Annotated in this window: 387 protein-coding genes, 5 tRNA genes, 2 other RNA genes and 4 pseudogenes (1 of these 398 only partly in view); 203 read left to right on the top strand and 195 right to left on the bottom strand. The window is 59.5% G+C overall.

The window, feature by feature from the left end; translation table 11 throughout:
* The 5 genes from nrfC to nrfF all read left to right on the top strand — a co-directional run.
* Positions 1-82: the 3' end of a cytochrome c nitrite reductase Fe-S protein gene (gene nrfC, locus ACB028_RS08280; RefSeq protein ID WP_371143989.1), read on the top strand. 599 nt of this gene lie to the left of the window's left edge; 82 of the gene's 681 nt are visible here — the last part of the coding sequence; its start codon lies off the left edge, out of view; the stop codon is at positions 80-82.
* Entirely contained in the window at positions 79-1,035 is a 957-nt protein-coding gene (gene nrfD / locus ACB028_RS08275) for a cytochrome c nitrite reductase subunit NrfD (RefSeq protein ID WP_026456712.1), read from the top strand. The genes nrfC and nrfD overlap by 4 nt, the downstream gene beginning before the upstream one ends.
* A 174-nt stretch (positions 1,036-1,209) precedes the next feature.
* Positions 1,210-3,165: a heme lyase NrfEFG subunit NrfE gene (gene nrfE / locus ACB028_RS08270; RefSeq protein WP_371143988.1), complete on the top strand. Its 1,956-nt coding sequence runs from the start codon at positions 1,210-1,212 to the stop codon at positions 3,163-3,165.
* A complete protein-coding gene (locus ACB028_RS08265) occupies positions 3,162-3,740 on the top strand; it encodes a DsbE family thiol:disulfide interchange protein (protein ID WP_371143987.1) in 579 nt (192 codons plus the stop codon). Before nrfE ends, ACB028_RS08265 begins: the two co-directional genes overlap by 4 nt.
* Positions 3,737-4,915, top strand: a complete 1,179-nt coding sequence (nrfF, locus tag ACB028_RS08260) for a heme lyase NrfEFG subunit NrfF (protein ID WP_371143986.1) — start codon at positions 3,737-3,739, stop codon at positions 4,913-4,915. Before ACB028_RS08265 ends, nrfF begins: the two co-directional genes overlap by 4 nt.
* Positions 4,916-5,058: 143 nt before the next feature.
* Here the strand turns inward: nrfF and phnX are convergent, their stop codons facing one another.
* From phnX to phnW, 3 genes are read right to left on the bottom strand one after another with little or no spacing between them, the layout of a single operon-like run.
* Positions 5,059-5,898 carry a phosphonoacetaldehyde hydrolase gene (phnX, locus tag ACB028_RS08255; RefSeq protein ID WP_371143985.1) on the bottom strand — a complete coding sequence of 280 codons (840 nt, stop codon included), beginning with the start codon at positions 5,896-5,898 and terminating at the stop codon, positions 5,059-5,061.
* Positions 5,891-7,315, bottom strand: a complete 1,425-nt coding sequence (locus ACB028_RS08250) for an aspartate aminotransferase family protein (RefSeq protein WP_371143984.1) — start codon at positions 7,313-7,315, stop codon at positions 5,891-5,893. The genes phnX and ACB028_RS08250 overlap by 8 nt, the downstream gene beginning before the upstream one ends.
* Complete coding sequence (gene phnW, locus ACB028_RS08245) at positions 7,312-8,454, bottom strand: 2-aminoethylphosphonate--pyruvate transaminase (RefSeq protein ID WP_371143983.1); 1,143 nt, start codon at positions 8,452-8,454, stop codon at positions 7,312-7,314. The genes ACB028_RS08250 and phnW overlap by 4 nt, the downstream gene beginning before the upstream one ends.
* A gap of 252 nt (positions 8,455-8,706) precedes the next feature.
* Here phnW and phnR point away from each other — a divergent pair, with 252 nt between their 5' ends.
* From phnR to ACB028_RS08215, 6 genes are all read left to right on the top strand, one after another.
* Positions 8,707-9,414: a phosphonate utilization transcriptional regulator PhnR gene (phnR, locus tag ACB028_RS08240; protein WP_371143982.1), complete on the top strand. Its 708-nt coding sequence runs from the start codon at positions 8,707-8,709 to the stop codon at positions 9,412-9,414.
* Between the two features lie 119 nt (positions 9,415-9,533).
* Positions 9,534-10,553 carry a putative 2-aminoethylphosphonate ABC transporter substrate-binding protein gene (locus tag ACB028_RS08235; RefSeq protein WP_371143981.1) on the top strand — a complete coding sequence of 340 codons (1,020 nt, stop codon included), beginning with the start codon at positions 9,534-9,536 and terminating at the stop codon, positions 10,551-10,553.
* Between the two features lie 271 nt (positions 10,554-10,824).
* The gene (locus ACB028_RS08230; protein WP_371143980.1) at positions 10,825-11,919 is read left to right on the top strand and encodes a putative 2-aminoethylphosphonate ABC transporter ATP-binding protein; all 1,095 of its coding nucleotides are present in this window, start codon (positions 10,825-10,827) and stop codon (positions 11,917-11,919) included.
* On the top strand, positions 11,916-13,664 hold the full coding sequence (locus tag ACB028_RS08225; protein WP_371143979.1) for a putative 2-aminoethylphosphonate ABC transporter permease subunit: 1,749 nt from the start codon (positions 11,916-11,918) through the stop codon (positions 13,662-13,664). Before ACB028_RS08230 ends, ACB028_RS08225 begins: the two co-directional genes overlap by 4 nt.
* A gap of 18 nt (positions 13,665-13,682) precedes the next feature.
* Complete coding sequence (locus ACB028_RS08220) at positions 13,683-15,089, top strand: FAD-dependent oxidoreductase (protein ID WP_371143978.1); 1,407 nt, start codon at positions 13,683-13,685, stop codon at positions 15,087-15,089.
* Between the two features lie 671 nt (positions 15,090-15,760).
* Positions 15,761-16,336 carry a class I SAM-dependent methyltransferase gene (locus ACB028_RS08215; protein ID WP_371143977.1) on the top strand — a complete coding sequence of 192 codons (576 nt, stop codon included), beginning with the start codon at positions 15,761-15,763 and terminating at the stop codon, positions 16,334-16,336.
* Between the two features lie 416 nt (positions 16,337-16,752).
* Here the strand turns inward: ACB028_RS08215 and ACB028_RS08210 are convergent, their stop codons facing one another.
* Positions 16,753-17,784: a transglutaminase family protein gene (locus tag ACB028_RS08210; protein WP_371143976.1), complete on the bottom strand. Its 1,032-nt coding sequence runs from the start codon at positions 17,782-17,784 to the stop codon at positions 16,753-16,755.
* 642 nt (positions 17,785-18,426) lie between these two features.
* Here ACB028_RS08210 and ACB028_RS08205 point away from each other — a divergent pair.
* From ACB028_RS08205 to ACB028_RS08195, 3 genes are all read left to right on the top strand, one after another.
* Positions 18,427-19,452: an isoaspartyl peptidase/L-asparaginase family protein gene (locus ACB028_RS08205; RefSeq protein WP_042028885.1), complete on the top strand. Its 1,026-nt coding sequence runs from the start codon at positions 18,427-18,429 to the stop codon at positions 19,450-19,452.
* A gap of 462 nt (positions 19,453-19,914) precedes the next feature.
* Positions 19,915-20,814: a DMT family transporter gene (locus ACB028_RS08200; RefSeq protein ID WP_371143975.1), complete on the top strand. Its 900-nt coding sequence runs from the start codon at positions 19,915-19,917 to the stop codon at positions 20,812-20,814.
* A 424-nt stretch (positions 20,815-21,238) separates the two neighbouring features.
* Positions 21,239-22,150 (top strand): hypothetical protein, encoded by a 912-nt coding sequence (locus tag ACB028_RS08195; RefSeq protein WP_371143974.1) that lies wholly within the window; start codon positions 21,239-21,241, stop codon positions 22,148-22,150.
* A 153-nt stretch (positions 22,151-22,303) separates the two neighbouring features.
* Here the strand turns inward: ACB028_RS08195 and sucD are convergent, their stop codons facing one another.
* The 8 genes from sucD to sdhC form a co-directional block, all read right to left on the bottom strand.
* On the bottom strand, positions 22,304-23,176 hold the full coding sequence (gene sucD / locus ACB028_RS08190) for a succinate--CoA ligase subunit alpha (protein ID WP_042028888.1): 873 nt from the start codon (positions 23,174-23,176) through the stop codon (positions 22,304-22,306).
* On the bottom strand, positions 23,176-24,342 hold the full coding sequence (sucC, locus tag ACB028_RS08185) for an ADP-forming succinate--CoA ligase subunit beta (RefSeq protein ID WP_042071523.1): 1,167 nt from the start codon (positions 24,340-24,342) through the stop codon (positions 23,176-23,178). The genes sucD and sucC overlap by 1 nt, the downstream gene beginning before the upstream one ends.
* A 109-nt stretch (positions 24,343-24,451) precedes the next feature.
* Entirely contained in the window at positions 24,452-25,642 is a 1,191-nt protein-coding gene (gene odhB / locus ACB028_RS08180) for a 2-oxoglutarate dehydrogenase complex dihydrolipoyllysine-residue succinyltransferase (protein ID WP_026458437.1), read from the bottom strand.
* Positions 25,643-25,679: 37 nt separating this feature from the next.
* Positions 25,680-28,487, bottom strand: coding sequence for a 2-oxoglutarate dehydrogenase E1 component (gene sucA / locus ACB028_RS08175; RefSeq protein ID WP_371143973.1), 2,808 nt, complete (start codon positions 28,485-28,487; stop codon positions 25,680-25,682).
* A gap of 116 nt (positions 28,488-28,603) precedes the next feature.
* The gene (locus ACB028_RS08170; protein ID WP_026456531.1) at positions 28,604-29,320 is read right to left on the bottom strand and encodes a succinate dehydrogenase iron-sulfur subunit; all 717 of its coding nucleotides are present in this window, start codon (positions 29,318-29,320) and stop codon (positions 28,604-28,606) included.
* A 17-nt stretch (positions 29,321-29,337) separates the two neighbouring features.
* Positions 29,338-31,104, bottom strand: coding sequence for a succinate dehydrogenase flavoprotein subunit (gene sdhA, locus ACB028_RS08165; RefSeq protein ID WP_026456530.1), 1,767 nt, complete (start codon positions 31,102-31,104; stop codon positions 29,338-29,340).
* A 1-nt stretch (position 31,105) separates the two neighbouring features.
* On the bottom strand, positions 31,106-31,450 hold the full coding sequence (gene sdhD, locus ACB028_RS08160) for a succinate dehydrogenase, hydrophobic membrane anchor protein (RefSeq protein WP_026456529.1): 345 nt from the start codon (positions 31,448-31,450) through the stop codon (positions 31,106-31,108).
* Positions 31,444-31,821 (bottom strand): succinate dehydrogenase cytochrome b556 subunit, encoded by a 378-nt coding sequence (sdhC, locus tag ACB028_RS08155; protein ID WP_026456528.1) that lies wholly within the window; start codon positions 31,819-31,821, stop codon positions 31,444-31,446. Before sdhC ends, sdhD begins: the two co-directional genes overlap by 7 nt.
* A 64-nt stretch (positions 31,822-31,885) precedes the next feature.
* Here sdhC and ACB028_RS08150 point away from each other — a divergent pair, with 64 nt between their 5' ends.
* From ACB028_RS08150 to ACB028_RS08140, 3 genes are all read left to right on the top strand, one after another.
* Positions 31,886-32,101, top strand: coding sequence for a hypothetical protein (locus ACB028_RS08150; RefSeq protein WP_124240398.1), 216 nt, complete (start codon positions 31,886-31,888; stop codon positions 32,099-32,101).
* Between the two features lie 153 nt (positions 32,102-32,254).
* Positions 32,255-33,541: a citrate synthase gene (locus ACB028_RS08145; RefSeq protein ID WP_042028895.1), complete on the top strand. Its 1,287-nt coding sequence runs from the start codon at positions 32,255-32,257 to the stop codon at positions 33,539-33,541.
* Between the two features lie 92 nt (positions 33,542-33,633).
* On the top strand, positions 33,634-33,960 hold the full coding sequence (locus tag ACB028_RS08140; protein ID WP_042028897.1) for a DUF4377 domain-containing protein: 327 nt from the start codon (positions 33,634-33,636) through the stop codon (positions 33,958-33,960).
* 95 nt (positions 33,961-34,055) lie between these two features.
* On the opposite strand, the gene ACB028_RS08135 is transcribed toward ACB028_RS08140, so the two are convergent.
* Both ACB028_RS08135 and ACB028_RS08130 read right to left on the bottom strand, forming a co-directional pair.
* Positions 34,056-34,529, bottom strand: a complete 474-nt coding sequence (locus ACB028_RS08135; protein ID WP_371143972.1) for a GNAT family N-acetyltransferase — start codon at positions 34,527-34,529, stop codon at positions 34,056-34,058.
* Between the two features lie 99 nt (positions 34,530-34,628).
* Complete coding sequence (locus ACB028_RS08130; protein ID WP_342012462.1) at positions 34,629-35,474, bottom strand: DUF5718 family protein; 846 nt, start codon at positions 35,472-35,474, stop codon at positions 34,629-34,631.
* A 351-nt stretch (positions 35,475-35,825) separates the two neighbouring features.
* On the opposite strand from ACB028_RS08130, the gene cyaB reads away from it, so the two are divergent.
* From cyaB to ACB028_RS08070, 12 genes are all read left to right on the top strand, one after another.
* Positions 35,826-36,398, top strand: coding sequence for a class IV adenylate cyclase (cyaB, locus tag ACB028_RS08125; protein WP_342012463.1), 573 nt, complete (start codon positions 35,826-35,828; stop codon positions 36,396-36,398).
* Complete coding sequence (locus ACB028_RS08120) at positions 36,395-36,787, top strand: NUDIX domain-containing protein (protein WP_342012464.1); 393 nt, start codon at positions 36,395-36,397, stop codon at positions 36,785-36,787. The genes cyaB and ACB028_RS08120 overlap by 4 nt, the downstream gene beginning before the upstream one ends.
* A gap of 160 nt (positions 36,788-36,947) precedes the next feature.
* The gene (locus tag ACB028_RS08115; protein ID WP_342012465.1) at positions 36,948-37,454 is read left to right on the top strand and encodes a GNAT family N-acetyltransferase; all 507 of its coding nucleotides are present in this window, start codon (positions 36,948-36,950) and stop codon (positions 37,452-37,454) included.
* Between the two features lie 14 nt (positions 37,455-37,468).
* Positions 37,469-37,675, top strand: coding sequence for a hypothetical protein (locus ACB028_RS08110; RefSeq protein ID WP_342012466.1), 207 nt, complete (start codon positions 37,469-37,471; stop codon positions 37,673-37,675).
* Between the two features lie 38 nt (positions 37,676-37,713).
* A complete protein-coding gene (locus ACB028_RS08105) occupies positions 37,714-38,688 on the top strand; it encodes a LacI family DNA-binding transcriptional regulator (protein ID WP_371143971.1) in 975 nt (324 codons plus the stop codon).
* Between the two features lie 432 nt (positions 38,689-39,120).
* Positions 39,121-40,371, top strand: coding sequence for an extracellular solute-binding protein (locus ACB028_RS08100; protein ID WP_371143970.1), 1,251 nt, complete (start codon positions 39,121-39,123; stop codon positions 40,369-40,371).
* Positions 40,368-41,471 carry a carbohydrate ABC transporter permease gene (locus ACB028_RS08095; RefSeq protein ID WP_371143969.1) on the top strand — a complete coding sequence of 368 codons (1,104 nt, stop codon included), beginning with the start codon at positions 40,368-40,370 and terminating at the stop codon, positions 41,469-41,471. The genes ACB028_RS08100 and ACB028_RS08095 overlap by 4 nt, the downstream gene beginning before the upstream one ends.
* Positions 41,464-42,879 carry a carbohydrate ABC transporter permease gene (locus ACB028_RS08090; protein ID WP_371143968.1) on the top strand — a complete coding sequence of 472 codons (1,416 nt, stop codon included), beginning with the start codon at positions 41,464-41,466 and terminating at the stop codon, positions 42,877-42,879. Before ACB028_RS08095 ends, ACB028_RS08090 begins: the two co-directional genes overlap by 8 nt.
* A gap of 17 nt (positions 42,880-42,896) precedes the next feature.
* Positions 42,897-45,227, top strand: coding sequence for a glycoside hydrolase family 65 protein (locus tag ACB028_RS08085; protein WP_371143967.1), 2,331 nt, complete (start codon positions 42,897-42,899; stop codon positions 45,225-45,227).
* On the top strand, positions 45,220-45,882 hold the full coding sequence (pgmB, locus tag ACB028_RS08080) for a beta-phosphoglucomutase (protein ID WP_371143966.1): 663 nt from the start codon (positions 45,220-45,222) through the stop codon (positions 45,880-45,882). Before ACB028_RS08085 ends, pgmB begins: the two co-directional genes overlap by 8 nt.
* A gap of 32 nt (positions 45,883-45,914) precedes the next feature.
* The gene (locus ACB028_RS08075) at positions 45,915-47,042 is read left to right on the top strand and encodes an ABC transporter ATP-binding protein (protein ID WP_371143965.1); all 1,128 of its coding nucleotides are present in this window, start codon (positions 45,915-45,917) and stop codon (positions 47,040-47,042) included.
* A 158-nt stretch (positions 47,043-47,200) separates the two neighbouring features.
* Positions 47,201-48,202 (top strand): OmpG porin family protein, encoded by a 1,002-nt coding sequence (locus tag ACB028_RS08070; RefSeq protein WP_371143964.1) that lies wholly within the window; start codon positions 47,201-47,203, stop codon positions 48,200-48,202.
* A gap of 227 nt (positions 48,203-48,429) precedes the next feature.
* Here the strand turns inward: ACB028_RS08070 and pdxY are convergent, their stop codons facing one another.
* The 3 genes from pdxY to ACB028_RS08055 form a co-directional block, all read right to left on the bottom strand.
* The gene (pdxY, locus tag ACB028_RS08065; protein ID WP_371143963.1) at positions 48,430-49,293 is read right to left on the bottom strand and encodes a pyridoxal kinase PdxY; all 864 of its coding nucleotides are present in this window, start codon (positions 49,291-49,293) and stop codon (positions 48,430-48,432) included.
* A 326-nt stretch (positions 49,294-49,619) separates the two neighbouring features.
* The gene (locus tag ACB028_RS08060; RefSeq protein ID WP_371143962.1) at positions 49,620-50,384 is read right to left on the bottom strand and encodes a DUF429 domain-containing protein; all 765 of its coding nucleotides are present in this window, start codon (positions 50,382-50,384) and stop codon (positions 49,620-49,622) included.
* Positions 50,385-50,464: 80 nt separating this feature from the next.
* On the bottom strand, positions 50,465-51,028 hold the full coding sequence (locus tag ACB028_RS08055) for a VC2662 family protein (protein ID WP_371143961.1): 564 nt from the start codon (positions 51,026-51,028) through the stop codon (positions 50,465-50,467).
* 240 nt (positions 51,029-51,268) lie between these two features.
* Here ACB028_RS08055 and ybcJ point away from each other — a divergent pair, with 240 nt between their 5' ends.
* Positions 51,269-51,502: a ribosome-associated protein YbcJ gene (gene ybcJ, locus ACB028_RS08050; RefSeq protein WP_026457996.1), complete on the top strand. Its 234-nt coding sequence runs from the start codon at positions 51,269-51,271 to the stop codon at positions 51,500-51,502.
* A gap of 41 nt (positions 51,503-51,543) precedes the next feature.
* On the opposite strand, the gene ACB028_RS08045 is transcribed toward ybcJ, so the two are convergent.
* Complete coding sequence (locus tag ACB028_RS08045) at positions 51,544-52,017, bottom strand: DUF4442 domain-containing protein (RefSeq protein ID WP_371143960.1); 474 nt, start codon at positions 52,015-52,017, stop codon at positions 51,544-51,546.
* A gap of 81 nt (positions 52,018-52,098) precedes the next feature.
* Positions 52,099-53,025, bottom strand: a complete 927-nt coding sequence (locus ACB028_RS08040; protein WP_371143959.1) for a LysR family transcriptional regulator — start codon at positions 53,023-53,025, stop codon at positions 52,099-52,101.
* 163 nt (positions 53,026-53,188) lie between these two features.
* On the opposite strand from ACB028_RS08040, the gene ACB028_RS08035 reads away from it, so the two are divergent.
* From ACB028_RS08035 to ACB028_RS08025, 3 genes are read left to right on the top strand one after another with little or no spacing between them, the layout of a single operon-like run.
* Entirely contained in the window at positions 53,189-54,283 is a 1,095-nt protein-coding gene (locus tag ACB028_RS08035) for an efflux RND transporter periplasmic adaptor subunit (RefSeq protein ID WP_371143958.1), read from the top strand.
* Positions 54,280-57,366 carry an efflux RND transporter permease subunit gene (locus tag ACB028_RS08030; protein ID WP_371143957.1) on the top strand — a complete coding sequence of 1,029 codons (3,087 nt, stop codon included), beginning with the start codon at positions 54,280-54,282 and terminating at the stop codon, positions 57,364-57,366. The genes ACB028_RS08035 and ACB028_RS08030 overlap by 4 nt, the downstream gene beginning before the upstream one ends.
* On the top strand, positions 57,359-58,837 hold the full coding sequence (locus tag ACB028_RS08025) for an efflux transporter outer membrane subunit (RefSeq protein ID WP_371143956.1): 1,479 nt from the start codon (positions 57,359-57,361) through the stop codon (positions 58,835-58,837). Before ACB028_RS08030 ends, ACB028_RS08025 begins: the two co-directional genes overlap by 8 nt.
* 74 nt (positions 58,838-58,911) lie before the next feature.
* On the opposite strand, the gene ACB028_RS08020 is transcribed toward ACB028_RS08025, so the two are convergent.
* From ACB028_RS08020 to ACB028_RS08010, 3 genes are all read right to left on the bottom strand, one after another.
* Entirely contained in the window at positions 58,912-60,663 is a 1,752-nt protein-coding gene (locus tag ACB028_RS08020; RefSeq protein ID WP_371143955.1) for an ABC transporter transmembrane domain-containing protein, read from the bottom strand.
* A 76-nt stretch (positions 60,664-60,739) separates the two neighbouring features.
* A complete protein-coding gene (locus tag ACB028_RS08015) occupies positions 60,740-62,476 on the bottom strand; it encodes an ABC transporter transmembrane domain-containing protein (RefSeq protein WP_371143954.1) in 1,737 nt (578 codons plus the stop codon).
* A gap of 148 nt (positions 62,477-62,624) precedes the next feature.
* Entirely contained in the window at positions 62,625-65,438 is a 2,814-nt protein-coding gene (locus ACB028_RS08010) for a response regulator (protein WP_371143953.1), read from the bottom strand.
* 149 nt (positions 65,439-65,587) lie between these two features.
* On the opposite strand from ACB028_RS08010, the gene trxC reads away from it, so the two are divergent.
* Together trxC and ACB028_RS08000 are read left to right on the top strand one after the other, a co-directional pair.
* Complete coding sequence (gene trxC / locus ACB028_RS08005; protein ID WP_201977968.1) at positions 65,588-66,022, top strand: thioredoxin TrxC; 435 nt, start codon at positions 65,588-65,590, stop codon at positions 66,020-66,022.
* Between the two features lie 160 nt (positions 66,023-66,182).
* A complete protein-coding gene (locus tag ACB028_RS08000; RefSeq protein WP_042028921.1) occupies positions 66,183-67,568 on the top strand; it encodes a DASS family sodium-coupled anion symporter in 1,386 nt (461 codons plus the stop codon).
* A 392-nt stretch (positions 67,569-67,960) separates the two neighbouring features.
* On the opposite strand, the gene ACB028_RS07995 is transcribed toward ACB028_RS08000, so the two are convergent.
* Together ACB028_RS07995 and ACB028_RS07990 are read right to left on the bottom strand one after the other, a co-directional pair.
* The gene (locus ACB028_RS07995) at positions 67,961-70,435 is read right to left on the bottom strand and encodes a glycogen/starch/alpha-glucan phosphorylase (RefSeq protein ID WP_371143952.1); all 2,475 of its coding nucleotides are present in this window, start codon (positions 70,433-70,435) and stop codon (positions 67,961-67,963) included.
* A gap of 371 nt (positions 70,436-70,806) precedes the next feature.
* Complete coding sequence (locus ACB028_RS07990) at positions 70,807-71,004, bottom strand: DUF4250 domain-containing protein (RefSeq protein WP_026456128.1); 198 nt, start codon at positions 71,002-71,004, stop codon at positions 70,807-70,809.
* Positions 71,005-71,233: 229 nt separating this feature from the next.
* Between ACB028_RS07990 and ACB028_RS07985 the strand changes: the two genes are divergently transcribed.
* Positions 71,234-71,719: a cell division inhibitor gene (locus ACB028_RS07985; protein ID WP_371143951.1), complete on the top strand. Its 486-nt coding sequence runs from the start codon at positions 71,234-71,236 to the stop codon at positions 71,717-71,719.
* A 281-nt stretch (positions 71,720-72,000) separates the two neighbouring features.
* Positions 72,001-72,435 carry a YcgN family cysteine cluster protein gene (locus ACB028_RS07980; protein ID WP_371143950.1) on the top strand — a complete coding sequence of 145 codons (435 nt, stop codon included), beginning with the start codon at positions 72,001-72,003 and terminating at the stop codon, positions 72,433-72,435.
* 334 nt (positions 72,436-72,769) lie between these two features.
* Here the strand turns inward: ACB028_RS07980 and pflB are convergent, their stop codons facing one another.
* The 4 genes from pflB to ACB028_RS07960 all read right to left on the bottom strand — a co-directional run bounded on the left by pflB (position 72,770) and on the right by ACB028_RS07960 (position 79,720).
* A complete protein-coding gene (gene pflB, locus ACB028_RS07975) occupies positions 72,770-75,052 on the bottom strand; it encodes a formate C-acetyltransferase (RefSeq protein WP_371143949.1) in 2,283 nt (760 codons plus the stop codon).
* Between the two features lie 46 nt (positions 75,053-75,098).
* Positions 75,099-75,947 (bottom strand): formate transporter FocA, encoded by an 849-nt coding sequence (gene focA, locus ACB028_RS07970; protein WP_042028928.1) that lies wholly within the window; start codon positions 75,945-75,947, stop codon positions 75,099-75,101.
* A gap of 381 nt (positions 75,948-76,328) precedes the next feature.
* The gene (ycaO, locus tag ACB028_RS07965) at positions 76,329-78,089 is read right to left on the bottom strand and encodes a 30S ribosomal protein S12 methylthiotransferase accessory factor YcaO (RefSeq protein ID WP_371143948.1); all 1,761 of its coding nucleotides are present in this window, start codon (positions 78,087-78,089) and stop codon (positions 76,329-76,331) included.
* A 197-nt stretch (positions 78,090-78,286) separates the two neighbouring features.
* On the bottom strand, positions 78,287-79,720 hold the full coding sequence (locus ACB028_RS07960) for a glycoside hydrolase family 1 protein (RefSeq protein ID WP_371143947.1): 1,434 nt from the start codon (positions 79,718-79,720) through the stop codon (positions 78,287-78,289).
* A 156-nt stretch (positions 79,721-79,876) separates the two neighbouring features.
* Between ACB028_RS07960 and ACB028_RS07955 the strand changes: the two genes are divergently transcribed.
* Positions 79,877-80,794, top strand: coding sequence for a LysR family transcriptional regulator (locus ACB028_RS07955; RefSeq protein ID WP_042028934.1), 918 nt, complete (start codon positions 79,877-79,879; stop codon positions 80,792-80,794).
* 133 nt (positions 80,795-80,927) lie between these two features.
* Here ACB028_RS07955 and metE read toward each other — a convergent pair whose 3' ends face one another.
* Positions 80,928-83,207 carry a 5-methyltetrahydropteroyltriglutamate--homocysteine S-methyltransferase gene (metE, locus tag ACB028_RS07950; RefSeq protein WP_216992495.1) on the bottom strand — a complete coding sequence of 760 codons (2,280 nt, stop codon included), beginning with the start codon at positions 83,205-83,207 and terminating at the stop codon, positions 80,928-80,930.
* Positions 83,208-83,391: 184 nt separating this feature from the next.
* Between metE and ACB028_RS07945 the strand changes: the two genes are divergently transcribed.
* Positions 83,392-84,306, top strand: a complete 915-nt coding sequence (locus ACB028_RS07945; protein WP_371143946.1) for a LysR substrate-binding domain-containing protein — start codon at positions 83,392-83,394, stop codon at positions 84,304-84,306.
* A 79-nt stretch (positions 84,307-84,385) separates the two neighbouring features.
* On the opposite strand, the gene ACB028_RS07940 is transcribed toward ACB028_RS07945, so the two are convergent.
* From ACB028_RS07940 to ACB028_RS07905, 8 genes are all read right to left on the bottom strand, one after another.
* Positions 84,386-85,189 (bottom strand): siderophore ferric iron reductase, encoded by an 804-nt coding sequence (locus ACB028_RS07940; RefSeq protein WP_371143945.1) that lies wholly within the window; start codon positions 85,187-85,189, stop codon positions 84,386-84,388.
* Between the two features lie 104 nt (positions 85,190-85,293).
* A complete protein-coding gene (locus ACB028_RS07935) occupies positions 85,294-87,429 on the bottom strand; it encodes a TonB-dependent siderophore receptor (RefSeq protein ID WP_371143944.1) in 2,136 nt (711 codons plus the stop codon).
* Between the two features lie 272 nt (positions 87,430-87,701).
* Positions 87,702-88,577: a helix-turn-helix domain-containing protein gene (locus ACB028_RS07930; protein WP_371143943.1), complete on the bottom strand. Its 876-nt coding sequence runs from the start codon at positions 88,575-88,577 to the stop codon at positions 87,702-87,704.
* A 196-nt stretch (positions 88,578-88,773) separates the two neighbouring features.
* Positions 88,774-89,328 (bottom strand): VOC family protein, encoded by a 555-nt coding sequence (locus ACB028_RS07925; RefSeq protein ID WP_371143942.1) that lies wholly within the window; start codon positions 89,326-89,328, stop codon positions 88,774-88,776.
* A complete protein-coding gene (locus tag ACB028_RS07920) occupies positions 89,322-90,086 on the bottom strand; it encodes a DNA repair protein (RefSeq protein WP_371143941.1) in 765 nt (254 codons plus the stop codon). Before ACB028_RS07920 ends, ACB028_RS07925 begins: the two co-directional genes overlap by 7 nt.
* A gap of 178 nt (positions 90,087-90,264) precedes the next feature.
* Positions 90,265-90,990 (bottom strand): oxygen-insensitive NADPH nitroreductase, encoded by a 726-nt coding sequence (gene nfsA / locus ACB028_RS07915; RefSeq protein WP_371143940.1) that lies wholly within the window; start codon positions 90,988-90,990, stop codon positions 90,265-90,267.
* A 72-nt stretch (positions 90,991-91,062) separates the two neighbouring features.
* On the bottom strand, positions 91,063-92,628 hold the full coding sequence (locus ACB028_RS07910; RefSeq protein WP_026457802.1) for an AbgT family transporter: 1,566 nt from the start codon (positions 92,626-92,628) through the stop codon (positions 91,063-91,065).
* A gap of 140 nt (positions 92,629-92,768) precedes the next feature.
* Positions 92,769-94,724: a putative bifunctional diguanylate cyclase/phosphodiesterase gene (locus ACB028_RS07905; protein ID WP_371144009.1), complete on the bottom strand. Its 1,956-nt coding sequence runs from the start codon at positions 94,722-94,724 to the stop codon at positions 92,769-92,771.
* Between the two features lie 840 nt (positions 94,725-95,564).
* Here ACB028_RS07905 and ACB028_RS07900 point away from each other — a divergent pair.
* From ACB028_RS07900 to ACB028_RS07890, 3 genes are read left to right on the top strand one after another with little or no spacing between them, the layout of a single operon-like run.
* Positions 95,565-96,503 (top strand): LysR family transcriptional regulator, encoded by a 939-nt coding sequence (locus tag ACB028_RS07900; protein ID WP_042028948.1) that lies wholly within the window; start codon positions 95,565-95,567, stop codon positions 96,501-96,503.
* 54 nt (positions 96,504-96,557) lie between these two features.
* The gene (locus ACB028_RS07895) at positions 96,558-97,577 is read left to right on the top strand and encodes a response regulator (protein WP_371143939.1); all 1,020 of its coding nucleotides are present in this window, start codon (positions 96,558-96,560) and stop codon (positions 97,575-97,577) included.
* A gap of 8 nt (positions 97,578-97,585) precedes the next feature.
* Positions 97,586-98,017: a PAS domain-containing protein gene (locus ACB028_RS07890; RefSeq protein WP_042071613.1), complete on the top strand. Its 432-nt coding sequence runs from the start codon at positions 97,586-97,588 to the stop codon at positions 98,015-98,017.
* Between the two features lie 66 nt (positions 98,018-98,083).
* Here the strand turns inward: ACB028_RS07890 and ltaE are convergent, their stop codons facing one another.
* From ltaE to ACB028_RS07875, 3 genes are all read right to left on the bottom strand, one after another.
* Positions 98,084-99,100: a low-specificity L-threonine aldolase gene (gene ltaE, locus ACB028_RS07885; RefSeq protein WP_371143938.1), complete on the bottom strand. Its 1,017-nt coding sequence runs from the start codon at positions 99,098-99,100 to the stop codon at positions 98,084-98,086.
* 100 nt (positions 99,101-99,200) lie between these two features.
* Positions 99,201-99,902, bottom strand: a complete 702-nt coding sequence (locus ACB028_RS07880; protein WP_371143937.1) for an SDR family oxidoreductase — start codon at positions 99,900-99,902, stop codon at positions 99,201-99,203.
* 87 nt (positions 99,903-99,989) lie between these two features.
* The gene (locus tag ACB028_RS07875) at positions 99,990-100,397 is read right to left on the bottom strand and encodes an XRE family transcriptional regulator (RefSeq protein WP_371143936.1); all 408 of its coding nucleotides are present in this window, start codon (positions 100,395-100,397) and stop codon (positions 99,990-99,992) included.
* A gap of 126 nt (positions 100,398-100,523) precedes the next feature.
* On the opposite strand from ACB028_RS07875, the gene ACB028_RS07870 reads away from it, so the two are divergent.
* The gene (locus tag ACB028_RS07870; protein ID WP_371143935.1) at positions 100,524-101,423 is read left to right on the top strand and encodes an aldo/keto reductase family oxidoreductase; all 900 of its coding nucleotides are present in this window, start codon (positions 100,524-100,526) and stop codon (positions 101,421-101,423) included.
* 79 nt (positions 101,424-101,502) lie between these two features.
* Here the strand turns inward: ACB028_RS07870 and ACB028_RS07865 are convergent, their stop codons facing one another.
* Complete coding sequence (locus ACB028_RS07865; RefSeq protein WP_026456734.1) at positions 101,503-101,781, bottom strand: RNA-binding protein; 279 nt, start codon at positions 101,779-101,781, stop codon at positions 101,503-101,505.
* A 216-nt stretch (positions 101,782-101,997) separates the two neighbouring features.
* Positions 101,998-102,540, bottom strand: a complete 543-nt coding sequence (locus ACB028_RS07860) for a hypothetical protein (RefSeq protein WP_371143934.1) — start codon at positions 102,538-102,540, stop codon at positions 101,998-102,000.
* 97 nt (positions 102,541-102,637) lie between these two features.
* Here ACB028_RS07860 and ACB028_RS07855 point away from each other — a divergent pair, with 97 nt between their 5' ends.
* The 29 genes and pseudogenes from ACB028_RS07855 to ACB028_RS07715 all read left to right on the top strand — a co-directional run bounded on the left by ACB028_RS07855 (position 102,638) and on the right by ACB028_RS07715 (position 132,785).
* On the top strand, positions 102,638-103,417 hold the full coding sequence (locus tag ACB028_RS07855; RefSeq protein WP_371143933.1) for an amino acid ABC transporter ATP-binding protein: 780 nt from the start codon (positions 102,638-102,640) through the stop codon (positions 103,415-103,417).
* Positions 103,410-104,207 (top strand): amino acid ABC transporter permease, encoded by a 798-nt coding sequence (locus tag ACB028_RS07850; RefSeq protein ID WP_371143932.1) that lies wholly within the window; start codon positions 103,410-103,412, stop codon positions 104,205-104,207. The genes ACB028_RS07855 and ACB028_RS07850 overlap by 8 nt, the downstream gene beginning before the upstream one ends.
* Positions 104,208-104,209: 2 nt before the next feature.
* Positions 104,210-105,034, top strand: coding sequence for a transporter substrate-binding domain-containing protein (locus ACB028_RS07845; RefSeq protein WP_371143931.1), 825 nt, complete (start codon positions 104,210-104,212; stop codon positions 105,032-105,034).
* On the top strand, positions 105,007-105,915 hold the full coding sequence (locus tag ACB028_RS07840) for an amino acid ABC transporter permease (RefSeq protein WP_371143930.1): 909 nt from the start codon (positions 105,007-105,009) through the stop codon (positions 105,913-105,915). The genes ACB028_RS07845 and ACB028_RS07840 overlap by 28 nt, the downstream gene beginning before the upstream one ends.
* On the top strand, positions 105,909-106,649 hold the full coding sequence (gene mepA, locus ACB028_RS07835) for a penicillin-insensitive murein endopeptidase (protein ID WP_042026567.1): 741 nt from the start codon (positions 105,909-105,911) through the stop codon (positions 106,647-106,649). Before ACB028_RS07840 ends, mepA begins: the two co-directional genes overlap by 7 nt.
* A gap of 78 nt (positions 106,650-106,727) precedes the next feature.
* The gene (locus tag ACB028_RS07830; RefSeq protein ID WP_371144008.1) at positions 106,728-107,333 is read left to right on the top strand and encodes a LemA family protein; all 606 of its coding nucleotides are present in this window, start codon (positions 106,728-106,730) and stop codon (positions 107,331-107,333) included.
* A complete protein-coding gene (locus ACB028_RS07825; RefSeq protein WP_342016689.1) occupies positions 107,330-108,079 on the top strand; it encodes a TPM domain-containing protein in 750 nt (249 codons plus the stop codon). The genes ACB028_RS07830 and ACB028_RS07825 overlap by 4 nt, the downstream gene beginning before the upstream one ends.
* Before the next feature lie 21 nt (positions 108,080-108,100).
* The gene (locus ACB028_RS07820) at positions 108,101-108,718 is read left to right on the top strand and encodes a TPM domain-containing protein (RefSeq protein ID WP_371143929.1); all 618 of its coding nucleotides are present in this window, start codon (positions 108,101-108,103) and stop codon (positions 108,716-108,718) included.
* 177 nt (positions 108,719-108,895) lie between these two features.
* Positions 108,896-108,983 (top strand) — tRNA-Ser (locus ACB028_RS07815).
* A 214-nt stretch (positions 108,984-109,197) separates the two neighbouring features.
* Positions 109,198-109,326, top strand: a non-coding RNA gene (locus ACB028_RS07810) — RtT sRNA.
* A gap of 702 nt (positions 109,327-110,028) precedes the next feature.
* The gene (locus ACB028_RS07805; RefSeq protein ID WP_371143928.1) at positions 110,029-111,288 is read left to right on the top strand and encodes a DUF1254 domain-containing protein; all 1,260 of its coding nucleotides are present in this window, start codon (positions 110,029-110,031) and stop codon (positions 111,286-111,288) included.
* Positions 111,289-111,525: 237 nt separating this feature from the next.
* Positions 111,526-112,284 (top strand): flagellar motor protein, encoded by a 759-nt coding sequence (locus ACB028_RS07800; RefSeq protein ID WP_042026519.1) that lies wholly within the window; start codon positions 111,526-111,528, stop codon positions 112,282-112,284.
* The gene (locus ACB028_RS07795) at positions 112,259-113,137 is read left to right on the top strand and encodes a flagellar motor protein MotB (protein WP_371143927.1); all 879 of its coding nucleotides are present in this window, start codon (positions 112,259-112,261) and stop codon (positions 113,135-113,137) included. Before ACB028_RS07800 ends, ACB028_RS07795 begins: the two co-directional genes overlap by 26 nt.
* A gap of 318 nt (positions 113,138-113,455) precedes the next feature.
* Positions 113,456-113,860: an NADH-quinone oxidoreductase subunit A gene (locus tag ACB028_RS07790; RefSeq protein ID WP_042026521.1), complete on the top strand. Its 405-nt coding sequence runs from the start codon at positions 113,456-113,458 to the stop codon at positions 113,858-113,860.
* A gap of 29 nt (positions 113,861-113,889) precedes the next feature.
* Positions 113,890-114,564, top strand: a complete 675-nt coding sequence (locus ACB028_RS07785; RefSeq protein ID WP_026457426.1) for an NADH-quinone oxidoreductase subunit B family protein — start codon at positions 113,890-113,892, stop codon at positions 114,562-114,564.
* Positions 114,565-114,566: 2 nt separating this feature from the next.
* Entirely contained in the window at positions 114,567-116,372 is a 1,806-nt protein-coding gene (gene nuoC, locus ACB028_RS07780) for an NADH-quinone oxidoreductase subunit C/D (RefSeq protein ID WP_026457427.1), read from the top strand.
* Between the two features lie 75 nt (positions 116,373-116,447).
* The gene (gene nuoE / locus ACB028_RS07775; protein ID WP_371143926.1) at positions 116,448-116,993 is read left to right on the top strand and encodes an NADH-quinone oxidoreductase subunit NuoE; all 546 of its coding nucleotides are present in this window, start codon (positions 116,448-116,450) and stop codon (positions 116,991-116,993) included.
* Complete coding sequence (gene nuoF / locus ACB028_RS07770; RefSeq protein ID WP_371143925.1) at positions 116,990-118,375, top strand: NADH-quinone oxidoreductase subunit NuoF; 1,386 nt, start codon at positions 116,990-116,992, stop codon at positions 118,373-118,375. Before nuoE ends, nuoF begins: the two co-directional genes overlap by 4 nt.
* 41 nt (positions 118,376-118,416) lie before the next feature.
* Positions 118,417-121,146, top strand: a complete 2,730-nt coding sequence (gene nuoG, locus ACB028_RS07765; RefSeq protein WP_371143924.1) for an NADH-quinone oxidoreductase subunit NuoG — start codon at positions 118,417-118,419, stop codon at positions 121,144-121,146.
* On the top strand, positions 121,143-122,111 hold the full coding sequence (nuoH, locus tag ACB028_RS07760; protein ID WP_371143923.1) for an NADH-quinone oxidoreductase subunit NuoH: 969 nt from the start codon (positions 121,143-121,145) through the stop codon (positions 122,109-122,111). Before nuoG ends, nuoH begins: the two co-directional genes overlap by 4 nt.
* 9 nt (positions 122,112-122,120) lie before the next feature.
* On the top strand, positions 122,121-122,663 hold the full coding sequence (gene nuoI / locus ACB028_RS07755) for an NADH-quinone oxidoreductase subunit NuoI (protein ID WP_026458087.1): 543 nt from the start codon (positions 122,121-122,123) through the stop codon (positions 122,661-122,663).
* A gap of 10 nt (positions 122,664-122,673) precedes the next feature.
* The gene (nuoJ, locus tag ACB028_RS07750; protein WP_371143922.1) at positions 122,674-123,216 is read left to right on the top strand and encodes an NADH-quinone oxidoreductase subunit J; all 543 of its coding nucleotides are present in this window, start codon (positions 122,674-122,676) and stop codon (positions 123,214-123,216) included.
* Entirely contained in the window at positions 123,213-123,521 is a 309-nt protein-coding gene (gene nuoK, locus ACB028_RS07745) for an NADH-quinone oxidoreductase subunit NuoK (protein ID WP_026458085.1), read from the top strand. The genes nuoJ and nuoK overlap by 4 nt, the downstream gene beginning before the upstream one ends.
* Positions 123,518-125,365 carry an NADH-quinone oxidoreductase subunit L gene (gene nuoL, locus ACB028_RS07740; RefSeq protein ID WP_371143921.1) on the top strand — a complete coding sequence of 616 codons (1,848 nt, stop codon included), beginning with the start codon at positions 123,518-123,520 and terminating at the stop codon, positions 125,363-125,365. The genes nuoK and nuoL overlap by 4 nt, the downstream gene beginning before the upstream one ends.
* A gap of 97 nt (positions 125,366-125,462) precedes the next feature.
* Positions 125,463-127,001, top strand: a complete 1,539-nt coding sequence (gene nuoM, locus ACB028_RS07735) for an NADH-quinone oxidoreductase subunit M (RefSeq protein WP_371143920.1) — start codon at positions 125,463-125,465, stop codon at positions 126,999-127,001.
* Positions 126,998-128,461 (top strand): NADH-quinone oxidoreductase subunit NuoN, encoded by a 1,464-nt coding sequence (gene nuoN, locus ACB028_RS07730; protein ID WP_371143919.1) that lies wholly within the window; start codon positions 126,998-127,000, stop codon positions 128,459-128,461. Before nuoM ends, nuoN begins: the two co-directional genes overlap by 4 nt.
* 208 nt (positions 128,462-128,669) lie before the next feature.
* Positions 128,670-129,803 (top strand): FIST signal transduction protein, encoded by a 1,134-nt coding sequence (locus tag ACB028_RS07725; RefSeq protein WP_371144007.1) that lies wholly within the window; start codon positions 128,670-128,672, stop codon positions 129,801-129,803.
* Positions 129,800-131,242 carry an HD-GYP domain-containing protein gene (locus tag ACB028_RS07720; protein WP_371143918.1) on the top strand — a complete coding sequence of 481 codons (1,443 nt, stop codon included), beginning with the start codon at positions 129,800-129,802 and terminating at the stop codon, positions 131,240-131,242. Before ACB028_RS07725 ends, ACB028_RS07720 begins: the two co-directional genes overlap by 4 nt.
* 1 nt (position 131,243) lies before the next feature.
* Positions 131,244-132,785: pseudogene (locus ACB028_RS07715) on the top strand (HD domain-containing phosphohydrolase).
* Positions 132,786-132,831: 46 nt separating this feature from the next.
* On the opposite strand, the gene ACB028_RS07710 reads toward ACB028_RS07715, so the two are convergent.
* The 4 genes from ACB028_RS07710 to ACB028_RS07695 all read right to left on the bottom strand — a co-directional run bounded on the left by ACB028_RS07710 (position 132,832) and on the right by ACB028_RS07695 (position 139,015).
* Entirely contained in the window at positions 132,832-134,724 is a 1,893-nt protein-coding gene (locus tag ACB028_RS07710; RefSeq protein WP_371143917.1) for a DEAD/DEAH box helicase, read from the bottom strand.
* Positions 134,725-134,904: 180 nt separating this feature from the next.
* Positions 134,905-135,366 carry a hotdog fold thioesterase gene (locus ACB028_RS07705; RefSeq protein WP_042026542.1) on the bottom strand — a complete coding sequence of 154 codons (462 nt, stop codon included), beginning with the start codon at positions 135,364-135,366 and terminating at the stop codon, positions 134,905-134,907.
* An 89-nt stretch (positions 135,367-135,455) separates the two neighbouring features.
* The gene (locus ACB028_RS07700; protein WP_371143916.1) at positions 135,456-135,944 is read right to left on the bottom strand and encodes a hypothetical protein; all 489 of its coding nucleotides are present in this window, start codon (positions 135,942-135,944) and stop codon (positions 135,456-135,458) included.
* A complete protein-coding gene (locus tag ACB028_RS07695) occupies positions 135,944-139,015 on the bottom strand; it encodes an FAD-binding and (Fe-S)-binding domain-containing protein (protein ID WP_371143915.1) in 3,072 nt (1,023 codons plus the stop codon). Before ACB028_RS07695 ends, ACB028_RS07700 begins: the two co-directional genes overlap by 1 nt.
* A 168-nt stretch (positions 139,016-139,183) precedes the next feature.
* On the opposite strand from ACB028_RS07695, the gene ACB028_RS07690 reads away from it, so the two are divergent.
* From ACB028_RS07690 to ACB028_RS07680, 3 genes are all read left to right on the top strand, one after another.
* Positions 139,184-140,110 carry a cation diffusion facilitator family transporter gene (locus tag ACB028_RS07690; protein ID WP_026456425.1) on the top strand — a complete coding sequence of 309 codons (927 nt, stop codon included), beginning with the start codon at positions 139,184-139,186 and terminating at the stop codon, positions 140,108-140,110.
* 286 nt (positions 140,111-140,396) lie between these two features.
* A complete protein-coding gene (locus ACB028_RS07685; RefSeq protein WP_201977318.1) occupies positions 140,397-141,932 on the top strand; it encodes a TerC family protein in 1,536 nt (511 codons plus the stop codon).
* A gap of 167 nt (positions 141,933-142,099) precedes the next feature.
* Positions 142,100-143,215, top strand: a complete 1,116-nt coding sequence (locus ACB028_RS07680) for an alkene reductase (protein ID WP_371143914.1) — start codon at positions 142,100-142,102, stop codon at positions 143,213-143,215.
* A gap of 111 nt (positions 143,216-143,326) precedes the next feature.
* Here ACB028_RS07680 and ACB028_RS07675 read toward each other — a convergent pair whose 3' ends face one another.
* Complete coding sequence (locus tag ACB028_RS07675) at positions 143,327-144,361, bottom strand: adenosine deaminase (RefSeq protein WP_371143913.1); 1,035 nt, start codon at positions 144,359-144,361, stop codon at positions 143,327-143,329.
* 186 nt (positions 144,362-144,547) lie between these two features.
* Between ACB028_RS07675 and ACB028_RS07670 the strand changes: the two genes are divergently transcribed.
* From ACB028_RS07670 to asnB, 4 genes are all read left to right on the top strand, one after another.
* Positions 144,548-145,297, top strand: coding sequence for an HAD-IIA family hydrolase (locus ACB028_RS07670; protein WP_026456419.1), 750 nt, complete (start codon positions 144,548-144,550; stop codon positions 145,295-145,297).
* Between the two features lie 55 nt (positions 145,298-145,352).
* Positions 145,353-146,957, top strand: a complete 1,605-nt coding sequence (locus tag ACB028_RS07665; protein ID WP_371143912.1) for a cation:proton antiporter — start codon at positions 145,353-145,355, stop codon at positions 146,955-146,957.
* Positions 146,958-147,043: 86 nt separating this feature from the next.
* Positions 147,044-147,409 (top strand): cupin domain-containing protein, encoded by a 366-nt coding sequence (locus ACB028_RS07660; RefSeq protein WP_371143911.1) that lies wholly within the window; start codon positions 147,044-147,046, stop codon positions 147,407-147,409.
* 206 nt (positions 147,410-147,615) lie between these two features.
* The gene (asnB, locus tag ACB028_RS07655; protein ID WP_371143910.1) at positions 147,616-149,280 is read left to right on the top strand and encodes an asparagine synthase B; all 1,665 of its coding nucleotides are present in this window, start codon (positions 147,616-147,618) and stop codon (positions 149,278-149,280) included.
* 158 nt (positions 149,281-149,438) lie between these two features.
* Here asnB and ACB028_RS07650 read toward each other — a convergent pair whose 3' ends face one another.
* The 12 genes from ACB028_RS07650 to ACB028_RS07595 form a co-directional block, all read right to left on the bottom strand.
* Positions 149,439-150,935 (bottom strand): C69 family dipeptidase, encoded by a 1,497-nt coding sequence (locus ACB028_RS07650; RefSeq protein WP_201941154.1) that lies wholly within the window; start codon positions 150,933-150,935, stop codon positions 149,439-149,441.
* Between the two features lie 445 nt (positions 150,936-151,380).
* A complete protein-coding gene (gene maiA / locus ACB028_RS07645) occupies positions 151,381-152,016 on the bottom strand; it encodes a maleylacetoacetate isomerase (protein ID WP_124239979.1) in 636 nt (211 codons plus the stop codon).
* Between the two features lie 72 nt (positions 152,017-152,088).
* Entirely contained in the window at positions 152,089-153,084 is a 996-nt protein-coding gene (locus ACB028_RS07640; protein WP_371143909.1) for a fumarylacetoacetate hydrolase family protein, read from the bottom strand.
* A gap of 9 nt (positions 153,085-153,093) precedes the next feature.
* Positions 153,094-154,251, bottom strand: a complete 1,158-nt coding sequence (locus ACB028_RS07635; protein ID WP_371143908.1) for a homogentisate 1,2-dioxygenase — start codon at positions 154,249-154,251, stop codon at positions 153,094-153,096.
* Positions 154,244-155,374: a 4-hydroxyphenylpyruvate dioxygenase gene (gene hppD / locus ACB028_RS07630; protein WP_371143907.1), complete on the bottom strand. Its 1,131-nt coding sequence runs from the start codon at positions 155,372-155,374 to the stop codon at positions 154,244-154,246. The genes ACB028_RS07635 and hppD overlap by 8 nt, the downstream gene beginning before the upstream one ends.
* A gap of 224 nt (positions 155,375-155,598) precedes the next feature.
* The gene (locus ACB028_RS07625; RefSeq protein WP_371143906.1) at positions 155,599-156,279 is read right to left on the bottom strand and encodes an HAD family hydrolase; all 681 of its coding nucleotides are present in this window, start codon (positions 156,277-156,279) and stop codon (positions 155,599-155,601) included.
* A 15-nt stretch (positions 156,280-156,294) separates the two neighbouring features.
* Positions 156,295-156,954 (bottom strand): TIGR01621 family pseudouridine synthase, encoded by a 660-nt coding sequence (locus tag ACB028_RS07620; RefSeq protein ID WP_371143905.1) that lies wholly within the window; start codon positions 156,952-156,954, stop codon positions 156,295-156,297.
* Positions 156,955-157,123: 169 nt separating this feature from the next.
* Positions 157,124-157,816 carry an ABC transporter permease gene (locus tag ACB028_RS07615; protein WP_026457515.1) on the bottom strand — a complete coding sequence of 231 codons (693 nt, stop codon included), beginning with the start codon at positions 157,814-157,816 and terminating at the stop codon, positions 157,124-157,126.
* 3 nt (positions 157,817-157,819) lie between these two features.
* Positions 157,820-158,560, bottom strand: coding sequence for an ABC transporter permease (locus ACB028_RS07610; RefSeq protein ID WP_042024909.1), 741 nt, complete (start codon positions 158,558-158,560; stop codon positions 157,820-157,822).
* A gap of 139 nt (positions 158,561-158,699) precedes the next feature.
* Positions 158,700-159,473: an ABC transporter substrate-binding protein gene (locus tag ACB028_RS07605; RefSeq protein WP_042069713.1), complete on the bottom strand. Its 774-nt coding sequence runs from the start codon at positions 159,471-159,473 to the stop codon at positions 158,700-158,702.
* A gap of 49 nt (positions 159,474-159,522) precedes the next feature.
* Positions 159,523-160,293, bottom strand: a complete 771-nt coding sequence (locus ACB028_RS07600) for an ABC transporter ATP-binding protein (RefSeq protein ID WP_026457651.1) — start codon at positions 160,291-160,293, stop codon at positions 159,523-159,525.
* 234 nt (positions 160,294-160,527) lie between these two features.
* Positions 160,528-160,836: a hypothetical protein gene (locus ACB028_RS07595; protein WP_371143904.1), complete on the bottom strand. Its 309-nt coding sequence runs from the start codon at positions 160,834-160,836 to the stop codon at positions 160,528-160,530.
* Here ACB028_RS07595 and ACB028_RS07590 point away from each other — a divergent pair.
* Entirely contained in the window at positions 160,826-161,728 is a 903-nt protein-coding gene (locus tag ACB028_RS07590) for a lysine exporter LysO family protein (RefSeq protein ID WP_042024911.1), read from the top strand. The genes ACB028_RS07595 and ACB028_RS07590 overlap by 11 nt on opposite strands.
* A gap of 11 nt (positions 161,729-161,739) precedes the next feature.
* Positions 161,740-162,360, top strand: coding sequence for an ACP phosphodiesterase (locus ACB028_RS07585; RefSeq protein ID WP_371143903.1), 621 nt, complete (start codon positions 161,740-161,742; stop codon positions 162,358-162,360).
* 40 nt (positions 162,361-162,400) lie between these two features.
* On the opposite strand, the gene ACB028_RS07580 is transcribed toward ACB028_RS07585, so the two are convergent.
* On the bottom strand, positions 162,401-162,784 hold the full coding sequence (locus ACB028_RS07580) for a DUF2069 domain-containing protein (protein ID WP_026457653.1): 384 nt from the start codon (positions 162,782-162,784) through the stop codon (positions 162,401-162,403).
* Positions 162,781-163,131, bottom strand: coding sequence for an arsenate reductase (glutaredoxin) (arsC, locus tag ACB028_RS07575; RefSeq protein ID WP_371143902.1), 351 nt, complete (start codon positions 163,129-163,131; stop codon positions 162,781-162,783). The genes ACB028_RS07580 and arsC overlap by 4 nt, the downstream gene beginning before the upstream one ends.
* A gap of 60 nt (positions 163,132-163,191) precedes the next feature.
* Between arsC and ACB028_RS07570 the strand changes: the two genes are divergently transcribed.
* Positions 163,192-163,674 carry a TlpA disulfide reductase family protein gene (locus tag ACB028_RS07570; RefSeq protein ID WP_371143901.1) on the top strand — a complete coding sequence of 161 codons (483 nt, stop codon included), beginning with the start codon at positions 163,192-163,194 and terminating at the stop codon, positions 163,672-163,674.
* 104 nt (positions 163,675-163,778) lie between these two features.
* Here the strand turns inward: ACB028_RS07570 and ACB028_RS07565 are convergent, their stop codons facing one another.
* Complete coding sequence (locus ACB028_RS07565; protein WP_354689014.1) at positions 163,779-165,233, bottom strand: M48 family metalloprotease; 1,455 nt, start codon at positions 165,231-165,233, stop codon at positions 163,779-163,781.
* Positions 165,234-165,607: 374 nt separating this feature from the next.
* Between ACB028_RS07565 and ACB028_RS07560 the strand changes: the two genes are divergently transcribed.
* The 3 genes from ACB028_RS07560 (at position 165,608) to ACB028_RS07550 (ending at position 168,006) form a co-directional block, all read left to right on the top strand.
* Positions 165,608-165,871, top strand: a complete 264-nt coding sequence (locus ACB028_RS07560) for a sulfurtransferase TusA family protein (protein WP_124239970.1) — start codon at positions 165,608-165,610, stop codon at positions 165,869-165,871.
* Entirely contained in the window at positions 165,865-166,935 is a 1,071-nt protein-coding gene (locus ACB028_RS07555; protein ID WP_371143900.1) for an AI-2E family transporter, read from the top strand. Before ACB028_RS07560 ends, ACB028_RS07555 begins: the two co-directional genes overlap by 7 nt.
* 261 nt (positions 166,936-167,196) lie before the next feature.
* The gene (locus ACB028_RS07550) at positions 167,197-168,006 is read left to right on the top strand and encodes a MipA/OmpV family protein (RefSeq protein WP_042024915.1); all 810 of its coding nucleotides are present in this window, start codon (positions 167,197-167,199) and stop codon (positions 168,004-168,006) included.
* Between the two features lie 83 nt (positions 168,007-168,089).
* On the opposite strand, the gene ACB028_RS07545 is transcribed toward ACB028_RS07550, so the two are convergent.
* Positions 168,090-168,890, bottom strand: a complete 801-nt coding sequence (locus ACB028_RS07545; RefSeq protein ID WP_371143899.1) for an alpha/beta fold hydrolase — start codon at positions 168,888-168,890, stop codon at positions 168,090-168,092.
* A 102-nt stretch (positions 168,891-168,992) separates the two neighbouring features.
* Between ACB028_RS07545 and ppk2 the strand changes: the two genes are divergently transcribed.
* Positions 168,993-169,820, top strand: coding sequence for a polyphosphate kinase 2 (gene ppk2 / locus ACB028_RS07540; RefSeq protein ID WP_223378060.1), 828 nt, complete (start codon positions 168,993-168,995; stop codon positions 169,818-169,820).
* 68 nt (positions 169,821-169,888) lie between these two features.
* Here the strand turns inward: ppk2 and ACB028_RS07535 are convergent, their stop codons facing one another.
* On the bottom strand, positions 169,889-170,962 hold the full coding sequence (locus ACB028_RS07535; protein ID WP_371143898.1) for a succinylglutamate desuccinylase/aspartoacylase family protein: 1,074 nt from the start codon (positions 170,960-170,962) through the stop codon (positions 169,889-169,891).
* 9 nt (positions 170,963-170,971) lie between these two features.
* Positions 170,972-171,733 (bottom strand): transporter substrate-binding domain-containing protein, encoded by a 762-nt coding sequence (locus ACB028_RS07530; protein WP_371143897.1) that lies wholly within the window; start codon positions 171,731-171,733, stop codon positions 170,972-170,974.
* Positions 171,734-171,844: 111 nt separating this feature from the next.
* Here ACB028_RS07530 and ACB028_RS07525 point away from each other — a divergent pair, with 111 nt between their 5' ends.
* Positions 171,845-173,242: a PLP-dependent aminotransferase family protein gene (locus tag ACB028_RS07525; RefSeq protein WP_371143896.1), complete on the top strand. Its 1,398-nt coding sequence runs from the start codon at positions 171,845-171,847 to the stop codon at positions 173,240-173,242.
* Positions 173,243-173,338: 96 nt separating this feature from the next.
* On the opposite strand, the gene ACB028_RS07520 is transcribed toward ACB028_RS07525, so the two are convergent.
* From ACB028_RS07520 to yejK, 5 genes are all read right to left on the bottom strand, one after another.
* Positions 173,339-174,475: an ABC transporter ATP-binding protein gene (locus tag ACB028_RS07520; protein ID WP_268854187.1), complete on the bottom strand. Its 1,137-nt coding sequence runs from the start codon at positions 174,473-174,475 to the stop codon at positions 173,339-173,341.
* Between the two features lie 69 nt (positions 174,476-174,544).
* On the bottom strand, positions 174,545-175,435 hold the full coding sequence (malG, locus tag ACB028_RS07515) for a maltose ABC transporter permease MalG (protein WP_371143895.1): 891 nt from the start codon (positions 175,433-175,435) through the stop codon (positions 174,545-174,547).
* Between the two features lie 12 nt (positions 175,436-175,447).
* On the bottom strand, positions 175,448-177,100 hold the full coding sequence (gene malF, locus ACB028_RS07510; protein ID WP_042024922.1) for a maltose ABC transporter permease MalF: 1,653 nt from the start codon (positions 177,098-177,100) through the stop codon (positions 175,448-175,450).
* Between the two features lie 72 nt (positions 177,101-177,172).
* Positions 177,173-178,354 (bottom strand): maltose/maltodextrin ABC transporter substrate-binding protein MalE, encoded by a 1,182-nt coding sequence (gene malE / locus ACB028_RS07505; RefSeq protein WP_042024923.1) that lies wholly within the window; start codon positions 178,352-178,354, stop codon positions 177,173-177,175.
* A 396-nt stretch (positions 178,355-178,750) separates the two neighbouring features.
* Positions 178,751-179,812: a nucleoid-associated protein YejK gene (gene yejK / locus ACB028_RS07500; RefSeq protein WP_371143894.1), complete on the bottom strand. Its 1,062-nt coding sequence runs from the start codon at positions 179,810-179,812 to the stop codon at positions 178,751-178,753.
* A gap of 73 nt (positions 179,813-179,885) precedes the next feature.
* On the opposite strand from yejK, the gene ACB028_RS07495 reads away from it, so the two are divergent.
* Positions 179,886-180,113 carry a YejL family protein gene (locus ACB028_RS07495; RefSeq protein ID WP_005344699.1) on the top strand — a complete coding sequence of 76 codons (228 nt, stop codon included), beginning with the start codon at positions 179,886-179,888 and terminating at the stop codon, positions 180,111-180,113.
* Between the two features lie 47 nt (positions 180,114-180,160).
* Positions 180,161-182,017 carry a DUF3413 domain-containing protein gene (locus ACB028_RS07490; RefSeq protein ID WP_371143893.1) on the top strand — a complete coding sequence of 619 codons (1,857 nt, stop codon included), beginning with the start codon at positions 180,161-180,163 and terminating at the stop codon, positions 182,015-182,017.
* 63 nt (positions 182,018-182,080) lie between these two features.
* Here the strand turns inward: ACB028_RS07490 and ACB028_RS07485 are convergent, their stop codons facing one another.
* Positions 182,081-182,896, bottom strand: coding sequence for a MetQ/NlpA family ABC transporter substrate-binding protein (locus ACB028_RS07485; protein ID WP_371143892.1), 816 nt, complete (start codon positions 182,894-182,896; stop codon positions 182,081-182,083).
* Positions 182,897-183,199: 303 nt separating this feature from the next.
* On the opposite strand from ACB028_RS07485, the gene ACB028_RS07480 reads away from it, so the two are divergent.
* The 4 genes from ACB028_RS07480 (at position 183,200) to ACB028_RS07465 (ending at position 186,612) form a co-directional block, all read left to right on the top strand.
* A complete protein-coding gene (locus ACB028_RS07480) occupies positions 183,200-183,751 on the top strand; it encodes a hydrolase (RefSeq protein WP_371144006.1) in 552 nt (183 codons plus the stop codon).
* A 6-nt stretch (positions 183,752-183,757) separates the two neighbouring features.
* Positions 183,758-183,940, top strand: a complete 183-nt coding sequence (locus ACB028_RS07475; RefSeq protein ID WP_026457610.1) for a hypothetical protein — start codon at positions 183,758-183,760, stop codon at positions 183,938-183,940.
* A gap of 315 nt (positions 183,941-184,255) precedes the next feature.
* Positions 184,256-186,133, top strand: a complete 1,878-nt coding sequence (locus ACB028_RS07470) for a S8 family serine peptidase (protein WP_371143891.1) — start codon at positions 184,256-184,258, stop codon at positions 186,131-186,133.
* Positions 186,134-186,150: 17 nt separating this feature from the next.
* Positions 186,151-186,612: a hypothetical protein gene (locus ACB028_RS07465; protein WP_201941140.1), complete on the top strand. Its 462-nt coding sequence runs from the start codon at positions 186,151-186,153 to the stop codon at positions 186,610-186,612.
* An 80-nt stretch (positions 186,613-186,692) separates the two neighbouring features.
* Here ACB028_RS07465 and ppsA read toward each other — a convergent pair whose 3' ends face one another.
* The gene (gene ppsA, locus ACB028_RS07460) at positions 186,693-189,071 is read right to left on the bottom strand and encodes a phosphoenolpyruvate synthase (RefSeq protein WP_042024930.1); all 2,379 of its coding nucleotides are present in this window, start codon (positions 189,069-189,071) and stop codon (positions 186,693-186,695) included.
* 319 nt (positions 189,072-189,390) lie between these two features.
* Here ppsA and ACB028_RS07455 point away from each other — a divergent pair, with 319 nt between their 5' ends.
* Positions 189,391-190,203 (top strand): pyruvate, water dikinase regulatory protein, encoded by an 813-nt coding sequence (locus ACB028_RS07455; protein WP_026456094.1) that lies wholly within the window; start codon positions 189,391-189,393, stop codon positions 190,201-190,203.
* A gap of 167 nt (positions 190,204-190,370) precedes the next feature.
* Here the strand turns inward: ACB028_RS07455 and ACB028_RS07450 are convergent, their stop codons facing one another.
* The gene (locus ACB028_RS07450; protein ID WP_371143890.1) at positions 190,371-190,688 is read right to left on the bottom strand and encodes a hypothetical protein; all 318 of its coding nucleotides are present in this window, start codon (positions 190,686-190,688) and stop codon (positions 190,371-190,373) included.
* Positions 190,689-190,713: 25 nt separating this feature from the next.
* Between ACB028_RS07450 and ACB028_RS07445 the strand changes: the two genes are divergently transcribed.
* Positions 190,714-190,938: a hypothetical protein gene (locus ACB028_RS07445; protein WP_371143889.1), complete on the top strand. Its 225-nt coding sequence runs from the start codon at positions 190,714-190,716 to the stop codon at positions 190,936-190,938.
* Between the two features lie 91 nt (positions 190,939-191,029).
* A complete protein-coding gene (locus tag ACB028_RS07440) occupies positions 191,030-192,412 on the top strand; it encodes an amino acid permease (protein WP_026456096.1) in 1,383 nt (460 codons plus the stop codon).
* A gap of 103 nt (positions 192,413-192,515) precedes the next feature.
* On the opposite strand, the gene ACB028_RS07435 is transcribed toward ACB028_RS07440, so the two are convergent.
* Positions 192,516-193,853: an MFS transporter gene (locus tag ACB028_RS07435; RefSeq protein ID WP_223378083.1), complete on the bottom strand. Its 1,338-nt coding sequence runs from the start codon at positions 193,851-193,853 to the stop codon at positions 192,516-192,518.
* A 184-nt stretch (positions 193,854-194,037) separates the two neighbouring features.
* Here ACB028_RS07435 and ACB028_RS07430 point away from each other — a divergent pair, with 184 nt between their 5' ends.
* A complete protein-coding gene (locus ACB028_RS07430; protein WP_371143888.1) occupies positions 194,038-195,369 on the top strand; it encodes an ATP-binding protein in 1,332 nt (443 codons plus the stop codon).
* A gap of 91 nt (positions 195,370-195,460) precedes the next feature.
* Positions 195,461-195,706 (top strand): hypothetical protein, encoded by a 246-nt coding sequence (locus ACB028_RS07425; RefSeq protein WP_371143887.1) that lies wholly within the window; start codon positions 195,461-195,463, stop codon positions 195,704-195,706.
* A gap of 121 nt (positions 195,707-195,827) precedes the next feature.
* On the opposite strand, the gene ACB028_RS07420 is transcribed toward ACB028_RS07425, so the two are convergent.
* A complete protein-coding gene (locus ACB028_RS07420) occupies positions 195,828-196,577 on the bottom strand; it encodes a class I SAM-dependent methyltransferase (RefSeq protein ID WP_371143886.1) in 750 nt (249 codons plus the stop codon).
* Between the two features lie 520 nt (positions 196,578-197,097).
* Between ACB028_RS07420 and ACB028_RS07415 the strand changes: the two genes are divergently transcribed.
* From ACB028_RS07415 to ACB028_RS07405, 3 genes are all read left to right on the top strand, one after another.
* Complete coding sequence (locus ACB028_RS07415; RefSeq protein WP_371144005.1) at positions 197,098-198,639, top strand: arylsulfatase; 1,542 nt, start codon at positions 197,098-197,100, stop codon at positions 198,637-198,639.
* Between the two features lie 115 nt (positions 198,640-198,754).
* Positions 198,755-200,053, top strand: a complete 1,299-nt coding sequence (locus tag ACB028_RS07410) for an anaerobic sulfatase maturase (protein WP_371143885.1) — start codon at positions 198,755-198,757, stop codon at positions 200,051-200,053.
* Between the two features lie 569 nt (positions 200,054-200,622).
* On the top strand, positions 200,623-202,275 hold the full coding sequence (locus tag ACB028_RS07405; RefSeq protein ID WP_224209870.1) for a methyl-accepting chemotaxis protein: 1,653 nt from the start codon (positions 200,623-200,625) through the stop codon (positions 202,273-202,275).
* A 166-nt stretch (positions 202,276-202,441) separates the two neighbouring features.
* On the opposite strand, the gene gcvP is transcribed toward ACB028_RS07405, so the two are convergent.
* The 6 genes from gcvP to ACB028_RS07375 all read right to left on the bottom strand — a co-directional run bounded on the left by gcvP (position 202,442) and on the right by ACB028_RS07375 (position 210,880).
* The gene (gcvP, locus tag ACB028_RS07400; protein ID WP_371143884.1) at positions 202,442-205,318 is read right to left on the bottom strand and encodes an aminomethyl-transferring glycine dehydrogenase; all 2,877 of its coding nucleotides are present in this window, start codon (positions 205,316-205,318) and stop codon (positions 202,442-202,444) included.
* 191 nt (positions 205,319-205,509) lie between these two features.
* Positions 205,510-205,899 (bottom strand): glycine cleavage system protein GcvH, encoded by a 390-nt coding sequence (gcvH, locus tag ACB028_RS07395; RefSeq protein ID WP_026457262.1) that lies wholly within the window; start codon positions 205,897-205,899, stop codon positions 205,510-205,512.
* Positions 205,900-205,976: 77 nt separating this feature from the next.
* Entirely contained in the window at positions 205,977-207,074 is a 1,098-nt protein-coding gene (gene gcvT / locus ACB028_RS07390; RefSeq protein WP_026457263.1) for a glycine cleavage system aminomethyltransferase GcvT, read from the bottom strand.
* 429 nt (positions 207,075-207,503) lie between these two features.
* Positions 207,504-208,772, bottom strand: a complete 1,269-nt coding sequence (locus ACB028_RS07385) for an FAD-dependent 2-octaprenylphenol hydroxylase (RefSeq protein ID WP_371144004.1) — start codon at positions 208,770-208,772, stop codon at positions 207,504-207,506.
* An 86-nt stretch (positions 208,773-208,858) separates the two neighbouring features.
* On the bottom strand, positions 208,859-210,097 hold the full coding sequence (gene ubiH, locus ACB028_RS07380) for a 2-octaprenyl-6-methoxyphenyl hydroxylase (RefSeq protein WP_371143883.1): 1,239 nt from the start codon (positions 210,095-210,097) through the stop codon (positions 208,859-208,861).
* Positions 210,098-210,310: 213 nt separating this feature from the next.
* Complete coding sequence (locus tag ACB028_RS07375) at positions 210,311-210,880, bottom strand: UPF0149 family protein (RefSeq protein WP_042024943.1); 570 nt, start codon at positions 210,878-210,880, stop codon at positions 210,311-210,313.
* Positions 210,881-211,053: 173 nt separating this feature from the next.
* Between ACB028_RS07375 and zapA the strand changes: the two genes are divergently transcribed.
* Together zapA and ssrS are read left to right on the top strand one after the other, a co-directional pair.
* Positions 211,054-211,389 (top strand): cell division protein ZapA, encoded by a 336-nt coding sequence (zapA, locus tag ACB028_RS07370; protein WP_026458364.1) that lies wholly within the window; start codon positions 211,054-211,056, stop codon positions 211,387-211,389.
* Positions 211,390-211,404: 15 nt separating this feature from the next.
* Positions 211,405-211,587, top strand: a non-coding RNA gene (gene ssrS / locus ACB028_RS07365) — 6S RNA.
* Between the two features lie 59 nt (positions 211,588-211,646).
* Here the strand turns inward: ssrS and ACB028_RS07360 are convergent.
* Positions 211,647-212,993: a sensor histidine kinase gene (locus tag ACB028_RS07360; RefSeq protein ID WP_371143882.1), complete on the bottom strand. Its 1,347-nt coding sequence runs from the start codon at positions 212,991-212,993 to the stop codon at positions 211,647-211,649.
* A 43-nt stretch (positions 212,994-213,036) separates the two neighbouring features.
* On the bottom strand, positions 213,037-213,711 hold the full coding sequence (gene tctD, locus ACB028_RS07355) for a transcriptional regulator TctD (protein WP_042024946.1): 675 nt from the start codon (positions 213,709-213,711) through the stop codon (positions 213,037-213,039).
* Between the two features lie 159 nt (positions 213,712-213,870).
* On the opposite strand from tctD, the gene ACB028_RS07350 reads away from it, so the two are divergent.
* The 4 genes from ACB028_RS07350 (at position 213,871) to ACB028_RS07335 (ending at position 217,856) form a co-directional block, all read left to right on the top strand.
* Positions 213,871-214,857 (top strand): Bug family tripartite tricarboxylate transporter substrate binding protein, encoded by a 987-nt coding sequence (locus ACB028_RS07350; RefSeq protein ID WP_371143881.1) that lies wholly within the window; start codon positions 213,871-213,873, stop codon positions 214,855-214,857.
* 15 nt (positions 214,858-214,872) lie between these two features.
* Positions 214,873-215,304: a tripartite tricarboxylate transporter TctB family protein gene (locus tag ACB028_RS07345; RefSeq protein ID WP_201977244.1), complete on the top strand. Its 432-nt coding sequence runs from the start codon at positions 214,873-214,875 to the stop codon at positions 215,302-215,304.
* A 9-nt stretch (positions 215,305-215,313) separates the two neighbouring features.
* Positions 215,314-216,846 (top strand): tripartite tricarboxylate transporter permease, encoded by a 1,533-nt coding sequence (locus tag ACB028_RS07340; protein ID WP_124240303.1) that lies wholly within the window; start codon positions 215,314-215,316, stop codon positions 216,844-216,846.
* A 188-nt stretch (positions 216,847-217,034) separates the two neighbouring features.
* The gene (locus ACB028_RS07335; protein ID WP_371143880.1) at positions 217,035-217,856 is read left to right on the top strand and encodes a hypothetical protein; all 822 of its coding nucleotides are present in this window, start codon (positions 217,035-217,037) and stop codon (positions 217,854-217,856) included.
* 307 nt (positions 217,857-218,163) lie between these two features.
* Here ACB028_RS07335 and ACB028_RS07330 read toward each other — a convergent pair whose 3' ends face one another.
* From ACB028_RS07330 to ACB028_RS07320, 3 genes are read right to left on the bottom strand one after another with little or no spacing between them, the layout of a single operon-like run.
* Positions 218,164-219,012: a DmsC/YnfH family molybdoenzyme membrane anchor subunit gene (locus tag ACB028_RS07330; protein WP_371143879.1), complete on the bottom strand. Its 849-nt coding sequence runs from the start codon at positions 219,010-219,012 to the stop codon at positions 218,164-218,166.
* A 1-nt stretch (position 219,013) separates the two neighbouring features.
* Positions 219,014-219,628 (bottom strand): DMSO/selenate family reductase complex B subunit, encoded by a 615-nt coding sequence (locus ACB028_RS07325; RefSeq protein ID WP_201941127.1) that lies wholly within the window; start codon positions 219,626-219,628, stop codon positions 219,014-219,016.
* Positions 219,629-219,637: 9 nt separating this feature from the next.
* Entirely contained in the window at positions 219,638-222,094 is a 2,457-nt protein-coding gene (locus tag ACB028_RS07320) for a DmsA/YnfE/YnfF family dimethyl sulfoxide reductase (protein WP_371143878.1), read from the bottom strand.
* Positions 222,095-222,484: 390 nt separating this feature from the next.
* On the opposite strand from ACB028_RS07320, the gene ACB028_RS07315 reads away from it, so the two are divergent.
* Both ACB028_RS07315 and ACB028_RS07310 read left to right on the top strand, forming a co-directional pair.
* On the top strand, positions 222,485-223,057 hold the full coding sequence (locus ACB028_RS07315; RefSeq protein ID WP_371143877.1) for a molecular chaperone: 573 nt from the start codon (positions 222,485-222,487) through the stop codon (positions 223,055-223,057).
* A 7-nt stretch (positions 223,058-223,064) separates the two neighbouring features.
* On the top strand, positions 223,065-223,601 hold the full coding sequence (locus ACB028_RS07310) for a 4Fe-4S dicluster domain-containing protein (RefSeq protein WP_371143876.1): 537 nt from the start codon (positions 223,065-223,067) through the stop codon (positions 223,599-223,601).
* A 240-nt stretch (positions 223,602-223,841) separates the two neighbouring features.
* On the opposite strand, the gene selB is transcribed toward ACB028_RS07310, so the two are convergent.
* The 24 genes and pseudogenes from selB to ACB028_RS07190 all read right to left on the bottom strand — a co-directional run bounded on the left by selB (position 223,842) and on the right by ACB028_RS07190 (position 250,167).
* Complete coding sequence (gene selB / locus ACB028_RS07305; protein ID WP_371143875.1) at positions 223,842-225,629, bottom strand: selenocysteine-specific translation elongation factor; 1,788 nt, start codon at positions 225,627-225,629, stop codon at positions 223,842-223,844.
* A 48-nt stretch (positions 225,630-225,677) separates the two neighbouring features.
* Positions 225,678-225,768, bottom strand: a tRNA-Sec gene (locus ACB028_RS07300).
* A 25-nt stretch (positions 225,769-225,793) separates the two neighbouring features.
* On the bottom strand, positions 225,794-226,183 hold the full coding sequence (locus ACB028_RS07295; RefSeq protein WP_371143874.1) for a GrdX family protein: 390 nt from the start codon (positions 226,181-226,183) through the stop codon (positions 225,794-225,796).
* Positions 226,184-226,232: 49 nt separating this feature from the next.
* Positions 226,233-227,531 (bottom strand): glycine/betaine/sarcosine/D-proline family reductase selenoprotein B, encoded by a 1,299-nt coding sequence (locus ACB028_RS07290; protein ID WP_371143873.1) that lies wholly within the window; start codon positions 227,529-227,531, stop codon positions 226,233-226,235.
* A gap of 13 nt (positions 227,532-227,544) precedes the next feature.
* A complete protein-coding gene (locus ACB028_RS07285) occupies positions 227,545-228,834 on the bottom strand; it encodes a glycine/sarcosine/betaine reductase component B subunit (RefSeq protein ID WP_371143872.1) in 1,290 nt (429 codons plus the stop codon).
* A 10-nt stretch (positions 228,835-228,844) separates the two neighbouring features.
* Positions 228,845-229,978, bottom strand: a complete 1,134-nt coding sequence (gene grdD, locus ACB028_RS07280) for a glycine/sarcosine/betaine reductase complex component C subunit alpha (protein ID WP_371143871.1) — start codon at positions 229,976-229,978, stop codon at positions 228,845-228,847.
* A complete protein-coding gene (grdC, locus tag ACB028_RS07275; protein WP_371143870.1) occupies positions 229,971-231,503 on the bottom strand; it encodes a glycine/sarcosine/betaine reductase complex component C subunit beta in 1,533 nt (510 codons plus the stop codon). The genes grdD and grdC overlap by 8 nt, the downstream gene beginning before the upstream one ends.
* 46 nt (positions 231,504-231,549) lie before the next feature.
* Positions 231,550-232,026 carry a glycine/sarcosine/betaine reductase complex selenoprotein A gene (gene grdA, locus ACB028_RS07270; RefSeq protein ID WP_371143869.1) on the bottom strand — a complete coding sequence of 159 codons (477 nt, stop codon included), beginning with the start codon at positions 232,024-232,026 and terminating at the stop codon, positions 231,550-231,552.
* A gap of 26 nt (positions 232,027-232,052) precedes the next feature.
* Positions 232,053-232,376: a co-chaperone YbbN gene (locus tag ACB028_RS07265; RefSeq protein WP_216992574.1), complete on the bottom strand. Its 324-nt coding sequence runs from the start codon at positions 232,374-232,376 to the stop codon at positions 232,053-232,055.
* A 6-nt stretch (positions 232,377-232,382) separates the two neighbouring features.
* On the bottom strand, positions 232,383-233,615 hold the full coding sequence (locus ACB028_RS07260; protein ID WP_371143868.1) for an FAD-dependent oxidoreductase: 1,233 nt from the start codon (positions 233,613-233,615) through the stop codon (positions 232,383-232,385).
* Between the two features lie 1,095 nt (positions 233,616-234,710).
* Positions 234,711-236,096: an alanine/glycine:cation symporter family protein gene (locus ACB028_RS07255; protein ID WP_371143867.1), complete on the bottom strand. Its 1,386-nt coding sequence runs from the start codon at positions 236,094-236,096 to the stop codon at positions 234,711-234,713.
* A 216-nt stretch (positions 236,097-236,312) separates the two neighbouring features.
* Positions 236,313-237,338 (bottom strand): L-threonine 3-dehydrogenase, encoded by a 1,026-nt coding sequence (gene tdh / locus ACB028_RS07250; protein ID WP_371144003.1) that lies wholly within the window; start codon positions 237,336-237,338, stop codon positions 236,313-236,315.
* A 1,322-nt stretch (positions 237,339-238,660) separates the two neighbouring features.
* A pseudogene (locus ACB028_RS07245) lies at positions 238,661-239,576 on the bottom strand (IS5 family transposase).
* Between the two features lie 331 nt (positions 239,577-239,907).
* A tRNA-Leu gene (locus tag ACB028_RS07240) sits at positions 239,908-239,994 on the bottom strand.
* A gap of 41 nt (positions 239,995-240,035) precedes the next feature.
* A tRNA-Cys gene (locus tag ACB028_RS07235) sits at positions 240,036-240,109 on the bottom strand.
* Positions 240,110-240,144: 35 nt separating this feature from the next.
* A tRNA-Gly gene (locus ACB028_RS07230) sits at positions 240,145-240,220 on the bottom strand.
* Between the two features lie 180 nt (positions 240,221-240,400).
* Complete coding sequence (pgsA, locus tag ACB028_RS07225; RefSeq protein WP_026457115.1) at positions 240,401-240,955, bottom strand: CDP-diacylglycerol--glycerol-3-phosphate 3-phosphatidyltransferase; 555 nt, start codon at positions 240,953-240,955, stop codon at positions 240,401-240,403.
* A 222-nt stretch (positions 240,956-241,177) separates the two neighbouring features.
* Positions 241,178-243,031, bottom strand: a complete 1,854-nt coding sequence (uvrC, locus tag ACB028_RS07220) for an excinuclease ABC subunit UvrC (protein WP_371143866.1) — start codon at positions 243,029-243,031, stop codon at positions 241,178-241,180.
* Between the two features lie 129 nt (positions 243,032-243,160).
* Positions 243,161-243,805 carry a UvrY/SirA/GacA family response regulator transcription factor gene (gene uvrY, locus ACB028_RS07215; RefSeq protein WP_026457117.1) on the bottom strand — a complete coding sequence of 215 codons (645 nt, stop codon included), beginning with the start codon at positions 243,803-243,805 and terminating at the stop codon, positions 243,161-243,163.
* Positions 243,806-244,016: 211 nt separating this feature from the next.
* Positions 244,017-244,778: a 3-deoxy-manno-octulosonate cytidylyltransferase gene (kdsB, locus tag ACB028_RS07210; RefSeq protein ID WP_042028670.1), complete on the bottom strand. Its 762-nt coding sequence runs from the start codon at positions 244,776-244,778 to the stop codon at positions 244,017-244,019.
* Entirely contained in the window at positions 244,775-244,963 is a 189-nt protein-coding gene (locus tag ACB028_RS07205; RefSeq protein ID WP_026457119.1) for a Trm112 family protein, read from the bottom strand. The genes kdsB and ACB028_RS07205 overlap by 4 nt, the downstream gene beginning before the upstream one ends.
* 128 nt (positions 244,964-245,091) lie before the next feature.
* Positions 245,092-246,096 carry a tetraacyldisaccharide 4'-kinase gene (gene lpxK, locus ACB028_RS07200; protein ID WP_371143865.1) on the bottom strand — a complete coding sequence of 335 codons (1,005 nt, stop codon included), beginning with the start codon at positions 246,094-246,096 and terminating at the stop codon, positions 245,092-245,094.
* A complete protein-coding gene (gene msbA, locus ACB028_RS07195; RefSeq protein ID WP_042028667.1) occupies positions 246,093-247,862 on the bottom strand; it encodes a lipid A ABC transporter ATP-binding protein/permease MsbA in 1,770 nt (589 codons plus the stop codon). Before msbA ends, lpxK begins: the two co-directional genes overlap by 4 nt.
* A gap of 103 nt (positions 247,863-247,965) precedes the next feature.
* Positions 247,966-250,167 (bottom strand): DNA internalization-related competence protein ComEC/Rec2, encoded by a 2,202-nt coding sequence (locus ACB028_RS07190; protein WP_371143864.1) that lies wholly within the window; start codon positions 250,165-250,167, stop codon positions 247,966-247,968.
* Between the two features lie 27 nt (positions 250,168-250,194).
* Here ACB028_RS07190 and ACB028_RS07185 point away from each other — a divergent pair, with 27 nt between their 5' ends.
* The 3 genes from ACB028_RS07185 (at position 250,195) to ACB028_RS07175 (ending at position 252,836) form a co-directional block, all read left to right on the top strand.
* Positions 250,195-250,713: a DUF2062 domain-containing protein gene (locus ACB028_RS07185; RefSeq protein ID WP_026457808.1), complete on the top strand. Its 519-nt coding sequence runs from the start codon at positions 250,195-250,197 to the stop codon at positions 250,711-250,713.
* Entirely contained in the window at positions 250,707-251,201 is a 495-nt protein-coding gene (locus ACB028_RS07180; protein ID WP_371143863.1) for a DUF2062 domain-containing protein, read from the top strand. Before ACB028_RS07185 ends, ACB028_RS07180 begins: the two co-directional genes overlap by 7 nt.
* A 126-nt stretch (positions 251,202-251,327) precedes the next feature.
* Positions 251,328-252,836 carry a helicase HerA-like domain-containing protein gene (locus tag ACB028_RS07175; protein WP_371143862.1) on the top strand — a complete coding sequence of 503 codons (1,509 nt, stop codon included), beginning with the start codon at positions 251,328-251,330 and terminating at the stop codon, positions 252,834-252,836.
* Between the two features lie 86 nt (positions 252,837-252,922).
* On the opposite strand, the gene ACB028_RS07170 is transcribed toward ACB028_RS07175, so the two are convergent.
* From ACB028_RS07170 to glpT, 9 genes are all read right to left on the bottom strand, one after another.
* Complete coding sequence (locus ACB028_RS07170) at positions 252,923-254,113, bottom strand: amino acid aminotransferase (protein WP_371143861.1); 1,191 nt, start codon at positions 254,111-254,113, stop codon at positions 252,923-252,925.
* A 144-nt stretch (positions 254,114-254,257) separates the two neighbouring features.
* Positions 254,258-255,199: a hypothetical protein gene (locus ACB028_RS07165; protein ID WP_371143860.1), complete on the bottom strand. Its 942-nt coding sequence runs from the start codon at positions 255,197-255,199 to the stop codon at positions 254,258-254,260.
* Positions 255,200-255,417: 218 nt separating this feature from the next.
* A complete protein-coding gene (gene hdfR / locus ACB028_RS07160; protein WP_216992592.1) occupies positions 255,418-256,293 on the bottom strand; it encodes an HTH-type transcriptional regulator HdfR in 876 nt (291 codons plus the stop codon).
* The gene (maoP, locus tag ACB028_RS07155) at positions 256,293-256,658 is read right to left on the bottom strand and encodes a DUF413 domain-containing protein (RefSeq protein ID WP_042028657.1); all 366 of its coding nucleotides are present in this window, start codon (positions 256,656-256,658) and stop codon (positions 256,293-256,295) included. The genes hdfR and maoP overlap by 1 nt, the downstream gene beginning before the upstream one ends.
* A gap of 298 nt (positions 256,659-256,956) precedes the next feature.
* A complete protein-coding gene (gene eco / locus ACB028_RS07150) occupies positions 256,957-257,439 on the bottom strand; it encodes a serine protease inhibitor ecotin (protein ID WP_026457944.1) in 483 nt (160 codons plus the stop codon).
* 207 nt (positions 257,440-257,646) lie between these two features.
* Positions 257,647-258,735: a glycerophosphodiester phosphodiesterase gene (gene glpQ, locus ACB028_RS07145; protein WP_371143859.1), complete on the bottom strand. Its 1,089-nt coding sequence runs from the start codon at positions 258,733-258,735 to the stop codon at positions 257,647-257,649.
* 93 nt (positions 258,736-258,828) lie between these two features.
* On the bottom strand, positions 258,829-260,316 hold the full coding sequence (gene glpD / locus ACB028_RS07140; RefSeq protein WP_371143858.1) for a glycerol-3-phosphate dehydrogenase: 1,488 nt from the start codon (positions 260,314-260,316) through the stop codon (positions 258,829-258,831).
* Between the two features lie 272 nt (positions 260,317-260,588).
* Complete coding sequence (locus ACB028_RS07135; RefSeq protein WP_026456932.1) at positions 260,589-261,347, bottom strand: DeoR/GlpR family transcriptional regulator; 759 nt, start codon at positions 261,345-261,347, stop codon at positions 260,589-260,591.
* Positions 261,348-261,449: 102 nt separating this feature from the next.
* On the bottom strand, positions 261,450-262,805 hold the full coding sequence (glpT, locus tag ACB028_RS07130; RefSeq protein WP_042028653.1) for a glycerol-3-phosphate transporter: 1,356 nt from the start codon (positions 262,803-262,805) through the stop codon (positions 261,450-261,452).
* 510 nt (positions 262,806-263,315) lie between these two features.
* Between glpT and ACB028_RS07125 the strand changes: the two genes are divergently transcribed.
* Positions 263,316-264,170 (top strand): MIP/aquaporin family protein, encoded by an 855-nt coding sequence (locus ACB028_RS07125; RefSeq protein WP_042069858.1) that lies wholly within the window; start codon positions 263,316-263,318, stop codon positions 264,168-264,170.
* Between the two features lie 29 nt (positions 264,171-264,199).
* Positions 264,200-265,702, top strand: coding sequence for a glycerol kinase GlpK (gene glpK, locus ACB028_RS07120; RefSeq protein ID WP_042028651.1), 1,503 nt, complete (start codon positions 264,200-264,202; stop codon positions 265,700-265,702).
* A 203-nt stretch (positions 265,703-265,905) separates the two neighbouring features.
* Here glpK and ACB028_RS07115 read toward each other — a convergent pair whose 3' ends face one another.
* Positions 265,906-266,808: a LysR substrate-binding domain-containing protein gene (locus ACB028_RS07115; protein ID WP_223378207.1), complete on the bottom strand. Its 903-nt coding sequence runs from the start codon at positions 266,806-266,808 to the stop codon at positions 265,906-265,908.
* A gap of 194 nt (positions 266,809-267,002) precedes the next feature.
* On the opposite strand from ACB028_RS07115, the gene ACB028_RS07110 reads away from it, so the two are divergent.
* The 7 genes from ACB028_RS07110 (at position 267,003) to dkgB (ending at position 270,975) form a co-directional block, all read left to right on the top strand.
* Complete coding sequence (locus tag ACB028_RS07110) at positions 267,003-267,383, top strand: DUF6404 family protein (RefSeq protein WP_042028649.1); 381 nt, start codon at positions 267,003-267,005, stop codon at positions 267,381-267,383.
* A gap of 4 nt (positions 267,384-267,387) precedes the next feature.
* The gene (locus tag ACB028_RS07105; protein WP_042028648.1) at positions 267,388-267,624 is read left to right on the top strand and encodes a hypothetical protein; all 237 of its coding nucleotides are present in this window, start codon (positions 267,388-267,390) and stop codon (positions 267,622-267,624) included.
* Positions 267,625-267,706: 82 nt separating this feature from the next.
* A complete protein-coding gene (locus ACB028_RS07100) occupies positions 267,707-268,069 on the top strand; it encodes a VOC family protein (protein WP_042028646.1) in 363 nt (120 codons plus the stop codon).
* A gap of 41 nt (positions 268,070-268,110) precedes the next feature.
* A complete protein-coding gene (locus ACB028_RS07095) occupies positions 268,111-268,347 on the top strand; it encodes a hypothetical protein (RefSeq protein WP_371143857.1) in 237 nt (78 codons plus the stop codon).
* 274 nt (positions 268,348-268,621) lie between these two features.
* Entirely contained in the window at positions 268,622-269,620 is a 999-nt protein-coding gene (locus ACB028_RS07090) for a hypothetical protein (RefSeq protein WP_371143856.1), read from the top strand.
* Positions 269,621-269,789: 169 nt separating this feature from the next.
* Positions 269,790-270,086 carry a putative quinol monooxygenase gene (locus ACB028_RS07085; RefSeq protein ID WP_342016763.1) on the top strand — a complete coding sequence of 99 codons (297 nt, stop codon included), beginning with the start codon at positions 269,790-269,792 and terminating at the stop codon, positions 270,084-270,086.
* An 82-nt stretch (positions 270,087-270,168) separates the two neighbouring features.
* On the top strand, positions 270,169-270,975 hold the full coding sequence (gene dkgB / locus ACB028_RS07080) for a 2,5-didehydrogluconate reductase DkgB (protein WP_371143855.1): 807 nt from the start codon (positions 270,169-270,171) through the stop codon (positions 270,973-270,975).
* Between the two features lie 120 nt (positions 270,976-271,095).
* Here dkgB and ACB028_RS07075 read toward each other — a convergent pair whose 3' ends face one another.
* Positions 271,096-272,103 carry an HAD family hydrolase gene (locus ACB028_RS07075; protein WP_371143854.1) on the bottom strand — a complete coding sequence of 336 codons (1,008 nt, stop codon included), beginning with the start codon at positions 272,101-272,103 and terminating at the stop codon, positions 271,096-271,098.
* A 304-nt stretch (positions 272,104-272,407) separates the two neighbouring features.
* On the opposite strand from ACB028_RS07075, the gene ACB028_RS07070 reads away from it, so the two are divergent.
* Together ACB028_RS07070 and ACB028_RS07065 are read left to right on the top strand one after the other, a co-directional pair.
* Complete coding sequence (locus ACB028_RS07070; RefSeq protein WP_371143853.1) at positions 272,408-273,580, top strand: MFS transporter; 1,173 nt, start codon at positions 272,408-272,410, stop codon at positions 273,578-273,580.
* Between the two features lie 95 nt (positions 273,581-273,675).
* A pseudogene (locus ACB028_RS07065) lies at positions 273,676-274,005 on the top strand (PLP-dependent aminotransferase family protein); the annotation flags it as partial.
* Positions 274,006-274,012: 7 nt separating this feature from the next.
* On the opposite strand, the gene ACB028_RS07060 reads toward ACB028_RS07065, so the two are convergent.
* A complete protein-coding gene (locus ACB028_RS07060; protein ID WP_061475716.1) occupies positions 274,013-274,663 on the bottom strand; it encodes a tellurite resistance TerB family protein in 651 nt (216 codons plus the stop codon).
* Positions 274,664-274,725: 62 nt separating this feature from the next.
* Here ACB028_RS07060 and ACB028_RS07055 point away from each other — a divergent pair, with 62 nt between their 5' ends.
* The 4 genes from ACB028_RS07055 to rsmS all read left to right on the top strand — a co-directional run bounded on the left by ACB028_RS07055 (position 274,726) and on the right by rsmS (position 276,581).
* Positions 274,726-275,577: a DMT family transporter gene (locus tag ACB028_RS07055; RefSeq protein WP_042069877.1), complete on the top strand. Its 852-nt coding sequence runs from the start codon at positions 274,726-274,728 to the stop codon at positions 275,575-275,577.
* Positions 275,574-275,873, top strand: a complete 300-nt coding sequence (locus ACB028_RS07050) for a hypothetical protein (RefSeq protein WP_042069880.1) — start codon at positions 275,574-275,576, stop codon at positions 275,871-275,873. Before ACB028_RS07055 ends, ACB028_RS07050 begins: the two co-directional genes overlap by 4 nt.
* A 20-nt stretch (positions 275,874-275,893) precedes the next feature.
* The gene (locus ACB028_RS07045) at positions 275,894-276,364 is read left to right on the top strand and encodes an acyl-CoA thioesterase (RefSeq protein WP_042069882.1); all 471 of its coding nucleotides are present in this window, start codon (positions 275,894-275,896) and stop codon (positions 276,362-276,364) included.
* A gap of 61 nt (positions 276,365-276,425) precedes the next feature.
* Entirely contained in the window at positions 276,426-276,581 is a 156-nt protein-coding gene (rsmS, locus tag ACB028_RS07040) for a pleiotropic regulatory protein RsmS (RefSeq protein ID WP_082037565.1), read from the top strand.
* Between the two features lie 91 nt (positions 276,582-276,672).
* Here the strand turns inward: rsmS and rluF are convergent, their stop codons facing one another.
* Positions 276,673-277,701, bottom strand: a complete 1,029-nt coding sequence (gene rluF, locus ACB028_RS07035) for a 23S rRNA pseudouridine(2604) synthase RluF (protein WP_042069883.1) — start codon at positions 277,699-277,701, stop codon at positions 276,673-276,675.
* Positions 277,702-278,267: 566 nt separating this feature from the next.
* On the opposite strand from rluF, the gene gdhA reads away from it, so the two are divergent.
* Both gdhA and ACB028_RS07025 read left to right on the top strand, forming a co-directional pair.
* Positions 278,268-279,614 (top strand): NADP-specific glutamate dehydrogenase, encoded by a 1,347-nt coding sequence (gdhA, locus tag ACB028_RS07030; protein ID WP_042069885.1) that lies wholly within the window; start codon positions 278,268-278,270, stop codon positions 279,612-279,614.
* 177 nt (positions 279,615-279,791) lie between these two features.
* Positions 279,792-280,004, top strand: coding sequence for a DUF3955 domain-containing protein (locus ACB028_RS07025; protein WP_061475720.1), 213 nt, complete (start codon positions 279,792-279,794; stop codon positions 280,002-280,004).
* A 17-nt stretch (positions 280,005-280,021) separates the two neighbouring features.
* Here ACB028_RS07025 and ACB028_RS07020 read toward each other — a convergent pair whose 3' ends face one another.
* The gene (locus ACB028_RS07020) at positions 280,022-280,390 is read right to left on the bottom strand and encodes a VOC family protein (RefSeq protein WP_371143852.1); all 369 of its coding nucleotides are present in this window, start codon (positions 280,388-280,390) and stop codon (positions 280,022-280,024) included.
* Between the two features lie 219 nt (positions 280,391-280,609).
* Between ACB028_RS07020 and ACB028_RS07015 the strand changes: the two genes are divergently transcribed.
* Positions 280,610-281,002 (top strand): type II restriction endonuclease, encoded by a 393-nt coding sequence (locus ACB028_RS07015; RefSeq protein ID WP_082791866.1) that lies wholly within the window; start codon positions 280,610-280,612, stop codon positions 281,000-281,002.
* A gap of 70 nt (positions 281,003-281,072) precedes the next feature.
* On the opposite strand, the gene ACB028_RS07010 is transcribed toward ACB028_RS07015, so the two are convergent.
* The gene (locus ACB028_RS07010; RefSeq protein WP_371143851.1) at positions 281,073-281,543 is read right to left on the bottom strand and encodes a very short patch repair endonuclease; all 471 of its coding nucleotides are present in this window, start codon (positions 281,541-281,543) and stop codon (positions 281,073-281,075) included.
* Between the two features lie 122 nt (positions 281,544-281,665).
* Between ACB028_RS07010 and ACB028_RS07005 the strand changes: the two genes are divergently transcribed.
* Entirely contained in the window at positions 281,666-283,075 is a 1,410-nt protein-coding gene (locus ACB028_RS07005) for a DNA cytosine methyltransferase (RefSeq protein ID WP_371143850.1), read from the top strand.
* 40 nt (positions 283,076-283,115) lie between these two features.
* Here ACB028_RS07005 and ACB028_RS07000 read toward each other — a convergent pair whose 3' ends face one another.
* Positions 283,116-284,339 (bottom strand): type II restriction endonuclease, encoded by a 1,224-nt coding sequence (locus tag ACB028_RS07000; protein WP_371143849.1) that lies wholly within the window; start codon positions 284,337-284,339, stop codon positions 283,116-283,118.
* 296 nt (positions 284,340-284,635) lie between these two features.
* Here ACB028_RS07000 and rsxA point away from each other — a divergent pair, with 296 nt between their 5' ends.
* From rsxA to gloA, 8 genes are all read left to right on the top strand, one after another.
* Positions 284,636-285,217, top strand: coding sequence for an electron transport complex subunit RsxA (gene rsxA / locus ACB028_RS06995; protein WP_042028612.1), 582 nt, complete (start codon positions 284,636-284,638; stop codon positions 285,215-285,217).
* Between the two features lie 2 nt (positions 285,218-285,219).
* Entirely contained in the window at positions 285,220-285,786 is a 567-nt protein-coding gene (rsxB, locus tag ACB028_RS06990; protein WP_026458166.1) for an electron transport complex subunit RsxB, read from the top strand.
* A 2-nt stretch (positions 285,787-285,788) separates the two neighbouring features.
* Positions 285,789-288,458 (top strand): electron transport complex subunit RsxC, encoded by a 2,670-nt coding sequence (gene rsxC / locus ACB028_RS06985; RefSeq protein ID WP_371143848.1) that lies wholly within the window; start codon positions 285,789-285,791, stop codon positions 288,456-288,458.
* Between the two features lie 29 nt (positions 288,459-288,487).
* On the top strand, positions 288,488-289,540 hold the full coding sequence (gene rsxD / locus ACB028_RS06980; protein WP_042028609.1) for an electron transport complex subunit RsxD: 1,053 nt from the start codon (positions 288,488-288,490) through the stop codon (positions 289,538-289,540).
* A 40-nt stretch (positions 289,541-289,580) separates the two neighbouring features.
* Positions 289,581-290,213 (top strand): electron transport complex subunit RsxG, encoded by a 633-nt coding sequence (gene rsxG / locus ACB028_RS06975; protein WP_042028608.1) that lies wholly within the window; start codon positions 289,581-289,583, stop codon positions 290,211-290,213.
* Between the two features lie 26 nt (positions 290,214-290,239).
* Positions 290,240-290,992 (top strand): electron transport complex subunit E, encoded by a 753-nt coding sequence (locus tag ACB028_RS06970; protein WP_201981678.1) that lies wholly within the window; start codon positions 290,240-290,242, stop codon positions 290,990-290,992.
* 14 nt (positions 290,993-291,006) lie between these two features.
* Positions 291,007-291,648, top strand: a complete 642-nt coding sequence (nth, locus tag ACB028_RS06965) for an endonuclease III (protein ID WP_224209911.1) — start codon at positions 291,007-291,009, stop codon at positions 291,646-291,648.
* 150 nt (positions 291,649-291,798) lie between these two features.
* Positions 291,799-292,212 carry a lactoylglutathione lyase gene (gene gloA, locus ACB028_RS06960; RefSeq protein WP_026458785.1) on the top strand — a complete coding sequence of 138 codons (414 nt, stop codon included), beginning with the start codon at positions 291,799-291,801 and terminating at the stop codon, positions 292,210-292,212.
* Positions 292,213-292,276: 64 nt separating this feature from the next.
* Here gloA and ACB028_RS06955 read toward each other — a convergent pair whose 3' ends face one another.
* Both ACB028_RS06955 and ACB028_RS06950 read right to left on the bottom strand, forming a co-directional pair.
* On the bottom strand, positions 292,277-293,152 hold the full coding sequence (locus ACB028_RS06955; RefSeq protein ID WP_201981443.1) for an OmpA family protein: 876 nt from the start codon (positions 293,150-293,152) through the stop codon (positions 292,277-292,279).
* A gap of 69 nt (positions 293,153-293,221) precedes the next feature.
* On the bottom strand, positions 293,222-295,195 hold the full coding sequence (locus tag ACB028_RS06950; protein ID WP_371143847.1) for a methyl-accepting chemotaxis protein: 1,974 nt from the start codon (positions 295,193-295,195) through the stop codon (positions 293,222-293,224).
* 280 nt (positions 295,196-295,475) lie between these two features.
* Between ACB028_RS06950 and ACB028_RS06945 the strand changes: the two genes are divergently transcribed.
* From ACB028_RS06945 to ACB028_RS06930, 4 genes are all read left to right on the top strand, one after another.
* Entirely contained in the window at positions 295,476-296,429 is a 954-nt protein-coding gene (locus ACB028_RS06945) for a hypothetical protein (protein ID WP_371143846.1), read from the top strand.
* 187 nt (positions 296,430-296,616) lie between these two features.
* Complete coding sequence (locus ACB028_RS06940; protein ID WP_124238808.1) at positions 296,617-297,078, top strand: hypothetical protein; 462 nt, start codon at positions 296,617-296,619, stop codon at positions 297,076-297,078.
* A 39-nt stretch (positions 297,079-297,117) separates the two neighbouring features.
* Positions 297,118-297,978 carry an NERD domain-containing protein gene (locus tag ACB028_RS06935; RefSeq protein ID WP_371143845.1) on the top strand — a complete coding sequence of 287 codons (861 nt, stop codon included), beginning with the start codon at positions 297,118-297,120 and terminating at the stop codon, positions 297,976-297,978.
* Between the two features lie 37 nt (positions 297,979-298,015).
* A complete protein-coding gene (locus ACB028_RS06930; RefSeq protein ID WP_268855974.1) occupies positions 298,016-298,633 on the top strand; it encodes a Type 1 glutamine amidotransferase-like domain-containing protein in 618 nt (205 codons plus the stop codon).
* A 70-nt stretch (positions 298,634-298,703) separates the two neighbouring features.
* On the opposite strand, the gene ACB028_RS06925 is transcribed toward ACB028_RS06930, so the two are convergent.
* On the bottom strand, positions 298,704-299,864 hold the full coding sequence (locus ACB028_RS06925) for a DUF1615 domain-containing protein (RefSeq protein ID WP_371143844.1): 1,161 nt from the start codon (positions 299,862-299,864) through the stop codon (positions 298,704-298,706).
* A 241-nt stretch (positions 299,865-300,105) separates the two neighbouring features.
* Here ACB028_RS06925 and ACB028_RS06920 point away from each other — a divergent pair, with 241 nt between their 5' ends.
* Complete coding sequence (locus ACB028_RS06920) at positions 300,106-301,134, top strand: sterol desaturase family protein (protein WP_371143843.1); 1,029 nt, start codon at positions 300,106-300,108, stop codon at positions 301,132-301,134.
* A gap of 65 nt (positions 301,135-301,199) precedes the next feature.
* On the opposite strand, the gene leuA is transcribed toward ACB028_RS06920, so the two are convergent.
* The 4 genes from leuA to dapB form a co-directional block, all read right to left on the bottom strand.
* Positions 301,200-302,858: a 2-isopropylmalate synthase gene (gene leuA / locus ACB028_RS06915; protein WP_371143842.1), complete on the bottom strand. Its 1,659-nt coding sequence runs from the start codon at positions 302,856-302,858 to the stop codon at positions 301,200-301,202.
* 483 nt (positions 302,859-303,341) lie between these two features.
* A complete protein-coding gene (gene carB, locus ACB028_RS06910) occupies positions 303,342-306,566 on the bottom strand; it encodes a carbamoyl-phosphate synthase large subunit (RefSeq protein ID WP_371143841.1) in 3,225 nt (1,074 codons plus the stop codon).
* An 18-nt stretch (positions 306,567-306,584) separates the two neighbouring features.
* Positions 306,585-307,748, bottom strand: a complete 1,164-nt coding sequence (gene carA, locus ACB028_RS06905) for a glutamine-hydrolyzing carbamoyl-phosphate synthase small subunit (protein WP_371143840.1) — start codon at positions 307,746-307,748, stop codon at positions 306,585-306,587.
* Positions 307,749-308,390: 642 nt separating this feature from the next.
* Positions 308,391-309,203, bottom strand: coding sequence for a 4-hydroxy-tetrahydrodipicolinate reductase (gene dapB, locus ACB028_RS06900; RefSeq protein ID WP_371143839.1), 813 nt, complete (start codon positions 309,201-309,203; stop codon positions 308,391-308,393).
* A 331-nt stretch (positions 309,204-309,534) separates the two neighbouring features.
* Between dapB and ACB028_RS06895 the strand changes: the two genes are divergently transcribed.
* The 4 genes from ACB028_RS06895 to serA all read left to right on the top strand — a co-directional run bounded on the left by ACB028_RS06895 (position 309,535) and on the right by serA (position 313,846).
* On the top strand, positions 309,535-310,860 hold the full coding sequence (locus tag ACB028_RS06895) for a Na+/H+ antiporter NhaC family protein (RefSeq protein WP_342013604.1): 1,326 nt from the start codon (positions 309,535-309,537) through the stop codon (positions 310,858-310,860).
* 122 nt (positions 310,861-310,982) lie between these two features.
* A complete protein-coding gene (locus ACB028_RS06890) occupies positions 310,983-311,579 on the top strand; it encodes a 5-formyltetrahydrofolate cyclo-ligase (RefSeq protein WP_026456867.1) in 597 nt (198 codons plus the stop codon).
* Positions 311,580-311,750: 171 nt separating this feature from the next.
* Positions 311,751-312,404: a ribose-5-phosphate isomerase RpiA gene (gene rpiA, locus ACB028_RS06885; protein ID WP_026456868.1), complete on the top strand. Its 654-nt coding sequence runs from the start codon at positions 311,751-311,753 to the stop codon at positions 312,402-312,404.
* 209 nt (positions 312,405-312,613) lie between these two features.
* Positions 312,614-313,846 (top strand): phosphoglycerate dehydrogenase, encoded by a 1,233-nt coding sequence (serA, locus tag ACB028_RS06880; RefSeq protein ID WP_026456869.1) that lies wholly within the window; start codon positions 312,614-312,616, stop codon positions 313,844-313,846.
* An 81-nt stretch (positions 313,847-313,927) separates the two neighbouring features.
* Here serA and ACB028_RS06875 read toward each other — a convergent pair whose 3' ends face one another.
* Positions 313,928-314,308 carry a diacylglycerol kinase gene (locus ACB028_RS06875; RefSeq protein ID WP_026456870.1) on the bottom strand — a complete coding sequence of 127 codons (381 nt, stop codon included), beginning with the start codon at positions 314,306-314,308 and terminating at the stop codon, positions 313,928-313,930.
* Between the two features lie 143 nt (positions 314,309-314,451).
* On the opposite strand from ACB028_RS06875, the gene ACB028_RS06870 reads away from it, so the two are divergent.
* Positions 314,452-315,513, top strand: a complete 1,062-nt coding sequence (locus ACB028_RS06870; RefSeq protein ID WP_371143838.1) for a 3-deoxy-7-phosphoheptulonate synthase — start codon at positions 314,452-314,454, stop codon at positions 315,511-315,513.
* Positions 315,514-315,593: 80 nt separating this feature from the next.
* Here the strand turns inward: ACB028_RS06870 and ACB028_RS06865 are convergent, their stop codons facing one another.
* The 3 genes from ACB028_RS06865 to ACB028_RS06855 form a co-directional block, all read right to left on the bottom strand.
* Complete coding sequence (locus ACB028_RS06865) at positions 315,594-316,379, bottom strand: ATP-binding cassette domain-containing protein (protein ID WP_371143837.1); 786 nt, start codon at positions 316,377-316,379, stop codon at positions 315,594-315,596.
* Positions 316,366-317,373: a vitamin B12 ABC transporter permease BtuC gene (gene btuC, locus ACB028_RS06860; protein WP_042028584.1), complete on the bottom strand. Its 1,008-nt coding sequence runs from the start codon at positions 317,371-317,373 to the stop codon at positions 316,366-316,368. The genes ACB028_RS06865 and btuC overlap by 14 nt, the downstream gene beginning before the upstream one ends.
* A gap of 102 nt (positions 317,374-317,475) precedes the next feature.
* Complete coding sequence (locus ACB028_RS06855; protein ID WP_225631842.1) at positions 317,476-318,207, bottom strand: ABC transporter substrate-binding protein; 732 nt, start codon at positions 318,205-318,207, stop codon at positions 317,476-317,478.
* 114 nt (positions 318,208-318,321) lie between these two features.
* Between ACB028_RS06855 and ACB028_RS06850 the strand changes: the two genes are divergently transcribed.
* Both ACB028_RS06850 and tapW read left to right on the top strand, forming a co-directional pair.
* On the top strand, positions 318,322-318,678 hold the full coding sequence (locus ACB028_RS06850) for a DMT family protein (protein ID WP_005337656.1): 357 nt from the start codon (positions 318,322-318,324) through the stop codon (positions 318,676-318,678).
* A 59-nt stretch (positions 318,679-318,737) separates the two neighbouring features.
* Positions 318,738-319,877 carry a type IVa pilus ATPase TapW gene (gene tapW, locus ACB028_RS06845; RefSeq protein ID WP_342013602.1) on the top strand — a complete coding sequence of 380 codons (1,140 nt, stop codon included), beginning with the start codon at positions 318,738-318,740 and terminating at the stop codon, positions 319,875-319,877.
* Positions 319,878-319,947: 70 nt separating this feature from the next.
* On the opposite strand, the gene ACB028_RS06840 is transcribed toward tapW, so the two are convergent.
* On the bottom strand, positions 319,948-320,397 hold the full coding sequence (locus tag ACB028_RS06840) for an isoprenylcysteine carboxylmethyltransferase family protein (RefSeq protein ID WP_371143836.1): 450 nt from the start codon (positions 320,395-320,397) through the stop codon (positions 319,948-319,950).
* 163 nt (positions 320,398-320,560) lie between these two features.
* Here ACB028_RS06840 and alr point away from each other — a divergent pair, with 163 nt between their 5' ends.
* Positions 320,561-321,787 (top strand): alanine racemase, encoded by a 1,227-nt coding sequence (alr, locus tag ACB028_RS06835; RefSeq protein ID WP_342010803.1) that lies wholly within the window; start codon positions 320,561-320,563, stop codon positions 321,785-321,787.
* A 193-nt stretch (positions 321,788-321,980) separates the two neighbouring features.
* On the opposite strand, the gene ACB028_RS06830 is transcribed toward alr, so the two are convergent.
* The 7 genes from ACB028_RS06830 to ACB028_RS06800 all read right to left on the bottom strand — a co-directional run bounded on the left by ACB028_RS06830 (position 321,981) and on the right by ACB028_RS06800 (position 329,820).
* A complete protein-coding gene (locus ACB028_RS06830; protein WP_061475733.1) occupies positions 321,981-322,925 on the bottom strand; it encodes a TerC family protein in 945 nt (314 codons plus the stop codon).
* Between the two features lie 297 nt (positions 322,926-323,222).
* Complete coding sequence (gene oppF, locus ACB028_RS06825) at positions 323,223-324,218, bottom strand: murein tripeptide/oligopeptide ABC transporter ATP binding protein OppF (RefSeq protein ID WP_371143835.1); 996 nt, start codon at positions 324,216-324,218, stop codon at positions 323,223-323,225.
* Positions 324,219-325,199: an ABC transporter ATP-binding protein gene (locus tag ACB028_RS06820; RefSeq protein WP_042028576.1), complete on the bottom strand. Its 981-nt coding sequence runs from the start codon at positions 325,197-325,199 to the stop codon at positions 324,219-324,221.
* A 137-nt stretch (positions 325,200-325,336) separates the two neighbouring features.
* Positions 325,337-326,248, bottom strand: coding sequence for an oligopeptide ABC transporter permease OppC (oppC, locus tag ACB028_RS06815; protein ID WP_354688283.1), 912 nt, complete (start codon positions 326,246-326,248; stop codon positions 325,337-325,339).
* A 14-nt stretch (positions 326,249-326,262) separates the two neighbouring features.
* Positions 326,263-327,183 (bottom strand): oligopeptide ABC transporter permease OppB, encoded by a 921-nt coding sequence (gene oppB / locus ACB028_RS06810; RefSeq protein ID WP_042028574.1) that lies wholly within the window; start codon positions 327,181-327,183, stop codon positions 326,263-326,265.
* 101 nt (positions 327,184-327,284) lie between these two features.
* A complete protein-coding gene (locus ACB028_RS06805; RefSeq protein WP_061476080.1) occupies positions 327,285-328,904 on the bottom strand; it encodes an ABC transporter substrate-binding protein in 1,620 nt (539 codons plus the stop codon).
* A 280-nt stretch (positions 328,905-329,184) separates the two neighbouring features.
* A complete protein-coding gene (locus tag ACB028_RS06800; RefSeq protein ID WP_042028570.1) occupies positions 329,185-329,820 on the bottom strand; it encodes a YchE family NAAT transporter in 636 nt (211 codons plus the stop codon).
* Positions 329,821-330,784: 964 nt separating this feature from the next.
* On the opposite strand from ACB028_RS06800, the gene adhE reads away from it, so the two are divergent.
* Positions 330,785-333,451, top strand: a complete 2,667-nt coding sequence (gene adhE, locus ACB028_RS06795; RefSeq protein ID WP_042028569.1) for a bifunctional acetaldehyde-CoA/alcohol dehydrogenase — start codon at positions 330,785-330,787, stop codon at positions 333,449-333,451.
* A gap of 376 nt (positions 333,452-333,827) precedes the next feature.
* Here adhE and ACB028_RS06790 read toward each other — a convergent pair whose 3' ends face one another.
* From ACB028_RS06790 to ACB028_RS06780, 3 genes are all read right to left on the bottom strand, one after another.
* Positions 333,828-334,568 (bottom strand): YebC/PmpR family DNA-binding transcriptional regulator, encoded by a 741-nt coding sequence (locus ACB028_RS06790; protein WP_042069917.1) that lies wholly within the window; start codon positions 334,566-334,568, stop codon positions 333,828-333,830.
* Between the two features lie 90 nt (positions 334,569-334,658).
* The gene (gene aspS, locus ACB028_RS06785; protein WP_371143834.1) at positions 334,659-336,425 is read right to left on the bottom strand and encodes an aspartate--tRNA ligase; all 1,767 of its coding nucleotides are present in this window, start codon (positions 336,423-336,425) and stop codon (positions 334,659-334,661) included.
* 32 nt (positions 336,426-336,457) lie between these two features.
* Positions 336,458-336,709, bottom strand: a complete 252-nt coding sequence (locus tag ACB028_RS06780; RefSeq protein ID WP_005337686.1) for an FmdB family zinc ribbon protein — start codon at positions 336,707-336,709, stop codon at positions 336,458-336,460.
* A 163-nt stretch (positions 336,710-336,872) separates the two neighbouring features.
* Here ACB028_RS06780 and ACB028_RS06775 point away from each other — a divergent pair, with 163 nt between their 5' ends.
* The 6 genes from ACB028_RS06775 (at position 336,873) to ACB028_RS06750 (ending at position 343,118) form a co-directional block, all read left to right on the top strand.
* Positions 336,873-337,721 (top strand): DUF72 domain-containing protein, encoded by an 849-nt coding sequence (locus ACB028_RS06775; protein ID WP_371143833.1) that lies wholly within the window; start codon positions 336,873-336,875, stop codon positions 337,719-337,721.
* A 321-nt stretch (positions 337,722-338,042) separates the two neighbouring features.
* Positions 338,043-338,792 (top strand): carboxy-S-adenosyl-L-methionine synthase CmoA, encoded by a 750-nt coding sequence (cmoA, locus tag ACB028_RS06770; RefSeq protein WP_371143832.1) that lies wholly within the window; start codon positions 338,043-338,045, stop codon positions 338,790-338,792.
* Complete coding sequence (gene cmoB, locus ACB028_RS06765) at positions 338,789-339,766, top strand: tRNA 5-methoxyuridine(34)/uridine 5-oxyacetic acid(34) synthase CmoB (protein ID WP_371143831.1); 978 nt, start codon at positions 338,789-338,791, stop codon at positions 339,764-339,766. Before cmoA ends, cmoB begins: the two co-directional genes overlap by 4 nt.
* An 82-nt stretch (positions 339,767-339,848) precedes the next feature.
* Positions 339,849-340,607: an ATP-dependent zinc protease gene (locus ACB028_RS06760; RefSeq protein WP_026457187.1), complete on the top strand. Its 759-nt coding sequence runs from the start codon at positions 339,849-339,851 to the stop codon at positions 340,605-340,607.
* Between the two features lie 3 nt (positions 340,608-340,610).
* The gene (locus tag ACB028_RS06755) at positions 340,611-342,149 is read left to right on the top strand and encodes an inactive transglutaminase family protein (protein WP_042028561.1); all 1,539 of its coding nucleotides are present in this window, start codon (positions 340,611-340,613) and stop codon (positions 342,147-342,149) included.
* Between the two features lie 3 nt (positions 342,150-342,152).
* The gene (locus ACB028_RS06750; RefSeq protein ID WP_124240150.1) at positions 342,153-343,118 is read left to right on the top strand and encodes an alpha-L-glutamate ligase-like protein; all 966 of its coding nucleotides are present in this window, start codon (positions 342,153-342,155) and stop codon (positions 343,116-343,118) included.
* A gap of 144 nt (positions 343,119-343,262) precedes the next feature.
* Here the strand turns inward: ACB028_RS06750 and ACB028_RS06745 are convergent, their stop codons facing one another.
* Positions 343,263-343,865, bottom strand: coding sequence for a peroxiredoxin C (locus tag ACB028_RS06745; protein ID WP_026457190.1), 603 nt, complete (start codon positions 343,863-343,865; stop codon positions 343,263-343,265).
* Between the two features lie 145 nt (positions 343,866-344,010).
* Here ACB028_RS06745 and ACB028_RS06740 point away from each other — a divergent pair, with 145 nt between their 5' ends.
* The 4 genes from ACB028_RS06740 (at position 344,011) to ACB028_RS06725 (ending at position 347,857) form a co-directional block, all read left to right on the top strand.
* The gene (locus ACB028_RS06740) at positions 344,011-344,919 is read left to right on the top strand and encodes a hydrogen peroxide-inducible genes activator (RefSeq protein WP_042028560.1); all 909 of its coding nucleotides are present in this window, start codon (positions 344,011-344,013) and stop codon (positions 344,917-344,919) included.
* 163 nt (positions 344,920-345,082) lie between these two features.
* Entirely contained in the window at positions 345,083-345,535 is a 453-nt protein-coding gene (locus tag ACB028_RS06735; protein WP_371143830.1) for a C40 family peptidase, read from the top strand.
* Positions 345,536-345,828: 293 nt separating this feature from the next.
* Positions 345,829-346,005 (top strand): hypothetical protein, encoded by a 177-nt coding sequence (locus tag ACB028_RS06730; protein WP_124240153.1) that lies wholly within the window; start codon positions 345,829-345,831, stop codon positions 346,003-346,005.
* A 397-nt stretch (positions 346,006-346,402) separates the two neighbouring features.
* Positions 346,403-347,857 (top strand): SulP family inorganic anion transporter, encoded by a 1,455-nt coding sequence (locus ACB028_RS06725; protein ID WP_371143829.1) that lies wholly within the window; start codon positions 346,403-346,405, stop codon positions 347,855-347,857.
* 77 nt (positions 347,858-347,934) lie between these two features.
* On the opposite strand, the gene icd is transcribed toward ACB028_RS06725, so the two are convergent.
* On the bottom strand, positions 347,935-349,188 hold the full coding sequence (icd, locus tag ACB028_RS06720; RefSeq protein ID WP_026458529.1) for an NADP-dependent isocitrate dehydrogenase: 1,254 nt from the start codon (positions 349,186-349,188) through the stop codon (positions 347,935-347,937).
* 166 nt (positions 349,189-349,354) lie between these two features.
* Complete coding sequence (locus tag ACB028_RS06715) at positions 349,355-350,230, bottom strand: AraC family transcriptional regulator (protein ID WP_042028557.1); 876 nt, start codon at positions 350,228-350,230, stop codon at positions 349,355-349,357.
* A gap of 129 nt (positions 350,231-350,359) precedes the next feature.
* Between ACB028_RS06715 and manA the strand changes: the two genes are divergently transcribed.
* The 3 genes from manA to ACB028_RS06700 all read left to right on the top strand — a co-directional run bounded on the left by manA (position 350,360) and on the right by ACB028_RS06700 (position 355,831).
* Positions 350,360-351,571, top strand: a complete 1,212-nt coding sequence (gene manA / locus ACB028_RS06710; RefSeq protein ID WP_371143828.1) for a mannose-6-phosphate isomerase, class I — start codon at positions 350,360-350,362, stop codon at positions 351,569-351,571.
* Between the two features lie 804 nt (positions 351,572-352,375).
* Complete coding sequence (locus ACB028_RS06705) at positions 352,376-355,054, top strand: GH92 family glycosyl hydrolase (protein WP_371143827.1); 2,679 nt, start codon at positions 352,376-352,378, stop codon at positions 355,052-355,054.
* 270 nt (positions 355,055-355,324) lie between these two features.
* Positions 355,325-355,831, top strand: a complete 507-nt coding sequence (locus ACB028_RS06700) for a hypothetical protein (protein WP_371143826.1) — start codon at positions 355,325-355,327, stop codon at positions 355,829-355,831.
* 93 nt (positions 355,832-355,924) lie between these two features.
* On the opposite strand, the gene ACB028_RS06695 is transcribed toward ACB028_RS06700, so the two are convergent.
* Complete coding sequence (locus tag ACB028_RS06695) at positions 355,925-356,074, bottom strand: hypothetical protein (protein WP_167335316.1); 150 nt, start codon at positions 356,072-356,074, stop codon at positions 355,925-355,927.
* 521 nt (positions 356,075-356,595) lie between these two features.
* Between ACB028_RS06695 and ACB028_RS06690 the strand changes: the two genes are divergently transcribed.
* From ACB028_RS06690 to tauD, 7 genes are all read left to right on the top strand, one after another.
* Positions 356,596-358,488, top strand: a complete 1,893-nt coding sequence (locus tag ACB028_RS06690) for a PTS fructose transporter subunit EIIC (RefSeq protein WP_371143825.1) — start codon at positions 356,596-356,598, stop codon at positions 358,486-358,488.
* Between the two features lie 240 nt (positions 358,489-358,728).
* Positions 358,729-359,481: a DNA/RNA non-specific endonuclease gene (locus ACB028_RS06685; RefSeq protein ID WP_354688290.1), complete on the top strand. Its 753-nt coding sequence runs from the start codon at positions 358,729-358,731 to the stop codon at positions 359,479-359,481.
* Between the two features lie 253 nt (positions 359,482-359,734).
* Positions 359,735-360,838 carry an ElyC/SanA/YdcF family protein gene (locus ACB028_RS06680; protein WP_354688291.1) on the top strand — a complete coding sequence of 368 codons (1,104 nt, stop codon included), beginning with the start codon at positions 359,735-359,737 and terminating at the stop codon, positions 360,836-360,838.
* 367 nt (positions 360,839-361,205) lie between these two features.
* Entirely contained in the window at positions 361,206-362,180 is a 975-nt protein-coding gene (gene tauA, locus ACB028_RS06675) for a taurine ABC transporter substrate-binding protein (RefSeq protein WP_371143824.1), read from the top strand.
* Between the two features lie 23 nt (positions 362,181-362,203).
* A complete protein-coding gene (gene tauB / locus ACB028_RS06670; protein ID WP_371143823.1) occupies positions 362,204-362,971 on the top strand; it encodes a taurine ABC transporter ATP-binding subunit in 768 nt (255 codons plus the stop codon).
* On the top strand, positions 362,968-363,807 hold the full coding sequence (gene tauC, locus ACB028_RS06665; protein ID WP_371143822.1) for a taurine ABC transporter permease TauC: 840 nt from the start codon (positions 362,968-362,970) through the stop codon (positions 363,805-363,807). Before tauB ends, tauC begins: the two co-directional genes overlap by 4 nt.
* Positions 363,804-364,655: a taurine dioxygenase gene (tauD, locus tag ACB028_RS06660; RefSeq protein WP_371143821.1), complete on the top strand. Its 852-nt coding sequence runs from the start codon at positions 363,804-363,806 to the stop codon at positions 364,653-364,655. Before tauC ends, tauD begins: the two co-directional genes overlap by 4 nt.
* Before the next feature lie 62 nt (positions 364,656-364,717).
* Here the strand turns inward: tauD and ACB028_RS06655 are convergent, their stop codons facing one another.
* Positions 364,718-365,086: a DUF805 domain-containing protein gene (locus ACB028_RS06655; RefSeq protein WP_201981346.1), complete on the bottom strand. Its 369-nt coding sequence runs from the start codon at positions 365,084-365,086 to the stop codon at positions 364,718-364,720.
* A gap of 145 nt (positions 365,087-365,231) precedes the next feature.
* On the bottom strand, positions 365,232-365,567 hold the full coding sequence (locus ACB028_RS06650) for a DUF3634 family protein (RefSeq protein WP_371143820.1): 336 nt from the start codon (positions 365,565-365,567) through the stop codon (positions 365,232-365,234).
* A gap of 180 nt (positions 365,568-365,747) precedes the next feature.
* Between ACB028_RS06650 and fliB the strand changes: the two genes are divergently transcribed.
* A complete protein-coding gene (fliB, locus tag ACB028_RS06645) occupies positions 365,748-366,938 on the top strand; it encodes a flagellin lysine-N-methylase (RefSeq protein ID WP_371143819.1) in 1,191 nt (396 codons plus the stop codon).
* A 38-nt stretch (positions 366,939-366,976) separates the two neighbouring features.
* On the opposite strand, the gene ACB028_RS06640 is transcribed toward fliB, so the two are convergent.
* Together ACB028_RS06640 and ACB028_RS06635 are read right to left on the bottom strand one after the other, a co-directional pair.
* Positions 366,977-367,951 carry a nucleoside hydrolase gene (locus ACB028_RS06640; RefSeq protein WP_042028689.1) on the bottom strand — a complete coding sequence of 325 codons (975 nt, stop codon included), beginning with the start codon at positions 367,949-367,951 and terminating at the stop codon, positions 366,977-366,979.
* Between the two features lie 218 nt (positions 367,952-368,169).
* Positions 368,170-368,463 carry a hypothetical protein gene (locus ACB028_RS06635; RefSeq protein WP_026457877.1) on the bottom strand — a complete coding sequence of 98 codons (294 nt, stop codon included), beginning with the start codon at positions 368,461-368,463 and terminating at the stop codon, positions 368,170-368,172.
* Between the two features lie 212 nt (positions 368,464-368,675).
* On the opposite strand from ACB028_RS06635, the gene ACB028_RS06630 reads away from it, so the two are divergent.
* The 14 genes from ACB028_RS06630 (at position 368,676) to ACB028_RS06565 (ending at position 382,803) form a co-directional block, all read left to right on the top strand.
* Positions 368,676-370,118, top strand: coding sequence for a coniferyl aldehyde dehydrogenase (locus ACB028_RS06630; RefSeq protein WP_371143818.1), 1,443 nt, complete (start codon positions 368,676-368,678; stop codon positions 370,116-370,118).
* 14 nt (positions 370,119-370,132) lie between these two features.
* Positions 370,133-370,723, top strand: a complete 591-nt coding sequence (locus ACB028_RS06625; protein ID WP_042028531.1) for a TetR/AcrR family transcriptional regulator — start codon at positions 370,133-370,135, stop codon at positions 370,721-370,723.
* Positions 370,704-371,222 carry a hypothetical protein gene (locus tag ACB028_RS06620; protein WP_042028530.1) on the top strand — a complete coding sequence of 173 codons (519 nt, stop codon included), beginning with the start codon at positions 370,704-370,706 and terminating at the stop codon, positions 371,220-371,222. The genes ACB028_RS06625 and ACB028_RS06620 overlap by 20 nt, the downstream gene beginning before the upstream one ends.
* A gap of 17 nt (positions 371,223-371,239) precedes the next feature.
* A complete protein-coding gene (locus ACB028_RS06615; protein ID WP_371143817.1) occupies positions 371,240-372,424 on the top strand; it encodes an iron-containing alcohol dehydrogenase in 1,185 nt (394 codons plus the stop codon).
* Between the two features lie 143 nt (positions 372,425-372,567).
* The gene (locus ACB028_RS06610; protein WP_026457815.1) at positions 372,568-372,828 is read left to right on the top strand and encodes a GNAT family N-acetyltransferase; all 261 of its coding nucleotides are present in this window, start codon (positions 372,568-372,570) and stop codon (positions 372,826-372,828) included.
* The gene (locus tag ACB028_RS06605) at positions 372,815-373,405 is read left to right on the top strand and encodes a nucleotidyltransferase family protein (RefSeq protein WP_371143816.1); all 591 of its coding nucleotides are present in this window, start codon (positions 372,815-372,817) and stop codon (positions 373,403-373,405) included. Before ACB028_RS06610 ends, ACB028_RS06605 begins: the two co-directional genes overlap by 14 nt.
* A gap of 70 nt (positions 373,406-373,475) precedes the next feature.
* Positions 373,476-375,299: a SulP family inorganic anion transporter gene (locus ACB028_RS06600; RefSeq protein ID WP_371143815.1), complete on the top strand. Its 1,824-nt coding sequence runs from the start codon at positions 373,476-373,478 to the stop codon at positions 375,297-375,299.
* A 131-nt stretch (positions 375,300-375,430) separates the two neighbouring features.
* Complete coding sequence (locus tag ACB028_RS06595) at positions 375,431-376,777, top strand: MATE family efflux transporter (protein ID WP_371143814.1); 1,347 nt, start codon at positions 375,431-375,433, stop codon at positions 376,775-376,777.
* 11 nt (positions 376,778-376,788) lie between these two features.
* Complete coding sequence (locus ACB028_RS06590; protein WP_201941060.1) at positions 376,789-377,400, top strand: hypothetical protein; 612 nt, start codon at positions 376,789-376,791, stop codon at positions 377,398-377,400.
* 266 nt (positions 377,401-377,666) lie between these two features.
* On the top strand, positions 377,667-377,885 hold the full coding sequence (locus tag ACB028_RS06585; protein ID WP_026457390.1) for a YdcH family protein: 219 nt from the start codon (positions 377,667-377,669) through the stop codon (positions 377,883-377,885).
* A 162-nt stretch (positions 377,886-378,047) separates the two neighbouring features.
* Positions 378,048-379,241 carry an extracellular solute-binding protein gene (locus tag ACB028_RS06580; RefSeq protein WP_371143813.1) on the top strand — a complete coding sequence of 398 codons (1,194 nt, stop codon included), beginning with the start codon at positions 378,048-378,050 and terminating at the stop codon, positions 379,239-379,241.
* On the top strand, positions 379,238-381,376 hold the full coding sequence (locus tag ACB028_RS06575; protein ID WP_371143812.1) for a diguanylate cyclase domain-containing protein: 2,139 nt from the start codon (positions 379,238-379,240) through the stop codon (positions 381,374-381,376). Before ACB028_RS06580 ends, ACB028_RS06575 begins: the two co-directional genes overlap by 4 nt.
* Before the next feature lie 127 nt (positions 381,377-381,503).
* Positions 381,504-382,163, top strand: a complete 660-nt coding sequence (locus tag ACB028_RS06570) for a YceH family protein (protein ID WP_371143811.1) — start codon at positions 381,504-381,506, stop codon at positions 382,161-382,163.
* 82 nt (positions 382,164-382,245) lie between these two features.
* The gene (locus ACB028_RS06565; RefSeq protein ID WP_371143810.1) at positions 382,246-382,803 is read left to right on the top strand and encodes a HutD family protein; all 558 of its coding nucleotides are present in this window, start codon (positions 382,246-382,248) and stop codon (positions 382,801-382,803) included.
* A gap of 76 nt (positions 382,804-382,879) precedes the next feature.
* Here ACB028_RS06565 and azu read toward each other — a convergent pair whose 3' ends face one another.
* Complete coding sequence (gene azu, locus ACB028_RS06560) at positions 382,880-383,320, bottom strand: azurin (protein ID WP_026457528.1); 441 nt, start codon at positions 383,318-383,320, stop codon at positions 382,880-382,882.
* 294 nt (positions 383,321-383,614) lie between these two features.
* On the opposite strand from azu, the gene ACB028_RS06555 reads away from it, so the two are divergent.
* The 10 genes from ACB028_RS06555 to ACB028_RS06510 all read left to right on the top strand — a co-directional run bounded on the left by ACB028_RS06555 (position 383,615) and on the right by ACB028_RS06510 (position 399,091).
* Positions 383,615-384,658, top strand: a complete 1,044-nt coding sequence (locus ACB028_RS06555; RefSeq protein WP_371144002.1) for an FAD:protein FMN transferase — start codon at positions 383,615-383,617, stop codon at positions 384,656-384,658.
* 153 nt (positions 384,659-384,811) lie between these two features.
* Entirely contained in the window at positions 384,812-386,458 is a 1,647-nt protein-coding gene (locus tag ACB028_RS06550; RefSeq protein ID WP_042028519.1) for a tetratricopeptide repeat-containing response regulator, read from the top strand.
* A 49-nt stretch (positions 386,459-386,507) separates the two neighbouring features.
* Positions 386,508-387,470 carry an ion channel gene (locus ACB028_RS06545; protein WP_061475751.1) on the top strand — a complete coding sequence of 321 codons (963 nt, stop codon included), beginning with the start codon at positions 386,508-386,510 and terminating at the stop codon, positions 387,468-387,470.
* 125 nt (positions 387,471-387,595) lie between these two features.
* Positions 387,596-388,402, top strand: a complete 807-nt coding sequence (xthA, locus tag ACB028_RS06540) for an exodeoxyribonuclease III (RefSeq protein ID WP_371143809.1) — start codon at positions 387,596-387,598, stop codon at positions 388,400-388,402.
* Between the two features lie 315 nt (positions 388,403-388,717).
* On the top strand, positions 388,718-389,917 hold the full coding sequence (locus ACB028_RS06535; RefSeq protein ID WP_042028515.1) for an efflux RND transporter periplasmic adaptor subunit: 1,200 nt from the start codon (positions 388,718-388,720) through the stop codon (positions 389,915-389,917).
* A gap of 9 nt (positions 389,918-389,926) precedes the next feature.
* Positions 389,927-393,037 carry an efflux RND transporter permease subunit gene (locus ACB028_RS06530; protein WP_042028511.1) on the top strand — a complete coding sequence of 1,037 codons (3,111 nt, stop codon included), beginning with the start codon at positions 389,927-389,929 and terminating at the stop codon, positions 393,035-393,037.
* 144 nt (positions 393,038-393,181) lie between these two features.
* Entirely contained in the window at positions 393,182-393,691 is a 510-nt protein-coding gene (locus ACB028_RS06525; protein ID WP_371143808.1) for a hypothetical protein, read from the top strand.
* A 265-nt stretch (positions 393,692-393,956) separates the two neighbouring features.
* Positions 393,957-395,471, top strand: coding sequence for an efflux RND transporter periplasmic adaptor subunit (locus ACB028_RS06520; RefSeq protein ID WP_371143807.1), 1,515 nt, complete (start codon positions 393,957-393,959; stop codon positions 395,469-395,471).
* Positions 395,472-395,544: 73 nt separating this feature from the next.
* Positions 395,545-398,694, top strand: coding sequence for an efflux RND transporter permease subunit (locus ACB028_RS06515; RefSeq protein WP_371143806.1), 3,150 nt, complete (start codon positions 395,545-395,547; stop codon positions 398,692-398,694).
* 34 nt (positions 398,695-398,728) lie between these two features.
* Complete coding sequence (locus ACB028_RS06510; protein WP_371143805.1) at positions 398,729-399,091, top strand: copper-binding protein; 363 nt, start codon at positions 398,729-398,731, stop codon at positions 399,089-399,091.
* Positions 399,092-399,165: 74 nt separating this feature from the next.
* Here ACB028_RS06510 and ACB028_RS06505 read toward each other — a convergent pair whose 3' ends face one another.
* From ACB028_RS06505 to ACB028_RS06480, 6 genes are all read right to left on the bottom strand, one after another.
* Positions 399,166-400,083, bottom strand: a complete 918-nt coding sequence (locus tag ACB028_RS06505) for an ABC transporter substrate-binding protein (RefSeq protein ID WP_371144001.1) — start codon at positions 400,081-400,083, stop codon at positions 399,166-399,168.
* A 59-nt stretch (positions 400,084-400,142) separates the two neighbouring features.
* Positions 400,143-400,946 carry an ABC transporter ATP-binding protein gene (locus ACB028_RS06500; RefSeq protein WP_042069963.1) on the bottom strand — a complete coding sequence of 268 codons (804 nt, stop codon included), beginning with the start codon at positions 400,944-400,946 and terminating at the stop codon, positions 400,143-400,145.
* Complete coding sequence (locus ACB028_RS06495) at positions 400,946-401,983, bottom strand: FecCD family ABC transporter permease (protein ID WP_371143804.1); 1,038 nt, start codon at positions 401,981-401,983, stop codon at positions 400,946-400,948. Before ACB028_RS06495 ends, ACB028_RS06500 begins: the two co-directional genes overlap by 1 nt.
* A gap of 7 nt (positions 401,984-401,990) precedes the next feature.
* A complete protein-coding gene (locus ACB028_RS06490; protein ID WP_354688315.1) occupies positions 401,991-403,007 on the bottom strand; it encodes an iron ABC transporter permease in 1,017 nt (338 codons plus the stop codon).
* A 71-nt stretch (positions 403,008-403,078) separates the two neighbouring features.
* Positions 403,079-405,052: a TonB-dependent receptor domain-containing protein gene (locus ACB028_RS06485; protein ID WP_223380470.1), complete on the bottom strand. Its 1,974-nt coding sequence runs from the start codon at positions 405,050-405,052 to the stop codon at positions 403,079-403,081.
* 281 nt (positions 405,053-405,333) lie between these two features.
* Positions 405,334-406,137, bottom strand: coding sequence for a siderophore-interacting protein (locus ACB028_RS06480; protein WP_371143803.1), 804 nt, complete (start codon positions 406,135-406,137; stop codon positions 405,334-405,336).
* Between the two features lie 330 nt (positions 406,138-406,467).
* Here ACB028_RS06480 and ACB028_RS06475 point away from each other — a divergent pair, with 330 nt between their 5' ends.
* Positions 406,468-407,985, top strand: coding sequence for an HD domain-containing phosphohydrolase (locus ACB028_RS06475; RefSeq protein ID WP_042028494.1), 1,518 nt, complete (start codon positions 406,468-406,470; stop codon positions 407,983-407,985).
* 96 nt (positions 407,986-408,081) lie between these two features.
* Here ACB028_RS06475 and ACB028_RS06470 read toward each other — a convergent pair whose 3' ends face one another.
* Positions 408,082-409,332, bottom strand: coding sequence for a TIGR03503 family protein (locus ACB028_RS06470; RefSeq protein ID WP_371143802.1), 1,251 nt, complete (start codon positions 409,330-409,332; stop codon positions 408,082-408,084).
* Positions 409,329-410,063: a DNA polymerase III subunit epsilon gene (gene dnaQ / locus ACB028_RS06465; RefSeq protein WP_124240785.1), complete on the bottom strand. Its 735-nt coding sequence runs from the start codon at positions 410,061-410,063 to the stop codon at positions 409,329-409,331. The genes ACB028_RS06470 and dnaQ overlap by 4 nt, the downstream gene beginning before the upstream one ends.
* A 75-nt stretch (positions 410,064-410,138) precedes the next feature.
* On the opposite strand from dnaQ, the gene rnhA reads away from it, so the two are divergent.
* A complete protein-coding gene (gene rnhA, locus ACB028_RS06460; RefSeq protein WP_026457477.1) occupies positions 410,139-410,603 on the top strand; it encodes a ribonuclease HI in 465 nt (154 codons plus the stop codon).
* Here the strand turns inward: rnhA and ACB028_RS06455 are convergent.
* Positions 410,591-411,313, bottom strand: coding sequence for a methyltransferase domain-containing protein (locus ACB028_RS06455; RefSeq protein WP_026457478.1), 723 nt, complete (start codon positions 411,311-411,313; stop codon positions 410,591-410,593). The genes rnhA and ACB028_RS06455 overlap by 13 nt on opposite strands.
* 72 nt (positions 411,314-411,385) lie before the next feature.
* Between ACB028_RS06455 and gloB the strand changes: the two genes are divergently transcribed.
* A complete protein-coding gene (gene gloB / locus ACB028_RS06450) occupies positions 411,386-412,150 on the top strand; it encodes a hydroxyacylglutathione hydrolase (RefSeq protein WP_371143801.1) in 765 nt (254 codons plus the stop codon).
* 70 nt (positions 412,151-412,220) lie between these two features.
* Positions 412,221-413,777: a LysM peptidoglycan-binding domain-containing protein gene (locus tag ACB028_RS06445; protein WP_338610503.1), complete on the top strand. Its 1,557-nt coding sequence runs from the start codon at positions 412,221-412,223 to the stop codon at positions 413,775-413,777.
* A 79-nt stretch (positions 413,778-413,856) separates the two neighbouring features.
* Here ACB028_RS06445 and astE read toward each other — a convergent pair whose 3' ends face one another.
* Together astE and ACB028_RS06435 are read right to left on the bottom strand one after the other, a co-directional pair.
* The gene (gene astE / locus ACB028_RS06440) at positions 413,857-414,882 is read right to left on the bottom strand and encodes a succinylglutamate desuccinylase (RefSeq protein ID WP_371143800.1); all 1,026 of its coding nucleotides are present in this window, start codon (positions 414,880-414,882) and stop codon (positions 413,857-413,859) included.
* A 253-nt stretch (positions 414,883-415,135) separates the two neighbouring features.
* Positions 415,136-415,345, bottom strand: a complete 210-nt coding sequence (locus tag ACB028_RS06435) for a DUF1127 domain-containing protein (RefSeq protein ID WP_026458132.1) — start codon at positions 415,343-415,345, stop codon at positions 415,136-415,138.
* A 513-nt stretch (positions 415,346-415,858) separates the two neighbouring features.
* Between ACB028_RS06435 and ACB028_RS06430 the strand changes: the two genes are divergently transcribed.
* Positions 415,859-416,752, top strand: a complete 894-nt coding sequence (locus ACB028_RS06430; protein ID WP_371143799.1) for a DNA replication terminus site-binding protein — start codon at positions 415,859-415,861, stop codon at positions 416,750-416,752.
* A 90-nt stretch (positions 416,753-416,842) separates the two neighbouring features.
* Here ACB028_RS06430 and ACB028_RS06425 read toward each other — a convergent pair whose 3' ends face one another.
* From ACB028_RS06425 to hcp1, 27 genes and pseudogenes are all read right to left on the bottom strand, one after another.
* A complete protein-coding gene (locus ACB028_RS06425; protein ID WP_371143798.1) occupies positions 416,843-420,658 on the bottom strand; it encodes a DEAD/DEAH box helicase in 3,816 nt (1,271 codons plus the stop codon).
* Positions 420,659-421,093: 435 nt separating this feature from the next.
* On the bottom strand, positions 421,094-422,461 hold the full coding sequence (locus ACB028_RS06420) for a tetratricopeptide repeat protein (protein WP_371143797.1): 1,368 nt from the start codon (positions 422,459-422,461) through the stop codon (positions 421,094-421,096).
* A 389-nt stretch (positions 422,462-422,850) separates the two neighbouring features.
* Positions 422,851-423,867 carry a tetratricopeptide repeat protein gene (locus tag ACB028_RS06415; protein WP_371143796.1) on the bottom strand — a complete coding sequence of 339 codons (1,017 nt, stop codon included), beginning with the start codon at positions 423,865-423,867 and terminating at the stop codon, positions 422,851-422,853.
* The gene (locus tag ACB028_RS06410) at positions 423,864-426,965 is read right to left on the bottom strand and encodes a hypothetical protein (protein WP_371143795.1); all 3,102 of its coding nucleotides are present in this window, start codon (positions 426,963-426,965) and stop codon (positions 423,864-423,866) included. The genes ACB028_RS06415 and ACB028_RS06410 overlap by 4 nt, the downstream gene beginning before the upstream one ends.
* Entirely contained in the window at positions 426,965-427,774 is an 810-nt protein-coding gene (locus tag ACB028_RS06405; protein ID WP_201981193.1) for a DUF4123 domain-containing protein, read from the bottom strand. The genes ACB028_RS06410 and ACB028_RS06405 overlap by 1 nt, the downstream gene beginning before the upstream one ends.
* Positions 427,750-429,837, bottom strand: coding sequence for a type VI secretion system tip protein TssI/VgrG (gene tssI / locus ACB028_RS06400; RefSeq protein WP_371143794.1), 2,088 nt, complete (start codon positions 429,835-429,837; stop codon positions 427,750-427,752). Before tssI ends, ACB028_RS06405 begins: the two co-directional genes overlap by 25 nt.
* A 10-nt stretch (positions 429,838-429,847) precedes the next feature.
* Entirely contained in the window at positions 429,848-430,135 is a 288-nt protein-coding gene (locus tag ACB028_RS06395) for a type VI secretion system PAAR protein (RefSeq protein WP_371143793.1), read from the bottom strand.
* A 289-nt stretch (positions 430,136-430,424) separates the two neighbouring features.
* Positions 430,425-431,855, bottom strand: a complete 1,431-nt coding sequence (locus ACB028_RS06390; RefSeq protein ID WP_371143792.1) for a VasL domain-containing protein — start codon at positions 431,853-431,855, stop codon at positions 430,425-430,427.
* 45 nt (positions 431,856-431,900) lie between these two features.
* Entirely contained in the window at positions 431,901-435,386 is a 3,486-nt protein-coding gene (tssM, locus tag ACB028_RS06385) for a type VI secretion system membrane subunit TssM (protein ID WP_371143791.1), read from the bottom strand.
* A gap of 41 nt (positions 435,387-435,427) precedes the next feature.
* Positions 435,428-436,867 carry a type VI secretion system protein TssA gene (gene tssA / locus ACB028_RS06380; RefSeq protein ID WP_371143790.1) on the bottom strand — a complete coding sequence of 480 codons (1,440 nt, stop codon included), beginning with the start codon at positions 436,865-436,867 and terminating at the stop codon, positions 435,428-435,430.
* A gap of 8 nt (positions 436,868-436,875) precedes the next feature.
* A complete protein-coding gene (gene vasI, locus ACB028_RS06375) occupies positions 436,876-437,475 on the bottom strand; it encodes a type VI secretion system-associated protein VasI (protein WP_216992665.1) in 600 nt (199 codons plus the stop codon).
* The gene (locus ACB028_RS06370) at positions 437,475-439,013 is read right to left on the bottom strand and encodes a sigma-54 interaction domain-containing protein (protein ID WP_371143789.1); all 1,539 of its coding nucleotides are present in this window, start codon (positions 439,011-439,013) and stop codon (positions 437,475-437,477) included. The genes vasI and ACB028_RS06370 overlap by 1 nt, the downstream gene beginning before the upstream one ends.
* A gap of 2 nt (positions 439,014-439,015) precedes the next feature.
* The gene (tssH, locus tag ACB028_RS06365; RefSeq protein ID WP_042028463.1) at positions 439,016-441,652 is read right to left on the bottom strand and encodes a type VI secretion system ATPase TssH; all 2,637 of its coding nucleotides are present in this window, start codon (positions 441,650-441,652) and stop codon (positions 439,016-439,018) included.
* Between the two features lie 21 nt (positions 441,653-441,673).
* Positions 441,674-442,453 carry a type IVB secretion system protein IcmH/DotU gene (icmH, locus tag ACB028_RS06360; RefSeq protein ID WP_042028462.1) on the bottom strand — a complete coding sequence of 260 codons (780 nt, stop codon included), beginning with the start codon at positions 442,451-442,453 and terminating at the stop codon, positions 441,674-441,676.
* A 23-nt stretch (positions 442,454-442,476) separates the two neighbouring features.
* Entirely contained in the window at positions 442,477-443,811 is a 1,335-nt protein-coding gene (gene tssK, locus ACB028_RS06355) for a type VI secretion system baseplate subunit TssK (RefSeq protein WP_026458012.1), read from the bottom strand.
* A gap of 2 nt (positions 443,812-443,813) precedes the next feature.
* Positions 443,814-444,329, bottom strand: a complete 516-nt coding sequence (tssJ, locus tag ACB028_RS06350) for a type VI secretion system lipoprotein TssJ (RefSeq protein ID WP_371143788.1) — start codon at positions 444,327-444,329, stop codon at positions 443,814-443,816.
* Positions 444,329-445,564, bottom strand: a complete 1,236-nt coding sequence (tagH, locus tag ACB028_RS06345; RefSeq protein ID WP_371143787.1) for a type VI secretion system-associated FHA domain protein TagH — start codon at positions 445,562-445,564, stop codon at positions 444,329-444,331. Before tagH ends, tssJ begins: the two co-directional genes overlap by 1 nt.
* 40 nt (positions 445,565-445,604) lie before the next feature.
* Positions 445,605-446,603 carry a type VI secretion system baseplate subunit TssG gene (gene tssG / locus ACB028_RS06340; RefSeq protein WP_371143786.1) on the bottom strand — a complete coding sequence of 333 codons (999 nt, stop codon included), beginning with the start codon at positions 446,601-446,603 and terminating at the stop codon, positions 445,605-445,607.
* On the bottom strand, positions 446,567-448,336 hold the full coding sequence (gene tssF, locus ACB028_RS06335; RefSeq protein ID WP_371143785.1) for a type VI secretion system baseplate subunit TssF: 1,770 nt from the start codon (positions 448,334-448,336) through the stop codon (positions 446,567-446,569). Before tssF ends, tssG begins: the two co-directional genes overlap by 37 nt.
* A 3-nt stretch (positions 448,337-448,339) precedes the next feature.
* Entirely contained in the window at positions 448,340-448,771 is a 432-nt protein-coding gene (gene tssE / locus ACB028_RS06330) for a type VI secretion system baseplate subunit TssE (RefSeq protein ID WP_371143784.1), read from the bottom strand.
* A gap of 6 nt (positions 448,772-448,777) precedes the next feature.
* Entirely contained in the window at positions 448,778-450,259 is a 1,482-nt protein-coding gene (tssC, locus tag ACB028_RS06325) for a type VI secretion system contractile sheath large subunit (protein ID WP_026457012.1), read from the bottom strand.
* A 37-nt stretch (positions 450,260-450,296) separates the two neighbouring features.
* Positions 450,297-450,800, bottom strand: coding sequence for a type VI secretion system contractile sheath small subunit (tssB, locus tag ACB028_RS06320; RefSeq protein WP_371143783.1), 504 nt, complete (start codon positions 450,798-450,800; stop codon positions 450,297-450,299).
* Positions 450,801-452,684: 1,884 nt separating this feature from the next.
* Positions 452,685-453,125 (bottom strand): hypothetical protein, encoded by a 441-nt coding sequence (locus ACB028_RS06315; RefSeq protein ID WP_371143782.1) that lies wholly within the window; start codon positions 453,123-453,125, stop codon positions 452,685-452,687.
* Between the two features lie 11 nt (positions 453,126-453,136).
* Positions 453,137-458,056: an RHS repeat-associated core domain-containing protein gene (locus ACB028_RS06310; RefSeq protein ID WP_371143781.1), complete on the bottom strand. Its 4,920-nt coding sequence runs from the start codon at positions 458,054-458,056 to the stop codon at positions 453,137-453,139.
* Positions 458,053-458,784, bottom strand: coding sequence for a DUF4123 domain-containing protein (locus ACB028_RS06305; RefSeq protein ID WP_371143780.1), 732 nt, complete (start codon positions 458,782-458,784; stop codon positions 458,053-458,055). The genes ACB028_RS06310 and ACB028_RS06305 overlap by 4 nt, the downstream gene beginning before the upstream one ends.
* Complete coding sequence (locus tag ACB028_RS06300) at positions 458,774-460,819, bottom strand: type VI secretion system tip protein VgrG (RefSeq protein WP_371143779.1); 2,046 nt, start codon at positions 460,817-460,819, stop codon at positions 458,774-458,776. Before ACB028_RS06300 ends, ACB028_RS06305 begins: the two co-directional genes overlap by 11 nt.
* A 301-nt stretch (positions 460,820-461,120) precedes the next feature.
* Positions 461,121-461,373 (bottom strand): annotated as a pseudogene (gene hcp1, locus ACB028_RS06295) (type VI secretion system effector Hcp1); the annotation flags it as partial.

Raw genomic sequence — 461,373 nt, 5'->3', positions numbered from 1 at the left:
GGAGACCACCTATCGCTACAAGCAGGCGCTCGGCACCTCGCCCAAGATGTACCGCGTGCCCAAAGGGGAGATAAAGTCATGACGATGCAAGAGGCATTTCACTTCCCCTCTCTCGTTTGGAACTGGCCGATCGCCATCTACCTGTTCCTGCTCGGCATCTCCGCCGGGGCCGCCACCCTGGCTGTGCTGCTGCGCCGCAAGGGGGCTGGCAGCGAGAGTGGTATCATCAAGGCGACCGCCATCCTGGCACCCGCGAGCGTGATCCTGGGCTTGTTGATCCTTATCTTCCACCTGGCCCGTCCCTGGACCTTCTGGAAGCTGATGTTCCACTACCAGTTCGACTCCGTGATGTCGATGGGGGTCATGCTGTTCCAGCTCTATATGGCAGTGCTGTTCGCCTGGCTGGCGGTGGTGTTCAGAAGCGAGATCGAGGGGCTGCGCGTCCGGTGGTTTCAGGATAAGTTCGCCTTTGTGGATAATCTCATCGCCTGGCTCGCCCGCATCGAGCGGCTGCTGGCCCCCGTTCTGCTGCTGCTGGCGGTGCTGCTCGGGGCCTATACCGGCTTCCTGCTCTCGGCGCTCAAGACCTATCCGCTCCTGAACAACCCGGTATTGCCGGTGCTGTTCCTGGTCTCGGGCATCAGCTCGGGAATCGCCTCCACCATCTTGCTGGCGGTGACCCTGTTCAAGGAGAACCACCACAGCCAGGGGGTCAGCTTCGTGCACCGCTTCGAGCGCCCCATGCTGGCGGTAGAGATCCTGCTGCTGGTCTGCTTCTTTACCGGCCTCTACTTCGGTGGCGGCCAGAAAGAGGTGGCCATGTGGGCCGCCATCGGCAGCGGTTTCTGGGCCCAGGTGTTCTGGGTAGGGGTGGTGGGTATCGGCATGGTGTTGCCCCAGCTGATCGCCTTCCTGACCCCGGCTCCCCTGCGAGAGAAGAGCGGCCATCTGGTGCTGGTGTGCAGCCTGACCCTGGTGGGGATCCTGCTGCTACGCTACTTCGTGCTTTATGCCGGCCAGATGACGGTTGTTTAAAGGTATGATCACAAGCGCCAGCCGCCCTCGGGCGACTGGCGCTGGTTTGTTGTTGGCCCAATGGATTTCTGGTGATGCCACACCCGCTGCCTGCCGAGCCCCCCGCCAAACGGGAGACGACGCGGCGTGTGTGCCATGACATGAATGACATCGAAGAGTGAACCTGGAGGTTGTGTGCTGGCGGAGTTCGGCTATCTCTCACTGTTGCTGGCAACCCTGCTCTCCCTGATGCAGGGGTTACTGCCCTGGCTCGGGCTGCGGCTCGCCTCCCCCCCCTTGCTCGGCTGTGCCAGGCCATTGGCACTGCTCAATGCCGCCCTGCTTGGCGCCGCCCTGATGCTGCTCGGGATCTGCTTTGCCCAGAATGATTTCACCCTGACCTATGTGGCCCAGCACGCCAACAGCGCCCTGCCCCTGGGCTACAAGATAGCGGCGGTGTGGGGCGGCCATGAAGGCTCCATGCTCTTCTTCGTCTTCGCGCTGGCCCTGTGGGGGGCACTGGTGGCGCTGTGCTCCAGACGGGTCGACCCGCTGATCCTGGTGCGGGTACTGGCCATTATGGGACTGATTGTGGGGGGCTTTGCCCTCTATACCCTGGTCTTCTCCAGCCCCTTCGATCGGATTTTCCCGGGGCCGCAGGAGGGGCGCGACCTCAACCCCATGCTGCAGGATATCGGCCTGATCCTGCACCCGCCGCTGCTCTATCTGGGTTACGTCGGTTTTGCGGTCAACTTCGCTTTTGCCATGGCGGCGCTGCACTCGGGCCGGCTCGACGGGGCCGTGGCCCACTGGAGCCGCCCTTGGGCGCTCGGCTCCTGGGTGTTTCTCACCGCCGGTATCGTGCTCGGCTCCTGGTGGGCCTACTACGAGCTTGGCTGGGGCGGCTGGTGGTTCTGGGATCCGGTGGAAAACGCCTCCCTGCTGCCCTGGCTACTCGGCACCGCCCTGCTGCACGCTCTTGTGGTGTGTGAGAAGCGCGGCGCCTACGGTCACGCCGTGCTGCTGCTCTCCATCTTCACCTTCTCCCTGAGTCTGCTCGGCACCTTTGTGGTGCGCTCCGGCGTGCTTACCTCGGTGCACGCCTTTGCGGTGGATCCGGATCGCGGCCTCACCCTGTTGCTGCTGCTCGGCCTGCTGCTCACAACAGCGTTGACCCTGTTTGCCCTGCGGGCCGACACCCGCGCCCCCTACGCCCGCTTCGGCTTCTGGTCCAAGGAGGGGCTACTCGGCGCCGCCATCCTGCTGCTCTGCGTGGCCTGCGCCAGCGTGCTGCTCGGTACCTTCTACCCCATGGTGTTCAAGTCCCTCCATCTGGGGTCCCTCTCGGTAGGCGCCCCCTACTTCAACACCATCTTCGTGCCGCTGGCCCTGCTGCTGATGGCCTTGATGACCCAGCTGCCGCGCCTGCGCTGGCAAGGCTTGAGTAATGACACCCGCCTTACCCGCTGGCTGCCGCCGCTCTTCGGCCTGCTGGGCGGGGGACTCTTGACCCTCGCCTATCGGGAGTTCGGTCCCTTGAGCTGGATGGGACTGGTCGCCAACGTGCTGAGCCTCTGGCTGGTGGCCAGCCTGCTGATGAACTTCTCGTTCAGGAAGGGGAATGGGAGGGCGAGCCGGCTGGGTAGCCTGCTCGCCCACCTCGGGGTGGCGGTGTGCGCCCTCGGCATCGCTCAGGTGAACCACTACAGCCAGGAGGGTGGCACTGTGCTTGGAGCGGGCAAACCCTACCGGCTCGGTGCCTATGAGTTTCGCTATGAAGGGAGCGAGCCGCTGCTCGGCCCCAACTACACCGCCGAGCGCATCACCCTGAGCGTGCACAAAGGGGGTAAGGAGGTGGCCCGCCTGATGCCGGAGCGGCGCCACTACAGCGTGCGCACCATGAACATGAACGAGCCCGGCATCGCGTGGGGGCTGTTTGGCGATCTCTACGTGGTGCTTGGCGAGAAGATGGGGCCACACACCTACGCCATGCGCCTGCACTACAAGCCGCTGGTGCGCTGGATCTGGCTGGGGGGCATTCTGATGATGGCGGGTGGCGCCCTGCGCCTGCTCGCTCGCCGTCCCCTGCTGGCCTCCCGCCCGGCTGCGGCCACCTCGCCTCGCCCCCGTCTCGAACAGGAGTCCCTATGAGATCCCGCCTGCGCCTCTTTCTGCCCCTGATCCTGACCCTGAGCCTCGGCGCCCTGCTCCTGCTCGGTCTTGGCAATAACCCCTACAGCCAGGATGAGGCTACCCTGGGCCGCACCCTGCCAGCCTGGCAGAGTGAGAACTTGCTGGGAGGGGCGGCCATTGACACCGCCAGCCTGAAAGGGGAGCCCTTTGTGCTCAATGTCTGGGCCAGCTGGTGCCCCAACTGCCGCGCCGAGCATCCGTTGCTGGGTGAGCTGGCACGCGTGGTGCCCCTCTATGGCCTCAACTATCGGGACAAGGGGGATGCGGCCCGTGCCTGGCTGATTGAGGCGGGTAACCCCTATCGCGCCGTGCTGGCCGACCCGGACGGCAAACTTGCCCTGGAGCTCGGCGTCTATGGTACGCCGGAGACCTATCTGTTCGATGCAGACGGCACCCTGCTTACCCGCCACACGGGTCTGCTTACCCTGGATATCTGGCAGCGCCAGTTTGTGCCCCTGCTCGACAAGGCCCGTGCCGACGCACAAATAAAAGCTGCCGGGCCTGCCCCATCGACTCGGGAGACACAATCATGACGTGCCGTCCTCTTGCCGCTGCCCTGCTGATCCTCGGCATGTGCCTGAGTGCGAGTTCGTTTGCCAGCGGGGTCGATACCTATGAGTTTCGCCACCCCGAACTGCAAGCCCGCGCCCAGGATCTCGCCCGCGCCCTGCGCTGCCCCCAGTGCCAGAACCAAAACCTGGTGGAGTCCAACTCCCCCATCGCGCGGGATCTGCGCCTTGAAGTCTACCGCTGGGTCGACGAGGGGCAGAGCGATGAAGAGGTGATCGCCCGCATGACCAGTCGATTTGGCGACTTCGTGCGCTACGCTCCCCCCTTCAAGGCCAGCACCCTGCTGCTGTGGGGCGGCCCTGCCCTGCTGCTGGGGCTGGCACTGCTGACGCTCGGCCGCCGCCTGAGGATCAAGGGGGCTCAAGCCATTGCCATTGAGGGCGACACAGGCCGTGCCGGTGTCGATCATCGCAGCGCGCTGAACAGCCGGATCATGGCCGAGCAGCAAGCCGGGCTCTCCCCCGATCTTCCCCTCTATCGGGAGCTGACCGCCGCCAATCTGGCCAATGCTACCCCGGTCCCCGAGCAGGCGCTCAGGGCCCGGCTGGCCCTGGCCCCCAGAGCCCACCATGCCCGCTACGTCTGGCTGCTGGGCGCTCTGCTGCTGGCAGGGCTCGCAAGCTTTTACGCCAGCACAGGCCGCTATCAGGCGTGGCAGGCGCATCAGTCGCGCCCCGATCCCCTTGCGGGCCTGAGCCCCCGGGATCTGCAGGACAAGGAGCTGGGGGCCCTGCACCAGAAGCTGCAGACCAATCCCGCCGATCTCGACAGCTGGGCGGCGCTGGGCCAGCTCTATCTCTATCGGGATGAATACGACAATGCCTGGCTTGCCTACCAGCGACTGGCGCTGCTCGAAGGGGGGGCCAGCGCCGCCACTCTGGCCGCCCTGGCCACGGTGCGCTACTACCAGGCGGGCCAGCAGCTCACGCCCGAGGCCCGCCGCCTGCTCGATGCCGCGCTCGAGCTCGACAAGGGGGAAGTGAGTGCCCTGATGCTGCTCGCCTCCGATCACTTCCTGCACGCCCGCTACCGCGAAGCCATCGCCCTGTGGCAACAGCTGCTGGATGAGGAGCGCCCCCGCATCAACCGCGCCGCCCTTATTCAGGCCATTCAGACCGCGAGGATGATGGGGGGATAGCTGCCAGGTTGGGGGAGCGACAGGAGATAAACCGCCATCCTCTGCGGCCACCTATCGTCCCCTCCCCTTTACGCTGAACACACACACGCCCCCATACGGGGGCGTGTTGCTTTTCAATGCCAAGTTTTTTTGCCAAGGCCCGCTTATGGCCGCTCGCCAGCGGCCAGACGGCGGTTGATATCGGCAAGCACAGGGGCGATGTCGGCCAGGGTATCGATCACATAGTGTGCCCCCGCCGCCCGCAGTTTGGCCTCGGCCGGTGCGCGCCGAGCGGCGATTTCCGCCTCGCTCATGGCGGCAAACTCGTCCCAGGTGGCACCAAACTCGTTGCCGGAGACAGACAGCCCCACCGTCCACATGCCCGCGTTCAGCCCTTCGCTGATACCCGGCACGGCATCATCCACCTTGATGCAACGATGCACGGCGCTCACTCCGAGCTCAATTACATTGGCCAGCGCCATCCAGGGGCCGGGGCGACCTCCGGCCTTGAGATCGTCGGTGGCGACCCAGTGATCCGGGCGGTAGCCGTGATCGGCAGCCGCCGGTACCAGCGCCTCCATCACCGGACGGGGATAACCGGAGCAGGAGCCGATTTTCATTCCCTGACCCCGCAGCGCGTCCAGCACCGGCAACACACCGGGGATCGGGTCTGCAAAGCGGGTCACCGCGGCAATCTGCAGCGGCATAAAGGTGTGATAAATGTGGTCCACCTCGGCGTGGCTCATGGGGTGGCCGAAGCGGGCCTGCCAGCGGGCATCCACCGAGGGCAGACGGCCCAGCGCGGCGATATGATCCCACTTGCCCAGCCCCATGGGCTGGCGCGCCTCATCCAGGGTCACGGGAAAGTCATAGGCGCGGGCGAAGGCCTCGACGAAGATGGAAGTGGGGGCAAAGGAGCCGAAGTCGACGACGGTACCGGCCCAGTCGAGGATCAGCGCCTCCACGTCGGTGGTCGGGTGGATGGCAGTCTGCAAGTCAGTCATGGTGGTGTTCCTGTTTCGGTGAAAGTGCGATCTCGCCGAGAGCGCGATCGAGAATGGCGATGGCACGCACCAGATCGGCGCGGGCGATGTTGAGCGGGGGTGAGAGCTGGATGACGTTGCCCTGGGAAACCTTGAAGCTGAGCCCAAGCTCCAGACAGCGGTAGAGCAGCCGCTCGGCGGCCTGGCTGTTTCGAGCTCGACTCTGGTGATCGACCACCAGATCGAGCGCCCACAGGAGGCCGATGCCGCGCACCTGGCCGATAAGGGGGTGGCGCTCGGCAAGCGCTGCCAGTTCGCTCGCCATAAAGCAACCATCCTCCCGCGCTTTTTCCAGCAGCCCCTCTTCACGGATGGTACTGATGGTGGCAAGAGCCGCCGCGCAGCCGATGGGGCTCTTCTCGTGGGTGTAGTGACCGAGCGAGATGGCCGCCGCCTGATTGAAACGCTCTCGAGTAATTAGCGCCGCAAATGGCACCACCCCGCCCCCCAGCCCCTTGCCAAGACAGATGATGTCGGGCTCGATGCCGAACTCTTCGAAGCTGAACCAGTGGCCGGTACGACCCAGGGCATTGGGGATCTCGTCGACAATCAGCAGCACCTTGTGGCGATCGCAGATCTCCCGCACCCGCTGCCAGTAGGCTTTTGAGGATACCTGCACATCGGTGTTGCGGATAGGCTCGGCGATAAAGGCACCGATTCCTCCCTCCTTCTCGATGACGTACTCCAGATAATCGGCGTAGTGCAGGTCATCCCCTTCCCCGCGATACCAGACGCCGCGATAACGGGTGGGGGGCGGGATGCGCTCCACTCCAGCCATCAGCGGGCCCATACCGGTGCGAAAACAGGCCTCGCCGCCGACCGAGATGGCATCGAGGGAGGCGCCGTGAAAGGCATCCCACAGGGACACCACCTTGCTGTTGCCGGTAATAAAGCGGGCAAGCTTCAAGGCAATCCCCACCACCTCGCTGCCGCCGGGGGCGAACAGCACCCGGTTGAGATCGCTGGGGGCCAGTTCGGCCAGGGTGCGGGCGCAGTCGATGGCGACCTGATGGGTGTAGCGGCGGGGCACGAACGGTAAGTCGGCGAGTTGCTGCTGCACCGCGGCCACCACTCTGGGGTGACCATGACCCAGCTGATGGACACTGTTGCCGTGAAAATCGAGGTAACGCGCGCCCGATACGCTGGTCAGCCAGCTCCCCTGCGCTCCCTCAAGCAAGTCCAGACAGGGGGTGGAGAGGGCCTGATGGAGGAAGTAGCGGCTATCCTCCGCCAATCCGGCCTGTACCGCCTCGCTCTGACCCGCCCACCAGTGCGCGCGCCCCTCGCCGAGGTTGATATCCCCTTCGCTGTCGGCGCGGCCGCTGCCGTGCAGCTTATCGCCACGCAGATCGTGACCGTGAAGCGCTTGGCTCGTCATCGTGCTTCCCCTTGCCAATAGCAGGCGCTGGCCATGGCGGCGAGCAGTTCGCGCACCCGCTCTGGGGTCACATCGCCGATATTGCCAATGCGGAAACAGTCGGCCTGCGAGACCTTGCCCGGATAGATGACAAAGCCTTGCGCCTTGAGCAGCTGGTAGAAGTCGGCGAAGCGGTAGTCCGGGTGGGCCGGGGAGTAAAAGGCGGTGATGATGGGGGATTGCCACTGTTCTGGCAGCAGCGGTTCAAAGCCAAGCGCCGCCATGCCATCCACCAGCGTGCGCTGATTCTCGCGGTAGCGCCGATGGCGGGCGGCGATCCCCCCCTCTTCATCCAGCTCTCGCAGGGCCTGGGCAAAGGCGAGCACGGTATGGGTGGGCGAGGTAAAGCGCCACTTGCCCCCCTGCTGCTCCATGGTCTGCCACTGGGCATGCAGGTCGAGGGAGACCGAGCGGGTGCGATCGGCGCAGGCCGTGAGCGCCACGCGGCGGGCGATGACGAAACCAAAGCCCGGCACCCCCTGAATACACTTGTTGGCAGAGCTGATAAGAAACTCGATGCCAAGACGCCCCATGTCGATGGGAATGCCGCCAAAGCTGCTCATGGCATCGACGATCAGGCGAATGCCGCGGCACTGGCAGAGCGCAGCCACCTCCTCCAACGGGTTGAGCATGCCGGTGGTGGTCTCGCAGTGCACTATGGCCAAGTGGGTGATCTCGGGGTGACGTGCCAGCATCGCCTCGATGGCGGCGGGCTCGGGGCGGGTGGTCTCACCGCAGTCCAGTTCATGATGGCGCAAGCCAAGGCAGCGGGCCATCTCCCCCATGCGGGCACCGTAGGCACCGTTGTTGATGATCAGCAGACATTCATTGGCACCGATCGCCGAGCCCAGCACGCTCTCCACCACATAGCTGCCGCTCCCCTGCAGCAATACGGCGCTGTAGTCGCTCTCATATTCCGGGCCGGTGGCGAGGCGCACCAGCTCGCGGCGGATGGGCTCCACCACGCCCTGGTTGTAGTCCGCATCCCAGGTGCAGCTGTCTTGCAGCATGGCGGCGCGCACCGTCGCGGTGGTCGAGAGGGGGCCCGGGGTCAGCAGCAGGTAATCGACGGCGGCGGGGGCCGCAGGAATATGGGTCATGACTTTGCTCCTTTTGGTATATACCAGAATGAGCACATTGTGGGTAACTGCCCCGCCAAGGTCAAAGGGGTGGCGCTACGTGCAACAAAAAATTCATTTGCGGCGCCGGGATCGCGATAATCTAGGAAGCCTTAACAACAGGGGCAACACTGGTCTCTACCAATGCACTTTGATGCCTGCTTTAGCGACCGGGCCGATGACCAGCCCTGTGCCCAAACCATTGCCCAACCCATTGCACAACCAGGGACTTTCATGAGCAAACCCCAATACCTGCAGATCAAGGATGCACTCGCCAACCAGATCCTGGCGGGGGGCCTGGCCCCCAACGACAAGCTCCCCTCCGAGCGGCTGCTGGGGGAACTCTACGCCACCACCCGGGTCACCATCCGCGAGGCGCTGGTGCAGCTGGAGGCGAGCGGCCTTATCTATCGTGAGGATCGCCGCGGCTGGTTCATCACCCCGCCCCGTTTCAGTCTCAACCCCAGACGCACCTCCAACTTTCACCAGATAGTGCGGGAGCAAGGGGGCGAGCCTCGCACCGAGCTGCTGGAGAAAAGCCGTCAGGCGGTGCCCCCGGCGTTGATGGCGCGGCTGCAGCTCAAGCCGTTCGACAGCCTGTTTCTGCTCAAGCGGCTGCGCTATGCCAACGGGCGCGCCATCTGCTACTGCGAGAATCACTGCCTGCCAGAGCGAGTGCCCGGCCTGCTGGAGCTGGATCTCAATGGCAGCCTGACCGAGATCTACCAAGCCCATTACGATCTTCATTACGCCCGCATGCAGGTGCGTTTCTTCCCCACCGCCCTGCCGGACGAAGTGGCCAAGGCGCTGGGGGCCACCGCCGGTCTGCCCGCCCTGCGCCTCGAGCGACTCAACTTCGATCAGCACGGTCGGGTGCTCGACTTCGATCTGGAGTACTGGCGCCACGACAGCCTGGAGATCGAGGTGGATACCCAGGATTGATTGCCGCAACTTGTGCGCGGCAAAACGTCACGGGGCCGTCACGGTCACGTCATAAAAATCCCCTAGCCTCTCTCTCGACCAATCTGGTTTATACCAAGCCACTTTATATGGAGAAGAGGATGAAACAGGGAACCCATCTGCTGGCCGCCGCCGTGCTGGCCGCCATGACAGCCCCGGCACTGGCCGCTACCGATCTCACCGTCTACACCGCCTTCGAGCCGGAGCAGCTCGGCGAGCTGAAAACCGCGTTCGAGCGCCAGCATCCGGACATCAACATCAAGTGGGTGCGCGACTCCACCGGCGTGGTCACCGCCAGATTGCTGGCGGAAAAAGCCCAGCCTAAAGCGGATGTGGTGTGGGGACTGGCGGCTACCAGCCTGATGCAACTCGACCAGCAGCAGATGCTGAGTGCCTATGCGCCGAAAGGGCTGGAGAAGCTCGACAGCCGCTTTCGCGACAGCAAGGCCGAGCCGCACTGGATCGGTCTGGACGCCTTCTTCAGTGCAATCTGCTTCAACAAGGTAGAGGCGGAGAAACAGGGGATCCCGGCGCCGACCAGCTGGGCCGATCTCACCAAGCCCGTCTACAAGGGCAAGGTGATCATGCCCAACCCCAGCTCCTCCGGCACCGGTTACCTGAGCGTCGCCGGCTGGCTGCAGACCATGGGTGAGCAGCAGGGCTGGCAATTTATGAACGGCCTGCACCAGAACATCGACCGCTACACCCACTCGGGCTCCGCCCCCTGCAAGCTGGCCGCCAGCGGTGAGACGGTGATCGGCATCTCCTTCGACTTCCCGGCCACCAGCCTCAAGGCCAAGGGCGCCCCCATCGAGGTGGTGTTCCCGAAAGAGGGCTCGGGCTGGGACATGGAAGCCGCCGGCATCATCAAGGGCACCCCCAAGCTGGATGCCGCCAAACAGCTGCTCGACTTTGCCGCCACCGAACAGGCCAACGCCCTCTACAACAAGTCGTTCGCCGTAGTCGCCATCCCAAATGTCGCCCAACCGAGAGCCGGCTATCCGGCGGATATCAAGGGCCAGATGATCGACAACGACTTTGGCTGGGCTGCCCGCGAGCGCAATACCATTCTGGCCCAGTGGAGCGCCAGCTTCGACGGCAAGACCGAAGCCAAGCAGTAAGCGTCAAGGGCTGCGGTTTGTGCACTCCAGAAACTCTGCTGCCAATAAACTGCTTGCCGAAGGCCAACTCAGGTTGGCCTTCGCTTTTTGGCATCGACCCCCGTGTTTGTGTCGTCCTCAATAGGTGGCGCCTCACCCATTCGCACAGAGCCAAGCCACTTGCTGACGACCCGATGTCATCTGACTGTCATCAAGTCGTCATCCCTCGATCACCTGACCGTCACACTTCACCCGCAAACTGGTATATACCAAATAAGTAGCGAGTCGGACCATGACCCAGCCCTATCTGGACATTCAACATCTCAACAAGCAGTTCGGTGCTTTTCAGGCCCTCAAGGGGATCTCTCTGACCATTGAGCCGGGGGAGTTTATCTGTTTTCTCGGTCCCTCCGGCTGCGGCAAGACCACACTGCTCAGAGCCATCGCCGGGCTGGATCTGCCGGACAGCGGCGAGATCTGGCAAGGGGGGCGCAATATCTCCCGCCTGCCGCCTCAGGAGCGCGATTTTGGCATCGTGTTTCAATCCTATGCCCTCTTCCCCAACCTGACGGTGGCCCAGAACATCGCCTTCGGCCTCGAGAATCAGGGGCTGGCGCGGGATCTCATCAAGGAGCGGGTCGATCACTGGCTGGGGCTGGTGGGTCTCACGGCCCAATCCCATAAATACCCGAGCCAGATCTCCGGCGGCCAGCAGCAACGGGTAGCGCTAGCCCGGGCCTTGGCCCTCTCCCCCGGCCTGCTGCTGCTGGACGAACCGCTCAGCGCCCTGGATGCGCTGGTGCGCACCCATCTTCGCAGCGAGATCCGCGCCCTGCAGCAGCGCCTTGGCATCACCACCATCATGGTGACCCACGATCAGGAAGAGGCGCTGACCATGGCCGATCGCATCGTGGTGATGGAGAGCGGCCGCATAGTGCAGGTGGGCACCCCGCAGGCGATCTACCACCAGCCTGCCAGCCGCTTCGTGGCAAGCTTTGTCGGCACCATGAACTTCCTCGACACCCTGGTGCTGAGCCCCACTCAAGTGCGCCTCAACGAACAACCGCTGCAACTCGCCAACCGGGCCGCGGCCGGCAGCAAATTGCAGGTGGCGCTCCGCCCCGAGGCGATCACTTTGAGTGCGCCGAGCGAGCCCTATCTTGGGCAACATGGCGTTGAAGCAACCATCGATCAGGTGGAGTTTCTCGGCGCAGCCCAGCGCCTTATCTGCACCGCCGACACCTATCTAGGCCCGCAGCAAATTCTGGTGGAGCGCCCGACCCACGAGCTGCCCCGCCACGAACAGGGTGGCTGGCGCAGCGGCATGCGCTGCTCGTTGCACTGGCCCGCCGGAGCGATGCAACTGTTTGAAGGAGAGCACCCATGACTGCTCCCTTCGCGACCTCCTCCCTGTTGCCGCCAGCGACAGCCCGGCAAGACGCCCGCTGGCAGCAGCTCTGTCGCGGCTGGAGCCGGGATCAGCTGCTGCAACTGATCCTGCTGGTGCTCGGCATCGCCCTGCTCACCGGCGGCCTCTTGCTGCCGCTGCTCACCATGCTGCAAAAGAGCCTGCAGGATGAAAACGGCCTCTGGGTAGGCTTTGCCAACTTCAGCGCCTATTTCGACTCCCCTCATCTGGGGCGCACTATCGGCAACACCCTCTGGCTCGGGGTTTTAATCACCGCTCTGGTGGTGACCATCGCCTTTGGCTACGCCTATGCCCTCACCCGCACCTGCATGCCGGGCAAGGGGCTGTTTCGCCTCATCGGCCTTATCCCGCTCTTGATGCCCTCCCTGCTGCCCGCCATCAGTCTGGTCTACTGGTTTGGCAATCAGGGGATCGCCAAGGGGCTGCTCGGCGGCGAGAGCATCTACGGCCCCATCGGTATCGTCATTGGCCTTGGCTTCTGGTGTTTTCCCCACGCCCTGATGATCCTTATCGCGGCGCTCGGTCAGAGCGACGCCCGCCTCTATGAAGCCTCCCGTGTACTAGGCAGCAGCGGCTGGCCCACCTTTATCACCGTCACCCTGCCCACCGCCCGTTATGGCCTGCTCAGCGCTGCCATCGCGGTCTTCACCCTCACCATCTGCGACTTCGGGGTAGCCAAGGTGATTGGCGGCCAGTACAGCGTGCTGGCTACCGACATCTACCGGCAGGTGATCGGGATGCAGAACTTCTCGCTGGGCGCCGTTGCCAGCGTCACCCTGCTGCTGCCGGCGCTGCTCAGCTTTGCCCTGGAACACAGGGTGCGTAGCAAGATGCAGGAGCAGAGCAGCACCAAGGCGGTGCCCTATCAGCCCAAACCCCATCGGTTGCGGGATCTGCTGGCCCTCGGCTGGTGCACCCTCTGGGCCCTGCTGTTTCTGGCGCTGGTGGGGATGGCGGTTTACGGCTCCCTGGTGCAGTTCTGGCCCTACAACCTTGGGCTGACGCTGGATCACTACGCCTTTGACAGCAACAGCGTCTACGGCTGGCAGCCCTTTACCAATACCTTGCAGCTGGGTCTTTTTACCGCCCTTGTGGGCACAGTGCTGGTGATGGTGCTGGCCTGGGCGCAGGAGAAGGGGCGCCACTTCCCATGGCTGCGCCAGTTGCTGCACATCTTGGCCATGCTGTCGCTGGCGGTGCCCGGTATGGTGCTGGGGCTGGGCTACATCTTCTTTTTCAACGGCAACCCGCTGTTTGGCGGCCTCTACGGCACTCTTTATGGCACTCTGCCGCTGATGGTGCTCTCCTGCATCATTCACTACTACACCGTGGGCCATATGACGGCGGTGACCAGCCTCAAACAATTGCCCAAGGAGCTGGAGCTGGTGGCCATCTCATTGCGCATTCCGCTCTGGAAGGCGTTCTGGCGCGTCACCCTGCCCGCCTCCCTGCCGGCCCTGCTGGAGATCTTTATCTATCTGTTCGTCAACGCCATGACCACCACCTCGGCGGTGATCTTCCTCTATTCCAGCGACAGCGTGCTCGCCTCCATCGCCGTGCTGAATATGGAGGATTCCGGCGATACCGCTGCGGCCGCCGCCATGGCCACCCTGATCCTGCTGGCCGCCGCCACCGTCAAGCTGCTCCAGCTCTTTTTGAGCCGCACCCTGCTGGATCGCACCCAGCGCTGGCGCCACCCATAACCTTGTTGAGGAGTCATCATGCCCACTCTCCCCTTCTGGCTGGCCGAAGCGCTGGCCGCCGAACAGCCCGCGCCGCCCACACCCCTCGTCGGCCATCACGAGGCCGATGTTTGCATCGTCGGCGGCGGCTTTACCGGGCTGTGGAGCGCCATCGCCCTTAAACAGGCCGAGCCACACTTGCGTATCCTGGTGCTGGAAAAAGATAGCTGCGGCAGCGGCGCCTCCGGGCGTAACGGCGGCTGCCTGCTCACCTGGTCGGCTAAGTACCTGACCTTAAAGCGCCTGTTTGGCGAACAGCAGGCCGCCTGGCTGGTGCAAAGATCCGAGCTGGCGGTGCACGAGATCGCCCGTTTCTGCGAAACGCACAACATAGAGGCACAGCTGAGGGTTGAGGGCACCTGCTACACCGCCACCAGCGAGGCGCAGCGCGGCCTGATGGAGCCGGTATTGCGGGAACTCAAGCGCGCCGACCTTAACCAGTGGCAAGCAATTGAAGAGGGTGAACTGGCGAGCCAGAGCGGCTCCCACGTTCATCTGGAGGGGCTCTACAGCCCCCACGCCGGTTCGGTGCAACCGGCGCTCTTGGTGCGCGGCCTGCTGCGGGTGGCACGGGAATTGGGCATTGAGGTCTATGAGCACTCCCCCATGCAGCGCCTCGAAGGGGGCCAGCCTGCACGGGTGCAGACGCCACAGGCCATCGTCCACGCCCGCAAGGTAGTGCTGGCCCTCAACAGCGCCATGGTGCAGCACTTTCGCGAGTTTCGCCGCAGCATAGTGCTGGTCTCCTCCGATATGGTGATCACCGACCCCGCGCCGGATGCACTGGCTGCCCAGCAGCTTGAGCACGGCCGCTCCGTGGTGGATGGCCGCACCTTTGTGCATTACTACCGCTCGACCCCGCAAGGGCGGCTGATGCTGGGCAAGGGGGGCAACACCTTCGCCTTTGCCAACCGCCATCTGGCCGAGTTTGATGCGCCGAGCCGTTATCTTGCCCCTCTCACCCGCACCCTGCGCCGCTTCTTTCCGGCCCTTGCAGAGGTGCCCATCGCCGCCAGCTGGTGCGGTGCCTCCGATCGCTCGGTGGATGGCCTCCCCTTCTTCGGCCACTGGCGAGGGCAGCCCAACGTTGTCTATGGCCTCGGCTATTCCGGCAACGGGGTGGCGCAGAGCTGGATGGGCGGCCAGATCCTGGCGGCCTTGGTGCGCGATGAAGTGCGGGAGGAAGACAAGCCGTGGCGCGACTGCGCGCTGGTCAGCGGCCCGCGCGGCTATTTTCCGCCCGAGCCGTTTCGCTGGCTGGGGGCCATGGCGGTACGCAATGCCATTCGGCGCAAAGAGCGGGCGGAGGATGAAAACCGCCCTGTGCCCTGGTATGACAAGCAGCTTGCCAGCCTGGCGGATGCGGCGGGCAAGGCGGATAAATAGGCCCCTCCATTCCCATTGATCCAGCGGCCCACTTGTCACGCAGCCAATACGGCTCCTGGTGCACATGGCAAAGATTGTTTTAATGCGCCCCGGTCAGATGCATTGTCAGCTACCCACCATGCCGACCCCAGGGTCGGCATATTGCGTTGAGGCCGACAGGCTGGCAAGGCGAGCCCACCACCAACGTCTCCTGAAACTGTCGTAGCCAGCACTAGATGACCGCCATCTCTCCTCGCCCCTGGCAACCCTCCCTTGACATTGGATATAGCTCCAACGTTTAGCTTCTCTCACGCGCCCTAAGCCATACAGGGCCATATCCCACCCTATTCGAGATCTGGAGGTGCAATGAAGAATGTGTGGAAGATAACCCTGGTCACGCTATGGAGTGGGCTCATTTGGGGGATTTACTGGCTGCTACAAGTTCTGCCTCAATGGGTGTCTGCCGCGCTGGACAAGGTGGCAAGTCTCGAGTCAGGGGAGCTGGCGAGTACTACGGCGACGTTTTGGCCCGAGGGAGGGTTACCTATCCCTACTCAGTGGGTCAGCTGGGCGATGGAGATTTACCCGATGCTGCTGCCATTTGCTTCTGCCCTGCTGTGGGTGGTTTGGGGGATAGGCGTGTTGTGCTTGTGGGGAGTGTTGCCACGCCTCGTATCCTGGAGGAAGGGGCCATGAGATCCATGAAGAAATACGTGAGTCACGCGCGCTCATCGCTGTCCTTTATGAAGCAGTTCGTTCGCTCCCCCCGGGACGTAGGGGCTGTCTGGCCATCCTCCCAGTGGCTCTGCGACGGCATGATGGCAGGCATTGATCTTCAGCGGGCCAGGTATGTGGCGGAGCTGGGTGCGGGGACCGGGGTGCTCACCCGTACGCTGTTACAGGCACTGCCTGACAATGCCAGGCTCGATGCCTACGAGATCCACCCAAGCTTTATCTCTGTGCTGGAAACCATCCCGGATCCCAGGCTGGAGGTCTGCATGCAACCCGCCCAACAGCTGAACAAATCCTATGAGGTGATCTTCTCCGGCTTGCCCCTGCTGGCATTTACGCCCGCCCAGCGGCAGGCTGTGCTGGCCCGTGTCAAGGCGTCCCTGCATCCTGGGGGGTACTTTATCCAGTTCCAGTACACCTCGCAGATAGAGCGCGAACTGTCCCATCACTTTGACTGGCAACGCCGCCGTGTCTGGCTCAATATGCCACCAGCCTGGGTCTATCAATGCAGCTTCGGCTCCCCTGAAGGGGAATAGCCGGCTTGCAATCACACCTTGGACTTGATTCCGGTTCTGCCTCTGCAAACAACTCAGGTTGCTCATGCCAGTAGGCAACCGTGGCAACACCGGCATCAAGTCCAACCTGCGACATAAAGGGTTGCGGCTGCCAACATGCCACCCCCTCCCGATAGAGGTCAAGCCTGGCTAATATCCGCACTGATGCTTGTTTGTCAGACGCTATCTCAGCTTCGATGTGGCCAAGGCCAAAGGTGGAATTTTTCCGTATTTCATAAATTCAGTGTCTGAAAATCTCTCGAACAAATTGAATATAACACCTCGCTAAGCCATGGGGGATTCATCTATCATATCTTCACGCTTGAACAGGTCAATTATTCTATGCAACAAGTACTGAGACTACGAAAAATATATGCGGCGCTAGATGAGCTTTCCCCCTACTCTGTTTCAGTGATCTTGTATTTACTGTCAAGAGAGCCCAACCCGGATGACCAGTACCAATAGCCATATCGTTGGAATAAATCAATATTAAACCGCCCTTTATTCCCGACTACCAAAGAAAAATTGACATCTTTATTTAAAGCTATTCCGTTTGATTCTTTATCCATTTTGCCAAAATAATCCTTGTTAGGATAGATCTGTTTGAATGTGACATCTACAGGTATCCAGCCGATATTCTCGAGATAAAATTCAGACCACACATGGAATGTATTGTCAGCCCGAATAGCCACAACATGTCTGGCGGGAATTTGCTTTATCCTGAGTAACGTAATATATATACTCGACAAGTTTCCACAATCACCACCGCCAGAATCCATAACTTTATTCAAGGGATGTAATCCCGTATTAGCATTTATATAGCTAAAGTTAAGCGGAACATGCTCGTACGCCATTCGAGCATAAGTCAAAATATCTGCTTGACTCTTTTCCCATAGTTTATTTGATATGGCTTGCAGTTTCTTATTTGACAGATTGACATATGGTAAATTATTCCTTGTGTACTTAATAAAATCAGCCCTCTTTTTATTGTATGGCTCTATCTTTTTTATCTTTAGTAGATCATAAAATTGGTCATAGGTTGTCACCTGATAAGATACTGCAGACAATATATTCTCTCCGTTTTTCGGCGAGCTTTTTTCATCATAGACAAAGGATGCGTAACGCAACTCGCCATCATTAATTACCACTCCATTGTTTGTTTGGATATACTTGACATCCTGGACTCTATTTTGCAGTGGTAGCGGTATATTGACTATTAAATCCGATAAGGCAAGACCATTGTTTTTTGTATTTACACTCACTGTTACCGTGTAAGTTCTTGGATTGCTTTTGCTTAAATATGGTTCTTGCGCAAAAACAAAGCTGGAAAATATAAAGATACTAATGAATGTCATTTTTTTCATTCTTCCCTCTCCCCCCAAAATATTGTCCTGCGCCTTGCCAAGAGGCTGACAACGCGCCCCCGTCAATTCAATCGCAATCTCCTCTCCCCAAAGTCGTCGCTATCACATACAAGGTAAAAAAGCAATCGGTATCCACTTGTCACAAGGGCTGGCGTCCCGCTTGCCTACCCTGCTCCCACTCCCCCCATTGGTTGCGCAGCCAATGTTGCTGTCATCCATCATCAATCTTGTTTTGGGCATGACAGACTGGGTGGTATGTGTTGCACACCATCAGGACTTCCAGAAATTGTCGCACAGTGCGTTGCATGACTGTCGTCAATTTCCGGGCGGGCCCAATTTATTCAGTGCCGTATTTTGCCCGCCTGTTTGCTGTTATTTAGGCCTCCCAGCTATACAGGGTCATATTCTTTCCCTTAGCGATCTTAAGGTGCGATACAGGATGGATTGGAGACATGGTTGATTAAATCAGGATATGGGTTCATAAGGGGTGTGGCCCCTTTAAAATATGAGACCGCCTGATCATTATCTTGGTCGTTGTATATCGATAGTGGCTGGCCAGAGTGGCCGTTTTTAGTTTTTATGGGTGAATAAAAGTATACGAGCCACATCTATGAGGAAATAAGGCATACGAGTTACATCATATATCTTGGGTGCACTGCTTTAATTCCATGTTTTCTTTCCAACCAATAAAACATACAAGGATGCGCAATGAAACTTTCGTTACTCACGTCTGCCTTGCTGGCAACCTCCTTATTTTCTGCAGCAACACTGGCTTCCGAGCCACCCATTCGCCTGGTGATCCACGGCGGCGCCGGCACGATTGCCAAAGCGACCATTACGCCGCAACAGGAGGCCGAATACAAAGCCAAATTGGATGAAGCATTGCAGGCGGGTTACAAAGTGCTGGAAAGCGGTGGCGCCAGTCTGGAGGCGGTGCAGCGGGCCATCAACGTGATGGAAGACTCGCCGCTGTTTAATGCCGGTAAAGGCGCTGTCTTTACCCATGATGGTCGCAACGAGCTGGATGCATCCATCATGGATGGTAAAACCTTGGCGGCAGGCGCGGTGGCTGGCGTGACCACCATTAAAAATCCGATCAATGCCGCTTATACCGTCATGACGCGCAGCCCCCATGTGTTGATGGTGTCCAAAGGCGCAGAGGTATTCCTGAAGCAAGAAGGGTTGGAGACGGTTGATCCCGCCTATTTCCGCACTGACTATCGCTGGCAGCAATTGCAAGAGGCCATTAAAAAAGAGCAGGTGGTGCTGGATCACGATGGCAAATCGGCTTACACCTACGATCCGCTGATGTATGACTACAAATTTGGAACCGTGGGAGCCGTCGCCCTGGATAAAGAAGGCAATCTGGCGGCGGGTACATCGACCGGCGGCATGACCAACAAACGTTATGGCCGGGTTGGCGATTCTCCGCTAATTGGAGCAGGCACCTACGCGGACAACAATACGGTGGCCGTATCAGCCACAGGGAGTGGCGAGAAGTTTATCCGCACCGCAACGGCGTACAATATCGCCTCACAGGTGAAATACAACAAAGCCCCTCTGGCAACAGCGGCAGCCAATGCGCTCAATGAAGTGAAAGCCATTGATGGCAGTGGCGGAGTCATTGTGCTGGATGCCAAAGGCAACTACACCATGCTCTTTAATACGGTCGGCATGTATCGTGGTGCGATTGGCAACGATGGCAAAAAAGAGATTGCGCTGTTTGGGGAGTGATTTGGTTATCACACCTTGAGAGTGACTTGCGGACACAGTGCTATCTCAAAGTTCGCAGGTCATTCACTGTCAAAAAGTGAGAACCTCACGGTTTTCGATGCATGCTAACGATACAGGCTGATCCAAGAACCCCTGCCCCGCTATGCCGATAGACAGGCGTTTATCACAACCATAAAGCGTGCCGACCTGATGGTCGGCATTTGTCGCTCTGGTCTCATTATCAGGGATAATAATAAGTCAATGAACTCGTTTCGCATCACGTCACTATTGGTCGCCATCGACTATTTAATTATCTGCCGTCTCTTCGTGCCCGGAAAATAGCGATTCCGGTTTCCGATCATTGTCACAGCTAACCACAGACTATCACAACTTGTCACAATATTGAGATTGACCTTGGAGTATAGCCAAAGGTTTAGCCTTCTCTCTGCATTTTAAATAATTCATATAGAGGGCAGGCATTATATGAAGAAAACGTTATTTATTTCTGTCTGTTTGATCTGGGGCACCACCTGGCTTGCGATGGCCATTGCGGGACAATCTATCCCCTCGTTAACGGCTACCGCACTGCGTTTTATGGTGATGTCTCCCTTGTTGATACTTATCGCGCGCAAGGATAATGTGCCACCGCTGTTTCCTAGGGGGAAGCGGCATTATATGCCGATCGTAGCCCTCTTCTATTTTGCCATTCCGTTCTGGTTTATGCTAGAGGGAGAAAAATATATTTCATCGGGTCTTGCTGCCATTATTTTCAGCTATATGCCGATCGCCATCATGCTGCTCTCGTATTTCATCACAAAGCAGCATTTCAGCCTGCGCCAGATCCTGGCCCTGCTGGTAACCTTGTTGAGCCTCGCCAGTATTATCTCGATAGAGTCGGATATCTCGGGTAGCAACTATCTCGTTGGCATTGTGCTGCTCACAGGGGCCGTGCTGCTGCATGCAATCATCTATATATTGAAGCAACACCGACTTGGCCATATTCATGTGCTCACCTTTAGCGCCATCCCCAGCGGGATTGCCTCCCTCTTGTTGCTAATAGCCGGTTTGGTGACAGAACCTTTGGTACTCGCCGATATGCAGCTCTCCTCCCTGCTCGCCGTCCTTTATCTTGGCAGCATCGCAGGGGTCGGGGGGATAGTCGCCTATTTCAGGCTCAATGCCCTGGCCTCCCCATTCAAGGCCTCGCTCTGCTTTCTGATTTTTCCGGTAATTGCCGTGGCGCTGGAGGCAGTGGTCACCGGACGCAGCCTCTCCCCCTATTCCCTGCTTTTTATCCTGCCGCTGGCTGGCGGCATCTACCAGTTGATCAAACCCAAACGTGAAAACCCCAAGACCATCAGCGTAAAACAAGGGGCAAACTGACTATCAGGCGGAGCATGATATTACTCACCTCAAGCCTCAAGCGTCCGATTACGCTCCGCAATTCGAACCGACGCGCCTATTCGACCCACGAGTTGTCACTCAGGGCGATAGCGTAACTTGTAGGTTGGCGCAGAGCGTAGCGAAGCCCAACAGACGAGCATTATTGCGCCAAGCAGAGCGGGATAAACAAGGATGTGGCTAAGCCGTAAAACAGATTTACAGGTATATTTCACGGTAAACGTTGGGCTTCACTTCGTGAAGCACCAACCTACCATTTTTAGCCCAACATACGAGATATAGATTAAATGTGGAGGATAAAAATAGATATAATTTCAATTAGTAGTTATAATATTTATAGCGTTTCGAACATTTGCGATATTTTCATACAATCTCCCATACGATTTAAAAACATAGGAAATTAAAGATGTCAATTCATGGAGAAGGAAGGTTTGAAGCGAAAATATATTTAGACCATCATTATCCACCTATCCAATGGAATATTGTTAGGGGTATGTTTTGTACCCCTAACTGTTTAGAAGAAAGCAAAAAAAATGCTTTACTCTCTATATCTATGGCATCAATGTTGTTGAATGACACAGCTGAACGTCTGATTAGTGAGCTATCGCTAGAAGAAATAAGAAAAAAACATTACCCAGATAATGTTTCACGTATTTATGGTGTTTTTGTTTTTGATGATCAACGCAGTTTTGAAAAAATAAGAAAAAATAATGATTGGGGGGCGTATTTTAAAGATGAATATCTAGCGGACGTTGGTGTTGCGGCAAATAAGTCCAGCAGATTAGATTCAAATTGGATCTCTGAAATTTTTGACAGCAAAGGAAAACTATTTACAGATTGGGAAAGTGCTGCACATAACTATTGGCAAGGAATACCACATCCAGATAAAGAGCCTATTTGGGAACGCATTATCGAGGGATATGTAACCATCTGGTCTATGGATAGTAAGATGAAGGCATTAAAAGAAATTCAATCTATCTGGCCACAGTCATTGAATATTCTTAGATATGCAGTTTTATGTGCTGGTTATGGCTCCTCTGATGGCCAAATTTTTCCTATTTTGTCGACAAGTGAAGGTAAGCTCAAGCTATCATATTATCTTCGCCTCGCTCATAGAGGTGACGATACGTTCATAACACGATTGAATGATTTTATTAAAGACAATCCTAAATTCAATTGCGGACTTCACTGTGAAGGGGAAGAACTTTTACCCGATCTCAGTGGTTTTTCAAAAGAAATAACTCCAGATTCAAGTGGTGGTTTTGGTGATATGGCTAAACATATAATGACTCTCAGACAGCTATACCAATCTCCATAAGATCTCTTATCTTGGGCTTCGATGGTTCAGCGCCAACCAATAAAACAGTAATGATGTTAGTTGGCGCTAAACGAAGTGAAGCCCAACGTTTAAACGCCATAAAAAAGCCGCCCTAAGGCGGCATTTTTATTAGAGATAACGGGCGATAAGGAATTACCAGCCGGTTACTTCACGCAGGGCTTTGCCGATATCGGCCAGGGAGCGCACGGTTTTGACACCAGCATCTTCCAGAGCGGCAAACTTCTCGGCGGCGGTACCCTTGCCACCGGAGATGATGGCGCCGGCGTGGCCCATGCGCTTGCCGGGAGGCGCGGTGACACCCGCGATATAGGAGACCACCGGCTTGGTGACGTGGGCCTTGATATAGGCGGCCGCGTCTTCCTCGGCGTTACCGCCGATCTCGCCGATCATCACGATAGCTTCGGTCTGCGGGTCATTCTGGAACATCTCCAGGATGTCGATAAAGTTGGAGCCCGGGATGGGGTCGCCACCGATACCGACGCAGGTGGACTGGCCAAAACCTTCGTCAGTGGTCTGCTTGACCGCTTCGTAGGTCAGGGTGCCGGAGCGCGACACGATGCCCACCTTGCCCGGCTTGTGGATGTGGCCAGGCATGATGCCGATCTTGCACTCGCCCGGGGTGATGACGCCGGGGCAGTTCGGGCCGATCATGCGCACGCCGGTTTCCTGCAGCTTCACTTTCACGTCCAGCATGTCCAGGGTCGGGATACCTTCGGTGATGGTGACGATCAGCTTGATGCCGGCGTCGATGGCTTCCAGGATGGCGTCCTTGCAGAACGGAGCCGGCACATAGATGACGGAAGCGGTGGCGCCGGTGGCTTCCACGGCGTCACGAACGGTGTTGAACACCGGCAGGCCCAGATGGGTGGTGCCACCCTTGCCCGGGGAGACGCCGCCAACCATCTGGGTACCGTAAGCGATGGCCTGTTCGGAGTGGAAGGTACCCTGACCGCCGGTAAAGCCCTGGCAGATCACCTTGGTATCTTTGTTGATCAGAACGCTCATCAGTTGGCCTCCGCTGCTTTGACGACTTGCTGCGCGGCATCGGTCAGACTCTTGGCCGCAATGATGTTGAGGCCGCTCTCGGCCAGCTTGATACCACCCAGCTCGGCGTTGTTACCCTCCAGGCGCACTACCACGGGGACCTTGACCCCCACTTCCTTCACGGCGCCGATGATGCCTTCGGCGATCATGTCACAGCGCACGATGCCGCCGAAGATGTTGACCAGTACGGCTTTGACGTTGCTGTCGGAGAGGATGATCTTGAACGCTTCGGTCACGCGCTCCTTGGTGGCGCCACCGCCCACGTCCAGGAAGTTGGCGGGAGAGCCGCCGTGCAGGTTGACGATGTCCATGGTACCCATGGCCAGACCCGCGCCGTTGACCATGCAGCCGATGTTGCCATCGAGGGCCACATAGTTCAGCTCCCACTGGGCGGCGTGTGCTTCGCGGGGGTCATCCTGAGACGGATCGTGCATCTCGCGCAGCTTGGGCTGGCGATAGAGGGCGTTGGCGTCGATGTTGATCTTGCCGTCCAGGCAATGCAGGTTACCCTTGTCGGTGATGACCAGGGGGTTGATTTCCAGCAATGCGAAGTCGCAATCCAGGAACATCTGGCCCAGGCCCATGAAGATCTTGGTGAACTGCTTGATCTGATCGCCGACCAGACCGAGTTTGAAGGCCAGTTCGCGAGCCTGGTAGGGCTGCGGGCCCACCAGGGGATCCAGGGTGGCCTTGTGAATGAGTTCCGGGGTCTCGTGGGCGACTTTTTCAATCTCCACGCCACCCTCGGTAGAGGCCATGAAGACCACGCGGCGGCTGCCACGATCGACCACGGCGCCGAGATACAGCTCCTTGGCGATGTCGGTGCAGGACTCCACCAGGATCTTGGTGACCGGCTGGCCGTTGGCGTCGGTCTGGTAGGTCACCAGGTTCTTGCCAAGCCACTGCTGGGCGAAGGCACGGATCTCGTCCTTGCTCTTGGCGAGCTTGACGCCGCCCGCCTTGCCACGGCCACCGGCGTGGACCTGGCACTTGACGACCCAGGTGTTGCCGCCAATCTTGTCGGCCGCTTCGGCCGCTTCCTGCGGGGTAGCACAGGCATAACCTTCGGAGACCGGCAGGCCATACTCGGCAAACAGCTGTTTTGCCTGATATTCATGCAGATTCATAGATGCTCTATCCGTGTTGTAGGTATTTCCGTCCGGGGCAGAGGTTTCTCAATCCCCTGTATGGGGGGCCTCAAGGGCCCCTTGTTATCTTTCTTACGCTCGGGTTGACTCAGACGTCCAGCAGCAGACGGGTCGGGTCTTCCAGCAGCTCCTTGACGGAGACCAGGAAGCCGACTGACTCGCGGCCGTCGATGAGACGGTGATCGTAGGAGAGCGCCAGGTACATCATCGGCAGGATCTCGACCTTGCCGTCGACGGCCATGGGGCGGTCCTGGATCTTGTGCATGCCCAGAATGGCGCTCTGGGGCGGGTTGATGATCGGGGTGGACATCAGGGAGCCGAACACACCACCGTTGGTGATGGTGAAGTTGCCGCCAGTCAGCTCGTCGACGGTCAGCTTGCCGTCGCGGCCCTTGCCAGCCAGATCCTTGATGGCCTTCTCGATGTCGGCAAGGCTCATGCTGTCGCAGTCGCGCAGCACCGGGGTCACCAGACCACGGGGGGTGGAGACGGCGATGCTCACATCGAAGTAGTTGTGGTAGACGATGTCGTCACCATCCAGCCCGGCATTCACTTCCGGATAGCGCTTGAGGGACTCTACTACCGCCTTGACGTAGAAGGACATGAAGCCGAGCTTGATGCCGTGCTTCTTCTCGAAGATCTCGCCGTACTGCTTGCGCAGCTTCATGATGGGCGCCATGTTGATCTCGTTGAAGGTAGTCAGCATGGCGGTGGTGTTCTTGGCCTCCAGCAGACGCTCGGCGATGCGCTTGCGCAGACGGGTCATGGGCACGCGCTTCTCGCTGCGACCGGCCAGGGTCGCCACAGGTGCGGCCGGCGCCGCAGCGGCGACCGGGGCAGCGGCAGCCGCCTTGCTCAGCCCCTTGATGTAGGCTTCCACGTCTTCCTTGGTGATGCGACCACCCTTGCCGGTGCCGGACAGCTTGGCGACATCGATGTCGTGCTCGCCGATCAGGCGGCGCACGGAGGGGCTCAAGCCCTCTACGGCGTCATCGGCCACCACTTCCACCGGCTTCTCGGCAGTCTCTTCACCGGCCACGGGTGCCGGCTTGAGCATGGCGATCAGCTGGCGGGAGAGTACGGTCGCCCCTTCCGCTTCCAGAATATCCCCCAGCACACCGGCTTGCGGTGCCGGCACTTCCAGCACCACCTTGTCGGTTTCGATGTCAACCAGCACTTCATCACGGGCAACCAGATCACCGGGCTTCTTGTGCCAGGTGGCGATGGTGGCATCTGCCACTGATTCCGGCAGGTCCGGTACCTTGATCTCGATAGTCATCTAATCAGTTCCTTTTTACTTCTATGCCAGAGGCTTATTACAGGGTAAGGGCATCTTCCACCAAGGCTTTCTGCTGCTTGGCGTGGACGGACATGTAACCGACGGCCGGTGAGGCCGAGGCCGGGCGACCGGCATAACGCAGACGGGCATGGCTTGGCAGCACGCTGTCGTAGTGATGACGGGTGCAGTACCAGGCGCCCTGGTTCTGCGGCTCTTCCTGACACCAGACAAAATCGGTGACATGGCTGTAGTCGGCCAGGATGGCGCGCACTTCCTCTTCCGGGAAGGGGTAGAGCTGCTCAATGCGCACCAGGGCCACGTCCTGCTGCTCCGCCTTGCGACGGGCATCGAGCAGGTCGTAGTAAACCTTGCCGGAGCAGAACACCACGCGCTTGACCCCTTTCGGATCCAGCGCATCGATCTCGCCGATGGCGTTCTGGAAGGTGCCTTCGGCCAGCTCTTCGAGCTTGCTCACCGCCAGCGGGTGGCGCAGCAGGGATTTGGGCGTCATCACGATGAGCGGACGGCGCATCGGGCGCACCACCTGGCGGCGCAGCATGTGGAACACCTGAGCCGGGGTAGACGGCACGCACACCTGCATGTTGTGCTGGGCACACATCTGCAGATAGCGCTCGAGACGGGCGGAGGAGTGCTCCGGGCCCTGGCCCTCGTAACCGTGGGGCAGCAGCATGGTCAGACCGCACATCCGCCCCCACTTCTGCTCGCCGGAAGAGAGGAACTGGTCGACCACGACCTGGGCACAGTTGGCAAAATCGCCGAACTGGGCTTCCCAAATGGTGAGACCGGCCGGCTCGGCGCTGGCGTAGCCATATTCAAATGCAAGCACCGCGTTTTCGGTCAGTACGGAGTCGTAAATCTCGAACGGCCCTTGCTCGTCGTGCAAGTTGCACAGCGGGGTATAGGTACTGGCATCGGTCTGGTTATGCAGCACTGCGTGGCGGTGGAAGAAGGTGCCACGGCCGGAGTCTTCCCCGGTGAAGCGGATGCGGGAGCCCTTGTCCACCAGGGTGGCGTAGGCCAGGGTCTCGGCAAAGCCCCAGTCCAGCAGCTTCTCGCCGGCGGCCATCAGGCGACGATCTTCGTAAATCTTCTCGACCTGGCGCTGCAGCACATGGGTCGCCGGATACTGGCTCACCCGCTCGCCGAGGGCCTTCAAGTGATCCATCGGCACTGTACTGTCATAGGGCATATTCCAGTCGTGACCGAGGTAGGGCGTCCAGTCGACAGAGTGCAGCTCCATCGGGCGCCACTCCTTGCTCACCCGCTCGCCCCGATCCAGGGTGTCGCGGTAGTCGTTGACCAGGGTAGTGGCCAGCTCCTGGGTGATGCTCCCTTCCGCCACCAGCTGATCGGCGTAGATCTTGCGCGGGGTCGGATGCTGCTTGATCTTCTGGTACATCAAGGGCTGGGTCGCGCTCGGCTCGTCGGCCTCGTTGTGGCCGTGACGACGGTAGCAGACCAGCTCGATCACCACGTCGCGCTTGAAGGTGTTGCGATAATCCAGGGCAATCTGGGTCACCAGTACCACGGCTTCCGGATCGTCCCCGTTGACGTGCAGTACGGGGGCCTGAACGGCCTTGGCGATGTCGGTGCAATATTCGGTGGAGCGTAGGTCGCGGTGATAGGAGGTGGTGAAGCCTACCTGGTTGTTGATGACGATGCGCACTGTCCCGCCCACGCCATAGGCACGGGTCTGGGACATGTTGAAGGTCTCGGCCACCACGCCCTGACCGGCCATGGCGGAGTCACCGTGGATGGTGATGGGCAGCACGCTCGAGCCATCCTTGTCACCACGGCGATCCATACGAGCACGCACGGAGCCGATGACCACGGGGTTGACGATCTCGAGGTGAGACGGGTTGAAGGCGAGCGCCAGGTGGACGTTCCCACCCGGAGTGGCGAAGTCGGACGAGAAGCCCATGTGGTACTTCACATCGCCCGTGCCCCAGGATTCACCGTGCTTGCCGGCAAACTCGTCGAACAGTTCCTGGGCACGTTTGCCCAGCACGTTGATGAGTACGTTCAGGCGACCACGGTGGGCCATGCCGATGACGGCCTCTTTGCAGCCCTGCTCACCGGCGCGGCGGATCAATTCTTTGAGCATGGGCACCATGGCATCGCCCCCTTCCAGGGAGAAACGCTTGGCACCGGGGAACTTGGCCCCCAGGTATTTTTCCAGCCCCTCGGCGGCGGTCAGGCTCTCGAGGAAGCGGGTCTTCTCTTCGAGGGTGTAGCTCCCCGTCCCTTCGATGGATTCGAGACGCTGTTGCAGCCAGCGTTTCTCTTCGGTCGAAGTGAGGTGCATGTAGTCGGCGCCTATGCTGCCGCAGTAGGTCTTCTTCAGCGAGGCGTAGAGATCGGAGAGCACCATGGTCTCGGGACCGATGGCGTAGGAGCCCACGTTGAAGGTGGCCTCCATGTCTGCGCCCTGCAGGTTGTGGAAGGCCGGATCCAGTTCGGCAACGGGATCGCGCTGCCACAGACCCAGGGGGTCGAGGTTGGCGTTCTGGTGACCGCGGAAACGGAAGGCGTTGATCAGTTGCAGCACCCGCACCTGCTTCGCATCCACCTGGGGATCGGAGACGGGGGCACTGAAACGGGAAGCGTCCTTGGCCAGACGACGGAAATAATCGCGGACCTGGGAGTGGGGTTGTTCAACCGCATGGCCATTGACTTGCGGCAGGTCCTGGAACAGGCTGCGCCACTCATCGGATACGGATTCGGGGTTTTCCAAGAAGGACTCGTACAAATCCTCAATATAGCTTGCATTCGCACCAGCCAGGTGAGATGACTCCAACCAGGCCTTCATCACGCCGTTATGCATTTCTATCCCTTGTACTTCTTGTTACTGCGTAGCAGCTTGTAGGGTTTAAATAGCCATCCCTTACACGGTCAGGATGGCTATCCAGAAGTCGGGCCAGTGCTTGGCTGGCCCGGATACTAAACAGCCCGATTGAGCAACATCGACTTGATCTGACCGATGGCCTTGGTCGGATTCAAGCCTTTGGGACAGACGTTCACGCAGTTCATGATGCCGTGGCAGCGGAACACGCTGAAGGCGTCGTCCAGATTACCCAGTCGCTCGGTGGTCGCGGTGTCGCGGCTGTCTGCCAGCCAGCGGTAGGCTGCAAGCAACCCGGCCGGACCGATGAACTTGTCGGGATTCCACCAGAAGGAGGGGCAAGAGGTGGAGCAGCAGGCACAGAGTATGCACTCGTACAGGCCGTCCAGCTTGGCGCGCTCTTCGGGGGATTGCAGGTGCTCACGCACGGGCGGCAACTTGTCATCGTTGATGAGGAAGGGTTTGACCTTCTCCCACTGGGTGTAGAACTGGGTCATGTCGATCACCAGATCACGGATCACCGGCAGGCCGGGCAAGGGGCGGATGACCACCGTATTGCCCTTCTTCAGCAGATCGGAGAGCGGGGTGATGCAGGCAAGACCGTTCTTGCCATTCATGTTGATGCCATCAGATCCACAGACCCCTTCGCGGCAGGAGCGGCGGAAGGCCAGCGTGGGATCCAGCTCCTTGAGCTGGATCAGTGCATCGAGCACCATCATGTCGGAACCTTCAGGAATATCAAGACGATATTCCTTCATATGAGGGACGTTATCAACATCCGGATTGTATCTGTAGACAGAGAAAGTGACGTTCATCTTGTTTGGCTCCGCAATCAGTAAGTCCGCACCTTGGGTGGGAATGCCTCACGGGTTTTCGGAGACATGTTGACAGCGCGACGGGTCATGGACTCGGTGTCCGGATGATAGAGGCTGTGGCACAGCCAGTTCTCATCGTCGCGATCCGGGAAGTCGAAGCGGCAGTGGGCGCCACGGCTCTCGGTACGGAAGTTGGCCGCCACCGCAGTGGCAAACGCCGTCTCCATCAGGTTGTCCAGCTCCAGGCACTCGATGCGCTGGGTGTTGAACTCCCTGGAGGTGTCGTCCAGACGGGCTGACTTGAGGCGCTCGCGGATCACTTTAAGCTCGGCAAGGCCTTCGGCCATGGCCTCCCCTTCGCGGAACACGGAGAAGTTGTTCTGCATGCAGCGCTGCAGGTCTTTGCGGATCTGCACCGGATCTTCGCCGCTGCGAGTATTTTCCCAACGGTTGAAGCGAGCCAGGGCGGCATCGAGATCAGACTCGGACGCCTCGCGACCGTGCTCCATCTCACCCAGAGTGTTGACCAGGTGCATGCCGGCGGCACGACCGAACACCACCAGATCCAGCAGGGAGTTGCCGCCCAGACGGTTGGCGCCGTGCACGGAGACGCAGGCAATTTCGCCCACCGCAAACAGACCGACTACCGGCACATCGTTGCCGTTCTTGTCCTGGGTCAGGCACTGGCCATTCACGTTGGTCGGCACGCCGCCCATCATGTAGTGGCAGGTCGGGATGATGGGGATCGGCTCCTTGACCGGATCCACGTGGGCGAAGGTGCGGGAGAGCTCGCAGATGCCCGGCAGACGGGATTCGAGTACGTCCTTGCCCAGGTGATCCAGCTTGAGCTTGATGTGCGGGCCCCAGGGACCGTCACAGCCACGGCCTTCGCGGATCTCGATCATGATGGAACGGGCCACCACGTCGCGACCGGCCAGATCCTTGGCGTTCGGCGCATAACGCTCCATGAAGCGCTCGCCGTCCTTGTTCAGCAGATAGCCGCCTTCACCACGGCACCCTTCGGTCACCAGTACCCCTGCCCCGGCGATGCCGGTGGGGTGGAACTGCCACATCTCCATGTCCTGCACGCCGACCCCGGCACGCAGGGCCATGCCGACGCCGTCACCGGTATTGATGTGGGCGTTGGTGGTGGACTGGTAGATGCGACCGGCGCCGCCGGTGGCCAGCACGGTGGCCTTGGCCTTGAAGTAGACGACCTCGCCGCTCTCCATGTCGATGGCGGTACAACCCACCACGTGGCCGTCCTGGTTCTTCACCAGATCCAGCGCATACCACTCGGAGAAGACGGTGGTCTTGTTCTTGACGTTTTGCTGGTACAGGGTGTGCAGCAGGGCGTGGCCGGTACGGTCGGCAGCCGCCGCGGTACGGGCGGCCTGCTCGCCACCGAAATTCTTGGACTGACCACCAAACGGACGCTGGTAGACCCGGCCGTTGTCGAAGCGGGAGAAGGGCAGACCCATGTTCTCCAGCTCATAGATGGCTTCCGGGCCGGTCTTGCACATGTATTCGATCGCTTCCTGGTCACCGATATAGTCGGAACCCTTGACGGTGTCATACATGTGCCACTGCCAGTTGTCGTCATGGGCATTGCCCAGGGCAACCGTGATCCCGCCCTGGGCGGAAACGGTGTGGGAACGGGTTGGAAAAACCTTGGATAACAGAGCGCAGCTCTTGCCGGATTGGGCAATCTGCAGCGCGGCGCGCATGCCGGCACCACCGGCACCAATCACGACCGCATCAAATTCACGAGTTGGAATAGTCACCTTACACACCCCACAGCACGACGAAACCCGTCATCAGATAGACAAACAGCACCACCACCAGCACGAATTGCAGCGCACCGCGCAGCCCCACTGGCTTGATATAGTCAGTCAGCACCTGCCACAGACCGATCCAGGCATGGATCAGCACACACAGCAGGGTCAACAGGGTGAAAACCTTGGTGAAGGTGTTGGCGAAAAAGCCGGTCCACACCTCGTAGGTAATGTCATTGAAGGCGACAAAGCCCACCAGGTAGAGGACATAACAGGTCATGATGAGGGCGGTGGCGCGGATCAGGATGTAATCGTGAACGCCGCTGCGCCCGAAGGTTGCAGAATTGGTTACCATACCAGTACTCCCGCCAATACTGCCAAAACCGCGGTGATCACGAAGGCCACACGGGCGCTCTGATTACCGGATTCCAGCTCTTCCCAATAGCCCATATCCATGACCAGGTGACGCAGGCCGCCCACTATGTGGTATGCCAGCGCAGTCAGGATCCCCCACAGCACGAGCTTGACCAGGAAGTTGTCCGTGATGGCAACCACTGTTTCAAACCCTTCGGGAGAGGCGAGTGAAGTACCAAGCATCCACAGCAAGATGCCCAGTGCAACAAAGGTGATAACCCCTGATACACGGTGCAGGATGGATGCAATGGCAGTGACAGGAAAGCTGATCGTCTGTAGGTCGAGGTTGACCGGTCTCTGTTTATTTTTCACGCTTGCCCACTCAGCTCCATTGAGCACGTTAGTTATTGTTTTAACTCACTCCTGAGGGCACGGGATGGTGATTGTTGGTTATTTGTTACCAAAACACTCTGAAAAAGCCAAAAATCGTGTTTTCGGTTTCACATCAGGCTTTGCCAAAGCGTTTCAAACACCAGCAGCCATGACCCACGTGGCGCAGTATATCGATGGGCTTAACCGAAGACAATCAAATAGCTACAAAGAAAACCAAAAGCGCAAACCGGATCGCATATTTAATTTAACAATTCCGTAATGGCCATTCAGCTAAATTGACATTGATAGGGAACTCTGTTTCAAATAAGGCGCTCCAGCCGGCCTTGGTACGGGTGACAACCTTTGCCAGCGTCATGAAAGTCGTAATAGAGTAGGACTGGAACCAAATTATAAAGAGCAAAGGAGACGTGCTATGGCTGATAAGATAGCCACCCTACACCTGCCCGGAAAAGATCCGGTCGAATTGCCGATCCTCTCCGGCACAGTCGGTCCGGATGTGATTGATGTCAGAAAATTGGGTGCTCAAGGGTATTTCACCTTTGACCCCGGCTTTATGGCTACCGGTTCTTGCAAATCTGCCATTACCTACATTGACGGGGATCAGGGTGTCTTGCTGCACCGTGGTTTCCCCATTGCCCAGTTGGCCAAAGAGTCCAACTACCTCGAAGTCTGCTACATACTGCTGTACGGCGAAGCGCCCACCAAGGCCCAGTTCGCCGACTTCCAGCGTACCGTGACCCGCCATACCATGGTGCACGAGCAGATCGCCTTCTTCTTCCGCGGCTTCCGTCGTGACTCCCACCCCATGGCCATCATGTGCGGTGTGGTCGGCGCCCTGTCCTCCTTCTATCACGATGCTCTCGACATCAACAACGAGCAGCACCGCGAGATCTGCGCCTTCCGTCTGCTCTCCAAGATGCCGACCCTGGCCGCCATGTGCTACAAGTACTCCATTGGCCAGCCGTTCATGCAGCCGCGCAATGCCCTCTCCTACGCCGGCAACTTCCTGCACATGATGTTTGGTGTGCCGACCGAGGAGTACAAGGTCAACCCCGTGGTCGAGCGCGCCATGGATCGCATCTTCACCCTGCACGCTGATCACGAGCAGAACGCCTCTACCTCTACCGTTCGTCTGGCTGGTTCCTCCGGTGCCAACCCGTTTGCCTGTATCGCGGCCGGTATCGCCTCCCTGTGGGGTCCGGCCCACGGTGGCGCCAACGAGGCCTGTCTCAAGATGCTCGAAGAGATCGGCTCCGTGGATCGCATCCCCGAGTTCATTGCCAAGGCCAAAGACAAGAACGATCCGTTCCGTCTGATGGGCTTCGGTCACCGGGTCTACAAGAACCACGACCCCCGTGCCACCGTGATGCGCGAGACCTGCCACGAAGTACTGACCGAGCTGCAGATCAAGGATCCGCTGCTGGACGTGGCCATGGAGCTGGAGCGCATCGCGCTGTCCGACCCCTACTTCATCGAGAAGAAGCTCTACCCGAACGTGGACTTCTACTCCGGCATCATCATGAAGGCGATCGGCATCCCGATGAGCATGTTCACCGTGATCTTCGCCATCTCCCGTACCATCGGCTGGATTGCCCACTGGAACGAGATGCACTCGGATGATGATCAGAAGATCGGTCGCCCGCGTCAGCTCTATACCGGTCATCCGCAGCGGGAATTCGTCCCCATCGACCAGCGTTAAGGCGCCCGTCGACACGACTTGTTACAAAGGCGGTCATTGACCGCCTTTTTGTTTGCCGTTCTAATGCCCCTTTCGATTTGAAGGAGTCCGTCATGAAACCCCTGTTCCTCGGTGCCACTGCCGCCCTGTTGCTCTCTGCCTGCCAGAGCGCCCCAGCTCCCTCCCAGGGCGAGACACTCTACGTCAACAGCCAGCTGGTGCACTGTGTCGGGGTCGGCCCGATGAAGTGCATGCAGGTGCGCAGCGACGAGCAACAACCCTGGACTCTCTTCTATCAGCAAATTGAAGGCTTCCAGTTCGAGCCGGGCTATCGCTACCAGCTCACCGTCAGCAAGGAGCGGCTCACCAATGTGCCGGCCGATGCCCCATCTCTGCGCTATCAGCTGATCGAGGTGGTCAGCAAGGTAGCCAGCAAATAAGGATTGCCGGCAACGCTGGCAACCATCCGTGTAAAAAAACGCGGAGGGTATCGCTACCCTCCCCGTTTTTGTTTCCAAAAACCTGTCAACAAGCCTTACTTGGGCAATGCACCTTGTTTCTCCACATCCACCTGTTTGATGACAAACCCCCGCTCGATCCCGGCCTTGAAGCCGAGCTTCTCATAGAGCCGGTGAGCGCCCTCGCGCCCCTCCCCCGACAGCAGCATCACCTTGTAGCAATCCTGCTCCCAGGCGATGGCCAGCGCCTGTTCCAGTACCCTCTGGCTCAGGCCACGGCGGCGAAAGCGGGCCGCCGTGATCACATGCTCTATGATGCCAAACGGTCTGGCCCCATTGGTCAGCGTCGGGACCATCCCCAGCTGGCAAGTGGCGGCCAGCTCCCCGTCCACCTCGGCCACGATGAGCCGCACCCGGGGATCTGCCAACAGCGCCTCCAGGGCCGTGCGCGCCCCTTCGCCACTCAGGGGAGGATCGTGGGGACGCAGCTCCCGATAAAGATCCAGCAAGCCTGCCAGATCGTCCGTGGTACAACCCCTGATGTTCACCATGCTCCAGCTCCTTTCCGGTAAGCGACAGGTCATGTCAGACAGCGCCCGTCAGGCCCGCGCAAGCGTAACAGGGGAGATCGCCTACAAGGCGCGCCCGGATCAGCGGCTCCTGACTGCCTGCAGCAATACCGACATGTCGGGGGCAAACTGGCGGGAGCGGATCGCGTCACGAATATCGGCCTCACCGTAACGGCTGCCCGGGTAGACCAACACGCAGGCGGTGTCACCGGGCTGGAGGAAGTGGGTCTCGCCAAACGGCGTATAGCGGGTGGCCCCTATGCTGATGAGCGCATGGGACGGGCGGCCCGCCTGGGCCAGCAGCCCCTGGATATGCTCGGCCGGCCCCTCATCCTGCTGATGATTGAACTTGTCGATGGCCCACTCCAGCAACCGGCCGTGGAAATAGCTGTAATCCACCGCCGCGCTGTCGACGCCATAAGCGTGCAGCTCGCCGTCCCGCTCCAGATAGCAGGCGATGCGGTAGTCATCGAGCTCGCAGCCGGCCGCAAAACCGGAAAGGGGCAACAGTCTGGCCGCCAGCCCCTTGCTCTCTGCTCCCCAGTTCTTCTTCTCGCTGATCTTTTTGGCGTTGGGGCGACGAATGGAGCAGTCGTTGTAGGCTCCAAAGGCACGGGGATGGATCGCCACCACCTGATCTCCGGCGTACTCCAGCTCGCACCAGAGCGCCACTTCGGGCTCAATCTGCACCTTCTCGTCACCGGTGATCGCCGCCTGTGGCAGAAAGATGGCATCGCCGCTCAAGGGGAAGACCCCCAGCTGACCCGGATGACCCGGCACATAGAAGGGAAACAGCGCCTTGGGTGCGCTGGTATCGCGCACCACCACGGCCACGAAATCCGAGGCCTCACCAGCCTGCTCCAGGTGACCGGCGAAGTTACCCGCCACCCCCAATCCGATAAAGTTGTTCTGTGCTGTTATCTGCATTCTTTCACCTGCATATGTCAACGCAGCGTCGCCGTCACACTCGGGTCGGCTACCGCCAAAGTGGCAGGGATTAAACCACAGGGCTCCGCCTGCGCCCAGCCTGCCGGCCCCATCCTGTGCACCAGCGCGACTTTTTACGCCCGCATCCACTCCTTTGCCAAGAGACGCGCCTGCAGTGACTCTCCAGCGCGCCATCCCCTTTCATTGACAAAACTCCGGATACTCTCATCGAAACAGGCTCCGTCACCGGAAACAGCGTGTTTCTGCATTCCGTTCGCCAACCCCTTGGGCCGGTCGGCCAACTTTGCTAGGCTGCCTGTCATTCATGTTCTAATCGGCAGGAACCCCTTGATGTCACAGGCACATTTTCAGGGCCGCTTCGAAGTCGAGTTCAAATACCGGCTGGCAGACAGCGACGCCTTTCGCGCGGCGCTGGCGGCCCTCACCCCGCAGGTGATGGTGGAAGATAACCGGGAGCGGGACAGCTATTTCGATACGCCAGAGCACACCCTGGCCGCACAGGGCAAGAGCCTGGTGATCCGTACCATGCAGCCCTCCGGCATCCGCCTCTGGATAGTGAAAGGGCCCGAGCCGGATCGCTGCGAGGCGGTCAACATCACCGACACCGACAAGGCCGTCAGCATGTTGCATACCCTGGGCTACCGGCAGGTGTTGAACATTGAAAAACGGCGCAGCATCTATTTTGTCGGCCCCTTCCACGTCACCCTGGATCATCTGGAAGGACTCGGTGACTTCGCCGAGCTGGCCATCATGACCGATGACGAGACCGCACTGCCCGAATATCGCCAGCAGTTGCAGGCGCTGGCGACACAACTCGGCCTCTCCCCTGCCCAGCTGGAACACAGCTCCTATCGCACATTGTGCGAACAAGTCACCACTCAACCGGAGAACACATTGCCATGATCGACAAACTCGCCTGGTTGACCTTCAAGGAGGGTCAGCTGCTTTGCGCCCGTTCCCACGGCAAATCCATCTACTACATCCCGGGCGGCAAGCGCGAACCGGGAGAGAGCGATGAAGCGGCGCTTGTTCGCGAAATTGAAGAGGAGCTGGCCGTCACCCTGCAACCGGACACATTGCGCTTTGCCTGCGAGTTCAGTGCCCAGGCCGACGGCAAGCCGGCCGGGGTCGAAGTCAGGCTACGCTGCTACACGGGCGAGGCCAGGGGCACCCCCACGGCATCGGCCGAAATCGCCGAGTTGCGCTGGCTCGACAGCCGCCACCTTGATGAGATCTCCCCCGTCTCCCGCCTGCTGTTTACCTGGCTGGCCGAGCAACATTTGATCCGCTGACAGCGTTTTACCGCGCGCCAACGCCCGAGAATGGGCGACGCGACACAGACCCGGAAAATAGCACCAAGGCATGGCGCCGATGGCTGATGCCAAACGGCGCCAGTTATGGATATGACCCGACGCGAGCCTGCAGGCTTGCCCCTTTTGACAAGGACGTGACATGAATATCGTTGAACTGGACAGCACGACAGGATCTGCCCCTGCCCTCATCACTTTGCTGCAAGATTGCGTGGCCAGCGGCGCCTCGGTGGGATTCCTGCCTCCCCTGAGTGAGGCACAGGGACACGCCTATTGGCAAGGGGTTGAGGAGGAGCTGGCGGCAGGCAAGCGCAAGTTGTGGGTTGCCCTCGAGGAAGGCCAGCCGGTCGGCGCCATCCAGCTGGCGCTTTGCAGCAAGGAGAACGGCCGGCACAGGGCCGAGGTGGAAAAGCTGATGGTGCACACCCATGCCCGTGGCAAGGGCATCGGCCGCGCCCTGATGCACACCATGGAACAAGGCGCCCGCGAGGCCAAGCGCAGTCTGCTGGTGCTCGATACCCGGGTCGGGGATGTGGCATCCCGCCTCTATCGCCAGTTGGGCTACCAGGAGGCGGGCCAGATCCCGGACTTTGCCCTCAGTGCCGACGGCAGCCTGGCGGCAACCCTCTTTTTCTACAAGTCACTCTGATCTTCCCTGCCGATATGGCAAATGTCCTTGCCGGTGAAGGGCATTTGCCATTGGATATCCCCCACTTTATCGGCCTGATGGTGCCAATGGCGCTGTATCTCAATAGGGAGCAAAAAGATGGCTTTCCCTGCAAATATTCAGAAGAGCATGGGGATGTGCAGATCGCCGCTCCGCAATTTGCCCGTCTGCCGCTGTTTACCATTGAAAATTTTTCGCTTTAAATGGCGCTCAAGTAAACCTTTCTGATGAGGGGGGAGCGTTGGCCAAAAACAGCTGTGACGTGAAGCCGAAAAAAACCACATTGCATGATGTGGCCAAGGTGGCTGGCGTATCGATCGCAACCATCAGTCGGGCACTGAACAACAAACCCGGGATCAGCGCAGAAAACCGCCAGAAGGTACTGGCGGTATGCCGGGAGCTGGGATTGCACCCGCCGAGCAAAAAGGCGCCAACCAATATCCCCTTGATGAGCATTGCACTCTCGCTTGGTCCCCATGAGGCCAAGTCCTCTCGCTATCTGGGAATGCTCTGGCCGGCACTTGCCACTGCCATCGATCACCTCAAATACCGTCTGGTACCAATCAGCTTTGAGGGGGAAAACCTTCCCGAAGTGGATGTGGTGGTCTTGCTCGGTATCACCCCTTGTGACCCTCGCATCTCGGCTTGCCGCCGACATCACCAGCCCTATGTCTGCATCGGTATGTCAGAAGGCTCATTTTGGGTGGCCCCCGATGACTTTCATGGCAGTCGCGCCGCCACTTCGCACCTAATAGGCAAAGGTCTCACGCACATTGGCTTTGTCACACCGACAACCTGTGGTGGCGGCTATCAACTCCGATATCAGGGCTACCTCTCCGTGATGGCCGGCCATGAATTGCCGATCCGCGAGTTGTGTACTGGCGCACTCCCTGTCGTGGACATCGCGGCCTATCGCCACTTCATGCAACTGCCAACCACACAATTGGAAACATATCAGGGGTTTGTCTGTGCCTGCGATGAGACTGCGATCGGCGTGATCACCGCCTTGCAAGATCGCGGGTATGGGGTGCCAAAGCAGTTTGCCGTGGTTGGTTATGATGGTTTACCTGGACTGGCTGACGAACTGACGACCATTGAGCAGGATATGACCAAACTGGCTGAACGGACGGCGGCACTTATCGATTTGGCCATTGCAGGGGAACCGCCGGTTGGCGCCCTGGTATCCGTCACCTTCAAACAGGGACAAACCAGCTAGTCACCAGGCTGAGCCCAGCGCCTCCCCCAACTCTGATCTCGGCTGCATCTGAAGCAAGCTGGCTTCACGCCATTCACCTTGCTCATCCAATCCGTTGCAGATACGGATCACTGGAGCCATCCCGTCCTCTTCCTACCGACTTGTTACCGGCTTGCCGCCATATTTCTCTGGATGGCCGAGTGAACTCTCACTCACCAGCAAGGCTGCCATGCATAACCTCATCGGCAGGGACGAAAACGGCATGAATCGCATTTTAGAGTGATTGGCGTCGCATATTTTTGCGTAAAAAAACGAAAATAAATTTTATGGGATCCTGACAAGGTAAAAACCATCTCCCTGCTGGCATCGTTGACGTAATAAAAGGAGATTTTTACGTCATGACCTGTTTCTCGACTATGTTTCTCAATTTTTCAAATCAGGGAGGCGGTGAGAATGAACAAGTCAACGTTGGGGTCGCTGTTACTATCATGCTGGACCGCCTTGCCAATAGCGGCAAATACCACTGAGGTGACCATTGCCGGATGGGGTGGTAACGATGTCGTGGTTGTCAACAAATTAGTCAGTGAAGTCATGGTCGATGAACTCAAACGCGCAGGTATCACGGTCAAATATCTGCCTATTGAAGGCGACTTCTCTCAATATATTATCAACTCACTATCGGCCAATACGGCACCGGATGCATTTTATATTGATACGGTATTTGCCACGCCACTGATCAATTCTGGCAAGGTCGCTGCAATCGGCCCCTCACTCAAAATACTGTCCGAATCTATTATTCCAAACTTGAACCAGGCCTTCAGCGCAGGGAAACTGTACGGTATCGCCAAAGACTTCAACACCCTTGCCTTGCTATACAACAAAGATGTCTTTGATGATGCCAAAGTAGCCTATCCCACGGATGACGATAATTGGGATCAGTTACGTGAAAAATTACTTGCCGTCCAGGCCGCACTAGGAACAGAAGTATCAGGCATCTGTATTATTCCTGATTATAACCGCTTCGCCCCTTTTGCCTTGGCAACAGGTTGGAAACCTTTCAATGAAAAAGGCAAAACCATTCTGGATGCCAATTTCGAACGGGCCTTTACGTTTTATACTGGTTTGGTAACCAAAGATAAGGTTGGCATTTTATCAACCGACCTGGGGCAAATCTGGAGCGGTGGCTGTTTCGCTACTGAAAAAACGGCCATTACCTTTGAAGGCAACTGGATCAGTGGTTATCTCCGTGACAATGCGAACAACCTCCTCTATGGCACCACCCTGATGCCAAAAGACCCGGTCTCAGGTCAGCGCGGCAATCTGCTCTTTAGCGTCGCCTGGGGGCTCAATGCCAACAGCAAAAACATGGCGGCAACTGAAAAAGCGGTGCAAATCCTGACCAGTAAAAAGGCCCAGGAGTGGGTCCTGGATTCAGGTCTGGCCCTACCAAGCCGTCAAGATCTGGCCAACTCGCCTTATTTCTCCAAAACCGACCCATCCAATCAACTCGCCAAAAAAATCTTTGATGGTGCCAGTCGCGGTCATATAGAGCCTTACGCCTTCGATGAGTATGGTTTGGCGTGGTCAACACCCATCAATGAAGCGCTGACGGCCGTACTGTTGGGTCCGATGGAGCCAGCGCAGGCGATTAAAATCGCCCAACAAAAATACGATGCGATGGCTGAAAAAAGGAGCATGAAGTGAATTCGCTCAAACGGAATCAACAGATCTATGGATGGCTTCTGATAGGACCTTTCTTGCTGACACTGGTCATTTTCTTTTTATACGCGCTCATTCGCACCCTCTATTTCAGCTTCACCGAATATGACTTGTTCAATGAAGCAGTCTTGATTGGACTTGCCAACTTCAAAAATCTATTGAGTGATAATCTGTTTTTAACCGCGTTATCAAATACAATCTGGTTTTCATTATTTGTTACTGTTGTACAAACAGTGCTTGCATTGTCTCTTGCCATTTTGGTGAACTACAAGGTTCATGGACAAATCTTTTTCAAGGTCGCTTTCTATTTACCCTGCGTATTATCAAGCGCGGCTGTCACCATTATTTTCATCTGGATATATCAAAAGAAAGGTTTTCTCAACGGACTTATCAGTGACATCTTCAGCTATGCCCCATACATAGTGACCTTCCTCCTCTGTGCGATCATTATTCAGTTGATGCTGGTAATGCGTGATCGCAGACGTGGCTTACCCGCCGGTATATGTGAACCTGCGTGGGCTTTTTTAGCCTGCCTCATTGCGGCTATGGTTACATTAACCCTCGCTGGCTTTGGCCTCATGAGTGAAACGAAACAGATTATTGAAATAAACTGGCTGAACACTCATGAAAAAATCGGACCAATGCCGCTGACCTTGTGGGCGATTGTCATCCAAAATATCTACACGACTATCCCCACTTTCATGTTGCTATTTCTTGCCGGGCTGCAAGGCATTCCTGACGAATTATATGAAGCAGCCTATATCGATGGTGCCAATAAATTTCAACAGCATTGGTACATCACGATTCCACAAATAGCACCTGTGACTTTCGTGGTCATCACCTTCAGTATCATCGGTACCTTGCAGATGTTTGATCAAGTAGCACTGATGGGTACCTCTGCCCCCATTGCCCCCCTCGAATCGCGGATCACCATGGCCTATTACGTCTATCACAATACCTTCCCGCCAGGGGAGACACCGCAAATCGGCATGGCCAGCGCTGCCGCCACGGTATTGGCGCTGCTGACACTGGTCGTGGTCTATTTGCAAAAGACCTTCGGTGTAAAGGAGAAGGTAAATGCCTGATTGGGATGTGGCACAAAACAACGACAAAATCGATGCCGCCAACAGGGCGCAGATTGCCCAATTTCATGCCCGACGTCGTTGGGCCAAGGTCGCTTGGGTCTATGGGATCCTGTTGATGGTCGCGACCTTGATGTTGGGAACCTTCGTGGTGGCCTTCCTCGCCAGCCTCAAAGATGATTCGCTGGAGCAGCCATTTCACTTCAACTTTGCCCAAGTCCAGCCCGCTAACTGGATGGCCGCTTATCAATTGGGAAGAGATGGGGCCCAGGCACCCTTCTTTGGTGGCTTTGCTCCTGGCGCCGACATCAAGTTCACCGTGACCTATGCCGCCAAAATCGGGACACCGTTAACGGAACCTCAAATCGAAGTACCACGCCGCCGCCCTGGCGCCGGCATGGCTGCCGTGACTGCCAAAGATTTTGCCGCCGACTATGCCATCTTCAGTTCGCCACAACTGATAGACAACCAACGCCGAGTCAAATTTATCCAGCGCCGCGGCCAAATAGATACCAGTACAGAGGGCAATAGCAAGACTTGGGCGTTTACTATCAAATATCGGGGTCATGGTCCCGAGATAGCTACCCTCCCCCTGAATATCAGAGCCCCAGTTTCTCAGGTGTTGATCGACAGCACCCTGGCTCCGAGCCGCATGGAACGTCGCGGGCGGATCGCGGTCTGGGATAATGTGGCTCCCGGCGTGATTGGCTATGTATTTCGCTCTTATGTGCGGGTCATCACTGAATCTGTGAGTCTTGATACCGGCAAGAGCCTGTTTATGAGCTGGACCCTCAACTCATTCCTGATTGCGTTCGGGAAAGTGCTGTTGACCCTGTTTTTTGCCTGCACTGCGGGTTATGCCCTGGCTCGTCTCAAATTCACCGGGGCGCGCGCCATATTCGCCTTCATGCTATTGAGCACCATGCTCCCCGGGCAGGTTACTTTCATTTCCAACTACTTGATTTACAACAATATAGGCTTGCTCAACACCCCATGGGCAGTCATCACGGCAGTGGTGGCATCTGTGCAGGTGCTGATAATGAAACAGTTTTTTGAAAGTATTCCAAAAGAGCTTGAAGAGGCCGCAATTATTGATGGTGCGAGTCCCTTTATTATCTTGTGGAAAATTTTTATCCCGCTCGCAAAACCAGCCATATTGGCCGTCACCATTTTAGGATTCCAAGGGGCATGGAATGATTTCTTCTGGCCCCTGGTCGTGATTAACAGTCCGCCAGAAGCCTTTACCCTTCCCGTTGGTTTGCTCAGCCTGCGCAACTCCTATGGTGCAGTGGGTGATTGGGAATCCATTCTTGCGGGAGCATTTCTCTCAACTATTCCCATATTGGTCGTGTTTATCATTTTTCAGCGTCACTTCGTCGGCAACGCAATGTCTTCCGCAGTAAAAGGTTAGGATGAGGATTCTCCATCATGTTCATGCGCTACGATGCCGGGCAAGCAGAACTGAAAAATTGGGTTATTGAAGAGACACAGTTCAAGCCCGCTTATCAGGGGAAATGCGAAGTGGTCATGAGCCAAGGTAATGGCTATATGAGCGCACGCAGTGCCACAGAAGAAAAGTATGTCGGCCAGACGCGCAATTTCTTTGTTGCAGGCACCTTCAACAAGTTTGACCAAGCAGAAGTTACCGAACTGCCAAATGCCACCGATATGAGTGCCATTGAAATATTTATCGATGGTGAGCGGTTTCATCTTGAACAAGGCAAGGTTGCTAATTACTCCCGACGCCTCAATGTAAAAAACGGTGAACTCATTCGTGACTTTACCTGGACCAGCCCAGGCAATAAGCGCTTTCACCTGTGCTTTCGTCGCTTTATCTCCATGGTGGATCTGCATCTGATAGCGTTTTCCGTGCACATCGAGGCCATCGATAGCGACGCCGAGGTGGAGATCCATTCAGGGATTGATGCCCAGCTCACCAACTCGGGGGCACAACACTTCCACGAAGGCGAAAAGCGCTTCTATGACAAGCGCTATGTCGAACTGCTGCAACGCACCACCGAAAGCGGCATCGACTTTGTGTTTGTCACTACCCATCGCTATGAACTCAACGGTCGCGAGCTTGAGCTGACTCCAACACTCGTCATGGCACGCCGCAAGGTGTGGACCGGCATCAGATGCGAGTTAAAGGCGGGTGACACCTTTGGCCTCGACAAGCTGGGGGTTGTGCACACCTCCCGTGACAAGGAGTTCGATACGCCAGATTATAAGTTGCAAGCCCTGCGCGATCACACCTTGGCCCATCTCAAAACGTGCGCGAAACAGCGCTTCGATGTCCTGCTCGCGGCCAGTGCGAACGAATGGGCAAAACGCTGGAACAGCATGGATATCACCATTGTCGGACCTGATGTTGACCAACTGGCGATACGCTTTGCCCTGTATCAGCTAAACATCTTCTGCCCGATGCATGACACCCGTTTCAGCATAGGGGCCAAGGGACTCTCTGGTGAGGGGTACAAGGGGCACACTTTCTGGGATACAGAAGTGTTTATGCTGCCATTTTTCACCTACACCATGCCCGACGTTGCCCGTGGTCTACTGACGTATCGCTACCGAACGCTGCCTGAGGGGCGTAAAAAAGCCCGCGCCAATGGCTATCTGGGCGTGCAGTTCCCGTGGGAATCAGCCCTGACGGGTGAGGAGGTCACCCCTATATGGGGGGCGGTAGACATAATAACTGGTCAATCCACCAAAATATGGTCGGGATTTACTGAACAACATATCACCTGTGATATCGCCAATGCCGTGTGGCAATATTACCAGCTCTCCGGCGATCAGCTATTCATGGATGAGATGGGTTATGAAATTATATTCGATACTGCTACTTTCTGGTGCAGCCGCCTCGACTGGCTAGAAGATCGCAATATGTGGGGCATCTGTAACGTCATCGGGCCGGATGAGTACAAAGAGCATGTTGATAATAATGCTTTTACCAATTATATGGCGGCAGAGAATATCCGATTGGCAATCCGCTGCTACGATACACTGTCAATGGATAACCCGGTGCTGCTGGCCAAGCTCAATGCCAATCTGACTCTCGACCCTACTCTTTGGCGAAAACGAGTCGATAATATCTATCTTCCCCAACCACGAACGGAAGACAAGGTCATTGCGCAAGATGATACCTACCTGCAAAAAGCGATCATCGATCTGACCAAATACAAGCAACAGCCATTTGTCGGAGGCCTTTTTCAGGACTATAGCCTGGATCAAGTGAACCAGATTCAAGTTTCCAAGCAGGCCGACATCATGATGCTGTTTTTCCTGCTGGGGTCCATGTTTGACCTGGAAACCAAATTGGCCAACTGGAATTATTATGAACCAAAGACCCTGCATGACTCTTCCCTGAGTCTCTCAACCCATTGCGTACTGGCTGCCGACATGGGTCACACAGAATACGCCTACCAACTGTTTCGCCAGGCGGCCACCATTGATCTTGGCCAAAACATGAAAAGTTCCGATCACGGTATTCATGCTGCTTCCATGGGGGGAACCTGGCAATGCGTAGTATTCGGCTTTGGCGGAGTCCGTTTGCTGGATGACAAGTTGTGCATCAAACCAAATTTACCCAGAGAGTGGCAACAAATTAACTTCCCGCTGTTTTATAAAGGTCAACGTTTGGAAATAAGCGAGGATCATAAAACTATCTCTATTCGCCGCCAACCCGGCAATTCCCTCTCCATTGAAATAGCCGGTCAAGACCGCACTATTGACAGCACTGAGGTAATATTCCATGTGTAAGGCATTTATTTTTGATCTGGATGGCGTCATCACCGATACGGCTGAATTGCACTTTCAAGCTTGGTTGCGTATGGCAAATGAAGAGGGTTATTACTTCGATCGCAAGATCAATGAGCAACTGCGGGGCGTTTCTCGCCGGACATCGCTATCCATTATTCTGGCTGGTACCAAACTCTCTGAAATACAGACGACCGTTTTGATGGCTCGCAAGAATAAATATTACCTGGAGCAATTGGAAAGTCTTTCTGAAAAAGACATTTTACCAGGTATTCGTTCGTTATTGCTGGAACTAAACGCACGAGGAATTAAAGTCGCAGTGGCTTCCGCGAGCAAGAATGCGCGCTACGTTCTATATCAGTTGGGCCTCATTCCGCTATTCGATGCTATTTGTGACGGTTGGTCTGTAGTTCGCAGCAAACCAGAGCCAGACATTTTTATTTATGCGGCTGGACAATTGAGAGTCAATACCTGTGATTGCATTGCTATGGAAGATGCCGAGGCTGGTATTCATGCAGCCAGAGCTGCCGGTATGCAGGTTGTGGGGATAGGTCCGAGTGCGCGAGTTGGCCAAGCCGACTGGCATTTTAATGACACAGCAACATTTGACCTTACCACTGTGCTCGAAAACGCGGAGCCAAATATGATGCTGGGATAATTCAACCGTTCGATAACCATAAGGATAAAGATATGGCCAAGCTGGAACTAAGCAATATCAATAAGATTTATCCTGACGGCACCCATGTCATCAAGGATGCAAATCTGACTATCGAGGAGGGTCAATTCACTGTATTTGTTGGTCCTTCCGGTTGTGGCAAATCAACCATGCTACGCATGATTGCCGGGCTGGAGGAGATAAGTTCCGGACATATGAGCCTTGATGGAGCAACAATCAATGATCTGTCACCCACTGCTCGTGGCATTGGCATGGTTTTCCAATCCTATGCGCTCTACCCTCATATGACAGTTTATGAAAATATTGCCTTTGGTCTAAGGATGGCAAAGAGCGGCCGTGAGCAAATTCAAACCCGAGTCAAGCGTGTTGCCGATATGCTGGAGCTCAGCAGTTTGCTCAAACAGCGGCCCAGTCAATTATCGGGTGGACAACGTCAGCGAGTTGCCATTGGTCGGGCAATTGCCCGGGACCCCAGACTCTTTTTATTAGATGAGCCTTTGTCCAATCTTGATGCATCACTGCGAGTACGGATGCGGCGACAGTTGTCCGAATATCATAAAAAATTCAATTCAACCATTATTTATGTTACCCACGACCAAGTCGAGGCGATGACACTGGCAGATAGAATAGTGGTACTGAATGAAGGAGTGATTGAGCAAGTCGGCTCACCATTGGATATCTACTATTTCCCACAGACGTTATTTGTGGCTGGGTTTATCGGCTCACCAAAAATGAATTTATTGCCCGCAACTCTCAACGCGACCCGACCCGGTAAAGCTAGCGTTGTGGTAGGTAATCATTCATTCGACGTTGATGTAGACCTTGGATTATCCACTGCTACTACAGGGGCCATGATGACATTGGGAATTCGCCCGGAGGATATTCATATTGATGATCACGGAGTGACTACCATGATTGAAGGTATAGAGCGACTGGGAACAGAGTCACTGATTTATACTCGCTTGGAAAGGAGTGATCATAAACTGCTGATCCGTGTGCCTGGTACCGTTCAACATTCAGTCAATCAGAACCTGAAAATTCAAATCTCTGCAGAAAAATGTCATTTATTCAATAATAAAGGTATCGCATTTAAAAGATGCTTGAGCATGACACAGCCGATCACGCCGGGGGGGCGAGTATGAGTTGATTCTTGGTTATTCAGTTATCCTCCAGATTAAATAATCTGGCATAACCTATTATTACAGGCCACTTTGTTGTTACCACAACTTGCATATTGACACACCAATAAAATCAATACTTAAAAAACGTTCAGGCTAGTTTGATACTCAGGAGCAAATCGATGAATTATTTCACTTATGCTATTTTTGGCATTACTGGCTTACTATTTTATAACCAAGCGATAGCGGGTACAGATAAAACTACCCGAGATAACAAATTAAAATCTCAAATAGAAGCGCTTAAACGTGAATACTCCATTGCCGAGTTAATGTCTGCCTTGGGAGAAAAACCAGAATCAGATTCCAGCTTCCACGGTTCACTTGGCTCCAACGTTGAAGTGGAACATATAGAGCGAGAGGATGGCGTTACCGAAGGAAAAGTCAAAATAACGTTAGCCCAAGGTAATTTCCGTCATGATGATCTGCCTGGTTGGGATGTAGGATTTTATTCTGGCCGAGAAGAGCTATATAGTGGTCCCCTAACGCATGCAGATTATAACCGTGGTGTTAATTCTATTAATGAAATTTACGCCAATCGTGCTTATAACACAGATGATGGCTATTATGGCTGGGGAGTGAAATTAGCACAAGAGAGTCTGGACAAACGAACAATGCCAGAGGTTAAAATTTTCGGTGGTTATAACATTAGTGATAATCTTACTTTTAATGGTTATGGACTTTATCAAATTCAGTATAAGCGAAATACCGGTGATTTTTCTTACTGGGAAATTGAACCAGGCCTTGCCTATAAACTATCAGAGCACAGTGGCATATGGCTTAATTTTCGCTATCAAGAGGGATTATGGTCACCAAAGGCTGGTGACCAGGAAAATGAAACTGAGTGGTTTATTAAACCTGGTGTATTTTATAACTGGGGGGAATTGAGCGCTTCATTATGGGGAGAGTTTGGTGAATTTAAAAAGGACAATAATACAAACGGTAATAAAATATGGCGTGAAAAATATGCCAAGTATGGTTTATCAACCAATCTAAAGTTAAATAGAAATTGGAGCTTATTTGGTGAATTTAGCTACAAAAATATCTCTTTTGATAATTATGGTGACAACCGGCGTTTCGGTGGTTATATCCCGTTGTTGATCATGGGGGTTAATTACAACTTCTAAATTCAAGCTGGCAGCCGCACAAATTGACTGATTGATCCAAATGACGAGTTTCCCCAGCTTCTCGTCTGATGAGTATCGCTACCCACTACGCGCCAAAAAGCTGCTTGCCCCATCAGGGGGATGCACTGTCTTGAGAAGGCGGCATGCCTGTCCAGTTAATTGACTTGATTATCCGAGCCCAGGTCACTGCGCTCACACAGGCCTCACCGCCATCCCAACACTCTTCCTTACGCCAGTCGTTCGGCACGGGCCTGGATAACCGGCTCGGCAAAGGCGCCTTGCGCCGCAATGAGTTGCAACTCATAGGCATCGGCCCGCCAGGTCTCCTGCAGCACTCGATCCACCGCCGCATTGGTACGTTCAAAGGCACTCACCGCATCAAACCCTGCCTGCAGATTGGCCAGCATCAGGGCACTGATAAGATCGCCGACACCGACCGGCTGGCGAGCAAACTCATAGAGCGGACGGGCGATGAGGTAATCCCCCTCGGGAGTGGCCAGCAGCATCTCGAAGCGGCCGGGGTCTTGGGCTGCCCGTCCCAGATGCTTAACCAGCACCATGTTCACGCCCCGGGCCAGCAACCGATGGGCAGCGGCACGGGTCTGGGCCAGATCCGTCAGATGGGTGTCGCACAGGGTCTCCAGCTCCAGCAGATTGGGGGCCATGATGTCGGCGACCGGCAATGCCTGTTCGGTGAGAAAACGGGTAACACCGGGGGCGACAATACATCCCTTCTCCGGATGGCCCATCACGGGATCGCAGAAATAGATGGCATTTGGATTGGCGGCTTTGACGGCCCGAACCACTGTCAGGATCTCATCCCCCTGCTCGGCCGATCCCAGATAGCCGCTCAGTACGGCGTCGCAGCGGCTTAGCACCTCGATATTGCCAAGCCCCTCGATCAGGGCGCTGATATGGCCGGCAGGCATCGCCATCCCCTGCCACCCCTGGGCATATTGGGTGTGGTTGGAAAATTGCACCGTGTTGATGGGCCACACCTCCATGCCAAGACGACGCATGGGAAACACGGCGGCGCTGTTGCCGGCACAGCCAAACACCACATGGGACTGGATTGAGAGAATGCGTTTCATCGACACCACCACACAGAAGAGCCAGGAGAAAAAGCAATATATCGGATGAAGAGAGTGACGCACCACCACTCTCTGGCACGAACAACAAGAAAAATCGTCAACTGCAGACGAATTGACCAATTTAGCGCTTGCCAAGCGACATTCTGTAACGCTGCCTCGTGTTAACAGGCATTGAGTTGGGGAATGTCATCTCTTGTTTGATGGCATATACGAGCAAAATATCGCCACTGAATTTCAACGCTCCGCTCAAAGTTGTCTGCCAGCATGATGCCAGCTGGTGCCCACTTGTCGGCCCCGCCAAAACGGGGCAGATCAGAGCCTGCCCGCTATGAGGCGCAGGACGCGTTGAAGTGATAGACCCAGCCTTCGTCGCGGGCCATCCCTACGGGTGGCATCACCAGAGGTGGCAATTGGCTCACCCTGCCAGCGGCGGCATATTGTAGCGCCATCAGGGCGCACAGGGCGGCGTCGTAACGATCTGTGCCTGCTACCACCCCCTCTGGCAGCAAGGCGGCCAGTTCGGGGCGCGCTGTCGAGGCCTTTCCTCCCTGTTTGGCCAGGGCCGGATAGACTTCCAGCACGGCGCGCTCGGCCCGCGCCTGCACCTTGGGAACCAGTTGCAGATCCGCGAGGTGGGGAAGCATGGAGAGGGCCAGGGTCGCGTTGTTGCCCAGGCGGTCGAAGGTGGCCGAGAGGGGCTTCTTGCCATACTGCTGGTGCAGCCAGCGCTCGCAGTCACGATAGGCGTAGGGGTTGTCTATTTCCCGCTCCGGCACGGCGCAGGAGAGCGGCTTGCCGGCAAGCAGATCTCCCAGCGCACGCGGGAAGGCGAGCGGCGCATCGATGCCAAGGGCTAAGTGCGAACAGGCCTCCACCTGCATCAGGGTCAGCTCGTTTTGCAGGGCCGGACGCAGCAAGGAAGCAAGATCCGGCGCCACCCGCGAGCTCAGGCGAAACAGCGGCGAGACCCCCAGCCAGTGCAGGGTGTCGCTTTGCGACCGCCATCCCACCACGGCGACCGCCTGGGCGCTGCCCTGCCAGCCGCGCACATCCCAGCCAATTCCGATTGCGTTCATCTGCCCTGCCGTCATCTGTTACCTCTTCACCTGTCGCGGGTTCAAGGGGCACAGGGTAATCAGCGCCGGCCCTTAACGCAAAACGGATTGTGCCGTCAGAAGGATTTCTGGAAATTCACCAGTGGCAGAATGGGGAATACGCCATTCTCGGCATAGTTGGCCAACCCGATCTGCAACCCATCAAGATGCTTGGTCGCATTGACAAAGCCAATCTGGAAGGTGGTACGTTCGGCATAATTGATGAAGCCGATGTTGGCCAGCGCATTGCCCCGGGCTATGTTGACTCCCCCCCAGTTGAGCCCCTTCACATTGTTGGTCAGGTTGACGAACCCCAGGTTGACGCCGGTATCCTGCCCGTCATGCCAGTTGACCGCGTTGATGGCCACCCCGCCAAACTGGTGGCGCACCCGCCCGGCCCCAAGAAAGACCCCGAGCTGCAAACCGGTAAACTGATCCACGTCGGAGAGGGCGAAGATCGGCAAGTCAATCCCCTTCACTTGCCCGGTACGGCCATAGAGAAAAGAGGCTCTCCCCCCTTCCACCTGATGGGACGCAGGCAGATTGACGCCAGGCAGGGAAAATTGCACCGGCGTACTGGCCTGGGCCACGCCACACAGGGTCAGTGCACCACAGGCGAGCAATACGCGAGAAAAAGTCATGGGTCGTTCCTTGAGTCATTTGAATAGTGTGAGGATCCTAACAACAAGCACAAATCAGCGCATACCGGGTCTGACGGGTTGCGTCATCTTGCGTCCGATCAGGCGCGCTTCCATGAGCAGGACCACATATTTGAGGCCACTTTTTCCATCGTGAGGCCGCCCTTCCCTTTCCTTGCCTGCCTGAACTGCCTAAAATGGCCGCCCTGCTGTTTCGGCATTCATCCATCTAGAGGATTTCCCATGGAAACGTTTCTGCTCGAAGGTCACCCCTTCGTTGCCTTGTGTGATCTGATCAAGCATCAGGGCTGGGCCGATTGCGGCGGCGCCGCCAAGGCGCTTATCGCCGAAGGTCTGGTGGAAGTGGACGGTCAGGTTGAAACCCGCAAGCGCTGCAAGATAGTGGCCGAGCAGGTGGTCAACTTCAACGGCATGAAGGTGGTGGTCAAAGAGGGAATGAGCCCGCAAATCGGCTGATCCCCGCCTTTGATGGAAGAGGTACTCCCTCTTCCTTGAACTTAGCTGGCCCTGATCGACAGGGTCAGCACGAAGCGCGCCATCGCCTCATCCCCGTTTAGCGACGGGCAGGTGGCCACCACCCGGATGGGGCGGTTGATGCGCTGACCACTCGCCAGCGACTCGTCAATCATGGCATCGATCTCCTCCCCCGCTGCGCAGTCAAATTGCACGTCCCCTTCCGGGCGCTTCAAAAACTCCCCCTGTACATCCTTGAAGGCAAAGTGCACCTTTTTGCGCCGCTGCCGCCCCTTCTCCATCACCAGCAGCCCCCCCACCAGATCGGCGCCGGTCGCCAGCGCCCCGAAATACATGCTGCCGAGGTGATTGCGGGTACGCCAGCCCAGCGGGATACGAACGCGCAGCGCCCGCGCGTCCATCTGTTCGATGACGGGGGCACAAAATCCGATGACGGGAATATAGCGCCAGGCAAACAGCCGCAGCGACAGGTTGGCTTTCAAACGTTGCAAGTCCATATGCAAACTGATCCGATGAGTTGATGTAAACAACATGTTGCCAGCATGGCTCGCCGGATTCAAGGCAACTGCGGCCACCTGCTATTCGCGGGGCGCTCTCACCGCCACCTGCCGCGGCTTCTGCTCGGGCAGCAGGCTCGCCATCTCGGCCAGGATGTAGTCGATGAAGAGGCGCGCCGCGTAGGAGAGCCCCTTCTTGCCGGGATAGACCAGCCAGATGTTGTCCAGGGTGGTTTCATATTCCGGCAGCAGATCGATAAGCTCGCCGCTCTCGACGAACGACTTGACGATGATCTCCGGCAAGATGCCGATACCATCCCCCTGAAAGACCGCATGACGGATGTAATAGGAGCTGTTCGAGATCACCCTGCTGTGGATCACCACCTCGCCCCGATTGAAGATCAGCCGGTTGTCCAGCTGGCCATCCAGCAGTCGCAGGGTCAGCACATTGTGCTGGTGCAGATCCTCGAGGGACTCGGGCCTGCCGTGCCGCGCTATATAGTGGGGGGTTGCATAGAGCTTGCGGGTGAAGGGCATGATGGGCCTGGCGACGAAGCTGCCATCGTTCACCACGCCGATATGGATGCTGGCATCCAGACCGTAATTGAAGATATCCCGGTAGCCGACACTGCTCAGATGCAGCTCTATGTTGATCTTGGGGTATTTCTCCAAAAAGCGCTTGAGCAGATCGTGGATGAAGATGTCGGATTCATTGAGCAGGCCAATCTTGATGTTGCCGGTGGGCTCGTGACTCTGGGTCCGGATCTGCTCATGAGTGTGATCCAGCATGGGGATGATGTTTTGCAAGCTGTTGTAATACTCCAGCCCCACCGAGGTCATAGTCAACCGGCGGGTCGTGCGGGTCAGCAGCTTCACATTCAGCTCGTCCTCAAGATCCTTTATCCGCCGGCTCACGTTGGAGCGCGGAATATTCAGCGCATCGGCGGCACTGGTAAAGCCCCCCAGCTCCACTACTGACAAAAACAGTTTGAGATCGTCGATCTTCATCTCGGCCCCCGCCTCTTCATCCAGCCCCGCAACACGTCGGCTGCATCCCTTATCTCTTCATTGTCACGAAAATTGAGACAGTGATGATAATTTCGCCCTGATTATCTCACTAATTGGATTCGATAACATATATCCATCACACCTGAATAACTGGATTTTCCCCATGCAATACCCCCTGTTTTCCCCTCCTTGCCTCTCGGTACTCATACTGGGAAGCTTGCTCGCCGGCTGCGGCACCGACACGGCCACCGAAGTGGTCAAGCCGCCGCGGCCGGTGAATGCCATGCAGCTCTCCGACAGCAAGAGCCTCTACAGCCTGAAGTTCAGCGGCGAGATCAAGTCGCACCAGAATGCCAACCTCGCGTTTCGTGTGCCGGGCACCCTGGAGCAGATCCTGGTCAAGGAGGGAGACAGGGTCAGTGAAGGACAGGTGATCGCACGCCTCGACCCCCATGATTTCCGGGTTCAGCGAGATGCCATCAAGGCCCAGCTTGGCGAGGCGAAAGCCGCCTACAAGCTGGCAATCGTCGAACTGAGCCGCACCCGCCAGGCCGTGCAGGACAGAGCCATGGCCAGCATCAACCTGGAGCGCGCCACCAGCGCCAAGAATCAGGCCAATGCCCGGGTCCAGATGCTGCAGCAATCCCTCAAGCAAGCCGAAGACGCTCTCGCCTACAGCGAGTTGAAGGCGCCGTTTGACGGGATCATCGGCCAGCGCTCTATCGAGGAACACGAACAAACCTCGCCGGGTCAGCCTGTCTTCTCCCTGCACCAGCCGACCGCGCTCGATGCCGTGGTCGACGTACCGGAACAGCAGATCGGCCAGATGAGAAGCGGGATGCAGGCCAATGTAACCTGGTATCGCCAAGAGGCCAGCGTCAAAGCAGTCAGCACCGAGATCGCCAGCCTGCCGGATCCCCTCAAGCGCACCTACAAGGTGACCTTCAAGTTGCTGGATAACTCGCCCGAGCTGGTGCCCGGCAAATCCATCAACGTCGAGCTGGCCCTGCCCGCCAGCGAGCGCATCTATTGCCTGCCCGCCACGGCTATCAAGAGCCTGGGTGGACAACCCCAGGTGGTGGCCATCAAGGCCGCGGCGGCCACCCACGTGCCCGTCACCATCGTCAGCCAGCGCCACGACACCCTCTGTGTGGAGGGCGAACTCAACGCGGGCGATCAGATCGTCACCGCCGGCAGCGCCCTGCTCAAAGAGGGTCAGGCCATCGCCGTCATCAACCAGGTGGATGGGCAGTCATGAATCTCTCATTGTTCGCCATCCGGCAAAAGACCTTCGTCATCTTCTTTGCCACCCTCTGCGCCATCGCAGGGGTCTACTCCTATTTCGATCTCGGCAAGCTGGAAGACCCCTCCTTCACGGTGAAGAGCGCCGTCGTCGTCACCCTCTATCCGGGCGCTACCGCCCAGGAGGTCGAACAGCTGGTCACCGACAAGATAGAGACCAAGATCCAGGAGATGGGGTCGCTATGGAAACTCAGATCCCTCTCCCGTCCCGGCAGCTCGATGATCTTCGTCGATCTGCAGGAGAAATACGGCACCGACGAGCTGCCCCAGCAGTGGGACTTGCTGCGCCGCAAGATCCAGGACGTCAAGCTGGAGCTGCCCGTCCAGGCCCAGGTCAGCATAGTGCAGGACGAGTTCTCCGAGGTGTATGGCATGCTGTTCGCCGTCTATGGCGATGACATTCCCATGCACCAGCTGAAAGATCAGGCCCGTGAACTGCAGCGCAGGATCAAGGCGGTGCCCGGGGTCAAGAAAGTGCAACTGCATGGGGTCAACGAACAGGTAGTCAACATCGACGTCTCCGATGAGCGCCTGGCCGAGAGCCACATCTCCTTGGCGGAGCTTGTCACCCAGCTCAACAGCCAGAACGTCCCGGTGCAGACCGGCGACTATCACCTCGGCATCGAGAATCTGCGCGTCGCCCAGAGCGGCCAGTACCGTAACGTGGAGGATATCCGCAACCTGATGCTCACCACGGGGCAGCCCGGGGCCGGCACAGGCACCTTGCGCCTGGGGGACGTGGCCGATGTCTACCTCTCCTACCAGAGCCCGGCCCTGACCGAGAGTCGCTACAACGGCCAGCAGGCCATCACCCTCGCCGTCAGCCCCCAGGACGGGATCAACGTGGTCAGCATCGGCGACGAACTGACCCGGGTATTGCAGCAATTCGAGGCCGAGCAACCCCTTGGCACCGGGGTTGGCGTCATCGCCTACCAGCCCACCGAGGTGATGAAGTCCATCAACAACTTCGTGCTCAATCTGATCGAGAGCATCGTCATCGTGGTGGTGGTGCTGCTGGTCTTCATGGGCTGGCGCAGCGCCACCATCGTCGGGGCCAGCCTGTTGCTGACCATATTGTTCACCCTGGTCTACATGAACCTCACCGGGGTCGATCTGCAGCGCGTCTCTCTCGGCTCCTTCATCCTGGCGCTCGGGATGCTGGTCGACAATGCCATCGTCATCGTGGATCTGTTTGCCGCCAAGCTGCGCAAGGGAATAGAACGCACCACCGCCGTCAAGGAGTCGGTACAGGAGATGGCGTTGCCGCTCCTGGGGGCGACCGTGATCGCCTCCCTCGGGACCGCCCCCGTGCTGCTCTCCCAGACTGACTCGGCGGAGTTCTCCCTCTCCATCGTCCAGGTGTTGTGCAGCTCCCTGCTGCTCTCCTGGGTAGTCGCCATGGTAGTCACCCCGTTGATGTGCTGGGCCTTCATCAAGGCATCGAGCCAGGATGAGAGCAGCGCGCCCAAGAGCAAGGTGGCCCGCCTCTATCACCAGGCTGTCAACTGGACGGTGGAGAACCCCAAGAGCGCCCTTGCCCTGGTGTTGCCCCTGCTGCTGCTCACCGTGCTGAGCGCGCCCCTGCTCAAGGTCAACTTCATGCCGAGCTCGGATCGCAGCATTGTCTTTCTCGACTACTGGCTGCCGAGCGGCGGTCGCATCGACAACGTCTCCCAGGATATGAAGGTGATCGAACAGTGGCTGTTGCAGCAACCCGAGGTGGCGAGCATCTCCAGCTACATGGGCGAGAGCGCCCCCCGTTTCTCGGTGACCATAGAGCCGGAGCCGCTGGATCAGAGCTACGGCCAGATCCTGATCAACACCAAACAGTTTGACGACATAGCACCGCTGGTCGCCCGGGGCGATGCCTGGCTCGCAAGCCGCTTCCCCTATGCCGAACCCAGATTCCGCCCGCTCAAGCTGGCCACCAAGGACAAGTTCAGCATCGAGACTCGTTTCGAAGGGCCGGATCCCAAAGTGCTCAAACAACTCTCGGCACAGGCGCAAGCCATCATGCAGGCCCATCCCGACACCAAGTACATCCGTGATGACTGGCGTCAGGAGAGCAAGGTGATGACCCCCATCATCAACCAGGCAGCCGCGCGCCAGGCGGGCGTCACCCGGACCGATATCGCCCTGGCTATCAGCCGCGCCACCGAAGGAGTACAGATAGGCACCCTGCGCCATCAGGACGACATGATCCCCATCAAACTGCGAAGCGCCAACGGTTCCCTGGAAAACCTGGAGAGCCTGCCGGTACGATCCGTCCTCGGCCAGCACAGCGTACCGCTTGGCCAGGTCATCGACGGCATCGAGATCACCGGGGAAGAGAGCATGATCTGGCGCCGCAACCGGCTCCCGGCCATCACGGTGCAGGCCGACGTGAAGGGGGGAACCACAGCCTCCGAGGTGCGCAAGGAACTAGCCCCCCAGCTGGAGGCCATCAAACTGCCCGCCGGTTATGAGATGCACTGGGGCGGCGAGTACTACGACGAGAAGCGCTCCATCGACGATCTGATGGAGCAGAACCCTAAGGCGGCGGTGATGATGCTCATCATACTGGTGGCCCTGTTCAACGCCTATCGTCAGCCCATCATCATCTTTACCACGCTGCCGCTGGCATCGATTGGCATCATCTGGGCCTTGTTGCTCACTGACAAGCCATTCGGCTTCATGGCCATCGTCGGTATGATCTGCCTCTCGGGCATGATCATCAAAAACGGCATAGTGCTGCTCGATCAGATTGAGCTGGAACGGCGCAGTGGCCGCACCATCGCCGAGGCGGTCAAAGAGGCAACCCTCAACCGCACCATGGCGATCTCCATGGCGGCACTGACCACGGTGCTCGGCATGGTGCCGCTGTTGACCGACAGCCTGTTCGATCAGATGGCGGCCACCATCATTGGCGGTCTGGTCGCGGCCTCCGCGCTCTCGCTGTTCATCATGCCTGCGCTCTACATGCTCTTCTTCCGGGCGGAGCAACAAGCTGAAGCCACAGCCCATAAACAGATTACCGAAGAGGAAAACCGCCATGAATAAGCGCAGCATGGGCGCGATTGCGACCCTGATCATGCTGGGGGGCTGTGCCATGGCCCCCGATTACCAGCCCCCCGAGAGCCGCCTCAACAACGTCTATCTCAATCAGGGGGCCCAGGGCACCACGCCCCGGGGTAAACCCGGCCACACCTGGTGGGCCCAGTTCCACGACCCCCAACTCAACGACCTGGTGGCGAGGGCACAGCGCCAGAACATCACCCTGAAGATCGCAAGCCAACGCATTCAGGCGGCCCAGGCCTACCAGAGCGCCGTGGCGTCGTTCAAGGTACCAACCCTGACCCTGGGAGCCGGCTATGCCGACATCCGCCTGAGCGAAAACGAAGCGCTGATGGGACAGGTGGTGAGCGGCATCGCTCTGCCCCCGGCGCTCGGGGGAGGCACGGCCAAGCTGATGGACAGGGATCCCACCGAGACGTTTGTCGGGATAAATGCCGCCTGGGAGCTGGACCTGTTCGGTCGCATCGACAGCCTGAGCCAGGCCGCCGCCATTCGCGCCGAGCAGGCCGAGATCATGCGCCAGGGGCTCAACACCGCCATGACAGCCGATGTGATCAGCAACTACCTGCAATATCGCGGCGCCGAGGAGCGCATCGCCATCGCCACCAAGAACATGCGCGAGCAAGAGGAGACGCTGGCCATGGTCGAGTCATTGCAGCGCACCGGTTACGGCTCGGAACTTGATGTGGCCAATGCCCGCGCCGGCCTTGCCGCCGCCAAGGCCAGCATCCCCATGCTGGAGACGGCCAGGAGCGTGCACCTGAGCCGGCTTGCCGTGCTGCTGGGGGAGCCCGTCAGCCAGACCCGGGCCCGTTTCTCGCCTGCGCCCCTGCCGAGCATGAAGGCGCTGGTGCCAACCGGCCTGCCCGCGTCGCTCTTGACCCGTCGACCCGACATCGCCATCGCCGAGCGGGCCATCGCTGCCAAGAATCAGGAAGTGGGCGCGGCCATCGCCGACCGCTATCCCAAAGTGTTCCTGACCGGAGCCCCCGGTCTGGTCTCCGGCGAGACAGGCTCCCTGTTCGAATCGGGCTCGACCACCTGGGCCCTTGGCGCCGGTGTGTCGTGGAACCTGTTCGACGGCGGCCGCGGCGAGGCCATGGTCAAAATTCAGGAGGCGGGGCTGAAAGAGGCGGCGCTGGCCTACCAGAACCAGGTCAACAGCGCCTTCAACGAGGTGGAAACCACCCTGGTCGCCTACGGCAACAGCCTGCAATACAGCAAGCATCTGGGCGAAGCGAACCAACAGGCGCAAACCGCCCTCACCAAGGCCAAGGCCCTCTACCGGGCCGGTCTGGTCAACCACCTTTCGGTGCTGGACGCCGAGCGCCAGCAAAACAGCGTGCAGGATGCCGAAATCGTGGCCCGGCTTAACAGCGCCACCAATGTGGTCCTGCTGCACAAGGCCCTGGGGGGAGACTGGGAAGTTCCTCAACCTGCCCCGAGCCAAGGGTAAGAGCACACCCCAGAAACGACATCACCGGCCCATGGCCGGTGATGTCGTTTTCACTGCTTGCAATTGACCCGTGCTCAGGCCCGCTTCTCCTCGAGCCAGGCCCCCTGACTCTGCATCTCGAACAGCTGGGCATAGTGCCCCCCGAGCGCCATCAGCTCGCCATGGGTGCCCCTTTCGCTCACCTGACCACGAGAGAGCAGCAGGATCTCGTCCGCATCGACGATGGTGGAGAGGCGGTGGGCGATGGCGATGGTGGTGCGGCCACGGCGCGCCGCCGCGAGCGCCTGGGAAAGCGCCAGCTCGGTCTGGGAGTCCACGCTGGCGGTCGCCTCGTCCAGGATGAGGATGCGCGGATCCCCCACCAGGGCACGGGCAAACGAAAGCAGCTGGCGCTGACCGGCGGAGAGGTTCTTGCCCCCCTCCTCCATCAGGGTCTCGAGCCCTGCTGGCAGACGCTTAACAAAATCGGCGAGCTGCACGTCGCGCAGCGCCTGCCAGAGCCTGGCATCATCGATACCGTCACGCCCGAGGCGCAGGTTTTCTGCCAAAGTCCCGACGAAGATAAAGGGATCCTGCTGCACCAGCCCTATACTGCGACGCACCGCCGAGAGCGACAGGCTCTCCATGGGGTGATCATCGAAGCGAATGGTGCCCTGATCCAGCGGGTAGAAGCCCATCAGCAGGCTGATGATGGTGGACTTGCCGCTGCCGGTGTGACCCACCAGCGCCAGCATCTGGCCGGGACGGGCGGCAAAGTTCACCTCGTGCAGCACCTGCTGCTCACCGTCGTAGGAGAAGCTCACTCGTTCGAAACTGACCCGTCCCTGCAGGGAGGCGGCCTTGCCCTGGGCGCTCTCACGGGTTTCGTCGAGCAGGGCAAAGACCCGCTCTCCGGCCACCATGGCCTGTTGCAATTGGTTGAGCTGGTTGGTCATCTCGATGAGGGGCTCGATCATCCGCCCCAGATAGCTGATAAAGGCGTAGAGCACCCCCACCTGGATGGCGCCCCCCGCGCTCAACCCTTCATGAGCAAACAGCGCCAGCAGGCCGATCAGCACCATCATGTAGAAGAGATCGATGAGCGGGCGCAACAGGATGCCGTTGATCTTGAGGCTCTTGAGCCTGGCGGCCCAGTGTTCTTGGTTGACCCCGGCAAAGACATTGGCGAAGTGCTGCTCCTGCACCATGGCCTGAATGACCGGCATCCCCTGCAAGGATTCGTTGAGGCGGCTGTTGATATCGGAGAGCAGGCTGCGAGTCGCCCGCACCACGGGCACGCTCAAGCGTTGATAGAGCCACATCACCCCGGCCACCGCCGGCAGCAACATGGCGCACACCAGCATCAGGCGCAGATCCAGCAGCGCCATGGAGATGAGGATGCCGCACAGGAGCACCACCTTCTGCACCAAGAGACCAATCACCTGTACATAGAGGTTCATGATCGCCTCAGTGTCGTTGGTGATGCGGGAGATAAGCGAGCCGGAGCGATGCTTGTCAAAGTAGCTGGCAGGCAGACGGATGGCGGTGGCGAATACCTGCTCACGAAGAGTTTGCACCACCGCCTGGGCGATGCGGTTGAAGCGCAGTGACTGCAGGTAGAAACCAGCAGCCGACACCACCTGCAGGCCGAGATAGCCCGCCGCAATGGCGGCGATCATGCCCCACTCCAGCCGGCGCGGAGCCAGATAGTCGTCGATAAAGAGCTTGATAAGCAGAGGGCCAGCCACCTCGGCACCGGTGGCCAGCAGCAGGCAGATGCCCGCCTGGGTCAGCCAGGCTGGATAACGGGCGCAATAAGCCAGCAGGCGTTTAATCGTTGGATTCACAAACACTCCCCACTGCGTGTTTCAGGGGCGCAAGACGGGCGCAACAAGTCATTCAGTAGCCGTTCAATAGCCGGGTTCACAGGCTCTCCTCCACGTCTTGTTCGAGACGCTGGTAACGGACCATATCCGCATACCAGCCATTGTGGGCCATCAGGGCACCGTGGCGGCCCCGCTCGCTGACATGTCCCTGATCCAGCACCAGGATCTCGTCGGCCTGCTCCACCGCCGTCATGCGATGGCTGACCAGGATCAGGGTGCGGCGATGAGCCTTGAGGGCGTGCAGGATCTGCTGCTCGGTATGGGCATCCACCGCAGACAAGGCATCATCCAGCACCAGAATGGGCGCCTCCAGCAAGAGGGCCCGGGCAATGGCGAGCCGCTGCTTCTGTCCGCCGGAGAGGGTTACCCCCTTCTCCCCCACCTCGGTTTCGTATCCCTTGGGGAAGCGGACGATGTCATCGTGAACACAGGCGATACGGGCTACCCGCTCTATCTCCTCCTGGCTGGCGTCCGGCCTGCCGAGGGCAATGTTGGCGGCGATGGTGGTGGAAAACAGGAATGGCTCCTGCGGCACATAGGCAAACTGGCGGCGCAGCTCGCCAAGCGCCAGCCGCTCGATAGGCACGCTCCCCATAGTGAGCTGCCCGGCGCTCGGGTTGGCCAGGCGCATCAAGAGCTTGAGCAGCGAGCTCTTGCCCGCGCCGGTGCGCCCCACCACGCCAAGCATGCCGCCCCGCTGCAAGGTAAAATCGATATCCTGCAACAGGTCGCGCTGCTCCAGCCGGTAGCCGACCCCGCATGCACTGAGCGGAAACGCACTGGCGAGCGCCTGCGGCTGCGCGGGGTCCTCGATGTCGCTGCGCTCGGCAAGCAGACTCTCGATACGCGAATAGGCGGCTCTGCCCCGCTCTATGATGTTGAACAGCCAGGCGATGGCAAACATGGGCCAGATCAGCTGGCCAAGATACATGGTGAAGCTGGTGAGCTCCCCTAGGGTCAGTTCATCGCGAAGCACCAGGGCGCTGCCCCCCGCCACCGCGAGGAAGTAGGAGCAGCCGATACACAGATAGATGACGGGATCGAATTTGGCGTCGATGCGTGCCACCGCCATGTTGCGCTCCCCCGCCTGACGGGTCAGCTCGGCAAACCCCTGATCCTCCAGGGATTCCACCGCATAGGATTTGAGCACCCGGACACCCGAGAGGGCCTCCTGGGTCTTGTTGTTGAGTCGGGAGAAGGCCCCCTGCGCCGCCTTGAACTCCTTGTAGATCTGCTTGCCAAAACGGTTCATGAAAAATGCCATCACAGGCAATGGAAGCAGGGAGAGCAGGGTCAACTGCCAGGAGTACTGGCTGCACATGATGGAGAGCACCAGGATGCCGACGATCATGGAGTCCACCAGGGTCAGCACCCCCTCCCCGGCGGTCATCTCCACCGCTTGGATGTCGTTGGTGGCGTGGGCCATCAGATCACCGGTACGGTGACGCTGGTAAAAATCGGGGCTCATGCGGGTGAAGTGGCCAAACAGGCGATTGCGCAGCACATAGGCCAGCCGGTAGGAGGCACCAAACAACATCACCCGCCACACGTAACGAAGCAGATAGATGAGCAACCCAAGGCCAAACAGTCCGGCCAGGTAACGCAACAGGGTGTCATTATCCAAGCCCCCTTTGGCGATACCATCCACGACCCAACCCACCACCTTGGGGGGGATCACCGTCAGTATGGCGACCATCATCAGCAGGGTGATGGCGATCAGATACCGCCGCCACTGCTCCTTGAAAAACCAGCCCAATCGTAGAAATACGCTCACACCACCGACCTTTGACGTCCACCAGCCCGCCGTCTGGGCAGCGATGGGGATGCCTCGAAATAGGAAGAAAGGAAACAGTCGCCTCCGGCTGGAGGCGACTCGAATGAAGGCTAATCATATCCCGAACCGGAAGGGTTGAGAATAATTACTATTTGATCCCCTGAGACATGCGATCATCTGCCAGGGTATAGGCACCATACGAATTTTCATGCTGTTCGCCCGTGAGCAGAAAGTGGGATACCTCTTCCCGCGTCTGGCTGAAGACAGCCTGCAACTGCTCCAGATCCACATCCTCCAGCACTTCGTTTTGCCGCAGCCGCCACTCCAGCTCTCCTGCCACCATCTGCAAGCGAGATGCCGAAATATTGGCAGAGACCCCCTTGAGAGTGTGCAGCAACTTGCTGGCGATCTCGGGCTGCTGCCGACGCAGGGCGGAGCGGATCTCCCACAGGTCGTCTTTGTGCTCCGACATGAACAGCTTGAACAGGATCTGCAACGCCTCCTTGTCCTGATCCAGACGCTTGAGGGCGTCCTGCAGATCGAGGATCCCCATCATGTCCGGCGGTTTGACCTCAAGCAGGCCACTCTGCGCGCTCCCCTGGCGTTTCACCCATTGCAGCAGGTTGTTGTAAAGATCCAGCTTGCTCACCGGCTTGGTCACATAACCATTCATCCCGACCCCGAGACAACGCTCCTTGTCACCGGGCATGGCACTGGCGGTCAGGGCTATGATGGGAACGTCATGCTTGTCGACCATCTTACGGATCTGGCGGGTCGCATCCAGCCCGTCCAGCACCGGCATCTGCAAGTCCATCAGGATGACGTCAAAGGGTTGCTCGGAGACCCGTTCCACCGCTTCCCGACCATTGTTGACCACGGTCACTACGGCCTCGACCCGGCGCAGATATTCGATGATGAGTTGCTGGTTGACCCTGTTGTCCTCGGCCAGCAAGACACGGGTCCCCTGCAACAAGGATTTGAAGTACTGCTGTTCCCCCTGCGCCTCGGCCTGACGGATATGGTGGTCGTAGGCACTGCCGTTGAGCAGCTCATCCACCTTGGCCAGCAAGGCATTTTCGGTCATCGGCTTGGCCAGGAAGTGGGTCAGCCCCAGTCCCTCCATTCGGGCATGCAGTCCCTCCCTGGCCCAGGCACTGATCATCAGGATGGGAATCTGACGCCACTGGGGATGCTGGGACATCTCAAGCGCCAGATCCAGACCATCCTCCTGCCCCATGCGCCAGTCGAGGATGGCGAGTCGCAGACTCGGTCCCTCTTCGCGCAACACCTGGCGGGCACGGGAAAGGGTGTTGACCGCCAGCACACGCATGCCGGCGCGGCTCAGAATATCCCTGGCCAGTTCCAGCACCAGCTCGTTGTCATCCATCACCATCACCAGCGGCTGGTTCTCGAAGAAGACTCTGTGGCCGGCGACACCGTACATGGCCTGGGCCATGGGGATCTCGAACTGGAACAGGGAACCCACGCCCGGTTTGCTCTGCACCGTGATCCGCCCCCCCATCAGCTCGACCAGGCGCTGGGAGATATTCAGACCCAGCCCCGAGCCACCATATTTGCGGGTATTGCCCGCCTCCAGCTGGGTAAAGGCCTGGAACAACTGGCCCTGTTTCTCTTCGGCGATGCCGATCCCGGTATCCCGCACACTGAAACGGATCCGCATCGGATGCAGGTTGGCCAGTTCGATGGAGACTTCGACCTCGCCACGTTCGGTAAACTTGATGGCGTTGTTGACCAGATTGACCAGCACCTGGCCCAGACGCAGGGGATCGCCACGCAAGAAGAGCGGCACTTCGGGGGATTTGCGAATGATCACCTCGATATGCTTGCGTTCGGCCAGATCGGCAAACATGCCCGCCAGCGAGTCGAGCTGCTCGCTCAGGTCGAAATCGATCTCCTCCAGCGTCAGCTTGCCGGACTCCACCTTGGTCAGATCGAGGATATCGTTGATAAGGAGCAACAGGGTATCGGAGGAGGATTTTATCTTGCCGAGGTAATCCCGCTGCTGCTGATCCAGCTCGGTCTGCAATGCCAGCGAACTGAAGCCGATGATGGCGTTCATGGGGGTACGGATCTCATGGCTCATGTTGGCCAGAAAATCGCTCTTGGCCTGCGCCAGTAACCCGGTCTGGCGTGATAGCTCGCTCAGCTTCTGGTTGCGGCGCCACAAGGTTGCGGCCACCAGTCCAAAGCAGATGAGCGCTCCCAACAGCACCATCAAATAAAAGTGGCTCATCAGCGCAGAGGCCCGCTCCAGCTTGCCCTGTTTCCAGCGCACCAGGCTGTCGCTCACATGCATGTCGATCAACTGGTAACGCAGCGAGTGATAGCCCACCACCTGACGGGCCATCTCTTCACTGAGTTCTAGCAGATTCATGACCTCGGGGCGGTTGTGATAGCGGGAGGCGAGCTGCTGCTGCAAAGCGAGCAATTGTTGCTGCTCGTTCTGATCCCAGCTGTGTTGCAGATAACCGTTCAATTGCGCAAGCTCATGCACATCCCTCTGCAATAGGCTGTCGGTCGCACCGAGCTCACGCACTTTTTGCAACTGGCGTTCAAATGGCTGCGCCATGTACCTGATGGACATCTCCATGGCATGCAATCGGGCCAGTTGCATCAGATAGGAGTCCATATCCTGCAACAGCGCCTTGGCGAGGTGGGCGTGGGTCTTGTCCGGATCACTGCGCACCTTGCGCGCGAACCCATCGAGGGTAAAAGAGAGCTGACCAAGCCGCTGCTGAACACTTTCATCGTTGGCCTTTTCCCGCCCCAGCAGATAGACGGTATCCGAATTGATACGGTTGAGTACCACCTCGGCCGCCGTATTCAGCTCCTGAGCCTGCTGCTGCCAGCTGAGCAACTGCCAGCAGTAGCCGGAAAAGGCGAGCAACAAGGCAACAATCAGCCCCAGCACAACACGGTTCTTCCGTGATCCTTTATTCATCCCGTCTCTCATTTCTAGGTCGCAGATACGGCCGTTGTCACTTTTATCCCGAAGTGAATGATCCACACCGGCCAGTCACCATGTTACCGTTATATGTCCCTGACCTGGTGACAATATTTCGCGCAGCATCGAGCACACCGGAGCTTATTATGTCATTTATCACTACTTATTGTAGTCACTGCTTTAAACGAAACCGCCTGCCCCAAGACCGGTTCAGCCTGTCTGCCAACTGTGGTCACTGCAAATCTCCCCTGTTCAGCCAGACCCCCTGCATCGGACAAGAGGCGCAGTTTGATACCCTGATCCAGTCCGATATCCCGGTGGTTGTCGATTTTTGGGCTAGCTGGTGCGGCCCCTGCCAACAATTTGCCCCCGTCTTCCACGATGTGGCGCACGAATTTGAACCGGGTTTGCGGTTCGTCAAGGTGGATACCGAACAACAGGCTGCCCTGGCCGCACGCTACGCCATTCGCAGCATTCCCACCCTGATGGTATTCAGGCAAGGAAAGGTCCTGACCCAGATCAATGGCTCATTGCCAAAAAGCATGTTTAAACAGTGGCTGGAACAGTTTCAAGATGTTTAATTGATGTTGCTATATGGTTTTTTATTTGTTTTAAACTTTGTTTTCATGTCCGTAATTTGTGAATAGAGGCAGATTTCCAGCACACACCACTGTTTCAAACAGGTGAATGAATGTAATCTCGGCAACACAACAACAACCATAAATTAACCGAGAGAATGCTATGCACACATCTGCTGTACCCTCAGTACCATCACGCTGGCTGGACATCAAATCAGGGATCGTGATCCTGGATGTCCTGCTGCTTTGTGCCATGCTGGCTTGGCTCCCGTTTGACCCCATGGTCAACAAGGGCCTCGCCATCCTGATCTTCATCGCCATCCTCTGGCTGACCGAAGCGGTGAATATCACCATCACGGCCTTGTCCATTCCTGTACTCGCCACCCTGCTCGGGGTGTTTGACATGAGCAAGTCCCTGACGGACTTCGCCAACCCCGTCCTGTTCCTCTTCTTCGGGGGCTTTGCCCTGGCAGCCGCCCTCTCCAAACAGGGGCTGGACACCCAGATCGCCGCCAAGGTGATGCAGCTCGCCAAGGGACATCTGGGCTGGGCCTCCATGGTACTCTTCACCATCACGGCGGCCCTCTCCATGTGGATCAGCAACACCGCCACCGCCGCCATGATGATGCCGCTGGCCCTCGGTATGCTAAAAGGCCTCGACATTCACAAGGATCGCCGCACCCTGGTCTTCGTCCTGCTGGGCGTCGCCTACAGCGCCAGCATCGGCGGGATCGGCACCCTGGTCGGCAGCCCCCCCAATGCCATCGCTGCAGCCCAGATGGGTCTTGGCTTCACCGACTGGATGAGATTCGGCATCCCCGTGGTCATCATCTTCATGCCGGTGGGCATCGGCCTGCTCTATCTGGTGACGCGCCCCAATCTCTCCCATCAGGTCAGCACCGAACAGGTGACCATCCAGTGGACCGGCCAGCGCAAGGTGACCCTGTGCATCTTCCTGACCACAGTCCTGTTGTGGATTGGCTCACAACCCATCGCCAAGGCGTTGGGAGGCATTCCCCAGTTCGACACCCTGATCGCCATGGGCGCCATCCTGGCTATTGCCATCAGCCGGGTGGCCAGCTGGGATGATATCAACCAGAATACCGACTGGGGTGTGCTGATGCTGTTTGGCGGTGGCCTGACCCTGAGCGCCATCCTGAAGCAAACCGGCGCTAATGCCTTCCTGGCGGAGCACCTCTCCAACGGTCTCGCCGCCATGCCAATCTTCGTCATCCTGTTGTGCCTGACCGCCTTCGTGGTGTTCCTGACCGAGCTGGTGTCCAACACTGCCACCGCCGCCCTGCTGGTGCCCCTGTTTGCCGGCGTTGCGGAAGCCTTGGGGGTGTCGCCTATCGTCGTCTCCGTGCTGATCGCTGTCGGTGCCTCTTGTGCCTTCATGCTGCCTGTCGCCACGCCGCCCAACGCCATCGTGTTTGCCAGCGGCCACATTCAGCAGCGTGAAATGATGCGCGCAGGCCTGGTGCTGAACCTGGTTTTCACTGTCATTCTGACTATGCTTGCCTACTTCATGGGCGACATACTCCATTGAGTTAATCTATGTATGCCAAGGCCCCTGACGGGGCCTTTTTCATATCTGTCATTCTCCCCGCGAAAATGTCAGACCTCTACCTCCCCCTCCTTGTATCTCTGCTCATGCGAACCAGAAAACCGCACCACTTTGAATAAAACAGTCCCCGCATGGCGTAATGCCAGTCAGTTAAGCATTTTTGTGACTAAGTATTCGATATATTGAATATCCAAAGCGACTCCATGATTAAAGAGTCAATTTGGCTCCAACCCTTGCCCTGATTGGCATGCAAGAAAAAGAGGGAGGCATCATGCCTCCCTCACTCTTTAGCCCTTATACCCCGCGGGTTGGGACTCAAATTCTCTTAACTGACTTGCATTACCCGCATGGTGGGGCTTGGTCTCGGGTCGTTGTTAACCGATATTGCAGGGCTTCAATTTCCAGATCCGATCCACATAGTCCTGGATGGAGCGGTCGGAGTTGAACTTGCCCATGGTAGCCGAGTTGATGATGGCCTTCTTGGCCCACAGTGCCGGATCCCGATACCAGGTATCGATGAGCTTGTGCGCTTCCGAATAGGAGGCAAAATCTGCCAGGGTCAGGTAGGGATCACCCCCTTCCAGCAGGGAACGCTTGATGGAGGATAGCTCCCCCGGGCGACCCGGCGTGAAGTAGTCGGTATCGAACCAGTCCAGCACAGCTTTGAGCTCGGAGTTGGCATAGTAGAAGTCATAAGGGTTGTAACCGCGCCCCTTCAGTGACTTCACCTCGTCCACGTTCAAGCCGAAGATGGCGCAGTTTTCGGCACCTGCCTCTTCGGCGATCTCGATGTTGGCCCCATCCAGGGTACCGATGGTGATGGCGCCGTTCAATGCCATCTTCATGTTGCCGGTACCGGATGCCTCGTAACCTGCGGTGGAGATCTGCTCGGAGACGTCGGCCGCCGGGATCAGCTTCTCGGCCAGGCTCACGCGGTAGTTCGGCATGAACACCACCTTCAGCTTGCCCTGAATGCGCACGTCATTGTTGACCCGCTCCGCCAACTTGTTGATGGCATAGATGATGTCTTTGGCCAGCTTGTAGCCGGGCGCCGCCTTGGAGCCGAAGATGAACACCCGCGGATGCATGTCGTAGTCGGGGTTCGCCAGCAGACGACGGTAGAGCGCCATGATGTGGATAAGGTTCAGCTGCTGGCGCTTGTATTCGTGCAGACGCTTGATCTGGACGTCGAAGATCGCCTCGGCACTGACGTCGATGCCGGTTTCGGCCTTGATGACCTTGACCAGCTTCTCCTTGTTGTGACGCTTGATGGTCATGAACTGCTGCTGGAATGCCTTGTCGTCGGCAAACTTGGTGACGCTGCGCAGTTTGTCGAGCTGCAGCGGCCACTCTTTACCCACTACCTCGTTGTAGAGTTCGGCCAGTTCCGGGTTGCAGGCCAGCAGCCAGCGGCGCGGGGTCACCCCGTTGGTGACGTTGCACATCTTCTCTGGCCACAACTCGGCATACTCGGGGAAGAGATCTTCCTTCACCAGCTTGGAGTGGATCTCGGCCACGCCATTGACCTTGGAAGAGCCAATCACGCACAGGTTGCCCATCCGCACCTTGCGCACACTCCCCTCTTCAATGATGGAAAGCTTGGCCTTGATGGCATCGTTGCCCGGCCACTTGGGCTCGACCAGATCATTCAGGAAGCGGGCGTTGATTTCATAGATGATCTCCAGATGGCGCGGCAGCACCTTCTCGAACAGGCTGACCGACCACTTCTCCAGCGCCTCCGGCAGCAGAGTGTGGTTGGTGTAGGAGAAGACCTGATAACTGATATCCCAGGCGGCATTCCAGTCCATCCCCTCTTCATCTACCAGCACCCGCATCAGCTCGGGGATCGCCACTGTGGGGTGGGTATCGTTGAGCTGAATGGCAATCTGGGTGGCAAAATTGCCAAAGTCGCTGCCGTGTACCCGCTTGTAGCGGCGCATGATGTCCTTGATGGAACAGGCGCAGAAGAAGTACTGCTGGATCAGACGCAGCTCCTTGCCTGCATCCGTATCATCGTTCGGATAGAGCACCTTGGAGATGGTCTCGGCCTGGGCTTTCTCGGCCTGGGAGTCGATGTAACCACCGGCGTTGAACACGTCCCAGTCGAAGAACTCGGAAGCACGGGATTCCCACAAACGCAGGATGTTGACGGTGTGGCCGCCGAAGCCAACCACCGGGATATCCCAGGGCACCCCTTTGATCTTGCGACCAGCGTGCCACACCTTCTTCAGGCCGCCCTTGTCACCAAACACGGTTTCCACGTAGCCGTAGAGCGGGATCTCCTGCACCGATTCCGGGCGGCAGATCTCCCAGGGGTTGCCATATTCACGCCAGGAGTCCGGACGCTCAATCTGGCGACCATCCTGAATTTCCTGACGGAACAGGCCGTGCTCGTAGTGAATGCCGTAGCCAACGGCCGGATAGTTGAGGGTCGCCAGCGAATCGATGAAGCAGGCCGCCAGTCGACCCAGGCCGCCGTTGCCAAGGGCCATATCCGGCTCTTGCTCGCAGAGATCGGTCAGTTCAAGACCCAGCTCGCCAAGCGCTTCTTCGCAGATCTTGTACAGGGAGAGGTTATGCAGGTTGTTGGAGGTCAAACGCCCCATCAGGAATTCAGCAGAGAGATAGTGAATCGCACGAGTGTCTTTCTTGAAGTGAGTCTGCTGAGTGCGGGTCAGGCGCTCGTACACCTGTTCGTTGACGGCCGCAGCGGTGGCTTTCCACCACGCTTCGGGAGAGGCTTTCTGTTCGCTTGTACCCAAGGTAGAACGCAGGTGACGCACGATACTCGCCTTGAGCTGATCTTTATCCAGTTGGAGATCCTGGTCTGTCTTCTTCTTGGTAGCCATAAACCATATTCCTTCGTTACAAATAAAATTGTTATCCCGGTTAACGGGTCCGGCGCTGTTGTTATCTCAAATATTTACCGGCGTGAGAATACTAACGAAAGCAGCTGAATTAAAAGTTAACGCAAGTCACACTTTACCCCACGAGAAACGCAAGAAAAGTATGAAAACCCTTTCCTTGAAATTCTTTTAAAAACCAATCAAAACCATACAAATCAACAAGTTAATGAAATCATAAAAATAATGAAATATGAATAGGTTTTCAGAGATTGCCAAGTCTTGAAAATCCTTGAAAATAAGCCATGAAATGGCGCATTGAAAGCGATTTCAATGCGCCGAAATGTAATATGAAGCCAACACGATATCCTCGTTGTTCAGGGATGAGCCTTGAACTGGTTGGTCAAGGGATCATAGTGATACCCAATCTGGCCCAGTCTGTTCGCCAGTTGCTCCTCACTCATGTCGTAATAAGCCAGCAACTCTTCCAGCCCGTCACACTCCAGTCTCAGCTTTTCGTTGATGATGCCCAACAAGATGTTGGCATCCAGACGCTGCAAAGTACTGATATCCATGACGTCACCTCCCCTGCATTAACCCTGTATAACCATGGGCGGTTCCATTCCATTTGTCCATCGAATAAAAAACGACCACTGCTTTTAAAAAAATTTTCCTGATAAATCAGTATCTTTTTCTCCCATCCTGCCAAAGGCATCACATTTTTTGGCAAAAATGCCTTGTCAGAGTAACAGGATATAACTACTGTATACACATACAGCTTGAGTTTTTATACAGGATGCGTAGATGAACCAGCCCCAGCACTCACCTCTCTATGGAATGACCCGCACCATGAGCAATCCCTGGCCAACCAGAACGGCTTGCAAAGCGGGACCGACTCACGCTCGCGCGTCTTTTCAGCCAGATGACCAGTTGCCAAGGAACCTGGATGCCCTGCCAATCCCGACCAAAGGGTGGATCCTGCTGATCGCCCCGCCAGGCCGCCCTGCTGCTCTCCATCTGCAGGAACAGGGACTTGATCCAGCCAGGGTCTTGATTGTACACAACACCAAGATCAAGAACTGGCAGCAGACGCTGGAGCGCAGCCTCGGCTTGGGCCATTGTGCTGCCGTGTTCACCTGGTTACCCGAAGCGATCGAACTGGATCACGCCAAATTGCAACGGCTGGAACAGCAATCTGGCGTATTCATCCGTTATTTGGGCGACGTGACGCCAAGAGCAGCCAAGCCCCAGGTCGCCTATGCAGAGCAGGATATCTACCTCAATCACTGACAAAAGTCGGCTATGGCGAGACTCGGCCAAAGAGCACTATGCAGTGAGTCAACACTGCCTGCTTCTCGCCAAGAGATAGGTCATCGCCATAAATGATGGAAGCGGTAAGGATGGAGATGGAGCCCGGCGATAACAACTTGCGGATCAGAGCAAGGTTCTTTTGAGCCAAGCCATTGCCCTTGGAAAGCACATGCCACTGGCAATGGGCCGTCATCCTTGAAATATGAGGTAACAAGGGGTATAACCACGCGTTTTATCAGGTGTATTAAGTGAGCAGTATGATGCAAGCCCCTTTTTGGCAGACCAAGAGTCTGCAACAGATGACCGAGTCAGAATGGGAATCCCTCTGTGACGGCTGTGGCAAGTGCTGCCTCAACAAGCTTATCGATGAAGACACCGAAGAGCTGGTATTCACCAATGTCGCTTGCAACCTGCTCAACACCAAGACCTGCCAGTGTTCTGACTACCTGAATCGCTTCAAAAAAGAGCCTGACTGCCTGCAGATCACGCACGACAAGATCGCCGAGTATGACTGGCTGCCATCGACCTGCGCCTATCGTCTACTGGCAGAAGGCAATTCCCTGCCGGCCTGGCATCCCCTTATCACCGGCAGCCGCTCTGCCATGCACCAGGCAGGGCAATCGGTACGGGGCAAAGTCATCCATGAAGTCGATGCTGGCGAGTGGGCCGATCACATCATCACCTGGGCAAGCTGAGCCCAAGGCATAGCCATAGCGCTATATATCGAGCTAGACCAAGGGCTGCCCATGCAGCCCTTTTTGATCTCTCCCGTTTTTCGTCAGCCATCCCCTTCTTTCATGCCGCACTCATCTATCCCTTTGTAAGCGCCTGAGATAGCGGTAACGGTAAGAGGCAGAGGCAGAGGCAGAGGCAGAGGCAGAGGCAGAGGCAGAGGCAGAGGCAGAGGCAGAGGCAGAGGCAGAGGCAGAGGCAGAGGCAGAGGCAGAGGCAGAAAATCAACCCGTCCTCTGAATGACAAGCATAAAAAAACCGGCGCCTTGGCACCGGTTTTTAATCACGCGTTCTCGATTACAGAGAAGCGGTGAAGGTACGGGTGATGACGTCTTGCTGTTGCTCTTTGGTCAAAGAGTTGAAGCGAACGGCATAACCGGATACACGGATGGTCAACTGCGGATATTTCTCCGGGTTTTCCATGGCGTCCAGCAGCATTTCACGGTTCATCACGTTCACGTTCAGGTGCTGACCACCCTCTACGTTGGCTTCGTGGTGGAAGTAACCGTCCATCAGACCAGCCAGGTTGGCCTTCTGGGCTTCCATGTCTTTACCCAGTGCGTTCGGCACGATGGAGAAGGTATAGGAGATACCATCTTTGGCGTAAGCGAACGGCAGCTTGGCAACGGAAGTCAGAGAGGCAACCGCACCCTTCTGGTCACGACCGTGCATCGGGTTGGCACCCGGGCCGAACGGCGCACCGGCACGACGGCCATCCGGAGTGTTACCGGTCTTCTTGCCGTACACCACGTTGGAGGTGATGGTCAGCACGGACTGGGTAGCCACGGCACCACGGTAGGTGTTCAGCTTCTGAATCTTCTTCATGAAGCGCTCGACCAAGTCGCAGGCGATGTCATCGACGCGAGCGTCGTTGTTACCGAACTGCGGGTATTCACCTTCGATTTCGAAGTCGATGGCCACGCCGTCTTCATCACGTACCGGCTTGACCTTGGCGTACTTGATGGCAGACAGGGAGTCGGCAGCAACGGACAGACCGGCGATACCGCAAGCCATGGTGCGATACACGTCACGATCGTGCAGCGCCATCAGAGAGGCTTCGTAGCTGTACTTGTCGTGCATGTAGTGGATGATGTTCAGGGCCGCTACATACTGCTTGGCCAGCCAGTCCATGAAGTGATCCAGACGATCCATCACTTCGTCGTAGTTCAGGTACTCGGAGGTGATCATCTCGGTCTTCGGACCGACCTGCAGCTTCATCTTCTCGTCCATACCGCCGTTGATGGCGTACAGCATGGTCTTGGCCAGGTTGGCACGAGCACCGAAGAACTGCATTTGCTTGCCCACGATCATCGGGGACACACAGCAAGCGATGGCGTAGTCATCGTTGTTGAAGTCCGGACGCATCAGGTCGTCGTTCTCGTACTGAACGGAAGAGGTCTCGATGGATACCTTAGCACAGTACTTCTTGAAACCGACCGGCAGCTTCTCGGACCACAGGATGGTCAGGTTCGGCTCAGGGGACGGGCCCATGGTGTACAGGGTGTTCAGCATACGGAAGCTGTTCTTGGTGACCAGGGTACGGCCATCAACGCCCATACCGGCCAAGGTCTCGGTGGCCCACATCGGGTCGCCGGAGAACAGTGAATCGTATTCCGGAGTACGCAGGAAGCGAACCATACGCAGCTTCATGACCATGTGGTCCATCAGCTCCTGGGCTTCCTGTTCGGTGATCAGACCCTTTTGCAGGTCACGCTCGATGTAGATGTCCAGGAAGGTGGAGGTACGACCGAAGGACATGGCTGCACCGTTCTGGGACTTGACTGCCGCCAGGTAGGCGAAGTAGGTCCACTGTACGGCTTCTTTGGCGTTCTTGGCCGGTACGGAGATGTCGCAACCATACTTGGCAGCCATGACTTTCATCTGGGCCAGAGCACGGTGCTGCTCGGAGATCTCTTCGCGCAGACGGATGGTGGCTTCCAGGTTGACGCCGTTTTCCAGATCTTCCTGCAGGGACTTGAACTGGGCCAGTTTGTCGGCCATCAGGAAGTCGATACCGTACAGGGCAACACGACGGTAGTCACCGATGATACGGCCACGGCCGTAGGCATCCGGCAGACCAGTGATGACGCCGGACTTGCGGCAGTTCAGGATGTCTTTGGTGTAAACGTCAAACACGCCCTGGTTGTGAGTCTTGCGGTACTCGGTGAAGATCTTCTCGACCATCGGGTCCAGCTGACGACCGTACACTTCGCAAGAAGTCTTGACCATCTTGATACCGCCGTTGGCGATGATGGCGCGCTTCAGCGGCTTGTCAGTCTGCAGGCCAACGATCTGCTCCAGGCTCTGATCGATGTAACCGGCATCGTGTGCGGTAATGGTGGAGGGCAGGTCGGTATCAAAATCAACCGGCGCGTGAGTGCGGTTCTCGATCTTGATGCCTTCCATGACCTTGTCCCACAGCTTGGTGGTCGCTTCGGTCGCGCCAGCCAGGAAGGACTCGTCACCTTCATACGGGGTGTAGTTCTTCTGGATGAAGTCACGGGTGTTGACAGAAGTCTGCCATTCACCGGCCGCGAAGCCTTCCCATGCTTTTTGGAACTGTTCGTTAAGTTCTGCCATTTTTCATTACCTCACACGGTATTGATGTAGTATCCCGCAATCATCCTTAATGATGACGACGGAAGATAAACCAGTAAGTCAAACCAACCATGACGCCACCACCGATGATATTGCCAATGGTGACAGGGATGAGGTTGTGTAGGACAAAGTTGGATACGGTCAGATCGGCGAAGCTTGCCGGATCCTGTCCGATAGCCTGCCAGAATTCCGGGCTGGCCACGCTGTGAATCGCGATACCAACCGGAATCATAAACATGTTTGCGATGCTGTGCTCGAAGCCGGAGGCGACGAACATGGCAACCGGCAGCAACATCACCACGACCTTGTCAGTGGCACTGCGGGCACCAAATGCCATCCAGGCGGCAAGACAGACCATCAGGTTGCACAGGATGCCAAGGGCAACCGCTTCAAAGAAAGTATGGTGGATCTTGTGCTGGGCCACTTTCAGGGCATTGAGGCCCCACTGGCCATCTGCCGCAGTGTATTCCGCCGACATGATGATAAGCCCCACCATGAGCAGGCCACCAATCAGGTTACCAAAGTAGACCAGGCCCCAGTTTTTGAACAGCTGTGCCCAGCTGATGCGATTGGCTGCCTTGGCCACCAGGGTCAGGGTGGTGGAAGTGAACAGCTCGGCACCGAGCAGCACACAAAGAATAAGACCAAGGGAGAAGCAGAGACCGCCGACCAACTTCGCCATGCCCCATGACATAGAAGAGGAGCCTGTGGTCACCGTAATGTAGAAGATAAACGCGATGGCGATGAAAGCGCCTGCGGTAATGGCCAGTGGAATGACCTTGTATGCCGGCTTGGTGGCCTTGGCATAAGTGATGTCTTCAGCCAGTGCTGCGATGGCTTCGGGTTTGAGACAATCGAATGGAGATTCAGTTTTCAATTATTTTGTACCTGAACGTTTTGCCTGCCGAAATCATAACAAAGGGGCAAATGGCCAAAATTGACATTGATCAAATTTATCAGTGTGCGAATGTAATTTTACTACAAAGATTTTAAGGCTGCGGAGCCATAAGTTTACACCAGGTTTCAGCTGAAACAGAAGCGTATTTTTTTTAATGCAATGATTTAAAAGAATTTATTGATATCCACCTCAAAGTATTATCGGCAAGATATCTTTGCGGGACAACCCTGTTCTCCCCTCCCCTTCGTCAACCCCCTTAGGGGTATTTTTTGTTTTTTATTTCATCTTTGAATAACGCATCACACTCTGTCTTTTGCATAAAAAAGGGGCCGAACGGCCCCTTTTTAACACGTTATGGCCTTACGCCCACTGGTGGGTGCGTTTGGCTTTCTGCAACTTTTCGTAAGCCGCCAGCAGTTTCTGGTGCAGCGGGAACTGCTCAAGCGACAGATCGGCCGCCTCCAGACCGTGGAAGCGCGCCTCGCCGCTGGCGTGGGCCCAAGCCTCGGCCAAGGTATCTTCGCCGAACATGCGGGCAAACACGGTGCGGTACTGCTCGGGATCTCGCTCCTCGTCCAGGAAGAGCTCGACACAGGCGCGCAGGGAGCGGTAGTAGTTGGCCCGCTCGGCCGGGAACACCGATTGGTTGAATTCCATGGTCCAGTCGATGAGATCGAGCGCCGTCTCCAGCTCGCCTGCGGCCAGTGCCAGCATGGCCTTGAGCTCACCGACTCTCAGGGTATGCAGAGCGGTGCCCTTGGCGGCGGCGATGCCAAGCAGCTCTCGCACCCGGGTGCGTTCGTCGTGCCCCTCTTCATCCAGCTGGTCAAACAGCGCCATGTATTGCTCTGCATCCCACTCCAGCGCCGGCAGCGCCAGAATAGTTTCCCGCAGGTGAGCCCCCATGGTGTTGTTGGCCAGCAACAGATCCTCGGCCGGATAGATGTCGGACATGCCGGGCACCAGGATGCGGCAGGCATAGACGCCCAGGTGCTCGTAGTCGGCGATATAGACCGGCTGCTCCAGCTCGTGGAAGATGCCGATCAGGTGATCGAACTCCTCTTGCGACGTGCCGTGAAAATCCCAGTCGGCATACTCGAAGTCCGCATCCTGCTTGAACAGATCCCAGCTGATGAGACCGGAGGAGTCGATGAAGTGGGTCTCCAGGTTGTGGTGATCCGCTACCTGCTCGTTGTCGAACGAGGGCGGAACGAACACATCCAGATCCTTGAGGCCACGCCCCTGCAGCAGCTCGGTGACGGTGCGCTCGAACGCCACTTCAAAGCGCGGGTGGGCACCGAAGGAGGCAAAGCAGGTGCCGTTGCTCGGGTTGAGCAACACCACGCAGATGACCGGATAGCGGCCACCCAGGGACGCATCGAAGCTGTAGATGGGGAAACCTTCGGCCTCAAGGGCGGCGATGGAGGCCTGGATCCCTGGGTAACGGGCGATCACCTCAGCAGGGATCTCCGGCAGGCTGATGGCCTCGGCGATGATCTTGTTCTTCACGTGACGCTCGAACACCTCGGAGAGCGCCTGGGTGCGGGCCTCGGTCTTGGTGTTGCCGGCACTCATGCCGTTGGAGACATAGAGGTTGCCGATGATGTTCATCGGGATGTAGACGGTCTGATGGTCGGACTGGCGCTCGAACGGCAGGGCGACGATGCCGCGCTCCTCGTTGCCAGACTGCAGATCCACCAGCATGTCGGCGGTCACTTCCCCATCCGGGTTGTAGAACTTGCGGGTGAAGGAGTCGAGCAGACCGGCAGGCAGTTGATCCCCCTCGATGGGGAACCACTTCTCGTTCGGGTAGTGGACGAAATCACCGTTCGCTACCTGCTCGCCCAGATAAAAGTCGGCGAAGAAGTAGTTGGTGGAGAGACGCTCGAAGTACTCACCGAGGGCCGAGGCCAGTGCGGCCTTTTTGCTGGCGCCCTTGCCGTTGGTAAAGCAGAGGGAGCACTCCTTGTCACGGATGTGCACGGACCAGACGTTGGGCACAGGGTTGAGCCAGGAGGCCTCTTCGATATCAAACCCCAGGGCTTGCAGCTTGGTCTGGAAGCGTTCGATGGAGTCTTCCAGCGCCGCGTCCTTGCCGGGAATAAAAGTGTGGTCGGTCATCACAATGTCCTGATTTTATTGGCTCATGTTTGGCCGCAGATAATAGCAGGGGTCAACGGCTTTGGCAGGACAAAAATCAGCGCCGGACGCAAACAGAAGGGAGAAAGAAGAGAGAGGCGATGAGGGCGCCGCATTCATCAGTAAACGGGACCGGGCTGCCGCCCGATCCCGTGCAAAGGGATCACCGCGATGGTGAGTTAGAGCTGCTTGCCCTGGCTCGCGATGACCGACTGATACCAGAAAAAGCTGTCCTTCTTGAGACGGCGCAGGGAGCCCCCCTGCTCGTCCCGCTCAACGAAGACGAAGCCGTAGCGCTTCTGGTAGCCGTTGAGCCAGCTCAGGATGTCGGTGAACGACCAGGCGCAATAGCCCAGCAGCTCGACCCCGTCCTGCAGCGCCTCCTGGCACGCCTTGACGTGGCTGCGCAGATAGTCGATGCGGTAGTCGTCGTGCACCCTGTCCCCTGCCGCTAGCTTGTCGAACTCGCCGAGGCCGTTCTCGGTGATCATCAGCGGCAGGCCGTAGCGAGAAGATAGTCGGCGCAGGGCGATGCGCATCCCGGTCGGGTCGATGGCCCAGTCCCAGTTGCTGGTCTCCAGGTGCGGGTTGGGGGCCGTCTTGTAGAGGCCGGGAATGCCGCTTGGCGGCGTAGTGCCCTTCTTGCCCGTGGTGTTGATGCGCTGCATCGTCTGGCCGCCGAGGGGGTTGTCGGTATAGGTCAGGGTGTAGTAGTAGTTGACGCCGATGTAGTCGGGCGTCCCTTCCCGCAACAACTCGAGGTCGCCCGGCAGGATCTCCGGCGCCTCGCCGTTCTCCCGCAGGTAGGCGAGCGCCGCCTGGGGGTAGCGGCCGAAGCAGTAGGCATCCAGCCACCAGAGGTTGGTGAACTCCTCGGCATTCTCGTAAGCCAGCATGTCTTTGGGGTCGCACGAGGCCGGATAGGCGGGAGAATAGGCAAAGCTTGGGCCGATCAGCCCCCCCGGCACGTGCTGGCGAAACGCCTTGATGACCCGGGCGTTGGCCAGAAACGCGATGTGGTTGGCGGCAAAGAAGCGCTTGCGGTCTTGTACTGCGGGCGGATGGGTGCCGAGCTGATAGGCGTTGGTCAGGTTGTAGTTCTGTTCGTTGAGCGACACCCAGTACTTCACCTTGCCGGCAAAGCGCTGATAGAGGGTCACGCAGTAGCGCTCGAAATCGGCGATGATCCGTCTGTCTTCCCAGCCGCCGTATTCATCCTGCAGTGCCTGGGGCAGGTCCCAGTGATAGAGGGTGAGCACCGGCTCAATCTGGTGGGCCAAGAGGATATCGATGAGTTTTTCATAGAAGGCGAGCCCCGCCTCGTTCACCTCGCCGCGGCCGGTCGGGTAGATGCGCGGCCAGCTCACCGAGAAGCGGTAGGCCTTGAGCCCCATCTCGGCCATCAGCGCCACGTCCTCCTCCATGCGGTGGTAGTGATCCACCGCCACGTCGCCGTTGCTCCCCTCAAAGGTCTTGCCCGGCAGCTTGGTGAACAGATCCCACACCGAGGGCCCCTTGCCATCGGCGTCCCAGCCCCCTTCCACCTGATAGGCGGCGGAGGCGGCGCCCCACAGAAAATCTTTCGGGAAGTCGTTGAACTTGTGGTGATGCATCTGGGGTTGCTCCTTCTACGGCGGTGGGCTGGCCACCTTGATCGCACCGACTGGCGGTGCCCAATGGAATTGGCATTAGCATCGAACAGTTCTAAAATTCCGTCCAATGACAAATTTAACCATTCAACATTCCAAACAGGAATCACAGGAGCTGACATGGAGCTGCGGGATCTGAAGGCCTTCGTCACCCTGGGGGAGGTATTGCACTTCGGTCAGGCGGCGGTGCGCCAGCACGTCACCCAGTCGGCGCTGAGCAAGCAGATCCGCCGGCTGGAAGAGGAGCTGGGCGGCGAGCTGTTCGAGCGTAACGCAAACAGCACCCGTCTCACCGTGCTGGGGCGCGCCCTTTATGAGGATGCCCGCGCTCTGGTGGCTGCCAGCGAGCAACTCGGCCGCAACGCCCGCGACGTGCTGGCCGGCAACAGCGGCACCCTGCGCATCGGCTTTGGCGTCGCCACCAAGCTGCTGGTGCCCGCCGCCATCGCGCAATTTCGGGCCGAACGCCCGCAGGTGACCATAGAGCTCAACGATCTCTCCACCCACCATCAGTTGCTGGCGCTGAGCGAGGGCAAGCTGGATCTCGGCTTCTGCCGCCTGCCCGCCCCCAAGAGGTGGCCGTGCTTGCCAGTGGTGCGGGCCCATTTTGTCGCCGTGCTGCCCGCCAGTTACGCCGGTGTGAGCAAGCTGGCTGATCTGGTGGACAAGCCGCTGGCGATCCTGCGCCGGGACAAGGCCCCCTCGTTTTACGATCACCTAATGCACTACCTGGCCCAGAGCGGGCTGCGTTTTCGCGATATCCAGTACGTCAACGACTTTGCCGCCGGCGTCGCCACCGCCGCTGCGGATATCGCCTGGACCCTGGTGCCCTCCTCCACCACCATAGAGCACCCGGACGTGCTGACCCTGCCGCTGACCGAAGGAGAAGCCTGCTGGACCATAGGCCTTATCCGCCCGCCCCACAGCAAGGGGCCGCTGATCGACGCCTTCTGGCAGACGGTCAGCACTCTAACCACAGGAATAGGCGCAGCACAGTCCGCGCTGCCGGGGTCAGATCCGGTCTTGTCACCATCCTGACTGCCCACAACAACCAAACAGCGGAAAAAACAGAGGGAAGGCCGTGGCCTCCCCTCTCTCTTGCGTCGCTATCAGTGCTGCCGATTCAGACCGACGGCCTGCGTGTGTTGTTTGGCCGACAGGGTACTGTGGCTCAGGCCAGCTCGGCCCGCAGCGCCCGAGTTGCCTCCACCATCACGCTGAGGGCGGCGGTGGTCTCTTCCCAGCCGCGGGTCTTGAGGCCGCAGTCCGGGTTGACCCAGAGCCGCTCGGCCGGGATCTGCTTGGCGGCCTTGCGGATCAGATCCTCAATCCAGCCCTGGCTCGGCACGTTGGGCGAGTGGATGTCATAGACCCCCGGGCCAATTTCGTTGGGGTAGTTGAAGCGCTCGAACGCCCCCAACAGCTGCATCTGGCTGCGGCTGGTCTCGATGGTGATGACGTCCGCGTCGAGCGCGGCCACCGCCTCTATGATGAGGTTGAAGTCGCTGTAGCACATGTGGGTATGGATCTGGGTACTGTCCACCACCGGGCTCGCACTCAGGCGGAAGGCGCGCACCGCCCAGTCGAGGTAGGCCTGATGATCCTGCTTGCGCAGGGGCAGACCCTCGCGGATCGCCGGCTCGTCGATCTGGATGATCTTGATGCCGGCGGCCTCCAGATCCGCCACCTCGTCGCGAATGGCCAGACCGATCTGCAGGGCGGACTGCTCGCGGCTCACGTCTTCCCGCGGGAAGGACCAGCAGAGGATGGTCACGGGACCGGTCAACATCCCCTTCACCGGCTTGTCGGTCAGGCTCTGGGCAAACTTGGTCCACTCCAGGGTCATGGGGGTCGGACGGTCGATGTCACGGGTGATCACCGGCGGCTTGACGCAGCGGGAGCCATAGCTCTGTACCCAGCCGAAGCGAGTGATAGCAAAGCCGTCCAGCAGCTCCCCGAAATACTCCACCATGTCGTTGCGCTCGGCCTCGCCGTGCACCAGCACGTCCAGCCCGATGGCCTCTTGGCGCAGGATGGCATCCTTGATCTGGGCCTGAATGCCCGCCTCGTAGGCCCCGTTGTCGATGCGACCGGCCCGCCAATCCTGACGCAGCACGCGGATCTCCGGGGTCTGCGGGAAGGAGCCGATGGTGGTGGTGGGCAACAGTGGCAGCTTGAGCTCTGCGCGCTGAACCTCTGCCCGCACCGGATAGGGGTTGTGGCGATCAAAATCGCTGTTGGTGAGGCTTGCCAGGCGCGACTGCACCGCCTTCTTGTGCACCCGGCTGTCGGACTCCCGAGCGATGATGGGCTGGCTGTAGGCCGTGATCTTGTCCAGATCCCCGCCATCCGGCTCTTTGTTATCCAAATAAGCAGAGAGCAACCCCAGCTCGTAGCACTTCTGCAGGGCGAAGGCGAACCAGCTACGGGTCTGTGGATCCAGCTCCTGCTCCAGGGTGAGATCCACCGGGCTGTGCAACAGGGAGCAGGATGATGCCACCCAGAGCTGCTCGCCATATTTATCCTTGAGGGCCTTCAGGGTCGGGGCCAGCTTGAGCAGGTTGGCGCGCCAGACGTTGCGGCCATTGATGACGCCAGCCGAGATGACCCACTGGGCCGGCAGATAGGGCAGCAGAGTCTGCAGTTGCTCGGGGGCGGCCACCAGATCCAGGTGCAGGCCGTCGACCTTGAGGCTGGTGATGATGTCGCGCTGGTGAGCCACAGAGCCGAAATAGGTGGTGAGCAGCAGCTTGCAGGGGCCGGCGAGGCGCTCATACGCCTTGAGATAGGCCAGTCGCCACTCGTCCGGCAGATCCAGCGCCAGCGCCGGCTCGTCTATTTGTACCCACTCCACGCCCTGGGACGCCAGCTTCGCCAGAATTTCCTGGTAGACGATGAGCAGGCGCTCCAGCAGCTCGAGGCGGGAGAAACCGCTCTCCTTCTCCTTACCAAGCCACAGGTAAGAGACGGGGCCCAGCAGCACCGCCTTGACCGGCAGCCCCAGGGCCTTGGCCTCCTCCACCTCGTCAAACAGCTGACTCCAGCCCAGCTTGAAGCGCTGGTCGCGGCTGAACTCGGGCACCAGATAGTGGTAGTTGGTGTTGAACCACTTGGTCATCTCGGCGGCAGCGGCGGCAGGGCCGGTCGGCGCACGGCCACGGGCGACCCGGAACAGGGTATCGAGATCGGTGTCGCCGTGACGGTGACGGGCCGGTACCGCATCCACCAGCAGGCTGGTGCCGAGCACCTGGTCGTACCAAGCAAAATCCCCGACCGGCAGCAGGTTGACCCCGGCGCTGCGTTGGGCCTGCCAGTGACGCTCACGCAGGCTCTTGCCCACGGCGATGAGATCGCTCTGGCTGGTTTCGCCACGCCAGTAGGATTCGAGGGCAAATTTCAGCTCGCGCTTGGCGCCGATGCGGGGGAAACCCAGGGTATGTGCTCGGGTCATAGTTCCAATTCCTTATGCTCGTTCATCTGATGGGAAACTGGATGATTTGGCCATCCAGATGTTTACACATCCAAAATGACAAGATAAGGTGGCGTTGGCTATTGAATCCTTTTCAACAGCTTCTCAAGAAATCCTCAACTGACACGCAAGCGCATCTTCAGCCGATGCCACAAGGAGCCATGTCATGGCGCTGCCAAGCAATTCAAGCATCGAGATCAAACACTTGAAGACGGTGACGGCACTGGCCGAGCAAGGGTCGCTGGCCGGGGCGGCGCTCACCCTCAACCTCACCCAGTCGGCCCTCTCCCACCAACTCAAAGAGTTGGAGGCCCGCCTCAATCTGGAGCTGTTTTTGCGAAAGAGCCGGCCCCTGGTGCTGACGGCGGCGGGCAACCAGCTGCTGACCCTGGCCCGTCAGGTGCTGCCCGCCCTGGCCCAGACCGAGAAGCAGCTACAGGCCCTGCACAGCGGCGACGCCGGTCGCCTGCACCTGGCGCTTGATTGCCACAGCTGCATCCAGTGGCTGCTGCCGCTGTTGCCTGATTTTCGCCGCCAGTGGCCCGGTGTGGATCTGGAGGTGGAGTCGGTGCCGGGCTTTGATGCCCTGGCCGCCCTGCTCGGCGGCCAACTCGATCTGCTGCTCACCTCGGACGTGCTGGCCCGCGGCGATCTCCACTTCGAGCCGCTGTTTGCCTTCGATCTCACCCTGGTGATGGCACCGGATCACCCGCTCTGTCGGCAAGCGCGCATCGCGCCAAAGGATCTTCGCCAAGAGGTATTGCTGCTCTACCCGGTGGAGCGCACCCGGATGGATGTGTTCAGCCGCTTCCTGCAGCCGGCCGGCATCGAGCCCGCCCGCTGCAAGCCGGTGGACAACACCTCGGTCATGTTGCAGATGGCTGCCGCCGGGCTGGGGGTCGCCGCCCTGCCGCGCTGGGCCAGCGACGAGTTTGTCCGCCAGGGGCTGCTCGAAACACGGCCACTCGGGGATGGCGTACGCCGCCATATGTATGGCGCGGTGCGCGCCGCCGATCGGGATCAGGCCTGCCTGCAGAGCCTGTTTGCCCGCATTCGCAGCAAGATGGGCGATCAGAAATAGACATAACAAGGGCGCCATAATGGCGGCCTATATCGGAAACAGGTGTTTGCCAGAGGCAAGGCGAGCCAAGCGGCTATGACTATGGCTCAGCCTGCACCTCTGCATGTGCACAGACACTCTTGTCATGCTGGCGCCGCGGACAGTTGCCGCAGAGCGTGCCATCGCGGCGCTTGTAGTGCAGGCAGCAGCGCTGACGCACATAGCCGGGGGACGCATCATCCTGCGGTAACGAGGCCGGACGCCACCCCGCCAGATGGCTATCCGGCAGGGCGCAGGCGGCGAGCCAGAGCGGTGCGTGGGCCGTCACCGTCTCGCGGCTCACCTCGGTAAAAAAGTCCGGCACTCGCACCAGTGCCGCCAGCAGATCATCGGCCAGGAGCGGGCGCACGAAACCGGGCCGCAACCGTTGTACTCCGCCCAGCAGCGCAAGCAGTGCCTGCCAGTGCACCTGCAACCGTTCGCCCGCAGCCTCGATCAGGGTCTCTGTCTCCCCCTTGATCATGGGCGCCACCGGCAGGGTCATGCCACTGACTAGTCCCTCCCGATAGTCCAGTTCCAGCTTATCCAGCGCAGGCACGGCCCCCTGGCGATAGACGGCCACCATGGCCAGATAGATGGACTGCCAGCTGAGCATGCTCCAGCTGCGGGTCAGCCAGTAAGCTGGCCCCGCCTCCGGATGTACCTGTTGCCAGTAGGCGTGAAGCTCGGCCGCCACCCGGGCAGGCGCCATCGGCGAGGAGGCCGTCAACAGAGCGCTCCCCTCCGCCTCCCGAATGCGTCCCGTCAGCGACGGGATAAGCTTGGCGGCCGCCGCAAACAGGGCCCGATGCTCCGCCGCTATCTCATCCCGAGGCGCTCCCCGCAGTGCTTCCAGAGTAGGCATGGCGAGCACAGTGCGCCCCCCATCAGCCCCGGTCGGATGACGCGGGGCTGATGGAGCATAAGAGGGTGCGCTGGCAAGCCCCGGACGATCTCCGGGGCGCAGGGTCAGAATGCGTATTTGAGTCGAGCCTCCAGGTTGCGCTCGGCCCCGAACCAGCAGTTGTTCCGGTCGTAGCAGGAGTAGTATGTCTTGTCGAACAGATTGCTGGCGACGAGGGAGGCTTCCACCCCCTTGAAACGCTGGCTGAGGTGCGCCAGATCGTAAGAAGCACTCATGTCCATCAGCAAGTAATCGGGCACGGTGCCGCTGTTGTCGGCATCGAGCTGGGCCTTGCCCACATAACGCACGCCGGCCCCCAGCCGCAGACCCCGCTCGAAGCTATAGTTGCTCCACAAGGAGGCGGTCTGCTCGGGCACCCAGACCGGCGTTTTGCCCTGCAGGCTCGTGGTATCGCGGGTGATCTCCATATCGAGGCGAGTGTAATTGAGCGCCAGATCAAGCTGGCTGGTGAGATCGACCCTCCCCTCCAGCTCGACGCCGCGGGAGACCATCTCCCCGGTCTGCAGCATGGGGCCGTAGAGGTTGTCCGGATCCGTCACCAGCGCGTGCTGCTTGGTGATGTGGAACACCGAGACGGTCGCCGTCTTGCTCATGTCATCGGAGAGGTACTTGACGCCCCCCTCCCACTGCTGGCCGGTGGCCGGCTCAAACGCCTTGCCATGCTTGTCCGCCCCCGATACCGGCTCGAAACTCTCGGCATAGCTCGCATAGGGGGAGAAACCGCCGTCCAGCTCGTACAGGGCGCCGAGGCGCAAAGAGAGATTGTTCTGATCCACGGTGGCCAGGGTATGGCTCGCCGCCCCCTGATAGAGGGAGTGGCTGTCGGTGTCCATCCGGTAGCTGTCGTAGCGCGCACCGCCAATCACCACCAGTCGATCGAGGCGCAGCTGATCCTGCAGATAGAGACCGCTCTGGTGCTGGCGGATCACCTTCTTGTCCTGATAGTTGAACGTTGGCTGCACCGAGGCCAGCTGGTTGTGGTTCGGGGCGAAGATGTCGATGGCGGGCGCCGAATAGTCCAGGGTATCCCGGTAAAGCACATGGGCATCCAGATACTGGTAGTCGACCCCGAGCAGCAGGTTGTGCTGGGCGGCGCCGGTTTGTACCCTGCCCGCCAGCTGGTTGTCGATGACAAAGCCGCGGGAGTCTTCATCCGTCAGATAGGCGTTGCGGGTCAGGGTGTGGTGATCCGCCTCCAGCGCCCCGTTGTAGGTGTTGCGCTGATCGGCCGAGGCATCCATATAGCGGGCATTTTGCAGCAGCTGCCAGCGGTCGTTGAAGTCGTGGCTCAGCTTGTAGCCCAGCAGGGTCACCTCCCGACTGTAGTGGTTCCACTGCTCGTCCCCCAGGAAGGTGTCACTGCCAAGCTGGCCCAGGGGATTGGCCTCCACCGAGCCGCTGGCCGGTACCGTCGTGTAGATGCCCGCCGCCGGGTCCCGCTGGTAGTAGAGATTCAGGTTGAGCAGGGTGCGCTCGCCCAGCTGCCAGTCCAGCGATGGCGCAAAGACGTAGCGCTCCTCCTGTGAGGTAACCGCCTGCCCCTCTTTCTGGCGGGCCAGCCCTACCATGCGGTAGGCGAGGGTCTCGCTGATGGCCCCCGTGCTGTCGAGGCTCATCTCCTTGAGATTGCCCGTGCCTGTGGCGACGTTCACACTGTGGCTTGCCTCACGCTGGGGGCGCTTGGCGATAAGGTTGACCATGCCGCCGGGGGGCATACTGCCATAAAGCACCGAGGTTGGCCCCTTGAACACCTCCAGCTGCTCGATGGCCACCGGATCTATCTGGGGTTGCAGGTTCCACTCGTTGTACTGCAGCAGCAGGCCATCGTAAAAATTCTGGTAGTTGTCAAAACCGCGGATGTTGAATAGATCCAGCCGGTTGACGGCACCCCCGCGCAGCTCGGTGTTGACGCCGGGCACATAGCGCAGCGCCTCGCTCACCGAACTGACACCTCGCTGTTCCAGTGTCTCGCCGTCCACCACCGAGATGGCCTGGGGTGTCTCGATAGGGTCGAGCCGGGTCTTGGTCGCTGTGTTGCGATAAGTCTGACCGAGCACGGTCAGGGTCTCATCGGCCTGCGCCTCCTGCGAACGCTGGGCAGGGGCGGCCAGCACGGAACCGGTCAACAGGGTGGAAATGGTCGCGGCGACCACGGTCAATGTAGGGCGAACAAATTGCATCTGATCCTCGACTGCCTAATGCGCGTTAATAGTAACAAATCTCATTTGCATTTTATTGCGCTAATTGGTCCCGAAATTAACAATTTGGGGCATGTTGGCAGGCAAGGCGGTGAAAAACAGACAAAAAAGCCTCAACCGAAAACCCTTCGTGTCGAGTGAAAATGGCTTTGAATTCAAATGACTATCTAGTCAGGTAAGAGGCAATGGGTAGATGATCAGTGCCCACCAGGACGGCGGCTCGTTCCCAGACAGCCCCCTCGAGCACTTTGGGATCAGCGCGGTGAGATGGGCAACCAGTACTCCATGCTGGCATCCGGCTGCTGGCCGTCGAACCCGACGCCATAGCGCTCCAGCTCGAATCCGTCCAACCCGCGATAACTGGAAGATGGCAGCCAGTGCAGAATGAACCAGTTGAGACTCTCTCCCAGCTGGCTGATGGGGCCCACGTGGGTGAGTACCGCATAGGTCTGGGCTGGGATGGTCAAGGACGCAAGTCCCGGTGTGACCTCGTCACCTTCCTCCGCCACACAGGCCCAGTAGGGCAAAATGGCGCCCGCCGCCGAGACATCCACGACACCGATCAGCTCCCTTGCCCTATCCAGCGCACCGGTATCACGCAAGGCCCGCCAGATGGCGGGCACCGTCTGCTGAAAATCGGGCGCCTCGGCAAACAGACCGCTGATCTGCCCCCTGATCCCATGCAGGGTGAAACCAGGCCTGCTCTCTATTCGCAACTGCACCAGCTTGGGGGGACTTGCAACCGCCATCGCTGCCCTCACTAGCGGGGTACGCAACCCCTGTCTCAGTCCCCGCTTGCGATAGGCCAGCGGTGAACAGCCAAACTGCTGCTTGAAGGCGCGGCTAAAACTCACCTCGGAGCCAAAACCGTAGCAGAGCGCCAGATCCAGCACTCGTTGCCGTCCCGACAACAGCGCCTCCGCCGCCAGGCTCAACTTGAGCTCGCGCACATAGCTGGCCACCGTCAGCCCGGTTTCGTGCAAAAACATCCGCTGCAGTTGCCAGCGCGACCAGCAGCTCTGTTCCGCCAGCTGTTCCAGCGACAAGGGTTCATCCAGATGGGAGTGGATGTAGTCGAGCACCCGTTCAATTCGGGTGAAGTGGTACGGGACGGGGTGTGGCGAGGACATGATGCTGGAAACTCACTCCGTGATGGCAGCATGAGGGTCATTTACGGGGGACTCCCGGCAGGGCGCCAGTGTGGCACAAGGTATGCCACAAGGCACCCACCCCATCGGGATAGATGGTATTCGCTTGCCAGCCGTAAAAAGCGCAGCGCTCTGCCCGGCTGGCAATCTTGCTCACGATTCCACGGGGTAAGGCTAATTACGCCCGGGAGAAATAATCGGCGGGAACGAGCATCACGGCGCCGGTGGCCACCTCTTCGGCGATCACTTCGGCCAGGGAGCGCAGGTGGAATTTGATCTGCCCCGACGGCAGCATCAGGCCTATGTCCGGGTTGCGCTCATCCATCATATTGCCGGTCTTGAACGGCAGGCTCGGATACTGCGCCACCAAAGCCGCCAGCGAAGGCACCACCAGCTCGATATGTTCAAGCCCCGCCTGGTGGCTGCGCCCCGGTTTGGGGGCTGCCAGCTCGATGCAGGGCACTTCGACGTCCCCTACCCTGACAGGCTGGAGCAAGCGATAGGTCGCGATGGGGCGCCCACCAATCATCCCCTCCACCAGCAGCTCCCCCGCTCCTGCCAGTACCTCGCACAGAGACAGATACTCGGGCAGGGTGGCGGCGCGGTAGCAGAGGTGATCGATATGGGGAGCTGTCATGTTGACGCCAAGGGCGGCCAGTTCGGTCAACAGCTGAGAAACAAATGGGGCCATTGGCCCCAGTGTGGAATCGAGTGGGTGAGACATGGTTACCATTTCTTCTTGGGCTGGAACAGGACATCGAGCTCGTCGGTCTCCCTGTCCTTGATGTTTTGCAGATCCTGAGCACTGTTTTGTTGCTGCAGCTCATCCAGAGCCATGAGCCCCTGACGCATATCCTCTTCCCGCGCCAGCAGATAAGGATCCTTGTCGCTCACCCCCGCCATCACGGACAGTCCCTTGGTATAGAGCTGGCGACAGGTACCGTACTGGCCCTGGATCTGGGCATCCATCGCCCGCTTGACCAGGTTGGAGATATTGATCTTGAGCTGCATCAGCTCGAGGCGGCGATCTTCCTGGGCAAATCCTTGCGGATCTATCTTGCCCTTGTTGTGTTCGACCCGCAGCAGGGCGCGCATCTTCTTGACCAGTTGCAGCATCTGGATCGCCTGGCGATCCGACTCCGGTGTCTTGAAGTGCCCTTCATCCTGACTGCTGTAATTCTCCTGCACGTTCTTGATCTGGGTCTGCACATCGGCAATCCGCTGCTTGACCTGGGTATTGGGCATCAACAGGGCAATGGCGCGATAGGCGTCGAGAATGCGGTGTTGCAGCAGCAGCACCATGTTTTTGGAGAAAGGCACCAGATTGACGTTGAGCAGGACCTCTTCGGTCTCGTCGGCCATCGTCTTGTGTCTGGCAACGGCATTGCGCTTGTCCGCTTCTGCCTTCTGCTTATATTGCTGCACCACGTTATAGGCGATGACCAAAAACAGGAGCGCGCCAATAGACAGCAATACCAAAGTGATAATCATAGGATGTCCAAACCCCTGTCCCAATCCAATTGCGTGATCCTACAACAGCTTACCTACTTAAGGTAGCCTGCAGAGCCCCCGTGTCCACGATTTGTCATCAAGCTGTGTCCCCGGTCTCAGGGCAGGATCTGGGGGCTGGCCGAAATGGCCACCCCCTTAGTATCGCCCAGCGGGATGATTACTTGAGATTAAAGCCCCGGGATTGCAGGAACCCCAGCATGAAGGGGCGGGACTCCTTGCCCAGAATGGCGCGGATCTGGCTGCTCCAGGTCTGATGCTTGTTATTGATGCTGCGCGCCTGGTAATAGGCCAGGATCTGCTCGTCGTATTGTGCCAGCAAATCGCGATCCAGCGTCTGTTGGTAGCGATCCTGATGTACCACCAGCGCCTTTGGCAAACGGGGTTTCTGCTCCGGCTGCTGGGCAGGATGGCCCAGACAGAGACCAAACAGCGGGATCACCTGATAAGGCAACCCCAAGAGTTCGCTCACCTCGACCGGATGGTTGCGAATACCACCGATATAGACACCGCCCAAGCCCAGAGACTGGGCGGCCAGCAGGGCATTTTGCGCCATCAGGGCACCGTCGATGGCACCGATAAGCAACTGCTCCGCGTAGCCGGTTCTGGCATCGGGCACGATCTGGGTATGGCGATAGTAGTCGGCGCAGAACACCAGAAACTCGGCGGCTTGGGCCACATAAGGTTGGTTGCCAGCAAGCTCAACCAACCGGGTACGCGCCTGCGGCTCTGTCACCCGGATAATGCTGGTCACCTGCAAAAAACTCGAGCTGGCGGCTGATTGCGCGGCGGCGAGGATGGCATCCAGCTGCTCGGGCGCTATCGGCTCGGCGCTGAACTGGCGAATGGAACGATGGGACAGGATGAGATCAATGGTCGGATTCATGGCACCTCCAAAATGAGGTAACACCATAACCAAAAAAACGAGGGAGCCCAAGGCTCCCTCGCACTCACCCCATCAAGGGGCCGGATAGACATAGGGGGCCTGCAACCCGAGAGGGAAGCCCAGCGCCCAGTAGACCAACAGGAAGATGGTCCAGCTCACCAGGAAGGCCAGCGAGTATGGCAGCATCATGGAGACCAGGGTCCCGATACCTGTGCTCTTCACATAGCGCTGGCAATAGACCACCACCAGCGGGAAGAAGACCATCAGGGGTGTGATGATGTTGGAGGCTGAATCCCCTACCCGGTACGCCGCCTGAGTCAGCTCGGGGGAGATCCCGACAGCCATCAGCATGGGCACCAGGATCGGGCTGATCAGCGCCCATTTGGCGGAAGCCGAGCCCACCACCAGGTTGACGGTGGCAGTAAGCAGGATCATCCCGACGATGGTCACTTCACCCGGTAGCGCCAGAGCGTGCAGCACTTCGGCACCGGAGAGGGCCAGCAGGGTGCCCAGGTTGGAATCACCAAACGCCTTGATGAAGAGCGCACAGAAGAAGGCCATCACCATGTAGGAGCCCATCTTATTCATGGTGGCCGACATGGCATCGATCACGTCCTTGCCGCTCTTGAAGGTACCGGCCACGAAGCCGTAGACGATACCGGGCAGGATGAACAACAGGAAGATGAGCGGCACGATGGACTTCATCACGGGGGCGGCGAAGGTGGTCAGCGAGCCGTCTGCGGCACGCAGGGGGGAATCCGCCGGCGAGAGCGCCAGGGCCAGCAGCGCGATGGCCGCCAGCATGGCAAATCCGGCCCAGTTGAAAGCGCGGCTCTCTTGCGCACTGTAGCGTCCCATCTCGTCGGCACTCTCCAGATCGTCGTTGAGGGGAACGTGCTTGAGGCGCGGCTCAACGATCTTCTCGGTGACAAACCAGCCGACACAGATGATCAGCAGGGAGGAGGCCCCGGTGAAGATGATGTTGCACAGGGTGTTGACCATGTATTCGGGGTCAAGCAGCTGGGCGGCAGACTGGGTGAAACCCTGCAGCAGGGCGTCGCCACCGGAGGGCAGGAAGTTGGCGGCAAAACCACCGGACACGCCGGCAAACGCCGCCGCAATCCCCGCCAGCGGATGACGACCGGCAGCGTGGAAAATGATGCCGCCGATGGGGATCACCAGCACATAACCCGCATCAGCAGCGGTATGGCTGACGATGGCCACCAGGATCAGCATGGGGGTCAGGAAGCGCGCCGGCGTGACCTTGAGCAGCTTCTTGAGCCCGGTGTTGATGAAGCCGGACTGTTCGGCCACCCCGACCCCCAGCATGGCGACCAGCACGATGCCAAGGGGGGCAAAGCCGGTGAAGGTGGTGACCATGCTGGAGAGGAACTCGGCAAGGCCGGCTCCGGTCAGCAGGTTGTTGACGACCACGGCTTCGCCAGTGCGGGGATTGACCAAATCAAACTGGAATTGCGACAACACCCAGGATCCGACCCAGACGATCAGCAGGGCATACAGAAACAGCATGGCGGGGTCGGGTAATTTGTTCCCGGCTTTCTCGACACCATTCAGGAAGCGGTTCAACCAGCCGTTGGATTGATTACCCGGGCTGGCATGGACTTCGGCTTGACTCATTATTGCGGTACTCCTTTCCCATGAAATGAGGCCGCATGCTAGCAATCTCTGCTAAAAAGTCCTATGACGCACAGCAAAAAAGTGCACTAAATTGCGAAAAAACTAACATTATAAACTGCGAAAACACGATTCACAGCGCATTAATTAATCAGCGAAGCAATTCCCACCAATGGGTAGCTCCCCATTTGACACTCAACCGTGAAGTCGCTCGCTTCCACTTCGGCCACTGTCTGGGGCTTGCTGAACAGATAGCCCTGGAAGGCATGACACCCCTGTGCCTTCAAGGCTGCCAGTTCGTGCGGCTCTTCCACCCCTTCGGCCATGATCCCCAGTCCCAGGCTGGTGGCCATGGCGGTGGTGGCCCGGATCACCGGCAAATTGAGGCCCACCACAAAGGAGCGATCCAGCTTGATGGTGTCGATGGGAAGCCGGTTCAGGTAGGCAAGGGACGAGTAGCCTGTGCCAAAGTCATCGATGGCGATCTTGATCCCCTGCTCGCTCAAGGCATCCAGGATGTCGAGGCACCCTTTCATGTCGAGCATCAGTACCGTCTCCGTCAGCTCCAGCGTCAATAGCGAAGGCTCGACCCCGTGCAGTGCGAGCTGTTGGGCCACCTGTTCCGGCAAGGCGGCGGAGAGCTGGAAACCCGAAAGATTGACCGAGACAGGCACCCGCTTGTGGAACTGTCGTTGCCAAGATGCCATCTGGGCCAGCGCCGTGGTGAGCACCCAGCTGCCAATCTCGCGGATCAGCCCCATCTCCTCGGCCAGAGGGATGAACTCAATGGGAGAGACATGGCCCAGTACCGGGCTGTGCCAGCGCAGCAGCGCCTCATAACCGGTCAGACGACCTTTCGCCACATCGACCTGAGGCTGGTAACTGAGGCTCAGCTCCTGGCGGCCGATGGCCTTGGCCAGAAACTGCTTGAGATTGAGCTTGCGTTGCAGGGTCTGCTGCATGCTGGGAGTAAAGCGCTGCCAGCGCAGCCGCCCCATCTGCTTGGCCTGATACATGGCCATGTCGGCCCGGGTGATGAGATTGTCGCCATCGTCGGCATCATCCGGATAGATGGCGATGCCGATGCTCCCTCCTATGGTCACCTCTGGCAAACCGTTGAGCTGCAAGGGCCTTGTCATCTGGGAGAGCATCAGATCGGCTACCTCCTGGGCCCGATCGGCCTGACCGCCCAGAGGCACCAGAGCGGTAAACTCGTCCCCGCCGAGACGGGCCAGCTCCACATCCCGCGGGCAGATCTGCCTGAGCCTGCCCGCCACTCGTTCCAGCAAGCGATCGCCGGCCTTGTGGCCATAGTTGTCGTTGACCAGCTTGAAGTTGTCCAGATCCATGAACACCAGCGCGAAACGCTCCCCCAGCCCGCAGTAGGCCTCCAGTGACTTCATCAGACCATAGCGATTGAGCAGGCCGGTCAGGGAGTCATGCCAGGCCAGGTGGCGATGTTCCAGCTCCTCAAGCTTGCGGTCGGTAATATCCCGCATGGTGAGCAGGATCCGCGCCCCCTGCTGGATATAGCGGAATTGAAACTGGAACCAGCGCATCCCCTTGAGGGTGCGGCACTCCCCTTCCGTGACCACTTCATCAAGGCGGGAGAGCTTCTGGTAAAAGCTGTCATCGTTGCCGGGAAAGATCTGGGCAAGCTGTTCGATGCTGCGGCCAAAGCACATCTCGAAGTGATAGTTGCCGCTCTCGAAGCTGCCCTGGCTGTCAAACAGGCAGGCCAGCGTATCCCCGGTCGCGAGGGAAGACTCCTGATAGAGGGAATCGGAGTCCAGTACCGCCTCGGTCATCATCATCAGACGACCCGCCAGCCGGATACCGGAAAGACGCAGATAGATCTGCTTTTTGACCCCCTTGGGAGAGAGGGTCCACCACTCGTTGTAGCTGCGCCCCTGTTTGAAATCCCCCAGGTAGCGCTGCAACAGGAGATCGATGGCGGTAGCCATGTCGGCAGAAAAATCGCGAGCGCAAAGCTCATCCAGGGAAGTTGCTTCCCAGACCGGCAGCGCGGCGTTGTTGGCCCAGAAAATATGGTGATGCTCGATGTCATAGACCCATATGGGGGTATGCAGAACATCCATCGTTTTCAGTAACCGTTCGTCAAGGGTATTCATCTGGTCAAGGTCATTCATACTGGATGATCACTGGTTAACCGAACAACAGACAACGCACACTGCCATCTGTCGAATGCCGGGTGCACATAATTTGTGCCCACATTTGATCAAGATGGCCTCGAGCAGAAAATACCATTTCAGATATCGGCAACGGATGGCGATATGCTGAAACGACAATAGGACTCAGCCAAGAACCTGGTTATTACAGGTTAATTGCAATATCGATTTTTATCTTTTTTTATCAGCAAAAACAACCACTAAGAGTGAGCCAGCTGACACTGTTTGAAACAATTTGGTACTTTTTTCAAGATATTTTCAATTGACAAACTGTTGAATTCAAAAATTTCCTGTCAATTTATGCCGCCAACTTTCCATTAATTAACCAATTGGCTGGACAAAGCGGCAAAAAAAACGGCAATACGGTTAATATCCGTTCCTTAAGCAGTTTCTGATATACCACTCTGCTACTTTTCGACCAGTCACCAGCCAAACTTGAAATATATGATCACCATCACATATGTGGTGCTCATAAAACCATCACCTTAGAACAAAAACTCACGGTTTTAAGTGCCATCAAGATCCCGTGCAGGTGCGAATACCAGCGACGTTGAAACCAGACACTTCCTCGCTGTCCCGGTTAAATAAGTGGATAAAATTGTCTCGAACAAGTCCGCATGCGGGTGCAGCACTGTTATAAAAGAGGTTTCAGCAGAAATAGAACCCAGATCAATTAAACGCTGAATTGCGCTTGCCAAGGGCAAAGGCTCTTTCTATGGTGACCCCCTTGTTACACCCAGAACAGCGTTTATGAAACACATCGAAGAGTTCTACCTGTTCGTCAAGGTGGTGCAAGAAGGGGGATTTTCCCACGCGGCAGCCGCACTGGACATGCCAACAGGCACCATCAGTCGACGCATCTCCCAACTGGAAGAGCACCTTGGTTACCCCCTGCTCCATCGCTCTACCCGCAAGCTTCGGCTCACTGACGAAGGGCTCAGGTACTATGAGCGTCTGTGCACTCCCCTCGCCCAGATCGAGCAGGCCACCAGCGAGATCCAGGGCAAGGAGGAGGAGATCACCGGCCAGATCCGGGTAGCGGCCCCCGTGGCCATCTCCAATACCATACTGGTCGACATGCTGGCCGAATTCGGGCTGCGTTACCCCGAGGTGCAGTTCGAGATCACTCAGACCAATGATCACCAGCACCTGTTCGACAACGATCGGGATCTGGTGTTCTTCAACGGCGAACTGCCCCAATCCTTGCCCAACGCCCTCTGCCTCGGTCATATCGAGTACGGCCTGTTTGCCTCCCCCCTCTATCTGGCCAAGAAGGGCACCCCCGCCCATCCCAACCAGCTGGAAGAGCACGATCTCATCTACTGCTGGCCCCACCAGCATTGGCAGTTGACCGACAAGGATGGCCAGCACGTTTGCATCAAGCGCCCTGCCAGGTTGACGGTCAACCAGACCCAGGCAGCCGTCAGGGCGGCCAGACGGCATCTGGGGATCGTCAATGCTCCACTGCACTACGTGGCCAGTTTTCTCCACGATGAGCAGCTGGTGCCGGTACTGCCCGACTGGCAAACCGGCAACCGGCCCCTCTACATGCTGCACTGCCAACATCAGTTCGCCCCGCTGCGTGTTAACATGTTTGCAGAATTTGTTGAAAAATACTCGGCACGCTATCGCAACCGGCAGTGGGACAATCAATTTTCACAGGCAAATGCCCTCCCCCATTGCATCTGAGCGCTAGCGGGCAACACTAATAGCAATACTTGCCAACAGAGCCTGCCACGCACCATGAATGTATTGATATGTGATGACTCGGGGTTTGCCCGCAAACAGCTGGCGCGGGCACTCCCCGCCGACTGGAACGTCAACCTGCACTACGCCGCCAACGGTCTTGAAGGGATAGAACAGGTATTGATGGGACATGGAGATCTCATCTTCCTCGATCTCACCATGCCGGAGATGGATGGCTATGGCGTGCTGGAGACCCTTCAACGGGAGGGGCTTCGCAGCAAGGTGATCGTGGTCTCCGGTGATATCCAACCCGAAGCCTACCAGAAGGTCATGGGTCTGGGTGCCCTCGATTTCATCAAAAAGCCCGCATCGCCGGAAACCCTGTGCGCCCTGCTCAAGCAACATGGCTTCTGGCATAGCGCCCCCAGCGGTCAGCCCGTCGCAGCAACACAGCCCGAGAGCGAGCTGGCCGATGCCGGTGTCAAGATCACCCCGGAGATCCGCGACGTCTATCAGGAGCTCGCCAACGTCTCCATGGGCCAGGCCGCCGATCTGCTGGCCCGGCTGCTCAACGCCTTCGTGGTGCTGCCCATTCCCAACGTCAACGTGCTGGAGGTCTCCGAGCTACACATGGCCCTCTCGGCCGCAGCCGATTCGGACACTCTCTCCGCCGTCTGCCAGGGCTTTATCGGGGCCGGGATCGCCGGTGAAGCCCTGCTCCTGTTCCACGACTCCAGCTTCAAGGATCTGGCGCGCCTGATGAATCACCAGGGGGTGCTGGATCGCACCGCCGAGCTGGAGCTGCTGATGGACACCGCCAACGTGCTGATCGGCGCCTTTCTGCGCGGTTACGCCAGCCAGCTCGATACCCCCTTCAGCCAGGGCCACCCCGTGGTACTCGGCCAGCACAGGCCCATCAACGAGCTCATCAACACCAACAAGAGCCGCTGGCGCCGAACCCTGGCCATCGAGATCAACTACCGGATCCAGGACTACGCGGTGCAGTGTGATCTGCTGCTGCTGTTTACCGAAGATTCCATCGCCACCATGAACAACAAAATCATGCACATGCTCTAGGAGTGACTATGGAGATCCGTGAATTTCATTGGCTGATGAACATAGTCCAGAACCTGGACGTCGGCCTGGTAGTGCTCGACAAGGAGTACAAGGTACAGGTGTGGAACGGCTTTATGGAGAGCCACAGCGGCCGGTTGGCGGGTGAAGTGCGCGATGGCGTGTTGTTCGACCTCTTCCCCGATGTGGACAGGGCCTGGTTCGAGCGCAAGGCCAACATGGTGTTCAAGCTCAACAACCGGGCCTTCAGCACCTGGGAGCAGAAGCCCTATCTGCTGCGCTTCTCCAACTACCGCCCCATCACGGGCTCGGCCCCCCATATGTTCCAGAACCTGACCCTGGTGCCGCTGGCGGATTTTGGCGGCCAGGTGACCCATATCGCCGTGATGATCTACGACGCCACCGACGAAGCCATGCTGATGACAGGGCAGCGCCAGGGCTGATGCCACCTCAATCGACATACAAAACAATCAGGGTGCTGCGGCGCCCTGATTGTTTATCCATGTTTTTCACGCCCCCAGATACTCGGTAAAGGCGTCGATCACCTCTTCGATATCGTCATCATTGATCTGCAGATGGGTCACCAACCGCAGCTCGCCGTAGCCGGAGAAGAGGATCCCACGCTCCTTCATAAAGGCAAGGAGCGTATGGGACTCCCCGTTTTTCAGGCGCAGGAACACCATGTTGCTCTGCACCTGGGCAAGATCCAGCTCGATACCGGGTAAGACGGCCAGCCCTTCGGCCAGACGACGGGCACGGCGGTGATCGTCAGCCAGCCGGTGCACATGCTGCTCCAGGGCGAACAGCCCCGCCTGAGCCAGGATCCCCGCCTGGCGCATGCCGCCCCCCAACATCTTGCGCAGCCGTCTGGCGCGGGCTATAAACTCCTGCTCTCCGACCAGCAAGGAGCCCACCGGCGCCCCCAGCCCCTTGGAGAGGCAGATCGAAATGCTGTCAAACGGCGCGGCCAGCGTGTCGACCTGGGTTTCGCTGGCGATGGCGGCATTGAACAGGCGGGCTCCGTCCAGATGGAGCTTCAATCCCCGCTCGGCGACGAAGGCGCCCATCTGCTGCAGATAGGAAAGCGGCAAGACCTTGCCATTGTGGGTATTTTCGAGGCAGATGAGCCGGGTCTGGACAAAATGGGCATCGTCGGGTGCCAGCGCCCCCTCGATATCCGCCAGCGCCAGGGTACCATCCGGCTGCATGGGCAGAGGTTGCAACGCGACCGACCCCAGCACGGCACTCCCCTGAGCCTCGTAACGATAGATGTGGGCTGCGCTCCCCAAGATGGCCCCTTCGCCGCGCTGGCAGTGGCTCATCACCGCCAGCAGGTTGGACATGGTGCCAGAGGGCACAAACAGCGCCGCCTGCTTGCCCAGCAAACGGGCACCATAGGCCTCCAGTGCATTGACGCTCGGATCCTCACCATAGACATCATCGCCAACGTCGGCATGAAGCATGACCTGGCGCATGGCGTCGGTGGGCTGGGTAACCGTATCACTTCGTAAATCGATATAGCGCATGAGATCCCTCCTAGGCAGAGGGATGACGGTAGCCATGCCACCCCTCCTTGGCAAGGGTGACATGAGCATATTGTGAAGCGTATGGAGGTCTGCCGCCCCGCTACCAAGGCAGCGGCTGTCCATCGAGATCGATCAGCTGGCCGGACTGGCTCAACGCAAGTTTATCGATAAGATCCAGCAACTTGCCAGCCACCTCGGCAGGGGCTTGCAGCGATGTGTCTGGCAGCTCGTCCAGGAAGGGGTTGTTCATCGGGGAGTCCATCAAGCCGGGGGCCACGGCAATCACCCCTGCCTGCGGGAAACGCTTTGCCCACTCCAGGGCCAGGTTCTTCACCCCCATGTCGAGGGCCGCCTTGCTCATCCGGTAGCTGTAGCGCTCCCCCTGTTCGTTGGCACCGATGGAGCCCGCGATATCGGAGATGGCGCAGAGCCACAATGGATGTTGCGGGCTCATCAGGCGGCTGAAATGGGCTGCCACGGCCAGGGTCGGCCAGGCATTGGCCAGCAGGCTGTCACACAGCCATTTGGGATGAACCTGCTCCACCCGCTGTTCCGGCATGAAATCGAGACCATGCAGCAGGCCAATGGTGTTGATGACCACCCGGGGAAGTGGCTCGGTGTCGTAGAGGGTAAAGAGGGCGCTGAATGAAAGCTCGTCCACTTCCAGCATGGGGAAGCAGGCCCCGGGGTCGATCCCGGCCGGGCAGCTGCGACCCGCCAGCAGAAAGGATTCCCCCCTGTTCATCAGCTCTCTTGCCAGCGCAGAGCCCAGCGCACCACTCCCGAGGATCAAGTAACTCATTGCCCGTTCCCTGGACCGTTCACTTGCTTAGAGCGTATCAGAATAATCAGACCGTGGTGACCCGACTAAATGGTAATACGCGCGCCGTCAGGCCTCCCCCAGTTGGCGGCCAAACTCCCGCGCCAGCGCCAGATCGAGATAACCGTCCGCCTTTTTATGGGTACGTAAAAACTGGTAGTAGGCGAGCAGGGTCACCAGCGCCTCCTCGTCGGGCAAAGTCAGCCCGCTGCGCTGCTCCTCGAGCAGCTGCTGCGCCGCCCCCAGCGCTTCCCTGTCCACCACCTCCGCCTGACGGTAGAGGTAGCCGCACCCGGTGGCCAGCCACTCCAGCGAACAGTTGGCCCCCATCGCTATCTGGTTGGCCCGTGCCAGCCCGGGCTCGGCCCCTTTCAGGTATTTGCGGATCAGCGCCTCGCTCAACCCCACCTTGCGGGCAAAGGCGCTCACGCTCATCTCCCCGATCAGACTCTGCAACCGTTCGGCAAACCCTTCCACCTGAGCTATCCCCCTGTCAGAACCAAAGTTCGAATCTTGCCCGGCGCCATTATTGCTTTGTCCCTCTCATCAGGCCAAGATGCCGGCAGCCCCTTTTTTACTTCCTGTTTTGCCAAGGAGTCATGCATGTCTGTATCCCGCGTTGCCCTGCATCCGCAAGGCCCCACTTTCTCACGCCTCATTATGGGTTACTGGCGCCTGATGGAGTGGCAGCTCTCCCCCACCGCCCTGCTCAATCTGATGAAATACCATCTGGATCTGGGGGTGAGCACCATCGACCACGCCGACATCTACGGCGGCTACCAGTGCGAGGCGGCCTTCGGCGAGGCCCTGCGACTTGAGCCTTCCTTGCGCGATCGGATGGAAATCGTCAGCAAGTGCGGCATCGCCCTCACTGCCAACCCTGAGCACGCTCTCAATCATTACAACACCGGCAAGGGGCACATCATCGCCAGCGCCGAGGCCTCGCTGCAAAAGCTCGGCACCGACCATCTGGATCTGCTGCTGATCCACCGCCCTGATCCCCTGATGAACGCAGACGACGTGGCGGATGCCTTTATCACCCTCAAGCAGGCGGGCAAGATCAAGCATGCCGGGGTCTCCAACTTCACCGCTCGCCAGTTCGAGCTGCTGCAATCCCGTCTGCCCTTCCCGCTGGTCACCAACCAGCTCGAGATCTCGCCGCTCCATCAGGAGGGAACGCTGGATGGCTCTCTGGATCAGTGCCAGCAGCTCGGGATCAAGCCGATGGCCTGGTCCTGCCTCGGTGGCGGCCGACTGTTCAGCGATCCGGCCTGCGAGGGTCTGCGGGGCGAGCTCGAGCAGATCCGCCAGGAGGTGGGCGCACAGACCATCGAGCAGGTGGTCTACGCCTGGGTGATGATGCTGCCAAGCCAGCCGTTGCCGCTGATAGGCTCCGGCAAGCGGGAACGGATTGCCGCCGCCGTGGCCTCGGAGTCCATCACCCTCAACCGCCAGCAGTGGTTCCGCATTCGCAAGGCGGCGCTGGGCTACGACGTGCCCTGAATGGGCAGACCGACGCCAACTAGCGCAGAAACAAAAACGGCATGGGAGATCCCATGCCGTTTTGCGTTATTGAAACACCTTAGCGATGGCGTTGCTGCGGCCGACGGGGGGCATCTGTCTTCGGCTTGGCCTGGTTGACTGTGATGGTACGGCCAGCGACTTCAGTGCCGTGCAGGTCGGCGATGGCCTTCTCGGCCTCTCCGTTGACCGGCATTTCAATAAAGCCAAACCCCTTTGACTGGCCGGTATCGCGGTCGATGATGATATCAACCTTGTCGACCTGCCCAAACTGGCTGAACAGGGTCTTCAGTTCGTCGGCCGTCATCCGGTACGACAGATTACCTACGTAAATCTTCATGCCATCCACTCTCGATTCAAGGTGCCTTCTCTATGCAATTCCCGGCATAACGGTAAGGGCACAACCCCTATGCCGGACCTGCCAGGGCTTCATGCCATGGCCTTCCCCGCACAGTAGCCCAAGTGATTGATCTCTTGGGCGAACATGCAGACAAGATCAATTCGAGTCACTGGCAGTATCCGAGCTTTGTCCGGGATTGTCGAGAAAATAGTCGATTCAGTCCGGCTGCAGCGTCGCCAGTTGTCGGGCCAGGGCGCGCCGGCCGTGCCATGCGCGTTTGAACCCGAAACGGTAGACACCAGAGCTCACCAGATGGAGCGACTCCTGCCTGAGATCCAGCAGCGCCATGGCCTCAGCCAGCTCCTGCTCGCTCAACTGCAGATCCAGACTGAAGTCGAGCCACTGGCCATCATGGCCGACCCGCCGCTCCCGCTCGAAGGCCACCAGCCGATCGCGAGGCAGCGCCAGCGCCTTGTCCTTCGGGCCGTTGAGCAGATAGAGATGAGCGTCGTCCCAGCCCAGTTCCGCCATGCGCCAGGGCTGCCAGCTGCGGGGCAGCGACACCATGAGGCCCGTGATGCCGCCAAAGATCAGTCCCACCCAGTGGATCAGGGCCATGGCCTCCCGGCCATACCACACAGAGGCTGCCACCACGCCCCAGCTCACCAGCCACAGCAACAGGATAACGAGGCGATAACGGGCCACCGGCGGCATCAAGAGGTGTAGACCCGGCGAGGCCAGCAAGGATGTAATACGCATGAGAGACTCCTGCCATCGAAAAATGGCGTCATTGTGAACAGCCATCAGGGTGCTGACAAGGGGGTTTTCTTTGTCATGTCCCCACAAAATCAATACCATGGCATCAACGACTCTCAATGGAACCGATTCATTGACCAGCACGCCCCCTTGCGTCCGTTTTTGTGGCGTCAACAAACGCTATGGCGATTTTCAGGCTCTCCACCAGATCGATCTCACCATAGAGCGGGGTGAGAAGTGGGTGATCTGCGGCCCGTCTGGCTCTGGAAAATCCACCCTGATCCGCACCATCAACGGCCTGGAGGGGATCGACGGCGGCCAGCTGTTCCTGTTTGGCGAGCCCGTTACCCCCGCCTATCTGCGCCGGCTGCAAGGACGGGTCGGCATGGTGTTCCAGCAGTTCAACCTCTTTCCCCACATGACGGTGCTGGAAAACCTGATGGTGGCGCCGGTGCACACCCTGGGGCTGCGCCCGGCCGAGGCCAAGGCGCGGGCCCTGACGCTGCTGGAGCGGGTGCGCATCCAGGCCCAGGCCGACAAGTATCCCCACCAGCTCTCGGGCGGCCAGCAGCAGAGGGTAGCCATTGCCCGTTCCCTCTGCATGCAGCCCGAGCTGATGCTGTTTGACGAACCCACTTCGGCCCTCGACCCCGAGATGATCCGCGAGGTACTGGATGTGATCCGCGAGCTGGCGGACGAGGGGATGACGTTGGTTTGCGTCACCCACGAGATGGGCTTTGCCCGCCAGGTGGCGGATCGGGTGCTCTTCATGGACGAGGGCAGGATCATCGAGTCTGCCCCGCCGGCGCAGCTCTTTGGCGCCCCCTCCCACCCGCGCACCCGGGCCTTTCTCGAACAGGTGCTGAGCTACCATGGCTAGCGCACGCCGCCTCTCCCCGCTCGGCTGGCTGCTCGGCACCCTGGTCCTGCTCCTGCTGCTTGGCTGGGCCCTCTACAGTGGTGCCCGCCAGATGGGCTATGAGTGGCAATGGCCGCGGGTATTGCCATTTCTCGGGGAGTGGGATGAGGGAGAATTCTATGCCGGCCCGCTGCTAAATGGTCTGCTGGTCACCCTGCAAGTAGCCCTGCTCAGCCTGGTGGGTACCCTGGTCGTCGGTCTTTGCGTGGCGAGCCTGCGCCTGCTCCCCTCGCGCCTGGGCCCCTGGCTCGCCCTCGCCTATCTCGCGCTGGTGCGCACCACGCCGCAATTGGTGCAACTCTATATTCTCTACTTCCTGCTGGGTCCCATGCTGGGGCTGGCGCCGCTGGCCTGCGCCGTGCTAAGCCTCTCCCTCTATCAGGGCGCCTTTACTGCCGAGGTGTTGCGAGCAGGCGTGCTGGCCATACCCAGGGGGCAGTGGGAGGCCGCGCACGCCCTCGGCCTGCCCAGAGCCGTGACCCTGCGCAAGGTGATCCTGCCACAGCTCATGACCATCATATTGCCGCCGCTGACCAACGAGCTGGTGTCGCTCATCAAACACTCGGCTCTGGTGAGCGTCATCGCCATCTTCGATCTCACCAACGAGGGGCGCACCCTGGTAGCCGACACCTTTCTCACCTTCGAGGTGTGGTTCACCGTGGCCGCCCTCTACCTGCTGTTGACGCTGACCCTGTCAGCCTGTTCGCGGGCTCTGGCCCGTCATCTTGCTCCGGACCAACAAGGACGTTAACCATGACATCATTCATCAAAACCGCCCTGTCGGGCGCAGCCCTGCTGCTGACCACCACTCTGTTTGCCCCCGCCCAGGCCGACACCCAGCCCTCCGCCACCCAGGCCCAGATCGAGCAAAGCGGCACCCTGAGGGTCGGCATGTCCACCTTCGCCCCCTGGGCGATGCGGGACAAACAGGGGGCCCTGATCGGTTTCGAGATTGACGTGGCCCGTCGCCTCGCCACCGACCACGGCTGGCAGGTGGAGTTCGTCCCCACCGCCTGGGATGGCATCATCCCCTCCCTGCTGGCAAAAAAATATGACGTCATCATCGGCGGCCTCACCATCACCCCCGAGCGGGAGAAGAGCGTGCGCTTCACCCACCCTTACTCCCACTCCGGCGTTCAGCTGGCCGCCTCAACATCCATGGCAAGCGAAAAGAAAACCCTGGCCGACTTCAACCAGCGCGGGGTGATCCTGGCGGTGCGCCGTGGCGCCTCGCCAGTACAGGTGGCCAAGGTCAACTTTCCCAAGGCCACCCTGCGCCAGTTCGATGACGAGTCCCAGGTGTTTCAGGAGGTGCTGAACGGCCGCGCCCACGGCGCCCTCTCCTCCTCCCCCAAACCGGAGCAGGAGGCACTGCGCCACCCCGATGCCCTCTTCATGCCCTTCGTCACCCCGCTGGCGCAGGGGAACGAAGGCTTTGCCCTGCGCAAGGAGGACGGGGCCCTGGCCGAGCAGTTCAACGAGTGGATCGACGCCCGCCAGGCCGATGGCTGGCTCAAAGCACGCCATGACTACTGGTTCAAGTCGCTGGTATGGGAAGCGCAGGTCGCCAACCCCTGATGCTGACGAAGATAAGAGGGGCCATTCGCCACGTCGGCTGGCTGGATGGGGCGATTGTCGTGCTCCTGCTGCTGACGGCGGTCTGGCTCGCCAGCCGCGTCCATATCGGGGTAGCCTACCAGTGGCACTGGCATCAGGCCTTCGAGCTGCTGTTCACCCGCGGCCCGCACGGTGAGCTACCCTATTTTTTCAGCGGCCTGCTCACCACCTTGCGCATCGCCCTGTTTGGCATGCTGCTGGCGCTGCTGCTCGGCACCGCTCTCGGCCTTGCCACCTTCAGCCGCCGCCCCTGGCTGGTGCTGCCGGCCACCCTGTTTGTCCAGCTTGTCCGCAACCTGCCGCCGCTGGTGTTTATCTTCATCTTCTACTTTTTCATCGCCAGCCAGCTGTTGCCGGCAAGCGGCCTCTCCCGCTGGCTCGGCACCACGGCCATCTCGCCCTGGCAGGAGGCGCTGTTCGGCCCGCCGGCACGCTGGGAGAATCTCATCTCCGGTACCCTGTGTGTCGGGATGATCAGCGCCGCCTTCGTCGCCGAGATAGTACGGGCCGGTCTCGCTGCCGTACCCGCAGGGCAATGGGAGGCTGCCCAGAGCCTTGGCCTCTCCCCCTGGATGCGGCTGCGCCGGGTGATCCTGCCCCAGGCCCTGATGCTGATGCTGCCGCCCCTCACCGGCCAGCTCATCGCCCTGGTGAAGGATACCGCCATCGTCTCCCTCATCTCGGTGCAGGAGCTCACCTTTGTCGGCACCGAGATGGCCAACTCGAGCGGACTGGTTTACGAGATCTGGCTGCTGGTAGCGGCGGCCTATTTATTGATATGTTTGAGTCTGTTCGCACTCCTCAGCCGACTCGAAGCAAGACAAGGAGCACACAGATGCTGACGTCCCTGTTACTGGCTACCGCCCTGCACGCCGAGGCAATCGGCGGTTATGCCGCCGGCTGCCTGAAAAACGGCATGGCCCTGCCGCTGGAGGGGCCGGGTTATCAGGTGATCCGTACCAAGCGGCTGCGCTATTACGGCCACCCCGACCTTATTCATTACCTGCAGACGCTGGCTAACCAGAGCCGCATGGCTGGCCTGCCGGATCTCTATATCGCCGATCTGGCGATGGCCCATGGCGGCCCCTTTACCTCGGGCCATCGCAGCCACCAGACCGGCCTCGATGCCGATATCTGGTTTCGCATGGCCAACCGCCCCATCAGCAAGTGGGAGCAGGATGCCCCGAAGGAGTGGGCGCTCATCGACGAACCCAGTTACAAGATGTTGCCGGGTCGCTTCGGCCCGCAGCAGCTCACCCTGCTGCGCCTGGCCGCCAGCAAACCCGAGGTGGCGCGCATCTTCGTCAACCCGGTGATCAAGTCAGCCGTCTGTGAGCAGGCGGGTCACGAGCCCTGGGTGGCCAAACTGCGCCCCTGGGTGGGCCATTTCAGCCACTTCCATGTGCGCCTGCGCTGCCCCGCCGCCAGCCCGGATTGCCAGCCCCAGCCCCCCATTCCCCCTGGCAATGGCTGCGGGGAGGAGCTCGCCTCCTGGCTCAAGGACAAGCCGCAACTGCCCAGGGTATCCGGCATCAACAAGATGCCGGTCTTGCCCGCCCGCTGCAGTCGCGGATAGTCACCCCAGCGTGTCGTCGCGGATTGTCGCCACTGACCCCAAGCTGTTATGGTGAACCGATATTTGCCAGCCATTTCAATGGAGAACAACAAGATGAACCTATCTCTCTGGCGCAGGGCCACCCAGTCCCTGCTGACCCTGACCCTGCTGCTGGGTCTGACCGGTTGCGGCATGAATACCATTCCGACTCTGGATGAGCAGGTCAAGGCGAGCTGGGGACAGGTGGAGAACCAGTACCAGCGCCGCGCCGATCTGGTCCCCAACCTGGTGGCTACCGTCAAGGGGTATGCCACCCATGAGCAGGAGACCCTCAAGGCGGTCACCGACGCCCGTGCCCGGGTTGGCAGCCTGCAGGTGAGCGATCCGGCCCAGCTCAAGGAGTTCGAGGCGGCGCAAAACCAGCTCTCCAGCGCCCTCTCCCGCCTGATGGTGGTGGTCGAGCGTTATCCCGATCTCAAGGCGGATCAGCAGTTCCTCACCCTGCAGGCCCAGCTGGAAGGCACCGAAAACCGCATCTCGGTGGCCCGCCGCGACTACATAGAGGCGGTACGCCAGTTCAACACCGAGATCCGCACCTTCCCCGGGGTGATCTGGCACAAGCTGCTCTACTCGGATCTGGAAGCCAAACCCAGCTTCAGCGCCAAGGCAGGTGCCGATGAGGCGCCCAAGGTGAGCTTCCAATGACCATGATGCTGCGGATCCTGCTGCCCTGCCTGCTGCTCTGGACCACAGCGCTACAGGCGGCTCCCGACTTTCCGCCCCTGAGCGGGCGGGTGGTGGACGAGGCGAGCCTGATGTCCCGCAAGCAGGCCCACCAGCTGACCCAGCAACTGGCCGCGTTTGAAAAACGCAGCGGTGTACAGCTGGTGGTGGTCTCCATCGACAGTTTGCAAGGGGAGACCATCGAGGAGTACGGCTACCAGCTGGGACGTCACTGGGGCATCGGCCAGAAAGGAAAAGACAACGGTGTCCTGCTGCTGATCGCCCAGGATGAGCGCAAGGTGCGGATCGAAGTGGGTTACGGCCTGGAAGGGGCCCTGCCCGATGCCATCGCCGCCAACATCATCCAGACCCGGATCCTGCCCGCCTTCAAGCGGGGCGACATGGTGGCCGGCATCATGGCGGGCAGTCAGGGCATCATGCTGGCGCTGGCCGGTGACTATCAGCCAGCAGAGACCCAACAGCAAGATAGCGGCAAGGGGCCCGGGCTGTTCATTCTGATGGTGATTGCGATGATCGTGATCCATAACCTGCGCGGAGGTGGCGGCGGAGGTGGCTCGGGCCGCCGTCGCCGCTCGGCCTACCTGGCCGGGGGACTGGGGGCCGGCTCCTTTGGCGGTCGCTCCGGCGGAGGTTTTAGCGGCGGTGGCGGTGGCTTTAGCGGTGGCGGTGGCAGTTTTGGTGGCGGTGGTGCCTCCGGTGGTTGGTAACAGGGATTAAGAGACGACAAGATGATTTCCAAACAGTTTTATCACACGCTTCAGGCCAGGGTCAGACAGGCAGAGCAGGACACGGACGCCGAACTGGTGACCGTGCTGGCCCCGGCCAGCGATGGATATCGCTACATTCCCACCCTCTGGGCGGCCCTGCTAGCCATGCTCACCCCGCTGCTGGTGTTCCAGCTCGGCTTCTGGCTCGGCTGGTACGAGATCCTGCTGGTACAGTGGTCGGTCTGGCTGCTGCTGAGCCTCCTGTTTCACTGGACCCCCATCAAGATGCGGCTGATCCCCAAACGGGTGCGCCTGCACCGGGCCGCCCTGATGGCACGACTGCAGTTTGTCGAACAGGGACTGCATCGCACCCGCGACCGGCTTGGCGTGCTGATCTTCGTCTCGGCCGCCGAGCACTACGTGGAGATCCTGGTGGATGACGGCATCGCCCAGCACATCGACAACGTCCAGTGGCAGGAGATCATCGATGACTTCGTAACACGGGTGCGCAACAAGGAGATCGAGCAGGGCTTTCTGGAGTGCATCGAGCGCACCAGCGCCATCCTGAGCGATGCCTTCCCCGCCACCCGGGATCAGAACGAGCTGCCTGACAGCCTGATCATCCTGGACAAGCCCTGAGCCGGTGTAAAAAAACGGCATTCTGCTCAAGGGTTAAGCGTTCGATAAAGATTATGAAAAATAAGGGGAAAAGTGGTTGACCGAGGCAGCCCTTTCCCCTACATTACGCCCCGTTCCAGCGCAACAGCGCGACGAACACAGTGTTGGCTGAACACGTTAAAGAACAGACCAAAATTTGGTGAGGTGTCCGAGTGGCTGAAGGAGCACGCCTGGAAAGTGTGTATACGGCAACGTATCGAGGGTTCGAATCCCTCCCTCACCGCCAAATAAAGCAAAAGGCCCCGTCGCAAGACGGGGCCTTTTGCTTTATCCGATGATGGGCGGCTTGGTTCGAACCCTGTTCGACAGGCGGGCAAGATAGCCCGCTTGGACGGCCAGAGGCCGCCCGCAGGGCGAGCGCCAGGGATGGCCCGAGTCAATCCCGACCCAGCGTCAAATTCGAAAGGGTCCATCTAGGTGGGCCCTTTTTCGTATCTCCCCCTGACCTTCGAGAGGGAAGGTGAGAACCCTCGTCGGGTTCGAGCAGAGCAGCGAGCTGCGATGAACGGCCGCAGGCCGCCCCGAAGGGGAGAGCCACGCAGTGGCGAATCATCTCTCCCTCACTCCAACAGCCATACTCCAGCCACAGCCTTGCCGTCCAAGGCTCCGGTGTCACACAACCCCGATGATCGCAAAACCCACCGATATATAAGTGTTATTGGCTCAAAAGAGGTTGATGACAATTAAACTGGGCGCAGAAATGTTGCAAACCATAAAATGGCCACAACAAGGCTATAAAAATAGGTTTTATTCAGGATGTCGACTCGAATTTAAATAAAATAAACCGTCTTACTCCATAGCCTGACAACATTAATAAGCTCTATAAGGTCGTCAAGAAATTCTTGGGTTTTATTGCCACCTAGAAAATAATTATCACCCTCCTCCCCATTTGATTGTATCTACACCCCACGCAGCAGTTGATCAGCCAGTCTGGTAAAGCATGCCTATGCCGGTGAAGCAGCGCGGCTGACTCCTCCAACCAGCAACTATGAGCATTTCAGGTGTTTGATTGTGTGCCCCGGCATGATGACGCCGAGCACCTTTCCGGGCAACCCCCCCTGATGACAGGAATAGATGATGACTAATTTATCATTTGCCTGTGATGGCTGAATTTCACGCATGGACGCCCAAGCATAATCATGCAATGCTGTTTGCGTGAGATGGTTCGCTTCATGTCACGTGGGATAAATCAGCATTCTTGATGGCTGAGTTTTTACAACACGGAGAGCATCATGATTAGAAAAACAGTTTTGGCTGTTTCGTTGTGTGCGATGACTGCATTGCCGGCCTACGCAAAAATAAGTGACGAGATGGCGAAGGATGCCTTTATTTATGCCTACTCAATGGACGAGGCATACAAGTTTTTTTATGAAACCGCAGTAAAAACCGATACGCCCCTCAATCGATTCCAGAATATTCGTCACATCGCAGACGACACCTATACCTCTCACCCGACCATCAACAACGACACCCTGCATCTGCAAGGGTGGCTGGATGTCAGTGCCGAGCCGGTGATCGTCAGCGTGCCCGACATGGACAAGGGCCGTTACTGGATCCTGCACACCATGGACATGGGCCACTACACCACTTCCATGATCGGCTCCCGTCTGCGCGGTGAGAAAGGCGGTCGCTTCATGTTTGCCTCCAACACCTGGCAGGGGGAAGTGCCCGCCAGCGTGACCGAGGTCATTCGCGTCAACTCCAACCTGATCAAGCTGATGGGTCGCATCATGGCGACCGGCAAAGAAGACGAGAAGGTGGCGCTCGGCTACATGGATCAGTGGAACATCCGGACCCTCTCCCAATACCTGGGCGTGCCGGGCCCCAAACCCAAGGTGCATCAATGGCCTGATCCGGCCAAGACCGACTGGCTGCAGCGGGTCAACTTCGTCTTGTGCGAAGGGGACATGGGCACGGCCGACAAACAGTGGCTGGATCAGTACAAGGCCATAGGACTGGCTCCTTGCAAACAGGATTTCACCAAGGAGCAGACGGCGGCGGCCAAGACGGGTGAGAAACTCGGCATGGCTTACCTGGCCGAACTGGCGCCCAAGATGACCAACGCCGGCGAGCTGCTGGGCACCCGCGCCGAGTTGCAAAATGGCAAGCGTGACCTGTTTGCCGAAGGCACCTATCTCGGCCAGTGGGGGCTGCCGCCGGAAGAGTCCGTCTACCTGCAATCGGTAAAAGGGTCGGACGGCCAGAACATCAACGGCGCCAACGGCAAGAAATACCGTATGCGCTTCAAGGCACCGGACGTGAGCCAGTTCTGGTCCTTCACCGTCTACGCCACCGACAACAAGCTGATGGCGCACAATGCCATCAACCGCCACAGCCGTGGCGACCGGACCCTCAAGCCCGATGCCGATGGCATGTACACCATAGAGCTGAGCGCCAAGGGGGATGCCAACAACCCCAACTGGCTGCCCATCCCGGAGAAAGACGCCTACATCATCATGAGGATGTACGGCCCGAGCAAGGACGTGCGTGAAGGGAAATACCCCTTCCCCGCACTGGAAGTGGTCAAGTAACCAGTGATCAGGATGGCCGCACAAGGGGCGCTCGCGCCTTGTGCGGCTTCTTTGTTTCTCCCCTTTTTCTCTCCTTGGCGTTGCGCCCCTTGTGTCACATCCGGGCTCGTTTTTTCTTCCCTTCATTGCCCCCGCCACCATCGCTCATTTATTTGTTCACCGATTGGATATCGTTTTGAAAAACTGACACTTAAGTAGCTACACTAGCCACTATCACCATTCATGGACGGGTAACAGATGAGTTTGATCGGCCTGGTACTGGCACTGATCGCCATCCTTGGCGGCAACATGATCGAAGGCGGTCACCCCAGTGCGCTGCTCGACCTGCCAGCGTTTCTCATCGTCATCGGCGGTACCATAGGCGCCGCATTGACGCAATTCCCCTTCTCGGTCGTTGGCAGCACGATGAAACGCTTCAAATGGCTGCTCTCTCCTCTCAAGCTCGATCTGCATGAGCAGGCCCAGTTACTGGAGAACCTGGCCGGCAATGCCAGACGCAGCGGCATGCTGGCCCTCGAGGGGATGATCGAGGAGATCAAGGATCCCTTTTTGAGAAAAGGGGTACAGATGATGGTGGACGGTTACGAGAAGACAAAGATCCACGAGGTGCTGGAAAACGAGATCGAGTTCGAACAGGAAGATCTCGAACAGACCGTCAAATTCTACGAAGCCATGGGAGGCTACTGCCCGACCATGGGGATCGTCGGCGCCGTGTTCGGTCTTATTCACGCCATGGGCCTGCTGGATGCGCCGGACAAACTGGGGGGCGCCATCGCGGTGGCCTTTATCGCCACCATCTACGGGGTCTCCGCCGCCAACCTGATTTTCCTGCCCTTCGGCAACCGCTACAAGGCGTTCGCCCATCAGATCCGCCACTACAAGGAGATGACCCTGACCGGCATCCTCTGCATCGTGGACGGCGAATCCCAGGCTCGCCTGCAGGTGACCCTCGAACCTTATCTGGGAGCACATGGTGGCGAAAAAGAAAAAGGCTGAAGCACCGGAGAACCATGAACGCTGGCTGGTCTCCTATGCCGACTTCATGACCCTGCTGTTTGCCCTGTTCGTGGTGCTCTACTCCTTCGCCATGGCCAAGCAGTCGGAAACCCGGGTGCTGATCCAGGGCTTTATCGAGTCATTGGGCAAGATAGGTCTCATCTCGCCGCCGGCCGGCTCCCCCGTGATGCAGGGAGGAACCGGGATCCTAGAGCCCGACTCGAAGACAGCCCCCGGCGAGCCGCCAAAAGAGACGATCCTGGACAAAGTTGAGCATGCCGCAGCCGCCGATCCCATCAACGAAACCATAGGCCCCTCTGAACAACCGAGTCCTACCAATGACTGGCCCTACAAGGCCAAGAAGCAGGAGTGGGTGCAGGCAACCAAGCAGAAGCTTGAGCAGCAGCTCAAGTCACAGATCGAATCCAAGGATCTGGAAATTGAGCAGCTCGGCAGCCAGCTGGTGATCCGCATCGGCGAGAAGGCGCTGTTTCCCTCGGATTCTGCCTTCCTGCAACCCCAGTTTATCCCCCTGATCAACAAGATTGGCACCATCCTTACCGGTATCCCGGGGCGGGTGGTAGTAACGGGGCACACCGACAACTCCCAGGCGCCGGTGGAGCTCTATCGCAACAACTGGGAACTGTCGGTGCTGCGAGCAGCCGCCATCGTCCAGACCCTGATCGGCAACCCTAAACTGGACGCCAGACGCATCGTCGCCCAAGGAGTGGCCGACACCCAGCCACGCTATCCCAATGACACCCCTGCCCACCGCCAGGCGAACCGCAGGGTCGAGATCACCCTCTCCCAAGGCAAGGCTGCAGAAGAATCCCTTCCTCTAATAAAACCCTGATAAATACACAGGCATCAACCGCGTCACTTTCCTGAATGCCGATCGAGCCTTCCAGTCCTCCATATCGCCCCTTGTCAACTTCAGTAACCACCACTTCACAATTTAAAACACTCATCGATGCTGAGTGGCGTACGCCCTGTCCCGCCATTTTCATTTGCTACCTTTTCATCAAAAAATTGAACTTCGTAACAAAATTTAACATCCAACCAGTCGATTAATAATTAAGCGGCAAAAATGACATGTAAATCAGTACGGAAATGTCATACTACGTAACATCAATGTTAAGTATCATGAATGGTTTGGTTAAGGAAAACCTCTATGTTTGCCGATATTGCTGTCCAACACTGGGCTTTTGCCATTTATGTCATTGCTGCCATCTGCCTCTGCCTGGGAATGATCGGCCTTGCCGCCGTACTGGGGGGGCGCGCCTACGGCCGCACCAAGAACAAACCCTTCGAATCCGGTGTCGACTCGGTCGGCAGTGCCCGCCTGCGTTTTTCCGCCAAGTTCTATCTGGTCGCCATGTTCTTCGTCATCTTCGATGTCGAGGCGCTCTATCTGTTTGCCTGGTCGGTGTCGGTGCGCGAAACCGGCTGGGTCGGCTTCATCGAGGCCACCATTTTCATCGTTTTGCTGCTCATCGGCCTGGTCTATCTCTGGCGCATCGGTGCGCTGGACTGGTCGCCGCGCAAGGCACCACTAAACGACAAGAAAACTGACTGAATCACAGATCCTTTCCTTGAGGTTGCACCATGAAGTACACCCTGACCCGGATAGATCCGGATGCGCCCATCGAGCGCTATCCCCAAGAGCAGCGACAGACCGTCGATGACCCGCTGGCACAAGAGGCGACGCGCGGCATCATGATGGGGCGTCTCGAGGAGGTGCTGCAAGATACGGTCAACTGGGGCCGCAAAAACTCCCTGTGGCCCTACAACTTCGGCATCTCCTGCTGCTATGTGGAGATGTGTACCGCCTTCACCTCCCCCCACGACGTGGCCCGCTTCGGCGCCGAAGTGATCCGGGCCTCTCCCCGTCAGGCCGATTTCATGGTGATAGCCGGCACCCCCTTCATCAAGATGGCGCCGGTCATTCAGCGTCTCTACGAGCAGCTGCTCGAGCCCAAGTGGGTCATCTCCATGGGGGCCTGTGCCAACTCGGGTGGCATGTACGACATCTACTCCGTGGTGCAGGGGGTCGACAAATTCCTGCCGGTCGACGTCTACATTCCGGGCTGCCCCCCCCGCCCCGAAGCCTTCCTGCAGGCCCTGATGTTACTGCAGGAGTCCATCGGCAAGGAGCGCCGGCCACTCTCCTGGGTGGTGGGCGATCAGGGGATCTACCGCCCCCAGATGCAGGCCGAAAAAGAGCGCAAGCGTGGCGAGCGGATCAATGTGACCAACCTGCGCACGCCGGATGAGATCTGACCATGAAATTGACCCGAGAGTTTCCAAGCAACTACACCATGGCCCAGTGGCAGCCAAGCGATCATCAGGATGCCAGGGTGATAGGCGAACTGTTCGCCCACTTTGGCGCTGACCATTTCACGCTGCAAACCACCCGCACCGGCGTGCCCGTGGTCTGGCTCGCCCGTGAGCTCTTGCTCGACGTGATGGGCTTCTTGCGCGCCCTTCCTTCCCCGTTCGTGATGCTGTTTGACTTGAGCGCCACCGACGAGCGGATGCGCAGCCACCGGGAAGGGTTGCCACAAAGCGATTTCACCGTCTTCTATCACCTCATCTCCATCGAGCGAAACAGCGATCTGATGCTGAAGGTGGCGCTGATGGAGAGCGATCTGACCCTGCCCACCATCACCGGCCAGTTCCCCAACGCCAACTGGTACGAGCGGGAGGTGTGGGATCTGCTGGGGATCACCTTCGACGGTCACCCCCACCTGACCCGGATCATGATGCCGAGAAGCTGGCAGGGTCACCCCCTGCGCAAGGACTACCCGGCGCGGGCCACCGAATTCGATCCCTTCATGCTCGATGCCGCCAAGCAGGACATGGAGCAGGAAAACCTGCTGTTCAAGCCCGAGGAGTGGGGCCTGGCCCGTGGCAACGAGAACGAGGACTACATGTTCTTGAACCTCGGCCCCAACCACCCCTCCGCCCACGGCGCGTTTCGCCTGGTGCTGCAGCTCGATGGCGAGGAGATCCGCAACTGCGTGCCCGACATCGGCTATCACCACCGCGGCGCCGAGAAGATGGGGGAGCGCCAGTCCTGGCACAGCTACATCCCCTACACCGACCGGGTTGAGTACCTGGGGGGCGTGATGAACAACCTCCCCTACGTGCTGGCGGTCGAGAAGCTCGCCGGCATCAAGGTGCCGCAACGAGTCGACATGATCCGGGTGATGATGGCGGAGCTGTTTCGTATCCAGAGCCACCTGCTGTTCCTCGGCACCTATATCCAGGACGTGGGGGCCATGACCCCGGTCTTCTTCACCTTCACCGACCGCCAGCGCATCTACACCATCATCGAGGCCATCACGGGCGCGCGCATGCACCCGGCCTGGTTTCGCATCGGCGGCGTGGCTCACGATCTGCCCCAAGGGTGGCAGCGCCTCATCCAGGACAACCTGCTGAGCTGGCTGCCCAAGCGGCTGATGGAGTATGAGAAGGCGGCGATGCGCAACAGCATACTGCGCGGACGCACCATAGGGGTCGCCGCCTACACCACCGAACAGGCGCTCGCCTGGGGCACCACTGGCGCTGGCCTGCGGGCCACCGGCCTCAACTTTGACGTGCGCAAATGGCGCCCCTATTCCGGCTACGATCAGTTCGACTTCGAGGTGCCGGTGGGCAGCAATGGCGATGCCTACGACCGCGCCACCGTGCGCATCGAGGAGATCCGCCAAAGCATGTCGATCATCGAGCAGTGCATGAAGAACATGCCGGAAGGGCCCTTCAAGGCGGATCACCCGCTCACTACCCCGCCACCCAAGGAGCGCACCCTGCAGCACATCGAGACCCTGATCACCCACTTCCTGCAAGTGTCGTGGGGCCCTGTCATGCCGGCGGCCGAGTCGCTGCAGATGATAGAGGCGACCAAGGGGATCAACAGCTACTACCTGACCAGCGATGGCTCCACCATGAGCTACCGGACCCGGATCCGCACTCCGAGCTTTGCCCACCTGCAACAGATCCCCTCGGTGATCAAGGGCAGCATGGTATCGGATCTCATCGTCTACCTGGGCAGCATCGATTTCGTTATGTCGGATGTGGACCGTTGAGTCATGTCGCCCCCTTCGCGAAGGGGGCGGCAGACGAGACGCGCAGTAAAGGGACAAGCCACCAAAGGTCAAGTCATGAGCCAGCAATGTCAGTGTCATCATAATCAGACCCCAGAGGGGCAAGGGGCATGCAGCAGCAGCCAGCAGGGCGATTTCGTCCTGAGCCAGGCGGAGCGCGATGCCATCGAACACGAGAAGCACCACTACGAAGATCCCCGCGCCGCCAGCATAGAGGCACTCAAGATTGTGCAGCAGGCCCGCGGCTGGGTCCCCGACGGCGCCATTCACGCCATCGCCGCCGAGCTTGGCATTCCCGCCAGCGACGTGGAGGGGGTCGCCACCTTCTACAGCCAGATCTTCCGCCAGCCGGTGGGGCGCCACATCATCCGGGTCTGCGACAGCATGGTCTGCTACATCAACGGTCACGAACAGTTGCTGGCCGGTCTCAAGGAGGTGATGAACCTCTCTCCCGGCCAGACCAGCGCCGATGGCCGCTTCACCCTGCTGCCGGTCTGCTGCCTTGGCAACTGCGACAAGGGGCCGGCGCTGATGATCGACGACGACACCTATGGCGGGCTCGATCCCGTCAGCCTGCTCAAGACTCTGGAGGCTTACCCATGAGCCTTGATCAGCGCAAGACCCTCGCCTCTTTTGGCACCGCCAACCGCACCCCTCGCGCTCCCGAGACCCACCCGCTCACCTGGCGCCTGCGCGACGACGGCCAGCCGGTGTGGCTGGAGGAGTATCAGGCCAAGCAGGGCTACCAGGCCGCCCGCAAAGCCCTCGGCCAGATGAGCCCGGATGAAATCGTCAGCACCGTCAAGGATGCCGGCCTCAAGGGGCGCGGCGGCGCGGGCTTTCCCACCGGGGTGAAGTGGGGCCTGATGCCCAAGGACGAGAGCATGAACATCCGTTACCTGCTCTGCAACGCCGACGAGATGGAACCCAACACCTGGAAAGACAGGCTGCTGATGGAGCAGCTGCCCCATCTGCTCATCGAGGGGATGATCATCTCGGCCCGGGCGCTCAAGGCCTACCGCGGCTACATCTTCCTGCGCGGCGAGTACGTGGATGCCGCCATCCATCTGCGTCGCGCCGTCGAGGAAGCCAAGGCGGCGGGGCTCCTTGGCAAGAACATCCTGGGCTCGGGCTTTGATTTCGAGCTGTTTGTCCACACCGGCGCCGGCCGCTACATCTGCGGCGAAGAGACGGCCCTTATCAACTCCCTGGAAGGGCGCCGCGCCAACCCGCGCGCCAAACCCCCCTTCCCCGCCGTCTCCGGCGTCTGGGGCAAGCCCACCTGCGTCAACAACGTCGAGACCCTGTGCAACGTGCCGGCCATCATAGGCAACGGCGTGCCCTGGTATCAAGGATTGGCCCTGCCGGGTTCGGAAGATCACGGCACCAAGCTGATGGGCTTTTCCGGCAAGGTCAACAACCCGGGGGTCTGGGAGCTGCCCTTTGGCATCACCGCTCGCGAACTGTTCGAGGAGTACGCCGGGGGCATGAAGAGCGGCTATCGCCTCAAAGCCTGGCAACCGGGGGGCGCCGGCACCGGCTTCCTGCTGCCCGAGCACCTGAATGCCCAGATGTATACCGCCGGCATCGGTAAGGTGGGCACCCGGATGGGCACCGGGCTCGCCATGGCGGTGGATGACAGCATCAACATGGTGAGTTTGCTGCGCAACATGGAGGAGTTCTTCGCCCGCGAATCCTGCGGCTGGTGCACCCCGTGCCGCGATGGCCTGCCCTGGAGCGTCAAGCTGTTGCGGGCGCTGGAACGCGGCGAAGGGCAATCCGGCGATCTGGCGACCCTGGAGCAGCTGTGCACCTTCCTCGGCCCCGGCAAGACCTTCTGTGCCCACGCCCCCGGCGCCGTCGAGCCGCTGGCCAGCGCCATCAAGTATTTCCGCCCCGAATTCGAGGCCGGGATCAAGGGCCACGGCTACAATCGCAAGCCGCTCAAAGGGATCCAGCCCAATCTTTTGGGCGAGCGCTGGTAAGCGCACCACAGATTTCACCAAACAGGTTTCAGGGAAGAGGTATGGCAACCATTCATGTTGACGGAAAAGAGTACGAGGTAGACGGGGCGGACAACCTGCTGCAAGCCTGCCTGTCGCTGGGTCTCGACGTCCCCTATTTTTGCTGGCACCCGGCGCTTGGCAGCGTCGGCGCCTGCCGCCAGTGTGCGGTCAAGCAGTACCAGAATAGCGATGACAAGCGCGGCCGCCTGGTCATGTCCTGCATGACCCCGGCGAGCGACGGCAGCTACATCGCCATCGAAGATGAAGAGGCTAAAGAGTTTCGCAAGAGCGTGGTGGAGTGGCTGATGACCAACCACCCCCACGACTGTCCGGTGTGCGAAGAGGGAGGCGCCTGCCACCTGCAAGACATGACGGTGATGACGGGCCACAACAGCCGGCGCTACCGCTTCACCAAGCGCACCCACCAGAACCAGGATCTGGGCCCCTTCGTGGCCCACGAGATGAACCGCTGCATCGCCTGCTACCGCTGCGTGCGCTACTACAAGGACTACGCCGGCGGCGAGGATCTTGGCGTCTACGGCGCTCACGACAACGTCTACTTCGGGCGGGTCGAGGATGGCACCCTGGAGAGCGAGTTTTCCGGCAACCTGGTGGAGGTGTGCCCCACCGGGGTGTTCACCGACAAGACCCACTCCGAGCGCTACAACCGCAAGTGGGACATGCAGTTTGCCCCGAGCGTCTGCCAGCAGTGTTCCGTTGGCTGCAACATCAGCCCGGGGGAGCGCTACGGCGAGCTGCGTCGCATCGAAAACCGTTTCCACGGCGCCCTCAACCACTACTTCCTCTGTGACCGTGGCCGCTTTGGCTATGGCTACGTCAATCTGGCCGATCGGCCGCGCCAACCCTTGCTGCAAGAGGGGAGCGACAAGCTCGCCATCACGGTGGATGGCGCCCTCAACCGCGCCGCCGATGCCCTGCGCACCGCAAGCGGCGTCATCGGCATCGGTTCGCCCCGCGCGTCGCTGGAGAGCAACTTCGCTCTGCGCGAACTGGTGGGGGCCGAGAATTTCTACAGCGGCGTCGAACAGGCGGAGTGGGCCTGCCAGCTGAAGATGCTGCACATCCTGCAGCACGGCGGCATTCGCACCCCGAGCCTGCGTGACATGGAAGAGGCCGACGCCATCCTGGTGCTCGGCGAAGACGTCACCCAGACTGCCGCCCGCATCGCTCTGGCCCTGCGCCAAGCGGTCAAGGGCAAGGCCCGTGAACTGGCCCGCAAGATGAGAGTCGATCTGTGGCAAGTTGCCGCGGTGCAGACCCTGGGCCAGAACGAGCGCTATCCGCTGCTCATCACCAGTCTCGACACCACCCGTCTCGACGACGTGGCCGCAGAGACCTGGCACGGGGCGCCGGCCGATCAGGCGCGCCTCGGCTTTGCCATCGCCAACCTGCTTGACGGCTCGGCCCCCGCTCCCGCCGATCTCGCCCCCGAGCAACGGGCGCACGCGACCCGCTGGGCCGAACTGCTGGGCAGCGCCAAACGGCCGCTTGTTATCGCAGGCTCCGGCGCCCGCTCGCAAGCCTTGATTGAGGCGGCCAGCAATATCGCCCGCGCCCTCAAGGGTCGCGGTCAGGCGGTGGAGCTTGCCCTGGTGGCGCAGGAGGTCAACTCCCTCGGGCTCGCCATGCTGGCCGATGCCGGCAAGCCGCTGGAGGCGGCCTTTGAGCGTATCGAGCGCGAAGATCAGCTGGCGCTGGTGACCCTGGAGAACGATCTCTATCGCCGCGCCCCCCGCAGCCGGGTCGACGGGGCGCTCAAGCGCCTCCAGCACCTGCTGGTGGTGGACCATCAGCTTACCCCGACCGCGCAGCAAGCAGATCTGGTGCTGCCCGCCGCCAGCTTTGCCGAGGCGGACGGCACTTTGGTGAACATGGAGGGGCGCGCCCAGCGTTTCTTCCAGGTCTACGCCCCCGCCTTCTACGACGCCGATATCCAGGTGCGCGAAGGGTGGCGCTGGCTGGCTGCCCTGCAAGGGGCGATCAAACGCCAGCCGCTGCGATGGCAGACCCATGAGCAGATAAGCCAGGCCTGCGCCGCCGCCAATCCGCTGCTGGCCACCATGCTGGAGGCGGCCCCCAACGCCGGCCTGCGCATTCGCGGCATGCGCCTGGCCCGCGAGCCGCACCGCTACAGCGGCCGCACCTCCATGCTGGCGGATCAGAACGTGAGCGAGCCACGGGTGGCGCAGGATCCCGACTCCCCCTTCAACTTCTCCATGGAAGGGTACGCAGGCGCGCGCCAACCCCTGCCCCAGGTGCCCTTCGCCTGGGCCCCGGGCTGGAACTCGCCGTCGGCCTGGAACAAGTTTCAGGACGAGGTGGGCGGCCATCTGCGCGCCGGGGATCCCGGCCGTCGCCTGCTTGAACCGGATGAAGTGACCCTGGGCTGGTTCGAGGCCATCCCGGCCCCGTTCGCGGCACAATCTGCCCTGCAGGTGGTGAACTATGCCCAGCTGTTTGGCGGCGAGGAGCTCTCGGCCCGCAGCCCTGTCATCCAGGCCCGGATGAGCGAGCCCGAGCTGGTGCTCAATCCGACCGATGCGGCGCGCCTGGCCCTGCATGCGGGCAGTCAGGTGGCCCTCTCCTGGGGCGGTAGCTACTGGCAGTTGCGCCTGCGCCTGAGCGAGCAACTTGCAGCCGGTTTGGTGGGGCTGCCCCTTGGGGTGAACGGCCTGCCGACCGCCCTCGCCCAGGCCACGCTCGATAATCTGCAGGAGGTGATCGCATGAGCGCATCGCTGATGGATCTGCTGATTGAGGTGAGCAAGGCGCTGATCGTGCTGGTGGGGATCGTGGGGGCCGGCGCCTTCATGAGCTTCATCGAGCGCCGCCTGCTGGCCCTGTGGCAGGACAGATACGGCCCCAACCGGGTTGGCCCCTTCGGCCTGCTGCAGCTGGCGGCGGACATGGTGAAGATGTTCTTCAAGGAGGACTGGATCCCGCCCTTCGCCGATCGGCGGATCTTCATCCTGGCCCCCATCATCGCCTTCACCTCCTTCATCCTGGCGTTTGCCGTGGTGCCCCTCACCCCCACCTGGGGCGTGGCGGATCTCAACGTGGGTCTGCTCTACATCCTGGCCATCGCGGGGCTGGCGGTCTATGCGGTGCTGTTCGCCGGCTGGTCGAGCAACAACAAATACTCCTTGCTTGGCAGCCTGCGTGCCTCGGCCCAGACCCTCTCCTACGAGGTGTTCCTCGGGCTCTCCTTGATGGGGATTGTGATCCAGAGCGGCAGCTTCAACCTACGGGAGATCGTCGAAGCCCAGGCGGGCCTGTGGAACGTGGTGCCCCAGTTCCTGGGCTTTGTCACCTTCCTGTTCGCCGGGGTCGCCGTCACCCACCGCCATCCGTTCGATCAGCCGGAGGCGGAGCAGGAGCTCGCCGACGGCTATCACATCGAGTACGCGGGCATGAAGTGGGGGCTGTTCTTCGTGGGTGAGTACATCGGCATCGTGCTGGTCTCCGCCCTCATCGTGACCCTCTTCTTCGGTGGCTGGCATGGACCCTGGTTGCCCCCCTTCATCTGGTTTGCCCTGAAGACCGCCTGCTTCATGGTGCTCTTCATCCTGCTGCGGGCTTCCCTGCCCCGCCCGCGCTTTGACCAGGTGATGGCGTTTGGCTGGAAGGTGTGCCTGCCACTGACCCTGATCAACATGCTGGTCACCGCAGCCGTGGTGCTGATGAATGTGCAGTGAGACACAAGTATGAAAATCGTGAGCATTATCCAGGGTGTCGGCACCCAGTTACGCAGTCTGGCCATGGTCTTCTCCCATGCCTGGCGGCCCCGTGAAACCCTGAACTACCCGGAGCAGGCGGTTTACGCCCCACCCCGCTATCGCGGCCGCATCGTGCTGACCCGCGATCCGGACGGCGACGAGCGCTGCGTGGCGTGCAACCTGTGCGCCGTGGCCTGCCCGGTCGGCTGCATCTCGCTGCAAAAATCGGAGCGGGAAGATGGCCGCTGGTATCCGGAGTTCTTTCGCATCAACTTCTCCCGCTGCATCTTCTGCGGCCTGTGCGAGGAGGCCTGCCCCACCACCGCCATTCAGCTGACGCCGGATTTCGAGATGGGGGAGTATCGCCGCCAGGATCTGGTGTACGAGAAGGAAGACCTGCTGATCAGCGGCCCCGGCAAATACCCGGACTACAACTTCTATCGCATGAGCGGGATGGCCATCGACGGCAAGCCGAAAGGGGATGCCGAGAACGAGGCCAAACCCATCGACGTCAAGAGCCTGCTGCCCTGAGGAGTCAATCATGGAACTGGCATTCTATGCCTCGGCCCTGGTGGCCATTTACAGCACGCTGCGGGTGATCAGCACCAGCAATCCCATGCATGCGCTGCTCAATCTCATCATCTCCCTCATCGCCGTGGCCATGATCTTCTTCTGCCTGGGTGCCGCCTTCGCCGGTGCCCTGCAGGTGATCGTCTACGCCGGCGCCATCATGGTGCTGTTCGTGTTCGTGGTGATGATGCTGAACCTGGGCTCGGCCCAGGCCCAGGAGAAGAAGTGGCTCACCCCCATGACCTGGGGCGGTCCGGCCCTGCTCTCCCTCATTCTGCTCAGCTTTCTGGCCTACGGCATCCTCGGGGTGACCGGCGGCCAGCTGGGCATCGGCGAGGTCACAGCGAAAGAAGTGGGCGTGGCCCTGTTCGGCCCCTATGTCCTGGCGGTGGAGCTCGCCTCCATCCTGCTGCTGGCGGGCCTGGTAACCGCCTATCACCTTGGGCGCGAGGACAAGAGCGGTGAGGTGCTCTCGGTGCCCCGCACCCAATCTCAGGAAGGAGGTCAGCAATGAACACCATCCCCATGGAGCATGGTCTGCTGCTGGCGGCTGTGCTCTTTTGCATCGGTCTGTGCGGCCTGCTTATTCGCCGCAACCTGCTCTACATCCTGATGAGCATCGAGATCATGATGAATGCCTCGGCACTGGCGTTCGTGGTAGCCGGTAGCCGCTGGGTCCAGGCCGATGGCCAGATCATGTACATACTGGTGATTTCTCTGGCGGCAGCGGAGGCCAGTATCGGCCTCGCCCTGTTACTGCTGCTCTATCGTCGTTACCACACCCTCAACGTGGACACTGTGAGCGAGATGCGCGGATGAGCCTCCTATACTTGACCTTTCTGTTTCCGCTGCTGGGCTGGCTGCTGCTGGCCTTCTCCCTCGGCCGTTTTGGCGAGCGCACCTCGGCTCTGATCGGGGTGGGTTCCATTGGCCTGTCGGCCCTCACCACCCTCTGGGTGGCCATGGATTTTCTGGCCAATCCGCCGGCGGGGGGCGTCTACCTCCAGACGCTATGGCAGTGGATGGCGGTGGGCAACTTCACGCCGACGTTCCGCCTGGCTCTCGATGGCCTGTCGCTCACCATGTTGGGAGTGGTGACCGGGGTGGGCTTTTTCATCCACCTGTTCGCCTCCTGGTACATGCGCGGGGAAGAGGGGTATTCGCGCTTCTTCACCTACACCAACCTCTTTATCGCCAGCATGCTGTTCCTGGTGTTGGCCGATGACCTGCTGTTTGTCTATCTGGGCTGGGAAGGGGTGGGTCTGTGCAGCTACCTGCTGATCGGCTTCTACTACCAGGATCGCAACAACGGGGCCGCCGCCCTCAAGGCATTTGTGGTGACCCGGGTCGGTGACGTCTTCCTCGCCATCGGCCTTTTCCTCCTCTATCGGGAGATGGGCACCCTCAACATCCACGAGCTGCTGGTGCGCGCCCCCCTGATGTTTGCCGAGGGCTCCCCTGCCCTGTCGTTGGCCTGCCTGATGCTGCTGGGTGGCGCCGTCGGCAAATCGGCCCAGCTGCCGCTGCAAACCTGGCTGGCGGACGCCATGGCGGGCCCGACTCCGGTCTCGGCGCTGATCCACGCGGCCACCATGGTGACCGCCGGTGTCTACCTCATCGCCCGCACCCACGGCCTGTTTCTGCTGGCCCCGGAGATCCTCCATCTGGTGGGCGTGGTCGGCGCCATTACCCTGGTGCTGGCCGGGTTCGCCGCGCTGGTGCAGACCGACATCAAGCGGATTCTGGCCTACTCCACCATGAGCCAGATTGGCTACATGTTCCTCGCCCTCGGGGTCGGTGCCTGGGAGGGGGCCATCTTCCACCTGATGACCCACGCCTTCTTCAAGGCGCTGTTGTTCCTCTCCGCCGGGGCCGTCATCGTGGCATGCCATCACGAGCAGAACATCTTCAAGATGGGTGGACTGAGAAAGAGCCTGCCACTGGTCTATGCCTGCTTCCTGGTGGGGGGCTCGGCGCTCGCCGCGCTGCCGCTGGTCACCGCCGGTTTCTACAGTAAGGACGCCATCCTGTGGCAGGTGCAGGCATCCGGCCAGAGCGTCCTGCTGTGGGCCGGTCTCGCGGGGGCCTTCCTTACCTCTCTTTATACCTTCCGCCTCATCTTTATCGCCTTTCACGGCGAGGCGAAGACCAAGGCCCATCCCGGCCATGGTCTGGCCCATCATCTGCCGCTGCAGGTGCTGCTGGTGCTCTCCACCGGCATTGGCGCGCTGATCACCCCGCCGCTGGCTGGGGTGCTGCCGGCCGGTCCTGGCGATGGCATTGAAGAGGGGCGCCATGCCCTCGAGATCCTCTCCGCCATCATCGCCATCGCGGGAATTGCGCTGGCGGCCTTTCTGTTCCTCGGCGAGCGCCGTCTGGCCACGGCCGTGGCCAACAGCGCGCCGGGCCGCCTGCTCAGCACGCTCTGGTTCAACGCCTGGGGCTTTGACTGGCTCTATGACCAGCTGTGGGTCAAACCCTACCTGCTGGCGACCCGGCTGCTGGCCCGCGATCCTCTGGATCGCCTGATGAACCTGCCGGCCTGGCTGGCCCTGCGCAGCAACCGGCTGCTCGCCTGGAGCGTCAGCGGCAAGCTGCGCTGGTACGCGGCCTCCATGGTGATCGGCGCCGCCCTGGTGCTGGCCCTGTTGCTGCTGGGGTGAATCATGACCAAACCGATACCCGTACAGCCAGCCTGCTTGCCCTCCCCGATGGAACGGGGGACGCAACCTCATATGAACTTGAACGAGAGCTGATACCGTGACCTTACTCTGGATCTTGTTAATTCCCTTTATCGGCGGCGTGATCTGCTGGCAGATGGAGCGCCTCGGCGAGCAGTTCGTCCGCTGGGTGGCCTTGCTCTCCATGGGTGCCAGCCTGCTGCTCGCCTGCGCCATCTGGCTCGGGGGGGATTTCTCCCTCGCCACCACGGCGCTCGACAGTGGCACCACTCTCGCCCCCACCTGGGCCGCCGAGTGGCGCCTGCCCTGGATCCCCCGCTTCGGCATCTCGCTGCACCTGGCGGTGGATGGCTTGTCGCTGCTGATGGTGATCCTCACCTGCTTTATCGGGGTGCTGGCCATCCTCTGCTCCTGGAAGGAGATAGTGCAGCGCATCGGCTTCTTTCACCTCAACCTGCTCTGGATCCTGGGGGGCGTGCTCGGGGTCTTCATGGCGCTGGATCTGTTCCTCTTCTTCTTCTTCTGGGAGATGATGCTGGTCCCCATGTACTTCCTGATCGCGCTCTGGGGTCACTCGGTCACCGACGGCAAGTCTCGGATCAACGCCGCCACCAAGTTCTTCATCTACACCCAAGCGAGCGGCCTCATCATGCTGGTGGCCATCATAGGTCTGGTACTGACCCACCAGCACGCCACCGGCGTCTTCACCTTCAACTATCTGGAGTTGCTCAATACCCCGATGAGCAAGAGCGTCCAGTGGCTGCTGATGCTGGGCTTTTTCATCGCCTTCGCGGTCAAGATGCCGCTGGTACCGCTGCACGGCTGGTTGCCGGATGCCCACAGCCAGGCGCCAACCGCGGGTTCCGTGGATCTCGCGGGGATCCTGCTCAAAACCGCCGCCTACGGCCTGCTGCGCTTCGCCCTGCCCCTGTTCCCCGAGGCCTCGGCCGAGTTTGCCCCCTACGCCATGGTGCTGGGCCTTGTCGGTATCATTTACGGCGCCGTGGTGGCGTTTGCCCAGACCGACATCAAGCGGCTGGTGGCCTACACCAGCATCTCCCACATGGGCTTCGTGATGATCGCCATCTATTCCGGCAGCGAGCTGGCCCTGCAGGGGGCCGTGGTACAGATGATCGCCCACGGGCTTTCTGCCGCCGGCCTCTTCATCCTGTGCGGCCAGCTCTACGAGCGGCTGCACACCCGGGATCTGCGCCAGATGGGCGGTCTGTGGGGACGGCTGCGCTACCTGCCCGGCGTCATGCTGTTCTTCTCGGTGGCCTCGCTCGGGATGCCGGGCACCGGCAACTTCGTCGGCGAGTTCCTCATTCTTATCGGTAGCTTCCAGGTCGCCCCCGTCATCACCGCCGTGGCCACCTTCGGCCTGGTGCTGGCTTCGGTCTACTCCCTCATCATGCTGCAGCGCGCCTGCTTCGGCCCTGCCAGGAACGAGGGCGTGCTCAGGGGGCTCGATAGCCGCGAGCTGACCATGATGCTCACCATCGCAGGCCTCCTGGTACTGCTTGGCCTCTATCCCCAACCCGTGCTCGATACCGCCAGCAGCAGCCTTATCAACGTGCTGCACTGGTATCTGCTGCCGACCGCAGGAGCCCTGCAATGACGTTCACCGCTTCCCAACTGCTGGCCCTGCTGCCCCTGCTGCTGACAACCGGGGCCATGGCGGCCCTGATGCTGGCCATCGCCTGGCGCCGCTGTATCACCACCGCTTATATGGTCACCATCGTCGGCCTCAACCTGGCGCTTTTTTCGCTACCCATCGTGATGGCGCAGGACGATCAGGGGGTCACCCCGCTGTTGCAGGTAGACAGCTACGCCGTCTTCTACATGGGGCTGGTGCTGGTCGGCGCCCTGGCCACCTGCACTTTCGGCCAATCCTGGCTGAAAGCCTACCCGGACAACCGGGAGGAGTTCTTCCTGCTGCTGCTCATCGCCACCGCCGGTGGCCTGGTGCTGGCCTGCTCCCGCCATCTGGCATCGCTCTTCATCGGGATCGAGATGCTGACCCTGCCGATGTTCGGGCTGGTGGGCTATGCCTATCGCGAGCGCCATTCGCTGGAGGCCAGCATCAAGTACATGGTGCTCTCCGCCGCCGCCACCGCCTTTCTGCTGTTCGGCATGGCGCTGCTCTACGCCCAGGCGGGCAGCCTGAGTTTTAGCGATCTCGGCCTGACTCTGGCCCAGAGCCCGGCGCACCATCCTTTGCTGATGGGAGGCCTTGGCCTGATGCTGGTGGGCTTTGCGTTCAAGCTGTCGCTCGCCCCCTTCCACCTCTGGACGCCGGATGTCTATGAAGGAGCCCCGGCCCCGGTGGCCACCTTCCTCGCCACCGTGAGCAAGGTGGCGGTGTTTGCCGTACTGCTGCGTTTCTATCTGGCGGTGCCGGCAGCGGCCGACCCCATGATCCACTGGCTGCTGGCGGCCATGGCGGTCATCTCCATCCTCATCGGCAACCTGCTGGCGCTGGTGCAGACCAACCTCAAACGGATGCTGGGTTACTCCTCCATCTCCCACTTCGGTTATCTGCTGGCGGTGATCGTGGCGAGCCGTATCGGCCAGATGCCGGTGGAGGCTGCTGGCGTCTACCTGCTGATGTATCTCTTCACCAGCCTGGGGGCCTTCGGGGTGGTGAGCATGATGTCCAGTCCCTATCGCGGCAAGGATGCGGACTCCCTGCACAGCTATCGTGGCCTATTCTGGCATCGCCCCTACTTGACCGCGGTGCTGACCGTGATGATGCTCTCTCTGGCAGGCATCCCCATGACTCTCGGCTTCATCGGCAAGTTCTACCTCATCGGCGTCACGGTGGAGGCCCGGCTCTGGTGGCTCTCCGGCACCATAGTGCTCGGCAGCGCCATGGGGCTTTTTTACTACCTCAAGGTGATGGTGACCCTCTATCTGCGCGAACCCGGTATGCAGCAACGCGATGCCAGCGCCGACTGGGCGCTCTCTTCCGGCGGCGTGGTGGTCTTGCTCTCCGCCGTCCTAGTGCTGCTGCTGGGACTCTATCCCCAGCCGGTCATCAGCCTGGTGCAGGGCTTTCAGCAGGTGGTGTTGCAATAATCCTTCCCCCTCAAACCGGCAGCCCTAGCTGCCGGTTTTCTCTTCCCGCAGCGTGTCCCGCTTCGCACGACCTTGCCTGTTTATGCCAGGCAACTGCCCTGCCGCTTTCTTATTCCTGTCATTTTTTCTACTGATATTAATGAGATAGATATCACCTGCCGGTTCTGCTATTGATATGGTTATAAGTGTCTGGAATGGAGTTCAGATGATGAAGCAACAGTATGTTGATCAATTCAGCCCGACAGCACTGACCGCGCTACTGGCCTCCTATCAGGGAACGACGCTCACCCTCTTGCTGGCCGAACAGGATCGGGAGCAGGTCCCTCTCCTGCAGGCGCTATGCAATCGCTTCAGCATTACCCTGGATGGCGCCATCTTTCCCCAGCTGCTCGGCCGGCAGGGCTTGCTCTCCCGGGGTGCCTGGCTGCTGCCCCGCCCACAGCCTTATCACTGCGCTCTGGTTCCCCTTGCCCCTCGGGCCGATGCCGAACAGATAGCCCAGGGGATAGCAGAAGCGGTGGAAGCCATGCTGGCCACCTGGTCCGCCGCCACGCCGCCGACCCTGTTTCTCACCTTCGATTGCATGATCCCCAACATCGCCTCGGCCCTGGAGGCGCTCTACCTGCGTCTCGCCAACCGGGTCAACTATGCGGGGGTCAATGCCGGCAGTGGCCAGTTTCAATCCATCCCCTGCCTGTTTGACAACCACCGCCAGATCGCAGGCGGGGTCACCTGCGCCCTGCTGCCCTGTGACAGCTTTCCCTTTCTCGAGCATGGCTACCGGCTTTCGGCCCAGCCCATGCTGGCCACCAGCAGCGAAAACAACAAGGTGGCCTTCATCGACTGGCAGCCTGCCTTTGGCAAGTACCAGAGCCTCATCGAACAGCATTTTCAGCACACCCTGCAGCCTGAAGAGCTCTATCAGTTTGCCGTGCACATACCCCTTGGCCTGCTCAGGGCCAATGACGATGTGATCGTCAGGATCCCGGTGGGGGTAACGCAGGAGGGGGCACTGCTTTGCACCGGCGAGGTACCGGATCACAGCATACTGACCCTGCTAAGAGCGCCAGAGAGCACGAGCGAACATGCCACCGCACTGGCCACTCGCCTCGCCCGTCAGCAAAATCTGACACCGGCGCACCTGCTGGAGGTCTACTACTGCGCGGGAAGACAGCTTCACTTCGGGGAACAGAGCGCCGCTGAGCTGGCGACCCTGCTAAGCGCCTCGGGGGCTGGCGAGCTGGCCGGGGCCCTCTCCCTTGGCGAGATTGGCAACGTGCGCCGCGGGGATTACCCCCAGTTCCATAACGGCGCCATTTTGTGCAACGGGGTGCGATTATGAACCAGGATCATGCCATGGCCATCGTCTGCGATCTGGCGCTCTGCATCGGTCGCGAAGTGACGCTGGATGCCCTGCTCACCAAGGTGCTGCAGCGCTTCATGTACCACTGTGGTACTCCGGTCGGCATGGTACTGGAGCATGATGAGGCGGGTTACCGGCTGCTCAAGGTGATCGGCGATGATGCCCTGAACCGGCAGTGTGGCAGCTCTCTGCCGCTGCCCTCATGGCTAGACGAGGGAGACGAATGCATCCTGCCACACCCGCTCCCGCTGCCTGGCCGGCGCGTTTACCATCATGTTTATCGCCTCAAGGTGGAGGGAGGATATCTCATCCTGCTGCTCTCGTTGCAGCAGGAGCCCGCCCACGCCATCTGCCAGCTGTTCAACCCCGTGCTCGGCAACCTGGCGCGCGCCATCCAGCTTTGCAAGGACAGCGAACAGCTCGCCCTGCGCCAGCAGGCCGAGCTGCAGGATCTTCAGCACTTCAATCAATCCCTGCTCAAGGCGATCCCCATTCCGGTCTTCTATCAGGATGTCGAGGGGCACTTTCTTGGCTGCAACCCGGCCTTCAGCCAGCTGAGCGGCATCAGCAAGAGCGACCTGCTGGGCCAGCGGGCCGAGGATCTGCTGCCCAAAAACCTGACCCGGGCCTATCTTGCCAAGGATGCCGAGCTGCTGCGAAACCGCCAGCCCCAGCGCATCGAGCTGAAGTTGCCCAATGTTCACGGCCGCTACTACGAAATGATCTGCTTCAAGGATCTCTTCTATGACCATCAGGGGACGATCGCTGGCATGATAGGGGCCCTGGTGGACATCACCCTTCTCAAGGAGAGCGAACAGCACCAGCGCGACCTGCTGTTTCAGACCATTTCCGCCCTCTCCAGCGCCATCACCCACAAGGAGCGCAACAGTGCGGGGCATGAGCTCAGGGTGCACGACCTGGCGCTGGCCATCGGCCAGGCGATGCAGCTTTCCCAGGACAGGCTCGACGGACTGGGACTCGCGGCCATGGTGCACAACATCGGCCTGCTGCAGATACCGAGCGAGCTTATCACCCGTCCCCGTGAACTCAGACCCGTGGAGTTCGCCCTCATCAAGCAGCATCCCCAGGCCGGGTACGAGATCCTCAAGCAGATCGATTTTCCTTGGCCGATCGCCACCATAGTGTTGCAACATCACGAGAATCTGGACGGCAGCGGCTACCCCAACGGGCTCACGGAGAGCGCCATCTGCCTCGAGGCCAGGATCATCCGGGTAGCCGACTCCCTGATGGCCATGACGGCCCATCGCCCGTTTCGGCGCGCCATGCCACTGAGTGATGCCTTTGCCGAGCTCACCCGTTATGCCGGTATCCATTACGACGAGAGCGTGGTCAATGTCTGCCTCTCGCTCTGGCAATCCGGCTATGGCTTCACCCCACAGATGGACAAGGCAGGATAGTATGAGCGACATCCTGATCCCCACGCCGGCCCTGGCCGCACTGCAGGCCCCGGGTTCCGTCAAGCTGCTGATCCAGTTGATGGATCAGCTGCCATACCGGATCCTGCTCAAGGATATCCATTTCACCTATCTGGTCTGCAACCGCCTGCTGGCCAGCGATCTCGGCCTGCCGGTCGAGCAGATCACCGGCAAGCACGACGAGGACTTCTTCCCGCCTGAGCTGGTGCAGCGCTATCGGGAGAATGACATCCGGGTCATGACCCAGCAGGTCAATCATCACGCCGAAGAGCCCTACCTCAAGGGCGGTGAGTCCCGCTGGCTCAGTACCACCAAGTTTCCCCTCTACGATGACGAGGGAACCGTGGTCGGCGTCGGGGTTTTCTTTGAAGACATTACCGAGCAAAAAGAGCAGCAACTGAAGCTGCAGCAGCTCAGCTGGACCCAGCAGGCCATCAGCCGTGCCCACCACGCCCTGCTCAAGCCGGGAGATACGCATCTGTTGCTGCAGGATCTCTGCGACGCCATCACCTTCGATGGCCGCTTCCCGCTGGTAGCCGTGTTGCAAGCCGTGCCGACCCCGGGTCAACCTCCTCTCGTGCTGGCCCGTGCCGGTTATGCCGAAACACTGGAACAATCGCTCTGGCTGCAGGATGAGCCTCTGGCTCTGGCAATCCGTGAGCAGCGGCGCCTCAACCAGCGCCTGCCCGACGACGAACCCACACTCCTGCGTGCTCGCCTGCTGGTACCGCTGATCTTGCAACAGGATTTGGCCGGCGCCCTGGTCATCCACAGTGATCAGGCCAGGCTTTTTAGCCGGGAAGAAGAGGAGCTCTTCATCCAGCTGACCGACTATCTCGCCTATGGTCTTCAGGCCCGCCATACCCAGCAGGCCTACCAGAGCTCCCAGCAGGAGAAGATATTGCACGCCCGCCAGCTGGAGCTGGCACTGGAAGATGCCCTGGGCGCCATCGCTGCCGTGCTGGAGCAGCGGGATCCCTACACCGCCGGCCACCAGAAACATGTGGCCAAGCTGGCCCATGCCATCGGGCGGGAGCTGAAGCTGGAAGAGAAGCAGCTGCGCGGCATCTATCTGGGGGCCATGGTGCACGACATCGGCAAGATCTAGGTCCCCGCCGAGATCCTCACCAAACCGGGCCGCCTCACCCAGCTTGAGTTCGAGCTGGTCAAGGAACACCCGGCGATCGGCTATCAGGTGCTCAAGGACATCGCCTTTCCCTGGCCCATCGCCCGGATGATCCACCAGCACCACGAGTACCTCGACGGTTCCGGCTACCCGCAGGGGCTCAAGGGCAACGAGATCCTGCTGGAGGCACGCATTCTCACTGTGGCCGACATAGTGGAGTCCATGTCCTCGGATCGCCCCTATCGCGCCTCTCTCGGCATCCCCCAGGCCAGAGAGCAGATCATCCAGATGCGCGGCACCCAGCTCGATGCCGAGGTGGTCGATGCCTGTTTGCGGATCCTGGATCGCGGCGACTTCGTCCCCTTGCAACTGGGCAACCCCGCCATTGCAAACGGATAAAAAAAGGCCGCTCGATGAGCGGCCTTTTTGATGGTCAATTCAGGGATCAGCTGTCGCGGCGTTTGCCACCGAACTTGCGCTTGTCAAAGCCGCCTTCACGACGGTCTTTGTTGAACGGGCGGTCACCCTGCGGGCGGCGATCCTTGTTGAAAGGACGGTCGCCACGGAACGGACGATCACCGCGCGGCGGACGGCCACCGGTGTTGCCACCGGCCGGCACCTCGGTGTAGCGGCTGATCTGCAGCGGACGCTGGCAGACACGGGCCTTCTTGATCACTTCCAGCACCTCGGCGCTCATGCCCTTGGGCAGATCGACGGTGGAGAAGTCATCGGCGATATCGATGTTGCCGATGAAGCGGCTCTCGATGTTCGCTTCGTTGGCGATGGCACCGACGATCTGGCCCGGCTTGACGCCGTGGTGGGCACCCACGTCAACGCGATAGCGCTCCATCTCCACGTCCGGGTTGTCTTTGAGCGGACGCGGCTCGAGAGACGGCATGCGACGGGCAGGACGATCGCCACGGTCGTGGAAATCGCGGCCACCAAAGTCACGACCACCGTCACGACGGTCGAAACCACCGCGATCGTTGTTGCTGAACAGCGGATCCGGCACGGATTCATCCAGCAGCAGCGGCTGATCACCCTGTACCAGCTTGGCCAGGGCCGCAGCCAGCTCCAGCGGATCGGCAGAATCTTCTTCGATCAGCTCGTTCACCAGGTTGTGGTAGATCTCGAGCTCTTCACCCATCATGGTTTCGCGGATGCGCTCCTTGAACTTGGCCAGACGGTGCTGGTTGATGTCCTCGGTGCTCGGCATCTTCATCGGCTCAATGGCCTGACGGGTAGCGTGCTCGATGGCGCGCAGCATGCGGCGCTCGCGCGGAGCCACGAACAGGATGGCTTCGCCTTTACGACCGGCACGACCGGTACGGCCGATACGGTGTACGTAGGATTCGGTGTCATACGGAATGTCGTAGTTCACCACGTGGGTGATGCGCTCGACGTCCAGACCGCGGGCGACCACGTCGGTGGCGATCAGGATGTCCAGCTGGCCCTGACGCAGCTTGTCAACGGTACGCTCACGCAGCTTCTGCGGGATGTCGCCGTGCAGGGCTTCACAGGCGTGACCACGGGCGGCCAGCTTGCTCGCCAGCTCTTCGGCGGCATTCTTGGTACGCACGAACACCAGCAGGGCTTCGTAGGATTCGACTTCCAGCAGACGGGTCATGGCGTCCAGCTTGTGCAGACCGGTCACCTGCCAGTAGCGCTGGCGGATGGTGGTCGCGGTGGCAGTCTTGGACGCGATCTTGATCTCTTTGGGCTGCTTCAGGTGCTTCTGGGCCACACGACGGATCTGCTCCGGCATGGTGGCGGAGAAGAGGGCAACCTGACGACCGGCCGGGCACTGATCCATGATCCAGTCCACGTCGTCGATAAAGCCCATGCGCAGCATTTCATCGGCTTCGTCCAGCACCAGAGCTTTCAGGCCGGAGAGGTCCAGGTTCTTGCGACGGATCAGATCCATTACGCGGCCCGGGGTACCCACGACAACCTGGGCACCGCGACGCAGGGCGCGGGTCTGGGTTTCGTAAGAGGAACCACCGTAGATGGGCAGCACATGGAAGTCCGGCATGTGGTGAGCGTAGCGTTGGCACGCTTCGGCGACCTGCAGGGCCAGTTCACGAGTCGGCGCCAGCACCAGGATCTGGGTGTTGCGGTTACCGGCTTCCAGACGTGACAACAGAGGCAAGGCAAAAGCAGCGGTCTTCCCTGTACCGGTTTGTGCCTGCCCCAGCAGATCGTGCCCAGCCATCAGGTGGGGAATTGCTGCGGCCTGGATGGGAGACGGGCGCTCGTAGCCCACGTCCTGCAGCGCTTTCAATACGGGCGCGGCCAGTCCAAGCTCACTAAAAAGGGGCAGTTGTTCGGTATCAGACATAGATTCTTCCAGATTAAGGCAGGCGGCTAACACCGCGGAATAGCAAAAAGGCGGCGATTATAGCGCCACTTTGTTCTGCTGTCTTGAAAAATGTGATAAGCCTCTCAAGACGTTGGCAATTATAGAGGGATCTGACGAGTATGGCTTGCTTATTTTGCACTCATGGTGCGTTATTGCAGATCACGCTTCGCCGGAGTCCTTGCTCCGCTTGTGCTTGAGCACCGCCATGGTGAGCCGGCTGGTGCACAGCAAACGTCCCCGTTCATCCCGAATTTCAATCTGCCACACCTGGGTCGTCGCCCCCAGATGCAGCGGCGAGCAGCGCCCTGTCACCACCCCTTCCCGCTTGGCGCGCAGATGATTGGCGTTCACCTCCAGTCCCACGCAATAGCTGTCTGGCCCCACCGCCATATTGGCAGCCAGGGATCCCAGCGTCTCCGCCAACACCACAGAGGCGCCGCCGTGCAGCATACCAAGGGGCTGATGGGTGCGGTGATCCACCGGCATGGTGGCCTCCAGCCAGTCGGGACCAAAGGCGGTGTAGACGATATCGAGGTGGGCCATCAGGGTATTGCGGGAGGTGGCATTGAGCCCCTCGAGGCTCATGGATTTACGCCAGATGGGGGTCGTCTCTTGACTCATGAGAACAGGACTCCTTGTGATTCATTGCAGCGAAGAAAAACGCCCCGAACCAAATGATCCGGGGCAACAAAACAGAAAAAACGCCTCGCTCACCAGGGATAGGTGACGCCGGGCCACTCGGACCAGGGTATCTCCCGCCCCGGCAGGCGGGGATGCTGCCAGCGCCACACCTGCGCCAACCAGTCGCGCAGCTCGGCCTCCAGCTCGGCATCGCTCAGGGGCGCCTCGGCCACTTTCCAGAAGAAGAGCTCCACCTCCACCTCCGGCAGCACCGAGGGATAGAGGTAGACCCCGCCCCAGAACTCGGGCTCCCGGTCCGGGCTCCACAGGCCATAGGCAAAGGAGCGCTTGGCCAGAAACTCCGACTGTTGCCACTCCAGGTCACCTTCGTGCTGGCTCAGGCTGAAGTTGGCCGAGGGCCAGGCATCATTTGGCCGAAACAGCTGATGGAGCGGCTCCCGCTCGCGCAAGATGGCGACGAACTCCACCGCCGCCTGACCCAGGGTCGCGGGCAGCAGCAGGAACCGGGGCGTCCGGTAGGCTTTGGGGACCCGAAACCGTTTGGGAAAACGCAGCATCAGAGCAGTTCCAGCAAAGCCTGCAGCGGATGCCTGAGCTTCTCGCCCTCCATCCGCTTGACCTGACTGCGGCACGAATAACCGGTGGCAAGGCAGCGCCCTTGCGGCAGACGCGCCAACGGCTCGGCCCAGCTCAAGGCGTAGATGCCTTTGGAGTTCTCCACCTGTCTGGCATCGTGGCCATAGGTGCCGGCCATGCCACAGCAGCCCACCGAGACCGGCTGCAGGGTAGCGCCAAAGCGCTTGAACAGGGCGCTCCAGTCACCGTGGGTGGAGGGCTTGGCGGTCTTCTCTGTACAGTGGGCGAACAGATACCAGGGCTCGGCGTCACTCCCCTCACCCGCATTCCCCCCGCCAGCAGGCAGCTTGTCAGCCGGCAACGAGAGCAGCCACTCCTGGGGCAGCATCACCTGAAACTCGCCGCGTGCCGGCCCCAAGGCCTTGGCATACTCGTCGCGATAGCAGAGCACCATGGCCGGATCCACCCCCACCATGGGAATGCCGAGGGCCGCCACCTTGTTGAGGAACTGGGCGCTGCTTGCCGCGGTACGGGCAAAGCCGCGCAGGAACCCCTTGACGTGCTGGGGCTTGCCGTTGGGCTTGAAGGGCAGCAGATAGGGCTGGTAGCCGAGCTTGCCGGCGAGCTTGACCAGATCCCGCACCAGGGGGGCTTCGTAATAGCTGGTGAAGGGATCCTGCACGATCAGCACCACCTTCTGACGCTGCTCGGCGCTCATGGCTTCGAGGCCGGGTAAGTCGAAATAACGGGCACGGTTGTCCCGCAGCTCGTCGGCCAGGGTCGGCACGCTCACCAGCGGCACATCCACCATGCCGATGCTCTTCTCGGTCGCCTTCTGAACCCACTCCTTTTCCAGGAAGAAGTTGACCAGCTTGGGCGCTCTGGCAAGCCAGGGGGTGTAGCTCTCGACCGTACCGATGACGTAATCCTTGGGACTGCGCAGATAGCGTCCGTGATAGAGCTGCATAAAGCGCGAGCGGAAGGTGGGCACATCCACCTTGATGGGGCACTGGCTGGTACACGCCTTGCACGCCAGGCACCCCTCCATCGCCTCCATCACCTCGTGGGAAAAGTCGTACTCCCCCCTGTGTTTGCCCCAGCTGTTGCGCACCTTGTCCACCAGCTGCTTGAAGCGCACGCCACCCGATTGCAGTGCAACCTCTTCGGCCAGCGGATCGAATCCCTGCTCCGCCAGCTGGCGCAACCATTCGCGCATCAGGCCGGCACGCCCCTTGGGGGAATGGCGCCGGTCGCGGCTGATCTTGACCGAGGGGCACATGGGGGAATCGGTCTCGAAGGTGAAGCAGAGGCCATTGCCGTTGCAATCGAGGGCCCGGGTGTAGCTTTCCCGCACCGCCACCGGGATCTGGCGGTCGAACTTGCCGCGCTTGGGCCCGTCAACCGACACCAGCTCGGCACCGCTGCCATAAGGCATGCAGATCTTGCCCGGGTTGATGCGGTTATGGGGATCAAAGGCCCCCTTGACCCGCTGCAGCTCCTCCCACAGCTCGCCAAAGAAGGCGGGGCTGTATTCGGAGCGAAAACCCTTGCCATGTTCCCCCCACATCAGGCCGCCATATTTGGCAGTGAGCGCCACCACCTGATCCGAAATACGCCGCAGCAATACCTCCTGCTCCGGGTCGCACAGGTCCAGTGCCGGACGCACGTGCAGGACGCCTGCATCCACGTGGCCGAACATGCCGTAGTCGAGGCCATGGGCATCGAGCAGGGCGCGAAACTCCATGATGAAATCGGCCAGGGATTCCGGCGGCACGGCGGTGTCTTCGGTGAAGGCCACCGGCTTCTTGCGCCCCTCGGCGTTACCGAGCAGTCCCACCGATTTTTTGCGCATGGCATAGATGGTCTCGATGCTCGGCAGGTGATCGCACACCTGATAGCCGATGATCCCCGCCTCCCCTTGGGCCAGCAGGTCGTCGATGCGGCGGCACAGCTCGGTCACCTTGGCCTTGTGCTCGGTCTCGTCGGTATCGGCGAACTCGACGATGTTGAGCCCCTGCAGATCCTTACCGGGCACATCCTGAATAAGTTCCTTCACCGAATGCCAGATGATGTCGGCCCGGGCCAGCCCCAGCACCCGGGAGTCCACCGTCTCCACCGACAGGGCCTGCGCCTGCACCATAAAGGGGGCATTGCGCAGGGCGGACGGGAAGCTGTCGTACTTGACGTTGACGAGCGTCCGGTAGCGCGGAATGGGGGTGATGTTGAGTTTGGCCTCGGTAATGAAGCCAAGAGAGCCTTCAGAGCCGCACAGCACCCGGCTCACGTCCAAGGTGTCAGTATCCGGCTGATAGAGGTGCTTGAGATCGTAACCGGTCAAAAAGCGGTTGAGCTTGGGGAAGGTGGCCTCGATGTCGGCGCGCCGTTCGCGGCCAATGCGATAGAGGGTGCGATAGATATCCCCCTCGCGATTCTCAAGGGCCAACTTGGCTTCAAGACGCGAGCCGCTCAGTGGCTCGGTGGCCATGATGTCGCCATTCTCCAGCACCGCTTTGAGGCCCAACACGTGATCCGAAGTCTTGCCGTAGACGAGCGATCCCTGCCCCGAGGCATCGGTGTTGACCATGCCGCCCAAGGTGGCGCGGTTGGAGGTGGAGAGATCCGGCGAGAAGAAGTAGCCGTGGGGTTTGAGATAGGCGTTGAGCTGATCCTTTACCACCCCGGCCTGGGCCCGAACCCAACCCTCTTCCAGATTAATTTCCATGATCTGGTTCATATGGCGCGAGAGATCGACGATAATGCCGCCGCCCAATGACTGGCCATTGGTGCCGGTGCCGCCGCCGCGAGGGAAGAAACTCAGGGTGGCAAACTCCGGTGCACCGGCCAGCTTGAGCATCGCCGCTATGTCATCCGCACTGCGCGGATAGAGAACCGCTTGAGGTACGACCTGATAGACACTGTTATCCGTCGCCATCGCCAGCCGGCTTGCATAAGACTTTTCGATATCGCCACGGAATGCGCTGCGCCCCAATGAGTCAAGGAACTGCAGGGTTGTGGCTGACAAACTGTCCTGGTAATCGAGTCTCGGGATCATGAATCCTTGTTCCCTTTATTTGCTTGATGCCGGAACTCCGGCGACAACGACTGGCCCACTGCCTCTCTGGGCACTCCGGACCAGTCCGCTCACATGTGAGCGGGCAGTATATCAGCTCAAAAATCCCTTGCGCGGGCAAAATATTCACCATTTGAAAGGAGGATTGTTATGGCTCACCACAGCCATGTTATCAGTACGCTGGTCACTACAGAAAAACAGGCCCTGACCCTGTCGCTGTTCGGCTGCATCTCGTTTGCACTGTTCGGCATCGGTTACGGCCTCTTCGTCGGCTCCAACGCCATCATGCTCGATGGCATCTTCACCCTATTCAGCATGGGGATGACGGGCCTGGGACTCGTCACTGCCTATCTCGTTACCCGCCCCTCCGATGAGCGCTTCCAGTACGGCTATGCCCACTTCGAGCCCATCACCAACGTCATCAACGGCGTCATCATCCTGCTGCTCTGTCTCGGGGCCCTCTACAGCGGCATCACCACCCTGCTTGAGGGAGGACGGGAGATCGATCTCGGCCACGCCCTCATCTATGCCGCCGTATCCACCTTCTTCTGCGCCATCATCTACCTCATCGAGGCCGACGTGGCCGAGCGGGTCGACTCCGAGCTGGTGCGGGTCGACTCCAAGGAGTGGCTGGTGGATACCCTGCTCAGCGCCACCCTGCTCATCGGCTTCGTGGTGGCCATCGGCCTCGATGCCATCGGCTACGGCCACTACAACCGCTACATAGACCCGGTACTGGTCTCTCTGCTGGCCCTGTGTGCCACCCTCATCCCCATCAAGGTGCTCGGTCGCAACCTGCGGGAAGTATTGAAAATCGCCCCAAGGGGGGATGTCTCGCAGCGCGTCGCACGGGAGGTGGACGCTCTGCGCCAGCGCTATGGCGTCGAGTGCTACAGCCACCTGGCGAAAAGCGGCCGCCGTTTCGATCTCGAACTCAACATTCTGGTGGCGCCGGATCAGGAGTGGCCCGTCGAGCGTCAGGATGCCCTGCGCCAGGAGCTCTGGTCCCGCCTCGGCGATACCCTGGGGGACGCCTGGCTGTCGGTCTGTTTCACCCGCGAGAAGCGCTGGTTGTAACCGCCGCCTGGGGGAGGCGGCCCGTCGCTTCCCCCGTGTCATCACATCTTCATGCACTCCCTCTTGCCAAAACGGCGCCAGCCGTTATCATCATGGCTCACTTTTAACCCGAGGTTTTATTGCCCATCATGGACATTCCCCGAAGTCGTCCTTCGTTTACTCCCGTCAAACTCTCTCTTTACCTGCTTCATCCGCGCCTCTAAATAACGTCATTGCCTTGCTGTCACCACGGCCCCACTTGCCGTGTCCACCGTTCGTGCTGTCTGTTTTTTATTGAGGTCATAACATGGAATTTCTGCTGGATCCCCACATCTGGATCGGTCTCTTTACCCTGATCGTTCTGGAAATCGTGCTGGGGATAGACAACCTGGTCTTCATCGCCATCCTGGTGAAAAAACTGCCTCCCGCCCAGCGGGACAAGGCCCGCGTCATCGGTCTGTCGCTGGCGCTGATGATGCGTCTGGGACTCTTGAGCGTCATGTCCTGGCTGGTCACCCTGACCACTCCCATCCTGCATATCTGGGATCACCCCTTCTCCGGTCGGGATCTCATCCTGATGGGGGGCGGCCTGTTCTTGCTGTTCAAGGCTACCTCCGAGCTCCATGAACGGCTGGAGGCCAAGCCCCAGGAGGATGGCCCGGTCGGCGCCTACGCCAGCTTCGGCGTGGTGATCGCCCAGATCCTGGTACTGGATGCGGTCTTCTCCCTGGACTCCATCATCACAGCCGTCGGCATGGTGGACGAACTGTGGGTGATGATGGCCGCCGTGACCATCGCCATGGTGGTGATGGTGCTCGCCTCCAAACCGCTGACCCGCTTCGTCAACGCCCACCCGACCGTGGTGGTGCTCTGCCTGAGCTTCCTGCTGATGATCGGCTTCAGCCTGGTGGCAGAAGGGTTCGGATTCCACATTCCGAAGGGTTACCTCTATGCAGCCATCGGCTTCTCGGTGCTGATCGAGTTCTTCAACCAGCTGGCCCAGCGCAGCGCCCGTCGCCACGAGGCCAAACTGCCCCTGCGCGAGCGCACCACTGCCGCCATCTTCAAGTTGATGGGCAGCAAGGCCTATCAGGAGACGCCGGATGACGACGAGGATGCCGCCCCCGCAGCGCCGGTGAGCTTTGGCGAGGAGGAGCGCTACATGGTGACCGGTGTGCTGTCGCTGGCCGAGCGCTCCATCCGTACCGTCATGACCCCGCGCTCGGACGTGGCCTGGATCGACATCAACGACTCGGCGGACGATATCCGTGCCCAGCTGCAACAGGAGCCCCACAGCCTGTTCCCCCTCTGTGACGGGGATCTGGACGAGGTGATCGGGGTGGTGAAGGCACGAGATCTGCTGTTTGCCCTCAACGAAGGGCAGCCCCTGAGCGAGCTGGCCAAGCAGAACGACCCCATTATCGTGCCCCAGACCATCAACGTGATCCGTCTGCTGGCGGAGCTGCGCCAGGCCCGCGGCAGCCTCATCCTGGTGGCCGACGAGTTTGGCATCATCCAGGGTCTGGTCACCACCCACGATCTGCTGGAGGCCATCGTTGGCGAGCTGCCGGACGAAGACGAAACCCCGGACATGGTGCGCGATGGCGAGGGCTGGCTCATCAACGGCAGCACCAACATCCACCATGTGGAACAGGTGCTGGAACACGAAGGGCTGGTGAGCGAGAGCGACGAATACGTGACCCTTGCGGGCATGCTGCTCTCCCACTTCGGCACCCTGCCCGCCCCGGGTCAGCAGGTGCAGCTGCAGCAGCTCTGCTTCGAGGTGCTCGAGGTGAGCGAGCGACGCATTGAGCGGGTACGGGTGACGCCTGCCGCGATCTGATCTTCATACTGTCAACAAGAGGGCCTGCGGGCCCTCTTTTTGTATGTCCGGGCGACAGAAAGCCCCGAATTGCTGCACTGAGCGCAATTCAATGGTGCAATCCCCCCTCTTTTTCACAACAAACCTGCGCAGTAGAGTGGCCCCACTTCCACCATGAGGAACTCAAGATGAGCCAGGATCACCTGTTCTGCCCGCTGCGCCTCGGCCAGCTGCACCTTAACAACCGCATCGTCATGCCCCCCATGACTCGCTCGCGCGCCAGCCAGCCCGGTGACGTGGCCAACGCCATGATGGCCACCTACTATGCCCAGCGCGCCAGTGCCGGCCTCATCATCAGCGAGGGCACGCAAGTCGATCCCATGGGCAAGGGTTACGCCTGGACACCGGGGATCCACAGTGCCGAACAGGTCGCCGGCTGGCGGCTGGTGACCGATGCCGTGCACGCCAAGGGGGGCACCATGTTCGCCCAGCTCTGGCACGTGGGCCGGGTCACCCATCCGGACAACATAGGCGGCGCCCAGCCCCTCTCTTCATCGGCCATAAAGGCTGAAGGGGTCAAGGTGTTCGTCGATAACGGCAGCGATGCCCCCGGTTTCGTCGAGACGGTCACCCCACGCGCCATGACTCGGGAAGACATTGCGACGGTGATCGAGCAGTTCCGCCAGGCGGCCCGCAACGCCATGCTGGCGGGCTTTGACGGCATCGAACTGCACGCCGCCAACGGCTACCTCATCAACCAGTTCCTCGACTCCGAGTCCAATGCCCGCACCGACCAGTACGGCGGCTCGCTGGAAAACCGGCTGCGTTTCCTCAAGGAGGTGACCGAGGCGGTCGGCCGCGAGATCGGCATGGCGCGGGTCGGGGTGCGCCTTGCGCCCCTCACCACCCTCAACGGCACTGTGGATGCCAACCCGCAGGAGACCTATCTGGCCGCTGCCAGGATGCTGGGTGAGCTCGGCATCGTCTACCTGCACATCGCCGAGGCGGACTGGGACGATGCCCCCTTGATGGCGGAGAGCTTCAAGCAGGGGCTGCGGGACGCCTTCCCCAACACCCTCATCTACGCCGGCAAATACGATGGCGCGCGGGCGCGGGCAGCCCTCGAGGCGGGCTGGGCCGACATGATTGGCTTTGGCCGCCCCTTCGTGGCCAACCCCGACCTGCCCGAGCGGCTGCGCCGCGGCTATCCCCTTGCCTCCCACGATCCGGCCACCCTGTTTGGCGGCGGCGAACAGGGGCTGACCGACTATCCCATCTATGGCAAGGAGGACGTCCCAGCCTGATCCCCAACAATGGGTCAGCCGCACTCCCCGCCAATAAGCCGTCCATCAATAAAAAGACCCGCCAGCGATGGCGGGTCTTTGTCTTTCTCTTTAAGCACAACGTGGATGCGTTCAGCTCAGGCTCACCCCATGACTGGCAGCATAAGTGCGAATATCCCGGGTCAGGCGCGCCTTGTCGGCCAGGCTCAGCCAGCTCGCCTCCACGGCGTTTAGCGACAAGCGGCCAAGCTGGCTCGCCGTGGCCCCCAGCGCGTCCGCCAGCGCCTGGAAGTTGGCGTTCATGTAGCCACCGAAATAGGCGGGATCGTCCGAGTTGATGGTGACGCAGAGTCCCTGCTCCAGCAGCCGCAGCACATTGTGATGGGCCATCTTGTCAAACACCTTGAGCCGGGTGTTGGAGAGGGGGCAGACGGTCAGCGGCAACCGGGTATCGGCCAGATAGCGCAGCAGCTCGGGATCGTCCACCGCGCGCACACCGTGATCGATGCGACACACCTCAAGCTCCCTGATGGCCTGCCAGATGTACTCCGCAGGCCCCTCTTCGCCTGCGTGGGCCACCACCGGCAGCCCCAGCTCGCGGCAGCGCGCATACACCCGGGCAAACTTGCCGGGCGGGTTGCCCTTCTCCCCCGAGTCGAGCCCGATGCCGTGAATGCGCGACAGGAAGGGCTCGGCCTCGCGCAAGGTGGTGAAGGCTTCCTCTTCGCTCAGGTGGCGCAAGAAGCTCATGACAAGGCGCCAGCTAATCCCGAACGTCTCTTCGCCGGCCTGCAGCGCCCGCTCAATCCCCCCCAGCACGGTAGCAAACGGGATGCCGCGGGCGGTGTGGGTTTGCGGGTCGAAGAAGATCTCCACGTGCCTCACCTTGTCGGTGGCGCAGTGCTCGAGATAGGCCCAGGTGAGGTCGAAGAAATCCTGCTCGGTCACCAGTACGCTGGCGCCACGGTAGTAAAGGTCGAGAAAGGATTGCAGGCAGTCAAAATCATAGGCGGCACGCAGGCTCGCCACGTCGGGCCAAGGCAGCGCCACCCCGTTGCGCCCGGCCAGTTCGAACATCAGCTCGGGTTCGAGGGTGCCCTCGATGTGGAGGTGCAGCTCCAGTTTGGGCAGATCGGCAATAAAGTTGCTGGCAGCAAGGTTATCCATGTCGGTCACTCCATCAGCACGTTGAGTCCGGAGTCTGCCTCTCCACCAAGCTGACCCCCTGGTTGTTTTATTGTGCACCCAAGTTACGCGACGGGGGAGACATGTCATCAAACAGACTTATAATGGCGTCACAAAAATCATAATTGATTGAACATATTAGGTTCTGCGCCCCGACAAGGAGTTTTCATGAAGAAGAACGTCATCTGTGACATCGACGGTGTCATCCTGCACAACAACGACCTCATCCCCGGCGCCGATCGCTTCGTTCATCGCCTGCTGGAGCAGGGCAGCAAGCTTCTGTTCCTCACCAACTACCCGGCCCAGACCCAGAAAGATCTGCAAAATCGCTTCCGCTCCGCCGGGATCGAGGTGCCGGAAGAGTGCTTCTACACCTCCGCCATGGGGACTGCCGACTTTCTCAAGCGCCAGGATGGCAAGAAGGCCTATGTGATCGGCGAAGGGGCCCTGACCCACGAGCTCTACAAGGCCGGTTTCACCATCACCGACATCGACCCCGACTTCGTGGTGGTGGGCGAGACCCGCAACTACAACTGGACCATGATGCAGCAGGGTGCCAAGTTCGTGGATCAGGGAGCCCGCTTCATCGCCACCAACCCGGATACCCACGGTCCCCTGATGCACCCGGCCTGTGGCGCCCTGTGCGCCCCCATCGAGCGGATGACAGGCAAGAAGCCGTTTTACGTGGGCAAGCCGAGCGCCTGGATCATCCGTGCGGCGCTCAACCGGATGGAGGCCCACTCCGACAACACCCTCATCATCGGCGACAACCTGCGCACCGATATTCTGGCGGGTTTCCAGGCCGGCCTCGAGACAGTGCTGGTACTCTCCGGGGTGAGCAAGGTGGCGGATATCGACCGCATGCCGTTTCGGCCGAACCACATCTTCGACTCCGTGGTCGACATCGATATCGTCTAACCCCCAACCAAGGATATGAAGAGGGCGGGCCGGCCCTGCCCTCGCTGGAACTGACATGGAACCAATTCTTATCGCCGTGGCTTTTGGTTGCGGCATGCTGGTCAACCTCATCGGGTTGCCTCCCCTGCTCGGCTTTCTCGCCGCGGGCTTCATCCTCAACGGCATGGGCTATCAAAATACCCCGGCACTGAGCGAAGTGGCCGATCTCGGGGTGACCCTGCTGCTCTTCACCATCGGCCTCAAGCTCAACGTCAAGACCCTGATGCGGCGCGACGTCTGGGGCACCACCAGCGTGCACCTGCTGCTCTCCACCCTGCTCTTTACCGTGGTGCTGCTGGTCTGCAAGGGGCTGGGGCTGGAACTCGCCCTGTCGCTCAACTGGCAACTCGCGATCCTGCTCGGCTTCGCCCTCTCGTTTTCCAGCACCGTGTTTGCGGTCAAGGTGCTGGAGGAGCGCAGCGACATGAATGCCCTCTATGCCCGCCTCGCCATCGGGGTGCTGGTCATGCAGGATGTGTTCGCGGTGGCGTTTCTGGCGTTCTCCAGCGGCAAGTGGCCCACCATCTGGGCCCTCTGGGTGCTCGGGTTGCCGCTGCTGCGCCCCCTGCTGTTCAAGCTCTTGGAGCGGGCCGGCCACGGCGAGCTGCAGGTGTTGTTCGGCGTCTTCCTGGCGCTGGTGGTAGGCGCGGCAGGCTTTGAGGTGGTGGGGCTCAAGCCTGACCTTGGGGCCCTCATCATCGGCATGATGCTGGCCTCCCACCCGGCGGCGGCGGGGCTGGCCAAGGCGCTGTTCAACCTCAAAGACCTCTTTCTCATCTGCTTCTTCCTGACCATAGGCCTCAACGGCCTGCCGACCCACGACACCATGCTGCTGGCCCTGGTGCTGGTGCTGGCATTGCCCCTCAAGAGCGCCCTCTACTATCTGGTCTACAGCGGCGCCCACCTGAGGGTGCGCACCGTGCTGCTCTCCACCCTGGCGCTTAGCAACTTCTCGGAGTTCGGTCTCATCGTCGCGGCCATCGCCGCCAAGGCGGGCTGGCTCTCCCACGAGTGGCTGGTGGCCGTCTCCCTGGCACTCGCCGCCAGCTTCATGATCTCAGCCCCCCTCAACAGCCAGAGCGAGCGGATCTATCACAAACTCGGCGGCTGGCTGAAGGGACTGCAGGCGAGCAACCTGCACCCCGAGGACAGGCCCATCGAGCTGGGCGATGCCGAGGTGATCATCCTCGGCATGGGACGCATTGGTCAGGGGGCCTACTTCGAGCTGGAGAACAAGTACGGCAACGTCATCCTGGGGGTGGAAAACGACAGCGAGAAGCTGCCGACCCTGCGCGCCCAGGGGATGAACGTCATCGAGGGAGATGCCACCGATACCGACTTCTGGGACAAGGTGCTGCTCTCCAACCAGGTCAACTTGGTGCTGCTGGCCATGCCCCACCACTCGGGCAACCTCTACGCCATCGAGAAGCTGCGCAGCCACGGCTTTACCGGCAAGATTGCCGCCATCGTGCGCTTTGAAGATGACATCGCCTCCCTCACGGAACAGGGGGTGGATGCGGTATTCAACGTCTACAACGAAGCGGGCAGCGGCTTTGCCCGCCACGTGATCCACCGCCTGCAACCCCTGTCAGATCTTGGCAAGGATGCACGCTTCGTTTAACGTAAGCTCAACTCCGTTTAATAAAACAAACAACCGCGGGGCCTGGATGGCCCCGTTTTCAATGCCGCCACAGACAAGGACGCCCCATGAAGACCCTCAACGACTGGGTACTGCTCGATCGCCATAACGCTCCCCCCACCTCGCAGATGCCTGCCCCCGAGCGCATTAGCGCCGGCAACCCGCGCCAGATTGTGTGGAACCACTACTCCGACGCCAGCAAGCAGTTTCACGTGGGATTCTGGGCCTGTGAGCCTGGGCGCTGGGCCGTGCACTACACAGAACACGAGTATTGCCAGCTGCTGGAGGGCGAGGTGGTGATCCATGACAGTGAGGGGGGCCAGCTTGCCCTCAAGCCCGGCGATCAGTTCGTCATCCCCGCCGGCTTTGTCGGGCAGTGGGAGACCCTCACCCCCTGTCGCAAGGTCTATGTGATCTTCGAACCCGCCGCCTGACGTTCACGTCAACCTCATCTCCTTTTCCCGGCGACCGGACGGGTCGCCGCACTGCCCCACCGGCTTGACGCTTACGGCATGATTTTCTGCGGTTTTCCCGCTTGCAAAAGGGTTTTCCGCTAGGCATTGTGATTGGCGAGGAATGTAAATGGAATTTCGAGCCCAAACGTGGGGGGCTCATATAAAAATCAAGAGGATTACCGCCAATGTGTTCTATTTTCGGCATTCTGGACATCAAATCCGATGCAGCAGCCCTGCGCAAATCGGCCCTGGAGATGTCCAAGCGACTTCGTCACCGCGGGCCTGACTGGTCCGGCGTCTACAGCTCCGACAAGGCCATTCTGGTGCATGAGCGCCTGGCCATCGTCGACCCGGGCAACGGCGCCCAGCCGCTCTACAACCCCGAACGCACCCATGTGCTGGCGGTCAACGGCGAGATCTACAACCACAAGGAGCTGGAGAAGAACCTCAAGGTCGACTTCCAGTTCCAGACCCACTCCGACTGTGAGGTGCTGCTCGCCCTCTACAAGGAGAAGGGCCCGGCGTTCCTGGACGATCTCAACGGCATCTTTGCCTTTATCCTCTACGACGCGGAGCAGGATGCCTACCTGATTGGCCGCGACCATATGGGGATCATCCCGCTTTATACCGGCCGCGACGAGCACGGCAACTTCTATGTCGCCTCCGAGATGAAGGCGCTGGTGCCGGTGTGCAAGAGCGTCGAAACCTTCCCGCCGGGACACTACCTGTGGAGCAAGGATGGCGAGCTTAAAACCTGGTACAAGCGCGACTGGATGGAGTACGGTGCGGTCGAGCACAACCAGAGCGACAGAGCCGAGCTCAAAGCCGCGCTGGAAGCGGCGGTCAAGCGCCAGCTGATGTGTGACGTGCCCTACGGCGTGCTGCTCTCCGGCGGACTGGATTCGTCCGTCATCTCCGCCATCACCAAGCTCTACGCCGCCCGCCGGGTGGAAGATGACGACAAGAGCGAGGCCTGGTGGCCCCAACTGCACTCCTTCGCCGTCGGCCTGGAAGGCTCCCCGGATCTCGCCGCCGCCCGGAAGGTGGCCGATCACCTGGGCACCATCCACCACCAGATCCACTTCACCGTGCAAGAAGGCCTGGATGCCCTGCGCGACGTCATCTATCACCTCGAAACCTATGACGTCACCACCATCCGCGCCTCCACCCCCATGTACCTGATGGCGCGTTACATCAAGGCGATGGGGATCAAGATGGTGCTCTCGGGCGAAGGCTCCGACGAGCTGTTCGGCGGCTACCTCTACTTCCACAAGGCGCCGAACGCCCGGGAGTTTCACGAGGAGACGGTGCGCAAACTCTCCGCTCTGCATCTATATGACTGCCTGCGGGCCAACAAGTCCATGGCCGCCTGGGGCGTGGAGGGTCGCGTGCCCTTCCTCGACAAGGAGTTCATGGACGTGGCGATGCGCCTCAACCCCGCGGACAAGATGTGCGGCAAGGGCAAGATCGAGAAGCACATCCTGCGCGAAGCGTTCGAGGATCTGCTGCCCCACGAGGTAGCATGGCGTCAGAAGGAGCAGTTCTCCGACGGCGTAGGTTATTCGTGGATCGACAGCCTCAAGGCCATGGTCGAGCAGGAAGTGACGGATAAGATGTTCGAGGCGGCGGCATTCCGCTTCCCCATCAACACTCCGCTCACCAAGGAGGCGTACTACTACCGCGCCATCTTCGACGAGCACTTCCCGCTCGAATCCGCCGCCCGCACCGTGCCCTACGGCAAATCAGTCGCCTGCTCCACGCCAACGGCGCTCGAGTGGGATGCCAAGTTCAAGGAGATGGCCGACCCGTCCGGCCGCGCCGTGATGGACGTCCACCAGCAGGGTTACTAACCCACTGAGCAATACGACCAAACAAGCGACCGGATAACGCTAAATAGCAAGAGCCCTTCACCATGGTGAAGGGCTCTTTATATAGGGCCCCAAACAGCGGTGGCGGCCAATCGATCTGACCGCCAGACACTCCCTTTTTCACTATGAGTGCGTCGCGATTAATCCTTTTTCGCCTGGTTGGCAAAGAAGATGTCAGCCTGAATATCCTGAGTGCGCACCGTAAAGATCTGGTTGGTCAGATCTTCCGTCAGGGTCTCGGCCTCTTTCATCACCCGCAGATTGAAGTCGTTGAGCATCTTGTTGGCAGCGGCCTTGTCGGTTTTGGCCATTTTCAGATAGCTGGCCTCCATCTCTTTTTGCTCTTTGGCGATCTTCGCCTCCCAGCTCTGGTAAGCCTGTTTCACTATCGGTGCCAGCTTGGGGTAATCGGTCATCACCAGCGTCTGCAACTTGCGATATTTCCAGTAGATGGAGTCGCTGTCTGCCTTGTCGCTACCCATGGCATAGTGAGCTGGATAGGCTTCCAGACCACTGTAATAGGGAACGTAAGCCGTCAAATCCGCCATGCCGAGGCCCACATAGGTCACCTCGCCCACCTCTCGCGGCATCCAGGGTCGCACTTGCATCACGTGGGACTCATAGGTGCGAAACACGCTGATGGGGCGCCACGGCTCCTGTCCATTCAACCCCTTGCTGTAGGGATCATGCTCGGTACCGTCATAGTGATTGCGCAGCACCGCCTTGACCTCTTCCAGCGTCATTTTCTTCTCCGGGGTCAGATAGACCGGGAATTGGCGGCCGGCATCCACCGCCTGCTTGAGCGATGGATTGAACATCTTCTGGATGGTCCAGACCCGCGGATCGTTATAGGTGCGATCCCGCTCGTCATCACGGGTATAAACCTTGGAGAAGTTGAAGACCCCATCCTTTTGCGGATCATAGAGCCCCTTCTCGGTGGCAAACTCAATCAGGTTTTTCGAGCCCATCATGTCGGCACTCGCGGGATCGTACTGTTGCAGGCGTCCCTGATTACCTGAAGCAAAATATTTATCCTTGGGCAAACGCTGTGCCATCCAGTGATGACCGGTGGCAGTCTCCAGATACCAGAGCTCGTCATCATCCACCACGGCGACGCCAAACCCTTCCCCTGCGCCTATGGTTTCGATGATATTGCCAAGCAGGGCAACCGCCTCACGGGCCGATGTGGCGCGGGAGAGCAGCACATCGGGAATATCATCCTCGGTGATCCCCTTGTCCTCGACATAGGGATCGAAGGCGAGCGCCTCTGGCGAGGCAAAAATGGACTCGGTACCGCTCACCCCCACCCCTTTCTCATTGAAACCGGTGGCACCGTGCAGCTGGGTCTTCCAGTTCGGCACCGTGGTGTAACGCAGAGAGTTTTTCGGCAAGGGGTAGCTGAAATCATTGGCGCCGTTGTGGGCCCTGGAGCTGTGCATACCGCTTTGCCCCTGCTTTGCCGGATGGATCACGAAGTGCTGGGCTTTCAGAGCATCGCTGTCGGCACTGCGGGCCACCATCATGGAGCCATCGGCGGTGGCCTCACTGCCGACCAGCAGGGTCGTACAGGCGAATGCCGAAGAGAAGAGCGCAAGGTTGATGGAGAGTGCGACGACGCACTTCTTGAAGGAATGCATGAGATCTCCTTGTTGCAAATTGGCGGTGGCTCGCCCGCCCCTCCTGCCCCCTGCTGCAACTGATCGCGATGGTGACACAGGCCGTGCATAACGGGCCATCAAACGATAAAGACATGAACAGGAGAAGGGCGGACATCTCTTGGCGTGGTAGGCAGAAATCCCAAATCCACCGATGCATGACCTGTTCGCATCTTCTCCCAGCGTCGCGATACTAGGCCTAATTGACTGATGCAAATGTGATTGGTGACGCAAAACACCAATCACCAAGACAAAGCCAATTAAAAATGTTGATAATTGCGACAAATGCAGGATTAACACCCTTCAGCTTTCCAGCAACCTCACCTCAATGGGCAAGCGGGTATAGGGTCGAGTAAAAGAAGGAGGTAGAGAGGTAGAGAACGAGATGGTGTAGACACCATCCCGCCCTTTTTGATGTGTCAGCTTGTCACTGTGCGTCTGGTTGATTGGCGGGAGCGGCCTTGATAAAGGCCTGCAGCTGCTCGCAGTTGGCGACGATGCGGCTGATGGTGGGGTACTCCTCCAGCGACATCTCGTAGCGGCGGGCGTTGTAGACCTGGGGCACCAGCATACAATCCGCCAGGGTCACCTCGTCCCCGACGCAATAGACACCGGCCGTGCTCATCAGCAGCTGTTCGAGGGCGGTGAAGGTCTCGGTGATCCAGTGGCGATACCAGGCCGCCTCCTGCGCCTTGCTGACCCTGAACTCCTGGCCCAGATAATTGAGGACTCGCAGATTGTTGAGGGGGTGGATGTCACAGGCGATCATGTTGACGATCTGGCGTACCTGGGCCTTGTCCTCTGCGGCCGAGGGCATCAGGGGATGGGCAGGATAGGTTTCATCAAGATACTCCATGATGGCGACCGACTGGCCGACCCGCACATCCCCATCCACCAGAAAGGGCACCAAGCCTTGCGGATTGACCCGACGATAGGCTTTCTCCCGCTGCTCATCCTGCCGCAAATTGATCGGATGCTGCTCGTAATCGAGCCCCTTGAGCTGCAACACTATCCGTACCCTGAAACTTGCCGATGAGCGCCAATAGCCAAACAACTGCAACATACTTCGTCCTTTTTTTATCTGCCGACCCGGGGCGAGCTCACCCTGGGTCGGCCCCCGTACGCTCGGGAATCATCACCCCGTCTGGGCACCACCTTGTACCACTTGCTGGGAGATGGTGCCAAACAGACTCTTGCCATGGCGATCCTGCATGGTGATGGCCACTCTATCACCAAACTTCATGTAGGGGGTTGTAGCTTGATCACAATCAAGAATTTCCAGCATGCGCTGTTCGGCCAGACACGATGATCCGGCGCTGCGATCATAGTTGGAGACGGTACCCGACCCTATGATGCAACCCGCCCCGAGCGGCCGGGTCCTGGCGGCGTGGGCGATCAGCTCATAGAAGTTGAAGGTCATGTCCACCCCCGCATCGGGCGCGCCGAACAGGGCGCCGTTGAGGTAGGTTTCAAGGGGCAGATGTACCTTGCCCTCGCGCCAATCCTCCCCCAGCTCGTCCGGGGTGATGGCCACCGGCGAAAAGGCGCTGGAGGGCTTGGACTGGAAGAAGCCAAAACCCTTGGCGAGCTCTGCCGGGATCAGGTTGCGCAGGCTCACGTCGTTGACCAGCATCAAGAGCTTAACGTGGCTGGCTGCGGCCTCACGGCTCACCCCCATGGGCACGTCGTCGGTGATGATGGCGATCTCGGACTCAAAATCGATGCCCCACGCCTCGGACTCCATGACGATGGGGCCACGGGGGGCGAGAAAGCTGTCTGAGCCCCCCTGATACATCAGAGGATCGTGCCAGAAGCTCGAAGGCATCTCGGCGCCACGGGCCTTGCGCACCAGCTCCACGTGATTGACGTAGGCACTACCATCGGCCCACTGGTAAGCGCGGGGCAAGGGGGAGAGGCAGGCTGTCTCGTCGAAAGGAAACGCCTCGGGGCAGTCTCCATCGTTGAGCTGCTGATAGACGGCGGCCAGTCGAGGCTCGATGACGGCCCAATCATCCAGCGCCGCCTGCAGGGTGGGCGCTATATCTGCCACCCGCACCCCGTGGCGCAAGTCCCGACTCACCACCACCAGCGCGCCGTCGCGCTTGCCATTGTTCAATGTTGCCAGTTTCATGATGACTCCTTATTTGCCGCTGCCACTGGTGAGTCCGGGGCGCTGCCAGCTGGTGACATACGCCGGGTTTTCTATCCCCTCGCACAGGCTGCCGACATGAAGTGCATCGCGGGTATCGAGCATGACCGCCACCTCGTCGGTGAACTTCTTGGCATAGGCCTGCCCCGCCGCAAACGCCTTGGGATGGGGGCCATGGGTGAAACCGGCGGGATGGAAGGTGACCATGCCCCGCTCTATGTTGTCCCGGCTGAAGAAGTCCCCGGCGTGATAGAAGAGCACCTCATCGTAATCGTCGTTGCTGTGATAGAAAGGCACCTTGAGGGCCCCGGGATCGCTCTCGATGGGGCGCGGCACGAAGGTGCAAATAACGAAACGGCTCGCCACGAAGGTGGAGTGGGCCGAGGGGGGCAGATGGTAACGGTGGCTCATCAGCGGGCGAATGTCGCGCCAGTTGAGACGCACCACGCAGAGATCCCCGTGCCACCCCTGGGCATCGAGCGGGTTGAATGGCCAGGTGATGACGGAGACCTGATCGTGGCGCTTGACCTGCAGCGACCAGGGGTTTTCATCCTGCTGGGCCAGGAAACGTTCGTTGATGGCGGGCACATCGAGCGCCGCCGGATCGAAGATGGCGTGATTGCCCACCAACCCTTTGTCCGGCAGCTGGTAGCTGTCGTTGATGGCCTCGATCATCAGGATGAAGAGGGGCGCGGTGGGCTCGATGCGCCACATGGTGCCACGGGGGATCACCACATAGTCGCCATCCCTCAGGGTCAGGTGACCGTAGTCACAATAGAACTCGCCGCCCCCCTCGTGGATAAACAACAGCTCGTCACCGTCGGCGTTGCGCACCAGAAACGGCATGGGCTCATGCAGGCGCCAGATCCGGTAGCGGCAGTGAGGGTTGCTCAGAATATCCGGCATCACCCAGGGGGAGAGGGAGCTGACCTCCTCCTGCAAGCCGTTGAGATCGAAGGCACGGGGGCGCAGCGGCCCCTCCCAGTTGATCCAGTCGGTGGGGGCATGCTTGTGGTGCATGTGGGTCGCCGGGCCGAAAAATCCGGAACGGCCCAGTTCACGCTCATAGATGGCCTGCTCGGGCAGGTCGGCATGAGCCTGGCGGGAGTGGGTCCCCTCCCGATGGGGGAAACTTATCCAGTTACGCATCACTCTCCTCCCCTTTTCTCTCACCCTGTTCGCTGCCACTGAGCACGCCACGGCGGATCTGATCCAGTTCGATGGATTCGAAAAGTGCCTGGAAATTGCCCTCGCCAAAGCCCTCGTTGCCCTTGCGCTGGATGATCTCGAAGAAGACGGGGCCGATGACGGTGTCGGTGAAGATCTGCAGCAGTATGCCGTCCTTGGTAGGGGAACCGTCGATGAGGATCCGCAGTTCTTTCAGCGCCGCCAGATCCTCCTGGTGCCCCTTGACCCGGCTGTCCACTTTCTCGTAGTAGGTGTCGGGAGTGGGCATAAAGCCGGTGCCACGACTGCGCAGGGTGCGAATGGTCTGGTAGATGTCGGCGGACGCCAGGGCGATATGCTGGATCCCCTCCCCCTTGTACTGGCGCAGGTACTCCTCGATCTGGGACTTGTCGTCCGCCGACTCGTTGATGGGGATGCGAATTTTGCCGCAAGGGGCGGTCATGGCACGGGAATGGAGCCCGGTCAGCTTGCCCTCGATGTCGAAGTAGCGAATTTCGCGAAAGTTGCCGATCCGCTCGTAAAAGTTCGACCACACATCCATGTTGCCGCGATGGACGTTGTGGGTCAGGTGATCGATATCAAGGAGCCCGGCATCCACTTCGGCCATGCGCGCCTGCCAGTCGGGATAGAAGACAAAATCCACCTCATAGATGGAGCCCCGCTCGCCGTAGCGATCAACAAACGACAGGGTGCTCTCGCCGATGCCGTAGATGGCGGGAATATTGAGCTCCATGGGCCCTATCTTGCCGACAAACGGTTTGGCCCCCTTGGCGATGGCGTACTGCTGGGCCTTGCCCGCATCAGAAACCCGAAACGCCATGCCGCAGACGCTCGGCCCGTGCAGGCTGGCAAACTGCTCGGCCTGGGAGTGGGGCTCGGCATTGACCACGAAGTTGATATCCCCCTGGCGATAGAGCCAGCACTGCTTGTGCCTGTGCTGGGCTACTTCGGCAAACCCCAGGGAGACGAACAGCGCCTTGAGGGCGGCAATGCCCTTGGCATCCGGGGCCGTGTATTCGACGAACTCAAAGCCGTCGGTGCCAAGCGGATTGATGGTATGGGTAGTAGAGGGGGTGGCATTCATCGGGCGCTCCTTGCTCCATCAGGAAAACAGCGCGGGCGATGACACACTGCCCGCGACAAGTGTTAACAACTTGTTTCATTAGAGGCAGTGGGCGACAGGAAGAGAAGAGGGAGCCCTCAGATACTTTTTCACCCAAGCAAGCAATGAATGTAAATGAATTGTGACATTCATGGCGAAGGCCTGCGATCAAAGCGCCGGAGTGCCTCCCCCCTGTCAGCTTTGTCTTACAGTCGCCAGGATTTGGGGATAAGCCGGGGCAGTTGCGCCCTCCCCCGCGCGAGGCGTGCCGGGGTGGGATTAACAAGCCAGGCTTCTTGCCCCAACGCCAGCAGCGGCAGATCGTGCAGGCTGTCGCTTAAGGTAAGGACAGGCTCAAGGGTGCGCACCTCGGGCAACAGCTTGTGCACCCCGTGGCAATAAAAGCGCGGCATCAGGCCGCCGAAGCGGTAGTGCATGCGCGAGCCCAGGATGCGGCAGGGCAGCTTGCCCGGGCGCTGCTGATAGAGCTGGCCACGCACCAAGGCGCGGGGGCTGGCGGAGATCACCCAGCAGCGCGCCCCCACCTCATTGAGCAGGGCGTGCGCCTGCCGAAAGAGACCCGGGCGGGTGCGGCAATAGGCCCGCACCAGCTTGCGCCAGCCAAGGGGGGAAAGCCCCAGAGTGATGGCCCACCAGATAAGCGAAATTCCCTGACGACGCTGGCTTGGCAATAGATAGACCAGCCCGCCCAGGGCGATGACCGGCAGCAACAGCAGCGGCCAGCGGCGGCGACGCAGGATGTAACGCAGCAGCCCGGCATGGCTGTCACCGGGGGCCAGGGTGTCGTCAAAATCGGCCAGGATCCAGCCGATCGTCTCTGCTGCACTCCCCGCTTTCGCCTTCTTTGGATCATCATCCAACTGCATCTTGCTCTCCCGGACTCAAGGCGCCAAGGCTTCGATGGCCGCCGCCAGTTCAGGGGTCACGAACTCGGCCCCCAAGTTTGGTGGGCAGACGAAGTCGAACGGCTCGTTCGCCAGGGTAAAGCGCAGGCGCCAGGCGTGCAGGTAGCCGCGATCGGCCGGCGTGCCGCCGTAGCGCTCATCCCCGAGGATGGGGGCACCAATACTCTTCAAGGCCACACGGATCTGGTGGGTCTTGCCGGTCTGGGGCTTGATACGATAGAGGCGCAACCCCTCGCGCACCGACACCGAATCGAACCAGCTGATGGCGGGGTTGTCGAGAGTGCGGGTCAGCATCCAGCTGCCGCCACGCCCCTTTTGCATGTCCCCCTTCACCCAGCCCTGCTTCTTCTTCGGCTTGCGATCGGAGAGGGCCAGATACTGCTTGCTCACCTCCCGCGCCGCAAAGGCCATGCTGAGGGTGCGGTTCGCCTCCGTGGTACGCGCCAGCAGCACCAGCCCGGAGGTCATCTTGTCGAGGCGATGCACCGGATAGAGGGTGAGGCCAGTGTCCGCCTTGACCCGATTGACCAGACCCGGATTAAGCAGACCGGGCTCCCCTCCCTCATCGTGCATGCCAATGCCGGGCTGCTTGTCGATAACCAGGAAGGCGGGGTGCTGAAACAGGATCCGGTACATAAAACCTCGATAAACAAAAAAGCCTTCGCGACCCGTCAGGGGGCCGCGCTCAGGCGAGGCATTCTCCCCGCTCCCCCGCCATTTGGCAAACCCGATGTGCCGGGATAAAAAATGGCCCCCGCCTGTTGCCGGGCGGGGGCCGTCGTCACCTCGGATGGCAAACGGTTGGTCAGACGCTGCGCGGGCGCAGGTGGGCATGCCAGCGCGCCTCCCACTTCTTGAACAGCCAGACGATGACGAAGGTCAGCACCATGTAGAGCAGACCGGCAGTCAGGAACGCCTCAAACGGACTGTAGTAGCGGGAGTTGATGATCCGCGCCGCACCGGTCAGATCGACGATGGTGATGATGCCTGCCACCGCCGAGCCCTGCAGCATGAAGATCACCTCGTTGCTGTAGGCCGGTAGCGCACGGCGAAACGAGTTGGGCAGAATGATCCGGGTGAGGGTCTGCCAGCGGGTCATGCCGAAGGCATTGGCCGCCTCAATCTGCCCCTTGGGCATGTTCTGCACGGCGCCACGCACTATCTCGGCGGTGTAAGCGCCGGTATTGAGGGTGAACGCCAGCAGGGCGCAGAACCAGGCCTCGGCAAACAGCGACCAGGCGGCGCTGTTTTTCAGCCACTCCCACTGGGCGGCGCCGTAGTAAATGATAAAGAGCTGCACCAGCAGTGGAGTGCCGCGAAAGAAGTAGATATAAGCCCAGATCGGCCCCTTGATCAGCCAGTTGCGGCTGTTGCGCAGTATGCCCATGGGCACCGCCAGCAGCAGGCCGAGCACCAGGGAGGCTGCCACCAACAGTACCGTGGTGTAGAGGCCCTGCCAGTAGGTGGGCCATTCGGTGAGGATGATTGAAAAATCCATGGCTTACCTCGTCTTGATCGCGTAGTGGCGCTCGGCCCACTTCAGTGCCGAGGTGGAGACTGCGGTGAAGATCAGGAAGATCAACGCCACCGCCATGTAGAAGGTGAAGGGCAGCTGGGTCGAGCCCGCCGCCAGAGAGGCTTTGCGCACCATATCATCTAGCCCGATGATGGAGACCAGCGCCGTGGTTTTCAGCAAGACCAGCCAGTTGTTGCCAAACCCCGGCAGGGCGTGGCGCATCATCTGGGGAAACAGGATGCGGCGAAACACTTGGGTTGCACGCATGCCGAAGGCACGGGCCGCCTCCAGTTCCCCCTTGTCCACCGCCAGGATGGCGCCGCGGAAGGTCTCGGTCATGTAGGCGCCGAAGATAAAGCCGATGGTGGCCACCCCGGCCGCAAACGGGCTGATGTCAATGTAATCGGGCAGCAGGGAGACCCACTCCTGATTGGGATTGCTCGCCAGCAGATAGTTGTTGTAGGTCTCGTTGACCCAGGTACAGAGGTTGTTGATGAGCACTTGGCCGCCGAAGAACAGCAACATCATCAGCACCAGATCGGGAATACCGCGAATGATGGTGGTGTAGGCGGTGGCAAAGCCGCGGGCCCACTTGTAGGGGGAGAGCTTGGCCAACGCCCCCAGCATGCCGAGCAGGAGCGCCAGCAGCAGGGAGGCCAGCGCCACCTCCAGGGTGACCCAGGCCCCCTCCAGCAGGGAGGTTTCGTATCCTTTCAAATCAAACATATGCAGTTCCATCGCAACTAAGCGGGCCCATCACTCCCTTGCGAGAGACAACGGGCCCGATGACTACAGACGAGGGTCAACCTGTCGCTATTGTGCGTGTCACGCCCTGGCTCCTGCCCCAGGCAAGGAGCCTTGGGGGTTACTCGCCGTAGACGTCGAAGTCGAAGTACTTGTCGTTGATTTCCTTGTACTTGCCGTTGGCACGCAGGGCCAGGATGGCGGCGTTGAATTTCTCTTTCAGATCCTTGTCGGCCTTGCGCACCGCGATGCCGGCGCCTTCACCGAACCACTTGGGATCGGTCAGTTTCGGGCCCACGAACTCAAACGCATCGCCACCCTCTTTCTTGAGCAGACCGTCGCTGATGGCGGCGGAGTCGGCCAGCACGTAGTCGACACGGCCGGATTTCAGGTCGAGGTAGGCCTCATCGGCGGTGCCATAACGCTTGATGGTGGCGTTGGGGAAGTTGTCGGTAATAAAGGTGTCCATGGAGGTGGCGCGCTGCACCGCCACGGTTTTGCCGTCCATGAAGGCTTTCTCCAGCTTGACGTCAGTGCCCTTCTTGGCAGCGAAACGGGCCGGAATGTGTTGGTACTTCTGGGTGAAGTCCACCTTCTTCTTGCGCTCTTCGGTGATGTCCATGGTGGCGATGATGGCGTCATACTTGCGTGACAGCAGCGCCGGAATGATGCCGTCCCAGTCCTGCTTGACCAGGGTGCACTTCACCTTCATCTCGTCGCACAGGGCGTTGGCGATATCGATGTCAAAGCCTTTCACCTCGCCGCTCGGCTCGGTCCAGGAGAAGGGAGGGTAAGCCCCTTCCACCCCAATCCGCACCTCTTTCCACTCCTTGGCCATCAGGCTGCCGGAAGACAGAGCAGTCACAACGGCGGTCGCCAGCATCAGCTTGTTCATGTATCTCTCCTTGATAAAACAGTTGATCGTTGATTCGAAATCCCGTCCATCAATAGATGGAGGAGATGAATTGCTTGAACCGTTCGGATTTGGGATGGGCGAAGATCTCCTTGGGGTTGCCCTCCTCCTCCACGCGGCCCTGATGCAGGAACATCACCTTGTTCGATACATCGCGGGCAAACGACATCTCGTGGGTCACCACCAGCATGGTGCGCCCCTCTTCGGCCAGCTCGCGCATCAGACCGAGTACTTCTCCCACCAGCTCGGGATCCAGTGCCGAGGTGGGTTCGTCAAACAGCATGACTTCGGGTTCCACCGCCAGGGCACGGGCGATGGCCGCCCGCTGCTGCTGGCCGCCGGAGAGGTGGCCGGGATAATAGTCGCGGCGCTCCCACAGGCCGACCCGGTTGAGCAGATGCTCCGCCTTGGCGATGGCCTCGGCACGGGGCACCTTCAGCACCTGGATGGGCACCTCTATGATGTTCTGCATGATGGTCATGTGCGACCAGAGATTGAAACTTTGAAATACCATGGCCAGGCGGCTGCGAATGCGCTCCACCTGGCGCATATCCTCCGGCAGGCGCTCGCCGGCGCGGCTGGTTTTCATGCGAATAAGCTCGCCATGAAGGGAAACCGTGCCGGAAGAGGGTGTTTCCAGCAGATTGATACAGCGAAGAAAGGTCGACTTCCCCGAGCCGGAGGAGCCGATAAGGGAGATCACATCCCCCTTGTGGGCGGTCATGTCGATGCCCTTGAGCACTTCGTGGGTGCCAAAATACTTATGCAGATCACGTACTTCCAGTGCGGCAACGTCGCTCATCCATTACAACCTTGTCTGTCCCTAGACGCCGCTGGGGCGTGACTCACACCATCTCTTTTTAACAAATAGTTAACCGATGGCAACCTCCAGCGAAAATATCATCGGGATAGTTAAAAAACAATACAGAACAGGTGTCTTTGGTGTTTTGTCTGTATTTTTATTGGCCAGCAAGGTATTTTTCAGCACTTTGTGTGCATAAAACCCTAATCACACCGTTCTGGCAACACCGCCTTTTTATACTTGCATCGCAAGGCTGGCAAGAAAAATCAGGCCAATGACCGATAAGCAGACAAAATTCACTTTATTCAGCCACCCCTTGATCGCATCTTGTTGAAAAATGGACTCTCCCCTGCCAAAACGGCGATGCACCCGGGTGGGGAACCAGATTGGTTCAGCGCCCTGTTTTGCACCAGAAAGATAACAAATCGATAAAAAGTGTCGGATGAACCACGCAAACCCACAGATATGTGACACAGAGCCAAGAAGTAATGATAATGTGGCGTTTTTATCAATTTTTGTGACCGAGGCCCCGATGTTGCTCAATGTGTTGCTGATCCTGTTACCTCTGGTGATCGGCTATCTGGTTCCCCTCTCCTCTGCCCGGCTGATCAAGCTGGTCAACCAGTCTCTCGGCAAGATGGTCTACCTTATCTTGTTCCTGATGGGGCTGGGGCTTGCCTATGTGGAGAACCTCGGCAGCAACCTGGCAGTGATCTTCAAGGTGGCCGGCGTCATGCTCACCGCCATTACCCTGTGCAACCTGCTGGCGCTCTGGTGGCTGGACCGGCGATCTCCTCCGACCCACGAGGCCAGCGACGGCAAGATGCCAAGCAAATTGCACCTGTTGTGGGAGTCGCTCCAGCTCTGCTTCGTGGTGCTCGGCGGCGTGCTGCTGGGGCTGCTGGTGGACCTGCGCGCCCTGCCCATCGACAAATGGAGTGAGTGGGCGCTGATGCTGCTGCTGTTTCTCATCGGGGTGCAGATGCGCAACTCAGGCATGCGGCTGCGCCAGATCCTGCTCAACCCCTGGGGCATGAAGATAGCCGCCACCGTCATTCTCAGCAGCTGGCTCGGCAGCCTGCTGGCCGCCCAGCTGCTGGAGATGCCCGCCAGCCACGCTCTGGCGATCAGCTCCAGCTTCGGCTGGTATTCGCTCTCCGGCATCCTGGTGGCTGACAAGCTGGGCCCTGTGCTGGGCTCCGCCGCCTTTATCAACGATCTCGGCCGCGAGCTTATCGCCATCCTGATCATCCCGGTGCTGATGCGCCGCCACCCCAGTGCCGCCATCGGCTACGGCGGCGCCACGGCCCTTGATTTCACCCTGCCGGTGATCCAGAAGTCGGGGGGCATCCAGGTGGTCCCGGTGGCCATCGTCTCGGGCTTTATCCTGAGCCTGCTCGGCCCCATCCTGATCCTGGGCTTTCTGGCGATCTGAGCGCCAGCATCATGAACTTTCTGGCACATTTGCATCTGGCGGCCCACACCGAGAGCTCCCTCACCGGCAATCTGCTGGGGGATTTTATCAAGGGACCGCTGCCGACCGGGCTGGACGCTCCTTTTGATGAGGGAATCTGGCTGCATCGCAAAATAGATGGCTTTACCGACACCCACCCCGAACACAGGGCGGCGGTGGCCTGCTTCGAGGCTCCCTGGCGCCGCTTTGGCGGCATCCTGGTGGACATGCTCTACGATCACTGGCTCAGCCAGCACTGGTCGCAATTTCACGAGCATCCCCTGCCCAGTTTCTTGCAGCAGAGCTATGCCCGGCTGCAGGCAGATCACCGCATCCTGCCCGATGGTTTGCCCGCCCCGCTCATGCGGATGGCGCAGCAGAACTGGATTGCCTCCTATCACCACAGGGAGGGGTTGGGTCAGGCCCTCAACGGCATCGGTCGTCGCCTGCGCCGTCCCCTGCCCCTCGGGAATGCGCTGCTCACCCTGGATGAAAGCCGCTGGCGCCAGTGCGAGCAGGGGTTTCTGCGCTTCTACCCCGAGCTGATGGCGTTCAGCCGCCAACAGCTGGCCAAGTACCGCAGCGAGGCGGCTACCCATCGCCAAATGCCATAAAAAAACGCCCCGTTCGGGGCGTTTTTGACGGCCGGATGCGTTATTTCGCTTCCTCTTTCTTCTTGCGAATGCTTAAACCCAGCTCGCGGCCACGCAGGCGGGCGTAGTAGATGGTGCCGACAAAGGCCAGGGTGGTGAGCAGCAGCTCCACTACCGCCAGCCACCGCTCCCCTTCATCCGTGGTGATCAGGGTCAGGGCATGGAGGAAGTAGGGCATCAGCACGAAGTTACCCCAGGCGTGGGTGTAGGGGTTGCCCTGCACTATCCCCTTGAGGGGAAATAGCAGGGGCACAGTCCAGATCACCGGCAGCAGCCAAGGGTTGAGGTCCGGGTGGGGCGAGAGCCACAGGTGCCACAGCAGCACCCAGATCAGCAGGCCGAAGAAGCCGACCAGGGTCAGCAGACGGGCAAGGCGGGTGGTCACTTGAGGATCTCCAGTACCTGCTCTGGCGGACGACCGATACAGGCCTGGCCATTCTTGATGACGATGGGGCGCTCGATCAGCTTGGGATGCTGGTGCATCGCCAGGATCAATGCCTCACCGCTCTGCCCGGCCAGTCCCAGCTCCTTGTAGAGATCTTCCTTGGTGCGCATCAGCTGGCGCGGATCGGTGAAGCCAAGCTGGCCCAGCAGGGTGCGGATGGTCTCCACGCTCGGGGCCTGCTCCAGATAGAGCACCACGTCCGGGGCGATCCCGCGCTGTTCCAGCAAGGCCAGGGTTTCACGGCTCTTGGAGCAGCGCGGATTGTGGTAGATTTGGGTCTCGCTCATGGTAACTCCCTGATTAATCGCAAGATGGGACAAGAAACGGCGCTATTGTAGGGGAAAGTGATGGTCAGGGTAAGCGGCAGTGGAAAGGAATTGAAACGAATTTGTTGGGCGATTGTGGCCGGCCTGCTGAGCGCCTGTACGCCGGCCCCCGAGTTCACCGATGCGCAGGGCCAGCCTATCTCCCTGTCGCACTTTGCCGGCAAGCCGCTCCTGGTCAACTATTTCGCCCCCTGGTGCGCCCCCTGCCTTCGGGAGATGCCGCGCCTCGCGGCACTCGCCCGGGAAGGCGAGATCACCGTGGTGGCTATCAACTATGACCCGGCGACGCCGGCTGAGCTGGGCCAACTGGCCGAGCGCTATGACATCCCATTGCCGCTGCTGATCGCCAACGAGACGGCGACGCTCCCCTTCTCGTGCCCGACCGGGCTGCCCACCAGCTATCTGCTCGATGGCCAGGGCCGACTGCAGCAGACCCTGGTCGGCGAGCTCGACCAGCCGCAGATCGATGCCCTCAAGGCGGCAGCCCGCACCTTGGCCAACTAACCCTTCACCCCCGTCATCACACGGGCTGTCACTCGCCACCAGTCACCAGCAATGACAAGGGCGCACCGAAGTGCGCCCTTGTTGGCTAACCGCATACAGGGTCATCACCCCTTGAGGCTGTCGAGATCCTTCTTGGCCCGCTCCAGCTCGGTGATCCTGGCTTCGAGCCGGGCTAGCGTCATCCGATCCTTGGTGGTGCCTCGGGCCACGATGAGCTCGTCGATGGCAGCCTGATAATCCCCGCGCAGCGCAAGCATCTCGGCCCGCGCCATGTGCAGCTCGGTCATCCGTCCCGCCTTGCGATAGGCATCGGAGAGCAGGTTCCAAGCCAGGTTGTTCTCCTCATGCTCGCGGGCATAGGGGTCGAGAATGGCGATGGATTTCTTGTAGTTGCCGCTCTCGAGATAGGCGTTGCCGAGGTTCACCACTATCACCTCGTTGTCCGGCATGCGGGTGCGGAAATTTTCCAGCCGGGCGATGGCCTGGGCGCTGCGCCCCTTGGCAAGATCGATGTCGGTCAGGGCATCCACCACGAACAAGTCTTCCGGATGGCGGGAGGCCAGCTCCTTCATCAGGGCATCCGCCTCGTCGGTGCGCTTGAGCTGGATCAGCGCCAGCGCCTTGCCGTAGATGGCGGCATCCTTGAGGGGATAATCTCCCTTCTGGATGCGGGTGTCGAAGTAGCTCAGCAACCCCTGGGGGGTGTCCGTGCCGTAGCGCACCTGGATACGCACCTTGGCCAGCCAGAAATCGAGGCTGGGTGAGAGGTTGCGGCGACTGTAGTTGCTCGCCCTGGACCGCGCCTCGCTGATCCGGGTCTCCGGCAGCGGGTGGGTCAGCAGCATCTCGGGCGGTTTGCTGGCATAGCGGTACTCAGCGGCCAGCTTCTGGAAGAAGGTCGCCATCCCCATGGGATCGAAGCCGGCGTCATACAGAGTCTTCATACCAATCCGGTCCGCTTCGTACTCGTTGTCACGGGTGTAGTTGATGGCGGACTGCATGGAGAGGCCGAGGGTGGTCTGCAGGGCGGCGATACCGGCGGTGGGGTTGATCACCGCCAGCGCAATGGAACCCACCAGACCGGCCAGGGTCATGGCGGAGCTGCTCGCCTGCGCTTCCATATAGCGGGCGATATGGCGCTGGGTCACGTGGGTGATTTCGTGAGCCAGCACCGAGGCGAGCTCGCTCTCGTTGTCGGCGTAGAGAAACAGGCCGGTATGCACCTTGACCCGCCCGCCGAGGAAGGCGGCCGCGTTGATGCTGGGGTCATTGATGAGGAAAAAGGTAAACGGGAAGCGTACCCCGTCGGCATTGGAGAGCAGACGCTGGCCCAGATCGTCGATGTACTGGTTGAGCACGGGGTCGTCGATGATGGGCAGACCCGCCCGGGCGAAGCGCATGAAGGCATTGCCGTAACGGACCTCCTGCTCGATGGGCAGGGCCGAGACACCGGCGGTGCCGATGTCGGGAAGCTGGTTGTTCGCCTGGGCATGAAACGTGGCGCCCATCAGGGAGGCCAGCAGGGGAATGGATGCCATCAGGGGGGAAAAGCGTGCCACGTTATCTCTATCTCCAATAGGGTCTGTTGACGTTGCGGCGCAAGCCGCGTTGCAGCGACAAATGGCGCCAGGCAAGGCGCGGAACGCCGACAATGGCCATACCCTTGGCCACTCCTGCAACGACGCATGGCGTCATTTACCGCGCAACCCGTAGGGACAGGCCAGCTTTTGCGCAAAACGTCGTGACTCGATCCATGCTCCTTGGCTGGCGCAGCCTGGTCTTGCGCAAAAACTGACGCCGTCGCGGTCGTGACGAAACGTCAGCAGACCCTACCGGGGCTTCGGCAGAATACCCTTGCCCCAGAAGGGCTACAAGCGTTGTTTCGTGCTGTCATCGCGGCCATAATAGCGACCACTCGCGAGATGGAGCCCTCATGGAGTACCTCGACCTGACCCCCTGGCGTTGCCCCGAGCCCCTGATCCGGCTCAAACTCTGGTTAAGAGAAGCCCAACCAGGCCAGGTCGTGACCATCCGCCTGGCCGATCCGGGTTCGCGGCAGGATATTCCGGCCTATCTGCAACGCCTCGGCCATCAGGTCACGCTGCAACAGGCGCCGGATCAGACCCTCTCTTTACTACTGGTTGTCGGGGCCAGGCCACTCTCACAGACCCCGTCGTGTAAGGACGCTAGATGTTAGAAGTATTGAAGCGCTGGTATCAGACCCGTTTTTCCGATCCCGATGCCGTCACCCTCTTCCTGTTGCTGCTGTTCGGCTTTGCCGGACTCTGGCTGTTTGGCAACCTGCTCGCCCCCATCCTGGTGGCCATCGTCATGGCCTATCTGCTGGAGTGGCCTGTGGTCCGGCTGCAGCAGGCGGGGCTCTCCCGCACCCTGGCCACCAGTCTGGTGCTGCTCATCTTCATCACCCTGGCAGTGACCGCGGTGCTGGGCCTTATCCCGACCCTGGTCCACCAGAGCATCAATCTGGCCAAAGAAGCCCCGGCCATGCTGACTCATGCCCAGGACTATGTGCGCACCCTGCCGGACAGATACCCCGAGCTTGTCGATGTCAGCCTGGTGGAAACCGTCATCGACAACATGCGCCAGCGCATCCTGAGCGGGGGAGAGCATCTGGTCAGCGCCTCCCTGAGCTCCCTGGTGAACGTGGTGGCCATCATGGTCTATCTCATCCTGGTACCCCTGATGGTCTTCTTCATGCTCAAAGACAAGCAGGTGCTGATGGAGGGGCTGCGTCGCTTCCTGCCGCGCAACCGCACCCTGGTCAACCGGGTCTGGGTGGAGATGAACAACCAGATCATCAACTACATCCGCGGCAAGGTGATCGAGATCCTCATCGTCGGGGTGGCGACCTATATCCCCTTCGCCCTGATGGGACTGCGCTACTCGGCCCTGTTGGCGGTGGCGGTTGGCTTCTCCGTGCTGATCCCCTATATCGGCGCCGCCGTGGTGACGGTGCCGGTGGCCATGGTGGCCCTGTTCCAGTGGGGGCTCACCCCAGAGTTTGCCTGGCTGATGGTGGCCTATCTGGTCATTCAGGCGCTCGATGGCAACCTGCTGGTGCCGGTGCTCTTCTCCGAGGCAGTCAACCTGCACCCGGTAGCCATCATCATCGCCGTGCTGGTGTTTGGCGGCCTGTGGGGCTTCTGGGGGGTCTTCTTCGCCATCCCCCTTGCCACCTTGGTCAAGGCGGTGCTCAACGTCTGGCCCAAGCGGGAAGAGCTGCCCCGCCCCGCCCCCTGATGGGAACATCCCTGCAACGACAGGCAAAGACCAAAAAGAGAGGCCAAGCCTCTCTTTTTTGTTGGCGGCAGCGCTCATCTGCTTGCCGGCAATGCCTCTCACAGCCCAGGCCGGGCGTCAATTGGGGTCAGCGTTGGCAACACACCACTCTTTTTGCTCTATCGGTTTGAATTCACAATACAAATCGGCTTAACTGGCTACGCCACCGGCACCCTGTTGCGCCACCACTGCATCGGTCACCGACCCATAAGGATATTTCATATGCCCCCAGTCCCGGCCTTGCGCCATGCCTCTCTTGGCGCCCTTCTGGCGCTGCTGCTCTCGGCCCCCGTCCGGGCCGACCTCGACCTCGGGGCTCTCAGCGCCTTCTCCAGCGACAGCCCAAGCAGCCCCATTCCCAAAGGACTGGTCGTGGGCGGCGCCTTTATCGCAGGCCAGGCCCGTTACCAGCATCAGGACGACACCCTGCTGCCCATCCCGGGCGCCCTCTATTTTGGCGACAACCTGATGTATCTGGGGGATCGGGCCCGCTACTACCTCACCCGGGATGGCGGCTTCTCCACCTACGCCTTCGGGCGGATGCGCTTTGGCAACCTGGATCCGGATGATGATGCCTTCCTCCATGGTCTCAACAAGCGCAAAGGGGAGTTCGAGGCCGGCTTCGGGGCCGATCTCATCACTCCCTATGCCCTGTGGACCATGCGGGCCACCACGGACGTGACCGGCAACAGCAACGGCCAGGAGGTGATGCTGTGGGCCAATTTCCCCATCATCCGCGGCCCGCTGCTGCTGATGCCGGGGGCCGGCGTGATGCTGCGCAGCCACAACCTCGCCAACTATTACTTCGGCGGTGTGTCGCAAGAAGAGGCCCGGGCAGGCAGGCCGGCGTGGAACACGGGCACCACCCTCTCCCCCATGGTCTCAGTCATCGGCAGCTATCGCTTCAATGCCAACTGGATTGGCGGCTTTGGCGTCAACTACGAACGCTATGACGACGACATCGCCGACAGCCCCATCGTCCAGCACAAGGGCGAGCTCTATGCCGGCTTCGGCCTCGGCTATATCTGGTAACCCCTCAGCCGCACAAGTCGCAAGACAAAAGAGAAAAGGAGCCCATGGCTCCTTTTCTCTTGCTATCCGGCAAGGTGTCACCCTTACAGCACGGCCAGAAACGCTCCCAGCGCGCCGTTGACGAAGGCGGGATTCTCCAGGGTGGAGATATGGCCCGCTCCCGGGATCTCCTTGAAGGGGCAACCCAGCACCTCGGCCATCAGATAGCCTTCCAGCACGGGGCGCGCCTTGTCCTCGCAGCCAGTCATCACCAGGCTGGGTATGGCGATCTCTTCAAGCCAGTCGATGCGATCCTCCCGGGTCACGAAGCTGCGCCCCACCGCCACCATGGCGGCCACCTTGTCGGCCGGCCAACTCGCCAGACGCGCCTTGAAGCCATCCATCAAGGCCGCATTCGGCTGATGGGCAAAAAAGAGCGGCGCCACCTGCTCCACGATGGGCGCAGGAATGGTGCCGAGCTGCTCAATCATGGCGAGCATGCCGAGATAGCGTTCGCAGGTGATCTGGGGCTCGAGGCCAACGAAGCTGTCCATCAGCACCAGACCCTTGAGGCGCTCCGGCGCCATGCGCGCGAGCTCGACACCCCACATGCCGCCGATGGAGAGGCCCACCAGCACGCACTCTGCCACCCCGAGGGCATCGAGCAGCGCCAGGTGATCGCGGGCCAGGGTCGCCAGGGTGCAGGGGCCTTCGGGCAGCGCGTCGGAATCCCCGTGGCCCCAGAGCTCGGGCACAATGCAGCGATACTGCCCCTTGAGCGCCTCGACTTGCGGCGCCCACATGGCGCTGTCCCACAGATAGCTGTGGCCAAACAGCAGCACAGGGCCCTGCCCCTCGTCCAGATAGGCCATGCGGCGACCCGCTATCTCCATAAACTGCTTCATGTTTTCTCCTGTTGCCTCTAGTGGAGCGGCAGTGTATCACGCGCCACTTGGCGATGACGCTTCTGTGGTGCAATCTGGAAACGTATCAACAAGGAGAAGATCATGCCAAAGGACAAGAGCAAGAAACGCCCGCGCCTCAACAAGAAGCGCTACGAGCATCACCTCGCCCATCTGCAGGAGGAGCTGGTCAAGCTGCAGGAGTGGGTCAAGCAGGAGGGACTGAAAGTCGTGGTGGTGTTCGAGGGACGCGATGCCGCCGGCAAGGGGGGCGTCATCAAGGCCATTACCGAGCCGCTCAACCCCAGGGTGTGCCGGGTCACCGCCCTGCCCGCCCCCTCCAACCGGGAACGCTCCCAGTGGTACTTCCAGCGTTATGTGGCCCACCTGCCCGCCGCCGGCGAGATGGTGCTGTTCGACCGCTCCTGGTACAACCGGGCCGGGGTGGAGCGGGTGATGGGCTTTTGCAGCGACGAGGAGTACCGGGAATTCCTGCGTGCCTGCCCCGAGTTCGAGCGGATGCTAATCCGCTCCGGCATTACCCTCATCAAATACTGGTTCTCGGTCAGCGACGAGGAGCAGGAGAAGCGCTTCAAGGAGCGGATCAGTACCCCCATCAAGCGCTGGAAATTCAGCCCCATGGATCTGCAATCCCGCTCGCGCTGGGTCGAATACTCCCGCGCCAAGGATGACATGTTTACCTACACCGACACCCAGGACAGCCCCTGGTTCGTGGTGGAGGCGGATGACAAACGCCGTGCACGCCTCAACTGCATCTCCCACCTGCTCGGCAAGGTGCCCTACGAGGCGATCCACTACGAGCACATAGAACTGCCCCCCATCAGCACTGAAGGTTACGAGCGCCCACCGCTCACCAGCCAGAACTTCGTGCCGGACATCACCGCAGACCTCGATGACAAAGACGATCACTGATAACGCCTGACCCGGTCAGCCGCTCTGGCTGGCCTGTCAACGCAGCGCACAAAACTCCGGGTAGCCATTTACAGCCCCAGCAAGTCCCCTTCCCGATGGGCGACCTCACCGGCCAGGAAGATCACCTCATCTCCGGTGCAGGCCAGCCGGTTGAGCACCCTGGCGTAACAGAGGCCTTCGTGGTGCGTGGTCAGAGCAATACGCTCCCCGGTTTGCGCATCCGTCAGCCAGCCGACCCGCTGCCCTGCCAGCACCCGATCCCCGGGTGCAACCTCGTAGCTCAGGATCCCCGCCGCTGGGGCCGAGATCACCTCCACCGCAGCTAGTGGCGTCACCTTTCCCTCTGTGCAGGCGGGCGGATCGGCTGGCATCCTGAATGCGGGATCAATCCAGCCAGACTCCACCAGGCAGGCCAGCAGCCGCCGGGCGTCCTGCTCGGCCAGATGATCGGCCACATCCTGCTGCCCCCTCAGCTCCACCGTCACCGCAACCGGCACTCGTGGCCCCTCCATCAGGGCATACCAGTTCTGCAGCAGGGCATCATCAAAAGACAGGCCCCCCGCCTGCTCGCTAAGCAGCATCACCCCGGCCCCGAGGCAGGCACCCAGGCGCGCCACCTGGCTGCGCTGGCGAACGTGGCCATAGAGGTGCAGCAGGGCGTCGCTGTCGCAATGGATGTCCAGCACCAGATCGGCCTCCAGTGCCCAGCCAAACAGGGTGTGCTGCAGCCACGCCAGTTCGCCGCTGGGACGCCGCTCGGCCAGCCTGGCCAGCAACAAATCGCGCGCCGTCAGGTGGGTGGGTATTGCCTCCCCCTTCGCCACCAGCAGGGGATATCCCCGGTTGAAGTTCTGTCCGGTGGCGGCCAGAAAGCGCCCCTGATGCAACCCCAGATGCCACTGGGACAGACCGATGGGGTTGGCCTGGGGCACCAGACGGATGCGCCCCAGCAGGGCTCCCTGCTGCTCCAAGGCCATCAGATGCTGGCGCAGGCGATGCAGGGCCAGCACCCCGGGCAACTCGTCGGCATGCAGACCCGCCTGCAGATAGGCAAGGGGCCCACTGCTGCCAAATTCCCAGGCCTGCAACACCCGTTGACTGCCCAGCGTGCCGCCGGGCAGGGGGAGCTTGATCTCCTTCATCCTGTTCCCTTATTCGTACTGGTCATAATCGAAGTACTTGTCGTTGATCTGCTTGTAAGTGCCGTTGGCCAGCAGGGTGCCGAGCGCTTTGTTGACCTCCCCCAGCAGGCGGGCGTCCTGCTTGCGCACCGCAATGCCGGAGCCGGTACCGAAGTAGGCGGGGTCATTCATCCTGGGACCGAAGAAGTCGAACCCGGCCGCCCCTTCCCGCTTCTTGAACTCCATGCCGACGCCGATTTCCACCACAATGGCATCCAGCCGACCTGCCATCAGATCCAGCCAGGCCTGCTCTGCCGAACCGTAGGTGCGCACCTCGGCCCCCGCCTTGCCATAGACATCCTTGGCATAGTTCTCCTGAATGGAACCAAGCTGCACGCCTATCCGCTTGCCGGCCATGGCAGCGGGTTCACCATTCAGGGATGTATCGCGAGGCCCCATGAAACGGGAGTAGCCCCCCTGATACTTGTCGCTGAAGGCGATCTGGCGCAGGCGCTCCTCGGTGATCGCCATGGAGGCGACGATCATGTCGAATTTTCTGGCCTTGAGCCCGGCGATCATGCCGTCGAAGTCGTACTGCCTCAGCTCGCAGGTCACCTTCATCTCGGCGCACAGCGCATTGGCGATATCGACATCGAACCCGGCCAGCGAACCGTCCGGATTGACCGTACTGTAGGGCGGGAAGGTGCCGTCGGTCGCGATGCGAAGGACGGGGGTGGCCAGAACGGACTGGGCAAACAGCAGGCCGGTGAGTAATAACAGGGCTCGTTTCATGGTGTCACTCCTCTGGGTAGATGGCTCGACACTATTGCATTTGTCCGATACGTTACATATACAATCCATTAACAATCTCCCCAACCGTACAGGTCAAAGAGCCATTACAATATGTCCTCCCTGTCCCTCGACCCGACCCAGGGTTCCCTGATCCAACAGCTGATACACGCCATCCAGCAGGCCATCGCCGCGCGCGAGCTTACGCCGGGCCAGCGCCTTCCCTCGGTGCGCCAGCTCGCCGCCACCCTTGGCATCAGCACCTTCACCGCTGCCGACGGTTACAGCCGGCTGGTGCAACAGGGGGTGATCGTTGCCAGACGGGGGGATGGCTACTATGTGGCCCGTACGCCGCTGGCCCCGCCCATGGCGCCGCCGCCGGTACCCGATGCCCGCTGGCTGACCGACCACAGGATCACCCCGGGCCCCGAGGTGGTTCAGCCCGGCTGTGGCTGGCTGCCCAGCCAGTGGTACCCGACCCAGATCCTGCAACGCGCCCTGCGCCAGCAGGGACGAGAGGCCGACTGCGCCATCGCCTATGGTCACTCGGCAGGCTGGCAGCCGCTGCGCCAGCACCTCTGGCAACACCACGAGGCACTCGGCATCCCGGTGGATCCGCAAGGGGTGTTGCTGACCCAGGGGGCCAGTCAGGCCCTGGCACTGGTGGTGCAGTCGGAACTCCGCTCAGGCGACACAGTGCTGGTGGACGACCCTGGCTACTGCAACCTCATCACCCTGCTGCAACACGCCGGCATGAAGGTGATCGGCGTCCCCTGGACGGCGCAGGGCCCCGATTGTGCCGTGCTGGCCGAGCAACTGCACCTGGCGCGGCCCAAGGCCTTCTTCACCAACCCGCGCCAGCACAATCCCACCGGCGCCAGCTACTCAGCCGCCACCGCGTTTCGGGTCTTGCAGCTCACGGCGCAGCACCACTGCCTGATCGTCGAGGACGACGTGAGCGCGGCCTTGACCCAGAGCGCCACCCCGACCCTGGCGGCGCTGGCGGGTCTGGAGCACATCATCTACATTGGCAGCTTTGCCAAGGCGCTGGCCCCTGGCCTGAGAGTGGGTTATCTGCTGACGAGCGAGGAGCGCACCGACCGTCTGCTGCGTTACAAGGTGATGAACGCCATCGCCTCCTCCGAACTGTCCGAACGTCTGGTGCTGCGGATGCTCAAGGATCCCGACACCCCGAAAGAGCAGCAGCGGCTGCGGGATCGACTGCTGCGGGCCGGTGATCGCTGGCAACAGGGGCTGGAGCAGATCCGCTGGCAGAGTTTCTGTCCGCCCCAGGGCGGTCTCTTCTCCTGGGTCAGGCTCCCTGAGCCCCATCAGGATGCCCTGCCCCTGAGTGAAGCGGCGCTGACCGAAGGGTTATTGTTGGCCCCGGGCAACCAGTTTCGGGTCGATGCCCCGGCCACACCCTGGCTGCGCTGTAACCTGGCATACAGCCACCAGCCCCTGCTCGACTTTCTGCAGCGCTGGGCCCGCCAGCAGGAGGGATCGTCATGAAGCGATGTTCTATTTGCGCCCGGCCAGAAATGAAAAAGCCGGTCTTGCGACCGGCAAAAAGGCATTGAAGCGAAAGAAAGGAAAACCTCGCCCCCGTCAGGTACGGATGTATTTGGCGGTACGGGGGAACGCCTGCTCCTTGGTATCGAACAGATAGCAGGCCTCGGCCGGGATCCCCACGCTGTAGGTCTGACCGGCCGCCACGTCCACGTCCGAGGTAGTCTTGACGGTGAAGTCGTGGCCATCCACATCCATGTAGACGAAAGACTCCGCCCCCAGGTGTTCGGCCACCTGCACCACCCCGCTCACGCGGCTGTCGGCATGGGCGTGATCCAGCGGCACCAGGTGCTCGGGACGAATGCCCAGCTCCACCTTGTCACCGACCGCGCCACGGCGGGCATCGACCCGCACCCGTACGCTGTCGCCAGAGCTCAGCTTGACCAGGCACTCCTGCTCGCCAATTTCCACCAGCTCGGCCGCCAGGAAGTTCATCTTGGGGGAACCGATGAAGCCCGCCACGAACTTGTTGTCCGGGTTGTGGTAGAGATCGAGCGGGGAACCGAACTGCTCCAGGTTGGTGGCCGCCTCGCCCTTGAGCGGGCTCAGCACCACTATCTTGTCGGCCAGGGTCATGGCTTCCACCTGATCGTGGGTCACGTAGATGATGGTGGAGTTGAGCTCCTTGTGCAGCTTGGCAATCTCGATGCGCATCTTGACCCGCAGGGCGGCGTCGAGGTTGGAGAGCGGTTCGTCAAACAGGAACACCTGGGGCTGCTGCACTATGCTGCGGCCGATGGCCACCCGCTGGCGCTGACCACCGGAGAGGGCCTTGGGCTTGCGCTCGAGCAGCGGCTCGAGACCGAGGATCTCGGCGGCACGCATCACCCGCTTGTGGATGTTCTCCTTGTCCATCTTCTTGAGCTTGAGGCCGAAGGCCATGTTCTCGTAGATGTTCATGTGCGGATAGAGGGCGTAGGACTGGAACACCATGCCCACGTTGCGCTCCACCGGCGGCACATCGTTCATGTAGCGACCACCGATGGTCAACTCGCCACTGGTGATGTCTTCCAGACCCGCAATCATCCGCAGCAGAGTGGACTTGCCGCAACCGGACGGACCGACGAAGACGATGAACTCCCCTTCCTTGATGGAGAGGTTGATATTGCGCAGGGTGTCCTTGTGAACAGCCGGATCGTAATTTTTGCGAACGTTGTTGAGTACTACTTCAGCCATGTCGAGCTCCGCTCTTGAATCTTTGCAAATCGTGATGGCGGGGGGAGCCAGCTCCCCCGGCCACAAACCTTAACCTTTGACGCCACCGGCGGTCAGACCGCCCACCAGCCAGCGCTGGGCGAGCAGAAAGACGACCGTGATGGGGAAACCGGACAGCACGGCGGCCGCGGCGAAGTCACCCCACAGGTAGTTCTGCGGATAGAGGTACTGCTGGGCCCCGACCGCCAGGGTCAGATTGTTCACATCCTGCAGCAGGATGGAGGCCATGGGCACCTCAGTGATGGAACCGATGAAGGCCAGGATGAACACCACCGCCAGGATGGGCACCGACAGGGGCAGCAGGATCAACCGGAATGCCTGCCACGGAGTGGCGCCGTCGATGGCCGCGGCCTCTTCCAGGGAGGAGTCGATGGTCTCGAAGTAGCCCTTGATGGTCCAGACGTGCAGGGCGATGCCCCCCATGTAGGCCAGGATCAGGCCACCGTGGGTGTTGAGACCCAGCCAGGGGATGTAGTCACCAATCTTGTTGAACAGCGCATAGATGGCCACCAGTGCCAGCACCGCCGGGAACATCTGGAAGATCAGCATGCCCTGCAGGATGGTGGACTTGCCACGAAAACGCAGGCGGGCGAAGGCGTAGGCACAGGTGGTGGAGAGCACCACTATCATCAGGGCGGTGATCCCCGCGATCTTGATGGAGTTCCACAACCAGGTCAGCACCGGGAACGGCGGCGGCGTGATGCTGCCGTCGGCGTTGGTGATGGACATGCCGAGCGCCAGCTTCCAGTGATCCAGGGTCGGGTTGGAGGGGATGATCTCCCCTACCGCGAAGTTGCCGTTTCTAAACGAGATGGCGATGACCATGATCAGCGGGAAGATGATCAGTGCCAGGAAGCCCCACATCACCAGGTGGGTTGCCCACACCCGGTATTTGACTAATTTGGGTTGTACGATTGCCATGTTGAAGCCTCCTTACAGTTGCTTGTCGGCTTTGGACAATTTCAGGTTGAGCAAGGCCAGCGCACCCACGATGAGGAAGATGGCGGTGGCGATGGCACTGGCCAGACCGTAGTCCTGACCACCCGAGCCCTGGAACGCGATCCGGTAGGTGTAGCTCACCAGCAGGTCGGTGGTCCCGGCCGGAGTGCTGGCGCCAATGATGTCCGGGGCGCCATTGGTCAACAACTGGATGAGCACGAAGTTGTTGAAGTTGAACGCGAACGAGGCAATCAACAGGGGCGTCAGCGGCTTCATCAAGAGCGGTACTGTGATCTTGAAGAAGTTCTGCACCGGACCGGCACCGTCCATGGCGGACGCCTCATAGAGATCTTCCGGAATGGCTTTGAGCAGGCCCATGCAGAGGATCATCATGTAGGGGTAGCCAAGCCAGGTGTTGACGATGAGGATCATCACCTTGGCCAGGAAGGGATTGGTGTACCAGTCCGGTTTGATGCCGAATGCCGCTTCCAGGAACATGTTGATCTCGCCGAAGTTCTGGTTGAACAACCCCTTGAACACCAGGATGGAGATAAACGCCGGGATGGCATAGGGCAGGATCAGCATGACCCGGTAGAAGCCGCGCCCCTTGAGCTCTTCCCACTGCACCAGGCAGGCCAGCACCATGCCGATGGCCAGGGTGAAGGCGACGGAGCAGGTGGAGAAGATCACGGTCCAGACGAAGATCTGCAGGAACGGCGCCTGGATGCCCGGGTCGGTCACGATGCGGGCAAAGTTCTTCCAGCCCACGCTCACCACAAAACCGGGGGCGATGCCCTTGCCGACGAACTGACCCTGCTCGTCGATGTATTGATAGAAGCCGGTGTCACCGTTAGGCAGCATCAGCTCGCCGGTCTGGTTGTCGCGCAGCAGGTTGCTGTCCTTGATTACCACCCCGGACTTGAGCACGGCCCCATCCATCAGCCGGGTATATTGCGGCTTCTGGGCGGCAAACTTGCGCAGGCTGCTCAGGGTCAGGTGAGTGCCGTCGTCCGGCAGTACCAGATCCAGCCCGCTCAGGTGAGTACGATGCTCGACGATGACGCGAATGGGCGCGGACTTGCGCCCGGTCTCGGCGGTTGCCACCTGCAACTCGACCAGTTGCGGGGCCGCCTGTGCTCGTCCCTCGCGCACCGCCAGCTCGCGGGCCTTGTTGTTCATCAGGGAGAGAGGTTGGCTGACAAAGGTCTGTTCACCCTGGTTCAGCAGCAGCTGGAACTGGCCGTTGTCGGCTTCCAGCAGGGTAAAATCGAATTCACCACCCGCCACCTTGTAGGATTTCTTGAGATGATAATCCCGCGCCTGCTCCACCGAGAGCAAATTGGAGCCTGAATAGTTGGTGAAGGCGATGCCAATCGTGTAGGCAAGAGGGAAGATGATAAATACAACCATGCCCGCCACACCCGGAAAGATGTAACGATGGGCATAGGTCTTCTTGTTCATGAAGACATACAGGCCGGCGGATACCACCACCAGATCCAGCAACGCGAATACCCACTCGCCACTGGCATACATCATCACGGCTGCGTAGCCGTTGAGGATGGCAACCAGGGCCGCTATGGTCCACTTGAGCCAGACGTGCTTATCCTTCGGACCGGCATAGGACTCAACAGAAGGTACTACTTCCATGCCAATTAACCTTTATAACGCCAAGAGAGAGGAGAAAGTGGGAGGCCCGAAGACCTCCCGGGTAGTGCGAACTTACTGGACGATACGCTTGGCAGCGGTATCGAGGGCTTCATCAACACCTTGACGGCCGGAGGTCACGTTCTTGAGGGCGGTTTCAAAGGAGGACCAGAAACGGCTCATCTCGGGCACGGACGGCATCGGCTCACCAGCCTGGGCGTTTTGCATGGTCGCCTTGATGTGCGGATCGGATTCCAGGGTCTTCTGGAAGGATTTCAGGGCCACGGCACCCAGCGGCTTGTCGGCGTTCATCGGCGCCAGACCGGCATCGGTCAGCAGGTAGTTCTCGAGGAACTCGATGGCCAGATCCTTGTTCGGGCTGGCAGCGTTGATGGTGGCACCCAGCACGCCAACGAAGGCCTTGGCCGGCTTGCCATTCAGGGTCGGCAGCGGGGCGACGCCATACTTGATGCCGCTCTTGTCCAGGTTGCTCCATGCCCAGGGACCATTGATCATCATGGCCACTTCGCCCTTGTTGAACTTGGCATCCATCACGCCGTAGTCGATGCCCTTCTCCAGGTGACCGGACTTGATCATCTCGGAGATGTAGCCCACACCCATCTTGGCGCCCGCGTTGTTCACGCCGGTATCTTTCACGTCATAACCGGTGGCGGTTTTCTTGAAAGCGTAACCACCGTTGGCGGCTACCAGCGGATAGCTGAAGTAGGGGGTGTCATAGGCCCACATGATGGCGCGCTTGCCATCCTTCTTCAGGGTTTCGTCAATCTTGGCGATCTCTTCGAAGGTCTTGGGCGGCTCGGGCAGCAGATCCTTGTTATAAATCAGGCTGACCGCTTCCATGGCAACCGGGTAACCATAGGTCTTGCCATCAACGGTCATGGCATCCCATGCCAGTTGTTCAAACTTGGCCTTGGTGTCGGCATTGGGGGTCACGGGCACCAGCAGACCGGCTTTGACCCACTCACCGTAACGGTCGTGAGCCCAGAAGAAGATGTCCGGGCCGTTGCCAGTGGCGGCGGCTTGCTGGAATTTCACTTCAACCTGATCCGGGTGGGCCACAGTCACCTTGATGCCGGTTTCTGCTTCAAACTTCTTACCCACTTCAGCCAGGCCGTTGTATCCCTTGTCACCGTTGATCCAGATGGTCAGCTGGCCTTCGTCGATGGCAGCAGTGGCAGAGCAGGCGACACCAAGAGTGGCCAGACCGATCAGGGATGACAGCAATTTCTTTTTCATGAGCCTTTCCTTGTATTAGTTCCGCGCTGTAAGAGCATTTGTGTGCGAGATGAATATTATCCCAAGCGGCAAACGGCTCACATGACGCAACTCGCATTTTTGAAATGCAATTACGTATTTCCTTCCAGAAAGTTTTGAAAACATTTTCTTAAATCGCGGTAATAACCGATTTTATCGGCTTATTTCGCAACCATCACAGAAATATAATTACCATTATGAAACTTTATTACTTCATTGAAAGGGTTTTCACTTGAATGAAAACCCTTTCAGGCAATCGATTCTGTTTTATCTGTTAACAAAGCACCGCCCCGGTTTCGTCCTGCGCCACGGACGCCATAAAAAAGGGACCCCGCCGAAGCGGGGTCCCTTTTTGCCAAATATGACGACCGGATCACATTACGACTGACGCAGCAACTGATCCTTGAGGTTGGGCGGCACCCCCTTGATGGTGAGGGTGTCGGTGTCCGGATCGTAAAAAATGCGGCTATTCAGTAGCTTCTGCTCGAAGCTCAGAGTCAGGCCGCCGCCGGATCCGACAAATTTGGTCAGACCGCGCAGGGTGGAACGATCGGCAGGGAAACGCTCTTCCAGCTCATACTCCTGACCGATAAAGCTGTAAAAATCGAGATCCCCCTCCCCCGCCTCTTTTGCGGAAAGTTCAGCAGAGAGCTCCTTGATTTCGATCTCTTCACCGGCGCTCGCCTGCTCGGTGCAATATTTGAAAACCTGCTTTTTATAATCATTGCGCTCGGCCGGTTCGAGCTGACGACTGTCGCAATAATCTTCGACCGCCTGCAGCAAGCCTTTATTCTGGATCTTGGCATCCATTCCTTCGCGGGCACCCAGCAAATCCATAAAGAAGTCGCCAAGTTTGCGGCCTATGCGTCCCTTGCTGAAGGTAATATAACGGCGCGAATCGGGTTGGGTTTTCCACTCGGTGAGATCGATGCGGGCCACCAGATTGAGTTTGCCGATATCCAGATACTGGATATGACGCAATTCCAGCGCCTCGCTGACGGTGACGCTCTCCTTGCCTTCCAGCAGCGCGATCAGCAGATAATCGACGCCGACGTAGTTGTATTTGGCAAACAGCAGCACCCCCTGTTCATCCAGGGCATGCTCCACCAGCTGCTTGACCAGCATCTGGGTCACGGTGACCGAGAAGGGGACAAATTCCGTCTGCTCGTCGAGCAGCTGTTCGAGGGCGATACGAAACGCGGGAGAGGGTTGCTTGGGGGCTTCTTCGCCGTCAGCCAGTTCGGCGACGGCCTCCTCGGGGTCGGCAAAAAAGCCAAAGCCCTTGCCACCCTTGCCGTTGTAGATGCGATGCAATTCCGCCATCAGCCCTTGTACCGCCTCGTCGGGGGGCAGGGTCTGGCTGCGGGTATCGGCGTAAGGTTGACCATCGCCGCCCTGGCGCAGGGAGTGAAGTATGATCTTGTCGATATCGAGACTCATGTCACAAAGCCATAGTGTTAGCCGAAAGGGTGAAGTATTATAAGGCGCTTTGAACCGAGATGAACTGAAGATTATGCCCATCGTATCAAAGTACAATAACGAGCAGTTTGACGCCCTGATGAACGACCTGATCACCGCGCTGGAAAAGCACAAGGCGCCGGTGGATCTCAGCCTCATGGTGCTTGGCAACCTGACCACCAATATCATCAACGGTATGGCACCGGCCCAGCGCCAGGCCATCACCGAGAAGTTTGTCCAGGCCCTGACCGCATCGGTCGACAATCGCCACGACACACACTGAGTCCCCGACTCCGTTGATTTGACGTTTCTCTACGCAGATGGATCACTATGGTCGAAACCGGTAACCCCTATCGTGATAATGTCTCTCGCCTGATCACCTGGGGGCATTGGTTCTCCTTCTTCAACATCATCCTGGCCATGCTGATCGCCACCCGCTATCTGGGTGCCATCAGTTGGCCATCGACCACGCTCGGCGTGATCTACCTTGTTGTGAGCTGGATTGGCCACTTCTCTTTCCTGAGCTTCGTCACCTATTTGTTGACGATTTTTCCGCTCACCTTCCTCTTGCCCAAAGAGAAATCCCTGCGCTTTATTTCGGCCATCGTCGCCACCCTGGCGCTGGTGCTGCTGCTCATCGACACCCAGGTATTCAGGCTGTTCAAGTTCCACCTGAATGCCCAGGTGTGGCAACTGCTGCTGGACCAGGCCCAGACCGAGGAGGGCTCGATCTGGAGCATCATCTTCGTCGCTGTGCCCACCATCTTCCTGTTGCAGTTGCTACTGTCAGCCTACGTCTGGCGCAAGATCAACAAGCGCAAGCGCCGTCAGTACGGCAATCAGGTGGGATTGGCCCTGCTGGTCTGCTTCATCCTGACCCACCTGGTCAACAGCTGGGCGGATGCCACCCTGTATCAGCCCATCACCATGCAGCGGGCCAACTTCCCCCTCTCCTACCCCATGACGGCTCGCTCCTTCCTGGCCAAACATGGCTGGCTGGATCTGGATCAGTACGAGAAGAAGCAGGCGGCGTCGGAGAACAACAGTGGCAGCGACAGCCGGATGCACTATCCCCTGCGTCCGCTCAACGTCAACGCCCCCAGCAGCCACAACAACCTGCTGGTGGTGGTGGTCGACTCCCTGCGCTTTGACATGCTGAACAACATCAACATGCCCAACCTGCAGCGTTATGCCTCCCGGAATTTGACGTTCCGCAATCACTTAAGCAGCGGCAACGACGCGCTGATGGGCATGTTCGGCCTCTTCTACGGTCTGCCCGGCCACTACTACCAGGACATCAGCGGCGAGAAGCGGCCCCCCGTGCTGTTCGACGAGATGCTGCGTCAGGACTACCAGTTCGGCCTGTTTGGCGCGATGGAAGATGCCCAGAAGTATCGCCAGAGCATTCTGGCCGGCCTGCGCAAACAGGTATTCGTCTCCGAAGAGCTCGACGACGGCAAGCTGCTGTCCGACTGGCAAGGCTGGCTCGAGAAGCGCACACCGGAGCGCCCCTGGTTCTCGCTGGTCTATCTGTCGAGCCCGGGCGACTACCAGTTGCCGGCGACCATGAAGGGACCATTCCAGCCGGAGCTGACCAACTTCAACCCGGCCACCGCCTATCGGGCCGAGAACCTGCAAAAGCTCGAAAACCGCTACAAGAACTCGGTCTTCTATACCGACCAGCTGCTGGAGCAGATGCTGACCCAGCTGCAACAGCAGGGCATGAGCGACAACACCATAGTCGTCATCACCTCGGATCATGGCCAGGAGTTCAACGACACCCGCAGCAACAGCTGGGGAGCCGGCACCAACTATTCCCCCTATCAGGTGCAGGTGCCCTTCGTGCTGGCCTGGCCGGGTCGCGACAGCCAGGTGATGTCACAACCCAGCAGCCATCTCGATCTGGTACCAACTCTGATGCAGGACATGCTGGGGGTGCGCAACCCGGCGCGGGACTACAGCATAGGTCGCAGCCTGTTTGATACCAGCCAGCGCCCCTGGCTGCTGGCTGGCGATCAGAACGACTTTGCCATCTATCAGGACAACACCATCACCCACTTCAACAAGCAGGGTGACTTCGAGCTGCTGGAGCAGAAGAGCTATCGCCCCATCAAGCACGGCAACCCGGACATGGGAGCCATGATCCAGGTGATGAACGAGCTGAACCGCTTCTATCGCCATCCCTGATGGCCCGATATAAAAAACGCCCCGCATGCGGGGCGTTTTTTATTGTCTGTCGCCGTGCCGGTATTAACCGCCCCACCCCTGCGGGTACTTGTAACCCGCGAAGCGCTTGGCCGCATAGGCCTTGAATTCGGGGGAGTTGTAGGCTGCCGCCACGTCTTTGGCAAACGGCTTGCCCGCATCGGCGCTCTTCACCACCACCCAGTTGATGAAGTCGTAACTGCGTTCGAGGAACAAGCCCTCGCTGAACGGGATGCCGCTGGAGGCGGCGAAGTTGCCGTTGATGACGGAGAAATCCACGTCTTCCCGCGAGCGGGGCAGCTGGGCCGCCTCCAGCAACACCAGCTTGATGTCGTGGGGGTTGTCCACTACGTCGAACTCGCTTGCCTTGAGCGGATTGATCCCCTCCTTGAGCTTGAGCCAGCCCAAGTCCTGCAGCATCAGCAGCGCCCGTGCCTGGTTGGTGGGATCGTTGGGAATGGCCACAGAGCTCCCCTCACCCACCTCGGCCAGCTGCCCCTTCTTGCCGGAATAGAGGCCCATGGGACCGGTCGGCACCTGGGTGATGGGTGCGAGCGACAAGCCCCTGTCTTTGGCAAAACTCTCCAGATAGGGCTTGTGCTGGAAGCAGTTCACATCGAGCGAACCATCGGCCAGGGCGATATTGGGGGTTACGTAGTCGGTGAACTCAACCAGTTTGACCCGGTAGCCCTTGGCCTCCAGCTGCGGCTTGATGGAATCGGTCACCATGTCGGCAAAATCGCCCACGGTCGTGCCGATCACTATCTCTTTCTTGGCCTGATCGGCGGCGAGGACGGAAAACGGCAGGCTGCTGGCAAGCAGTGCCAGTGCGGAAAGCTTGAAGAAGGAACGGCGTTGCATAGGGACTCCCTGTCAAAAAATCATCAAGAGGGTGGCCAGAGGTGCAATCCGGGACGATAAACGCCACGTAGCAACCATCTAGCCATCCAAACGGCTATTCCAACCACAATAACAGAGCCCCTTCCCTTCGCCAAGCGGCAAAACAGGGCTGACTGGAAAATGGGGGTTACCTGTCCTTCATGACACAAACAAAGGATTCATAGAGAGCTTAAATCGAAGGCAATTCCGGTATAGTCAAACATTCTGAGGGCGTGCCTCTTTGGCGCAATCGGCCCGAGAAAACCGCTGCAAGGAGAGCAAATGATGGGAATACAGCCGCTGACGGTGGCCACGACCGGCCTGCTGGTCGTCGATATTCAGGGCAAGCTGGCGCGCCTGGTCGAGGGGAGCGAGGCCCTTATCACCAATACGCAGCGCCTGGTGCAAGGGGCCAAAGCGCTGGGATTGCCGGTTGTCTGGCTGGAGCAAAATCCGGACAAACTGGGGGCCACTGTGCCCGAGTTGCAAGGGTTGCAGGCAGACGACCTTGTGCTCACCAAATTCAGCTTCGGTGCCCTGGGTGAACCAACCGTGGCCGCAGCCCTCACCCAGACCGGGGTCAACCACTGGCTGGTGTGCGGCATCGAGACTCATATCTGCGTCTATCAGACGGTACTTGGGCTGCTGGCAAGCGGCAGCGAGGTCTCGCTGGTGGTAGATGCGGTCTCCTCACGCACTCCCGCCAACCGGGAGCTGGCCATCGGCAAACTTGCAGCCCGAGGGGCCGAGCTCACCTCGGTGGAGATGTGCCTCTACGAACTGCTGGGAAATTGCCGCCATTCGGCGTTTCGCCAGGTGCTGGCACTCGTGAGGTAAGGCACCATGATGGACAACATGGCCCCCTTCATCTACCTGCTGGTAGCTGGCTGGGTGGCGGCCATCGTGGCGGTGATCGGCATGGCGGCGACCCGCCGCTATCTGCGCTGGAGCCTGATAGGCCTCGCCCTGTTCGCCGCCCTGTTCTGGCTATTGGCGGGTTTCCCTGTGACTGAGCTCGCCATCTGACCACCTGCTGCTTGCCATACCCTATGGCTGCCATACCGGCTCCTGTTGCGACAAGGCCGGTCCACTCCCCGCTACTCATCCCACCCGATATGGCGCTCGCAAAGCATTTAAAAAACAAAAAGATCAATAAACGAAAATGAGAAATACTCTCAATAAATCACATAAAGAGCGCCAATGGAATACCCACCATAAACCAGACCGGATTTCTTTGAAGCTCGTCAGAGTTCCTGAAAGAGAGTCTTTTGACTCGCTTCATCCCGTGTATAGATTCCATTCGCACCCAGGAAGGTGCGATCCTAGATGGAGTTAAAAATAATGAAGCAAACATCGTTAGCACTGGCGATCACAGCACTGCTGTCGACCCTGCCAGTTGCACTCGTTCAGGCAAATGAAAACTGTGCCCCACTCACCGGCAAGGAGAGTGGCGTGAATACCGCCCGCAACAGCGCAATGCGTTGCCTGCCGGGCAGCAATCCCCTGCAGGACCAGCAGTGGCACCTGCTCAACAGCGGCCAGGATGCCTTCAGCGCCCGCGGCGGCGTGGCTGGCAACGACCTCAACCTCTGGTGGGCACACCGCACCGGAGTGCTGGGACAGGGGATCAATGTGGCCGTAGTGGATGACGGCCTGGCCATTGCCCACCCTGATCTGGCTGACAACATGCGACCGGGCTCCAAAAACGTGGTCACCGGCGGCAGCGATCCCACCCCGACGGATCCCGACAGCGCCCACGGCACCTCGGTAGCCGGTCTCATCGCTGCGGCAGACAACGCCGTCGGCACCAAAGGCGTCGCACCCCAGGCCCAGTTGCAGGGGTTCAACCTGCTCGACAACGACAGCCGGCAGTTGCAGAAGGACTGGCTCTATGCCCTTGGCGACAGCCAGGCCAGCCGTGACAACCGGGTCTTCAACCAGAGCTACGGCATGAGCCTGGTCGACCCACAAGGGGCCACCGATCTGGATCAGGCCCAGCTCGATCGCCTGTTCGAGCAGCAAACCCTCAAGGCGGAAGGCGCGGCCTACATCAAGGCGGCGGGCAACGGCTTCAAGCGCATCGGCGCCGGCAACTATGCCCTCTCCCGCACCGGCAATGGCCCTCTCCTGCCCTTCGAGAACAGCAATATCGATCCCGCCAACAGCAACTTCTGGAACCTGGTGGTCAGCGCCCTCAATGCCGATGGCAAGCGATCCTCCTACTCCAGCGTCGGCAGCAACGTCTTCCTGAGTGCCCCCGGGGGAGAATATGGCACCGATACGCCAGCCATGGTCACCACGGATCTCCCCGGGTGCGACATGGGTTACAACCGCAATGATGCTCCCAGCGCCAACCGGCTGCACGGCAACTTGCAACTGGATGCGCGCTGCGACTACAACGGCGTGATGAACGGTACCTCCTCGGCGACCCCCAACACCTCGGGTTCGGTGGCGCTGCTGATGTCTGCTTATCCGGATCTGTCGGTGCGGGACCTGCGGGATCTGCTGGCCCGCAGCGCCACCCGGGTCGATGCCGCCCATCCGGCGGTACAGGTGAGCTACACCAGCCGCGCAGGCAGCGCCCGCACGGTCACCGCACTGGAAGGGTGGGAGCGCAACGCCGCCGGCATGTGGTTCAGCCCGACTTACGGTTTTGGTCTGATCGATGTCAACAAGGCTCTGGCGCACGCCGCCAGCCACAACCCGCTGCCGCCGCTGGTGCAACTGCCTTGGCAGAAGGTCTCCCCGAGCGACAGCAGGGCAGCAGCCATTCCTGACGTCGGGGCTGCCCCGACCCGCTCGGCCATCCAGATCGAGCAGGCGTTGACGGTGGAAGCGGTACAGGTCATGGTCAACCTGGATCACCAGCGCCTGCCTGATCTGCTGATCGAGCTGGTCTCTCCGTCCGGCACCCGCAGCGTGCTGCTCAACCCCTACAACAGCCTGGTGGGTCAGTCCCTCGACCGGCAGCAACTGGGTTATGTTCGCACCAGGGGATTGCGTGACATGCGCCTGCTCTCCCACAAGTTCTATGGCGAACCGGCTCAGGGTGAGTGGCGACTGGAGGTGACCGACATCGCCAACGGCACTCGTCAGGTTTCACTGCTTGATCGCCGAACCAACACCCGCAGCACCCTGACCGAACGCAACAACAGCCAGCCGGGCAAGCTCATCGACTGGTCACTGCGCGTACTGGGCCATGACGCGCCCCGCGCCTGATTACAGAGGAATCATCCATGAAACAGACCATGATCACCCTTGCCCTCGCCAGCCTGCTGGCAACGGCCACCACCTATGCCAGTGCCGAGGAATCAGTGACCATAGACGGCAAGCAATATCGCACCATAGAGGTCAATGGTCAGACCTACCTGACCCCTGATGATGGCAGCAAGAAGCGGGTCACCCGCAGTCTGGACGGCAAGGTGCCGCAGCAAACCCTGCGCCGGGGCGATGCCTTGCTGCAGGGCGTTGCCAGCCCGGAGCTGACCGTCAGCGGCACCCTGCTGGTGGAAGCCGATGACAGTCAGGCCAAGGCGATCGCAAGCCGCCACGGCCTGCAATTCAAGCAGAGCAGCGGCGGCATTGCCCTGCTGGAGGCCAAGCCGAGTACAGATCTCAACGCCATCGCCACCCGGCTCAAAGAGGAAGGGGTGAAGGTGCAGATTGAGCTGTCCGGAACAGAGCAACAGCCCAAATAAGCACGTCGGCAGCCAGGCTGCCGCCCGTAAAAACCAAGGGGGCCATCAGGCCCCCTTGTCATTGCTGCACGCTTGCAGGCTTACTTGCCGCCGTGCTGCTCGGCCAGATAGAGCCAGGTATCGACCACGGTATCCGGGTTGAGCGACACCGAATCGATCCCCTGCTCCACCAGCCAGGCGGCGAAGTCGGCGTGATCAGACGGCCCCTGGCCGCAGATCCCCACATACTTGCCGGCCTTGCGGGCAGCCTGGATGGCCATGGCCAGCAACGCCTTGACCGCTTCGTTGCGCTCGTCGAACAGGTGGGCAATCAGGCCCGAGTCCCTGTCCAGTCCAAGTGTGAGTTGGGTCATGTCGTTGGAGCCGATGGAGAAGCCATCGACGTGCTCGAGGAACTTGTCGGCCAGCAGGGCATTGCTCGGGATCTCGCACATCATGATCACCTTGAGCCCCCGCTCGCCGCGGCGCAGGCCATTTTCAGCCAGGATGTCGATCACCTGCTCCGCCTCACCCACGGTGCGCACAAAGGGGATCATCACCTCGACGTTGGTCAGCCCCATGACGTCGCGCACCCGCTTGATCGCCTCGCACTCGAGGGCGAAGCAGGGGCGGAAACTGTCGGCGATGTAACGGGACGCCCCACGAAAACCGATCATGGGGTTCTCTTCATGAGGCTCGTAGTCACGACCGCCCACCAGGTTGGCGTACTCGTTGGACTTGAAGTCCGACATCCGCACTATCACCCGCTCCGGCCAGAAAGCGGCGCCCAGGGTGGCGATGCCTTCGGTCAGCTTGGCGACGTAGAACTCGCGCGGGCTCTCGTAGCCGGCGATCATCTTGGCTATGGTGGCCTGAAGCTCGGGGCTTTGCTGATCAAACTCCAGCAGCGCCTTGGGGTGCACGCCGATCATGCGGTTGATGATGAACTCGAGGCGGGCCAGCCCCACACCGGCGTTTGGCAGCTGGGCGAAGTCGAAGGCTCTGTCCGGGTTGCCCACGTTCATCATGATCTTGATGGGCAGGCGCGGCATATTGCCTACCTCGGTCACCGCCACGTCAAAGTCGAGTTCGCCGTCGTAGATGAAGCCGGTATCCCCCTCCGCACAGGAGACGGTGATGAGCTGGCCATCCTTGATGTGATCGGTGGCGTTGCCACAACCCACCACAGCCGGAATGCCCAGCTCGCGGGCGATGATGGCGGCGTGACAGGTGCGCCCGCCCCGGTTGGTGACGATGGCGGAGGCCCGCTTCATGATGGGCTCCCAGTCCGGATCCGTCATGTCGGTGACCAGCACGTCGCCGGGCTGCACCTCGTCCATCTGGCTGATGGAAGAAATGACCCGCGCCGGACCCGCCCCGATCTTGTGGCCGATGGCACGCCCTTCGATCAGCACCTTGCCGGATTGTTTGAGAGCAAAACGCTCCAGGGTGTTGGCCTCCTGGCGGCTGCGCACGGTTTCCGGGCGCGCCTGGACGATGTAGAGCTTGCCATCCTGACCATCCTTGGCCCACTCGATATCCATCGGGCGGCCGTAGTGCTGCTCGATGATGAGAGCCTGCCTGGCCAGATCCATCACCTCTTCATCGGTGATGCAGAAGCGGCTGCGCTCTGTATCCACGGTATCGACGATCTTCACCTGGCGGCCGTGACCGGCATCGTCAGAGTAAGTCATCTTGATAAGCTTGGAGCCGAGGGTCTTGCGCACTACGGCGGGACGGCCGCTCTTTAAGGTCGGCTTGTGCACATAGAACTCGTCAGGGTTGACGGCGCCCTGCACCACCATCTCGCCAAGGCCGTGAGCCCCGGTGATGAAGACCACGTCGTTGAAGCCGGATTCGGTATCCAGGGTGAACATGACGCCGGAGGCGGCGAGATCCGAGCGCACCATGCGCTGCACCCCGGCCGAGAGCGCCACGCCCTTGTGGTCATAGCCCTGATGCACCCGGTAGGAGATGGCGCGATCGTTGAACAGTGACGCAAACACATGCTTGACGGCCGTCATGACGGCGTCGATGCCGCGTACGTTGAGGAAGGTCTCCTGCTGGCCGGCAAAGGAGGCATCCGGCATGTCCTCGGCGGTGGCGGACGATCGCACCGCAAAGGAGGCCTCGACACCTGCACTCAACTTCTCGTAGGCAACCCGGATCGCCTGCTCCAGATCGGGCTGGAACGGGGCGTCGATCACCCAGTCGCGGATCTGCTGGCCGGCCCGATTGAGAGCGGCGATGTCATCCACATCCAGGGCGTCGAGCAGATCGTGGATCTTGTCGTTGAGGCCGCTTGACTCCAGAAACTCGTTAAACGCATAGGCGGTGGTGGCAAAGCCCCCCGGCACGGATACACCGGCGCCAGAGAGGTTGCTGATCATCTCGCCAAGGGATGCGTTCTTGCCGCCAACTCGTTCTACATCTTGCATTCCGAGTTGCTCGTACCAGAGTACGTACTGTTGCACTTGCATGTCTCCAGGTTGGTGGGCTCGGGAGTCAGAGCTCCCTGTCCCCTGATTTATATACGTGAGTTTTGTGCGTTATTGTCTGTTTGTGCTGTTGCCAACGACCAAGAAAACGTTTTCTACTTATTGTCAAAAAAATCCCCACGCAAGATTTGGGGATGGCCGAATGACACAGACATTCTACAATGCCAACACAAAAAGGTAACGACTCAGGTTTGCAAGCCACTTCACAACTTGGGCACAGCAGACCGGTTGACAAAATTGATATAGTTTCGAGAGATACTTCCTTCTCGCCACCATGCCAATCCCCACCACAGGAGCCCCCGTGCACACCGTATTCTATGTTTCCGACGGCACCGCCATCACCGCCGAAGTGTTCGGCCACGCCGTGCTAAGCCAGTTTCCGCTGGCGTTTGAGCAGATCACCATCCCCTTCGTGGAGACTCTGGAAAAGGCGAGGCAGGTGCGGGCCCGCATCGACGAACAGTTCCGCCAGACCGGAGTGCGCCCCATCCTGTTCCACACCATCGTCGACCCGCAAGTACGGGAAGAGGTGCTCAAGGCGGAGGCTTGCGGCCACGATTTCCTCAACACCTTCGTGAGCCCGCTGGAGCAGGAGCTGGGGGTCAAGGCCGAGCCCAGGCTCCATCGCACCCACGGCATGGAGAACCGCAAGCTCTATGACGATCGCATCGAGGCAGTGAACTTCGCCCTGGCCAACGATGACGGCATCACCACCCGGGAGTACGACGAGGCGGACATCATCCTGATCGGGGTGTCACGTTGCGGCAAAACCCCCACCAGCCTCTATCTCGCGCTGCAGTTTGGCATCCGCGCCGCCAACTACCCCTTCATCGAACAGGACATGGGCTCCCTGGATCTGCCCACCGCCCTCAAGGCCAATCGCCACAAGCTGTTCGGCCTCACCATCGCTCCCCAGCGGCTGCATGAGATCCGCAACCAGCGCCGCGCCAACAGCCGTTACTCTTCGCTGGAACAGTGCGAGCAGGAGCTGGCGAGCGTGGAGCGACTGTTTCGCCGGGAGGCGATCCGCTTTCTCGATACCAGTTCCCACTCGGTGGAGGAGATCAGCGCCAAGATCCTGGAGGCAACCGGCCTGCGCCGCCACCTCTGTTAAGCCAGCTTGACAGCTATCGCTGAGGATAATGACAAAATCCGGGGTCTGCCCTTGCCAACCAAGGCATGGCTAGCCATCACAGTGACCATTGAGGTGACAGATACAACGAGGGGCAAGCGCATCAAGGCGTTTGCCCCTCCTTTTTCCCATCTGATCAAACGCGCCGTTTAGTGGTGGCGATTGAGCTCAGGGTTATTCATCAGGCGAGCATAGCAGGCCAGCAAGCCGTCATTTTGGCGTACCCGCTCGGCCAGCCAGCAACCGGCCACTCCCCCGATCAGTGCCCCTGCCAGCAGAAGCCGTGGCCAGTGCTGCAGCAACCCTTCATCTCCCAGCCAGCCCCAACCAGCCAGGATGGCGATCGCCATCGTCAGGAGCAGTGGGCAGGCCGCCATGGCCAACCAGAGCACCAGCAGTACCCCCTTGGCCACCCCCTGTTGTACCAGGCCCCCTTTATCCGCCTCTTCGGCCAGCTTGTGCATCATTTGCATCCCTTTCTCAGTAAAAGCAATGAAAATCACCACCAAAAAATCATGTCAACAAAATTCAATTCGATTGCTTATTTTTCACACAATCACCAACCGAAAGCTTGATCAACTCATGAAAAAGCTGGCTATCGTGCAAAACACCACCGTTCAACATGGAAAACAGGTGCATTTATGGCGGATTATCACTATTCTGCTTGCGTTGCCAGCCAGCATGAAAAATCACAAAACGCATGGCGTAACGAAATAAATACAGCTTTCGTCAGGTTTTGGCTACGCATCGCGGCCTGCTCAGGATGAGCCCAACACCGACAGAGATAACAGAGAGATAAGGACAGACCATGGATTTGAAACAAGACGGCGAAGAGCTGAAACGCGGCCTTAAAAACCGCCACATTCAGTTGATTGCATTGGGCGGCGCCATCGGCACCGGCCTGTTTCTCGGCATCGCCGACACCATCAAGATGGCGGGCCCTTCGGTGCTGCTGGGCTATGCCATCGGCGGCTTCATTGCTTTTCTCATCATGCGCCAGCTTGGCGAGATGGTGGTGGAAGAGCCGGTTGCCGGTTCATTCAGCCACTTCGCCTACAAGTACTGGGGTGACTTCGCCGGCTTTGCCTCCGGCTGGAACTACTGGGTGCTCTACGTGCTGGTGAGCATGGCCGAGCTGACCGCAGTGGGTATCTATGTCCAGTACTGGTGGCCCGAGATCCCGACCTGGATGTCGGCCGCCTTCTTCTTCGTGCTGATCAATGCCATCAACCTCTCCAACGTCAAGGCGTTCGGCGAGATGGAATTCTGGTTTGCCATCATCAAGGTGGTCGCCATTCTCGGCATGATCGGGTTTGGCGGCTGGATGCTGCTCTCCGGCAGCGGCGGTCCCGAGGCCACGGTCAGCAACCTCTGGGCCCAGGGCGGCTTCTTCCCCAACGGCGTGGGCGGGCTGGTGATGGCCATGGCCTTCATCATGTTCTCCTTCGGCGGCCTGGAGCTGGTCGGCATCACGGCGGCAGAAGCCGACAACCCGGAGAAGAGCATCCCCAGAGCCACCAACCAGGTGATCTACCGCATCCTCATCTTCTACATCGGTGCCCTGGCCGTACTGCTCTCCCTCTATCCCTGGGGCAAGGTGGTGGAAGGCGGCAGCCCGTTCGTGATGATCTTCCACGCCCTGGACAGCAACCTGGTGGCCAACGTGCTGAACCTGGTGGTGCTGACCGCCGCGCTCTCCGTCTACAACAGCTGTGTCTACTGCAACAGCCGCATGCTGTTTGGCCTGGCCAAGCAGGGTAACGGTCCCAAGGCGCTGCTCAAGACCAACAAGAGCGGGGTTCCCCTGACCGCCATCTCCATCTCGGCCGCCGCCACCCTGTTGTGCGTGCTGATCAACTACCTGATCCCGGGCAAGGCCTTCGGCCTGCTGATGTCTCTGGTGGTCTCCGCCCTGGTCATCAACTGGGCCATGATCAGCCTGGCGCACCTCAAGTTCCGCAAGGTCAAGGCCGCCGAAGGGGTCACCACCAAGTTCAAGGCTCTGTGGAGCCCGTTTGGCAACTACCTCTGCCTCGCCTTCATGGCCGCCATCCTGGTGATCATGTATTTGAACGAGGGCACCCGCATCTCGGTCGAGCTGATCCCCGTGTGGCTGGTGGTGCTGGGGGTGGGGTTTGCCATCAAGCGCAAGAGCCAGGCCCAGAGCAAGGCCGTTGCCGAGCTCGGCTAACCCCAAGCAATACAAAACAAGAAAAACGCCGATCGGATGATCGGCGTTTTTTATTGTCTGGGAAGAGTCGTTGACCATGGCAAATGGCCAAACGAGGAAGTGGCTAGGCCCCCTCTCTGGCCCCCCCTGTGTTGCCGGAAGTCAGGTCGGGTGTGTTCTCGGGAGCCGTGTCAAGGGGAGCATCAGGAGTGGCATAGGAGGTAGGCACCGCCTCCCCCGCCAGATCGGTTCTCGGCTCCAGCTCGGCGGTCATGGGGGTATTGGGCGGCACAGGGATAAACACCTGATGTTCGTCCAGCGGAATGGGCGCCCGCTGCCGCTTGCGCCAGCCAAGGTAGGTGGCGAGCAGCGCCCCGCACAGGGCAAAGTAGAGGAACAACCCCTCTGGCCCGAAGGGGCGCATCAAGAGCGGCGCCAGCAGCGGACCTATCATGGCCCCCATGCTGTAGGCGAGCAGCAACCCCTGGTTGGCCCCCAGCACCTGATCCGGATGCAATTCGTCGCAGGCGTGGCTCAGGCTCAGGGGATAGATGGAAAACGCCATGCCGCCAAGCAGGAACACCAGAGCCCCCGCGATCGGCTCACGCCAGCCGGCGGGCAGCGCCACCATCAAAAGGGCAAGCAGGGTCAGTACGCTGCACAGCAGCAGGATCACCAGTCGCCGGTCGAAGCGGTCTGACATGCGGCCAATGGGGTACTGCAGGCACATGCCCCCCAGGATCACCAGCGCCATCATGTCCGCCACCCGGGAGAGGGAGGCCCCGGTATCGGCAAAATAGAGGGGCAGCAAGCCATAGATAGCCCCCAAAATAAGGCCTGAGGTAAAACTGCTGCCCATCCCCGCCGGGGTGAGGCGCACCAGCTCGCGCACCCCGACCGGCTGCGGCGCCACCATGGCGGGCATGGCCACCCGCGAGATGGCGAGCGGCACCACCGACAGGGTGGCGGCCATGGCGCACAGGGCAAAGGGGGTGAGCACCATAGGATCGATCCATTTGAGCAACAATTGCCCCATGGCAAGGGATCCGTAGAGCAGGATCATGTAGAGGGACATCAACCGCCCCCGGTTGGCGGGGGTACTCGAGACCAGCATCCAGGACTCCAGCACCACGAACAGGCCGCCGGTAGCAAATCCCCCTACCAGACGCATCGCCGCCCAGCTGATGGGTTCGACCACCATGCCGTGCAACAGGAACAGAAAGCAGAGCAGGGAGGCATAGGCCGCATAGGCCCGGATATGCCCCACCCGGATGATGAGGCGGGCGTTGACGAAAGCCCCCAGCACCAGGCCACCGAAATAGGCGGCCGACACCAGGCCGATGGCCTGGGCCGAGACATCCTCGGCCGACAGGCGCACCGTCAACAGGGTGTTGAACATGCCGTGCCCCAGGATGAAGATCACCAGACTGGTCAGGGGGGACAACAATCGTCTGAGGGTCATGGGCACTCCAGTAAGATGAACAAGGGTGGCGAATAATTCGGCGAAAGGATCATGGTACCGTTTGCTTCCGGTTCGCTTCAACCCTGCGGCATTCGCCAAACCATGGCGCGCACGGCCTGAACCGGACAACTAGAATGGGAAATAGAGTCCACTCACCATAGTCCCAGCAAACAGGAACGCCTTCATGTCTGCGAGCATCGCCAAGTACCCGATCGCCCCCGAGTTCGAGATCCCGGACTCCCTGCGTCTCTCCTGGCAAAAAACCATCAATCTGATGGCCGAGCTGTTTCAGGTGCCGGCCGGGCTCATCATGCGGGTACATCCCAACGAGATCGAAGTCTTCATCACCAGCCAGACGCCGGACAACTGCTACCCTGCCGGCGCTCGCGAGCACCTCGACTCCGGGCTCTATTGCGAACGGGTCATGGATACCCGCCAGGAGCTCCTCGTTCCCAATGCCCTCAAGGATCCCGAGTGGGATCACAACCCTGACATCAAACTCGGCATGATCTCCTACTGCGGCCTGCCGCTCTGCTGGCCCGATGGCCGGATTTTCGGCACCATCTGTGTGCTGAGCCGGGAGGAGAACGACTACGGTGGTCTCTATCGACAGTTGCTCTGGCAATTTCGTGACTCGGTGCAGCAGAGCATGCATACCCTCTACGACAATATTCGTCTTCATGAGACGCAGGAAGATCTCGAGCAGCACAAGGCGCAGCTGACCCAGACACTCGACAGCCTGAAAAAGACCCAGGAAGAGCTGATCCACACCGAAACCCTGGCGGCACTGGGGGCCATGGTGGCCGGTATCTCTCACGAGCTGAACACCCCCATCGGCAATGCCCTGATCGCCATCACGGCCCTGCAGGAGAGAACGCGACAACTGGCCGCCCAGTTGGGGGCACAGACGATCCGTCGCTCCACCCTGGAAGAGTTCATCAAAGCCACCCAGGAGATGAGCGAGCTGGCGCTGCAGGCCATCACCCAATCAGCCAAGCTGGTCAAGAGCTTCAAACAAGTGGCCATCGATCAGACTTCGGAGAGCCGGCGCAGCTTCGAACTCAAGCGCCTCATCGACGACAACCTGGCCAACCTCAAGGCCGGACAGGGCTATGACCGTGTGATCATGCAAAATACCGTCGGTGAGGGACTTCTCTGTGACACCTACCCGGGCCCCCTGAGCCAGGTCCTGCTCAACCTCGTTCACAACGCCGCTGTGCATGGCATAGGGGCCAGACAGGATGGGCGAATAGTGATCAGCGCCTATCAGGACAAGGAGATCATCTGTCTGGAGGTGCTGGACAACGGTCAGGGCATGGCCCCCAACGTACTGGCCCACATCTTCGATCCCTTCTTTACCACCACCTTGGGCAAGGGTGGCTCGGGGCTGGGGTTATCCATCTGCCGCCGGATTGCCACCTCGGTACTGGGAGGCAGCCTGACGGCACGTTCGGCCCCGGGAGAGGGCAGTTGCTTTACTCTGTCGTTCCCTCGCATGGCTCCGGGTCGCCTGTGACGGCGCTCCTGTGTCATCTATCCCGAACACGGGCCTTCGTTGCGCCCTGCGACGTCTATCCTTGCAGATATCCCCCAGTGAGGTAATCAAGATGAAATCACTCCTGTTTGTGTTCACCCTGCTCTTTGCCGGCGGCGCGCTCGCCTTTCACTGCCCTGCCGACATGAAGAAGATTGACGATGCCCTGGCCAGAGCCCCCGACCTCAGTGCCGAGCAATTGGCACAGGTGAAAAAACTGCGCGCCGAAGGGGAGTCCCTGCACCAGGCGGGCAAGCACCAGGAATCCGTCGATGCGCTGGCCAACGCCATGGCCCTCTTGGAGATAGAGAAACACTGACGCGTGCCCACTCTCCGGGGCAACAGATGGCAACAGAGCCCTCTCCGGCCACGGTGAGGGCTCTGCCATTAATGACCCCCTGGTAATGGCACCCTGGCAAACGCCCTGCCAATCCATAGCATCAGACCCGGCCGCTGTAGACCAGGGTGCTGTAATTGAAGGCAATCCGGCCATCTTGCTCCCAGCGCGCAAACTCGCGGCGGATCAGGGCCGTCAACTGCTCATAAGCCGACGTACCGATAGCGGGGGCATAGGAAGAGGAGTTGAGCCGACCCAGCACCCCGTCCAGATCGAAATACTGGCAGTTGTCGAACCGGCTGAGCCGATAGCCCCCCTTGAAGAAGGCGGCAAAGTCATCCTCCCCCAGGTTGCGATGATTGACCTCCTCATAGTCGCCGGAATAGGTGCGCAGCCCGCCCTCGTAGGCCTTGAGAAATTCGGTGTCCGTCAGCCTGTCGTTCCAGATAAGCGCCACTTTGCCACCAGGCTTTAGCAGGCGGCGACACTCGGCCTTGAAGGCCGGGCGATTGAACCAGTGGAACGCCTGGGCGACCGTGACAAGATCCACACACCCATCCGGCAGGCCGGTTGCCTCGGCCCGACCGTCATGACAGACGACATTGGCAACGCCGGCCAGCAGCTGCTGCGCCGCCGCACGCATATCCGGATTGGGTTCGACGGCCAGAACCTGACGCACCCTGGGGGCCAGCAGCGCCGTCAGTATGCCGGTACCCGCCCCGATGTCGGCAACCAGGGTCTCTGGCCCCATGGCCAGCTCATCGGTCAGAAAATCCAGCATGGCTGACGGGTAGCTTGGGCGATATTTCACATAGGCTTCGACGCGGGCTGAAAATCGTTCGGTATTGTCCATCCATCACTCCTCATTATGCTGTCACACAATAACGTTCCTGCGACTGCCAGCCAGGCCCCCCATATGCTCAGGCTTCAAGGCCAACAACGACGTTCACGGCCCTGGCGAATCGAATCGCGGCGGGCCAGAGTCTGCGTTTTTATTCATGGCACTGGCGCCAGCCTATCAATATGACCAGATTGACCTGTTGTTGAGCCGGCATAAAGAGAGGCCCCCTCCCCTTTGGCCGCATCAGACGTTCATACCATGACCGGAACAGAAGTCATGCTTGAATATTCCTCATGAGAGCCCCATCACAATCTTCATATTCTGCAACTGACACTCTGGTTATTAGTCAGTGTCTGCGTAATAAGCTGGGGCGTGGCGTGTCATTGTTCACATGGGTACAGTATCTTGGTGTACTGGACTCAATGTGCTGCTGTGTAATGGATGTACAGGCCGTTCGGCTGATGATGAGGTTTCTTTTGAACCTAGATGGAGCGACAACATGAGATTAGGAAAAATATCTGCGGCAGTGAGCATGATCCTCTCCGCCGGTGTCATGGCAAAAACGGATAAACCGAATATTCTGGTCATCTTTGGTGATGACGTCGGCTGGCAGAACGTCAGCGCCTATGGCATGGGCACCATGGGTTACACCACCCCCAATATCGACCGGATCGCCAACGAAGGCATCAAGTTCACCGATCACTACGCGCAGCCGAGTTCGACGGCGGGCCGCGCCGCCTTCCTGACCGGCCAGTACCCCATTCGCTCCGGCATGACGACGGTGGCCATGCCTGGTGGTGCCCTGGGTCTGAAAAAAGAGTCTCCTTCCCTCGCCGAAGTGCTCAAAGCCGTTGGCTACAAGACCGGCCAGTTTGGCAAAAACCACTTGGGGGATCACAACTTTGCCCTGCCGACCGTCCATGGCTTCGACGAATTCTTCGGCAACCTCTATCACCTCAATACACAAGAAGAACACGAGCAACGGGATTACCAGAATTTTGCCAAGAAGTACTCTGGCTCGGTGGAGGCGTACAGCAAGAAGTTCGGTACCCGCGGCGTCCTACACTGTTACTCAACCGAGACCGAAGATAAGACGGTCGACCCGCGTTTCGGCGAAGTCGGCAAACAGAAATGTACCGATACCGGCCCGCTGGGCCAGGAGCGGATGAAGGACTTCGACCGCGCCGAGATGATCCCGGCCGCCCTCAAGTTCATCGACAACTCGCTCAAGGAAGACAAGCCCTTCTTTACCTGGGTCAATACCAGCCGCATGCACCTCTATACCCGTCTCAACGACAAGTGGCGCTATGCTGCCGAGCAGTACACCAGTGAATACGACTACCATGGTAGCGGCATGATGCAGCACGACAGCGACATCGGCTATCTGCTCGACGAACTGGAAAAGCGGGGTCTGAAAGAGAACACCATCGTCATCTATACCACCGACAATGGTCCGGAACACTCCTCCTGGCCTTATGGCGCCACCACGCCATTCCGCGGCGAGAAGATGACCACCTATGAAGGGGGCGTCCGGGTGCCCATGATGGCACGCTGGCCGGCCCAGATCCCGGCGGGCGGCGTACTCAATGGCATCCAGGGTCACCAGGATCTCTTTACTACCCTGGCAGCGGCGGCTGGCGTTCCTGACGTCAGCAAGAAGATGATGGACGAGAAGAAACAGTACATCGATGGCGTCAACAACCTCGCCTACTGGGAAGGCAAGAGCAAGGAATCGGCTCGCAACTCCATCTTCTACTACTTCGAGGACAAGCTCTCGGCGGTGCGGGTCGGCCCCTGGAAGTTCCACTTCGCGGTGGCAGAGAACTACTATGACAACCTCACCCCGCTCTCCAAGCCCAAGCTCTACAACCTGAGAGCCGATCCGTTCGAGAGTTACGACTCCATCGATGCCAACGGCCACCTGGTGCAGAAGATGTCCTGGATGCTGGCACCGGTCAGCGAGATGGTCGGCGAGCACGTCAACACCCTGGTCAAGTATCCGCCGGTTCAGGGGAGCACCACCTTCGACATGGCCAAGGTCATTCAGGAAGCCATGCAGAAAACCCAGCAGTAAACGATACGGCGGAGGGCTATCCCTCCGCCATCTTCATCCCGCTGGCTGACACCTTTCCCTTTCGTCAGGTTTTCATCCCGTATCGACCTCGCCCGTCGTCATCAGAAGAGTAACGATGAACAAAATCCGGACCCGTGACACGACTCACCTGGACGTCACCCCGCTCAAAACCGCCAGCCGCGACAGCAGCGGCGCCTATGCCCGCCGCTTCCATGTCATGGCCAAACCGGGGGGCTCCAAGTGCAACATAGATTGCCAATATTGCTTCTACCTGCACAAGGAAGACCTGCTCCATCAACCCAGACAACCCAGGATGGATGAAGAGACCCTTGACACCTTCATCCGTAGTTACATAGAGGGGCAGGATGGCGACGAGATCGTCTTCTCCTGGCAGGGCGGTGAACCGACCCTGCTCGGCATCGACTACTTTCGCCAGATAGTGGCGCTGCAGCAAAAGTATTGTCCGCCCGGGGTCAGCATCCGCAACGACTTGCAGACCAACGGCATCCTGCTCAATGACGAGTGGTGCCGGTTTCTCAAGGAGCACGGCTTTCTGGTTGGCCTCTCCATCGACGGGCCCCGCGCACTGCACGACAAATACCGGGTGACCCGCAGCGGCAAACCCACCTTCGATCTGGTGATGGCGGCGGCCGCGCTGCTGCGCAAACATCAGGTTCCCTTCAATGCCCTGACCGTCATCAACCGGCACAATGCGAAATATCCCCTCGAGGTGTATCGCTTTCTGACCCGGGAACTGGGGGCCACCTACATCCAGTTCACCCCCTGCGTCGAGGCCAGCGATTTCAAACGCACGGCCCCGCAATTCTGGAACGACAGCATGCTGCCCCTGGTTGGCAGCGAGCTGAGCAAACCCGGTCACCCCATGTCGATCGTCACGGACTGGTCGGTGGATCCCGATGATTGGGGCACCTTTCTGGCAACCGTGTTCGAGGAGTGGGTCAACAACGACCTGGGGCGCGTGCTGGTCAATCTGTTCGAAACCGCCGTGGCCCAGACCATGGGATACCCCTCCCAGCTCTGCGTCACCGCCGAGTTTTGCGGCAAGGCGCTGGCCATCGAGCACGATGGCAGCGCCTTCTCCTGCGATCACTTCGTCTATCCGGAGTATCGACTGGGGGATATCAAACAGCGCCCCTTGAGCCACATGGCCTTCTCCACCCGTCAGGAGGCCTTTGGCATGTCCAAGCGGGACAGCCTGCCCGATTACTGCCTCAAGTGCCCCTACCTGACGCTCTGCTGGGGCGAATGCCCCAAGAATCGCCTGGTCAGGACCCCGGATGGCGAGATTGGTCTGAACTACCTCTGCCCCGGGATAAAGCGTTTCTTCGACTACGCGGCCCCCATACTGGCAGGCATCGCCCACGTGCTCAAAGAGCAGGATCAGGGTAGATAAGCACCGGGCATGGCCGCCCAGCGTTCGTCCACCTTTTCGCTCTCTGTATCAAGTCTCTTTGTCAGCCTCTTGTCTTCTCCAACCCACCGGCCATCACGGTGGGTTGCCCCTCTTTACCTGCCCGGCACGCCATGTTTTATGGCTAACCCCATGTGGGTATTAACGCCAATAAATAACTGACAATTCTGATTTTTATTTTTCCAACTCCCAGCCCTTTTATTCACCCCCTATTATCTGGTCTGACCAAAAATAAATTACGTTACATTTTGCAACGTTCAATTTCATTAAAAAAACAGACTAAATACATCCAGCAGAACATAAAAAAAGAAAACGATTTACCACCCAAAATCATATTAATCGACTCATTGCATTTGACCAAACATGCCTTTTTGTTATATAGTAGAAATTAATTCACCTTTTGGTTTCACCTGAAATCTCAAGTCAAATAATAAAAAACAATACCCCGCGCTATATCAAGGACCCCTGATTCTCTCTTGCCTGAATTTATTTTGGCGGGATGAGTGCAGCTATTTCGGAAGGAAAAATCACACTCACAGTTCGGATCCTCTATGTCCATCAACAACATGACCATCGGCAAGAAGCTGAGCGCCGCATTCATCGTATTGGGGCTGATGCTGGCCTCCATCGGCGGCTTCTCCCTGCTGCAGTTCGAGAATATGAACACGCAGACGCTGGATATCACAGATGCGGTGATCCCCAGCATCAATCGCGCCAACGATATTCGCAATGTCGCGACCGATCTGCGTCGCCATGAATTGCTCTATTTCGTCAATTTCGATGATGAGCAAAAACGAAATGAATATCGGGTCATCATGGACAGCAAGCCGGCACAAATGGACATGCTGCTCGAGGAATATCGCAAGACGCTATTTGATCAAAACGAGACCCGTCTTTTCGAAGATCTGAAATCCGATTGGCGCAATTACCTGAATTTTTACTACAAGGTAAAAAATACTCTGGAACAAGGTGATACCCTCAACGCACGTTATATGTTCCTGCGCGATGGCACGCCCCTTTACGACAAACTCCACGAGGCCGTCGAGGCGCTTATCAAGATCAACCAGGACTATGCGGTCGAAGGGCGCAGCATGGCCGAACAGGCCTATGGCAACGCACGCCTCAACATCATGATCACCCTGCTGCTGGGGGTCATCGCCGTGGTCGTGTTCGCCACCATCCTGACTCGCCAGATCCGCGATCCCCTGTTGATGCTGGCCGATCAGGCCCAGCAGATTGCGTCCGGCCGTCTGGGGCGCGGCACCCTGTGTGACTGGTTCGATCAGGGCCGCTTCCACAAGGACGAGATTGGCCAGCTTGCCCACTCCATCCGCCACATGAAGGAGGGGCTGACCGACCTGGTCAACGACATCGACGCCTCGGTCAGCCAGCTGAGCTGCGCCGTGGAAGAGGTAAGCACCATCTCGGTTCAGGCTTCCCAGAGCATGCATCAGCAGCAGCAGGAGATTGCCCAGGTCGCCACCGCCATGAACGAGATGCAGACCACTGTGCATGAGGTTGCCCGCAACTCCACCGACGCAGCCGTCGCGGCACAGCACGCCTTTGAAGCGTCCCATCAGGGTAACCAGGTCGTGCTGGATGCCATCGACAGCATCGAAGAGGTCTCCAGCCAGCTGGAGCAGACCGGCCGGGTGATCCACAACCTAGAGCAGGAGAGCAGCAATATCGGCGTGGTACTGGACGTGATCCGCGGCATCGCAGATCAGACCAACCTGCTGGCCCTCAACGCCGCCATTGAGGCCGCGCGCGCCGGTGAACAGGGTCGCGGCTTTGCCGTGGTAGCCGATGAGGTACGCACCCTGGCCAAACGCACCCAGGACTCGACCTGCGAGATCAACAAGATCATCGAGATACTGCAAAACTGCGCCATCGATGCCGGCAATGCCATGCAGGCCAACCGCGACCAGATGGTGACTTCCGTCGAGCTGGCACGCCAGGCGGGCAACAGCATCGGCAAGATCAACGAGGCGGTAACCCATATCACCGACATGAACACCCAGATTGCCAGCGCCACCGAGCAGCAGAACACGGTGACGGGCGAGCTCAACCGCAACATGGTCACCATTCACGAGGTCGCCGACGAGAACGCCCAGGGTGCGCAGCACACGGCCCAGGCCTGTCAGGATCTCAATAAACTGGCCATTCACCTGCAGCAGAGCATCGGCCGCTTCAGCCTGACCTGATACCTATACCAACAACAAGCTCCCCTATTTTCACGGCGCCATTCGATGGCGCCGTTTTTTTATGTCCCTCTTACTTTCTTTCGTCTAGCGACATAAAAAAAGGCCCTGCTGATGCAGGGCCTTATCGCTTGCAAGGTCACGGCGCTTTAGCCGCGAACGCCTCTTCTTACTTGGCGTAATCCTCGGTGGGTACGCAGGAGCAGAACAGGTTGCGATCGCCGTAGACATCGTCGATGCGGTTAACCGACGGCCACAGCTTGCTGGCGCGCACGGCGTCGGACGGGAAGACCGCCTCGGCGCGGCTGTAGGCGCGGTTCCACTGCTCGTCCATCACGTCATCCTGGGTGTGGGGCGCGTGCACCAGCGGGTTGTCGGTCAGGCTCCAGTGGCCGTCCTGCACCTTGGCGATCTCGGCGCGGATGGCGATCATCGCCTCGACGAAGCGATCCAGCTCGCGCTTGGATTCGGATTCGGTCGGTTCAATCATCAGGGTACCCGCCACCGGGAAGCTCATGGTCGGCGCGTGGAAACCGAAGTCCATCAGGCGCTTGGCCACGTCCATCTCGCTGATGCCGGACGCCTCTTTGAGCGGACGGATATCCAGGATGCACTCGTGGGCAACACGATGGTTGCGCCCGGTGTAGAGCACCGGGAAGGCCTCGCCGAGCTTCTTGGCCAGGTAGTTGGCGTTGAGGATGGCGACCTGGGTGGATTTCTTTAGCCCCTCGTCACCCAGCATGGCGATATACATCCAGCTGATGGGCAGGATGCTGGCCGAGCCGAACGGTGCCGCCGACACGGCGCCGTTGTCACGGCTCTCCTTGTCGGTCTTGACCACGGCGTGACCGGCCACGAACGGTGCCAGATGCTGCTTGACGCCGATGGGGCCCATGCCCGGACCACCACCACCGTGGGGGATGGCGAAGGTCTTGTGCAGGTTGAGGTGGGAGACGTCCGCGCCGATAAAGCCAGGCGCAGTGAGGCCCACTTGCGCGTTCATGTTGGCGCCGTCCAGATAGACCTGACCACCGTACTGGTGAACGATGTCGCACACCTCCTTGATGGTCTCCTCGTACACCCCGTGGGTGGAGGGGTAGGTTACCATCAGACAGGAGAGTTGATCCCCCGCCTCGGCCGCCTTGGCACGCAGGTCGTCCAGATCCACGTTGCCGGCCTTGTCACAGGCGGTAACGATCACCTTGAGGCCCGCCATCTGGGCAGACGCCGGGTTGGTACCGTGGGCAGAAGCCGGAATGAGGCAGATGTCGCGATGCCCCTCGCCGCGAGACTCGTGGTACTTCTTGATGGCGAGCAAGCCCGCGTACTCGCCCTGGGCACCGGAGTTGGGCTGCATGCAGACCGCATCGTAGCCGGTCACCTTCACCAACCAGTCTTCAAGGTCTGCCAGCAGCAGCTGGTAACCCCTGGCCTGCTCGAGCGGGGCGAACGGGTGCAGCTTGCCGAACTCGGGCCAGGTCACCGGGATCATCTCGGCGGTGGCGTTGAGCTTCATGGTGCAAGAGCCGAGCGAAATCATGGCGTAGTTGAGCGCCAGATCTTTCGCTTCGAGACGGTGGATATAACGCAGCATCTCGGTCTCGGAGTGGTACTTGTTGAACACCTCGTGGGTCAGCACGGCGTCGGTGCGCTGCAGATCCTGCGGGATGGCGTGATGGGCCTGGGCCGCCTTGTCCAGCGCCTCCAGATCCAGGCCGTGGCCTGCCCCCAGAAACAGCTCGAACAGCTCGACCACATCGTCACGGGTGGTGGTCTCGGACAAAGACACCCCCACGGCGCCATCCAGATCGGCGCGCAGGTTGATGCCAAGCCCCTCGGCCTTGGCGATCAGCGCAGCCTTGTCGGCCGTCACGACAGTCAGGGTATCGAACCAGCTGTCGTGCTTGAGGGCCACGCCCTTGGCTTTCAGCCCCAGCGCCAGAATGCTGGTCAGACGATGGACGCGGGAGGCGATGGTTTTCAGCCCAACCGGACCGTGGTAGACGGCGTAGAAGCTCGCCATGTTGGCCAACAGCACCTGAGCGGTACAGATGTTGGAGTTGGCCTTCTCGCGGCGGATGTGCTGCTCGCGAGTCTGCATCGCCATGCGCAGGGCATTCTTGCCACGGGCATCCTTGGAGACGCCGATGATGCGGCCCGGCATGGAGCGCTTGTAGGCATCGCGGGTAGCGAAGAAGGCGGCGTGAGGGCCACCGTAACCCATGGGGACACCGAAACGTTGGGCAGAGCCCAGCACCACATCGGCGCCCAGCTCGCCCGGGGATTTGAGCAGCAGGAGCGACAAGATGTCGGCGCTGACGCAGGCCAACCCTTTCTGGGCCTGCACCGCGGCGATGAGGGCGCGCAGATCCTTCACCTCACCCGTGGTGGTGGGGTACTGGAACAGGGCACCGAACACCTCTTCGCTCACCGCATCAGAGGCGGCACCGACCGCCACGTCAAAGCCAAAGTGCACCGCCCGCTCCTTGACCACGTCGATCACCTGGGGATGCACGTCGTCGGCCACGAAGAAGAGGTTGGACTTGGACTTGGCCATCCGCTTGGCGAGTGCCATGGCTTCGGCAGCGGCGGTGGCTTCATCCAGCAGGGAGGCGCTGGCGAGATCCATGCCGGTCAGGTCCAGAGTCAGCTGCTGGAAGTTGAGCAGGGCTTCGAGACGGCCCTGGGCCAGCTCGGGCTGATAGGGGGTATAGGCGGTGTACCAGCCCGGGTTCTCCAGCACGTTGCGCAGGATGACATGGGGCACGTGGGTATCGTGATAACCCATGCCGATATAGCTCTTGGCAATCTTGTTCTGGGCGGCGTAACCCTTGAGCTTGGCCAGGGCCTCCACCTCCGTCATGCTGGCGCCGATCCCCAGGGGGCCGGGGCGACGGATGGCGGCCGGGACTGTCTGCTCAATCAGATCGTCCAGGCTCTCGGCACCCACTTCGGCCAACAGCACGCGCAGCTCTTCCTCACCCGGGCCGATATGACGGCGGATGAAATCGGTTTTTTGCTCGAGTTCAAACAATGACTGGGTCATTTCCCTATTCCTGCTCATAAATCCTGATAAAAAGCACTGATAGTCGGCCTGAACCGACTCCACTCATGTTCATGGGTGCCGCAATGGAACTGTTATCCCATTGTGGCGGATGCGCGCCGGCATCCTGCGGCCCGCTCGTTGGCAGACCGTCATACAAAAGGGCCCCGCACGCTGTGCAGGGCCCGGAGGCATTACTCTTCGTCCACCACGTTCTGGTAGCCTTCGGCGTCCAGCAGGTTGGCCAGCTCGCCTGCGTCATCCAGCTTGATGCGGAACAACCAGCCAGCCTGGTACGGATCGGAGTTGACCAGCTCGGGGCTGCCTTCCAGCTCTTCGTTGACGGCGATGATCTCGCCGCTCACCGGGCTGTAGATGTCGGAGGCGGCTTTTACCGACTCGGCCACGGCGCAGTCGTCACCGGCGCTGACCTGCTTACCCACCTCGGGCAACTCGACAAACACCATGTCCCCCAACAGCTCCTGGGCGTGCTCGGTGATACCGACGACGGCCTCACCGTTGGCTTCGACACGGATCCACTCGTGGGAGGTGGCATATTTCAGTTCGCTCGGGATATGGCTCATTTGTGCTTCCTTAATGTACTTGGATCACTTTTTACAAAAGGGCGCGGCGCAGGACCTTCCTGCGCCGCCATCAATCATTACACCAGCGCCTGACCATTGCGGACGAAGGCGGGCTTGGTCACCTTCACGGTAACCAATTTCTTGCGGATCTCAACCTGGGCCTGTGCGCCGATGTCACGGGGCACCCGCGCCAGGGCGATGCTGTAGCCTAGGGTCGGGGAGAAGGAGCCTGAGGTGATCACCCCTTCCCGCGGCTCGCCATCGGCACCGGTAAAGGTGACCGCCATGCCGGCACGCAAGACCCCTTTCTCTTCCATCACCAGGCCCACCAGCTTGTGCTGGTTGCCCGCCGCTTTCTGCGCTTCCAGCGCGGCGCGGCCGATAAACTGGCGATCGGCCGGCTCCCAGGCGATGGTCCAGGCCATGTTGGCGGCGAGCGGAGAGATAGACTCGTCCATGTCCTGGCCATAGAGGTTCATGCCGGCTTCGAGACGCAGGGTATCCCGCGCGCCCAGGCCGCACGGGGCAACCCCTGCATCCAGCAGCCCCTGCCACAGATCGCACGCCTTCTCTTGCGGCACCACAATCTCGTAGCCATCTTCGCCGGTGTAACCCGTGGTGGCGATGAAGAGATCGCCGGCCTGCACGCCGAAGAAGGGCTTCATCCCCACAACGGCGGTACGCTGGGAGGCGCTCAGGACGGAGGCCACCTTGAGCTTGGCGTTGGGGCCCTGCACCGCGATCATGGCGAGCTCGGGACGCTCGGTCACGGTGACATCGAAATCGATGGCGTGATGGCGGATCCAGGCCAGATCCTTCTCGCGGGTGGCGGAGTTGACCACCAGGCGGTAGAAGGTATCAGTCAGGTAATAAGTGATGAGGTCGTCGATGACGCCCCCTTCGGGATTGAGCATGCCGCTGTAGAGGGCCTTGCCGGAGACGGTCAGCTTGGCCACGTCGTTGGCCAGCAGGTGTTGCAGGAAGGCTTTGACCCGCTCGCCGGTCAGATCGACGATGGTCATGTGGGAGACATCGAACATGCCGGCATCGCTGCGCACCGCGTGGTGCTCTTCCAGCTGGGAACCGTAGTTGATGGGCATTTCCCAGCCATGGAAGTCAACCATTTTGGCGCCGGCTTCCAGGTGTTTGGGATGCAGTACAGTAGTCTGGATCATCGCATTCTTTCCTTAGCAAAAAGCCCTTTAGCGTTAGCGACAACTCTCGCAACCCGCCCAGTTCACTGCAAAGATAAGCCTTCACAGCAAAAAGAGCCGGTCACCGGGTCTGTGCTCGCTCCTGCCCTTGCCGGGCAAGAGGGATTCCTTGAACGGGACGGATTATATGCCAAGCGGGCCCATGCGCCGCTCAAAAAAAACTAATCCCCTCCCGTTTAAGTGCTTCCAGACACTAAGATAAACTCCAAGATAAAAACAGCCGTAAACGGAAGAAGTCGAGATTAAATTTCGATTTTCACCGTTTCGTCACAATTTGCAGAAAAACGTTTCGCACTGCACCAAAATTAAAGGCTGACGCCTCGTCAGGGGCATCAGCCTTGCCAGATTACTTTTTTTATAAAAAAAGCCGGGTAATATTAGTTTTTTTCATCATTTTGGCGAAAGCTTGGCCCGCGGCACCGGGTTGGCCGGTGTCACCGGCACCCACTCGGGACGGGCCAGAGCGGGCAATTCGCCCTCCAGCCCCATGGCGGCGCGGATCACCCCCTCTTTGAAAGGCGTCAGCAGATCGGCCGCACGCAATCCCACCCCGCGCACCAGCTTCTTGAGGGGGTGAGCGCCGCTAAACAGTCGCTTGAGCCCCTCCATCGCCGCCAGCATCCTGGCCGCCTCGCTCTTGCGCCAGCGTTCGTAGCTGCGCAGATTGGCCTGCAGGCCGATATCCTTGCCGGCACGCTGGTTGGCGAGGATAAGCTCGGCCAGGGCGGCGGCATCCAGCAGGCCGAGGTTGACCCCCTGCCCCGCCAGCGGGTGTATGGTGTGGGCGGCATCGCCCACCAGCACCAGCCGCTCGCGGGCAAAGTCGCGGGCATAGCGGGCGGTGAGCGGGATGGCGCTGCGCGGCCCCTCCACCTTGCACAGGCCGAGCCGCGCATCGAATGCCGCAGTGAGCTGGCGATTGAACTTCTCATCGTCGCAGGCGCACAGCGCCTCGGCCCGCGCGGCAGGCAGGGACCAGACGATGGAGCAGAGATCCCCCTGCCACAGGGGCAGGAAGGCGAGCGGCCCCTCCGGGGTAAAGATCTGGCGGGCCACCGCCTGATGGGGCTCGGCGCAGCGTACCGTTGCCACCAGGGCGTGATGGCCGTAATCCCAGCTGGTCAGCGGAATATCGGCCTGACGACGGACCCAAGAGTGGGCGCCATCGGCGGCCACCACCAGTTTCGCCGCGATGGCCTGGCCATCTTCAAGGAGCAGCAGGGCCCCCGCCGGGCCGCTCTGCAGGCTCTTGGCGCGAGCCGGTGTGAGCAGCTGGATGTTGTTGGCACCCTCGATCGCCTCCAGCAGCGCCAGCTGGATGACCCGGTTCTCGACGATATGGCCGAGGGCGCTCTGGCGCAGGCTGGCAGCATCAAAATCGATATGGCCGAAGCTGTCCTGCTCCCACACCGCCATCTTGTCGTAATGCTGCAGGCGGCGCGCCGCAATCCCGGACCAGGCACCGACCCGCTGCAGGATGCGCTGGCTGGCGAGGCTCAGGGCGCTGACCCGGTTGTCGGCCACCTCGCCAAGCTCGGAGTCGGGCAAGCGCCCCTCGACCACCACCACCTTGAGGGCACTCTCCTTGAGGGCTGCGGCGAGCCCCAGGCCCACCATGCCCCCCCCGACAATCACCACATCCACTTCTTGCATCTGCATCATCTGTTCCTTTCATGGCTGGCCAGCGTGGCCAGCAGGGGGCGCCATCGCACCTCCCCTTTCAGCATAAGTTGGCCCCGGGCCCCTTAACGTTTGCCACACACATCGGCGACAAAGCCCAGGGTACGGGAGGCAAGCGGCGCCTTGAGACAGGGGAGCCGCCCCATCAGGGAGAGCGCCAAGTTGCGTCCCACCACCAGGGGATCGTGACCATTGGAGAAGAGCTGGGCCAGCGAGGAGGTGAGCCAGACGGTCTGCGCCTGATCGACCTTGCGCTGCTGCCAGTAGCCATTGAGTACGCTAAAGCTGCCGATATCCTCCCCCACCGCCAGGGCGCTGGCGATGGCGTCGGTCAGCAGATCGAGATCCCGCATGCCGAGATTGAAGCCCTGACCGGCGATAGGGTGCAGGGCGTGGGCGGCATTGCCCACCAGCACGGTGCGCTGGGCCAGCGGATAGTCGCAGGCGGTCAATACCAGCGGATAGACGTGGCGCTGACCGGTGCGCTCGAAACGTCCCAGCCGCCAGCCAAACGCCGCCTGCAGGCGGACCAAGAATGCGGCCTCATCCAGCCCCATCAGCTCGTCCACCTCATGACGCGCGACGCTCCAGACCAAAGAGGAGAGCCCCTCCTGCATCGGCAGCAGAGCCAGGGGACCTTGCTCGGTAAAGCGCTCGAAGGCGCGGCCGGCGGGATCTTCGGCTGTCTTGACGGTGGCGATGATGGCACTCTGCTCAAAATCGTGGCGGGTCGCCGCCAGCTTGAAGTGCTGGCGCACGAAGGAGTTGCCCCCGTCGGCCGCCACCAGCAGCCGGGTCTCCACTTGCTCGCCGCTCTCAAGCGTGAGCCTGACCGCCTCCTCCCGGGGCTGGATATCGCCGACCCGCGCCGGACACACCACCCGGAGCTGCTTGCAAGCCGCCATGGCCTGCTGCAAGGCGTGACCCACGGCCGCCAGTTCAACGACCTGACCCAGGGCGGGCAGACCGTATTCGGCCGCTGACAGACGAGTCTGGCCGCAGTGGCCCCGATCCGAGACATGAATATGGGTGATGGGGGCGCAGTGGGGAGCAAACAGGGGCCAGAGCCCACGCCGCTCCAGCGCCTCGCAGGTGCCCGCCGCCAGCGCGATGGCGCGGGCATCGAAGCCCGGGTGAGCCGGTGCAGAGACCTGAGTGTCGGGGGCACTGGCCTCCAGCAGCAGGATCGACAGGGGCGATCCATCGGGCTTGCGCAGGGCAGCCAGAGAGAGCGCCAGCACGGCACCACTCATTCCGCCACCGACCAGGGTCACATCGACCTGTCGCACATCAGATTGGGACATAAGCAGAGAAGAAGAAGTCAAACACGTGGCCTCATGCTACCACAAAGGGCGAGGCCGGTTGCGTGGTGGGCGGCAAAAAACCGGTGTCAGCTCACAGGGTTAGTCAGCCTTTGCCATCACGTTGCTATCACTTTGCCACAACAAAAGAGCGCCACGGGGCGCTCTGTTCTTTCAGTAGGTGACAAAGGGTGATCTGTCACCACAATCTGCCCATCAATGCAGGGTCGGCGGGGTAACCGGGCTGTCCGGGCGCTTGCCAAACTCTTCGAAGGCCATCATGACCCCCAGCTTGACGTGCTCGTAGAGTACCAGGAAGGAGGCTTCGTTCTCGTCATCTTCCTGATCGAACTCGGCAGAGACCTGGGTGATGCTGGCGATATCCTGGATCATCTCCTGCAGCTCTTCCGAGGCGCGGGAGAGCTCCTGCTGCACCACACCGAAACCGGCCAGAAACGCCTGGGACCAGTCCACCAGCGAATCAATGCGCTCATCCAGCGGCGTCTCGTCACCGGGCAACAGCAGCTCGACCCCTTTTTGCGCCATCAGGCTCTCGACCACATTGTGATAAAGATCGGTCATCAGCTGGCGCACCGGGGCCGGCAGGCCGAATCCGTCGTTCACCAGATCGTTGAAATGGGGCACCCAGCTCTTCTCATCCAGCGCCACGCCACCACATACCAGACCACAGATCACACCGTGAGCCTCGACCGCACTGGCCATCAGCTCATGCTGCTCCATGATGGCCGTCACGGCCGCATAGTTAAGGGGGGTTGTCTTGCTCATAGTGGATCCGCTCAAAGTTCATGCAAGTTTGCAAAATTTATGGTCAGGATCCTAGCATTCTCCCTCTTCCAGAGCCAGCAAGGCCTTGAAAGTTATGCATCTGCGCTATATAGTCCCGCCCAGTTGTCCACGTGGATAAAGGCGGAAAGTTTCTTCGCCGTATTGAGGAAGGCATGAGCACAGAGGCCGTAGAAATCGTCATTTTGGGACGTCCCTACAAGGTATCCTGTCCCCTGGGACAACAGGATGCCCTGCGCCAGGCCGCCGAGCAGCTGACCGAAAAATTGATCGACCTGCGTCAACGTTCCAAAGTCTCCAGCAACGAACAGCTTGCTGTGATGGCGGCGCTCAATTTTTGCCATGAGCTCTGCCTTGAAAAAGAGAAAAACCACCAATACTCTGAGACCATGGACAAGCGGATCAAGATGCTGCAACGCACCATAGAAGCGGCCTTGATAGAGCACGGACAGTATGGTGATTCCAGCGAAGAAGAGGGGCAACAGCCCTAATCTCGCACCGTTTTAAATTCCCTGGGGTGTTTGTCAGCCGGTTCAAGTCCCCGAGCCGATATTCATACCAAACAGGGGATCTGCCTTCTGGCTATTGCGCATGCTCGGCACGACCGAGAAGCCTGCGGTCAGATCCGATCCCCGCCTTGAACCGACGGTTCAAGGGCCCAAACCGGCAACGGCATCTCCGGGGTTCCAACAGCAAAAAGCCCGTCATCATGGTGACGGGCTTTTTCTTTATTCTCCCCTCGCCGGCCTCACACCGGCAGGCTCAGCCTTACCAGCAGGCCGCCGAGTTGCGGCGCAGGCAGCAGCAACACCTCGCCATGATGGTAGTGGGCGATGTCGCGCACCAGCGCGAGGCCAAGGCCAGCGCCGGGCTGATCGGCGCCGTTTTCGAGCCGCTGGAACGGCAGCCAGACCCGTTCTGCCTGCTCGGGGGCGATGCCGGGGCCGCTGTCTTCCACCTCCAGCCAGACTTGCTTACCGGTGGCCTGCACCCGCGCCGTCACAGTGCCACCTGCCGGGCTGTACTTGATGGCGTTGTCCAGCAGATTGGCACATAGCTCCCCGAGCAGCAGCGGCTCCCCGGCCACCATGATGGCGGACTCCTCCCCCTCGTAGCCGAGATCGATCCCCTTGCTGCGCGCCTGTGCCAAGCGGGAGAGACAAGCCTGCTGCACCAGCTCCACCAGTTCGATGGGCTCGCGCTGGCGAAGGCCCGAACACTCGTCGGATTTGAGGCGGGCGAGCAGCAGCAAGCGTTCAGTCAACGCTATGGTGTGATTGAGCCGGGCCGCCATGGCCGTCAGGCTCTCCTGCATCAGGGCGGGATCGTGACCGCTGCGGGCCACCTCCACTTGGGTCTTCAGTATGGTCAGCGGGGTGCGTAGCTGGTGCGCCGCATCGGCGCTGAAGCGCTCCTGACGGGCCACCAGCTGGCGCAATCTGGCCAGATGACGATTAAAGGCGAGGATAAGCGGCCGGGTCTCCTGCCAGGGGAGCAAGTCCGGCAGCGGCGCCAGGTTGGCGGCATCGCGACGCAATAGCTCGCGCGACAAACGGCGCATCGGGGTAAGCAGGCGCTTGAGCAGCAGGTAGGCAAGCAGCAGGGTCAGGGCCACCAGGGCCCCCTGTGAGAGCACCGCATGCCACAACAGCTGCTCGGCGAGTTCACGACGCCCCATCAGGGTTTCGGCCACCGTGATGGTGGCCATGCCGCTCAGCCCTCCTTCATTAATCGGTTGCAGCAGGGCGACGGCGCGAATAGGCGTGCCCTGGAACTCTCCGTCATAGAAGTAGGCGAGCGCCGGATAACGGTCGGTGAGCGGCGTCTTGTCCGGCCTCGCCGGCAGTTCCTCATAGCCCGAGATGACCCGACCGGATGGCGAGCGCACCTGATAGAAGAGGCGATCGCGCATGTTGCGCTCGAAGCTGTCGAGCACCACGTAGGGGACATCGACCCGCAGCCGCCCCTGCTGCACATCGAGGCGCTCGGCCACGGTGCGCGCCGAGGCGAGCAGGGTGCGATCATAGGCCTGGGTAGCGGCGGCCAGGGCGCCGTCGTAGCTGTACCAGGCCGACGCCCCCCAGAGGATCAGCAAGGGAGCGCCAAGAAACAGCAGCAGTTGATGAAGGAGCGAGCGGTTAATGGGAAGCCTCCGGCGCCGCTTCCAGCAAATAACCCAGCCCGCGCAATGTAGTGATCACCACGCCACTGCCGACGAGCTTTTTGCGCAGCCGGTGGATGTAGAGATCGATGCTCTCCTTCCCCACCTCGTCATCGAGGTTGAACACCTGCTCGAACAGCTGCCCCTTGGCCACCGGTCGCCCCTGGCGATACATGAGGGCGGTGAGCAGCGCCTGCTCGCGCGGGGTCAGGGCCAGCCTGGCGTCATTCACCACGAAGTAACCGTCCGGATGCAGCATCAGCTGCCCCAGCCGCAATTCGGCGCCGCCACTTTCGCTGCGTCGCAGCAGCGCCCGCAGACGGGCGTCGAGCTCCCCCAGATCGAACGGCTTGGCGAGATAGTCGTCGGCGCCGGCATTGAGACCGCAGATCCGCTCCTCTACCGCGCCACGGGCGGTGAGCAGCAGCACCGGCAAGCCCTGGCCGCGGCGGCGCAACCGGCCGAGCACTGTCAGCCCATCCAGCCTGGGCATTTCGATATCCAGGATCGCCAAGGCATAACGCTCCTGGCGCAGCAGCTGATCGGCGCTGTCGCCGTCAGCCACCCAATCCACGGCGAATCCGGCGCTGGTCAAGGCTCGCGAAAGCCAGTGCGCCAGTTCATGATTGTCTTCGGCCAGCAGTAAACGCATCTCGTCTCCCCATACTGCGAGGTGTGATCCACTTCACGCTCCCAGCAATTCAGCAACGGCTGAAAGGTGAATGAAAGGTTGTTGTTTTAACAATTTCGCATCACCTCGTCTACCGACGAGGTCACACCCGGAAAAAACAACAACAAGATGGAGCACTCCATGAAGCAACACACACGTCATGCCCTCGCCCTGCTGGCCCTGTTCGGTGCACTGCCACTGCAAGCTGCCGACACCGCCAGCGCCCCTGATCGGACTGAATGCATCGCCCCCGCCAAGCCGGGCGGCGGTTTCGATCTCACCTGCAAGCTGCTGCAGGTGAGCCTGCAGGAGACCAACACCATCGACAAGCCGATGCGCGTCACCTACATGCCGGGCGGCGTCGGCGCCGTGGCCTACAACGCCATCGTGGCCCAGCGCCCGGCCGAGGCCGGCACAGTGGTCGCCTTCTCCGGCGGTTCGCTTTTGAACCTCTCCCAGGGCAAGTTCGGCCGCTACGGGGTCGATGACGTGCGCTGGCTGGCCGCCGTCGGCACCGACTACGGCATGATCGCGGTGCGCCACGACGCCCCCTACCAGAACCTCAAGGAGCTGGTCGCCGCCCTCAAGCGCGATCCCAACAGCGTGGTGATCGGCGCCGGCGCCTCCATCGGCAGCCAGGACTGGATGAAGGCCGCCCTGCTGGCCAAGCTGGCCGGGGTCGATCCCCACAAGATGCGTTACGTCGCCTTTGAAGGCGGTGGCGAGCCGGTCACCGCTCTGCTCGGTAACCACGTGCAGGCGGTCTCCGGCGATCTGAGCGAGATGGTGCCCCACCTTGGCGGCGACAAACTCAAGGTGCTGGCGGTGTTTGCCAAGGATCGCCTGCCGGGCAAGCTGGCCGACATCCCCACCGCCAGGGAGCAGGGTTATGACCTGGAGTGGCCGGTCATTCGCGGCTTCTACGTGGGCCCCAAGGTGAGCGACACCGAGTACCAGTGGTGGAAGCAGACCTTCGATCAACTGGTCAAGACCGACACCTTCAAGGCCCAGCGTGATCAGCGCGGCCTGTTCGAGTTCGATCTCACCGGCGAGGCACTGGACAGCTACGTCAAGGCCCAGGTCGCCGACTATCGCGAGCAGGCCAAGGCCTTCGGTCTGGCCAAGTAAGAGGGAGCCAGCACCATGAGCGATCGTCTGTTTGCCCTGTGCTGGCTGCTGCTGAGCCTGGGGGCCGCCGCCCTCGCCTGGCAGCTGCACAGCGAATACAGCTACGAGCCGGTGGGGCCGCGCCCCTTCCCGCTTGTCATCAGCCTGTTGATGGCCGGCTGCGCCCTGCTGCTGCTAAAGCGCACGCCGGATCCGGCCAGCTGGCCGGAGCGTCCCGCGCTGCTGCGCATCGCCGCCATGGTGCTGGCCCTGTTTAGCTACGGCTGGGGCTTTGAGTGGCTGGGCTTTCCGCTCGCCACCACCCTGCTCACCGTGGTGGTCGGGCGGCTGTTTGGCGCCAGCTGGCGCGCCGCCCTCATCGCCGGGCCCCTGCTCGGCATCTGCCTCTTTTACGCCTTCGACCGGCTGCTGGATGTCACCCTGCCGCTCGGCGCCTGGCTGGCCTAAGGAGTTGTCATGGATACCTGGATGTACCTAGCGCAAGGTTTCGCGGTGGCCCTCACCCCCGAAAACCTGCTGATCGCCCTCATCGGCTGCTTCGTCGGCACCGTGGTCGGGCTGCTGCCGGGGCTTGGCCCTATCAACGGGGTGGCGATCCTGCTGCCGCTCGCCTTTGCCCTGAAGCTGCCCCCCGAGTCGGCCCTGATCCTGCTCGCCACCGTCTACATCGGCTGTGAGTATGGCGGCCGGATCTCCTCCATCCTGCTCAACGTGCCGGGGGACGCCGCCGCCATCATGACGGCGCTCGACGGCTACCCCATGGCCAAGCAGGGGCGCGCCGGGGTGGCCCTCTCCATCTCGGCGGTGAGCTCGTTCGTCGGCTCCCTGCTCGCCATTGGCGGCATCATACTGTTCGCCCCGGCCCTGGCTCGCTGGTCGCTCGCCTTCGGCCCGGCCGAGTACTTCGCCCTCATGGTGTTCGCCATCGCCTGCCTCGGCAGCATGATGAGCCAGAACCCGCTCAAGTCCTTCCTCGCCGCCCTGATTGGCCTCGGGCTCGCCACCGTCGGCGTCGACGCCAACACCGGCGTCTACCGCTTCACCTTCGACAGCGTGCACCTGTCGGACGGGATCCAGTTCATCGTGGTGGTGATCGGCCTCTTCTCGGTGAGCGAGATCCTGCTGATGCTCGAGCACACCAAGGGGGGTCAGCAGCTGGTGCGCCAGACCGGCCGCCTGCTGTTCAGCTTCCGCGAGCTGACCCAGTGCACCGGCACCATGTTGCGCTCGGCCACCGCCGGCTTCTTCGTCGGCATCCTGCCGGGGGCTGGCGCCACCATCGCCAGCGCCCTCACCTACATGACCGAGAAGCGCCTGGCCGGCCCGCAGGGCACCTTCGGCCAGGGTGACATCCGCGGCGTAGCGGCTCCCGAGGCAGCCAACAACGCCTCCGCCTGCGGCTCCTTCATTCCCATGCTGACCCTGGGCGTGCCGGGCTCTGGCACCACGGCGGTGATGATGGGGGCCCTGACCCTCTACAACATCACTCCGGGTCCGACCATGTTCACCGAACAGCCGGACATCGTCTGGGGGCTGATCGCAGCCCTGCTGCTGGCCAACATCATGCTGCTTATCATGAATATCCCCCTCATCGGGCTGTTCACCCGCATGCTCAGCATCCCGCTCTGGTTCCTGGCCCCGGCCATCGCCACCGTCTCGGCGGTGGGGGTCTACGCGGTGCACAGCACCACCTTCGATCTGTTGCTGATGGCCGGTCTCGGGGTATTTGGCTATGTGCTGCGCAAGCTCAACTTCCCCCTCTCGCCGCTGATCCTGGGCTTCGTGCTCGGGGAGATGCTGGAGCAAAACCTGCGCCGGGCGCTCTCCATCAGCAACGGCGAGCTCGACATCCTGTGGGGCAGCGCCATCAGCCAGAGCCTGCTGGTGCTGGCGGTGCTGGTCATCGTCCTGCCCCCCCTGGTGCGCGTGCTGCGCCGGCGCAAGAGTGCCGCCGCCATGTCAGAGGCCAGCACGGGATCCGGCTCCTGACACTGTGCACATCGTTAAGGTTGCCATCCCATAACAAGAGGGCCTCACAGAGTGGGGCCCTCTTTTATTTGCCGGATAACACTTGCTGCCAATGTGCGGATCCCGCCACCAGAGAACATGTTCATTCTCTGTGGTCTCGCTACAATAGCGGACAACTTTGAAGCTCATCTTTTCTGGCATAGGGATACATGAAAAAGAGAAAATCAATCAACTGGGAGCGTTGGCACTGGTTAAGGCAGCACCTCAAGCAGGTACGCAAGTCACCGGAACCAGAAGAGCCCCAGGTCAAGATGGCCCACTTCCTGACCACTCTCTTTGCAGCCATCCCGATTATCACCGCCAGTATCTATTTGAGCGGCATGGCTCACTTTTACGGCAGATGTCTGGTCCATGGCCTCGATATCGCAGAGTTTCCCCAACCGGCCGATATCACGCTCGCCACGGGCTATTTGCTCTGGCTGCAGATGGGCAAGCTATATGGCCCTTACCTGCTCTATGCCGTTGCCGGTATTGTGCTGCTCACTTTCGTGTTGTTTCTCTCGGTCAGGCTTCGTCTGCGCTGGGCATGGTTTTGCCATCGCATCGGTTCACGACAATATCCAAGAACAAGGCGTTTCTTTCGCCGCAGGGCACGAGTCCCGGCCCCCAGGCTCTTTTTGTTAATCTCCTGGGTTGAGGTTATCTACAACCGCTTTGCCATTTTGGTTGTGCCGGCGCTCATTATTCTGTTGCCCACACTCTCCAATTTCATGGAAGGGCTCGATGCCGAAAAAGCGCGAGTCACAAAACTGGAAAACGACCAGTTGAGCGCACAGTCGGATCGGGCCCTGTCGCCTCTGCTGGGCGAAACCGCGCACATCAGGGTCATGTGCAATACCAGCCACTGCGCCTATCGCCTCAAAGGCGGAGAGATGAAACTGGTGCGCCATGATCAGGTTGAACTGGTGCGATGGATGGCACCTGTGGACGACGCAAACAAGCCAGCAAAGGAAGACAATATGGGTAAATGAACAGAGGCTGCTATCTTGCCTGCCGCAGCAAGATACCTTCTGTCATCCGGTTTATTGCATTTTCTATTCTCGAGACTGGTGTTATCCCACTCACTTTCCACCGCCATCTGGGAGCCATTTCACGATAAACAAAAGGCCGCTATTGCTGCGGCCTTGATAAAGCCTTGCTTGCTGTGTTCAATCACTGGTGCCTGAGGCTTGCCTCAGCAAGATATCGGGCCAACAAGATAGTCATTCCCCATCCTCAGCCGCCCCCCATGATCTGCCAGCCTGGGACATATCCTGCCTGTCAGCACCAGTCCTCAGCTCACCCCAAACCCGCGGTGAGATGGATTCCGTAGAACACCCCGCGCCCCACCAGCTCGGACACCAGGATGAAACCAAACGACACAGCCATCAGCGCCGCAGTGGGTGCTCGTTTGGTAAACAGCGGCCACAACCACAGCAAGACTCCCGCAGCCAGCAACACGAGACGAACCGACTGGGTAACAGCCAGATCAGGTACCCTGGCCAGTGCGCTCGTCACGCTGTTTTCAATCCCGCCGAGATGGAGCGACAACAGCATCACCGCGATGGCCACCCCCAGCGCCACCAGCAGCCCCCAAACGGGAAGAGCCGTGTCAGCCACAGCGACGTCATGACGCGCCGCCAGCAACAGCAAATGCGCCAGGGCGCCTCCCCCTACCCCCATGGTCAGCAGAAAAGAAGCCGGCGTTAAACCTGTGTACCAGGTCGGCACAGTATCAATCATGTAAACCATGACCATGGCGTACATGAAGAAGAGACCCGCCAGGATGGCCCCCAGCATCAGACCTCTGCGTCCCCCTTCGCCCCCTTTGTCCAATACCGAAAGCAACCAATACAAGCCGCCGAAAGCGAAAAAGGCCATGCCGCCGGCGATCTCGTTAGACAGCCAGGAGTGGCCCACCATGTTCAGTGCATTCATCGCACGCAGCGGACTCCCCAGGTGCATCACGGATGCAACGAGGCCCAGCCCCATCAGCACCCACAGTCCCAACATGGCTCGATGCAACCGAGGTTCCGTTTCCGCTGAGACGCGCCGGGCAAGCAGCAGTACGCTTAATATCAGAAACGCCCCCACCGCAGTCTGGGCCATCACTGTGAACAGGATTAGCGGCCATTCATGCCAAGCCATATTACACCTCCTTCGGGTTCGCCAAGTATCCAGTCGTATCCCCACAAGGTCGGGAATGGCGGTTTGGTTTGATGATGATGTTGGGGTTGGTCAAGGACGACGGCGGCAATGGCGCCACTTCGGCCAGAGAGCCGTACTTGGCACGCAACTCTTCGATGGGACCGAATGCCAGCGCCCGCAACGGGCAGGAGGCCACACACACCGGCGGTTTGCCATCGGCAACCCGTTCGTAGCAGCCATCGCACTTGGTCATATGACCCTTCTGCGCATTGTATTGCGGCGCATCATAAGGGCAGGCCATGGCGCAATATCTGCAACCGATGCAGGTATCCGTATCCACCACCACGAAGCCGTCTTCCCGCTTGTGCATCGCGCCGCTCGGGCACACCTTGGTACATGCCGGCTCAGCACAGTGATTGCACGCTATCGACACGTAATAGGCATAAACGTCCTGACGCCATGCATCGCCGTCTTTCACCCAGCCACCTCCCGCGTATTCATAGACACGGCGGTAGTTGGTGCCAACGTTCAGATCCTTGACGTCCTTGCAAGAGAGCTGGCACGTCTTGCATCCGGTGCACTTGCTTGAATCGATGTAAAAACCGAACTGTTTCATGGTTAGCCCTTATGCCTTCTTCACCAGTTGTACATCCACCAGGTTGGTATGCTGGGGGTTGCCCTTAGCGAGCGGGCTCGGTCGCTGAGTCGTCAGCACATTGATGCAGCCTCCCTTGTCGACCTTGCTTCCGTCCGGGGCATACCAGCCTCCCTCCCCCAGTGCCACCACACCGGGCAGGATGCGTGGTGTGACCTTGGCCGGGATGTGGACCTCACCGCGGTCGTTGAAGATGCGGATCAGATCGCCTTGCTGGATACCTCGCTCGTCGGCATCAAGGGGATTGATCCACAGCTCCTGACGTGCCGCATCTTTGAGAATGTCCACGTTGCCGTAGGTCGAGTGAGTACGAGCCTTGTAGTGGAAGCCGGTCAGCTGCAGCGGATAAATGGTCCGCTTCTTGTCGTCCCACCCCTCGAAGGTCGATACATAGACAGGCAACGGGTGGATCACCTCGTCTTCTTTGAGCTCCCAGGTCGCGGCAATCTGGGCCAGCCGCTCAGAGTAGATCTCGATTTTTCCCGATGGTGTACCGAGCGGATTCCCCTGCGGATCCTCGCGAAATGCCTTGTAAGCAACATAGTGACCGTCCGGATCCCGCCGCTTGTAGATGCCTTGCTTTCGCATGGTCTCAAAATCCGGCAGCCCTGGGTCTTGCTTCCGGGTCAGGGTGTAGAGATGGCGCAGCCAACCCTCCTGATCACGGCCTTCCGTGAAAGCCTCACCGACCCCCATGCGCTCGGCGATCTCGGAGCAAATCTCGTAAATCCCTTTTGACTCGAACTGGGGTGCGATGGCCTGATCGGCAAAAATGAAGTACCCCATGTTCCCCGCAAAGGCATCCATGCAGAAATCGGCCTGTTCTGAGGTAGTCAGATCCGGCAGCACTATGTCGGCGTACTTGGCGGACGACGTCATGTGGTTATCAATCACCACTATCATCTCGCATGCCTTCTCATCCTGCAGGATGTCGTGGGTCCGGTTGATGTCCGCATGCTGGTTGATGAGACAATTCCCCGCATAATTCCAGATGAACTTGATGGGTGCCTTCAACTTGTCCACGCCCCGGATCCCGTCCCGGGTTGCGGTCATCTCGGTGCCGCGCACGATGGCATCCGTCCATAGGAACATGGGGATGGAGGCTTTAACGGGGTTGGTCAGGGTAGGAAACCGGACAAAGGGGATGCTGTAATCCGATTCACGGGCCCCGGTACCTCCCCCGTTGATACCGACATTGCCGGTCAGCAGGGCAAGCATGGCGATGGAACGCGATGCGATTTCCCCGGCGGCGGTGCGCTGCAAGCCCCAACCTTGCAGGATGGCACAGGGCTTGGCTGTTGCTATCTCACGGGCCGTCTGGATAATGGTTTCAACCGGAATGCCGGTGATCCTGGTCGCCCATTCCGGCGTCTTGGCGACACCATCCGGCCCCAGTCCCAGAATGTAAGACTTGTAGTCGCTCCTGGCCGGGGCGGAAGCCGGCAAGGTTTTCTCGTCGTAACCGACGCAATACTTGTCCAGAAAAGGTTGATCGACCAGATCCTCGGTGATCATCACATAGGCCATGGCCGCCACAAACGCCGTGTCGGTTCCGGGGCGGATGGGGATCCACAGCTCTTCGCGCCCTCCTGCCGTATCGGTATAGCGGGGATCCACGACTATCATGCGGGCGTTGGAACGCGCCTTCGCCTCTGCCAGATAATAAGTCAGACCGCCCCCCGACATGCGGGTCTCTGCGGGGTTGTTGCCAAACTGGACAATCAGCTTGCTGTTCTCCAGATCGGAAAATGAGTTGCCATCGGCCCAACCACCGCCATAGGTATAATCCAGGCCAACCGTGATCTGGGCTGTCGAGTAGTCTCCGTAATGATTGAGGTAGCCGCCGGTCAGGTTCATCAGGCGGGCAATCAGGGTGCTGCCTGGAGGCCAGGACTTGGTCACGGTCCCCCCCAGGGTTCCCGTGCCGTAATTCAGGTAGATGGCTTCGTTACCGTACTCCTTGATGATGCGCTTCATACTGGCAGCGATCTCATCGTACGCCTCGTCCCAGCTGATCCGCTTGAACTTGCCCTCACCTCGCTTGCCAATACGCTTCATCGGGTACTTCAGCCGGTCCGGATTGTAGATCCGGCGGCGCATCGAACGGCCACGCAGACAGGCGCGCACCTGATGATTGCCGTACAAGTCGTTGCCCGTGTTGTCGGTTTCGACCCAGGTGATCTCGCCATCTACCACATGCATGCGCAGCGGACAGCGACTGCCACAGTTCACCGTACAGGCGCTCCATACTATCTTCTCGTCTTTCGCTGCTGGAGCAGAAGCCGCCATGCTCTTGAAAGGCAGTGCCACGGCGCCCGCCGTGGCAGCCAGGCCGACTGCTGCGACACCGGAGGACTTGATAAAATCCCGCCTGGTCAACCCGCCGGTCAACCCGCCGGTCAATAATGATTCCAGTGCATCTTTCATATGACAACGTCTCGATAAGTGGTTATCACAGACTAAATAGCCCACATCATATGGACTACTATCCTTTCGGAATCAGGCAAACGTTGTCGTAAATCAAAAAAATTGAAAACGGCTATTGCCGATGTTGGAAAATGAGATCAATGACGACAATATAATTTTTATAAACTGATTGTGATTATTATCTTTAATATGGTTAGCATATCTAACAACTCCTGATTAGCGTGCTAATCAAGACATGCATTACAATGACAACAAACATCACAAACCATTCATTTTATTTATTATTTCAATATTCTCGTTCCGGTGTGCCAATCTTTGACAAAAACAAACCTCCTATGGTTTATTGGGCTAAACAGAGTTACTGGCAAAATATAAGTTGGCTGTACAACTATGTTAACTAACAATGCTATATATTCGCGCCTGTTGGGGGCGCTGCTCTATCATCCCCCGTCATCGCAGACTGTCATCACCATACTTGACGGCTTTGCCAAGCAGGAGGATGAACTGCTGCAACGGTTGTCCCGACTCGCCGGGACAACAATGCCGGATGAGCTGGCCGCCGATTTTTTCAACCTGTTGCAAGGCAGTGGCACCATGCCTTCTCCCCCCTGGGGCTCCGTCTATCTCGACCCTGAAAACGTGCTGTTTGGCTGTTCAACACTGGAATACCGGACCTTCTTGAGCCATTTGGGCATGACGTGCGATACCGGTATGCGTGAACCGGAAGATCATATCGGCCTGATGCTGATGATGTTTTCGGTTCTGCTGGAGAGAGGCGATATTGCCAATGCCAATACCCTGCTGGCGGCACATCTGATGCCCTTTGCCCCCACAATGCTGGGCAAGATGAAGGAAAATGCCAATACCGATTTCTATCAAGCTGTTGCGGCTTTCACATTGAGTTGGTTAAACCTGTACTGCGCAGAACACGCTATCGATATTGTGCCAAGACCTTGTTATTGAAACCAGGATGATTGCCATGTACTTCCCTGATGATATCAATGACGTGCCCGCCAATCCTGGCCGTCGGGAATTGTTTGAGCGCGTCGCTCGCAGTGCCAGGGCAACCATGGTGCAAGAATCGCAACGTCCGATAAATACAGGGCGCCCATTGGGGGCCGTCGAAGAAGTCCTGTTTCAACGACTATGCAATCATTGTGGCGACTGTATCTCTGCCTGTCCTCAATATGTATTACATATGACGTCAGACGGGCCCAGGATGGATCTGTCTCTTAATCACTGTACTCTGTGCCATCAATGTTTGAATGCCTGCCAGACGATGGCCCTGAATAACCTTGGTCAGAACGATACCGGGTGGCGACCCCAGATTGCAGACAATTGCAATGCCCGCACACTGGGCAACTGTGATGAATGCGCAGCAATATGCCCGCTTGGTGCCATCAGCGTTCCAGAAAGTTCGCTCCCTATTATTTCGGATGAGTGCAATGGTTGTGGTGCGTGCAGAGCTGGCTGCTATATAGGTTCCCTGACGATGATCCCTGGCTAAGACATTGTTCACTATATTGCGCGAATAGCGTGTTCAAGATAACAATTATCCACCACACTGACCTGCCATGCCTTCGCTATTCCAACTCCCTGTTTCAACAACTATCAGGCTGTAAATGCATTATCCACCGCCAATGATTGCATGGATTGTGGCCAGAGAGATAAATTGAAAAATCATTGTTTTTATTTTCAAGCTGCCGCTTTACTGATGTTTATATAACAACACCATCAATACCCGGAGTCATACCGCAGACTCTGCCCGCCAGCACTTTTTCACGCGTCGAAGATCGCCTTCCCGTCGAACCCAGCCATCCCTCTCCATTCGATTAAGCAGTGGTATCACCTGCTTTCTTGCCAGACCCGTCCGCTGTCTGACATCAGCAATGGAGAGCAATTCGCCGGGATGACTTACATGGAAAATATCCTCCAGCAACGTCTGATAACATTCGCGTGCAATAAACAGTTTGTCGCCCATGGGGACTATGTATTTTTTTTCTGTCAGCGCTTTGAGCTGTTGCGTCAGATGCGGGCGTTCATGCCGAACGGCAGAAAAGCAGAGCTTGCCCGCCGTATTGATTTCATCCAGCAGCGTCTGCTGCTCATGATTGAGTCGGCCAAAACTGGCCCCCACCAGGCTGACACCTTCTGCCGTCGTTTGCCATTCCCTCTCCTTGCACTGCTCGCCGACCAGCTCGCCGACCAGCTCCACCGGCATATTTCCCCTTGTCGCCAGTTCATCCACCGTTAACGCCGATGTCGCCTGCTGAAGAATGTGATTCAGGCTCGATAAGCCGTGCTGCCAGTAGTGCTCCGTCAGCCACCAGCCAGCAAGGACATGGCATTCCGGTGGCGGTATCATCTCATCACTGGCGCGAACATAACCATCCACCGCCAGCTGTACGCGGCATCGCAACTGAGGTAAATCCACCTCCTGCGCCGCAAGCAACGTCTCGATAAGCCGTGGCCGCTGTTCCCGTTTCAACGGTCCTCTCCAGACCACACGGCCGGCCCCAGCCATACGGTGACCACCAGGCATCATCAGCAGGACATTTTGTCCCCAAAAAACCGGCAGCGATTTAAACAACTGCAACCGGGCCAGGTTGCCCTCACCCAATAAATAACAGCGCGCCTGTGTATGAGAGGTCCCCACCGCAACTTCCAGCTGGCACTGCTTCTTCGGCATACAAAAGCCAGGTCTTAGCTGAACAAGCCACTCCCGACTGGCGGTAATGTCAGCATCCGGCTTGGCCAGACAATCACCGCGCGCCACGGCATCTTTTTTCAGCTGGCGAAAACTCATCGCCACCCTGCTACAGGGCTGCGCCCGTTCGCGCGCAAGGTGGTAGCTCTGTATCAATTTCACCTTCACCAGCTGGTTGCCAGGAAAAAGACGCAGTACATCTCCCACATCAATCGTGTCACCGCGCAGCGTCCCGGTAACCGTCGTACCCACACCGTTGACGGAAAAAACACGATCAATATAGAGATGCGGCCCTTCCGTTAACGGCCTTGGCACGCTCAAGCTTCGAACCCGCGCCAGCAACCCCTGACGCAGCGCGTCAACGCCCTCGCCGGTCTTTGCACTTACTCGCCAGATGTCTGGCAACATGTCGCATTCGGCAAGAAAATGTTCGAGGATTTCTTCCTCGACCTGCCCCATGCGAGTGTCGTCAACCAGATCACACTTGGTAACGGCAACGACAATTTGCCGAAGGCCCAACGCGCCAATGACCCGTAAATGTTCCTGGCTTAACGGCGACCATCCTTCGTCCGCCGCGACGACAAACAGCACCATATCCAACCCCCATAAGGCGTTGAGCATATTTCGCAAGAATCGCTCATGCCCTGGAACATCAATGATGCCAATCTCATCGTCGTCAGAACTGCGCAGGCAGGCAAAACCCAAATCAATGGTCATACCGCGCATGAGTTCCTGTGGAAGGTGTGAAGGGTGAACGCCAGTAAGCGCCTGGATCAGGGCTGATTTACCATGATCGACATGTCCGGCTGTACCAATGACTGCATACATTAGGCTCTCTCCCTTTTGGTGCCTGCTGGAAGGGATACGGGATAAAGGTGGCGGAAGTGACAGGAGTCGAACCTGCTCCAGCCGATAGACTGACGACGGTTTTGAAGACCGCGGGGACCACCGGGCCCCATCAACTTCCTCAAAAAAACAGTATTGCTCCCTGTTCAATGACGTTTGTCGCAGACCTCCATTGCCTGACGCATGAAGCTCAAATCGATGAGCTGGAAATCACGTAATATTGCATCCGTCCAGGCCACAAGGGGCCGACCAGTACCGGAAAAATGACGATAGCGAACCAGCGCGTTTTCGATCATCTCCAGCGACGTGATATCCAGACTCGCATTTACGTCCTCCAGCAGCAGCGACCGGTACGGCGTTTGCCCTGGCTGCACGCTGCCGCTTTCCGGGTGCATCAACAAACGCTTCCCCTGATGAACGGCATCGCGCGCAGCCAGTAGAACCTGCAGATAATTGACCTGCTGACAAACCGGATAGTCGGCATAACGCGCCGCCACCATAGGGTTATTGGTCACAATAAACAGCGTCGTCACCATGCCATCCCCCGTCGTTTAACACCCCGACCACAGGCCAGTGCACCGGGTTTTAAAATACCGTCTGTCCTGTTACCGGCATTTGCAGCGCCTGCAGTGCCTTTTCCACCAGTTGACGACGAAGCTGCTTCTCTTCCTCAGGCTCCAACTGCGGGTTACCCAGAGGGTGCGGAATAGCGACAGCAGGCACAATACGGTTGGCCCCTACGGTCAGTGAGATAGGTACGACGGTTGCGATATGTACCACTGGCATCAGTTTTTCGATCTCTTTCACCATCGTTGCGCCGCAACGAGTACAGGTGCCTCAGGTTGACGTCAGGATAGCCGCGCTCACCCCGGCCTTTTGCAGTTTCAGCGCAATATCCGCACCGTATTTACGAGCGTTTGCCACCGACGTTCCATTCCCGACCGTTGCATAATAGTGGGGATAGAGTTTTCCTATGACCCCTTCACGCTCCAGATCACGTAGTACATCAACCGGTAACACGCGGTTAGGGTCGTCATTACAGGCCACCGGATCATAACCACCATGTGCCGTCTGATAATTGTCTGCGTCCAGCGCTTCAATCCCATCCAGCGAATACTCGCCGTAACGGGATGCGCTGGATGACTCGATATGATCGGGATTGCCTTTTGGCACGACGCCACCGGAAGTCACCAGCGCTATCGTAGCCTGCGCCATGCCCACCACAGGCGGCTGCGGATCCACCCGGTCAAATACCGGCATCGGGTACTCGGTACGGAAAGTCTCGCCTTTGAGCTTGCTCACCAGCATATCGGCGGCGCGCTCGGCACCGTTCAGCGTCTCAAAGTGGTTGATCCGCACGCCCCGTGGTAAGTAACCAGCCTCTTCAGGAAGGCCGGGGTTGCCCTGAGTGGCGATAAAGCGCTTGATCAGCGCCACCATCGCCGGAAGTGCGCTACGCATGCTGGCGGCAGAGTTGCCGGTTTCAACGGCATACATCCACGGACGATACAGCTCATAGCCGGGGTTTTCCGGGTAAATGCCGCTTATCACCGGGATATCCTGTTCAGCGGCCACCTGCGCTACCTGACCGCAGGCCATCCCGTAACGTCCGGCGTTAAACGCCGGCCCGGCCACAACCATATCCGGACGAACCTCTGCCAGCACGTCGCGAACATACTGTTTGCACGCTTCGTTATTTTCGTTGAAATAGCTGTCGCCGCAGATGATGGTGGTGACGATACTGCCGTCGCCACCAAGCATCTTCTCCAGCTGCAGCCCAACACCGACAGGACCAGAGTGCATTTCAGGCATGTAGCCCGCAGCCTCTTCCCCGCCCTTTTGACCAAAAAACTGGTTGAGATAATGCAGGATCCGTAAACTCATTTGCGTTCACTCCTTATCCACTGTGCGCCGACAGGGTATGGATACCCAGTTCGCTGGTTGCCCCCATCATGGCCTGTAGCTCTACGGTAATGCTGCCATCGCCCTGCAGGCTGCCATCGAAACCACCCGCAATCACGTCGGCATACAGCGGATGACCAATCACCCGCTCCATCGGCGGCAGCTTAATCAACGCGTTGGCATTCCCGGCGCTGATCACCGCATCTGCCGACGCATCCGCATCCGCCAGCGACTGGCTCTCGCCACCACGTCCGGCATACTCGTCAGTCAGCAGCACGGTCCGGATGCCAAGAGCCTCCAGTTTGTGGCAGTTCATCATCAGATCCGCATCCGGATTGCCGAACCCTTCTTCCGTGATAATCGCGCCGTCCAGACCAAGTAACTCAGCCATCTTGGCGACCATATTGGATGAACGAACCTTGTCACCTAGGGTGACGTTCTCGTTGGTGAGAATGACGCCGATAAAGTTGAGGTCCTGCCCGTGGCGGCGGTATAACGCCCGAATGACAGGGTTATTCTGATGACTCCAGGTGGTATTTTTATCGCAGGCAGACACGCAGTTGCCGCTGACAATTGCGCCGTCCATCGCCTCGGTGGGGTACATCAGTGTCGGCACAATCTTTTTCACATCCACGCCGTAGTACCAGGTGTCGTGCAGCAACCCTTGGCTCTGGAGCATATAGACATAGCCCACGGATGGTAGATCCGGGTATTGCGCCTGCTGTTCAGCCAGCGGCAGCGTTTCAAAACACTCAACATCGTCAGCCGGTGTGGATTTTACCTGCTCGGCAATCCAGCGGGCGGTCATCAGGCCAACCCGGCGCAAGATCTCTTCGTGCTGATACTGGTTGCAATGCTCATCCACTTCGATTCGCAGCACCAGGTTGCACAACGAAGAATACGGGCTGTAGGCTGCGCCCGGGCCGCTCATATCGATGATGCCCTCCTGAAAACCCACGATTTTACCCGTCGTGACGACGGCAACTCCTTTCAGCGCCAGCGTTTTACCGCTGCCGACAATATTCTCTTCACCCTGGTTGAGACCGGGGAAACAGCATCCCCCATCCAGTTTGGTACGAGGTTCAATCACGTCTTTTACCGGCATGATTCTTACTGAATCGCCGGGATTAACTATTGTCGCTTCCAGTTCGACGATCTGCGGGTGGAGCGTACGGATATACTGCTCAAGTTCTCTTTTACTGAGCTGCAGATGACCGTCCTGAAGTGACGTTGTGTCAGCAAACGTGAACTGTTGGATATGAATTGTGCCAAGTTCCAGTTTCATCGCTGGCTCCTTAGTTCAAATACGATTGCAGGTGCGTGAGTGCATCAGCGCGTCGCTGGTGATTAACCATCAGCACCGGACCGGTGCACCCCATGCCGGTTTCGGCATATATACCTGCTCGCCACAGGCACAGCCTGGCCTCATCGAGTTGCAAAATATCGATGCCGTGGATCTCATCGTCCAGCACCACCTTTGGCGGTGGGGCAACCTCAGATGAGGGTTCCACCTTAGTGGCTACGGGGGGCGCATCCTGGCGAAGAATATCCTCAATGCCGCATGCGCAGGCTTGCTGCCAGCGGCGCTGCCAGCAAGTCATCAACTGTCTCTGCGTCATCAGGGCGCAGAACCGCAGCGCATTGGCGATCGTCGCCGGGCCGCTGACGCGGGAGATGATGCCAATAGTCGCTTTCTGCTCCGGCCCCAGGCCAATACCGTAACCGCTGCCGAGGGTTTCCACTGTTCCGCCGCTCTGACCGGCACTGAACAGCTTGATCAACAAATTGCCAGTCAGGGTGTCGCAGACCATAACGTCCGGTGTGGCGCGGATCAGATCGTTGCCACGCATCAGCGCGCCGCCGTCCGCCCTGCCTGATGAGGCGAAGCGTAACGAAAATCCCGCTTCGCTTAACCGCGTCAACAACCGTTGCACCGCAGTGGCATCGTCCACATTGAGGATCCCCAGGCAGGGGTCAGCGATGCCCAGCGCATCGGCCAGTGCCAGCCCGGCGATCGCATTTCTCACCATCGCAGCCGGTCGTCGGACATCGCTGCTGCCCGTGGTACTGGCGAGCACCATTTGACGTCCTGTGGCCACGGAGTAAACCTGTGCCACGGTCGCCACGCCAAGCGGGAAGTTGTAATGCAGAGTGACGGCACCAGCCACCTCACCCAATGCCAGTTGCTGCTCCATGATACGGTGCGCTGACGAAAGATCGTCGGCAGGCAGATGGGGGTATCCGGGCAACCCGACGGGGCCGATGATGACTGGAATGAGCTGCTCCGTCGCTTGTTTTGCTGCCTCCAGCAAGACTTCCACGGGCAGCTCGCTCCCCAGCGCGGTAAAGGCGATTTTTGGCCGCTCAGACTCGCCGACGAGCGCATCCGCCATGCCGCGTAACGCCTGTGCAATTGAGTGTTCAGCCACGCTGACCTCCCGCATCCAGTACATCGGCAACCTTGCGCATAGCCTCCGCCAACTGCGCGGAAAGTTCGTGCTGCCCCTGAGTGCTGCTCTCTTCATCTCCCCGGTTACGTTCCACCAGAACGCTGATGCCATCGAACTGACTGGTCATCCTTCCGAGGAACAGGCTACCTTTGCCGACGACCATGAAGTTTTGTATCGCCTGCTCGGCAATCGCGCGCACACCGTGCCCGATAAACGGGATACCGGACGGGATATGCCCCTGCGTGGGTGCAAACCCCGGCATGCCGTGGCGAGCCACGAAGTCGTCGAGCTGACTGCGCTCCAGCCATCCCTCCATGACGCTCAATGCCGCAATCATTTTGTAGTTGGATTCGGGCACGTTGCCCGCACCTGCCGGCTGGGTGATCTCCGGGTTCTGCAACTCGACACTGAACTTATCAACATCTTCCGTCGTCATGCCCACCGCTTTCAGCGGCTGCGAGATAAGTGATGCCATCACCGACTGCGGCGATGACCCCGTACCTACCGTATGCCGCCCCGATACACGTGTATTCACGACAGGACTCACGCCGTCATCGGCGGTGATCAGCAAGGCGAAACTGCCGATCATATCCTCCAGCAGTGGCATACCATGCTTAATGTGATCGCGGCCATTCATGCCGAGTTTGGCGACCGAGCCGCCCGCCAGCACCAGTACGCTCTTATAAATGCCGCTTTGTACCAGCGCAGCAGCATTAACCAGCGCGTGAACCGGCGCAGCACAAAAGCCGCGCATGTCGATCCCTGTGGCCTGTCGACAGTGGATGCTTTCTGCTACTGCCTTTGCCAGATTACCGCCGCCGCGCTGATTGACATCGCCGATCGCCTCCTCTGAACACTCGATGACGTACTCAACTTGCGCCAGGGCCTCATCAGGAAGCTGCCAACCTGCCAGTACCGCACTGGCTTTCGCCACCAGGTTTTCCAGCATCACGTGTGCGGAAAGGTTGATGTCCAGCTCGTGAGCTGCCTTCACACATCCAACCAGCCGATTGCCAAACCATAGCGGAGCCGCATGTTGCTCAACCAGAAGTGCCAGCTCGTCATCGCTCACCGTGACCGCACTGTCCAGCAGCGCATGCTGTGACAGCGTCGGGTGTTTGCTGAGTTGGTCCTTCATTTCACTAATAAACGATGCCTGCCACGCAGTTAAATCAAATGCGTCGACGTAGCAAAGCAGCGCATATAAGAAAGTTTCACTATAGATTTCCCCCCAATCGCTGCGGGGGCCGCCAGCATAATCCGACTGGGTCCACGGCTTTGGGGCCGCCGCAAGCTGAGCAGGGCTGAGGTTGCCGATGTAGCACTGATTCGGCGGATAACTCATCGCCTGCTCAAACGTTCTCAGATGGTCAGGAATCGCCGCTAGCCAAGGTTCATCCGGGTTTTGCAGCCGTGCTTGTTGCGCTGCGCTACCGTGCCACATCAACAAATTCGGGGCATGCGCCAAGATATAACCTACTTGCCGTATTACTGCTTTTCCCATATTTCCTCCTGGAGTCACTCCAGTCATTAGCTGGCTGGAAAGTCACTCACTGATCCAAGTAATGACAGTATGTTTCCCGATAGTGGCGCACCTCCCTAGCAATAGCGTCGACATCAAGTACCATTTCCATCATGCCAACCTGCTGCTGATACACTTCTGCATCAACGGCTTGCTTCACTTCATCTTCAACAATGTGATAACACTGGAGTCCTAACTGAACTCCGGCCAGAGGACCTGCAAAAGTCGGGTCACCGTTAGTCACTGTTTCACATGCCATACCAGATGCTTCTGCTTCTGCTCCCCCCAGGATCACAATCAGTTCCTGCGGCGGATATGTTTCTGACAATGTGAGAATGCGGCGCTGATTTTCCAGATCCATCGCTCCGGCACTTGTTCAGACAAAACACTCGGTTGTGCTGAACACCACTTCTGCACCTGTGGAACGCACGCACGCTTCTATCGCCGGGCCAGGTACACCATCCCGATCGCCGAGGAGGATGACTTTTTTACTACTCAGATCCATAACGCTCTCCTTTGGTAATAAAATTTTTATGCAGTGCCATGCAGCAAGGTTTCCAGCGCCTGACGAATTTGTTCACTATCCAGATCTTCTCCACTCAGGTGGATCGTCCGCTCGCCGTTTTGCCAGATGACAATAGAGGGCAATCCCATCACTTTTTGCGCCATCGCCAACCGACGGTTGCCCTGAATATTCAAGCTACAGAAAGTCACCTGTCCGCTATACGCATCGGCAAGCTGATGGATATCCGGCATCAGCTCTTTACAGCGCTCGCAGTTTTCGCTCCAGAAATCAACCAGCACGATGCCCTGCGCGACCATTTCGTCAAAGTTGTCTTTATTAAGTTCAATCATGGGGGATCACTCCGCAAAAATGGCAGTAGTTAGCAATTCATCTGGCTGTACGATGCGTCGTCGGAACTCTTCACCTTGGTGCAAGCACAACAGCGTAGGCAGCTCGGTCACGCCATAACGCATTGCTAATCTTTGATTTTTGTAGGAATCGACCGGAACCAATCGCCAGTCGGGATGATTGTCGATGTCATGCTCAAGCTGCATCATCATCTGCACGCTCTGCGGCACTGTCGGCGACCAGAACAGCACCAGTATTTTGAATGGGCTGCTCAGCACATGCTGCTGCCAGAAGGTTTCTTGTTCGAGATACTGGCTCGCGGCGACGGCAGCGGATGCCCCCTCGCCCGCAGCGGTAACCACCTGGCGAAGGAATTTATTGCAGACATCACCGACGGCAAATACACCGGGCAAACGCGTTTCCTGCTGTGCGTTAACATCGATATAGCCCGCCCTTGTCAGTGGTAGCGCCTCTTTGAGCGGCGACAACCAGTCAGTCTGCGGCACTGTGCCGACAAACATAAAGACACCGTTGGTCGCAATCTGCGAACATTCCCCGGTTTTAACGTTTTTTACTTCGACGGCGTCGACCAGATCATCACCGGTAATCGCCATTACCGTACTGTTCCAGAGGAAGGTAATTTTCTCGTTGGCATAAGCCTGTTCACACACGATCCGGTCGGCGTCAAGGTGACCTTCATCGTGGATCACAATCATCATCAACGAGTTAACGTAACGAGTAAGAAAGACAGACTCCTCGACCGCCGTATTGCCGGAGCCCACCACGACAACATCAAGGTCGGTGTAAAAATCGGCGTCGCAGGTTGCGCAGTAAGAGACGCCGCGCCCGGCAAACTCTTTCTCGCCGGGGATCCCCAATACTCGGGGACGCGTGCCAGTGGCAATGACGACGCTTTTCGCCGTCAACACATTCCCATCTGTTAATTGCACCGTTTTCTGCAACCCATCTTCACTCAGCATCAGGGATTGGACACGCCCCTGAATAAACTCGGTGCCAAAATGACGGGCGTGTTCGGTAAAATTATCCATTAATTCCGAACCACCTACTTTAATTACTCCTGGATAATTTTCCAGAGTATCGGTTGTTGAACACTGCCCTCCTGGTTTTCGTTTTTCCTCCACCACCAGCGTTTTTAATCTGGCGCGTGCTGAATAAATCGCAGCACTTAACCCGCCTGGGCCACCGCCGATAATAATCACATCATACGCATCATTACCCATGGCAAAGCGTCCCTCCAACATCAAGGTAAAAACGCCCCTGAACCGGGCGTAGGTCGGCACAACTCAAAAGTGAGAGATGAATAGTAGAAAATAATGGAGCCAATAAAATACAGACGTAACTATTCCGCTGAGGAAGAGTTAGATGACATGCTGCACCGCAGCATAATGTGAGGAGTCAATGATAAAGTCGGATAATGCTATCAACCAACGTAAACAACATAACACACTCCCCAAAGGCGTGATTAAAATAGATAATTAAGTTCAGTAACCTCTGGCACGAAAAATAAAATAGGTCATTGCGGTAACCCGTTTTGTGATCTACATCACTGTCAAAAGAGTTTATCTAGCTCTATTTGTCCTATATCACCTATCGCTTATATCGTTTTTCTTGTACTGGGATAATTATCATGACATCCAAGCATCACGAACGACAGGACCACAGCCAACTTGTCGTCTCCCGATGCTCAGGGACATTTTTAATCATTTCCTGTGAGCAGACCAAACAGTACTCGACTCCCTGTTCGAACAGATGAGTGTGCCACTGTCCATTATGGCAGCATCAGCAAACGGGTTCGCACGATGAAGGTGGTCTGTAATCCGCCAGCCCAAGAGAAATCCCCAGCCTGGCTATCCTACTTGATTGATCGGGCTCAAGGTGTGTGGTCAGAGCGAGTGGAAGCTCAGAAAACACGGTGCCGGGCAACAGTGATGCTGGCACAAGTTGCTCTCTGGTCGTTGATCCCGCGACCCAAGATATCGATATCTTCGCACTGGAAGTCTCTTTGGAAAATGTCCATGGTAACGCAGTCGTCTACTGGCGGAGAAAACAATATTTGGATTCAAAGAGATGAGAACCGGGAAATTTTCTCTACGAAAATACAACGATCAGGTGAGGGAAGTTATCACGTATATATATATGAATGCGGTAAATAAACTGAACGTCCTTGTTCTACTTGTCAAAATGCTCAAATATTAACCGTGCTCGCGGCTGGTAATATTGTTTCTTGATGCAGACCTGGCCATCAACACGGGTTAGCAGTAGATAGTCATAATTTTTAGTTCACTACTGTCCAGTCAGTTGGTGTCCTATCATGATCAGTAAACATGTTTTTGAGTGTATTCAATAACGATAGGCGATAGAATTAACAGCGCAATTATATTAGGTATAACCATCAACCCATTAAAAGCATCAGCCATGCTCCAGACAAAATCCACGTTAAATAACGAAGCACCAAAGACACATAACATCACCAAGATTTTCAAACACCTTAACCAGCGTACAGAGCTGCATAAATAACGAACATTTGTCTCCGCATAATAATACCATCCAATAATGGTTGAAAATGCAAAAAACAGCAATGAAACAGATATAAAAATATTCCCCCAGTACCCAAATGTCTGTTCATAGGCATTTTGTGTAACTGTTATACCGGTTCCTTTTTCACCAATGAAGGAAAGAAGTTCTGATAAAGGAAGTCCTTCTTTATTAAGTGAACTCAAACCGGTGGTAATGATAACCAAACCAGTCAGTGTCACAATGAGGCAAACAGTGAAAACCCCCATCATGGCTATTAATCCTTGATCCTCTGGATTTTTTACCTTTGCCACAGCGTGGGCATGTGGTGTGGACCCCATACCAGCTTCATTAGAAAATAATCCTCGAGCAATCCCAAAGCGAGCAGCCTGTTGAATAGATATTCCTATTGCCCCCCCGAATGCAGCTTGAGGTGAAAATGCAGCAACGAATATTAAATAGAATGCTTGTGAAACATATTGATAATTGACTATTAATGTAATAATTGCTCCAGTAATGTAAAGAGATGCCATTATTGGAATAAGTTTTTCATTGAGTGCAGCTATATAATGCAGACCACCAACCACCACCAATGAGACCAGAATGGCAATACATATTCCGACAACCCATGTGCTGACACCAAAAGAATTATGAAAAGCGTTGGCAATAGAATTAGACTGAACCATATTCCCCACTAACCCTAGTGCCAAAATATTGAGAATGGCAAATATAACCGCCAGCCATTTCTTTTTCAATCCTTGTTCAATATAATATGCAGGACCGCCAACTACCTGTCCATTACGATCAGTAGATTTATATTTTTGAGCAAGGATGGCTTCAGCATAAATAGTAGACATTCCAAGAAGAGAAGATATCCACATCCAAAATATAGCCCCTGGCCCCCCGGCGATAATTGCTGTAGCAGGTCCTGCCAAGTTCCCCGTCCCGACCTGTCCAGCGACCGCAGTTGCAATTGCCTGAAAAGAGCTCATCCCTGCCTTACCCGCCTTTTCTCCGGAAAGAGAAATGCCTCGCAGCAATAATAAAATGCCTTGTTTAAATCGTAACACCTGGATAAATCTAAGTCTGACTGTGTAATATATCCCTACACCACAAAGGACGATTACTAGAAAATAATCCCATAAAAAAATATTTAATGTATCAATGATAATTTCAAGCGATTGCATACCCTACCTCCCTACCCACTTCACACTTCACACTTCACACTTCACACTTCACACTTCACACTTCACACTTCACACTTCACACTTCACACTATAATGAAGAGTATATCCTTGGTATAACTATGATGACATGATTTTGATTTTCAAATGGCCAACAACAATATCGCCAAGAGTTTAAATGCACCATGATACAGGTGCATTTAAACTTTACTCATGTTATTAACTCCAATTTAAAATAACCTTGCCTGAACGGCCCAAACGCATGACATCAAAACCCTGCTGGAAGTCATCCACTTTATAGTGGTGAGTGATAATGGGAGAAATATTCAATCCCGATTGAATCAAACTCGCCATTTTGTACCAGGTCTCAAACATCTCACGGCCGTAAATACCTTTGAGCATTAGACCTTTGAAAATCACTTGGTTCCAGTCAATCGCCATCCCCTCGCTGGGGATACCCAACATGGCGATTTTTCCACCGTGATTCATGGTGTCCAACATGACATGGAAAGCCGAGGAGACACCGGACATCTCCAAACCAACATCGAACCCTTCTGTCATACCAAGCTCGACCATCACGTCTTCGAGTCGCTCTTTGTTGATATTGACAGTACGGGTGGCGCCCAGTTTATCAGCCAGTTCAAGACGATAATCGTTGATATCCGTAATGACCACGTGGCGTGCACCAACATGACGGCAAACGGCAGCAGCCATAATACCGATAGGACCCGCGCCACTAATCAGTACATCTTCCCCCACTAGATCGAATGACAAAGCCGTGTGCACAGCATTGCCAAAGGGATCAAATATAGCGGCCAAATCATCACTGATATCATCAGGAATCTTAAAGGCGTTGAAGGCAGGGATCACCAGATATTCAGCAAAGGCCCCTTCTCTATTAACTCCAACTCCGATGGTATTTCGGCATAAATGGGGATGACCTCCGCGACAATTACGACAGTGGCCGCAAGTAATATGTCCTTCTCCTGAAACGCGGTCACCAATATTGAAGCCACGAACTTCCTGACCTATATCTACTACTTCGCCGACATACTCATGCCCTACAATCATGGGAACTGGGATGGTTTTTTGAGACCAGTCGTCCCAGTTGTAAATATGTACATCGGTACCACAGATAGCCGTCTTGCGGATTTTTATCAGCAAATCGTTATGGCCCATTTCAGGCTTGGGCGCGTCCACAATCCAAATACCTTGCTCAGGTTTTAGTTTACTTAGTGCTTTCATCATGTTACTCCATAAGGATAAGGAAAAATTCAGATATTCCCCATTTCATCGCCGATTCTAATGAAGGCCGCGATTTCCTTGTCCAACTAGTCACGGCTGTGATCAGCCGATATCTGGATACGGATGCGGGCCTGTTCTATGGGTATCACTGGAAAAGAGAACCCAATAATATAGATACCTTCCTTAAGTAGATGTTTAGCTCTCCGGGATGTTCTGATGACATTTTTCACTCCTCCTTCACTGTAAAAAAATTGGCATCATTTTTCCCTTCGAGAAGATCATGGTTCCTTTTGTTAAGCAGTTATGAATACTTATGAAATTCTCTTATGGCACGATGAAAAATCTCCTTTTGTTTAACCTAGCTCTTTCTTTCCATTCGTTTTAGTAAAGGGACAATCCGCTGTCTTGATAAATTCAATCTCTCTGTGCAACCTGAAATAGAAATCTGTTTCCCTTTTCGATATCTTCTGAAAAATAATCCCTCGAATTTTACCAGTCCAACAATTACTGAAACCTTATCGATAACTTTATATGCAGTCTCAATTAGTCGAACTGACAGATTGCCATCACTTTTCAGGAGGGAAGTAATATCTTGATTTTGTTTAATCAAGATCATTGTTATGCCTCTGTGAGGAATGACAACGAATAGGCATAATAAAAGGGAAGGATAGCGGAAAAGGCAACAGAAAAACTGTCGCTGTATGTGATCTGGAAAAAAACACTCGTACTTGAGCAGTACTAATAGATTACTGAAGTGAGCGACTACTCCGCAGTCGGTAAAGTCGGGTCAATGACGGTCTACAAATCTATCCTTAACTAAAAGTGACATATTGCATTCCTCACAAAATACAAACCACTGACTAGCATTCGCTAGCTGACATCGTAGGCTATAACCAAAACACATTATGTGAACCATGTCATGGTTTCAGGGAAGTAATGGGATGATTAGACCACTCATCTTCCCCTTCAGCCAGAAGGCATCGTGCCTCACTCGTTTTCACCTAGCTATTTTGAGAGAGAAACATTTTGGTGCGAGCTGAGTATCCTTAACGCCATAGCGATACTTCAGACGGGCCGTACATGCCTAATTTATCGACCGGCAAACACAGTTTCTTCTCACTGGTCATTTGTTAATTTTACCTGCGGCAACGATATCGGATGGAGCATCTCCTGCATCAGCATGGGAGACTTTTCACATGTAGGAGGTAGCGCCAGAGCTGAGTGGTCAAGGCTTGGCATCGGTTTGGGGTATTTCCCCCAGTACACGACGTTGTTTCCCAAATCAGCCAGAAAGTCATGACTTCGCCAGCCCCAGGTGACCGCTACACTCGGGGCTGTCTGACAGGTAGTTCCAGGGTATTCAGTTTGTTTATGGCGCTGACATACGCCATGACTTCTCCCACCTGGCCATTAGTTACGCAGACTGATGTTCCCCGTCAGCAACTGCTTGAACCGATACATCGCCGTCTCTGCCAGTGAGCGACGGTGATACCCCGATATCTTCTTCCAGTGCGCCAGCCCTTCCTTGCGTATCACCAGCACAGCGTCATTTCTTGGGTGTCCCTTTTTCCATAACCCCGCGCTCTTGCGAGGCGGGATACAAGCTGTCGCCCCTTTGCGCGAGATAAGCTGATGGCTGGCTTTGCTGTCATAGGCGCCATCTGCATAAACTCGTCCCAGCTTGCGCCGCAGTGGATTGAGCAAGGTCGACAACACCTCGGCATCATGGACATTTTCCAATGACACCTCCGCCGCCACGATATCGTGGGTTACCGGGTCTACCGCCAGATGCAACTTGCGCCAGACTCGTCGCTTCTCAGCGCCGTGTTTTCTGACCTTCCACTCGCCTTCACCAAACACCTTCAGCCCGGTTGAGTCGATAACCAAGTCGGTAATGCGTCCCTTTGGGAGCTGTCGATAGGCCACTGTCACCGTACGTGCTCGCTTGCTGACACAGCTATAGTCCGGTGCGCACAACGGCACATTCATCAGTTCGAACAGGGAGTCTAGTAGTCCCTGGGTTGCTCGCAAAGTGAGGTTGAAAATCCCCTTGAGCATCAGGAAGGTGGCGATGGTTTGGTCGGTGTAGAGCTGGCTACGGCCTCGCCGTCCATGATGGTCGTGGTGAAACCAGTTGCTCATGGCCTCGGCATCAACCCAGAAAGTGAGCGAGCCACGGTTAATCAGAGACTTGTTGTATTTAGGCCAGTTGGTGATGGGGTGAAGCGATGTGCCCATAATGCAGACTTAGAGAGGATGGTGGTGATCAGATCACCAAGTTCTCAGTTAGTTCCATTCAAGCTGTATCGATTTGGGCAACAACGCCCCAGTACACACTAAATACCCCCAAGGTATGTCATGAGGTTGCCTGATATGGCTTGAGAGAACAAAAAACCACATCGTCTTAGACCATGAAGGTTGGATACATGTTGCAACAACATCAACCTCGACGTGACGCTCGAAGATCTGCCGGAAGTAGGTTAGGAAAATTCCGTGTGGACCAAACGTGGACATGGGAAAAACAAAAAGGCCACTATCGCTAGTGGCCTTTGTAAGTCTTTGATTTTAATGGTGCCCGAGGCCGGAATCGAACCGGCACGACGCGAACGTCGAGGGATTTTAAATCCCTTGTGTCTACCGATTTCACCACTCGGGCACCGCAATCGGTATCAAGTCCGCGTCGCGGGCTTGTCAATATGGAGGCACGTTCCGGAGTCGAACCGGACTAAACGGATTTGCAATCCGCTGCATAACCGCTTTGCTAACGCGCCATGCAAAAGAGAGAGGATTCTCTATTGTCTGAATTTGGAGCGGGAAACGAGACTCGAACTCGCGACCCCGACCTTGGCAAGGTCGTGCTCTACCAACTGAGCTATTCCCGCATTGGTCCGGCTGACTGCCTGACTACGAAGACGCATTCTAGCGATGTTCCTCGCTCAGTCAACCAGAAATATTTAATCAACTGATCGTTCGGGCATTTTTTGCCCTTTTTGAGCAGTTTTAGCGCCTTTGCCAATTTCTTCCATCAAATTGCCAGAAAGCGCACATTCCATCTCACCGACTCAAAATCTGGAGTGATGGGTCAGATCACCCCAGGCGGCCTTCATGTACTGGAACATGGACCAGAAGGTAAGCACGGTGGCGACATATAGCAGCACATAGGCGAGCCACACCATCCAGACGTTGTACTGCCAGATAAGACCGGTGAGCGACACCATCTGGATCATGGTTTTCCACTTGCCAATCCAGCTGACCGCGACGGCAGAACGTTTGCCCAGCTCCGCCATCCATTCACGCAGGGCGGAGATGATGATCTCCCGACCAATCATGGTCATGGCGGGGATGGTTACCCAGATAGTGTTGTAATGCTCGACAATCACTACTAGGGCAGCGGCAACCATGATCTTGTCCGCGACCGGATCAAGAAAAGCACCAAAGGCAGTGGACTGATTGAGCTTGCGGGCGAGGTAACCATCAAACCAGTCGGTGGCGGCCGCCAGGATGAAGACGATGGCCGCAGCCAGATAGGACCACTGGTAGGGAAGATAGAACATGATGACGAAGACGGGGATGAGCAAAATCCGGAAAAACGTCAACAGGTTAGGTATGTTTGTCATTATTTTCAGCCACTTCTTGTACGTCGCTACATAGTGCGCCAAAGCCGATTTGCGATGCAACCGCGGCGGCGCCCGTCCTGGTCTTGTTAACCCAGCAATCTTCACGAAATGCGGGGTCATTATGGCATTTACGCCCCCTCTTCGTCACGGCTCTTGTGCATCAAGGAGTTAGCGATTTTCCCCGGCTGTCGGCCCCGTCGAATAAGCGGCTTCATTCAAGACTCAGGCTGAGTGCAAGCCATCATGAATGGTTTGGGCCAGCTCCTGGCTGATGCCGGGCACCTTGGCCAGCTCATCAACGCTCGCCCGTTTCACCTCCTGCAATCCCCCCAGGTATTTGAGCAGCGCCTGACGGCGCTTGGGCCCGACGCCGGGAATATCCTCCAGGCTGCTGCTGGTGCGAGCCTTGGCGCGGCGAGCGCGGTGCCCGGTGATGGCAAAACGGTGGGATTCATCGCGAATATGCTGGATGAGATGCAGAGCAGGCATATCCGCCGGGAGGTGCAGCTCTTCGTGGCTCTCCCCCATGATCAGGGTCTCCAGCCCTGCCTTGCGGGTCACCCCCTTGGCGATACCCACCAGCAAGGGGTATTTGCCACCGAGAAACTCCAGCTGGCGGGCCAGGATCTCCTCAGCGCGGCGCAACTGGCCGAGGCCGCCGTCGATAAACAGGATGTCAGGCACCTTGTCCGGCTCCTGAGGCTTGCCAAAGCGACGCTCCAGCGCCTGCTCCATGGCGGCATAGTCATCCCCCCCCGTGATGCCGTCGATATTGAAGCGGCGATATTCGGAAGAGAGAGGCCCCTCCCGGTTGAACACCACACAAGAAGCGACGGTGCGCTCCCCCATGGTGTGAGAGATATCGAAGCACTCCATGCGGGCGATGGGGGCCTCCAGCTCCAGCAGCTCCTCAAGCTGGTTGAAGCGGGCGGTGATGGTGCTCTTGTGGGCCAGGCGCGAGCGCAGGGCCGTCTCGGCATTGATGGCGGCCAGCTTGATGAAGCGGGCCCGCTCGGCGCGGGTACGGCTCACCACCCGCACCTTGTAGCCAGCAGTCTGGCTTAAGGTCTCGGCGATCAGCGCCTCGTCCTCAAGGGCCACATCCAGCAGTACCTCGCTCGGGATCTGCCGCCCCCCCTGCCCCGACAGATAAAACTGCAGCAAGAAGGCCTGCACCACCTCCTCTTGCGGCGTATCCCCCGGCACCTTGGGGAAATAACTGCGCGAGCCCAGCACCTTGCCCTGGCGGATGAAGAGCACGTGGATACAGGCCGAACCCTGCTCGAAGGCGACCCCCACCACATCGAGCTCGTCCAGCACGTTGCCGCTCACAGATTGCTGCTCGGTGACCCGGCGCAGCGCCTGGATCTGATCCCGGTAGCGGGCGGCCTCCTCGAAGCGCAAATCGCCGCTGGCGGACTCCATCTTGCCTACCAGCTCGCCTATCACCTGCTGGTTCTTGCCTGCCAAAAACAATTTGGCCAGCTCCACCTGTTGGGCATATTCAGCCTCACTCACCAGTCCGGGCACACAGGGTCCGGCGCAGCGTTTGAGCTGGTAGAGCAGGCAGGGACGGGTGCGGTTGGCATAGACGGCATCTTCGCACTGGCGTACCGGAAAAATCTTCTGCATCAGGTGCAGGCTCTCGCGCACCGCCCCGCCGGAGGGGTAAGGACCGAAATAGTCCCCCTTCACCTTGCGGGCACCACGATGAACCCCGATGCGCGGGTGCTGATGGGCAGTGATGATGATCCAGGGATAGGATTTGTCATCGCGCAGCAGCACGTTGTAGCGCGGCTGGTACTGCTTGATGAGGTTGTGCTCGAGGATCAGTGCCTCGGTCTCGGTGTGGGTCACCGTCACCTGAATATCGACGATCTGGCGCACCAGGGTGCGGGTCTTGATGCTGTCGACGTTGGCCCGAAAGTAGGAGGCGAGCCGCTTTTTCAGATCCTTGGCCTTGCCCACATAGATGACGATGCCACCGCTGTCGTACATGCGATAGACGCCGCTCTGGTGGGTCACTGCGCGCAAGAAGGACTTGCTGTCAAAGAGGGGCTCGGAAGATAGGAACATCGGCGACTCGACTCAATACAAAGGGGCGAAAACAGGTGCTGTGAACATTAACGGGGAGAGCATACTGCGCCAGGGCGGCAAAAAGCAAAAAGGCGGCACACGCCGCCTTTGTGACCACACATGACCCGGTTACAGGGTATCGGCATCCAGCATGCCATAGCGAATGGCCAGATGGGTCAGCTCCACATCACCATTGATGCCCAGCTTGCTGAACAGTCGGTAGCGGTAGCTGTTGACCGTCTTCGGGCTCAGATTCAGCTGTTCGGAGATATCGGTCACCTTCTGCCCCTTGGTGATCATCATCATGATCTGCAGCTCCCGCTCAGAGAGGGACTTGAAGGGGTTCTCGTCCGCCGAGGCAAACTGGCTGAGGGCCATCTGCTGGGCGATCTCCGGGGAGATGTAGCGCTGGCCCGAGTGCACCAGCCGGATCGCCTGGATCATCTCGTCAGGTGCGGCCCCCTTGGTCAGATAACCGGCGGCCCCCGCCTGCATCACTTTGGTGGGGAACGGATTTTCTGAATGAATGGTCAGCACTATGATGCGCACATCGGGGCGGATCCGCAGGATCTTGCGGGTCGCCTCCAGGCCGCCAATACCCGGCATGTTCATGTCCATCAGGATCACATCCGGATGGTGCTGACGACAAAATGCCACCGCGGTCTCCCCGCTCTGTGCCTCGCCCACCACCTTGATCCCGCGCACATCTTCCAGAATGCGTCTTATCCCTGTACGCACCAGCTCATGATCATCGACCAGGAATACATTTATCACCCAAACACCCCGTTCTTATCTCGTTATTGCCGCCCGGTTAGGGTTAACAGGGCGTCTTGCATCATAACCAAACTCGTCGCTTTGGCAAACTACGCATGCCAAAAGTTTGAGAATGTGCATTAATGGCGTTTTAAATCAAATAATTATATAAATAATCAAAACAAAAAACGGTGTCTCGCGACACCGTTTTTCCATTTTGCTGGCAACGCATTCAGCTTGCCAGGAAAGCACGCACCTTCTCCAGATCCGCCGGGGTATCCACCCCGACCGGCGGCGCCTCGAGGGCCTGGGCGACGTGGATCTTCTCGCCGTACCAGAGCACCCGCAGCTGCTCCAGCGCTTCTACCTGCTCCAGTGCACTCGGCGCCCAGTCCACATAACGCTGGATGAAACCGGCGCGATAGGCGTAGATGCCGATGTGGCGCTGATAGTGCGGGCCAATCTGCTCGTGGCTTTGGGCAAAACGGTCCCGATCCCAGGGAATGCTGGCCCGGCTGAAGTAGAGGGCGTAGCCATCCTTGTCGGTGACCACCTTGACCGCATTGGGGTTGAATGCCTCCTCCGCATCCTTGATGGGCACGGAGAGGGTCGCCATCGGCGCCGTCGCAGCGGCCAGGTTATCAGCCACCTGACGGATGATGGCGGGCGGGATGAGCGGCTCATCCCCCTGAACGTTGACGATGATGGTATCGGCAGCAAAACCGTAGTGGCGGCACACCTCGGCGAGGCGCTCGGTACCGGACTGATGATCCGGTGAGGTCATGCACACTTCGGCGCCCATGCCTGCCGCGACAGGTGCCAGCGCCTGTGCCACCCGCTCGTCATCGGTGGCGACGATCACCCGCTCGGCGCCGGATTGCAGCGCCTTCTCCACCACATGTTGCACCATGGGCTTGCCATGGATATCCGCCAGCGGCTTGCCCGGCAAGCGGGTCGAGGCGTAGCGGGCAGGGATCACGACCACGAAGCTCATGATGGCAGCTCGTCGCTGTTGAGGGGACGGGCGCGGTTTTCCAGCAGCACGGGGATCCCCTCCTCCAGCGGATAAGCCAGCTTGTCGAAGCGACAGACCAGCTCATGGACAGCCTTGTTGTATTGCAGTTTCCCCTTGCAGACAGGGCAAGCGATGATGTCGAGCAATTTGATATCCAATGCCAAAACGATACTCCTTCAACAATGTCGAGCAGATAGGCCCGGCAAACAATGTGTCGAGCAAGCGCCTTGCCCGGCAAGGGAAGATGCCGGACAAGGTGATAATCCCTTCAGGGGCAGAGCAAGTCTGCCGTTTATTCTCTGGCGCCGGCAGCGGCGACTGTTGCCGACTTGGCCTGAGCCAGCTTTTGCAGCAAGGTGTCCAGCAAGGAGGCGGGCAGTTGGGCGCTGACTGGCAGATACCACCAGTTGTCCCGGGCAAACGGGCGGCACTTGACCGCATCTTTTTCCGTCATCAACAGGGGGCGTTGACCAAAACGGGCGACAAGTTCATCGCGATCAAACGGATGGTGATCCGCATAGCCGACGCTCTGTTGCAGCTCATAGCCAAGCCCGGTCAGGGTAGCAAAAAAACGGGGGGGATGGCCGATCCCCGCAAGGGCATCCACGGCGCGCGGCAGGGGCTCGGCAAGCGGGACATCGTCGCGCACCCGTCTCGGCCCATCGGCGATCAGGCTCATGGGATACTCCCCTTTGCCCGGCTCGCCACCATTGCAGATGATGGCATCCACGCGCTTCAAGCGGGTCACCGGCTCGCGCAGCGGTCCCATAGGCAGCAGGCAGAGATTGCCAAATCGGCGCGCGCCATCCACCACCACCAGCTCGATGTCACGGGCCAGCGCATAGTGCTGCAGGCCGTCGTCGGTGATGATGATGTCCACCTCGCCGCTTTGCTCGAGCAGCCTGACCGCATCGGCCCGCTTGGGGGCCACCACTACGGGGCAGCCGCAGCGCCGGGCAATCAGGACAGGCTCATCGCCGGCCTGCGCCGTGGTGCTGGCAGCATCGAGCCGGTAGGGGTAATGGGGCGCCTTGCCGCCATAACCGCGACTCACCACTCCTGGCTTGAAACCGCGTGCCTGCAACTGTTCCACCAGCCAGATCACCACCGGGGTCTTGCCGTTGCCCCCCACAGAGATATTGCCCACCACGATCACGGGAACGCCGGCCCGATAGGCCTTGCGCCAGCCCCGTCGGTAGGCGTAGCGGCGGGCACCGCTGATGATGGCAAACAGCAGGGCAAAAGGAGCCAGCCACCAGCGCCAACCGCTTTTGCCATACCAGAGTTGTTCCATCACTCCTTGTGACCCGCTGCCTGGTTGCCAAACTGGATGGCGCGCAGCTGGGCATAGGTGCCTTGCTGGGCCATCAGGGCATCGTGGTTGCCGCGCTCGACGATATGACCCTCGTCGATCACCAGGATCTCATCCGCCTTCTCGATGGTGGAGAGGCGGTGGGCGATCACCAGGGAAGTACGCGCCTTGCATAGCTCGTCGATGGCGGCCTGGATATGGCGCTCGGATTCGGTATCCAGCGCCGAGGTCGCTTCGTCCAGCAGCAATACCGGAGCATCGCGCAACAGGGCGCGGGCGATGGCGATACGCTGACGCTGGCCGCCGGAGAGGGACGCACCGTTCTCACCGACCACAGTGTCGTAACCTTGCGGCATCTTGCTGACAAACTCGTCGGCGTGAGCGATGCGGGCCGCCTGGCGGATCTCGTCGCTGCTGTAGCGGTCCTCCGCCGCGTAGGCGATGTTGTTGGCCACCGAATCGTTGAACAGGTGGACATGCTGGGAGACCAGGGCGTACTGCTTGCGCAGCTCGCTCAGTTGGTACTCGCGGATGTTGATGCCGTCCAGCAGGATCTCCCCCTGCTCGATGTCATAGAAGCGGGTCAGCAGGCTGGCAATGGTGCTCTTGCCGGAGCCGGAGCGCCCCACCAGGGCCACGGATTTACCCGCCTCCACCTTGAAGCTGACGTTGTGCAGCGCCGGAGTGTCCTTGGTCGGATAGGTAAAGGTGACGTTGCGAAACTCGATTTCGCCGCGGGCACGCTCCAGAGTACGGGTGCCGGTATCCTGCTCCGGCTCGGTATCGAGCAGGCCAAACAGGCTGTGGCAGGCGGTGATGGCGCGCTGGAACTGGTTGTTGACGTCGGTCAGGCTTTTCAGCGGCTTGAGCAGCATCATCATGGAGGTGATCATGACGGTAAAGGTACCGGCAGTCAGCTCGCTGCGCACGCTGTCGATAGTCGCCACATAGAGGAAGGCGGCCAGGGCGATGGAGGCAACCATCTGGACGATGGGGCTGCCGATGGCATCCGCCGCCACCATCTTCATGGTCTGCTGGCGCATGTTGTTGCTGACCTGGAAGAAGCGTTTCTCCTCCACCTTCTGGCCACCGAACATCAGCACCTCTTTATGCCCCTTGAGCATCTGCTCGGTGGAGGTGGTGATGTCTCCGACCGCCTGCTGGATATGGCGGCTGATCTTGCGAAAACGACGGCTGATGAGGCCGATGATGATGCCCACCAGCGGCCCCACCACCAGGAAGATCACCGACAGCTGCCAGGAGTGATAGAACATCAGGCCGAGCAGGCCAATGACGGTCGCCCCTTCCCGCACCAGGGTCACCAAGGTGGTACTCGCGGCCGAGGAGACCTGGCTCGCATCATAGGTCACTTTGGAGAGCAGGTGACCGGTGTTCTGCCGGTCGAAGAAGCTCATCGGCATCGCCACCATGTGATTGAACACCTGCTGCTGCAGTCGCATTACTACGTGGTTGCCGACCCAGGCCATGCAGTAGTTGGAGAGAAAGTTGGCGAGACCGCGCAGGGCGACGATGCCGAGCACGAAGAAGGGCATCCATTTCAGCACGGTGGCATCGTTGCCATTGATCCCCTGATCGATAAGCGGCTTGATGGAGTAGACGAAGGTGGTATCGACCGCGGCATAACCCAGCATGCCGATGATGCCGCCAATGAGGCCCAGCTTGCGATCTCGAACATAGCCGAGCAGGCGTTTGAATACTGGCCAGCTCTCTTGTGAGGTTTCTTGTTGCATGAATAGCCGTTAGTAATGGAAATGACGGGCTATTCTAGCCAAAGCTTGGGCTTCCACCAAGCATCCCCATCTCGATAAAGGGCCTGGCACGATAAAAAGCGGATCAGGGCGCAGGCCAGAGCCCGGGTCGCCACCAGGCACCATCACGCCGATACCAAGGGCCCCGGCTGCGCTCGGCACTGACCATCAAGCCTTCTCCCTCAGGCTGGATCAGGATGGCACCATGCAGCCCCGTAACCCACTGGCGGGCGGCCCGATAGCGCGCCACCACTTCGGGGCGGGGAAACCTCCACTGGTTCATGAAGCCTGCGCTGTGCACGACGTAGCGAGGAGCGACCACCGCGACAAAGGGCGGCGTGGAAGAGGTGCGGCTGCCATGGTGCGGACTCACCAGCAGGGTGCTGGCAAGCCCCTCCCCTTCCAGCGCGACCAGCCGCTGCTCAGCCTGGCGTTCGATGTCCGCGCTCAGCAGCACGCTGGTGTGCCCGTCGCGGATACGCACCACGCAGCCATCGTTGTTGCGCCCGCCCCCGGGATGTTCTGGCCAGAGCACAGAGAAATCGAGCCCCTGCCAGCGCCACTGCTGACCCCGCTGGCAAAGCGACGTTCGTTCGTCGAACCGATGGGAAGAGAGCTCGCTACGTACCATCAGGGTGGTGAGCAATCGCTGGCGGTTACCGGCATGATCCCTGTCCTTGTGGCTGAGGATGAGGCGATCGATAACCCGGATCCCAAGCCGGCTCAGCTGGGGCAGGATCACCGCATCCGCCATGTTGTAACCGCCCGGGTAGCGATCGCCCGTGTCATAAAGGATGGCCCGATCCCCCTTGCTGATCAGCACCGCCAACCCCTGTCCCACGTCCAGCACCCGCAGCTGCCAACGCGCCTCGGTGGGCCAGAGTGTCAGCACCATGGCCAGTACGCCGGGCAACCAGAGCCAGCGGGCCGGAGGCCATCGCCAACCCGCCCGGAGCAGCAGCAACAAGGTACACAGGGGCAGCCACCAGTGGGGCAGCGGCCACCACAGTTGCAACCGGGCCGCCAGCCAGGCCAGCAGACTCAGCACCCACTCGAGCCCAAGATCCGCCAGCCAGAACAGCCCGTAAGCCAATGGGGCAACAAGCGGCGCAAGCAGCACCCCGATCAGGGCCAGCGGTATGATGGCGATGCAAAAGAGCGGCACCGCCAGCAGGTTGATCACCATGGCGAGCGGCGCTATGCCCTCGAACAGCGCCAACTGCATGGGTAGCAGACCGAGCAGCAACCAGAGCTGGATCTGCCAAAGCCCGGGGCGGGCATGGCAATAGCCCACCAGCAGCAAGATGGCCACCGCCAGAAACGAGAGCCAAAACCCCGCCGAGTAGAGGGCGAAGGGATCCCACAATACCAGCACCACAAAGGCCCACAACCAGATGCGATAGGCGGGCCACTCCCGCCGGCACCAGCGCAGCAGGCTCCACACCAACACCATGATGAGGGCCCGTTCGGTTGCCACCGCAAAGCCCGCCAGCCAACTGTAAGTCGCCGCAAACAGCAATGACGTGAGGATGGCACCGCGCAGCCCGAACAGGCGGCCAAGCCACCAGCCCAGCACGGCCACCAGTGCGATATGCTGACCCGAGATGGCAATGATGTGAGTGATGCCGCTGCCGCGAAACAGGGTCCACTGCTCATCCGTAATCCCGCCTTGCTCGCCAAAGGTGAGCGCTGCCAGCAGAGGGCCATGGGTGAGCGGGCGCCAACTTGCCTCGGCCGCCGCCAGCCAGCGTTCGCGCCAACCCGGTGCCACCGGCTGAATGTCGATGATCCGCCGCAAGTTGCCGGTGGCGGTGATCCCCTTGCCCAGCAGCAGGCGACGACCGTCCATCCCCGCCTCGTTGGCAAGCCCGTGTGCCGGTTTGAGGGAGCTGACCAGGGTCAGCCGGCTGCCCACCGTCAACGCAGGCAGCGCCTGGTAAGCATTGACTCGCACCAGAGGCGCGGGCCAGAGCGGTTGGCCGTCGAGTTGTTCCACCTGCAGCTGCAGGCGCACAAATTTATCGCCCTCGGGCTCTGCACTTTTCAGCTGTGCGGTTATGATGTGGCTCGCCTGATCTCCCAGCTGGTTCAGCCAGGCCAGTCGATACGACATATTGGCCTGCATCCAGAGGATGCCGAACAGGAGAAACAGCAGCCGCCAGGCACGATAATATGCAAGGGGAAGCAGCAGGGACAACAAGAGTCCCCCCCATGCGAGTGAAGGTAACCATGGCCAGAGCAGTGAGGAGCTTGCCCCCAGGGCAAACGACAACAGACGCAGATCCATGGAGCAAGTATTTAGCAAGGTTACGATATGCCCAAACGACTCATACAGCGCTGGATGCCCGATCAGCAAAGCCTGAAAGAACACAAGCACTTGCGCCTGTTTGGCAAGCTGCTGCTCGATGCCAATCTCTGGCATCTCAACCGGCGCTCCGCCGCGGGGGCCTTTGCGGTGGGCCTCTTCATGGCCTGGGTGCCCCTCCCCTGCCAGATGCTGCTGGCCGCCGGGGGCGCCATCCTGTTTCGGGTCAACCTGCCCCTTTCGGTGGCCCTGGTCTGGCTCTCCAATCCCATTACCATGCCGCCACTGTTTTATGGCGCCTACCTGACCGGCTGCCAACTGCTGGGCCAGCACGCCCAACCCATCGACATCGAATTCACCTGGGCCTGGCTGGTCTCGGTCTTTGAAACCGTGGCCCCGCCGCTGCTGCTGGGCTCCCTGGTGCTGGCACTGCTGAGTTCCCTGATTGGTTATGCCCTGATCCGCACCTTCTGGCGGATCAGCACGGTGCGCCAGTGGCAAAAACGCAAGGTGGCGCGAGCATGCTGAACGGCTGGCTTGAGCGCTTCAAAATAAACCCGGACACCCTGCGCCAGCAGAAGTGGTTTGCCCTGTTTGGTGAGCGCCTGCTCAACCCGGCGCTATGGCAGACCCAACCCCGGGCCCTCGCCGGCGCCGTGGCCGCGGGCATCTTTGCCTGCTGGTTTCCCATCCCCATGCATTCGCTGATCGCCGTCGCGCTGGCACTGGCCTTTCGCCTCAATCTGCCGCTGGCCCTGCTGGCAGTCTGGTTCAACAATCCGTTGACCCTGCCCTTCATGTATCTTTACGCCTATCGCACCGGCTGTCTGGTGCTAAGCCAGCCGCCGGAGCCCTTCCACCTCACCTGGACGCTCCACTGGCTGGAGCAGGAGGCAGCCACTCTGGTCCCTCCTTTCCTGCTCGGCAGCCTGCTGCTGGCCATCATCACCGCCCTGCTCGGGGGCCTGCTGACCCTGCTGGCACTGCAACTGAAACAAAAGTTGGCTCAGCGCTAACACAAGCCGCCGTCATTCCGTGCCGAAGACGGGCCGCCATGGCCCGTCTTGCCTTCATCTGACTCTCCCGCCACACTCCTTGTAAGCCGTTGTTTCCTGCACACAATCCGAAACAAGGAGGCCACCATGGCCGACCCGCTGATCCTGGCTTATGCCGATGGCAAACCCCTCACCCTGCTGCCAGCCATGGCCAATCGCCACGGCCTCATCACGGGGGCGACCGGCACCGGCAAGACGGTCACCCTGCAAGTGCTGGCGGAGGGCTTCTCCCGCCTCGGGGTACCGGTGTTTCTCGCCGATGTGAAGGGGGATTTGAGCGGCCTTGGCGCCGCCGGTGCTGGCTCGGCCAAGCTGGATGCCAAGCTGGCCCAGCTCGGCATTTCAGCCCCCAACTTTGCCGCGAGCCCGACCCTGTTCTGGGATCTCTTTGCCGAGCAGGGACACCCGGTGCGAGCCACCGTCTCCGACATGGGGCCTTTGCTGCTCTCCCGCCTGCTCGGTCTCAACGATACCCAGAGCGGGGTGCTGGAGCTGGTGTTCAAGGTGGCGGACGACGAGGGGCTGTTGCTGCTGGATCTCAAGGACTTGCGAGCCATGGTTCAGTTTGCCGGGGAGAATGCCAAATCCCTCACTACTCGTTACGGTAACGTCTCCACCGCCTCCGTCGGGGCCATTTTGCGCAACCTGCTGACTCTGGAGAGCGCCGGTGGCGATCACTTCTTCGGCGAACCCATGCTGGACATTCAGGATCTGCTGCAGACCGACGAGGCGGGTCACGGTCATATCAATGTGCTGGCGGCGGGCAAGCTGACCCACTCCAGCCGCCTCTATGCCTGCTTCCTGCTCTGGCTGCTCTCGGAGCTGTTCGAGCAGTTGCCGGAAGTGGGGGATCCGGACAAGCCGGTGCTGGTCTTTTTCTTCGATGAGGCTCACCTCTTGTTCAACGATGCCCCCAGGGCGCTGCTGGAGAAGATCGAACTGGTGGTGCGGCTCATCCGCTCCAAAGGGGTGGGCGTCTACTTCGTCACCCAGAGTCCGGCCGACATTCCCGACAGCGTGCTGGGGCAACTTGGCAACCGGGTGCAGCACGCCCTGCGCGCCTTTACCCCGAGCGATCAGAAGGCGGTGCGGATCGCCGCCAACACCCTGCGCGCCAACCCGGCCTTCGATGCGGCCGGCGTCATCACCGAACTCGGCGTCGGCGAGGCACTCATCTCCCTGCTCGACGAGAAGGGGCGCCCCGGGGTGGTGGAGCGCGCCTTTATTGCCCCGCCGGCCAGCCGGATCGGGCCCCTGAGCGAGGCAGAGCGACAGAACTTGATCCATGGCTCATTGCTGCATGGCCGCTACGAGACGCCGGAGGATCGCGAATCCGCCTTCGAGCGTCTCAACGGGGACAAGGTGACAACCACAAGCGAACAAGGCTGCGAGCCGTCATCCAGCGGGGAAGGCGGGCTGCTCGATGCCCTGAACGAGATGTTGTTTGGCCGCACCGGTCCCCGTGGTGGCCAGCATGACGGCGTGGTACAGACCGCCGCCAAGAGCGTGGCCCGCACCATAGGCAATGAGGTGGGGCGCCAGCTGGTACGCGGGGTGCTCGGCTCTCTCTTGGGGGGCAGCAAACGGCGACGCTAACGCCGCCAAAAGCGACGGATACAAAAAAGCCCGCCGGGTCTCCCCGGCGGGCTTTTGTCTGGTCTGGCGCCATCACGACTAACTTGTCACAGCACCTTGGCGATGGCATCGCACAGGGGATCGATGTTGGCGCGGGTGATCCCGGCCACGCTGATCCGGCCGGAACCGACGATGTAGATGGCAAACTCGCTCTTGAGGCGCTCAACCTGATCCTTGCTGAGGCCGGAGAAGGAGAACATGCCATTCTGCTCACGAATGAAACCGAAGTCCTGGTTCACGCCACGGGCAGCCAGTTTTTCCACCAGCAGCTCGCGCATCTCGCGAATGCGCACCCGCATGGCGGCCAATTCTTCAACCCACTCGGCATAGAGGGCCGGATCGCTCACCACGGCGGTGACCACGGCCGCACCGTGTGACGGCGGGTTGGAGTAGTTGGCACGAATGACGGTCTTGACCTGGGTAAAGGCCACCTCGGCGATCGCCTTGGTCGCGCTGACCAAGGTGAAGGCGCCAACCCGCTCGTTGTAGAGGCCGAAGTTTTTGGAGAAGGAGCTCGCCACCAGCAGCTCATCATGGCACTCGGCGAAGATGCGCAGACCCTCGGCGTCTTCCTCGATACCGCGGGCAAAGCCCTGATAGGCGAAGTCAAACAGCGGCAGCCAGCCGGCGGCGGCACTCTGCTTGGCCAGGGCGCGCCACTGATCAGCGGTCGGATCGATACCGGTCGGGTTGTGGCAGCAGCCGTGCAGCAACACCAGATCGCCGGCTTGCGCCTCGGACAGGGACGCCTGCATGGCGGCAAAATCCAGCCCCTTGGTCGCTGCGTCGTAGTACTTGTACCACTTGACGGTCAGGCCGGCGGCCTGGAACACGCTGACATGGTTGGCCCAGGTGGGATCGGAGATCCAGACGGTCCTGGCGAGATTGTTGCGCACCACAAACTCGGCGGCGATGCGCAAGGCACCGGTACCACCCGGCGCCTGGGCAGTCTTGGCACGGCCACTGTTGACCAGGGGGGAGTCCTGCCCGAACAGCAGCTGCTGCACGATGCGGCCGTACTCGATATTGCCTTCAATACCGAGGTAATTCTTGGTCTTCTCGTCGGTCAAGAGCTTCTGTTCGGCTCGCTTGACGCAATGAAGGATAGGGGTGGCACCGGTCTCATCCTTGTAGATCCCTACGCCCAGATTGATCTTGTGGCTGCGAGTGTCAGCGCGGAAGGCTTCGGTCAGGCCCAGGATCGGATCCGCTGGGGCGGCAACAACCTTTTCAAACATGGTATTCCCTGTATTCCGTTGATGGCTTGGATGGCAAAGCATGGTGGCAAACAAAAGCGCCCATCCTGCGAGCGCTTCGTCAGCTCTTTATATCACTGCGTTCAAGGAGGGAAAACCGCTTTTTAGCCCATCCGTGCGGCGATTTCAGCCGACGGCATGCCAGCTGGAGGCCAGCGCGCACACTTCGGCAGACAAACCACCATTGGATTCAACCAAAGCGCTACAAACTGCCAACAAAGATTTGGGCAGACGGCTCGTCTCCCAGGGGCGGCTCTCCGTCAACGGCTGGCCATAGGCGGCCATGATGGGAGAGAGGGAAACGGGCAACCACCAGCTGGCCGGGCGCCCGAGACGCTGGGCCAGCGCCTGGACCCGATCCACCCCGGCGGGGTCGAGGGCGGTGAGATGGCTCCACTGCACATTGGGCGGCAGGGCCGCCACGATTTGTTGCAGGGCCGAGTGGGCCGTGGCGGGCACCCACACCAGCAGAGTGCCATCCGCGAGGGGCAGTTCGGCAAAGGCACCGATGCAATCCGTGCTGATCACCCGCAAGAGTTCCCCCTCCCCCCACAGGATCTTGCCAAGCCCGGCGAGGGTGCGCTCCGGCAACGCCACCTCCCCCAGGGTCTGCAGCCAGGGCGCGGCATCGAGCAGGGTACCGCCACTGAAAAACAGGCTGAAGGGGGCAGAGGCACGCAGGCGCAGCAGCTGATCGGCGCAGAGCCGGATCCCCTTGTCCTCGAAGTCGATCTGTTCGACCGGACTGAACCCCGCCCCAGACTTGCGATAAAGCGCCGCCAGTACCTGCTCGTTGACCAGCTCCCCCAGCTGCCACCCCTGGGCGTGCAGCCACTCCTCGGGGGCCGGTGGCGCCGTGGCGATCTCCGCCAGCATCAGCTCACGGGTCAGATAGCGTCGCCCCGCCGGCGTCAGCTCATAGTGGTGATTGCCGAGGGCCAGCAACAGCTGGTTGTCCCTGAGCAGGCCCACCAACGGCTGCCATTGGCGGCCCCGGATCGCCAATGGCGAGTGTTCCAGCAGCTGCCGGGCCAGCTCCCGCCATTCGGGGTGACGAAAATCGATCACTTGCACTCCATCCCTGTGTCGCAACGAGAGCCGGAAATTAACTTATCTTGTGAGCCTCGGCCAAGCCCGGTCGGGGCAATCCGTGACTCAGCGCATGAACAAGGGAGGGTTGGCAGCAAGAATGCGTCCGGCATCGCCCTCCCCATCCAGGGCGCCGGCAACCCCTGACCCAAACAAAGACCCCGCCTGCAGGCGGGGTCTTTGTGAGTTCGACGGACTTATTGAGGTTCGTTCAGACGCAGATCGGCTTCATGCCAGCCAAGCGGCAGCGCCAGCAGCTGATCGATCAGCTCCCGCCGATCGGATTTTTCCAGATAGGCGAGATAGAGGGGGCGGCTCAGGGGCTGCGCCTCTTCTACCAGATGCAGGGCCCCCTTCTCCAGATAGGGGCTCACCATCCGCCGCGGCAGATAGGCAGCGCCGCCATTGGCCAGCACGAACTGCAGCGCCATGCTGGCGGAGCTCGAATGCAGCACAGGTGTCTTTTGCAGGCTCTGCAGACGGCTCGGCTGCGGCTCGAAACTGGTACCCCAGTCCAGATGAATGTGGGGCATCTGGATCAGGTTGTCGGCATTGGCCGCCGGATCCCGGCTCACCAGCTCGAACACCAGCTCGCCGATGGGATGCAGGGCAATCTCGTCGATCTTGGTGGGCTCGGAGAGCAGCGCCAGATCGAGGGAACGCTCCAGCAGCTGACGGCAGAGGTGTTCGCGCGAAGCCGTCTCCAGGCGCACCGCGAGCCCGGGGGCCAGGGCGTAGATGTGATTGAGCCAGTCGTTGAAGTCGAGCTCCCAGAACACGGCCGGCGCCCCGATCGCCAGCTGCTGGCTGAATCCGGGGGAGAGGGCCACATCCTGCTTGGCACGACCCAGGGTATGCAAGATGGCGTCTGCATAAGGCAGCAGACGCTCACCGGAGGCGGTCAGACGGATGTTGTTGCGATGGCGGGCAAACAGGCTGACACCCAGTTGCTGTTCGAGCTGGCGGATCCTGAAACTCACCGCCGACTGGGTCAGGTATAGATTTTCGGCAGCCCGGCCAAAGTGCCGGGTCTTGCTTACCTCAATGAAGGTCCGAAGCAGCTCGGTATCCATTAATCGATGGACTCGTCACTGCCACCGCCGCCACCCACGTCAAAGCTGCCACCACCGCTGCTCTCTTCGCTGGCACCACCCACGACGGTGCAGAGACGATGAACACGCTTGGGACCGATCACCTTGAGGTACTTGAACCACACCTTGGCATGGGGGTTGGCACCGGCGGCGCCGGATTTGACCTGCTCAATGAAGGCGGACTCAACCTCGTCACGAGGAGCCAGGTTGCCCTGATAGAGTGCCAGCATGGCGGTACCGTACTTTTCCAGACTGTCCGCTTCGGCCACAGTGAATTCACCACTGCGACGCAGGCCACGGGGAAAATGTTTGAAGTCGTTGAAACGCTTGTCTGATTCGAAGCTCATAGTGCTCTTTTTTTCTGGTTAGTTTGACCTTTGCGGGCAAGTATCATCAGGCCATCGCCGAGTGCAAAATCAATTTTTTCACTATGTTAATAAAAAATTTTTATTGATGTCGATTTATCCCGACCCTATTGATGATTTCGTCTCAAAACAAGAAAAAATCATTGATAAATAACGGGCTTATGCCAAAACGATGTCATCCTGACAGGCCGATTTGTCACCGAGACAGATAAAAACAAAGCGCCATATGGCGCTTTGTTTTTATCGCGAGTCAACTCGTGTCGCAGGGCTGCAGAGCGAGTTACTCGATCATGGCCGGTTGCGCCAGGTTGTCGGCACGCCACAGACGATAGCGCACTTCATATTCCTGGGGCACATAGATGACGAATGGCAGCTTGGAGTTGTAGTTCACAAAGAAGCCCTGGCCATATACCTGAACGAAAGACTCCTTCTTCTGTCCATCCGGGCAGGCCATCAGGGTGCTGATGGGATCGGACACCTTGCCCAGCACCAGGTAGTTGTAGCCCCAGCCCTTGACGCTGTGCTGTTCCAGATTGCCGGCAAAACGTGGCACGTTGCAATCCACCATCATCTTCTTGCCAACCTGCAGCTCGACCATCATGTCGGCTTCTTTTTCGACTTCGGGCAGGCGGATCACCACACGTTCCTGATTCACGTCAGCGGCTGGGAACATGCTGATATCAAATTTTTTCGGCTCGGCAGCGACGGCATGGCCGCCCAGCAACAAGGCGCCCAGCAGGCTAAAACGCAGTACGGTTTTCATCTGTACCTCTTGGGGTTAGTTCAACGCCGCTAGACTAACCGCTCTGCCGATTTCATGCCAGCGCTCTGCGCCGCAAATCTCGCAGGAACCGGCACACAGTGACGCTATCTGGTTATTTTCTGACATGGTGCACACGCCCGTTGCGGGAGCCTCATGAAAAAGGCGAGGCCAACTGACCTCGCCATGCACCAACTTACTCTTTTTTCACTATTTTTTAGCTGTCTCATGGGCCTGGATGACGGCCACCGCCTTGTCCGGGAAGTCGCTGAACACCCCGTCCACATCCGCCTGATAAAGGAAGATGTTCAGGAGATCAGTGAAGTCCTTGGCATAGGCGGGGATCTGTCCCTCATCCTGACGGAAAGTATAAGGATGCACCTTGAGACCGGCGGCATGGGCCTCTTTCACCATATTGGTGAAGACCGGCTTGCTAGGAGTACCCGGCTCGGTCACCACCATCGGCTTCCAGGGGCCAATCCCTTCGGCATAGGAGGCGATGGTCTTCATGGCGCCCGGCTTGAACATCCAGTCGTAGTCATAGGGGGTCGCCTTGCCCTTGGCGTCGTAGACCATGGTCTCGTTCCAGTCGGTCTCGGCCATCAGCTGCACCAGCTTGAGGTCCATCCCCATGGCGGGCATCAGCTCGCTGTTGATGCGCTTGAGCTCGTTGGCATCGAAGCATTGCAGATAGACCTTGTCATCCTTGGTGGTGTAGCCGTACTCCTTGAGCACCTTCAGCACCGCCTTGGAGATGTCCTTGCCTTCGTGGCGAAACAGCCAGGGGGCCTTGATCTCCGGATAAATGCCGACGTTCTTGCCGGTGCTCTTGTTCATGCCCTGGATCATCTCGATCTCTTCCTGGAAGGTGTGGATCTTGAAGTTGGACTTCCAGAGCGGGAAGCGGGCGGGATAAACGGGGACCTGCTTGCCATCCACCAGCTGGAACGGCTCGGTCATGCGCAGGGAGCGCACCTCGTCCAGGGTGAAGTCCACCACATAGTAGCGGCCATCCGGGCGGGCCCGGCCGGGGAAGCGCTCGGCCACGTCGGTGATGCCGTCCAGGAAGTGATCGTGCATCACCACCAGCTGGTCATCCTTGGTCATCACCAGATCCTGCTCGAGGTAGTCCACCCCCATGGCGTAGGCCATGGCCTTGGACGCCAGAGTGTGTTCGGGCAGGTAACCGGAGGCGCCGCGGTGAGCGATCACCACCTTGCCTTCATCGACGGCCAGCGCAGGCAATGACAGGGAGGCCCCAAGGCCCAACGCAATGAGGGAAATAGCGAATTTTTTCATATGTGATGCTCTTTATTATTGTGTAGGTAGTTGTTCTATCAGAGGTTTATTGCAGTTTTAGGGCGGGCTGCCTGGCAGCAGCCCGCTTTTTCATCAGCTTGCCTTGGGCAAGGCGTGATGATGTTGCGCCAACCAGGCTTGCAGTTGCTGCTGTTCGGCGTCGGAGAGGCGCAGCCCCAGCTTGCTACGGCGCCACAGGATATCTTCCAGGGTAAAGGCCCACTCGCGCTCGATGAGATAGCGCACCTCGGATTCATACAATCCGGCACCGAAGTGCTGGCCACGATCCTCTTTCAGCCAGAGGCGGGCATGGCTGCCATAGGCTTCGGCGATGCGCAGGGCACTGCGATCATCGAGCCAGTCGAATTCGAGCGCATAGGCGCGCGCCAGTTCGCGTACCGTGCAGTCGAACTCGCCGCCGGGCAGGCGGCTGCTGGCGGTCCAGTCCTCGCCCATCTGGCTGAACCAGGGCTTGAGCTTGTTGCAGGCAGCCTGGGCCAGCTTGCGATAGGTGGTGAGCTTGCCACCAAACACCGAGAGCAGAGGCGCGCCATCGGATTCACCGGAGAGCTCCAGCGTGTAGTCGCGGGTCACCGCCTGGGGTGAGTCGGATTCGTCATCGCACAGCGGGCGCACCCCTGCATAGGTCCAGAGGACATCTTTCGGGGCGATCTGGCGGGTGAAGTGGGCGTTGACCACCTTGCACAAATAGTTGACTTCGGCGTCGCTGATCCTGGCCTCACGCGGACTGCCGTGGTGCTCCACGTCCGTGGTGCCGATCAGGGAGTAATCCTGCTGGTAGGGAATGACGAAGACGATGCGGTTGTCCTCGTTTTGCAGGATGTAGGCCTCTTCGCGCTCATGGATGCGCGGTACCACGATATGGCTGCCCTTGATGAGGCGAATGCCGCGCGGGGATGTCTCGTGCAGGCTCTCGTCATAGAAGGTCTTGACCCAGGGGCCGGCCGCATTGACCAGACCGCGACAGGAAACGGTGAACTGCTCGCCCCCTTCCCGCTCCAGGGTCAGGGTCCAGTGTTTGGATCCGCGCACCGCCTTGACGCAGCGGGTACGGGTCTGCACATCAGCGCCCTTGTCCCGGGCCATCATGGCATTGAGCACCACCAGGCGGGCGTCATCGACCCAGGCGTCGGAATATTCAAACCCCTTGCTGATGCCGGCGGTCAAGCCATCTTGCGGCAGGAAGCGCACGCCGCAACTGCCCTTGAGCTTGTCGCGCTTGGCCAGATTGTCATAGAGAAAGAGGCCGGCACGGATCATCCAGGCCGGGCGCAGGTGCGGGCGATGGGGCAGGCGAAAACGCATGGGGCGTGCGATATGGGGCGCCATGCCGAGCAGCACCTCCCGCTCCGCCAGCGCCTCTTTCACCAGCCGGAATTCATAATGTTCGAGATAGCGCAGGCCGCCGTGGATCAGCTTGCTGGAGTTGGAGGAGGTGGCCGAGGCGAGATCTTGCGCTTCAAACAGCGCCACCTTCAGCCCACGCCCCGCCGCATCGGCCGCGATGCCGACGCCGTTGATGCCGCCGCCGACGACGACCAGATCATAATGTTCGCTCATGTTCACCTACTTTCATTTTTATGATTGCTATGGCAGCAATGTTTGATTTCGCTCATTTTAGAACATGAAAAACCAACAAACGAACATTTTATGGCGAAAGTGTGATCGCACCATCCCACGGAAAGTAGCAAATATGGCATGACCCGCTCACCAATGATGTGCTGTCGAACAGGGGGTAGAGCAGCCCAGGTGAAAACTAGCCATTAAGGGATATGAAAATAGAAAAGCCGCCCGGATGGGCGGCTAATGATGAGGATGTCAGCCTGCGACAATCAGCAGATATGGCAGGCGATCTGATGCTGCGCCATCAGCCGTACCAGCTTCTCCGGCGGCTCCTGATCGGTGAAGAGGGCGTGGACCTGGCTGAGGTTGCCGAGATTGACCATGGCATTGCGACCGAACTTGGTGTGGTCGGCGGCCAGGAACACCTGACGAGAGTGGGCGATGATGGCCTGGGCAATCTTCACTTCGTGGTAGTCAAAATCGAGCAGGGAGCCGTCGCTGTCGATGCCCGAGATGCCGATGACGCCATAATCCATGCGAAATTGGCCGATGAAGTCGCGGGTCGCCTCCCCCACAATGCCGCCGTCCCGATTGCGGATCTCGCCCCCGGCGATGATGACGGTGAAGTCATCCTTGGCGGTCAGTATGCTGGCCACGTTGAGGTTGTTGGTGACGATGCGCAGCTCACGGTGATCGAGCAGGGCGCGGGCAATGGCCTCGGTGGTCGTGCCGATGTCGATAAAGAGGGAGGAGCCGTCGGGAATATTGGCCGCTACTTCCCGGGCGATACGCTCTTTCTCCTTGAGCTGCATCACTTTGCGGGCACTGTAGGCGGTATTGACCGTGCTCGAATGCAAAGAGGCACCACCGTGATGGCGCCGGATCTTGTTCTGTTCGGCGAGATCGTTCAGATCCCGGCGAATGGTCTGGGGACTGACGTCAAAATGGCTCACCAGATCGTCGGTCGAGACAAATCCCTGCCGCGTCAGGACCTCCAGGATCTCCAGATGTCGTTGGGTTTGTTTCACGCTTTCACTCCGATGATGAAACGAAAAAAGGCCCCGGCAGATGCGGGGCCTTCTGGCAGTTTACCTGATCCCCTTTGGGATCAATAAGCTGGGGATCACGTTTTATGCCTTATTGGCCGCCGCCTTGGCTGCAACGGCGATGTTCTCGTGCTTGAGGGTCATCGCCAGCAGGATGATGGAGAGCACGCAGGATGCAGTCAGCACCACGAAGCCGCCATCCCAGCCGAAGTGGTCAACGGTATAACCCAGCATGGCGTTGGCCGCAACCGCACCACCCAGGTAACCGAACAGACCGGTGAAGCCTGCCGCGGTACCGGCCGCCTTCTTCGGTGCCAGCTCCAGGGCATAGAGACCGATCAGCATGACGGGACCGTAGATGAGGAAGCCGATGGCCACCAGCGCCAGCATATCGACGGTGGGGTTGCCCGCCGGGTTGAGCCAGTAGACCAGCACGAACAGGGTCACCAGCACCATGAACAGGATGCCGGCCGGGGCGCGGCGGCCCTGGAACATCTTGTCGGAGATCCAGCCACACAACAGGGTGCCCGGGATACCCGCCCACTCATAGAGGAAGTAAGCCCAGGAGGATTTGTCGACGGAGAAGTCCTTGGCCTCTTTCAGATAGGTCGGGGCCCAGTCCAGCACGCCGTAACGAATGAGGTAAACGAAGGCGTTGGCGATGGCGATGTACCACAAGAGCTTGTTGTGCAGCACGTACTTGACGAAGATCTCCTTGGCGGAAAACTCCTGCTCGTGGCTCTCGTTGTAATCCTTCGGATAGTCGTTCTTGTACTCCTCGATGGGGGGCAGACCGACCGATTGCGGGGTATCACGCATCACGAAGAAGGCGATCACCGCGATGGCAGCGGCGGCCGCAGCCGGCACATAGAAGGCACTGCGCCAGTCATTGAACCAGCCCATCCCCAGGATGAACAGCGGACCTATCATACCGCCACCCACGTTGTGAGCCACGTTCCAGACCGAAACGATCTCACCCCGCTCTTTTTGTGACCACCAGTGCACCATGGTGCGACCACAGGGGGGCCAGCCCATGCCCTGCACCCAGCCGTTCAGGAACAGGAGCACGAACATGATGGCGATGCTGGAGGTGGCCCAGTGCATGGTCCCCATCATGAACATGATACCGGCCGACAGCAGCAGACCGGCGGAGAGGAAGTAACGGGCGTTGGAGCGATCCGACACGTTGCCCATCAAAAACTTGGAAAGGCCATAGGCGATGGAGACCCCGGACAGGGCAAAGCCGAGATCCCCGCGGGAGAAGCCCTGCTCCACCAGATAGGGCATGGCCAGACTGAAGTTTTTCCGAACCAGGTAGTAACCTGCGTAACCGAAAAAGATCCCGATGAAGACTTGCCAACGCATGCGTTTATAGAAGGGGTCGACCTTGTCAGCCGGAAGCCTGTCGATGTGCGGTGCAGGCCTGAAGAGACTAAGCATGTTCTGCTTCCTTATTGTTGTTATGGGCGGTTGAGGATGCCCTGACCAAGCTGACGAATCGAGTGAGTCCTCAAATTCGAAAGCGAGCCAATTGTGCGCATAAACGCTCACAAGTTCTGTGACACATGCTCAAATATTGCAGATTTATTACAAACAAAAAGCCTCAAATGAGAAATCAATCATCAAGCGCAACCCCTTGTACGGCAAGGGATAGAGACTACCACCTTGGGGGTAATTAGTCGTTATCAGGTTGCTTTACGTCACATTTTCTTAGCAATGAGTGGGATCTTGCCCACATTTCCCATGGCGGGGGGATGGTGAATTCGGCGGGACGGGTTATTTTCTCACACGTCCGATAACGAACAAAAACGAGCATAACGTTTGCGTAAGGTGAGAAAAAACAGGGAAACGTTTCCGGACGCAACAGATAGATAGAAAAACGATAAAACGGAACATCGACAATAACAGAACATCAAACCTCTACTACGGGTGGATACGAGGAATACAGATATGAGCATACAAAGACCCAATACCCTGCTTGGTGAATGCATTGCCGAGTTTATCGGCACCGGCCTGCTGATTTTCTTCGGCGTAGGATGTGTGGCCGCCCTGGTGCTGGCAGGCGCCAATTTTGGTCAGTGGGAAATTTCCATTACCTGGGGCCTTGGCGTGGCCATTGCCATCTATGTGACCGGCGGTATTTCAGGTGCCCACCTGAACCCGGCCGTCACCCTGGCGCTGATGACCTTCGCCGGCTTTGACAAACGCAAGGTGGTGCCCTTCATCATCGCCCAGATGGCAGGTGCCTTCTGCTTCGCCGCCCTTGTCTACTTCCTGTATGGTAACCTTTTCACCCAGTGGGAAGTGACCCATAACGTGGCACGCGGCAGCATCGAGAGCCTCGGCACCGCCGGCATCTTCTCTACCTACCCCAATGCCCTGATCTCCAACCTGCAGGCCTTCGCGGTCGAGCTGGTGATCACCGCCGTGCTGATGCTGGGCATTCTGGCGCTGTGCGACAACAATAACGGTGCCCCCAAAGGTTTCGCCGCCGCCCTGCTGATCGGTATCCTGATCGCGGTGATCGGCGCCTCCCTTGGCCCGTTAACCGGTTTTGCCATGAACCCGGCCCGTGACTTCGGTCCCAAGCTGTTTGCCTTCTTCGCTGGCTGGGGTGATGTGGCCCTGACCGGTGGTCGTGACAACCCCTACTTCTGGGTACCCATCCTTGGCCCCATCGTCGGTGCCCAGATTGGTGCCGCCCTCTATGTGAAAGTATTGGCCCCCTGTGTGCCGGGCAACCGTGTTGCCACCACCGAGCAAGCCACCCAAACCGCCAAAGCCAAAGAAGAGGCCGCCGCGTAAGAGCGGCCCCATAAAACGTGGAGAACATCATGTCTGCTGAAAAGAAATATGTCGTCGCTCTGGACCAGGGTACCACCTCCTCCCGTGCCATCGTCTTCGATCAGGATGCCAACATCGTCGGCACCTCCCAGCGCGAATTCACCCAGCACTACCCGAAAGCGGGCTGGGTAGAGCACGACCCGATGGAGATCTGGGCGACCCAATCCTCCGTCTTTACCGAAGTACTGGCCAAGACTGGCCTGCGCAGCGAAGAGATCGCCGCCATCGGCATCACCAACCAGCGTGAAACCACAGTGGTATGGGAAAAGGCCACCGGCAAACCCATCTACAACGCCATCGTCTGGCAGTGCCGCCGCACCGCGGCCATCTGTGAAGAGCTCAAAGCCCGGGGCCTCGAAGAGTACGTGCGCGAAAACACCGGTCTGGTGCTGGATGCCTACTTCTCCGGCACCAAGGTGAAGTGGATCCTCGACAACGTGGAAGGGGCCCGCGAGAAGGCGATGAACGGCGAGCTCTTGTTCGGCACCATCGACACCTGGCTGGTGTGGAAGATGACCAACGGTGAAGTGCATGTCACCGACCCGACCAACGCCTCGCGCACCATGCTCTACAACATCCGCGACCTGAAGTGGGATCAGCGCATGCTGGACGAGCTGGGCATCCCCATGTCCATGCTGCCGGAAGTGAAGCCCTCCTCCGAGGTGTATGGCTACACCACCCGTGGTGGCGGCTCCCGCATCCCCATCGCCGGTATCGCCGGTGACCAGCAGTCCGCCCTGTTCGGCCAGCTCTGCTTCGAAAAAGGGATGGCCAAGAACACCTACGGCACCGGCTGCTTCATGCTGATGAACACCGGTACCGAGCCGGTTCGCTCCAACAACGGCCTGCTGACCACGGTCGCCATCGGCCCGAAAGGGGAAGTGAACTACGCGCTGGAAGGGGCCGTGTTCATGGGCGGCGCCACCATCCAGTGGCTGCGTGACGAGCTCAAGATCATTCATGATGCTCGCGACACCGACTACTTCGCCTCCAAGGTGGGCGACACCAACGGCGTCTACCTGGTGCCGGCCTTCGTCGGTCTGGGTGCCCCCTACTGGGATCCGTATGCTCGCGGCACCATGGTCGGCCTGACCCGTGGCGCCAACCGCAACCACATCATCCGTGCCGCACTGGAATCCATCGCCTACCAGAGCCGCGACGTGCTGGATGCGATGCAGCAGGACTCCGGCATCAAGCTGGCAGCCCTGAAAGTGGACGGTGGCGCGGTCGCCAACGACTTCCTGATGCAGTTCCAGTCCGACATGATGCACACCCCGGTAGTGCGTCCGACCCGTATCGAGACCACCGCCATGGGCGCCGCCTTCCTGGCAGGCCTCGCCGTCGGCTTCTGGAAGAGCTCGGACGAGCTGGAAGACAAGTTCAGCGTGGACAGAGAGTTTATCCCGCAGATGGACCGTGACGAGCGCGCCAAACGCTACAACGGCTGGAAGAAAGCCGTCGAACGTTCCCGCCGCTGGGCCGAAGAGGATTGATCGGCTAGCCGACATCTTTTTGGAAACAAACATGCCAAGAGGCCGACAGCGATGTCGGCCTCTTTTTTATCTCGCGCTCTGTGCGTGTTCTGCCTTGATGACCACCTGCGTCATTGAACCATCAAGCCATCCATGCTCACCTCTAGCCTGCCAAAGGCCGGGAATGGGTTGGCACCAGTATCCCGTCCAGCTCTGTTCAGCCCTTACAGGGTGTGGCTGCCTAATTGCTCCTTTAAAAAATCGAGCCAGACCCGCAGCCGGATATCCCGCTGGGCATCTGAGTAGAAGACCGCATTGATGGGGCGCGAGGCGCCGCTGTTGCTGCGCGCCAGCACCTCCACCAGGGCGCCACTCGCCCGATCCGGCCCGGTCATAAAGTCCGACAGGCAGACAATCCCCTGCCCCGCCAGCGCCAGCTGGCGCAGAGTTTCACCGCTGCTGGCCCGCAGGGTCGGGGTAATGGGAAAGCGATCCCCCTGCTCTTGGCTCAAGAGCGGCCAGTGGTTGAGGTGATCGGGGTGCAAAAAGCCGAGCAGTTCGTGCCCGCTCAGCAGATCCGCCGGCTGGCGCGGGGTGCCATACTCGCGCAAATAGTCGGGGGACGCCAGCAGCCGCAATCTGGATCGCCCGAGCGGCAGGGCGCGCAGAGAGGAGTCGCTCAGCTCGCCGATGCGAATGGCCATGTCCACCCGCCGTTCCATCAGGTTGATGAAACCCTCCGAGCTGTGCAGTTGCAGCTCTATCCCCGGATAACGGCGGCGAAACTCGCCGATAATGGGCACCAGTCGATGCAGGATGAAGGGGGTGGCGGCATCGACCCGCAAGATCCCCTCCGGCTGTTCGCGCCGCATCAGCAGCAGCCCCTCCGCCTCGCTCATCTCGGTCAGGATCTTCACCGCCCGCTGATAGAACCAGCTCCCCTCCTCGGTCAGACTGACCCGCCGGGTGGTGCGATTGAGCAGCACGGTGGCGAGCTTCTCCTCGAGCCGCTTGATGCCGCGGCTCACCACCGAGTTGTCCATACCGAGGTTTTCCGCCGCCTGGCGAAAACTGCCCGCCTCCACCACGGCCACAAACAGGGTCAGTTCATCAGAATGGGTCTTCATTGCTGTTATTCCGGCAAGAGTAATGGGCCTTTATAGGCGCGTTGGCCATGCACTGGCAAGGCCAGCGGGACGCCACCAACCGCAAAATCCTCGCCAATAACGTGATGGCCAACCCATCTATCCATCGGGCTTATGGGTAGAATGCCCGCCATCAGGCATCGTATGGCGCCACACATACTCACCAAGAGAGACCCATGACATTCGAAGAGCGACTGGCCGCCGCCCATCAGGAGCTTGCCAGCAGGGGTGTATGGCAATCCCATTACGCTCCTCTCCTGTTCAGACTGCTGCGCAGGCTCGGTTACCCGGTCAAGCCACCCCACTATCAGAGCTGGCTTGCCAACCTGCTGGGATTTGGCATCAGCGCCGGGCTGATCTGGGGTCTGTTAATGTGGCTGTTCAGCTGGCATGGCACTGAAATAGAACCCGTTGACGCCCTGCGCCAGACAGCCCTGTTTGCTGCCCTCTTCGGTCTGCTGATGGCAAGCAGCATAGGAATAAGGCGCAAACAGCTGAAATTGACCCCGTGGGAGCAGCTGGCCCCCACGACAACGACCCCCACCATCCATGAGTGACCCCATGTTCAACCAATTTTGTCCCCGCTGCGGGGTTGAGACCGATCACCGCGAGCGGATCCTGCCCAAGATTCAGCACCACGAGGAGTCTCCCCGCGGGGTCCTCAAGGCCTTTCTCAGCGGTCTTTTTTCCGGCTCAAGCATGAGCGGCATCGCCGCCATGGATCAGGTCGACCGCTATCTGGTCTGCACCAGATGCGGGCTCGATACCCTGGCCAATCAGGGCGAGGAGTTTCAATAGGCAAGCTTTCTTCTGCCATCATCAACTCATCGACACCGCGCGGATAAGCCGGCGAACCATCGACCAGCAGGGAGCAACCCAGATGAAAGCCCATGAAAAACTGAACTATGTGGAGTTTGCCGCCAGGGATCTCGCCGCCACCAAGGCCTTCTTTCAGGCCGCCTTTGGCTGGCAGTTTGCCGATTACGGCCCTGACTACTGTGCCTTTGCCGGGGAAGGGCTCGACGGCGGTTTCTATCGCGCCGATCTCTGCAGCCAGAGCGCGCAAGGCGGGGCTCTCCTGGTGTTTTACAGCGCCAATATTGAAGCGACTCAGGCCAAGGTGGCCAGCGCTGGCGGCAGCATAGTACGACCGCTCTTTGACTTTCCCGGTGGCCGCCGCTTTCACTTTACCGAGCCCAGCGGTAATGAATTTGCCGTCTGGTCGGAGCCGGCCAGCGCCTGATAGTCACAGGCCGGCCAATTATCCACACAAGAGGAAGCCAGATGAGCAAACAGTTTTGCCCTCGCTGCGAAATGGATACCGAACACAGAGAGAAGATCAGACAAAAACCCTCCCCCTATCCCGACACAAAGCGTGGGCAATTCAGGGCCTTTCTCAGCGGCTTTTTCTCCGGAATTGGGGGCCACGGCATTGCGGCGCTTGAACTGCTAGACCGTTATGTGGTGTGTGAACAATGCGGTCTGGAGACGCTGGAAAATCAGGGGGAAGAGTTCCAGTAGACTGCATATGATAGAAGTATTGACTAAGGGGGCACCATATACCAATTCGTTGTTTTTTACCTTTCCTCACTCTATTGATATAACTCACAATTTTGACATCCAAGCTGCCAATACAAACACAAAATCACGTATCATATTCCTTTGTTACCAAGCTTTGTGATTGAGAGCAGAAATACAATATAGGCAAAGTTAAACAATGACTAAAATTGTCATATTAAACATATGAAAAACATCATATTAGCTCATCAGCATTTGACGAAACAGGAGGGATACAGTGGGTTGGAAGGGGACGTTACGTTCAATAAATGCAGCAGCGAAAAGAGCTGATAGAAATGCTAAACGTAGGCAAAAAGAACTACTGAAAGATCAAATAGCCTACGAAAAAATGCAGGAATTAGAAAAGGCCACATACGAAGTAGATGTGTTTGAAAACCACATTGATGTCATTCAATCAATACATAAGGATTGTGGCGATATTGTAGACTGGTTAAAAATATCAATATCTCAAGAACCAATAAAACCGCCTATAGTAAATCACAATGAACGTCAAGCTATCGCAAGACTAAATAGTTTCGTACCCAGCTTCATAGATAAACTCCTCGGAAACACAATATCCAAAAGACAACAATTAGAAAAAGACGTCTCTATAGCGAAAGTTAAAGATACGCAAATAAACAGCACTAACCTTTCTCAATGGCACAATGATGTCGAGGAATGGAAAGAAAGAGTCTCTCTGGCAAGAAGATTATTGAATGGCGATATAAGTTCAAAAATAGATATCATCAAAGAGCTTAATCCATTTTCAGAAATAGACTATCTTGGCTCCGGAGTGAACTTCACTATTCGAGAGAATGGATTATTAATAATCACTATAAATGTCCATGGCGCCGATATTATCCCTAAAGAGCAAAAGACACTTTTGAAAAGTGGAAAGCTGTCTATAAAATCCATGCCTATCAGTCGCTTTAATGAAATTTATCAGGATTACGTTTGCAGTGTCATATTAAGAGTAGCGAATGAGATATTTTCTATATTACCTGATGATAAAATACTAATCAATGCAGAAGACCACTTATTAAATAAAAGTACTGGTCACCTAGAGCAACAGTCTCTTCTTTCTGTTTACATTACGCGTGATGGAATTTCAAAATTAAACATGGAATATGTTGACCCATCCGATGCAATGAATAATTTCATTCACAACGTAAACTTTAAAAAAACAAAAGGATTTGAGCCAGTTGATGAAGTAAAAATTCCAGAAGTGAGTATATGAGCATAGTTTAATAAGCAAGGCACCATATCATATTATGGTGCCTTATTGTGTTTATATTTCTGATAAAAGATATTGTTGCACGCCTCTCAATTCACTATTGCAATAGTGCCCCTTTTTCCCTGCCAGCCTCGCATTCATACTGACCCTTCGTTTTTGCAAGGAGGTTCAGATGTCATCGCCCGTAATTGTGATTGCCCAGCTTGAGGCCAAACCCGAATTTGCCGCCCAGTTTCGCGCCGCCTTGGGCCCCTTGATCGCGGCCACCTTGCAGGAGTCGGGCTGCCTGCACTATCAACTGCATCAGGATCTGGAGCATCCCCACAGCTGGATGCTCTACGAGGTGTGGGAGAGTGAAGCCGCCCTCACCACTCACCAGAGCCAACCCCACTTTATCGAGTTTCTCGCCAAGACCGATCCCTGGTTTGCCGACAGCACCATTCGCCGTTATCAGCCGCTGGGTACCTGAATGGCTCGTATCCCTGACGACGACACAAAGCCCCCCCTGCCCTTTGATCTGTAAAGAGGGGCCAACCAATTTGAGGAATAGCATGATGAAGATGCCCAACCTGGGTCTTGGAACCTTCCGCCTGTCCGGGCAACCCCTGCGTGACTCCCTGCTGCAGGGGCTTGAGCTTGGCTACCGCCATATCGACACCGCCCAGATCTACGCCAACGAGGCCGAAGTGGGCCAGCTGATGGCCGAGAGCGGCGTGCCCCGCCAGGATATCTACCTGACCACCAAGGTGTGGACCAGCGAGTTTGGCCAGGGCAAGGTGATCCCGAGCCTGGAGGTGAGTCTCGAAAAACTGGGCACCGACTATCTGGATCTGGCGCTGATCCACTGGCCTTCCCCCAGGGATGAGGTGCCGATGGCGGTCTATCTGACACAGCTGGCCGAGGCCAAAGCGCGGGGGCTGACCCGCGAGATCGGGGTCTCCAACTTCACCGTTGCCCAGCTTAAAGAGGCCATCGACATTCTGGGGCCGGGCGCCATCACCCACCAGCAGGTGGAAGTTCACCCCCTGCTGCAAAACCGCAAGGTGGTGGAGTTCTGCCAGGCACAGGGCATCGCCGTCACCGCCTATATGCCGCTCGCCTATGGCAAGGTGCTGAGTGAACCGCTGTTGATGGAGATCGGCAAGCGCCACGGCGTCTCTGCGGCCCAAGTGTCGCTCGCCTGGCTGCTGGCGCAGGGCATGGCGGTGATCCCGAGCTCCACCAGGCGGGAGAACCTGATCGCCAATCTGGCCGCCCTCAAGGTGACGCTCAGCAGCGATGAGATGGCTGTCATCGCCACCCTGGATCGAGGCGAGCGCTGCGCCAACCCGGACTTTGCCCCCGCCTGGGATAACTAAGCCGGGATGTAACGCCCCTGGTAGCCAAAAACAAGCCGGGCGAAGGCGCTCCCGCCTTCGCCCGGATTTGCGGGATAGATCCCGCTTGCTGCTTTATCACGCCCCGTCAATCGCCTCCCCTTAGGGTGCATTTGGGCAGAGCGCAGGATCAAACACTTGGTTCCAGTCCGACTTCATGTCAACCACCACCCAGCCCCGCGCCTTCGCCTGAGCCAACCCATCGACCAGCTTGCCGCTGGCCGGAGGGTGACTGTCATAGGCATATTCCCGCTTGGCGTCCGTGTGGTGGACCAGCAGACCAAAGGTACGGTAGTCGGGGTTGGTCGAGGTGTACTGCAGCATGGGCACATCGCCATCGCTGTTGCCAAAGGCCGCCACCGGGCGCTGTCCCATAAAGAGGTGGATGGCCGCCGGTTTGGCCTTGCCATCGTCATAGTAGGCCCCCGTCATGGTCTTGCGGATCGCTGACCCATCCTCCGTCAGGGTAAACTCCCCTTGCGCAAACGACCCCACCACCTGCTGCGGCGGTATGCCATACATAGGCTCCGCCAGCTCCCGGATAAAGTCGGCGCCACCACCGGAGACAATCCAGGTCTTGAAGCCGTTTTCCCGCAGATAGGTGAGCAGCTGCTTCATCGGCAGATAGCCAAGCTGGTTGTAGTGGCAGCCATAGCGGGGATCTTTTTTGCTGCTCACCCAGTTGTTCACCCGCTTGGCAAATTCCGTGGTGGTCATGCCGCTGTGCGTCAGGGCCACCAGTTGCACAAGCCCCTTCTCCCCCATCCTGGTCAGAGCCTTGAGATCATCGTTCAGCACAGCGGCGACGACGGGCTCTTTTTTCCACTCAGGGTGGTCTGGCGCCAGACGCTTAATCTCGTCTATCGCAAACTGCAGCTGAAACGTCAGGGGCGCCTCAGGCCACAGGGTGCCGTCATTATCAAACACTACAAAGCGCTTATCTTCCGGGATAAAGGTGGCTTTTTGCTGATCCGTGGCATCGGCCACCCATTTGATGATCGCCTGCTTGGTGGTTGTGTCATTCCAGGCGAAGAGGGGATCTTGCGGGGCGGCCTGGGCGGCAAAGGCACCGCACAGCAAAAGAAGGGAGGATAGTCCGGTCAGTTTCATCTTGTGTCCTGTTTTGCAAGGGAAAAGCCATGACTGGCAGCCCTGAGCGACATCCCCCGTCATGTATCCGGGCCACTCCTGCACCAGCACCTAAACCATCTACCGGAGCTTACCCCAACGCCCAACGAGTGCAATATGACACCACTGCCAATAGCCACAGCAAGCCAGGGGGAGAAGGCGATTAACGGCCAGATTGATGCGAATTGATCAAAAGTCATTTGAATATGCCGTCATTTTTGCCAACAAACTGCCTCGGCATACTGGCGCCATTCTCCCGTCGGGAGTCACCATCCAAGGAGTTGTTATGCCACTGGCGTTGTTTGCCCTCACCTTAAGTGCCTTTGCGATCGGCACCACCGAATTCGTGATCGTGGGGCTCATTCCCACCATCGCCGACCAGCTTCAGGTCTCGCTTCCCTCGGCGGGCCTCTTGGTCAGCCTCTATGCCCTTGGCGTGGCCATCGGCGCCCCTCTGCTCACGGCACTCACCGGCAAGGTGCCGCGCAAGTGGCTGCTGGTGGGGCTGATGGCGCTCTTCACCGCCGGCAACCTGCTGGCCTGGCAGGCGCCCGGTTACGAGAGCCTGATTGTGGCCCGCATCCTCACTGGGCTGGCTCATGGGGTCTTCTTCTCGGTGGGCAGCACCATCGCCACCGGGCTGGTAGTCAAAGAAAAGGCGGCCAGCGCCATCGCCATCATGTTCAGCGGCCTCACCGTGGCCCTGGTGACCGGCGTGCCGCTCGGTACCTGGATTGGCCAGGCGTTTGGCTGGCGCGAGACCTTTCTGGTGGTGAGCCTGCTCGGGATCGTCGCCATGGTGGGCAGCCTGCTGCTGATCCCCAATAACCTGCCCAAGGGGGCGGCCTCGACTATCCGCGATCAGCTCTCCGTGCTCACCAAAAAGCCCTTGCTGCTGGTCTATGCCAAGACGGCGCTGGGCTATGGCGGCGCCTTCACGGCGTTCACCTTCCTCGCCCCCATCCTGCAGCAGGTGAGCGGTTTTAGCGCCGGCGTGGTGAGCCTCATTTTGCTGGTATACGGGGTATCGGTCGCCGTCGGCAATATCTGGGGCGGCAAGCTCGCGGACAAGATGGGCCCCCTGCCAGCGCTGAAGCTGCTGTTTGCCGGTCTCGCGCTGGTGCTGCTGGTGCTCACCTTCACCGCCCCCCATCCGATGCTAGCAGTGCTCACCGTGCTGGTGTGGGGCGCCTTTGCCTTTGGCAACGTACCCGGGCTGCAGGTGCTGGTGGTCAAACAGGCCGAGCAGCACACTCCAAGGGCGGTGGACGTAGCCTCCGGCCTCAATATCGCCGCCTTCAACGTCGGCATTGCGCTGGGCTCCGTGGTCGGCGGCCTGGTGGTGGAGCACCTCGGCCTGATGCACACCCCCTGGATCGGCGCGCTGATCGTGCTGCTGGCCTACGGCCTCACCCATATCAGCGAGAAGCGTGAAGCCAGACTGGCGCTGGCAATCTAGTCCGCCACGCAACAAAACGAGAAGGCCGACATCCTGTGTCGGCCTTTTTCATTGGCAAGATGGCAATGGCTCAAGACTCCTTGAGATCCTCATCGGCGGCCCTGTTGCGCCTGCTGCCTGAGGCGCGCCTCTCCTCCCCCGACGGCGGCTACTTTCTCTGGCTCGAGTTTGACCCGCGCCTCGACAGCCGCTCCCTGCACGCCCGGGCGCTGGTCAGCGGTTTCTCGCTGGCGCCAGGCGCGCTCTTTTCCAGCAAGGGGCTGCACAACCACTGCCTGCGGCTCAACAGCTCCCATCCCTGGAGCGAGCAGTTGGAGGGGGCTCTCACCCGGCTGGCAGAGCTTATCCACCAGCAGCTGGACGCCATTCCCCCCAAAAAACAACAAGGCCCCGTAACGGGGCCTTATCGACAATCCATGTACTAACCGGGGATCAGGCGGGGGCATCCAGCTGGGCCACCTGGCGCTCTATGCTGCCTTTGAGGTTGTCATCGAGCTTGAGGGCGCGCGCCAGCTCGTCCAGATAACCGCGCTCCATAAAGTGATCCACGTCGATGGCAAGCAGGGAGGCAAGATAGACCTCGGTGGCCAGCTCCATGTCGGTCACTTCCCGCGCCAGGGCGTGGGGATCGAGGGGACGGGCCAGTTCATCATCAATCCAGCGCGCCGCATCGCTCTGGCCCTGTTCGGTCAGATACTGCTGGATCTTCTGGCGCTCGTCGTTATCGATATGGCCATCGGCCCGGGCCGCCGCCACCATGGCCCGCACCAGCAAAGCGGCTCTGGCATCCAGCGCGTTGCCCTGCAAGGTGCCGATGGGCTGGGTCGGCTGCGCCGGGCTGCCCTGCTGTGCCTGCCAATCCTGATAGAGCTTGTAGGCCAGACCGCCGAGGGCCGCCGCCCCACCGACCGCCGCCACCTTGCCACCATATTTGCGCATCTTCTTGTTGCCAAGCAGCAGGGCCATGGCCCCGGCCGCCAGGCCACCCTGAGCCATCCCCTTCATCTGCGCCTTGCGGCTGTCGCCGCCTTCGTTGAGCCAGCCCTTGCCAGCTCCCATCAATTGCTCCAGCATTTGTTTCATGGGACCTCCTCGTTGGATGGTGAACCATGCTGAACCTCCCCCACTGAACTCAAGGTGAATGGATGCCACTGCCCCGCCTGCTGTTACTGACTCTGCTGACCCTGATGGCGTTCGCCGCCAACTCGGTGCTCTGTCGGCTGGCCCTGTTTGAAGAGCGGATGGATCCCGCCCTCTTCACCCTGTTGCGCCTGACCAGCGGCGCCCTGGTACTGGTGCTGCTGTGCGGCGCGCGCAAAAAATCCCCCCGCCAGGGGGATTGGGGCGGTGCCCTGGCTCTTGTCATTTATGGCGCGGCGTTTTCATTTTCCTACCTCACCCTGACCACGGGCACCGGCGCCCTGCTGCTATTTGCCGCCGTGCAGATCAGCATGCTGGCTCCCCCCCTGCTGCGTGGAGAGGCCCTGCCCCGGCGCCAGTGGCTCGGTCTGCTGCTCGCCATGGCGGGTCTGGTGGTCTTGTTGCTACCCGGCCTCAGCGCGCCGGATCCGCTGGGGGCAACCCTGATGATAGTGGCCGGCATCGCCTGGGCCGGTTATACCCTGCGGGCCTCGCGCTTTGCCGATCCCGTCGCCGCCAATGCCGGCCATTTTCTGCGCGCAAGTCTGCCGGCCGCCCTGCTCTATCTGTTGCTCGGGCAGTTGCAGACCAGCCCCGCCGCCATCGGTTATGCCCTGGCCTCGGGAGCGCTGGCCTCCGGCCTGGGTTATGCACTCTGGTATCTGGTGCTGCCTCATCTTGGCCGCACCCTGGCCGCCAGCGTCCAGCTGCTGGTGCCCCTGCTCGCCGCCCTGGCCGGGCTCATCTGGTTGGATGAGTCCTGGTCACTGCGCTTGGTATTGTCGACCCTGGGCATCTTGGGGGGGATTGCCCTGGTGATTGCCGGACGCCCCCCTTCAGGAGAAAAATCATCATGAAGATGCTCGTACTGCTGCTCGGTTGTGCCCTCTCGCTCCCCCTGCTGGCCGCAGTGGAGGACAGGGATGCTAAACAGGCCAAGCTGGATGCCGCCTGCCAGCAGGCCCAGCAACAGCTGGTCGAACAGGGCAAGCAACAGCGGATCGACGCCTGCATCAAGGCGGGCGGCAAGGCCGCCAAGTGCCAGCAGGAGTTCGCCAGCTTCGGCCAGCGGGAGGGCAACAAACGCCCTGCCCTTGGCGACCTGCCCCCCTGCCAGCAGGCAGAAATCTACCGCAAGAGTTACCGGCAATGAACCCGGATCAAGGAGAGTACATGAGCCCACCCCGCGAGTTGACCCTGCAATTTCTGGCCGAACCTGCCGATGTGAATTTCGGCGGCAAGGTGCATGGCGGCATGGTGATGAAATGGATCGATCAGGCGGGCTATGCCTGCGCCGCCGGCTGGTGCAGCGGCTATGCGGTCACCGTCTATGTGGGGGGGATCCGCTTTTTGCGCCCTATCCAGATAGGCCAGCTGGTGGAGGTACACGCCCAGGTGATCCACACTGGCACCACCAGCATGCACCTGGCGGTAGATGTCTACAGCCGCCACCCCACTGAGGCCCAGCGTCACAAGACCACCCACTGCATCATCATCTTCGTTGCCATGGACGAGCAGGGCAAACCGACCCAGGTACCCCAGTGGCAACCGGTCTCGGCCGCCGATCTGCAGTTGCAGCTCTACGCCAAAAAATTGATGGCCCTGCGCGAGGAGATAGACAAGGAGATGCGCCAGCACCTCTAACCCCAGTCAGTCGGGACGGCGCCCCGTGTATAATGGCGCTTTTCCCTTACCGGAGCCCCCCATGTCACTGGAAAATGCCCCCCCCGAGGTCCAGCTCGCGGTGGATCTTATCGAACTGCTGGAAACCAACCGGATCGATCCGGCCCTTGCTCTCGCGGCGCTCGCCATCGTCCAGCAGGATTACCAGCGTAAGCTGGAAGAGGGACGGGATCACTGACTCCAGCCTCTTTCCCAAAGCAATACACCGGCCTGATGGCCGGTGTATATGCGAGTGAGTCGATGGCAACAGCGCGATCAGACAAGGCGCCCTAGCGCCCCTTCTTCTGCCGCCCACCCTGACCGGTGCGCGGCTTGCCCGCGGCGGGTTTGCCTCCCTTGTTCGGGGCTCCTTTGCCAGCACCGCCTTTTGCTGCGCCACCTTTACCGCCCTTGCCGACCGGGGTTTTCTTCTCGAATGCTTCCGGGCCCGGCACATTGGGGCGTCCACCAATTTCGTGGTCATCATCCCGGCGCGGTTTTTTGCCCTGTCCAGGTTTGCCTCCTTGCCCCAGGTTGCCAGCCCCCTTGTTGCCCTGCGGGGCCGAGCCCTGCTTGCCCTTGGCCGGTTTCACCTCGGAGGAGGAGTCCTCAATCAGCTTGAACAGCTCAATGAGCTCGTCACCGTCAAGATCGCGCCACTCGCCCACCGGCAACCCCTTGAGGCTGACGTTCATGATGCGAATGCGCTCAAGCTTGGTTACCTCGAAGCCAAAGTGCTCGCACATGCGGCGGATCTGGCGGTTCAGCCCCTGCACCAGCGTGATGCGAAACACGAACGGCGCCTCTTTTTTCACCTTGCACTTCTTGGTGACGGTGCCGAGGATCGGCACCCCGGCAGCCATCCCTTTGATAAAGTCGTCGGTCACCGGCTTGTCGACGGTCACCAGATACTCTTTCTCGTGATCGTTGCCTGCCCGCAGGATCTTGTTGACCAGATCGCCGTGGTTGGTGAGAAAAATAAGGCCCTGGGAGTCCTTGTCGAGCCGGCCGATGGGAAAGATGCGGGTGCTGTGGTTGACGAAGTCGACGATGTTGTCCTTCTCACCCGCCTCCGTGGTGCTGACAATGCCCACCGGCTTGTTCAGCGCGATAAACACCAGGCTGTCAGCCTCGCGCGGTTCGATCACCTGACCGTTGACCTTGACCAGATCCCCGGCAAACACCTGATCCCCCACCCCGGCCCGCTTGCCGTTGATGAAGACGTGGCCCTGCTCGATAAAGCGGTCGGCCTCGCGGCGCGAACAGATGCCGCTCTCGCTGATGTACTTGTTCAGGCGCATGGATTCATCGGCCAGCATGGGTCACCTGCCTGCGGGCAGAAGCCTCGCCTCGTTGAACTCTGGTATTGTTTGCCAGCGAGGGCTCGGTCAGCGGCATCAACCGCGTCACCGCATCAAGTTTTTGCATAGTTTTCCATCTTAAAAAGGGCAAAGGCCAGCTTATCCGTCAAAAATGGCGACACAGTAGCATATTGCCAGCTTTAACACGCCGGATACTTGCTCGCGGCGCCCCTCTGCCGGCCAAAATGCGCCAGGGGTCACGCCTCTCCCTCCCGTTACACCTGTTCATCGTTATTTGGTTGTTATGCACAGGCTCCGTTTCTGCGCCATACGGAGCTAATAATTTCTTGCTATTTATTAATCAAAAATGCATAAAAAGATTTTCCTCAACACGAATTATCTTGTGCCCATCGCCCTGACTCTCGGTAGTTTTCGACGATTGGCACAATAATCGGCGGCAAGCCCGTCATTAAGTCGGATCTGTGTCTGCGTCCAAGCGACTTATAACCTCAAAAATTTGGATGCAGGGCATGTGCTTTTCTCTGGCAAGAGGCCAATTTCACCCTTCACTACAGGAGTTACAGATGAGTCATTCCCTATCCCGGGCGGACTTCCTGGCGCAGGTCGCCAGCCGCAATCCCCACCAGCCGGAGTTTATTCAGGCGGTCAGCGAGGTGCTTGCCTCCATCTGGCCCTATGTCGAGCGCCATCCCCGCTATCTGCAACATGGCCTGCTGGAGCGACTGGTAGAGCCGGAGCGGCTGATCCAGTTTCGCATCAGCTGGGTGGACGATCAGGGCCAGGTACAGGTAAACCGTGGCTACCGCGTCCAGCACAGCTCCGCCATCGGCCCCTTCAAGGGGGGGATGCGTTTTCACCCCTCGGTGGATCTCTCTGTGCTCAAGTTCCTCGCCTTCGAGCAGACCTTCAAGAATGCCCTCACCACTCTGCCCATGGGCGGTGGCAAGGGAGGCAGCGATTTCGACCCCAAGGGCAAGAGCGAAGGAGAGGTGATGCGTTTTTGCCAGGCGCTGATGCTGGAGCTCCATCGCCATCTGGGGGCCAACACCGACGTGCCGGCCGGTGATATCGGCGTCGGTGGGCGCGAGGTGAGCTACATGACCGGCATGATGAAGAAGCTCACCAACAGCGCCGAGTGCGTCTTTACCGGCAAGGGGCTCTCCTTTGGCGGCAGCCTCATCCGCCCTGAGGCCACCGGCTATGGCCTGCTCTATTTCGCCCAGGCTATGCTGGCCCATCGCGGCCAGTCGCTGGCGGGCATGACGGTGTCGGTGTCGGGCTCGGGCAACGTGGCCCAGTACGCCATCGAGAAGGCGATGGAGCTGGGAGCCCGTGTCATCACCGCCTCCGACTCCGGTGGTACCGTGTACGATCCCGACGGCTTCACCCCTGAGAAGCTGGCCCGGTTGATGGAACTCAAGAACGAGCAGCGCAAGCGCATCGCCGATTACGCCTATGAACTGGGGCTCGAGTATTACAGTGGCCGCACCCCCTGGCATATCGCCACCCAGGTCGCCCTGCCCTGCGCCACCCAAAACGAACTGCTGGAGGAAGATGCCCGCGAGCTTATCGCCCATGGGGTGCAACTGGTCGCCGAGGGCGCCAATATGCCGAGCAGCGCCGAGGCTATCGCGCTATTTCACGAGGCCAAGGTGCTGTTTGCCCCGGGCAAGGCGGCTAACGCCGGCGGGGTGGCCACCTCGGGCCTTGAGATGAGCCAGAATGCCCAACGCCTTGGCTGGAGCCGGGAAGAGGTGGATGCCCGCCTCAAGGGGATCATGACCAGCATCCACGCCACCTGCGTACGTTACGGCCAGGATGAGGAGGGTCATGTGAACTATGAAAGCGGCGCCAATATCGCCGGTTTCGTCAAGGTGGCCGATGCCATGCTGGCGCAGGGGGTCTGCTAACTCCGCCCATCCCATCTCGATGGGGTGGCCTGAACGAGCGCCCTCTCCCGCCAATAACAACGGCTGCCCATGGCTGCCGTTGTTGTCTCTCCGCTCCACTTCACCGTTATTTCACCCAAGCATGGCAGGCTGCTCACTCCCCCTTTCTCACCGCATGTTGCGGACAAGGAGCACCCCATGACAAGACTCGGCATTTTGCTCATTCTGGCAGGGCTCGGCTGTTTTCTGGCCTTTCATCAGATAGGCGCCACTCTGGATACTCAAGAAGTCCTCCATGAGCCATTCGCCCTGATCCCTCTGGGCTATCTGCTGCTCTTCGCAGGCGCATTGTTAGCCCTGCTTGTTCCGCTGCACTCGGTACTGCGCAGACGCGCCGCCAAGGGTGAATGAGGCAAGGCCCCAAGAGGTCAGCGATAGCGGCTTATTTCGATAAGGTTCCGATCCGGGTCGAGGAGATAGACCGACTCGATGGGCCCGCAGGCACCGCTCTTTATCACAGGCCCCTCCATTATCTCGACATCCAGGCTCGCAAGCTGGGCCAGCACCTGATCCAGAGGCCAGCGGGTAATGAGGCAGAGATCCCCCGAGCCTACCTGCGCCCGGTTGCGCGGCTCCTGCCCGAGCAGTTGCAAATTGATCTTCTGGTTGCCAAAGCGCAAGGCGCGGCGCCCCTCGCCAAAGGTAACGGCCTCCATATTGAGCACTGTGCTGTAAAATGCCACCGAGCGTTCGATATCGCTGACTGTCAGTACCAGATGGTCGATATGGCTGATCATGCTTCCTCCCTGATTTCCTATCATTGGGCATACCCAGCGTTATCAAAATCAAGTGCGTCTTGTACATTGTCTGCCAACTCATTAATTTTAAAGAAATTTTATTACCTTTAGCAGGACATTATAATCTACATGTTGACACGAAGGCTCATATGATGCCTTATTGAAAGGCTTATATATGATATTTAATTGGTAACCAATCTTCAAAAATGAGGAAAAGAAATGTCTATCAGACCAATTAACTTTCGTACATCTTTTATCAAAACACTCTCGACGGTTGAGGTTGATCCATCAAGATCTAATCAACATGAGTTTAATGGTGTAGCTCAGCTGAAAAGATTATTTGGAGACCAAAAGGTAGAAATGTTTGCATCTTTCTCAGTTAGGGGTTCTGATAGGACATTTATATCAAAATTAACATGGTATGATGCAAGAGAGATGCATCCAACTCGCTCCGAGTATCGCCTTTACTTTCAGACTAATCCAGTAATGGACCAAGCTAATGCTGGAGATAATATTGTTATAGGTTTTGATACCGAAGGAGAAATTCATTGTGAGCTTATTAAGAAAGGTAGCGTTGATTATAAATCAACTCCAGAATGGGTAAAGTTTTAAATATACATTAAACTCTATGCAGTATTATTATGCCGGTGCATAACATTTGTTTATAACCGGCATATCAACGTCAAATAATTTCCATTTCTTTGCCACCAGAGATACATCCATGATTATTAGAATTCTGTAACCACCAAGTGATAACCTCAATTAATTTATCTTTATCATGTTTTTTCTTTCCTTTTAATGCACACTCCCAAATTATAAGCCGTTTAATTCCCAGAGCCGTCAGTTCTTTCTGGTGTAACAAGTCTCGTTGTTGATTAGATGTAATCTTGACCTTCCAGAATTCCTCATTGCTACGCGGCCATTTGAATAAATGGCACATGTGGCCATGCCAAAAACAACCATTGACTTCGATTACTGCTTTCCAGCGCGGTAACCAGATATCAGGAGTACCAGGTAAACGCCGTTCATGAACGCGATAACGGAAGCCCGCACGGTACAACATCTGTCTAACTTGAAGCTCTGGCGTGGTGTTAGCATTCTTGACACCAGCCATAAAGCGACTTCTTGTCTCTGCGTTTACAACGTCAGGCATATAGATACTCGTTTGAGATCTGGTTGTAGATACTGTATTTTTTTACAGCCTTGAGCATTCTCTCTGGGTAAAATGAGTGATAAGATTCCCGACAACTACTGTAACACCCGCCAGATTTGGATATGAAACACTCAATACACTCCGTTTACAACTCCCCTGAAGAAGATCAGACCTTCATAGTGAAACGTCAGGTCGAAGACCGTCGTCTAGTGGATAAGGTCCTCGAAATCTACGATCAGAAGCAAGTTGCTGAAAAATTGCGCTCCATCGGCGATAACGATTGGAGCCGTGAAGCTCTAAACCGTTGGCTGAATGGCAAGATTGAACAAAAACCGCTGACTCATGTTGAAACCGAAATGCTGAAAGAGCTAATACCCTCCCCTCCCAAGCATCATGGCAACTATGACTTCAAATTTATTGACTTATTTGCAGGTATTGGCGGTATTCGCAAAGGTTTTGAAGATATTGGCGGTCAGTGTGTTTTTACCAGTGAGTGGAATGAACAAGCCGTCAGAACTTACAAAGCCAACTGGTACTGTGATGAAAATCAACATAAGTTCAATTCCGACATCCGTGAAATCACCATGCCGGACAATGACGACCGTGATTTTGTCTATGCACATATAGATAAAGAAATTCCGGATCACGACATACTGCTTGCCGGTTTCCCATGTCAACCATTCTCATTAGCCGGTGTATCCAAGAAAAATTCGCTTGGACGTGCTCATGGATTTGAGTGCGAAGCTCAAGGAACCTTGTTCTTTGATGTGGCTCGTATCATTGATGCCAAACGACCAACAGCCTTTGTTCTTGAAAACGTAAAAAACCTGAAAAGCCATGACAAAGGAAATACATTCCGGGTAATCAAGGAAGCGTTGACCGAGTTGGGTTATTGGGTTTCAGACTTGGATGTTAATGGTGCGAACGACCCTAAAATCATAGATGGCAAACACTTCATCCCTCAGCACCGTGAACGTATTGTTCTGGTCGGTTTCAGAAAAGACCTGAACCTTCATGAAGGTTTTACTTTAAAAGATGTTGCCACATTATTCCCAAAGAACAGGATTACTTTCTCTGATTTGCTTGAACCAGCTGAAAAGGTTGACTCAAAATATATCTTAACCCCCAAGCTGTGGTCTTATTTATATCAATATGCTAAAAAGCATCAAGCGAAAGGAAATGGTTTCGGTTATGGTCTGGTTGACCCCAAAAACCCGGCTACGATCGCCAGAACACTGTCAGCCCGTTATCATAAAGACGGATCTGAAATTCTAATTGATCGTGGCTGGGATATGACATTAGCGGAGTCAGACTTCAATAATGAACAAAACCAGCTAAACAGGCCACGTCGCCTGACCCCCAGAGAGTGTGCAAGGCTGATGGGATTTGAAAAACCGGGTGAATATAACTTCAAGATCCCAGTGTCAGACACCCAAGCCTATCGCCAATTTGGCAACTCTGTAGTAGTTCCGGTATTTTCAGCTGTGGCCAGACTTATGAAACCATACATAATGAAAACAAAGAATAAATAACGAAGCAGCCCGCCATAAAATCTTGGCGGGCTCATTCTGATTATTGAAGGCTCTTCACCTCATCAATAAAATCTCTAAACGACATTAACCAAGATCGCTGCTCAGGTGCATAAGTTTGCTGGACAGTCGTCGGCACAACTAGTTGCAAATGATTTGCCTGCATTTGTATTGTCTGATTTTCACTGATTGCTGGTTCCATAGTAATCAAATGCTTACGCCCTACTCTCGCAGCCTCTGCCAGAACTTGGCGCCATCTATCTTTACAGGTTGTTTTTGCCCCTAATATTCTTATTTTTTCTGAAGGAAAATTTTTATCTGCATAACTGGTAGAGCTTGGAAATATAAAGTCTGGTTTCTGACGTTCTTCGGTTAAACCACCTCGTTCGAAATGAACCCCCGACTTATTTAAGATAAACTCAATATGATTTTCAAACGCATGGCCACTACGAGATTTGCGACGATTCTGTACGCTCAGGGAGAAGCGAACAAATTCATCTACATCATCACCATTTTCACCAAAACCAGCCAACAGTGTTTCTTTTACAATATGTTTTTCCAGTTGCCGAAACGCAGACTCTTCTACCTCCATCCATTCAATCAATGCCTCATCCGGCTGCTCGACAGGACAGATTCCTTTTGCAAGGGTGCGTGTAAATTCAGAGAAATCACGTGTTTTTGGAAACACTGAGCCGAACTTATCCAAAAGCATATTGAGATAATCTGGACCACTATGACCGATCTCTATGCCATACCGAGCAAGCATTAACCGGATAGGAACAGCCAACCCCATGTCAATAGGTAGCCGAGTTAGTCCTTTATCGCGGGCTTCAATACTCCTGGCCCCAAATAGTGATCGAATCTGCAATTCAAAATCGCTATACGGAGGACAAAATATCATCAAGAGAGAGCCTTCTCGGGTCAGGGCAATCAGGAAAAAATCTCCAGGCTGGAAACGATTGCTGACATCATTTGATTTGTAGTAAAGACGCCACTCTGCCCCACGGTCCTCTTTCTGATAACGAGCATCATACCAAGTCACAATATCTTCCGAGACCAGTGGTTCATCATAACTTTCGCTCAAATAGACCATAGTCGCCCGGATGTTACGTTGACTTCCATCATCGGGCATCCCAAGCTCCCGGCCAATACCAGCATTGACCAGACCACCAATTTCATGTTGATGGGAACTTTTTGGATCTGCATCGACGATTGACAGGTACTTGAATGCAGCAGAAGAAAAAACGTCAGTAAGCTGTTCAAACATGTTGATTGCTCTATCTACAGGCGAGAAGGCTATAGAGTAACCTGCATGATTTCCTTATGCATCAATATGTTACACATTAGTGACAACATCACTGCCCTCAATCTTCAAACTGTGCAAGCATTCACATTACGCACGTATCAACTAACCATTCTCTCTCGCACGAAAGATACTCAGGGCCTCCCAGAACTATGCTGATATTGTCTCTTTGACTAATAACCCTGTCCCCTTGCGGTTGTTTAACGTGCCCTAAAATCAGATAATACCGCCCGCCTTCAAACCGGATAACCCGACATTCGATGACTGAGTACCTGCTTTTATTGATCGGCACCGTGCTGGTTAACAACTTCGTGCTGGTGAAATTCCTCGGCCTGTGCCCCTTCATGGGGGTCTCCGGCAAGCTGGAAACCGCCATCGGCATGGGGCTCGCCACCACCTTCGTGATGACCCTCGCCAGTGCCAGCTCCTATCTGGTGGAGCACTATATCCTGCTACCGCTGGATATCGTCTACCTGCGCACCCTCGCCTTTATCCTGGTGATCGCCGTGGTGGTGCAATTTACCGAGATGGTGGTGCGCAAGAGCAGCCCCACCCTCTATCGCCTGCTGGGAATCTTCCTGCCCCTCATCACCACCAACTGCGCCGTACTCGGGGTGGCGCTGCTGAGCATCAATGAGCGTCACAACTTTATCCAGAGCGTGATTTACGGCTTTGGCGCGGCGCTTGGCTTCTCGCTGGTGCTGATCCTGTTTGCCGCCATGCGCGAGCGACTGGTGGCCGCCGATGTGCCCGCCCCCTTTCGCGGGGTTTCGATTGCCATGATCACTGCCGGCCTGATGTCGCTGGCCTTTATGGGCTTTACCGGCCTAATCAAGATATAACCATGATCCATATTCTCTTTGCCATTCTGGTGCTCACCCTGCTGGCGCTGGCGTTCGGGATTATCCTGGGCTTTGCCGCCGTCAAGTTTCATGTGGAAGAGGATCCCGTCGTCGATCAGCTCGACGCCCTGCTTCCCCAGACCCAGTGCGGCCAGTGCGGCTACCCGGGCTGCAAGCCCTACGCCGAGGCGGTTGCCGGTGGCGACGCCATCAACAAGTGCGTGCCCGGTGGCGACGCCACCATGCGCAAGATTGCCGATCTGATGGGGGTCGAACCCCAGCCGCTCGGCGGGGGGGACGAGGCCGCCGTGCCGGTCAAGAAGGTCGCCTTTATCCACGAAGATCAGTGCATCGGTTGCACCAAGTGCATCCAGGCCTGCCCGGTAGACGCCATCGTCGGCGCCACCAAGGCGATGCACACCGTGATCGCCAGCGAATGTACCGGCTGCGATCTCTGTGTCGACCCCTGCCCCACCGATTGCATCGAGATGATCCCGGTGCCGACCACGGTCGATAACTGGAAGTGGGATCTCAACAACGTCATCATCCCGGTCAAGGTAGTGGAGTAACCATGCAGTCCTTACTCGAACATATCAAAGCCGGCACCTTGTGGGATTTTCACGGCGGTATTCATCCGGCCGACAACAAACGTCAGTCGAGCCAGACCCCAGTGGTGGACGCAGGTCTGCCACCGCAACTCATCATTCCGGTGCGCCAGCACGCGGGCCTGGCCGGCGATCTGCTGGTACAGGTAGGCGATCGGGTCAAGAAGGGCCAACCCCTGACCCGTTACGCCAAGGGGCGGATCGTGCCGGTTCATGCCCCCACCTCGGGCACCATCACCGAGATTGGCAACCACACGGTTGCCCACCCCTCCGGCCTCGACGATCTCTGCATCACCCTCACCCCGGATGGCGAGGATGCCTGGGGCGAGCGCAATGGCAAACCCGACTACTGGAATCTGGAGCGGGGCGAGCTGCTCGAGCGCATCCAGCAAGCGGGCATCGCGGGCCTCGGGGGCGCCGTCTTCCCCACCCACAGCAAGCTCGATGGCCGTGGCCAGCTCACCGAGATCCTGATCGTCAACGGGCTGGAGTGCGAGCCCTACATCACCACCGACGATCGGCTGATGCAGCAATACGCCGACGAAATCATGGATGGCATCCGGGTACTCAAGCACCTGCTCAAACCCAAGCTCACCCTGATCGGGGTGGAAGACAACAAGCCGGAAGCCATCGACCAGCTGACCCGCCACGCCACCGACGAGGACGTGCTGGTCAAGACGGTGCCCACCAAGTACCCCTCGGGCGGTGCCAAGCAGACCATTGAGCTGCTCACCGGTCGTCAGGTACCCAAAGGGGGTCGGGCGGTCGATATTGGCATCATGGTGCTCAACGTCGCCACCGTGTTTGCCATCAAGCGCGCCATCATCGACGGCGAGCCGCTGATCGAGCGGATCGTCACCCTCACCGGCGACAGCTTCAAACAGCCCGGCAACGCCTGGGTGCGCCTGGGCACGCCGGTGCGCTGGCTACTGCAACGCTTCGAGCTGCAACCCGAGGCGGATCAGCGGGTCATCATGGGGGGCCCCATGATGGGCTTTACCCTGCCCCACGCCATGGTGCCCGTTGTCAAGGCGACCAACTGTCTGCTGGCACCGACCCGTGCCGAACTGCCCTTCCCCGGTCCGGAACAGGCCTGCATCCGTTGCAGCGCCTGTGCCGATGCCTGTCCGGCCACCCTGCTGCCCCAGGAGCTCTACTGGTACAGCCGGGCCAGGGAATACGACAAGGCCGAGCAGCTCAACCTGTTCGACTGCATCGAGTGCGGCGCCTGCGCCTGGGTCTGCCCGAGCGAAATCCCGCTGGTGCAGTACTACAAGATTGCCAAGGACGATATTCGCGAGGCGCGGGCCGAAGCCGAGAAAGCCGAGCGTGCCAAGCAGCGCTTCGAAGCCAAGCAGGCCCGTTTCGAGCGGGAAAAAGCGGCCCGCGAGGCTCGCCATGCCGAAGCCGCCGCCCAGCGCCGTCAGGCCATGACGGCCGCCGGTGGTGAAGATCCGGTGGCCGCTGCCCTTGCCCGCATCAAGGCCAAGCAGGAGGCCCCTGTCACAGCCGTTGCCGCCACCGCACAAGGCTTGCCCGACAACAGCGCAGTGATCGCCGCCCGCGAGGCTCGCAAACGGGAGGCAGAAGCGCGCCGCGCAGCCAAGGCGGCTGAAGCGTCGGTTGCCGCAGCGAGTAACACCACAGCCACTGCCGAGGCGGATCCAAAAAAAGCGGCTATCGCCGCTGCACTGGCGCGGGCCAAGGCCAGGAAAGCCGCCCAGAGCGATGACGCCGAGGCAGCACAGACCGCTACATCAGATACGCCTGTGAGCGCCGTCGATAGCGATCCGAAAAAAGCCGCCATCGCGGCGGCCATTGCCCGTGCCAAGGCCAAGAAAGCCCGGGCTGGCGATGAGGCTGGTGCCACCGAGCCAACCGCTGACAACAAAGTGGCTCAGGCCGAACCGGCAAGCTCCGAGGTCGATCCCAAGAAGGCAGCCATTGCCGCGGCCATCGCTCGCGCCAAGGCCAAGAAGCTGGCCCAAAGCGGCGAAGGCAATCAGCTAGAAGCGACGCCGATCCCTGAAGCAAGCGAGGCCCCGGCCGAGCCGGCAGGCACCGAGGTCGACCCCAAAAAGGCAGCCATTGCCGCCGCCATCGCTCGTGCCAAGGCCAAGAAGCTGGCCCAAAACGGCGAAGGCAATCAGGTAGAGGCGACGCCTGCCCCTGAAGCAAGCGAGGCCCCAGCCGAGCAGACCAGCACCGAGGTCGACCCAAAGAAGGCCGCCATTGCCGCCGCCGTGGCCCGGACCAAGGCCAAAAAGCTGGCGCAGCAGCAGGGTGAGGCGGATCACGCTGAGGCAACGCCAGCCCCTGAAGCAAGCGAGGATCAGGCCGAGCCGGCAGGCACCGAGGTCGATCCCAAGAAAGCCGCCATTGCCGCCGCCATCGCTCGTGCCAAGGCCAAAAAGCTGGCCCAAAGCGGCGAAGGCAATCAGCTAGAAGCGACGCCGATCCCTGAAGCAAGCCGGGCTCCAGCCGAGCCAGCCAGCACCGGGGTTGATCCCAAGAAGGCGGCCATTGCCGCCGCCGTGGCCCGGGCCAAGGCCAAGAAGCTGGCGGCACAAGCGGCGGCCAATACCGGTGCCAGTGCCACTGAAACGTCGCCGAGCGAAGGCTCATCGCCACACTGATCGTTACAACAGAGGTAACCGACTTCTCCATGTTCAATATCGCGACTGCGCCGTTTGCCCATAACCGCAAACAGACCCGAACCCTGATGCTGCTGGTGATCCTCGCCTGCGTGCCGGGTTTTCTGGCCCAGACCTGGTTCTTCGGCTGGGGCACCCTTATCCAGATCCTGCTGGCGCTGGTGACCGCGCTGGGCTGCGAGGCGCTGGTGCTCAAGCTTCGTGGCCGGGCCATCAAGCCCGCCCTGCTGGATGGCAGCGCGGCCCTGACCGCCGTGCTGATCGGCCTCTCCCTGCCACCACTGCTGCCCTGGTGGATGCTGGTGGTGGGCACGGCGTTTGCCGTCATCATCGCCAAGCACCTCTATGGTGGCCTTGGCCAGAACCTGTTCAACCCGGCCATGGTGGCCTATGTGCTGCTGCTGGTCTCCTTCCCGGTGCAGATGACCAGCTGGTTGCCGCCAGAGAGCGTGCGGGCCTATGACTTGGGCCTTGGCGACGCCCTGTCGGTGATCTTCACCGGTTTTAGCCTCGACGGCTACAGCATGGCCCAGCTCAAGCAAGGGGTGGATGGCCTCACCATGGCCACCCCGCTCGATACCCTGAAGACGGGCCTGACCCAGGGGCTGACCACCAGCGAGATCCTGAGCGGCCCGCTGTTTGAAGGCTGGGGCGGCATCGGCTGGAGCTGGGTAAACCTGGGCTACCTGCTGGGGGGCCTGTTCCTACTGCAACAGAAGGTGATCAACTGGCGCATTCCGGTGGCGGTGCTCGGCGCCCTGCTGGTCTCAGCCACCCTCGGCTATCTGCTGAGCCCGGATGCCACCGGCACCCCCATCTTCCATCTGTTCAGCGGCGCCACCATGCTGGGGGCCTTCTTTATCGCCACCGACCCGGTGACGGCCAGCACCACGCCCCGTGGCCGCTTGGCTTACGGGGTGCTTATCGGCGTGCTGGTCTATATTATTCGCCGCTTTGGCGGCTACCCGGATGCCTTTGCCTTTGCCGTGCTGCTGGCCAACCTCTGCGTCCCGCTGATCGATAGCCTGACTCGCCCGAAAGTGTATGGAGCCCGTCGCAAATGATCTCTCTTCGTCCTCTTGTCACCGCCGCCGGAGCCCTGTCATGTTAAAAAGCATGGGAAAAAACGGCCTGATCCTGGCCCTGTTCGCGCTGGGTTGCACCGCACTGGTGGTGCTGACCCACGAATTGACCAAAGAGAAAGTGGCCCAGCAGCAGCAGCGGGAAAAGTTGCAAACCCTCTCGGCCCTGCTGCCGGAGGGAAGTTATGACAACGATCTGGTGGCCAGTTGCAAGCTGGTGACCAGCCGCAAATACCTGGGCAGCGATCAGCCCCAGGCCCTCTACACCGCCACCAAGGGGGGCGTCGCCACCGGCTATGCACTGGAGACCATAGCGCCGGACGGTTACAGTGGAGCCATCCGCCTGATTGTCGGCATCGATGCCAAAGGCACGATCAGCGCGGTGCGGGTACTCGAGCACAAGGAGACCCCTGGCCTTGGCGACAAGATTGAGCTGAAAAAATCGGGCTGGATCAACAGCTTCGCCGGCAAGTTCCTGAGTGCGGACAACGAGGCCAGCTGGGCGGTGACCAAGGATGGCGGCGAGTTCGACGCCTTCACCGGCGCCACCATCACGCCGCGCGCCGTGGTCAAGGCAGTGAAGAACCTGCTGACACTGCAGCAAAAGCATCCTGAATGGCTAAGCAACGCCCCGGCCTGTCCGGCGGCCCAATAACCGGAGTCGATCCCGTCATGACACAGATGGAACAGATTGAAACGGGCACGGTCCCAACAGCCGAGCCGGACAACCGCAAACGCGAATTCAAGGAGCTGATGGTGCAGGGGCTGTGGAAGAACAACCCCTCTCTGGTGCAGGTGCTGGGCTTGTGCCCGACCCTCGCCGTCTCCTCCACCTTTACCAACGCTCTGGGACTGGGCCTGGCCACCATGGCGGTATTGATCGGCTCAAACCTCGCTGTCTCTCTGGTACGCAACTGGGTGCCGAAAGATATCCGCATCCCGGTCTACGTGATGATCATCGCCTCCCTGGTGACCAGCGTGCAGCTGCTGATGAACGCCTACACCTATGGGCTCTATCAGGCGCTCGGCATCTTCATCGCGCTCATCGTCACCAACTGCGTCATCATAGGCCGGGCCGAGGCCTATGCCTCCAAGAACCCGCCGTTGCTGGCCGTCATCGACGGCTTCATGATGGGGCTGGGCTTTACCCTGGTGCTGCTGCTGCTGGGGGCGATGCGCGAGATCATCGGCATGGGCACCCTGTTTGACGGTGCCGAACTGCTGCTCGGCGACTGGGCCAAATCCCTGCGCATCGAGCTGTTCCACGCCGATGCCAGCCTGCTGCTGGCCATTTTGCCACCGGGCGGCTTCATCGGTCTGGGGCTGCTCATCGCCGCCAAGAATGCCATCAATGACTGGCGCCACGAAAAGCAGTCGGCCACCATAGTCCACTGCAGCGTGCCCCCCGCCAGAGCGCGGGCAACCCAGCTCTGAGACAAGAGGGAGCCATGAACAACCAGAAACGCCGCCAGATCCTGGAGCGGCTGCGGGAGCACAATCCCCACCCCACGACCGAGCTCAACTTCAACTCGCCGTTCGAGCTCCTGATCGCCGTGCTGCTCTCGGCCCAGGCGACCGATGTGAGCGTCAACAAGGCGACCGACAAGCTCTATGCCGTGGCCAATACCCCGGCGGCCATGCTGGCCCTCGGGGTGGACGGGGTGAAGGAGTACATCAAGACCATAGGCCTCTTTAACACCAAGGCCGAGAACGTCATCAAGACCTGCACCATACTGCTCGATCGCCACGGCGGCGAGGTGCCGGAAAATCGCGAGGCGCTGGAGGCCCTGCCAGGGGTGGGTCGCAAGACCGCCAACGTGGTACTCAATACCGCCTTTGGCTGGCCCACCATCGCCGTTGACACCCATATCTTTCGCGTGTCGAACCGCACCGGTTTTGCGGTGGGCAAGAACGTGGATCAGGTGGAGGAGAAGCTGCTCAAGGTGGTCCCTGCCGAGTTCAAGCTGGACGTACACCACTGGCTGATCCTGCACGGACGCTACACCTGTCTGGCTCGCAAACCGCGCTGCGGCTCCTGTATCATCGAAGACTTGTGCGAGTACAAAGAAAAGGTCTACCCGGAGAGCTGAGCCCGGTGACCTGAACAAGGTGAGCTGAACCGTAGGGCTCCTGCGCCCTTCAGCCATACCGGCCTCGCTCGCGAACATCTGCGACAGCGGCTTCTCACGTATCGAAGCCCTGTGTGAATACAAAGAGAAAACTACCCGGAGAACTGAGCAATGAGAATTCTGCATACCATGTTGCGTGTGGGCGATCTGCAACGCTCCATCGACTTCTACACTCGCGTGCTTGGCATGAAGCTGCTGCGCCAGAGCGAGAACAGCGAGTACAAGTACACCCTGGCCTTCGTCGGTTACGGTGACGAGAAGGATGAAGCCGTCATCGAGCTCACCTACAACTGGGGGGTGAGCGAGTATGAGCTGGGTACTGCCTATGGCCACATCGCCCTGGAAGCGGACGACATCTATGCCACCTGTGACGCTCTGCGCGCCGCCGGCGCCAAGATCACCCGCGAGCCGGGCCCGGTCAAGGGCGGCACCACCGTCATCGCCTTCGTCGAAGATCCGGACGGTTACAAGATTGAGCTGATCGCCAAGAAAGATGCCGGCATGGGACTGGGCGACAGCCACTGATACCCAATCCGCAGAAGATAAAAAAGAGCGCCCTGGCGCTCTTTTTTATCTTCTGCGGCTGTGCTCAAATCTCGCCGTTGCGGCCCATGCTGATCACCACTCGCCGGTTCTTGGCGCGGCCCTGCTCGGTTTCGTTGGAGGCGACGTGCTGCTTCTCGCCGTGCCCCTCTACCGAGATCTTGCCGGGATCCAGCCCCAGATCGACGAACACCTTCTTGATGGCGTCGGCCCGCTTCTCCGAGAGCTTCTGGTTCGGCCAGCGACCGCCGTAGCTGTCGCTGTAGGCGTCGATCACCACCACGTCGATGCTCTTGTCCGCCTTGATGAACTCGCTGATCATCGCCAGCCGCCGCTTGGAGGAGATGGAGAGCTGATCGCTGTTCTTGTCGTAAGTGAGCACGCTAAAGGCGATGTCGTTGAAGCTGTAGGGCAGCAAGCCGCTCAGGCAATCGAGAAATGCCTGGTACTTGACCCGGAAATTGACTGAAGAGAGGGAGACCCGCACCGCCCGGTTCTGGCGATACCAGTCCCGATATTGAAAGGTCGGCATGCGCCCCCCTTCCAGCTCGTCCAGCATGGTCCAGGCGGTCTGCCCGTCGACCAGTCCATCGAACTGCTTGAAGAAACGCAGCTGGCTCACTTCCCGCCCGGCGATGCCGGGGCGCCACATGGGCGGCATGATGCCGAGGCTCACCGTCTGGGTCTGGGCCTGGGGACGCTTGCCCTTGAGCTCGAAATCGAGGTTGATCTTGCGGCCGGCACGGCTGACGAAAGCCCCCGTGCCCCAGTTGGGAATAGGGTGTTCGAGACGGCACTCGATCTGGGTGTCGGAGGTCAAACGCCAGACGGATTGATCCAGGCCGGCACCGAATTCGGTGACCCCCGCCTGCAACTGCATACTCACGGATATGCTGACCAACCCTAACACCCAAGCGTTCAATTGCCTGCCCTCCACGCGATCTCTTTTCAGATATCGGCAAGGGCAGGCCAAGCTTTAGGTATTAATGGTTCAATGGGAAGCGGGGGGCTCCATCAGCCGGAAACAGGCGATGCGACCTGCCAGCTCGCGGGCCAGTTGATCCAGCTCTGTGCTGTTTTTTTGCAGGGTAACGGAGTGCTGGCGATGCGCCTCGTACACCTCGCGAATGGTCAGCATGTTGTTCTGGATATCGTCGGTGACGTAGCGCTGCTCCTCGGTGGCAGTGGCCACCTGGGCGGTCATCTCGCTTACTTTGCGCACCTCGTCCACTATATCGGTCAGCTCGCTGCCAGCCCGTTTCGCCTCGGTGACGCTGAGCGCCGCCTGTTCGCTGCCCGACTGCATGGCCACGACCGCCAGGCTGGCGCCAGAACGCAGGCGGGAGAGCATCTGTTCGATATCATCGGCCGCCTGCTGAGTACGGTTGGCCAGGGTGCGTACTTCGTCGGCCACCACTGCAAAGCCCCGCCCGGACTCCCCGGCCCGCGCTGCCTCAATGGCCGCATTGAGAGCCAGCAGGTTGGTGCGATCGGAGATCTGCTTGATAAGGCTCAGGGCCTCCACTGCCGACTCGGTATCCTGATGCAGATTGTTGACCAGCTGACGGGTCTGGGTGAGGGTATCGGCCACCTGGGCGATGGCGGCGATGGTCTGATCCACCTCCTTGTCCCCCTGGCGGGCACGGCCGATGGCCTGCTGGGTTGCCTGGGAAGTCTGGGTCGCATTGCGGGCAATCTCGGCCACGGTGGACGCCATCTCGGTGGCAGCGGTTGCCACCAGATCTACCTGCCCCACCCCGCGCTCGACCCCCTCGTTGACCTCGGCGATCACCTCGTTGGAGGCAAAAGCACTGCGCGTCAGCACATCGCAGGAGCGGCGCACTTCGCACAGCAAGCCTTCGAGGTGTTGCAGGAACTGGTTCAGATCCCGGGAAAGCGCTCCCAGCTCGTCGCCGGACTGCCAGTTCACCCGTACCGTCAGATCATTCTCATTGACCAGACGGGAGAAGGTGCGGTGCAGGGCGACAAAGCCCAGATGCAGATCCCGCAGTACCTTCCAGCTGATGAGACAGGTCAACAGCAAACAGACCAGCACTGCCAGGGTACCCCACCAGAAGTTGTGCTGGCTGCTGATCTGCATCTGCGCTACCCGCTCAAAGAGTTGCTGATAGAGCTGATCTTCACCCTGTTTGAGCAGATCGATCTTCTTGGTACTGACCGCAAACCACTGTTCGGGATCAACGCCAAAGCCCCCTTGCGCCATCTTGTCGAGGGCAACCTGCTCCAGCTTGCTGACCTCCCCCATCACGGGAGACTGCAGCAGGGTATCAAGCAGCCCTATCTGTTCATCCGTGGCCACCGCCCGGAAACGCTCGAGATAGCTCTGCTGGGAAGCGAGCAGCGACATGAACTGCTGCAGGGCGGCGGGCGTGAAGCTGTCTTTGGCAAACACGTTGCTCAGGGTTGCCCGCTCCATCCCCATGCGCTCCTTGTTTTGCAGGAAGGCGGCATAGGCGTTGGTCTGCAGGGCGATGCCCGCATCCCGGCTGCGCAGGCTGATCTCGTCAACCACCCCCAGCAGGGAAGCGATCAACTGGCTATAGAAGGCCACCTGACGAGGCGCTTCTATGGTCAGCTGACTGACCTGATCGCGGATCCCGGCCAGCTGGGCCAGCCCCTGATCCGCCTGCTCATGAGCGATCCCCTGATCCTCGGCCCGAAATCTGGCGATGGCCTCATCCACCGCCGCCCGCTGTTGTGGCAGGGCATCGGCAAACTTGCTGCCAGCCGAGCCGATAAACCCCGCCGACATGCCCCGCTCTTTTTGCAGCTCATGAACCAGCTGGGCACTGCTCTTGACGAGCACCAGCATCTGCTGGGCCTGCTCCATCTCCTGCGACACCCGATAACGGTCGTACACGTAGTGACCAGCGAAAAACACCAGCGCCAATAATGGCAGGCAAATTGCCAGCAACATCTTGCCAGCCAGTCCCAGTCTGTTCATCACGCGCTCCTGTTTTTTCTATCAATTGATTGATTATATTCACTTCTCTCTCTTTTTCCGGCGCCCACCCAACTATTTTCCACTCCCTTGACCTGGGTCAGAATAAGGGCACTTGCCGCCACGGACGCGATGACAAGGTGCTTCTTGAATGCTGATTCGAGAGAGTAAAACAGCTTCATTCGATAACTATCAAAATATTGGCAAGCTCGCCACTGGTGACATTGGCCACAGGCCCGTTACAGTAGGCAAAAGACAGGATGTCTCGGATCGGAACCTCATCATGCATATTTCCCCTCTCTGGCTGCTGCCGCTTTTACTGGCGCTTCCCGCCCTATCCGCCAATGCAGGCCAGCTGGATCCCGCTCGGGCGCAGGAGCGCGCCAATGCAGTGATCGCCCTGATGACCTACACGGTCGTGCCGGATATCACCGCCAGCGATCTCAATATCGGCAGCGGCACCAACCAGTCGGCAGCCCTCGCCATGACCCAGTTTGGCGGTGGCTCAACCATGAGCGACCAGATCCCCGTCTATCTGGAGGGGGCAATAGGATTCAGTCGTTACGATCCCCAGTTCGTCATGAGCAATGGCACCGAGAGCCGCACTATTCCGACCCGCTGGAACAGCCTGACCGCCTCGGGGGGCGTCGGTTGGGATTTTTCCCTGCACCGGGATGAACAAGGGGGACACTGGGTACTTCGCCCCATCGCCAACGTCTCTCTTGGCGTGGTGGCCAGCGATCTGCGGATCGGCAGCTGGCTGTTGGAGCGTACCCGGGGCTATTCACTGGACTTTCTCGATGGCGGCCAGCTCAACGTCTATGGCCTGGGGGGCGCCATGATGCTCGATTACGAGCTCTTCTCCCCCGCCCAGGATATCGATGCCGAACTGCGCTACTCCTACCAGCACCTGCAAAGCTTTGGCGGCACCTCCCACAGCGTGCGCGGGTCTGCCGAAGCGGAAAACCTCGGGCTCTATCTGCGCCGCCGCGCCCCCCTGCTGGACTGGACTCTGCTAGATCGCCCCCTGCGCTATGTACTGGAAGGGGCCCGCACCGAATATCTCGGGGAGCAGCGCGGCCAGCTCGGCTTCAACTCCCTCAACTCGTTGGGGCTGGGGCTGGAGCTCGACAGCAGCAAGTACGATATCTTCGTCACCCGCACCCGGTTGGTGGCCAGATACATGTTCAGCCGCCATACCAGCGGTTATTCCGTCGGGCTGGCCATGAGTTTCTAACTCTTTCGTCTCTTCACAAGCCCTGTTGCAGGGCTTATGGTCTCCCCCCACCCTCGGACTACAGCCCTCTATTCCTCGCCATTCTCCAATCTCGTCACCGAGTTAGTGCAATCAATCACATATTCATTCTGATGAAATCGTTAAGATGGTTCAATTGGGCATCCCCCCCATCTGAACAGGAGAGACCATGCGTTCCATTATCTTGCTGCTGGCCACCAGCCTGCTGACCCCGGCCGCTATGGCTATTCCCAATGTCTGGAGCGGCGGCTTCGGTCAGGGAGTCGCGGAGCACGTCATCAAAAATGAGCAGGGAGATACCTTCACCCTCAGCTGCGACGTGGGTTATTCGGAAAATGGTGACCTCACCGGCGTCAGCTTTGCACTGGCAAACGGACAGGATCTCTCCCCCGCCGATAACCGCAAGGTTGAACTGCTGATCGATGGCAACGGCTACTGGCTGCCGGAAAAACTGGGCTGGCGCAATGGTGATAATGCCTGGGCCTCTTTCCTTGAGGTCATTACCAAGGCCAGCGCATTCGACGTCTATGTCGATGACAAGAAGATGGCCAGCTTCGCTCCCACTCCACAGAGCACCAAGACTGTGCTGGGCAACTTGAGTGACTGCGTTTACCGACCTGCCGGGATGTGATCCCCGCAGCTACCTCTCAATCCTGACAAGCGAGTTGAAATGGACTTCACTCCCATCATTGCCCCTCTGTTGGCCCAGCTTTGGTATCTGCTGCCCCTGCTGCTGATTACCGCCCTGATCAAGACCCCCTGGTTCAAGGGGATGATGGGGGAAGGCTTGCTCAACCTCGGTATCCGGCTCTTTCTCGACAAGCGGGAATATCACCTGCTCAAGGACGTGACCCTGCCCACCCCGCAGGGCACGACCCAGATCGATCATGTGATCGTCTCCCGCTTCGGGATATTCGTGATAGAGACCAAAAACATGAAGGGGTGGATATTCGGCAATCCTGCCCATAAAACCTGGACCCAGCAGATCTATCGCCGCAAGCACAGCTTTCAAAATCCCCTGCGCCAGAACCATCTGCATGTGATGACCCTCAGATCCCTGCTGGGGCTGGCGGACCACCAGCTTCACTCCGTCATCTATTTTATTGGCGACTGCACTTTCAAAACCCCCATGCCGGACAACGTGATGAACCGCGGGATCATTCGCTATATCAAGGATAAAACCACGCCGGTATTGACTCAGGCCGATGTCACCCGGATGGTCGATTCCATTCAGCAGGGGCGACTGGCCGCCAACTGGCAGACTCACAGACAACATGTGGCACAACTCAAGGCACGCCACGGGGCTTTCGCCCAGCCTGTGCCCGCCAGTGAGCCGACTCGCCCAACCCCTTCCACGCCACCCACTACCGCTCAGGCAAACAGGGTTGAGGTGCCGATTTGCCCCAGATGCGGCAACACCATGGTGCTGCGCACCGCCAATCGGGGGGAAAATAAAGGAAATCAGTTTTGGGGATGCCATGGGTATCCGCAGTGCAGACAGATCATTCCCCTTTGCTCACCCGCCAAATAATGGCTGGGTCATATCGCTTCATGACAAGGGCTGAAAAATGAAACGTTTATTTTTGACTTCTTCTTTCGCAGACGTTGCTGATTTATTCCTTCTGTTCACGAAGGGATCATGCAAAGGCAAAACGGTGACTTTCATTCCGACAGCAAGCATCCATGAAACAATCAATTTCTATGTAGAAGACGCGAAAAAATCTCTTCAGGCGATGGGAATGAACATAGATGTACTGGATATCTCAACGGCCATGCCGCAAGAGATATCAGCCATAATCGAGAGCAATGACTACATCTATGTCTCTGGTGGCAATACCTTTTTCTTGCTGCAAGAGCTGAAAAGAACGGGAGCGGACAACATCATTGCCCAGCAAGTCAAGGCGGGAAAACTCTATATAGGCGAATCGGCGGGTTCTATCGTGCTCTCACCTGACATCGGCTATGTGAGAACGATGGATGATATGGATGCGGCTCCTGACTTGAGGTCACTTTCCTCATTGGGATTGGTTCCATTTTACCCCCTACCACATCATACAAATGCGCCATTCAAAGAGACGGTAGACAATATCATTTCAACCCTGTCCGACAAAATTGCGCTTTGCCCTATCCGCAATACCCAAGTCATTGCCATCAACGAAGACAAGGTTGAAATATGGGGGCAATAAATCAGCCGCCATCCCCCCAAGCCTCATGACTCGTGTAAATAGCGGCCGAACAAACATCCTGATGGTGCGACTAGCGGATCGTCGCCATCTTTCTGACGCAGGCTTGCTCCCGGTCATCCACCCGCTTGGCAAACCAGGCGGTGGTGAGGTTGCGGGTGATCTTGGGGCTCTTTAGCTGAATACCGGGCAGGATGGCACGGGGCAGCCGTTTACCCGCCTGCTTGTCGGCCAGAGTGAAGACCCTGTGGTAGAGATCGCTCTTGGCAAAGTCGCTGCTATCCCCCAGACGCAAGCTCTGGCTGATGGCCTTTTTGCTCATATTGACCCGGCTGGCGAGGCTGTAGACCGCCAGTTCGGTGTTGCCGGGCTTGTCGGAGTTGTAGCGAATGAGATCCCCGTCCAGCGCCAGGCTCTTGCCACTCAGGCGGCTGACCGCGGCCTGGAAGGCGGCATTGCGGCTCGCGTACCAGCCCGCATTGAAATCGGCGAAGCGGTAGAGGGTGTCGGGGTAGTCGGCCGGGTAGCCGAAGATGTGCTTGGTGCCGAACCAGATGCCGCCGCGACGGGTAAAGACTTCGTGGCGGATGCTGTCCTTGACGGGATAGGGATAGCCACGGGCATTGGCCTCGGCAAAGGCGATGCTCACCTGCATGGGGCCACCGGTGCGCACCGGGTTAAGGTTGCCAAAGAGCCGCTTGCCCATGGGCAGCATGCCGATCATGTCCTCGAAGATTTCACTCATCTCCCGCTCGGTGCGCACCCGATCAATGCGCTCGGCATAGGTCTTGCCGGTAGGAGAGTTGATCGAGAGGGCCGTGCGCACCACAAACTCCGGGATCAGCAGCCTGCCGGCCCGGGCGTTGATCTCCTTCCAGGCTATCTTGCTTAAATTGGGTACTACGGGATCGGCCTGGTAAGTGGCTTCCTGCTCCGCCACCGCCAGCACTGAGCAGACGTTGTGATCACTGACTGTGAGTCCCTGGCTGGTGAGGGCCGTCACCACGTCGTTGGCCCACCCCTGCTTGTCCGGCACCTGTCTTGGCAGAAAGCGCACGATGCGGGTCTTCATATCGGCCGGCTTGCGCGGCTGCATCGCCTTGGGCAACTTGGCGATGGCCGCCGCATCCTGCGCAGGGACTCCCGGGTCGCTGGCGCAACCCGCAAGGAGCAGGGTGACAAACAGTGGCAACGCGCGCATGGCAGGAGAGATTGAGGAGAGTGAAAACGTCATCGAGGCATCCGGTACTGGGGCTGGGCGCAGACCCGGTCAGTGGCGGGCGCGCAAATGGTCACTCATTGTAGAGGATTGATCCACAAGGCTAAAGCCCGATAGCCGTAGCGCTCTATTGCGCCTGACAGCCCCTGCCGTCATCCCCTCGCAAACCTGGGTGACAAAGGCCCATTGATAAGCTTTTATCGAGAGTGATTTACATTTAGAATGCCGCCGCCCGGACGCTCACGGTATGGACCCCATGGACAGACTGACCCTTCTCTTTGACCCCATGCAGCAGTGGCTCATCACGCCGCTCTGGCACTGCCTCACCGGATTGCTCGACTTCAACGGGCGCCTGGGTGCTCCCTTCCTGCTGGTCTCGGGCACGGTCGCCTATCTGCTCTATCGCCATCGACGCCGCCAGGGGGATCCCGGCGCCCGCAGCTTTGCCGGTTTTCTCGGGGGGCGGGCCGTCTGGCTGCACCCCTCGGCTCTGCTCGACTACCAATACTATCTAGTGCGGGCACTGCTCCATGTGGCGCTGATCCTGCCGATCCTGGCCTTGCTTCACCCCTGGCTGCTGCAGGCAGAGGATGTCCAGTCTGCCCTCACCCGGCTGTGGGGTGAACGCCCCCGGCTGGCCGAGGCGAGCTGGCTGATGATGCTCTATGGCCTTGGCGTCTTCCTCATCAGCGATCTGGTGCATTACTGGCTGCATCGCGCCTTCCACAGTCGCTGGCTCTGGGAGTTTCACAAGGTACATCACAGTGCGACCGTGATGGTGCCACCGACGGCAAGCCGCATCCATCTGGTGGAAAAACTGTGCGAGATGCTGGTCAAGGGGAGCTGTCTCGCCCTCTACGCCGGTGCCTTCTACTGGCTGTGTGGCGGCACCGTGCGCCCCTACACCCTGTTTGGCGTGAGCTATCTGGTGCTGGTGTTCAACTCCCTGGCCGCCAACCTGCGCCACACCCATGTCTGGCTCTCGTTTGGTCCGCGGCTGGAACACATCTTCAACAGTCCGGCCCAGCACCAGATCCACCACAGCCGGGATCCCCGCCACTTCAACCACAACTTCGGCACCAACCTCTCAGTCTGGGACTGGTGGTTTGGCACCCTCTATGTAACCAGCAGCCAGCCCGAGCCCCTCTCCTTCGGGGTCGGCCCCAGGGACAACGAGCGCTACAGCCGCCTGAGCGCGCTCATCCTGCGCCCCTTCCTGGTGACCGCACGCAAGCTGTGGCGCGCCCTGCCCCGCCCGCGCGGGCGCAATGCCCTGGCCGATTGAGCCGGACAGCCATAAAAAACGCCACCTTGCGGTGGCGTTTTTTATAGGCGAAGAGGCGTGCTGGCTCAGGCACTCCGGCGCAGGGCCTGGTGCTGGGCGGCCCCGTTGATCACCGCCTGCAGGGAGGCGTTGACCACGTCGCGGCCCACGGCCACCCCGCACATACGGATGCCCTCGACGCTCAGCAGCACATAGGCGGCGGCGCGGGATTCGGTGCCAGCGGTGAGGGCATGCTCGGAGTAGTCCAGCACGTCGATGTGCATGCCGGTGTGGCGATGCCAGCCGTTGACCAGGGCCGTGATGGCCCCCTCCCCCTCACCGCACAGCTGCAGGGTGCCCGCCGGAGTCTGCAATTCCAGGCGCAGGCTCTCCTGGCTGTCGTGGCCGAGCTGGAAGCGGCCCACCCGATAGCCGTGGGCTGGCGCCAGATAGTGGCGCTCGAACAGGGCGCGGATCTGCTCCGGGTTGATTTCGCTGCTACTGGCTTCGGCCTGCGCCTGAACCCGGCGGCTGAAGTCGATCTGCAGCCAGCGCGGCAGTTGCAGGCCGAGGTCGCGCTCCAGCAGGTAGGTGACGCCTCCCTTGCCGGACTGGCTGTTGATACGGATCACCGCCTCGTAGCTACGGCCGAGATCGGCCGGGTCGATGGGCAGGTAAGCCACGTCCCAGTAGTGATCCGGCTTCTCCGCCGCCAGAGACTTGCGGATGGCATCCTGGTGGCTGCCGGAAAACGCGGTGTAGACCAGCTCGCCGGCATAGGGGTGACGCGGGTGCAGGGCAATCTGGGTGCAGGCCCCCACGGTGGCGACGATGGCATCCATGTCGGAGAGATTGAGCTCGGGATCGATCCCCTGGCTGTAGAGGTTCATGGCCATGGTGACGATGTCCATGTTGCCGGTGCGCTCCCCGTTGCCGAGCAGGGTGCCCTCGATACGATCCGCCCCCGCCAGCACCGCCAGCTCGGCGGCGGCCACCCCGCAGCCCCGATCGTTGTGGGTGTGGATGGAGATGCTCACCTCGGGGCGCGCCTTCAGGTGGCGGCAGAACCACTCCACCTGATCCGCAAACACGTTGGGGGTGCTCACCTCCACCGTGGCAGGCAGGTTCAGGATCATGGGGCGAGCCGCCGGGCGCCACTCGTCGATGACGGCGTCACACACCTCGACGGCAAACTCCACCTCTGTGCTGCTGAAGCTCTCCGGCGAATATTGGAAGCTCCACTCCGTCTCCGGGTTGCGGGCCGCATACTCCCGCACCCAGCGCGCCCCCTGCACGGCGATGGCCTTGACCCCCTCCCTTCCTGAGTTGAACACATAGTTGCGCTGGGTCGGGTTGACCGAGTTGTAGACGTGGACGATGGCCCGCTTCGCCCCCTTGAGGGCCTCGAAAGTGCGGGCGATGAGATCTTCGCGCGCCTGCACCAGTACCTGGATGGTGACGTCATCGGGGATCAGGTTGCGCTCGATGAGTTCGCGCACGAAGCCGAAGTCGGGCTGGGAGGCGGCCGGGAAGCCCACCTCGATGTGCTTGAAGCCGATGTGGGTCATCAGTGCCCACATCTGCAGCTTCTGCGCCACCGTCATCGGCTCGACCAGCGCCTGGTTGCCGTCGCGCAGATCCACGGCGCACCAGAGCGGCGCACGCTCCAGCACCCGGTTGGGCCACTGGCGATCCGCCAGGTTGATCACGGGGGCACGGCGGTATTTGCGATGATCGAAGCTCATATTCTGATTCCCTTGGCTGATATGCGAGGCGCCGGGCGACTGACAACGGGCGGGGCAAGGAGGGGAAGCGGGTTGACGCGGTAACGCCGGCCCTGACGAGTCGCGAGGCGGTAACCCCGCGACCGGTTTTCCGGTGGCCCCGGTCGGTCACCGGGGCCGGCCGCTGCGGCCGGATAAGCCGCGGGCCTCGATCCTCTCGCACTATACCCGGGGGCATGTCGGTGCAGACGACCTTGTTTGTATGAGAACCCAGTATAGGGAGGCCGGGAGGGCGAGAGATTGCTAAGATTGCTTCATTTGCCGCTATATTGGCAATATTTGCCAACAAAAACCCTATATTAAGGGTTACTCTCACCTCCTCTCGCCCTGTTATTCTGGATGACACCTTCATCGGGCTGACACACGGACAATAAAAAAACCCCGCCATCGCTGGCGGGGTCTTGCGTGCATCGCAGTGGGCAGTCTCCTGCCCGCGTCTACACCTTAGCGGTTGTTCACCTTCTCGTGCAGCTCCTGCACCGAGTTCACGTTGGCGGTGGCATCGACGCTGATGGCCATGCAGGTGGCGAAGGCCGCGTGCAGCGTGGTGGTGTAGGCCACCTTGTGCTGCAGGGCGCCGCGGCGCAGCTGCTTGGAGTCCTCGATGGCCTGACGCCCCTCGGCGGTGTTGACGATGTAGGTGTACTCGCCGTTCTTGATGCGATCCAGGATGTGCGGACGACCCTCATGCACCTTGTTCACCAGGCGCGGGTTGATGCTCGCTTCCCCCAGGGTCACCGCAGTGCCGTGAGTGGCGTCGAGGTCATAACCGAGCTCCAGCAGCTTGGCGGCCAGGTTGACCACCCGCTCCTTGTCGCCGTGGCGCACGGAGAGCAGGGCGCGACCTTCGCGCGGCACCTGGTGACCGGCACCCAGCTGGGCCTTGGCGTAAGCTTCGGCGAAGCTGCTGCCCACCCCCATGACTTCACCGGTGGAGCGCATCTCCGGGCCCAGCAGCGGGTCGACACCCGGGAACTTGGCGAACGGCAGCACCACTTCCTTCACGGAGTAGTAAGGCGGGATGATCTCGCTGGTGAAGCCCTGTTCTTGCAGCGATTGACCGGCCATGACGCGAGCGGCGATCTTCGCCAGCGGCGCGCCGGTGGCCTTGGAGACAAACGGCACGGTACGGGCGGCACGGGGGTTCACCTCGATGAGGTAGATCTCGTTGTCTTTCACCGCGAACTGCACGTTCATCAGGCCCACCACACCAAGTTCCAGGGCCAGTTTGCGCACCTGCTCGCGCATCTCGTCCTGAATGGCCTTGGACAGGGTGTAGGGCGGCAGGGAACAGGCGGAGTCACCGGAGTGGATACCGGCCTGTTCGATGTGCTCCATGATGCCACCGATGACCACATCCACGCCGTCGCAGATGGCGTCCACGTCCACCTCGGTGGCGTCGTCCAGGAAGCGGTCCAGCAGCACCGGCGACTCGTTGGAGACGCTCACCGCCTCGGCGAAGTAGCGGCGCAGATCCTGCTCGTCATAGACGATCTCCATGGCGCGGCCACCCAGCACGTAGGAAGGGCGAACCACCAGCGGGTAGGTGATGCGCTCTGCCAGCAGAACGGCCTGCTCCAGGGCGGTGACGGTGCCGTTTTCCGGCTGCTTGAGGCCCAGACGCTCGACGGCGGACTGGAAGCGCTCGCGATCTTCCGCGCGGTCGATGGCATCCGGGCTGGTACCGATGACAGGCACGCCGTTGGCTTCCAGGGCGCGAGCCAGTTTCAGCGGGGTCTGGCCACCGTACTGGACGATGACACCCTTGGGCTGCTCGACCCGCACGATTTCCAGCACGTCTTCCAGGGTCACCGGCTCGAAGTAGAGGCGGTCGGAGGTGTCGTAGTCGGTGGAGACGGTTTCCGGGTTGCAGTTGACCATGATGGTCTCGTAACCGTCTTCGCGCAGGGCCAGAGCCGCGTGCACGCAGCAGTAGTCGAACTCGATGCCCTGACCGATACGGTTCGGGCCGCCACCGATGACCATGATCTTGTCGCGGTTGGTGGGGTTGGCCTCGCACTCTTCGTCATAGCTGGAGTACATGTAGGCGGTGTTGGTGGCGAACTCGGCCGCGCAGGTATCGACCCGCTTGTAGACCGGGAAGATGTTGTGGCGGGCACGCAATTTACGCACTTCACCTTCGGCCACGCCCAGGATCTTGGCCAGACGCGCATCGGCAAAGCCCTTGCGCTTGAGGGCGCGCAGGAAGTCGGCGTCCAGGCCGGCCATGCCACGCTCTTTCACCTGCTCTTCGAGTTTGACCAGCTCTTCAATCTGCACCAGGAACCAGGGGTCAATCTTGGTCAGCTTGAACACGCCGTCCATGGAGAGACCGGCACGGAAGGCGTCGGCGATGTAGAAGATGCGCTCGGCACCGGCATCCTGCAGCTCGTGGCGGATGCGGGTCAGGGAGTCAGGGGCATTGAGGTCGACCATGGGGTCGAAGCCGGTCTTGCCGGTCTCCAGGCCGCGCAGAGCCTTGTGCAGGGACTCCTGGAAGTTGCGGCCGATGGCCATCACTTCGCCCACGGACTTCATCTGGGTGGTCAGACGGTCGTTGGCGCCGGCAAACTTCTCGAAGTTGAAGCGCGGTACCTTGGTGACCACGTAGTCGATGGCCGGCTCGAAGGAGGCCGGGGTGCGACCACCGGTGATGTCGTTCATCAGCTCGTCCAGGGTGTAACCGATGGCGAGCTTGGCGGCGATCTTGGCGATGGGGAAGCCGGTCGCCTTGGAGGCGAGCGCGGAGGAGCGGGAGACCCGCGGGTTCATCTCGATGATGACCATGCGGCCATCTTTCGGGTTGATGCCGAACTGGACGTTGGAGCCGCCGGTTTCGACACCGATCTCGCGCAGTACCGCCATGGAGGCGTTGCGCATGATCTGGTACTCCTTGTCGGTCAGGGTCTGGGCCGGCGCGACGGTGATGGAGTCACCGGTGTGGATGCCCATGGGGTCGAAGTTCTCGATGGCGCAGACGATGATGCAGTTGTCGTTGCGATCGCGCACCACTTCCATCTCGTACTCTTTCCAGCCAATCAGGGACTCGTCGATGAGCAGCTCTTTGGTCGGCGACAGATCCAGGCCGCGCTCGCAGATCTCCACGAACTCTTCGGTGTTGTAGGCAATGCCGCCGCCGGAGCCACCCATGGTGAAGGAGGGACGGATGATGCAAGGGAAGCCCACTTCGGCCTGTACCTTCCACGCTTCTTCCATGTTGTGGGCGATGCCGGCGCGCGGGCACTCCAGGCCAATGCTGCGCATGGCCTTGTCAAAGCGGGAGCGATCCTCGGCCTTGTCGATGGCATCGGCGGTGGCGCCGATCATCTCGACACCGAACTCCGCCAGCACACCGTGCTGCTCCAGCGCCAAGGCGCAGTTGAGGGCAGTCTGGCCACCCATGGTGGGCAGGATGGCGTCCGGGCGCTCTTTCTTGATGATCTCGCGCACCACTTCCCAGGTGATGGGCTCGATGTAGGTGGCGTCGGCCATCTCCGGGTCGGTCATGATGGTGGCCGGGTTGGAGTTGACCAGAATGACGCGGTAGCCCTCTTCTTTCAGGGCCTTGCACGCCTGGGCGCCGGAGTAGTCGAATTCGCAGGCCTGGCCGATGACGATGGGGCCGGCGCCGAGGATCAAGATGCTCTGTAGGTCGTTACGTTTTGGCATGAAACTCTTTCCTTTTCCTTAGGCGCGATACTGCTTAATCAATTCAATAAAGTGGTCGAACAGACCGGCACAGTCGTGCGGCCCCGGGCTCGCTTCGGGGTGGCCCTGGAAGCTGAAGGCCGGACGGTCGGTGCGATGGATGCCCTGCAGGGACCCATCGAACAGGGAGACGTGGGTCGCGCGCAGGCACTCCGGCAGGGTCTGCTCGTCCACCGCAAAGCCGTGGTTCTGGGCGGTGATCATGACTGTGTTGTCATCCAGACTCTTCACCGGGTGGTTGGCGCCGTGGTGGCCAAACTTCATCTTCACTGTCTTGGCGCCGGAGGCCAGGCCCAGCAGCTGGTGACCCAGGCAGATACCGAACACCGGAGTGTTGGTATCAAGGAAGGCCTTGATGGCAGTGATCGCGTAGTCGCATGGCTCGGGGTCACCAGGGCCGTTGGAGAGGAAGATGCCATCCGGGTTCATCGCCAGTACCTCGGCTGCCGGGGTCTTGGCCGGCACCACGGTCAGGCGGCAGCCACGATCCACTAGCATGCGCAGGATGTTGCGCTTGACACCGAAGTCATAGGCCACCACGTGATATTTCAGCTGGTCGGCATCCGGAGTGACGTGCCCCTTGCCAAGCTGCCAGCTCCCCTCGGTCCAGCTGTATGCCTCGGCGACAGTCACTTCCTTGGCCAAGTCCATCCCCTTCAAACCGGGGAAGGCGCGAGCCTGCTCGAGGGCGTACGCTTCTGCACTTGCTTCAATGCCCTGCTTGCCCGCCACTTCTTTGCCGGCATAAATGCAACCGGCCTGGGCGCCTTTCTCGCGCAGGATGCGGGTCAGCTTGCGGGTGTCGATGTCGGCGATGCCAACGATATTGTGGGACTTGAGGTAATCGGAGAGGGATTGCTGATTGCGGAAATTGGAGGCAAGTATCGGAAGGTCGCGGATGATCAGGCCTTGGGCGTGGATCTGGGTGGACTCTTCATCTTCGCTGTTGGTGCCGGTGTTGCCTATATGGGGGTAAGTGAGGGTAACGATCTGACGGGAATAAGAGGGATCGGTGAGGATTTCCTGATAGCCCGTCATCGACGTATTGAAAACCACTTCACCAACGGAACATCCCTCGGCGCCTATCGACACGCCTTTGAACACAGTTCCATCTTCCAGCACTAGCAATGCAGTGTGATTCAAGACAACCTCCAGTTATTTAGCTTTAAATTCAGCAATTTACCTGGGTGTTGCGGGCTCGGTTCCGGTCTTTGACAGGACTCGAACCCGGCAGATTTCTGGCAAATTGGGCGCATTCTACTTAAAAAAAGTGGCATTTCAACGTCTTTTCTCTGACGAAATGCATCTAAATTCAATAAACAAGCAACATTACCCATTATCTATGCACTTTCCGCCTTTGCAACCCCCACCACCAAAAGAAAATGAAAAACCACCGCCAAAAGCAACACCCAATGCGTCGATAGACACAGAAACCAAGTTTAACCACAATAAAAACAGCAAGTTAAAAAACAACAAAAAAAACAAACCTGGCCTTATATTGCGTATTTAATCGAAGAAGATTTTTCAGAACACGCAGAAAACGTTTTTCTTACTTTGCATTTTTAGTCTGTTTTGGTGAATGTAAAAAAATGGCTAAAAGGGGGATTTTTGACCGCAATGTCGTCACGAGCCGATGACAATCCGGAGAGGGAAAATTGGGGGGCTGCGAGAATAGTGAGAATTTATGGCGATTCAAGCAAGAAAGCGACCATAAAGCCTATTTTGGTAGATAAAGTGGGAGTGGACGAGCAATCCCCCCGGCAGAGCGGGGGGATGAAGAGTGTGTTACTTGAGGCCCAGTACATCCTGCATGTCATACAGACCGGCCTGCTGGCCACTGAGCCACTTGCCCGCCCGCACGGCACCGTTGGCAAAGGTAAGGCGGCTGGAGGCCTTGTGGCTGATCTCCACCCGCTCGCCGATGTCGGCAAACATAACGGTGTGCTCTCCCACCAGATCGCCGGCGCGAATGGTGGCAAAGCCGATGGTGCTCCGATCCCGCTCGCCGGTGATCCCCTCGCGGCCATAGACGGCGCACTCCTTGAGATCGCGGCCCAGCGTTTTCGCCACGACCTCACCCATGGAGAGGGCGGTGCCGGACGGTGCATCCACCTTGTGTCTGTGGTGCCCCTCGATGATCTCGATGTCGGTGTAATCCCCCATCACCCTGGCGGCCTGCTCCAGCAGCTTGAACACCAGGTTGACGCCCACCGAATAGTTGGAGGCAAACACGATGCCGATCTCCTTGCCCGCTTCGTTGAGGGCCGCCTTGCCCGCCTCGTCGAAGCCGGTAGTACCGATCACCATCCGCTTGTTGTGGGCCAGGGCGAACGCCAGGTTGGCCAGGGTCACTTCGGGACGGGTGAAGTCGATGATGAGATCAAAATCGTCACGCACCTTGTCCAGGCTGTCGCTGATCGCCACCCCCAGATGACCCAGTCCGTTGAGCTCACCGGCATCCAGCCCTATCACGGCGGAACCCGGTCGCTCCAGCGCCGCACCGACCACTACCCCCTCGGCATTGGTAATGGCTTCCAGCAGCACCTTGCCCATACGACCATTACAGCCCATCACGGCCACACGGATCGGATTGTCCATCTCCACCCTCTCTTCTCTTTATTAAGGAAAGAGACCGTTTTACCAGCCCGCGTTGCCTTTGAAAAGCCCGGTGTGGGCCCGGGCTCACACCCGACAAAACAACGAGATATTTAAATAAAACCGAATATTTGACGGATTCGTACCAATGTACAAAATCCCCTGATAAAAACCCCTATCCATCTGGACGTCCATCTTGACCCATTAACCCTGACTCACTACTGTAGACCCCCCAACCGGGGCAGGATGCCCCCCTGTTTTTCCCCTATTCGCTTCAGATTTCGGCACAAAACAGCACACGACAGGAGGTCATTGTTCAATTTCAGAGGAACACATGATCCAGACTCAACCCAGTGCCAAGGCCCTGCTGCCCCTGCTGGTCTTTCTCGCCCTCTTTATCGGTACCGGTACCTGGCTGACCCTGCAAGGGGTCGAGTTTGCCTTCTACCAACTGCCCGCCCCCGTCGCCGCCCTGCCCGCCGTCATGCTGGCCCTGATGCTGGGCAAAGAGGGATTCAACAAAAATCTCGAGACCTTCTTCAAGGGGGTCGGCCACAGCAACATCATGGCGATGTGCCTCATCTATCTGCTGGCGGGCGCCTTTGCCAGCGTGGCCAAGGCCACCGGCGGGGTGGATGCCACGGTCGCGCTCGGTCTGTCGTTGATCCCGGGCTGGTTCCTGCTGCCAGGGCTCTTTCTCATCTCTGCCTTTATTGCCACCGCCATGGGCACCTCCATGGGGACTATCGGTGCCGTCGCCCCGGTGGCCCTCGGCGTCGCCCAGGCCGCCGGCATCGACCCCATACTGATGGCGGGCACCATCCTCTCCGGCGCCATGTTTGGCGACAACCTCTCCATCATCTCCGACACCACTATCGCCGCGACCCGTAGCCAGGGCTGCGAGATGAAGGATAAGTTCCGCGAGAACGTCAAAATCGCCGCCCCTGCCGCCATCGGCGTGATCCTGCTCTATCTGACCCTGGGGTCGGTGGGCGAGGCCCCTGCCAGCAACACGGCCATCGAGCTGTTCAAGGTAATGCCCTACCTGCTGATCCTGGGTCTGGCCCTGGCCGGGGTGAATGTGTTCGTGGTGCTGGGGATTGGCATTCTGGCCGCCGGCCTCGTCGGCCTGTTCAACGGCTATGAGCTTGGCCAGTTCAGCAAGGACATCTATCAGGGCTTTACCGGCATGCAGGAGATCTTCCTGCTCTCCATGCTGATCGGCGGCCTCGGCGCCCTGATGGAGCGCCAGGGGGGACTGGCCTGGATCAGTACCCGCATTGCGGCCCTGATCGCCCGCTTCACCCGGGAGCACAGTGGCGAGCAGAACGAGAAGGCGGCCGAGCTGGGCATTGCCGGGGTGGTGGGCCTCACCAACCTCTGCACCGCCAACAACACGGTGGCCATTATCGTCGCCAGCAAGGTGGCCCGGGATCTGGCGGAGCACCACGGTGTCACCCCGCGCCGCGCCGCCTCCATGCTGGATATCTTCTCCTGCGTGGTGCAGGGGCTTATCCCCTGGGGAGCCCAGGCGCTGCTGCTCGGCTCCATCTTCGCGCTCTCGCCCCTGTCGGTGGTGAGTATGAGCTTCTACCCCATGGCACTGGCCTTGGCCGCCCTGGCGGCAGTGTTCATCAAGCACCAGATGCGCCAGCGTTGATCCCGCCGGCACCGGACATGGCCTTGTCTGGTGCCGTTTGCCACTCTGGCCTCCCCTGATCCGCCGGAGTAATGTGTTAAGGTAAGGCGCTTTCCCCTGCGCAGCCATTCTCGAGGTGCCCCATGCAAGAGTCCCAGCCCGAACGTCAATCCCTGCGCCAACTGGTGAGAACGCGCAGAAAGAGCCTGACCCACGCCGAGCAGCAGCAGGCGGCCCAAGAGCTGCTGGCCCGCTTCAAGGAGCACCCCGAGATCCTGGCGGCCAAACGCATCGCGCTCTATCTGGCCAACGACGGAGAGATCAATCCCCTCCCCGCCATCCACTGGCTCTGGGCCCAGCAAAAAGAGGTCTACCTGCCGGTGCTGCACCCCTTCACCCCGGGCCACCTGCTCTTCTTGCGCTACACCGCCACCAGCCCCATGGTGCGCAACCGCTACGGCATTGAGGAGCCTGAACTCGATGTGCTGCAGGTGGTACCCCACAGTACGCTCGACCTTATTTGCACGCCCCTGGTTGCCTTCGATGCCGAAGGCAACCGCCTCGGCATGGGGGGCGGCTATTACGATCGTACCCTGGCCTGCTGGCACGAACACAGAATGGGGCCCAAGCCCCTCGGCATCGCCCACGACTGCCAACAGGTGGAGGCGGTGCCGCAAGAAGAGTGGGACGTGCCCCTGCCCCAGATCATCACCCCGGGACGCTGCTGGCGTTTCGAGTAGAGCCGTCAGGCTCCACTCCCCCTGAATCCAGTTAACAGATCAAGGTAAATGGGGAATAAACAGGCAAACGATTTACATCTTGCGGTTTTTTGCCCCGGAACGTGAGCCTGGTGGTCGCTCCGGGGGGACGGCTTGGATATAATGCGCCCGCTTTTTTCTTAAGGAACGATCATGACTCAAGATGAAATGAAGAAGGCGGCCGGTTGGGCTGCGCTCAAGTATGTGGTTCCCGGTACCATCGTCGGGGTCGGCACTGGCTCTACCGTCAACCACTTTATCGACGCGCTGGCGACCATGAAGGACGAGATCAAGGGAGCCGTCTCCAGCTCCGTGGCCTCCACCGAGCGTCTCAAGGGCTTTGGCATCCCGGTGTTTGATCTCAACGAGATCGACGCCCTCTCCGTCTACGTGGATGGCGCCGACGAGATCAACGCCACTCGTGACATGATCAAGGGCGGTGGCGCGGCCCTGACCCGCGAGAAGATCGTCGCCGCCGTGGCCGATCAGTTCATCTGCATCATCGACAACACCAAGACAGTCGACGTGCTGGGCACCTTCCCGCTGCCGGTCGAAGTGATCCCCATGGCCCGCGAATACGTGGCCCGCGAAATCAGAAAGCTTGGCGGCAACCCGGTCTGGCGTGAAGGGGTGGTCACCGACAACGGCAACCACATTCTGGATGTGAAAGGCATGGCCATCACAGATGCCAAGGGGCTGGAAGTACAGCTCAACGCGATCGTCGGCGTGGTTACCAACGGCCTGTTCGCCCACCGCGGTGCAGACGTGGTGCTGATCGGTACTCCCGATGGGGTCATCACCCAATAATCGCTCTGCGAATGAATGACGGCGCCTGATGGCGCCGTTTTTGTTTATTCCTCAACAAGTTGCAAGGTATTGCATGCAACTATCGTTGAAAACTTCAAAAAATTTGACTTTCGTCACAAATATTCCCTCTCCCGCACGTTTTTGCTACTTTACGGTTTTCTTCACACACCATACCTGCACTCGCGTTGCACACTTACAGAGGGATCGACATGACCGCCAAGTTTTCACTGGACAAGGATAAAATCAAGGTACTGCTGCTGGAGGGGGTTCACCCCAACACGGTAGAGACCTTCCGTGCCGCAGGTTACACCAGTGTGGAGTATCTCAAGACCTCGCTGTCCGAGGAAGAGCTGATCGAACGGGTACGCGATGTCCACTTCATCGGCCTGCGCTCGCGCACCCAGATCACCGAGAAGGTGCTGGATGCCGCCAACAAGCTGGTCGCCATCGGCTGCTTCTGCATCGGCACCAACCAGGTCGAGCTGGATGCAGCCCAGATCCGCGGCATTCCGGTGTTCAACGCCCCCTTCTCCAACACCCGTTCGGTCGCCGAACTGGTGCTCGGCGAGATCCTGCTGCTGCTGCGCGGCATCCCCGAGAAGAATGCCAAGTGCCATCGCGGCGTGTGGGAGAAACTCGCCAACCGCTCGGTGGAAGCCCGCGGCAAGAAGCTCGGCATCATCGGCTACGGCCACATCGGTACCCAGCTTGGCATCATCGCCGAGAGCATCGGCATGAAGGTCTACTACTACGACATCGAGAACAAGCTCTCGCTGGGCAACGCCATCCAGGTGCCCAACATGGTCGAGCTGCTCAATATGTCAGACGTCATCAGCCTGCACGTACCGGAGACCCCTTCCACCAAGGATCTTATCGGTGCCGAGCAGCTGCGCATGATGAAACCGGGTGCCATCTTCATCAACGCCTCCCGCGGCACAGTCGTGGACATCGATGCTCTGGCTGACGTCATCAAGAGCGGCCACATCTCCGGCGCCGCCATCGACGTCTTCCCGAGCGAACCCAAGTCCAACGACGAGGAGTTCATGACCCCGCTGCGCGGTCTGGACAACGTGATCCTGACTCCGCACATCGGCGGCTCGACCCAGGAGGCGCAGGAGAACATCGGTCTGGAAGTGGCCAACAAGCTCATCAAATACTCCGACAACGGCTCCACCCTCTCCGCCGTCAACTTCCCGGAAGTCTCCCTGCCGGGCCACAAGGGCTCCAGCCGCCTGTTGCACATTCACCGCAACCAGCCCGGCGTGATGAACAAGATCAACCAGATCTTCGCCGAAGAGGGGATCAACATCGCCGGTCAATACCTGCAGACCAGCAGCCACATCGGTTACGTGGTGATCGATGTCGAGACCGAGCACAGCGAGAAGGCGCTGGCCAAGCTCAAGGAGATCGACGGCACCATTCGTGCGCGGATCCTGCACTGATGGCGTGAGTCCCGCCCAGCAAAAAGCCCGTCATGATGACGGGCTTTTTTATTTTATGACTCTCGCTTGATGGAGGCTGGCTTACCACCACCCCAGCAGATTGCGCCCCACCAGCGCCCCCCACACCAGGGCGTTGAGGGCCAGCGCGATAAAGACGGCGGCGGAGCCCAGATCCTTGGCACGACCGGAGAGTTCATGGTGCTCGGAGCCGATGCGATCCACCACCGCCTCGATGGCGGAGTTGAGCACCTCGACGATCACCACCAGCCAGCTGATGACAACCAGCAGCAGGATCTGGTTGAGGGTCTCCCCCACCCAGAACGTCAGCGGCATCAGCAACAGAATAAGCATCAGCTCCTGACGAAATGCGGCCTCGTTGATCCAGGCAGACTTGAGCCCTTTCATGCTGTAACCGGTTGCCTTGATGATACGGGTGACCCCGGTTGCCCCTGGCTTTGCCACGCTATCTACCTCATTTGGTATCGATTTTGGCCTCACATCCTATCAGAGCCCCCCAAGGTTTCAATCGGTGGACTTTTGCTTTATTTTATCCCTTTGCATTTTCGCCCCTGCGGCTGACACCACCCACTCGAGACTTGAGTTGTATGTCCATTCACACAGATGAATTGCGCACCCGTCGCCTGGAGTCACTGATCACTCCGAGCGAGCTCGCACACGCTTTCCCGATCAACGATACCATTGCCCAGAATCTGCTGGATGCCCGTCGCGAAGTGGAAGCCATTCTGGCCGGAGAGGATCAGCGCCTGCTGGCCATCGTCGGCCCCTGCTCCATCCATGATCCTGCCGCCGCCCATGAGTATGCCCGTCGCCTCAACCGCCTGCGCGAGCAGTATAAAGAGAGCCTGTGCATCGTGATGCGCACCTATTTCGAGAAGCCGCGCACCATCGTCGGCTGGAAGGGGCTGATCAACGATCCGCTCCTCGACGGCAGCTTTGACGTCAATGAAGGGCTGAAGCTGGCCCGCAAACTGCTGGTCGACATCAACGAGATCGGCCTGCCCACCGCCACCGAATTCCTCGACATGGTGACCGGCCAGTACATTGCCGACCTCATCACCTGGGGCGCCATCGGCGCGCGCACCACCGAATCCCAGGTACACCGCGAGATGGCCTCTGCCCTCTCCTGCCCGGTCGGCTTCAAGAACGGCACCGATGGCAACACTCGCATCGCCATCGATGCGGTGCGCGCCGCCCGTCACAGCCACATCTTCTATTCCCCGGACAAGGACGGCAAGATGACCATCTACCGTACCGCCGGCAACCCCTATGGCCACGTGATCCTGCGTGGCGGCCACCGCCCCAATTACGATACCGCCAGCATCGACGAGGCCTGCGAAGCCTTGGCCGACGTGGGACTGCCTGAGCGTCTGGTGGTGGATTTCAGCCACGGCAACAGCATGAAGGATCACCGTCGCCAGCTGCTGGTGGCTCAGGATATCTGCGATCAGCTGCGCCGCGGCCGCACCGGCATCGCTGGCATCATGGCCGAGAGTTTCCTGGTGGAAGGGCGCCAGGATGTGGAGAACGGCTGCGCCGCCACCTTCGGCCAGAGCATCACCGATGCCTGCCTCTCCTGGGACGACACCGAGACCCTGCTGGCCATGCTGGCCGAGGCCGCCCAGGTGCGCCTGCACAAGCTGGGCTGAGCCTCGTCAGAACGTACAATAAATAAAGAAGGGCCAGACATCCTGCATGTCTGGCCCTTCTCTTATTAGGCAAACCCCGCTTATAAACTGGGCATAAACCAGACCCGGCCACCCGCCTCTATGCGCTCTGTTCTTATCTGGAACACCTGCTCCAGCAGCGCCTGATCCACCAGCTCGACCCCGCCCTCGCTCACCACACGCCCCTGCTGCAGGCAGAGGATGCGATCCGCCCAGTCGATGGCCAAGTTGATGTCGTGGATGGCGATCACCACCAGCAGCCCCTGACAAGCCACCGTCTTCAGCAGCCGCAGCAAGGCCAGCTGATGGTGCAGGTCCAGCCCGGCCAGAGGTTCATCAAGCAGCAGGACGCGCCCCGCCGGGTTGAGCCCTGGCCACACCTGCAGCAAGGTACGGGCGATCAGCACCCGCTGCTGTTCGCCGCCGGACAGCCGGCTGAAATCCCGCGCCAGCAAATCATCCAGCTCCAGAGCCTCGCACAGGGCCTGGATCGCCTCGCGCTGACGGGCGGGCTCGCCCCCCTCGTCCATCCCCAGGCTCAACACCTGAAACACCGGGATATGAAACAGCTGGGGCTGGCGCTGGGGCAACATGGCGCGGCGACGGGCGAGCGCCTGCCAACCAAGGTCAGTAAGCACTTCCCCATCCAGCAAGACGTCTCCTTGCGCGGGCAAAATGCCGGCCAGGGCGCCGAGCAGGGTAGATTTACCGCTGCCATTGGGGCCGAGCAGGGCCACCAGCTGGCCGCCCGTCCAGGCGAGATTAAGAGGGGCCAGCCGCGCTGGAATGGCGAGGGCGCGGGCCTCAATCAGAGGCGCGGCATCATTGTGGCACTCAGGTGTTGGCATGGGCATCTTGCCTCAACAGCAGATAGATAAAGAGCGGGGCCCCGACCGAGGCGGTGATGACGCCAATAGGCAACTCACCGGCACTCAAGGCCGAGCGGGCAACCAGATCGGATGCCAGCAACAGGGCGCCGCCCCCCAGCGCCGAGGCAGGCAGCAAGAAGCGCTGATCGCTGCCGCCACACAAGCGCAGCAGATGGGGCACCACCAGGCCGACAAAACCGATGACGCCGCACAGGGACACCGCCACCCCGGTGAGCAGACAGACCGCCAGCACCAATCGCACTCGCATCCTGTCCACATCCAGCCCCATCAGGCGGGCCTGGGTCTCTCCCAGCAGCAGTTGCTGCAGCGCCTTGCCCTGCCAGCAGAGCCAGCCCAGGGTGAGCGGCAACAGCAGCCACCACCAGGCGATCTGCTGGCTGCCATAAGAGAGACTGCCCATCATCCAGAACATGAATTCGCGCAAAGAGGCATCGTCGGCAAAGTACATCAGCCAGGTCATGGCCGCATTGGTGAGGATGCCGATGGCGACCCCGAACAGCAGCAGCCTGGCATGGCCAAGCCTGGCACGGCGCGCCAGCCGGATCAGCATCATGGTCACCAGCAGGGCCCCGCCAAAGGCGGCAAGGGACAAGCCCCAACCCGGCAGATAGACGCCGAGGGATTTGGCAACCGCCATCGATACCATGGCCGCCAGCCCCGCCCCGCTCGAGACGCCGAGCAGGCCGGGTTCGGCCACCGGGTTGTGCAGCATCACCTGCAGCACGGCGCCGCCACAGGCGAGCGCGGCTCCCGCCAGCAGGGCCAGCAGGGCGCGTGGCAGGCGCAGCTCCAGCAGGATGCGTTGCTCCAGCTCGCCAAGGGGTTGCCAGGGCAGCAGCACAAACTCCCCCCAGGCGAGGGAGCAGACAAAGAGCAGCAGGGTCAGCAGGGCGAGGCCAAAGAGCCAGCGCCGCTGCCAGCGTTGCTGGCGGGCGAGCAAAGAGAGGTACACGCAAGATCCCCGAACATGAAGGCACAACCTTGCCACCGCCGTCGGCCAGACAGGGCAAGGTTGCAGGAAAAGGGCATGATAACAGTGGCTTGCCACCCAAGGTCAAGGCTGGTAGTGACTGGCCATCTGCTTTATGTCGCCGCTCTCCACCAGACGCTGCAAGGCGGCGCTCAGGGCGGACTTTTGCGCCTGATGGGGTGAGCGCTTGCTCATGCCAAGGTAGAGGGTCACCGGACTATCCGGGCGGTAGTCCGCTTTGCCAAGGGGCTCCCCGTCCCCCTGGCGCAGGGCGTAATCAACCTGGCAATCGGTGCCTATCATCAACGGCAGGTGGCCCCGCTGCACCATGCGAAGCAGCTGATCCTCGGTCGGCACCCCGTGCTTGTTGAGTGCGGGATCAGAGTCAAAGGGTTCGAAGTAGGCGGACTTGAGCACATAGCCCACCTCCATTCCAGCCAGATCCCGATACTGGCGGATACCGGCCACCGTGGCGGGCTTGCCATAAAAAGCGGGCCAGCACTGGTAATAGGCGGGTTGCAGATAATCGATGAAGGCGGCGCGTTCGGCGGTGTGAGCCAGACCAATCATGAGATCGACCTGGCCGGATTCCATCTGCTTGAGAGCCCTGCCCCAGGGCATGCGCCGGATCTGCAACTGGATGCCGCTCTCCTTCTGCAGACGCTGCAGGATCTCCACATCGAGTCCTTGCAACTCGCCATCCGGTTGCAGGATCCGAAAAGGGGGCCAGAGATCGGTGGCGACCGTCAGGGTCGGAGCACCTTGAGCCAGGCAGGCAAACAGCAGACCAAGCACACCCCAGCTTGTCTTGCCCATTCGGTTGGATCCTTGTGTTGCGCTATCCATGATTGACTAAAAATACCCTGACCGCCCACTTATGAAAACCCATGGTTCAGAGATAAAATGCAATTGATTTTAAAGGAGAACCTAATGAACCCAATCTTTACCAGTATCGGTCTGTTGCTGTGCAGCAACGTTTTCATGACCTTTGCTTGGTATGCCCACCTCAAGAGTATGAACCACAAACCCTGGATCATTGCGGCGCTGGTGAGCTGGGGCATCGCCCTGTTTGAATACCTGTTGCAAGTGCCCGCCAACCGCATCGGCCATACCGTCATGAGCGTGGGGCAGCTCAAGATCCTGCAGGAGGTGATCACCCTCACCGTATTCGTCCCCTTCTCTATCTTCTATCTCAAGGAAGATCTGAAATGGGACTACCTCTGGGCCGGGCTGTGCATCCTGGGGGCGGTCTTTTTTGTTTTTCGCGAGAAACTCACCGGCGCCTGACGCTGTACACTCAATAACATCCCCGTTAACGGCATCTCCTTGATAGACGAGGCAAAACAATGGAATTGCGAGACATGCTACAGATCCTGGCCAAGCAGGATGGCTCAGACCTTTATCTGTCAACCGGCGCCCCCCCCTGCGCCAAGTTCAACGGGGTGTTGCGCCCGCTGACCGAGACGCCCCTCAATCCGGGAGATGTGGCGAGCATCGCCGACGCCATCATGGACAAGGAGCAGAAGGAGCAGTTCGAGCGGGAGCTGGAGATGAACCTCGCCATCTCCCTGCCCCAGGTAGGCCGCTTTCGGATCAACATCTTCAAGCAGCGTAACGAAGTCTCCCTGGTGGCGCGCAACATCAAGACCGAGATCCCGCGCTTTGAAGATCTCAAACTCCCCCCCGTGCTGCTCGACACCATCATGGAAAAACGGGGCCTGGTGCTGTTCGTCGGGGGTACCGGTTCAGGCAAATCCACCTCACTGGCGGCCCTTATCGATCACCGCAACCGCAACAGCGGCGGCCACATCATCACCATTGAGGATCCGGTAGAGTTCGTTCACCGCCACCGCAAGAGCATCATCAATCAGCGCGAAGTGGGGGTCGATACCCGCAGCTTCCACGCCGCCCTGAAAAACACTCTGCGCCAGGCGCCGGACGTGATCCTCATCGGGGAAATCCGTGATCGCGAGACCATGGAGCATGCCCTGGCCTTCTCGGAAACCGGTCACCTCGCCATCTCCACCCTGCACGCCAACAACGCCAACCAGGCGCTGGACCGCATCATCAACTTCTTCCCGGAAGAGCGACGCCCGCAATTGCTCAACGATCTCGGCAACAACCTCAAGGCATTTGTCTCCCAACGGCTGGTGAAGACCTCGGACGGCGGTCGCCGGGCGGCGGTGGAGATCATGCTTGGCACTCACACCATACGTGACATGGTCAAACGGGGTGAATTTGGCGGCCTGAAGGAGGTGATGGAGAAATCCAAGGCCCTCGGCATGGTCACCTTCGACAGCGCCCTGTTCGATCTGGTGGTGGAAGGGGTGATCGATGAAGAAGAAGCAGTGAAAAACGCCGACTCGGCCAATAACCTGCGCCTCAAGATCAAGTTGTGGCGGGAGAAGGGCCAGATCGCCAGCAGCAGCGATGCCACCGGCTGGAGCCTCGAACCCACCAAGGACGAAAAAGACGATCTCTTCTGATCCAGCGCCGTTCAAGCACAGCCTCGTCAACCAAGGGGTTGTGCTTCTTTCCTCTTCTGTCACCGCCGCCCTAGCACCAGCGTCGCACCCGCTGGCAGTAGCGGGCATATTCCTCCCCGAAGCGAGCCTGCAACAACCGCTCTTCCGGGATGATCTGGAAGCGGGTCAACCAGGCCACCAGCAATACCGGTCCCAGCCAAACCCAGACGCCCCCCAGATAACAACCCCAGGCCAGCAGCCAGCAGAGCAGCCCCAGGTACATGGGATTGCGACTGATACGATAGACACCGCAAGTGACCAGATGGCGGGTATGATGCGGTCGGGTCGGACTGACGGTGGTCTGGTGGTGGTGAAAGCGCTGCAGGGCCCCGAATCCAAACAAGGCGCCCAACGCTACCAGCAGGGCCCCCAAGCCCCATTGCCAGCCCGCAGGCTCCCCACCACCGCGCATTCCCCACATGGCAGCAGCAGACAGGGTAAAGATCAGCGGGGGTGGCAGACGTAACTCCAAATTGACCATTTTATTCCTCTGACAAGTGTCGCACGACGCTCGGTTGCGATAGACTCTCCATCACTCGGCAATCGCCGAGCCGTCGCCAAGATCATAATAATAACAACAAGTTGTCGCTAAACCGCTACGCTAGTATCGGCACTATCCCAACTCGAATAAAAAAGGAACGTCTATGCACAAGAAAACCCTACTCGCTACCCTGATCTTCGGTCTGCTGGCTGGTCAAGCCGTCGCTGCCCCCTATCTCCCTCTTGCCAATGACCATCGCAACGGTCAGGAGCAGACCGCAGCCAATGCCTGGCTGGAAGTGGATCTGGCCGCCTTCGAGCACAACATCCAGACCCTCAAAGAGCGCCTGGGTGACAAGGGCCCGCAGATCTGCGCCATCATGAAGGCCGACGCCTACGGTCACGGCATCGATCTGCTGGTGCCCTCCGTGGTCAAGGCGGGCATCCCCTGTATCGGCATCGCCAGCAACGAAGAGGCCCGCGTGGCCCGCGAGAAGGGCTTCGAGGGTCGTCTGATGCGGGTCCGTGCCGCCACCCCGGATGAAGTTGAGCAGGCCCTGCCCTACAAGATGGAAGAGCTGGTTGGCAGTCTGGCCAGTGCCCAAGGGATCGCCGACATCGCCAAGCGCCACAACACCAACATTCCGGTGCATATCGGTCTGAACTCCGCCGGCATGAGCCGCAACGGCATCGACCTGCGTCTGGCCGATTCCAAGGAAGATGCGCTGGCCATGCTCAAGCTCAAGGGGATCACCCCGGTCGGCATCATGACCCACTTCCCGGTGGAAGATAAAGAGGACGTCAAGCTGGGGCTGGCCCAGTTCAAGCTGGACTACCAGTGGCTGATCGACGCCGGCAAACTGGATCGCAGCAAGCTCACCATCCACGCCGCCAACTCCTTCGCCACCCTGGAAGTGCCGGAAGCCTACTTTGACATGGTGCGCCCGGGCGGCATCATCTATGGCGACACCATCCCCTCCTACACCGAGTACAAGAAGGTGATGGCATTCAAGACCCAGGTTGCCTCCGTCAACCACTACCCGGCAGGTAACACCGTCGGCTATGACCGCACCTTCACCCTCAAGCGCGACTCCCTGCTCGCCAACCTGCCGCTGGGTTACTCCGACGGGTACCGCCGTGCGCTCAGCAACAAGGCCTATGTACTGATCCAAGGCCAGAAGGTACCGGTCGTCGGCAAGACCTCCATGAACACCATCATGGTGGATGTAACCGATCTGAAAGGGGTCAAACCCGGTGATGAGGTGGTGCTGTTTGGCCGCCAGGGTGACGCCGAGGTGAAACAGGCGGATCTCGAGGAGTACAACGGCGCTCTGCTGGCTGACATGTACACCGTTTGGGGCTACACCAATCCCAAGAAGATCAAGCAGTAAGCATCGACCTTAAAACAAGGGCTCCCGAGGGAGCCCTTTTAACTGGTGCTTTTTGATGTACCTTACGCCGTCTTCTTGCGGGTCACCCAGAGGCTCAGCCCCATGGAAGCCAGCAGGATCAGCGCTACTACGCTCAGTGCGATGCCACTCAGGGGGATCTTGAACAGATCCCCCCAAATTATTTACAGCGCCTTCAAGCGGTCTTTTTACGAGTCACCCAGAGACTCAGTCCCATGGAAGCCAGCAGGATCAGGGCCACGACACCCAGCGCAATACCGGTCGGGATCTTGAACACATCCAGCAGCAGCATCTTGACCCCGATAAACATCAGGATCAGCGCCAGGCCATATTTGAGCAGGGCGAAGCGCTCGGCGACACCGGCCAGCAGGAAGTACATGGCGCGCAGCCCCATGATGGCGAAGATATTGGAGGTCAGCACGATGAAGGGATCCGTGGTCACCGCAAAGATGGCCGGGATGCTGTCCACCGCGAAGATAAGATCGCTCACCTCCACCAGCACCAGGATAAGCAGCAAGGGCGTCGCGTAGCGCACGCCGTCACGCCAGACGAAGAAGTTCTCCCCCTCCAGGGTCTCGGTCACCTTGAAGCGGCGGCGCATCCAGCCGAGCAGGGCGTTGTTCTCGAGATCCGGCTCCTTGTCGGCCGCCCACAGCATTTTGGCACCGGTCAGCAGCAGGAAGGCGCCGAACAGATAGAGGATCCAGTGGAACTGCTCGATGAGCCAGCTGCCCGCGAATACCATGCCGGCCCGCATCACGATGGCGCCCAGTACCCCGTAGAGCAGTACCCGGCGCTGCAGCTCGGCCGGAATGGCAAAGTAGCCGAACAGCATCAGCCAGACGAAGACGTTGTCCACCGCCAGTGCCTTCTCGATAAGGTAGCCGGTGAGAAACTCCAGCCCCTTCTGGTTGGCGATTTCGCGCCCGGCACTGTGATCCAGCCAGAGCCAGATGGCCAGGTTGAACAAGAGCGCTACGCTCACCCAGACGAGGGACCAGATACCCGCCTCCTTGAGGGATACCTTGTGTGCCTTGCCGCCGCCGACAAAACGAATGTCAATCCATAACAGGACCAGCACTATGCTGAAGAAACCGGTCCACATCCACCATTCACCCATATTCACTTCTCCCCAAAACGACAAAACCCACGGCCGGGAGGCAGTGGGTTTGCGTCTGGAGCAGATACACCTTGCCTCTCGGCAAGGTCTCACTTACAGCCAATTTGCATCGACTGCCCGGCTGCCGGGTGCACTGCAGGAAAAGGTGTGCACCGTAATGACGACAAACCGGCGAGAAGTTACTCCCCTTGTTGCGGCGGATAGTAACAGCCTCGAAAGGTAACGCCAAGAGGCATCTTCTCCCTGAGTAAAAATAAAAAAGGGCGCCACACGGGCGCCCTTGTTCTCAGGCTCTCGTCAGAGCGGATCTATCTTGAGGCAGGAGACCGCGTGGTCAAAATTGCCTTCAAGCTGGGGACGGGTTTTGGCACATTCGGGGCCCGCCACCGGGCAGCGGGTGCGGAACACACAGCCGGACGGCGGGTTCATGGGCGACGGCAGATCCCCCTCCAGGATCTGGATGGTCTTGCTGCGCTCCAGATCCGGGTCAGGGACGGGCACCGCCGACATCAGTGCCTTGGTGTAAGGGTGCAGCGGATTGGCGAAGATCTCCTTGCGGGTTCCCAGCTCCACCGCGTTGCCCAGATACATCACCAGCACCCGATCCGAGATGTGTTTGACCACAGACAGATCGTGGGCGATGAAGATGAGCGACAGTCCCATTTCCTTTTGCAGGGATTTGAGCAGGTTCACCACCTGGGCCTGGATCGAGACGTCGAGCGCCGAGACCGGCTCGTCACAGATGATCATCTTGGGCTCCAGGATCAGGGCCCGGGCGATGCCGATGCGCTGGCACTGGCCGCCGGAAAACTCGTGGGGGTAGCGGTTTACCAGGTTTGGCAACAGGCCCACCTTGCTCATCATGGCGCGCACCCGCTCCTTCACCTCCTCCTTCGCAAGATTTGGATAAAAGGTGATGAGGGGTTCGGCGATGATGTCGCCTATGGTCATGCGCGGGTTGAGGGAGGCCAGCGGGTCCTGGAAGATCATCTGGATCTCTTTACGCTTCTCCCGCAGCGCCTTCTGGTCGAGCTTGGTCAGATCGTTGCCAAGCCACACCACCTTGCCGTCGGTGGCCGGCACCAAGCCGATGATGGCGCGAGCGAAGGTGGACTTGCCGCAGCCCGACTCCCCAACCACCCCCAGGGTCTCCCCCTCGTACAGGCGCAGGGTCACCCCGTCCACCGCCTTCAGGGCCGAGGGTTTGGCCCAAGGCCAGGCCTTGCCGCTCTTGATGCTGAAGTGAACCTTGAGGTCGGACACTTCCAGCAGCAGTTTCTTGTCAGTACCCATTTAGTTCACTCCCTTGATGATGGCATCCGAAACCCAGTGGCAAGCCCGCTCCCGCCCGTTGTTGAACGGGGTCAGGATGGGTGATTGCTGGCCGCAAATCTCGCTCACCCGGTGGCAGCGCTCCTGGAAGGGGCAGCCGGTGGGCAGACGCAGCAGGTTGGGCGGATTGCCCGGGATGGTGGGCAGCTCTTCCCCTTCGGTATCGAGACGGGGAATGGCGCGCAGCAAGCCTTCGGTATAGGGGTGGCTCGGGCGATAGAAGATATCGTCCACCTTGCCGTACTCCATGGTGCGACCGGCGTACATCACCAGCACCTTGTCACAGATGCCGGCCACCACACCAAGGTCGTGGGTGATCATGATGATGGCGGTGTTGAACTCACGCTTGAGTTCGTTCATCAGGGTCATGATCTGGGCCTGCACCGTCACGTCGAGTGCCGTGGTCGGCTCGTCGGCGATCAGCAGCTGGGGGCGGCACAAGAGCGCCATGGCGATCATCACCCGCTGGCGCATGCCGCCGGAGAACTCATGCGGGTACATGCCCATGCGCTTGCGCGCCTCGGGGATCTTCACCGCATCCAACATGCGCACCGACTCTTCAAACGCCTCGGCCTTGCTCACCCCCTTGTGCAGCATCAGTACTTCCATCAGCTGATCCTGCACCTTCATGTAGGGGTTCAGCGAGGTCATGGGGTCCTGGAAGATCATGGCGATCTTCTCGGCGCGGATCTTGTTGAGCTTGGCCTCCGGCAGGTTCAGGATCTCGTCGCCCTGAAACTTGGCGGAGCCGGTGATGACACCGTTCTTGGCGAGCAGCCCCATGATGGCAAACGCGGTCTGTGATTTGCCCGAGCCGGACTCGCCGACGATACCCAGGGTCTCGCCCGCCGCCAGTGAAAAATTGAGGTCGTTAACCGCCACCACATTGCCGTCCGGGGTCTTGAACTCGACCCGCAGATCTTTTACATCCAGTAACTTCATAAAAACTCCTTATCGATCTTTCGTGACGTATTCCTGTCGATCCGATGCGCTGCCAGCGTATTAGCCGCTGTCTTGGCGCTTTCTCGCCATTTCCTCAGCGCTCACTCGGCGCTTTTTAGCGCTCCTTCGGCGCTTTTTTAGCGATCCTTCGGATCGAGGGCGTCACGCAGACCATCCCCGAGGAAGTTGAAACAGAACAGGGTCACCACCATGAAACCGGCGGGGAACAGGAGTTGCCAGATGGCCACTTCCATCGACTTGGAGCCTTCATCCAGCAGGGCACCCCAGCTGGTCATGGGCTCCTGGACACCGAGGCCCAAAAAGCTCAGGAAGGATTCGAACATGATCATCCCCGGCACCAGCAGGGTGGCGTAGACCGCCACGATACCGAGCACGTTTGGCACTATGTGGCGGGTGATGATCTTCCACTTGGAGACGCCGCAGACATGGGCCGCCTCGATGAACTCCTTGCTCTTGAGGCTCAGGGTCTGGCCACGGACGATCCGCGCCATGTCGAGCCAACTCACCGCCCCGATGGCGATAAAGATAAGCGCCAGATTGCGGCCGAAGAAGGTCACCAGCATGATCACGAAGAACATGAAGGGGAAGGCGTTGAGGATCTCGAGTACCCGCATCATCAGGCTGTCGACGCGACCACCGATAAAACCGGAGGCGGCGCCATAGAGGGTGCCGATGATGACGGCCACCATGGCCCCCATGATGCCGACCATCAGCGAGATGCGCCCGCCAAGCAGGGTACGCACAAACAGATCGCGCCCCAGACTGTCGGTGCCAAAGTAGTGGCCCGCCTCCATGTCAGGACCGGTCTGCATGGCGCCCCAGTCCGGATCGTCGAAGGTGTACTGGGACAGGTGCGGCCCGAAGAGCACCGCCAGGCCAATCAGGCTCAGGATGATGAGGCTGGTGAGCGCCGCCTTGTTGCGCAGGAAACGGCGGCGGGCATCCTTCCACAGGGAGCGCCCTTCCACCACGTCCACTTTCTGGGCGAAGGCTTCTACTGCCTCGCGTTTTTCAGTTGAAACAACCATGGTCTACTCCCTGATTAATAACGGATTTTCGGATCGATAAAGGCATAGAGAATATCGACCACGGCGTTAAAGGTGATGGTGAGGGCACCGACCAGAATGGTCAGGCCGAGCACCATGGAGTAGTCACGGTTCAGCGCTCCGTTGACGAACAACTGACCTATCCCCGGCAGGCCGAAGATGGTCTCGATCACCACGGAGCCCGTGATGATGCCCACAAACGCCGGCCCCAGGTAGGAGACCACCGGCAGCATGGCCGGGCGCAGGGCGTGTTTGAGGATGATGTGGCGCAGGGGCAAGCCCTTGGCGCGAGCGGTGCGGATGAAGTTGGAGTTCATGGTCTCGATCATGCTGCCGCGCATGATGCGCGAGATGGCCGAGATGTAGTACATCATCATGCCGAACACCGGCAGCACCATGAATTGGATGCCGCCCCCCTGCCAGCCACCGGCCGGGAACCAACCCAGATAGATGCTGAAGAAGAGCACTAGGAGGGGCGCCAGCACAAAGCCGGGTATCACCACCCCCGCCATGGCAGACGACATCAGCAGATAATCGATAATAGTGTTCTGTTTCAAGGCTGCTATGGTGCCGAACGTCACCCCCAGCGTCACTGCGAATAGAAAGGCAAAGGAGCCGATCTTGGCCGAGACCGGCAGGGCCTGGCTCACCAGATCGTTGACGGTAAAGTCCTTGTATTTGAAAGAGGGCCCCAGATCCCCCTGTACCAGGTTGCCCAGATAGGTGAGGTATTGCATGCCGATGGGCTTGTCGAGGCCGTACTTGGCTTCGATATTGGCAATGACTTCGGGGGGGAGCGAGCGTTCGCTGGTGAAGGGGTTACCCGGGGCGAAACGCATCATGAAGAAGGAGACGGTGATCAAGACCAGCAGAGTCGGGATCGCTTCCAGTAGACGTTTTAGAATAAATTTCAACATAGACAATTCCTGTCCTGTACTGCTTCCAAATGGTCGCGGTTGTAATAAAGGCCCGCCGTCTGGCGGGCCCTGCTTGTTATGCGACTTGTTGCTTTACATCATCAGTGGGCGACGATGTACATGTCCTTGCTGTAGAGGTTGTCCAGCGGGTTGGCCGGGTAGCCACCCACATAGGGTTTCACCATGCGGGCAGTCACGTACTGGTAGATGGGGGCGATCGGCATGTCCTTGGCCAGGATCTCTTCGGCCTGGACATAGAGCTTGTTGCGGGCTTCCACATCCACCTGATCGCGGGACTCGTTCATCAGCTTGTCAAACGCCGGGTTGGAGTACTTGCCGTCGTTGTTGCCGTGGGTGGTCTGCATCAGATCCAGCATGGAGGAGGCTTCGTTGTAGTCGGCGATCCAGCCGGCACGGCCCACGTCAAACTGACCCTGTTTCTTGGTTTCGAGGTAGGTCTTCCACTCCTGGTTGACCAGGCTCACCTGCACGCCCAGCTTCTTCCACATGGAGGCGACTGCCACAGCCACTTTTTTGTGGTTGTCGTCGGTGTTGTAGAGCAGCTCGAACTTCAGCGGCTTGCTGGCATCGAAACCGGCTTCGGCCAGCAAGGCTTTCGCCTTGGCATCGCGCTCGGCCTGGGTCATCTTGGACCACTCGGGCGCCACCGGCTTGAAGCCGTCCACGAAATCAGGCACCAGGGTGTAACCCGGGGTCTGGCCCTGGCCCATCACCTTGTCGGCGATCACGTTGCGATCGATGGCGTAGGAGAGCGCGGTACGCACGCGCACATCGTCAAACGGCTTGCGCTTGACGTTGTACTGGTAGTAGTAGGTGCCCACATAACCGGTCACTTTCAGCTCGTCCGGCTTCTCTTTCTTCATCTGCTTGAAGCGCTCGATGGGCATCTGGTAGGTCATGTCCACTTCACCGGCCAGGTAGCGGTTCAGCTCGGCGTTGGTGGACTGGATTGGCAGATAGGTCACCTTGTTGATGACGGTCTTGGCGTCGTTCCAGTAGTTTTTGTTGCGCTCCACATCGACGCGCTCGTTGACCACCCAGTCTTTCAGCACATAGGCACCGTTGGACACCATGTTGCCGGGCTGGGTCCACTTGTCACCAAACTTCTCGACCACTTTTTTCGGCACCGGGTAGGTGGTGGTGTGGGAGAGCATGCTGACAAAGTAAGGGATCGCCTTCTCCAGTTGCACCTCGAAGGTGTAGTCGTCCACCGCCTTCACACCCAGGGTGTCGGCAGGCTTCTTGCCAGCGATGATGTCGGAGGCGTTGACGATGGTCGGGATCTCCAGATACCAGGAGTAGGGAGAGGCGGTTTTGGGGTCGACGGCACGCTTGAAGGCAAATTCGAAATCGTGAGCGGTGACCGGATCACCGTTGGACCACTTGGCGTCTTTACGCAGGTGGAACACATATTTCTTGTTGTCCGCGGTTTCCCAGGACTCGGCCACGCCGGGCAGCACTTCGCCCTTGGGACCGGAGGCGACCAGACCTTCGAACAGATCGCGCAGGATATTGGATTCGACCGTTCCTTCGGTCTTGTGCGGGTCCAGGGTGGCGGGCTCGGAGCCATTGCCTTTGACCAGCTGCTGCACTTCGGCCAGCTTGGTACCGGCGGGTACATCGGCGGCTTGTGCCATTGTGGCGCCACCAAACAGCGCGGCCACCAGGAGGGTGTTAATCATTGTTTTTTTATGAGTCATTTCCATACTCCAACAAGAACATTCCATGCAATTTTTTCAATGACGGGGTAACAACCCGCTCCCAGCATAATTCCCTGCTTATTGTGATGATGCAATAGATATTATCAGGAGCAACGGCCATCCATGGTCAAAAAAACAGCTTTTGACAAGAATTTCAGTATTTAAACGCCCCGTAAACGACGCTTTTTTATACAAATCGCTCGATTCTAGAAAATGGCATTCAAAAAGCAACCAATAAAAAGCCGGTCACGAGGACCGGCTTTCATAAAACGGATCTGGCTCACATCAGGCTGGGGAAGACACCCTTGATCCCGGCCACCATGATCTCGATACCCAGCGACATCATGATAAGACCCATGATACGGGTCACCACGTTGATGCCGGTATTGCCCATGATCTTGAACAGCAGGGGGGCGGCGCGAAAGATAAGCCAGGAGCAGAACGAGAACACCACCACCACCAGCGACATGCCGAGCATCTGCTGCCAGTGGCTCTGGCTGGCGTAGACGATGACCGACGAGATAGCCCCCGGTCCCGCCATCAGTGGCAGCGCCAGCGGCACGACCGCGATGGATTCACGCACCGCCAACTCCCCTTTCTCCTGCTTGTTGTGCTTCACCTCACCCAGCTTGCCTTGCAGCATGGACCAGGCGATCAGGGTGATAAGCGAACCGCCGGCGATGCGAAACGACGCCAGCGAAATACCAAAACCGTCCAGGATCAGCTGCCCCATGGTCATGGAGACCAGCAGGATCACCATCACGGCGATATTGGCGGTCGTGTTGGTCTTCATTCTTTCGGCCGGGGTATGGTGACTGGTCAGACTGACAAACACCGGCAACAGACCAAGCGGGTTGATGATCGCAAACAAACCGACAAAAAACTTCAGATATAAAGAGACGTCAATTGCCGCCATAGACCCCTTCCAATAGTGTGCAAGCCCGTGGGCTACTCCATATCAATGCGTGCGTAAATTTACACCATAGCCAGGATCCGCACCAATTAAATAATCTCACCAATATCGGGGTTTTTTAGTTAGTTCCGCTAATGATTCCCCCTCTTCCCAACAGATAAGCCAGTGCGAAACGATCTCCGCGGCGCAAGTCGCTACCTCCTCTAATCCGTGGTCCAGGTACACCCCCCTGTCGCCGCGGCTGTTTTTCCGGCTCCTGTTCCGACGTTTTCCTGACGCGGCGTTCAACACCAGAAACTGAGGGTCATGATTGCCTATCAGATACCAGCTACACATCCGCCTGCCAGCCACTAAACCGCCTTTGCAGAAGCCTGGCAAGGAAGGGCATCCCAACCACTTCACACCACGCTAAAGGTAATAACGAGTCCCTTACGGGTCATACCTCTTCCCCCTTTATCCAAGGTAAAGGAAATGCGAAATTGCGTGTAAAAAAGCGCCAAAAACGGTGGGGAGAAACAGCAAACCAAACGGTCAAAATACACAAATCGATAACAGACAGTGGAAAATCTGCCACCACTCCAGTGTCAAAGGTTAAGTTTGATCACAATGACTGTGTGATGGCCGTCATGCAGCGGTTTCCTCCAAATTGTTTATCAAGCCTTAAATTGATGAAAAATCTGGACTAAAACCGTTCATTCCGGGTTCATAAAGGATTTGTTCAACTCCACAACTTGATAACATCCGACCAGAAAAAAATTGTGAAATAAAATTTCTTTTGTTCTTTTGCAACACTTGATCGAGATCAAGTTTTTCTGGGTCTACCCCGCTCTATAATCGACTCGGAAAACAATTTAGTAAGGCATGTAAATACCCCTGTTGCAGTAATTGTCGCCTTGACAGGCCAACTATAATTGCCGGGCATTGCCAACGTCTTACTAAACAGTTTTCAAATAATCAGGAGATAAACATGGCAGTAACCAATTTGGCAGAACTGGATGCACTGGTCGCCCGCGTTAAGGAAGCACAGCGTGAATTCGCCAGCTTCTCCCAAGAGCAGGTAGACAAGATCTTCCGTGCCGCCGCCCTGGCCGCCAACAACGCCCGTATCCCTCTGGCCCAGATGGCCGTCGAAGAGTCCGGTATGGGTATCATCGAAGACAAGGTTATCAAGAACCACTTCGCCTCCGAATACATCTACAACAAGTACAAAGAAGAGAAGACCTGCGGCATCCTCAGCGAAGATGACGAGATGGGTACCATCACCATCGCCGAGCCGGTAGGCATCATCTGCGGTATCGTACCGACCACCAACCCGACCTCCACCGCGATCTTCAAATCCCTGATCTCCCTGAAGACCCGCAACGCCATCATCTTCTCCCCGCACCCCCGCGCCAAAAACTCCACCAATACCGCAGCCAAGCTGGTACTGGATGCAGCCGTTGCCGCCGGTGCGCCGAAAGACATCATCGGCTGGATCGATCAACCGTCTGTTGAACTCTCCAACGCCCTGATGAAGCACAACGACATCAACCTGATCCTGGCCACCGGTGGCCCGGGCATGGTGAAAGCCGCCTACTCCTCCGGCAAGCCCGCCATCGGCGTGGGTGCCGGTAACGTACCGGTGGTCATCGACGAAACCGCCGATGTGAAGCGTGCCGTCGCCTCCATCCTGATGTCCAAGACCTTCGACAACGGCGTGGTCTGTGCCTCCGAGCAAGCCGCCATCGTGGTTGACTCCATCTATGACCAGGTCAAAGAGCGTTTCGCCACTCACAACGGCTATGTGCTGAGCAAGGACGAAGCTGACAAGGTTCGTAAAGTCATCCTGATCAACGGCGCCATGAACGCCAACATCGTGGGCCAGCCTGCGGTCAAGATCGCCGAAATGGCCGGTGTCACCGTGCCTGCCAACACCAAGATCCTGATCGGCGAAGGCGTGAAGATCTGTGAAGAGGAAGAGTTCGCTCACGAGAAGCTCTCCCCGACTCTGGGTCTGTTCCGTGCCAAGAACTTTGAAGAAGCCGTTGAAATGGCCTGTGACATGGTCAACCTGGGCGGTATCGGCCACACCTCCGGTCTGTACACCGACCAGGACCGCAACGCCGACCGCATCAAGTACTTCGGCGACAAGATGAAGACTGCCCGTATCCTGATCAACACCCCGACCACCCAAGGTGGTATCGGTGACTTGTACAACTTCGCGATGGCACCGTCCCTGACCCTGGGTTGCGGTTCCTGGGGTGGCAACTCCATCTCCGAAAACGTGGGTCCCAAGCACCTGATCAACAAGAAGACAGTCGCAAAACGGGCAGAAAACATGCTGTGGCACAAACTTCCGAAATCCATCTACTTCCGTCGTGGTTCCCTGCCGATCGCCCTGAGCGACCTGGAAGGCAAGAAGCGCGCCATGATCGTGACCGACCGCTTCCTGTTCAACAACGGCTACGCCGACGAAGTGGTTCGTCTGCTCAAAGGCCTGAAGATGGAAGTGGAAGTGTTCTACGAAGTAGAAGCCGACCCGACCCTGACCGTGGTACGCAAGGGTGCCGAGATGGCCAACTCCTTCAAGCCGGACGTGATCGTCGCCCTGGGCGGTGGTTCACCGATGGATGCCGCCAAGATCATGTGGGTGATGTACGAGCATCCGGACACCGCGTTCGAAGATCTGGCCATGCGCTTCATGGACATCCGCAAGCGTATCTACAAGTTCCCGAAAATGGGCGTGAAGGCCGAGCTGGTCTGCATCACCACCACTTCCGGTACCGGTTCTGAAGTGACCCCGTTTGCGGTCGTGACCGACGACGCCACCGGCGTGAAATACCCGCTGGCCGACTACGAGCTGACCCCGAACATGGCCATCGTTGACGCCAACCTGGTGATGGGCATGCCGAAATCCCTGTGCGCCTTCGGTGGTATCGACGCCGTGACTCACGCCATGGAAGCCTATGTTTCCGTGCTGGCCAACGAGTACTCCGACGGTCAGGCACTGCAAGCCCTGAAACTGCTGAAGGACTACCTGCCCTCCAGCTACCAGAACGGTGCCAACGACCCGGTCGCCCGCGAGAAGGTGCACAACGCCGCCACCATCGCCGGTATCGCGTTCGCCAACGCCTTCCTGGGTGTGTGCCACTCCATGGCCCACAAACTGGGTGCCGAGTTCCACATCCCGCACGGCCTGGCCAACGCCCTGCTGATCAGCAACGTCATCCGCTACAACGCGAACGACAACCCGACCAAGCAGACCGCGTTCTCCCAGTACGACCGTCCGCAGGCTCGTCGTCGCTACGCCGAAGTGGCTGACCACCTGGGTCTGACTGCCGCCGGTGACCGTACCGCCGCCAAGATCGAGAAGCTGCTGACCTGGCTGGACGAGCTGAAAGCGACCTTAGGCATCCCGGCCTCCATCCGTGACGCAGGTGTCGCCGAAGCCGACTTCCTGGCCAAGGTTGACCAGCTGGCCGTTGAAGCCTTCGATGACCAGTGCACCGGCGCCAACCCGCGCTACCCGCTGATCAGCGAGCTGAAAGCCATCCTGCTGGATACCTACTACGGCCGTCCCTTCTCCGAAGAAGCTCAGGTAGCTGACAAGGTGGAAGTGAAAGCCGAAACCAGCAAGAAAAAATCCAAGGCCTGATAACCGATCCCGAGATTAAAAAAGCCCGCGCCACTGCGCGGGCTTTTCTATGCCTGAAAGCCTGCACCTTCTTTACCGGACAACAGAACCTCCCCTCCCCCCGCATTGCCAGCCGTATGCTCCCATTGTTCGCCATGACATCCGCAGCCAGTGCCAGGCGCAGCCCGTCCCCCACAGACAAGTCACAGCATTTTCCCCCTCTCAATCAGACGAAGGCGAAGGCACAACCACGGCGAGCGCATCTACCGCCAGCGGACAAGAAGAGTCAGTAGGACTGGCACGTTAAGCGGGGATAAGAAAAAAGAGCGCAGGTTTTACCGACGGGATAAAAAAATGGCAGCCATCTGGCTGCCATCGGGAGAGCATGATCGGGCGATCAGAGGGTCGCGGCCACTTCGTCGGAGATGGAACCGTTGTGGTACACCTCCTGCACATCGTCCAGATCTTCCAGCATGTCGATGAGGCGCATCAGCTTGGGCGCTGTCTCGGCATCCAGTTCGGCTTCGGTGGAGGGGATCATGGTCACTTCGGCGCTCTGGGCCTTGAAGCCGGCGGCTTCCAGACCGTCCAGCACGGTACCGAAATCGTTCGGGGTGGTGTACACCTCGATGGAACCATCTTCTTCGGTCACCACGTCGTCGGCACCCGCTTCGAGGGCTGCATCCATCAGAGCATCTTCATCGACGCCCACGAAAGTCAGCAGGCCCTTCTTGGTGAAGAGGTAGGAGACGGAACCGTCGGTACCCAGGTTGCCACCGCTCTTGCTGAAGGCGTGACGCACTTCGGAGACGGTACGGTTACGGTTGTCGGTCAGGCACTCCACCATGACGGCGGTACCGGCCGGGCCGTAGCCTTCGTACACGATGGTCTCGAGCTGCTCGCCGTCACCACCACCGGCACCACGCTGGATGGCACGGTTGATGGTATCGCGAGTCATGTTGTTGGTCAGGGCAGCCGTTACCGCCGCACGCAGACGCGGGTTGTTGGCCGGATCCGCATCACCCAGACGCGCGGAGGTGGTGATTTCGCGGATCAGCTTGGTGAAAATCTTGCCACGCTTGGCATCCTGAGCAGCCTTGCGGTGTTTGATGTTGGCCCATTTACTGTGACCTGCCATAGGGACTCTCCGTTATATTTTTAACTTTCAGTAACACAAGGGGAAACGTGAAAGGCCGCATTGCTGCGGCCTTTGGTGCCGGATTACGGCTTATTCATCACCCTTGACGGTGGTCGCAATCGCCAATTCACCCAGTTGGGCCGGGTTGGCGAAGCTGGGGGCGTCTGTCATCAGACAGGCGGCCGCGGTGGTTTTCGGGAAGGCAATCACGTCCCGAATGTTGTCGGTACCGGTCAGCAGCATGCTGAGACGGTCCAGGCCAAAGGCCAGACCGGCGTGGGGCGGAGTACCGTATTTCAGGGCATCCAGCAGGAAGCCGAACTTCAGGCGCTGTTCGTCCGGGGTAATACCGAGGATGTCGAACACGGTGGCCTGCATTTCGCTGTTGTGGATACGCACGGAGCCGCCACCCACTTCGTAGCCGTTAATGACCATGTCGTAGGCGTTGGCGTAAGCACCCAGCGGATTGGCTTTCAGCTGTTCCGGGCTCAGGTTGCTCGGCGCGGTGAAGGGGTGGTGCATGGCAGCCAGACCGCCTTCGCCATCTTCCTCGAACATCGGGAAGTCGATGACCCACAGGGGCTTCCAGCTGTTCTCCAGCAAGCCCAGATCGCGGCCCACTTTCAGGCGCAGGGCGCCCATGGCGTCGCACACAACTTTCTTGGAGTCGGCGCCGAAGAAGATGATGTCGCCATCGGCCGCGCCGGTACGGGCCAGGATCTCGCGCACGATCTCGTCGGAGAGGAACTTGGCCACCGGGGACTGTACGCCTTCGATGCCATTGGCTGCCTCGTTGACCTTCATCCAGGCCAAGCCCTTGGCACCGTAGATGCCAACGAACTTGGTGTACTCGTCGATCTGCTTGCGAGACAGCTCGGCGCCGCCCGGCACTTTCAGGGCAGCCACGCGGCCTTTCGGATCGTTGGCAGGGCCGACAAACACGGCGAACTCGACGGAGGTCAGCAGATCTGCCACATCAACCAGTTCCATCGGCAGACGCAGATCCGGCTTGTCGGAGCCAAAGCGGCGCATCGCCTCGTCGAAGGTCATGATGGGGAAGTCGCCCAGATCCACGTTCAGGATATGCAACCACAGTTTGCGGATCATCTCTTCCATCACCTCACGCACTTGCGGCGCGGTCATGAAGGAGGTCTCCACGTCGATCTGGGTAAATTCCGGCTGACGGTCGGCACGCAGGTCTTCGTCGCGGAAGCACTTGACGATCTGGTAGTAGCGGTCGAAGCCGGACATCATCAGCAACTGCTTGAACAGCTGCGGGGACTGCGGCAGGGCGTAGAACTTGCCCTTGTGCACACGGCTCGGCACCAGGTAGTCACGGGCCCCTTCCGGGGTGGCCTTGGTCAGCATCGGAGTCTCGATGTCGAGGAAGCCGTGCTCGTCCATGAAGCGGCGCACGAAGGCACTGGCCTTGGCACGGGTCTTCAGGTACTTGGCCATCTCGGGGCGACGCAAGTCCAGGTAGCGGTACTTGAGGCTGATCTCTTCGCTGTTGACCTGGTTGAAGTCAAGGGGCAGCGGCTCGGCGCGGTTGATGATGGTCAGCTCGTGGGCGAACACCTCGATGGCACCGGTGGCCATGTCGCTGTTGCGCTGGGACTCCGGACGGGTGCGCACCACGCCGGTCACCTGGATGCAGAACTCGCCACGCAGCTCGGAGGCCAGAGCGAACGCTTCCGGCTTGTCCGGATCGAAGAACACCTGCACGATCCCTTCGCGATCGCGCATGTCGATAAAGATCAGACCGCCGAGATCACGACGACGGTGGACCCAACCGCACAATGTAATGGTCTGCCCTTCATGGGCCTCATTGACCTGTCCGCAATAGATAGAGCGCATGGACTTCTTCCTTCGAAATTGTAGAGAGACGGTTAACCTTGGGCCGCCGGGCACGACTGGCAAGCACCGTCTGTCTCACAGCTGGCCAGATTCTTTTTCTTACCCGGTTTGAAATCAGTCTCGTACCATCCGGTTCCCTTGAGCCGGAAGCCTGCCGCCGATATCAGCTTGACCAGATTCGGCTTGCTACAGGCCGGGCAGTCGGTCAGGGGGGCATCGGAAAGCTTTTGCAGTTTTGCCAATTCATGGCCACAGACGTCGCAACGATATTCGTAGATAGGCATGGGTCACAAGAAATTGAAAAACAAAAGGGCTGGCATTATAGAGGAAAACCCCCATTTGGGTAAAATGGCCAGCAACCCCCTTTGCCCAGTTTTTTTGCCTCCGATGCCTAAATTCGGCCAAAAAAACGTCGCACCTTCTCCATGAGCGGAGCAAACAACCTGCATGAGCCTCTATCTGGGCCTGCCGCAATGGTCCCACCCCGCCTGGCCGGGGCAACTGCTTGGCCTGGGAGCCAAACCCGCCGAGCACCTCGCCCACTACGCCAGCGTGTTCGACTCGGTGGAAGGAAACACCACCTTCTACGCCCTGCCAACACCCGAGACGGTGCGACGCTGGGCCGATGCGGTACCAGCCCGTTTTCGCTTCAACTTCAAGTTTCCGCAAACCATCAGCCACCAGAGCGATCTGGTGAGCACGGACAAGCAGGTAGCGGACTTTATCGCGCTGCTCGCCCCGCTGCACGACAAGCTGGGGCAGCTCACCCTGCAGCTGCCCGCCCGCTTTGGCCCCGAAGGTCTGCCCCGCCTGCAGGCCTTTTTCAACCGGTTGCCGGGCGAATTTAGTTATGCCCTTGAGGTACGCCATCCCGATTTCTTCGCCAAGGGCGAGGCCGAACGCGCCCTGAACAGGATGTTGATGGAGAAGGGCATCAACCGCATCATGCTGGACAGCCGACCGCTCTTCTCGGTACCGGCCACCACAGCTGCCATGATCGATGCCCAAGGCAAGAAACCCAGGCTGCCAGTGCATCTGCTGGCCACCGCCCAAGCCCCCGTGGTGCGCCTTATCGGCCTGCCGGATCCGGCGGCCAATCACCCCTTCTTGCCGGGCTGGCTCCCCCACTGGCAGCGGTGGCTCGCCGAGGGCAAGGATCTTTACCTGTTCATCCACACAGCCGACAACGCCAGAGCCCCGGAGCTTGCTCGCCAGATCAGCCATCTGCTTGGTCAGGAGATGGCCTCCTGGCCGGGGGAAAACGATCGCGCGCGCCAGGGAGTGCTGCCCTTTTGAGCGCCATCGGCTGACGCGTAAAAAAAGCCGTATTTTTCTGGTCTGGCGGGGCCTGGCGCCAAGACAAATGGCCTGCAATCCTCTACACTAGCGCCCCAAGCGAGGGGCCCGAATGTTTCGCATTGCAATCCGTTGCAACCGACGATGGGGCTCCGGTTCAAGGGTCCGGAACATGACCCGTACGAACAGGGCCGGTCCAGGGAGCTCATGACCCGTCACCCGTTCGTAAAGCAGGTGATATATCAACTCTGATGGCTATCACTCAACGACTCAATTGAACAATGCCGTCGGTTTATTCAACGACGGTCAGGTTGCGCCAGCATGCATACCAAAGATCAAATTTTTGCCGCCCCCATCGCCCGACTGGGGGATTTCTGTTTTGACGAGCAGGTCGTCGACGTCTTTCCCGACATGATCCAGCGATCGGTGCCGGGTTACAGCAACATCATCTCCGCCATCGGCATGATGGCCGCCCGCTACGCCCAGCCCGAGAGCCGACTCTACGATCTCGGCTGCTCCCTCGGGGCCGCCACCCAGGCGATGCGCCGCCATGTCAATCAACCGGGTTGTCGCATCACTGCGGTCGATCTCTCCCACCCCATGATCGAGCGGGCCCGTGCCCACCTCTCCGGCTTCAAATCCGAGGTGCCGGTGGAGCTGGTGGAGGCAGACATCTGCGACATCGAGATTGAGAACGCCTCCGTGGTGGTGCTCAACTTCACCCTGCAGTTCGTCGCGCCCGAGAAACGGGCCGCCCTCATCCAGCGCATTCACGACGGCCTGCGCCCGGGCGGCATCCTGATCCTCAGCGAGAAGTTTCGTTTCGAGGACGAACCGGTCAACGAGCTGCTCATCGACCTGCACCTCGACTTCAAGCGGGCCAACGGCTACAGCGAGCTCGAGATCAGCCAGAAGCGCACCGCCCTTGAGAACGTGATGCGCACCGACAGCCTGCCGGTACATCAGGCCCGCCTGCGGGAGGCCGGCTTCGTCCATCAGGATCTCTGGTTCCAGTGCTTCAACTTCGGCTCCATGATCGCCATCAAATCGAGCGAGCCTGCCCAACCATGATCGACTTTGCCAACTTCTATCAGCTGATCGCCAAGAACCGCCTTAGCCACTGGCTGCATACCCTGCCCGCCCAGCTACACGCCTGGCAACATGACAACCAGCACGGGGATCTGCCGCGCTGGAACCGTGCCCTCAACAAGCTGCCGCTGGTGGCTCCCGGCCACGTCGAGCTGACCAGCCGGGTCGAAATCGGCTCGGCCGAGAGCCTGGGGGAAGGCGAGCGCAAGAAGGTGGAGAGCCTGCTGCGCCACTTCATGCCTTGGCGCAAAGGGCCCTTCACCGTGCACGGCATCCACATCGACACCGAATGGCGTTCCGACTGGAAGTGGGATCGAGTGCTGCCCCACATCAGCCCGCTGGTGGGACGTTACGTGCTGGATGTCGGCTGCGGCAGCGGCTATCACCTCTGGCGCATGGTGGGTGAAGGGGCCAAGCTGGCGGTCGGCATCGATCCGAGCCCACTGTTCCTCTGCCAGTTCGAGGCCATTCGCCACTTCGCAGGCAATGACCAGCGTGCCCACCTGCTGCCCCTTGGCATCCAGGAGCTGCCGGAGCTGCGTGCCTTCGATACCGTCTTCTCCATGGGGGTGCTCTATCACCGCAAATCCCCCATCGAGCACATCGAGCAGCTGCGCAACCAGCTCAAAGACGATGGCGAGCTGGTGCTGGAGACCCTGGTGATCAACGGCGGCGTCAATGACGTGCTGATGCCCACCGACCGCTACGGCAAGATGCGCAACGTCTGGTTCATCCCGTCCAGCGCGGCGCTCAAGCTCTGGGTTGAACGCTGCGGTTTTACCGATGTGCGGATCGTCGACGAGAATATGACCAGCACCGACGAACAGCGTCGTACCGACTGGATGATTAATGAATCCCTGAGTGATTATCTGGATCCGGACAATCCGGCGCTCACGGTAGAAGGACACCCGGCTCCCAAGCGGGCCGTACTGATTGCGCGCAAGGCCAAAGACTAGCCGATGGCTGCTGTGGACGTTACACTGACCAAATTCCAGGAAGCACAGTTAAATGAATGACATGAAAAGCAAATTAAAAGGAATGACCCTGCTCTCCCTGCTTAGTCTCGGCGGGTGTGTCAATATGGAAAAACCTCCCCAGGTCCCCGCTCTGACCCTGGCCGAGCTGCGTAGCGAGCTCAGCCAGAGTGAACAGCGCCTGCAAACAGCCATGGAACAGCAGCAGAAGCAGTATGCCCAGCAACAGCATCTGCTGGTTCAGCTCAACACCGATGTCACCAAGATGAAAGAGTCCGTCAAGCACGTAGATCACAAGCTCGCGAGCCTCCCGACCGAACCGCCCAAACCCCTGCCAATTCCGGCGGCAAAATGCCCCGCCCCGGATCAGGGCCACACCATAGATGGCAAACTGCTGGTGGGTGAAGCGGAGTGGATCTGGGTCGATGCCGCCAACGACGCCTTCCAGGCCCGGGTCGATACCGGCGCCACCACCTCCTCCATCAGTGCCCAGGAGATCACCATCTTCGAGCGCAACGGCAAGAATTGGGTGCGCTTCTTCCTGAGCCATCAGGAGATGGACGACAAGATCCAGATTGAAGCACCGCTGGTGCGTCACGTGCGGGTGCGTCAGGCCTCCGCTGACGATCTGGACCGTCGCCCCGTGGTTCGTCTGGCGGTGCGTATCGGCGATATGACCGAGAAAGCCGAGTTTACCCTGAAAGACCGCAGCGACATGACCTTCCCCGTGCTGCTGGGTCGTGAGTTCCTCAAGGATATCGCCGTGGTCGACGTGGCCCGCGAATATATCCAGCCCAAACCCAAGCTCAAGGATGTGAAATAATCCATGGTTTCTCGCAAGCCGTTCTATTTGCTGGTTGCCCTGCTGTACATTGTCGGCCTGGGGATGACCCTCTATCACCACATTGCTCTGGACGTGCCCCTGACGCCGGGTGAAAAGCGCCAGATTTGGTCCATTGAGGCCAAACTGGAGTTCGATGCCACCGGTGAGCCGGTGATCGCTTCCCTGGCTATTCCTGGCACCCAGCCCGGTTTCACCCTGATGAACGAGAATGCCGCGAGCCCGGGCTACGGTCTTTCGTTTGTTGAAAAAGATGGCGATGCCCGTGCCGAGTGGTCAATTCGCACTGCTTCCGGCCGTCAGGAGCTCTACTACCGCGTCGACATGATGGCGGATGCTCACGCCAAGCCGGCCGCCAACCCGCAGCCGCCCGCCATTGAGAAGCAGATCGAGAGCGAGCCCTATGCCACCGCGATGAAGCAGATCCTGGAACGTGCCCAGGAGCGCTCCGCCGACGGCTATACCCTGACTCGCGAGATCATCAAGGAGATCGAGAAGCAGGAACAGAACGCCGAGCTGCTGAAAAAGAACAAGTCTCGTGCCAACCTGATCGCCGAGCTGCTCAACAACGCCGACATTCCGGCCCGTGTGGTCCATGCCCTCAATCTGGAAGACGGCCGCCGTCGTCAGGAGCTGGTGGATTACCTGCAAGTCTTCAATAGTCCGACCGACTACAAGCTGTTCAACCCGCAGACCGGTGAACAAGGCCGCCCGGCCAACCTGCTGCTGTGGGAGTACAACTCGGGCGCCCTGCTGGACGTGACCGGCGGTCACAACTCCCGCGTCACCTTCTCGATGATCGAGCAGGAGCAACCGGTGAGCGTGGCGCTGGCCCAGAAGTTCGAAAAATCCGAGATGTTGAACTTCTCCATCCACAGCCTGCCGCTGGAAGAGCAAGCACTGTTCAAAGGCCTGCTGCTCATTCCTATCGGCGTGCTGATGGTGGTGTTCCTGCGGGTACTGGTAGGGATCAAGACTTCGGGCACCTTCATGCCGGTGCTGATCGCGGTCGCCTTCATCCAGACCTCGCTGGTGACCGGTCTGGTTGGTTTCCTGCTTATCGTGGGCACCGGCCTTATCATCCGGTCTTACCTCTCAAGGCTCAACCTGCTGCTGGTAGCTAGGATATCGGCGATCATCATCATGGTGATCTCGATGATCGGCATCTTCTCCGCATTCGCCTTCAAGCTGGGGCTGACCGACGGCATGAAGATCACCTTCTTCCCGATGATCATCCTCTCCTGGACCATAGAGCGGATGTCCATCCTGTGGGAAGAAGAGGGTCCGAAAGAGGTGTTCCGCCAGGGCGGCGGTTCCCTGCTGGTGGCCGTCATCGCCTACCTGGCCATGGATAACGAACTGATCCGTCACCTCACCTTCAACTTCCTCGGTCTGCAACTGGTGCTGATGGCGACCGTGCTGCTGATGGGTAACTACACCGGTTACAAGCTGAGCGAGCTCAAGCGCTTCAAGCCGCTGGTGGACGAGATGAAGTCTGGCGCCACGCCGGGTAAGGACAAGTAACAGATGTGGTTCTGGGAAAAGTACACCACCCCGTGGAGCCTGTCTCAGTCAGGCATCCTCGGCATGAACAAGCGCAACCACTCCTACATCAGCCGCTACAACCCGCGCCGTCTCTACCCGCTGGTGGATGACAAGCTGCAGACCAAGCGCATCGCGCTGGATGCAGGCGTGACGGTGCCGGATCTCATCGGCACCATCCGCGAGCAGCACGGGGTGGGACAGATCACCGAGCTGGTGAAAGAGTGGCCAGGCTTCTGTATCAAGCCGGCCCGGGGTTCCGGCGGCAAGGGGATCCTGGTGATCCTGCGTCAGGAAGATGGCCTCTTCTACAAACCCAACGGCAGTGCCTGTAATGGCCAGGATCTGGAGCGCCATGTCTCCAACATCCTGGCGGGGCTCTACTCTCTGGGGGGCAAGCCGGACGTGGCGCTGGTGGAAGGGCTCATCAACTTCGATGACGTATTCGACGGCTACTCGTTTGAAGGGGTGCCCGATTCGCGGGTGATCATCTTCAAGGGCTTCCCGGTGATGGCCATGATGCGCCTCTCCACTTCTGCCTCCGACGGCAAGGCGAACCTGCACCAGGGCGCCGTGGGGGTGGGACTGTGCCTGCGTACCGGTCGCGCCCTGCGGGCGGTGCAGTTTGGCTCACCCATCCGCCACCATCCGGATACGGGACTCGACCTCTACGATCTCAGGGTGCCCCACTGGGATACCCTGCTGACCCTGGCCGCCTCCTGCTACGAGATGTCGGGGCTCGGCTATATCGGGACCGATATGGTGCTGGACAAGTTCCGCGGCCCCATGTTGCTGGAACTCAACGCCCGTCCGGGCCTTGCCATCCAGATTGCCAATGGCCGCGGCCTGGTGCCCAACCTCAAGACCATTGAGAAGCTGGGCCAGGTCAAGATGAACGTGGAGCAGCGGGTCAACTTCGCCAAGGATCACTTCGGGATCTTCGACGAATAATCCGGTTGCCACCCGATGCCAAAAGCGCGCCCATGGCGCGCTTTTTTATACCTGCCCTACAAGCTGTTACTGCATCCACCATCCAAATAACAGGCATAAAAAAACCGGCGCCTTGGCACCGGTTTTTTACTTCGCATCAACCCATTACAGGGCGTCGGCGTTCTCGGACAGGTATTTGGCTACGCCATCCGGAGAGGCCTGCATGCCTTTCTTACCCTTTTCCCACTGAGCCGGGCACACTTCGCCGTGCTCTTCGTGGAATTGCAGGGCGTCGACCATGCGCAGCATTTCGTCGATGTTGCGACCCAGCGGCAGATCGTTCACCACCTGATGACGAACCACGCCGTTCTTGTCGATCAGGAAGGAGCCACGGAAGGCAACACCGGCTTCCGGATGCTCGACGTCATACGCCTTGCAGATCTCGTGCTTCACGTCGGCGATCAGCGGGTACTTGACCTGGCCGATGCCGCCATCTTCCACCTTGGTGTTGCGCCAGGCGTTGTGGGAGAACTGGGAATCGATGGAAACACCGATCACTTCCACGCCACGCTTCTGGAACTCTTCATAGCGATGATCGAAGGCGATCAGCTCGGACGGGCAGACGAAAGTGAAGTCGAGGGGATAAAAGAAGACAACGGCGGCTTTGCCTTTGATGTGGGATGACAGGTTGAAAGAATCAACGATTTCGCCATTACCCAGAACGGCTGCGGCAGTAAAATCGGGTGCGGGACGGCCTACCAATACCATATTCAATTCCTCTTTTGTGAAGTGAACAATCCGCTCAGGATTGGGCCACCTTGGGCCTGGTCCATCTAATTCAAGCGACAAACTATAGGCCCGGTGGTAGATTAGTCAAATCAAATTAAATAGATAGCATTAATCGGGTTTTTCTATGCAACGTTGGCCCAGCCTCAAACAGCTGCAATATCTGGTTGCTCTCGACGAGCACAAAAACTTCAACCGCGCCGCCAAGGCTTGTCATGTCAGCCAGTCGACCCTGAGTACCGGGATCCAGACCCTGGAGGACATGATGAACCTGCAACTGGTGGAACGGGACCACAAGAGCTTCATTATGACCCCGGTCGGCATGGAAATCGTCGAGCGGGCTCGCAATTTGCTCTCCGACGCGCGGGATCTGATGGAGCTCGGTCAACATCAGGGGGGAGTCATGCAGGGGACAGTCCGCCTCGGCTGCATCCCGACCATTGCCCCCTTCCTGCTCAGCAAGCTGCTGAAAGTGTGCAGCAAGACCTATCCTGACCTCGAATTGTTGCTGCGTGAAGACACCACCAGCAACCTGCTCAAGCAGCTGGAGCAGGGTCAGCTCGATCTGCTGATCCTGGCGCTGCCCATCGAGATCGGCGGCTTTCACTGCAAGACCGTCGGTCAGGATCCCTTTCACATGGTGATGCCTGCCAGCATGGCGGCCGGCCTGCACACCCCGTTCGACTACAAGGAGCTGCCCAACCAGAGCATCTTCCTGCTGGAGCGGGAACACTGCCTCACCGAACATGCGGTCAGCGCCTGTCGCCTGCGGGACAAAAGCAAGATCAACCCGTTCGCCGCCACCAGCCTGCACACCCTGGTGCAGATGGTAGAGGCGGGCCTGGGCACCACCTTCCTGCCCCAGATGGCCATAGATGCCGGCATTCTCGACAACTCGGATCTGGTGGCCATCCCGCTGCCCGGCGAAAAATCCTACCGCGAGATAGGCCTGGTGTGGCGTCCCAGCACCACCCGGGTGCAGACCTTCTACAAGCTGGCGGAGCTGCTCACGCCGCTGATCAGCCCGGCCAAATAAGCTCAAACGCCAGCCCTCCGGCTGGCGTTTTTTTTTACGCAGCCACGCATTTTTGCCATTTGAGACTAGGTCTTGGGCCAGATCCCTGTTTATGATGGAAAAGTTGTCGTGCCGGTCATCTTCTGACGCCGGTGTCCAAGCCTGATCTGTAGAGAGAGCACCGATGTATCGTTTCTTGCTGCTATCCATACTGACCCTGCTGCTGGCTGGCTGCTCCAGTACTCCCGAACCCACGCCACCCGCCCCTCGCCAGAGCAGTGCCTTCGACGGCTTCTACCAGCAGTGGCGCGGCGTACCCTATCGCATGGGGGGCTCGACCCGGGCCGGCCTCGACTGCTCCGCCTTCACGCAGCTCGCCTACCAGCAGGTAATGGGGTTTTCCCTGCCCAGAACCACAGAATCCCAGGCCACCCTCGGCACACCGGTCGAACGTTATCGGCTGCAACACGGGGATCTGGTCTTCTTCAAGACCGGCTGGCGCCAGTACCACGTCGGGGTCTACACGGGATCGGGGGAGTTTATCCACGCATCCACCAGCAAGGGGGTGATCCGCTCCCGTCTCGACAATGTCTACTGGAACAGCCGCTACTGGCAGGCTCGCCGCCTGACCCAATAAGGCACCAGGCCCACTTCCCTGTCCTTTCATCTTCTCGTGAAGAGTCATGGACCATTGCTTATAACCCAATTGAACCCAAAACCTGCGTTTCTGCTCATTTTGTGATAAAGTGGTGACCCTTTTTCAGGCATAGCCCTGTTGCGCCGGGTTTCTCTTCGTATGAAAACAATGCCCCAGACAGGCAAACGCAACAGCTGTGGTGTGGCAGGAGCGGCCACGCAGCGTCAGCGCGGGACGAGCGACTGGCCACACAACACGGGTTTCAATCGTCAATTTGATAAGGAGATCGTGCAATGAAGCAATATCAAAGCTGGTTGGGACAATACCTGATGAGCCGTCGTGACGGTGACCATGCCATGGCTTCCGAGCTGGCCAGCTCCATCTGCGAGTTCTGGCAGCAGCAAGGGGATGAGGCCGAGCTGGACAAGTGGCAGCAGATCTACCAGCACCATCTGGAAAGAACCACTTAATCATCCGATTCCTTGCCTTGCAGCATCCGAGCTGCAAGGCTTTCTTTTGTTTACCCTTTCCGGCTCCCCTCTTCATCTCCGTTTTGCTGCCAATCGCGGCAACCTGATGTCGATGTCATCCCTGTGCCATCAGTTCGCACCAGACGACAGAAACCACGGTTCTAGCCCTTGCATAGCCAACGCATACAACCATGAAACTCTCTTTCGCCTCTCCTGCGGCATGTCGCCTCAACGGTTCAACTACCCAAGCACGATTGAAATGAGCGGTACGCCGCCACATCCCCCCACTTCCGCCTTGCCCCTGCCCCTCCCCTTTGTTAGAGTCGCGCGCCGCGCGGCCACCGCGCCCATAACGACAACGCGTGCCCAGAGCGCCAGCAACGAGCGAGAACAATCCATGCGTGAGCGCATCAGACAAGAGTGGTTTGGCAACGTCAGGGGGGATCTGCTGTCGGGCACGGTCGTGGCCCTGGCCCTGATCCCGGAGGCCATCGCCTTCTCCATCATCGCCGGCGTCGACCCCAAGGTGGGGCTCTACGCCTCCTTCTGCATCGCCGTCATCATCGCCTTCACCGGCGGCCGCCCAGCCATGATCTCCGCCGCCACCGGCGCCATGGCCCTGCTGATGGTGACCCTGGTGCGCGAACACGGCCTGCAATACCTGATGGCCGCCACCCTGCTCACCGGCCTGCTGCAGATCCTGGCCGGCTACCTGCGACTCGGCGCCCTGATGCGCTTCGTCTCGCGCTCGGTGGTAACCGGCTTTGTCAACGCTCTGGCCATCCTCATCTTCATGGCCCAGTTGCCGGAGCTGACCAACGTCAGCTGGCAGGTCTACGCCATGACCGCAGCCGGGCTTGGCATCATCTACCTGTTCCCGCGCCTGCCGCGCATCGGCACTTTGCTCCCCTCGCCGCTGCTGTGCATCGTGCTGCTCACCGCGGTGAGCGTCGGCCTCGGCCTCGAGGTGCGCACGGTCGGCGACATGGGCGCCCTGCCGGATACCCTGCCGGTCTTCATGTGGCCCGACGTGCCCCTCAATCTCGAGACCCTGACCATCATCTTCCCCTACTCCGCCGCCCTGGCCGTGGTGGGACTGCTCGAATCCCTGATGACCGCCGCCATCGTCGATGACATGACCGGCACCCGCAGCGATCGCCACCGCGAGTGCAAGGGCCAGGGGCTGGCCAACATCGCCGCCGGCCTGATGGGCGGCATGGCGGGTTGCGCCATGATTGGCCAGTCGGTCATCAACGTGAAATCCGGTGGCCGCGGCCGCCTCTCCACCCTGGTGGCGGGGGCTCTGCTCATCGTCATGGTGGTATTCCTGGATGAGTGGATCCGCCAGGTCCCCATGGCGGCCCTGGTGGCGGTAATGATCATGGTATCCATCGGCACCTTCTCCTGGGGATCCTTGCTGCGCATGCACAAGACGCCGCTGGCCACCAACCTGGTGATGCTGAGCACGGTGGCCGTGGTGGTGGTGACCCACAACCTGGCCCTCGGGGTACTGACCGGCGTACTGCTGGCCTGCCTCTTCTTCGCTCACAAGGTGGCGCGTACCCTGCTGGTACACAGCGACAGCGAGCGTCACGGCGCCACCCGCACCTACCGGGTGCACGGCCAGGTCTTCTTCGCCAGCACCGAGCAGTTCTGCGCCGGTTTTGACACCGGCGAATCCCTCGAGCGGGTGGTGATCGATTTAAGTGACGCCCATTTCTGGGATCTCAGCGCCGCCGAAGCCCTGGCCAAAGTACACCGCCGCTTCGAGGCGGCCGGTACAGAGGTGCAGCTGACGGGGGTTAGCGACGCCAGCGCTGCCCTGCTCGGTCGCTTCGCCCCGGCGACCTGACCGCGCGCCTCTTCAGGCGCCACACGCCCATAAAAAAGGCCAGCCCCATGGGGCTGGCCTTTTGCATCTGTACAGACTTACATCTGGTCGATCATGTCCTGAGCAAACTGGGAGCAGGAGCGCAGGGTAGCACCTTCCATCAGACGCTCGAAGTCATAGGTGACGGTCTTGTTGGCGATGGCCGCTTCCATCCCCTTGACGATGAGGTCAGCTGCCTCGGTCCAGCCCAAGTGGCGCAGCATCATCTCGGCAGAGAGGATCAGCGAGCCCGGGTTGACCTTGTCCTGACCGGCGTACTTCGGCGCGGTGCCGTGGGTTGCTTCGAACAGGGCCACACCGTCGCCGATGTTGGCGCCCGGGGCAATACCGATGCCGCCGACCTGGGCCGCCAGGGCGTCGGAGATGTAGTCACCGTTGAGGTTCATACAGGCGATGACGTCATACTCGGCCGGACGCAGCAGGATCTGCTGCAGGAAGGCATCGGCGATGACGTCCTTGACGACGATGGTCTTGCCGGTCTTGGGGTTCTTGAAGGAGCACCAGGGGCCGCCGTCGATGAGCTGGGCGTCGTACTCTTTCTGGGCCAGGGCGTAGCCCCAATCCTTGAAGGCACCTTCGGTGAACTTCATGATGTTGCCCTTGTGCACCAAGGTCACGGAGTCGCGATCGTTGTCGATAGCGTACTCGATGGCGGCGCGCACCAGACGCTCGGTACCGGCCTTGGACATGGGCTTGATGCCGATGCCGCAGGTCTCGGGGAAGCGAATTTTCTTCACGCCCATCTCGTTTTGCAGGAAGGAAATCACCTTCTTGGCTTCATCGCTGTCGGCCTTCCACTCGATGCCGGCATAGATGTCTTCGGCGTTCTCGCGGAAGATCACCATGTCGGTCAGATCAGGACGCTTGACCGGGCTCGGGGTGCCCTCGTAGTAACGGACCGGGCGCAGGCAGACGTAGAGATCCAGCTCCTGGCGCAGGGCCACGTTGAGGGAGCGAATACCGCCGCCGACCGGGGTGGTCAGGGGGCCCTTGATGGCCACGCAGTATTCACGAATGAAATCCAGGGTTTCGGCCGGCAGCCAGGCACCTTCGCCATAGACATGAGTCGATTTCTCGCCGGTATAGATCTCCATCCAGGCGATCTTGCGCTCGCCTTTGTAGGCTTTCTCGACCGCGGCATTCACCACATTCAACATGGCCGGGGTCACGTCCACGCCGATACCATCCCCTTCGATAAACGGAATGATGGGATTGTGGGGAACCTGCAGCTTGCCGTTGGCATCGACTGTGATTTTCTGGCCCTGGGTCGGGATAACTACTTTGCTTTCCATCGGCATCTCCTAACTTCCGTTTGTTATCAATCTGATCGTTGCGCGCGGCCATCTTAGCCCATTCATTTTCATAATAAAATGGCGATCACCCATGTCAGACCAAAGAGGTAGCCCCCGGGCGATCCGGGTCACAATCCCGCCCCGGCCGCGGCTCTGGCGCCAGTCGCTATCCTTCGGCCTCGCAGGCCAATGTCTGGGGTTGGCTCAGGGCGCGGTATTGGGACGGCGTCAATCCCGTCTTCTGCTTGAACACCCGGCAGAAGTAATTTACATCGGTGTAACCACAACGGCTGGCTACCTCCTCCAAGCGGAAGCGGTACTTTTTCAGCATGAATTTGGCCCGGTCGATGCGCACCCAGCTGATGTAATCGGCCAGGCGCATATGGCCCTGCTCACGAAACAGGTGGGAAAGATGGCTGGCGGAGACATTGAAGCGGTGAGCGATGGAGTCGCGGGTAATGGGGCGGTGAAAATTTTCCTGGATATAGATGCAGATGCCGTGAAACAGATCCGCCCCCCGCGGCCTGTCAACGGCGGACTCTGCCAGCAACTGACGCGTACTGGTGAGCAGCGCCTGCAGCAGCAGATCGTCAGTAGGCGCACGACCGGGATCCTCGGCCAGCACATTGAGCGCTCCCAGAATATGCTCCGTCACATGACCCGCCCGGGCCATGATGCTGTGTTTTTGCACGTCGAAAAAATCGGGCTCTTCCCGGCGTTTGCTCACCAGGCTGAACCCTATCTGGCGCTTGCCAAACAGCAGGCTCAATACGGAGCAGTCGGTGGTCCAGAGCGGCTTGTTCCAGCCGTTGGGAGGGATATAGAGCGCCTGCCCGGGCTGCACACCAATCTCCTTGCTGCCAGCCTCCCTGTCCCACACCTGGTTAAGGTACTCGCCGCTGAACACCAGCTCGAGGCGGGGAAAGTTGACCTGATAGCTGAAGCTTGGGGGCAGACCCTGTTCACTGGCGAACCAGATTTGGTCGAACGGAACCTGTTCACCGAGGGCACCATCAAGCAACTGGCTGAAAATGAGTGACATGCTGATCCTGATCAAGAGAGAGGCAAGCGGTTGCGGCGCACGCAATGGCCCATGTTATAGTCCGGCTCGGACTATCAATGCCACCCTTTTCTTCACCCGCTCCTCTTCATCTTAAAACGAGGCATTCTTATGAGCAGTAGCGTCTTGCCCTCCTTTCTGTTGATGCAAAACCCGATTCAAGGCTACGACTGGGGCAGTCATGACTCCCTCACCACCCTGTTCGGGATCCCCAATCCGGAGGGCAAACCCCAGGCCGAGCTGTGGATGGGGGCACACCCCAACGGCTGCTCCGAGATCACCTGCGGCGATCAGGTACAAAAGCTCTCCACCCTGATCGAGAGTGCCCCGGCCGCCGTGCTGGGTGAGGCAACCCTCGCTCGCTTTGGCAGCCTGCCGTTCCTGTTCAAGGTGCTGTGCGCCGAGAAGGCTCTCTCCATCCAGGTGCACCCGAGCAAGGCGCAGGCTGAAGCCGGTTTTGCCAGGGAAGAGGCCGCCGGTATCTCGCCCAAGGCAGCCAATCGCAACTACAAGGATCCCAACCACAAGCCCGAGCTGGTGTTTGCCCTCACCCCGTATCAGGCGATGAACGGCTTTCGATCCATTCCCGCCATCCTGGCGCTGTTCGAGCGGGTCAAGCTGGCGGCTATCGCCGATCTGACCGGGGCCCTTGCCGCCGCTCACGCAGCCAATCAGGGCGAAGCCGGGTTGCAACAATTCTTCCAGCAGTTGTTGATGCTGGAAGGGGTACGCAAAGAGGCGGCGCTGATCGATCTGCTGGCCTACGCCAATGAACATCAGGATGAAGAGACCTTTGCCCTCATTACCTCCCTCGCCGCCCAGTACCCGGGGGATGTGGGGCTCTTCTCGCCGCTCTTGCTGAACGTGGTAACCCTGCAGCCCGGTCAGGCGATGTTCCTTGATGCCTGCACCCCCCACGCCTATGTGCGCGGTACCGGCCTTGAGATCATGGCCAACTCCGACAACGTGCTGCGCGCCGGCCTCACCCCCAAATACATAGATGTAGCCGAGCTCCTGGATTGCACCCACTGCCTGCCCAAGCCGGATGACCAGATCCTGCTGGCCCCCCGCCGCGAGGGTGCGGTACAGCACTTCGAGGTGCCGGTACCGGACTTTACCTTCAGCGTCTATCCGGCGGGTGAGCATCAGCTCACCACCGCCAGCGCCGAGATCCTGTTTGCCATCGACGGCCCCGTCATCCTCAAGCGCGGTGATGACACCCTGCGTCTCGAGAAGGGACAATCCGCCTTTATCCCCGCCGCCACCGGCAGTTATCAACTGCTGGCCGAAGGCCGGGTCGCCCGCGCAGGCAACCGCTACTAAGGCGCGAACCGGCGAGTTAAAGAGCCGATACACGCACAAGGGCCATCATGGATGGCCCTTGCTGTTGTTCTCTGCGTTACTGTTCACCTGACTTAACTGATTCGCCCTCGCCCCATCAACCGCACAGGAAGGGTCGTCTTTTAACCCATGTTTAGATACTGGCGGGACTATTTTCTGGATCAACCAGCAGTTATTAACTGTCAGCGTCTTGAGCCGGGATATCGCCGTTTCTGCCAAGCGGCATCTAATGATGACCCTATCCATGGCTGCGACCTAAAAGAATACGTTAGTTAATAACAGACAGTTCCCGTTAATCCATACTTTTCCTGCCGCGTCTTTATAAGATCCGGCTCACGCTCTCGACTTCAACGTATCGACAGCATGCGACATTTAATTATTTCCAATCAGAATAAAACCTCATCCAATATAACGCTCATAAAAACTCATGATTTAATAAACCCATCTATTAAAAATCAAGATATAACAATGCGTTATGTCGGGAAACAATATGAATACCAATATAAAAATTCCGCACAAAAGGAAGGAGTATATAGCTGCACAATGCAATTGCATGAAAAAATCCTCTCTATCCATTTGTCGCATTAAAACCAATATTTGTAGTTATTGTGATAATAATTACTAGATGCGATAATCAAAGACATAGATTACACCTTTATTTGTTTTAAATAGAGTGTGATCCTACTCGCAACCAAATACTATCTGACTCCTATACCCTGCATCTGAAAAAGTTTTCAGCCCCCCTATTTTCCATCACACACCAATCACAATATAACGGAGTTTATTATGAAACAGGCTCCTCTCCTGCTCGCTTGTGCGACCCTAGCCGGGTTGATGGTCATTGCCGGATGCAAGGAGGACACGCAAGATCCTGTCAGCCCTCCCGAATTGGGTGTCACCCGCTACGTCAATCCATTAATCGGTACGGGTAATCTCGGCAATACCTATCCTGGCGCAACCACCCCTCACGGCATGATCCAGCTCTCCCCGAATAATGGGGCTGTTGGCTGGGAATATACGTCCGGCTATTACTATCACGACAGACGCATCGCCGGTTTCTCTCATACCCATCTCTCTGGGGCGGGTGCCACCGACTTGAATGATATTCTGGTGATGCCCATCAACTCGCGATCCGATTACAAGATAGAGAAGGGGGGCAATCTCGAAGCATCCCGTTATCGTCACAAGGATCAACAGGCGACGGCGGGCTACTACAAGGTGGATCTGCTCGATTACGGCATCAAGGCCGAATTGACTGCAGGCGATCGCGTCGGTGTCCATCGTTATACCTTTCCTCGCGATGAGAGATCCGAAATAGTGATTAACCTGGGTGTCAGTTTTATCGACGGCACATCAGGAACAGAGATGAAGTGGGACAAGGAGAATAACCGCATCGAAGGCTATCGCTTCTCTTATGGCTGGGCCCCCAGCCAGAAAGAGTTCTTCGTGATGGAGTTCAATCAGCCAATCAAAAACATCCGCTTTGCCTACTACGACAAAGAACGGGATCGCTATATCGACGCGAGGCAAAGCACCACGGAAATGGCCAACGAGGCGATCGACAATTATCAGCCTGTCCGCGCCTATGTGGAATTTGATACCTCGACGACGGGCTTGACCGTTGAGGCCAAGGTGGCCCTCTCCAGCGTCGAAATAGGCAAGGAGGGCAAATCAGGCGCCTCGCTCAACATGACCAAAGTGGCTGGCATGACATTTGATGATGTCCGGCAAGCCGCCACCCGGAAATGGGAAAACGAGCTGGGAAAAATCCGGGTTAGCGGTGATGAAGAGTACAAACAGACCTTCTACACGGCGCTCTATCATGCCTACCTGGGCCAGACTATCTACTCCGATTTGGATGGTCGCTACCGCCAAGTGCATCAGGGAAGCGGCGCAAATCCCGATGGCAACACCCAAGACGGAAAGCTGACCGAGACGCTGAAAGAGTCAGTTCGTACCGCCGATGCCAACAGAGACGGTAAAGCCGACTTTACCCGCTATGACACCTTCTCCCTCTGGGACACCTATCGCGCCGTGCAACCTCTCTCCTCCATCCTGGAACCGGATCGTCTCGCGGATGTCGTCCTCTCCATGCTCTCCTATGCAGAAGAGGAGTGGATCGACGATGAGGGCAACATGCGTAAAGGGCGCTTGCCAGAATGGACTCTCAAAGGCAATGAGACCGGCATGATGATGGGCATGCATTCGACCCCTGTCATCCATGACGTTTTATCCAAGGGCTCCCTTGATAAACGCATGATTGACCTTGGTTTTAATGATGCAGAGCGCCAGCAGATCAAGGAACGCCTCGTGAATGCCATGGTGACCGATGCGCGCGCCTCGACCAGCCAGGGAGTAGCGTGGATCAAGGAGTACGAAGAGCAGGGTTATGTACCGGCCCAGCTTCACGATCAACCCCCCTCTGACCCCTGGGCGGCCCATTCTCCCTTCAAAGACTCCTGGACTGCATCCTATTCGCTGGAGTACTCCATGAACGACTGGGCCATCGCCCAATCCGTCAAGACCGTATTTGGTGAAGACGATCCTCGCTATCAAGAGTTCGCGGATCGCTCGAACAACTGGCAAGCGCAATTTGACTTTGGTGGCCAATACAAAGGCTGGTTCAAGGCCCGCGATTATGCTGGCAACTTTATTGACGCCAACTGGGTAGATCCGAAAACGGGACGGGAAGCCGGCAAAAACTGGCGTCCGGAGATGTTCAACTGGGCATTTACCGAGTCCAACGGCTGGCAATATTCGTTCAGCGTCCAGCACGATATTTCAGGCCTGATCGACCTGATGACCCGCTTCGACCAGAAGCAGGACCCTTCGGCGAAACGTGGCAACTTGTTTGTCAGGCGGCTGGACGAATACTGGACCACCTACCCGGATCGCAACGCCGCGGACAACCAGTTCCCCATCTTCAATACGGGCAATGTGGGTCAGCATGTACAGGGCAACGAGCCGGATATCCACGTGCCCTATCTCTACAACTACGTTGGTCAACCCTGGAAAACCCAGGCCGTCATCGTCGACACAACCAACGTTTGTTACAAAAATACCCCTGACGGTATTTGTGGCAACGATGACTTCGGCACGCTGTCAGCCTGGTTCGTGTTCCGTGCGCTGGGTTTCTTCCCGGTCAATGCATCGTCCGGCATCTACGAGATAGGGACACCCATGTTCGAAACGGCGTCCATCGATGTGGGCAATGGCAAGAGATTCACAGTCAAGGCGCAAAATGTCAGCCGCGACAATATCTTTATCCAGTCGGCACGACTCAATGGCAGTGAATTCACGCGCACCTACCTGACCCATGACGACATCATGAATGGCGGTGAGCTTGAATTTGTGATGGGAGATACCCCCAACAAGGAGTGGGGAGCTCAACCCGAAGATCTGCCACCGGCGCAAGGCATCGGCACCTTCCTGCACGAAAGCGATATGCCCGAAGGATCCCGTTGATCCGGTTTTAAGGGGGGAAGAATTCCCCCCTTCTGGCGATAAATCGCTTTCATATCATATTTGGGGAGGGCCAATCTGATGGCCCTTCCCATGTCGCACGCGCACAAAACAGTTATCGTCGGTTCATTTCTTGATACACCGCAACTCTTTATGATTTCGCGCTTTAACCCATTGTGTCATTGGGTATGATTCCCGTCTGGCTATCACGCATTTTTGCCATATCCATGGGCCTCGCTCGTCCGTTACCTGCGCACGTTCAGGAAGAACATCATGAAACGCTATTCCGGGTTATCACTTTTACTCTTGGCACTATCGAGTGGCCCAGGTTACGCCGCCTGTGACAATGCAGCCGCGGTCAAGCTGGCCAAGGCTTTTTGGAGTGAACACAGGGACTTCTATTACGCAGAACCGGCAAAGGTGAAAGCGCTGCTGACACCGGCATTTTTTGCCGTGCTGAGCGAGGAAGCCAAGTGTAATGGCGAAGGGGAAGTGTGCGCCATCGATGCCGATCCCTGGATCAGTGCGCAAGATGGCGAGGTCACCGGGCCCATCACTTTCCGCCTGGCTGGCCAGCAGGATGGCATCGTCTCGGTCAGCATGGATTACCACTTTATGCTCTCGGAGACCCGGCAAGAGCCAAGAGCCGTCACCTTTCAATTTAAAACTGCCGGCGATCGCCGCTGTTTTCTGTTGGATGATTTTATCAGCCCGGGCGAGGGTTCACTGAAACAGCGCCTGCAGCAGTGGCAGACACAAAACGGTGCCGGGCCGCAATAATTAACCCCCACGGCCCGCTGGGCGGTGGGGGTTGGGTTATTCTGGCGATCCTTTCGCTATGTCAGAAAAACGGACTGCGACCATCAGAGCGGGCTAATACTCGGCCTCTTCAGAGTGAGGCTCAGAGGAGCGGATGCGCTCCAGTTCATCGACCCGGGCTTGCCACTTGTCGTGGGCCTGTTTCAGACCCTGCAGCTCCAGCTCCTGACGCATGGTGTCGATCTCTTGGTCTAGTTTTTCCATCAGAATGTCTCCTTCATTCATAGAGTTACACACTGGCTGACGGCACTTGGCCAACCTGCTCTCCCCTATTCTGACATCCGGAATCGCGCAACTGCCCAACGAAATAAACGATTGATTGTAGCGAAACCAATCTAAAATTTTGTTTTACTTTCCACATGAGCCCCACTTAGCTCACTCATGGCTACTGCCGATTTCTGTCTATCCGCTCACATTTCGCTCACGCCTTGGCCATCACACAATTCTCCATCCCGTGTTTTTATCCCAATTGAATCATTGCTCAGCAGTTGGTTCCCCATCTATAGAATCTGCCTTCAACCATCTGTTTTTAAATGCAATTAATTAAAATGAATGAACATTAACCGGCGCAATAAAAGTGCGAGCAGGGTCACAGGGCGGGGCATGGCGCACAAAAATCCAGTGAACGGCACATTTGTCCGATTTCGGCAGGCCGGCAAGGGGAGAACAATATTCGGGACAACTGACCCCACCTCATGACGCTCGGGAAGAGCAAGGAGAGTGAAATGTTACCCACCATGACTAATGACGGACTCATCTGCCTGGCATTACGGGCAACCAGCAAGGAGGCCCTGTTTGACGAGATGGCCGAGTTGCTGGTGCGCGATGGCGCCGTGTCGGATCGGCAACAATTTATCAGCGATCTCTGGGCCCGGGAGCAGCTTGACTGCACAGGCTTCGAGCAGGGTGTGGCCCTGCCCCATGCCAAGAGCGGCGCAGTGCGCCGTCCGGCCATTGCCATCGGGATCAGCCAGCAGGGGATCGAATACGGCTCCGAAGATGGCCAGCCCGCCCAGCTGTTTTTCATGATCGCCTCCCCCGAGGGCGGGGCCAACCACCATATCGAGGTGTTGGCCGAGCTCTCAACCCGCCTGCTGGCGCCGGGTTTTATCGAGCAGATGAAGGCAGCCACCAAAGTCGATGAGGTGCTGTCGCTGCTCTCGGCAGGATCCTGCGCGGCGCAACCCGCCAAGGCGGCCCTCCCCACCGAAGAAGAAGAACCTGCCAGGGAGCGTGGCTTCAAGGAGCGGCTCGCGACCCTGAAACAGCATCTGCTGTTTGGTACCTCCCACATGATCCCCTTTATCGTGGCGGGGGGCGTGCTGCTGTCGCTCTCCGTGATGATGAGCGGTAAAGGGGCCGTGCCAGAGACAGGTTTTCTCAAGGACATGGCGACCATGGGGATCGCCGGACTCACTCTCTTTACTGCCGTGCTCGGTGGCTATATCGCCTATTCGCTGGCCGACAAACCGGGCCTGGCCCCCGGCATGATCGGCTCCTGGGTGGCGGTACAGCACTATCAGACCGGTTTTCTTGGGGCCATTCTGGTGGGCTTTATCGCCGGCTTTGTGGTCAACCAGCTCAAGCGGATAAAGCTGCCTGACTCCATGAGTTCCCTCGGCTCCATCTTTATCTATCCGCTGATCGGCACCTTCCTGGTGTGCGGCATCGTCATGTGGGTAATTGGTGCACCGATTGCCGCCATGATGGAATCGATGAACCAGTGGCTCTCCGGCATGGCGGGCTCCGGCAAGGTGATGCTGGGCACCATTTTGGGGGGCATGACCGCCTTTGACATGGGCGGCCCGGTCAACAAGGTAGCGACCCTGTTCGCCCAGACCCAGGTCGATACCCAGCCCTGGCTGATGGGCGGCGTCGGCATCGCCATCTGCGTGCCGCCACTCGGCATGGCATTGGCCACCCTGATGTCCCCGAAAAGATACAAGAAAGAGGAGCGTGAATCGGGCAAGGCAGCGGCCATCATGGGAATGATCGGCATCAGCGAGGGGGCCATTCCGTTCGCCGCCGCCGATCCGGTGCGGGTCATTCCGGCCATCGTCGCGGGGGGCATAGTCGGCAACGTCACCGGCTTCATGATGAACAGCATCAACCATGCCCCCTGGGGGGGCTGGATCGTACTGCCGGTAGTCGAGGGTAAGATAGGCTATATCGTCGGAACCCTGCTCGGTGCCCTGACCACCGCCATCATAGTCAACCTGCTGAAAAAGCCGGTGACCGAGGAGGAAGAGGAAACGAGCACAGCAGATGACTACCAGGCCATCGAGGCGGAAGGAGAAGCGGACGTACTCGCCATCACCGCCTGCCCCTCCGGCGTGGCCCACACCTTCCTCGCTGCCAAGAGCCTGCAGAAGGCAGCCGCCAGGGCGGGGATCAAGCTCAAGGTGGAGACCCAGGGCGCCAACGGCATCATCAACCGCATCACCGCCAAAGATGTGGCCAACGCCCGCTGCGTCATCCTGGCCCACGACGTGGCCATCAAGTACCGCGAGCGCTTCAAGGATATCGAGGTGATCGACACCAAGATCCGGGAGGCGATCCACGACCCGGACGGGCTGCTGGCCCGCACCCGGGCAAGCACGGGGCAAGATGCGGCCTAATCCGCCGTGACATGCTTTGCCACCAGCAGCAGGGGCCCATTACGGGCCCCTGCTCTGTTAGCAGCGACCAACTTTTCATCATCTCATATGGCAAACCACTGATTTAAAACACATTAACTACCCTTCCCCCAAATCCCGGCGCGCCGTCACAAATCCGCTTCGTGTAAAAAAACAGCAATTGAATCGCTAGTCAGATCTCATGTCAAATGGCTCCGCCTACTAAACTGGAGCATCACAAAAATGATAAAAATCAATAAATTGGTTCTGGCTATCACCCTCACCCTCGGTGCCGCACCCGGCTTTGCCGCCGGCTTTGTCTGCGGCGATCACGTGCGCTTCGGCACCCCGGCCGGCTCGGATCAGGAGTTGTGCCGTCAGGGATACGCAGCGGGCTACAACTACGACTACAAGGTAGCGAACTGGGTCTCCTACCGGATGACGGTCGAGAGCGCTCAGGGCAAGGTCAAACGCAAGGATGCCTTTGCCGAAGACAAGGAGGTGCCGGTCGCCTTTCGCGCCACCCTGGCTGACTACAAGCGTTCCGGCTATGACCGTGGCCACCAGGCTCCGGCAGCCGACATGGCCGCCACCGAGGTGACCATGAAGCAGAGCTTCCTGTTGACCAACATGACGCCGCAACTGCCGGCCCTGAACCAGAAGGCGTGGCGCATTCTGGAAGAGAAGGTGCGTCACTGGGCCATCGCGCGCGAGGATGTGCAGGTGATCACCGGCCCCGTCTTCACCCACTCGGAAGAGTACATCGGCAACGGGGTGATGATCCCGAGCGCCTACTACAAGATAGTGATGGACCCGGCCAGGCTGCAGGCCATCGCCTTCATCATGCCGCAAGAGGATATCCCCACCAGCCAGATCGCCAACTACCGTGTCTCGGTGCGTGAGGTGGAAGAGCAGACCCAGCTCGACTTCTTCAGCGACATGCCCTACGAGCAGCAGGAGACGCTGGAGGCCAGGGTCTCCCCCATGTGGAACTGATTGCTGCCGATGCGCTCACGCAGGCCATGCCATCTGGCTGGCCTGCACTCCCGCCCTTCCCGGGGGCGGTTTCAATCCCCGGCCTTGCCGGCCTGTCTCACAGTTTGCTCTCCCCTTTCCTGTTATATTTCTCACTTTGCTTTTAATGCCAAGGTTTATTGATAACCCGATGAATTATCACGCATTTATAAGCAGCACACGGCATCTGATAGCAAATATGGCGCCTGATGGCGCCCACACAGAGGAATCACAGATGAAACAGACCCTGATTGCCCTGACGTTAGGCGGCTTGCTGGCCCTCTCCCCCCTCCCCCTGCTTGCGGCCGACAGTACGATGCAGATGGAGAGCGATCTCAATACCCTGGTCAGCAAACGCCAGGCGGTGGACATGCTGCTCGGCGAGGCGCTGCAGATCTACAAGTCCCCGGCCAAGATCTCCCACGCCGGCTTTACCGCCAAGATGCCGAGCAACATGGAGCTGGTGACCGAGCGGCTGCTGGCCGCCTACCAGCTGGAGCCCTATCGCACCGATCTGCTGATCTCGGCGGCCAATGCCCAGATTTACAACGGCAACCTGACCCGGGCCATCGCCCTGTTCGAACAGGCCCAAGCGGTGGCGCCCGATGATCTCGACATCAACTCCTATCTCGCCATCTGGCAACTGGTGAAGGGCAACAAGGAGGCATCGCGCACCTATCTGGCCAAGGTGGCCGATCGCAACGGCGGACGCGCCGCCGATCTGGAGGAAATCATCGCCCGGGTACAGCGGGTGACCACCACGCCGCTGCAGACCAAACTGACGGACGATCAGATCAAGGCGGCCAAAGAGGGCAAACGGGCCATCGTCACCCTGGGCTATGCCCTGAATCCGGACGGCAGCATGGACAAGATCCTGCTGGGCCGCTTGCAGACCACCCTGGAGCTGGCCAAGGCGGATCCGGATGCCCTCATCATCCTGACCGGCGGGGTGCCGCAGAATCGTCAGACCGAGGGCAAGCTGATGGCCGACTGGCTGGTGAAGCACGGCATCGACCGCAGCCGCCTCATTGAGGAGAACTACGCCACCAGCACGGTGGACAACGCCCTCTACAGCGCCTATGCCCTGGCCCGTCACCAGATTGACCAAGCCGTGCTGGTCAGCTCGGCGAGCCATGTGCGCCGTGGCCAGACCCTGCTCGAGATCGCCTGCGATCAGATTGGCCCGGCCGGGATCAAGGTGGTGAGTGTCAGCTACCCGGACAAGCCCCTCAAGGAGCTGGCCACCCCGAGCGAAAACGAGCTGCTTGGCATCTACCGCGACGCCCTGCGTACCTACGGCATGTGGAGCTACCGCTCCGCCCCCCTGCTGGAGCGCTGATCCCCCGGCTTCAAGCCGACCCCTCCATGATAGACAATAAAACCCGCCCCTTTGGCGGGTTTTATTATTGCCAAAAAGGGCTCTCTTTTTGCCGCTATCGCTCATTGAACCATCTCTTGTCTGATAAAGCGAAGTGGCCACTCCTCAATTTATCGGACGTTTTATCTCACGCAGGGAAATATATTCAGACGCTGTTTTCCGCTTGATAAATATCGACTTCGATGATTGAGATATATAAATAAACACATTGAATTACCGTTCTTTTTCTAAGAACCATTGCTCACCATAACAATATTTTCGTTCTTTCATTGTCAGTCAGATAAATGGGAAAACAGCTGTTCCACTCTCCTGATAACGGAATAGCATCATGACAAGGAAAGGATATTCTCTCTGGCTGGCGGCCCTCGCCATCATCAGCCTGCAGGCCAACGCCATCGAGGTAACAGTGGCCTACCAAACTTCCGCTGAACCGGCCAAGGTGGCCCAGGCCGACGGCACCTTTGCCCGCGCCAGCGGCGCCACGGTGAAATGGCTCAAGTTCGACAGCGGCGCCAGTGTGGTACGGGCGCTCGCCTCCGGCGACGTGCAGATCGGCAATATCGGCTCCAGCCCGCTGGCGGTGGCGGCAAGCCAAAACGTGCCCATCGAGGTGTTTCTGCTCGCCTCCCAGCTCGGCAGCTCGGAGGCGCTGGTGGTCAAACAGGATCTTCCCTCCCCCGCCGCCCTGGCCGGCAAGCGCATCGCCGTCCCCTTTACCTCCACCACCCACTACAGTCTGCTGGCGGCGCTCAGGCATTGGGGAGTGGATCCGGCCAGCCTGCAGATCATCAACCTGCAGCCGCCGGCCATCATCGCCGCCTGGCAGCGGGGCGACATCGATGGTGCCTATGTCTGGGCACCGGCCCTCAACGAGCTGAGCAAGGAGGGCAAGGTGCTGACCGACTCGGCTCAGGTGGGCAAGTGGGGGGCCCCCACCCTGGATGTGTGGGTGGTGCGAAAAGAGTTTGCCAAGGCCCATCCCGAGGTGGTGCAGGCTTTCGTCGACAGCACCCTGGCGGCCCAGCGCGACTACCTGGCCAACCCCGACGGCTGGCTGGCAAAGCCGGACAACCTCGCCAAGCTGTCAGCCTTGAGCGGCGTGCCCGAGGCGGACGTACCCGGCCTGGTTCGCGGCAACACCTACCTGAGCGCCAGCCAGCAGAGTGCAGAGCTGGGCAAGCTGGTAAACCAGACCATCATCGACACCAGCCGCTTTCTCAAGGAACAAGGCAAGGTGCGAAGCGCCGGCAGCGACTATCGCGATTACGTGACCGACCGTTTCGTCAAGGCCCAACCCCACTGACCCTGTATCACAAGGAGGTAGCCATGCTGCAGCTCACTCACCTGTGCGCCGACTACGACGGGCGCAGAGTCCTCGACAACATCAACCTGACCCTGGATGCGGGGGAGCTGATGGTGGTGCTTGGCCCCTCCGGCTGCGGCAAGACCACCCTGCTCAATCTCATCGCCGGATTTCAGCCCCATCAGCAGGGGAAAATCACCCTGCACGGTAAACCGGTGACCGGCCCTGGCGCCGAGCGAGGGGTGGTCTTTCAGCACGAGGGGCTGCTGCCCTGGCGCAACGTGCTGGACAACGTCGCCTTCGGGCTGCAGCTGGCCGGTGTGCCGCGCCGCGAGCGCGAAGCCAGGGCGCTGGCCATGCTGCGCAAGGTGGGGCTGGAGGAGGCCAGTCACGCATTCATCTGGCAACTTTCCGGCGGTCAGCGCCAACGGGTCGGCATCGCCCGGGCGCTGGCCAACCAACCGCAACTGCTGCTGCTCGACGAGCCCTTCGGCGCCCTCGACGCCTTTACCCGCGAGCAGATGCAGACCCTGTTGCTGCGCCTGTGGCACGAGCAGCGCCGCCAGGTGCTGCTCATCACCCACGACATCGAGGAGGCAGTATTCATGGCCACCGAACTGGTGCTGCTCTCCCCCTCACCGGGGCGGGTGATGGAGCGGCTGACCCTGGATTTTGGCCGCCGCTTCGCGGCCGGCGAGCCCTGCCGCAGCATCAAGTCGGATCCCGCCTTTATCGCGCGGCGCGAGTACGTACTCGGCCGGGTCTTCGCCGAGCGGGAGGTGTTTGCATGAGCCTTGCCCTCTCCCGTTCCCTGAACCCGGCCCGCCATGCCCTGCGCCGCAGACTGCGCTGGCCCCTGCCGCGCCGGCTTGGGGTGAGCCTGCTTACCCTCGGCGCCCTGTTGACCCTCTGGTGGCTGGTAGCGCGCCTTGGCTGGATCAGCCCGTTGTTCCTGCCGCCCCCAAGCCAGGTGCTGCAGCAGCTGGTTACTATCGCAGGGCCGCAGGGCTTCATGGATGCCACTCTCTGGCAGCACCTCGCCGCCAGCATGCGGCGCATCCTCATCGCCCTCGCGGCCGCCACCCTGTGCGGCGTGACGGTGGGCATGGCCATGGGGCTCAACCCCACACTGCGCGCCATGCTCGACCCGCTGATCGAGCTCTACCGACCGGTGCCGCCGCTCGCCTATCTGCCGCTCATGGTGATCTGGTTTGGCATCGGCGAAACCGCCAAGGTGCTGCTCATCTATCTGGCCATCTTCGCGCCGATCGCCATGGCGACTCTGGCCGGGGTGAAGGGCGCCAAACAGGTGCGAGCGCGGGCCGCCCGGGCGCTCGGCGCCAACCGCTGGCAGGTGCTGTGGCACGTCACAGTGCCCGGCGCCCTGCCGGAGATCCTCACCGGGCTGCGCATCGGGCTCGGGGTCGGCTGGTCCACCCTGGTGGCGGCCGAGCTCATCGCCGCCACCCGCGGCGTGGGCTTCATGGTGCAATCCGCCGGCGAGTTTCTCGCTACCGACGTGGTGCTGGCGGGCATTCTGGTGATCGCCCTGATCGCCTTCATTCTGGAGCTTGGTTTACGTGCGCTGCAGCGTCGCCTGACGCCGTGGCATGGAGAAGGACTATGAGCAATTCCCTGCGCATCACCCCCCTCGGCCCCCATATCGGTGCCGAGATAAGCGGTCTCACCCTGGCCGAGCCCCTGAGCGGGCAGCTGTTCGAACTTATCCAGCAAGCCCTGCTGACCCATCAGGTGCTGTTCTTTCGAGAGCAGCCCATCACCCCGCTATCACAGCGGGCGCTGGCCCACCGCTTCGGCGATCTGCACATTCACCCCGTGTACCCCCATGCGCCGGAGGCCGAGGAGATCATCGTGCTCGACACCCATAACGACAATCCGCCGGACAACAACAACTGGCACACCGATGTCACCTTTATCGAGACGCCGCCGGCCCTGGCCATTCTGGCCGCCAAGCAGCTGCCGCCGGTGGGGGGCGATACCCTGTGGGCCAGCGGCATCGCCGCCTTCGAGGGGCTCTCCCCCCGCCTGCAACAACTGTTGGCAGGGCTGGAGGCCGAACACGACTTCACCAAATCGTTCCCGGCCCATCGCCATAACGCCAGCCCGGCAGAATACCGGCGCTGGCAGGAAGCGGCGGCCCGTCACCCACCGCTGCGCCACCCTGTGGTCCGCACCCATCCCCTGAGCGGTCGCCAGGCGCTGTTCGTCAACGAGGGCTTCACCACCCGCCTGCCCGACTTGCCGGCGCAAGAGAGCGAGGCACTGCTCGCCTTCCTGTTTCGCCATATCGCCAGGCCCGAGTATCAGGTGCGCTGGCGCTGGCGGGAGAACGACATCGCCATCTGGGACAACCGGGTCACCCAGCACTACGCCAACGCCGACTATCTGCCGGCCCGGCGTATCATGCACAGGGCGACCGTGCTCGGTGACAAGCCTTTCTGGCGCGCCTCTTGACGTCCGGCAACGAAAGAGGGAGGCATCGGCCTCCCTCATCTCATGACTAATGGCAACATTCCCTAACTGATAAACCCCTGGGGCGCAGGCGCCTTGGGATCGTCCCCGAAGCGGTTGGGGCCGCTATTCCCCTGACAGACCAGGAAGTAGATCAGCACCAGGGTGCCCACCACGGGAATGAGGCCGATAAGCAACCACCAGCCGGTGCGGTCAGTGTCGTGCAGGCGGCGGGCCGCCACCGCCAGGGCCGGCAGCAATACGGCCAGGGAGTAGATGCCGCTGAGCAGTTCGTTGCTGCCCAGCACCTTGTCCAGCGTCTTCATCAGCAGCACGGCCAGCAGGTTGAACAGCACGAACATCCAGTATTCGGTGCGGTGGGCCCGCCCGCTGAATACGGCATATTTTTTGAGTACGGCAAGATACCAGTTCATTGCGCCTCCAGGCTCAAGTGAAAACAGAATGCATAGGGCCAGAGCTTAACGAGTTCACTGGCGGGGTGCGAGCAAAAAGACCCGCCGCAACGCCTGCCTGTCTATCAGACCAGGCTGAGCACTCTGGCAATACTCTTTGGGGCCGCTATCTCTTGCGCGCCTGGGGGCCGGGCCGCCGCGCCACGGGCTGATGGTAATCGCCATAGGGGAAGACATTGCGAAAACGCTGGGCGACCGGCTCGGGAATGGATCGGGAAAACACCAGCCTCACTCTGTCGCCATCAAGCTGGCCGAGGATCCGTCCACGCACCGTCTCGTGACGCAGTATCTGCTTGATCTGCTCAAGAAACGCGGGAGGCACCTTGCCCTCCTTGACCACCACCTTGCCTGGTTGCAGCCGGATCTCGAACAGGGCGCCACGCCCCAGCCTCATCAGCCACCAGATCAGGGCAAGTGCAACTCCCAAGGATAACCAGGCCATGTCGTTCCCTCCCAACGTCTTGATATCTGGCAGTATAACCACCAAGAGAGTGCCTTTTATGGGGCCGGGCTCACACCCCGAAGGTTGAGCTGTACTGGGTCGCACCCAATGGTAAACAGGCACCCATCTTGCTTGCGGGTAGACCTTTTAATAAAACGACCAATCTTTGACGGAGACCTTATGACTGCGCACCAGTTCACCCCCAGGTTTTATGCTCAATTTCAATGTATTGGCGATCAGTGTGAAGACAATTGCTGCCATGGCTGGCACATCAACATCGACAAGAAGACTTACCGTCACTACCTCGCACACCCGGATCCGCTGATCCAGCACATCGCCGCGGGTTCTCTGACCCAGATCAGACGCTCGAACGAGGAGTGGGCCAGCATCGACCTTGACGACACCGGGCACTGCCCCTTCCTGAGCGAGGGGCTGTGCCAGATCCACAAGCGGGCCGGGGCGCAGGATCTGAGCCTCACCTGCCAGAGCTACCCCAGGGTCTCAAGCCGCTTGGGCAGCCATCACAAGCTGAGTCTGGCACTCTCCTGCCCCGAGGCGTGCCGCCAGGTACTGCTCGACCCCGCCGCCATGATGATGGAGGTCACCCCCTTCAATGGCTATTACAAGGAGCAGATCCTGCCGCCCCAAACCGAGCAACTGCACAGCCATATTCTCGACGTGCTGCTGGCTAGCGGGATGAGTGTAGAGGAGAAACTCTGGGTCATTGGCCTGCTGATCCACCGGGATCCCGGCCCCCTCTCCCATGACGCTTTTCTGGCCCAGATTGGGCAGCTGGTGGAGGCGGGGCAGCTCTCGGCCGCCTTTGCCCAGCTCCCTTTCATCAGCCAGGTACAATGGTCAGCCCTGCATCAGCTGACCTGCCTGCAGGTGGTGAATGCCAGAGCGAGAGCCGGGCGTGGACTGGCCACTATGCAGCGATGTCTGGAGCAGATCCAGCGGCTGCTGAGCGGGGACTTCAATACCGGGCAGCTGGCTCAGCTACACGAAGTCTGGCACCACCAGGTCGCCCCGTTTCTGACGGCGCGCCCCCATATCCTGCACAACTATCTGGTCTATTACGTCTATCACCACAATTTTCCCTACCACCCGGAGCGCACCCCGCAGCAGTGCTATCAGCTGCTGATCGCCGACTACTTTCTGCTGCGCAGCTACCTCTGCCTGCTGGCCATGGAGAACAAGCTGAGCGAGCAGGATATCGTGGATCTCTTCTACAGCTACCACAGCCTGCGCCAGCACAATGGCGACTATGAAGCAGCCATCGCCAGGGTGCTGAGCGAGGGGGGCGAGCACAACGATGTCGCCCTCTACGCGCTGCTGCAGACCGCAGTGGCGCCGGATAGCGCCATGTGAAGAGAGTGTGGCGGGTGAGTGGCCCGCCACACCAGGGGTTATGCGCCGCGCCCGGCGCCCCAGGCCACCAGGGTTTCGCGATAGAGGGCGAGCAGCGCTTCGTCCCGCACCGCCACCCCGACCCGCTGGGCAGGGCAAGTTGCCCACTCATCATGGGGATGGGATTTGCCATCGAACTTTTGCAGGGTATGGCCGATGGCGGGGCCATGGGTGATGACCCGCACCGGCCCCTCGCGCAGGGTGAACAGGGTCGGGTCTATCACATAGGCGATGGCGGAGGGGTCGTGCACATGGCAACCATCCAGGCCGATGCGATCGGAGTAAAACCTGAGATAAAAGCGGCTCACCTCCCACAGGAAGCGGCCCGGCTCCCCCGCCTCGTCGCGCAGGGCATCGAGATAGGCGCTGCTGAAAAAGCTCTGCTGGGTCACGTCCAGCCCGATGATCACCAGGGGCCAGTTTGCGGTAAAGACCTGGTCGGCGGCATCGGGATCGTCGTGGATGTTGGCCTCGGCATAGGGGGTCACATTGCCGCGATGACCGTTGACGCCAAAGGCGCCCCCCATCACCACTACCTGCTTCACCAGTTTGGTGATCTCGGGGGCATGCTGCAGCGCCAGCGCCAGATTGGTGAGCGGCCCTATGGTCACGACCGTGATCTCGCCGGGCGCCGCCTTCACCGCCTCGACGATATATTGCCAGGCCGGACGGGGATCCGGGGCTATGGTGACCTCCCCCGCTTCCAGATCGCCAAAGCCGCTCGGGCCGTGCACCACGGTCGTGGGGCCGACCGGTTCGCGCCGAAGCGGTCCCGCCGCGCCCCTGGCCACATCCGCCTTCATGCCATATTTTTGCTTGAGCCAGAGGGCGTTGCGAGTACCGTTGTCGATGGTGGCGTTGCCAAAGACGGTGGTGATGGCGAGCAGGTCGATGGCGGGGTGCGCCTCGGCAAACAGGATAGCCATGGCATCGTCGATGCCCGGATCGGTATCGAGAATAATCTTGTGAGTCAGGGTGTTGTCAGTCATGGGGCCTCCCTACAGCGACAAAGGGGAGAGTCTACCCGGCCCGTCGCAACCAATCCCGGCAGGGGATCACAGAACCCGTCACAACCGGGCCTGGCGATGAAGATGCAAGGGGCGCGGCCCCTTGCCGGCGCCGCGCCCCTTTTCTTTGCATTATCCGCATCTGCCACTCGTCGGGACAAGCCGCGAGCACAGACCCCTATGGCTTAGTGCTTGCGATGCCAGCGCGGAGAGGTGGCCTTCTCCCCCCAAGGGGTGACGCAGGGCAGAAGGGCTCCCTCTATCACCACATCACTGACCGCCAGCGCCTCGGCAATCTTCTGGTGCAGTACCCGCAGCACCTTGCCCTCATGTTCGGCCAGGGAGTGGCCGGCGGCAAAATATTCCGGCTGATATTGCAGCGCCAGCTTCTGGGCAAATTCATAGGTGTTGAAACAGTCCGGCATCCGCTCGACCACATCTTCAAGCCGCGCCAACAAGCTGTTCAGTTCCCTGGTCATAATGCTCTCTCCGTGTAGATGAATAGTTGAAAACTACCCCTTATTGGATAAGCCACCAATCAACAAACCGCAAAAGTGTGGGGTGTAACACAGTTCTCTCTTGCCTCCAGCCCACAGTGACGAGGCCTCAGCATGCCAGCTTTACATCTACGCAACAAATCGCTAAATTTAGACCGACCAATCAGTCGGTTGTTTTTCATACGGAGAAGATCATGGGCGCGGCACCGTTTCACCATCCTGAGGATACCCAAGCCATCAAACTCTCCCTGCCGGATCAGCTGGCCCGGCTTAAGCAGGCCTATATGGCCCATCCCATGCCTACCCTGGCCGAGCGCAAGGCGCAATTGGGCAAGCTGAAACAGGCCTTGCTGGCGCACAAACAGCCCCTGTGCAAGGCGCTGGCAGAGGATTACGGCCAGCGCAGTCACTACGACAGCCTGATCGCCGACGTACTGCCCTGCATCATGCAGATCAACTATACCCAAAAGCGTCTCAAACGCTGGATGCAGCCCCACCGCCGCCACGCGGGCCTGCTGCTGGCCCCCGCCAAGGTGGAGGTGCACTTCCAGCCCCTCGGGGTGGTTGGCATCATAGTGCCATGGAATTTCCCGGTGATGCTGAGCCTCGGCCCTCTCATCACCGCCATCGCCGCCGGCAACCGTGCCATGCTCAAGCTCTCCGAGTTCACCCCCCACACCAATGCCGTACTGCGCACCCTGCTCACCAGCGTGTTTGACGACAATGAGCTGGTGATCATCGAAGGGGATGCCCAGATGGCGGCCGCCTTCAGCTCTCTGCCCTTCGATCACCTGCTGTTTACCGGCTCCACCCAGGTGGGCAAGCTGGTGATGGCCGCCGCCGCGCCCCAGCTCACCCCTCTCACCCTGGAGCTGGGCGGCAAGAGCCCCTGCCTGATCGCCCCCGACATGCCGGTGGCCACCGCGGTGGAGCGGATGATCTTCGGCAAGAGCCTCAATGCCGGGCAGATCTGCGTCGCCCCCGACTATGTGCTACTGCCCCGCGCCGAGGTGGACAACTTCATCGCCGCCTATCGCGCCCGCTTTGCCAGGCTCTATCCCAAGGGGCTGGCCAGCCCGGATTACGGCGCCATCATCAACGATCGCCAGTACCAGCGCCTGGTTGGCTGGCTGGAGGAAGCCGAACAGGCGGGCGCCCAGCTGCACCCCTGCGCCTCGCCGGCACGGGATGACAGCCGACGCCTGCTGGCCCCCCACCTGCTGACCGAGGTGCCGGAACGCTGCCAGGTGATGCAGCAGGAGATCTTCGGCCCCCTGCTGCCGCTCATCCCCTACGACACCCTGGAGGAAGCCCTCGCCTACGTGGCCGAGCGGCCCCGCCCGCTGGCGCTCTACCTGATGAGCTTCGATCCCGAGCTGCAGGCCAAAGTGACCCGGGAGAGCCACTCCGGCGGCATGGCCATCAACGAGAGCCTGTTCCAGGTGGCGGCCGACGATGTGCCGTTTGGCGGCATAGGCGCCTCCGGCATGGGCCACTACCACGGTCACGAGGGATTCCTCACCTTCTCCAAGGCGAAAACCGTGCTGACCCGCGGCAAGTTCACTACCGGCTCTTTGATCCACCCGCCCTACAAGGGCTGGATCCAGAAGCTGATGCTGGCCTTCTTCCTGCGCTGATCGAGGAGTTCGCCATGACCGACAAGCGTCGCCAAATCCTGGACGCCGCCCTGGCCCTGTGCGCCGAGGATGGCCTGCAGGGAGCCGCCACCGCCCGCATCGCCAAGGCGGCCGGGGTGGCCAACGGCACCCTGTTCCACCATTTTCCGAGCAAGGAGGCGTTGATCCTGCAGCTCTATCAGGACGTCAAGCAACGCATGGGGGCCGCCATCTGCGAGGCCGATCCCGCTCTCTCCCTGCGCGAGCAGACCCGCCACTACTGGCAGCTGGCCATGGCGTGGATGCTGGCGCACCCCAATGAACTCAAGTTCGTACTGGGCTTCTTTCACTCCCCCATGCTGGCCAGAGAGACCCGCAGCAAGGTGCTGAACGATGCCCTGCGTTTTCTGCCAGCCCTGCTGGCCCAGGGTCAGGCGAGCGGCGAGCTGATGCAGGCCCCCGCCCCCCTGATGCTGGAGGTGTGCCAGGGGCAGTTTCTGGCCTGCGCCTCCCTGTTCGTCGATCAACCCGAGCTCGGGCAGGATGCCCACTGGCAAGCCAGTGCCTTCGCCCTGTTCTGGTCCGCCATCTCAGGAGCCAACCTCGATGACACATCCAACCCTTGAATCCCTGGCCAACCGGGGCCGCCACCTCTGGATCACCCTTCTCTTGTGGGTGGTGGGGCGCACCCTCTGCCGCGCTGCCCGCGTCGATGAGGTGGTGCGCCGCGAGCTCGCCCCCCTGCCGGACGGGCTGGCCATTCGCCTTGAGGTGGGTGGCCTCCCCTATGCCATGCAGATCCACAAGCAGGGCGGTCGCTGGCTGGCTGGCCCGCCGCCGGCCCCTCACGCCTGCATCCACCCGCTGCGGGTGCGCTTCAAGCACCCCAATATCGCGTTTCGCGCCTTGAGTTTCCGGCTCGGGGTCAATCAGGCGTTCAGTGAAAACCGGCTGCTGGTGGAGGGGGATCTCACCTGTGCCATGCACCTGGTGCGGGGGCTTGAGCAGTTACAGTCCCTGATCCTGCCCGCCTTCATCGCGCGGCCATTGCTGCGCCACTATCCGGCCCCGGCCAACAAGCTCGGCCGGGCCTGCAACATTTATCTGGGTCTGGTGACCGGCTGAGAACAAGGAGCCACAAGATGAGCCGTTATTACGATTTCTTCTGCCCGGTCAAGCTGATGGCCGGCGAACAGGCGCTGGAGCAGCTGGCCAGCGAACTGGCGAGCCTGGGGGCGCGCCGTCCCCTGCTGCTGACCGACAAGGGGGTCAATGGCACCGGCCTTGCCACCCTGCTGGCCAATGTGCTGGCCGAGGGGGAGCTGCCGGTCGCCGCCATCTGGGACGAGATCCCGGCCGACTCCTCCACCGCCGTGGTGGAACGGATCGCCAAACGCTACGCGGAGCTTGGCTGTGACAGCCTGGTGGCGCTGGGGGGTGGCTCGGTCATCGACACCGCCAAGGCGGTCAACATCCTCGTCAGCCTTGGGGGAGAACATCTGCTCGACTACGCGGGGGCAGGCTGCCTCACCCGCCCCCTCAAGCCGCTGGCGGTGGTGCCCACCACGGCGGGGACCGGCTCCGAAGTGACACTGGTGGCGGTGATCAAGGATGAGGCGAGCGGGCGCAAGGTCCCCTTCACCTCCCCCTTCCTGTTGCCGCAGCTGGCTGTGCTCGATCCGCGTCTCACCCAGGGGCTGCCCCTCAACATCACCGCCGCCACCGCCATGGATGCCATGACCCACGCCATCGAGGCCTTTATCGGCACCGCCAAGAATCCGGTCAGCGATGCCCTCGCCCTGATGGCGGTGGAAAAGATTGCCGGCGCCCTGCCACTCATCGTCAAGGATCCGCAAAACCGCCAGCTGCGGCTGCAGCTGGCGGAAGGGTCGACCCTGGCGGGCATGGCATTTTCCAACTCCATGGTGGGGCTGGTCCATGCCCTCGGCCACAGCCTAGGGGCACGCTGCCATCTGCCCCATGGCCTGTGCATGAACCTCTTTCTGCCCACCGTACTCGACTACAACCGCCCCGAGGTGGATGGCGAGCTGGCCCGCCTGCTGCTGCCGCTGGTGGGGGCGGAGCGCTTTGCCGCCACCCCCGCCCATCAGCGGGCCGAGGCGACCATCGCGGCCATTCGCGCCCTGCGCGATACCCTGTGGCAGGAGGTCAAACTGCCTCGCACCCTGAATGAGGCAGGAGTGAGCGATCGCTCGCTGCTGACCGAGATCCGCGACCTGGCCATCAACGACGGTGCCATGCTGTTCAACCGCAAGGATGCCGATCGTGAGCAATTGCTCACCCTGCTGGAGCGGGCCTGGGCGTAACGAAAGCGCACATCGGGGAGCGCGGGTACCGCCCCCCCGGTTGTGGATCTGCGGGATATTGGCCACGGGCCACGATGATCTGTTCTATACCTTGGCTAACCCTTATCCTGTCCAGGCAGCCCTTTAGCATCAGAGGTGACACCATGAACGAGATCATTCATCAGGCCAACCAGCAGCAGTTCATCTGTGTGGTAGACGGCAAGGAGTCACGGCTGCGCTACCGCCGCCTCGATGCCAAGACCATCGATGCCTACAGCACTTTCGTCCCGCCGGAGCTACGGGTGCAGGGGATCGCCGATCAGCTGGCCCAGGCTTTCTATGACTGGACCCAGGCACAGGGGCTCACTATAGTGCCCACCTGCAGTTACATCGATGTCTGGTTACGCCGCCATGCCAACAGTTGAGCTTTCACCGTCTGTCAACGAACGCCACCTGCAAACCCGTACCGAAGCCCTGCTGCGGGCAGATCCCCTTCGCATGGCCTGCCTGGCGGCCGCCGCCGAGCTGGCACTGCCCGACTGGGCCATCGGCGCCGGCTTTATCCGCAACCTCATCTGGGATCACCTGCACCACAAGTCGGCACCGACCCCGCTGAACGACATCGATCTCATCTATCTGGACGAACGCGATCCGGCGGGGCTGGCTGAGCCGGATCACGAGGCCTGGCTGAGCGCAAGGGTGCCGGGCCTTCGCTGGGAAGCGCGCAACCAGACCCGCATGCACACACGCCAACGGGTCGAGCCCTTCACCAACAGCCTGGAGGCCCTCGGCCACTGGGTCGAGGTGCCCACCTGCATCGGTGTGCGCCTGAACGGGAATGGTCAGTTCGAGTGGCTGGCCCCCTACGGCTTTGCCCACAACTGGTCGCTGCAAGTGAGCGCCAACCCCCACTGCCGCCAGGAGAGCCAGGTCTTCACCCGGCGCATTCAGGAAAAACGCTGGCAGACCATCTGGCCTGACCTTGTGATCAACTGGCCATAACCGGATTGCAATCTTTCGATAACCTTGGGCAGACTATGAAAAAGCTCCAAGTTACTCAATGGGTTAAATAATGCGCGAATTTTTCTCACTCGAACGCTGGCTACCGGGCCTCGCCGCCCTGCTGCAATACCAGCGCGCCTGGCTGATGCCGGACCTTCGCGCCGGATTCTCGGTGGCCGCCGTGGCCCTGCCCGTGGCCATCGCCTATGCCGAACTCACCGGGGTCGGTGCCATCGTCGGCCTTTATTCCTGCATCCTGCCCATGATGGTCTACGCCCTGTTCGGCACCTCCCGTCAGCTGATCGTCGGCCCGGATGCCGCCACCTGCGCCGTCATCGCCGCCGTGGTGACACCGCTGGCGGCGGGGGATCCCACCCGCCACTGGCAGCTGGTGATGACCATGACCGCCATGACCGGCTTTTGGTGCCTCATTGCCAGCCGCTTCAAACTGGGGGTGCTGGCGGACTTTCTCTCCCGCCCAATCCTGATGGGGCTGCTCAACGGGGTGGCCATCACCATCATAGTGGGCCAGCTCTCCAAAATTTTCGGTTTCACCTTCGACGAACGCTACCTCATCGAGCGGATCGCCAGCGGCGCCAACTACATCACCCAGACCCATCTGCCGACCCTGGCAATGAGCCTGATCGCCCTGCTTACCCTGCTACTGGCCAAGCGCTACAAACCTGCCTGGCCCTCCTCCATGGTGGCCATGGTGGTGACGGCGGCCCTGGTATGGGCGCTGGATCTTGGCCAGTTCCATATCGCCACCCTGGGGAACGTCGGCTCCGGCCTGCCCGCGTTCCAGATCCCGGAGTTTCCCCCCGGCCTGATGCGCGAACTGGTGCTGCCGGCGCTTAACCTCGCCATGGTGAGCTTCGTCTCCATGATGCTCACTGCCCGCAGCTTCGCCGCCAAGAACGGTTACGAAATCGACGCGGACAAGGAGTTCAGGGCGCTGGGCATGGCCAACCTGGCGGCCGCCGCCTCCCAGGGCTTTGCCATCAGCGGGGCCGATTCGCGCACTGCGGTCAACGATGCCAATGGCGGCAAGAGCCAGCTGGTCTCCATCATCGCCGCAGCCGTCATCGCCATCATCACCTTTTATCTGACCGGCCCGCTGCAATACATTCCTACCGCGGCGCTCGGGGTGGTGCTGGTGATGGCCTCCCTGTCGCTGACCGATTTTCGCGGCTTGTGGGCCCTGCGCCACTCGGATCGTTCGGCGTTTTGGCTGGCGCTGATCACCTTTATCAGCGTGCTGACCATGGGGGTTATTCCGGGGATCACCCTCGCGGTCTTGCTCGGCCTGTTCCAGTTCCTGCGCAACGTGATGCGCCCCACCGATCAGCTACTCGGCATGGACGATGAAGGGGTGGTGCGCACCCTGGGGGACAACGAGCAGGCCAAGGCCATTCCCGGCATCCTGGTCTATCGCTTCAACTCGCCGCTGACCTACTTCAATGCCCCCTACTTCAAACGGCGGGTGCTGGCACTGCTGGTGCAGGATCCCCAGAGTCCCCAGTGCCTGGTGATCGATGCGGTGGCCTGCTTTACCCATCAGGACATCAGCGTCATGAGCATGGTGGGGGAGCTGCACAAGGAGCTGAGACGGCGCGGTATCCACATGGTGATGGCGGGCCGCCACGGCCAGATGACCCACTGGCTCAAACAGGCCGGAGTACGAGTGGGGGATGAAGGGATCATCCTCTGCCCCGACATGTATCAGGCCCTGCGCATGACCCGCTGTTACCGCGAGCCGGTGTTCAAGGATGACGAGGTCACCGAGAGCACCACGGATGCCCTCCTCTCCCGCTGGCCCCAGGATGACGCGCTGCCCGACTCGGCGCGCCTCACCCTGCCAAGCGAACAGGAAGCCGGCGCCACCCCGGCCTGATCCCAAGACCCTACCGACCCGGATCACCGGCCGGCGCACAGCGCGGGCCGGTGATTGCACCCGCCAGCCTCTTGGTGTTAAATGCCCGACCAGATGGCACCATTCGCGAGCCACCAGCCGTTGGACACACCATGCAAACTCAATCCCACGCAGGCCCGGGTACGCTGTTCGCGCTTACCTGGCCGCTGTTTATCGATCTCGCCCTGCACTTTCTGACCGGCGCCCTCAACACCTTCATGGTGGGCCATGTCTCCTATCAGGGGGTGGCGGCGCTGGCGGTCGGCAACCAGGTATTCGATCTCGCCATCACCCTGTTCAGCTTCGTCAGCATCGGCACCAGCGTGGTGATCACCCAGTATCTGGGGGCTGGCGACAAGGAGAAGAGCCGGGTGGTGATCCACACCGCCATCGGCTTCAACCTGCTGATCGGCCTCATCGCCGCGGTCGGAGTCATGGCCGGGGCCGGCACCATGCTGACGCTGATGAACCTGCCCGCTCACCTGATGAGTGACGGCACCCTCTACCTGCAGATCATCGGTCTGTGCCTGCTGCCGGAGGCGGCGGCGCTCTGTCTGGCCGCCACCCTGCGCGCCCACGGTCACACCCGTCAGGCCATGTACGTGACGCTTATCGTCAACCTCATCACCTTCGTCGGCAACCTGCTGCTGCTCTACGGCTGGTTCGGCCTGCCCCAACTCGGGGTGGCCGGGGTCGCCATCAGCACGGTGGCAGGACGTCTGGTAGGGGTGGTGCTGCTGGTGTGGCTGGTGGCCAAAAAGACCGGCATCCACCTCAAGGCGCGCGATATCGTGCACCCCAGCCGCGAGATGCTGGGCAAGGTGTTGCACATCGGCCTGCCCGCCGCCGGGGAGAACCTCTCCTGGATGCTGCAGTTCATGGTGGTGACCGCGTTTGTCGGCCTGCTCGGTGACAAGGCGCTGGCCACCCAGTCCTACTTCTTCCAGATCTGTCTGTTCATCCTGCTGTTCGGCCTCTCCATCGGCCTTGGCAACGAGATCATCATCGGCCACCTGGCGGGCGCCAGGCAGTTCGATCGCGCCTACCAGCAACTGATGAAAAGCCTCAAACTCGGCCTCATCGTCACCTGCATCATTGCGCTGGCCGCCGCCATCAATGGTCGCTCCATCATCTCGCTCTTCACCGATGATGCCGACATCATCACTCAGGTGGCGCAGCTGTTTTTGATCAGCCTCATCCTCGAACCCGGCCGCACCTTCAACCTGGTGGTGATCAACGCCCTGCGTGCTACCGGGGATGCCCGTTTCCCGCTCTACATGGCGCTCATCTCCATGTGGGGAATTGCCGTACCCCTTTCCTATTTCCTTGGTATCATGCTGGGCTATGGACTGGTCGGCATCTGGTTGGCCCTTGCCTGCGACGAGTGGGTACGCGGTCTGGCCATGTTCTGGCGCTGGCGCAGTCGCCGCTGGCAAAACAAAATTCTGGTTGAAACATAAGTGGAATCACAATGAAGAAGATAGGACTCTTGCTCGCTGCCCTGTTGCTCAGCCCGCTGACACTGGCGCAAACCGCCCCCGCCACCCCCAAGGCGGTGGCGCCCCAGACCTGGTATGTGGCCCCCATCGCTATCGATGAGACCAGCGAAGCCCAGAAGGCGCTGACCAAGGACTTCATGGCCCAGATGATCAAGACCATCAAGATCAACGAGTACCAGACCGGCAAGGCAGTGGGTAACACCAAGGATCCCAAGTGGCTGATCCGCACCAAGCTGATCCCGGCCAGCGACGCCCCGCTGGTGGGCAAGAAGCATCCGCAGGGCCTCACCTACGGCAAGGGTACCCCGACCCAGGAGATCGTCGGCGAACTCCTCATGAACGGTACCCTGGTAGCCCATATCGGCCAAGGCTGGCGCGAGCCCATCGTCCCCGGTACCCCGGTGGCAGAGAAGCTCTCCATCGCCAACTACCGTTATGCCATTGGCGATCAGGCCAAGGCACCGGATCTCGAGGAGCTGGCGGCCCAGATTGGCTTCGAGGCCGGCAAGGTGATCGCCCGCGGTGGCAAGCCGCTGCCTGAGAAGAGCAAGAAGAAAGAGCCGGCGGACAAGGCCAGGGAGTAAGCCTGCCGGCCGTCATTGAGGGGACCTTGGGGTCCCTTTTTGTTTGCTGCTGCGTTGGCCACCTTCTGTGAAGGTGCGCACAAATTCGTCGCATCGCCATCATTGATGGTTTTATTATTTTATTTAAATTCAATTAGTTAAAAATGTTCCGCTGGCATAACCCAACGAATGGCATCAAATTCGATCGGGATCACATTCCTCACCACGGCGAAGGGGTAGCTTGGATTCACAGGCACAATCAAACGAAACCAAGGAGGCTCCATTACATGTTCCCAGAGTACAGAGAACTCATCTCGAAACTGAAGAGCAGTGATGTCCATTTCCAGAAGATGTTTGACTTGCACAACGACCTGGATGAGGAGATAAGGAAGCTGGAAAAACACCATGCCAGCGATTACAGCTCCGAGGTGAAGGATCTGAAAAAACAGAAACTGAAACTGAAAGAGGAGATATACGAGATCCTCAAGCAACATCCACAGCAATAGATGCCTCAACGAATATCCGGATAAGCAATTTATCCCTCAGCCCGGCTTCCGCGCCGGGCTTTTTGCTATTTATGTCAATTAGCGGGACAATAGCGCTACCTGCCAAGGCGGTTATTTGTTAAATTTTTCCCTTGTGATTCAATGGCTAACGCCGACAATAATATGAATATGACATTCCCCTTCCATGTGCTGTTGCTGCTTGCTCTGTTCTGCTTCACCTCTCCCCTGCAGGCTCGCGGCCCCGCGCTGGAGCTATGGCACTCCCAACAGGCCGGCTACGTCATCGACGAGGTGATCGCCCGCTTCAACCGGGAACAGGATCAGCGGGTGAGCGTACTGCAGATAGAGCCCAGCAAGATCAAGGGGGATATCCTGCTGGCGGCCCAGTCCAGGGGGCTGCCGGATCTGATGCTGATCCCCTCCGATTTTCTCGGGCTTTACCGTCAGATGAAGCTCGCCCCCCTGCCGGCCGACTGGTTCTCCAACGAGCTGATGGCCGAGACGCTCTCCTATGTCACCCTCGATCGGCAGCGCTGGGGCATGCCCATGATGCAGGGCAACCACCTGATGCTGTTCTACAACAAAGAGCTGGTATCCACCCCGGTGACCGAGTGGCAACAGTTTGCGCAGATCGCCCCCGACCTGACGGCCAGGGGCATAATGCCCATCAGCTGGCCCTATGAGGATATGTATTATCTTGCTGCCTTCCTGCGCACCTTCGGGGGCTCCCCGGTGACTGACGGGCGCATCACCCTCGATACCCCTGCCATGGTGCAGGCACTGGAGGCCTACCGTACCGTGGCCCGTCAGGGCTGGGTCGATCCCGATGGCGACTATGACGCAGCTCTCTCCCGCTTCAGCACGGGCAGGAGCGCCTATCTCATCAACGGGGATTGGGCCTTCAGCGATCTGACGAAAAACATGGGCGAGAGACTGGGGGTGGCTCTGCTGCCCGCCTGGCAGACACGCCCCATGAGCTCCATGAGCGGTGCCTATGTGATTGGCGTTGCGGCATCCGCCATGGAGGATGAGGATCGCCGTCCCGTCATCCAGGCCCTGATGGCCTTTATCCAGCGCAGCGATACCCAGGATTTCATCTACCGCCGCGGCGCCCTGCTGCCAGTCAATCGGGATAGCTTTGCCGCCATCGGCCAGACCCCGGATCCCCGTGCCCACGTGCTGCTTGAACAGTTCACCCGCAGCGCCCCCATGCCTTCCGGGAGCGCCATGGCGGTCGCCTGGCAGGCGATGGCCACCGGTTTTGAACGGGCCCGGGAGGGAGGCAGTGCGACCGACACAGCCCGTTACATGCAACAGCTGGCGGATCGCCAGCATCTTCAGGTCAATGCACCATGAGTACCCGCACCTTTCGCCTGGGACCGACCCTGGTGGTCATCCTGTTCGCCGTCGCCCTGCTGCCCACCCTGCTGGCCAGCGGGGTGCTGCTGACCCGGCAGCACGAGATCATCGCCCAGAGCGAGCAGGATCAGCTCGAACGTGCCCTTGCCAGCATGGCCCGGGATGTGCGCTTTCGCAGCGAACTCATCGGTACCCAGCTCAACCAGCTCAGCCACGACAGAGTGCTCCACCAGGCTATCGACAATTTCCTCTTCTCGAGCCACGCTCGCCTGATCCTCGCCAGCTTCGTCAAGGGCAACGATCTGATCCACGCCGCCTACCTGCTCGACAAGTCCGGTCAGGTGGTCGAGTACGTCAACGGCCGTGCCACCATGCTGGAATCGAGCGATCTCATCGCACCCTTGCTGACCTGGAGCAAGACCCGGGAAGCCCGCCAGGGCAAACACCTGCTGCTTCCCGTCAGCGATCCCGCCTTGAGTGCCATGCCGGGCGGACAAGGGAGCGGCGGCATCGCCCTGGTGGCCCCCGTCTATCGCAACTACCAGCGGGCCGGCGTGTTGCAGACGCCTTCCGGCTTCGTGCTGGCGATCCTCCCCTGGAAGAACATCGCCCGGGTGCTGGAGCCCTATCTCAAGGGGCGGGAATCACTGAGCATCACCCATGATCAGACGCTGCTCTACCAGAGTCCGGTCCCCACCGATCTCGCCCTTGATCCGGACATGTCGCTGGAGATGGAACACCCCATGTCCATCGACTGGCCCCTGCTGAGCGATGGATTGCAGGCGACCATCACCCTCTCCAGCTACAACAACGACCGAGTGCAGGAACTGAACAACTCCCAGCGCATCTTCACCTGGTCCATCATCGGCATGCTGGTGCTGGTGGTGCTGGTGTGCATCTGGCTCACCCGCTGGCTCAGCAGACCCCTGGTCGCCTTGGCGGCCATGGTACGTGGCTACGGCCGGGGGGATTACCAGCAACAGCTCGCCCCGCTGCGCTTCGTGGAATACGACGAGGTGCGCCGCCTGCTGCAGGAGATGGCCCGCACCATCTCGGCGCAGGTGATGGCGCTGCACCAGCAAAACGAGCAGTTGCAGCTGGCCAACCGGGAGAAGGAGGCCTTCAACCAGCAACTGCGCGACTTCAACGACAAGCTGGAGCTGGAGGTGGCCACCCAGACCACGGCGCTGCGTTCGGCCCTGAGCCGGGTAGAGCGCAGCCGTCACATACTGCAATCCTGGCTGCAATTCGCCCTGCACCAGCAGTTGGACGTGAACATCTCCCAGCTGGCCACTTCCGCCTTGCATCAGCTATCCCAACTCTACCATGGCCATCGCTGGGGGCTGGTGATCCGGCGCGAGGGGCAGGATCCCTATGTGCTGACCCAGGAGCTGGCGGCCCCCGAGCGTGCGCGCCTGACTGCCAAGCTGACCCGACTGGTAGCGGAAGATGTCCCCCCAAGCCCATACCCGTGGCACGATGAGATCTGGCGGGTGCTGCCCCTGCCCGGCAGCCAGGGCGGCGTGCTGTTTGGCTACCTGATGGTAAGCGCCGAAGGGCTGGAGCCTGACGATGACGCCATCCTCCACCTGTTTGCCAAACAGCTGGCGACCGGGATCGAGGGGCGGCTCTTCACCGATGAGCTGGCCCGGGTGGCCCGCACCGACAACCTGACCGGCCTGCCCAACCGTCAGGCCTTCGAGGAGGCGTTTGCCCACTATCAGGCGGTGCATGCCCGCCATCCCGAGCGTCCTCTCTCCCTCTTCATGCTGGATCTCAACGGCCTCAAACACACCAATGATCACTATGGCCACGAGGCCGGTGATGCCCTGCTCAATGGCATGGCCCAGTTGCTGCTCACCCACTGTCGCCAGGACGAGCAAATCTTCCGCATCGGCGGGGATGAGTTCGTGCTGCTGGCCGAGGCCGATGAGGCGGGCTGCCAACGGCTCGCGGCCCGGCTCAAGGAGAGCCAGCAAAGCGCCATGGCGCACCATGGGGATCAACACTTCCCCCTGCGCTTTGCCATCGGCTGGAGCTGCAGCGAACAGACCCCGCTGGCCAACCTCAGCCGGGTGGCGGACGATGCCATGTATGCCGACAAGGCCCGTTTCTATCGCGAGCGCCCCTGAGCCCGGTTGGCGAGCCTTTCGCCAAGGCCGCGGCGGCTTCGCAAAAATGGGGCGCCACGCTGGACGCCATCCGGGCCATGGCTAAGATAGGGGCACTTGCTTATATCGATTCAGAAGGGAGTAGGAAATGGAGTTAGTACTTGGCCCACTGGAAGCCCGCGTCATCGGCTGCCTGATTGAAAAAGAGATCTGCACCCCGGATCAATATCCCCTCTCCCTCAACGCCCTGGTCAACGCCTGCAACCAGAAGAACAACCGCGAGCCGGTGCTGGAGCTCTCCGAGCTCGATATCCGCGCCGTGGTGGACGAGTTGATCAGAAAGCGCCTGGTGGTCAACACCGCAGGTTTCAACGCCCGGGTACCCCGCTACCAGCACAGATTCTGCAACACCGAGTTCGGCGAGCTGAAGTTCGATGCCCGCGAGCTTGGCATCATCTGCGAGCTGCTGCTGCGCGGCCCGCAGACCCCGGGGGAGCTGCGCTCGCGCACCAACCGCCTGTGCAGCTTCGACGACGTCACCCAGGTGGATGCGGTGCTCAATACCCTGATCGAACGCGGCCCCTACGTGGTCAAGCTGCCTCGCGAGCCGGGCAAGCGCGAATCCCGCTACGCCCACCTGTTCAGCGGCGAGGTGGATATCCAGGCCCTAATGGAGTCGGCCCCGGTGGCCGCCTATGCCTCCCCTGCCGCGGATCGCCTGAGCGAGCTGGAGCTTGAGGTGAGCGAGCTTAAAAACCGGTTGGCCGCCATGGAGGCGCGCCTGGCAGCGCTGGATGGTCAGGGCTGACGCCATCATCCCCATGCCCTATCAGGGAGCCGGGGCGGCAAGCCCCGGCTCCCTGTCTATTGACCGATTATGAGGAAATGCCGTGATCACCCTGATCAAAGAGTCTGACCATCAGAAGATGCCCTGGAAGAACAAGCAGGGCACCACAGCCCAGATCCTCATCTCCCCCAAGGGTGCAACCCTAGATGGGCTCGACTTTGACTACCGGCTGAGTTCGGCTCCCATCAAGGGGGCGGGTACATTTTCCCGCTTCCCTGGCTATCAGCGCATCCTGTTGCCCGTGAGCGGCGCCGGCTTCGTGCTTAACGGCCACCCCTACGCCACCTTCGAGGCAGCCCACTTCAGCGGCGATGACGAGACCCACTGCGAGTTGCTGAAAAAAGAGGTGATGGATCTCGGGCTTATCTACCATCCGGATCGCATCAGCGCCAACGTGCGGGTGCTGACCCTCCCCTTCCCGCTCACCCTCACCCTGGAGGCAGACAAGCACTACCTCTGCCACCTGCTGGAGGGCCAGCTCACCGTGCAGGGGCAAAGCGTCGCGCCCAACGAGACTCTGGTGATCAACGGCGAACAGAGCATCCACTTCGAGTGCGGGAAAAAGACCACCATCGCCTTCTTTACCCTGCAACATAAATAACCCGCTTCATCTGGCAGATGACGAAGACAAAAAAGCCGGGATCATCCCGGCTTTTTGCTGGTTGCTACAAAGGCGATTAACCGACCTTGAAGGTGCCTTTCATCATGGCGAAGTGGCCCGGGAAGGAGCAGAAGAAGGTGAGGTCTTTACCGGCCAGCCCCTCGGTCTTGAAGGTCACGCTGCTGCTCTCACCGCCGCCGATCAGCTTGGTGTGGGCCAGCACGCGCGGATCGTCCTTGGGCAGATAGTCATTCTCGGCACCGGCGCTCATGCCTGCGGTGGCCACGGCCTGGTAATCGGCGGTGGGAGACAATACCCAGTTGTGGCCCATGCCGGTCACCGGCAGCTTGCCGGTATGGTTCAGGGTCACCGTCACCTCCTTGCAGGTGGCGGGTACCGTCATCTCCTTGAGATTGAACTGCATGGCATCATTGCCTTCGATAACCAGTGCGCACTCGTCAGCCAGCACCGGAGCGGCCAGGGTAGTCAGAAACAGCAGGGTAATCGCCTTTTTCATCATCTTCTCCTTGGATGAGCAATGGATGACGACAGGTTTGCTTGGCGCAACTGGACGAGGCCAGCAAAGATGTCGTCAAAATCGACCTTCATCTTACCCGATTGTCTTCAATCGGCGATGACTTTAGCGCAAAGGTGCGGGCCAGCTCACCCGACAGGCAATATTTCCCCTCCCTTTCACCGGCAAGCAAGCCGGCTGTTTAATTTTTCCGGTCATTTTCCGGTGCTTGCCGCCCTCCCCTTGGCTAAGCTAGCGCCCCGATGATGCAACCTCTGTGCGAGACGCCTTCCCATGATGCCGATTTCCCCTCTGCCGGCCCTGCGTGGTCTGCTGTTTGTCCTGTTGCTGGCCCTGACCGGCTGCCAGCCCACGCCACCCGCCCAGACCCGTATTCAGGGCAAGACCATGGGCACCTACTATGTGGTGACCCTGAGCGATCCCTTCCCGGGGGGAGAGCCCGCGCTGAAAGAAGAGGTGGAGCGCCTGCTGGCCCGAATGAACAAGGAGATCTCCACCTACGATCCCGCCTCCCTTATCTCCCGCTTCAATCAGGGCCCCGCCAATGCCCCCATGGCCATTCCAACCGCCATGGCCAGGATAGTGCAGCAGGGGATCGACGCCGGTCACCTCACCGGCGGTAAGCTGGATGTGACCGTGGGCCCGCTGGTGAATCTGTGGGGCTTTGGCCCGGACAAGCGACCGGTCAAACGACCGGATGCACAGGCCATCAATGATGCCCGCCAGAGGGTCGGGATCGACAAGCTGACCCTGCTCCCCCAGGGGGATCACTTCCTGCTCGGCAAGTCCATTCCGGACCTCTATCTCGACCTCTCCACCCTGGGAGAAGGGGCCGCGTCGGACGAGATTGCCGCCCTGCTCGAAGGCAAGGGGGTCAACAACTACCTGATCGAGGTGGCGGGGGCGGTGCGCAGCAAGGGCAACAACAGCAAGGGCAAGCCGTGGAAAGTGGCCATCGTCGAGCCTTCTGACCAGCCGGGCGCCTTCTCGGACGTGGTGAGCCCGAACGGCATGGCCCTCAGCACCGCCGGCAGCTATCGCAACTATTACGAGCTTGATGGCAAGCGCTACTCCCACATCATCGACCCCGCCACCGGTCAGCCGATCACCCACAAGCTGGTCTCCGCCAGCGTGATCACCCCGACCGCGCTCGAGGCCGATGCCCTCGACACCGCCCTCATGGTGATGGGACCCGAACAGGCGATGGCCTTCGCCAGGGCGCACCAGCTGGCGGTCTATCTCATCGTCAAGAGTGGTGACGGCTTCAAGGCGCAGTACACCCCCCAGTTTGCCCCCTATCTGGCCCGGGAGAAATCCTGACCGCCAGAAACGACAAGAGCCTGACAAGGCTCATTTGACCGAGGCTAAATGCCCCCCTTGTCCGCCCAATCCAATCGCTGCGGGCCAATTGCCTCTGCGGGCCCTTTGGTGGCACACTGCCCCCATCAGCCCGCAGCGCCTCGACCCTGACAGATGCAGACACCGGAAAAAGAGCCTGAAAAGAAAACCGCGCCCAAGCCCCAGCGCATTCTGATGGTCAACGAGCAACGCACATTCCAGGTGATGATGAAGGCGATGCTGATCAACATCGGCATCAGCGACATCACCTTCTGCAACAACGCCGAGGAGGCGCGCCGCCGCTGCCAGAAGGGCAGCTACGACATCTACCTCATCGATTACGATCTCGGGGTCGGCGAGAATGGCCGCCAGCTGCTCGAGAGCCTGCGGGATCAGAACCTGATCCCCCCCAAAAGCGTGGTGATCATGGTGAGCGGCGACAGCTCCCGCGCCATGGTGCTGAGCGCCCTCGAGGCCGAGCCCGACGAATACCTGATGAAGCCCTTTTCCCAGGAGCAGTTCTCGTTTCGCCTAAAGCGCGCACTGGCCCGCCGTCAGGCCCTCTCCAGCATCTTCTCTGCCCTGGCCGACAACAATCTGCCCGCCCTGCTCACCGCCTGTGCCGAACGGGCCGAGGCCGTGCCCCGCTTTGCCAACTATTGCCGCTGCCTGCAGGCAGACACCCAGCTCAAGCTGGGCCAGGCCCAGGAGGCCCGTACCCTGATGCGCCAGCTGCTGGCCGGGCAGGACAACAGCTGGGCCCGGCTGACCCTGGGCAAGGCGTGCAATACCCTGGGGCTTCATGAAGAAGCGGTCAGCCACCTGCAGGCGACCCTCAAAAACACCCCCCTGATGGTGGAGGCCCATCGCTGGCTGGCGGAATCCCTGCTGGCGCTGGGCAAGGATGAACAGGCCCAGCAGGAGCTCAGGCGGGCAGTGGATATTTCCCCCCAGTCGGTGCCGCTCTCGCGCCGGCTCGCGGAGGTGTGCCTGCAGCGCCACGACTACGCCCAGGCCAAGGACGTGCTGCTCTCGCTCATTGATCTCTCGCGCAACTCCATCCACCGCACCCCCCACTACCTGGGGGCCTATATCCAGACCCTGACCCTCTACGCCCTCAACAGCAACGACAGCTACCACATCGCCAACCTGCAAAAACAGGTGAACAGCGCCCTGTCGCGCATTCGCGACTCCCTGATGATGTCGGAGTTCAACTACCCGGTATTCGAGCAGATCTGCCAGGCCAGGGTACAAATCGCCCTGGGGGAGCTGCTCAAGGGCAAGAAGATGCTCTATCGCGCCAACCAGAACTGGCTCGACGAGCCGGCCACCATGCCGCCGGCCCTGCTCGGGGAGACCATCCTCGCCCTCTACCAGCTTGGCGAGTTCGAGTATGCCGAGAGCCTGCAGAGCCTGTTGGCGGAAGATGGCGATCGGCTGCTCACCACCTGTATCCAGGCCACCCGGGATGACAAGACTGTGCTGGAGCGCCGCCAGCGCTACCAGCAGCTCAACGAGCTCGGCATCAAGGCCTATCAGTCCGGCGAGCTGGAGCAGGCGCTGGGCCATTTTCGCGAGGCCCTGCGCCGCGCCCCCGCCAATACCGGCGCCGCCCTCAACAAGATCCAGGTACTGCTGCAGTTGATGCAAAAAAATCGCAAGAGCCCGGAGTTTGGCGCCGAGTGCAAAGACACCCTGGATATCCTCGACGGCATCCCTCTCAACCCGGCCCAGCAGGATCGCTTTCGCAAGCTGCGCCAGGAGTACAACCAGTTCAGCTGACCCGGCTCGCCTATGCTGATATTGACTCGGCAAGGGGAGGAGACGGGCGATGGCCATGTGTCGATATCTGGTGGCGGATGGCCGCCACTGCAGCGAAGAGGCGGGAGAGCATGATCTGTGCCGTTGGCACGATCCCCATGGTCACCATCAGGATCCCCACACCGCTCGCGAACTGGAGCACTACATCCACCAGGGCGGATTGTGCCACGGCCTGCAGCTGGCCCGCGCCAACCTGGCCGGCCTCAATCTGGTGAAGAAGGGCTCGCCGGAGGGCTTTTTGCTGGAGCAGTGCAACCTCTATCGGGCCAACCTGCAGGGCGCCCATCTCTACGGCATTCGCATCAAGGGGGGCAGTCTGATGAAGGCCGATCTCAGCGATGCCAACCTGCACTGCGCCTCCCTCGACGACGTCAATCTGCTCGGCATTCGCTGGCACAACACCCGCCTCGACAACCTGGATACCGGCAAATGCCTGATGCAGGAGCGGCGCGGGCGCAAGGAACGGGATCCGGTGCAGGCCCGCATCTGGCTCAAAGAGGCCGAAGAGACCTACCGGGATCTGCGCAAGGCCTCGGAGGCCCAGGGCATCTTCACCATGTCCGGCCGCTACATCCAGCAGGAGCTCACCATGCGCCGGCTGCAGTTGCCGTTCTGGTCGAGTCACCGCTTCACCTCCTGGGTGGTCGATCTCTTCTGCGGTTACGGCGAGGCCCCGATGCGAGTGGTGCTCTTCTCCCTGTTGCTGATTTTCATCTGCAGCATCTTCTACTTCTTCTTTGGTCTGAGCTTCAACGGCAACCCGCTCATCTACCGCCCCGACGCTCCCCTGGAGCAAAATGCCATCTTCCTGCTGGAGTGCCTCTACTACAGCGTGGTGACCTTCACTACCCTGGGCTATGGCGACTTTACTCCCATCGGCTTCTCCCGGATCTGCGCCGCCTTCGAGGCCTTCACCGGCAGCTTTACGCTGGCGCTGTTTGTGGTGGTATTTGTCAAGAAGATGACCCGCTGACAACCTCTCGCGACGGCTCGTGAACAGGTTACCGAGCAACTGCGCCAGTCACAGCCCCCGAACTTGCATCCACCGCCGATTCCTAGTCCAATAGCCACTTATAAAATGACATGAGCATCCCGGACATGAAGATCATCTCTTTCAATATCAACGGCCTGCGCGCCCGTCTGCATCAGTTGCAAGCCATCATCGACAAGCACCAGCCCGATGTGATCGGCCTGCAGGAGATCAAGGTTCACGACGAGGCCTTCCCCCTCGCCGACGTGGAAGCCATGGGTTATCACGTCGAATTCCACGGCCAGAAGGCCCACTACGGGGTGGCCATCATAAGCAAGCAGAAACCGGTCAAGGTGGAAAAGGGCTTCCCCACCGATGATGAAGAGGCCCAGCGCCGGATGATCATGGCCACCTTCGAGCGGGAAGATGGCTCCCTCATCAAGGTGATGAACGGCTACTTCCCGCAAGGGGAGAATCAGGATCACGAGACTAAGTTCCCGGCCAAGCAGAAGTTCTATGAAGACTTGCAGCACTACCTCGAGACTCATCACACCCCGAGCGATCAGCTGGTGCTGATCGGGGATATGAACATCTCCCCCACCGATCTCGACATCGGCATAGGCGAGGCGAACCGCAAGCGCTGGCTGCGGGACGGCAAGTGCTCCTTCCTGCCCATCGAGCGCGAATGGATGGCCCGTCTGGAAGGATTCGGCCTGACCGACACCTTCCGTGCCGCCAACCCCACCGAGTGCGAGCGTTTTTCCTGGTTTGACTACCGCTCCAAGGGGTTTGACGAGAACCGCGGCCTGCGCATCGACCTTATCATGGCCTCCGATGCCCTCAAGGACAAAGTGACCGAAACCGGCATCGACTACGAACTGCGCGGCATCGAGAAGCCCTCCGACCACGCCCCCATCTGGGCCTGCTTCGCCTGAACAAACGTCAAATGTTAATAAAAAAGCCAGTGTAGAGGCCCCTCTTCACTGGCTTTTTACATTGGCCATCGACGACGTCAGCTGCCCGCCAACATTTTCATTCAAATCCCAAAAAGGGCTTGAGCCGGGCGGATGGCCCTTGCCACAATTCGTTGCCCATCAAAAAGGTGAAAACTTTCACTTTGAGAAGGTTAGGTTCAAGATAGTGATCCTATTATCCCGATTTCCGATTTTCCGTTTGTAATGACGTTAATCATGACTTGTGCACAGAGTGCGGATCGCCACGACGGCGATCCATCCAACAGGAGTGTAAAGATGAAGGTGCCGACTAGCCCAATAGCGAGATTCAAACAGAGCGTGTTGACGCTGGCACTGATCGGCGGACTGACGGCCTGTGGTGGTGAAACTGACCCGGCAGCCAACGCCATGCCTGCCGTCCCTGTGGTGGTTAACGAGGTCACCCCGGTCGATGTGCCGCTCACCACCGAGATGGTGGGTGAAACCGCCGGTTTTCGCGAGATTGAAGTACGCTCCCGGGTGAGCGGCATCCTGCTCAAACGCACCTATGTGGAAGGCCAGCCGGTCACCGCAGGCCAGGAGCTGTTCCTGGTCGATCCGGCCCCCTACAAGGTGGCGCTGGAGCAGGCCAAGGGCACCTTGGCTCAGGAGCAGGCCCGCCTCAACAAGGCCCGCGCCGACAAGGATCGCATCATCCCGCTGTTCAAGCGCCAGGTGGTGAGCCGCAAAGACTACGATGACACCATCGCCAACTACGAGGCGGCCGTGGCCAGCCTGCAGGCGGCCCAGGCCAAGGTGAAAGAGGCTGATCTCAACCTCAGCTACACCCAGGTCACCGCCCCCATCAGCGGCATGGCGAGCAAGAGCTCCCAGTCCGAGGGCAGCCTCATCTCCACCAGCGGTGACAGCAGTCTGCTGACCACCATCACCCAGTTCGATCCCCTCTATGTGAACTTCTCCTACTCGGAGCAGGACCGTCTCAACTTCGAGAAGTCGGTCAAGAAGGGGCTTATCGAGGCCAAGAGTGCCACTGACTGGCGTACCCATATCCAGCTGGCCGACGGCAGCACCTATCCTGAGCCCGGTCGTCTGAACTTCTCCGACACCCGTGTCGATCCCCAGACCGGCACCATCCGTGCCCGCGCCATCTTCGACAACAAGGACGGCGCCCTGCTACCCGGCCAGTTCGTGCGCCTGACCATCGATCTGGGTACCCGCAAGAACGCCATCGTGGTGCCGCCGCGCGCCATCGTCCAGTCCCAGGCTGACCGCCTGGTGATGGTGGTGGATGCCGACAACAAGGTGAGTCCGCGTCCGGTCAAGCTGGGCCCGACCGTCAGCAGCGGCATCATCATCGACAGCGGCCTGCAGGCCGGCGATCGCTACATCGTCGAAGGGTTGATGAAGGCGCGTCCGGGTGCCGTGGTCAAACCGGTTTCCGCCGAGGAGATGAAGGCGATTAACGCCAAGATCACCCAGGGTGCCGCTGGCAAATAAGGAGCCCCCATGTTTTCCAAGTTCTTTATCGAACGCCCCATCTTCGCCAGCGTGATCTCGATCATCATAGTGCTGGGCGGGTTGGCGGCGATGCGCGCGCTCCCGGTGGAGCAGTATCCCCAGATCACCCCCGCAGTGGTCTCGGTGACCGCCTTCTACCCGGGTGCCACCCCTGAGGTGATCTCCCAGACCGTGGCCGCCCCCATTGAACAGCAGGTCAACGGGGTCGAGAACATGATCTACATGCAGTCTGGCTCCGCCTCCAACGGCCAGATGAACCTCAACGTCTACTTCGACATCGGGGTCGACCCCGATCAGGCGACCATCGACGTCAACAACCGGGTCTCGGCCGCCATGGCCCAGCTGCCGGAAGAGGTGAAGAAGCAGGGTGTGACGGTGCGCAAGAAGTCCACCTCCATACTGCAGGTGATCACCCTGCAGTCGCCCAACGGTTCTTTTGATACCACCTATCTGTCGAACTACGCCCTGCTCAACATCATCGACGAGCTCAAGCGTATTCCCGGCGTGGGTGATACCTCCCTGTTCGGGGGCACCGACTATGCCATGCGGATCTGGCTGCGCCCGGACCGACTGGCCCAGTTGCAACTCACCCCGAGCGATGTGATCGGCGCCATCCGCGAGCAGAATACCCAGTTCGCGGCGGGCAAGATCGGCTCCCAGCCCACCAGTACCCCCACCGACTTCACCTACACTGTGCAGACCAAGGGGCGTCTGGACGACGTGAAGGAGTTCGAGAACATCATCATCCGCGCCATGCCGGATGGCTCCAAGATCCGCGTTCGTGACGTGGCCCGGGTCGAGCTCGGTGGCAAGGACTACGACGTACTGGCCCGTGCCAACGGCAAGCCGGCCATCGGTATCGCCACCTACCTGCAACCGGGTGCCAACGCGGTCGCCGTGGCCGATCAGGTGCGCGCCACCATGGAACGCCTGCAGGGTCGTTTCCCCCAAGACGTGGAATACCAGATCCCCTACGACACCACAGAGTTCGTGAAGATCTCCATCGAGGAGGTGGTTCACACCCTGCTTGAGGCGATCGTGCTGGTATTCGTGGTGGTCTACCTGTTCCTGCAGAACTTCCGCGCCACCCTGATCCCCTGTATCGCGGTGCCAGTGTCCTTGATCGGTACCTTCGCCGGTATGCTGATGCTGGGCTTCTCCATCAACCTGCTGACTCTGTTCGGCATGGTGCTCGCCATCGGTATCGTGGTGGATGACGCCATCGTGGTGCTGGAGAACGTCGAGCGGATCATGAGCGAGAAGAAGTGCTCCGCCAAAGAGGCCGCCATCCTCGCCATGCAGGAAGTGTCTGGCCCCGTGGTCGCCATCGTGCTGGTGCTCTCCGCCGTGTTCCTGCCGGTCGCCTTCATGGGCGGCATGACGGGGGTGATGTACAAGCAGTTCGCCATCACCATCGCCGTGTCGGTGGCCATCTCCGGCCTGGTGGCACTCACCCTGTCGCCAGCCCTGTGCGCCATCTTGCTCAAAGAAGGTCACCACAAACCGGCCCGCTTCTTCGTCTGGTTCAACAACGCGTTTGATCAGCTGACCCGCCGCTATGTGCGCGGGGTAGCCTTCCTCAACCGCCGCGTCGGCGTGGCCTTTGGCATCATCGCCATCATCCTGAGCTGCAGCTATGTGCTGTTTCACAAGGTGCCGGGCGCCCTGGTGCCTGACGAAGACCAGGGCTACCTCATCGGCTCCGTGATGCTGCCCGATGCCGCCGCCCTGACCCGTACCCAGGCGGTTGCCAACGATTTCGACAAGATCGCCATGGCCAACCCCAACGTGAAGGACGTGGTCACCTTCTCGGGCTTTGACATCCTGTCCGGCTCCATCATCAGCAACCGTGGTCTCACCTTCGTGACCCTGAAAGACTGGAAAGAGCGTCAAGGGGAAGGGCAAGACTCTTTCTCTCTGGCCAAGACCTTCCAGGGGCTGAGCCTGATGGGGCTGGCCGATGGCTTCACCGCCACCTTCAACCCTCCCCCCATCACCGGCATGTCCACCACCGGGGGCCTCGAAGGCTATCTGCAGAACCGGGGTACCGGCGACGTGCACGCCTTCGCGGGCGAGGTACAACGCCTGCTCGACGCGGCCAAGGAGCGTCCGGAGTTTGCCAGCGTGACCACCACCTTCCGCGCCAACGTGCCCCAGGTCTTCCTGGATCTCGACCGCGAGAAGGCCAAGGCGCTGGGGCTGCCCATCAACGCCGTGTTTGACACCATGCAGGCCACCTTCGGCCAGGTCTATGTCAACGACTTCAACCAGTTCGGTCGTACCTACCGGGTGCAGTTGCAGTCCGAGGCGGACTACCGCGCCAAGAAGGATGACATTCGCAACGTCTATGTCCGCTCCAATACCGGCGAGATGATCCCCCTCACCAGTCTGGTGACGGTGCGCGATGCCACCGGCCCCGAGCTGGTCGAGCGTTTCAACATCTTCCCGGCCGCCAAGATCATGGCTCAGCCGGCGCCAGGCGTGAGCTCGGGCCAGGCGATCAAAGCCCTGGAGGAGGTCGCCGCCCAGACCCTCGGCAACGACGCCAAGCTGGAGTGGACCGGTGCCGCCTACCAGGAAAAAGCGGCAGCCGGCAGCGCCGCCATGGCGTTTGGTTTTGGCATCGTGATGATCTTCCTCATCCTGGCCGCCCAGTATGAACGCTGGAGCCTGCCGTTTGCGGTGATCACCGCCGTGCCGTTCGCCCTGTTCGGCGCCCTGCTCGCCACCTGGGCCGTGGGGCTCACCAACAACGTCTACTTCCAGATAGGCCTGGTGACGCTGGTGGGTCTGGCGGCGAAGAACGCCATCCTGATCGTGGAGTTCGCGGTCATGAAGCATGAAGAAGGGATGACCCTCATCGAGTCGGCCCTGGAAGCGGCGCGTTTGCGTTTCCGTCCCATCGTCATGACCTCCCTCGCCTTCATCCTGGGTTGTGTGCCCCTGGTCACCTCCAGCGGCGCGGGTGCGGCGAGCCGCCACGCCCTCGGCTGGCCGGTCATCGGCGGTATGCTGGCGGCGACCTTCATCGCCATCTTCTTTATCCCGCTCTTCTTCCGCCTCATCATGAAGGGCTCGGAGAAACGGGCCAAGCAGTAATCCTGTCACTTCCTGACAGCCCAACACCCCCGCCATTGCGGGGGTGTTTTTTTATCCTCACCGGCCACGCCAGGCGCCATGCCTTGACCTTCTCCTCAAGGTAAGGTTTACAGTCCAACCATCTGATCTCGAAGGATATCCGGATTGTCACTCACCCAGCTTGCTGCAAGATTGCCCTCTGTTGCCTTGGCCCGGCTATTGCTGGCGCTGATGCTCATCTGCAATCTGACCCTCTGCATCAGCTGGCACGGCGCCTCTCTGGCCACCACGAGTGCCTCTCTCTCCCTCTTCACGCCGCAGACACTGCCTGACGCCATGATCCCGTCCCATGGGGATGACGCGGGCCCGCGCACCATGACGCTGGATCAGGAGAACGCTTCCGTGACCCTCTCCTGCCACGCCAGTGCCGGGAGCGAATCGACCATGACGGGGGATGAGTGCCAGATGCAGACCGGGCTGTCTGGCGCCGCCAATGCCCTGCCTCTGCTCGGCATGCTGCTCTCGGCTCTGCTGCTCCCCCTGTTGCTGCTGCCGCTGGGGACCCTGCCCCGCTTGCTGGATCTCTGGCTGCGTGACCCCTTCCTTAGAACCCGCGGTACTCACCCGCCCTCCTGGCCCCGCCGGCATCTGATGCTGTCGGTGCTGCGCCACTAGAAAGACCGTCTTTTGCGTGCCTGATCAGGGGTCACCCTGTCCTGGCTGCGCTCCTTGCCTGAGCCTGCGCCACCCGCGCAGGAGAACGGGCGTCCCTGACGCCCCGTTGGCCGGGCAAACCGTGTGACTCTTATCCCTTATTCGTCACCGGCCCGGCGATCCGACAGAAGAGAAGATGGTCCATGTCATCAGTCCGATTTAGTGAATACGCAGTCGCGCATCCGTGCGCCCTTGCCCCCCTTTCCCTGCGCCTGGGAGGTTTCCTATGAGCCAGAAATTGCTCGTCTCCGCCCTGCTGCTCGCCCTCGGGGCCGGCGGCGGTTACTGGGCGGCCAAACAGACAGTCACCGCGGTTGCCAAGGAGAAGACACCGCTCTACTGGGTCAACCCCATGGATCCCCGCGACAAGCGCGATGCCCCCGCCAAGGACAACATGGGGATGGACTTCATCCCCGTCTATGAAGAGAAGCAGGGCGGCTCCCCCGGCACCGTCACCATCAGCCCCGAGATCCAGCAGAACCTGGGAGTACGGCTGGCCAAGGTGGAGAAACTCCTCATCCACCAGCAGATCGAGACGGTCGGCTACGTGGGTTATGACGAGGAGCGCCTCGAAGCCATCAACTCCCGGATGGCGGGCTGGATCCGCAACCTCGCCATCAAGAACGAGGGGCAGCAGGTCACCAAAGGCAGCTTTATCTACGATCTCTACGCCCCGGATCTGGTGAACGCCCAGCACGAATACCTGCTGGCGCTCAACACTACCAATCCCCTGCTGCTGCGCGCCGCCGAGGGCAAGCTCAAGTCCCTGCAGGTACCGGCGGATCAGATAGCGGCGCTCAAGCGCACCCGCAAGGTGCAGGAGACGGTGCGCATCTACGCCCCGAGCAGCGGCTATGTCTCCGAGCTCAAGGTGCGTGAAGGCCAGTATGTGGAACCCGCCGCGCCCCTGTTCAACATCAGCACCCTCAAACAGGTGTGGGTGAGCGCCGAGGTGTTCGAGCGCCAGGCCGCCCAGATCAGAGTCGGCGATCCGGTCACCATGACTCTGGACTATGCCCCGGGCCGCAGCTGGCAGGGACGGGTGGACTACCTCTACCCGACGCTTGATGCCAGCACCCGCACCCTGCGGGTACGCCTGCGCTTTGACAACTCGGACGAGTTCTTGAAACCCAATATGTTCGCCAAGGTGAGCATCAGCACCGGCAAGGGGGAACCCCGCCTGGTGGTGCCGAGCGAAGCAGTGATCCGCACCGGCAGCCAGGACAGACTGGTGCTGGCGCTGGGGGATGGCAACTTCAAATCGGTGGCCGTCACCCTGGGCCCCCAGTTTGGTGACAAGGTCGCCATCGATGAGGGGGTCGAAGCCGGTGACAACATCGTCAGCTCGGCCCAGTTCCTGCTCGACTCCGAATCGGCCATCGATTCGGACTTCCAGCGCATGACAGCGGTGCGTCCCATGCAGGTGTGGACCCAGGGCCAGGTGCAAAACATCGATCTCGCCGGACGCACCCTCGGCATCTCCCACCAGCCCATCCCCGAGTGGCAGTGGCCCGCGATGGAGATGGACTTCAGCGTGGCCGACGGTGTGGACATCAGCCAACTGAAACCAAACCAGACCCTGCATCTGCAGGTAGAGCAGGAGGGGGACGAGTACCGCATCATCCAGATCCATGTGGAAAACAAACCGGCCACGGGCGACGCAATGAAAGAGGCCAAGGATGAGATGACAAGCATGGAGGGTATGGATCACAGCCAGCACCAGATGGGGGATAAATCATGATCCCCGCCATCATTCGCTTTGGCAGTCACCACACCCAGCGGCCGATCCCGCACCAAGAGGGAGGAGTCAAACCATGATCCCTGCCATCATTCGCTGGTCCGTCGGCAACCGCTTTCTGGTGTTGCTGCTGACTGTCATGCTCACCGCCTGGGGCCTCTGGTCGGTCAAGCAAACCCCGGTGGACGCCCTACCGGATCTCTCCGACGTGCAGGTGATCATCAAGACCTCCTACCCGGGCCAGGCGCCCCAGGTGGTGGAGGATCAGGTGACCTACCCGCTCACCACCGCCATGCTGGCGGTGCCGGGCGCCACCACGGTGCGCGGCTACTCCTTCTTCGGCGACTCCTTCGTCTATGTGTTGTTTGACGACAGCACGGATCTCTACTGGGCACGCGCCCGGGTGCTGGAGTACCTGAGTCAGGTTGCCCCCAACCTGCCTGCCGGGGCCCAGCCCCAGCTCGGGCCGGACGCCACCGGGGTGGGCTGGGTCTACCAGTACGCCCTGGTGGACAAAACAGGCAAGCACGACTTGAGCGAACTCACGTCCCTGCAGAACTGGTTCCTCAAATACGAGCTGCAGACGGTCAACGGCGTCTCCGAAGTCGCCACCGTGGGCGGCATGGTGCGCCAGTACCAGGTGCGGGTCGATCCGGACAAGCTGCGTGCCTACGGCATTCCGCTGTCGCTCATCCAGACCGCCATCGAGCAGGGTAACCAGGAGACCGGCGCCTCCGTCATCGAGATGGCGGAAGCAGAGTACATGGTGCGCTCCAACGGGTACCTCAAGAGCATCGAGGATCTGAAACAGATTCCCCTCGGCACCAATGTGCGCGGCGCGCCCCTGCTGCTGGGCGACGTGGCGGACGTAGTCACCGGTCCCCAGATGCGGCGCGGCATCGCCGAGCTCAACGGCGAAGGGGAAGTGGTGGGCGGCATCATCGTCATGCGCTATGGCGAGAATGCCCAGCACACCATAGACGGGGTCAAGGCACGGCTGGCCGAGCTCAACTCCAGCCTGCCGGAAGGGGTGGAGATCGTCACCGTCTACGATCGCTCCGACCTTATCCAGCGCGCCATCGACAACCTCTCCGGCAAGCTGGTGGAAGAATTCGCCGTGGTGGTGCTGGTCTGTCTCGCCTTCCTGTTCCACCTGCGCTCGTCGCTTGTGGTGGTCATCACCCTCCCTATCGCGATTTTGACCGCCTTTATCGTGATGCATCTGCAGGGGATCAACGCCAACATCATGTCGCTGGGGGGCATCGCCATCGCCATCGGCGCCATGGTGGACGGCGCCATCGTGATGATAGAGAACGTCCACAAACACATGGAGCGGGAGGAGCTTACCGACAAGAACCGCTGGCGCATCATCACCGAGGCAAGCATTGAGGTCGGCCCCGCCATCTTCTTCTCCCTGCTCATCATCACCATGAGCTTCTTGCCGGTGTTTGCCCTGGAGGCGCAGGAAGGGCGCATGTTCCATCCGCTGGCCTTCACCAAGACCTACGCCATGGCTGCTGCCGCCGCGCTCGCCATCACGCTGGTGCCGGTGATCATGGGCTATTTCATCCGCGGCAAGGTGCTGCCCGAGCAGGCCAACCCCCTCAACCGCTGGCTGAGTCAGGGTTATATCCCGCTGCTCAACGCCGTGCTGGCTCGCCCCAAGACCACCCTGGCGGTGGCGCTGGCGGTCACCGTGATCGGCTTCTGGCCGCTCAAGTATCTGGGCTCCGAGTTCATACCGCCGCTGGATGAGGGGGACATTATGTACATGCCCACCACTGCGGCCAACATCTCGGTGGGCAAGGCGCGAGAGATCCTGCAGCAAACCGACAAGCTCATCCGCACCGTGCCCGAGGTACAGAATGTGTTCGGCAAGGCGGGGCGCGCTGAGAGCGCCACCGACCCCGCCGACCTGGTGATGATGGAGACCAGCATCCAGCTCAAGCCCCGGGATCAGTGGCGCCCCGGCATGACCCCGGAAAAGCTCAAAGAGGAGCTCGACTCTCTCATCCGCTTCCCGGGCCTCACCAACGCCTGGGTGCCCCCCATCAAGACCCGCATCGACATGTTGGCCACCGGCATCAAGACCCCGGTGGGGATCAAGATTGCCGGCCCCGATCTCAAGGTGGTCCAGCAGATAGGCCAAGAGCTTGAGCAGATCATCGGCAAGGTAGAGGGGGCCTCTTCCGTCTACGCCGAGCGGGTGGCGGGCGGTCGTTATGTGAAGGTGGATATCGATCGGCTCAAAGCGGCCCGCTATGGTCTCAACATCGCCGACGTGCAGGCGGTGCTCGCCACCGCGGTGGGCGGCATGGACGTGGGCCAGACCATTGAGGGGCGCGAGCGCTACCCCATCAACCTGCGCTATCCCCAGAGCTATCGCGACTCGGTGGCGAGCATGGAGCTGCTGCCCCTGGTCACCCCCAAGGGTGAGCGGATCGCCCTGGCGGACGTGGCCCGGGTCTACATCAGCGATGAGGCGCCCATGCTGCGCAGTGAAAACGCGCGCCTCAATGGCTGGGTCTATGTGGATATCCGTGGCCGCGACATCGGCTCCTTCGTCGACGAGGCCAAGGCCGAGGTTGGCAAGCAGCTGGTGCTGCCGGCCGGCTACGCCCTCAGCTGGTCCGGTCAGTACGAATACATGGAGCGGGCCAAGGCACGCCTCGCCTACGTGGTGCCGCTCACCGTCGCCATTATCGTACTGCTGCTCTACCTGGCATTTCGCCGCTTCCAGGAGGTGCTGCTCATCCTCACTACCCTGCCACTGGCGGTGGTCGGGGGGATCTGGACCGTCTGGCTGCTCGACTTCAATCTCTCGGTGGCGGTGGGGGTCGGCTTTATCGCCCTCGCCGGGGTAGCAGTGGAGACCGGCGTGCTGATGCTGGTCTACCTCAACCACGCCTGGGACGATCTGGTGGCCAGTGGCAAACCGGACAAGGCCGGCCTGCACCAGGCGGTCATTCACGGCGCCGCCCTGCGTCTGCGTCCCAAGATGATGACGGTGGTCACCATCATCGCCGGCCTTCTGCCCATCATGTGGAGCCAGGGTACCGGCTCCGAGGTGATGCAGCGCATCGCCGCCCCCATGGTTGGCGGCATGGTGACGGCGCTGGTACTGACCCTGCTGGTACTGCCGGCGGCCTACTACCTGTGGCGCGTCCGCACCCTGAAACGACTGGAACACGCTCCTGCGCAGACAGATACTCAGGCTGCGCCCTGATCAATCAGACAACACTGACAAACAAGGAAACATCATGAACTACAAGACATTGACACTGACCCTGCTGCTTGGCCTTGCCACCCACACCGGCGCACAAGCCGAAGAGATGATGAACCACGAAGGGCACGACATGAGCCAGATGGGTGACATGCAGCAGATGGAGGGCATGAAGGAGATGGTGATGACCAAGGGGGTCATCACCCGCATCGACGAGGCAAATGGCAAGGTGGGGATCAAGCACGAGGATATCGAGAACCTCAAGATGCCCGCCATGACCATGGTGTTCACCCTGGTCGAGCCGGCCCAGCTCAAGGGGATGAAGGTAGGTGACGCCGTCAACTTCCATGCCGAGATGCGCGATGGCAAGCTGCTGCTGACCAAGATCCAGCCGCAATAAACCGTCAACAACGACCATAAACAGAGGGAGGCGCAAGCCTCCCTCTTTCGTTTCATCGGGTCGGGATGGATTCGTCAGCCACGCTTTTGCAGCAGGGTCTCCACGTCCGTGATCACCTTGAGCGCCGCCTGGGGGCCGCCGGACGAGGTCCAGAGCGAGCCATCCACGGCGCCAAAACGCTTCTCCCTGATCACCGGCAGCTGCTGGTAGGCCGGGGTCTGCTCGGCCTGGCGCATCGCTTCCACCGCATCGCCGCTGGCACTCAGGGTGCCGATCACCAGCCAGTCTGCATCCAGCAGATTGAGGGACTCCAGACTCAGGGCCGGGGAGTGGGGTACCCCCTTGCCCTGCTGCTGGGCCGGGCGCACCAGCCCCATCGACTCCACTACGCTGCTGGCGAAAGTGCCCGGATACATGAAGCTCGGCCCCTTGGGATTCCAGCGCACTATGCTGATGCTCTCCCCCTGATGCCTGGCCAGGGTGGTGCGCGCCTGCTGCAGGCGCGCCTCGTATTGTTGCAGGAATGCCTCACCTTCCTGTTCACGGTTGAGGGCGCTGGCAACACGGCGCAGCAACGGCTGCCAACCGTCGGTCCACTGGCCGGTTACCACGGTCGGGGCAATCTCCCGCAGCAGCGCCAGCTGCTCCGGGGTGGTGGGACCGGTCAGGATCAGATCCGGCTCCAGGGTGATCAGGGTCTCCAGGTTGGGGCTGCCAAGATCCCCGACCACGGGGATCCCCTCTCCCACCTTGTCCAACAGATAGCGCGGCAGGGTCGGCTGACCGCGACCATTGACGGCGCCAACCGGGGTCACCCCCAGAGTGAGGGCGCTGTCGAGATCAATCTCGCTCAAGGTCACCACCCGCTGGGGATTGGCCGGTACCTGGACGCTCTGGCCAAACGCATCGGTCACCTGACGCATCTCCTGCGCCTGAACCAGGGGCGCGGCCAGCATCAGGATAGTGGCGGCCAGGGAGGCAAAACGCTTCATCATCTCACTCCTTCTCTTGAGGTACTGCGTTGGTATAAAGGGTATTCAGGGTCATGGCTTCAACTCGCCCGGCGCACGGCATCATCAGCATAGTGACGACGCGGCACTATGATGGGGGCACCATCGCCGGGGGCGTGGAGGATATCGACGCTGGTCTGGTAGAGGCGATCGATAAGGGGCTTGGTCACCACTTCGCGGGCCGGGCCCATGGCGGCGATCTCCCCGTCGCCGATGGCGATCAGCTCGTCGCAATAACGGGCCGCCATCGCCAAATCGTGGATCACCAGCAGCACCGTCTTGCCCTCGGCGGTGATGCGGTGAATCGCCTCCATCACCTCGGTCTGGTGGCCGATATCGAGGGCGCTGGTAGGCTCGTCGAGCAGCACCATGTCGCTGTCCTGGGCCAGGATCATCGCCAGCCAGGCCCGCTGCGCCTGACCGCCGGAAAGCGACGAGGCGCTCTGGTGCCAGATCCCCTCCAGCTGCATCCGCTCGCAGGCCGATCGCACCATGAGCGCATCTTCCTCGCTCCACTGATTGAACCAGCCCTGATGGGGGTGGCGGCCGTACTGCACCAGCTGTTCCACCAGGATGCCGGCGGGCAGGGTCGGCCGCTGGGGCAGATAGGCAAGCTCACGCGCCAGCCCCTTCATGGGGTAACTGGTCAGGGGCTTGCCCTTGAGCAGTATCTCCCCGCTCTGTGGGGCCATCTGCCCACAAAGCAGCTTGAGCAGGGTCGATTTGCCGCAGCCGTTGGGGCCGACGATCCCCACCAGCTTGCCCTTGGGCACGCTGAAGGAGATATCGCGCAAGATGGTGGTCTGCTGATAGGCGAAATGGAGTCGGTTTACGGTGAGCGTCATCAGTCGGCCCTCTGGCGATCGTGAACAAGGAGAAACAGCAGCAAGAGGCCGCCGAGAATGCGGGTCATGATGCCGGTCGCCACCTCGTGGGGACTGGCCAGCACTCGAACCAGGGTGTCGCTGGCGAGCAGCAGCAGGGCGCCACTCAGCGCCGCCAGCCAGAGCGGCACGACTCTGTCCTTCACCAGCCAAGAGGCGAGGATGGGCGCCGCCATGGCGATAAAGACCACGGGACCGCCGATGGCGGTGCCAAGGGCCGCCACCAGAATGGCCTGAGCCAGGATCCCCAACTGCACCCTGTCGCCATTGACCCCGAGGGAGCGCGCCATCTCGGGGCCAAAACGCAGCACCGCCAGGGAGCGGGAGAGGTAGATAATCCAGGGGCAGAGCAGCAGCAACAAGATGACGATGGGGTTGATGGTGTTGTAACTCACCGCGATGAAACTGCCCATGTTCCACAGGTAGAGGGAGCTCAAGTGCAGCAGCGCCTTGGTGGACATTACGAACTGGCCGAGGGCCTCGAGCATCTCGGACAGACCAATGCCGATCACCACGAACAGGTAACCCTGTTCACCGGGTTTGCGGCAGAGGGCATATAGCACCAGCGCCGCAAAGATGGCGCCGAGCGGCGCAGCCCACCAGGGCCAGCTGCCCAGGGTCAGGTAGAGGGAGAAGATGATGATGCCAAGGGAGGCGCCATTATTGACCCCCACCATGTCAGGAGTTGCCAGCCGGTTGCGGATCAGGGTCTGTACCAGACAGCCCGAAAGCCCCATGGCCGCCCCCGCCACTATCACCCCCAGAATGCGGGGCAGCCGGATCTTGAACAGGGTGATCCCATCGAGGCGCGAGCCCTCCCCCAGCAAGGTGTTGAGCACGCCGGCAAAACCCAGCTTGCCGCTGCCGACACTCAAGGCCAGCAGCATCAAGGCTGCCAGGGCCAGGGCCAGCAGCGTCAGCCAGCGCCAGCTCGGCAGATGCAGCAGGATGGAACGTTCGCTCGCTCGCAGGCAGAGCATATCGGTCGGTGTAAGCATCAGCGCCTCATTTGACGGTCAGCAGGGTACGAAAGCCCCCGCGACGCACGATGGCGATCAGCACGGGGGCGCCGATCAATGCCAGGATGACCCCGTTGGGCAGCTCGAACGGCTGGATCAACCAGCGCGCCAGAATGTCGGCCACCAGCAGGAACAACATGCCGAACAGGGCGGAGAAACAGACCTGTACCGACAGCTTCACCGGCTCCACCAGGCGGCCACAGTAGGCCGCGAGGAAGCCGACGAAACCGATGGGGCCGGCGATGGCGATGGCGCTGGCGGTCAGCAGGGTGGCGGCCAGCAGCACGCCGATCCGCACCCGGGTCGGCCGGATACCCAGCGCCTGGGCCTGACTGTCCCCCATCTGCATCAGGGTCAGCTGGCGGCAGAGCAGCAGGGTGAGGGCGAAAGCGAGCAGCACGAACGGCAGCACGGCGATGATGGCGTCCATATCGGCCCCCGCGAGGGAGCCCAGATTCCAGAAGCGGTACTGCTCCAGCACCATCTTGTTGGAGAGCAGCAAGAAGCTGGAAAGGCCGCCGAAGGTGGCAGACAGCGCCACCCCTACCAGGATGAGCTTGAGGGGATTGGAGCGGCCTATCATCATGCCGAGCCCCAGCACGATGAGGTTGCCAAGCAGGGCACCGAGCCCGGCCCAGAGCAGATAACCGTAGGCGGACTCGACCCCGAACCAGGTGAGCCCGATCACCAGGGCGAAGACGGCGCCGGCATTGACCCCGAGCAGACCGGGTTCGGCCAGCGGGTTGCGAGTGGCGCTTTGCAGCAAGGAGGCGGCAAGCGAGAGAGAAACGCCCACCACCATGGCACACAAGGTGCGGGGCAGGCGCAGGGTATCGAGCACCATGGCCAGCTTCTCGTCGCCGGCAAAGCGGGGATCCCCCGCCAGATAACCTATCACTTCACGGGCGCCATACACCCCGGCACCAGTGGCCAGGGAGAGGCAAAGCAGCATGAACAGGAGGAACAATCCCAGCCAGAGCAGATACGTCTGGTGTCTAAGCACCCTTGGCTCCTTTTGTTGATATGTATGGTTGAATCAGGGAACAAGGGGAGCCCGCGGGCTCCCCGAACGCATCACAGCTTGTAAGCCACGCCGGCGTAGACGGTGCGCCCCTCGAGGATCTGATCCGCCTCGGTCGCGACCCAGTCACGCTTGGTGTTGGTCAGGTTGTTGAGGCCGAACTTCACATCCAGCGCCCGGGTGGCACTCCACACGGCGCCGGCATCCAGGGTGTGGAAGCCCGCCGTGTTTTCATAGGTGGTGCCGCTCAGACGTGGCACGGGCAGGATCTGGCTGCCGGTGTAGTTCCAGCCAAGCCGGGTGCTCAGGGTGTCGATCACCTGCCACTCCAGGGTGGCGTTGGCGGTGTGCTCCGGCGTCTTGTAGAGATCCTTGCCGGTGGTCTTGTCTTCCCCGTCGATCAGGGTGAAGTTGCCGGAGAGGCTCAGCGTATCCGTGATATCGAACCAGCCGCTCAACTCCAGCCCCTTGATACGGGCCTTGCTGACGTTGCGATAAGTCATCACGGAGGGGCGCCAGGTGGAGGTCCACCCCTCGCTCTGGATCTTGTCCTTGATGTCGTTGTGGAAGGCGGTCACCCCGGCCCCCCACACGGTGGCGTCATAGGTGGTGCCCAGTTCATAGCTGACGGCGGTCTCGGGTTTCAGGTCCGGGTTGCCCACCACGGCGCAGCGACCGCGACAGGCAGCAATCCCGTAATCGGCGTTGGACTGGGCGATGGTCGGTGCCTTGAACGCCTTGCCGATCCCCCCCTTGACCACCCAGTTGTCGGTCAGGCTGTAGAGGGCATAACCGCGCGGGCTGAACTCGGTGCCGTAAGTCTCGTGGTGATCGACCCGGCCGCTGAGGGTCAGGGCCAGATCGCCGAAGCCAAACTCGTCCTGCAGATAGAGGGCGCTCTGATCGACGCTGACATCACTCCCCTTGAGGCTGACGTTGTGCTTGAGCTCGGTGATGCGGTATTCGGCGCCGCCGGTCAACAGGTGGCTGCCAAGGTTGCCGCTCAGCTGGCCGTCGAAGGTATGGTTGGTCTGGGTCACATCGCCGCTCTGTTTGGTCAGGACCCTCATCAGCTCGGAGTCATCGAACAGGTCGACCTGCTCGAAGGCGTAGCCAACCCGGCTGTCGAACAGATCCCAGCGCCCGACGTGGGTCGCATTGAGCCCCAGGCGTTCCATCTGCTGGATGTTGCGCGGCGTCTGGCCGTAGTTGTTCCAGTGCGCCTCCCGATCGTCCTTGGCGTAGTTCATGCCGACATCCAGATCCTGCTGCTCGTCGATGAGCCACTTGACGTTGGAGAGCATGCCGAGCTTCTCGCGCTGCTCGATGGCATCTGCCTTGGGGTTGATGCTCTGCTCGCTCTGCCAGGCATCCCTGTGGTTGCCTTCCACCACGAAGTTGGCCAGCAGCTTGTTGTCGATGAGCGCGCCGCCCACATAGGCGCTCGCCTTGTTGACGTCCCCGCCGTGACCATCGGTCGGATCGCTGAAGGTGTAAGTTGCAGCCGCCTCGGTCTGCTCCTTGGGCTGGCGCAGGATGACGTTGACCACGCCCCCCAGGGCATCGGCCCCGTAGAGGGAGGAGATGGGACCGCGGATCACCTCGATGCGCTCGATGGCGGCCATGGGAATGGCGGAGAGATCGAAGTCGTTGCCGTAACCGGAAGTCAGGGCATCGCGGGAGCTGATGCGCCGCCCATTGACCAGCAGCAGGGTGTAGTCCCCCTCCAGCCCGCGCAGTTTGATCTCGCTGCGGCCATAGCTGGTGGCCGGATTGATGTTGACCCCGGGCAGCTGTTTCAAGGCCCCGGTCAGGTCATTGACGTTGAGCTTGTCGAGCTCGGCACGGGTCACGACCGAAACGCTGGCGGGCGCCGTCAGTTCACTGTGGCGAGTCTTGGTCGCGGTGACCACCAGGGTTTCATGGGCGGGATCGGCCGCGCCGGTTTGTACTTGTGCCACGGCCGGCAAGGCAAAAAGGGACAACACCAGAGGATGAACTGCAAATAGTCGGGATGATGTACGCATCATCAACACTCCACATAGAACAGGAAAAGGCCAACACCACCGACATCCCTGTCTGACCTTGCCAGACCCGGCGCTGAGTGATTGGGCTGCTTATGGCACGAGCACAGGCCCATGCTTCTTCGCCCTGATATCAGTCGGCTCGGGCAGAAAACAGCCTGGCCATCCAGGGCGGTTCCTTCTCTATATGAAGGCGCCGTACCGACCGATTTCGGAACGGCGCAATACTAAATGCAAATCATTTTTATTTGCAAGAAATGAATCGGGTATTCTTTCGCGTCCGCTTAATTATCCATCACTTCGTGACGCGCCTGATGGTAAGCCTCCTCGCTCTTGCCTCTGCGCCAGTAAGGCACCGCATAAATGGCCTGGCGATCGACCCCCAGAGTTCCGCGTACATGGCGACGCAGCGGCAACACCAGCGCCTCTTCCCCTGCCAGCCAGAAGAAGCCTCCTTCCCGTTCAAGGGGCAAGCCCATAACATGCTCCAGCAGGCCGCTTGCTTCAGGCTCGCCGACAAACCAGTGGCAACGCACCCCGCTGGGCAGGGAAAGCGGCAGGGCGTCGGCCTGATCGGGTACCAGAATGGCGATCTCCCCTCTGGCATCGGCAGGCATCACTTCGCACATCGCCATGATGGCAGGCAAGGCGGTCAGATCCCCCACCAGACAGTAGTGATCTGCCGCTGGCAGCATGGGATTGGGGCCACCGGGCGCAGAGAGGATCGCCTTGTCCCCCGGTTTGGCCTGACAGGCAAAGGCGCTGGCAGGCCCGCCATCACCGTGCAGCACGAAGTCGATGTCGAGCTCCAGGGACTCGCGGCGAAAGGCTCGCAATGTGTAGGTGCGGATGATGGGCTTGTCTGCCGGCTGCGGCCAGCGCGGACCGTTTGGCGTCATGGTCGGCAGCACGGGCTCTGCCTGGTTGGGCTGTGCCAGCATCACCTTGATGTGGGCACCGCCGCAGATGTAGGGGTAGTCGGCCAGCTCACTGCCGGTAAAACAGATCCGGCGCAGATTGGGGGTAATTTGGGTAACGGCTTTGACACTCAACAGACGGGGACGGTTGGGAGGCAGAGTTGGGGACACAGATGAATTCCTCTTGCAGTAGATTACCCATGCTACACGCAAACAAGAATCAGTATCAAATGCGATTTATTCCCGTTTCATCGGTTTGTATCAGGAGTGTGCCATCATAGTCACTGGAACCAGGCTCGCGGCGCCATGACGAAGGGGGGATTTCCCCCTACTAGCCGGCCCCTGTTCATGGCTGTACGGCGGTTTTGAGAGAGCCTGGGCAGGCCGCCATGCCACGGCGCTCGACCACAGTTTTTCGCGATCAAATTTTATTTCTCAATAAGTTTCCTATCCTTAGTGAAGCAGTTAATGTAAGCACAAGATGCCAAACAGGATTGTATGATGGATGACCAGATCCTGATTATTGATGATGACGATATCGTCCTTCCCGATAGCCAACAGGCTGGCTGGAAGGTGATGATCGTGGATGATGAGCCCGAAGTTCATCGCATCACCAAGATCACCCTGAACAAATTCGAGTTTGACAATCGTCCCATCGAGTTTCTGCATGCCTACTCCGCTGCCGAGGCCAAAGAGCTGCTCGCCACAACACCTGATGTCGCCCTGCTGCTGCTGGATGTGGTGATGGAGTTCGATCATGCCGGCCTGGATGTGGTGAAGTTTGTTCGCGACGAGCTGCAAAACAAGATGGTGCGCATCGTGCTGCGTACCGGGCAACCTGGCCAGGCCCCGGAAGATGACGTGGTCACCAACTACGACATCAACGACTACAAGGACAAAACCGAGCTTACCTCCCAGAAGCTTCGTACCCTGCTGCGTGCCAGCCTGCGTTCCTATCGGGATATCCGCACTCTGGAGAGCAATCGCCAGGGGCTGGAAAAGGTCATCGAGGCCTCCAAGGGGATCTTTGAAAAGCGGGCCCTGCGCCAGTTTGTCGAAGGGGCACAGGCCCAGCTGACGGCCCTGCTTCATCTGGGAGAAACCCAGATCTATGATCTCAAGCAGTCGGCCTATGAAGTGCGGGATCAGATACTCGAACCCCTGCTGCCCGGCTTGCCCCCGCTGCGATTGAGTGACGCCCCCGAGATATTGCGCCAGGCCATGGCCAGCCGAGCCAACGTCTACGCCCCGGAGCAGATGGTGCTTTACTGCCAGAATCCGCGCCACCATCTGCTGTTTCATATCGAGACCTTTCGCCAACTCAGCCAGATGGACACGGGTCTGCTCACCCTGTTCACCGAGAACATCATAGTGGCGTTGGAGAATATCCGGCTCAACGAGGTGATCGCCGACAACCAGCGGGAGATCATCTATCGCATCGGTGAACTGGTCGAGACCCGCTCAAAGGAGTCGGGACTGCATGTCAAACGGGTCGCGCTCTATACCGAATTGTTCTGCCTGCTGCTTGGCATGAGCGAGGAGCAGAGCGAGCTTATCAAGCGCGCATCGCCCTTGCATGACATAGGCAAAGTGGGGATCCCGGACTCCATCCTGCACAAACCGGGCAAGTTGACCCCGGAAGAGTGGGAGATCATGAAAACCCACGCCCAGCTCGGTCAGGACATGCTCTCCGGCAGCGATCTGGCGCTGTTCCAGATTGGGGCCACTATCGCAGGCAACCACCATGAAAAGTGGAATGGCAGCGGCTACCCCCGCGGTCTGACAGGGGAGAATATTCCGCTGGAGGGGCGCATCGTGGCTCTCGCCGACGTGTTCGATGCTCTCGGCTCGGATCGCTGCTACAAGAAGGCGTGGCCACTGGACAAGGTGCTGGCCCTGATAGAAGAGGAGAAAGGGGAGCATTTCGATCCCAGCCTGGTCGAGCTGATGATGGCCAATCTGGACAAGTTCCTCGAGATCCGCGAACAGTACAAGGATGTTTATATCGGCGAGCACTAGCCGTCCCCTTCCCACATTGGCCTGCGACAGACACAGCAAGGCGCCAGATAAAAAAACCGCCCATGGAGGGCGGTTTTTTTATCCCGATGGCCTGTGTCACTGCTCCGGCAAGTTGAGATCCAGCTTGGTACTCGTGTCAGCGGACTCCGGGCTCTTAGCCTGTACTGCCGCCAGCGCCCGCTTCAGGGCCCGGCGTTTTTGCAACACCACAAACCCGACTCCACCGAGCACCAGCAGCAACACGCCTCCCCCGGCCAGCACCCAGACCAGCCAGCCCATCTCCTCTTCCTGCGGCGCTTCAACGGGCTGCGCGCTGGAGACGACAGGCGCCACCTCAACCGGCGGGGGCGGCGGGAATATGTTGAAACTCTTGCCGGGCAACAGGATCTTCACTTCGCGCCCCAGCAAGTTGGTGCCATAGAACGTGGCCTGTACCTCGTACTGCCCTGGGTCCTTGATCATCGACAGGTCGATATTCAGCCTGGGGGCGGCCCCCGTCTGGCTAAAGGGATAATTCCCCCCCTCTTTGCTCGTCACCTTGCCCTGGATCACCACGGAGGCAGGATCCAGCTCATCCCGATCGATGAGGAATGCCATCTTGGCACCTTGCACGTCAGAAGGCGGCTCCAGGTTATAACTGAACGGATAGGGGTAGAGCAGCACATCCTGATAACGGGCACGTTCAAACACCTGATTACCCGTGCTGAACATGGCGCGGTACTTGCCTGTCGGAATATCTTCCAAGACCGCCTCTGCGGTCATGACCCCATCCCCCGGCTCCTCGTCAAGCCCCTTGCCATCGTCATGATACAGGCCGAGCACCTTGTCCAGCACCACCTCCTGCTGTTTGTCATCGCTGTACGACTGCAACCTGACGGTCATCCCCAGCTCGGAGAGATAGTAGTTGTCTGCAGGCTGCTCCCCCGCTATCTGCAACCAGGATTTGAGCTTGATCACCTCTCCCTGATAGAGCTGCATCGGCAGCGCCTCGATATCCAGCTTGATATCGGAGAGGATGCGCACCCGGTTGTCCGGATCCACTTCCCCTATCGCCTGCCAGGGACCCGGCATGGGATTGCGCAGGGTGATGAGGTCATATTCGGGCAACGCCAGCCAACCCACATCGGCAGGCTTGACCCGACCCACATAGAGCTTGCTGCCATCGGGTCGCACCAGGATCACCGACGGGGTGCCCGCCTTGCGCTTGATGATGAAGGTGATCTCCTTCACCCCGTAGTCGATGCGAAAGCGGTTATCCAGCAAGGGAATGTCGGAGGGCGCAAACACCTCGGTCGCCGCCGCCCCCAGCGAACAGAGCAACAGGAGAGAAGCCCACCACCTGCTCATTGCCGCCACAGACAGCTTCCTCCCTTCTTTTGCACCAGATCCAGCCTCGCCTCGTGCAGCGCCTGCACCTCGGCGCTGGCCCGCACCACTTTCAAAGCAGGACGATGGCTCTCAAGCCGGCGGATGCTGGTGTCCTGGCTGCTCTCGCTCTCACTGCTTTCGGTCGCCAGATTCAACTTGGTCTGGCCACCCGTCATCAACAGGTAGACGTCCGCCAGGATCTCCGCATCGAGCAAAGCCCCGTGCAGGGTCCGGTGGGAGTTGTCTATGCCGTAGCGATCACAGAGCACATCCAGGTTGTTGCGCTTGCCCGGGAAGAGATCCCGCGCCATCGCCAGGGTATCCGTGATGCTGCAGATATCGGCGGTCTTGAAATCGAGTCCGAGCTTGCTGAACTCGTAGTCCATGAAGCTGACGTCAAACGGCGCGTTGTGGGCGATGAGCTCGGCACCGCGGATAAACTCGATGAACTCGTCGGCGATCTGGTTAAAGGAGGGCTTGTCGGCCAGGAAGGCGTCGGTAATGCCGTGCACTTGCACCGCTTCCGGGTCCACCAGCCGATCCGGCTTGATATAGACGTGGTAATGGTTGCCGGTCAGCTTGCGGTTGATCACCTCCACACAGCCGATTTCGATGATGCGGTGACCCAGATAGACGGGGCCGCCACCTGTGTTCATACCTGTGGTTTCAGTATCCAGAATGATCTGGCGATTCAGTTGGGGTGTGTTCATGATCCAATCTATGTCAAACTTCGGCTTTACCCGCTAGTTTACCCCAAGCCTTCGGCTAAAACAGATTGATTACTCATGTTAAAACAGATTGATTTATTCACGGATGGCTCCTGCCTCGGCAATCCGGGCCCGGGCGGTTACGGTGCCGTCATGGTTTATGGCAAGCATCGCAAAGAGATCAGCGCCGGTTTTCGGCTCACAACTAATAACCGGATGGAGCTGATGGCCGCCATCATGGGCCTGCGCACCCTGAACGAGCCCTGCCAGGTTCGCCTCACTACCGACAGCCAGTATGTGCGCCAGGGGATCACCCAGTGGATCATCGGCTGGAAGAAAAAAGGGTGGATGACGGCCAATCGCCAGCCGGTCAAGAATGTCGACTTGTGGCAGGCGCTGGATGCGGAAGTGAGCCGCCACCAGATCGAGTGGCTCTGGGTCAAGGGGCACTCCGGCCATCCGGAAAACGAACGCTGTGACGAGCTGGCCAGAGAGGCAGCCTGCAGCAAGCAGTTGGCCGAGGATACCGGCTACCAGCCCTGACGCGCCATTCCCGGTGTGGCCAGCGATTTTGGCAACTGCCAGCGGCGTCGCACCGGGATGAGTGGAAAGCGCCGCTTACGGGCGGCAATCACATAGACAGAGGCAAATCCCCGGCAATAATCCCGTCCCAGGCTCTCCCGCCACCAGCTATGCCAACTTTGTCGCCCCATGAACGAGTAGCCAAAGCGTTCATCGAACATCACCTCGCATCCCAGCAACTGCAGCCAGTCCGTGACCCGTCCCGGGGTAAACATCCGTGCCGACCAGGGCAACTTGCGCCGCAGCACCGGCATGTAGTGCCCGATCCCGACCAGACTCAGCGGGTTGTAGCCGCTGACGATCAGCCAGCCATCGTCGGTCAGCACCCGTTCGGCTTCGCGCAATACCTGATGGGGATCGGCAGAGAAATCGAGACAGTGGGCCAGCAGACAGGCATCGACGCTGCCGGTACGCACCGGCAAGTCCAGCGGATCGCCGTACATGTCGAGCAGCCGACCTTCGGGGGCGACGCCGATCTGGTGGCGAATGGAGGAGCATTTGCAGGAGAGCTCGGCGCTCAGGGCACCTATTTTCAACAGATGATAGCCAAACAGGTTCGGGCACCAGTTGTCGAGCCGCTCCTGAATTTCACCCGCCACCCAGTCCCCCATGGGCAATGCGGACCAGCTGGTCGGGATCTCGATTTGTTGTTCGGTACGTGCCACCTGCATAATAGGGCTCAACTCGGGGTTTCGAACGCCATCCTGTTATATAAGATACCCTCCCTAAAGAGAAGCAGACTCATGTATCCAGTGATCACAGTTCCAGCCTTTAACGACAACTACATCTGGTTGATCCGACACGAAAATCATTGCCTGGTCGTCGACCCGGGCGACGCGGCTCCGGTGCTGGAGCGGCTGGCCGCACTGGAGTTGCAGCTCGATGCCATCTTGCTGACCCATCACCATCACGATCATGTCGGCGGCGTTGGCGAACTACTCGGCCACTTCCCCCACGCCAAGCTGTATGGGCCCAAACTGGACCCCATGCCCGATCACCACGGCCAATGGCTGGAGGATGGCGATCAGATCAACTGGCATGGTCTCGCCCTTGAGGTGATCCATGTACCCGGCCATACCCGTGGCCACATCGCCTATTACAGCGAAGGCATGCTGTTTTGCGGTGACACCCTCTTCTCCGCTGGCTGCGGTCGTCTGTTCGAAGGGACCGCGGAGCAGATGTATCGCTCGCTAGAACGCCTTGCGGCCCTGCCCGACGACACCCTTATCTATTGCGCCCATGAGTACACCCTGTCCAACCTGCGCTTTGCCTATGCAGTCGAGCCGGACAACCCGGCGATCCAGCGCCAGATCGGGCTGATCAGCAAACGGCGTCAACAGGGACTGCCCAGCCTGCCCAGCCGGCTCGGAGACGAAAAGTCATTCAACGTTTTTCTGCGTTGCGAGGCGGGCTCGGTAAGATTTTCTGCTGAAAAACATGCACTAAAATGCGTGGAAAATCCGGTAGATACCTTCACCATCCTGCGCCAATGGAAGGACGTTTTTTGAGCAAACCTTGATCAGGGGGACGTTGCCCCTTATGATGCGGGCTGTTTTTGTTACAAATGACCGGAACGAGATGAAGGTACGAACGGCCTTATTGGCAGCGCTGTTGCTCAGCGGCTGCCAAAACCTGAGCCATCAGGATGACCGGGCGCTAACGGCAATCGAGCCGATCAAGTCCCCCCAGGTCAATAAAAAAGCGAATAAAAAACATGCTTCACGTTTCGTTTTCGGCGATGAACAGCTGGACGAAATGGAAGATACGGACAATCTGTGGGTGCGTATCAGCGATGATATGCAACTGGATACCCCGGATAACCCCCGTATCAGGAAGCAACGCGAGTGGTTGCTGCGCAACGACAAGCATCTGGCGACCATTGCCAGCCGGGCTGAACCCTACCTGTATCTGATGGTGGAGGAAATAGAACGGCGTGAGCTGCCAATGGAGCTTATTACTGTTCCGATGATCGAGAGCATGTTCAATCCTCGTGCTCGCTCCCGCAGCAATGCGGTCGGTCTGTGGCAGTTTGTGCCCGCCACCGGCCGAAACTTCGGCCTGCGTCACGACAACTGGTATGACGGTCGCCGGGATGTGCTGGCGTCCACCAATGCGGCGCTCGACTATCTCGAATACCTGAACCGCTTCTTTGATGGTGACTGGCTGCAAACCCTGGCCGCCTACAATGCCGGCGAAGGACGGGTTCGCAATGCCATCGTGCGCAACCAGCGTGCCGGTCGCCCGACCGACTACTGGTCCCTCGATCTGCCGCGGGAAACCCAGATGTACGTGCCCAAGATCCTGGCCATGGCAGACATGCTCAGCAATGCAGACAAGTACAACATCAAGTTGCCGGTGCTTGCCAACCAGCCCAAGTTGCGGGTGGTCGAAACGGGCAGCCAGATCGATCTTAACGTGGCAGCCCAGCTGGCAGGCCTGCGCGTCTCCCATCTCAAGGAGGTCAACCCGGCCCTGAGTCGTGGCGTGATGTCCCCCCGTGGCCCCTATCGGCTGCTGGTACCGGTCGAATACGCCGATACTCTGGAGCTGGCGCTGGCGGATCTGCCCAAGAGCGAGCGTATCCGTACCCGCTCCTATCAGGTGGTCAGCGGAGACACACTGTCGCGCATCGCTCAGAACCATGGTGTCAGCGTGAGCGAGCTGAAACTGGCCAACAATCTGCGCAGCAACAACCTGCGCCGTGGCCAGCAGCTGGTGATCCCCCTTGGCGGCAAGGCAGTGGTCAGCAGCCAGGCCACGGTTGCCAGCAAGCCGCAGCAGCTGGCGAGTCGTGGGAGCACGTCGAAGAACAAGGTGAGCTACAAGGTGCGCTCCGGCGATACCCTGTGGAGCATCAGCAAGATCCACGGCGTCTCTCACAACGAGCTGGCCAAGTGGAACGGCCTGAATGCCAAGTCGGCCCTCAAGCCGGGCATGAATCTGGTGGTCTATCCCAAGCAGGGGAAGAGCAACAAGTCGGTGGTCTATCAGGTTCGCCGCGGCGATTCCCTCTCCTCCATCGCGGCCCGCTTCCAGGTGGCCATCAACGATGTGATGCGCTGGAACCAGCTCGACAAGGGGGACTACCTCAAGCCGGGCCAGGAGCTGACCCTGTTTGTGAACAACAACAGCTAAGCGCGACCCACGCCTTGACCCGATATAAAAACGGGGCCAGTCAACTGACTGGCCCCGTTTCTTTTTAACGCGGTAGCGACTAGTCCCATAGCTGGGTCGGCACCACCAGCAGCACGGTACGCTGCCCCACCTCCACGTTGGCATTGGGGAAGACGATGGCCTCGCGCGGCTTTTCGACCGTGTATCTCAGATCCCCATCCTCAGCCAGCACGAACCCCTGGGGAAATTCGGTGAAGTTGTCCACGTCGCTGGCGAACAGGAAGCGAAACTGCTCGGATCGCTTGTTGATCACCCGATCGATGGCAAACAGGGTGAAGTCCTCGGCGCGCCAGGGCTCCAGTGCCACCTCGTCTTGGGTCACCAGCTCCTGCAACGCGACCTTGGTCTCGATGAAGCGGGTCATGTCGTTCTCGCCAAACGGACGCACCTTGCCAAGCTCCACCGTGAAGGCGTGGGCTCCGTGCTGGTGCGAGCTGTAATAGCTGAAGGTGGTGGTGGGGCCACCGGAGAGCAAGATGGTCCTCACTCCGCAGGCCCCGAGAAACTGAACCTGCTCCCGGCAGTGGGGGCGCTCGTGGGGGAAGGGATAGACGGCAAACTTCTCGTGGCGCGAGCCACGAATGGCTGTGTGCAGATCGTAGTGATAGCGCGGGCGGTCCGGATCGGCGAAGAAGCGGCTCACATACTGCTCGAGGCGCATGGCGCGGATCCGCTCCCGGTTGCACAACCCCTCCCCCTTGCTGTGGGCGCCAGAGAAGAGGCGGTTCATGTTCTCCTCCACCTCCCGCACCCCGAGGTTCATGGCGGCCGGATTGCCAAACAAGAACAGGATCCGGTGACGGGCCTGCAACTCCCCCTCAAGCAATCGGGTCAGCAGCTGGTTGCAGATCTCGATGGGGGCCGTCTCGTTGCCGTGAATGCCACAGGAGAGCACGATATCCTTGCGCCCACCGGGTTGATCACCGGCCCCGGAGGCGGGCTCGAGGCAGAGTACGCCGGTATCCCAGACACTCACCCTGTCGCCATTGGCCAACGCATAGGAAAAGGGCTCGAGCTGCCACTCATGGCTGCGGGTCAAGGCCAAAAAATCATGCTGGGGAATCATCCATCTCACCCTCTTGGTCTGAAACACTAGGGTGGATTATACGCAAGGCGACGTGGCTTAAAATCCGTTTTTTAAACAAATTCAAACATTAATGATACAAATTGGCGAACAGGCTGACGCAGAAACCAATAGGGTCAAGGGCAACCATTAAATGGTTGCTGGCGAGGAAAAACAGCGTGGTGCAGCCGGTCTATCACTGGCTGGCAAGGGGGATGGGGATCAGCAGAACAACGAGGCATCCATGCCCGGTCGATTAACCACGCCAGAACGGCTTGGTGGTTTCCTGATAGCGATCGGCTTCGCTCAGACCGATGTCCTTGAGCAGGTACTCGGGCAGCTCGGAGAGCTGGCGACGGCTGCGGCTGCGCTCCAGCCAGGTCAATACGGTCATCTTGGCACGAGCGATCAGGTTCAGCTCGCTGTCGTGGTGATAACCGGCTTGGGTATAGGTCATGTTGGCCATGGTATTGCTCCTCCGGGTTCTGATGTTTGCGCACTGGGCTTGAAGATGATGCGCAAAGCTTAGTCAGGGGCCGGATCCGTCTCAATTGACGAATTTTGATACATGACATTAGCAAAACTAATGGTTAAATGCGCAACGATTTAAATTTAACTCATTGAATATAAAGGATTAATAAAACACGAACAGCAGCCGTATGCTGCCACAGCATATTGTGCTGGGCAGGAGCCCTCTATATATGCAATTCAGCACGCATCCTATGCACTCGCAGCATGCCACCCCTGCGCCGATCACCTCGTCTTTACAGCGTTTTGTTAATTTATTGATCTTTCATTGATCGTTATTTAACCCAATGACACACAAAAGAAACCTGGCTGGCGCCGTCTCTTTCCCATGCATGAGGCCAGCAGCCATCCACGACTTGGCGCCTCGCCGCCATGCTGGTATGGTTATTTATACAGTGGTTTGCCTATCACCGAGCCCGCTCCAGGGCCGGATGCGACAACAGGATCATCGATGGACACCTTTACCCCTACCGCCGCCCTGCGCCAAAAGATGGAGGCGATTGAAGATTCACTGGCCCGGCTGGCCGCGCTGCTGCGCCAGCTCGAACTGAAAGAGGCCCATGTCTACCCCCTGCCCCCGGTCCCGCAGGGGGAAGAGCACGACCCCATCGAGCGGATCGAGGTGGGCTATCTGTGCGGGGAGGAGGCGCTCGCCGCCACCCTGGCCGCCTATCAGGATCACAGCGCCCGCCCGGGTTGCTCCACCAAGGCGACTCATCGCCTGCCCGGCTGGTTGCGCTTCCCGGCCGCCGCCGCCCCCCTGCTGGCCCCCCTGATTGAGGAGATCAACCGCCACAAGCTTGAGTTCAAGGGGCTGGTGCAGCAGGCCGGCGGGCGGGACGAGAAGTTCGAGCTGGTCCACACCGCCCTGCCCGGCGTCATCACCCTGCAGGTCTATCGCAAGCTGACCCTGCTGAATGGAGAGCTGCAATCATTGGGATTTACCTGGGCCGACAAACAGACCATCAACCGCCTCAGCCGGGAACAGGTGCTGGAGATGCTGGAGCGCAGCCGCCGCTACGTGCCGGCCCTCTCCAACAACGAGGAGTGGAGCAAGATGGTGGATCAGGAGGTGTATGACATCCGTCGCCTGCCCGCTGATGCCGAGCTGCGGATCCGCCGCCCGGTCAAGACCCACCCCATGATCAACCTGTTGTGGCAGGCGCGCACACCCCGCAAGCAGCAGATCAAGGCGAGCCTGCCCCTGCTGCTCTGCGCAGACAGCTCCCCCGCTGTGACTCATCTTGGCAACTACCCGCCCAAGAGCCGGCAGGCGCGGCATGATCGCAAGATTGGCGGCGAGCCCATCATAGAGCGGCTCCACCTCTACCTCTATCAGGGGTAAGCGGCGTCCGACCCTGTGCAGATTGACCAATAAAAGAGAGGGGAGCATCCGCAGATGCTCCCCTCTCTTCTTGCCCTTGGCGGCGCGATCTTAGCTCATCAGCAGGGCCCGCAGGCTCTCCACATCGAGGCCACGCACCTCGGATTGACCGCTCAGCAGGCCATCGGCCAGCGCCCGCTTCTCGTCGTGCAGGGCGACGATCTTCTCCTCCACCGTCTGCTCGCACACCAGGCGATAAACGGTGACCGGCTGGGTCTGCCCCATCCGGTGCGCCCGATCGCTCGCCTGATCCTCCACCGCCGGATTCCACCAGGGGTCTAGGTGCAGCACAGTATCGGCCTGGGTCAGGTTGAGCCCTGTGCCCCCCGCCTTGAGACTGATGAGAAACAGCGGCACGGACTCGCTGCGAAAACGCAGGATGGAGTCCTGACGCGCCTTGGCCGAGCAGGCTCCATCCAGGTAGCAGTAGTCCCACTCTCGCTGCTCGATCCGCGCGCGCAGCAAACTCAGCAGATCGACAAACTGGCTGAACACCAGCACCCGGTGGCCGCCGTCGATGGCCTCCTCCAGCAACGCCATCGCCTCGTCCAGCTTGCTGCTGGTCTGGGACCACTCCGGCATCACCAGCTCGGGGGAGCAGCAGAGCCGGCGCAGCCGGGTCAAACCGCTCAACACGTGCATCAGGGCGCGGCCATCGGCACTTTGCACCTGCTGCACCACCTCGCGCCGGGTCGCCTCGTAGAGCTGGCGCTCCTCGGGAGAGAGGCTGATGTGATGGATGATCTCGGTCTTGTCCGGCAGCTCGGTCAGCACCTCTTGCTTGAGACGCCGCAGGATGAAGGGGCTGATCACCGCTCGTAGCAGCGCCATGTGCTGGGGATCCTTCACCGCCTTGCCAAAACGGCGCTTGAACTCGCCGAGGCTCCCGAGCAGGCCCGGGTTGATGAAGGTAAACAGGCTCCACAGTTCCCCCAGATGGTTCTCGATGGGGGTGCCGGAGAGGGCAAGACGAAAATCCCCCTCGAGCTGGAACAACAGCTTGGCCCGCTGGGTGCCGGCGTTTTTGATCTGCTGCGCCTCATCCAGCACGATGGAGGGCCAGCGGCGGGATTTGAGCGCCGCCGACAGGCCGCCGAGCATGCCGTAATTGAGCAGGATCACCTGACCTGCTTTGGCCTCGCGGATCACCCCTTCCCGCTCGGCAGGATTGTCGACGGTCACCACCTCCAGCTCGGGGGCGAAGCGGGCCACCTCCTCCTGCCAGTTGGTGACCACAGATTTTGGCACCACCACCAGCGCAGGGCCCAGATGCTGGCGCATGCGCAGCACAATGAGGGCCTGCAGCGTCTTGCCAAGGCCCATGTCGTCAGCCAGACAGGCGCCGAAGCCGTGATGGGCCAGGGTCGCAAGCCAGCGCACGCCATCCTTCTGGTAATCCCGCAGCGCCTCGAGCAGCTCGGCCGGGCACTCGACCTCCTGTTGCCACTCCTGCTGCAGGTTCTGCCAGGCTGCATCCCCTTCGGTGGTGATGACGGAGAGCAGCCGGGTCAGGGGATAGGCCAGCTTGTTGTTGATCCGCTGATCTTCGTCCAGCATGGCCCCCAGCATAGTGAGGCGCTCTACCAGCTTGTCGCTCAGCATCAGGCTGGTCTTCTCGTCGAGCTGAACGGTGCGCTGACCCGGGGTCATCTGGCGCAGGATGAGGCGCAGATCGAGGATCTGGTGCTCATCGAGGGACAAAGCCCCCTCCACCTGGAACCAGTCTTGGCGCCGTTCGATACGAAGGCTCAGGGCCGCCTCGTCCAAACTCTTGAGGCGGGCGCTGTCCTGATGCCAGTGGATGACCACGCCGTTATCCACCAGCTCGGGCAGGGCGTTGACCAGCGCCAACGCCTGTTCCCCCTCGAGTCGCCACTCGGTGCCGGGCAGGCCGATGGGCAGGGCGGCGCGAAGCACTTGGGCCTGCTCCTTCTCGGCCGCCAGATCCCGTTGCCAGTAGCAATACTCCTGGATCCCCTGGCGCACAATGGCCTCCCCCTTGCCAAGAGGCTGGGGGGGCACGTCATCGAAGCGGGTCACCAGCCTGACCGAGAGCTGGCCATCCTGCCAGTCCAGCTGAACCGACGGGGTCCCTGGCCAGGGGGCCAGTTCGGCATTGCCCTGCAAACCGGCCACCTGGCTGTGCCAGGGCAGATCCGGGATGGCATCCAGGGTCTGTTGCAGCTCAGCCAGCCCTGCGGCGGGCAGCAGGGGGATGGCCTCGAGGGCCGGCAGGCGATCGAGCAGAGGCTGGGGGGTGAGAATAAGCTGCCACAAGTCCTGCGCCAGCGGCATGATATGGGCCCCGCGCGCGGCAGCGGCCGGGATGAGGCGGGCGCTCATCCCCTGCTCCACCGCCACTATCTGCAGCAGGGGCGCGGTCAGCGCCAGCTGCAGCTTCTGCCCTCTGGCATTGAACAGCCGCGGGTGATTGGCAAGGGGCGCCCACACATCCCGGGGCAAGCGGCTCATCACCCGGGGCAGAGTGCGCACCAGCGCCCAGTCGTGCTCATCGAGCAGGGCCGCATACTGGGTGGAGAGCAGGGTGGGATCGACCCGGCGACCGGCGGTCCACTCCCCCTTGGTGCTGAGCTTCTGGATCTTGCATTCGAGCTCGGGACCGTCGGCGTGGAGCAGCCACACCAGCCGCTCCTGGGGCTTGCGCACCCCGCTAGCGCGCCCCAGCCCCTGCAACCAGTTGAGCCAGTTGGCGGACGCCGCCGTCTTCTCCTCGTCGCTCTCGTCGTCATCCTCATCGCCCTCCTGCAGCTGGCACAGGGGCGCTCCCTTGACCGTCTCCTCCAGCAGCAGGCGCAGCAGATCCTGACAAAATCCCATCAGCCTGTGATGGGGCTCGGCATCCAGCAGGTGGGTGAGATCCCACTTGTGCAGCATGGCCACCTGGGGACTCTGAATGCCGTGGCGAGCCAGGGCACAGAGATCGAGCCAGAGGTAACCCCAGTGCAACTCCTCCACCGGCAGTTGCAGGGTATCGAACAGACCCACCGCCTGGCCGTGGCGCTCCCCCGCCCATTGGCTGAGCAGGTCACCCAGCAAGGGGAACTGGCCCGCCAGGCTGCGCTGCCACTTCTTGCGCTGTTCGCTCGCCACCACGGGATCGGCCTGCTGCAACCAGCCCAGCCAGAGCAGGGCGCTGAACGAACGGGGCCACTGCCCGGCCTCATGACTCCCCTGCCACTGGCCGAGGGCAGTCAGCAGGCGCTCGCCAAGCGGCCCCTGCGACTCTATGGCCAGCGCCTGCAAGGCGGGCCAGTCAGTGCTCACCCCGTCATCATCTCCACAGAGCCAGCGCCACTCCGCCTCGAATGCCCGGGCGAGGGGTTGCACCTCGGGGGCGCAGCGATGCAGCTGGCCAGCCAGCGGCCACTGCGCTTCATAGGGAGCATCGAGCAGCAGTTGCAGGGAGAAGTGTTCCAGCAGCAACTGTTGCCAGGCGGGGCTGGAGCCTGCCAGCAGTTGGTAGGCATCCGGCGTGTCGAGCAGGGTCAGCAGTTCGCTGGCCGAGAAATAGGCCGGAACCTCCCCCGCCTTGCCGCGGCACAGCTCGCGCACCAAGGCGTGGGCGAGATCCTGACCGGTCAGGGAGGAGACCTTGTGCCACTCCGGCGCGGGACAAAACCCGCCACGTACGCCCAGGATCAGCGCCAGCGTTCCCTCGGCCGTCAGGCTCCACTGCTGCTCCCCCCGCAGCCTCACCAGTCCGGCATCTTGCAGCCGGAGCAGGTCGCCAGGCAGGGAGTGACCCAGACCCAGCTGCTCTTGCAGCAGGCGGGTACTGGCAATGCGCTGCAGTTGCAACGCGGTGAGCAGGGCATAGCTATCCGAAGAGAGAGTGGAAACAGACATCAAGACTCACGGGCAGGTGCAAAAGCGGAATTTTAACGGTAAAGCGCCAACGGCTCGACCCTTGACAACGAAATAACGCAAAAAAAAAAACGGCCATCCATTGATGACCGTCGAAAGTAACGAAGGAAATAGCTGGATTCACCAGTTACCTCCCACAGCGGGAAAATCGGGAGCGTTAGCCCCTAATTCGTGGTGCCAATGCTAGAGGTTGACGCACGAAAAAGCTTTGAAGCGGATCACAGTTGAAAAGGATTTCTGAAAACGCTTTCAATTTTGACCCGCGAAAATAGCTAAATGGAGCCAGATATACAGGCGTTTTGACACATCAAAAAGACGATGGGATAGCCCCTGCCGGGCCATCCCATCTCTGGCGATTCAATCACCGACCTTCGTGACACAGGATCAAAAAAAGTCTGGTCAGGCGCGGCCTTCGATCTAGCTACCTTGAGCCTCTGTCGTCATCTTCCCGAACCAGTGCTCCGACAATTTTTGAGCCTTTTTGACTTCCGGCTTGGTCATCGCCGCTTCCAGCTCGTCCCGTGCCTGCGCCGCCTCAGGCATTCCTTCGGTCGCCGCCAGCGACAACCAGGCATAGGCATGGATCCGGTTGCGCGGCGCCCCCAGTCCCTCTTCACGTAGGGTTCCCATGCGGTATTGCGCCATCCGATTGTTCTTCATCGCAGCCAGACGATACTGCTTGAGCGCCAGGGCATAATCTTCCTGGCCCCCCTGGCCCAGTCGCAACATCTCCCCATAGGCGTATTGCGCCTGGGTATGCCCTTGCTGTGCGGCCTTGCCATAGCTGGCCCTGGCTTGCTCCAGCTCCCCCTGCTCCTGTTGCAACTGAGCCAACTCGAACCAGGCCTTGGTCACGCCCCCTTGCGCCGCCTGAGTCAGCAGCTGGATGCGATCGCCCGGCGCAGTCTGTTGCAAGCTCAGCTGATATTGCGCCTCGTGATTGCCGTGGCCAGCCGCCAGCTCCAGCCAGTAGCGACCGAGGGCCGGATCCGCTTTGACTTGCTCACCCGCCAGATAGGCCATGCCCAGCCAAAGCTCGGCCTCGGCGGAACCGGCATTGGCGGCGCCTTGATAGGCCGCAAACGCGTTGGCAGGCGCTGCCTGCTTCGCCTGCCACAGCAAGGCATCCGGCTGCTGCTGGGCCGCCGCCTTGTCATACCAGCGCTGCGCCAGATCGCCACGTTTGGCTACCCCCTTGCCCTGCTCATAGCGCAAGCCAAGTTGGTACTGGGCATCGCGGTTGCCAAGATCGGCTGCTTTTTCGAGCCACTTGACGGCATCTTCGTCGGCACCGCGCTGCGTGGCATACCACTGACCCAGGACCAGTTGTGCCTCGGCATGCTCCCCCTTGGCGGCCTGCTCGAACCAGTCGAGACACTCGCTCACCAGCTTGCCCTGATGCTGTTCCCGACACGCCACCCCCAGCTGATAGCTGGCATTGGTATTGCCAAGGCGCGCCGAACGCTGCCACCACTGGGTCGCCTGCGCCGGATCCTTGGGCTCGCCCAATCCGGCCTGATACCACTCCCCCACTTGCCAGGCGGCGCTGGCACGGGTCTGCCGATCAGCCGCCAGGGTACCGCTCTCCCGGGCGACCTGCTGCATCCAGTGCATGGCATTGGGATAATCCGGCTTGGCGGCAAGCCGCTGGGCCAGCTCGTACTGGGCCTTGCCATCCCCCTGCCTTGCGGCTTGGGCGAGTTCGGCCTCGGTGAGTGACGGGGTTGTCGTGCAGGCGGTCAGCCAGCTGGTCGCCAGCGCCAGCCACAAGGTCTTGTGATTCATACTTCTGCTTTCGTTTAGTGAAAAAAATTTTGAAGGCAATCCATCATCCTTTATCAGATGCTTCGCGACATGCTCTCTCCATCTGATAAACATAAAGATAGAATTAGTGACGTTTCCTAAACGGCCTCACCAATAATAACGCACATGGCCACAGTACTCCCTGCACTTGCAGCCTGGAGCATCTTATCCCCCCTATTTCTTTCCCTGTTCCCAAGAAATAATGGCCTAGCCATAAAGAATATGAGTGGCATTTTGATTTTCAAAGTCGCCGTGTTGAATAGCAAAACGTTCAGAAACCATTTCGTCATTGTCAAAATCCTCTCGCCCATCTGCTCTGTCACCAAGAATCAACAATAATTGATACATTGGGCAAAATGTCATATTTTTTTCTACAGAAAACGATAGAAAATCAGGCCGTACGTGCGAATACGATGATTTTTCATCCACTTCTCAGCCCACTCTTTGGCACTGTTGATCTGCTCTATAGTCAATTCCTTTTCAAGTTTTGACATAAGGTAAGGGTTGCTAAATTCCTCACTTAGGAGTGCTGCCCTGTTTTTCTCTAACTCTGGAACCTGTTTATGTATCGCATACATATAGGAGTATGCTCTCACTTTATCCAAGTATTGCTCAGGAACATGACATACGGATAAGTCTTTATCTCCCCTTAAAACTGAGCTCATTGTATCTAAGGCAGAGTAGTCTCCCATATCAATAACCTTATCAAACCACTCAAAAAAACCTTTGTAATCACCTTGCTCGCATTGTTTAATAGCCATAGTCGCTATAGCATCCGGATGCCCATTTATAGCCGCTTGTTCAGTCCAATAATAAACGGCTTTTTTACGGGAGCCGGGGATCAGGTACCAACCACAACCATCTTTGATATGGCCAGCCAGCTGTTTCATAGCATCGGCATCACCCAATTTGGCCGCTTTTTCCATCCACTTGCAGTAACTGTTATAGTCTTTTTTAGTTGCCTCAATAAATGCATAGGTTTTTATTGCATCAATATCATTATTTTCAGCTCTCTGCTTGGCAACACTTATGGATTTAGCTGTCCAGTCGACACTACCACCATCTTCATTAAGTTTTGCATCCAGAATTGCACCACTCCCCAGATTAGATAAGGCAATCATCCCACAAAGCGCACCCTGTTTTGCTGCCATCTCAAAATATTTATTTGCTTTTTCAGATGCGATTAGTGACGTTCCCTGATAGGCTTCACCAATAACACACATGGCCTCAGTGCTTCCCGCACTAGCAGCCTGGAGCATCTTATCCCACCCCTCTTTTTTACCTTGTTCCCAAGGGATAACCGCTTGGTCATATAGAGTCTGAGCGGACTCTTGGTTGGCCAAAGCCGACGCTGTTAACAACAGGACACTTAAAAATACTGCTTTCATTTCGGTGTACTCCAGCCTGTGCGCATTACCTTGGGATAATCCTTGCCACTCTCATCTATAGCACGCAGAGCCCTCCAGTATGACTGCTCAAGCAATGCATCACGAGCCTGACGATATTGTGTCAAACTGGCCTTTACCACTGAATTATTTATCGCAGGTTGCTCCATAAACATATTCAACTCTTTAAGATTACTCTGATAAGCCGCGATTTTATCGCTTACATTCAGAGAATGCATCCGAACAACTGCCTCGGTAAATTTATGCCGATTGCGCTGCAGAGCAGTGGCATTATCCTTACGATTTAACCACACCAGTAAACGCGCGATAGTGATCTGCTGAAGCGCATTGACTTGCTCGACAGACAAACTGATACGCGCATAACGCATTTCAAATGCTTGAGGCCTTGCCACCATGGTTTCCAGCAAGGAGCCCAACGCCTCCGGTAGCAACTGCTCGGCCCAGGCCTGCAGCTTGGATTCCAGCTCCAGGGCTTCGCCCGGTGAGAGGGCTCCTAGATTGGCCGCCGGGTTATCACTACGGGGTAACCGGTGACCTGAGAGGGTCCAGGCGATCAGCCCTGCATTTTTACTCTGATTCAGTTGGCCATAGATCTTATCGACAAAGTCCTTGCCGGTGGCCACCACCTGCCCCATCTCCAACCCGAGTACCAAAGCAAGCTGGCTGGCCTTGGAGAGTCTCTGGTAACTCTCGTCATCGGCAAACAAGTCAACCCGCTCATACTGGCAGTCGCGTAGCAGTTGTTGGAACATGGCCACCACATAACCGGCTCCCTGCCAATCCAGCTCGAACTCCAGATAGGCCTTGGCCGAAGCCGCGCCACCGAAGCAACCAGCACGAATGCCGAGACGCAGCCATTTGCCACGCCAGCTCACCACAATCGGCGACTCGAATGATTTCTTGAGCTCGGCTCTCAGGCCTGTAGTTGCCTTGCAGAGCTGCAACGGCAGACGAGCCTCATCGGCAATGGCTAACTGTTGGCAAGTCACTGCCGAAGGTCGCCAATGAAGTGCACCGCTGACGCTGGTTCCCACTTCAACGCCTATTTCTCCTTCGAACTTTCCTTTCTCTTCGATCTTGCTAACCCAATCGACCCCACTCAGGCTCACTCCCCCCAGGGTGTGATTGAGGCTGATCTCGCGCCCTGCCGACATCATAGCCCCCGCTTTGCCCCATGCCTTGGCATGCAGCAGCAGTGACCAGGCCCCCATATTGAAATCGTAGAGCTTGCCACTGCGTTGCCCCTTCACCTTGACCTTCAGCTCGGTCGGCGCCGGGGGCAGCTTCACTCGGAATAGATCTATCTCGCCGCGCAGGGGGTAATACTCCGCATCCACAGAGACAGATGCGACCGCACGTTGAGCGGCCTTGTTATCTGTAGCCTCCCCCCCCGTCAGCGAACGTGAGGTAGAGAGCGAAGAGGAGGTGCCCGTCACCTCGGTATTGCCCACATTCAGAGTCAGGGCCTCATGCTCCACTCCCGCCTTGCTGCTCAACTTGCCAGACCAGGTGGAATAACTCATCAACCGCATCAGCTGGGCCTGGGGACTCTCATCCAACAGCCCGGTCGGGCTCTTTCCTTCCAGGCGCAGCAACATGGTGGAAAGGTGTTTCTCGAAGCGGGAACGGTTCGATTGCAAAGACTCGACTTTCCAGTCACGCTTCTCCAGCGCCTCTTCCACCTTTTCAAAGCGCAGGATACCGCTCTCCTTGATAAACCAGCTGGACTCAAAAGGGAGACAGACGATACCGTCTTGCTCCAGCAGGGAGAGCAGCACTGGATCCTTATCCAGCTTGAGCAGATTGCCCCCTCGATCTGTCTGTTCCACCGGCAGTTGCCACAGGCTGAAATAGGAGAAACGTTCGTCAGAGAGAGCCGCCGAGCAGATCTCCCGCAATGGGTAATCCCCCTTGGTCAGTGCATCCATGGGTTGGGGTTCATACTCACCTTCCCAAGCTAATACTCGGGGAGGAACAAGGCGGGATGCCGCTTGCTGGGCCTGTTGCTGAATAGTGGCGGCATGTTGCTCGGCCCGCTCAATGGCTGCCAACGCGGGCTTGAATACTTCGCGCGGGGGCTTGGGGGTCTGCTCGTTTTTTGTCGAGGCATACCCACTGCCCAAGGCAGTCAAGAACGCCTCTATGGTACGTTTAAGTTCAGCCTCCGCTTCCGCCTTTTCTTTCAAATAGGCGAACCAGTTGGCATAGCAACTGGCCCCGTCGACACAACCACTCTGCCCGGTCAGCGCCCATTCGGGTACTGCAATCCCGAGCACAGCCAGTTCTGCAATGACGGCCACGAGTGCATTCAGGCTTTTTTCCATTTGCGCCAGCCGCTGCCGTTTCTCTTCGAAATGGCTGGGGGCCGGCCATACCAGATTCATGCTCTGCTCTTGCATCAGGACCTGGATCTGCTGGAGCTCCTTTCGCAGGGCTTCTATCTGGTCGGCAGGTGGGGAGGTATCGACAAAGGCGGCCCGGGCTTTCTTGTAGCGAGCAAGCAGAGATTTAATCTTTGACTGACGAGGGTCGTAGAAGCGCCCGGCTGCATCGACTTCATATTTCTGCTCTTTCGCCTGCTTTATCGCTTGCTCTTTAAGTGCCTTCATACGTATGGCCATCCGTTCTTTTTCATTCACGGCCATCACAAAATCGATAGGAACTTGATAACAGTCGGGATCATCGGCAAGAAACTGCATTTTATGCTGAAGTTGCTGCCACTCGGCCTTTTGCTCCGGGGTAAAAAAATGACTGAACGATGGGCTGACCATCAGGCTGTCGAGCTGGATATCCTGCAGTGACAAGGCTGCCAGCTTGTTGCTGGCCTTGAGTACCTTGCTCTCGAAAATCTGTACGGCCTGCTTGATTTTCTTGAAGGCTTTCTCGGGAACCAGCCAGAAACAGTTGCTGCCGCTGACATAGAAGATGTCTTTAAACTCTTTGGGCTGACAGGGGTGAGCAGCCTTGGCAAAAGAGTCGGCTGGAATAGCCTCTACAGGCTGGGCACACTCCAGGACTATCGGCTCGTTGCAAAGACGGGTGTCAACCAACACATTGACAGGAGAAGTGAAAGAGCTCATCAGCACACTGCCTTTTCGATAACAAGAGGTTCGTTTAATAACTCGGCCAACGCTTCGTCAGGATCTGACCGCGACACGAGATCCCCAGTCAAACCGGGCCAAATAGCCGGCAAATTATCTAGCTGCCTGGCCAACGCCTGACACCAGGGATACCATTCCCAATGCTCGGTCAGTCCCCCTTTGATCACCTGCATGGTACAGAGCGCCAACCAGGCATGATGAACAAATGACTGTGGGGGAAGCAGGTAAAGCAGACGGACGAACATGGCGTGCTCCTCAAGCTCTGGCGTGATGCGAGGCGCCATATCGTTTCCGGTTGTTGAGGATGAAAAGACGCGCCACCCCGCTTTGCCCCAGTCAGGCAACCACCATTGGTCCACCCCTCGCCCCAATGCCGAGCACATCTTGCTCAACCACAGAGCTGCCAAGATGGCGGGATCGTAGAAGCGAAGATAACTCTCCCCCGCCCCATCAGGCACAGTCAAAAAGGCCCGAAAGTGCGTGGCCAATTCAACCAGCGAGAGATCGCTGCGCAACCCCACTCCGGCAAATCTCTGACTGGTTTCGGATATCAGTTGTTCGCGAGCAGACTCGTCCGCTGGCAACAGCACAAGCAGAGGAGACGCATCCAACAGAGGCTGGTGATGTGTCGTGGCAAAAAGCAGGGCAAACTCGGGCTGTTCAAGGCACTCATAGAGAAATTTCTGAATATCGAGCCAGCGTCCTTGATCGATCAGCAAGTGTGTCATCTGTCCACCCTCTTGCCAGAGGATGCCCTCTTCATTCAGGCGTTGCCATTCGATTTGCACGGGCAATCTCCTCGACCACAACTACCATCGCTTTTTTTGCCACACATAGGGATGGACACAACTCCCGCCTTGGCAGAAGTCAGTAACGCCTTGGTCATCTCGGGTTCTGGAGGGGCCAGATATGGCGCAACCTCGACCCCCATAGGTAAACCAGGCATCTTCCCCGCCCAGCCGGAGCCTGAGCCTGGGCTGCCGCCCGAGTTCATCTTGATGGAGCCGCCAGAGAGGGTGACGCCGCTTGGGTCGATTTTGACAAAACTGCCCCCCACCTTGAGGGTCAGCTCGGCGCCGGCCTCCATCACTATCTTCATGCCTGCCTTGTGGTGTACTTCGCTGCCCGCCTCAACCAACAGGGATTGTCCCAGCTTCTGGTGCATGCTGGCATCCACTGTCAGCGAGTGGTCACCCTTGATGTGGTCCCGCTTCTCACCTTCCACCGTCAGGTGGTCATTGGCCTTGATGCGCGTCACCCGTTCATTGTCGATGTCTCTGTGCTCGTCGTGCTTGATGTGCCAGGCAGCATCATTTTCGATGAGCACGTTCAGGTCTTTCTGGCCGTGCAGGTAAATCTCTTCCTGCCCCGCCTGGTCTTCAAAACGCAGCTCGTTGAAACCCTCACCTTGGTGGGTCTCGGTGCGCAGCACGGTGCGGGTCTTGTTGGCTGGAATCTCATAGGGCGGTCGGTTGGTGGCGTGGTAGGTGCGCCCGGTCACGATGGGCTGGTCGGGGTCGCCTTCCAGAAATGAGACGATGACCTCATGGCCGATACGCGGAATGGCCATCATGCCGTATTGGCCGCCAGCCCAGCCCTGGCTCACCCGCACCCAGCATGAGCTTTGGTCATTGGAACTGCCATATCTGTCCCACGGAAATTGCAGCTTGACCCGGCCGTGTTCGTCGCAGTAAATCTCCTCCCCCTCCGGCCCCACCACCATGGCAATTTGCGGGCCATCCACCATGGGTTTGTGGGGCGCTTGCGGGCTGCCAATACGGGCCCGCCAGGTGCTGCTCGCCTTCACCACGCCAAATTCGTTGTGATAGACGGTCGGGCCGCTGCCCCCCTCCTCTTCCAGTGCCTGAGGCTGCTGGCCGGTGTGACGGATATGCACGATTTGCCAGTCGCTGTTGAGGTTGGCGTTCGGGTGCTCGGTCAGGGAGAAATACTGCCCCGGCAGCAGGGCCGCACTGTTGGATTTGCCTTGGCCTGTCACGGCGTCATTGCGCAGGGCATCGAGCCGGTGCTGGGCAAACGCCTTGCCGCTGCCGTCCTGCTTGTAGCGGCCCGGGTAGTCGAAGTGCTGATAGCTCTGGCGCTGATGCTCAAGCTCGGCCCCCAGCTTCTTGTGGGAGAGCCCATAGGCCGGGGTCTTGAAGCTGTAGTCTTTGAGCTCCACATCCGAGGTGCGCACCGCCTCGCGGTAGTGGAACTGACGCACATAGGCGCCTTGCTCGAGCGAGCGGTTGCCGAGGTTGAAGAACAGCTCGGGGCCTTGAGTCAATGCCGCCGCGTCGTCGGCAAACACGAGACGGTGTTTGCCTTGCTCAAACTCAAAGAAGTAGAACATCCCCTCTTCGGCCGCGAGGCGATTGAGGAAGTCGAGGTCGGTCTCCCGGTACTGGACGCAGTATTCGCGCTGGGCATGCTCATTTTTCAGCGCAAAGGCGTAATCGGTAATGCCGTGCTCCTGCAACAGGATGCTGAGAATTTCATCGGGCTTTTGCGCCTGGAAGATACGCGAGTTGTGGCGAAGCCCCAGTCGCCACAGGGCCGGTTGCACCAGCAGCTGGTAGCGGGTTCGGCGAAAACCGCTGTCACCCTGGGCAAAGTCACTGACCACTCCGCATACCCGGCGCTGCATCTCGCCGTGGTACCACACCAGGAGCTCGCACGGCTGGTCCAGCACGGCGGCAAAATCGATGTCCGGCTGGGGACTTGCCAACTCAAGGCGCAGCTGGAACGGGTCGTTCAGTGCCTCTTCCAGGGCAAACTCGGCCACCACGAAGGTTCCCTCGGGCAGCGCCCCCACCTTGACGGTAAATTGTAATCCTGTGCTGTCTGCCATCACGGGCTCCTTATCCTGCCTGTCCGCTGCCAGCTCCAATCACCACGCCGCCACAACCGACGGCAGTACCCGTCACGGCGATGGGCTTGCCGTTGACCAGCACTGAGCCGACTCCGCCCGAAATGCTGCGTGGATGAGGCGGGTTGTTGGGTTTGTCGTGAGGGGCCAGCGGGTCGCCCTGGCGAGCCACCGGCTTGCCATCGAGAAAGACATCGGGACTGGCGGCAATCACCGGAGAGGGATGGAATCCGTCGTGGTCGGTGCCAATGTCACCGAGCAGTGCGATAGCGGGGCACATAATTATTCTCCATATGAGCGGGAAAACGCAGTCATTGCGTATCCCCACGCCCCTTTGCAGCAGTGACAATCACGGGGCCTAAAACAAGCAGAGTGGGCCACAGCACAGACCATGCCACTCGAACGAACCTGATATTTATCAATAAAAACAATGCATTAAATAAAATATTGCGAGCCATCAGGCCATGACTCGCAAGGTCTTGCGCAAAACCGGCCACAACTCTGCAAGAGCTTGCCCTGACAGTGAATCTCACCAATGAGCACGCAAAAAATTGCTCAACACAGAACAATCAACTGCCAGTTTGTGCCTGTTGTAGCTGATAGAGCCGGATATTGAGCGCTTTGAGGTCATTTTCCAGCCCTTTCAACTCGGCGGCGGTAATGGGCTCCTGCGATGCTTTTCGCGCCTCCAGTTCACTCAGGCGCAGGCTGAATGGAATGTCCTGCATCAGGTTCTTCTGCACCTCGTAGAGCTGGGACTTGAGGTAGGAGATGGTCACCGTCTTGCGCTGGCGTTCGAGCTCCAGCAGTTGATCGAGCAGGGCATCCACCCCGGCCCGGGCATCAAGATAGGTCGGCACCCTGTTGTTGTTCACATCTTGGCTGGCCAAGGCGTTTTGCCACTGCTTGTCCAGCGCCTTGACCGCCAGCGAGTCGGGGTAGAGCATCTGCAGCGAGCTGCGCAATCCTTCCCCGTAGCGATACCAATAGAGTGGCGAGGTCTGCTCCAGCCGGCTCAGCTGGGCCTGGTAGCGGGCCACCAGCTCGCTCTCCATCCCTTGCAGGGTCTGCTCACCAAGGACGATGCGTGCCTGGCGGATATCGTCGTAGCTGAGTGCCCTTGGCAGCTCGGTGGCCGGCTGCTGCAACCGCTCGGCTGCCACTATTTTTTCCTGCTGCTGGTGCTGCCAGCCGAACCACCCCATCACCGGCAGGGCGCAGCTGAGCAGGCCGCAGCCAAACCAGAACCAGGCCGGACGGGGCTTGCGGTGCTGCTCAATCTTGAGCACGGTCGGCTTGACCTGCCCCTTCTCCCGGCCCACCAGTATGCTGCCCTGGGGCAGGTGCGGCGTGGCGGATGCCGATGAGGGGGCTGTGTCGTGCTCCATATCGGGCTTGAAGAACACCATGGGCGGGATCTGCAGATCCTCCTTGAGGCCGGGTTCATCGGAGACGATGACGATCTCGGTCTCATCGAACAGGTGGGTATACCCCTCGATGAAGTGCACCAGATTCTCGACCCGGGGAATGCGGCTCAGGCCCGCGTTGTGCAGCTTTTCACTGATGAGTTGCAGTGCCCGCTCGCAGCGATAGACCAGCCGCTTGTCTTCGTGGCTGATCTGGTACTGGCGGATCACGTCGCTGATGCGGGCGATGAACCAGTCCAGCATCTCGACACGGGCCCGCTCCTGATGCACCGGCGGCCAGAAACTCTCCCACTGGGTCACGATCAGGTTGGCCAGAAACTCGCACCCTTCGGTGAAGCCGCTCAAGCCCTGCAGACGGGAGCGCGCCAGGGTGAAATAGATGGCAGTTTGCAGATCCACCCCGTGTTTCTCGAAGATCTGGCTGGCAAGCTGATGGATCTTGAGCCAGTCCACCTCGGGTCGGGAAGCGTGACTGAGCTTGTTGATTTCGGCGCGCAGCGCTTCATATTCCGGCAGCATCCGGGGATCCCGTCCCACCTTGAGCGCCTGCTGGCCTTGTTGATTTTGTGACATGTCGACTTCCACAGCTTGTAGGGGGCACCGGGTGCCCCCGCTTTATCAATAGAGGGATTCAGGCAATCTGAACTGGCTGAACAGGCCGCCGGTGAAGGGGTTCTGCACGCTGTCGGTATAGACGCGATAGGTCATGGCCCCCTGATCCACCGGGAAGCGCACATCGAAGGTCGCCTCGCTCACCTGGGTCAGCTCCCCCTTGTCCATCAGGCGGAACATGGCCCAGGGGCCGATGAAGCCTTCGCTGCGCGGTGAACGCTCGCGGGCGGCCGGCACCAGGGTGATCTTGCTCTCGGCACCGTCACGCATGGTGTTGGGCCATACCAACGGGATCTTGGTGCGTCGGCCATGGGCGTACTCCAACAGCTGGCCATCCAGATTCAGCACGCTGCGCCGCTTGTTGGCGGTGAGCTCGATGGGCTCGACGGCAAACTGCACCTCCAGGTTGCCCTGCTGGCTGAAGAAGATCTGGCGGATGCGCGCGGCTCTGTCCAGCTGCTTGACCAGCTCGGCCTGCACCGGGGAGCTGAACTCCCCTTCCATCAGGCCGCTCTCCACCATGGGTTTGAGGTTGACCTGATAGAAGCTGTCGAGAGTCCCGTTGGGAGCAAAGAAGCGCTCCATCTCGGAGAGGGGCACATCCTTGGCAGAGCCCGGGTTGAACGGATAGCGATCGGCCAGCTGGCTGTTGAACGGGGTCAGCACCTTGTCCTGCCACTCCTGGTTGAGGGAGGACATGGCAAGATCGATCACCAGTCGCGAGCTCTGATCCGCCAGTTGCCCCACCCAGCGATCGAGTGGCGCCGGCAGGCCGCGGGCGTACTGCTGCAGCGCAAACACCGGGTCTGCGTACTTGTTGGTCATGCGCAGCTGCACCGCCTTGAGGGCCGACTGACCAGGCTCGGTGGCGTTGACGATGAGCTCCAGATAGTGCTGCAGCTCCATCAGTTTCTGGTTCACCTCCTGGATAAGCGGCCCCTGCTCGCCGCGACCGCTCAGGGTGGCATTGGCCGCCATGAAGGGACGCCCGATGCGGGAGGTGATGGCCTGGGCCGGATCCCCCTCCACATCGGAGATCTTGCGGATACGGGTGTTGTCATCGAGGGTCGCCAGCACCCGCTGGAACGGCTGATCGTTGCCCGTGATGGCCGCCAGCACATCGAGCGCCTGCTCGGGACTGGCCAGGGTCTGCACGTCCAGGTTGTTCAACAGTTTTTGCCACTGGTTGACGTAGTCGGTGACGTAGCGGTCGTTGACCTGACGGGTGATCTCCTTGCGATCGGCATCGCTCAGCTGGCTCAGCTTGCGCTGGCCCAGCACCCAGGCGTCCATGGCAGTGAGGTCGATCAGCGCCTTGTCCTGCTTGAGGAAAAAGTCGCTGAAACCGGGCCAGGTCAGCAAGCGGGGCAGCAGGCCGGCGTTGTCGCTGCGCAGGGCAAAAACGGTGTCGAAGGTCGGCCCCACCTCGTCGCGCACGTTGAGATCCGGCGCCAGCACATCGTCCGCCTTCACCACCAGGTTCTGGTAGACACGCTGATACATGGGCAGTTTGCCAAGCTCGCGCTGGGCGCCATAAATAGGCTCCTTGAAGGGAACGAATGCGGTGATGGCCGCCTGATCGCGGGCCGCCCGGGCCGCATACCAGTTGGTGTGATCGAGGGCGTATTCGAGGTGCCCCATCAATTGCTCCTGCACCGCACCCTGCCCCGGGAAGGCCTGCTGCCAGCGGCTCGCCATATACTGCTCCACCAGCGCCTTGTTGCGACCGGAGGCATCGTCGAGCATCCGCATCACCCGCAGGATGGCGAGTTTCTCCTCGCTGCCGGCCGGCGCCTGGTTGAGATCCGCCAGCAAGCCCTGCATCTGGGCTGGCAGGAAGCGCAGGCTCAGCAGTTGCAGATAGGATCCTTCTACATAGGGGCCAATCTCGTCCCCCTGATAGAGGCCAAGGTCGGCCACCAACGGCATGCGCTCACGGTAGTTGCCAAAGGAGAGGGTCGCCTCGCGAATGAGGTTGAGTCGCGGCAGCTGGCTCACACCGAAGGCGTGTTCATCGGCCACCTCGTTGGTTTCCATAAAGGCCTGGGCCTTGGTCAGCACGTTGCGCCCCGCCTCTTCGTTCACACGATAGAAGTAGTGCCAACCGCCGATCAGGGCCGCCGAGAAGAGCGACAGGCAACCAAGGCCGATGGCCATGCGGCGACGGCGATAGAGGGTGTGCAACCGGTTCTCCCCGGCCAGATGGGCCTCGGGGAAGATGATGCTGGAGAACAGCTGGCGCACGAAGTAGGTGTTGGACTCCCCGCGCAGGGCCGAATGGATGGGCTCCGGCAGGTTGTAGCGACGGGAGGCCGCCTGAGCAAACGCATCGAACGGTACCCCCTGCTGATAGACGGAGCTGATGTAGACCCCCCGCACCAGCAGCGGCTTGCTCTCTTCAATAGCCAGGGTTTCATCGAGCAGGCTGGTCACATAATCCTTGAGGCCCGCCAGCTGGCGCACGAAGGAGAACAGGGCGTTGCGCTGGGCGGCATCGAGCCTGGCCAGCATCAGCTCGGGCAGATTGCGGTTGAGGTTGTCCACCCACTGATCCCAGAACAGGGCCAGATCCTGCTGCCAGTCAGCGCCCGGCTTGAAGGTCACCCCCAGCACCGCCTCACGGGCCTCCTTGTCGAGCTGCTCGTATACCACATCGAAGCCACGCAGCAGATCGAGCTTGGTGAAGGTGACATAGAGGGGCAGCCGGGTGCTCATGGTGGCCGACACCTCCTGCAGGCGGGAGCGCATCAGTTGGGCATAAGCCTTGCGCTCGGCCACGCTGGCATGGGAAAGCCAGGCCAGATCCACGGTCAGTACCAGACCGTTGAGGGGCTGGCGACGACGATGTTCATTGAGCCAGTTCAGCAGATGCAGCCAGAGCCGCTCATGCTTGCGGGCCAGCGGATCCAGCTCGGGTTCGGATTGGGACAGGAGTTCACCGGCGGGATCCAGCATCACCGCCTGCTCCCCCAGCCAGCAGTCGATCAGCTGATCCTGCGCCACGTCGCGCAGTTCGGTGTCGAGCCTGGGGTTGAGTTTGTTGGCCGGGTTGGCGCGATGGATCAGGCTGCTCTTGCCGCTGCCGGGCAGCCCCAGCACCAGATACCAGGGCATGGCGTAGAGTGCCCCCTTGCCCAGATGGTCATTCAGCGCCTGCAGCCAGCGGTCCAGAAACAATGCCTGCCGGTCGATGATCCCCTTGACCGGATCCTGCTCCAGCAGGACCTCGGTGTTGCGCTCGGCCTTGAGCTGCTGCATCTTGCGCCATACTCGCCAGGAGATGACCCCCAGCAGCAGCCAGAGCCAGAGCAGGGTGAACACGACCCGTCCCCACAGCGGCTCAAGCGGCTTGGCTTCGCGGAGCTCGAGACGGGGTCCCAGCCACCAGGCCAGGATGAGGACGACGGCCCAGAGCACCACACCGAGCAGGGGCCAGGAGGGCTTCAATTTCGGCAGCTGTTGCCGCAGAAAGGTAAAGATGGTTTTGAACATAAAATGTGATCCAACTCCGACTCAATGACTCATTTCGGCATTCATTTCGACAACGGGGCCACATGGCTTTCCAGGCGGCTGACCAGTCCCGGTTCCCATTGCGCCAACCCCAGCCGGGTTGCCTCTTGCCACAAGTGTTGATAGTGCTGGCGCGCAAGCGCCTCCATGCCTTCCTGCGCCAACAGCTCCGCCTGCACCAACTGGGCATGGAAACGGTCTCTTGGCTCTTTCAGCTGTGCCATTCGCTCGTCGAGCAGGGCCAGGGCCGCAGCCACTCCCTGCTCCCCATGGCGCTGGGCCACCTCTTCGGCCAAAGAGGATCCCCCTTCGCTGCCGCTTCCTCTCTTGGCCGGCTGCAGCCAGCGACTGCACTCGGGGGAAAGGAACGCAGAACCATCGCTGAAGGTGAGCTCCCGCAGGGCCGGCAGGCGCTGCAAAAAGCCGTCGAGCTCCTGCATGATGGCCTGGGCGACGGCAGCAAATCCCAGCTTCTGCGCCACCTCGGCCGAGAGGCGATGCCCCTCGAACCAGTAGGGGGCCAGGGTCAGGCTCTGCTCGATGCGCTGCCAGAGCGCCAGATCCGGCGAGCTCATGGCGGCGCGATACTCATCCACCATGTCCACCGACATGGGGGCCAGCTGGGTTTTGTTGTCCCGGCTCGTCATGGGCGGCGTGGTGATCCCGGCCCAGATGGCGTGGCGGCGCAGGCGATAACCCACTGGCGCCTCCGGCTGGCGCTCGATCAACAGCTCGGCGACCTTGAGCTGGGTCTGGCGCCAGGCGCGATCATTGGAACTGTCGATCTCGACACCGGCACTGCCGCCGCCACCGCCGCTCAGCACCATGGTTGCCGCCGTGCCGGCTGACGAGGCCGTTGCACTCGCGGCCGCCGGCGTGCCTTGCTGCGGCTGTTGGGCGGCATCGGCCTGGGCTTGTGTGGCCTGCTGGCGCTGGGCCCGCTTCAGCCCCGTCAACAGCGGATCGAGCAGCTCTCCCTTGTCGGGACACTGGGCCAACCAGCCTGTTTCCAGCTGTTCGGCCTGCACCAGCAACTGGGCCAGCTCGGCTGCCGAGGCGCTTTCGCAGACCCTTGGCAGCGCCCCCTCGAAGCGCTTGACGATCTGCACCATCAAGCGCTGCTTCTGGGTGGCATTACCGGGCCAGGCCAGCAGCCAGTAGCTGCCGATCCAGGCTTCCAGCAGACTGAGGGCGGCGCCGAAAGGCGTCGCCTTGGCCGGGTGCTGCAGACAGCGCAGCAGCTGGGCCAGCACCCGCATGTCCTTGGTGCGGTTCTCCAGCAGGAAGAGACAAGCGTCAGCCACCGCATTGAGATCCACCTGGCTGTGGGCCAAGGAGCCCAGTTTGACAAGCTCGGTCTCTACATAGTCCCAGCGCGGCTCGTCGGCCTGTACCTGGCCCTTGATCTGTTCATCCGGCAAGCTGGCAAGCAGGCGTTCACACCAGGGGTGTTGATAGCTCATCGGGCCCCCTACCAGCGACACTGCTGGCGCAGGGGAACCAGCGCCTCTTTCAAACCGCTCAGATCGATGCGCAGCAGGGCACCGTTGTCGGCCCGCACCTGCAACTCGCGAGCCCCAAACCAGCGTTTGAGTTCCTCGATGGCGGGCAGGCCGCGACCATATTCGAGCAGCAGCCCCTGATCCCGCACGAACCAGCTTTGGGAGGCGCGGCTCGGTTGACCATCGAGTTCAATCTGCACCCGCTCCCCGACCCAGGGGGTGTCCAGTCGCAGCCTGACGTGAGTGATGCTGTCGACGCAACCGATGGCCAGGGTCGCCCCGCGCAGGGCCGGACGGGTCAGGGTGACACTGCCCTGCCCCTCATCCTGCACCAGCAAGAAAGGAGGGGTTTGCGGAGTGCGAGCCTGCTCCTGCGCCCAGATGGCCTGCCAGGCGGGGGAGCGGGCGGCGCCCTTCTCATTGGTCGGCGCCTGATCGCTGCCGATAGCGTCATAGCAGGCGAGACGCACCAGCGGCGAGGGTTCCTGCCGGCACGTCTGCCAGGCCGCCATGTCCGGCGCCGCGGCACCGCTGGCCAGCAACAGGGGCAATAGGGCGATGACGCTCATCAGTTCACCTCCAGTTTCTGGCACTTGTGATCCAGGGTGCGTTTGGGAATGTTCAGGCTCTCGGCCACCAGCATGCGGTTGCCCTGGAAGTAGCGCAGGCGCGCCTCAATGACGGAGGCCTCGTACTGCTGCATGGCCCGGCGCAGATCCCGGATGTGGTTGTAATCATCCAGCATGCTGGGCAGCAGGGCGCAGATCCGCTCGCGCAGTTCGGGCGGCAATGCCTCCAGCATCACCTCTTCACCGTGGCGGGAGTGGGCACAGGCCACCTCCAACAGGTTGCGCAGCTCGCGCACGTTGCCGGGGAAGTCATAACTTTGCAGCTGTTTGAGGAACTTGCGATGCAACCCGGCGAGCGCCTTGCCATCCTGAGCGGCAAACTGGGCCATGAAGTGCTGGCACAGCATGGGGATGTCTTCCATGTGCTCGCGCAGGGGGGCGATCAGCAGCAGACACTGGCAGAGACGGTGGTAAAGGTCGGCACGAAATACCCCCTCCTCCACATGACGGGTGAGCGGCTGATGGGTCGCGGCGATGAGGCGAAAATCGGAGTGACACTCCTGCTCGGAACCCAGGGGCCGGTAGCTGCGGGTTTCGAGCACCCGCAGCAACTTGGCCTGCATGGTGGCGGGCATGTCGCCCACCTCGTCCAGGAACAGGGTGCCGCCATTGGCCTGGGCCACCAGCCCGACCTTGTTGGAGAGTGCGCCGGAGAAGGCTCCCTTCTGGTAACCAAACAGTTCGCTCTCGATGAGGTTCTCCGGAATGGCGGCGCAGTTGATGGCCACGAACGGCTTGGCGGCGCGCTCGGAGCACTGGTGCACCAGGCGGGCGACCACCTCCTTGCCACTGCCGGTCTCCCCCTGGATGAGCACGGTCAGCTTGTGGCGACCGGCCTGGCTTATCTGCTCGCGCAGCCCGCGGATCACCGCCGACTGGCCGACCAGCTGATCGCCAAGCAGCTTCTCGTGCTGACGCAGCCGCTCCCCTTCCCCCTTCATCTGGCGCAGGGAGTCGCGCAATACCGTTTGATCCCGACGGCTACGCCCCAGATCGCGGATAAGGGTGAGCTGGTTGCAAAACACCTGGGAGAGCTGGGCCAGTTCGGTACGTTCCGCCCACTGCTGCAACACGTCGCCATCATCCATCATGGCCAGCACGGCAAACGGCTTGCCATTGGCATCCTTGAGGGGAAAGGCGTGCAGGCCGCACTGTTGGCCGAGGTTGGCCAGCAGGGCCCGAAACCCTGCGTGCTCGATGCGCGCACCGCCGTAGAGAGAGTCCCAGGTACGGGACTGCGCCTTGTGCAGCACATAGGCAAGGGGATGGGAGAAATCATCCACCGCCAGCGCCAGGGACACTTCCCGCCCCTTGACCCAGCCTTTGCATTCGAGCTGGCGACCACTCACATCCAGCATGCCAAGCAGGATCCCCTTGGGCTGGAAGCTGGCCTCGAGGGTCGATGTCCACCAGTGGCACAGATGCTGCTCGTCCCGCTGCTCGGTCAACGCAAGGGCAAATGCGAGGGCTTGTTCCATGGTCAGCCCTCCACCTCGGCGACAAACTGGTGATCGGCCACGGAAAAACGAACCCGGTTGATGGGTTCACCGGCCGAGAGACGCTGCAGCAACTGCAGGGAGACCGGCGGCAGCAGGGCGCCATCGATGACGGATTCGAGCATGCGGGCACCGTTCTCGCTGCGATTGGCGCGCAGCAGTATCTCTTCGGCCACGGCCTCTTCCAGCACCACCTCGGCCCCGAAACGCTCCTTGAGCAGCTTGACCAGACGGTTGAGTTTGCCCCCTACGATCTGCACCAGGGTGTCGTGGCCGAGCGGCAAGTAAGGGATCACTTCCATCCGCGCCAGCAGCGCCGGCTTGAAGAAGGCGGCAAGCTCCGGATAGATAGCATCCTGCAGCTCGTCCGGCCGCTCGGCGTAATCGACGATGGTCTGGAAGCCGAGGTTCGAGGTGAGGAAGAAGACCACGTTCTTGCAGTCGATGATGCGCCCTTCCCCGTCCGCCAGTTCGCCCTTGTCGAACGCCTGATAGAAGAGGTTGAGCACGTCCGGATGGGCCTTTTCCACCTCATCCAGCAGCACCACAGAGTAGGGCTTCTGACGAATCGCTTCGGTCAGTATGCCCCCCTCGCCGAAACCAACGTAGCCGGGGGGCGAGCCGATCAGGCGGGAGACAGTGTGCTTCTCCTGATACTCGGACATGTTGATGGTGGTCAGATACTGGCGCCCGCCAAACATCAGTTCGGCAATCTGCAGCACGGTTTCGGTCTTGCCGACCCCGCTCGGTCCCACCAGCAGGAAGGCCCCCAGCGGCCGACCCGGGCGACGCAGATCGGCGCGGGCGGTCAGCAGGTGTTTGTGCAGGTGGGTCACCGCCACATCCTGCCCCTTGATGAGATCCCCGAGGTACTCGGGCAGCCGGGTCACCACGTCGAGCTCCCCCTGGGAGATGCGATTGAGCGGCACCCCGGTCCACTCGGCGATCACCGCCGCAATCTGCTTCTTGTCGACGTGGGCGGAGACCAGCACTTCCCCCTGCTGCAAGGTGGAGAGCTCGTACTCGAGCCCGGCCAGCATCTCGGCAGCGGCCTGGGGATCGAGCGGGGCATCTGCCAGGTCCAGGGCTTCCCCTTGCTCGTCGGCCAGAAGAGCCGCACGCAGCTCGACAATCTGGTGGACCAGCGCCTGCTGCTGCTGCCACCGGGACTCCTGCTCGCGCAGGGCATCACGGCAGCGCTGCTGCTCGGCCTGCAGCTCGACCAGTCGCTCTTCGTTGTCACCGAGCCCAATCAGGCTCTGGCGCTCCAGCTGGCGGATCTCCAGCTCGCGCTGGCGCAGCTCGTTTTGCAGGTGGCTGACGGCGCGCGGCGGCGTGGTCAGGTTGATGGCCACCCGGGCACAGGCGGTATCGAGCACGTCGATCGCCTTGTCCGGCAGCTGACGGCCGGAGATGTAGCGGGCGGAGAGCTGGGCGGCGGCTTGCAGCGCCTCTTCATCGATGAGCACCCCATGGGCTTTCTCGTAGATGCTGCGCAGGCCGCGCAGGATCACGGTGGCCTCGTCGGCATTGGGCTCGCTCACCTTGACCAGCTGGAAACGACGCGACAGGGCGGCGTCTTTTTCCACGTACTTCTTGTATTCACTCCAGGTGGTGGCGGCGATGGTACGCAGCTCACCCCGGGCCAGCGCCGGCTTGATGAGGTTGGAGACATCCATCCCACCGGCCTGGTTGCCGGCACCGATCAGGGTGTGAGCCTCGTCGATGAAGAGGATGACAGGACGCACTGAGTCCTTGACCTCCTGCATCACTCCCTTGAAGCGCTTCTCGAACTCCCCCTTGACCGAGGCACCGGCCTGCATGGCGCCGAGATCCAGCGTCATCAGCTCCACCTCGCGCAGCTTCTCGGGCACCTGGCCCGCCACCATGCGCAGGGCCAGCCCCTCGATCAGGGCGCTTTTACCAACACCCGCCTCGCCAACCACGATGGGGTTGTTCTTGCGACGGCGGGAGAGGATGTCGATCATCAGGTCGATTTCGTGATCCCGGCAGAGCACGGGATCCAGGCTGCCCTGACGGGCCTGCTCGGTCACGTTGACGGTGAAGCGGGCCAGCAGGCTGGCATCGGCCGGCAGGGCAGCCCCAGTCCCACTCTTGGCGGCACTGCCGCTGGCAGCCGCCACCTGGGTCTCGGCGGATTCCTTGACCCACTCGTCAAACTGCTGGCGCAACAGCTCGCGGTTGACGTTGGCCAAGAGGCGAGTCACGGAGCCGGGCAGGTAGCGCTGCGGGGTCATCAGGAGCACCAGCAGCATGACGCCGCTGCGAAGCTGACCATGCTGCAACTCGGCAGAGGCGAGCAACCAACTGTCTTGCAGCCACTCGACCAGCAGTGGCGAGAAGGAGGGATAACCCTGACCATAGCCATTGTCAGCCGCGGAGGGTTGCAGCAGGGTCTTGAGCTCCTCGACCTCCACCTCGGCCATTTTCAGGATCTGGCGTACATCGCACAGGGGCGTTTCCAGCATCTTGAGCAGCAGGTGCTCAATGCGGATCTCGGCTCCCTGATGGTTGACGCAGAGGGCCGCAGCCTCCTCCAGCATGTGACGGCAGATGGGGTTGAGTCTTTCCACCAGTACCGGTAGCTCTATACGAATCAAGGCGTGCTCTCCTTAAGAAAATTATTTTAATAATTCGCCCAGTTGACGCAGCACGTCCTGGGTCTGGTTATTGAGTTGGTAGTGATAGAGACCAAAGATGATGGCCAGGATCAGGGCTCCCCCCATGAACAGGCTGCGCAGGGAGATCTGCTTGCGCAGCTGATAGCGGGAGGCCTGACGGCCGAGGTCCAGGTGAAACACGCTGGGGGCTTCGGCGGCACTCTCGGGGGCCAGCTGTCTGTGCAACTGCCGGACGATGCGTTCGAACTCCCCTTGCCCCTTGTTCATCACCTTGTAACGCCCCTCGAAGCCGAGACAGAGGCACAGGTAGATGAACTCCAGGATGTCGCGATAGCGCTCGGGGTCTTCCTGCAGGCGGGCGAGCAGCACGAACACCTTCTCGCCACCCCAGGTCTCGTTATGGAAACGGGCCAGCAGAGAGTGCTGGGACCATTCACTCTGACTGCCCCAGTCGCGACCCATCACGGCCTCGTCGATGAAGGTGCAGAGGATGTAGCGAAACGAGAGCACTACACCGTTCTCGTAGCCCTGGGCCATCAGCTCCTGCTCGATGGCCTGGATCTCGGTCACCACCCGCTGGTAGAGCTCGGGCACCCGATCGTAGCGTGACAGCAGGCGCACTCGCTGCACCAGCCCCAGCAAGGGGGTCACCGCATCGATCATGGGATTGATGCTCTGGCCGCGCAGGCGGAACCAGTAGTCCGAATCCATGTCCAGCTGCTCGGCATGATCGAACAGCAGGTCGCTGAGTTGCTCGTTCTTGATAATGTCCGTCGTCATCTCTGCTTATTCCTTTGATGCGATCATTGGCTGCGGATGGCCCAAAGCTGCATGTCGAGCTCGGGGAAGTCGCCGGCAATGTGGAAGGCGAGCGTGTTGCTGACCGCCAGCATCTGCCAGGCCGGGCTCTGCCTGTCGAGCTGGAAGTAGCTGTAACCGGCGTGATAGGGCAACTGGCGCGGCGCCACCGGCAGCGGCAACAGCGGAATGCCGGGCAACTGCAGGCTGATGAGCTCGCGGATCTTGTCGCTGGAGGCCACCTTGGTCTGTTGCAACAGCTGTTTGCGCAGTTGCTCCTGGGGCATGCGGGCACGCACTGCCAATACGAAATCGGCGCTCTGCATCAGCTCGCTCTCGTTCACCATGGCCACCACTATGCCGTACTGGTGCTTGCGCAGCTGGATGGAGACGGCGCGCGGTGACAGCACTGTGCTCAGCGCCTGGCGCAGGGCCAGCATCACAGGCTCGAAGCTCACCTGTTGATCGTCGTGCCGATAGGCCGGGAACTCCGGCGGCAGGCGAGACTCGTCGGTGAAGGTCATCAGCTCGCCACAAAGTTGCACCAGGGCCTCGTGCAAGCGCTCCGGATGCAGGGTGCCAAGGCGCGCCAGATGCGAAAGCTGGGGCTGGGCCCGGTTCAGGAGCTGCAACATCATGAACTCGGCCACATCGGCCACCCCTTGCTGACCCGGCGCGGCGATGCGTTGGGAGAGGCTGCGCGCCCGCTCCGCCACCAAACCCGCCGACTCGCCGAGGAAGCGTTTGAGGGCCGGAATGGCCGACACGCTGATGCTGCAGGGCATGAAGTTGGGATCCAGCACCAGACCTCCATCGGGACGTTTGTCCAGAATGCGGGCGATGGCCAAGGAGGCGTAGGCACTGCGATCTTCGCGCTCCAGCATCAGGCGCAGGCTGACCCGGCCCACTTCGAGGGAGACTACGTCTCCCCCTTCGCTGTGAAGATCGCGCACGTCATGGCGATGGGCCTGCAGCCGGGTAGCCACCTGACCGCCCTGCCCCACCTCGTTGACGCCGCTCACCGAAAGCGGCAGCGCCAGATAGACCTTCTGGTTGGCCACCGAGGCATCGGTGACTTCCAGCGGCGTCGGCAGCACATCGTCGTTGGGGATGTTAAACACGGTACCGTCTGGCAGTATGCCGGTGGCCCCCACCAGGGCGATGCGGCCAAAGCCGAGGTAATCCTCGTTGATGGCGAGCGACTGCAGCCCGTAGAAATAGTCGGACAGCGCGCTCAACCTGGCGTGCAGCGCGTAATCCGAATGTCTTTGCTGTTGCTGGAAGTGCTGGGGCTTGATGAAGAGCCCCTCACGCCAGATAACCCGATTTCGACTCGACATAATTATTCTTCTTCTTTTTTCAGTTCCACTTCATCCAGACGCAGATGCACCAGGATTTGATAGGCGCGCCCCTTGCTCTTGACCTTGATGACCTTGCGCCACTCGGCGCTGTCCGGATCGGCGTAGCGGGCAATCACCCCGATGTAACGCACCTTCTCGTCAAGCTTGACGGGAGGTAGGTATTTGAACTGGCCCGGCAGCAGGGTGTAGTCCTGATGGTCCAGGTAGTTCTTGCCAAGGGCCTTCTCCACGTCCTCGGTCACCTGGTCGTAATCGGTGGCGAGCAGCTTGGAGTCTTCCGCCAGCAGCACCACCTGAAACTCGATGGGCGCCGCCTCCCCGCTCTCGTTGGGGTTGACGTCCGGCTCCGCCAGCAGGCTCAGCCCCAGGGTGGAGGGTTGATCATCATTGCTGCCCACCTGGATGTCCGGGTTCATGGCCACGTCGGCCATCTTGCCCATGGTGGTACAGCCCGCCAGGGCCAGCAGAGCCGCCCCCAGCATCAGCGCGCGTATCATCAAATCAGTCCCTGTTGCTGACGCACGGCCTGGTCATAGGCCTGGGCATAAACCTGGTGGAACAGCTTGTCGAACCCCTGCTGACGGGCAGAAGTGAGTTCGCGGTAGTAGTGCTGGTACATGTTCCAGGCCCAGCCCTCGTCGGCCACGCCCGGCGCCCCGCTGCGGCGGTAGTGTTCGAACCGGCCGAGCAGCGCCTGGGGCGAGAAGGCTTGCAGTATGCTGTCCAGTGCCGCACCGATGGCCTGCTGGTTTGCCACGTGGTGGATGCGTACGTTGTGCAGACTCTCGGCCACCGCCGCCGGGGCGCTCAGGTGGACCGGGCTCTTCTGCTCGGCAAACATCACCGCCAGGGTCTCGTCATAGTCAAGGCCCAGGCGCAGCGGGTTGTCCTCGATGGGGCGCAGGTGCTTGTCGGCCAGCGCCGCCTGCTCCTGTTGCAATTGCAGCAGACCTTCCACCATGGCCCGCATCGTCTTGCCCATCTCTTCGAGCATGTCGTGGGCCTGCTGGGTGTCCTGCAGTTGCAGGGATTGACCCAGGCCGCGCATCAGCGGCGTCAGGGCCACGTGGTCAACACCATCCAGGGAGGGCTGATAGTCGGGATGGGTCTCGATGTTCGGCATATCCAGAAATTCTTGGTTCATGGTGTTCTCGACGGCAGAAAAGGGGGCCAGGGATACGGGATCCGTATCCGGTTGGGAGTGCAACTGCGCCTGCAGGCGGGCATCCGCCAACGGGGCCGAGGCTGCGCGCTCCTGCTGCAATGCCAGCAAGGGATCGGCAGCCAGGGTGCGTGGATCGTCCATGGTCCGGGCGGGTTCATCCCCGGCCAGCCACTCGTCGAGCTGCTCGGCGGGGCGAGTGCCCAGCACCTGCTGCAGGCTCTGTTCAGGAGAAACGGCGCCCAGATAGGCTCGCAACCGGAACGGGCCGACGATCAGCTCGTCGCCCTGTTCGAGGTGTACCTTGCGGGCCCGCCCGATGGGCGAGGTGGCACCATTGATATAGGTCTGTCCGCTCAGATCACACAGGCAGAAGCGACCGTCATGCAGTTCGATCCGGGCATGGGCCGGCAACACGGCCCCCAGTCTGTCCCGCAGCTGCCAGTCATCCTGCTCGGAGGCCCCCAGGGTGCCCCCCGTCTCGTCGAAGCGGTACTGCACCTGCTGGCTGCCGTCGAGCTGTTCGCTGTTGAGCACCACCAGGGATAGTTGCTGGTTAAAATCGTCCACATTCACTCCTGCACTTGTTCCTACACTTAATTTCCTGCGCTTATTCCTGTACACAGATGGTCACGAACGGATCACTCGGTGGCTGACCGAGAAAGGTACTCCACCCCAGGCGCGCGCTCTGCTCCTCCCCAAGGCGCAATCCCCTGGCCTGTTCCTGGCCGAAGCCAAGTCGCAGATCCCAGGCCAACTGGTCGCGCAGGATGAAGGAGACAAAGGTCACCAGGGCATGGAAGTGCTCCCCGTTCGGGAGAAACCCGAGAAACTGGCTAAAACTCAAATCATTGATCTTCAATAAAAACTTGCCCGCACAATCGTTCACCTTGTCGCCGATGACGAAATCCCCACCTAGGGTGGCGCAGGCCCGGCCCAGCCGGTTTTGCTGATCCTGATGGATGGGCACCTTGCGCCACTGCCAGGCACTCACCTCCACATCCGCCAGATCGAAACAGTGGGCCACCAAACCGGCTACCACTTCGGGGGAGCGGCTGGGGCTGGCCAGGAGCCCTGCATAGGAGAGCATCTTGGCGCGGTTGACCGGCAGGCTGCGGCAGACGGCCTCATTACCGAGCCCCACCAGGGCGAACATCAGGCTGGAAAAACCATCCTCCCCGTTGTCCTGAAAGCGCACGTGGTAGCGATACTTGCGCCAGAGCCGGTGCAGCAGGGTCAGCAGGCGGTGGTGGAAAAAATCCAGGAACAGGCCGAGCTTCTGCTCCCCCTGGGCGTATTCCCACGCCAGGGAATCCAGGTAGTAGCCGGGCATGGGAGACTGGCTGCCGTGCAGACCGAGAAACGCCACTTCCAGCTCGTGGCGTCCCTGTGCGTCCTGGCCAATCTGCAACACGTCGCTGGTGGGAAAGCCCAGGGAGGCAGTCGCCTTGAAACGGATGTTCTCGTTCCCCGGCAGATAGTCGAGCCCTCGCTCCTGATCGGCACCATCCAGCCGGTTGAGCAACTCCACCAGCTGGAAGAAATTGAAGCGCGGTACGTCCTTGCCGGACGTCACATCAGGGAGTGTTGACCGATCTGGACTGGCCACTGGTAACGCTCCTTGTTGTCGAGATTGACCACCTCAAGCAGGTGGAAGGCATTGACACTGGCATACAGCGAGAAAAAGTGGGCCAGCACGGTACTGAAGAGATAAAGCTCCCCTTCGCTGCCAAAGGCGGACTGGCGGATGGAGAGCTGTGACTTGAGCCCGCGCACCGGCATGCCGCGCACCAGACGGTCAACCGGATTGGTCTTGATCTCCTCAATCCCCGCCAGGCGCTTGCGCGACGCCTGCTCCGCCTGTTTGTCGTGCAGCGCGGGAAAGTCATAGGTGCGCAGCACCTGCACCAGCGCATCGCGCCGCAGCAGGGAGACATAGTTCAGCGACAGGTTGGAGATGAGGGTCCAGTGCAAACTGCCGTCGAGGGCCGGACGCAGTGGCCGGGTCGGCCTGATGAGATTGCGGAAGGTTGCAAACGAGGGTGAACTGCCGGTCGGCACACAGATGCTGCCCACCTTGAGCCGCGCGGCACGAGAGCGGTTGGTACAGGTCAGGGTGACCGAGATCGACTCGTCAAGCTCGTGGGTAACCGTCTCGTCCCCGCGCACGAACGACAGATAGTGATCGAAGCCATCCCCGCTCACCGACTCCTTGACCCGCACCCGGTAGTAGAGCGCCAGTCGCTGCTTGGCCCGCTCAATCTGGTGCTGGAAGCTCTCGAACGGTTGATAGATGCGTGGCGTACCGCGGGAGCGACCCAGGTTGCCCTCGACCCACCCCTCGACATCGTCGACCGAGAAGATCTCGAAGCTGTCCGCGTGGCGATAGCTCGCCTTGAGCGGATACTCCGCCTGACGACCATTGAGGTTGACCGGTTCGCTGTCGTGCTGAAACAGGTTGATGGCCGACACACAGTTGAGCATGAAGGAGTCGGGACGGATCTTGAGCTCCGCTGGCAGGGGCCGATCGAAGCAGAAGTGAAGTTTGAATTCACTCACCGGCAACGGCTGTTTCGGCCAGTCGCCACCGGCGAGTTCGAAGAACAGAAAGCTTTCCGGGAAGCAGAAATACTCCTGCAGGATCCGGTAGCCGGAGTAGACGTTGTTCGGATAGGGCAACAGCGCATCGTCGCGCTCAAAGCCAACCGGTTTAAGCGCACTGGCCTCCTGGCGAAAGCGCTGCTTTCCGTCGATCTCGAGCTCAATGTGGGAAAGCTGGTTGGAGAGCCAGAAGTAGAGCTCATAGGCGGTGTAGCTGTCACCACCGAGGTACAGGCGCAACTTGTCCAGTTGCAGCTCGCTCAGCGGCAAGGGGGCATGCAGGGAGATGTCCAGCGAGATGGTGGAGAGATCGTTGCCGCTTTGGGCGGCGATATGACGAATATCCGCCGGATAGACCCAGGTATCGTGACAGGTACGGAAATGACAGGTCACCTCGTCCAGAGGCAGACTGTCGAGCTGGCATCCCTGCTTGACCAGCGCAGGCTGGGCAATGGCGCCCGGAATGACCGAAAACTGCATGATGGTCATGCTGGGCACGGGACGCAAATAGTTGGGCCAGAGCATATTGAGCAGACCATGGGTCAGCTCGGGAAACTCATCCTCTATCTTGGCGCGCAGATTGCCGGTGAGAAACGCGAAGCCTTCCAGCAGGCGCTCCACATCCGGATCGGAATTTTGCTCCGACAGAAAGCGGGTGAGCTCGGGATGGCTATCTGCAAATTCGCGCCCTTGCAGGCGCAAAAATGCCAACTCATCCCTGAAGTAATGTTCCAGCGACATTGATCAGACCATGCGGTAGTGACGGTGATTGTCCATATGGACGTTGAACGAGGTAACCTGCTCGATATGCTCCAGCCTCACGTGGGCCGTCACCTGAAACGACATCTCAAGCGGAGTCGCCTGATAGTCGGGTGAACGGACATCCACATGAATGATCCGCGGTTCATAACGGCGGATGCACTGCCGGATCGCCTCGCGGATCCGCCCCTTGATATCCGCACTGCCCTGGGTCGCGTCATTGAGATCGATGACACCCAGATCGGGAGCACTGCGGCAATTGCCGGGACGGGTATTGAGGATCTGTTCGAGCTGCCGTTTGACAGACTCGACCAGCTCATCCGCTTCCGAACGGGGGGAAGAGACCAGCCCCTCCCCCCGGATACGATCAAACAGACTGGCCGCATTTCCTCTATCCCAGGAAGAGAGATGCGGCATCGGGCATTATTCCTTGTCCAGTCGACCTACCAGAGACAGCTCGAAGCTGGCTCCCATGTACTTGAAGTGCGGGCGCACGGCCATGGCGACCTGATACCAGCCCGGTTCCCCTTCCACGTCCAGCACCTTGATCTGGGCGGCACGCAGCGGGCGACGGCTGCGTACGTCTGCCGGCGGGTTCTCCTGATCGGCAACGTACTGCTTGATCCAGCCATTGAGCTCGCGCTCCAGATCCTGACGCTCCTTCCAGGAGCCGATCTGCTCGCGCTGCAGCACTTTGATGTAGTGCGCCAGACGGTTGATGATGAACATGTAAGGCAGCTGGGTACCCAGCTTGTAGTTGGTCTCGGCCTCTTTGCCTTCCTTGGTGTTCGGGAAGACCTTGGGCTTTTGCACCGAGTTGGCGGAGAAGAAGGCGGCATTGTCGCTGTCTTTGCGCATGGTCAGGGTGATGAAACCCTCTTCCGACAGCTCATACTCGCGGCGGTCGGTGATCAGCACTTCGGTCGGGATCTTGGCTTGCAGCTGACCCATGGCCTCATAGACATGCACCGGCAGATCATGGATGGCACCACCACTCTGGGGACCGATGATGTTCGGGCACCAGCGATACTTGGCGAAACTGTCGGTCAGGGAAGTGCCCATCAGGTAGGCGGTGTTGCCCCACAAATAGTGATCGTGATCCGAGCTGATATCTTCCCGGTAGTTGAAGCCCTTGATGGGGTTCTCGGTCGGATCATACGGCAGACGCGCCAGGAAGCGCGGAGCGGTCAGCCCCAGATAACGGGCATCTTCGGATTCACGCAGTGAACGCCACTTGGTGTAGGCCGGGCCTTCGAAGACCGACTTGAGATCCTTGATGGAGGGCAGATCGGTGAAGCTGTCGACACCGAAGAAGGCAGGCGCAACGGAGGAGATGAAAGGCGCATGGGCCATGGCACCGACGGCGCTGACATACTGCATCAGCTTGATATCGGGCGAGCTGTGGGTAAAGGCATAATCGCCGATCACGGCCCCGATGGGCTGACCACCAAACTGGCCATAGCCAGTGGAGTAAACATGCTTGTAGAGACCGGATTGAGTGATTTCGGGTGAAAATTCGAAATCTTCCAGCAGCTCTTCCTTGGTCGCATGAAGCACCTGGATCTTGATGTTTTCACGAAAATCGGTGCGATCCACCAGCAATTTCAGCGAACGCCAGGAGGACTCCATCTCCTGCAGCTCCTTGGCATGCAGGATAACGTCCATCTGCTTGCTCAGCTTCTTGTCGAGCTCGACAATCATGCTGTCGACCAGCGCCTTGTTGACCGGCTCAGCCGTGCTACCACTGTCCAGAATGTTGGCGATCAGGGCGGCGACGCCTTGTTTGGCAACACTGTATCCCTCGTCAACCGGGGTGATACGAGCCTGCGCCATGATTTCGTCCAGCAGGGAGGACGAGGAGGCGGCACTCGCCCCCGCTTGAACCTGTTCTTCGACCAAAGACATGTTTATTCCTTTCTCGTCAATCAATACAACCCGCCGATCACTCGGCTGGCTTAATCAAATCCAGCTCCTTGAGCAGTTGCTCACGAGCCTCATCACTGGACAGCAGATCCTGCAAACGATTGCGGAAGGCAGGAATATTTCCCAGCGGCCCTTTCAGGGCAACCAGTGCCTCGCGCAGTTCCAGCAGCTTGCGCAGCTCGGGAACCTGCTTGGCCACGCTGTCAGGGGTGAAGTCTTCCAGAGACTGGATCTTGATCGACACCGGCAGTTCGTCCTGGCTGTTCTCCTCCAGGCGGTTGGGAACGGCAAACTTCAGCTCCAGTGCGGACTCTTTCATGACGGAAGAGAAGTTATTCTTGTCGATTGAGACGGTTTGGCGCTCCTCGATGGGAGTGTCTTCGGTACGCCCTTTCATATTACCGACCACCATCATGGTCAACGGAAGTTCTATTTCCGCTTGCTGACCACCGGTTGCCGGCACATATTTGATATTAATACGCTCTTTGGGCGCGACAGTGGCGCCATCAATTCCTTTTCCCATGCTCTAAATACCAAGTTAAGGGTCACATCAAGGCCCTAAAGCTTATAGCCAACATCCTCCCCATCAACTGTAAGATATGACAGTTGACGGCCACGCCGATATAACCGACGAAAGATTCATTGGCCGACGGTGCATTTTCGACACACTAAAGCAAATGCTCTAAATATCGAACATGCAATATCTTTCTTGTTATCTATAACAACAACCCGATTACGCCTCTATTCTGTGTTAGAGGTCATTAGGCACAAGAGCCATTTGCGCCGCATGGTATATGCATGCATTATTTGCAGTCAATTGATTATTTATTGACGATGCAGTGACCAGCAAAAGCCGTTCACATAAAATACTTACAAAACAAATGCTTATAACACCACACAGCAAATTAAAAATAAATAATCACGATCAATTAAAATCTACTAATTGCACACAAATATTGAGTGATTTTGCCGATTTAAACGTCAATAAAGGTAACTGTCATATAACTATCATCATCATTGCGACAAGAGTGGACGCAGTAACGCTGAGCGCCAACAACAAATTGATAACACAATAAGGTTGTGGAGCTTACCATTCATGATGATAAATGATTACTTCACTGCACTTATATTCCACCCTGGATAACGCATTATTCAACGCCATATCGCTTTATTGACAAGATGATAAAATCATCTGCCATCATAACAATCTCAGTATCCCATGGGGTTGTTATCAGACATCCAACGACCTTCACAGACTTGACATATCCATGTCATTTTCAGCCCGTCTATATCCCTTCTTTATTTCTGTGGCCGCTCATAAAAGTCGCGGGGAGTAATCCAGAAGATCCTCCAAGAACTACGCCTCATACGAGGACCTTCCAGATCACGGTAGAGTGGCTTGCTTATCGTGTCAGGAAGGAAGATCTGTATCTGGAAGCAGCTCAACCCAAAAGGGATCGCAATGGAGCCATTCATGGTAGTGAGTGAGAAGATTTTTGAGGAAGCGCGATTGGCTGTATCTCTCACCCCAAGGCAGGCACCACTACTCAGTTTTTGAACGAATCAAGTAGGACAAGGGGCTGTTCGAAACTTGCCGAGTTAAAGATGGATTATCCTGCTGCCAAGTATATTGGAGTATATAGGTCAAGTCTTCGCCTGAATAATATATTGTTCCGCTCTTGCTCCAAGTAGTATATGAAACACTAAAGGTGCAGTGAAAATATCGAGTACATGCCTACCAAAATGGATTTTCATGGAGATTAACCACTTTCTCACTGCCAGTGAGAAAGTGGTTAATCCATGGTTTATAAATACTAATTTATTTACTACAACTTTGATTGGTGTTGTTATTTAAATCATTAGTCCGGCCTGCCTTAGCGATAAGACAAGACTAATGATTTGGTCATAAAAATCACATTCAATGAAAAGTTATCAACGGAATACTATACCACCTATATAGCCATCTTTCAGTTCTACTAGTACACGTCCTAGCATCCTCATTGATAACGTCACAATATCACTATCAACCAGTTCTATAACCCCAGTCAAAACCGTACTGAGAGAAATGTTAATGGGCTGTTTGACATCATTAACGTCTGCTTTATAAATCACTGCATACTTAAGAAAAAAACACTACTGATAGAGCACTTTGAGATATCTAACTTTGTGATGGGGATTTATCATCAGATACTGGGGCCTGTCTTCCCACGGGAGCCCAGTAGTAAGGATAAAAATGTCGTTCAAGACGGCATGGTCATTAAGGCGTTGACGGCACCTCAAGGCGAATAGTGTCGGGCTGGAAGAGATGTCTAGAGCCTCTTGCTGATGATTTATCGTGCCATGCCGTCTATATAAGATAAGGGATTTTTAAAATCAACTCAGTTTTTTAGCGGTTATTAATTGCATGCTACATATCATTCAAAATTATACCAAGCCCTGATTTTGGATATTTGTCTTTTATTACCTCGACATAGTGTTCATCACCAAAATAAAAATCCATCTTTGACAAATAGTCTTTAGCCGCTAAGTAGCACCTCTTTTCTGGCCAGAAAAAATCGACTATACAATCATTAACTTTAAAGCTATCCTTATCTAGTTCAGAATAAATATACACAGCACTAGCAAAGAAGTTGACAAGATCGCCTTTTTCTTTTTTCAATGATAACAAGAATTTATAAAAACCTAACTCAACATCATCTAATGTTAATTCACCACTGGCAACATGCAAGAACAAATATTTAATGGATAAATAATGGTTGTGCCCACCCCAGTCTCGGTCCACCACAAAAAAATCACCATTACCCCTGAAAAAATCCTCTGGATGGGTCATAAAACCTTGGATGTTCATATAATACCTACTTATATTCTTGTAGTGTCATCAAACAACGACAACAATTTACTGATATCGCCATCATGCTTTATCTGATCCGCTCCCTCTAATGCAGCTTCACTTAATCCGCCCTTAGTTTTTCCACCTGGCACCCACTCCTTTGGTAGAGCCCCTGGCTCATTACCTGTTGGAATTTTGTAACTAAACCTAGGATCATTGGGTTTTATCCTAATATAATACAGTTCACTGTTGGCAACTACTTTTAACCCATCCTCATCGAGCCCGAGGGCCAATTTTTCATTTAGAAATCGAGCTTTCTCCATGGGGTCTTCAATCCTTGAAGCCTTTGATGCAATTGAAGAAACCTCTGAGTTCAAACCAACAAACTTACCATTCGGTAAACTCTTATAGGGACTGTTGGGGTTAAGCCAATCAGCTATCTGTATGAATCCTCCACCTTGCTCATCAAATAACTTCTCGTGAGCAGTAACATACTCATCAGGCAAATATGACCTTGGATTTTCTGGTCGATTGCCTCTTTCTAAGTTGATGATTTCATCATATTTCTCCTGAGTCATCGGAATGTCAGCAGGTTTTACGGCATTGGCCGTATTATTCGGTCTATATGGCGCCGGCTTGGCATCCGGGCATACTCCATCGACACTGGATAGACCCAACGGGTCTATCCAACGAAGCGGGTTTTGACCAAATCGATAGCCATTCAAACCACCCAACAAACCGACCGGGTCGGGAGTGATAAATCTACCCGTTCCGGGTTGGTAGTAGCGGTGGCGGTTATAGTGGAGGCCCGTCTCGGCATCATAGTACTGCCCTTGAAAACGCAGGGGCGTCTCAACTTCGGCCAGTTCCTGTTTCCATACATTGCCATAAGCGCGATAGCGCACCTGCCAGGCGGTTGCACCATTTTCTCGCGTCAACGCCAGCGGGGTACCAAGGTGATCCAGTTGATAGTGGAATACCTCTGCGCCTTGCCCTTCCCCTTCCAGCTGCACCAGCGGCTTGAAGCTACCGGGCTCGTAGACAAAACTGCGGTAACCACCATCGCTGCAACTTTCGGCAATCAGATTATTGGCCTGCCACAAAAACTCGCTAACCTGGTCGCCCTGTTGCTCATTTTGCCCAACGAGCGTTTTGCGAATACGGCGGCCAAAGGCATCGTAGTCGTAACGGGCGATGCTCCCACCTGGCAACTCGACTCTGATCAGCTGATGCTGACAGTCGTAGTGATAACGGGTAACAAGTGACTGGCCCTTGCCTCGCCGCTCTACCGCCAATCGGCCAAATTCGTCGTATTCGAAGTGGCGATCCCCGCTAAAGAGCAAGCGGTTGCCCTGGGTACTGGCGGCATCAAACCGATTGCCCTGAGTCTGGCTCAACAGGTTTCCTGCCGGATCATGCAGGAATCGCTCGGTCAGCTCACCGCGTACCTCCAGCAAACGGTCCAGCGGATCGTAGCGATAATGCAATTCCCCCTGGGCACTGTCGTTGATGTGCAACAGATTGCCTGTGCCGTCATAGCCATAGCGCCGTTCGCGGGCAATCTGTTGTCCGCGTTGCAATCGCAGAGCTGTCAGACGTCCCTGCTCGTCATATTCGTATTGTTGAGTCAATGCCCCCTGGCTGCGACGCATCTCCAACCCGCCGACTATCTGATGGCGGGTGAGTTCGGCACCATTGAGATCGACACCGCTCAGGGCGCCATGCTGGTAGTGGTAAGCAAGCTGGTTGCCATCGGGCAACTGCCAGCTGGCCAACCGTCCCATCTGATCGTGTTTGAAATAGCTGGAGGCCCATCCCTGATGCTCAGCCAGCAGATTGCCGCCGGCATCGTATTCAAAGGCCAGCGGCCAGGCGCCATCATCGACCCGGATCAACTGGCCATATTGGTCATAGCTGAACTGGATTTCACGGCCGTCTGGCAGGCATTTCTTGAGCAGGCGCCCCATGGCATCACGCTCATAGCGGGTCACCAGTTCGGTGCCCTGCTTGCCAAACTCCACCTTCTCGCCAAGGTGGCCGTTAAGATCGTAACGATAGGCGGTGGTACGGCCATCGAAACCGGTTTCCCGCTCCACCAGACCGTTGGGGTAGTAGTGGATACGGTGCTGCTCACCGTGTTCGTTCTCTATTTCGCTCAAAAAGAGCTTGGCGTTGTCGTAGCGATACTTGAGCTCACTGCCATCCGGGTTGATGCGACGGCTCACCAGATGCAGGCCGGGATGGTATTCGTAGCGCGTCTCGCGGCCCTGCTCATCCCACTGGGCCGTCACCTTGCCGTAGGCGTTGTACTCATAACGGCGCACACCGCCCCCCGGCAGATGCACGGCTTGCAGACGATCGGCGGCATCCCACTCATAACGGGTAATGGCCCCACGGGGATCGCGACGCAGGATCTGACGACCCCGCTCGTCATAACGCCAGCGGGTTACACCGCCATCGGCCCCCTTCTCTTCAATCAGCTGCCCCTGTCGGTTCCAGAGCAGTTCGATACGGCTGCCATCAGGTTGTTCCACCAAACAGAGCTTGCCTTGTGGGGTGTAACCGTAACGGGTCTCGCGCCCCAAGGGATCCCGTCTTGCGATCACATCCCCTTGTACATTGCGCTCAAAACGCCACTCACGCTCCCCTTGTACCACCTTGCGTACTCGCCCATCCCAATATTGATAGGCGGTCTGGTTGCCATCAGGAGCGACCTCGAGAACCAACAGTCCTTCATCGTCATAGTGATACCGGGTCTCTCCACCCAGCGCATCCCGTGCCAGTACCTTCTGGCCCTTGTCGTTATAGACAAACTCGGTGATGGCACCGTCAGGATCCTGCTGACGAACGAGGCGGGCATTGTTGTCATGCTGATACACCTCCTGGCTGCCGTCGGCGTTGATGACCGTCACTTCGCCCTTGTCGTCATCCCAGCCATAGGTGACATCGAAACCGGCCACATCACTCCAGTGACGGATGGCACGCGCCTGAGAGCCTTCCCGCTCCCACTCCCAGAAGAAACCGGCCCCGCCCGCCAGACGGCGCTCCAGGATCACTCCATCATCACGGTAACGGTAACGTTCGCACTCGCCCCCCCCATTTTCAGCGGCAACCAGATGACCGGCATCATCATAGTAATAACGCTGCAGCGTTGCCTGAGGCAGCCAGTTGATCCCGTCAAACCGTTGCAACTCGACAGCGGTCAGGAAAGCCTGTTGATAAACGATGCGAAGAGCCAGCCCACCTTCATTTTCAATCCAGCAAGGGCGCCCCTGGTTATCGGAGCGAACAGTCAATCGATTCCCGTAGGCATCGGAAAGCGCAGTCAAACGACCTGTATTGCCATGCCAGGTAAAGTGCAAGAAGGGGGAGCCCGCCTTGGCCACAATCACCTCGTCGGCGTTATCTCCCAGATAAACCGCCGCTTCCGACAACAGGTTGGTGACCATGGGCCTGCTTGCCGATGGCAGAGGCAGTTCAGTGGCAAGAGATTCGTCATCCCGCCAGATCAGGATATCGCCGTGACGTTCAAGCCGGTGTGTCAAGGAGTGACTCCAGCCTGGTCCCATACCTGTTGTCTGTGCTATCGCAGAGGTGCGATAGAGGCGGCCAAAGGTGAAGGGCAACAGACCGGGAAGTTGGGCATCCTGCAGCGCCAGCAGCTCTTCGCCCGTCACCATGGAGACCGGACACTTGTTCTTGCACGTCTTTGCTTCCGGCTGATGGGGATGGCCCGCAGGAGTCTCGGCCTGCCTGGAGGCATCCGGTGTCTGGCTACGCTGTTTGATTTCGGCGTGCGGCTGGAACTTGCGCGTGGCCGCCGTCCCCTGCTCAACCAGAGTGTTGGCATTGCCATCTACCAACCTGAGATCGGCTTTCTTGGCCGGGCTCATGGGCGCCGAACCGGTTACCAGCACCTTCTTCGCTTTCTGGGCATGCTGCGCCAGGTTGTGCTTCTTCGACATATTGACCAGGGAGGTGACGAGGCGCATCACCCGGTCGCTGTTTTTCGCCATGGAGGCGGCTTTGGCACCATAGCGGGCTGCCAGGCCGGCCCCACCGGTCAGCACCACACCAATGATGACGTCGATCAGCACCGACGAGATCACCTGCGCCCCAAATTCTGTCTGCTCGTCCGGTGGCAACAACTTGACCCAGCACACCAGGGCATAGGCATAGAGATAGAGCAGCGCCTCATCCTGCAGCACCAGCATGGCCGCCTCCATCTGAGAGACCCCCGCCTGGGCCATGGCCGCAGCATCGACCCCCAGTTCGGCCAGCTTCTTGGCATTACCCACCGGATCGGCCAGCAGGTTGTAGATGGTTTTGAGATCGTCCCACACACCAACCAGCGCCTTGCCAATCCCGCTGGCAGCGGCCAGGGCATGACTCCCGACCCCGCTACCATTGGCGGTATAGCGTCCCCAGGCGGCCTTGTGCTCGCTGTTCCACTCTTTGGTCAGCCAGGCTTCGAGATCTTTTTGTACCGGTGCGTAAGAAGTGAACAACGCATCGAGATCACCCTTCTTCACATTGGGATAAAAGGTCACTCGATAGGACTTGCCCGGAGTGAGCTTGCCCACTTCGGCAATCCCCTTGGCATCCAGCGTTCCCTCCTTGACGACCGCTTCACTGGCAAATTGCCCGCGCATCACCTTGCCCGCCTCCACCTTGTAGGGGGTATTGCCGATGGGGATAAAGCGTACCGATTCAAACATGTGCACCAAACGCAAGGTGCCGCTCTGCGGACATTGGGTCACCACGGACTGCGCCTTGTTGCTGCCCGATGATGCCGTTATCTTCTTGTCACCGACCTTGATGGTCTGTTCCATGTCCATGCCGAGCATGTCGCCCAGAAAGAAACTCTCTGCATCCTGGCGGTACTCTTTGAGGGCATTGCGATAATCGGCAATCACCTGGGTGAAAATGGCCTGGCCGGGATTACTCATGCTTGAACCTCTTTGATCAGCGCAGCTTCCAGCGCTGGGAATAGATCACTGTCAGGGGATGGATGACGGGCAATGAAACGGGCCACCTTGAACCGTAAGTTGGCCTCGGGAAAGGACCAGTAAAGCTGACCATTCTGGTCGGCCAGCTGTTGCATCAGGTTATTGATCAGGATCCCCTGATCTTGTTTGGCCAGGGTGCTGGCCACTTGTTCCGGGAGCTCCCACCAGGGGAAGGGACGCGGTTTGCAAGGCTCCGATCCTTCCCAACGAAAGGCGTGGCCATCGCACCAGAGCGATGCAAGCTCAGGTAACAGAGTGGTAAAGCGGTCACCAAGCAGCTCGACGATCGAAGCCAGATAAGCACCATCCCAATAGCGAAAAAAAACCGCCTCTCCCTGATGCCAAACCTGGGTCAGCCCTTGCAAATGGCCATAGAGGGTATTCACCGGCTGCGCCGTCGAGATCAGGAATCCCCAATCACGCGCCCCGGCATTGGCCGCCCACTCGATGAATGGGCTCTCTTCATCCAGTTCAACCAGATAAGGCATGACAGGATGCCAATCCCCATAGACAGTCCCGAGATAAAGACCTCGCGGGGTGTGGCGGCCATCCAGTCGATAGTAATGCTGCAAGGGGGCCGCTTCGCTGGCGCCGGCCAGCACGGCATAGAGAGGTGCGCTACGGGATGAACTGACCCACTCGGTTAATGGCTGTGCCTCAGATTTCACACTCACCCTCCTTGCACTTCTCACACTCCTCGCAGAAAGGTGCCGCACTCTTCATGGTGGCAAGCTGAGCCTGTGTGAGAGGGACTTTGGGAATGGGGGGGACGGCAACACCATGGGGACCGATGGGAGATTGCCCCGCCCAGCCAGATCCAGAGCCGGGACTGCCGCCCGAGTTCATCTTGATGGTCGGGCCGACCAGGGTAACGCCGCCGCCATCGACCTTGATAAAGCAGCCACCGACCTTGACGGTGAGTTCGCTGCCCGCCTCCAGCACCACCTTGGCACCGGCCTTGACGTGCACCTCCTGCCCAGCCTGGGTTAGCCAGCTCTGCCCCAGTTTCTGGTGCTGGCTGGCATCTACCGTGAGCGAATGGTCACCCTTGATATGGTCCCGCTTCTCACCTTCCACCGTCAGGTGGTCATTGGCCTTGATGCGGGTCACCCGCTCGTTGTCGATGTCTCTGTGCTCATCGTGCTTGATGTGCCAGGCAGCATCATTCTCAATCAGCACGTTAAGGTCTTTCTGGCCGTGCAGATAAATCTCTTCCTGCCCCGCCTGGTCTTCAAAACGCAGCTCGTTGAAGCCTTCCCCCTGGTGGGTCTCGGTGCGCAGCACGGTGCGGGTCTTGTTGGCCGGCAATTCATAGGGCGGCCGGTTGGTGGCGTTGTAGGTACGCCCGGTGACGATGGGCTGGTCCGGGTCCCCTTCCAGGAAACTCACAATCACCTCGTGACCGATGCGCGGGATGGCCATCATGCCGTATTGGCCGCCCGCCCAACCCTGGCTCACCCGCACCCAGCAGGAACTCTGGTCGTTACTCGAACCGTAGCGGTCCCAGGGGAATTGCAGCTTGACCCGGCCGTGTTCGTCGCAGTAAATCTCCTCCCCCTCCGGCCCCACCACCATGGCAATTTGCGGGCCATCCACCGTGGGTTTGTGGGGCGCTTGCGGGCTGCCAATACGGGCCCGCCAGGTGCTGCTCGCCTTCACCACGCCAAATTCGTTGTGATAGACGGTCGGGCCGCTGCCCCCCTCCTCTTCCAGTGCCTGAGGCTGCTGGCCGGTGTGACGGATATGCACGATTTGCCAGTCGCTGTTGAGGTTGGCGTTCGGGTGCTCGGTCAGGGAGAAATACTGCCCCGGCAGCAGGGCCGCACTGTTGGATTTGCCTTGGCCTGTCACGGCGTCATTGCGCAGGGCATCGAGCCGGTGCTGGGCAAACGCCTTGCCGCTGCCGTCCTGCTTGTAGCGGCCCGGGTAGTCGAAGTGCTGATAGCTCTGGCGCTGATGCTCAAGCTCGGCCCCCAGCTTCTTGTGGGAGAGCCCATAGGCCGGGGTCTTGAAGCTGTAGTCTTTGAGCTCCACATCCGAGGTGCGCACCGCCTCGCGGTAGTGGAACTGACGCACATAGGCGCCTTGCTCGAGCGAGCGGTTGCCGAGGTTGAAGAACAGCTCGGGGCCTTGAGTCAATGCCGCCGCGTCGTCGGCAAACACGAGACGGTGTTTGCCTTGCTCAAACTCAAAGAAGTAGAACATCCCCTCTTCGGCCGCGAGGCGATTGAGGAAGTCGAGGTCGGTCTCCCGGTACTGGACGCAGTATTCGCGCTGGGCATGCTCATTTTTCAGCGCAAAGGCGTAATCGGTAATGCCGTGCTCCTGCAACAGGATGCTGAGAATTTCATCGGGCTTTTGCGCCTGGAAGATACGCGAGTTGTGGCGAAGCCCCAGTCGCCACAGGGCCGGTTGCACCAGCAGCTGGTAGCGGGTTCGGCGAAAACCGCTGTCACCCTGTGCGAAGTCACTGACCACCCCGTACACCCGCCGCTGCAGCTCGCCGTTATACCACACCAGGAGCTCGCACGGCTGGTCCAGCACGGCGGCAAAATCGATGTCCGGCTGGGGACTCGCCAACTCAAGGCGCAGCTGGAACGGGCCGTTCAACGCCTCTTCCAGGGCAAACTCGGCCACCACGAAGGTCCCCTCGGGCAGCGCCCCCACCTTGACGGTAAATTGTAATCCTGTGCTGTCTGCCATCGGTGAGCGCCCTCAAGAAAGTGTGTTGCCCCGGGTGACGGGGTCGTTGAAGCCGTGCGAGAGAGTCGCAATCGTCCCGATGGCATTGACACCATGGCTACCGCACGCCCTTGACGACGTGCGGCAAGATGCGACCCCATTTTTCTTATGCCTGCACACAAAGCGCAGACAGGCATAAGAAAAATCGTGGGCAAGGGAAATCGGATGCAATGGAGGGTAATCGGCGAGGCAGCATTGCACCTCTGATTTCGGTGGTTCCAGGAGCAAAAGGGCACCGCAAGCAGTGCCCTTGAACATCAGCTTACGCCTCGATCGGAGCACGCCAGTCGTCAGCACCGGAAGTACCGGCAACGGTGTGTTCCCAGTCAATCTTGCGGTATGCCATAGAGACCTGGATCAGCTGGGTGAAGTCAGACTTCGCCGGATCCTGGCAGTGCGGCATCTGGCAGTCGATATCCACGATGGTGGCATCGGTCAGCACAGTAGAGAAGAAGTGCTCCTGCTTGCCCTCGACGGAGGTGCGATACCACTTCAGGGTCACTTTCGGCAGCATC

The organism is Aeromonas sp. S9(2024) (assembly GCF_041403185.1).
Lineage (GTDB): Bacteria > Pseudomonadota > Gammaproteobacteria > Enterobacterales > Aeromonadaceae > Aeromonas > Aeromonas enteropelogenes.
This window is presented reverse-complemented; position numbering and strand designations above follow the sequence as displayed.

Bases quoted from the DNA above. Each gene is read 5' to 3' on its own strand.
- ACB028_RS07180 (WP_371143863.1), top strand. From the start codon at position 250,707: ATGCTGAACGGCTGGCTTGAGCGCTTCAAAATAAACCCGGACACCCTG.
- ACB028_RS06455 (WP_026457478.1), bottom strand. From the start codon at position 411,313: ATGCAGGTGGCACGTACCGAACAACAAATCGAGATCCCGACCAGCTGG.
- ACB028_RS06855 (WP_225631842.1), bottom strand. From the start codon at position 318,207: ATGGGCAAGACAAGCTGGGGTGTGCTTGGTCTGCTGTTTGCCTGCCTG.
- ACB028_RS08200 (WP_371143975.1), top strand. From the start codon at position 19,915: ATGAAGAAAACGTTATTTATTTCTGTCTGTTTGATCTGGGGCACCACC.
- ACB028_RS08145 (WP_042028895.1), top strand. From the start codon at position 32,255: ATGGCTGATAAGATAGCCACCCTACACCTGCCCGGAAAAGATCCGGTC.
- ACB028_RS06940 (WP_124238808.1), top strand. From the start codon at position 296,617: ATGCGTTCCATTATCTTGCTGCTGGCCACCAGCCTGCTGACCCCGGCC.
- cyaB (WP_342012463.1), top strand. From the start codon at position 35,826: ATGTCACAGGCACATTTTCAGGGCCGCTTCGAAGTCGAGTTCAAATAC.
- ACB028_RS06870 (WP_371143838.1), top strand. From the start codon at position 314,452: ATGTCCATTCACACAGATGAATTGCGCACCCGTCGCCTGGAGTCACTG.
- phnX (WP_371143985.1), bottom strand. From the start codon at position 5,898: ATGACTGACTTGCAGACTGCCATCCACCCGACCACCGACGTGGAGGCG.
- nuoJ (WP_371143922.1), top strand. From the start codon at position 122,674: ATGGAACTGGCATTCTATGCCTCGGCCCTGGTGGCCATTTACAGCACG.
- ACB028_RS06695 (WP_167335316.1), bottom strand. From the start codon at position 356,074: ATGGAAAAACTAGACCAAGAGATCGACACCATGCGTCAGGAGCTGGAG.
- ACB028_RS07480 (WP_371144006.1), top strand. From the start codon at position 183,200: ATGGGAATACAGCCGCTGACGGTGGCCACGACCGGCCTGCTGGTCGTC.
- phnR (WP_371143982.1), top strand. From the start codon at position 8,707: ATGAGCAAACCCCAATACCTGCAGATCAAGGATGCACTCGCCAACCAG.
- oppF (WP_371143835.1), bottom strand. From the start codon at position 324,218: ATGGGTACTGACAAGAAACTGCTGCTGGAAGTGTCCGACCTCAAGGTT.
- ACB028_RS06970 (WP_201981678.1), top strand. From the start codon at position 290,240: ATGGAACAGATTGAAACGGGCACGGTCCCAACAGCCGAGCCGGACAAC.
- ACB028_RS08195 (WP_371143974.1), top strand. From the start codon at position 21,239: ATGTCAATTCATGGAGAAGGAAGGTTTGAAGCGAAAATATATTTAGAC.
- tssM (WP_371143791.1), bottom strand. From the start codon at position 435,386: ATGTTCAAAACCATCTTTACCTTTCTGCGGCAACAGCTGCCGAAATTG.
- ACB028_RS06310 (WP_371143781.1), bottom strand. From the start codon at position 458,056: ATGAGTAATCCCGGCCAGGCCATTTTCACCCAGGTGATTGCCGATTAT.
- ACB028_RS07085 (WP_342016763.1), top strand. From the start codon at position 269,790: ATGTCATCGCCCGTAATTGTGATTGCCCAGCTTGAGGCCAAACCCGAA.
- rsxA (WP_042028612.1), top strand. From the start codon at position 284,636: ATGACTGAGTACCTGCTTTTATTGATCGGCACCGTGCTGGTTAACAAC.
- adhE (WP_042028569.1), top strand. From the start codon at position 330,785: ATGGCAGTAACCAATTTGGCAGAACTGGATGCACTGGTCGCCCGCGTT.
- ACB028_RS08150 (WP_124240398.1), top strand. From the start codon at position 31,886: ATGGTGATTGTTGGTTATTTGTTACCAAAACACTCTGAAAAAGCCAAA.
- astE (WP_371143800.1), bottom strand. From the start codon at position 414,882: ATGATTCCCCAGCATGATTTTTTGGCCTTGACCCGCAGCCATGAGTGG.
- ACB028_RS07465 (WP_201941140.1), top strand. From the start codon at position 186,151: ATGAAACAGACCATGATCACCCTTGCCCTCGCCAGCCTGCTGGCAACG.
- ACB028_RS07100 (WP_042028646.1), top strand. From the start codon at position 267,707: ATGAAAGCCCATGAAAAACTGAACTATGTGGAGTTTGCCGCCAGGGAT.
- ACB028_RS06630 (WP_371143818.1), top strand. From the start codon at position 368,676: ATGGGCGCGGCACCGTTTCACCATCCTGAGGATACCCAAGCCATCAAA.
- ACB028_RS06920 (WP_371143843.1), top strand. From the start codon at position 300,106: ATGGACAGACTGACCCTTCTCTTTGACCCCATGCAGCAGTGGCTCATC.
- ACB028_RS07920 (WP_371143941.1), bottom strand. From the start codon at position 90,086: ATGATTATCACTTTGGTATTGCTGTCTATTGGCGCGCTCCTGTTTTTG.
- ACB028_RS06535 (WP_042028515.1), top strand. From the start codon at position 388,718: ATGAAGGTGCCGACTAGCCCAATAGCGAGATTCAAACAGAGCGTGTTG.
- trxC (WP_201977968.1), top strand. From the start codon at position 65,588: ATGTCATTTATCACTACTTATTGTAGTCACTGCTTTAAACGAAACCGC.
- ACB028_RS07985 (WP_371143951.1), top strand. From the start codon at position 71,234: ATGAACCAGCCCCAGCACTCACCTCTCTATGGAATGACCCGCACCATG.
- alr (WP_342010803.1), top strand. From the start codon at position 320,561: ATGCACAAGAAAACCCTACTCGCTACCCTGATCTTCGGTCTGCTGGCT.
- rnhA (WP_026457477.1), top strand. From the start codon at position 410,139: ATGTTAAAACAGATTGATTTATTCACGGATGGCTCCTGCCTCGGCAAT.
- nuoE (WP_371143926.1), top strand. From the start codon at position 116,448: ATGAGCCAGCAATGTCAGTGTCATCATAATCAGACCCCAGAGGGGCAA.
- cmoB (WP_371143831.1), top strand. From the start codon at position 338,789: ATGATCGACTTTGCCAACTTCTATCAGCTGATCGCCAAGAACCGCCTT.
- ACB028_RS07070 (WP_371143853.1), top strand. From the start codon at position 272,408: ATGCCACTGGCGTTGTTTGCCCTCACCTTAAGTGCCTTTGCGATCGGC.
- nuoL (WP_371143921.1), top strand. From the start codon at position 123,518: ATGAGCCTCCTATACTTGACCTTTCTGTTTCCGCTGCTGGGCTGGCTG.
- gdhA (WP_042069885.1), top strand. From the start codon at position 278,268: ATGAGTCATTCCCTATCCCGGGCGGACTTCCTGGCGCAGGTCGCCAGC.
- ACB028_RS07685 (WP_201977318.1), top strand. From the start codon at position 140,397: ATGGAATTTCTGCTGGATCCCCACATCTGGATCGGTCTCTTTACCCTG.
- ACB028_RS06510 (WP_371143805.1), top strand. From the start codon at position 398,729: ATGAACTACAAGACATTGACACTGACCCTGCTGCTTGGCCTTGCCACC.
- ACB028_RS06705 (WP_371143827.1), top strand. From the start codon at position 352,376: ATGAAACAGGCTCCTCTCCTGCTCGCTTGTGCGACCCTAGCCGGGTTG.
- ACB028_RS07635 (WP_371143908.1), bottom strand. From the start codon at position 154,251: ATGCGTAACTGGATAAGTTTCCCCCATCGGGAGGGGACCCACTCCCGC.
- nuoI (WP_026458087.1), top strand. From the start codon at position 122,121: ATGAAAATCGTGAGCATTATCCAGGGTGTCGGCACCCAGTTACGCAGT.
- ACB028_RS06935 (WP_371143845.1), top strand. From the start codon at position 297,118: ATGGACTTCACTCCCATCATTGCCCCTCTGTTGGCCCAGCTTTGGTAT.
- ACB028_RS07845 (WP_371143931.1), top strand. From the start codon at position 104,210: ATGACATCATTCATCAAAACCGCCCTGTCGGGCGCAGCCCTGCTGCTG.
- ACB028_RS07060 (WP_061475716.1), bottom strand. From the start codon at position 274,663: ATGAAACAAATGCTGGAGCAATTGATGGGAGCTGGCAAGGGCTGGCTC.
- ACB028_RS06725 (WP_371143829.1), top strand. From the start codon at position 346,403: ATGCGTGAGCGCATCAGACAAGAGTGGTTTGGCAACGTCAGGGGGGAT.
- ACB028_RS06605 (WP_371143816.1), top strand. From the start codon at position 372,815: ATGCCAACAGTTGAGCTTTCACCGTCTGTCAACGAACGCCACCTGCAA.
- tssC (WP_026457012.1), bottom strand. From the start codon at position 450,259: ATGTCTTTGGTCGAAGAACAGGTTCAAGCGGGGGCGAGTGCCGCCTCC.
- hdfR (WP_216992592.1), bottom strand. From the start codon at position 256,293: ATGGATACCGAGCTGCTTCGGACCTTCATTGAGGTAAGCAAGACCCGG.
- ACB028_RS07925 (WP_371143942.1), bottom strand. From the start codon at position 89,328: ATGGTAACCATGTCTCACCCACTCGATTCCACACTGGGGCCAATGGCC.
- ACB028_RS07820 (WP_371143929.1), top strand. From the start codon at position 108,101: ATGATTTCCAAACAGTTTTATCACACGCTTCAGGCCAGGGTCAGACAG.
- ACB028_RS06700 (WP_371143826.1), top strand. From the start codon at position 355,325: ATGAAACGCTATTCCGGGTTATCACTTTTACTCTTGGCACTATCGAGT.
- ycaO (WP_371143948.1), bottom strand. From the start codon at position 78,089: ATGACCGACCACACTTTTATTCCCGGCAAGGACGCGGCGCTGGAAGAC.
- glpK (WP_042028651.1), top strand. From the start codon at position 264,200: ATGTCTGCTGAAAAGAAATATGTCGTCGCTCTGGACCAGGGTACCACC.
- nuoF (WP_371143925.1), top strand. From the start codon at position 116,990: ATGAGCCTTGATCAGCGCAAGACCCTCGCCTCTTTTGGCACCGCCAAC.
- ACB028_RS08000 (WP_042028921.1), top strand. From the start codon at position 66,183: ATGCACACATCTGCTGTACCCTCAGTACCATCACGCTGGCTGGACATC.
- glpT (WP_042028653.1), bottom strand. From the start codon at position 262,805: ATGCTTAGTCTCTTCAGGCCTGCACCGCACATCGACAGGCTTCCGGCT.
- ACB028_RS08045 (WP_371143960.1), bottom strand. From the start codon at position 52,017: ATGGACTTGCAACGTTTGAAAGCCAACCTGTCGCTGCGGCTGTTTGCC.
- ACB028_RS06505 (WP_371144001.1), bottom strand. From the start codon at position 400,083: ATGAAGCGTTTTGCCTCCCTGGCCGCCACTATCCTGATGCTGGCCGCG.
- ACB028_RS06550 (WP_042028519.1), top strand. From the start codon at position 384,812: ATGCAGACACCGGAAAAAGAGCCTGAAAAGAAAACCGCGCCCAAGCCC.
- ACB028_RS06780 (WP_005337686.1), bottom strand. From the start codon at position 336,709: ATGCCTATCTACGAATATCGTTGCGACGTCTGTGGCCATGAATTGGCA.
- ACB028_RS07325 (WP_201941127.1), bottom strand. From the start codon at position 219,628: ATGAAACAGTTCGGTTTTTACATCGATTCAAGCAAGTGCACCGGATGC.
- ACB028_RS07345 (WP_201977244.1), top strand. From the start codon at position 214,873: ATGAGCGATCGTCTGTTTGCCCTGTGCTGGCTGCTGCTGAGCCTGGGG.
- ACB028_RS07690 (WP_026456425.1), top strand. From the start codon at position 139,184: ATGGCTCACCACAGCCATGTTATCAGTACGCTGGTCACTACAGAAAAA.
- grdC (WP_371143870.1), bottom strand. From the start codon at position 231,503: ATGGGAAAAGCAGTAATACGGCAAGTAGGTTATATCTTGGCGCATGCC.
- gcvH (WP_026457262.1), bottom strand. From the start codon at position 205,899: ATGAGCCATATCCCGAGCGAACTGAAATATGCCACCTCCCACGAGTGG.
- carB (WP_371143841.1), bottom strand. From the start codon at position 306,566: ATGCCAAAACGTAACGACCTACAGAGCATCTTGATCCTCGGCGCCGGC.
- ACB028_RS07075 (WP_371143854.1), bottom strand. From the start codon at position 272,103: ATGAAACTGACCGGACTATCCTCCCTTCTTTTGCTGTGCGGTGCCTTT.
- malG (WP_371143895.1), bottom strand. From the start codon at position 175,435: ATGGCAATCGTACAACCCAAATTAGTCAAATACCGGGTGTGGGCAACC.
- nrfF (WP_371143986.1), top strand. From the start codon at position 3,737: ATGACGTGCCGTCCTCTTGCCGCTGCCCTGCTGATCCTCGGCATGTGC.
- ACB028_RS06840 (WP_371143836.1), bottom strand. From the start codon at position 320,397: ATGGTCAATTTGGAGTTACGTCTGCCACCCCCGCTGATCTTTACCCTG.
- ACB028_RS07475 (WP_026457610.1), top strand. From the start codon at position 183,758: ATGATGGACAACATGGCCCCCTTCATCTACCTGCTGGTAGCTGGCTGG.
- ACB028_RS07960 (WP_371143947.1), bottom strand. From the start codon at position 79,720: ATGCATCACCACAAGTTCAACGACTTCCCGAAAGATTTTCTGTGGGGC.
- kdsB (WP_042028670.1), bottom strand. From the start codon at position 244,778: ATGAGCTTCGTGGTCGTGATCCCTGCCCGCTACGCCTCGACCCGCTTG.
- ACB028_RS07895 (WP_371143939.1), top strand. From the start codon at position 96,558: ATGAATGTATTGATATGTGATGACTCGGGGTTTGCCCGCAAACAGCTG.
- ACB028_RS07870 (WP_371143935.1), top strand. From the start codon at position 100,524: ATGTCTGTATCCCGCGTTGCCCTGCATCCGCAAGGCCCCACTTTCTCA.
- yejK (WP_371143894.1), bottom strand. From the start codon at position 179,812: ATGAGTCTCGATATCGACAAGATCATACTTCACTCCCTGCGCCAGGGC.
- ACB028_RS06410 (WP_371143795.1), bottom strand. From the start codon at position 426,965: ATGAGCTCTTTCACTTCTCCTGTCAATGTGTTGGTTGACACCCGTCTT.
- ACB028_RS06475 (WP_042028494.1), top strand. From the start codon at position 406,468: ATGGATGACCAGATCCTGATTATTGATGATGACGATATCGTCCTTCCC.
- ACB028_RS06415 (WP_371143796.1), bottom strand. From the start codon at position 423,867: ATGAAAGCAGTATTTTTAAGTGTCCTGTTGTTAACAGCGTCGGCTTTG.
- sucC (WP_042071523.1), bottom strand. From the start codon at position 24,342: ATGAATCTGCATGAATATCAGGCAAAACAGCTGTTTGCCGAGTATGGC.
- pdxY (WP_371143963.1), bottom strand. From the start codon at position 49,293: ATGAAACGCATTCTCTCAATCCAGTCCCATGTGGTGTTTGGCTGTGCC.
- ACB028_RS07410 (WP_371143885.1), top strand. From the start codon at position 198,755: ATGAACAAAATCCGGACCCGTGACACGACTCACCTGGACGTCACCCCG.
- ACB028_RS07535 (WP_371143898.1), bottom strand. From the start codon at position 170,962: ATGAAGGAGATCAAGCTCCCCCTGCCCGGCGGCACGCTGGGCAGTCAA.
- ACB028_RS07265 (WP_216992574.1), bottom strand. From the start codon at position 232,376: ATGATTGAACTTAATAAAGACAACTTTGACGAAATGGTCGCGCAGGGC.
- ACB028_RS07840 (WP_371143930.1), top strand. From the start codon at position 105,007: ATGGGAAGCGCAGGTCGCCAACCCCTGATGCTGACGAAGATAAGAGGG.
- ACB028_RS07375 (WP_042024943.1), bottom strand. From the start codon at position 210,880: ATGAGCAAGACAACCCCCCTTAACTATGCGGCCGTGACGGCCATCATG.
- odhB (WP_026458437.1), bottom strand. From the start codon at position 25,642: ATGACTATCGAGATCAAGGTACCGGACCTGCCGGAATCAGTGGCAGAT.
- ACB028_RS07720 (WP_371143918.1), top strand. From the start codon at position 129,800: ATGAACCAGGATCATGCCATGGCCATCGTCTGCGATCTGGCGCTCTGC.
- ACB028_RS07170 (WP_371143861.1), bottom strand. From the start codon at position 254,113: ATGTTTGAAAAGGTTGTTGCCGCCCCAGCGGATCCGATCCTGGGCCTG.
- ACB028_RS06370 (WP_371143789.1), bottom strand. From the start codon at position 439,013: ATGGAACAAGCCCTCGCATTTGCCCTTGCGTTGACCGAGCAGCGGGAC.
- ACB028_RS07495 (WP_005344699.1), top strand. From the start codon at position 179,886: ATGCCCATCGTATCAAAGTACAATAACGAGCAGTTTGACGCCCTGATG.
- ACB028_RS07865 (WP_026456734.1), bottom strand. From the start codon at position 101,781: ATGAAGATTTACGTAGGTAATCTGTCGTACCGGATGACGGCCGACGAA.
- ACB028_RS07935 (WP_371143944.1), bottom strand. From the start codon at position 87,429: ATGCAATTTGTTCGCCCTACATTGACCGTGGTCGCCGCGACCATTTCC.
- aspS (WP_371143834.1), bottom strand. From the start codon at position 336,425: ATGCGCTCTATCTATTGCGGACAGGTCAATGAGGCCCATGAAGGGCAG.
- ACB028_RS08230 (WP_371143980.1), top strand. From the start codon at position 10,825: ATGACCCAGCCCTATCTGGACATTCAACATCTCAACAAGCAGTTCGGT.
- ACB028_RS07660 (WP_371143911.1), top strand. From the start codon at position 147,044: ATGAAGACCCTCAACGACTGGGTACTGCTCGATCGCCATAACGCTCCC.
- ACB028_RS07425 (WP_371143887.1), top strand. From the start codon at position 195,461: ATGAAATCACTCCTGTTTGTGTTCACCCTGCTCTTTGCCGGCGGCGCG.
- ACB028_RS06620 (WP_042028530.1), top strand. From the start codon at position 370,704: ATGACACATCCAACCCTTGAATCCCTGGCCAACCGGGGCCGCCACCTC.
- ACB028_RS06595 (WP_371143814.1), top strand. From the start codon at position 375,431: ATGCAAACTCAATCCCACGCAGGCCCGGGTACGCTGTTCGCGCTTACC.
- ACB028_RS06945 (WP_371143846.1), top strand. From the start codon at position 295,476: ATGCATATTTCCCCTCTCTGGCTGCTGCCGCTTTTACTGGCGCTTCCC.
- ACB028_RS07980 (WP_371143950.1), top strand. From the start codon at position 72,001: ATGCAAGCCCCTTTTTGGCAGACCAAGAGTCTGCAACAGATGACCGAG.
- xthA (WP_371143809.1), top strand. From the start codon at position 387,596: ATGAAGATCATCTCTTTCAATATCAACGGCCTGCGCGCCCGTCTGCAT.
- ACB028_RS06445 (WP_338610503.1), top strand. From the start codon at position 412,221: ATGAAGGTACGAACGGCCTTATTGGCAGCGCTGTTGCTCAGCGGCTGC.
- ACB028_RS07175 (WP_371143862.1), top strand. From the start codon at position 251,328: ATGGCCGACCCGCTGATCCTGGCTTATGCCGATGGCAAACCCCTCACC.
- ACB028_RS08085 (WP_371143967.1), top strand. From the start codon at position 42,897: ATGTTCATGCGCTACGATGCCGGGCAAGCAGAACTGAAAAATTGGGTT.
- ACB028_RS06520 (WP_371143807.1), top strand. From the start codon at position 393,957: ATGAGCCAGAAATTGCTCGTCTCCGCCCTGCTGCTCGCCCTCGGGGCC.
- nfsA (WP_371143940.1), bottom strand. From the start codon at position 90,990: ATGAATCCGACCATTGATCTCATCCTGTCCCATCGTTCCATTCGCCAG.
- ACB028_RS07015 (WP_082791866.1), top strand. From the start codon at position 280,610: ATGTCTATCAGACCAATTAACTTTCGTACATCTTTTATCAAAACACTC.
- icmH (WP_042028462.1), bottom strand. From the start codon at position 442,453: ATGACGACGGACATTATCAAGAACGAGCAACTCAGCGACCTGCTGTTC.
- ACB028_RS07725 (WP_371144007.1), top strand. From the start codon at position 128,670: ATGAAGCAACAGTATGTTGATCAATTCAGCCCGACAGCACTGACCGCG.
- ACB028_RS08140 (WP_042028897.1), top strand. From the start codon at position 33,634: ATGAAACCCCTGTTCCTCGGTGCCACTGCCGCCCTGTTGCTCTCTGCC.
- ACB028_RS06850 (WP_005337656.1), top strand. From the start codon at position 318,322: ATGAACCCAATCTTTACCAGTATCGGTCTGTTGCTGTGCAGCAACGTT.
- ACB028_RS07055 (WP_042069877.1), top strand. From the start codon at position 274,726: ATGCCACTGCCCCGCCTGCTGTTACTGACTCTGCTGACCCTGATGGCG.
- ACB028_RS07705 (WP_042026542.1), bottom strand. From the start codon at position 135,366: ATGAGTCAAGAGACGACCCCCATCTGGCGTAAATCCATGAGCCTCGAG.
- ACB028_RS07530 (WP_371143897.1), bottom strand. From the start codon at position 171,733: ATGAAACGAGCCCTGTTATTACTCACCGGCCTGCTGTTTGCCCAGTCC.
- pgmB (WP_371143966.1), top strand. From the start codon at position 45,220: ATGTGTAAGGCATTTATTTTTGATCTGGATGGCGTCATCACCGATACG.
- ACB028_RS06805 (WP_061476080.1), bottom strand. From the start codon at position 328,904: ATGACTCATAAAAAAACAATGATTAACACCCTCCTGGTGGCCGCGCTG.
- ACB028_RS06570 (WP_371143811.1), top strand. From the start codon at position 381,504: ATGGAGTTAGTACTTGGCCCACTGGAAGCCCGCGTCATCGGCTGCCTG.
- rsxB (WP_026458166.1), top strand. From the start codon at position 285,220: ATGATCCATATTCTCTTTGCCATTCTGGTGCTCACCCTGCTGGCGCTG.
- tssB (WP_371143783.1), bottom strand. From the start codon at position 450,800: ATGGGAAAAGGAATTGATGGCGCCACTGTCGCGCCCAAAGAGCGTATT.
- ACB028_RS06590 (WP_201941060.1), top strand. From the start codon at position 376,789: ATGAAGAAGATAGGACTCTTGCTCGCTGCCCTGTTGCTCAGCCCGCTG.
- ACB028_RS08170 (WP_026456531.1), bottom strand. From the start codon at position 29,320: ATGAACGTCACTTTCTCTGTCTACAGATACAATCCGGATGTTGATAAC.
- tctD (WP_042024946.1), bottom strand. From the start codon at position 213,711: ATGCGTTTACTGCTGGCCGAAGACAATCATGAACTGGCGCACTGGCTT.
- ACB028_RS07050 (WP_042069880.1), top strand. From the start codon at position 275,574: ATGAAGATGCTCGTACTGCTGCTCGGTTGTGCCCTCTCGCTCCCCCTG.
- ubiH (WP_371143883.1), bottom strand. From the start codon at position 210,097: ATGTCCCAATCTGATGTGCGACAGGTCGATGTGACCCTGGTCGGTGGC.
- gloB (WP_371143801.1), top strand. From the start codon at position 411,386: ATGTATCCAGTGATCACAGTTCCAGCCTTTAACGACAACTACATCTGG.
- ACB028_RS07710 (WP_371143917.1), bottom strand. From the start codon at position 134,724: ATGTCTGATACCGAACAACTGCCCCTTTTTAGTGAGCTTGGACTGGCC.
- ACB028_RS07880 (WP_371143937.1), bottom strand. From the start codon at position 99,902: ATGAGTTACTTGATCCTCGGGAGTGGTGCGCTGGGCTCTGCGCTGGCA.
- ACB028_RS07020 (WP_371143852.1), bottom strand. From the start codon at position 280,390: ATGATCAGCCATATCGACCATCTGGTACTGACAGTCAGCGATATCGAA.
- glpD (WP_371143858.1), bottom strand. From the start codon at position 260,316: ATGAGCGAACATTATGATCTGGTCGTCGTCGGCGGCGGCATCAACGGC.
- ACB028_RS07105 (WP_042028648.1), top strand. From the start codon at position 267,388: ATGTTCAACCAATTTTGTCCCCGCTGCGGGGTTGAGACCGATCACCGC.
- ACB028_RS06390 (WP_371143792.1), bottom strand. From the start codon at position 431,855: ATGTCACAAAATCAACAAGGCCAGCAGGCGCTCAAGGTGGGACGGGAT.
- ACB028_RS06950 (WP_371143847.1), bottom strand. From the start codon at position 295,195: ATGAACAGACTGGGACTGGCTGGCAAGATGTTGCTGGCAATTTGCCTG.
- ACB028_RS06760 (WP_026457187.1), top strand. From the start codon at position 339,849: ATGACCCTGCTCTCCCTGCTTAGTCTCGGCGGGTGTGTCAATATGGAA.
- ACB028_RS07860 (WP_371143934.1), bottom strand. From the start codon at position 102,540: ATGCGTATTACATCCTTGCTGGCCTCGCCGGGTCTACACCTCTTGATG.
- ACB028_RS08090 (WP_371143968.1), top strand. From the start codon at position 41,464: ATGCCTGATTGGGATGTGGCACAAAACAACGACAAAATCGATGCCGCC.
- malF (WP_042024922.1), bottom strand. From the start codon at position 177,100: ATGGAAGTAGTACCTTCTGTTGAGTCCTATGCCGGTCCGAAGGATAAG.
- ppsA (WP_042024930.1), bottom strand. From the start codon at position 189,071: ATGCAAGTGCAACAGTACGTACTCTGGTACGAGCAACTCGGAATGCAA.
- ACB028_RS06650 (WP_371143820.1), bottom strand. From the start codon at position 365,567: ATGGCCTGGTTATCCTTGGGAGTTGCACTTGCCCTGATCTGGTGGCTG.
- ACB028_RS08030 (WP_371143957.1), top strand. From the start codon at position 54,280: ATGAATCTCTCATTGTTCGCCATCCGGCAAAAGACCTTCGTCATCTTC.
- ACB028_RS06775 (WP_371143833.1), top strand. From the start codon at position 336,873: ATGAGCCTCTATCTGGGCCTGCCGCAATGGTCCCACCCCGCCTGGCCG.
- ACB028_RS07700 (WP_371143916.1), bottom strand. From the start codon at position 135,944: ATGCTGCGTTTTCCCAAACGGTTTCGGGTCCCCAAAGCCTACCGGACG.
- ACB028_RS08010 (WP_371143953.1), bottom strand. From the start codon at position 65,438: ATGAATAAAGGATCACGGAAGAACCGTGTTGTGCTGGGGCTGATTGTT.
- rsxG (WP_042028608.1), top strand. From the start codon at position 289,581: ATGTTAAAAAGCATGGGAAAAAACGGCCTGATCCTGGCCCTGTTCGCG.
- ACB028_RS06600 (WP_371143815.1), top strand. From the start codon at position 373,476: ATGCGCGAATTTTTCTCACTCGAACGCTGGCTACCGGGCCTCGCCGCC.
- icd (WP_026458529.1), bottom strand. From the start codon at position 349,188: ATGGAAAGCAAAGTAGTTATCCCGACCCAGGGCCAGAAAATCACAGTC.
- ACB028_RS08055 (WP_371143961.1), bottom strand. From the start codon at position 51,028: ATGACTTTTTCTCGCGTATTGCTCGCCTGTGGTGCACTGACCCTGTGT.
- ACB028_RS06680 (WP_354688291.1), top strand. From the start codon at position 359,735: ATGAAACAGACCCTGATTGCCCTGACGTTAGGCGGCTTGCTGGCCCTC.
- nuoG (WP_371143924.1), top strand. From the start codon at position 118,417: ATGGCAACCATTCATGTTGACGGAAAAGAGTACGAGGTAGACGGGGCG.
- nuoH (WP_371143923.1), top strand. From the start codon at position 121,143: ATGAGCGCATCGCTGATGGATCTGCTGATTGAGGTGAGCAAGGCGCTG.
- ACB028_RS07320 (WP_371143878.1), bottom strand. From the start codon at position 222,094: ATGAAAGATGCACTGGAATCATTATTGACCGGCGGGTTGACCGGCGGG.
- ACB028_RS07005 (WP_371143850.1), top strand. From the start codon at position 281,666: ATGAAACACTCAATACACTCCGTTTACAACTCCCCTGAAGAAGATCAG.
- ACB028_RS08135 (WP_371143972.1), bottom strand. From the start codon at position 34,529: ATGGTGAACATCAGGGGTTGTACCACGGACGATCTGGCAGGCTTGCTG.
- glpQ (WP_371143859.1), bottom strand. From the start codon at position 258,735: ATGAAAAAATTCGCTATTTCCCTCATTGCGTTGGGCCTTGGGGCCTCC.
- ACB028_RS07825 (WP_342016689.1), top strand. From the start codon at position 107,330: ATGACCATGATGCTGCGGATCCTGCTGCCCTGCCTGCTGCTCTGGACC.
- ACB028_RS06315 (WP_371143782.1), bottom strand. From the start codon at position 453,125: ATGAACATCCAAGGTTTTATGACCCATCCAGAGGATTTTTTCAGGGGT.
- ACB028_RS07585 (WP_371143903.1), top strand. From the start codon at position 161,740: ATGAACTTTCTGGCACATTTGCATCTGGCGGCCCACACCGAGAGCTCC.
- nuoC (WP_026457427.1), top strand. From the start codon at position 114,567: ATGAAATTGACCCGAGAGTTTCCAAGCAACTACACCATGGCCCAGTGG.
- ACB028_RS06395 (WP_371143793.1), bottom strand. From the start codon at position 430,135: ATGTGCCCCGCTATCGCACTGCTCGGTGACATTGGCACCGACCACGAC.
- rsxC (WP_371143848.1), top strand. From the start codon at position 285,789: ATGCAGTCCTTACTCGAACATATCAAAGCCGGCACCTTGTGGGATTTT.
- rsmS (WP_082037565.1), top strand. From the start codon at position 276,426: ATGTCACTGGAAAATGCCCCCCCCGAGGTCCAGCTCGCGGTGGATCTT.
- ACB028_RS07185 (WP_026457808.1), top strand. From the start codon at position 250,195: ATGCCCAAACGACTCATACAGCGCTGGATGCCCGATCAGCAAAGCCTG.
- ACB028_RS07095 (WP_371143857.1), top strand. From the start codon at position 268,111: ATGAGCAAACAGTTTTGCCCTCGCTGCGAAATGGATACCGAACACAGA.
- ACB028_RS07520 (WP_268854187.1), bottom strand. From the start codon at position 174,475: ATGGCTGAAGTAGTACTCAACAACGTTCGCAAAAATTACGATCCGGCT.
- ACB028_RS08040 (WP_371143959.1), bottom strand. From the start codon at position 53,025: ATGAAGATCGACGATCTCAAACTGTTTTTGTCAGTAGTGGAGCTGGGG.
- ACB028_RS08205 (WP_042028885.1), top strand. From the start codon at position 18,427: ATGAAACTTTCGTTACTCACGTCTGCCTTGCTGGCAACCTCCTTATTT.
- tssK (WP_026458012.1), bottom strand. From the start codon at position 443,811: ATGTCGAGTCGAAATCGGGTTATCTGGCGTGAGGGGCTCTTCATCAAG.
- tssE (WP_371143784.1), bottom strand. From the start codon at position 448,771: ATGCCGCATCTCTCTTCCTGGGATAGAGGAAATGCGGCCAGTCTGTTT.
- ACB028_RS06435 (WP_026458132.1), bottom strand. From the start codon at position 415,345: ATGGCCAACATGACCTATACCCAAGCCGGTTATCACCACGACAGCGAG.
- phnW (WP_371143983.1), bottom strand. From the start codon at position 8,454: ATGACCCATATTCCTGCGGCCCCCGCCGCCGTCGATTACCTGCTGCTG.
- ACB028_RS08250 (WP_371143984.1), bottom strand. From the start codon at position 7,315: ATGACGAGCCAAGCGCTTCACGGTCACGATCTGCGTGGCGATAAGCTG.
- maiA (WP_124239979.1), bottom strand. From the start codon at position 152,016: ATGTTGCAGTTGTTTGGCTATTGGCGCTCATCGGCAAGTTTCAGGGTA.
- ACB028_RS07485 (WP_371143892.1), bottom strand. From the start codon at position 182,896: ATGCAACGCCGTTCCTTCTTCAAGCTTTCCGCACTGGCACTGCTTGCC.
- ACB028_RS07855 (WP_371143933.1), top strand. From the start codon at position 102,638: ATGGCATCAACGACTCTCAATGGAACCGATTCATTGACCAGCACGCCC.
- ACB028_RS06655 (WP_201981346.1), bottom strand. From the start codon at position 365,086: ATGAACTGGTATCTTGCCGTACTCAAAAAATATGCCGTATTCAGCGGG.
- ACB028_RS07420 (WP_371143886.1), bottom strand. From the start codon at position 196,577: ATGGACAATACCGAACGATTTTCAGCCCGCGTCGAAGCCTATGTGAAA.
- ACB028_RS07605 (WP_042069713.1), bottom strand. From the start codon at position 159,473: ATGAACAAGCTGATGCTGGCGACCGCCGTTGTGACTGCTCTGTCTTCC.
- ACB028_RS06580 (WP_371143813.1), top strand. From the start codon at position 378,048: ATGAATATGACATTCCCCTTCCATGTGCTGTTGCTGCTTGCTCTGTTC.
- pflB (WP_371143949.1), bottom strand. From the start codon at position 75,052: ATGGCAGAACTTAACGAACAGTTCCAAAAAGCATGGGAAGGCTTCGCG.
- ACB028_RS07905 (WP_371144009.1), bottom strand. From the start codon at position 94,724: ATGGATGTTCTGCATACCCCCATATGGGTCTATGACATCGAGCATCAC.
- nth (WP_224209911.1), top strand. From the start codon at position 291,007: ATGAACAACCAGAAACGCCGCCAGATCCTGGAGCGGCTGCGGGAGCAC.
- uvrC (WP_371143866.1), bottom strand. From the start codon at position 243,031: ATGTTCCTATCTTCCGAGCCCCTCTTTGACAGCAAGTCCTTCTTGCGC.
- ACB028_RS07435 (WP_223378083.1), bottom strand. From the start codon at position 193,853: ATGACCCTCAGACGATTGTTGTCCCCCCTGACCAGTCTGGTGATCTTC.
- ACB028_RS07125 (WP_042069858.1), top strand. From the start codon at position 263,316: ATGAGCATACAAAGACCCAATACCCTGCTTGGTGAATGCATTGCCGAG.
- cmoA (WP_371143832.1), top strand. From the start codon at position 338,043: ATGCATACCAAAGATCAAATTTTTGCCGCCCCCATCGCCCGACTGGGG.
- ACB028_RS07955 (WP_042028934.1), top strand. From the start codon at position 79,877: ATGGAGCTGCGGGATCTGAAGGCCTTCGTCACCCTGGGGGAGGTATTG.
- ACB028_RS07790 (WP_042026521.1), top strand. From the start codon at position 113,456: ATGTTTGCCGATATTGCTGTCCAACACTGGGCTTTTGCCATTTATGTC.
- ACB028_RS07025 (WP_061475720.1), top strand. From the start codon at position 279,792: ATGACAAGACTCGGCATTTTGCTCATTCTGGCAGGGCTCGGCTGTTTT.
- ybcJ (WP_026457996.1), top strand. From the start codon at position 51,269: ATGGAAACGTTTCTGCTCGAAGGTCACCCCTTCGTTGCCTTGTGTGAT.
- ACB028_RS07110 (WP_042028649.1), top strand. From the start codon at position 267,003: ATGACATTCGAAGAGCGACTGGCCGCCGCCCATCAGGAGCTTGCCAGC.
- ACB028_RS07990 (WP_026456128.1), bottom strand. From the start codon at position 71,004: ATGGATATCAGTACTTTGCAGCGTCTGGATGCCAACATCTTGTTGGGC.
- ACB028_RS06800 (WP_042028570.1), bottom strand. From the start codon at position 329,820: ATGGCGGCAATTGACGTCTCTTTATATCTGAAGTTTTTTGTCGGTTTG.
- tdh (WP_371144003.1), bottom strand. From the start codon at position 237,338: ATGAAAGCACTAAGTAAACTAAAACCTGAGCAAGGTATTTGGATTGTG.
- ACB028_RS08130 (WP_342012462.1), bottom strand. From the start codon at position 35,474: ATGCAGATAACAGCACAGAACAACTTTATCGGATTGGGGGTGGCGGGT.
- ACB028_RS07000 (WP_371143849.1), bottom strand. From the start codon at position 284,339: ATGTTTGAACAGCTTACTGACGTTTTTTCTTCTGCTGCATTCAAGTAC.
- ACB028_RS08120 (WP_342012464.1), top strand. From the start codon at position 36,395: ATGATCGACAAACTCGCCTGGTTGACCTTCAAGGAGGGTCAGCTGCTT.
- ACB028_RS07295 (WP_371143874.1), bottom strand. From the start codon at position 226,183: ATGGTGACGACGCTGTTTATTGTGACCAATAACCCTATGGTGGCGGCG.
- ACB028_RS07490 (WP_371143893.1), top strand. From the start codon at position 180,161: ATGGTCGAAACCGGTAACCCCTATCGTGATAATGTCTCTCGCCTGATC.
- ACB028_RS07445 (WP_371143889.1), top strand. From the start codon at position 190,714: ATGAAAATCACCACCAAAAAATCATGTCAACAAAATTCAATTCGATTG.
- arsC (WP_371143902.1), bottom strand. From the start codon at position 163,131: ATGAGCGAGACCCAAATCTACCACAATCCGCGCTGCTCCAAGAGCCGT.
- ACB028_RS07670 (WP_026456419.1), top strand. From the start codon at position 144,548: ATGAAGAAGAACGTCATCTGTGACATCGACGGTGTCATCCTGCACAAC.
- ACB028_RS08060 (WP_371143962.1), bottom strand. From the start codon at position 50,384: ATGACGGCAGGGCAGATGAACGCAATCGGAATTGGCTGGGATGTGCGC.
- ACB028_RS07995 (WP_371143952.1), bottom strand. From the start codon at position 70,435: ATGGCTACCAAGAAGAAGACAGACCAGGATCTCCAACTGGATAAAGAT.
- ACB028_RS07440 (WP_026456096.1), top strand. From the start codon at position 191,030: ATGGATTTGAAACAAGACGGCGAAGAGCTGAAACGCGGCCTTAAAAAC.
- ACB028_RS07570 (WP_371143901.1), top strand. From the start codon at position 163,192: ATGGTCAGGGTAAGCGGCAGTGGAAAGGAATTGAAACGAATTTGTTGG.
- ppk2 (WP_223378060.1), top strand. From the start codon at position 168,993: ATGCCAAAGGACAAGAGCAAGAAACGCCCGCGCCTCAACAAGAAGCGC.
- ACB028_RS06500 (WP_042069963.1), bottom strand. From the start codon at position 400,946: ATGACGCTCACCGTAAACCGACTCCATTTCGCCTATCAGCAGACCACC.
- ACB028_RS07405 (WP_224209870.1), top strand. From the start codon at position 200,623: ATGTCCATCAACAACATGACCATCGGCAAGAAGCTGAGCGCCGCATTC.
- ACB028_RS07385 (WP_371144004.1), bottom strand. From the start codon at position 208,772: ATGCAGATGCAAGAAGTGGATGTGGTGATTGTCGGGGGGGGCATGGTG.
- ACB028_RS08215 (WP_371143977.1), top strand. From the start codon at position 15,761: ATGAGATCCATGAAGAAATACGTGAGTCACGCGCGCTCATCGCTGTCC.
- ACB028_RS06690 (WP_371143825.1), top strand. From the start codon at position 356,596: ATGTTACCCACCATGACTAATGACGGACTCATCTGCCTGGCATTACGG.
- ACB028_RS07335 (WP_371143880.1), top strand. From the start codon at position 217,035: ATGAAAAAGAGAAAATCAATCAACTGGGAGCGTTGGCACTGGTTAAGG.
- ACB028_RS07470 (WP_371143891.1), top strand. From the start codon at position 184,256: ATGAAGCAAACATCGTTAGCACTGGCGATCACAGCACTGCTGTCGACC.
- msbA (WP_042028667.1), bottom strand. From the start codon at position 247,862: ATGCAACAAGAAACCTCACAAGAGAGCTGGCCAGTATTCAAACGCCTG.
- ACB028_RS08115 (WP_342012465.1), top strand. From the start codon at position 36,948: ATGAATATCGTTGAACTGGACAGCACGACAGGATCTGCCCCTGCCCTC.
- ACB028_RS07910 (WP_026457802.1), bottom strand. From the start codon at position 92,628: ATGAGTCAAGCCGAAGTCCATGCCAGCCCGGGTAATCAATCCAACGGC.
- sucA (WP_371143973.1), bottom strand. From the start codon at position 28,487: ATGCATAACGGCGTGATGAAGGCCTGGTTGGAGTCATCTCACCTGGCT.
- ACB028_RS07255 (WP_371143867.1), bottom strand. From the start codon at position 236,096: ATGCAATCGCTTGAAATTATCATTGATACATTAAATATTTTTTTATGG.
- ACB028_RS06625 (WP_042028531.1), top strand. From the start codon at position 370,133: ATGACCGACAAGCGTCGCCAAATCCTGGACGCCGCCCTGGCCCTGTGC.
- ACB028_RS06575 (WP_371143812.1), top strand. From the start codon at position 379,238: ATGAGTACCCGCACCTTTCGCCTGGGACCGACCCTGGTGGTCATCCTG.
- selB (WP_371143875.1), bottom strand. From the start codon at position 225,629: ATGTATGCAGTCATTGGTACAGCCGGACATGTCGATCATGGTAAATCA.
- sucD (WP_042028888.1), bottom strand. From the start codon at position 23,176: ATGAGCGTTCTGATCAACAAAGATACCAAGGTGATCTGCCAGGGCTTT.
- ACB028_RS07680 (WP_371143914.1), top strand. From the start codon at position 142,100: ATGAGCCAGGATCACCTGTTCTGCCCGCTGCGCCTCGGCCAGCTGCAC.
- zapA (WP_026458364.1), top strand. From the start codon at position 211,054: ATGAGCACAGAGGCCGTAGAAATCGTCATTTTGGGACGTCCCTACAAG.
- vasI (WP_216992665.1), bottom strand. From the start codon at position 437,475: ATGAGCGTCATCGCCCTATTGCCCCTGTTGCTGGCCAGCGGTGCCGCG.
- hppD (WP_371143907.1), bottom strand. From the start codon at position 155,374: ATGAATGCCACCCCCTCTACTACCCATACCATCAATCCGCTTGGCACC.
- dkgB (WP_371143855.1), top strand. From the start codon at position 270,169: ATGATGAAGATGCCCAACCTGGGTCTTGGAACCTTCCGCCTGTCCGGG.
- ACB028_RS08265 (WP_371143987.1), top strand. From the start codon at position 3,162: ATGAGATCCCGCCTGCGCCTCTTTCTGCCCCTGATCCTGACCCTGAGC.
- ACB028_RS07310 (WP_371143876.1), top strand. From the start codon at position 223,065: ATGATTGCCATGTACTTCCCTGATGATATCAATGACGTGCCCGCCAAT.
- mepA (WP_042026567.1), top strand. From the start codon at position 105,909: ATGCTGACGTCCCTGTTACTGGCTACCGCCCTGCACGCCGAGGCAATC.
- ACB028_RS07900 (WP_042028948.1), top strand. From the start codon at position 95,565: ATGAAACACATCGAAGAGTTCTACCTGTTCGTCAAGGTGGTGCAAGAA.
- sdhD (WP_026456529.1), bottom strand. From the start codon at position 31,450: ATGGTAACCAATTCTGCAACCTTCGGGCGCAGCGGCGTTCACGATTAC.
- ACB028_RS07940 (WP_371143945.1), bottom strand. From the start codon at position 85,189: ATGCCTACTCTGGAAGCACTGCGGGGAGCGCCTCGGGATGAGATAGCG.
- ACB028_RS06830 (WP_061475733.1), bottom strand. From the start codon at position 322,925: ATGGGTGAATGGTGGATGTGGACCGGTTTCTTCAGCATAGTGCTGGTC.
- ACB028_RS08100 (WP_371143970.1), top strand. From the start codon at position 39,121: ATGAACAAGTCAACGTTGGGGTCGCTGTTACTATCATGCTGGACCGCC.
- ACB028_RS07430 (WP_371143888.1), top strand. From the start codon at position 194,038: ATGTCTGCGAGCATCGCCAAGTACCCGATCGCCCCCGAGTTCGAGATC.
- ACB028_RS07650 (WP_201941154.1), bottom strand. From the start codon at position 150,935: ATGCATTCCTTCAAGAAGTGCGTCGTCGCACTCTCCATCAACCTTGCG.
- ACB028_RS06685 (WP_354688290.1), top strand. From the start codon at position 358,729: ATGATAAAAATCAATAAATTGGTTCTGGCTATCACCCTCACCCTCGGT.
- ACB028_RS07450 (WP_371143890.1), bottom strand. From the start codon at position 190,688: ATGATGCACAAGCTGGCCGAAGAGGCGGATAAAGGGGGCCTGGTACAA.
- ACB028_RS07350 (WP_371143881.1), top strand. From the start codon at position 213,871: ATGAAGCAACACACACGTCATGCCCTCGCCCTGCTGGCCCTGTTCGGT.
- ACB028_RS06890 (WP_026456867.1), top strand. From the start codon at position 310,983: ATGCAAGAGTCCCAGCCCGAACGTCAATCCCTGCGCCAACTGGTGAGA.
- ACB028_RS06425 (WP_371143798.1), bottom strand. From the start codon at position 420,658: ATGTCTGTTTCCACTCTCTCTTCGGATAGCTATGCCCTGCTCACCGCG.
- ACB028_RS07640 (WP_371143909.1), bottom strand. From the start codon at position 153,084: ATGAAACTGGCAACATTGAACAATGGCAAGCGCGACGGCGCGCTGGTG.
- ACB028_RS06930 (WP_268855974.1), top strand. From the start codon at position 298,016: ATGAAACGTTTATTTTTGACTTCTTCTTTCGCAGACGTTGCTGATTTA.
- gloA (WP_026458785.1), top strand. From the start codon at position 291,799: ATGAGAATTCTGCATACCATGTTGCGTGTGGGCGATCTGCAACGCTCC.
- oppB (WP_042028574.1), bottom strand. From the start codon at position 327,183: ATGTTGAAATTTATTCTAAAACGTCTACTGGAAGCGATCCCGACTCTG.
- gcvT (WP_026457263.1), bottom strand. From the start codon at position 207,074: ATGATCCAGACTACTGTACTGCATCCCAAACACCTGGAAGCCGGCGCC.
- ACB028_RS06635 (WP_026457877.1), bottom strand. From the start codon at position 368,463: ATGACCAGGGAACTGAACAGCTTGTTGGCGCGGCTTGAAGATGTGGTC.
- ACB028_RS06545 (WP_061475751.1), top strand. From the start codon at position 386,508: ATGGCCATGTGTCGATATCTGGTGGCGGATGGCCGCCACTGCAGCGAA.
- rluF (WP_042069883.1), bottom strand. From the start codon at position 277,701: ATGCTGGCCGATGAATCCATGCGCCTGAACAAGTACATCAGCGAGAGC.
- tssJ (WP_371143788.1), bottom strand. From the start codon at position 444,329: ATGATACGCGCGCTGATGCTGGGGGCGGCTCTGCTGGCCCTGGCGGGC.
- ACB028_RS07805 (WP_371143928.1), top strand. From the start codon at position 110,029: ATGACTGCATTGCCGGCCTACGCAAAAATAAGTGACGAGATGGCGAAG.
- ACB028_RS07545 (WP_371143899.1), bottom strand. From the start codon at position 168,890: ATGAAGCAGTTTATGGAGATAGCGGGTCGCCGCATGGCCTATCTGGAC.
- ACB028_RS07340 (WP_124240303.1), top strand. From the start codon at position 215,314: ATGGATACCTGGATGTACCTAGCGCAAGGTTTCGCGGTGGCCCTCACC.
- ACB028_RS07010 (WP_371143851.1), bottom strand. From the start codon at position 281,543: ATGCCTGACGTTGTAAACGCAGAGACAAGAAGTCGCTTTATGGCTGGT.
- ACB028_RS07675 (WP_371143913.1), bottom strand. From the start codon at position 144,361: ATGGATAACCTTGCTGCCAGCAACTTTATTGCCGATCTGCCCAAACTG.
- ACB028_RS07665 (WP_371143912.1), top strand. From the start codon at position 145,353: ATGGAACCAATTCTTATCGCCGTGGCTTTTGGTTGCGGCATGCTGGTC.
- ACB028_RS07830 (WP_371144008.1), top strand. From the start codon at position 106,728: ATGGAGAACAACAAGATGAACCTATCTCTCTGGCGCAGGGCCACCCAG.
- ACB028_RS07930 (WP_371143943.1), bottom strand. From the start codon at position 88,577: ATGTCCTCGCCACACCCCGTCCCGTACCACTTCACCCGAATTGAACGG.
- ACB028_RS07115 (WP_223378207.1), bottom strand. From the start codon at position 266,808: ATGAAGACCCATTCTGATGAACTGACCCTGTTTGTGGCCGTGGTGGAG.
- ACB028_RS07315 (WP_371143877.1), top strand. From the start codon at position 222,485: ATGTTAACTAACAATGCTATATATTCGCGCCTGTTGGGGGCGCTGCTC.
- tauA (WP_371143824.1), top strand. From the start codon at position 361,206: ATGACAAGGAAAGGATATTCTCTCTGGCTGGCGGCCCTCGCCATCATC.
- tauD (WP_371143821.1), top strand. From the start codon at position 363,804: ATGAGCAATTCCCTGCGCATCACCCCCCTCGGCCCCCATATCGGTGCC.
- metE (WP_216992495.1), bottom strand. From the start codon at position 83,207: ATGACCCGAGCACATACCCTGGGTTTCCCCCGCATCGGCGCCAAGCGC.
- ACB028_RS06615 (WP_371143817.1), top strand. From the start codon at position 371,240: ATGAGCCGTTATTACGATTTCTTCTGCCCGGTCAAGCTGATGGCCGGC.
- rpiA (WP_026456868.1), top strand. From the start codon at position 311,751: ATGACTCAAGATGAAATGAAGAAGGCGGCCGGTTGGGCTGCGCTCAAG.
- ACB028_RS07615 (WP_026457515.1), bottom strand. From the start codon at position 157,816: ATGGATTTTTCAATCATCCTCACCGAATGGCCCACCTACTGGCAGGGC.
- ACB028_RS06515 (WP_371143806.1), top strand. From the start codon at position 395,545: ATGATCCCTGCCATCATTCGCTGGTCCGTCGGCAACCGCTTTCTGGTG.
- nuoK (WP_026458085.1), top strand. From the start codon at position 123,213: ATGAACACCATCCCCATGGAGCATGGTCTGCTGCTGGCGGCTGTGCTC.
- ACB028_RS07285 (WP_371143872.1), bottom strand. From the start codon at position 228,834: ATGAAACTGGAACTTGGCACAATTCATATCCAACAGTTCACGTTTGCT.
- gcvP (WP_371143884.1), bottom strand. From the start codon at position 205,318: ATGACCCAGTCATTGTTTGAACTCGAGCAAAAAACCGATTTCATCCGC.
- ACB028_RS07610 (WP_042024909.1), bottom strand. From the start codon at position 158,560: ATGTTTGATTTGAAAGGATACGAAACCTCCCTGCTGGAGGGGGCCTGG.
- ACB028_RS07330 (WP_371143879.1), bottom strand. From the start codon at position 219,012: ATGGCTTGGCATGAATGGCCGCTAATCCTGTTCACAGTGATGGCCCAG.
- ACB028_RS06485 (WP_223380470.1), bottom strand. From the start codon at position 405,052: ATGCGTACATCATCCCGACTATTTGCAGTTCATCCTCTGGTGTTGTCC.
- ACB028_RS06530 (WP_042028511.1), top strand. From the start codon at position 389,927: ATGTTTTCCAAGTTCTTTATCGAACGCCCCATCTTCGCCAGCGTGATC.
- ACB028_RS08225 (WP_371143979.1), top strand. From the start codon at position 11,916: ATGACTGCTCCCTTCGCGACCTCCTCCCTGTTGCCGCCAGCGACAGCC.
- pgsA (WP_026457115.1), bottom strand. From the start codon at position 240,955: ATGACAAACATACCTAACCTGTTGACGTTTTTCCGGATTTTGCTCATC.
- ACB028_RS07600 (WP_026457651.1), bottom strand. From the start codon at position 160,293: ATGAGCGACGTTGCCGCACTGGAAGTACGTGATCTGCATAAGTATTTT.
- ACB028_RS07890 (WP_042071613.1), top strand. From the start codon at position 97,586: ATGGAGATCCGTGAATTTCATTGGCTGATGAACATAGTCCAGAACCTG.
- ACB028_RS06495 (WP_371143804.1), bottom strand. From the start codon at position 401,983: ATGCTTACACCGACCGATATGCTCTGCCTGCGAGCGAGCGAACGTTCC.
- azu (WP_026457528.1), bottom strand. From the start codon at position 383,320: ATGAAAAAGGCGATTACCCTGCTGTTTCTGACTACCCTGGCCGCTCCG.
- ACB028_RS07695 (WP_371143915.1), bottom strand. From the start codon at position 139,015: ATGATCCCGAGACTCGATTACCAGGACAGTTTGTCAGCCACAACCCTG.
- tauC (WP_371143822.1), top strand. From the start codon at position 362,968: ATGAGCCTTGCCCTCTCCCGTTCCCTGAACCCGGCCCGCCATGCCCTG.
- ACB028_RS08075 (WP_371143965.1), top strand. From the start codon at position 45,915: ATGGCCAAGCTGGAACTAAGCAATATCAATAAGATTTATCCTGACGGC.
- ACB028_RS06610 (WP_026457815.1), top strand. From the start codon at position 372,568: ATGAACGAGATCATTCATCAGGCCAACCAGCAGCAGTTCATCTGTGTG.
- ltaE (WP_371143938.1), bottom strand. From the start codon at position 99,100: ATGCGCTATATCGATTTACGAAGTGATACGGTTACCCAGCCCACCGAC.
- nrfD (WP_026456712.1), top strand. From the start codon at position 79: ATGACGATGCAAGAGGCATTTCACTTCCCCTCTCTCGTTTGGAACTGG.
- ACB028_RS07555 (WP_371143900.1), top strand. From the start codon at position 165,865: ATGTTAGAAGTATTGAAGCGCTGGTATCAGACCCGTTTTTCCGATCCC.
- maoP (WP_042028657.1), bottom strand. From the start codon at position 256,658: ATGAGCTTCGAATCAGACAAGCGTTTCAACGACTTCAAACATTTTCCC.
- ACB028_RS06715 (WP_042028557.1), bottom strand. From the start codon at position 350,230: ATGTCACTCATTTTCAGCCAGTTGCTTGATGGTGCCCTCGGTGAACAG.
- serA (WP_026456869.1), top strand. From the start codon at position 312,614: ATGACCGCCAAGTTTTCACTGGACAAGGATAAAATCAAGGTACTGCTG.
- ACB028_RS07415 (WP_371144005.1), top strand. From the start codon at position 197,098: ATGATCCTCTCCGCCGGTGTCATGGCAAAAACGGATAAACCGAATATT.
- ACB028_RS06585 (WP_026457390.1), top strand. From the start codon at position 377,667: ATGTTCCCAGAGTACAGAGAACTCATCTCGAAACTGAAGAGCAGTGAT.
- ACB028_RS06470 (WP_371143802.1), bottom strand. From the start codon at position 409,332: ATGAGCAGGTGGTGGGCTTCTCTCCTGTTGCTCTGTTCGCTGGGGGCG.
- tssI (WP_371143794.1), bottom strand. From the start codon at position 429,837: ATGGCAGACAGCACAGGATTACAATTTACCGTCAAGGTGGGGGCGCTG.
- ACB028_RS06865 (WP_371143837.1), bottom strand. From the start codon at position 316,379: ATGCCAACACCTGAGTGCCACAATGATGCCGCGCCTCTGATTGAGGCC.
- ACB028_RS08070 (WP_371143964.1), top strand. From the start codon at position 47,201: ATGAATTATTTCACTTATGCTATTTTTGGCATTACTGGCTTACTATTT.
- ACB028_RS07945 (WP_371143946.1), top strand. From the start codon at position 83,392: ATGGCGCTGCCAAGCAATTCAAGCATCGAGATCAAACACTTGAAGACG.
- ACB028_RS08035 (WP_371143958.1), top strand. From the start codon at position 53,189: ATGCAATACCCCCTGTTTTCCCCTCCTTGCCTCTCGGTACTCATACTG.
- ACB028_RS07525 (WP_371143896.1), top strand. From the start codon at position 171,845: ATGTCCTCCCTGTCCCTCGACCCGACCCAGGGTTCCCTGATCCAACAG.
- ACB028_RS06820 (WP_042028576.1), bottom strand. From the start codon at position 325,199: ATGAAGTTACTGGATGTAAAAGATCTGCGGGTCGAGTTCAAGACCCCG.
- ACB028_RS07590 (WP_042024911.1), top strand. From the start codon at position 160,826: ATGTTGCTCAATGTGTTGCTGATCCTGTTACCTCTGGTGATCGGCTAT.
- asnB (WP_371143910.1), top strand. From the start codon at position 147,616: ATGTGTTCTATTTTCGGCATTCTGGACATCAAATCCGATGCAGCAGCC.
- ACB028_RS08025 (WP_371143956.1), top strand. From the start codon at position 57,359: ATGAATAAGCGCAGCATGGGCGCGATTGCGACCCTGATCATGCTGGGG.
- ACB028_RS07785 (WP_026457426.1), top strand. From the start codon at position 113,890: ATGAAGTACACCCTGACCCGGATAGATCCGGATGCGCCCATCGAGCGC.
- ACB028_RS06755 (WP_042028561.1), top strand. From the start codon at position 340,611: ATGGTTTCTCGCAAGCCGTTCTATTTGCTGGTTGCCCTGCTGTACATT.
- eco (WP_026457944.1), bottom strand. From the start codon at position 257,439: ATGAAAACCGTACTGCGTTTTAGCCTGCTGGGCGCCTTGTTGCTGGGC.
- manA (WP_371143828.1), top strand. From the start codon at position 350,360: ATGAGCAGTAGCGTCTTGCCCTCCTTTCTGTTGATGCAAAACCCGATT.
- dapB (WP_371143839.1), bottom strand. From the start codon at position 309,203: ATGGACAATCCGATCCGTGTGGCCGTGATGGGCTGTAATGGTCGTATG.
- tssF (WP_371143785.1), bottom strand. From the start codon at position 448,336: ATGTCGCTGGAACATTACTTCAGGGATGAGTTGGCATTTTTGCGCCTG.
- rsxD (WP_042028609.1), top strand. From the start codon at position 288,488: ATGTTCAATATCGCGACTGCGCCGTTTGCCCATAACCGCAAACAGACC.
- ACB028_RS06740 (WP_042028560.1), top strand. From the start codon at position 344,011: ATGCAACGTTGGCCCAGCCTCAAACAGCTGCAATATCTGGTTGCTCTC.
- oppC (WP_354688283.1), bottom strand. From the start codon at position 326,248: ATGGTTGTTTCAACTGAAAAACGCGAGGCAGTAGAAGCCTTCGCCCAG.
- ACB028_RS07190 (WP_371143864.1), bottom strand. From the start codon at position 250,167: ATGGATCTGCGTCTGTTGTCGTTTGCCCTGGGGGCAAGCTCCTCACTG.
- ACB028_RS06790 (WP_042069917.1), bottom strand. From the start codon at position 334,568: ATGGCAGGTCACAGTAAATGGGCCAACATCAAACACCGCAAGGCTGCT.
- ACB028_RS08110 (WP_342012466.1), top strand. From the start codon at position 37,469: ATGGCAAATGTCCTTGCCGGTGAAGGGCATTTGCCATTGGATATCCCC.
- ACB028_RS08220 (WP_371143978.1), top strand. From the start codon at position 13,683: ATGCCCACTCTCCCCTTCTGGCTGGCCGAAGCGCTGGCCGCCGAACAG.
- malE (WP_042024923.1), bottom strand. From the start codon at position 178,354: ATGAAAAAGAAATTGCTGTCATCCCTGATCGGTCTGGCCACTCTTGGT.
- tssA (WP_371143790.1), bottom strand. From the start codon at position 436,867: ATGAGCTATCAACACCCCTGGTGTGAACGCCTGCTTGCCAGCTTGCCG.
- ACB028_RS07850 (WP_371143932.1), top strand. From the start codon at position 103,410: ATGGCTAGCGCACGCCGCCTCTCCCCGCTCGGCTGGCTGCTCGGCACC.
- ACB028_RS06925 (WP_371143844.1), bottom strand. From the start codon at position 299,864: ATGACGTTTTCACTCTCCTCAATCTCTCCTGCCATGCGCGCGTTGCCA.
- dnaQ (WP_124240785.1), bottom strand. From the start codon at position 410,063: ATGAACACACCCCAACTGAATCGCCAGATCATTCTGGATACTGAAACC.
- ACB028_RS06420 (WP_371143797.1), bottom strand. From the start codon at position 422,461: ATGAATCACAAGACCTTGTGGCTGGCGCTGGCGACCAGCTGGCTGACC.
- ACB028_RS07560 (WP_124239970.1), top strand. From the start codon at position 165,608: ATGGAGTACCTCGACCTGACCCCCTGGCGTTGCCCCGAGCCCCTGATC.
- leuA (WP_371143842.1), bottom strand. From the start codon at position 302,858: ATGAGCTTCGATCATCGCAAATACCGCCGTGCCCCCGTGATCAACCTG.
- ACB028_RS07550 (WP_042024915.1), top strand. From the start codon at position 167,197: ATGCCCCCAGTCCCGGCCTTGCGCCATGCCTCTCTTGGCGCCCTTCTG.
- tauB (WP_371143823.1), top strand. From the start codon at position 362,204: ATGCTGCAGCTCACTCACCTGTGCGCCGACTACGACGGGCGCAGAGTC.
- ACB028_RS08235 (WP_371143981.1), top strand. From the start codon at position 9,534: ATGAAACAGGGAACCCATCTGCTGGCCGCCGCCGTGCTGGCCGCCATG.
- ACB028_RS06430 (WP_371143799.1), top strand. From the start codon at position 415,859: ATGGACACCTTTACCCCTACCGCCGCCCTGCGCCAAAAGATGGAGGCG.
- ACB028_RS06895 (WP_342013604.1), top strand. From the start codon at position 309,535: ATGATCCAGACTCAACCCAGTGCCAAGGCCCTGCTGCCCCTGCTGGTC.
- ACB028_RS06730 (WP_124240153.1), top strand. From the start codon at position 345,829: ATGAAGCAATATCAAAGCTGGTTGGGACAATACCTGATGAGCCGTCGT.
- ACB028_RS07045 (WP_042069882.1), top strand. From the start codon at position 275,894: ATGAGCCCACCCCGCGAGTTGACCCTGCAATTTCTGGCCGAACCTGCC.
- ACB028_RS06300 (WP_371143779.1), bottom strand. From the start codon at position 460,819: ATGGCAGACAGCACAGGATTACAATTTACCGTCAAGGTGGGGGCGCTG.
- ACB028_RS06555 (WP_371144002.1), top strand. From the start codon at position 383,615: ATGCCGATTTCCCCTCTGCCGGCCCTGCGTGGTCTGCTGTTTGTCCTG.
- ACB028_RS07795 (WP_371143927.1), top strand. From the start codon at position 112,259: ATGGTGGCGAAAAAGAAAAAGGCTGAAGCACCGGAGAACCATGAACGC.
- ACB028_RS07260 (WP_371143868.1), bottom strand. From the start codon at position 233,615: ATGGGTAATGATGCGTATGATGTGATTATTATCGGCGGTGGCCCAGGC.
- nuoN (WP_371143919.1), top strand. From the start codon at position 126,998: ATGACGTTCACCGCTTCCCAACTGCTGGCCCTGCTGCCCCTGCTGCTG.
- tapW (WP_342013602.1), top strand. From the start codon at position 318,738: ATGGAATTGCGAGACATGCTACAGATCCTGGCCAAGCAGGATGGCTCA.
- ACB028_RS07620 (WP_371143905.1), bottom strand. From the start codon at position 156,954: ATGTACCGGATCCTGTTTCAGCACCCCGCCTTCCTGGTTATCGACAAG.
- ACB028_RS06745 (WP_026457190.1), bottom strand. From the start codon at position 343,865: ATGGTATTGGTAGGCCGTCCCGCACCCGATTTTACTGCCGCAGCCGTT.
- ACB028_RS06750 (WP_124240150.1), top strand. From the start codon at position 342,153: ATGTGGTTCTGGGAAAAGTACACCACCCCGTGGAGCCTGTCTCAGTCA.
- ACB028_RS07800 (WP_042026519.1), top strand. From the start codon at position 111,526: ATGAGTTTGATCGGCCTGGTACTGGCACTGATCGCCATCCTTGGCGGC.
- ACB028_RS07625 (WP_371143906.1), bottom strand. From the start codon at position 156,279: ATGCAGTTGGATGATGATCCAAAGAAGGCGAAAGCGGGGAGTGCAGCA.
- fliB (WP_371143819.1), top strand. From the start codon at position 365,748: ATGACTGCGCACCAGTTCACCCCCAGGTTTTATGCTCAATTTCAATGT.
- ACB028_RS06735 (WP_371143830.1), top strand. From the start codon at position 345,083: ATGTATCGTTTCTTGCTGCTATCCATACTGACCCTGCTGCTGGCTGGC.